Raw genomic sequence first — 455487 nt, 5'->3', positions numbered from 1 at the left:
GAACACGACGCGGTGGAGGCCATGTCCCACCACCTCGACCGCGTCGAGACCACCCTCACAGACATCGTGCGGTCCCCACGCACGACCAGTTCCACGGAAGGCGGACCCGAGGCGTGAGCGAGCAGCACCTCAAAGAAGAGACGCGCACACCGGCCGCACCCCATGTCGACGCGGGCGACGAGGGCTACAGCAAGTCCCTCAAGGCCCGGCACGTCAACATGATCGCCATCGGCGGTGCCATCGGCACCGGCCTCTTCCTCGGCGCCGGCGGCCGACTGGCCGACGCCGGACCCTCCCTGTTCATCGCGTACGCCGTCTGCGGTGTCTTCGCGTTCCTCGTCGTGCGGGCCCTCGGCGAGCTGGTCCTGTACCGGCCCTCGTCCGGTGCCTTCGTGTCCTACGCCCGGGAGTTCCTCGGCGAGAAGGGCGCGTACACGGCGGGCTGGATGTACTTCCTGAACTGGGCCACCACCGGTATCGCCGACATCACCGCCGTAGCCGTCTACACCCACTACTGGGGCATGTTCTCGGACGTACCGCAGTGGGTGATCGCGCTGATCGCGCTCGCCGTGGTCCTTACCGTGAACCTGATCTCGGTGAAGATGTTCGGCGAACTGGAGTTCTGGTTCGCGATCATCAAGGTCGGTGCGCTCGTCGTCTTCATGTGCATCGGCATCTTCCTGCTGGTCACCCAGCAGCCCGTGGACGGTCACAACCCCGGCCCGGCCCTGATCACCGACAACGGCGGTGTCTTCCCCAACGGCATCCTGCCGATGCTGCTGATCATCCAGGGCGTCGTCTTCGCCTACGCCTCCGTCGAACTGGTCGGCGTCGCCGCCGGTGAGACCGAGAACCCCGAGAAGATCATGCCCAAGGCGATCAACTCGATCATGTGGCGTGTCGGCCTGTTCTACGTCGGCTCCGTCGTCCTGCTCTCCATGCTGCTGCCCTGGTCCTCCTACAAGGCCGGCGAGAGCCCCTTTGTGACGGTTCTCTCCAACATCGGCGTCCCCGCGGCCGGCGGCATCATGAACCTGGTCGTCCTCACCGCCGCGATGTCCTCCCTCAACTCGGGTCTGTACTCCACCGGTCGCATCCTGCGGTCGATGGCGATGTCCGGCTCCGCCCCCAAGTTCACCGGCGTGATGAGCCGCAGCCAGGTCCCGTACGGCGGCATCCTGCTCACCAGCGGCATCTGTGTGCTGGGCGTCGGCCTCAACTTCGTGGTCCCCGCCGAGGCGTTCGAGATCGTCCTCAACTTCGCCGCGATCGGCATCATCGCCACCTGGGGCATGATCATGATCTGTCACCTGCTCTTCTGGCAGAAGACCCAGAAGGGCGAACTGACCCGGCCGAGCTACCAGCTCCCGGGCTCCCCCTGGACCGAACTCGTGACGCTTTTCTTCCTCGCGTCCGTACTGGTCCTCATGTACGCCGACGGCGGCGCGGGCCGCACGACGGTGCTGTGCGTCCCGCTGATCGTGGGCGCACTCGTGGCGGGCTGGTTCGGCATACGCGGCCGGGTCGCCCGGAAGTCGACCGGAGCGGATGCGTGAACCAGGCAGTGACGTACGACCCCTCGACCACCGGCGCCCCGGGTACCCCCGTGGCTCCGGTGGCCGCGGCCCCCGCGATCCGGGAACCGCTCCACGCCCCCGTCGCCCACCTCGTACGCGGAGGTGTCATCGAGGGCATCCACTACGGCTCCGTCGTGGTGCTGGGTGCCGACGGGGAGGTGGAACTCCAACTCGGTGACATCGAGGCGGCGTTCTACCCCCGGTCGGCGCTCAAGCCGGTCCAGGCCGTGGCCATGCTGCGCGCCGGGCTGCCCCTGGACGGCGAACTGCTGTCGCTGACCGCGGCCAGCCACTCCGGCGAGGAACGCCACCTCGCCGGAGCCCGGCGCATCCTGGAGCTGGCCGGGGCAACCGAGGACGACCTGCGCAACGTCGCGGACATGCCGTACGGCCCCGCCGTGCGCGACGCCTGGATCCGGGACGGGCGGCAGCCCTCCCGGCTCGCGCAGAACTGTTCCGGCAAGCACGCGGCCATGCTCTACACCTGCAAGCTCAACGGCTGGTCCCTCGACGACTACGTCGACCCCGCGCACCCCCTGCAGCAGGCTGTCGCCGAGATCGTCGAGGACCTCACCGGGCAGGCCATCGCCCGAGTGACCGTCGACGGCTGCGGCGCCCCCCTGTTCTCCGTCTCCCTGCACGGCCTGGCCCGCGCCCTCGCCCGGATCACCACCGCCGCCGAGGGCACCCCCGAGCGCCAGGTCGCCGACGCGATGCGCGCCCACGCCGAAATGGCCTCCGGCGCCGGGCGCGACGTGGCCGCGCTGATGCGGGCCGTACCCGGACTGCTCAGCAAGGACGGCTTCGAGGGCGTCCAGGTCGCCGCCCTCCCCGACGGCCGCGCCGTCGCGGTGAAGATCGCCGACGGCGCCAACCGGGCCCGGGTCCCCGTCACCGCGGCGGCCCTCGCCCGCGTCGGCGTCGACCCGGACGCACTCACCGAGTTCGCGGGCGCCCCGCTGCTCGGCGGCGGCGACGTGGTCGGCCATGTCCGCCCGGCCCGCGCCCTGGACCCCCTCACCCCCTCGTACGCCTGACCACCTCGAACGTCTGAAGCACCTAGGGCGTCCGAAGCTCTTCGTACGTCTGATCCACCTCAAAGAAGAGGATCCGTACCGCGATGACCGCCGCACTCACCCGCAGCGAACACGACCTGCTCGGCGACCGGGACGTCCCCGCCGACGCGTACTGGGGTGTCCACACCCTGCGCGCCACGGAGAACTTCCCGATCACCGGCATGCCGATCTCCGCGTACCCGCACCTGATCGAGGCGCTGGCCGCGGTGAAGGAGGCCGCCGCCCTCGCGAACGAGGAACTGGGCCTGCTCGCCCCCGAGAAGGCGGCTGCGATCACCGCCGCGTGCCGCGAGATCCGCGAGGGCAAGCTGCACGACCAGTTCGTGGTCGACGTCGTGCAGGGCGGCGCGGGCACCTCGACGAACATGAACGCCAACGAGGTCGTCGCCAACCGGGCGTTGGAGCTGCTCGGGCATGCCAAGGGGCAGTACGAGTTCCTGCACCCTAACGAGGACGTCAACCTCGGCCAGTCCACCAACGACGTCTACCCGACCGCCGTGAAGATCGCGACGGTGTTCGCGGTGCGGGGCCTGCTCAAGGCGATGGCCGTGCTCCAGGACTCGTTCGCCCGCAAGGCGGTCGAGTTCCGTGACGTGCTCAAGATGGGCCGTACACAGTTGCAGGACGCGGTCCCCATGACGCTCGGGCAGGAGTTCTCGGCCTTCGCCGTCATGATTGACGAGGACCGGTCCCGTCTTGACGAGGCCGTCGAGTTGATCCATGAGATCAACCTGGGTGCCACGGCCATCGGCACCGGCCTCAACGCGCCCGCCGGGTACGCGGAGTCCGCGCGTCGTCATCTCGCGGACATCACCGGACTGCCGCTGGTCACGGCCGCCAACCTCGTCGAGGCCACCCAGGACTGCGGCGCCTTCGTCCAGATGTCCGGGGTGCTCAAGCGGATCGCCGTCAAGCTCTCCAAGAGCTGCAACGACCTGCGCCTGCTCTCCTCCGGGCCGCGCGCGGGGCTCAACGAGATCAACCTGCCGCCGGTGCAGGCGGGTTCGTCGATCATGCCGGGCAAGGTCAACCCGGTGATCCCCGAGGTCGTCAACCAGGTCGCCTTCGAGGTGATCGGCAACGACGTCACCATCACGATGGCCGCCGAGGCCGGACAGCTCCAGCTCAACGCCTTCGAGCCGATCATCCTGCACTCCCTGTCGGAGTCCATCACCCACCTGCGCAACGCCTGCCTCACCCTCGCCGAGCGGTGCGTCGACGGCATCACCGCCAACGAGGACGAACTGCGCGCGGCCGTGGAGAACTCCATCGGTCTGGTCACCGCGCTCAACCCGCACATCGGCTACACGGCGGCCACCGACATCGCCAAGGAGGCCCTCGCCACCGGCCGGGGCGTCGCCGAACTCGTCCAGGAGAAGGGCCTGTTGCCCGCCGAGCGGCTTCAGCAGCTGCTGCGGCCCGAGGTCCTCGCGGGCAGCGGCGCTCTCCGGGCCTGACCCCGTGCGGGACCAGCCCTGACCTGGGGCTATGCTCCGGGACCGGCACAAAGGAGGCACAATGGTGATCATGACAACGACGTCGTCCCTCACCTTCCAGCCGGTCCTGGAGCGCATCGCCGAGGAGATCGAGCGGACCCCGGGCCGTGGCCGTCCGGCCGACTACATACCGGCGCTCGCGGCCCGCGATCCGCGCCGCTTCGGCATGGCCGTCGCGGAACTCGACGGCACGGTGTACGGCGTGGGGGACTGGCGGGAGCCGTTCTCCACACAGTCCATCACCAAGGTCTTCACCCTGGCCCTCGACCTGGCCCGTGAAGGGGACGCCCTCTGGGAGCACGTCGGCCGCGAGCCGTCCGGCAATCCCTTCAACTCCCTGGTGCAGCTGGAGTACGAGAACGGCATTCCCCGCAACCCGTTCATCAACGCGGGCGCCCTCGTCGTCACCGACCGCCTCCTCACCCATAGCGGCGACGCGGCCGGCGAGATGCTGTCCTTCCTCCGCGTGGAGAGCGGCAACCAGGAGCTGGACTTCGATCCGGAGGTCGCCGCCTCCGAGTCCACGCACGGGGACCGCAACGCCGCCCTCGGCCACTTCATGGCGTCGTACGGCAACATCGACAACCCCGTTCCGGTCCTCCTCGACCAGTACTTCCGCCAGTGCTCGCTCACCGCGTCCTGCGCCGACCTCGCCCTCGCCACGACCTTCCTCGCCCGCCACGGTGTCCGATCCGACGGCACCCGCCTCCTCACCCGCAGCCAGGCCAAGCAGATCAACGCGATCATGCTCACCTGCGGTACGTACGACGCCGCGGGGGACTTCGCCTACCGCGTCGGCCTGCCCGGAAAGAGCGGCGTGGGCGGCGGCATCATCGCGGTCGTCCCGGGCCGCTGCACCCTGTGCGTGTGGAGCCCTGGGCTGGACGAGCGGGGCAACTCGGTCGCGGGCGTCGCGGCACTGGACCGCTTCACGACACTGACGGGTCTGTCGGTCTTCTGAACCACCGGGCCCCGCCCCGCATGAGATCACCCGCCGGTTGCATGGCGGTTCCCGGCCCGCAGACGTCGCGTCGCCTCGACGCCACCCGGCGTTGACACGCTGACCGCGTGTTGGCCATCGCTTTCCCCGTCGATCTCCGCCGCTGCCAGGCCCTCGGCCTGGCCGGCACCGCCTTCCTCGCCCTGGGGGGTGAGACCGCCGGCGCTCTGCCGATGCGCGATCTGCTCTCACCGGTCTCCGGACGCGGCGCGCTCGGCCTGGTCGGCGTGTACTTCGGCGTCGTCCTGCTGATCGCCGCGTGGGCCCTGCTGGGCAAGGTCGTGCGGGGCCCCGAGCCACCGACTCCCCGAGCCCTGCTCGTCGTCCTGCTGGTCTGGGCGGCCCCCCTGCTGCTGGCTCCACCGCTGTTCAGCCGGGACGTGTACAGCTACCTCGCGCAGGGTGCCATGGTCGACGCCCACATGGACGTCTACGCCCACGGCCCCGCACGGCTCGGCGGACCGCTCGCGGACGAGGTCGCCCCGGTGTGGCGGCACACGGCCACCCCGTACGGTCCGGTCTTCCTCGCCGTGGCCTCCGCGCTGTCGGCCCTGACGGACGGGCGGATACCGGAGGGCCTGATCGGCATGCGGATGGTCGCGCTGCTGGGGGTCGCCCTGATGGCGGTGGCGCTGCCCCGTCTCGCCCGGCACCAGGGGGGCGATCCGGCGGTCGCCCTCTGGCTCGGCGCCCTCAACCCCCTCGTCCTGCTCCACCTGGTGGCCGGCGCGCACAACGACGCCATGATGCTCGGCCTGCTCGGCGTCGGTCTGGTGGCCGCACGGGGCCGCCGGTACGTCCTCGGCGTCGTCCTCGTCACCCTCGCCGCGCTGGTCAAGGCGCCCGCCGCGCTCGGCCTGCTCGCGTTGATCGTGATGCGCGGCCGTACCGGCTGGGTCCGGACGACCGTCACGACGGTCGCCGTCGCCGCGGCCACCACGGCCACCGTGACCGCCCTCACCGGTACCGGATACGGCTGGATCGCCGCCCTGCGCGCCCCGGTCTCCGCGCACAACTGGTCGCCCACCACCCTCCTCGGCCGCGCCACCGCGAACCTGCTCCACGGACTCGGCAGCGACCTGGCGCCGTTCGCTCTCCCGGCCTGGCGCGCTGCAGGACTCCTGCTGACCCTGGCCGTGGTCCTCTTCATATGGCTCCGTCTGAGGCCGGGCCCGGTCCTCGCGCTGGGCCTCAGCCTCGCCGTGGTCGCCGTGCTCGGCCCGGCCATACGTCCCTGGTACGCGTTGTGGGGGCTGTTCCTCATCGCCGCGGCGGCCCGGAACACCTCGGCGCAGCACCGGCTCGTGGCCGCCAGCGGGGTGCTCGCGCTGGCCGTCCTGCCGAGCGGGAACCCGGCGGACACCGAACAGCTCGTCCTGGCGGTGTGCGGGGGAGTCCTCGCGGTGGTCGTGCTCTGGCAGGCCCACCAGGCGTCCCTGGCACCGGCCCTGGCACCGGCCCTGGAGCGGACCGCGTGAGCGCCCCCGACCGGCGGCTTGCGCTGCCGCGCACCGACCGCGCCCGTGTCCTGCTGCTCCTCGTCCTCGTCCTGGCGGTCACCGTCTTCACCGTGACCGTGCCGCTGCTGCGGGACTGGTTCGACCTGCGCGTCTACCACGGCACCATCGACAGCTGGGTCCACCACGACGGCCGCATCTACGACTACCGGGTGCCGGGCACGACGTACGGCTTCACGTATCCCCCGTTCGCCGCCGTCGCGATGCTCCCCATGGCGCTGGTCGGTCTGCGCACCGCGATCGTGCTGTGCCTGGGGCTCGATCTGCTGGCGCTCGGGGTGGTGCTGTACGTGCTCGCCGGGCCGCGACTGCGCCGCCACGGCTGGTTCGGCACCTCCCTCGTCCTGTGCGCCCTCGCGCTGTTCGAACCGTTGCGGGACACATTCAGTTTCGGCCAGGTCAACCTGCTGCTGCTGGCGTTGGTGCTGTGCGACGCCTGGCTGCTGTCCACCGGCCGGGGACGCTGGGCGGGTGCCGGGATCGGGCTGGCGGCGGCGGTGAAGCTGACCCCCGCGATCTTCATCGGGCTGCTCCTGGTCGCCCGGCGGTGGCGTGCCGCCGGGCTCGCGGCGGCCGTCGCCGCGGCGGCCACCGCGGCGGCGGCCTGGACCGCTCCGGCCGCTTCCCGCTTCTACTGGACCGAGGCGCTGTGGGACACCAGCCGCGTCGGCCGCCTCGACTACGTCTCCAACCAGTCCCTGCAGGGCGTCCTGGCCCGGCTCGTCGCACCCCATGAACCGAGTCGCGCGATCTGGGCGCTGCTCGTGCTCGCGGTCCTCGGCGTCTGGGCGTGGCGGGCTCGTGCGGCGGTGCGGGCGGAGGACTGGACGTCCGCGTTCGCCCTCACCGGGCTGGCCGCGTGCCTGGTCAGCCCGATCACCTGGGTCCACCATCTGGTCTGGCTGCTGCCCTCGTTCGCGGTGCTGCTGAGGCACCGCCGGCTGCTGCCCCTGACAGCGGCCCTGTACGTGGTGCTGTGCAGCAGCGTCGTCTGGCTGTGGTTCGACGACGCGTCCGGCGTCGACGGATTCCTCGGGTCCAACGCCTATGTGTGGATCACGCTCGCTCTGCTGCTGCGGCTGCCGACCGGTCAGTCACGCGGGAGCCGTCGCCCCATGAACCGCAGGACCAGTGACACGGCTGCCGCGCCCAGCCCGGCGGCGCCCGCGATCACCCCCGTCTCCGACCAGCCGAGACCCGCGGTCTGTTCCTTCGCACGGGCGGGCGGCGGCGATTCACGGCGGCGCTGAGGTGCGGCCGCCGACCGCCGAGGCACGAGCGATCCCACCGGTTCGACCCGGCCGGCGGCCCGGAAGCCCCAGTCGAGCAGGGAACGCGCCTCCTCGTAGACGGCGAACCCGGCGCCCGACTGAGGCCGCATCACCGTGACGACGAGGGTGCGCCCGCCCCGTTCGGCGGCGGCGACCAGGGTGTTGCCCGCGTTGGTGGTGTAGCCGTTCTTGATGCCGATCAGGCCGGGATAGCGGTCCACACCGGCGCCGGTCAGCAGCCGGTTGGTGTTCTGGATGCCGAACCCCCGGCTGCCGCTCGCCGGGAACTTCGCCGTGACCGTGGAGCAGTACGCGGCGAACTCCGCGTTGCGCAGCCCGGCCCGCCCGAACACCGCCAGGTCGAAGGCCGATGAGACCTGGCCGCGCGCGTCGTATCCGTCGGGTGAGACGACCCGGGTGTCATGGGCGCCGAGGGAGCGGGCCTTGTCCTGCATCTGCTCGGCGGTGGCCCGCCAGCCGCCGTTGAGGGAGGCGAGGACGTGCACGGCGTCGTTGCCCGAGCTGAGGAAGACGCCGCGCCACAGGTCGGCCACCCGGTAGGTGCGGTTCTCCTCCACGCCGACCAGGCTGCTCCCCTCGCCGATGCCCGCCAGTTCCTTCCGCTCGACGGTGTGCTGGAGACCTGCCGGGAGCCTCGGCAGCACGGTCAGCGCGAACAGGGTCTTGAGGGTGCTGGCGGGCGGCAGTCTGCGGTGCGCGTTGTGCGCGGCGAGGACCTCCCCGCTGCGGGCGTCGGCCACCACCCACGCCACCGCCGAGACATCACGGGGAATCCGGGGCGCCCCGGCCCGCGGCCGCACCTGGGTACCCGCCTGGTACAGGGAGGTCGGCTCCTGCGTGGATTTGCCGTCCTGGGCGCGCGGTTCGACCGCGCGGTCGGCGCCCTCGGGATACGCCGCGATCGCGAGGGAGCCCAGCACCCAGACGACGGAGCAGCAGACGGCGGCACGGGAGAAGCGAGCAGCGCGGGATGAAGATCCGGTGGTCATATCGCCAAACGTAGGAACGGTTGCGCCGTGGACCGGGGTGCCAGGGCCGGGCGAGCGGACCGAGCACCCGGATGCCCCACACGCCGTCGCGTCACGCGGCGGGCAGGGTGGGTTGCACCTGACGCAGGAAGGTCGCGTTGTCCCGGGTGGCGCGCAGCCGCTCCAGCAGGGTTTCCAGGCTCGCCTGGCCCTCGCGAGGGCGCAGGGCCCGCCGCAGTCCGCGTACGGCGGTCAGCTCTCCCGGCGTCAGCAGCAGTTCCTCGCGGCGGGTGCCGGACGGGGTGACGTCGACGGCGGGGAAGACCCGACGGTCGGCGAGCGCCCGGTCGAGGCGGAGCTCCATGTTGCCGGTGCCCTTGAGCTCCTCGAAGAAGAAGTCGTCCGCGCGGGAGCCGGTCTCCACCAGGGCGGTGGCCAGGATGGTGAGGGAGCCGGCCTCCTCGGTGAGCCGGGCGGCGCCGAAGAGCCGCTTGGGGCCGTGCAGCGCGGAGGCGTCGACACCGCCGCTGAGGGTGCGGCCACCGGCGGCGGCCGCGTTGTTGTGCGCCCGGCACAGTCGCGTCAGGGAGTCCAGCAGGATCACGACGTCCTCGCCCTGCTCGACGAGCCGCTTGGCGCGCTCCACGACCAGTTCGGCGAGCGCGATGTGCTGTTTGGGGGAGCGGTCGAACGTCGAGGCGTGCACCTCGCCCCGTACGGAGCGCCGCATGTCGGTCACCTCCTCGGGCCGCTCGTCGAGCAGCACCACCATCAGACGGGCCTCGGGGTGATTGGCGGCGATCGCGGCGGCCAGCTGCTGGAGCAGCACGGTCTTGCCGGTCTTGGGCGGCGCCACGACGAGCCCGCGCTGTCCCTTGCCGACGGGGGCGACGAGGTCGACGAGACGGCCCGTCAGGCCGCTCGCCCGGTGCTCGAGCCGCAGTCGCTCACGGGGGTGCAGCGGCGTGAGGTCGTGGAAGTGGTGTCGGCCGCGCAGTTCTTCGGGCTCGCGCCCGTTGATGCGCTCGACCTCGGTGAGGCGCCGGCCCTCGCGGACGCCTTCGACGGTGTCGCCCCTGCGCAGCCCGTACCGGCGGATCAGCGCGGCGGGGACCTGGGGGTCGGAGGCGGTGGACAGCCCCATTTCTGCGCGCAGGAATCCCTGCCCGCCCTGCGTGGTCTCCAGGACGCCGGTGATCCTGGCCGGAAGCTGCCGATGATTGGAAGTGTGTTCGAGTGTGCTGGTGGTCATGGGTGTCCTTTCGCGGATTTCATGGGAAAACGCATGGGGTGAGGGGGAGGGAAGGCACACACCCGCGGATACGGCTGAGCCCTGCGCGAGGTGGTGCGGAGAAGCTGACGGCCGGTCGGACGGCGACGGGCGGTCGGTTCAGCTGAAGACATCTCAGGAACTGAGAGAGTGGCACCGGCGCCCGGGACCGGGCGATACACACGTGCCAAACGCAGCGTACCACTCCCCGTCACCAAACGTTAGCGATTTCCTTACCCGCGGCCCTTGAACCGACCCGTACGGCCCCCCGTACAGGAGAGGGCGGTCCCGCCCACCCGAGTCAGGGCCGCTGTCCCACCAGCGGTCTTCGCACGGAAGGAACGTCGGGTGTCGCTCTTCACGCGCTCCGGTCGACTGCCGGACACCGACACGGACACGCCCACGAGCACGGAGGGCGACACCGACCCCGCTGCCACCGACGCGCCATCCGCACCCGGTGACGGACCCGCCGAGCCGACCGGCGGTGCCACCGGATCGACCGGCGGTGCCGCCGGACCGACGGGCGGTGCCGCCGAATCGACGGGCGGTGCCGCCGGACCGACGGGCGGTGCCGCCGAATCGACGGGCGGTGCCGCCGGACCGACGGGCGGTGCCGCCGGACCCACCGGCGGTGCCGCCGAATCGACCGGCGGTGCCGCCGAATCGACCGGCGGTGCCGCCGAATCGACCGGCGGAGCCACCGGACCCACCGGCGGAGCCACCAGATCGACCGAAGGTGCCACCGGACCGACCGGCGGTGCCACCGGACCGACCGGCGGTGCCACCGGACCGACCGGCGGTGCCACCGGACCGACCGGCGGAGCCACCGGACCCACCGACGGACCCGGCGGACCGTCCAACGCGCCCGGTGGGCGTGGCGGCCCGTGGCGGGGGCTGTGGCGCTCTCCGCGGGAGTTCCGGCGCAGGTATCCGGTCGCCGCGCGGAGCGTGTCGTGGGGGATCACGGCGCTGGCGGCCGCCCTCGTGTTCTTCGCCCTGCTCATGCCGGGCAGCGTCGAGTACTTCACGGCGCGGCAGTTCCTGCGGATCCCGGTGGAGCCCATCCTCGGCGCCGCCCTGCTGATGGCGCTGCCGCGCCGCCCGCGGCTGGCGGCGGCGGTCCTCTTCGGGGTGGGCCTGGCCGCGCTGATCGTGGTGAAGTCCCTGGACATCGGCTTCAACCAGTTCCTCGGGCGCGGCTTCAACATCGTCCTTGACTGGGGGTTGCTCGACGACGCCGAGTCATACGTGGAGGACACGCTCGGCCGCACCGGCGCGCTGGCCGCCGTCATCGGCCTGGTGGCGCTCGTCACGGCGCTGTTCGCCGTCATGGCGCTGGCGGTGGTCCGGCTCGCGAACCTCCTGGTCGGCCACCGGGAGCGGGCGATGCGGGGCACGGTCGTCGCGGGCACCGTGTGGATCACCTGCGCGGCCCTCGGCCTGACGCCCCTTCAGGACACGCCGGTCGCCTCCCGGAACACGATCGGGTTCGTGCAGGACCGCTGGGCCCGCGCCCAGGAGACCCTCGCGGACGAGGCGGCGTTCGCCGAGGAGGCCAAGAAGGACGCCTTCGCCGACGTGCCCGCCGACCGACTGCTGACCGGGCTGCGCGGCAAGGACGTCATGATCACCTTCATCGAGAGCTACGGACGGGCCGCCCTGGAGGACCCGGCCATCGCCCCCGGCGTGACGGCGACGCTCGAGGAGCGCGACGAGGCACTGCGCAAGGCCGGGTTCGCGGCGAAGAGCGGCTGGCTCACCTCGGCGACCTACGGCGGCAGCAGCTGGCTCGGTCACTCCACCTTCCTGACCGGCCTGTGGATCGACAACCAGAACCGCTACCGCACCGTCACCGCGGGAGAACGCCTCACCCTGCCGGGGGCCTTCCACAAGTCGGGAGCCTGGCGGACGGTCGGGGTGGTGCCCGGTGTCCAGTACAACTGGCCTGAGGGCGACTTCTACGGCTTCGACAAGGTGTACGACTCCCGGGACCTCGGATACCGCGGTCCGAAGTTCAGCTGGTCGACCATGCCCGACCAGTACGCCCTGACCGCGTTCGAGCGCCTGGAGGCCGCCATGCAGGGTGACAGGCCACTGATGTCGGAGATCATCCTGACCTCCAGCCACCAGCCCTGGGCGCCCCTGCCGAAGATGGTCGGCTGGGACGAGGTCGGCGACGGCTCCGTCTACCGGGCCGTGGAGAAGGCCGGCAAGGACCCGGCGGATGTCTTCACCGACCCCGTCAAGGTGAAGGAGGAGTACGGCAAGTCCGTCCAGTACTCCCTGCGGAGCCTTCTCGAATACGTCCAGAAGTACGGCGACGAGAACACCGTCCTCGTCTTCCTCGGTGACCATCAGCCCATGGCCAGCGTCAGCGGCAACGGTGCCGACCACGACGTACCGGTCACCGTCGTCGCCCACGATCCGAAGGTCCTCGACCGCATCGACGACTGGGGCTGGTCCGACGGCCTGAAGCCCGGGGACGACGCCCCGGTCTGGCGCATGGACTCCTTCCGCGACCGCTTCCTCAAGGCCTATGGCACCGAACCGGGCGCGACCAACTCCACCAGTCCACAGGCGAACTGAAGGTACGTTCGTGGCGAGGACGGTTGCCGGGAGCGCGACTCCCGGCAACCGGCCCCCGGCGGTCATTCGCCGAGCTCGAAGACCCCGAAGCCGAAGCCCCGCGCCGTGATCCCGCTGTCCGTGACCTCCACGCCCCGCGCCGCCAACGGGCGGTGGGCGCCGGCACCCGGCTTGTACGGGCAACTCACCTCGGCCTGCCGTGGGTTGATCACGACGAGATACCGCCCGCCGCGTACGTACACGAACGGATACCCGAGCTGAAGGATCTCCACCGATCCGGTGGGACCCAGTTCGGGGGTGTGGCGACGGAGGGCGATCAGGCGGCGCACGAGGTGGAGCAGGGAGGTGTCGTCGGCGCGTTGGGCGGCGACGGTGGGGCGGTCGGGGGAGGGGTCGACCGGCAGGTAGAGACGGTCGGCGGGGGCGGTGGAGAACCCGGCGTTCGGGGTGTCGTCCCACTGCATGGGGGTGCGGGAGCCGGCCCGGTTGTAGCGGGGGCCGAGGACGCTGCCCTCCTTGTCGGGGAGGCCGGGCACATAGCGCATGCCGATCTCGTCGCCGTAGTAGATCGCCGGGAGCGTCGGCCAGGTCAGCTGGAAGGCGAAGGCGGCGGGGAGTTGCTCGGCGGTGCGGGGGCCGCAGTTGAGGCGGGAGAAGTCGTGGTTGGAGGTGGGCAGGGAGATCGTGCCCGTGCCGCCGACGGCCGTGGTCGCCTGCTGCCAGGCCTCGACGAAGGGGCGCGGCGAGCCCTTGCCGCCCGCGTCGAAGAAGCAGTCGAGGGGGTCCCATGTCTCGTTGACGGTGCCCTCGCGGTTGCTCCACAGCGAGCGGAGGGCCAGGCCGTCGGTGGGGCCGCCGAAGTGGAGGAAGAAGTCGGCGTGGAAGCCTGCCGGGATCGACACCTCCGGATCGCCCCACTCCGCCAGGAGCACGGCGTTCGGATGGGTGGTGTCCAGCCAGTGCCGCAGCTCCGTCCAGACACGGGCGGTCTCGGTGCTGCCGGGGTCGTCCTTCACCAGGGACGCTGCCATGTCGACGCGGAAGCCCGACACGCCGAGGCCCAGCCAGTGGTCCATGATCGTGCGCAGCGCGGCGCGATTGGCGCGCGGGCCGTCGGCGTCGACCGGCAGCCGCCAGGGTTCGGCCGGGTTCTCGCGGGCGTAGCCGAAGTTGAGGGCGGGCTGGGAGTCGAAGAAGTTGGGCAGGTAGGCGCCCGGCCGGGTGCCGGGGGAGTCGACGAAGCCGTCGGGCCGGCCGGTGGCCGTCCAGATGTAGCGGTGGTCGTCCGGGTCGTTCGCGGAGGCCTGGAACCAGGGGTGATCGACGGACGTGTGGGCCGCGACCAGGTCCAGCAGGATGCGGATGCCCCGGCGGCCCGCCTCGTCGACGAGCTCCGCCAGGTCGTCGTTCGAGCCGTAGCGCGGGGCGACGTTCAGATAGTCGGCGACGTCGTAGCCGGCGTCGCGGAACGGCGAGACGAAGCAGGGGTTCAGCCAGACGGTGTCGACGCCCAGCCAGGACATATGGTCGAGTTTCCCGGTGATACCGGCGAAGTCCCCGATGCCGTCTGCGTCGGAGTCGGCGAAGGACTGCGGATAGATCTGGTAGAAGACGGCGTCGGCCAGCCAGGTCGGGGCGGGACGGAACGAGGTCATGCCGGTGACCCTAATGCGGTGACCGGAAAGGTTCACCGGCTCGCGGCGTCCGGCAAACCTTTCCGGTCACGGCACCAGGCGAGGGCACCCGCCCTCCGCTGCCCAGGCCAAGGCCTAAGCTGAGTCGATGTTCACCCCGCAAGGCCCCAGTCTCCGCGAACTCGCCGTCCAGGCGCTCTCCTCCGTCGAACACGGCTACGACCTGCTCGCACCGAAATTCGATCACACCCCGTTCCGTACGCCGGACAGCATCCTCGACGCGGTGGAACGGGCCCTGACCACGCTGGGCCCCTTCGACCACGGCCTGGACCTGTGCTGCGGCACGGGCGCGGGGATGGAGGTTCTCCGCGAGCTGTGCCGGGAGAGCGTCACCGGCGTCGACATCAGCGCCGGCATGCTGGCGGTGGGCAGGGACCGGCTCGGCTGCGACGGTCGCCGTCCGGAGGGGACGGGAGCCGAGGTCCCCCGGGGCGGTACGGCCGCCGAGGCTCCCCGCGTCTCCTGGGTGCGCGGCGACGCCCTCGCGCTGCCCTTCGGGCCCGTCTTCGACCTCACCGTGAGCTTCGGCGCGTTCGGGCATTTCCTGCCGGAGGAGCTGCCGGGCCTGTTCGCCCAGGTTCACTCCGTGCTGCGGCCGGGCGGACGCTTCGCGTTCCCGCTCCCGGCGCCTGCCCCGCCGCGGTCCCCCTGGTACTGGGCGGCTCTCGGCTTCGACGCGGCGATGCGGGTCCGCAACGCGGTCTGGCGACCGCCGTTCGTCATGTACTACCGGCCGTTCCGCCTCGGCCTCGTCCGGCACGAGCTGCGACGGGCCGGGTTCGAGGTCGAACTGTTCGCCCTGCCCGAGTTCGGGCGGCGCCCCGACGGCAGCCCGCGGTGCAGGATGGTCGTGGCCACCCGCCCGGACACCCCGGACCCGAAGGCCGAGGGGTAGCGGCGGGGCGGAGCGTCGCCGACGACGCGCGGCCGCCTGCCGTGTCGGCAGACGGAGGACGTCGTCGGCGCGGTCCTGTATGTCAGAGGGCGCTGTACAGAGCTTCGACGAGCGCCATCTTGCGCGGGTCGTCGGCGATGTGCGGCCCCATGCGGTTCATGACGTACCCGAGGGAGACGCCCGCCTCCGGGTCGGCGAGGCCGCAGGAGCCCCCGTAGCCGTCGTGGCCGAAGGCCCTGGGGTTCGGGCCGTACGATCCGTGCGGGCCGCTGAGCCACACTCCGAGCGCCACCTCCGTGTCACGGCCGAAGCCGGCGCCCAGCACCAGGTCGCGGCAGCTGCCCTGCCCCTCGCGGACCCGTTCGGCGGCCTCCGGCGACAGCACCCGGTGCCCGCCCCAGCTGCCGCCCAGCGCCAGGACGCCGTACAGCGCGGCGACCGCGCGGGCGGTGCCGTGGCCGTTCGCGGCGGGGACCTCGGCGGCCCGCCACCCGGCGCTGTTGGCCTCCGCCGCGCCGACCAGCGGGTTGGCGAGGGCGGCCAGCGCGGTGGGTGTCAACTGCGCGAAGACTGCCGCCTGTTCGCTGGTCGTCGCGGCCGGCGGATGCACCAGCTCGGCGGCCCGCCCCGCCTCTTTCTCCGGCAGCCCGATCGTGAAGTCGATCCCGAGCGGCCCGGTGACCTCCCGCTCCAGGAACGCGCCCGGCAGCAGCCCCGACACCCGCCGGACCACCTCACCGACGAGGAAGCCGAACGTCATCGCGTGGTACCCCGTCTGCGTGCCCGGCTCCCACCAGGGCTCCTGCGCGGCCAGCCGCGCCACGGTCACCTCCCAGTCGCACAGCTCGGCGAACGAGAGCGGCTCCCGCGGCCCGGCCAGGCCCGACCGGTGCGACAGCAGATGCCGTACGAGGACGCCCTCCTTGCCAGCCGCAGCGAACTCGGGCCAGTACCGGGCCACCGGCGCGTCCAGGTCGAGCAACCCGCGGTCGGCGAGGATGTGCGCGCACAGGGCGGTCGGCCCCTTGGTCGTCGACCACATGTTGACCACGGTGTCCCGCTCCCAGGGTCGGGTGCGGGCCCCGTCGGCCCAGCCGCCCCACAGGTCCACCACGGTCTTCCCGTGCAGCGTCACGGTGACCGCCGCCCCCAGCTCGTCGCGCTCCCCGAAGTTCTCCTCGAACGCGGTCCGCACGGCAGCGAACCGCGCGTCACAGTGACCTCGCACCTGGGACATGAAGCCACCCACCCCTTCCACCGGCCGGACCCGGGAGGGTCACCCGGACCCCCTGAACATACCGACTGGTCGGACCACAGGGAACCCGTGAGCCCACTCGCAGGGCGTGCCGGGCGTCGCGACGCCGCGCAGACCCATCAGAAGGTGCCCTGGAGCAGGAACATCGGCCCGGCGGGCTCCAGGTGGCCGGGGGCCTCGTGCCAGTAGTCACGGGTCTCGACGGCCAGGCCCGTCGCGTCGAACCGCATGAAGACGCAGCCGGCGAGGTGCCGGGCCCCTCCGGCTCCTCGTGCAGCACACGGAACTCGGCGACGGCCAGGCCGTCCCGGCCGGTCAGGGGGGCGGAGAAGCGCACGTCGTGCACCCACTCGTCGGTGAACGACCAGCGCAGATACCCGGCGAGCGCGTCCTTGCCCCGGTGCGGCTCCCGGAACGGCATGGAGCGGTGCACGCAGTCCTCGGCGTACAGCTCCAGGATCGCGTCGACGTCGTGGGCCGGCCAGGCCCACGACCACACCCCGACGAACCGCTCGGCGGCCGCGGTCGTGTCCATACGGTGCCGTCCCCTCCGTCCCTCACAGGTGTGAGGCCAGCCAGCGCAGCTTGGCCGCCTCCTGGTAGGGCCCGCCGCCCTCGTGGTCGTTGAACTCGTAGACCTCGATGTGCTTTTCGGCCTCGGCCCAGGCGTTGAACGCGGCGAACACCGTGGACGGCGGGCACGTCTGGTCCTCGAGCGCCGCCGAGAACAGGGCCGGTGCCCGGCCGCGCGCGGCGAAGTGCACGCCGTCGAAGTAGGCGAGGGTCCGCCGGACGTCCGCCGCGCGACCGCGGTGCGTCTTGAGGTACTTGCCGATCTCCCGGTACGGGTCCCGGTCGGTGATCGTCGTGGAGCGGGGGAAGTCGCACAGGAACGGCACGTCGGGCGCGACCGCGACCAGGTCGGGGACGAGCCCGCCGACCGCTATGGAGATGCCGCCTCCCTGGCTGGAGCCGAGGACGGCGGTGCGCGCGGCGTCGGCCAGCGGGTGGGAGCGGGCGGCCTCCACCGCGCGGACGCCGTCCGTGTAGACGCGCCGGTAGTAGTAGTTCTCGGGGGCGTCGATGCCCCGGGTCATGAAACCGGGGAAGGCGGGCGCGCCGCCGACCGGGTCCGGGGTGTCGCCGCCCCCGCCCCAGGCGCTGCCCTGGCCGCGGGTGTCCATGACGAAGTGCGCGTAGCCGGCGGAGGCCCACAGCAGATGGGTGTGCGGCAGGCCGCGGCCGCCGCCGTATCCGATGAACTCCACGACGGTGGGCAGCGGTTCGGTTGCCCCGGCGGGCAGGACCAGCCAGCCCTTGACGGGGTGGCCGCCGAACCCGGCGAAGGTGACGTCGTGCACCTCTACGGTGGTCAGGTGGGTGTCGACCGGCTCGAAACGGGCGTCGAGGTCGTGCTCACGGGACTCCTGGAGCGTCTTCGCCCAGAAGGCGTCGAAGTCCTCCGGCTCCGTTGAAGCGCTTCGATAACCACGGAGCTCGTCCAACGGCAGGTCGAACAGGGCCATGAAGGACCACCTTTGAGGTCTCGGTGCGGATGATCACACCGTACGTGGGTGGTCGCGGACCGCCAAGAGCCTCTCGGCTCCCCGCAGTCCGCGACAGCCACGGCCTCGTCGCCTGCGGCGGTCCGTCAGCGCTGGTCGGCGCCGATCAGCGCCCGGACCTCGAAGTCCTCGTACACGGTCTCCTCCTGCGGGGGGCCGAGCAGCGAGCCGAGCCAGCCGAGCAGGAAGCCCGTCGGGATCGAGACGATGCCCGGGTTCTGCAACGGGAACCACGCGAAGTCGGCGTCGGGGTACATGGAGTTCGGGGTCGAGGAGACGACCGGCGAGAACAGCACCAGCAGCACGGAGACGAGCAGACCGCCGTACAGACTGAGCAGGGCGCCCTGTGCGGTGAAGCCGCGCCAGAACAGGCTGTAGACGATGGTCGGCAGGATGGCTGACGCGGCGATCGCGAAGGCCAGGAAGGCGAGGGTGGCCGTGTTGGTGCCCCAGGCGAGCAGCGCGAACAGCATCCCGAGAACGCCCATGAACAGCGCGGCGATCCGGGCGACGCCCAGTTCCTCGGTCTCCTTGGCCTTCCCCTTGCGGAGGACCTCGCCGTAGAGGTCGTGGGCGAGCGACGAGGCCGCGGCGAGCGTGAGGCCGGCCGCGACGGCGAGCAGCGTGACGAAGGCCAGCGCGGAGACGATCGCAGTGAGGACCTCGCCGCCGAGTCGGCCTGCGAGAAGCAGCACGGCCGCGTCGCCCTTGTGGTCGATGTCCGCGATGGTCTCCCGGCCCACGACGGCGGTGGCGCCGAGGCCCAGCACGGCGGCCATCAGGCACACGAACCCGACCAGGCCCACGGCCCACACGACCGAGGTGCGCAGCACCCGGGTCCTGCGGGGCGCGAGCAGCCGCATCATCACATGGGGGAGTGCGGCGAGGCCCAGCACGATGGCCAGCTGCAGGCTCAGGAAGTCCAGCTTGCTGATCGGGCCGGCCCCGTAGCGCAGCCCCGGTTGGAGGTATGCGTTCCCGAGGCCGCTGCCCGCGGTCGCGGACGACAGCAGATCGTCGAGGTTCCAGCTGAAGCGGTTCAGCACCATGACGGCGACGACGGTGACGCCGGCGACGAGCATCACGGCCTTGACGATCTGGATGAAGGTCGCGCCCGGCATACCGCCGATCGCCGCGTAGATCGTCACGATGGAGCCGATGATGATCACCGTCATCGTCCGTGTGGTCGGCCCCGGCTCGCCGACGAACTGCGTCAGCAGGGCCATACTGCCCACCAGTTGTGCCACCAGGTAGAGGGCGCACACGGTGAGGGTGCAGACGGCCAGCGCCAGCCGCACCGACCGCTGCTGTGCCGGCAGCCGCCGGGCCAGCGTGTCGCCCAGGGTGAACCGGCCCGAGTTGCGCAGCGGCTCGGCGATGAGCAACAGCACCATCATCCAGGCGACGACCGTGCCACAGAGGTAGAGCAACCCGTCGTAGCCGGTCAGGGCGACCAGGCCGGTACTGCCGAGCAATGTCGCGGCCGAGAGATAGTCGCCGCACATCGCCAGACCGTTGCGCAGCGGCGACATGTCGCGGTTGCCGAGGTAGAACTCGCTGATCTCGTCACGCTGCGGCGCTGTCAGCAGCGCCGTGAACAGGGTGACCACGACGACCGACAGGAACAGGACGAAGGTCAGCCGCAGCCCGAACGCGTCGGCGACGCTCGCGGACACCGTCACCACGCGCGAAACCGCCTTCCGGCCCGGATGCGACGCTGCTCGCCCTGGTGGTCCTCCAACTGGGAACGGAGTCGACGCACCACCGGGTCGACGTTCCTGCGCATGTGCCGTACGTACAGCCACGAGGTCACACCCATGACCGCGAACTGGGTCAGCCCGAGGGCCAGTCCCAGGGTCAGATGCCCGGCCAATCGCTGGTTCATCACCCCGGGGGCGAAACTCGACAGGACGACGTACACCAGAAATGCGCCGACGGAGAGCGCCGTCGCCCACATACCGAACCTGCGATATGCGGCACTCATGGAACGGAATTCAGGATGTGCGTGTATCGGCTGGCGTCCCGCCGGTGCGCGGCTCGGGCGGTAAGCGGGGGAAAACGGGTCGCCCCCCGGTTCGGACGGGGGTGGATACGGGACGGAACTGTCGTACCGTGCCGTGTAGTTGGACACAATGCACCCTCTTTGCTGCCTTATGTCTCGCACGTGGTGCCGACCAGTCGTGGGATGAATTCCCAGAAGGAATTCGACCGCTGCGGGGGTCAAGTCGCGTGCGGAAGAAGTGGGGGGAGAGCGGAGTATGTCAGTGTGGCGTTTGAAATATCAACCGCCTTGCGTGGGCGGATTGTGTAAACGTTTCCAGCTGGCTGACATTCACTGCACAGCTTTTTCGGTGACTCCGGTTCTCGTTCCGGCCGGTCGTGTGCGCCGCGACCCGCGGTCAGGCCCAGCGGTGTCCCCACTCGGGGCCCGTCCGCGCCCACTCCTGTTCCCATTCGTCCAGCCGTCGCCGGATGGTGATGTGGCGCACGACGAAGTGCCCGGCCAGCACGATGCCGACGACACCCGCCGTGGCGCATGTCCCCATGGACAGGGCGTGCTGCCACACGGCGGTGTCGGTCGGCGGGGCCTGCACACTGCGGCCCGCCGCGTCCAGCCACACGTCGGCGCGGTCGCCGCTCTTCGTGCCCGCCGGCACGCGGGCCTCACCCGTCCGCGAACCTCCGTCGGGCTCTGTCCATCGGGCCTTCACCCAGTGCATGGGCGGCTTGTCGCCGTGCACGGAGGGCGCCGCGGCCGGGGCGTTCTCCACGACCACGGCACTGACCAGGTCCCGCTCGGCCCGCTGCGCCGCGGCGTGCGCCCCCGCGTCACCGTGGGCCCACCGGCCCACCACGAAACCGGCCGCCGGAGCCCCGACGACCAGCAGGATCAGGACGATCAACACCGTCCACGCCTCGACGACGTCCGAGCGTCGGCGCAGCGGATTGCGCCGCCACCGCCACCCGAACAGCTGGCCTCGCATCTCACCCTCCCTCACCGGTACGGCCCTCATGTACGAGAACCCCGGTTAGGACTGGTCCGCACTTCCGGTGTACCCGAAAGCGGCCGTGATGGCATGGTTTGGGTGAGAAATCATGGAGAGCGGATCGGGTGCGGGCCGGTGACCGCGGTGCCGGAGGAGAACCGCCGGGCGGGGCGGCGGGTGCTGCCGGGCGGGGGCCGGGGGCGTGGGACGTGCCCCCGGGGGCGCCGCCACGGAGCTCGGGGTCAGCCGAAGCGTTCGATGCGGATGTGGTCCACCGGCTGACCCGCCTCGACCAGCAGCCGCGACGCGTGTTCGGCGAAGGCGTTCGAGCCGCACACGTACGCCTCCCAGTCGCCCGCCGGCCGCTCGGCCAGCAGCGGCGCCACATGGGCCGCCGACAGCCTGCCCACCGGTACGCCCTGGGGCGCCACACGTGTGAACACGGGCGTGGTCTCCGCGCCGTACTCCTCCGCGTAGATCAGCTCCTCGGGCCTCCGCGCGGACACCAGCAGTCGCAGGGGCACAGCGAGCCCGCGCACCCGCCGGTGGCGGATCATCGACATCAGCGGAACGACACCCGACCCGGCACCGATCAACAGCGCGGGCCGGTCCCCGGGCCAGGCGAAGAACCCGCTGAGCGGGCCGCGCACCTCCACCTCGTCGCCGGGCCGGGCCTCGGTGTGGAACCACCCGGAGACCTCGCCGCCCTCCACATGGTCCAGAGTCAGCTCGATGTGCCCGGCGTCATCCGGCGGCGACGCCAGCGAGTAGTGGCGCTGGGCCCGGTAGCCGTCCTCGGCGGTCAGCCGCAGCACCAGATGCTGCCCCGGCAGATGGCCCGCCCAGCCCGGTACCGAGAACCGGAACGTGGAGACCCGAGCCGTCTCGCGCCGGATCTCCGTCAACGTCGCGGTCTGCCAGAGCGCCGCCGTCCGGTCACTCACGGCGATCCGCCCGGGCACGGCGAACCGCGTGGGCGGAAGGAACACGCCGGACGCCGTGCCCGCCTCACCGACCTCCCCGGCCCGCGCCACGTCGGCCTCGCCGACCGTGCCGCCGGCCGCCCACCCGGCCTCCGCGACCGCCCCGGTCTCCCCCAGGGTCCCGCTCGTCTCCGTCGCCGTCGCTCTCTCAGTCACCGGAGTACCGCTGCTCCTCCCACGGGTTGCCCCGTGCGTGATAGCCGTTTCGCTCCCAGAAGCCGGGCTCGTCGTGGTCGAGGAGCCGGATGCCCGCGATCCACTTGGCGCTCTTCCAGAAGTACAGGTGCGGCACCAGGAGCCGGGCCGGGCCGCCGTGCTCGGCCGGCAGCGCCTCGCCCCCGTACTCCCAGGCGATCCAGGCGCGCCCACCGGTGAGGTCGGCGAGCGGGAGGTTCGTGGTGTAGCCGCTGTGCGAGTACGCGACCGCGTGGGTGGCGGAGGCGTCGGGACGTACCGCGTCCAGGAACACGTCGAGCGAGACGCCGCCGAAGCGCACCCCGAACTTCGACCAGCCCGTCACACAGTGGATGTCGCCCTCGTACACCGACTCGGGCAGCGCGTGCGCCGTGTCCCAGTCCCAGGTGCGGGGCTCGGCCACCAGCCCGTCGATCCGGAACGTCCAGTCGGCGGGTGCGAGGCCGGGCGTGACCTCGGCGGACAGCACCGGCCAGTCGTCGCCCGCGTCGTACTGGCCGGGCGGCAGCCCCGGATTGCTGACGCGGGGGCGCCCGGTGAAACCACGGGTGACGTTCATACGAGTCCAACGTGACGACGGCGGTGACTGCTGAGCCGTACCACCGTACGTGTCCGGACGCCGTGCCCGATCCCCGGGGCGGGCTCCGATCACCGCGGCCCCGGGAGCTTTTCACCGCCCCGGGAATAGCGGCTCCGCGATCTTCCTTGCCGTTGTCGGCCGGCCTCATCCGTGAGCACGTCGGGGGCCGTGGTGACGGCGGAGGAGAACGGAAGAGCGCATGACCGAGTACGCGAGCGACCTGAAGGGCGCGGACACCGAGCCGCACGTCCTCGACAACCCCGCCCTCGCCTCCCTCACCGGTCCGCACGCCCACTTCGCCGAGCGGTCCGGCCGGGTGCTGCGCTATCCCGTCGAGGTCGCGCCGTGGCTGGCCCTGCCCCATCACCCCGACGCGGACGACTGGGCCGACCTGGCCGATCTGGCCGGCCCCGGCACGGACGTCGCGGTACCCGCCTACAGCGGGACTTTCCCGGCCGACTGGGAGGTCACCTTCGACCTCGCGGGCGCCCAGTTCGTCGACGACGGGATCGCCGCCGCCCCGGACCGGGAGGCCGTCCCCCTCGGTCCGGCCGATGTCCCCGAGATGCTCGACCTCGTGGCACGCACCCAACCCGGCCCCTTCCTGCCGCGCACCATCGAACTCGGCACCTACCTCGGCATCCGCCGGGGTGGCACCCTGATCGCCATGGCCGGGGAGCGGCTGCACCCGCCGGGCTGGACCGAGATCAGCGCGGTCTGCACCGACCCGGCGTTCCGGGGCGAGGGACTCGCCACCCGGCTGATCCACGCCGTCGCCCACGGCATCCGCGAGCGGGGCGAGACCCCGTTCCTGCACACCGCGGCGACCAACACCCACGCCATCCGCCTCTACGAGTCCCTGGGCTTCCGGCTGCGCCGCACGACCCGCTTCATGGGAGCCCGTGTACCCGCCGTGGCGACGGGGGAGGAGCACGTGGGCGTGCAGCGGGGGCGGTCGAGGACCGGTGCGGGCGGGGCGCGGCGCTCTTGATGGCCCCTCGTGACCATGGGGTAGGGTGACCGGGCCAGTCGCCACGGGACCGAGGAGGTGAGACCCATTACCGCAGTGTCAGGTCGGGTGCTCTCACCTCAACGCCGCGCGGTGCGCGGCCGGTAGGCCACCGCGGGAGCGCCCTTCGGCCCACCGAAAGGCCCTCGGCTGTCATGCCACCTCTCTCCACCGCCTCCGTCGTCACAGCACTTCGGGCCGCTGGTTGCGTCTTCGCCGAAGAAGAGGCGGAGTTGATCCTCAGCACCGCACCGACCCCGGACGACGCCGCCACCATGGTCGACCGCCGAGTCGCGGGCGTACCACTCGAAGTCGTCCTCGGCTGGGCCGAGTTCGCGGGCCTGCGCATCACCGTGGATCCCGGTGTGTTCGTGCCCCGCCGCCGCACCGAGTTCCTCGTCGAGCAGGCGCTCGCCGCCGTCCCGCACGCCACGGTCGTCGTCGACCTGTGCTGCGGTTCGGGCGCGCTGGGCGCCGCCCTGGCGGCGTCGCTCGACGGCGCCGAACTGCATGCCGCCGACATCGACCCGGCGGCGGTGCGCTGCGCCCGCCGCAACATCGCCCGCTACGGCGGCCATGCCCACGAGGGCGACCTGTTCGCGGCGCTCCCCGGCGGGTTGCGGGAGCGCGTCGACATCCTCGTGGCGAACGTGCCGTACGTCCCCACGGGCGAAGTGCCGCTCCTGCCGAGCGAGGCCCGTGACCACGAGCCCCTCGTCGCCCTCGACGGCGGCCCGGACGGCCTCGACGTCCTGCGCCGGGTCGCCGCCGAAGCGCCCCGGTGGCTCGCCCCCGGCGGCTGTCTGCTCGTCGAGACCAGCGAACGCCAGGAACCCCACGCCGTCGAGGTCCTGCGTGGTGCCGGCCTCGTCGCCGGGACTGCCGTGTCGGAGGAGAGGCACGCCCACGTGGTGACCGGCACCAGGCCCTGGGGCACCCGACCGCCGCACACGCCGCTCGGGACCTGACCGCCGCACACCCCGCCCGGCTCACCCTCGGCCACCCGTGCCCTCCTGTGGTGTGTCCTTGCCCTCAGCCATTGTGCAACTAGTTGCACAAACGGCGTGGCGTCGTCTACAACCTTGGGGACGACGCCACGCATGGAGGCCCCGATGAGCCGTTACCCCCACCTGCTGAGCCCCCTCGACCTGGGCTTCACCACGCTCCCCAACCGTGTGCTCATGGGTTCCATGCACGTCGGCCTGGAGGAGGCGGAGCGTGGCTTCGAGCGGATGGCGGAGTTCTACGCGGCGCGGGCACGCGGGGGAGTGGGCCTCATCGTCACCGGCGGTATCGCGCCCAACGAGGCCGGACGCCCGTACGAGGGCGGCGCCAAGCTCACCACCGACGTCGAAGCCGCACAGCACCGTGAGATCACCGACGCCGTCCACCGCGAGGACGGCCGAATCGCGATGCAGATCCTGCACTTCGGTCGGTACGCCTACCACCCCGGCCTCGTCGCCCCGAGCGCCCTCCAGGCCCCGATCAGCCCCTACGTCCCCCACGCCCTCACCGACGCCGAGGTCGAGCAGACCATCGACGACTACGCACGGGCGGCCCGGCTCGCCCGGCAGGCCGGGTACGACGGCGTCGAGATCATGGGCTCCGAGGGCTATCTGATCAACGAGTTCATCGCCGCCGGGACCAACCACCGCGACGACCGCTGGGGCGGCTCGTACGACAACCGCATGCGCTTCCCGGTGGAGATCGTGCGCAGGGTGCGCGAGGCGGTCGGCGAGGACTTCATCGTCATCTACCGACTGTCGATGCTCGACCTGGTGCCCGGCGGCTCCAGCTTCGACGAGGTGGTCACCCTGGCGAAGGCCGTCGAGGCCGCCGGGGCCACCATCATCAACACCGGCATCGGCTGGCACGAGGCCCGCATCCCCACCATCGCCACCTCGGTGCCGCGGGGCGCGTACACCTGGGTCACCAGGAAGCTCATGGGTGAGGTCTCCGTCCCCCTCGTCGCCACCAACCGCATCAACACCCCCGAACTGGCCGAGGAGTTGCTGGCCGACGGCCACGCCGACATGGTGTCCATGGCCCGTCCGATGCTCGCCGACCCTGACTTCGTCAACAAGGCCCGCGACGGCCGGCCCGAGGCCATCAACACCTGCATCGGCTGCAACCAGGCCTGCCTCGACCACACCTTCAGCGGGAAGATCACCTCCTGCCTGGTGAACCCGCGTGCCTGTCACGAGACCGAACTGGTGCTCTCGCCGACCCGGCTGCTCAAGCGGATCGCGGTCGTCGGCGCGGGCCCGGCGGGCCTCGCCTGCGCGGTGAGTGCCGCCGAACGCGGCCACCAGGTCACGCTCTTCGACGCCGCGAGCGAGATCGGCGGCCAGCTCAACGTGGCCCGCAAGGTCCCCGGCAAGCAGGAGTTCGACGAGACCCTGCGCTACTTCCGCCACCAGCTCGACACCCACGGCGTCGACGTACGGCTCGACAACCCCGTGACGGCCGACGACCTCACCGAGTACGACGAGGTCGTGGTCGCCACCGGCGTCACCCCCCGCACCCCCGACCTCCCGGGCGTCGACCACCCCAAGGTCCTCGGCTACCTCGACGTCCTGCGGGACGGGGCCCCCGTCGGCGACCGGGTCGCCGTCCTGGGCGCCGGAGGCATCGGCTTCGACGTCGCCGAGTACCTGACCGACGGCGGGGAGAAGGCGAGCGAGGACCCCGCGGCGTACTTCCGCCAGTGGGGCGTCGACATGGACTACCGCGCCCCCGGCGGTCTCGCCGCCCCCGAGCGCCCCGTCCCTCCGCGCTCGGTCCACCTCCTCCAGCGCAAAACCTCCAAGGTCGGCGCCGGCCTCGGCAAGACCACCGGCTGGATCCATCGCACCGAGCTCAAGCAACGCGGCGTCGTCATGGTCCCCGGCGTCCAGTACGACCTGATCGACGACGCCGGACTGCACGTCACGATCGACGGCGTCCGCCAGGTCCTGGACGTCGACACGGTCGTGCTCTGCACCGGCCAGGAACCGCGCCGCGACCTCTACGACACCCTCGTCGCCGCCGGACGCACCGCGCACCTCATCGGCGGCGCCGACGTGGCGGCCGAACTGGACGCCAAGCGCGCGATCAAGCAGGGGACGGAGCTGGCGGCGGAGCTGTAGGAGGGCGACGGGAGGTGCCCGGTGATCACCGGCCCTTCCTAGGATGAGCCCATGTCACTCCCGCACGCGATCCTCACCGCCCTGCTCGAAAAGCCCTCCTCGGGCCTGGAGCTGACCCGGCGGTTCGACAGGTCGATCGGCTACTTCTGGTCGGCGACGCACCAGCAGATCTATCGCGAGCTGGGAAAGCTGGAGGGCGAGGGCTACATCCGCGCCCTGCCCGCAGAACGGCCCGCCCGAGGGCAGAAGAAGAGCTATGAGGTCCTTCCGGCGGGCCGCGAGGAACTGGCCCGCTGGACCTCTGCTCCCCAGGAACCCAAGGTGTGGCGTGACGCCCTGTTTGTACGGCTGCGCGCCGCGGCGGTCGTCGGCACCACCGGCATCGAGGACGATCTGCGGCGCCATCTCACGCTGCACGAGCGGCAGTTGGCTGAGTACGAGGAGATCGAGAAGCGGGACTTCGGGCCCGGCAGGGACACCGCCCAGGACCGTCTCCAGCATCTGATCCTGCGGGCCGGCATCGATCTGGAGACCTTCTGGACGCAATGGCTGCGGAACGCCCTGACGGAGTTCGGGCGACTGCCGGAAGGCCGTGTGGCCGACGACGGCGGGTCGGACGGCCGGATGCCGGACGGCGGCGGCGGAGCGGCGGCGGAGCGGGGGTAGCCCGGGGGGCCCGAGCACGAGCGGGCGGTCGTCCGCGTCACACGACGACCGCCCGCCCGGTGGTCACAGCCGGTGCGGCTTGGCCCGGCGGCGCAGGTACCAGACCGCCCCCACCGTGCCGGCGGCCACCAGTACGCCACCGCCGACCAGGGTCAGGGTGCCGTACTCCTCGGTGGTCCCGCCCATACCGCCCATGACGCCCCGGGAAGGCGAGGCGGTCGCGGAGATCGTGGGCGTGGCGGCGGTGACGATGACGGACTGGGTGCCCGCCGTGGTCCCGTCCCGGCACACCACGATCACCGTGTAGGTCCCCGGGGTCACGTTGGTCCACGACGCCGACTGGCTGGTGCTCGTGCCGACGAGGGTCGTCTGACGGCCCTGGGAGAAATTCGCCTGCCCGCTCGAGAGCAGGGAGGCCGTACCGAACGCGCCGTTGGCGCTGTTGGGGCAATCGCTCGTGGTGACGGTGACCGAGGACCCCGTGGTGCTCACCGAGATCCCCGTGGCGACGGCGACCGACGGCGTGGCCAGGGCGATCGGCAGCGCGGCGGCCGCCATGGTCAGGCCGGAGCGGAGGAGTAGCTGAGACGTACGCATGGGTCTGCCCTCCGGCGGCACGGTCGGCGGCACATCCCTTGCGCCGCCGAGGATCGGAGGACCCGTGCTGCCTCAGGGCGAGCCAACGTGCCCCACGCCCGGTCCGCATGCGGACCGCCCCCGGGCAGGTGACGGATTACGCCGTGCGGGGGACGCCTCGGTCTCCGGTGGTCACCGTCCGTTCTGCCGAGAACCCGCCCCAGGTGCCGTCCGGCAGCTTCGCCCGGATCCGCACCCGGTACGTCACGCCGGCCTCCCGTCCCGCGTAGAAGCCGTGGGTGGCCCGCCCCCGCGGCGGGTTCCCGCCCCAGACGAGCGTCGTCGCGGGGCGCCCGTCGAGCTGGATCTCGTACTCCGTGATCACCCCGTCGGCAGGCGGCGGCATCCAGGACAGTTCGATGGAGTAGGTGCCGTCCAAGAGGCGCGTGCTCGCGTGGAAGCCGGTGGGCGCGGTGCCCGACCCGTCGCCGGCCCGGTCCCCCGTCCCCGGCCGGTCCGTCCCTCGCTCGGTCCGCCCGGTGGTGAGCCGCACGGCTCCGCTCGCCGGCGAGAGATTGTCCGCCGCGTCCCGTGCCCGCACGGTGAAGGAGTACCGGGTGCCGGGCCGCAACCCCGTGACCACGGCCGCCGTCTGCTCCCCGCCCACGCTGTGGATCTTCGAGTCGCCCTGCATGATGTCGTACGACACCACGCCCCGGTCGTCGGTGGACCGCCGCCAGGACAACTGGACCACCTTGCTGCCCATCACCCGGCCGTCGAGGTGGGCGGGACGGGTGGGGGCCCGCAGGTCGGCGGTGCCACCGGCGGGCGTGGTGGCCCGAACCCCCGCGCTGGGCGGCCCGAGGTCTCCGGTGCCACTGCGGGCCCGGACGGTGAACACATACGTGGTGGAGGGGCGCAGCCGGGTGACGTCCACCATGTGCGCGTCGCCGGCCACGTCCTTCACCTTCTTCTCGCCGCGGTACACCTCGTACGCCGCGACCTCCGGCTCACCGGTCACCCGGTTCCACATGACGTGCACGCTGGTCGCGCTGCCCGCGGCGGCGGTGACCCCCGAGGGGGCCGGCGGCGGACGGCGACCGGGGCCCTCCGGCACGCCGCAGGAGACGGCGAAGAGCAGCGAGCCGCAGGCCACCCACGCCGGCAGCGGCCCCGGCGTCGACACCGGTACGGGAACGCGTCGCACGATCCAGCCTCCTCGCCCGAGCGGATTGGTCTGTACCTATCCTCTGTATGTATGCCACGCTGATGCGCTCACATCAAGAGGGCGCGGGTGGATCGCAGGAGAGATCGCTCCGTTCACGGCGCGGCGCTCGGCTACGTATGCTGGTGCTCTGACGCGGCGTGAACTCGCCCGCATGGCTGGTCAGTTCGCGTCGTACGGCGCGGGCCGCTGTCGTCGCCCACCCCGCGCCGGCCAGGGCGGCCGAGCGGCCGGGGCCGGCACCGGCCCGGGCCCTCGGCCGCGCCTCATGAGGACGACGATGTGCACCGTCCGGCCCCCCACCGGTGGCCTTCCTCTCCTGGCCCCTTCACCTTGGGGTGATGAGTGACCGTCAGTGTCCCCCAGGGAAGGGTCCCTTATCGTGCGTGTCCGGTCGTTGACGCTGGCCGCCGCCGGCGCCGCCCTCTTGGCCCCCGTCACCCTGCCTGCCCTGGCCCAACAGCAGCAGTCCATACAGCGTCAGGGTGCCGTGACGGCCGCCGAGCTGCTGGCGAAGGTCCGGAGCTGCACCCGGGTGTCGAAGGGGTTCTACCGCCGTGACGCCGGCGCCCCCGCCGTCATCCCGGTCTGCGGTACCGACGGCGCGGTGTTCTGGAAGGCCGACATGGACATCGACTGTGACGGCCGCCCGAGCACACGCTGCAACCGGAACGCGGACCCGTGGTTCCAGCCCACGACCTCCTACCAGCAGCGCGACGGCCGCTACCTCAGCTCCGCCGACCTGCCGTTCATCGTTCTCCCCGCCCCGAGTCGCATCTGGGACCCCCGCGACCACGACATCAGGGGTGGCTCGATCGCCGCAGTCGTCTACGGCGACCGCGTCCAGTACGCCGTCGTCGGCGACACCGGCCCGCGGAACATCATCGGAGAGGCCTCGTACGCCACGGCCAAGGGCCTGGGCATCCGCCCCGATCCGAGCACCGGCGGTACCACCTCCGGAGTCACGTACATCGTCTTCGAGAACACCCGAGTCTCCCCGATCGAGGACCACGAGGCGGCGGTCGAACAGGGCGAGGAACTGGCCCGCGCGTTCGTACGCTCGTGAGGGCGGCGCCGGGCCGCGGCAGCAGGAGGTGACGGCTACGTCAGGGGGGCCGGGTACGGCGGTCACAGACGTGCGGGTGTGGCCGCCGTGCGAGGACTGGCACACGGAAGAGAGGGATGAGCGTGCGGCTCGGGGGCCGGCCCGCCCCGACGCGAACGAACCGGCCCCGTCGCGGTCACTCCTTCCGATACGTGTACGCCTCCGAAGCGGCGGCGGCTACCGCCGCGAGGTCGGCTCCGGTGGAGGCGGTGACGACCGCGGCGACGGCACCCTCTACGAACGGCGCGTCGACCAGACGGGTGCCCTCGGGGAGTTCGTCGCCCTCGGCGAGCAGCGCCTTCACGGTGAGCACGGCACTGCCGAGGTCCGTGAGGACGGCGACGCCCGCCCCCCGGTCCACGGTCGCGGCGGCCGCCGAGATCAACTCGGCGCTGGTGCCGAGCCCGCCGTCCTCGGTGCCGCCCGCGGGGGCGACCGGCACGGCAGCACCCACGCCGGCCAGGCCGCGCGCCAAATCGGCGACCGAGGAGGCGACGGCGGCGCTGTGCGAGACCAACACGATGCCGACCAGCTTCTCGTCAGCCAAGGGACGCCTCCGCGGTGTCGGCGAGCGCGGCGACGAGCAGTGCGGCGGACGTGGCACCGGGGTCCTGGTGCCCGATGCTCCGTTCGCCGAGATAGCTGGCCCGTCCCTTGCGGGCCTGCAACGGCGTCGTCGCCAGCGCGCCCTCCTCGGCGGCGGCCCGTGCCGCGGCGAAGGACCGGTCGAGTGCGTCGACGGCCGGGACCAGCGTGTCGATCATCGTCTTGTCGCCCGGTGCGGCCCCGCCGAGCGTCATCACCGCGTCCACACCCGCCCGCAGCGCGGTCGTGAGTTCGGCGTCGCTCACCTCGGCCGCGTCCCCGAGCGCCTTGCCGGTCCGCCGCAGGAGTGTGCCGTACAGCGGGCCGGACGCACCGCCCACCGTCGAGATCAGCTGACGCCCCGCCAGCACGAGTACGGCACCGGGCGTGTCCGGCGCCTCCTTCTCCAGTACGGACACCACGGCGGCGAACCCGCGGTGCAGATTGCTGCCGTGGTCGGCGTCCCCGATCGGCGAGTCGAGCGCCGTGAGTCGCTCGGCCTCGCGTTCCACCGAGGCCGCTGTGGCCGTCATCCAGCGACGGAAGAAGTCGGCGTCGAGCACGGAATCTCCTTGCCTGGTACGAGAGTCAGCGGCTTGGACCGGAGGGGCCCGTACCCCCGCACGTACCGTACGTACCGTGCGGGGTCCGACGGGTCACATCCCCCAGCGCAGCCCCGGAGTCTTCACAGGTGCGTCGTACAGCCGGAGCGTCTCCTCATCGACCTGACACAGTGTCACCGAGGCGCCTGCCATGTCGAGGGAGGTGACGTAGTTGCCGACCAGTGTGCGGGCGATGGCCACCCCGCGCTCGCCGAGCGCCCGCTGCACCTCGGCGTTGAAACCGTACAGTTCCAGCAGAGGTGTGCCGCCCATGCCGTTGACGAGGAGCAGCACGGGGTTGCGCGGGCTCATGTCGTCGAGGAGGGCGTTCACCGCGAAGTCGGCGATCTCGCCCGAGGTCATCATGGCGCGCCGCTCCCGGCCCGGCTCCCCGTGGATACCGACCCCCAACTCCAGCTCTCCGGCGGGAAGATCGAAGGTCGGGCTGCCCTTGGCCGGGGTCGTACAGGCACTGAGCGCCACACCGAAACTGCGGGAGCTCTCATTGACCTGCCGGGCCAGTGTCGCGACTCGCTCCAGGGGCTGCCCCTCCTCGGCGGCGGCGCCGGCGATCTTCTCCACGAAGAGGGTGGCACCGGTGCCGCGCCGCCCGGCGGTGTAGAGGCTGTCGGTCACCGCGACGTCGTCGTTGACGAGCACCTTGGCGACCTGGATGCCCTCGTCCTCCGCGAGTTCGGCGGCCATGTCGAAGTTCAGCACGTCACCGGTGTAGTTCTTCACGATGAACAGCACCCCGGCGCCGCTGTCCACGGCTGCCGCGGCTCGCACCATCTGGTCCGGCACGGGCGACGTGAACACCTCACCTGGGCACGCCGCCGACAACATCCCCGGCCCCACGAAACCCCCGTGCAGCGGCTCGTGCCCCGAACCGCCCCCGGAGACCAACGCCACCTTCCCGGCCACCGGCGCGTCCCGCCGCACGACCACCCGGTTCTCCACATCCACCGTCAGCTCAGGGTGAGCGGCAGCCATACCCCGCAGCGCGTCCGCGACGACGGTCTCCGCGACGTTGATGAGCATCTTCATGGATACCTCCTGATGAGATGAACAGCCGCCCCCGCCGACCGTGGTCGTGCAGGTCGGTCCGGGATGGTTCGTGGTCGGTCTGGCGCTTCTGGGCGATCGTAGGCGGACTCCGGCGGTACTGACGCTGACCTGCTGCTGACTTTGTGACGGGTCGTCGGCTCCGGCCGGCATCCGGTTGGGCGGCAATGGTCTCCGTGCGAAGTATCGAGGCTGAGCGGGTCCCGGGTCACGTGCTCGGACGCCGGCGGGTGGGTGCCGCTGTGCGGCGGAAGTGCTGGGGCGGCCCCGGGGACCGTACCGCCACCGATGCGGGGCCGACCACCTCGCTCGGGTCGAACTGTTCCCTCGTCAGGTCGATGGCGACGCCGGATCGCCGCCGAGGAGATCGTTCACGACCAAGGCGGTCACCCCGCACTGACCGCGTGCCGGCTGGTCCGGGCGCCCGCTGCTCGTGTCCTCGGGGACGCAAGGGTCGACGCCTCAACCGGACCGCAGAGCCCTCTCGACGCCGGCCAGTGTGATCGTGTCCATGTCGGGCCCGCGTGTGCCGGTGAGAGCGGGGACCGCCTTGGAGCGGGCGAACCACGGGGCGTCGTCACACACAGTCATCATGCGCGCCTCCGGTTTCCGTACCTCGTCCGACGTGTCGAGTCAGGGAGCCGGCCCGCCCCACCCGACGTGGACGGCGATGGCGTGCGGTGGCGCAAGGTCAGAGGTAAGACTGACAGGGGGCCCGGCAGCAGGGGACCGGGTTCCCGTGCTGCCGCCGGAAGGAGTGTCCGGTATGCCCGAGCGAGAGACCGGGGCCGGGAGCGGCTGGCAGGACAGCATCACCGCTGCGCCCGGCGGGCTGCTCGACGTGCTGCGCGTGGCGGCACTGGTCCTGGGCAGCGACGGCCGGATCGCGCTGTGGAGCCCCGAAGCCGAGTCATTGTTCGGATTCTCCGCCGCGGAAGCACTGGGCCGGGACGCGGGCGCACTGCTCGTCGCCCCGGAGAACCGGACGCGGGCGCGAGATCTGTTCAGAAGCGTACGTACGGGGGCACGCTGGGCGGGGGTCTTCCCGGTGCGGCACAAGGACGGCTCCACCCGCCGGGTCGAGTTCCGCACCATGCAGCTGCGCGATGCCGACGGTGACATCTTCGCCCTGGGCCTCGGCACCGACGCCGAGACCGTGCGCAACCTGGAGCGCGACCTGGCGCTCTCCCACATCCTGGTCAGCCAGTCGCCGGTGGGGATCGCGGTCTTCGACACCGACCTGCGGTGGCTGCGGGTCAACCCGTCGCTGGAACGCATCAACGGCGTCCCGGAGGAGGCCGTGCTGGGCCGCCGCGTCGGCGAGGTGCTGCCCGCCCTCGAGGTGGAGGCCATCGAGTCACGGATGCGGTACGTCCTGCGGACGGGCGAGCCGCTGCTGGATCAGCAGACGGTCGGCCGCACGGCCGCCGACGAGGAGGACCACGCCTACTCGGAGTCGTACCACCGGATCGAGGATCCGAACGGGCGCGTGCTCGGCCTGGCGATCTCCGTACTGGATGTCACCGAGCGGCAGCGGGCGGCCGCCGAGGTCGCACAGGCACGGGAGCGGCTGGCGGTGATCGCCGACGCCGGCGTCCGTATCGGGACGACCCTCGACCTGCGCCGGACGGCGCGGGAGCTGGCGGCTGTGGCCGTTCCCCAGCTCGCCGACCTCGCGGCCGTGGACGCCCTCGACTCCGTGGTCAACCCCGGCGGCACGGCCGCGCCACGGACGGACGGTTCCCTCGACTTCTGGGCCCTCGCCCTCAAGGCGAGCCGCCCCACCGACGCGGTCGGGGCCGCCGACCCGGTCGGCGAGCCCGCCCTGTACAGCCCGTCCCGGATGGTCACCGAGTGCGTACGCGAGGCACGCCCGATCCTGCTGGAGCAGGTGGACGACGCGGCGCTGCGGCGTATCGCCCGGGACGACGCGGCGGCCGGGGCCCTGCGGCGCGCCGGTGTCCACTCCTATCTGGCCGTTCCCCTGATGGCCCGCGGCGAGGTACTGGGCACCCTCAGCCTGTCCCGCACGGTCAACCCCCGGCCCTTCGACGACCAGGACCTCACCCTCGCCGTCGAGCTGGCCGCGCGCGCCGCCATCTCCATCGACAACGCACGCCTGTACGGACGGGAACGCGACATCGCGCTCACCCTCCAGCGCAGCCTGTTGTCCCAGGCACCCCCGCGGCATGGTGGCATGGAGGTGGCCTCGCGCTATCTGCCCGCCATCAGTGAGGTGGGCGGGGACTGGTTCGACGTGCTGCCGCTCAAGGACGGCAAGGTCGGACTCGTCGTCGGCGACGTGATGGGCAAGGGGGTGCACGCGGCGGCGATCATGGGCCAGCTCCGCACGGCCACCCGTGCCCTCGCCCGGCTCGACCTGCCTCCGGCCGAGCTGCTGCACCACCTGGACGGCCTCACCGCCTCCCTCGGGGACTCCGACACGCTGGCCACCTGCCTCTACGTCGTCTGCGACCCCCGCCACGGCCGATGCGAACTCTCCCGCGCGGGTCATCTGCCGCCGGTCCTGGTGAGCCCGCACGGGAAAGCCGAACTCCTCGACATCGCCGGCGGAGTCCCCCTCGGAGTGGGCGGTGTCCCCTTCACCGTCGGCGAGCACGAACTCGCCGATGGGGCGCTGCTCGCTCTGTTCACGGACGGGCTGGTCGAAAGCCACGCGATGTCCGTCGACGCGGGACTGCACAAGGTGCTGCGCGTCCTGGACGACACCTGGCTCCCCCTGGAAGAGACCTGCGACCTGCTGGTCGGCGCCCTCACCCCCGAGCCGGACGACGACGTGGCACTGCTCCTCGCCCGGCGCGGGAACGGCGGTCACAGCACTGGCCATCGGTGAGTCACCGGGGTGGATCGGCGTCGAACTCCTGGCGGGCCCGCTCGACCTTGTCCAGGTTGCCGGCGGCCCATTCGGCGAGGTGCGCGAAGAGGGGGGCCAGGCTGCGGCCCAGGTCGGTGATCTCGTACTCGACCCGGGGCGGAACCTCCGGGTGGTACGTGCGCACGACCATGCCGTCGCGTTCCAGTTGGCGCAGCCGCTGGGTCAGCACCTTCGGAGTGATCGTGCCGATCTGTCGTTGCAGTTCGACGAATCGCTGCCGGCCACCCGTGTGCAGGGTCCACAGGATGGGCGTGGTCCATCGGCTGAACACGATGTCGATGACCGCGCTGGTCGGACAGGCGAGTTCCGGGTCCGTCGCAGTGGCCGCCACCCCATCGGTGTTGCCGTCCATGAACACCCCTTCGGGATAGCCACTTTCCTCTAGGTACCTACTTTACCGACGGTGTTAGCGTCCCCGTGTCGTCCGGGGACAGCTCTCGGGCGACGGTCCCGCCCGCTCGGGTGGCGACCACCATCCTTCACCGACAGGGGAGTTGTTCATGTTCGTGGTGACGGGGGCAACCGGCAACGTGGGCCGATCGCTCGTGCAGGTCCTCGCGGCGTCCGGTGCGCGGGTGACCGCGACATCCCGCCGGATCTCGGACGCCGACGTGCCGGAGAACGTCGCGTACAGGCGGGCCGACCTGGCCGACCCCGAGAGCCTGAGGCCCGTGTTCGCCGGCGCCGACGCGCTGTTCCTGCAGAACGGCGGCCCCGGCGCACATCTGCTGAGCCCCCAGGACATCCTCGACGTCGCCAAGGCCGGTGGCGTCGAGCGGGTCGTCCTGCTGTCCTCCCAGGGAGTCGTGACCCGGCCCGGGTCGGCCTCGCACGGGGACACGGCACGCGCCATCGAGGACGCCGTCCGGCAGTCGGGCATGGCCTGGACGATCCTGCGGCCCGGCGGCTTCGCCTCCAACGCCTACGCCTGGGCCGAGTCCGTCCGCGCCCGAAGGGCCGTCAGTGCGCCGTTCGCCGACATCGGCCTGCCGGTCATCGACCCCGACGACATCGCCGAGGTCGCCGCCGCGGCCCTGCGGGAGGACCACCACGCCGGACGGTTCCACGAGTTGACCGGACCGGCACTGACCACGCCCCGCCAACGGGCCGAGGCGGTGGCCGACGCGCTCGGCGAACCCGTCCGGTTCACGGAGCAGACCCGCGAGGAGGCCCGCGCGGAGATGATCCGGTTCATGCCCGAGCCCGTGGTGGAGACCACGCTGGCCATTCTGGGTGATCCGACCCCCGCCGAACAGCGCATCAGCCCCGCTGTCGAGCAGATCCTCGGCCGCCCGCCCCGCACGTTCGGCGACTGGGCCCGGCGCCATGTCGCCGCCTTCCGATAGGCGCCGCGTCCCCTGCGACCGGCGGTCGAATCTCCCCGCTTTCCGCCCAGCGGAGTGCAACCTTCCGGTCGGCCCGATTGTCTCCCCTGATGTCGGACATTCGCGCCCTTGGGGGACCAGATGATCAGAAGCAGGACAGTATGCGTGACAGCGGTCCTGGTGACCGCCGCCCTGGGCGCGGCCGCAGTGCCGAGCGTGGCCGCCCCGGCCGCCGCTCCGCTGGCGGCCACCGCGTGCCCGACCGGCTGGGGCAGCCTCGCCAAGACGGACTGGTCCAGCACGTCGGGCGAGTACATCACGAACGCCAGGACCGGTCGCCACGACTGCTACGACCGGTTCGTCGTCGACGTTCCGGGCGCGTCGGCCGACGAGCTCGGATACACCGTGCGCTACGTCGACCGACTGGTCCAGGACCCGACCGGCGACATCATCCCGGTCAGCGGCGGCGCCATCCTGGAAGTGATCGTGAGGGCGCCCGCCTACGACTCCGGCGCTCCCACGTACCCCGGCCGGGTGGGGAAGCCTCTGCCGGGTGTGAACCTCACCGGATACCGCACCTTCCGGGACGCGAAGTTCGCCGGCTCCTTCGAGGGCCAGACGCAGTTCGGCCTCGGGGTGCGTGCTCGTCTGCCTTCCGGGTGCTGCAGTTGGACGGGCGTCTCGTCGTGGACGTGGCCCACACCTGGTGAGCCACCGCCGCCGACCGGCGCCGGGCGCACCGCTTCCAGGCGGTCCCGGCCCGGTCCCGGCCCCTGTACCCGCTACTGCCCGTCGGCGGCCACGTCCCAGTGTTCGATGATCTTTCCGTCGACCACTCGGAAGAGGTCCGCGACGACGTAGTCGGAACTGAAGACCCACACCAGGTCCCCGTCGGCGAGGGTGTTGCCGAACCGGGTCCCGCCGCCCTCGGCGGGCTGGGCCTCTTCGTCGGAGGCACCGCCGGACGAGGACGAGTCCTGTGCGCCCTGCTGCAGGAACTGCTTCAGCGGGGCCGTTCCATTGGTGATCGCCGGGTTGTGCTGGTAGTACCGCGGATCCCAACTCTCGTCGATCACGTTGGCGTCGCCGTCGGAGAGCTTGCGGTACGCGGAGACCGCGAACTTCCGGTTCTTCTCCTCCTGTTCCTCGGACAGCTCCGGTGCCCCCTGCGGGTACCGGTACTCGTCGCTGAACAGCGAGTTCCCACTGGCCGTCTTCGCCGGGACGGTCTGCGTGATACCCCAGTGCTCGGCCAGTCTGCCGTCGCTGACCCGGTACAGGTCCACCCTGGCCTCGCCGGTCGCCTCGTTCTTCGGGGTGGCCGAGGCGTGCCAGTGCACCGCCACCACGTCGCGGTCGGCCGCCACATGCTTGACGGTGGCCACCGCGCCGGGAATCCTCGCCTTGAGATCCTTGAACTGCTTGACCTGCCCGTCGGCTCCGCCGGACACCGACTTCTCGTGCTGCACGTAGCCGGGGGCGACGAGCTCCTCCAGTACGTCGGTCTTGTCCTTGTTGAACGCCTCCGAGTACAGCCGCAGCACAAGCGCCTTGTTCCGCTTCTCCTGGGAGGCCGACGACGAGCCGGCGGCGGACGACGTCGTCGACGAGGCGGCCGAGCCGGTGGCGGACGTGCTGCTGCAAGCGGTCGCGAGACAGGCCACGGCGGCAAGCCAGGGCAGAGTCTTCCGGTTTCTCACTTGGGACTCCTGCATATGGTCGTTCGGTGGAGGTTGACGACGCGTCACTTGGGGCCGGAGCTCCGAGGCACGCGGTCAAGATGTGCTCCTCGGGGGCCTGGCCTGCGGGTCCATCCCATCCCGGCTCCCGCAGGCACGCACTCCGCCGACCAGGGGTACGACCCCCGCCGACAGGCCGGAGCCGGACCCTCCGGAAGTGGCAGCCGTGCCACGGAAACGGGCACGTGCTCTTCTCCTGCACCGCGTCACCGGGCGGCGACGCCCGAAGTTCCTGATATCGGGTGGCGGTTCGCCGCTGCCCGGCCCTACCGGGACACCAAGGAACCCGCCAGTGTTTTCCGCGGTCCGGCTCCGGCCCCGGCTTCGGTCGCCCGTTCCGGCCGCCCCAGCAGCGTCACCGCCACACCCTCGCGACTCCGCAGTCTCCAACTCTGCGTCGCCGGGGGCATGGTGCTCGGTGTCGCCCAGACGGTCGGCGCGCAGGCCGATCCGCGCTTGTCCCTCGTGGCCGGACACGCGGTGTTCCTCGCGGTCCTGGCACTCCGTCCGCAGGGACTGCTCGGCGTGAGAAGGAGCCGCACGTGACCACCGCCGCCCCGGTGGCCCCCGCACCCGCCACCGTCCACCGGTGGACGTCCGTCTCCCGTGCGGCTTCCGGATCCCTGGCCACCCTGCTGCTCGTCCTGGCGTTCGCGCCTTTCGTCTTCCCGCCCGAGGTGACCGCGGAGCTGACCACGCTGTACGTCCTGGTCGTCGTCGCGGCCATGTGGAACGCGCCGGCGGGCTACGCCGGTCTGGTCTCGGTCGGCCAGCAGGGCTTCATCGGTCTCGGCGCGTACGGTGTCTTCCTCCTCGTCGACCGGGGCGTCAGTCCCTTCGTCGCCGTCGTCCTGGCCGCCCTGCTCGCGGGCGCCGTCGCCGTGCCCACCTCACGCCCGTCCGGCCTCCCGCATCTGTCGGCATCGTGCACGGCAGCGGGCATGCGGTACGACCATCACTCTGCGGCTGCCTGGCGGTGGCGTTGAGGGTTCGGCGCGGGTGGTGCGGGCGGCTCGGACGGTGAAGGTCCCGATCTTGGGCAGACGGTGGGGAGTGATCTTTCCATTGGTTCCCAAGGGGGCATGGCGTGACAGTACCCGCGCGTCGTACGTCGGCTGCGCGCCGCCGACACCGGTTCGACCTTCGCTCAACTGCCTTGTTCTTCGTCATCCTCGCCGTGCTCCTGAGCGCGCTGGGTCTGGTGGCCCGCATGGTGGCCGGTGCTGTCGAGCGGCGTCCGGGCTGGGTGTTCGTGCTGGTCGTCCTGGGCGTCGCGGGCCTTGTGGGCCTGCGACGCCGGCTGCATGTGGCGCGGGCGGCGCGCCGGGCCGCGGCGGCGCTCGACGAGGCGGCGAAGGAGGCGGCCGACGAACTGGAGGCCGGCATGATTCCCCCTCAGCGCCCGGCCGTCGAGGTCGACCCCGGCTACGACTCCCTGACACCGGAGGAGTTCGAAGGGGCGATCGCCGCCCTCTGCGAGCGGGACGGTTGCTCCGACGTCGACGTCGTCGGAGGGGCCGGGGACCTGGGCGCCGATGTCGTGGCGGTGACGCCCGACGGGCGTCGCCTCGTCATCCAGTGCAAGCAGTACGGTGAATCGCACCGGGTCGGCTCCCAGGACCTCCAGCGCTTCGGCGGCACGTGCTTCACGGTCCACGAGGCCGACGTCGCCGTGCTGGTCACCACCAGCGACTTCACCGCGCCGGCGGTGGAGTACGCCGACCAGTGCGGGATCGTGTGCGTGGACCGGGAGGCTCTCCGGGCTTGGACGGACGGCACCGGCCCGCGTCCTTGGGAAGCGGCCCCGAAGGGCTGTGTATCGGGGTAGCCGTTCAAGCCGAGGGGTAGGGCGCGGATGCATCCGACCGGGGGCCACCTCGGATTGACGGATTCGCCCCCGCCGCCGCCGGGCAGTGACTCTCAGAATGTCATGAGCACGACTACCTTCCCCCACAAGGAGGTCGAACATGCACATCCGTACACTGGCCGGCGGCCTCGCCGCGGCCATGGTGGTGTCCTTGTCCCTGGCGGGCGGCCAGGCCGTGGCCGCTCCCTCCGCCGCGACTGACGCCCCCTTCGCCGCCCGCGTTCTCACCTACGACGCCAGCGGCTCCGCCGAGTTCAGGAGCGCGGTCGACCGGGGCGCGGCGATCTGGAACGAGAGCGTCGACGCCGTCGAACTGCGTCCGGCCGCCGCCGGACAACGCGCGAACATCCGGGTCATGGCGGACAACGGCTGGCCGCGCGCCATGACCACCTCCCTGGGCAGCGGAACCGTCTACATGGGCCGCCAAGCCGTCGAACAGGGCTACAACACGATCCGCATCTCCGCCCATGAACTCGGGCACATCCTGGGCCTCCCCGATCGCAAGCCGGGTCCGTGCTCAAGCCTGATGTCCGGATCCAGCGCGGGCACCGCCTGCACGAACCCGTATCCGAACGCCGTGGAGAAGGCGGAGGTCGAGGAGAACTTCGGTGGCGGCCCCGCCGGACGGGCCCCGGCGGAGCCGGCGAGGGTCATCGTGGACTGACGCGCGCATCGCACACGGGTGGAACCGCACGGCGTGCTGCGGCGAGTCGCGGTTCATGGGGACGCGGTCGCGGAAGGGGCGGAGCCCAGAAGGCGGCGGCCACACCTCGCCCGGGCCCGAGACCGAGTGCCTCGACGGTTGCTGGGCGGCCCCGTGGGCTCTCGCCCCACTCCTTCGGCCGTGCGTCGGCCGACGGGTCGGCATGCGTGTGACGGGCCCTGCCGGCCTTGTTGGTTCTGCCGACGAGCCGCGGCGTCGATGGCGCGCGGCGCTCGCACCCGGGCGTGCGGGTGGCTCGGTGCGGGACCGGGTGGCCGAGCGCGATGGCCGGTTCCGAGACGCGTCCGGCTCGGAACCGGTCCGCGGTCGAAGGAGGCTGTGGCGGGGCACCTCCCTCCCCCGCGGGCGTCTGCCGAGGTGAACACACACCGCCACCATCGACTCACTGCAGCCGCGCCGCAAGAAGGCGTGCTCGTCCCTCAGCCGGAAAGAGGTCCCCGGCCCTCAGCCGGAACCGCGTCGGGGCCCTCACGCGGAACGGTGTGCGGTGCGGCTCAGTACGGCACGGAACCGTTCCCGCCCCGCTGCGACGCTCGCCTCCCACAGACCCGTGACATCACCGGACACCGACAGGAGTTGGAGCCGCTCCTCCTCCTCGCGGAAGGCGGTGCCTTCCATGTTCTGGTCCAGCAGTCCCATGGCGGTCAGCGCCATGTGGCCGCAGGACACCGCGTCCCGCACGCGGCCGGATCGGTGGGCCAGCAAGGCGTAGCGCAGGACGAGCGCGGCGGAGAACACGTAGGTGTCGGCGACACCGGAGATCTCCCCGTCGCGCGGTTGAAGCTCGGGGAACCGCTCCACGGCGCGGACGCGCTCGGGGGCGTCGGCCAACGGGCGCTCCACACACCACAGACGGCGCACGGACTCCACGTAGAGGTCCAGGTCGGCTCCCCGGTCCGCGCCGTCCGCGGCCTGCAACCCCACGAACAGCGGTGCCATCCGCTCGGCGCAAGCCGCCACGTACGGACGGACGATGTCGCCGCCCTCGCGACGCAGTGTCTCCACGACGGCGTCCTTCACCAGAGTCCTCAACGGCCACCAGCCTCCCCATGAACCACCCGTGCGTACGACATCTTCGCAGGCACCGGGGCCGGCCCTGCTTCCGCTCATCGGAGGACGTCGCACGGGGACGGCCCGGGACAGCCAAATGGCCTGCGCGGCAAGGAACTTGTCCTTGCCCGGACGGCCGCAGGTCGATGCGAGGATGTGAACATGACATGGCTCTGGAAGCGTGGTGGGCGAACGGTCGGACTCGTGGCCACCGCGGTCACCGTGGGAACGGTGCTGACGCTCACCGCCGGTGCTCCGGAAGCCTCCGGCGTCCGGCCGTCGGGGGACCGAGAGGCGAAGTACAAGCGCATTCTGCGCGATCCCCACCCGGCCCCCGCCGACGTCATCTGGGCGGCGGGCGCACCGAGCGGCGTGGCCCGCGCGGACAACGGCTCGATGCTCCTCGTGTACGACCTCCGCAACGTCGAGGACGACGAGGGGCCGGCCGCCACCGCCTGGCGCATCGTCGACCGCGACGGCCGTACGGTGGCCGAGCACGCGGACCACACGACCATGGAGGCGGCGAGGGTCCGGTTCAAGGGGGCGCGCGTCGGCTTCGTGCGGGTACCGGGGGAGGGGGCGGGGCAGGCGTACGGCCTCGACGTACGGGGGAAGCGGTACAAGGTCGTCACCACCGGGACACCGTTGGGCAGCCGCGCCGGCGACGTCCTGCTCACCGAACGGGAGGCGAACCTCGTCCACCGGCCCGCCACGCGCACGGTGGCGCCGCTGGCCGGTGCTCCCGACCGTGCCGTCCATGTCGCTCTCGACGAGCGGGGCACCGCCTGGAACCTCGTCCAGCCCCTGACGGAAGAGCCCCACCGCGTCGTGTGGCAGCGCGAAGGACGCACCGTCGGTTCCGAGGCCGTGCCGAAGCCGTACGCGGCGGGTGACGTCGCAGCGCGCGGCGGCACCGCGGTCCTCTCACTCACTCGGGCCGGTAACGAGGGCGTGGACGAGCGCGTGCGCGGCCTGCTGGTGACCGCGGACGACGGCAAGCGCTGGCGGAAGGTCCTCAAGGGCGGAATTCCCTGGAAGAAGCTGACGGTCGGCCCCGAGCGGCTGGTTCTGGAGGTCCTCGCGGACGGGCGGGTGCTCGTCGGCGAGGCGGGCGGCCGCTACTGGCTCGCCACCGACCGCACGAACGGCACCTTCCGCAAGCTGAGGACCCCTGCGAAGTTCACGTCCTTCACCGTCGAGGGCACGACGCTCTACGGCATCGCCGACGCGGCGACATCGTCGTACGACCTGGTGAAGGGCGAAGGGCTGTGGATCTCCGGCGACGGTGGGCACAAGTGGCGGCGCCACAAGCAGTGACCACGGTGGCGCCGACGCGCGCTCGCCGGTGCCGGGTGTCAGGGTGAGTCCCAAGGACGTCAGAAAGGAACGTGCCGTGATCACCACTGACCTCACGCCGGGCTCCCCCTGCTGGCTCGACCTCGGTGCCCCCGACGTCGGGGCCGCCGCGGCCTTCTACGGGGCGGTGCTCGGCTGGGAGTACGAGCCCATGGGGGAGGCGGAGGGGGAGGACATGGAGGGCGGCATGTTCCGGAAGGACGGCAAGGTCGTCGCCGGACTCGGCAAGCTCACCGAGGAGGGTGCCCGCTCCGCCTGGATGATCTACTACGCCGTGACCGACGCGGACGCCGTGACCCGGACGGTGGAGCGCGCGGGCGGCACGGTGCGGGTGGCGCCGAGGGACCTCGGCGACTGGGGCCGGATGGCCCAGTACAGCGACCCGCTGGGAGGCCAGTTCGCCGTCTGGCAACCAGGGAACAACGCGGGCTTCGAACTGGCGGACGAGACCGGCTCGCTGTCGTGGACCGAGCTGTACACCAGCGACGCCGCGGCAGCCAAGGCGTTCTACGGCGAGGTGTTCGGCTGGCGGTTCGGTGAGATGGAGATGCCGGGCGGTGCAGGCACGTACACCCTCATCACGCCCGACGGGCTTCCCGACGAACGCATGCAGGGCGGCCTGATGGAGGTCGCCACGGGGGATCTCGCCCTGGCGGACGGGCGGCCGTACTGGCACCCGGTCTTCGCCGTCGACGACTGCGACGCGGCGGTCGCCAAGGTCACCGAGAACGGCGGCAGTGTGCAGATGGGGCCGGAGGACGCCGAGGGCGTCGGCAGGCTCGCCGTCTGCCTCGACCCGTCGAACGCGGACTTCGTGGTACTCGCCCCGGCCCCCGGCTGAGCGGTTCGGCTCAGCGTACGGCCCTGGCCTCGTCCAGCGGCGGCAGGTGCCGGATGGTGCGGCTCCAGGTCGCCCCCAGGGCCACGGCCGCCATGACGGCCGCGATCGACAGCAGGGCGGCCGTCACGCCCCAGCGGTCCAGGATCAGTCCCGACGCCAGGGGCCCGACAGGAGTGACCGCGCTGCCGATGAGGGCGAGGCTGCTGATCACCCGGCCCTGCAAGCGGTCGGGCGTGATGGTCATCTGGTAGGTGTACAGAATCGCGTTCGCCGCCGGAGCCAGGAAGAAGGCCACGGCCAGCAGCGGTCCGAGGGTCCAGGCGACGGGATGGACGGCCATCGCGGGAACGGCCGCGGCGGCGACCCAGAACATCGCCAGCACCACGGGCGTGGGACCTCGACGTTGCAACCGGGGAGCGGCCAGCGCGCCCAGCAGGCCCCCCGCGCCCGTGATCGCCATCATCAGGCCGACATCGGCCGGTGTGGCGCCGCTCTGCCGGGCGGCGACGATCGAGGTGAAGGTCAGCGCCGAGAACACGAGACCGAACCCCGCAGCCGTCACCAGCAGGACGCGCAGGAACCGCTGCCGCCAGGTCCAGCGCAGGCCGTCGGCGATGTCGCGCACGAGCGTGTGCGACCGGTCCCCGGCCGTGGCGACGTGGGCCGGGGACCTGACGGCGAGAACCGCGGCGAAGGACAGCAGGTAGGTCAGGAGCTCTCCGGCGAGGGGGACCGTTCGCCCCAGGTTGAACAGCAGGCCGCCCAGCGGAGGTCCGGCGATCGTGGCTCCGTACTGGCGTGCCTCGTTGTGCGCGAGAGCCCGGGGCAGGTGCTCGGCGGGGACCACGTGCCGCAGCAGCGGGGTCTCCGCCGGCTCGAAGAACACCCCGCAGGCGCCGCTGATCACCGCCGCGCCCAGCAGCATCCGCCAGTCCAGCCACCCCCGCAGCGAACCGGTGACGGTGGCGGCGACGAGAGCGGCGCGTACGGCATCGCAGATGAGCATCGTGCGTCGCCGGTCCCAGCGGTCGACCAGGGCGCCCGCGGGCAGACGCAGCGCGATGCCGGCGGCCATCGAGGCGGAGCCGATCAGACCGGCCTGGACGGCCGAGCCGGTCAGTTCGAGAGCCAGCAGGGGATAGGCGACGGAGGCGACCTGGGAGCCCAGCGTCGAAGCCAGGGTGGCGCTCCAGAGCAGGACGAAGTCGCGGTTGCGGCGCAGAGGCTCGGTCACGAGCAGATTATGTACAGAATATAAAGAACGTACAACTCCGTTTGATTGAGCCGCGGCGCACCGTGGCGCCAGGCCGGTCGCGACGATGGACCGCTGGATGGGCCGCTAATTGGGGGCTCGGCCCCCATGCCACACCCCCCGCCCCCGCCGAGGATGGATCACGGCAAGACCAGCCGGTGTTCATCAGGGGGAACAGGAGGAGCATTGAAGATCTCGATGCGCGGCGCGGTACAGGCCGGTGTGACGGCCCTGGCACTGGGCGCGGCCACGGTGCTGTCGACAGGACAGGCGCAGGCCGCGACCGGCGTGCGGGTGGACTCGGTTCGCATCCATGTCAACGCCGTGGCCGGAAAGGCGAACGACCTCTCCGTCACCCGGTCCGGCAACACCGTGACCATCAGCGACGGCGGCGACGCCGTCACCGCGGGATCCGGCTGCACACAGGTCGACCGCGACACCGTCACCTGCCCGTACGGCAACCGCACCCTCACGCTCGACATGGGGGACCTCGGCGACATCGTCCTGGTGACCGGCAGCCTGCCCGCCGACATCAGCGGTGGCTCGGGCGACGACATCATCACCATCGGCCACACCGCCACCGCCAGGACCTTCCTGAACGGTCAGGGCGGGCACGACAGCATCTTCGGCGGCGCCGGCGTCGACAACATCACCGGTGGCGCCGGTGACGACGTCATGTTCGGCAGGGACGGCGACGACCGCCTGGACGCCGGTGACTTCTCGGCCGGCAACGACCGCTCCTTCGGGGACGCGGGCACCGACACCTGCACAGGGGACGTCAACGACCTGAAGGACGGCTGCGAACGCTGAGGGCGGGTTCCGGTGGGGCCGACCGGCCCCACCCACGACCCCGGTCAGCCCATGTGCCCCGTCGCCGCCGCGCCGGATGCTTCAAGTGCCGTGAGCACTGGAGGAGATCCGCGATGACGAACGACGTGTGCGAGCGCCCCCCGGTCCACGCCCTGCTCGCGGACGGCACCACCGTGTGCATCCGCCCTGTGGTGCGCGGCGACCGCGAACAACTGCGAGGGCTCTACGAGGAGATGTCCCCCGAGAACCTGCGGCTGAGGTTCTTCGCGGCGAGCCGTCGCTCCGCGGCCCTGGCCGCCGACCGCGCCTCGGCCCCGGCCCACCCCGGCTACCGAGCACTGCTGGCCGAGGTGGACGGCCGGGTGATCGGCCTCGCCGAGTACGACGCGGGCAGCGGCAAGGAGGAGGGGGCGGAGATCTCCATCGCCGTGGCCGACGGCCTCCATCACCGGGGTGTGGGCACCCTGCTCGTCGAACACCTGGTCTCGGCGGCGCGCGCGGAGGGCATCACCACCTTCACCGCGGACACGCTCAGCGAGAACCACGAGGTACTGCGGCTCTTCGCCGACCTCGGGCTGCGTTCCTCCCGCCGCTTCGAGGGCCCGGAGGTGCGCCACATCTTCCACCTCGACGTCGACGACGACTATCTGACCGCCGTCGAAGCCCGCGGCCGGTCCGCAGACGTGGCCAGTCTGCGGCCCCTGCTGCGTCCGGACACCGTGGCGGTCGTCGGCGCCGGCCGCCGTCCCGGATCGGTGGGCCGGGCGATCCTCCACCACCTGCGCACCGGGGGCTTCACCCGCCGCCTCTTCGCCGTCAACCCCCGGGTGACATCGGTGCTCGGAGTGCCGTCCTACGCCTCCGTCCCGGCCCTGCCCAGGACACCCGACCTCGTCGTCGTGGCCGTACCGGCCGCCGGGGTCCCCTCCGTGGCCGTGGAATGCGGAAAGGCCGGCGTACGCGCGCTCGTCGTCGTCACCGCGGGGCTCGACCACGGCCAGGCGCGGGCACTGCTGGAGGCCTGCCGCACCTACGGCATGCGGCTCGTGGGCCCCAACTGCCTCGGCATCTCCAACACCGAGCCGGAACTGCGCCTCGACGCGACCTTCGCCGCCGATCATCCCCGCTCCGGGACGGCGGGTGTCGCCGTCCAGTCCGGAGGGGTGGGCATCGCGCTGCTGGACGGACTGTCCCGGCTGGGCATCGGGGTCTCGTCGTTCGTGTCGCTCGGCGACAAGTACGACGTCAGTGGCAACGACATGCTCCAGTGGTGGGAGAGCGACGGCCGCACCGAACTGGCCCTGCTGCACCTGGAGTCGTTCGGCAACCCTCGTGCCTTCTCCCGTACCGCCCGGCGCGTGACACGCCGTATCCCCGTGCTGACCGTGGACGCCGGCCGGACCGACGCGGGCCGCAAGGCGGCGGCCTCCCACACCGCTGCCGCCGCCACCCGCACGATGACCCGGCAGGCCCTGTTCATTCAGGCGGGCGTCACCGCGACCCGATCCGTCGGCGAACTGTTGGAGACCGCCGCCCTGCTGCACTCCCAGCCGCTGCCGGAGGGCGCTCGCGTCGCGATCGTCACCAACGCGGGCGGCGCGGGGGTGCTCGCCGCCGACGCCTGCGCCGAGGCGGGGCTGGCCCTGCCCCCGCTCACCCCCGCGACCGTCGACGAACTGCTCGGCCTGCTCCCGGACGGCGCCGGCGTCGGCAACCCCGTCGACGCGACCGCCGCCGTCTCGGAGGAACAGCTCACCGCGTGCGTGGACCGACTCCTGCGGTGCCCCGGCGTCGACGCGCTCATGGTGGCGCTCGTGCCGACCGCGGTCGCCGCGGCCACCGGCGACGACCTCGTCCGGGCCCTCACCACGGCCTCCGGACGGCGGTCGAAGCCCGTGCTCGCCGTGCGGCTGGAACAGCAGACGCCGGTACGGCTGCTGCCCGCCGACGGCGGCGGCACCATCCCCTCCTACGCCGAACCCCAGGCGGCAGCCCGCGCGCTGGCCCACGCCGCCGCCCGCGCGGCCTGGCTCGCCCGGCCCGCGGGGACCGTCCCCGACCTCGACGACATCGACACCGAGCGGGCCCGCACGGTCGTCGAGGGGTACCTCGCCGCGCAGCCCGACGGCGGTTGGCTCGGCCCACGCACCTGCGCCGACCTGCTCTCCTGCTACGGCATCCCGCAGATACCGTGGGCCTGGGCCGAGACCGCCGACGACGCCGTGACCGCCGCGGGCCGGCTGCGCGGCTTCGACGGCCGGGTGGTCATGAAGGCCCACTGGCCGGGACTCCTGCACAAGACCCGGCACAAGGCGGTCCACCTCGACCTGCGCGGCGACTCCCAGGTGCGGGCCGCGTTCAACGACCTGGAGACCCGCTTCTCGGGACTCATGACGGGTGTGGTCCTCCAGCCGCTCGCCGACCGGGGCACCGAACTGTTCGCGGGCGTCGTCCAGGACAAGGTCTTCGGGCCGCTTGTGCTGTTCGGACTCGGCGGTACGGCGACCGAGGTACTGGCCGACCACGCGGCCCGCCTGGCCCCCCTCACCGACCACGACGTCCACGAGCTCATCACGTCACCCCGGTGCGCGCCCCTGCTGTTCGGCGCGGACGGAAGCAGCCCAGTCGACCTCGGGCGGCTGGAACAACTGCTGCTGAGGCTGTCGCGGATGGCCGCCGACCTGCCGCAGCTCGCCGAGGCCGACTTCAATCCCGTCCTCGCGGCCCCGGCCCAAGCCACCGTGCTCGACGCCCGCATACGGCTGCTTCCGCGCCGCCCCCGGGATCCCTACCTGCGCCGACTGCGATGAGAGAGCACGGCCAGGGCCGTAGCCGACCGGGGGCGACGGACAGCTGACGCCGGCCGCCCGCCGGCCGAGCCCGTGACCGTGCTCACGCGCGGGACGCGGGCGACCCGGCCGGGACCAGGACCACCGGGCACACCGCCTCGTCCAGCAGGCCACACACGGTCGCACGGGACGCGTACCCGGATGGACGCCCACCACCAGCCCGGCCCCGGCGGCGTGGTGCAGCAGTGCCTGGACGGGCGCCGCAGGGGCGACGTCCTGCGGTACCCGAACGTCCGGATACCGCTCCCGCCACGGCCGCAGCGCGTCGGCCAGGGATTTGACCGCCCGTCACCCCTGCCAGGCGTCGGCCACCGAAGGGGCCAGTGCACTGGCCTGGGCGTGGCCGGAGCGGGCGGCAGCCGGTCGGCGCGTGTCGTCCGTCATGTTGCGGCCCATGATGCGGCGCGCAGCGCGGTCCGGGGACAGCAGGACGACGCGCGCCCCCTCGTCGGACAGTTCCGCGGCCTGCTGCGAGGCGCTCGGATGCGGCCCAACCGCCTCGGGGATCGGCACGACCGCCAGCACCCGGCGGTACCCGCGTGCGAGCTGGAGGTTGGCAGTCGAACGACTGCCACCATCCATCCAGCGCCGACCCGCTACGGTGACCGGCGGCCATACGACGGGCACGGCGCAGCTCGCCGCGACCGCTTCGAGGAGAGTCACTCCCGAGTATGAGTCGAACAGCTCGAGTTGGCCGGTCTGCGCGTCGACTGCCGTGATCCGCAGCTCCCGCTCGGGCCAGTCGCGGACGTCGCCCAGAAGCGCGCCCACCGTATCGAAGACGTCCGACTCCGGGCCGGTCCGGGCGCGTAGCGCTGCCCGGGCGAGGCGTTGGACGGACCGCTGGGGATCGCGGGAACCGAGCGCCGCCCAGAGGAAGCGCGCCGTCTGGCGCGCTGTCACCGGCAGACGGACCGCGTCCGCTCCGGAGAGCTGGTGCTCGTACAAATCTGCAGCCGGGACGCCGGCCAGGAGCCGGGATCCGAAGACGGCACCGGCGGAGGTGCCGATCACGACGTCGGCGCTGCGGAGATCGATCCCAGCCTCGGTGAGCCCGGCGAGCACCCCTGCCAACCAGGCTCCCCCCACCGGTCCGCCGCCCCCGAGCACGAGTGCGGTTTCGGACACGCTTCCCCTCCCCGTGAACGACAGCGGACGGCCCGTCCGCAGGATACGAACCGGGGAATGGTCCCCGGTTGCTCGCTTGACGATAACATCCGTACCGGGGAGCACTCCCCGGTACGAAGGGCGGGAAGAGGGAGACATGATGGGCGACCGTCCGCCGGTAGGGCGCCGCGATGCGCTGCGCAACCGGAAGCTGCTGACCGACAAGGCCCGCGAGGTCTTCGCCGAACAGGGCCTGGATGCCCCGCTGGATGAAATCGCCCGGCGGGCGGGCGTGGGCAACGCCACCCTCTATCGCCATTTCCCGAGCCGTGCCGCGCTCGTCGACGAGGTCTTCCGGGATGCACTCACCGAGACCACAGCGGCGGGGGAGCGGGCACGAACCGCCGAAGACGCATGGACGGGACTGACGGAGTACCTACAAACAGTGTTCGCCGGCCTGGCCGCAGACCGCGGCACCAACGACCTCATGACCACGAACCTGGAAGGCGTCGCTTCCCTGGAGGCGATCCACGCCCACAACCGCACAACCATCCACGGGCTGCTCCGGCGCGGTCAGGAGCAGGGCACCATTCGCCCAGACCTCACCACCGAGGACCTGCTCTTCACCCTGGCAGCACTGGGCCGGGCTGTTCCCGCGCTCACCACGGTCACCCCCGATGCCTGGCTCCGCCCGCTCGCCCTGCTCCTCGACGGCCTTCGCGCCCGCCCGGCCACGCCCCCGCTGCCCGCGCCAGCCCTCACTTCCGCCCAGCTCGGCAAGGTGCTGCTCAATCTGGGTCCGCACAGGCAGCGTTGAGCGGTTCCTGGCTCACCCGGTTGTCCTGGTGGACCACCCCTTCACCAGGAACCTCCTCGTCTCGACATCGCGATCACATGGGAAACGGCTCAGTGTGCACCCTCAAGTTCAGGGGCGCTCCGCGGGGTTGCGGCGCCCCGTAGACCGCGTCGACATGCGCTGGGCGGTATCGGGTCGCAGTCCGAAGACTGCCGCGAAGTGCAGAGGATCGCGGACGCCCACGGCTTCGACTTCGTCGAGGATTCGGTCCTGCCGCAGGAGGCCGAGGCCGGCCTCCTGTCCGCGCAGGACAGTTCTGAGCCACCACCGGCTGACCGGGCTGTCGTGATGGGCGGTCTGCTGGGTGACCAGCAGATGCGGGTTGGTCGTACTCGGCCACCTGCGGTTTCGGTAGTCCGGACAGCGGTGGATGGCCTGGTGGGTGAGGCCGTCGAGGGGACGGGGCCGGCCCTGGACGGTGAATCGGCGGTTGGACGGATCAGCATCCTCCAGAGCGAGCGAGCCGGAGGTGCACCGCTCCGAGCGCATGAGGGCCATCCGACGCAGCGGGAGACCTTCGGCCCCTCCCGGCCTGTTCAGCGCCACCCGGCCCGGACAGGCCGAACGGACCCGCACACGGGACTCGAGGTCCCTCGTGCCAGGCGCTCGGGGGACACCAGAGTGGAGACACACCCCTCAAGGAGGTCCCCGATGTCCCCTGCCGTCACCGTCGGTCTGGACGGGTCGGACGAGAGCCTTGCCGCGGCCGACTGGGCCGCCCGCGAAGCAGGCCTGTACGGCCTCCCGCTCCGTGTCGTACACGCGGGGCGGCAGGAGCCGCACGCCTATGTCCCGTTCGCCGGCGAGCCGGTGCCGCCGCCGGGAGCCGACCGGTCCGTCAGCCTCATCTCCGAGGCGCGGGTCCGGCTCGCTCACCGCCACCCCGGCGTACGGGTGACCGCCGAGCAACTCCCCGGCCGGACGGTGCCCGCGCTGGTCGCCGCCGCGGGGGAGTCGGAACTCCTCGTGCTCGGGTCACGGGGCCTCGGCCGCGCGGACGGAGTCCTCCTGGGTTCCGTGGCCCTCGCCGTGGTGGCCAGGGCCGGGCGCCCGGTGGTCCTGGTCCCTTCCGGCGAGGGCACGGGCAGGGCGCGCGGCGCGGACGCGGTCGATGACCCCGCCCAGGCCCTGCCGCACCGGGAGGTGGTCGTCGGACTGGACCTCAGCGCCCCCGACGACCTCGTCCTCGGCTTCGCCTTCGAGGCCGCGTCACGGCGCGCCGCGGCGCTGCGCGTGATCCACGGCTGGAGCGAGCGGGCACCTCGTTCCGCGGAGGCCGCCCCCACCGAGCCGGCCGAGGTGCTGCGCCCGTGGGAGGAGAAGTACCCCGGCGTCCGCGTCACTGAGGAAACGGTGGTCGGCAACGCGGGGGCGCACCTGGTGGACGCCTCGTACGACGCCGCGCTGGTCGTCGTGGGCCGGCGCGGGCGCGCGGGGAACGTCGGACCACGTCTGGGCCCGGTGACACACCACGTCATCCAGCGCGCCGTCTCGCCGGTGGCGGTCGTACCGCACGACTGACGGCACCCGGACGGCCGAAGGGGCGGGACCGACAGGTGACGCGGTCCTGTCCGCGGATACGGTCGGCGAGGGCGCGACCGGCGGCCAGGGGCGGGCCGCCCTCGAAGAGGGGCATGGGGCCGCCCCGGCCGCCGCCGCACCCGGCCTCCCGCCGTACATCTCGGCCATGACGGCCTCGGCCGTGATCCAGCGGGCGAGGGCGGGGCCGTGTTCGGGGACCGGACCTCCGACGGGCCGGACGGCTCGTCGGCTCGGGGCCGTGCCCACGGAGGGGGTGGAAACTGGCAGTACGGCCGGTCGGTGCCGGGTGAGGGCCCGCGATCCTGTGCCGGGGCCCATGGTGAGGCGTTCACGGCGAACACGTCGGCTGGTCGCGGACAGGAGGCCGGTGCCGGACCCGGCCCCGGGAAGGGGTGAGGACCATGACGATGAGGATCGCGCTGGCCGGGGACACGATGCTGGGCCGGGGAGTGGCCGAGGTACTGGCGCACACGAGGCCACGGCCCCTGTTCACCCCCGCCGTGCACAGGATCGTCGAGGACGCGGACCTGTTTCTGCTCAACCTCGAATGCTGCGTCTCCGACCGGGGTGCTCCCACCGACCTGCCGGGCAAGATCTACTTCTTCCGCGCCCCGCCCCACGCCGCCGGTCTCCTGGCCGACATCGGCGTGGACGTGGTCTCACTGGCCAACAACCACGCCCTCGACTACGGCCCCGAAGCACTCCTCGACACCCGGGACCACCTGGCCGGAGCGGGCATCCGGACCGTCGGAGCGGGGGCGACGGTGAGGGAGGCCCGCGCCCCGCTGCTCCTGGAAGCGGGCGGACTGCGTATCGGGCTGGTGGCGGTCACGGATCACCCCGCCGGATTCGCGGCCGGGGACGACAGGCCCGGTGTGGCCTACGCCGACCTGTGGAACGAGGACGTGCCCGACTGGCTCGCGGACACTGTGCGCACGTTGGCCGATGACACGGATCTGGTCCTGGTCAGCGTGCACTGGGGACCCAACATGACCACCCGCCCCGTCTCGCATGTGCACCGTGCCGCCCGCGCGCTCACGTCCGCCGGGGCAGACCTGGTGATCGGCCACTCCGCCCACGTCTTCCACGGTTTCACGCGTCACGTCCTGTTCGACCTGGGGGACTTCATCGACGACTACGCCGTCCATCCGGCCCTCCGCAACGACCTGGGGCTTCTTTGGCGAGTCACTCTCGACACCCATGACGTGCTGCGTACGGAGGCCGTACCCATCTCCCTCGACTTCGCCCGCACCCGCCTGGCCGACGAGGCGGAGTACGACTTCGTCGCCGACCGGCTCATCCGCACCTGTGCCGACCTGGGCACCCGGGTGACCGACGTGGGTGACCGCCTTGCCGCCGTCTGGCCCCCTCAAGGGCGCCGGGCCGGGGCTCGTACGCCTGTCAGGCGAAGGTGACGCCGTCGCCGAGTCAGTGGACCTCCTGACGGCGTCGGGGAGTTCGGCGCCTTCGCGGCGGCACCCGGCCCGTCGGCGCCGTTCACCCCGTCCTGCCCGCGACGCCACCAGGTGAGGGGCTGGTCGGGCCGGCGACCAGGGTCCTTCCAGCCCTGTGCGGGTACCGCTCGGCTCATGGGCCCGCGACCGTGCCCGCGGTTGTCTGGTGGCAGGGACGAAACAGCCTGACCAGGGAGGGCGAGGACAGTGGTGACGACTCTGACAGCGGAGTTCTGGGAACGGTTCGCGGTACTGCTCGTCGTGGCGGTCGGTCTGACAGCCGTCCTGACCGCTGCCCTGGACACCCTCGCAGTCCGTCTGCTGCACCGCCGGAACCGCCCGTCGCACCGGACACCGCCGGTGGCGCATCCGCTGCGCGGCAGGGGACAGCACACGACGGTCCACAGCTGAAGGCGGCCCGCGGGGCGGGCCGAGGAAGCTCCACGAAAGGCGGTGGCACCGGTGAGGACACCGGTGCCACCGCCTCGGGTCACGGACGCGGACCGGGTTCCTCACCGCCCTGGTCCAGCCGGAACGGCGGGTACACGTCGGTGAGCAGCGCGGCATAGGCGGCCACGCGCAGCACCCAGCGGTTCAGGCCCGTCACCAGGTCGAAGATGCCCCGGGGGTACCGGCCCGTCGCGGCCAGCGCGACGCCGGCGAACAGCACCAGCAGCCCGATGAGCCCTCCTGAGAACCACCCCACCCGTCCGCCGCCGAGCAGGAACCCCAACACCAGATAGTGCGGGACGGCCAGCAGCCACCACTTCACCAGGACCAGGCCGCGGGACAACTGCTGCGGGTACGCCACCTCCCAGCGGGCCGGATAGTCGGGGACGTCGGCGAGCGTGAAGGGCGGGTAGCGGTCGGTGCCAAGGCCGCCGTACGCGTAGTACGCCACCCGCCAACTCCACCGCAGTACACCGACGTTGAAGTCGAACACCGGCCGCGGGTAGCGGCCGGTGAACAGGATCGCGAAGAACGCGACCACGCCGGCCCCCACGAACGCCACCCAGAGGAACATCAGGACGACGTAGTGGGGCAGCGCCAACAGCCACTTCACCAGCCACAGCCAGCGCGAGAGCGGTGTGTCGAGCCTTGCGCTCAGCCGGGCGGGGTGAGGTGACGCGATGAACTCCGTGCTCATGAGGACCGATCCCTTCGTCGTTGGCGAGGGTCACTTCCGGAACTCCCGGTGGTCGTCGTGCTTGCCGAAGTAGTGCCGTTCCTCGACGAACTCCCGCTCACCGGGACGCAGGACCGCACCCGGTGTCGAGAGGAAGGCGATGAGTCCGACCACACCGGCCACGATCAGCGAGAAGCCCACGACGAACGAGCTGTAGCCGAACACCAGGCAGGCTCCCACCACGGTGGCGACGACGAGAAGCAGGGGAATCATGACGGCCGTCCTTTCTCCCCGCTGCGGACTGATAGGTGTCCGGGTGCCGCGACACCCGGTCAGAGCTTGTGCAACCAGTCGTCGGCGATGCCGTGCAGCGCCTGCTCGGCGGGCCGCAGACGAGTGTCGTCGATGCGGTGGCCCAGGTGGTCGACGACGTCCACGACGCCGTCGAGACGGCGGGTCATACCGACCGCGATCGGTATCTCGCTGCGGCGTTCCAGCTGACCGGTGAGGGTGACGACTCCGTTCTCCACGTGGACGTCGACCGCCTGCGGGGCCAGCAACAACGTGTCGACGAGGACTTCCTGCTGGACGTCCCGCCGAATCTCGTCGTCGTCGCGCAGGAAGACCTGGAGCAGGTCCCGGCGCGTGACGATGCCCACGAGCCTGTCCTCCTCGTCCACCACCGGCAGCCGCTCGACGCGATGCTCGGCCATCCGCCGGGCGGCCTCGACGACCGTGGCCTCGGCGGGCACCGTGATCGCCGGAGTGGACATCACCCCGCCCGCCGTCGTGGCCCGGCGCCCGGCCTCGGCACGCCGGGCGCCCCGGCCGAACAGCCGCCGAAAGCCCGTCCGGCGGTCCGAGGGCTGCGGTTCCCGGGCCTGGTGCAGCACCAGGTCGGTCTGGGAGATCACACCGATGACCTTGTCGTCCTCGTCGACCACCGGCAGCCCGCTGATGCGGTGCTCCTCCAGAAGGCGCACCACGTCCTTGAACGGTGTGTCCCGCCGTGCCGTGACGACCTCGTCGACCATGAGAGCGCCTGTCTTCGTGGTCTTCATGGCTGGGCCTCCCTTTCCTGCCGCAGGAGATCAGGCGCCCTGTCCGGGGCCTCCACTCCAGCTTCCGGTGATGGGTGCATGCACGCATGGGCTGAGCGGGCAGGAGTGAGGGCCGAGCGGCCCTCCGGAGTGCGCCGTGGAGCCGGCACCGGCCGGACGGCACGTCCGACGGGGGCGCGGTCCCCTCATCCGCTGGAGCCGATGGGCCGAACGTCCCTCCGGCGCGGCCCGACGCCCCTCCTGCCGTCCGTCGCGTGGTGCACCGGTGAGAGGGCGGACCGCCGTGCGCAACGGGACGACAGGCGAACGGTAGGTGGTGGGAATGAACGGCTCGGCGTGGCCGGCCTCGTCGTCGGCGCCCGGCGCCCGGCGCAGGCACCGTCACCTCGGCCTCCAACTCGGCCGGGTGAGCCGCGCCATCCTCCACCACGCGGACTGCCCGGTCCCGATCGCCCCCAGGCGCCGTGACCGCCGCCGACACCGCCGATCGCCGCCCGCGGCACGTCGACCCACAGCCCCGCCGACCGACCTGACGGGTCGACAGGGGCCGGTCGGCCCTCCGCGAGGACCCGCCGGCACCTGCCCCCGCGGTGCCCTCGGCGTGACGCTTGTACCGAACGACAGACCTACTGCCGGAGGTGCCGAGATGCGTCCACCCGTTGTCGCCGGAGTCGATGGATCCGCCGAGAGCCTGGCCGCCGTGGCATGGGCGGCCCGCGAGGCCGTACGCCGGGACCTGCCGCTGCATCTGGTGCACGTCCTGGACCGGCCCGCCCGCCGCCGGGAGGACGAGATCGCGCACGCCGCCCGGCGGCATCTGGGCCGCAGCCATCTCAAGCGGGCCGAGGAACGCGCCCGCGCCGAGTGCCCCGACGTCCTGCTCTCCGACGAGCAGATGGACGGCCCCGCTGTCGCGGCGCTGCTGAAGGCCGCCGATCAGGCCGACACACTGGTCCTGGGCTCGCGCGGGCTGAGCGGCTTCACCGGCTTCCTCGTCGGCTCCGTCGCGCTCGGAGTCGTCGCCAGGGCGAAGCGCCCCGTCGTCCTCGTCCGGGCGGAGGAACAGGCGGAGGACGAGCGTCTGCCGACCGACGCCGGAGAGTCCTCGGCCGACACCGGTTACCGGGACGTCGTGGCCGCCATCGACCTGAACGACGCCTGCGACGAGGTCATCGAATTCGCGTTCGAGGCGGCCCGGCTCCGGCAGGCGCGGCTGCGGGCCGTGCACGCCTGGCACGCGTCCGGCCCGATGGGTCTCGGCCCCGGCGACATCGCTCTGGTGGACCCGCCCCGGCAGGGCGAGGAGTGGCGCGGCTTCCTCGACGCCGTGCTCCGGACATGGCGCGACAAGTACCCGGACGTGGAGGTCCTGGAGACGGTGGCGGAGGACAAACCCACGACCGCGCTCGTCCGGGCCGCCTCGGGAGCGAGCCTGCTCGTCGTCGGGCACCGCCTCGGCGAACACACGCTCGGCCCCCGTACCGGGCCCGTCACCCACGCCGCGATCCACCACGTCGACTGCCCCGTGGCCGTCGTACCCGTGCTGTAGGGCGCTGCGCCCCCGGCGGATCCTTGTCATAGGGCTGGCCGGCGGCGGCACGACGAGGATCCGCCCGACGCCGCTGCTCCCCAGCCTCGCAGTCAGGACCGAGGTGGGTGCCATGGACCACCCTCACAGCACGACCGCACGGCTCCGCCGACTGCGTTCCACGGTCGGCTCCGTGCACGGTGAGCCGGTTCTCCTGGTCGTCACGGGAGCCGCCTCGCGGCCGGGACCGTCGCCCGGGCCGTCGGGGAGGACTCCGCCGCGGACGCTGGGCCCTCGGCACCGTCGCCGCCGTCGTACCGGCGGTGGTGTGGGCGCTGAGCGCACTGCGGCACCGCAACGCGGGAGTGGACGTGATCGCGGTGCTCGCCCTCGGCGGCACCCTGGACGTCGAGGAGTACTCGCCGGTGCCCTGATCGCCCTGATCCTCGCCACCGGCCGCGCCCTGCGGTCCGCCCCGCGGCGTCGAGCCCGCCACGATCTGCGCGCCCTGCCGGCGCGGGCTCCCCGCACCACGCGACTGCGCACCGCCGCGGGGGTGCGCACGGTGTCACCGGCCGAGGTGGGTGTGGGGGACCTGCTCGTCGTCGGCCCCGGTGAGGTGATCCCGGTCGACGGGCGGCTGGAGAGCGGCGCCGCCGAGCTCGACGAGTCGGTGCTGACCCGAGACCCTTCCAGGGCATCGACGTGGCCGTCATCCTCGACGCCCTGCGCGCGCCGCGGGTCGACCGGGCCCTGCGACCCGCCCTCACCCCCGCGGCCGAGGCACTCGTCCACCGCTTCGCGGCCGAACACGACGACCCCCAGGAGGTCCTGGAAGTCGTACGGAGTGCGGCCGACCGGCTCTCCGACAGCACCGGCCCCCGGGACCTCGCGGCCGTCGAGGAGGCACACCGGCTGCTCACCGAACAGTCACTGCCGCACGAGTACGCCGAGGAGCACCAGCTCTGTCCAACCCTCAACCCCGCCCTGGGCGGACCCGAGGCCACCGCCACCATGAGTCGTGCGCACGGAGATCACCCGCCTCTCCCGGCGTGTCCCCACCCACCTCGACCTGGGCCGAGCCGACGGCGGCCCGGCTCCCGAGCAACTCGACGACCTGCGCTCCTGCCCCTACGGCCTGCACAGCGTGCTGCGCCTGCTCTTCGCGCAGAGGAGGAGAACCACTTCTCGCCGGCGTCCTCCTCGGCCGAGTCCGGCGCGGGTGGGACGGACCGATGAGTCACGGCGCGGCTCAGTCGACGGTGAGCACCTCGTCCACCGGGCGGCGCGGTGTCGCCGGTCCCGAGGGCCCGTAGCCCAGCCGGATGACCATCTGTACGAAGCCCATCGCCGATTCCGGGTCGCGCGTGATCCAGCGGACCTCCGGCCGCTCCAGGGCCTGGGAGGTGAGCGAGGTGGCCAGCCCGTCCAGAGTGGCCTGGAGCAACACACGTTCCATGGCCTGCCCCGCCACCAGCCAGTCCCTCGGCCGGTCGTCCCTGGTGCCCAGGAGCGCCAGCTGGGGCGCGCTCTCGAACACGGCGGCCTCACGGCCCGGCAGCGGATGCCGGCCCGCGAAGTCCCGGACGGGCGCCCCGCCGTGTTGCCTGAGCGGGCCGAAGGCGTACTCCGGTACCCCGTCGCTCGCCGTGCCCGCCGCCGCTTCCGCGCCCGTGCGGACCCAGCGCCTCAGCTCCTCGGCCGCCGCCGGGTCCTGCGCGTCACGCCCCTCGGCGTCCCGCACCGAGTCCAGCAGGGTCTGGACGTGCCAGCTGTCGGGGAACGCGAGGCGCGCCCCCTCCAGCAGGGCGGCGGCGCTGAGGCCGTCCCTGATGGCCTCGGGTACCGCCTCGTCGGAGAAGGGCTGCCTGCTGGTGCGGCGACGGCGGATCGCCGGGTACAGGGAGGCCAGGTCGTCCTCCTGGGGGGCCTGGTCGGTGAGCCGTACGACCGCGAGCAGCTGCGGATCGGAGGGATCGGGCAGCAGTTCGGTGACCGGGGTCCAGCCCGCGTGGGCGGCGGCGACACGCAGATTGAACAGCGCGGCGGCGCAGCCCAGGTGCAGGGCCCGGGTGGTGGGGTCCGTGCGCGGCATGGCCCGCTCGAGGTCCGCGTGGAGGTGGAAGGCGCCGTCCCCGCGGAGGAACCGGAATCTCCACGGCTGGGCGTTGTGCATGGACGGAGCCGCCGCGGCGTCCTCCACCAGGGCTGTCACGGTCTTCGCGTCGAGTGCGTGTACGGGCACCACAGCTGCTTACCTCCAGTGCCGGACGGCCGAGGTGCGGATGGATGACGTGCCTGTCACCACTGTTCCACGCGCCGCGCGGCCCACGCAGCCCAAGCCGGTCCGGCGTCGGTCGGCCGATCGGGTCAACTCCTGCCGGACCGGGCGGCGCCGTCCGAGCGCAGGACGGTCAGACGACGCCGGTACTCGTCCTCGTCGATCTCGCCACGCGCGAAGCGCTCGGCGAGGAGCTGCTCGGGGGAGGAGACCGGCGGTGGAATACGCGGAGGCTTTCCCGTCCCGGACGGCCCCGGACAGCGAGCGGAACACCAGCACACCGACGGCGATGAGGGCGGCCCAGAAGAGGATCATGCCTGCCGACATGACGAACCCCACACGCCGGGATCGTGGCCGTACCACAGCATCACGGTCACCCGCTTCCCTGCGATCACCGGACGCGGGCCTTCCCCGCGCCTGCGGCGCTCACTCCCAAGGTCCGCCCCCGGCCGCCCTCCCGGCATGGGCCGAAGAGGCAGACGCACCGGGTCGTTGGTCCCCCGCAGCGGAGCGACACCTCGGATCACGCAGGCGACACGAGCCGGGGCGTGAGCCGTTCACGCTCAGCGTCCGTCCGGTCAGTCGTGGGGAACGACCGCGACGGGACAGCGTGCGTGGTGGACGGCCGCCTGGGCGACGGCGCCGAGACGAGGCAGCGGGGCGTGGCGGTGTCTGCGACGCCCGACGACGAGGAGCCCGGCGCCCTCGACGGCCGACAGGACCGCTCGGGAGGGACTGTCCAGGCGGACGGTGTCCGACACGTTCACGCCCGGGAACTTCTCCCGCCAGGGGTGGAGCGCTCGGATCAGGGCCTTGTCCGCCTCCTGCCTGGCCTCACGGGTCACCGTGTGATCCACGCCCCACGGCGTGAACGCATGCAGCGGCACGCCGCGGCCGTGCACGACGCGCAGGGGCACACCGCGCGCCGCGGCGGTGGTGAAGGCGAACTCCAGGAGGTCGTCGGACGGGCCGTGCAGCTTCAGCGCCACCACCACGGCGCCCTCCGCCCCGGATCCGCGCGGGTGCCCCGGCTCCCTCTGCTCGGCACGCACCAGGACCACGGGCCGGTCGGCGTGTGTCACGACGGACAGGCTGACGTCGCCGAGGAAATAGCTCTCCGCCGGACTCACCCCCCGTGAGCCGAGGACCAGCAACTGCGACTCGGCGGCCGCCTGGATCAGCGCGTGCTGGGCATCGTCCGCGACCAGGTCGCCGACGACGGTCAGGCCCGGCTTGCGGGCCTGGATTTCCGCTGTGGCGTTGTCCAGCAGCCGCCTCGCCCAGTAGTTCTGGTCCACCTCCGAGGGCAGACTCGTGGGTTCCGGAACGAGCAGGGGCCACGCGTGCAGCAGGCGCAGGGTGAGATTGCGCCGTTCGGCCTCGTCGGCGGCCCAGTGGGCGGCGGCGACGCTCTCGGGTGAGCCGTCGAGGCCGGCGGTGAGGGCTTGTTCCATGGACGCTGCCTCCGTCTCGTACGAAGCGGGGAGGACGGTGGGCGCGGCACCGTCCGGGCCGCCATCGCCCCCGCGCGTCGGTGCGGCGCGGGCCCGCCGGGTGCGGTCGGCGCGCTCGGGCCGACGCCGCGGTCGTCCGGCGCAGCACGGCGCTCCCCATCGATGACTACCTCAGATCACCGCAGGGCGCATGCGGGCCCCGCATCCGTTCGGCGGGTGGTGCCGGTGCCCGCCGGCGGGGGACGAGTGGCGGTTGGGGAGGACCTTCGGCCCTATGACCGGTTCGGGTCGCCGCCGCAGGGTGGTGGGGGAGACCGACACGTCGGGGGACGCAGCGACTGGACTGGTCCTCGGACCGCCGTCCGGAGGTGAGGTGGATGTCCGACGCGAGGACCACCGACCTGTACGAGGTCACGATGGCGATGTCGTACCTGCGTGAGGGAATGACCGCACCGGCGACGTTCAGCCTGTTCGTGCGTGACCTGCCGCCCGAGCGAGGATTCCTGGTGGCAGCGGGACTGGAGTCCTCGCTCGACTTCCTGTCCGGCTGCCGGGTGGATGCCGAGGACGTCGATGCGTTCGCCTCGGCCCTGCACCGGCCGACGGCCGATCTGGCACCGCTGCTGGACCTGGAGTTCACCGGCCGGGTGCGGGCGGTGCCGGAGGGGCGGATCGTCCTGGCGGGCGAACCGCTGCTGGAGGTGACCGCCCCGCTTCCCGAGGCCCAGCTGGTCGAGACGTATCTGCTGAACCAGGTCAGCCACCAGACGACGATCGCGTCGAAGGCCGCGCGCTGCGTCCTCGCCGCCGCCGGACACCCGGTCGTCGACTTCTCCCTGCGCCGCACCCACGGCCCCCATGCGGGGTACCAGGCCGCCCGGCTGAGCGCCCTGGTCGGCTTCACCGGCACCAGCAACGTCGCCGCGGCCACAGCCGAAGGACTGCCCGCCGTCGGCACGATGGCCCACTCGTACATCGAGGCCTTCGGCACGGAGGAGGCCGCCTTCCGTGCCTTCGCCCGAGCACACCCCGGCCCCGTGACCTTCCTCGTCGACACCTACGACACCGAGGAGGGCGTCCGCGTCGCGGCCCGCGTGCTGCGTGACCTCGGCCCGGAGGGCCGCGGGACCGGCTCGGCCGTCCGGCTCGACAGCGGTGACCTGGAGGCCCTGGCGCGCAGGGCGCGCGCCCTCCTCGACGCGGCGGGACTGCCCGACGTACGGATCGTCGCCAGCGGCGGTCTCGACGAGTACGCCGTGGACGACCTGGTCCGCTCCCGGGCGCCGATCGACGTCTATGCCGTCGGGACCCGGGTCGGCGTCTCGGCCGACGCCCCTTTCCTCGACTCCGCCTACAAGATGGTCGAGTACGACGGCCGCCCGGTCATGAAGCTCTCCTCCGCCAAGATCACCGCCCCCGGACGCAAGCAGGTGTTCCGCCGTCCCGGGTACGCGGATGTCATCGCACTCCACGACGAGTGGCCGCCGCCGGACGGCGCCCCGATGCTGGAGACGGTGATGGCAGACGGACGACGGACCGTGGAGCGGCCCACGCCCGACAGGACCGCGGTGCGGTTCACCGACGACCTGGCCGGGCTGCCGCCCGCCGCACGCCGCGTCAGGGCGCCGCTCCCACCGCGGGCGACGCCCTCACCACGGCTGACCGCCCTCGCCGAGGAGGTCCGGCGCCGTATCGCCACGCACGTCCCGGGTATCGCGGATCCGGGTGACGCATCGAGCGGGGCGTCCGCGTCCGGGCGCTCCGCGCCGAGATGAGGAGGACAGTGATGGCCCATACCGTGGAATGGAACGTCCGGCTCCATCTCTTCGAGGAGGAGGGGACAACCAAGGCGCGCGTGGTGCTGGACACCGGGACCACGGAACTCGTCGGGCACGGTGTGGCACGCCGGAGCCCCGAGGACACCGACGTGCCGGAGATCGGTGACGAGCTCGCTGCGGGCAGGGCACTGCACGATCTCGGCCGGCAGCTGGTGCGGGTCGCCGCACAGGACATCGAGGGTGTGGGCGCGGCCGGGTCGGGGCGCGGCGACCGTCCGGAGACGGGCTGGCCGCTGCCGGATCAGCTGCAAGGAGGCTGACGACGACCCGGCCCGCCGCGGCGGTGGGCGCTCCCCGACCGGACGGGGGGAGGGCAGGCCGGGCACATCGGCCTTGAACTGGTTCACGTCCCGGGCCGCGGCGCGGTCGGGCACGGGACATCGGGTCACAGTGGCATTCGAGGAAACGGCGGCCATCATGCGAGCTCAACTCGGTGACCAACTCGTGGTCGAGAGCCCCGCCACCGGCGCCACCAGGCGCGACGGCGAGATCGTCGGACTCCACCACGAGGACGGGACGCCCCCCTACGACGTGCGCTGGTCGGACACGGACGAGGTGACCCTCGTCTTCCCCGGCCCGGACGCGCACATCCGGCACATCGAACACCGGACCCCCGGCGTGGGGGAACCGTCCCGGCCGTCCGCGCCTCCCACGGGGGAGCGCGGACGCGCGGAGGCCCCCCGAACCCCGACGGGCCAGCCGCCCAACCCCGGTGACATCGGCCGCCGTGTCGCAGCCGAACGCCTCCGCCGGGGGCTGACCAGGGAAGAGGCGGCCCGCCGTGCCGGAATGGCACCGGAGTACCTGGCGTACCTCGAGGAACAGCCGGCCGACCCGACCAAGGCCAGTCTCATCGGCCTGGCCGACGCGCTGGACACGACCGTCACCGCCCTGCGGGGCGCCGGCGTCGATCTGCCGCCGGGCAGGGGCCAGGCGCTGCTGCACCCCCGGCTGGTGGATCTCGATCCCGACGAGTGCCGTGCCCTGCTGTCCACCCACGGTGTGGGCCGGGTGGCGGTCTCGTCACCGACGGGCCCGGCGGTGGTTCCGGTGAACTACGAGGTCGTCGACGACGCGATCGCGTTCCGGACCGCGCCGGAGTCGGTTCCCGCATCGGCCGTGGGATCGGAGGTCGCCTTCGAGGTCGACCATGTGGACGAGGCGATGAGCCAGGGCTGGAGCGTCCTTGTCGTCGGCACCGCGCGGGTGGTCACCGACCCCGACGAGGTGCGCAGGCTGGTGGAGGGCGCCCACTCCACGCCGTGGGCCGGGCGCGGCCGCGAAATGTGGGTGGCGATCCGTCCGACGCGCGTCACTGGCCGCCGCATCACCCCGTCGGAGCCGTGAGGCGCGACCGCCGACGGTCCGGCTGCCTCGCGGCGCGCCGCGAGGCAGCCGGGGCGGGGTGCCGGGGGCACTGTGGCCCGATGGGCGGGCACCCCGCGACCGGTGTCACGAGGGGGGAGTTCCCTCGCCCTGCGCGGCCTGGAGGTCGGCCAGGAGCTCGGCCTGGCCGGCGAGCACCCCGGACAGGATGGTCCGTGCCACCCGCAGCAGTTCGGCGACGTACGGGCTCGTCAGCGAGTAGTACACCGTCGACCCCTCCTTGCGGTTCTTCACCAGGTTGGCCCGGCGCAGCACCGCGAGTTGCTGGGACAGATGGGCGGGCTCGATGCCCACCTCGGGCAGCATCTCCGCGACCGCGTGCTCGCGCTCGCTCAACAGTTCCAGGACCCGGATGCGGGCCGGGTGGCCCAGTGTCTTGAAGAACTCGGCCTTCAACTGGTACAGCGGCGTACTCATCGTGCCGTCGCCTCCTCGGCGCACCGGCACGGCCTCACCGGCACGGGCTCACCGGCACGTCGCGTCCACTCACTCGTCAGGAACATGCGGTCCATCCTCGCCTGCCGCGCCGACCACGCCGAACCGCGGGGGAGGAACCGAGCCGCGGCACGGGGGCGTCCTGGCCGCAGCCGCCGAGACCGCGGGTCTTCTCCGCCGCGTTCACAGGGGCAGGGTGATCCATATGCTCTTGCCCTTCCCGTCGGTGTCCGGGTCGACGACGGCCGTGCCGCCCAGCCCGAGCGTCACCTCCATGACGGTGACCAGCCCTCCGGTGGCCTTCCCGGTGAGGGCGCCGTACAGCGGGGGCTGGTACGGGTGGCGGTCGTGGACGGCGAGGGCCAGCCGGTCCCGGTCCGCCGCGTAGATCACGGTCAGCTGCGGCGAGAGGCGGGCGGCGTGCCGGACGCTGTTCGCCACCAGTTCGCCGAGGATCAGCAGGGCCGGGTCCACGGTGGGGTGCCGCAGTCCGATGCCCCATTCGGTCAGGGCATGCTCGGCCGTCTCACGGGCCAGGCGCACGGCGGCCGGCATGGTCGGCAGGGTGAGCACGTGCCGGTAGGGCAGGGCATCCAGTCGGGTGGTCATCCGCGTGCCCCGGCGGGTGAACGGTTCATCGCGTGGGCTCCTCACGGAGGGCAGCGGATGCGTCGGGGTCCGCACCGGGCTTTCGCGGTGGCCGGGCGGCCCCTGAGGGCAGGATCCCGGCCGTCTCCAGGTGGTGGCGGGCGGCCCGGATCGCGTCCGGGGTGGTGGCGTACTCCCGGCCGCCCGGCCGCAGCGGCTCCAGCGCGCCCACGGACTCCAGGACCCGGCGCTGACCGGGCCGTATCCCGGAGGCCAGGACGAGGATGCCGCGCCGCGTGAGCCTGTCCACCGCGTCCTTCAGCACGAGGGCACCGGTGGCGTCCATCGTGGACACGCGGGACATGCGCAGGATGACGACCCGGACGTCGGCCACCTCGGTCAGCTCCAGCAGGAAGCGGTGCGCGGCGGCGAAGAAGAGCGGCCCGTCGATGCGGTACGCGACGATGTGCTCGGCGAGCAGGGCGTGCTCCTCGGCGCTGTGGTCGCCCCGGTCGAGTGGTACCCGGTCCAGACTGGCCTGCTTGGCCACGGCGCGCAGGGCGAGGGCTCCCGCCACCGCCAGGCCGATGATCACCGCGTACACGAGGTCCAGGGCGAGCGTCGCGAGCGCGGTGAGGACGAGGATCAGTGCGTCGGAGCGGGTCGCGCGGGCCATCGCCCGGAGCGAACCCACCTCGACCATGCGGACCGCGGTGGCCAGCAGCACACCCGCGAGGGCCGCGAGCGGGATCTTCGCCACCAGGGGCGCCGCAGAGAAGACGATCACCGCGAGGATGGCGGCATGGGTCAGGGCCGCCAGCCGGGAACCGGCGCCTGTGCGGACGTTGACGGCGGTCCGGGCGATCGCGCCGGTCGCGGGCACCCCGCCGAACAGCGGGGCCGCCAGATTGGCCAGCCCCTGGCCGAACAGCTCCCGATCGGGGTCGTGCCGCCGCCCCACCGTCATGCCGTCCGCCACCGAGGCGGACAGCAGGGACTCCAGGGCCGCGAGCGCCGCCACGGCCACGGCCGGGGCGAGCAGGGAGCCGAACGAGCCCGGGTCCAGGAAGCCGAGCGAGGGCGCGGGCAGCCCGGACGGGAGGTCGCCGATGGGCGCCGCGTCCAGGTCGGCGACCTGGACGACGACCGTGGCCGCGACGACGGCGAGGAGGGAGAACGGGACGGTCGGGCGGTGGCGGGCACCCATCAGCATGATCACGGCGACCGACACCGCGAGGCCGACCGCCGTCCAGTCCGGGCTCCCCACGAACTCCCGCACGGCCCGCCAGGCGACCACCAGCACCCGGTCACCGTCGGGCACGGGCACGCCGAGCGCGTGCGGAACCTGCTGGAGCCCGATGACGCAGGCGATGCCGAGGGTGAAGCCCTCCACCACGGGCGCCGGTACGTACCGCATGTAGGTACCGGCCCGCAGCGCGGCCAGCGCCACGAGCATGACACCGGCCATCAGCCCGACGGTGAGGACGCCGGTCGTGCCGTGGGCGCCGGCGATCGGTACCAGCACCACGGTCATCGCCCCGGTCGGCCCGGACACCTGGAGGTCGGACCCGCCGAACAGGGCGGCGAGCGCACCGGCGACCACGGCGGTCGCCAGGCCCGCCTCGGCTCCCAGACCCGAGGAGACACCGAAGCCCAGTGCGAGCGGCAGGGCCACGATCGCCACGGTGAGACCGGCGAGCAGATCCCGCCGGGGGGAGCGCCCCATGGCCGCCAGGTCGGCGCGCGTGGGCAGGAGCGCGATGAGCCGGGCCGCCGCCCGACCGGTCACGGGGGCCGTCACGCGGCGCCCCCGACCGGCCGCCCGGACGGGCCCGACGACTTCACGGCATGCCCGAGCTCCCGCGGGGACACGGTCTCGGCCTGGTGCAGCGGAACGGACACGACCCCTCGGCTTCCTGCGGCGCACTCTCTCGGAGCGGACCCACCAGCTGTGCCCGGCGGACCACGGGCTTGGATACGCAGCATCTAGTGAATTGCTAAATTTTGCAATTCGGCAGGTGGTCGGGGTTGGGAGATGTGCGGGGTCGGGAGGATCGGTTTCCTCGCCGGGCAGGAGGTGGGCTCGGGAGGTCCCGGTTTGCTCGCCCGGGACTGCCCGGGCAGGAGTCGGCGGGATGTCAGCTCGTCTTGTGGCCCCACTGCGGGCCGACCAGGGTCCACTCCCTGTCCCACCGCTCGACGCGTCGCCGGTCGAGCCACCACCGTCCGGTGCGGCCGACGCTGTACACCAGACCGCTCAGGGCGAGTGCCGCACCGGTGCCGAGGACGCCGGCCTCGATGGCCGCCTCGTTCGAGGTGGGCGGCTCATTGCTCAGGGCGCCCTTCCCGTCGGTCCAGACCGTGACCCGGCTGCCGGCCTTCCGGCCGTCCTCCACCAGCGTCCTTCCCGTGCGGCTGGTGCCGTCCGGGGCCGTCCAGCCGACCTCCGCCGAGGACCGGTCGCTCGCGCTGCGCAGACCCGAACCCGAGACGGGGACGTCGGAGAGGAGTACCGCCGGGACCGGACGCCGCTCGGCGCGCTGGTCCGCGAAGGCCTCCTGCGCCACCTGCCCCGTCATGAAGCCGGCCAGCGTGCCTCCGATCGCCATGACGGCCCAGACGGACAGCACGAGCCACGCCTCCAGTACGTCCTCGTGTCGCCGCAGCGGATTGCTCCGCCACCTCCACAGAAGCCTCTTCCCGTGCCTGCTGCCGGCCATCGGTCCGCACCTCCTCGTCGTCCTCCATTCGGAAGGTGCCAGTCGCGGGAGCACTGCCGCTTGGGCCGTTGAGGTGCCGTCGCAGGGCCGACCGGGACCCGATCGAGCCTGGGCCCGGGCCGTTCAGCCCTGGCCGGCGGTCGTCGAGCCGGGGCATGCCTCCGGCGGGGAGGAGCCGGATTTGCCTGTCGGGCAAATACCCCCCGGGGTATTTGACGGGTCTCGTGGAGCCGCCCTACGCTCGCCTCAAGAAAACCCCCCGGGGTATTTGAGGAGGCAACCGAATGGCTCGTGAAGTGACCCAGGAGGCGTTCGCGCGGGCATGGGCCGGCGGCGCTCCGGTGGTCGACGCGCCGGAGCCCGACGAGTACGCGGCCGGACACGTCCCGGGAGCGCGGCCGATGCCGGGGCGCACCGTGCGCGCCCGAAGCGGCGAACTGCCCGCCGGGCACCCGGTGTACGTGATCTGCGCCGACGGCACCCGCAGCAGGACGGCCACCGACTGGATGAACGCCGGAGGCGCGGATGCCTGCCCCGTGGCCCGGGACACCGACGCCTGGACCCGCGCCGGACACCCCGTCGTGGCCGGATCCCGTGAGCACGCCGCCTGACGCCGCGCACGAAGCCGGCCTCCGGGCCGGATGGGAAGGAGCCCCGCCTTGGCCGTCGACCCGTCACCCATCGGTGAGCCGCTCTCCGGCCGCCACCGCGTCGCCGTCGTCGGGGGCGGCAGCGCCGGCATCGGCGTCGCCGCCCGACTGCGCCGCGCCGGCGTCACCGACATCACCCTCGTCGAACCGTCCGACACCCACTGGTACCAGCCCCTGTGGACTCTGGTCGGCGGTGGACAGGCACCCCTGCGAGCCTCCCGCCGGCACGAACGGTCCGTGATCCCGCACGGGGTGCGCTGGATCCGCCGGCGCGCACTGGCCGTCGACCCCGAGACCCGCACACTGACCCTGTCGGGCGGTGACGCGCTGCGCTACGAGCACCTGGTGCTGGCGCCCGGCCTGCAGTTGGACTGGGACGGTGTGCCCGGGCTCGCGGAAGCGGTGGGCCATGACCGGGTGAGCAGCAACTACGCACCCGAGTACGCCCCTCGCACCTGGGAACTGATCAACCGGATGCGTTCGGGCACCGCCGTCTTCACCCACCCGGCCACCCCGGTGAAGTGCGGCGGCGCCCCGCAGAAGATCGCCTACCTGGCGGCCGACCACTGGCGCAGACGCAAGGTCCTCGACGGCATCCGGATCGTCCTCGTCGTCCCCGATCCGGTCCTGTTCAAGGTCCCCGCCTGGTCGCAGGTCCTGGAGAAGGTGGCCGCCCGCTACGGCATCGAGGTGCGGCTGCGCTCGGAGATGACCGCCGTGGACGGCGACGGCCGCACGGTGACCCTCACCGACCACGCGAGCGGCACCGAGGAGACCCTCGGCTTCGACCTCCTGCACGCCGTGCCGCCGCAGAGCGCGCCCGACTGGGTCAAGGCGGGCCCGCTCGCCGATCCCACGAGCCCCCAGGGCTTCGTCGCCGTCGACAAGCACACGCTCCGGCATTCGACGTACGGCAACGTGTTCGCACTCGGTGACGTCGCGCACCTGCCCACCTCCAAGACCGGTGCCGCCGTGCGCAAGCAGGTGCCGGTCGTGGCCGCCAACCTGATCGACGTCATGAACGGCCGTATCCCGTCGCGCAGATACGACGGCTACACCTCCTGTCCGCTGGTGACCGCCCGCGACCGGATGCTGCTCGCCGAGTTCGACTACGACCTGAACCCCACGCCCACCTTCCCGCTGCTCGACCCCTTCAAGGAGCGGCGCGCCCTGTGGGTGCTCAAGCGGTACGTGCTGCCGCCCGCGTACTGGCGCGGCATGCTGCCCGGCCGCCTGTGAACCGCCGGCCCGGGAGACCCCCGACCCGGGCCGGCCCCACTCCGCCCCTCGCATCAGGCCGGACCGGGTCCTCCCGCACACCGGCGGGGGTGTGGCTTCGCTTTCTCGTCCAGGCATGGAGGACACCACGATGTATTTCGCCCAGTACTACCTCGACTGCCTCTCCCAGGCGTCGTACATGATCGCCGACGAGACCACGGGCAGGGCCGTCGTCGTCGACCCTCGCCGCGACGTCTCCGAGTACCTCACCGACGCCGCCGCCCACGGTCTCACCGTCGAGGCCGTCATCAACACCCACTTCCACGCCGATTTCCTCGCCGGTCATCTGGAACTCGCCGACCGGACCGGCGCCTGGATCGGCTACGGCCGGAGCGCCGAGGCCGAGTACCCCCTCCGTGAACTGGCCGACGGCGACCGGATCAGCCTCGGCGACGTCCAGCTCCAGATCCTCGAAACCCCCGGCCACACCCCGGAGTCGATCAGCATTCTGGTGTTCGAGCACGCCGAGGACACCGTCCCGTACGGCGTCCTCACCGGAGACGCGCTGTTCATCGGCGACGTCGGCCGGCCCGACCTGCTCGCCTCGCTCGGCGCCACCGCCGACGAACTGGGCCGGATGCTCTACGACAGCGTCCAGCACAAGCTCATGGCCCTGCCCGACGCCGTCCGTGTCTTCCCCGCGCACGGCGCAGGCTCCGCCTGTGGCAGGAACCTGTCCACCCGGCGGCAGTCCACCATCGGCGAGCAGCGCGCGACCAACTACGCATGCCGCCCGATGAGCGAGGAGACGTTCCTGGAACTGGTGACCACGGGGCAGCCCTCGGCGCCCGCGTACTTCGTCTACGACGCCATCCTCAACCGCAAGGACCACGGCCTGTTCGACCCGGCCGCAACGCCCCGCCCGCTCTCGGCACAGGAGTTCACCCGGCGGCGGGCCGCCGGGGCCATCGTGATCGACGCCCGTTCGCCGCATGACTTCGCCGCCGGGCATCTGCGCGGCTCGGTCAACGTCCCCGCCGACGGACGCTTCGCCGAGCAGGCCGGCATGGTCGTCGCGCCGGAGAAAGAAGTGGTCGTGGTCGCCCCGCAGGACCGGGAGGAGGAGATCGTCACCCGGCTCGCCCGTGTCGGCTTCGACAGGGTCGGAGGCTATCTGCGGGAACCCGAGGCCGCCTTCACCGCGATGGCCGCCGACATGCGTCAGGCCTCCCGCGTGACCGCGAACGAACTGCGCCGTTCGCTGGGCGGCGAGAATCCGCCGCTGGTGCTGGACGTGCGCAATGCCGCCGAGCGCGAAGGCGGCCTCATCGAAGGCTCACTCCACGTCCCGCTGGCCGAACTGGCGCGCCGCGCCGACGAGATCCCGGCCGATCGGCCCCTGGTGGTCCACTGTGCCGGCGGCCACCGCTCCTCCGTCGCCGCCGCCCTGCTCCGCCACCTGGGCCGCACCGACGTCTCCGACCTGCTCGGCGGCTACGGAGCCTGGCTCGCCCTGCCCGCGCCGGCGGAAGCCGCCTGATCACCCGCCCGGGCGACGGCCGGCCCGCACCGCCCCGGTCAGGGCGACCACGGGACGGGAGTGCGGCGCCGTCGGGCAACGGCTCGGCAAGGGCGACCGAACGGCGCCGGGTCGCGGCGCCCGGACGGGGCGCCCGGACGGGGCGCCCCGGACACAGGACGGGAAGGACCCCACCCGCTTCTCGCGGATCCTGATTGCGCGGTGCGCGACCTCACGGCCACTTCTCCGCGTCTCTCCCACGGAGCCCTTCCCGTCGCTTTCAGGACACCACGCCTGCGGCGAGAGCGCCAGGGCCGAACGGCCCCGAGCGCCTCATCTCGTCGTCACCCCTAGCGACCGGCCCCACGGACCGGGGCGGTTCGGCGGACGGCTCCGGAGCGGGCACCGCGACCACGGGCACCGTCGCATGGAGCAGGCACTCGCGGCCGACCGGGCCGAGCGGGGGCAGCCCGAACGCGCCATGGGCCCGGCGCCCCAGGACGAGCAACTGCGCGCCGCGGGCATGGTGGAGGAGCACCTTTACGGGCGGCCCCTGTGCGACGACGGCGCGGACCGCACCGTCGATCCGCGCGCCGAAGGCCTCGCGCAGCGACTCGGCGAGCAACCTCGCCGCTCGCACCTGTTGTTCGGCGGCCGTCGGGCGCGCCGACGGAGGAGCGTAGGGGGCGAGCAATGGTCCGGTCGGCTCCCAGGCGTGGACGGCGACGACCTCCGCGTGCACCGCGTGAGCAGCCCAAACCGCCCAACGCAGCGCGGACACGGACGCATCGGATCCGTCGACGCCCACCACGATGGCGTCCTCGGCGGTGATCAACGGCATGACGGCCTCCCTGAACGGCCTCTGTTCCCACCATGCGGCGGACCGGGGCGCCGGAGCATGGGCCGAGGGGTTCGGTCCGTCGGCCGAACGGCCCCTTGCCCGGGGACGACCGGAGCTGACAGCGGGTCGGCGGCCCGGGCGGGGGAGGGCCGTCACCTGGGAAGGACGGCGATCGGGCACCCCGCGGGGGCCTGCCCCGACGGCTTCGCGGACCCGGCCCCCGCTCCCGCATGGTTCCGCCCCTGTTCCCACCGCCGTACGGCCAGGGGCCCCAGGCACGGGCCCGGACGGTCCTCGGCGGAAGCCGGATCCTTTCCCGAGGGACTGAGGCGGGGCGCGGTGCGGGAGCCGCAGACCGGTCGCCCCGGGGCTCGGCCTGATCGGTCTGCTCACGCGCGGGCGCGTGGCCTCACCGCTCGGTCGCCGCCCGGACACGGGCCGGCCGGCGGCCGCTCACCACCGAGCGGCGGGCGTTCCCGCGGCAGATTCGGCCTGGTCGGCCTGTGCCAGCAGCCGGTGGGCCAGTTCGCGTGCCTCCTCGGCCGTCAGTGAGGCCCAGACACCTGGTTCGTCACCCTGGTCCGGGCCCACGCGCAAGGCCACCCGGGTGATCGGCCGGGCCGCTGCCAGCCTCAGGCACTTCACCGTGATCCGGCGTCCGCAGGATGTCACCAACGGGGGCCGGTCACCCGGTGAGTGCCCTTCCTGCCCTGGAGCCGTCATGCGTCTCACACCTTTCTGCGAGCCGTGCCGGGACCTTTTGACCGGATATCACCGTCACCGTCGAGACGGCGGGGTGTCAGGGACAGCGCCGTACGGGCCCGTCTTGTTCCCCGGGGAACGCCTGCTCCCGCCACCTTTGTGCGTCGTGCGGGCCGCCTTCAGACCGGGCGGAGGCCGAAGCCCGTGTCCGGGGCGGCGAGATGCGCGGTGAACCAGTCGCGGGCCAGCTCGGCGACCGCGGCAAGAGTTCCGGGCTCCGTGAACAGGTGGGTGGCACCGGGGACGACGGCGAGCCGGTGCTCGCAGCGCAGCCGGTCGGCCGCCAGCCGGTTGATGCTGAGCACCCCCGTGTCGAGGCCGCCCACGATGAGCAGCGTCGGGGCGCGTACGCGGGCCAGGGCCGCCGGTGACGCCAGATCTGGACGGCCGCCCCGGCACACGACGGCGCGGACGTCCCCGCCGGGCGAGGCTGCGGCCTCCAGAGCCGCCGCGGCTCCCGTGCTCGCGCCGAAACTGCTCACCGGCAGGCCGGTCTCGCGGCGCAGCCAGGCGCAGGCGGCGTGCAGGCGTCGCGCGAGCAGGCCGATGTCGAAGACGTTGGCGCGGTCGGCTTCCTCGTCCTCGGTGAGCAGGTCGAGCAGCAGTGTGCCGAGACCCGCCCGGTTGAGCGTGGCGGCGACGTAGCGGTTGCGGGGGCTGAGCCGACCGCTGCCGCTGCCATGGGCGAACGCGACCACAACCGTCGCGGCGTCGGGCACCACCAGCAGCGCCGGCAGCCGTACCGGCCCTGCGGACACCTCCACCTCCCGGTCGCCGGGCGGAGCATCGGGGGCGCCCGAAGTCCGGGACTCCGAAGTCCGGGACTCCGACGTCGGGCCGCCGACGGCCGGGGACGCGGCCCGGGAGAGCAGCGCGGTCACCTCGGTGTCGGAGATCTGCGTGAAATCCCGGTACCAGGCGCCGACCGAGCCCAGTCGGCTCGGCGACTCCAGACAGACGACGCGGTCGGCCGCCCCGCGGAGCCGTTCCACCGTCTCCGCGGATCCCACGGGCACGGCGAGGACGACCCGGGCCGCGCCCTGGCCCCGCACCACCCGGCAGGCGGCCTCGGCGGTGGCGCCGGTGGCGAGGCCGTCGTCCACGACCACCACCGTGCGCCCCGCGAGAGCGGCGTGTGCGCGGCCGGCGCGGTAGCGGGCGATCCGTCGGTCCAACTCCGCCCGCTCGGCCCGCTCCACGGCAGCCTGCGCCTCGGGCCCCACCCCGACACTCTCGATCACGTCCTCGTTGAGGACGCGGACCCCGTTCTCGCCGACGGCGCCGAAGCCCAGCTCCGGCTGGCGCGGCACCCCCAGCTTGCGCACCACGAGCACGTCCAGCGGAGCGTCGAGCACCCGGGCCACCTCGTAGGCCACCGGCACACCGCCCCTCGGCAGCCCCAGGACGACGACGTCCTCGCCGCGCAGGTGGTCGAGGCGCCGGGCCAGGAGGCGCCCAGCCTCCGTACGGTCGTCGAAAGCCATACGCCACCTCCCCGTGGTGTCCACCGCACCGGTGCCGACAGTGGGGGCGTTTCCCTCTCCTCCCATTGCACCGCGCTCCGGTGCCGCTCGCGACAGACGGCGCCGACCGGGCCGCTCAGGCCCTCGTCTCGTGGGTCAGACGGTGCCGCAGAACCAGGGACGCGAGAGCCAGGAGAACCGCCGCGAAGGCCGCGAGCACGGCGATGTCCCGCAGGATCGCCGCCAGGTCTCCGTCCCGTGACAGCAGGGTGGTCCACGCGTCGACCGCCCACGCCTGCGGTACCGCGTGCCCGGCCGTGCGCAGCCAGTCGGGGACCACGGCCAGGGGCCACATGCAGCCGCCCAGCATGCCCAGTCCGATGCCGAGCGCCGGCCCGACCGCGTGCACCTGCTCCGGCGTGCGGAACAGAGCACCGGCCAGCATGCCGGCACCGGTTCCGACCAGGGCCCAGACGGCCACGAGGACGGAGGCGGCGAGCGGATCGCCCCAGGCGACGTCGAAGGCGAGCGCACCGATCCCCACGATCAGCACGGACTGCAGCAAGGCCAGCAGCAGATGGGCGACCGTCTCGCCCAGCACCAGGGTGCGGGCCGGGACCGGCGCGGCCATCGCACGGGAGTACACCCCCGTCCGACGCGTCTGCACGATGGTCGCGCCGCCCGCCAGAGCGTTGATGAAGACGAACAGCACCAGCATCGTGGGGGTGCTGTAGCTGTAGCCCAGCGGCAGGAAGTCGCTCTGACCGTTCACCGTCTCGGCGCGTACGACGACGGGGGAGGAGGACCGCTCGGCCTCGCGGGCCAGGACGAGGTTCTCGTCGAATGTGCCCCCCGCCTGCTCGCCGGCGAAGCGAGCGGCCTGAAGACGCCCCGCGTGCTCGGCCACGACGGCCGACACCGAGGACACCGCCGAGTGCCCGGCCCCGCCCGAGGGCTCCACCAGGACCCGTACGGTCACCGGGCGCCCCGCCCGCACATCCTCGTCGAGATCGGCGGGCACCAGCACCACCGCGTCCAGTTCCGTGCGGCGCAGCGCGGTGCGCGCGTCGGCCTCGGTGGCGTACGTACGGGCCCGCAACCCGGGTTCGTCCTGGAGCTGCGAGGTCAGCTCGCCGGCCACCGGACCCGTCTCGGGGGCCCGGACGAGGCCGATCCGGAACTGATCGAAACCGCTGACGGTGACACCGATGACGACGATGATGGCGACCGGCAGCAACACCATGAAGAACAGCGCGGTGCGGTCCCGCAGCGAGCGCGCGAGGGTCGCCCGGGCCACGGCGAGAGCGATCATGGAGTCCTCCTCAGCCGCATGAGCAGACCCGTCACCCCGGCCACGACGGCCGAGAACGCGGCGATCCCGAGCAGCGGGGCACCGACCGCGTCCCAACCGCGCTCCCCGGTGCCCAGGTCGGTGAAGCCCCGCAGCGCCCAGCCGTTGGGCGTGAACAGGGCGAGGGTGCGGATGGCGGGTGTGGTGCCGGACGCGAAGACGAAGTTCCCGCCCAGCAGCACCAGCGCGAACACGAGGATCGACGCGAGCCCCTGGGCCTGCTGCTCGGTCCGCGTCAACGAGATGACCAGCGCGGTCAGGCACACCACGCACACCGCCATCGCCGCGCTGAGCGCCGCGACGCCGACCGGGTCCGCCCAGCGGGCGCCGAAGGCGAGCCACGACACCACGGTCACGGTCGCGAGTCCGGCCAGGCTGTAGACGAAGGTCGACAACGACTTGCCGAGCAGCAGCGCGCCCCGCCCGACGGGCGCCGCCGCGATGCGGTCGAGGGTGCCCTGCTGCTGTTCGACGAAGTAGCCGCGCGCCCCGTACCCGACCGTGAACAGCACGAAGAACATGCCCATGCTCGGCCCGAAGTAGCTGATGACCTTCAGCGGGTCGTCGGGCAGGCCCTGCGCCCTGACCTGCTCCGGCAGCCGCAACTGGGCGGCCTCGGCGGCCAGTTGCGGTACGTCCCTCTCCGGGACGCCCGCGGCGACGGCCGTGGCGACCGACAGCCGGTCGGCGTCGACCTGGGCGACGTACGACTCGGTGACCGCCCGGGCGAGCTGTGCCTGGAGGCCGTAGTCGACGCTGTCCAGGACCCGGACGGGTGAGGTCCCGCCGCCGTGCAACGACGCGGTGAACCCCGCGGGCACCACGATCGCGGCGTGCACGTCGCCGTCGTCCACCGCCCGCCGGGCGGCGCTCTCGTCGTCGTAGCGGCGCACGCGCACGGTCTCGTCGAGTTCGTCACTCGTCAGCACCCGGGTCAGCCCCGCGGCGGCCGGGCCCCGGTCCAGATCCACCACGCCGATGTTCGCGCGGAACTCGCTGTTGTTGTCGAACGCCAGGGCCATGAGGGCGGAGATCAGCACCGGCGCCAGGAACACGAGCACCCAGGCCGAACGGTCGCGCAGCCGCTGCCTGAGGTCCTTGGCCGCGATCGCGAGGACGACACGCATGACGGCTCACTCCCTCAGCGCGGTGCCGGTCAGGTGCAGGAAGACCGACTCCAGGTCGGGTTCGTCGATCTCCACACTGCGGATGCCGACACCGTGCTCGTGGGCGAGATCGAGCAGGTCGGGCAGCAGGCTCCGGGCGTCCTTGACGACCAGCTCGACGACATCGCCGCCGTCGCCGCTCCGGGCCCCGCCCTCGACCCGGGCGAGACGGCGGCACGCCTCGGTGTACGCCGCGAGGTCGCCGACGGCGGTCAGTCTCACCCGGTCCCGCTCTGCCACGAGCGCCACCAGCTCACGCGGGGTGCCCTCGGCGACGAGCCGGCCCCGGTCGATGATGCCGACGCGGTCGCAGAGCCGCTCGGCCTCCTCCATGTAGTGCGTGGTGTAGAGGATGGCCATGCCCTCCTCGCCGAACCGGGTGACGCTCTCCAGGATCGCGTGCCGGCTCTGCGGATCCACCCCGACCGTCGGCTCGTCCAGTACCAGCAGGGTGGGGGCGTGCACGAGCCCGGCCCCGATGTTGAGGCGGCGGCGCATGCCGCCGGACAGCGACTCGACGCGGTCGCCGGCGCGGGTGCCCAGGTCGACGAGGTCGAGCACCTCGTCCACCCGGCGTTCCAGGAGGCGGCGCGGCAGGCGGTGGAGCCGCCCGAAGAAGCGGAGGTTCTCCCGGACGGTGAGGTCCGGATACAGCGCCACGTCCTGCGGCACGAAACCGATCAGCCGCTTGGCCGGAGCGGCGGACGTGCTCATCGTCCGCCCCGCCACGCGCACGGTTCCGGAGTCGGGCCGCAGCAGCCCGCAGACCATCCGGATCGTGGTGGTCTTGCCCGCGCCGTTCGGTCCCAGCAGGCCGTATGTCTCGCCGGGCGCGATGCCCAGCCCGACGTCGTCGACGGCGGTGCGGTCCCCGAACCGGCGGACCAGATGGGCGCAGTCGAGCACGGCGTTCATCACATCACCTCGAAAGGGGTCGCTGCTCGGGGGCGGGAAGGGATCACGCCCGTCGTGTTGTTCGTCAGCGCTGCTGCTCCTCGTCGTGCGGCGCGGACGGCAACCCGTCCGGCCCCTGGGAACTCGGCCCGGTCGCCCACCGGGCACCGCACCACGTGCCGTGCCCGGTGGCGGTCGTCCCGCACGACTTCTCCCGGCATGGCGTGAGCGCGGCGGCCGGACGGGCGCGTTCCTCCGCCCGGAACCGGCCGACCGGTTCGGTGAGGTGCCTTGTGTCCGACTGGGCCGCCAGGGCGGCCGACACGGGCAGGACCAGTACGCCGGGCCGGCCGGGGACGCGCCGCCCTCCCCACCATCGTCGACGGACGGAGCACCGGCCCGCACGCGGACAGCCGCCATACCGGCCGGCGAACCGTTGAACCCCACGGTGACGGTGCCGGTCATGGCCCACCTCCGGTGTCGGCGTGCCGGCGTCGCGTCGTCACGCGTCCGCCCCTCGCTCACGCACCGTCCAGTCTCCCCGCGACGGGAGCCTCGGAGTGGGGGCCGGACGGTATGTGCCCCGGGGCCGTCCGGCCCCCGTGCGGGGCTCCGCCCGTCGGCCGGGGCGTCCCGAGCCGACCGGCGCGGGACGCGACCGCGGGTCCGTCAGGAAGCGGACAGGAGTCCCGCATCCAGGGCCTGCCGTGCGGGGCGGCGCGGTGACGGCGCGCCTTCCGGGCCGTAGCCCAGCCGGATCACCATCTGCGGGTGGGCGCGGAGGGCGTCCCCCGAGGGGACGACCCGCCCCCGCAGATCGGGCCACTCCAGTGCCTGGTGCAGGAGGGACGCCCGCAGCCCGTGGGCGGTTGCCACCAGCAGGACGCGTTCCAGTGCCTGTCCGGCGCGCAGCCAGTCGGACCTGCGGTCGTGCGCGGTCGACAGGACGGCGATCGAGGGCCGCTTCTCGAAGGGACGGGCGGCCAGCACGGAGGGACGCCGGTGCGCGCCGAAGTCCCGCAGGGGCATCCGCTCCCAGAAGTCCTGCGGCCCGATCGTCTCCGGCGGCATGCCGAGGGCCGCCGCGTTCGGCTCGTGCACCCAGCGGCGGCTCTCCGCCGCCCTGTCGGGGTCGGCGGTGTTGCGGCGCTCGGCGTCACGGATCACCCGCAGCAGCCGTTCCGTCTCGCCCGGGCCGGGGCGGCTCAGCAGGGCGCCCTCACTGTGGGCGGCCTCGGCGAGTTCCGCCGCGACCGCGTCGGGCACGGGCGCTTCGGAGAACGGGAACCGGCTGCTGTGCCGGCGCCACAGCGCCTCGTACAGCCCGGGAACGGCCGCGTTCCGCACCGGGCCGCCCAGCCGTACGGTGGCCAGCAGATCCGGTTCGTCGGGCCGGGGCAGCAGCCGGGTCACCGGCTCCCGGCCGAAGTGGGCTACCGCCAGCCGGAGGTTGAGGACCGCGCAGCCGACGGAGAGGTGCAGGGCACGGCCCGTGGGGTCGAGGTGCCGCAGCCCCCGGTCGGCCACGGCCCGGACCTCCAGCGTCACCGTGTCAGGGTCGAACCGGAAGCGCCAGGGCTGGGTGTTGTGGATGGAGGGCGCGGCCGCGGCCGCCGAGATCATCGTCTCCAGCGTCGGCAGAGCGGGAGCTGCGGACCACATCGGGAACTCCTTCCCGCCCCGCGCCGCGGAGCCGGTGGCCTGGGTGGTGGACTGCGCCCAGGGTGGTCCCGCCGCGTCGGCCGCAGTAGGGGCCGTCCGGCTCCTCGGGCGGGCCGCACGGCACCCGACAGGTGCCCTTCGGCACCCTGTGCCGTGGCCTGCCCGGCGGTCCACTGGAGATAGGGGGTACCGAGGCCCGAAAGGGGTGCGCACCATGGGTACGACGCCCACGTCGCTCGTTCGGAGGCGGTACGCCGTCCTGCTGGCCGGGTCCGCCGTGGTGGCCTTCGTCCTGCGTGCCGCGCACGACGCGCTGGAACTGCGCGCGCTGCGCCGCCGCACGGACCGTCGGACGCCGGTGACGCCGGTGACGCCGGTGACACCCGCGGTACACGCGCCGGTCACCGTGCCCCCGCCGATGACCGAGCCGGCGCCCCCGCGGACGACCCCGCCGACGACCCGGACGGCGGGCGGGCCCGCCCGCCGTCCGGACCCGGCCCTGGTGTCCCGCTGAGCCCTCCGGCGCGCGATACGGAGGAGGTGGGGCCGAAGGGCCCTCGGGAAGGACTGTGCGGCCCCCTGCGCACCAGCGGGTCCCTCCCCGATGCTCGGCTCAGTCCCCATCCGGCCAGGGCCAGGACACAGGAGGTGCGCACCATGCTTCGACACGTGATCGCGGGAGTCGACGGTTCACCCGAGAGTCTCGCCGCCGCCCACTGGGCGGCCAGGGAGGCTCTGCGCAGGGGTTCGGAGCTGCGGCTCCTGCACGCGTGGCAGTGGCATCCGCGCCCACCGGCCTCCGTGCCCCTGGGCACCGGTCAGCACGCGTGGGCCGAACAGACCCTGGACGGGGTGGCCCGCAGTGTCAGGGCCGCGTACCCCGGTCTGCGGATCGATGACCGGCTCGTGCAGGACTCCCCGGTCGACGCGCTGCTCGACGCCACCAAAGAGACGGAACTCCTGGTGCTCGGGTCCCGCGGACTGAGCGGTCTCGCCGGCTTCGTCGTCGGCTCGGTCTCCCAGCGCGTCGTGGCCCGGTCGACGCGTCCTGTGGTGCTCGTCCGGTCCGGGGAGGGCGCCGCCGGCGAACACCTCCCCGCCCCGGACGGCGTCTCGCCGGACGAGATACCGGAACTTCCGTACCGGGACGTCGTCCTCGGACTCGACCTCTCCCACCCCTGCGACGAACTGCTCGAGTTCGCCTTCACCGCCGCCCGGCGTCGCGGCGCCGGACTCCGCGTGATCCACGCCTACCGCGTCCCGACGGCGTACGCCGTCGACGACACCCGCGACCCGATCCCGGGTCCCCAACTGCTCGCGGAACGAGAGCGCGCCGTGCTCGCGGCGCTGCGCCCGTGGTGCGCCAAGTTCCCCGAGGTCACGGTGGCCGGGACCGTCGTCGAAGGGCGGGCCGCCGGCGCGCTCGTCGACGCGTCGGCCGAAGCTTCGCTGGTCGTCGTCGGACGTCTGATCCGGGAGGGCCGGCCCGGCCCGCACACCGGGCCCGTCACGCACGCGGTGCTGCACCACGTCGGCTGCCCGGTCGCCGTCGTCCCGCACACCTGAGTCACTGCCTCAGCTCCTGTCCGCACAGCCCTCGCCCCGCCTGCGCCCGTGACGCCCTCTCGCCGCACCGGGAGCACCCCCCGGCCACCGCGGCCCGTCGTCCGGGCGGGCGGACGACGGGACCGTGCGGACACGGCCTGGAGCCGTCCCGTAGCCCGACAGGAGGAACCACCATGAGTACCCGCCATGTGACCGTCGGAGTGGACGGCACGATCACCGCCGTACGCGCCCTCGACCGCGCCGCGGACGAGGCCGCCCTGCGCGGCGCCGGCCTGGAGATCGTCCACGTGGTGCCGGATCTCGACGAGGCCGGACCCGTGCTCGCGTCCGCCGCCGCACGGGTCCGGGCCCGTCGTCCCGGCACAGCTGTCACCACCGTCCCGGTCCAGGGACATGCGGCCGATGTCCTCACGGAACGGGGACGCCACGCGGTACTCACCGTCGTAGGCTGCCGGGACCTCGGCGGGATCCTCGGGGCGGTGGTCGGTTCGGTGAGCGCGCGGCTGGCCGCGCACCCGCCGGGGCCGTTGCTCGTCATACGCGGCGACTCGCCGATGAACAGCCACGGCGAGGTCCTCCTCGGCCTCGACGACGCCACCGACGCGGGCACGGCCGCCCACGCCTTCCAGGAGGCCGAACTGCGCCGCGCCCGCCTGCGGATCCCCCCGTTCACCACGCACCACCCCGTCCTCTCCGTGGCATCCCACCGAGGGAACGGGCGTTCGACGGCGCGGCCCGCGCTGGTCTCCACGCTGGCGGACCTCGGTGAGCGGCACCCGACAGTACGCGCGGCGGCCCCCGAGCCGGGCTCAGCCCCGGTACGGGCTCTGGTGGACGCCACCCGCACCGCCGACCTCGTCGTGGTCGCCGCCGGGCCCGCACCGCATGGACCCGGCCGCCACCTCGGGCCCGTGGCCCGCGAGCTGCTGCACCGGTCCCACTGCCCTGTTCTGATCGTTCCCGCCGGGCAGGAAGCGGCACCGGGAGGAGCGGCATAGGCAGGTGGCACACGAGAGGAGCGGCGAGGGAGGGGCCGGGATCAGCCCGATGGCCGGATGGGCGTCCTCGAACGCCTCGAAAATCATGGTGTCGTCAGGGCCGGCCCTCCAGGCCCCGCCCCCGGATCAGGTCGCTGGCTGAGAACGGCGCGACATCCCCTGGTCCGACCGCGCCGAGGAGGTGTCGTCGATCCGGTGGTCCAACTCGGTGGAGACATCGACGACGCCGTCCACACCTCGGCACAGCCGCACCACCACGGGCACCATGGACTTGTGCTCGACCGTGCCCCGCAGCGTGACCCGTCCGTCGACCACCCGCACGGTGATCGTGTCGGGTGCGAGGTCCAGGGTCCGTACGAGGACGTCCCCGGTGATCTCCTCACGGATGGCGCCGTCTCCGCGCAGGAACACGCGCAGCAGGTCCGACCGGCTGATCAGCCCGACCAGCCGTCCCGCCTCGTCGACGACCGGCAGCCGCTTGACGCGGTGGCGCTCCATGACCTGGGCGGCCTCCACCACCGTCCACTGCGGCCGCGCGGTCACGGCCGGACTGTTCATCAGGCCCTCGGCGGTGGACGCCTCGGCCTTCGCACGGGCGGCGTCCTGCGGTCGCAGCGCCGGCAGCAGACCGGCCGGGTCCAGGTGCGCGGCCTCCTTGCGCAGGAGGTCCGCCTCGGAGACGACACCGAGGGGACGGTCGTCGTCGTCCACGACGGGCACGGCCGTGACGCCGTACTCGGCGAGCAGTTTGGCGATCTCCTTGAAGCCGGTGTCCCGCCGGACCCGCACCACGCCTGTGGTCATGAGGTCACTCACCATCCGGTGCCGCATGGCTCCCGCCTCCTCAGGACGCTTGCCTTGGTCTCCTCACTCTCCGCCGCCGAAGGGACCGCCCCAAGGGCCGTTCGGCCCCGACGGCGGCCCGACCAGCCCGTACTGTTCGGTGAGCGGGTGCGCGCACCGTCGGCAGCGGTCGCCGCCGGGGCACAGGGGCCCCGTGTCGCGGGCCCGTCCCGGCCCCTTGGCCGAACGGCCGGCTGACCTGACGGTGGGCCGCACGACCGGCCGACACGGGGCACGCGGCGCCCGGCGGTTTCCGGCGGCCTTTACGAGCCGCAGGCCGATCGTCGGCGGTCGCGCGAGCCGGCGGGCGCTCAGCGGCGGGCGTGCCACGCGTCCGGCCGGGGGCGGCGGTCGCACGACTCCTCAGCAGATCCTCGGCAATTGTTCGCCGAGCGGCATGTCCACGATCCGTCGCGCGCCCACCAGGGTCCGCAGGGTCACCCGGCCATCCGGATCCGGGGCGGACACCTCGCCGATCCGTACCGCACGCGCGCCCTCGGGGAGGGACCGCATCGCGGACAGGGCGTCGTCCGCCGCCACCGCGGAGACGAAGGCGACCAGGCAGCCCTCGTTGGCGACGATCAGCGGGTCGAGGCCCAGCAGATCGCAGGCGGCGGCGACCGCCTCGGGGACCGGGATCGCGCTCTCGTCGATCTCGACGGCAACCGACGAGTCACGGGCGATCTCGTTGAGGGCTGCGGCGAGGCCGCCGCGGGTCGGGTCGCGCAGCACGTGGACGTGCTCGGCGAGAGGCGTCAACGTCTTGACGAGGCGGTGCAGGGGGCGGCTGTCCGAGGCGATGTCGCTCTCGAAGCCCAGGCCCTCACGGGTGCTCAGGACGGTCGTGCCGTGCAGCCCGATCGGCCCGGAGAGCAGCACCGCGTCACCGGGACGGGCGAGGGCCGCCGACGGGCGCAGTGAGCCGGGGCGCTGCCCGATGCCGGTGGTGTTGACGAAGAGCCGGTCGGCCGCGCCCCGCCCCACGACCTTGGTGTCACCCGTGATCACGGGTACCCCGGCGGACTGTGCCGCCTTCCCCAGGGAGGCGACCACGGCCCTCAGCTCCTCCAGCGGCAGCCCCTCCTCGACGATGAGGGAGACGGACAGCGCGACTGGCCAGGCGCCCCGCATGGCGAGGTCGTTGATCGTGCCGTGCACGGCCAGGGAGCCGATGTCCCCGCCGGGGAAGAACAGCGGGCTGACCACGAAGCTGTCGGTGCTCATCACCAGCTCCCGGTGGCCGGGCAGCAGTGCCGCGTCCTCCAGCGGGCCGGGGGCGGTGTCCAGCGCGGGCAGGACCAGACGGTCGAGCAGTTCCGAGGTGAGCCGGCCGCCGGCACCGTGGCCCAGCAGCACGACCTCGTCCTCGTGGTTCGGGAGGGGGCAGTCGACGCTCATCCTGTGCTCCTCCTCGTCTCCGTGTGCCCCGTCGTGCTCGTCGTGCTCGCCGTATCCGCCGTGCCCGTCGCCCCAGGTGCCGCGGCCGTCGTCCTCCGGCGCCCGGCGGCGTGGAAGGCGGCGCAGGTGCCCTCGGACGACACCATGGGGGCGCCCAGGGGATGGCGAGGGGTGCAGCGGTTGCCGTAGGCGGCGCAGTCGGTGGGCAACTTCGCCCCCGTGAGGATCGCGCCGGCGATGCACTCCGGGTCCTCGACCGGGCGCAGCGTGGCCACGTGGAAGCGGCGGGCGGCGTCGAACCGCCGGTACTCCGCGGCGAGTTCGAGTCCGCTGGCGGGCAGAGCCCCGATGCCCCGCCAGGCCCGGTCGGTGACGCGGAAGACGGTCCGCACCGCCTCCTGGGCCCGCGTGTTCCCGGAGCGGCGCACGGCCCGCGCGTACTGGTTCTCGACCTCGTGGCGGCCCGACTCCAGCTGTCGCACCGCCATCAGGATCCCCTCCAGCAGATCGAGCGGCTCGAATCCGGTGACGACGATGGGCACCCGGTACGCCTCGGCGATCGGCTCGTACTCGTGCCAGCCCATCACCGCGCACACATGCCCGGCGGCGAGGAACGCCTGTACCTCGCACTCCGGGTCGTCGAGCAGCGCGGTGATCGCCGGGGGTACGAGGACATGGCTGACCAACACCGAGAAGTTGGTGAGGCCGAGCCGGGCCGCGTGCAGGACGGCGGTGGCGTTGGCGGGCGCGGTCGTCTCGAACCCGACCGCGAGGAAGACGACCTGGCGGTCGGGATGCTCGGCGGCCAGGCGCACCGCGTCCATGGGCGCGTACACGACCCGTACGTCCGCGCCCCGCGCCCGCAGCGACAGCAGGTCCGTGTGTGTGCCCGGCACGCGGAGCATGTCCCCGAAACTGGTGAAGATCACCTCCGGGCGGGCCGCGACGGCCATGGCCCGGTCCAGGGTCTCCAGGGGTGTCACGCAGACCGGGCAGCCGGGGCCGTGGATCATCCGCAGACCGGCGGGCAGCAGTTCGTCGATGCCCTGGCGGACCAGGGTGTGCGTCTGGCCGCCGCACACCTCCATGATCCGCCACGGGTGCGTGACGGTGGCCCGTAGCTCGTCCAGCAGGTGCCGGGCGAGCACGGGATCGCGGTACTCGTCCAGGTACTTCATCGGGTTTCCCAGGCGGTTGGTCGGCTCGTGGGGGTCAGCGGTGCGAGAGGTCGGTTCGGACGTCGACGATCCCTTCCACGGCCCGCACCGCACGGGCCAGGACCGGCACGAGTCCGCGGTCGGGCAGGGAGCCGTGCAGCGTCGCCACTCCCTCGCTGACGGCGACCGTGACGGCCTCGGTGCCCGGGAGGGAGGGGAGGACGGCACTCCGTACCTCCTCGGCGATCTCCTCGTCCGGACGGAGGAACACCTTCAACAGGTCGCCCCGGCTGACCACGCCCTGGAGCATGCCGACCCCGTCGATGACCGGGAGCCGCTTGACCTTCCGCCGCGCCATGATGCGGGCGGCCTCGGTCAGCGGGGCGTCCGCGTGCACCGTCACGGCAGGGGCGCTCATCAGTTCGCCGGCGGTCACCGCGCCCGCCTTGATTCGGTCGGCGAGGTCGCCGGAGGTGTCGTCCCTGTCCCGGAACTCCTCCTTGTGCAACAGGTCGGCCTCCGAGACCACCCCGACGACCCGGCCCTCGCCCTCCAGCACCGGGAGCGCGCTGACCTTCCATTGGTCGAACAGCTGGACGATCTCCTTGAAGGGCGCGTCGCGCCCGACGGCGATGACGGTGTGCGTCATCACGTCGCTCACGGTGGACGGGGAGTCAGGCATCACACACTCCTTCAGGTGCGGACGACGGTCAGGTCGAGGAAATGGGTGGAGCACGAGATGCAGGGGTCGTGGTTGCGGATCGTCCGCTCGCACAGTGCGGTCAGCTCCGCGTCGTCAGGATCGCCGTCGGTGATCGCTTCCTGGGCCGTGCGGCGCAGGTCGTCCTCGATCGCGCCCTGGTTCTGCGCGGTGGGCGGCACCAGCCGGGCGTCGGTGACGATGCCGTCGGCGTCGAGCGCGTAGCGGTGGTACAGCAGGCCGCGGGGCGCCTCGGTCGCCCCGTGGCCGACCCCGGCGGCCGGCGGGACCTCGGTGTACGGGCGGTGCGGCGGCTCGTACGCGTCGATGATCCGCAGCGCTTCGTCGACGGCGTACACCACCTCCACGGCCCGTACCAGGATGGACCGGAAGGGGTTGCGGCACACCGCGCCCTCGCGTGGATCGCCGAGCCCTCCCGCACGGGCGGCCTCCCGTGCCGTCGGTGACAGTGCCCGCCCGCTCACCGCGAACCGGGCGAGGGCGCCGGTGAGATGGCGGCGCCCGTCGAGCCGGGCGTGCAACGCGGTGGAGTGCGGCAGATGGCTCTCGGTGACATGCTCGGTGAAGTCCCGCACCGGGAAGGAGCGGACCGTGCCGTCGGAGCGCAGCACCGTGGGGACACCGCCCTCGATGGCGTAGACGTCCGGTGCGGCCAGCGCGAACAGGTCGGCGTCGACGCGCGCCTCGGGGTACTCGAACCCGGCCACCCAGCGCACGGTCTCCAGGGCGTCGTCGAGCGCCTGCCTCAACTGCGCGGTCAGCGGCTTCAGTTCCGCCCGGGTCGGGGCGCGGTGAAAACCGCCGAGCCGTACGTTCACCGGGTGCACGGCCCTACCGCCCAGCAGCTCCATCAGGGAGTTGCCCGCCTTCTTCAGCCGCAGCCCCCGCTCGACCTCCGCCCGGTGCGTGCGCGCCAGTTCGATCGCGCTCGCCCGGCCCAGGAAGTCCGGGGCGTGCAGCAGGTAGATGTGCAGGGTGTGGCTCTCGATCCACTCACCGCAGTACAGCAGTCTGCGCAGCTCGAGGATCGCCGGGTCGACGCTCACCCCGCACGCGTCCTCGATGGCCGCGCACGCGCTCATCTGGTACGCCACCGGGCAGATCCCGCACACCCGGGCGGTGATGTCGGGCGGCTCGGTGTACGCCCGGCCGCGCAGGAACGCCTCGAAGAAGCGGGGCGGTTCGTAGATGTCGAGCCGGGCCTCGCCCACCGTGCCGTCGTGGACGTGCAGGCGCAACGCTCCCTCGCCCTCGACCCGGGCCAGCGAGCCGACGTGCAGCACACGGGAACCGCGATGGGTCACTTCGTCAACTCCTCGTCGAAAGCGGCGGCGTTGAAGGTGTGCAGGAAGCGGTCGACACCGTCCTCGTCCAGACCGTCCCGGCGCAGCACGGGGATCAGCGCGGGCAGGTTCACCGAGCCGGACGGGCCGAAGCAGCCGAAGCAGCCCCGCCCGTACGCGGGACACAGGGCCCCACAGCCGGCGTGGGTCACGGGCCCGAGGCAGGGAGTGCCGTGGGCGACGGTGACGCAGACCGTGCCTCGCCGCTTGCACTCGAAGCACACGCTGTGGTCCGGCACATCCGGTCGGCGGCCGGCGAGGAACGCGGTGATCACCTCGATGAGCTGCCGCTTGTCGATCGGGCAGCCCCGCAGTTCGAAGTCGACGTCCACGTGTGCGGAGACGGGCGTGGACGTGGCCAGGGTGGCGACGTACTCGGGGTGCGCATAGACGACACGCCGGTACTCGTCGACGTCCGCGTAGTTACGCAGCGCCTGGATGCCGCCGGCGGTGGCGCACGCGCCGATCGTCACCAGATGGCGTGAGGCGGCCCTGATCTCGCGGACACGCTCGGCGTCCTCGGCGGTGGTGACCGAGCCCTCGACGAGGGCCAGGTCGTACGGCCCGTCCCCCACCGAACTGGAGGCCTCCAGGAAATGCGCGATGTCCACCTGCCCCGCCAAAGCGAGGAGTTCGTCCTCGCAGTCGAGCAGGGTCAGCTGGCAGCCGTCGCAGGAGGCCAGTTTGAACACGGCGAGCCTTGGCGTGGTCATCTCACAACTCCCTCACGGCCAGCAGAGGTTCGGCCCGGTCCCAGCCGACGACCGGCCCGTCCCGGCACAGCAGCAGCGGACCGAGCTGGCAGTGCCCGCAGTGCCCCGTCGCACACCGCATGTTCCGCTCCAGCGACACCCGGATCCGCTCCGCGGGCACCCCCCGGTGGGCCAGCTCCCGGGCGGTGGCGCGGATCATCGGCTCGGGACCGCAGACGAACGCCCGGGTGGCGTCCGGCTCGAACGGTGCCCGGCCCAGCAACTGGGTGACCACACCGACGTCGCCACGCCAGTCGGGGTCGGGCCGGTCGACCGTCACCCCGGTGAACGCCGTGGGCCAGCCGTCGATCTCCTTCCGGCCGATCAGGTCGCCCGGGGTGCGGGCCCCGACGAGCACACTGAGCCGGCCGTACGCCTCGGGCTCGCCGAGCACGCTCAGGACGAGCGGACGCAGTGGGGCGAGGCCGATGCCGCCCGCCACCACCAGGACGTCCCCGCCGCGGGCCGGCGCGAGTTCCCAGCCGGTGCCGTACGGCCCGCGCAGCCCCAGCAGGTCACCCACCCGGGCCGCGCACAGCCCGTCGGAGACGGCACCCACGCCCCGGACGGTGTGCGCGAGGCCGCCCGTGGCCTGGACGGAACTCACCGACAGGGGGATCTCACCGCGACCGAAGCAGTGCACCATCGCGAACTGCCCCGGCGCGAAGTCCGCCAGCGCCTCGCCGACCGGTTCCAGCCGCAGCGTGACCGTGTCGGCGGTCTCCCGGCGGCGGTCCACCACGAGGTGGGGGACGGGTACGGAGGTCATCGCGCACCCCCGCCGGGCGAGGTGCCGTACAGGTCCACGAGGCGGGCGCGCGCCGCGCCCAGCCGGTGGGACAGCACCCGGCCGACCCAGTGGCCGACGGCCCGGCCGAACTCGGCGTCCTGCGCGCACATCAGCCGCACGGCGACGGCGTCGAACTCATGGGCCCGCACCTGTGTGACGGCCTCGGCACCCAGCTGCCAGACATACGGCTCGTACAGCCAGGACCAGCCCACCAGGTCGCCGACGCCCAGGGTCTCGATCACCGGGGGGCGGCGGCCGGGCACATGCAGGTCGAGGGCGACCCTGCCGTCGCGGACGACCCAGAAACGGTCGGCGTGTCCGCCCTCCTCGAACAGCCGGGTCCCGGGCCGCAGGTCGACCTCGCGGGCGAACCGCAGCAGCCGGTCGCGGTGCTCGGGCGGCAACGCGTGGGTGAGGCGCGGGGTGATCGACGGGCTCATCACTCACGCCTCCGTAGTCGGTGCGCCGCTCCGCGCGGTGAACTCGGCGTCGAGCGCGGCGACCTCCTCCGTGATGTCGATGCCGACCGGGCACCAGGTGATGCACCGCCCGCATCCCACGCATCCGGAGGTCCCGAACTGGTCGTACCAGGTGGACAGCTTGTGGGTGAGCCACTGCCGGTAGCGGGCACGCCCCGACGACCGCACCGGGCCCTCGTGCAGATGGGAGAAGTCCAGGTCGAAGCAGGAATCCCAGCGCTGCCACCGCTCGGTGTGGTCACCGGTCAGATCGGTGACCTCCTCGGTGGTGACGCAGAAGCAGGTCGGGCACACCATCGTGCAGTTTCCGCAGGTCAGACAGCGGGCGGCGACATCGTCCCAGCGGTCGGCCTCCAGGCTCGCGCCCAGCAGCGTCCGCAGGTCGACCGGGGGCAGCGACCGGCCCATGCGCTCACGCGCCGCATCCACCGACGCCCGGGCGCTGTCCTCCGTGACCGGGTCGGCCGCACGGTGCGGCACCCGCTCCAGCAGCCGGGCGCCCTCCTCGCTGCCGACCCGGACGAGGAACCGGTGCCCGTCCCCGTCCACCACCTCGGTCAGCGCCAGGTCGTACCCGGGATCGGCGGCGGGCCCGCCACCCGTCGACACACAGAAGCAGGTCGCCCCCGGTTCCGTGCACTCGGCGGCGATCAGCAGCGCCCGCCCGCGGCGCTCCCCGTAGCCGCCGTTCGCGTACCGGCCGCCGGTGAGGACGCGGTCCTGGATCGCGATCGCCCGGAGGTCACAGGGCCGGACCCCGAGGAAGGCGTACGCCGGCGCCTCGGGTCGGTGGGCGGTGAACTCCAGATCGCCGTCCGTCGTGCGGTCCGCGCTCCACAGCTTCTCCCGCGGCGGGTGCAGATAGTTCTTCCAGGACTGCGGGCCCGCGCTGTGCGCGAAGGCGGCACCGTCCTCGCGCGGGACGAGCCGGTAGCGGCCGGCGTCGAGCTCGACGCCCCAGCCGTACGGCAGCTCGGCCGCGGAGGCCAGCTCGGCCAGCACGATCGCGCCGTCGCGGACCGTCGGCCCGATGACGGTGCGCCCGTCGTCGACCAGGGCCGCGACCAGGGCGTCCAGCCCGTCCTGATCCAGGACTGCCGGGGCCTGCGTGCCGGTCATCACGGTCCTCCTCTTCAAGGTGGTCCGGTGCCCTACCCTTCCAGCGTCCGGGAGGAGACGCCCGTACGGCAGGGGCCGTACGGCCCAATGGACGGTTCCGGTCGGGCCGGGACGGATGTGCTGTTGTCCGGAGACCGACGGGCGGGGTGTTCAGGCGCGCCGGGTCTCCTGCGGCGGAGCCCGCAGCGGCTCACCCAGCTCCGCCTCCACCGCACCCGCCATCGCCCGCAGCACCTCCAGCGTCCGGTGCGCCTCCGCCTCGTCGACCTCGGTGATCGCGAAGCCGACGTGCACGATGACGTACGTGCCGACCCCCGCGTCGGGAGTACAGCTGAGGCAGACCTCGCGCCGTACGCCGCCGAAGTCGACCGTGGCCATGCGCAGCCCGGCGTCGTCGTACACCTCAAGGATCCGCCCCGGAATGCCCAGGCACATCCGCGCTCACCTCTCCTCCGCGATCCTCGCGGCCGCGACCGCCGCCTGGCCGTAGGCGATGCCGCCGTCCCCGACCGGTACCTCGCCGCCGACCAGGACCTTCAGGCCCTGCGCCCGCAGTCGCCGCCGTGTCTCGCTGAGCAGCCGCTGGTTGACGAAGCAACCGCCGCCCAGACACACCGTGTGCGGCGCGCCGTCCGCCACCGCCCGCGCGACCAGGTCGGCGGTGACGATCCCGAGCGTCAGATGGAAGGCCGCGGCCAGCCGGGACACGGCTTCCCCCTCCAGTCTGCGCCGGAGCAGGTCGATGAGGGTGGTCGTGGAGTCGTACACCCACAGGCCCTGGGCGCGCACGACCCGGTGGGCGAGCGGCGCCGCGTGCTCGGCTCCCGCCGCCGCCTCCAGCAGCACGGCCGCCTCGCCCTCGTAGCGTGCCTCGTCGGCGAGGCCCAGCAGGGAGGCGACCGCGTCGAAGAGCCGCCCGGCGCTGGAGGCCGGCGGGCAGTTCACGCCCCGGGCCACCATGGCACGCACGCCGGTGACCTCGGCGGGGTCGAGCCGGTCGGTGAAGGGTTCGGTCAGCCACGGGTAGGGGCGCGGGGTGCCCAGCCGCTCGGCGCCCAGCAGATGGCCGAGGGCGGTACGGGAGGGATGGCGTACCGCCGCGTCGCCGCCGGGCAGGGGCGCGGTCGCGAACCTGCCCACGCGGCGGTAGCCGCGCAGATCGGCGAGGAGGATCTCGCCGCCCCACAGCGTGCCGTCGTCGCCCAGCCCCAGACCGTCGTAGGCCACACCGAGGAAACGACCGCGCACACCGTGCTCGGCCGCGCAGGCGGCCACGTGCGCGTGATGGTGCTGCACGGGGATCCGCCGCAGCGGCTGCTCCAGCGCCCACCGTGTGGACAGGTACCCCGGGTGCAGGTCGTGCGCGACCACCGTCGGCTCGATGCCGGTGAGCCGCTTGAGATCGACGTACGACGTGCGGAAGGCGTCGTACGTCGCCACGTCGGCCAGGTCGCCCGTGTGCGGGCCCAGGTGGGCCCTGCCGTCCGCGGCGAGCACGAAGGTGTGCTTGAGGTGGGCGCCCGCACCCACGACCGGTGTTCGCACGTCGAGGGGCAGTGGGGCAGGGGCGAGACCACGCGCCCGGCGGACGGTGACGCGGACCCGGCCGGCGAACTCGACCACGGAGTCGTCGTAACGGGCCCGGATGGGCCGGTCATGGGTGAGGAACCCGTCGGCGACGCCCGCGAGAGCCCGCCGGGCCTCGGCGTCCTCGACGGCGATGGGCTCGTCGCTGACGTTGCCGCTGGTGACCACGAGCGGACGGTCGAGATCGTCCAGGAGCAACTGGTGCAGACCCGTGGTGGGCAGGAACAGGCCGACGCGGGTCAGCCCGGGGTGGACCTCGGCGGCGAGCGGGAGCTCCCCGTGGCGTCGGGATCGGTCGAGCAGTACCACGGGACGGGCCGGGGACGTCAGCGCCTCGTACTCGGTGGCGCAGACCTGGGCCAGCCGGGCCGCCGCCGCGACGTCGCGCACCATCACGGCGAACGGCTTCGCGGGGCGGTGCTTGCGGCTCCGCAGATCCGCCACGGCCCGCGCGTTTCCCGCGTCGCACACCAGCTGGTAGCCGCCGAGCCCCTTCAGTGCGACGATCCCGCCCCCGGCGACGGTCTCGACCGCCGCCCGCAGCGCCGCCTCGCCGCGCAGCTCCTCCCACGCGAGGCGGGGGCCGCAGACCGGGCAGGCCACGGGCTCGGCGTGGAAGCGCCGGTCGCCGGGGTCGGCGTACTCGGCCGCGCACCGCGCGCACATCGGGAAGCGCCGCATCGTCGTACGGATCCGGTCGTACGGCAGGTCCTCGATGATGGTGGCGCGCGGCCCGCAGTCGGTGCAGTTGATGAACGGGTAACGGTGGCGGCGGTCGCGGGGGTCGCGCAGTTCGCGCAGACAGGCGTCGCAGACGGCCGCGTCCGGCGGGATCTCGCGCGGGGTGCCTCCCGCGCCCCCCGGCGCGCTGTGCCAGACACGGAAGCCGTCCCCGGGCAACGGTCGTCCCGTGCCGTGGGTCAGCCGGACGCGGCGCACCCGGGCGAGCACCGGAGCCTCGGACCGCAGTCGGTCCGCGAACTCCTCGATTAGGGCCGGTTCACCCGCGACCTCGCCCTCCACGTGCCCGTTCACGTTGGCCACCCAGCCGCCCAGGCCGAGGGCGGTCGCGGTGCGGTACACGAAGGGCCGGAAACCGACCCCCTGGACGGTTCCGTCCACCTGGAAACGGCGCACGGTCATGGCAACCGCCCTGTCGTCGTCGCGCCGTACCTCGCGATCTCGTCCCGGACCGCCTCGGCGAGGGGTGCCACCGCGGACTCGACGGCGGGGGAGAGGCCGGTGCCGAGAGAGCCGTCGACGCCCTCCACCGCGTAGACGACGAGACGCCCGGGCAGCCGGTCCAGGGTGCGGGCGAGTTCCACGGCTTCGCCAAGGCCCAGCCCGTGCGAGCTGGTTGCCGTCGAACGTGCGCCGAGCCCGGCGTCGAGTTCCAGGCGGTGCACCCGGCCGGGGCGCGCCGGGTGCGCATGGGCCGCGTCGACGACCACCGCGAGCGCCGCGCCCTCCCAGAGGCCCATCAGCCGCGCCGGGTCGCCGTCACAGGTGCTGAGCACGGTGCCGGGTGGCAGCGGCCGCTCGTCGGCACGCTCCCGCAGGCGGGCGACCAGCGCCCAGCCCACGCCGTCGTCGTGCCGGAACTCGTTCCCCACTCCGATGACGGCGATCCGCGCAGGCGTCCTCATATCACTCACCCTGCGCCGGTACGAGCCCGCCCGCAAAAGGCCGAACGGCCCCTTTCCCTGGTCCGACCGGCGCTCTCCGGCGCGCCCGCACCCCGCGGACCCGCCGGTCCGGACGACGGCCGACAGGGACCGTTCGGCCCCATCGCGGGACGACGTGGGGACCGTTCGACCCTATCGGACCGGGGGGCCGGTCCGACGATCATGTGGCGGCGCCGGGAAGCGCCGCGCCGCCCACCGCACGCGCCGCGCTTCCCGGCCCTTGAGCACATGAGCAGATGGGGAGGACGCCGTCCGATGGACGAGGCGCAGCTGGACCAGGAGCAGCACACGGGAGGGGCGCGGTCGCGCCCCGCGGTCCCTGAGGAGGCCGGGGCGGTGGCCGTCCCGGCGGCGGGCCGGTCGACGTGGGTCGACTGGCTGACGACCACCGATCACAAGAAGATCGGGACGATGTACCTGGTCACGGCGTTCGCGTTCTTCGTCGTCGGCGGTGTGATGGCCCTGATGATGCGGGCCGAACTGGCCCGCCCCGGCCTGCAGATCATGTCCAGCGAGCAGTTCAACCAGGCGTTCACCATGCACGGCTCGATCATGCTGCTGATGTTCGCCATGCCGCTGTTCACCGGCTTCGCCAACTGGATCATGCCGCTGCAGATAGGCGCCCCGGACGTTGCCTTCCCGCGGCTGAACATGCTCGCCTACTGGCTGTTCCTGTTCGGTTCGTCGATCGCCGCGTTCGGCTTCCTGACCCCCGGCGGAGCCGCCGACTTCGGCTGGTTCCTGTACGCCCCGCTCTCCGACGCCGTCCACTCACCGGGCCTCGGCGCCGACATGTGGATCATGGGCGTGGCCCTCTCCGGTTTCGGCTCGATCCTCGGTGCGGTCAACTTCATCACCACGATCATCTGTATGCGCGCACCGGGCATGACCATGTTCCGCATGCCGATCTTCACCTGGAACGTGCTGCTGACCGCGCTGCTGATCCTGCTGGTGTTCCCGGTGCTGGCGGCGGCGCTGTTCGCGCTGGAGTGCGACCGCAAGTTCGGCAGCCATGTCTTCGACGCGGCCAACGGCGGCGCGCTGCTCTGGCAGCACCTCTTCTGGTTCTTCGGCCACCCCGAGGTGTACATCCTCGCGCTGCCCTTCTTCGGCATCGTCTCCGAGGTCATCCCGGTCTTCTCCCGCAAGCCGATGTTCGGCTACATGGGCCTGATCGGCGCCACCATCGCCATCGCCGGCCTGAGCGTGACGGTGTGGGCGCACCACATGTACGTGACGGGCGGGGTGCTGCTGCCGTTCTTCTCCTTCATGACGTTCCTGATCGCGGTGCCGACCGGGGTCAAGTTCTTCAACTGGATCGGCACGATGTGGAAGGGCTCGCTGTCCTTCGAGACGCCGATGCTGTGGACCACCGGCTTCCTCATCACCTTCGTCTTCGGCGGCCTGACGGGGGTGATCCTCGCGTCACCGCCGATGGACTTCCACCTCTCCGACTCGTACTTCGTGGTGGCCCACTTCCACTACACCGTCTTCGGTACGGTCGTGTACGCGATGTTCGCCGGATTCCACTTCTGGTGGCCCAAGTTCACCGGCAGGATGCTCGACGAACGCCTCGGCAAAATCACCTTCTGGACGCTCACCGTGGGCTTCCATCTCACCTTCCTGGTCCAGCACTGGCTGGGCGCCGAGGGCATGCCCCGCCGGTACGCCGACTACCTCGCCGCGGACGGGTTCACCGCCCTCAACTCCCTGTCCACGATCGGTTCGTTCCTGCTGGGCCTGTCGATCCTGCCGTTCTTCTACAACGTCTGGAAGACCGCCAAGTACGGCAAGAAGGTCGACGTCGACGACCCCTGGGGCTACGGCCGTTCCCTGGAATGGGCCACGTCCTGCCCGCCGCCGCGCCACAACTTCACCTCGCTGCCGCGGATCCGCTCCGAGTCGCCGGCGTTCGACCTGCACCACCCGGAGATCGCCGCGATCGAGAGGGCGGCCTGAACCGTGACGCACCCCGTCCCGGCCCTGGGCGTCGCGCTGGTGACCGCCTCCGGCTGCGTCTGGTGGCTGCCGGCCCTCGCGACGGTGCCTGCGGGGGCCGACCGCCCGGACTCCGTGCGAGGGGCGGCGGCGGCCTGCCTGAGCGGCTGGGCGACGGCCGCGGGCGTCGCCGTACTCCTCCTCGTGGCCGACCCGTGGTGGCCGCCCGGTGCCCTGGCGGCGGCGGGTGCCGTCCTCACGGCCGGGCTTCGCGTCCGCGCCGCCGTACGACGCCGCCACGAGGCCACGGAGACCGCCTTCGACTGGGCTGACGCGCGCCCGGGGCCGCCGCCCCGGGTGCGGACGTACCGCGCCCGGAACCGGTTCGTCACCGTCCTCGGTGTCGGCCTGGCCGCGGCGGCGGCCTCCGCGGTCCTGCTGGTGGCCGCGGGCGCCGGACACCGCGGGGACGGGGCGGTCGTCGCGGTGCCCGTCCTGCTGACGTCGCTGTTCCTCACCGCGGCGGTCGGCCGGGCCCGTGTGGCCCGCCGGTCCGCGGGGAGCCGTCCGCGGCCGTGACGGCGCTCCCGGTCACCGTCGGTGCACGGTCTCCAGCGCGGCGATCAGCACATGCGGGTCGAGGTAACCCTTGTGGACCGCGGGCGGCTGCCTGTCGAGGCCGAGGAGCCGCGCCACGGCGGTCCACGCGGTCCGTACGGAGTACTCGACGGTGAAGGTCGCGTCGGCCGCCACCTCGGCGAACTGCCCGATGAACGCGAGGTTGACCGACCCCTTGGGCACGACCTCCGGCCGGTCGTCGCGTCGGCGGGCCAGGAACTGGCTGGTGGCGTACGGCATCAGGCACGGCACCACCGTCGAGGTCTCCAGCACGCGGGCCGCCACGGCCTCGTCGAGGCGCAGATGGTGCAGGACCTCCTCGAGGATCTCCCGGCCGGAGCACATCGTCATCGGCTTCGGAGTCCGGTCGCCGGCCCGGCCGGGATGCAGGGCGTAACCCCACCACACGCCGACGCCCTCGGGCTGGCCGGGGTGGACCGGCTGACGGTCCGCCACGATCGTGAGCAGCCAGCCCGAGCCGGTGAACGTCATGGGCCCGCCGTGGCCGGCCCCGTGGCCGCCGATCTTCGCCAGTGCGTCCAGGAAGACCCCGGGGTCCTCGGTGGTGACGGTGAACGACTCCACGCGGGACTCCTTGACACGCTTGTCGAACGCGTCAGGGTTGCCGAAGTCGTCGCGCCCCCGGGCCAGCCGGTGCCAGAGCAGCCAGGCGTCGGAACGGGGGCGCGGCGGAGGAGGAGGGGCGGTGTGCGAGCCGACGCTGGAGGAGTCGGCCATGGAGCCGTTGGTCACCAGGACCAGGTCGTCGGGGGCCACGGCGATCTTCTCGTCCCGTCCCTGCCGGGAGAGGGAGAGGGTCGCGACCGTGATGTCCCGGTGCCCCGGCGCGAAGGCGAGGTCGGTGACCCGGCACCCGGTGTGGACGGTCACCCCGTGTTCGAGCAGCCAGTCCGTCAAGGGCCGTACGACGGAGTCGTACGCGTTGTAGCGGGGGCGGTGGACGCCCGACAGGGTCGCGAACTGCGGGAGCAGGTGGACGAAGCGCTTCAGGTGGCGGCGGAACTCGATGGCGCTGTGCCAGGGCTGCAAGGCGAACGTGGTGCACCACAGGAACCAGAAGTTCGTGGTGAAGAAGTGCTCGCCGAAGCAGTCGCTGATCCGCCTGCCGTCCAGGTGCGCCTCGGGCGTCGCCAGGCAGCGGGCCAGGTCCAGGCGGTCGCGCTCGGAGAAGCCCGTCGAGCGGGTGTCCACGACCCTCCCGTCCGCGTCGACGAGACGCGCGAGGTCGTCCCAGGCGAACCGCTCGTGCTCGGCGAGGATCTCCTGCGTCACCGACACCGAGGGGTCGTCGAGCGAGGGGATGCCGGAAAGCAGGTCGTAGGCGCACCGGTACTCGGCCTCGAACATCAGCCCCCCGCGCAGGGAGTAGCCGGTGTCCGCCGTGCCGTCGGCGTCCGGACCGCCACCGATCCGCCGGTGCTCCTCGAACAGATGGATGTCCGATCCGTCGAAACCGCCGTCGCGGATCAGGAACGCGGCGGCGGCGAGCGCCGCGATCCCACTGCCCACCAGATATGCCTTCGCCATCACACAACTCCTCGTGCTCGCCCGCCCGTCGGGAACGGAGCACCCCCAGCCTCTCCGGCGCCGACGACGCCGTCATGGGGCCATTGGTCACTCGTCGGGCGCCCCGACGGCGCGCAGGACCATCGGCCCCGTGCGGGGGGACCAGCGGTCTCTGCACCGGGCCACGCACCGGCCACCACCCTGGAACCGGAACCCGACACAGGAGGTGGACAGCATGTCCCGCAACGTCACCGTGGGCCTCGACGGCTCGCCCGAGAGCCGTGCGGCCGCCGAGTGGGCGGCCCGGGAGGCGAAGCTGCGCGGGCTGCCGCTGCGGCTGGTGCACGTCTGGGAGCCCGTCCCCGAGCCCATGGCACAGGCCCCGCTGCTCGGTGCCGAGACGCAGCAGCACTGGAGCGAGCGCATTCCGCGAGAGACGGCGCAGGGACTTCGCCTGCGTCACCCCGGCGTACGCGTGGACATGGAGCAGATCCCCGGCGGACCGATGGACGTGCTGCCGCGCGTCGCCGAGGACGCCGAGCTGCTGGTTCTCGGGTCGCGCGGGCTGAGCGGCATCGGGGGATTCCTCGTCGGCTCCGTGGGCATGGCCGTGATAGCGCACACCGACACCCCGGTGGTCCTGGTAAGGGCCGGTGAACAGGCGTCCGACGAGCACGAGCCCGATCCGGTGGGCATCCCCTCCGCCGCCACCGCCTACCGGCCCGTGGTCCTCGGCCTCGACATCGGACGCCCCGACGAGGCGGTGATCGCGTTTGCATTCGAGGCAGCCGCCCGCCGCCGTACCGCGCTGACCGTCGTGCACGGCTGGAGCCTGCCCCCGTACTTCGCCTACGGACTCCCCGCCGACCTCGAACTCAACGCGGAACTCGGCCGGCAGGAGGCCGCGGCGCTCTCCGAGGTGCTCCGCCCCTGGCGGCACAAGCACCCCGACGTCGAAGTCGCCGAGGTGTCCCGACCAGGCAGCCCCGCACACCACGTCATCGACGCCTCCCGCGAGGCATCGCTGGTCGTCGTCGGCCGCCGCAGGCGCCGCAGCCCGATCGGCGCCCACATCGGCCCCGTCACCCACGCCGTGCTGCACCACGCCGCCGCGCCCGTCGCCGTCGTCGCGCACGACTGACCGCACCCCAGGCCGGGCGGAGGGCCACACACATGCGCATCGTCATCGCTCTCGGCGGCAACGCACTGCTGCACCGGGACGAACCCCCCGACGCGGACGTCCAGACGGCGAACATCGACCGGGTGACCACCGCGATCGCCGGGCTCGCCCTGGAACACGAGATCGTCGTCACCCACGGCAACGGGCCGCAGATCGCTCTGCTCACCGGTGAGAGCACGGCCGACCCCGCGCTGAGCGCTCCCTACCCCCTGGATCTGCTCGGCGCCCAGACCCAGGGAATGATCGGCTCGCTGCTGGTTCGCGCCCTGCACGACGCGCTGCCGGGGCACCCGATCGCCGCGGTGGTCACCCACACCCTGGTGCGCGCCGACGACCCCGCCTTCAGCCGTCCCACGAAGTTCGTGGGACGGCCGTACTCACGTGCCACCGCCGGGTTCCTGGCACGCGAGCACGGCTGGCACTTCGCGGACGACGGCAGGGGCTGGCGGCGCGTGGTCCCGTCGCCGTCGCCCGAGCGGGTCCTGGAGGCCGACACCCTTCACGAGCTGCTGAGCAGTGGGACGCTGGTCGTGTGCGCAGGCGGCGGCGGAGTCCCCGTCACCGCCGACAAGGACACCGGTGCGCTGACCGGCGTCGAGGCCATCGTGGACAAGGACCTGACGGCGGCTCGGCTCGCCGAGGACCTCCGAGCCGACTTCCTGCTCATCCTCACCGACGTCCCCTGCGTCTTCACCGGCTACGGCACCCGCGACCCGCGTCCCCTCCTCGACGCCACCCCCGGGGAACTGCGCCGCGGAGGCTTCTCCGCCGGCTCCATGGGGCCCAAGGCGGAGGCCGCCGCGAGGTTCGTCGAACGCACCGGGGGGCTGGCCGCCATCGGGGCCCTCGACGCGGCGTACGAGATCGTCCACGGCAGGTCCGGGACGCTGGTACGCCCTGATCTGACCGTCGGCTGAACCACGAATCCCCGCCGGACCCGTGTGCCGGCCGTGGGCTCGCCCCTGGGCCGTACCCGGGACGTCCGACCTTCAACAGCGCGGGGAGGCAGGGACGTTCGGCCTGAGCTCGGGTCCTTGCAGCCTCTCCGGCGGGCGTCGACGACGCGGGACATTGAAGACGCAACGAGAGGCGTCCACCCTCCGCGCGTCGCACCCCTCGAAAGGGATGAGCATCATGGCAGTGCACAACCACCCCCACCGTCACCCGGTGTTCCGCTTCCCGTCCCTGCACCGCACCGGGACGGCTCCCGTCTCCGTCGACGAGACGACCGCCGCGGCCGCGACGACCCGCGCGTATGTGTTCGCCGGGCTCCGCCTCCTGACCGGGTTCGTCTTCCTGTGGGCGTTCCTCGACAAGACGTTCGGCTTCGGCTACGCCACCCCGTCCGGCGCCGGCTGGATCGACGGCGGCTCACCCACCAAGGGCTTCCTCAGCCACGTCGCCGCCGGGCCGATGGAGTCCACCTTCCACGACTGGGCAGGAGCCGGCTGGGCGGACTGGCTGTTCATGCTCGGTCTCCTCGGCATCGGGCTCGCCCTGATCGCGGGCATCGGATTGCGGCTCGCCGCGGTCGCCGGCACCGTGATGATGGCCCTGATGTGGGTCGCCGAGTGGCCACCGGCGAAGCACCTGTCCGACGGATCGGCGAGCATGTCGACCAACCCCTTCGCCGACTACCACCTCCTCTACGCCGTCGTCCTGGTCGCCCTGGCGGCGGCGGGAGCGGGCGCCACCTGGGGCCTGGGCAGGGTCTGGGCACGGCTGCCCTTCGTCAGCCGCAACCGCTGGCTCATCTGAGGGCTGAGGGCTGAGGGCTCGTCAGACCGGGGGTATCCCGCCGAGACGCGGGGGTGCCCCCGGTCGTTCGTGTCACCGCCGACGGGCGCGGCCCCCGCACAGCGACAGGGCCCATCGGCCCCCACGCGCGAGGGACCGATGGCGCGGCCCGCTTACGCCGACAGACCCTCCCCGCGGGAATCACGGGAGACGAGCATCAAAGTGCAGAGATTCTGCGCACGGAGCGAGGGAGAGACCGGCGATGACGGCAACGGTGACAGCTGGACCCGGTGCGACGACCGAGGCATGGCGCGGCTTCGCCGGTGACCACTGGCGCAACCAGGTCGACGTACGGGACTTCATCCAGGCCAACTACACGCCCTACGACGGCGACGCGGCGTTCCTCACCGGGCCGACCGAGCGCACGCTCGCCGTCTGGCACAAGGTCGCCCGGCTGTTCCCTGAGGAACGGCGCCTGGGCATCCTCGACGTCGACCCCGGCCTTCCCTCCACCATCACCTCGCACCGGCCCGGCTTCATCGACCGCGACCGGGAACTGATCGTCGGCCTCCAGACCGACGCCCCGCTGAGGCGGGCCATCATGCCCAACGGCGGCCTGCGGATGGTGGAGAACGGCCTCAAGGCGTACGGCTACCAGGCCGATCCCTTCGTGAAGCGCGTCTTCGGCACGTACCGCAAGACCCACAACGACGGCGTCTTCGACGCCTACACCCCCGAGATGCGGGCAGCCCGCAAGGCGGGCATCATCACCGGCCTGCCGGACGCCTACGGGCGCGGCCGGATCATCGGTGACTACCGGCGCGTCGCGCTGTACGGCACCGACCGGCTGATCGAGGCCAAGCGGGCCGAGCGGGCCCTGCTGGACGCGCGGCCCTCCACCCCGGACGTCATCCGCGACCGCGAGGAACTGGCCGAGCAGATCAGGGCGTTGGGCGAACTCGCGCAGATGGCGGCCTCGTACGGCTGCGACGTCGCCCGTCCCGCCGCCACCGCGCACGAGGCGGTGCAATGGCTGTACCTCGGCTTCCTGGCGGCGGTGAAGGAGCAGAACGGCGCCGCGATGTCGCTGGGCCGCACCTCCACCTTCCTCGACGTCTACCTCCAACGGGACCTGGAGGCGGGCACGATCGACGAGACCCGCGCCCAGGAGCTGATCGACGACTTCGTGATCAAGCTGCGGATCGTACGGTTCCTGCGCACCCCCGAGTACGACGCCCTGTTCTCCGGCGACCCGACCTGGGTGACGGAGTCCATCGGCGGCATCGGCGCCGACGGGCGCCCGCTGGTCACCCGCACGTCGTTCCGCTTCCTGCAGACCCTCTACAACCTCGGCCCGGCCCCCGAGCCCAACCTGACCGTCCTGTGGTCACCACGGCTGCCCGAGGGGTTCAAGCGGTTCTGCGCGCAGGTCTCCATCGACACCAGTGCCATCCAGTACGAGTCCGACGACCTGCTGCGCCCCCGCACCGGCGACGACACGGCGATCGCCTGCTGCGTCTCCGCGATGGCGGTGGGCCGGCAGATGCAGTTCTTCGGAGCGCGGGTCAACCTGGCCAAGGCGCTGCTGTACGCGGTCAACGGCGGCCGGGACGAGATGACCGGCGAGCAGATCGCCCCCGCGGTGCCCGCGCTGACCGGCGAGTACCTGGACTACGAGGAGCTGTCGGCGGCGTACGACCGCATGCTGGACTGGCTGGCCGCCACCTACGTCAACGCACTCAACGTCATCCACTACATGCACGACAAGTACGCCTACGAGCGCATCGAGATGGCCCTGCACGACCACCCTGTGCACCGGTTCATGGCATGCGGCATCGCGGGCCTGTCCGTCGCCGTGGACAGCCTCTCCGCCGTCAAGCACGCCCGGGTCAAGGTCTTCCGGGACGCGACGGGCCTCGCCGTCGACTTCCGTACCGAGGGCGAGTTCCCCGCGTACGGCAACAACGACGACCGCGCCGACCGCATCGCCGTCGACCTGGTGGAGTCGTTCATGGCGAAAGTACGGCGCCACCCGACCTACCGGGACGCCGAGCACACCCAGTCGGTGCTGACCATCACCTCGAACGTGGTGTACGGCAAGCACACCGGCAACACCCCCGACGGCCGCCGTGCCGGAGCCCCCTTCGCACCGGGCGCCAACCCGATGAACGGACGGGACCTGCACGGGGTGGCCGCCTCGGCCCTCTCGGTCGCCAAGCTCCCGTACGAACAGGCCCGGGACGGCATCTCGTTGACGACGACGATCACGCCCGAGGGCCTGGGCCATGACCCGGCCGAACGTCCGGGGAACCTGGTCGGCATCCTCGACGCCTACACGGCCGCCGACGGCTTCCACATGAACGTCAACGTGCTGGACCGCGCGACGCTGGAGGACGCCATGGAACATCCGGAGAAGTACCCGGAGCTCACCGTGCGTGTCTCCGGATACGCCGTCAACTTCGTCCGCCTGACCCGCGAGCAGCAGCTCGACGTGATCAGCCGCACCTTCCACGGATCGCTGTGAACCCCACCGCCCGGCCGGTGACGGGCCGCGTCCACTCCTGGGACCTGTCCACGGGGGTGGACGGGCCCGGGACCCGGTTCGTCCTCTTCCTCAGCGGCTGCCCGCTGCGCTGCCTCTACTGCGCCAACCCGGACACCTGGCACATGCGCGACGGCAGACCGACCACCGTCGACGAGGTGATGGCCGACATCGAGAAGTACCGGCCCTTCATCACCACCGCCGGCGGGGGATTGACACTCACCGGCGGCGAGGCCCTCCTGCAACCCGCTTTCACGGCCGGCGTCTTCCGCCGCTGCAAGGAACTCGGTCTGCACACCGCCCTCGACACCTCCGGCTTCCTCGGCGCCCGCGCCACCGACGAACTGCTCGCCGACACCGACCTCGTCCTGCTGGACGTCAAGTCCTTCGACGTCCCCACCTACCGGACGCTGACGGGCGGGGAACTCTCCCCGACCCTGAACTTCGCCACCCGCCTCGACCGGCTCGGCGTCCCCGTGTGGATCCGCTATGTCCTCGTGCCCGGCTGGACCGACGACCCGGCGGCCGTCGACGGGCTCGGCGCGTTCCTGGCCGGGCTGGGCAACGTCGACCGGGTGGACGTCCTGCCCTTCCACAAGCTCGGCGCCCACAAGTACGAGGCGCTCGGCATCCCGTTCCCGCTGCGCGACACACCCACCCCGGACGCGGGACTGACGGAGCGGGTGCGCGAACAGTTCCGGGAGCACGGCCTGCGGGCCCTGTGACCAACGCGCCGGTACCGTGGGGCGAAGCGAAGTTCCTCCGCCCCACGGGTCACGCAGCGCACACGTCAGCCCCCGTCGACGGGCAGCCCTTCCAGCTGGGCCAGGTCACGGCGATCAGAGCCGTGCAGCACGGCGCCGTCGCAGGCGGGCAGGCCGACCGACACCTTGTTCGGTTCCTTCGCGGCGATGAAGCCGACAGGCTTGCCGCCCTCGTCGGTGAACACCTCGACGCGGCCGGTTTCGCGGCCGTCCGTTCCGGTGTCCGGCAGCCGCCTGTCGAGCAGCACGCCGCACCAACGGGCAGACGAAGACCCTAGGGGTTCTCCCGTCCTTCCGCAGTCGAACCCGGTCAGGCACACCACGGACACCCTCGGCTTCGGTGTCGTACGCGCGCATCCACGTTATGCAGACCTGCCGCTCGCGAGCTGTCCGGCATTGCGCCGGACCGGGCGGTGGCCGGACCTCCCATCAGCGTCTCCGACGGCACCTCGCGGGCCCGGCGACACCACCCCCCAGGTCATCTGTTCGACAGGGGGACACAGTCATGCCGGGCCCGGAGGCCAGCGGCCCCGTTGCGGAACCGCGGAAAACATAACGGGGGCGATCAGGCTTGACCTCGCTGCCACCGCAGGTCCCGGCGTCCCGCGTGCTGACCTTTTTCGTGATCAACGTGCAGCTGTCGTCGGAGTCGCCCTTGCACTGCACCGGCCAGACGTTCGTGGGGTGGGCATACTCGGCGGGCTTGTCGCCGACCTTCGCCCACGGGACACCGACGGTCGCCTTATGGGGTCCTGGGAAGCGCACACAGGTCGATCTCCGCCTTAGGGGGTCCTTCCGCCATGCCCGCCCAGGGTCGCGTGGTCCGGCACCGCATCTCGCCGCGTTGCCCAAAGGTCCTGGCAGCCTCGCTACGAGAACCTTCCGGCGCCTTGCGATGCACGGCATGGCACCAGAGCACGCGACCTGATCGGACGCTCATAGTGAAAGGACCCCTTACCGCCGAGCCCGGTGTCGTCGACCGTCGCCGTGTGCTGGTCGGGGCAGTCCTTCGAGCCCTGTCCCGCGACCCGCCCGTGGCCCCCGGCCGACGCTCCCTTGCCGCAGGCTTCCGGGTCCGCCCCCCGCCCGCATGCCGTGAGGGCTGGCGTGAGGGCGGCTGCTGTGACGCCTGGCTGCCAGGGGCCGGCCCGTGAGGACGTCGGTAAGACTATGCAGGTGACCTGCGCAAGATCGACAGCGCGTGCGGCGGCACAATGCCCTGGCACGGGGAGCGGGACCGTGCGCCCGGTCAGGATCACCGCCCCCGACGCCCCCGTGGGGGAAGCGCCGCCTCGAGGGGACCGGCGTCGTCGACACGGAACGTCAGCTCGCTCACGACGCCGACCACCCCGTCCACCCGCCACGTCAGCCGGATCGCGAGGGGGATGTCACTGCGCCGTTCCAGCCGGCCCTCCAGCTTGACCACGCCGTCCCGCACCGACGCGGTGACCGTCCCGGGCGGCAGGGACATGGCACGGCTCAGGACCTCGTCGGTCACGTCGCGGCCGATCTCCTCGTCCGTGCGCAGAAACACCCGCAGCAGGTCCCTGCGCGTGGCGATGCCGATCAGCCGGTCCTCCTCGTCGACCACGGGCAGCCGGTCGACGCGGTGCCGTTCCATGACGCGGGCGGCGTCCGCGACGCGCTGCTCGGGGTGCACCGTGACGGCGGGCGACGACATCAGCTCCCCGGCGGTCACGGCCGAGGACGTGGGCGCCCGCCGGGCGGAGTGGCGCAGCGCGGCCCCGCGGAACAGCCGGGCGTGTCCCTGAGCGCCCCCCGATGCCTGCCGACGGATCAGATCGGTCTCGGAGATCACTCCCACGACCTTGTCGTCGCTGTCCACCACGGGCAGACCACTGATGCGGTACTGGTCCAGCAGCCGGGCCACCTCCTTGAACGAGGTGTCCCGGCGCGCTTGGACGACGTCACGCGTCATCACCTCACCGACGATGCGCGTCATGACGCCAGCTCCTTTCTCACCGGGTGTCGCCGCTGTCCGTCCCCGTCAGCGCGGCCCGCCCGGCTTCGAGGCGGGCGACCGGGACGCGGAAGGGAGAGCAGGAGACGTAGTCCAGGCCGGCGGCATGGAAGAAGTGCACGGAATCCGGGTCGCCGCCGTGCTCACCGCAGACGCCGATCTTCAGATCGGGCCGCACCGCGCGGCCCTCCGCCACGGCGATCTCGACCAGCCGGCCCACACCCTCACGGTCGATCGTCTCGAACGGGGACACCTTGAAGATGCCCTTGTCGAGATAGGCGGAGAAGAACGCCGCCTCGACGTCGTCACGGGAGAAGCCCCAGGTGGTCTGGGTCAGATCGTTCGTGCCGAAGGAGAAGAAACGCGCCTCCTCGGCGATCCTGCCCGCCGTGAGTGCGGCCCTCGGCAGCTCGATCATCGTGCCGACCGGGCACGAGAGGGCCACGCCCGACCGGTCGGCGACCTCCGCCAGAACCTGCTCCACCTCCTCGCGCACGATCCGCAGTTCCTCGACGGTGTCCACGAGCGGCACCATGATCTCCGCGCGCGGGTCGCCACCCGTCCGCTTCCGCTCCACGACCGCCTCGGCGATCGCCCGCACCTGCATCGCGACCAGCCCCGGCGCGACCAGACCCAGGCGGACGCCGCGCAGGCCGAGCATCGGGTTCTCCTCGTGCATGCGGTTCACCGCGTCCAGCAGCTCCGTGTCGTGCGCGCTGGGCGGGGTGCCCGCCGCCTCGGCGGCCGCCAGACGCACCGCGAGCTCCGTGCGGTCGGGCAGGAACTCGTGGAGCGGCGGGTCGAGCAGCCGGATGGTCACGGGCAGCCCGTCCATTGCCTCCAGGATGCCGACGAAGTCCTGCCGCTGCAGCGGCAGCAGCGCGTCCAAGGCCCGTTCGCGTTCGGCGTCCGTGGCGGCGAGGATCATCGCCTCGACCAGCTGCCTGCGGTCGCCGAGGAACATGTGCTCGGTACGGCACAGCCCGATGCCCTCGGCACCGAAACGCCGGGCCCGTGCGGCGTCCTCGGGTGTGTCGGCGTTCGCCCGCACACCCAGCCGCCGTACGCCGTCGGCCTGCCGCATCGCCCGGGACACGGCGGCCACCAGCCCCGTCGGCTCCCCGTCCTGCCCGCCGGTCTCGAAGTACCGCATCACCGCGGAGTCGACCAGCGGAGCCGCACCCGGGTACACCGCGCCCTCGGAGCCGTCGACGGAGATGACCGTGCCCTCCTCGACGACGGTGCCGTCCACGGTGAAGCGGCGCTCCCGCGGGTCCACCGTGATCTCCTCGGCGCCGCAGACACAGACCTTGCCCATGCCGCGCGCGACCACGGCCGCGTGGCTGGTCTTGCCGCCGCGGCTGGTCAGTACGGCCTGGGCGGCGACCATGCCCGGCAGGTCGTCGGGGGTCGTCTCCTGCCGTACGAGGACGACCTTCTCCCCGGCGGCGGCACGCCGTACCGCCTCGGCGGAGTCGAAGACGGCCGCGCCCACGGCGGCGCCGGGCGAGGCGGGGATGCCGTGGGCGAGAGCCTCACCGACGGCCGCGGTGTCGAAGTGGGGGAACATCAGCCGTGCCAGCCCGTTCCCGCTGACCCGCGCCAGAGCCTCGTCCTCGCTGATCAGCCCTTCCTCGACCAGCTGGCCGGCGATGGCGAACGCCGCCTCCGCCGTCCGTTTGCCGACCCGGGTCTGGAGCATCCACAGCGTGCCGCGCTCGATGGTGAACTCGATGTCGCACAGGTCCCGGTAATGGGTCTCCAGGGTGCGCATGAGGTCGCGCAGCCGGGCGAACGCCTCGGGGTCGATGCGGCCGAGTTCGTCGAGCGGGACGGTGTTGCGGATGCCTGCGACGACGTCCTCGCCCTGCGCGTTGGGCAGGTAGTCGCCGTACAGACCGGGGCGGCCGGTGGCCGGGTCGCGGGTGAAGGCGACACCGCTGCCGGAGTCGGACCCGAGGTTGCCGAACACCATGGTCTGCACGTTGACGGCCGTGCCCAGATCGTCGGGGATGTGCTCGCGGCGGCGGTAGATCCGGGCGCGCTCGCCGTTCCAGGACTCGAAGACCGCGAGGACCGCCCGGCGCAGCTGCTCGGCGGGCGACTGCGGGAAGTACTCGCCGGTCCGCTCGCGGATCAGCTCCTTGTACGCCTCGACCAGCCCGGCAAGGTCGGCCGCGTCCAGCCCCAGATCGTCGGCGACGCCGCGGCTCTCCTTCAGCCGGGCCAGGACGTCCTGGAACAGCGCGCCGTCGACCCCCATGACCGTGCTGCCGAACATCTGCAGGAGACGGCGGTAGGAGTCCCAGGCGAAGCGCTCGTTCCCGGACACCTTGGCCAGCCCCAGCACGGACTCGTCGTTCAGACCGACGTCGAGGATCGTCTCCATCATGCCGGGCATGGAGAAGCGGGCCCCGGAGCGCACGGACAGCAGCAGCGGGTCGGCGGGCTCGCCCAGTCGGCGTCCCGCCGCCCGTTCCAGGGCGGACAGGTGCTCGGAGATCTCGCGGGCCAGGCCGTCCGGCTCGGAGCCGGTGGCCAGGAAGGCCCGGCAGGCCTCGGTGGTGACGGTGAAGCCGGGCGGCACCGGCAGGCCCATCCGGGTCATCTCGGCCAGGTTGGCACCCTTGCCGCCGAGGAGGCCGGCCAGGTCCCGGCCGCCCTCGGCGAACTCGTACACGTAACGGACCATGGCGCAGCGCTCCTTTGTCCGGCTTCCGGGGAAGGTGTGCATCGATTCGGCTGGGTCACATCTCGAAGACGATGCGCGCCTTGACCCGACCGTCGAGTACCTCGGCGATCGAGTCGTTGACCGTCTCCAGCGGGCGGGTCTCGTAGATCACCTTCGTGCGTCCGGCGGCGTGGAGCCGGAACACCTCGTCCAGGTCCTGGCGGGTACCCACGATCGAACCGATCACGGACGTGCCGTTGAGCACGGTGTCGAAGATCGGCACCCTGATGGTGCCGCCGGCGGGCAGGGCGACCATGACGAGCTTGCCACCGCGCCTGAGACCGCCGTACACCGACGCGAACGCCTGCTCGTCGACGGCCAGCGCGATCGCCGCGTGGGCGCCCCCGTGCTCCTTGAGCACCTCGGCCGGGTCCTCCTTCCGGGCGTCGATCAGGATGTCGGCGCCCAGCTCACGGGCGAGGTCCAGCTTGTCGTCGGTGACGTCGATCGCGGCGACGGTCGCTCCGGCGATCTTCGCGTACTGCACGGCGAGGTGGCCGAGACCGCCGATCCCGGAGACCGCCACCAGCTGGGTGGGACGTACCTCGGCGACCTTCAGGGCCTTGTACGTGGTGACGCCGGCGCAGGTCAGCGGGGCCGCGTCGCGTGGGTCGATGCCGTCGGGCACGGGTGCGGCGAAGTCCGCCGAGGCGAGCATCTTCTCGGCGTAGCCGCCGTCCACGGCGTAACCGGTGTTCCGCTGCTGCTCGCACAGCGTCTCCCAGCCGGACAGGCAGTGCTCGCACCGCCCGCAGGCCCAGCCCAGCCAGGGCACGGCCACCCGCTGCCCGACCTCCAGATGGGTCACCCCGTCGCCGAGCGCCTCGACGACGCCGACGCCCTCGTGGCCGGGGACGAACGGAAGGGCCGGCTTGACCGGCCAGTCGCCGTGCGCGGCGTGGATGTCGGTGTGGCACAGACCGGACGCCTCGACACGGATACGGACCTGACCGGGGCCGGGCTCCGGATCGGGCCGCTCCTCGATCACCAAGGGCCGGCCGAACGACGTGACCACTGCTGCCTTCATGGAATGCTCCCCGAGCTCTGACGACGCCTTGCCGTTCCAGGCTCGGACACGCCGGATCACCGTGGCAGGTACTGGACGTCCTCGTGGGTGGGGCCGACCGGCCCCGGTGGACCGGGTAGGGCCTACAGACCCTGGCCCTTCGGCCCCGGATCACGGAGGATCAGCGGTAGACGGTGACCGGTCGACCCATGGGGGAGCCCGGCGCGGAATCGACTGAGAGCGAACGAGGAGCATTCGATGGCGGACGGCGCGCGACCCGGACCCGACAACCCGATCCGGGTCTTCCTGCTGGACGACCACGAGGTGGTACGGCGCGGAGTGCACGACCTGCTGAACGACGAGCCGGACATCACCGTGGTCGGTGAGGCCGCCAATGTCGAGCAGGCCCTCGTCCGTGTCCCCGCCCTGCGCCCCGACGTGGCGGTGCTGGACGTACGCCTGCCGGACGGTGACGGAGTGACCGTGTGCCGGGAGCTGCGCTCGAACATGCCGGAGCTGGCCTGTCTGATGCTGACCTCGTTCGACGACGAGGAGGCCCTGCTGGACTCGATCATGGCGGGCGCGTCCGGGTACGTGCTGAAGCAGATCCAGGGCTCCGACCTGGTGTCGGCCGTACGCACGGTGGCCGCCGGCCAGTCCCTGCTCGACCCCAGCGCCACCGCGCGGCTGATGGCGCGGCTGCGGCAGGGCCAGGAACCGGAGCCGGAGCCCGACACCCTGCCGAACCTGACCGAACGGGAGCGGGAGATCCTGGCCCTGATCGGTGAGGGGCTGACCAACCGCCAGATCGGCCAGCGGCTCTACCTCGCCGAGAAGACGGTCAAGAACCACATCTCCCGGCTGCTCGCGAAGCTCGGGGTGGAGCGGCGGGTCCAGGCCGCTGTGATCGCGACCCAGGCCCAGGACAGGCTGAGGCAGGACGGCAACTGACGTCCGGCTGGCCGGGGCCGAACGTCCCCCGGCTCACCCCCGTCCGGCCCAAGCCCCGTCGCGTACCGGCCGCCAGGCTGGCGGCTGACCAACGAGGGCGCCTTTCGGGAGGACGACGGACATGAGTGTGCGCGTGGGCATCAACGGCTTCGGCCGCATCGGACGCAACTACCTGCGCTGCGCGCTGGAGCGCGCGGCGAACGGCACCGGCACGGCCGTCGAGGTCGTCGCGGTCAACGACATCACCTCCCCCGCCGCGCTGGCCCATCTCCTGGCGTACGACTCGACGTACGGCCGCCTCGGCCGGCCCGTCGAGCACGACGAGGACTCGATCACCGTGGCCGGGCACCGTGTCGCCGTCACCGCCGAGCGCGACCCGGCGGCGCTGGGCTGGGGCGACCTCGCAGTGGACGTGGTCATCGAGTCGACCGGCCGCTTCCGCACCAGGGAGCAGGCCGGCCGGCATCTGACGGCCGGGGCGCGCAAGGTGCTGCTGTCGGTGCCGGGCAAGGACGTCGACGCCACGGTGGTGGTGGGCGTCAACGAGGGGACCTACGACCCGGAGCGGCACGACGTCGTCTCCAACGCGTCCTGCACCACCAACTGCGTCGCCCCCATGGTGAAGGTCCTGGACGAGCACTTCGGGATCGTCAAGGGCCTGATGACCACCATCCACGGCTACACCAACGACCAGGTCGTCCTCGACGGCCCGCACAAGGACCTCCGCCGTGGCCGCAGCGCCGCAGTCAACATCATCCCCACCTCGACCGGCGCGGCCCGCGCGGTCGGCCTCGTACTGCCGGAGCTGTCCGGCACCCTCGACGGCATCGCCGTACGCGTCCCCGTCGAGGACGGTTCCCTCACCGACCTGAGCCTGGTCCTCGACCGGCCGGTGACCGCGGAGGAGGTCAACGCCGCCTTCCGGGAAGCCGCCGACGGACCGCTGAAGGGCGTTCTGCGGGTGTCCGAGGCACCGATCGTGTCCCGCGACATCGTGGGCGACCCGGCCTCGTGCGTCCTGGACGCCCCGCTGACGCAGGCGCACGGCGACCTGGTCAAGGTCTTCGGCTGGTACGACAACGAATGGGGCTACACCAACCGCCTCCTCGACCTCACCGAGTACGTCGCCGACCGGCTGCCCCCGCGACGGAGCTAGCCAGCCGAGTGCAGCGCCCGTGACCCCGTCGACAGGAGCAGCCGGCCGGCCACCATCAGCGTCGACATCGAGCAGGGTGAAGTGTGCACAGCCACGCGTCGACGGCGGCCGCGAGGTCGTCCTGGCCGTCGAAGACGTGCCCGTCCATGCCGATGGCCCGCGCCGCGCGGACCTTCTCCTCACGGTCGTCGACGAAGAGGAAGTGGGCGGGTGCGGACCGCAGGGTCGGGCCTGGCCGCACCGATCTTCCCGGAGAACGCCACGGGGTCGAGGTCGTGCAGGTACGTGGGTGACCATGCGGTCGTCGACGCGGGACCAGCTGTCGATGTCGGTGAGCCGCAGCTCCTCGAGCGTGTCGGCGCCGGCGGGGCGGCGCGCGCAGTACGTCGGTCCAGTACGCGGACGCGGTGTGCCGGCCGGCGTCGTAGGCCCTGGACTCCCAGCTCTGTCCCCGGGGGCCAAGGTATAGCTACGAGTGATGCTCAGGCCGCGGATCGCCTGAGCTGGCCCGCGGCCCCTTCCAGGTCGAGGGCAGCGCGCGAATCCAGGCAGTCGTCCCGGTCCAGGCTGCCCTGCTGTACGCGCGCGAGGCGACGGAGGAGGTGGTGGGCGCAGGGTGGCGGGCTGACCGCCGAGAGGCGACGGCTTCGTGAGCGGATCCGGTACGAGGCAGGTGAGCGGTTCGGCCGTGGTGAGAGGACTGCGGTGATCGCTCTCGGGCCGGTGGCCGAGGACTGCCGTACTGTCGGAACCGCCGCTGGCCGCCCCTCCGACCACCTCCGGCTCGCCGCAACAGTCACTTCCACCGGGTCACAAGCAGTCGGTAGGGGGTGAGGCTGGGGGCTACTACTTGGTGCCGACCGTGCGCAGTGTGGCGAGCACCAGTGCCCGGGTGACGGTGACGATGTCGCTCACGCGGACCTGTTCCTGCGGACCGTGTGCGAGGCGTACGTCGCCGGGGCCGTACTGCAGCGTGGGGATGCCCGCCCCGGAGTACAGTCGCAGGTCGCTGCCGTAGGGGGCGCCTCGCTCGGAAGGTCGCGGGCCGCCGGTGACGTCGGCGTGCGCGTCGGCGACCTGGGCCGCGAGCGGATGCCCGGCCGGCAGCCGTCCGCTGGCGAACTGCCCGCCGGGCCACGTCACCGTGGCGGGGTGGGAGCGCAGCCAGGGGTCGGCCGCGCAGACTTCGGCCACGCACGCCTCCAGTTCGGTGCGTGCCTGGGCCGGATCCTCGCCCAGCCGGACGCCCAGTCTTCCCTCGGCCACCAGGAGGTCGGGCACGCTGCTGGCCCAGTCGCCGGAATGAACGGTACCGACGGACAGCGGGTAGGGGATGGGGTATTCGGACATGAGCGGGTCGGCGCCGACGTTGCGGCGGGCTTCCAGATGGGCGAGCGCGCGGTGGATGGGCAGGTATGCGTCAATGGCGCTCACTCCCACGTATCTGGTGCTGCCGTGGGTGGCCCGGCCGGGTACTTGGATGCGAAAGGTCAGGGCGCCGGCGTTCGCAGTCATGACCGCGCCGCTGGTCGGTTCGGTGATGATGCAGGCGTCGCCGGTGTGGCCGCGTTGGAGGGTGCCGAACGCCCCGAGTCCCCCGTCCTCTTCGCTGACTACGAAATGCGCGGACACCCGGCCGCGCAACCTTGCGCCCGCCTCCCGTATCGCGGCCAGGGCGGCGAGTATCGCCACCACACCCGCCCTCATGTCGCACGCTCCTCGTGCGTGCACCACGTCCCCGGTAACCCGAGGGCGGAAGGGGTCACCCTCCCAACGCGCCAGGTCTCCGGAAGGGACGACGTCGACGTGCCCCTGGAGGATCAGGGTCGGCCCGTCGTCCTGGGGCACCGTGCCGCCCACCAGGCCCCACGCCTCGGTGCGGGGGGCCTCGCTGCCGGGAAAACGAGGTGGGGGCGGCTTCCTCGTCGTCGTCCACGGCCGCGGCGTCGCAGACGACGATCTCCGGAGCATTCGCGGAGGCGGCGGGGCCCAGGTGGCGTCGTGATGCGGTGATGTAGCCGGGTGCGGCGGGATCGGCCAGGAGGAGACCGTCGGCGACCTCGCCCGCGAGCCTGCGACTTGGGCCGCGGACGAAAGCACGGAGGGGGAGTACGTACTACCGGTCGGTCGTCAGGGCCACGCGCGGCGCGGATCGCGACGGGGCCCCGCGCTCCGCGCCCTTGATCACGAAAGTCGGTTGAGGCGGCGCCGGATGTCGGCGAGGGTCTGTGCCCATGGAGTTCCTCTGCTACCACCGCGACCGGCCCGGCTCCCTCCCCTTGCGTGAGGAGCTGGTGGAGGCGCACTGGGCCTACATGGACCAGTACACGGACGAGCTGATCGCCCGCGGCCCGACCTTCGCCGAGGACGGTGAAACGCCCAGCGGCAGCGTCCACATCGTCGACCTGCCCGATGCCGCCGCCGCCCGCGCGTTCGCCTTCGACGAACCCAACTACCAGGCGGGCGCCTACCGGGACGTCCTGCTGCGCCGGTGGCGCAACCTGCTGGGGCGCACGATGTGGGACTTCCCCGGCGGCCGGACCGGCGGCAACCGGTATCTGGTGCTCGGCCTCGGCTCGGGCCGGCCCGCCGACCTCACCGTGCCGCCCGACCGCGACGAACTGATCGCGTACGGACCGCTGCTGTCCGACGACGGCGCGACCTGGCTGGGTACGGCCGTACTGCTCAGGGCCCCGGACCCGGACACCGCACGCGCCGTCCTGACCGCGGACAGGTACGCCGGCATCGAGGTCCACGACTGGGAGTTCGGCGGACGCCGCTGAACCGAGGGCCCGCCACAGCGGCGGCACAGCGGCGGCGCAAGGCGGTCACCGGGCAGACCTACGTCGCTCGGTCACAGGGCCGCCCTCGCCGCCTGGACGAGGCCTACGAGGAGCAGACCGCCGCCGATGACCATCAGGACGACACCGACCTTGGCCGGGGTGACGACGGGGATCTCGACTCCCTCGGTGAACAGCTTCAGGGCCAGGCCGATGAGTAGGGCGGCGGATCCTTCGGCAAGGTTCTTGGAGGCAGGACTCACTGCTGGACTCTTCTCTCTCAGCGGCACACCACGCTCACGTGCGTCCGACCCGGGGATCGACTTCATCGTAGGAGCGGCGACGGAGGGGGCTCGTCAGCCCTCCGGACGATCGTGCGCTGCATCGTTCGACGGACGGCGCGGGAAGGACGGGGACGCGGGGGCCGCCGGTCGCCCCCGCAGGGACGATGGGCCGGACTGTCGAGGGCGTGGCATAGCCTCGGCGCCCATGGCTGACATCTTTGAGCTGACGCTCGGCGTGGACCTGAGCGGTGAGCTGTCGGAGGAGGAACTCGCCGAGCTCCGCTGGCACCTGGGGCTGGGCCCCGAGCCGGAGGTCCTCCGCATCGTGACCGGGTTCCCCTGCGTGGTGGAGGACGAGCACGGACGGCCGGTGATCGAGGACCACCCCGAGCCGCTTCTCGCCCAGCGCGGCGAGGCGTTCAAGGTGGGCGGCGCGCTCACCTCGGCCCTGTCGCGGACACAGGACACCGGGTCGAGCACGTGGACCCTGACCAGCCGCCAGGAGATCCACCCCGATGATTTCGAGCGCACGGGCCGGCTCCTCGGATGGCTGGCGACCAGGGCCCGCGACACCCGTCGGCACCCGGACGGCCGCGTCGGCCTGGGCGGGATCCGGTTCCACGAGGAGTGCCGCCCCGAGCCGTTGGCGGTACGGGACGGCACGGTGCTCTGGCCGTCCTGAACCCTCGGCCGGGAGGGCGGCGCAGCCGGGCGGGGCCCGTCAGGCGACGGGCAGCAGGCGGACACAGCAGTGGCCCGCGGACGGCAACAGGCGTGCCTCCAGCCCCTCCTCGCCCAGCCTCCTCAGCACTCCGCGCAGCAGGTGCAGGTTCATCCCGCACACCGTCTCCGTGTGCTCGCGGGCCAGCACGTGGAAGGGGCAGTTGCCGAGGACGATCGCCTCCCCGTCGACACGCGGCTCGAAGCCGAGGCGTTCCAGCAGGTCCGTCACGCCGGCGGCCTCCTGCTCACCGAGCTGCTCGCCGAGCTCCGTGGCCTTGCGGTGCAGCGCCGCGCGGACCGGTTCACCGCTGGCGTCGGACTCCTCCACCGCCTGCGCGAGCAGCCGCCCGGCCAGCTCGTAGCGCCGCTCGGGCAGGGTGACGCTGACCTGTCTCCCGGAGCGCCGGTACAGCTTCGCGGGCCGGCCGGCGCCCGGGCCGGTCCGTCCACTGCGCCGCTCGTACACCACCTCGAGCAGCCCCTCGTCGGCCAGTCGGTCGAGGTGGAAGGCCGCCGTCTGCCGTGCCAGCCCGAGGGCCTGGGCCGCGTCGTCCCGGCCGACCGGGGCCGACTGCCGCGCCACGTGGTCGTACAGCCGTCGGCGTGTCGGCTCGTCCAGGGCCGCGACGGCGGAGACGTCACCGCCGGGTACTTCCTTCGCGTGGTCCACGCACACCAGTGTAAAACCAACAGTCATTGACTAAAGACCTGAGCGGGGCTTCTATTGATAGTGAACGTTGTCGATAGAAGGAGGGCGTCATGCCGTCCACCCACACCCTCAGCACCACGCCGCTCACGTCGCGGCGCGGCCTGGCCGCCGACCCCGCCCGCCAGGCGTTCTGGATCCTGCGGACAGGGTTCGCCGTGGCGCCGATCCTGTTCGGCCTGGACAAGTTCGCCAACCTGCTCACGGACTGGCCGGCCTACCTTGCCCCGTGGATCGACGACCTGGTCCCCGGCAGTGCCCAGGCCGCCATGTACGCCGTCGGTGTCATCGAGGTCGTCGCCGGTCTCACCGTCGTCCTGGCCCCACGCCTCGGCGGCTGGCTGGTCGCCGGCTGGCTCGCCGGCATCATCGTCAACCTGCTGAGCATTCCCGGCCACTACGACATCGCCCTGCGGGACTTCGGTCTGCTGCTCGGTGCCGTGGCCCTGGCCCGGCTCGCCGAGCGCTACCGCACCCCGCGGAAACCGGACTGAGGACGCGCCCCGCCGTGGGCGACCGGACCGCTCAGCGCACCCCGCCGGCCTCCGCCTCCGCCGCCGGCACCGGGCGGCGCAGGAGGTGGAGGCCCGCCGCCGACACCAGCAGGGCCACGCAGGCGATGAAGACCAGGCCGGCGCTCTCCAGGCCGATCGGTTGCGTCAGCAGCCCCATCCCGATGACCGGAAGGGAGATGCCCGTGTAGGCCACCACGAAGAGCGCGGAGATCACGGCCGCGCGACGCTCCGCCTCGGCGGCGCGGGCCACGGCGGACAACGCCCCGCGAAACGCCAGCCCCTGCCCGGCGCCGCCGACGAGTGCGCTCAGGACCACCAGCGGCAGCGACTCCCACCACAGGGCGCCCGCCAGCAGTGCCAGCCCGGCGAGGAGCGCCGCACAGCCCAGCGGCAGCGACCGGCCCACACCGACCCGGCCGACGACCGACTGCCCGGCGGTGGACGCGAAGAAGGCCAGCGCGACGACCAGACCGCTCACCGCGTGGTCGTGCACGTCCAGGGACTGGGCGAGAAAGGCCGGGCTGACCGACGTGAACACCCCGAACAGCGCGAACCCCACGAAGGAGGCGGTCGCCGCCGGTCCGAACGCCGCCCGCACGCCCGGGTCAGGCCGGGCCGTTGCGGCCGTACCGTGCTCAGCGGCCGCCGCTCCCGCACGGTTTCCGGAAGGCGCAGCAGGACGACCGTCGAGCAGGCCACCAGCGAGAGGTGAACGGCGAACGGCAGATACAGCGGCCAGTCGGCGCACTCGGCGAGCACACCGGCGAGCAGCGGACCGCAGCCGAGGCCGCCCATGTTCGCGGCGGTCGCCACGAACGTGGCCCGAGAGGCGCCGCCGGGCGGTGCCAGCTCCATGACGTACGCCGTGGCGGCCCCGGTGAACAGGCCGGCCGACACCCCCGACAGCAGCCGCCCCGCGTACAGCCAGCCCATCGCGACGGCGTACAGGAAGCACATGGCGCTCGCGGCCGCGAACCCCAGCCCCCACAGCAGCACCGGACGCCTGCCCACGGCGTCCGAGGCGTTCCCCGCCAGGAGCAGCACCCCGATGACACCGACGGCGTAGACGGCGTAGACGACGGTGACCGTCAGCTCGGAGAAGCCGAACTTCTCCTGGTAGAGGCCGTAGAGGGGAGTGGGCAGCGTCGTGCCGGCCATGCATACGGCGAACACCGCCCCGCCGCGCAGACACCGCCCCCAGCCTCGAAGATCACCGCCCATACCGCCGACCGTAACCGCACCCGCAGGCCCACGCGCCCCGACACGGCCCGTACCTCCGGCGCCGAGCAGTTCGGCGATCAGCAACAGACGTTGTGGCAGATGGCCGGATCACCCGGCAGGTGATCGACGGGGTTCTACGCCGGGTATCCGGGGGCAGCCGCCCGCGCGCCGCGCCGCCGCGTCAGCGGTCGGTCCCGTCGCGCCGGCAGTGCAGGAAGAGGTGGGGCTCGGGGCCGGCGTCGGAATGGTCCGGGGTGAAGACGGCGGTGTGGCGGGACAGCACCGTCAGGCCCGCCGCCTCCACCGCGGCGACGACGTCCTCCTCGGCGAAGCTGGTCGCACGGACCGGCCGGCCCATGAAGACCACCTCGACGTCCTCCACGTCCGCCGGCACCGTGGCCAGCACCAGATGCCCCCCGGGTCGCAGGGCGAGCGCCAGCCGCCGCAGCACGGCCGACTGCTCGGTCCGGGGCATCTGCAGCAGCGAGAAGAACACGCACACACCGTCGAAGGAGGCCGCCTCCAGCGGGAGCTCCCGGATGTCGGCGCGGCGGAAATCCGCCTCGGGGACCCGACGTTCGGCGAGTTCGACCATGACGGGCGAGATGTCGACGCCCAGCACCGAGTGGCCCGCCTCGACGAGCGCGGCCGCGGTGGGCCGCCCCGTGCCACTGCCCACGTCCAGCGTCCGCGCGCCCTCAGGCAGCCGCTCGATCAGCCAGTCCAGCGCTGCCAGATGCGCGGGGGCATGGGCGAACGCCCGCTCGTAGTCGGCGCCCAGAGCGTCGAACAGCACGGCGGCGGGCTGCTGTTGGTGATCCTGCGTCACAGCGGTGTCCCTTCGTTCGCCGACCCGCATCGTCGCACTGGCGGGACGTGCGCCACAACGGCCGCCCGGTGCGCGTCCCGACGCGTCCGGCGGGGGAGAATGAGGGCCGTACCCAACGGTCGATCTTGCGGAGGAGCGGGAAATGCAGGACGCGCGAGCGGGGCAGGTCGCCGGGCCCGAGGACCTCGTCGATGTGGCCCGCCTGGTCACGGCGTACTACGCGCTGCACCCCGACCCGGCGGAGCCCGCGCAGCGGGTGGCGTTCGGCACCTCGGGACACCGCGGCTCGTCCCTCCTGGCGGCGTTCAACGAGGACCACATCGCGGCCACCAGCCAGGCCATCTGCGAGTACCGCGCCGCCCAGGGGACCGACGGGCCCCTCTTCCTCGGCGCCGACACCCACGCCCTGTCCGAGCCCGCGCGGATCACCGCACTCGAGGTGTTCGCCGCCAACGACGTGACCGTCCTCATCGACCAGGCCGACGGCTACACGCCCACCCCGGCGGTCTCGCACGCCATCCTCACCCACAACCGCGGCCGGACCTCCGCCCTCGCCGACGGCGTGGTGGTCACCCCCTCGCACAACCCGCCCGCCGACGGCGGCTTCAAGTACAACCCGCCGAGCGGCGGCCCCGCCGGTTCCGAGGCGACCGCCTGGATCCAGGACCGCGCCAACGAGATCATCACCGGCGGCCTGAAGGACGTACGGCGCATCCCGTACACCCGCGCCCTGGCCGCCCCCGGCACCGGCCGCCACGACTTCCTCGGCACCTATGTGGCCGACCTGCCGAACGTGCTGGACCTGGAGGCGATCCGCTCCGCCGGGGTACGCATCGGCGCCGATCCGCTGGGCGGTGCCTCCGTCGCCTACTGGGGCCGCATCGCCGAACAGCACGGGCTCGACCTGACGGTGGTGAACCCCCTCACCGACCCCACCTGGCGCTTCATGACGCTGGACTGGGACGGCAAGATCCGCATGGACTGCTCCTCGCCGTACGCCATGGCCTCGCTCATCGAGCGGCGCGACCGGTTCGACATCGCCACCGGCAACGACGCCGACGCCGACCGGCACGGCATCGTCACGCCGGACGGGGGCCTGATGAACCCCAACCACTATCTGGCCGTGGCGATCTCGTACCTCTTCTCGCACCGGCAGCAGTGGCCCGCCGGAGCCGGAATCGGCAAGACCCTCGTGTCGTCCGGCATGATCGACCGGGTCGCCGCGGACGCCGGCCGGGAACTGGTCGAAGTCCCGGTCGGTTTCAAGTGGTTCGTGGACGGCCTGTCCGACGGCACGCTCGGCTTCGGCGGCGAGGAGTCGGCCGGCGCGTCGTTCCTGCGCCGCGACGGCTCGGTGTGGACCACCGACAAGGACGGCATCATCCTGGCCCTCCTCGCCTCCGAGATCACGGCCGTCACGGGCAGGAGCCCGTCGCAGCACTACGCCGGGCTCACCGAACGCTTCGGCGCCCCCGCCTACGCGCGCGTCGACGCCCCGGCCTCCCGCGAGGAGAAGGCGCTGCTCGCCAAGCTGTCCCCGCGCCAGGTCACCGCCGACACCCTCGCCGGCGAACCGGTCACCACGGTGCTCACCGAGGCCCCCGGCAACGGCGCCGCCCTCGGCGGGATCAAGGTCGCCACCGCCAACGCCTGGTTCGCGGCCCGCCCGTCCGGCACCGAGGACGTCTACAAGATCTACGCCGAGTCCTTCCTCGGCCCGGACCATCTGCGCCGGATCCAGGAGGAGGCCAGGTCCGTGGTGCTCGCGGCCCTGAACGCCTGACAGGAGGGAGGAGCCTTGCCGGGCCCACACCGGTGACGGCGGACTCGGCCCGCGCACACCACGCCCGTGGCGCCCGCCGGGGTGCGCGGCGAGGACCGCCTCTGCCGTTTGCCGTCGGCGTGGGCGGGGACCCGCAGGCCATGAGCCCGACACCACGCCGCCGGACGGCGCCGAACCGGGTCCTGTGGCTGCTGGACCGCCTGGAGCGGGAGCCGCGGGCCGACGCCGTGATCGATGTGCTCCGCAGGCGGGTGCGAAACCTGCCGCTGGGGCGCGGCCGGGACCTGCTGCACGGCCGATGGCTGGGGCATCCGGTCCATCCGCTGATGGTCCAGGTGCCGATCGGCAGCTGGCTCTCCGCCGCCGTCCTCGATCTGCGCCCCGGCCGCTCCCGCGAGGCGGGCCTCCTCGTCGGCGTCGGCCTGGCCACGGCCGCTCCGGCGGCCCTGGCCGGCGCCGTCGACTGGGCGGAACTGCACCGTCAGCAGCAGCGCGTCGGACTCGTGCACGCCCTGGCCAACACAGCGGCGGTCGGCTTGTACGCGGTCTCGCTCGCGTGCCGGATCAAGGGCCGCACGCTCGCCGGCCGGGCCTACGGCTTCCTGGGGCTGACGGCGGCCGGCACCGGCGGGATGCTCGGCGGTCACCTCGCGTACCGGCAGGCATCCGGCGCCAACCACGCCGAAGCGGTCCCGCACGTCGTGTCGCAGGGCTGGCGCAGGATCGGCACCGTGGACGAGTTCCCCGTCGGCCGGGCCGTACGGCGCGCCGTGGACGATGTGCCGGTCCTGGTCGTCCGCGAGAGCGGCGGGACGCTCCACGCGCTGGCCGAGCGGTGCAGCCATCTCGCGGGACCGCTGTCCGAGGGCACCGTCGCCGACGGCTGCGTCCAGTGCCCCTGGCACGGCAGCGTCTTCCGACTCTCGGACGGCTGGAACGTACGCGGCCCCGCCACCGCGCCCCAGCCCGCCTTCGACACCCGGATCATCGACGGCCATGTCGAGATACGGCTGCGTCAGCAGGACGGTGCGGAGCCGGGAGCGAACGGCCGGGCGGCGGACCGGCGGCACAGCGGTGCCTGGGCCACGGGCCGTCGGTCCAGTGGGCACGGCGGCTGAGCACCAGTCCGCCGCGGGCCTGCTCACCTCACGGGTGAACTGCTGATCTGCCGCTTCTCACCGCGCGACCGGTCGTCACCGGTGTGTGCGCCGCCCTGCCATTCACAGCACAGGACCGTGGCGTCGTCGGCCAGGAAACCGTCGTGGTAGTCGAGGACCGCGTGGACGAGCCGCCGCAGCGTCTCGGGCAGCGGGACGCCGTCGGCATGGTGGCGGACGACGAAGTCGACGAAGCGGTCGCGGCCGAACTCCTGCCCGGTGGCGTCGCGCGCCTCGGTGATGCCGTCGGTGTAGAACAGCAGCCGGTCGCCCGGTTCCAGCTGTTCCCGGCAGATGGTGGTGCCGAGGCCGAGTTCGGTCCCCAGAGGGTGCGTGGGCGGACAGGCCAGCGTGGTGACCCAGCGGCCGCCCCGGATCAGCACCGGGAGGGGATGCCCGTAGTTCACCCAGCTCAGGTATCCGGTCGTCAGGTCGAGGTCGGCGAGGATGCCGGTGGCGTAGCGGCTGTGATGGAACTGTTCGAGAAGAGCCGCCTCGACGGAGGTGCCCGCTTCTACGAGTCCGGCACCCCGGCGGCGGTTGCTGCGGCAGGTGGCGATCGCCAGGTTCGCGGTCAGCCCCGCGGCGGTGTCGTGGCCCATGGCGTCGAAGATGGCCAGGTGGGCGACGTCCGCGGCCAGCGCGTAGTCGAAGGCGTCACCGGCCGTGTCGTACGCCGGCTCCATCGCGGCCGCGATGGTCACCCTGCCGTCGGAGAACGTCTGCGGCGGCATCAGGGTCCACTGCATCTCGGCCGAGGGACTCATGCGCCGGGTGCGGGTGAGGCGGGCGTAGGAGTCGCTGTAGCTGCGCTTGGACACCAGCATCAGGCCCAGGAGGGACGCGAGATCCTGCATCGCCTCCCGGTCCGGGTCGGCGACGGTGACGTCCACGCGCAGGACCCCGAGGCGTTCGGTGCCGTCCACCACCGGGATCCAGTGCCGTCCCCGGCCGTCGGTCACCGCACCGCCCAGCCCCTTCTGGAAGGCCCGGCCCGCCAGAGTGGCGTCGACGCGCAGCTCCTCGCCGCCGTCCCCGGCGTCGGCGCCCAGGCCGGTCAGTTCCCGCAGCACGTCCTGCTGCAGGTCCGCCAGGAAGATGCTGGTCCGTCCCAGACCCGCGCGCTCCGCGTGGCTGGCGACCAGACGGGACATCTCCTCGAAAGTCGCCAGATGACTGGCGCGGGTGAGCGCGACCAGCATCCGCGCAGGGTCCTCGTACGCCGTCACACCAAGCCCCATCGAAAGGGGACTGCCCGGTCCGCCCGTCGACCTCGTTCGAAGAAATGGTCAGGAACGGCTACGGCTGACGAAGACGAGAAGCCCAGATGGCTGTTACGGCCAGCCTACGGCAGCGGCCGGCCCGGGGGCGGAGGGCGGAGCCCCGGGCCCGGGAGACTTGCCCGCCCGGCCCCATGCGTCAGATTCCGGCTCCGCGCCCTCCGGGGAAGCACACCGGTTTCAGGCCGACCCGGCGACGTCGAGCGCCGATGTCCCCTTGGCCATGCCCCGGCGCAGACCGCGCCGTTCCTCCTCGCACGTACCGCCCCACACCCCCTGCGCCCCGGTGGCCTGAAGCGCCCACGACAGACATGGGCGGATCACCGGGCAGCGCCGGCAGACCGCCTTCGCCCTGGCCTGCTGATCCCGCAGGGCGGCTCCGGTGACGGCCACGGGGAAGAAGAGATCGGGATCCTCATGGGCGCATGCCGCTTCTCGCCACCAGTCCATGGCTGCCGCCTTCCCGTCCGCGCCGACGACCAGCGGATCGGCCCCGCTGACGGCGATCATCACCGCCGCCGATTCCCCGGCGCCCGCTGGATGCCTGCCAGCCGAGTGCGCTTTCCCACCGGGGGAGCCCGACCTCGTCACGAAGCAGACACACCGCGCGGCCCCATTTTCACGCCAAACGCGGCACACGCAACCGTGACGACGTGACCTTTTGGGCGGACGGGCCGGACGCGCCCGCGAGCGGTGCCCTCATCGAGGCCACCCGGAGCGGCGGCACCCGGCCCGCGACACACGACCGGCCGGTTCGAGATCCGACCGCGGCATCGGTCGTAAGCGAGTGATCCACGGGTACTCGACCGCCGTGCAGAGGTCGCGGTCGGCCGGGAAACGTGGCCGGCCGTGGCGAGGACGTATGCAAGGAGGCTCAGATGAGCACGGTCAAGGAAGCGGTCGAAGTCGAGGTCCCCGTCCACACCGCTTACAACCAGTGGACCCAGTTCGAGGAGTTCCCGCGGTTCATGGAGGGGGTCGAGGAGGTCAGGCAGCTCGACGACCGCCACAACCACTGGACGACCAAGATCGGTGGGGTGAAGCGCGAGTTCGACACCGAGATCGTCGACCAGCTCCCGGACGAGCGGATCACCTGGCGCACCACCTCGGGTGACACGAGGCAGCGGGGCACAGTCCACTTCGAGCGCGTGGACGACACGCACACCCGGGTGGAGCTCGTCATGGACATCGAGCCCAGCGGCGCCGCCGAGAAGACCGGCGACATGCTGGGCATGATCGACCGACGTGTGAAGGGCGACATGCGCCGCTTCAAGGAGTACATGGAGCAGCGCGGCAGCGAGTCCGGAGCCTGGCGGGGCCGCATCAGGCCCGGCGAGTGAACCCGCCCCCGCCCCTCGGACGCGTCCTCGTCGGCGCCGGCCACCGCCCGGTGGCCGGCGCCGACGCGCGTGAACCCCCGAGGACGACTCCCGAGGACCACCCCCGCGGACGGGCCCGCCGGCCCGCGCGGTCCCCGCACACATCGTGACCAGGGCGTAATCGCCCTGTGCGGAGGTCCGTTCGGCCCTACCCCCGGGCGATCGGACCGGGCTTCACTGCATCCCATCGGTTGCTGAGGCGGAGGGACGCACATGTCCGGCAAGAGGACGGCTCGGGAGGTCGAGCGGTGATCGTCGCGGTGGGGCACGCGGATCTGACCGCGCCCGCGCTGGAGTTGGTGCAGGCGGAACTACAGGACCGCCTGGATCGCCTGACCGAGGGCGCCGCCTGTCTGGTGCGCGCCGGGGCGGGAGTTCCCCTGGTGTTCGGGCGGGCGGTGCGCGCGGTGGGAAGGCGGCTGGTCGTCACGCTGCCAACCCAGCGTGCGGTGCCCGCCGTGCTGCCCGAGCCCGACCGGTCGGGAGCCGCGGAACTGCTGATGCTGGCCGAGGAGGTCCGGCTGCTGGGCTTCGACCCCGCGGACCGGGACGCCTGTGTGGGCGCCGACGAACGCGTCGTCGCGGCCGGCCGAAGGATCTACGCGGTCTGGGACGGCTCACCGTCCGACGGCACGGACGCCACCGCCCACCTGGTGGCATACGCCCGGTCCCGCGGCATCCCGGTCGAGGTCGTCTGGCCGGCCGGCGCCGCTCGGGAGACCAGAGGCATGGACGCTCACGCCGTATCGCTCCGCGGGACCCGGACCCGTACGGCGGTGGTGCCCCGTGAGGGCGCCCGCGCGGCGAAGGGCGGTCCGAGGTGAGCACCACGAGCATCACCCCCGGCCAGGGCGCCCGGCGAGACGGCGACGGTGCGCGGACAGGTGCCCGGCCGGCCTTCGCCTGGCTCCTGGTGATCACAGGGGCGCTCGGGCTCCTCGGCTCCTTCGCCATCACCGTCGACAAGTTCCGGCTGCTGGAGAACGCCGCGTATGTGCCCCCGTGCAGTCTGAGCCCCGTGGTGTCCTGCACCAGTGTGATGCGCAGCGAGCAGGCGGCCCTGTTCGGCTTCCCCAACCCGGTGATCGGCCTGATCGCGTTCGGCGTCGTGACCGGTATCGGGTTCGGTCTGCTGGCGGGAGCCCGCTACCGGCGCTGGTACTGGCTCGGCCTCAATTTCGGCACCCTCGGCGGCGTGGTCTTCAGCATGTGGCTGATGACGCAGGCGTTGTACGAGATCGGCGCGCTCTGCCTGTGGTGCATGCTCGTGTGGGTCGCCACCATCGCCATGTTCTGGTACACGACCGTGCACAACCTCCGTCACGGCATCATCCGGGCACCGCGCCAACTGGTCGCCGCGGCATGGGAGTTCCACTGGGTGGTGCCCGTCACCTGGTACGCCCTGATCGGCATGCTCATCGCGACGCGGTTCTGGACCTACTGGCAGGCGCTGCTCCTCTGACCGGCCGGTGACCGGCCGGTGACCGGCCGGGGCGGCAGCCGCCCCGCCTCCGTCCGTTCTGCCAGGAGGCCCTGCGGGGCCCCGACATCGCCGATCCGCGGGGCGGCCCGCCGACGAGGGCATCCACCCCGGCGCCATGGCCGGCACCCTTGACCTAGAAGGCTCATGAAGATCTTGGGTTCTGGCCCAGCGCCGACTGACGGCCTGAAGACCCGCGAGGGCGCGCTGTGGCGGGCGCTGTGACCGGAAAGGTTTGCCGGACAGCTCGCGGTGTCCGGCAAACCTTTCCGGTCACAGCACTGGAAGCAAGTGCCGCTGCCGGAGCCGTCGTCGTACGGGTGCGCCCTCCGCCAGCCACCAGGACCACTGCGGGCGGACGGCTGCGGCCGGAGCGCGGGCGGCTGGAGATCACGGTGCTGTCATCCGAACGCTCCGATCGACATCCGGCTGCCCGGCCGGGACGTGCGTCTCCAGCCGGGGGGGAGCGGACGCCCCGACCTCCCCGACCGGCCCGCCTGACAGGGCGTCCGGACGACACTCCCTCAGCGGTGCTCGCCCCACTCCCGGTAAGCGGCCACGGCCGTCGGCAGCGTGGGGAAGATCCGCTCGGCGCCGACGGACTCCGCGAGGCCGTACGCCCTGAGGTCGTCCATCAGGTCCTGCTTGACTCGGGCGAGCGCGAAGACGACGCCCCGCCCCGTCAGTTCACGGCGGAGCTCGTCCACGGCGTCCAGGGCGGTGATGTCGACCTCGACGTTCGCCTCGGTGTTGAGGACGAACCAGCGCACCGGGTCCTCCTGCTCGTCCACCGCGGCCAGGGCACGGCGGCGGAAGTCCTCCGCGTTGGCGAAGAAGAGCGGGGAGTCGTAGCGGTACACCAGCAGGCCGGGAATCGTCCGCGCCTCGGGATAGTCGTCGACGTCGTGCATGCCCGCCACGCCGGGCACCAGCCCCTCGACGGCGTCGTGCGGACGCGCCACCCGGCTCAGCAGCTCCGCGATCGACAGGCCGACGGCGACCAGCACCCCGTACAGGATGTCGAGGACGAGGACCCCGGCGAGGCAGCCGAGGGCCAGCAGCAGCTCCCGTCGGCGGAACGACGCCAGCCTGCGGAAACCCGCCAGGTCGATCATGCGGACGGCCGCGTACACGACCAGCACCCCCAGGACGGCCCTCGGCGTGCGGGACAGCAGCGGACCGAGGAAGAGCAGCACCGCCAGGACGGCCGCCCCGGCGACCAGCGAGTACGCCTGACTGCGGGCGCCCGCGGACGACGCGAGCGCGGTACGGCTGGCGCTGCTGCTCACCGGGAAGCCGCTCAGCACACCCGCCCCGAGGTTGGCGGCACCGAGGGCGAGGAACTCCTGGTCGGCGTCGAGGGCCTCCTCGCCGCTGCGGTCGGCGAAGGCCCGTGCGGTGAGGATGAAGTCGGTGTAGCCGACGAGGAGCACGCCCAGCGCGGGCAGCACCAGACGGGGCAACTCGCTCAGGTCCGGAGTGGACAGCCCGGGCAGGCCGATCGGTACGTCACCGATCACCTCGATGCCGTACCGGTCGTCCAGCCCGAAGGCGGTGACGGCCGCCGTGCCCAGGACCAGCACCAGCAGGGGGCCTGGAACGGCCCGGACGTACCGGGTGGCGGTGAAGAGGAAGGCCAGCGCGACGGCGGAGAACACGACGGTGGCCGTGTGCGCGTCCGGCAGGTTCCGGACGAAGGACCACAGCTGCGAGAAGAACGCGGACCCCGTGGTGTCGACCCCGGTGAGCTTGGGCAGCTGGTCCACCGTCATGATCAGCGCCACGCCCGCCAGATAACCGATCAGCACCGGCCGGGACAGCAGGTCCGCGACGAAACCGAGCCGGGCCACACGCGCCACCACGCACAACGCCCCCACCGTGATCGCGAGCGTCGCCGCCAGCGTCGCGTACCGGTCCGGGTCCCCGGCGGCGAGGGGCGCGACCACCGTCGCCGTCATCAGCGCCGTCGTCGACTCAGGGCCCACCGACAGCAGCCGGGACGAGCCGAACAGGGCGTACGCGGCCAGGGCCGGCAGGATCGCCCACAGCCCGGCGACCGGCGGCAGCCCCGCCACGCCCGCGTACGCCATCACCTGGGGCACGAGGTAGGCGGCGACCGTCACCCCGGCCAGGACATCGCCCTTCAGCCACGAGCGCCGGTAGCCGAGGAGCGTGCCGAGCCCGGGCGTCAGCCGGCGCCACCCGGGAACGTGCCGTCTGCCCGAGCCCTGGACCATGGGCCTCCCCTCATCGCGTGGAGATCAGCATCCACCGCGGGGACACGCCCGCGCGAGTCACTCGGCCGGGCTTCCCGCCGAACCGCACGCTTCAGGGACGTTCGGCCCCTGCCGGGGACTTGCGGCCCCTGCACCACCGGCCCTCGTGGCACGACGCTGGGAGCACACCCCCGTTCAGGAGGCAGAACCATGGTGAACACCGTTGTCGCAGGGCTCGACGGCTCGGCCGAGAGCCGGGCCGCCGCCGAGTGGGCGGCCCGCGAGGCGAAGCTGCGCGGTCTGCCGCTGGCACTCGTCCACGTCTGGGAGCCGGTGCCCGACCCCATCGCCCAGGCGCCGCTGCTCGCCGCCGAGACGCTCCAGCACTGGAGCGAGCGGATACCGCGCGAGGCGGCCGAGGGGCTGCGGCTGCGGCATCCCGGGGTGGACGTCACCGTGGAACAGATCAGCGGCCGGCCCGGCGAGGTCCTGACACGCGCGGCGAAGGACGCCGCGCTGCTGGTGCTCGGTTCCCGTGGGCTGAGCGGCATCGGCGGCTTCCTGGTGGGCTCCGTCGGCCAGATGGTCGTCGCGCACGCCGAGCGGCCGGTCGTCCTCGTCCGCGCCGGGGAGCAGGCCGCCGACGAGCACCAGGCCGATCCCGTCGGCATCCCGTCGGCCGCCACTTCCTTCCGGCCCGTCGTCCTCGGCCTCGACACCGAGAACCCCCACGACGCCGTGATCGAGTTCGCCTTCGACGCGGCGGCCCGGCGGGGCACCGCCCTGCGGGTCGTCAACGGCTGGAACCCGCCCCCGTACTACGCCTACGCCGTCCCCGCCGACCCGGAACTCGGTCCCGAGCTGCGGAAGAACCAGGTCACCGCCCTGACCGAGACCCTCAGGCCCTGGCAGGGGAAGTTCCCCGACGTGGACGTCACCGAGGTCTGCCGCTGGGGCAGCCCCGCCCACCACATCGTCGACGCCTCCCGCGAGGCCTCCCTGGTGGTGGTCGGCCGCCGGATCCGCCGCAGCGCCGTCGGTGCGCACATCGGCCCGGTCACCCACGCCGTCCTGCACCACGCCACCGCCCCCGTGGCCGTGATCGCCCACCCCTGACGGGGCACCCGCGCTCCGCACATCCCGAGGAGGACCACCCATGGAACTTCCCCTGGTCGTCGGCGTCGACGGCTCCGAACCGAGCCTTCGGGCCGTCGACTGGGCGGCGGACGAGGCCGCCCTGCACGGCGTGCCGCTGCGGCTGGTGCACGCGTCGCTGTGGCAGCGCTACGAAGGCGCCGCGCTCGCCGAGGACCTCGGCAGGACGTCCGAGCAGACGCTCGCCGAGGGCATCGTCGACGCCGCCGCGCGACGGGCGCACGAGCGCCGTCCGGAGCTCAAGGTGTCCACCGAGATCGTTCCCGAGGAGCCGGAGTACGCGCTGGTCCGTGAGGGACGAGAGGCCACGGCACTGGTGGTCGGTGCCCGGGGGCGCGGCGGCATCGCCGAGTTCCTGCTCGGTTCCGTCAGCCTGGGCGTGGCCGCGTACGCCACCTGCCCCGTGGTCGTGCTGCGCGGCGGCCACGACGGGCAGTCGCTGCCGGTGACGCACGGGCGGATCCTGCTGGGCGTCGGTGAGGTGGCCCACGGCTCCGAGGCCGTCCGTTTCGCCTTCGAGGAGGCTGAGCGGCGGGGCGCCGTACTGGAGGCCGTACGGGCCTGGCGGTGCCCCGCGCACGAGACCACCGACCACCCCCTGCTCGCGGGTGAACCCGCCCGCTTGCACGAACAGGACGCCGCCGAGACCCTGGAGGCCGTGCTCAACGACGTGGCCGACCAGCACCCGGCCGTGCGGGTGCACCGGCGCACCGCCGAGGGCCCCGCCCGCAAGGTGCTGCTCGACGCCTCCGCCGAGGCCGACCTGCTGGTCGTCGGTGCCCGGCGCCACAAGGAGCACCGCTTCGGGCTCCAGCTCGGCCGCGTCGCCCACACCGCGCTGCACCACTCCGCCTGCCCGGTCGCCGTCGTACCGCACCGCGCGCACGAGACCTGACACCGGGCAACACACCACGGCTTCCGAAAGGAGGCGGACCACATGTCCACCAGCGTGCTGGTCGCCTATGGGACGACCAACGGATCGACCGCGCGGATCGCCGAGACCGTCGCCGGGACCCTGAACGAGGCGGGACTCACCGCCGAGGCACTTCCGGCCAGGTCCGTGGCGAGCCTGGCACCGTACGACGCCGTGATCGTCGGCGGCGCGCTCTACGCGGGGCGCTGGCACAAGGACGCCCGGCGCTTCCTGCGCCGGCACCGTACCGCACTCGCCGAACGCCCCCTGTGGCTGTTCAGCAGCGGCCCCCTCGACCCCTCCGCCTCGGAGCGGGACATCCCGCCCGTACCCGGCGTGCGGAAGGCCATGGTCCGGCTCGACGCCAGGGGACACGTCACCTTCGGCGGCTGTCTGGAGGAAGGGGCGAAGGGATGGGTCGCCGGGATGATCCTGCGGTCCGGGAAGGGCGGCGACTTCCGTGACTTCACCGCCATCAGGGAGTGGGCCGCCGGCCTGGCGGCGGAACTCGCGGGTGTCACCCCGGGCGGCAGCCGCGCCGCCCCGTGACGAGCACCGGTCCCGCCGGCCCGAGCGGGCGGGCGGAAGACCGACCGGCCACTCCTCGCGGCTGCTCGCCGGTGGGCGCGCACCCGTGTGCCCCAAAGCCGCGAGGGTGCCGAGCGAGTCCTCCTGACAGGGGAGACAGGAGGACTCGCGCCACGGCCGCCGCCCTCACCGGCGCACAGGGGCGGCGGCCGTCCGGACGCCCGGGAGGCGCCGGGCCCGTCCCGACGACGGTTCGACCTACGGTGGGAGGAGTGATCACTCGCCTCAAGGGAGGAAAACACGTGGAGATCGTCGCGTACGGCGTCCAGTCGGACGAGGAACCCCTGCTGCGGGCGGCCTTCGACCGGGTGTTCGCCGACCGGCACCGGCTGCGCTGTCTGTCGCTGTTCCTCGACGAGGACACCGCTCCGACCGCCGACAGCCACGAAGTCGTCCTCTGCGGCGTCAACGACACCCTGGACGCGGGAGTGCTGCGTGCTCTGGCCGCCGGCGGCACCCGGATGATCGCCCAGCGGGCCACCGGATACAACAACATCGACCTGACGGCCGCCGCGGAACTGGGCCTGACGGTGGCCCGCGTCTCGTACTACTCCCCGTACGCGGTGGCCGAGTTCGCCTGGACGCTGGCCCTGGCCGTCGACCGCCGCATCGTCCGCGCCGCTCATCGCACCCGGGAGTTCGACTTCCGGCTCGACGGACTGATGGGCCGCGATCTGCACGGCCGGACCGCGGGCGTCGTGGGCACCGGCAAGATCGGCACCGCGTTCGCCCGGATCGCCCACGGCTTCGGTATGCGGCTGCTGGGCTGGGACGCCTCCGAGAACCCCGACTGCCTGGCCCTCGGCATGCGGTACGTCTCCTCGGAGCAGCTGTTCGCCGAGGCGGACCTGGTGAGCCTGCACGTGCCGCTCCTGGAGAGCACGCACCACCTGGTCGACGCGACCGCCCTGGCCCTGATGAAGGACGACGCGCTCCTGGTCAACTCCAGCCGCGGCGGTCTGATCGACACCGATGCCCTGCTGGACACCCTGCGCGCGGGGCGGCTGAGGGGGGTCGGCCTCGACGTGTACGAGGAGGAAGCCGGACTCTTCTTCCTCGACAAGTCGCTGGAGGTGATGACCGACGAGCGCCTCGCCCGGCTGATGACCTTCAACAACGTCCTGGTCACCTCGCACCAGGCGTACTTCACCCGGGAAGCCGTCGAGCAGATCGCCGCCACGACGGTCGCCAACATCGAGGACTACTTCGCCGGCCGTACCGGCGACAACACCCTCGTCAGTCCCTCGACGAGCTGAGCACCGGCGACGACCTGAGAACGGGCACCGGCCGGGACCGGGAAGCCGCCGACCGGTGCCCGTCGCCCGTAGCCGTGGCGGATCACGACGACGGGACGCCCTCCGCGTTTCCCGACGAGCCGCCGGACGAGTGGGCCAAGTGCCCCGACAGGTCGAACTCGACGTCGACGACGCCCTCCACCGCCCGGATCAGCCGCGCGGCCACCGGGACGAGGGACGTGTCCCGGACACGCCCGCCGACCCGCACGACCCCCTCCCGCACGGTCAGGCGCACGGCCGAGGCCGGCGCGGGGAAGAGATACGCCACCACCTCCCGGCGCACCTCCTCGGCGATGTCGTCGTCGCCGCGCAGGAACACCTTCAGCAGGTCGGCACGGCTCACGATCCCCTCCAGCATGCCCAGCTCGTCGACCACCGGAAGCCGCTTGACCCGGGCGCGGGCCATGGTCCGCGCGGCCTCGGCGAGGGTCGCGTCGGCGCGGACGGTGACGGCCGGAGAGGTCATCAGCTCCCCGGCGGTCACGGCGCCCGCCTTGGCGAGGTCGGCCAGGCGCCGGCGCTGGGTGTACCGGTCGGGGTCGCTGTCGCGGAACTCCTCCTTGGGCAGCAGATCGGCCTCGGACACCACCCCGACGACGCGCCCCTCGCCCTCCACGACGGGCAGGGCGCTGACCTTCCAGTCGTGCATCATGCGCACGATCTCCTTGAAAGCGGCGCCACTGCCTACGGCGGCGACGGTGTGGGTCATCACGTCGCTCACGATGTGCGGGGTGCCGTGCATCATGTCTCCTCGGTCGTCACGTCACGGGGCGGGTCCGTCGGACGGCAGCCGTCAGCCGTCACAGGAGACTGCCGCTTCCGTAGGGGGCGTACAGGTCCAGCAGCCGCGTACGGGCCGAGTGCAGACGGTGGGCGAGGATGCCCCCGACCCACTGGGCGACGGCGAAGCCCAGCGCGGGGTCCTCCTGGCACAGCAGACGGATCGCCGTGGCGTCGAACTCGTGGGCGCGCACCGGGCTGGTCGCCTCGGCCCCCAGATGCCAGACATGCGGGGGGAACAGCCAGGACCAGCCGATGAGTTCGTTGTGCCGCAGGTTCTCGATGACAGCCGGGCGGCGGCCGGGCACACGCATGTCGAGGGTGACCGTACCCGTCCGGATGATCCAGAACCGGTCGGCGGTGACCCCCTCCTCGAAGATCCGGGCGCCCTGGGGGAACGACACCTCGCGCGCGAACCGCATCAGCCGCTGCCGGTGCTCGGCGGGCAACGCCCGCAGCATGCCGGGCGTGGGGGGAGCGTTCATGACGTACCTCCGGAACGGGCGTACGGACTTGGGACCCTGTCACCTCCAGCGTCGTCCCGGACCCCGCCGCCGCGCATGGGTCACCCGGCCCCATGGCCGGGACCACCGGGTACGCCCGGAGAGCCCTTCGGCCACCCCGCGGGTGACCCTCCTGGAAGAGGTGCCCCAGGCGAACCGCGCCGTCCCGCCGACCGGGCTGACATCCGCATCTCGAGCGCCAGTTCGGGGACAAAGCCGGTGGATCGGACACGGTGGCGGCGCCGCGGAGAATTCCCCTGCGGCGGATGCACGCTCTGCCCCCGCGGCACGCCATCACAGGCAGAGGGCGGGACCGGTGCCGCACCGGACCCGTCGGACAGAGACCGCCGGTCCGGGGGGAAGGGGCGAAGCGCAGTGTCCGTGCAGCTATCCGACGAGGTGTTCCTCCTGGCGCCCACGGCGTGGGTGCCGAGCCGTGCCGCGACGGCCGGCGCACGGGCGGGGGCCAGTGAACCACGCCGCGGGAACCGCGAGGACGGACAGGCGTGAGGCGGGGCATACCGGGACACCCGGCCGGCGCCGTGCCGATGACCGAACTGCCGTTGGACTTCGAGGCGTTCCACCGCATGCACCGCCCGGCGTACGTGCGGTGGGTGAGGACGTACCTGAACCACAAGGCCGATGCCGAGGACGCCGTGGACACCGCCTTCGAGCAACTGCTCATGGCCTGGCCGGAGGTGCTGACGAAGGAGAGCCCGGCCGCCTACGCCTGGCAGGTGATGAAGAACCGCACCATCGACGCCGCCCGGGCCCGGGGCCGCCGAGAGGCGCTGGTCGACACGGTCGCGTTCCAGACCGCCGCGCTGCGTGAGGCGGTCGACCCCATCGGGCAACTGGAGGAGAGCATCAACCTCTTCCAGGCGATCGAGGCGCTGCCCGAGCGGCAGCGGGACGTGGTGGTGCTGCTCTACAGCCACGGCCACTCCGTACGGGAGGCCGCCGACCACCTCGGCATCACCCCGGCGGCGGTGCGCTCCACCGCACGCTACGCACGGCACCGCCTCCAGACCGTCCTGGGGCTGGCCAAGGAAGGACAGGCCGATGACGTCGCCCATTGACCAGCTCCTGGCCCGGACCCGGCTGGTCATCGAGCCCTACCCCCCGGCGGAGATCGACGCCGCGGCCCATCGTGTCGCCGCCCGGGTGGCCGCCCGCCGTGCCGAGCCGCACACCGGGGAGCCGGCCCGGGCGGACCCCGAGGGGGCGCAAGGGGGCGCGGCGCGAGATCTGCGGACGCTGTGCGAGACGGCCGTCATGAGCGGCGGAGCCTTCGCGAGCCTCAGGCGCATGCTGACGCGCTCGCTGCCGGAACCGCCCGGTGCACGGGTCCTGGGCTGCATCCTGCACCTCACCGACCGGGAGGACTCCGCCCGGTTCTGGTGGCAGTACGCCGCCGGCGCCGGGGACGGACCGGCCACCTACTGCCTGTACCTGCACCACCGGGCCCACGGCGAGGAACCCGAGGCGGAGTGGTGGCACACCCAGGCAGCCGTGGCCACCGGATGCGGCCACCGGCCGTCCGACTCCGGGGACCAGGACCTCACGGCCACCCTGCGCGTCCTGCGCGCCCTGACAGCCGCCGGCGAGCCGGTCCCCGACCTGGCCTCCAGGGCCGCACAGGTGAGCGCGTTCCTCGCCTACGTACCCGCGGCCCTGTCGTACGTCGACGACGACCTGGACCTGCCGCTGCCGGACCCCGACTTCGCCGACCGCGTCGCCGCCCTCACCGCTCCGCCCTCCGCGGACCCCCGCATCCCGCCCGCCCGCTCCTCCTCACTCCTGCCCGAGACCCGCACCCGCCCCACCGCGTCCTTATGCGCCTCGGCGGCCCGCCCCGCGAGCCTCGCGCACCAGGCACCCGCCCCACCGGCGACGCCGCCTCGGTGGACCTGGAACGACAGCGGCGGGGCGTTCGGCCACAGGCAGCGTGTCGGCGTCGGCGACCTGGCGGCGGAGGCCCGCCGCCGGCACGCGATGCGGGAGTTCCGGCAGCACTGCGAGGGATGCGCCCACTGCGACCCGGTCGGCATCCCCTGCCCCGCCCACACGGCGCTGTGCCCGGGACCGCCCTGACCGTGCCGACGGCCACCAGAGGCGGCGCCGCCGGAACATCCTGTTTCATCCTGCGTCATCCCGGAATCCCGGGGGTACTCGGCGCCCGCAGGCGCTCAACGTGACGCGCCCCGAGAGAAGGCCACCGCCATGACCACGCACACACGCCCGGCGCACCGAGCCCGTACCCCTGTCCAGCAGGCGGCGCTGCTGGTTGGAGCGGTGTTCCTGCTGGTCGGGATCCTGGGGTTCATCCCGGGCATCACCACGGACTACGACGCCATCGAGTTCGCCTCACATGAATCCGGCGCCGAACTGCTGGGGATCTTCCAGATCTCCGTCCTGCACAACCTCGTCCATCTGGCGTTCGGAATCGCGGGCCTGCTGCTGGCCCGCTCGGCGGCCGGCGCCCGCAGCTTCCTGCTCGTCGGAGGCGCCGTCTATCTGGTGCTGTGGGTGTACGGCCTGATCGTCGACCACCAGAGCGACGCCAACTTCGTCCCGCTGAACACGGCCGACGACTGGCTGCACTTCGCGCTCGGCATCGGAATGATCGCCCTGGGCGCGCTGCTCACGCGCGGCCGCACCGCCGACCGTCCGGGAATGTGACGCCGATGGCCGCGCGAGCGGACTCTCACGGCTGCCACCGGACCCGCCGCCGGACCCGCGCCGGACCCGCCGCCGGGTCCGCCGTCGTCGTACGGGCGTCCGACGGCGCGTCCGGTCGTCCCGTCCGCCGGGTGCCGCCGGCTGCACCTGGCACGTGACCCGTCCTCTTCCCCTGACCACCGCCGCACGGCTGGGACCGGGCCGCGCGGCGGTGGTACGCCGGAGCGAGGTCAGGCGGGCGAACCCGTCACCGTGCTGCCCGATGTGGTGACGTGGTACGTGAGCTTCGCGCCGCTCCAGAAGTGGAAGGTGAGCGTCACGCGCGAGTTGTCCTTCAGCGAGGCGAAGAACTCGGCGGTCAGCTTGATGGAGTCGTCGGTGTACGCCGAGAAGGCGGTGTCCCATTGCTGGTACGACGTCCAGTTGGCAGGTCCCGCGTTGCCGCCGTCGTCGTACTTCGCCTCCATGGTCGCGAGCATGTCGCCCCGGAACCGGGTCGGAATGCTCAGGCCACTGGTGCTGCCCGAGGCGCGCGACAGCACCGGCGTGTCGTGGCTGATCACGTCGACCCGCCAGGGGACACCACGCGAGAACCTGGCCTCCAGCGTCGCGTTGACCCCGTACGCCCGGTCGCCGGCCAGCTCGGTGAGCGCGGTGGCCGTCAGGGTGAGGCGGTTGCCGGAGACGGTGTAGTCCTTGCCCCTGCGGAGGTTGCGGGAGCCGTGCCGCAGGGACTGGAAGTCGGTCCCGTTCGGGTTGAGCGTCAGCTCCTGGCTCGTGATGGCCCCGGACTTCGGCAGGAACACCAGGTCGCTGGAGGCGGTTCCCGACCGTGTGGTCCAGCTCGACTTGATCTGCCCGAACAGCTCCGCGTCGCGCCACTGCAGGGTGGTGCGGTTCAGGAACTGGCCGGCGTCCCACAGCATGGTGGTGAGGTTCCGCCTGCGGGCGTAGTCGCCCAGGAACTCGAAGTACTTGCGCTGCTCGCCCCGCTGGATGATGCCGGGCCGGTTGTGGTCGTACGCGAGCAGGGCGTACTCGCCGATGACGACCGGGATGCCGCGCGCGGTGAACGTGTTGTGCGCCCGGTCGAAGGCGGCGGTGAGATCCCGCTCGGAGGTGGCGTCGAACCGGGTGTAACCGGCGATGTTCACGCTGAACGGCCACCAGCCGTAGAAGTGGATGGTCGTCGCCACCATCGGGTCGCGCAGGTCAGCCAGTTCGGTGGCCAGCGCGTCGAGCCGGCCCTGGTCGGCGTTGGTGTACAGCGTCGGCAGCACGAGCAGACGGTCCGCGTTGCCGCCGCCGGACCCGCGGACGATCCGGTGGAAGACCTCGTTCAGCTCGGCCAGCAGCCGGTAGTTCTCGTCGTCACCGGAAGTGCCGCTGAACGTGGGCTCGTTGATGCTCTCCAGCGCCAGTCTCGGCGACCTGTCACGGAACTCGGCCGCTATCTGGGTCCAGGTCGCGGTGTAGCGGGCGAGGACCGCGTCGTGGTCCGTGGCGAGGGTGTTCACCCACATCCAGGAGTCGTGATGCATGTTGAGCAGCACGTACAGGTCTTCCTCCAGCGCCATGTCGACGACCTGGCGCACCTTCGTCATCCAGGCCGGGTCGACCCGGTAGCCGGCCGCCGAGCCCTGGTGGCTGCCCCAGGTGACGGGCAGTCGAATGCTCCTGAAACCCTGTGACCTGAGCTTCTGGAAGAGCGCCCTGGTCACCGGGGGGTTGCCCCAGGACGTCTCGTCGGGGATGGCGTCGTAGGTGTTGCCCAGATTCCAGCCGGGCTGCATGGCCGCCACCGCGCTGCGGGCCGCCGGTGCGCTGGGCGGCGGTACGGGGGGATCGGCGGCCAGCGCGGTGGCGGGCAGCAGCGGGAGCAGGACGAGCGCCAGGACGAGTGCCGCCAGTCTCCGCGGGGTGCGCGACGACCGGCGCCGTCGCGGAAGAAGTCGTGCAAGTCTCCTCGTCATCACGTGCACCTTCTGGTTGTGGGGGTGTGCGACACGTGGCGTCGGCCGGAGGCCGACACAAGAACGAATTCGACAGAGCAACTTTCGCGTGAGCGGCGGAGAAATTAACATGAAGATGTGTCCGTGGCCACAGGTGCGGCGGTAGCGGTGGTGGTATACGAGCGCCCATTGACCCCGCTGACAGCCCCTGGCTAGCCTCCTTCAGAAAGTATCCACAGGGCATAGCGAAAACTTTCGAAGCCGCCGCCGGGTACGGCACCGTGCGCGGTACGGCCGTCGGTGAAAGGACTCGACCAGGGTGTCCAACCTGCCTGAGACCGGCAACACCTTCAGCAACCCGGTGATCCCCGGCTTCCACCCCGACCCGTCCATCTGCCGGGCGGGCGACGACTATTACCTCGCCTGCTCCAGCTTCGAGTACTTCCCGGGCGTCCCCATCCTCCACAGCCGGGACCTGGTGCACTGGACCCAGATCGGCAACGCCCTCGACCGCCCGAGTCAGTTGCGCCTGCCGAGGGAGACCCCCGCCTCGGGCGGGATCTACGCCCCCACCCTGCGCCACCATGACGGCCGCTTCTGGCTGATCGTCACGAACGTCAGCGGCGACGGCAATCTGCTGTTCACGGCCACCGACCCGGCCGGCCCCTGGTCCGAACCCCTCCGGCTGCCCGAGGTGCACGGCATCGACCCCGACATCGCCTGGGACGACGACGGCACCTGCTGGTGCACCACTGCCGGCGTCGGGCAGGTCCGCATCGACCCGCGCACCGGGCGGACCCTCGGCCCCTGGCGCCGTCTGTGGTCCGGCACACCCGGCGCCAAGGCACCTGAAGCGCCGCACCTCTACCGGATCGGCGACTACTGGTACCTGCTCATCGCCGAGGGCGGCACCGAACGCTGCCACGGCGTCTCCGTAGCCCGCGGCCGCACCCCCGACGGCCCCTTCGAGGCCTGTCAGGCCAACCCGATCCTCACCCACCGCGGCACGGACCATCCCATCCAGAACACCGGCCACGCCGACCTCGTCCAAGGCCCCGACGGTTCCTGGTGGATGGTGCTGCTCGGTGTCCGGCCCGGCGGCGGCACACCGGGCTGGCACGTTCTCGGCCGCGAGACCTACCTGGCGCCGGTCGAGTGGGTCGACGACTGGCCCGTCGCCGGCGAGGTCTCCCTCACCCCGCCCGCGCCACCCTGGCCGCTCCTGCCTCCGGCCGCCGCGCCCGAGGTACGGGAGGACTTCGACACGAACGAACTCGCCCCCCACTGGGTCTCCCTGCGCCACCGCCCCGCCGAGGACTGCACCACGAAGGAACGGCCCGGATGGCTGACCCTCCGCGCCCGCGGCGGATCGCTCGACGAGCCCGACGTGACCTTCCTGGGCCGACGGCAGCAGCACGTGGCGTGCCGGGCGCGCACCTCGATCGACGCAACGGACGGGCACGGCGGCCTCGCCGTCCGCCTCGACGAGCAGCACCACTACAGCGTCGAGGTCTCCTCCGGTCAGGTGCGGGTCCGGGCCCGCATCGGCCCGTTGAGCACGGTCGTGGCCTCCCGCCCGGCGCCGGCGGGGCCCGTGGTGCTCCGCGTCGAGACGGCGGCCGCGCGGACCCCGCATGATCCGCGCGTCGGCCCCGACGTCGTCACCCTCGGTTTCGAGGAACCCGACGGCACCTTCACCGAACTCGCCTCGCTGGACGGCCGTTATCTGTCCACGGAGGTCGCCGGCGGCTTCACCGGCCGGGTCCTCGGGATGTTCGCCTCGGCGGACTCCGCCCACTTCGACTGGTTCGACTACGAGCCGCTCGACGACTGACGGTACCCCGGTGGGAGCGGTCAGGAGACCGCTTCCACCGCCGACCGCTTCAGGCGACGGTCCCGTTGGCGACGGGATCGGGCACGGGCGGGGCCGCCACCAGCCGCCGGGTGTACGCGTGCTGCGGCCGGTCGCACACATCGGCGCTCGGCCCCTCCTCCACGATGCGCCCGTGCGGCGGACGGGTCCTGCCCGACGGACGGGACATCACCCACCTCGCCGGCCGGGCCCGTCGACTGCTGTCGTCCGATCTCCAGGCGATCTCCAGAACCCGTCGGGTCGCTGAACCCGGCGCTGCCGTGCTCGTCGCGCAGCGACCACAGCAGGTCCAGGATGCCCGCCTGAACCGTCACGTCCAGCGCCGTGGTGGGTTCGCCGGCGATCAGCACCTTCGGTGACCCGGCCAGCGGTATCGCGATGACGACGCGTTGGAGCATGCCGCCGGAGAGCTCGTGCGGATGGCGGCGTGCGACGTCGTCTGGTCACGCAGATGGACGCTGGTCAGCAGCTCGCGCACCCGCTCCCGTACGGCCTCCTTGCCGCCCGCCGGCCGACCGTGTCGTCGCCGCCCCCGACGGCCGGGAACTCCCGGCGGAGCCCGTCGAGGACCCGCTCCGGTTGCAGGACCGGGACACCGCCTGACCGCCACCGCGGCGGGCGGACCGTTCCGCCGGGCGTGCCGCCTCCGCGTCAGTCGCCGGCGTGCCGCTCCAGCAGTGACCGCACACTGGTCGGCTGCACCTCCTGCAGCACGATCGTGGTGTTGGACCGGACCACCCCGGGTGCTTCCAGCAGCAGGTTCGTGATCCGGTGCAGGTCGGTGGTGTCGCGGGCGACGACGCGGGCGAGCAGGTCGCCGTCGCCGGTGGTCACGAGCAACTCGACCACCTCGGGGATCCGCAGGATCGCCTCCTGGGTGGGCTGCCCCACGCGCTGGCTGATCGACATCGTGATGAGGGCCGTCAGCGGATAGCCGAGAGCCGCCGGTGCCACGCGCCGGCTGTGCTCTCTCAGGTGACCGCTTTCCTCGAGCCGCTTCAGGCGCGCCTGCACGGTGTTGCGGGCGAGGCCCAGCCGGTCCGCCAGGGCGACCGTCGTGGCCCGTGGATCCGCGTCGAGCGCCAGGAGGATCCGGGCGTCGAGGTCGTCGATGTTTCGCATGGTGCTCAGTATGACAGCAGGCGAGCAGGCAATATTGAGCAACCTGCTCACTCTTCATTCCGCATATTGCGCATTCCGAGAGGTGTTCCTAGGTTCACCCCATGCAAAAAGCGCAGTGCGACAGCATGTCAGCGAAGAGGGCGTCCCGTCCCGACCGCCGAGTGTGGGGCGACGAGGACGAGATCGTGGACGCCGCCATCGACTACGCCTGGCGGCGCATCACGGGAGCCCCGGACCCCGCCTCGGGCGCCCGTCCCGCCGCCGACCTCGCCCTCGCGGCCGGCCCGGCCATCACTCCCTGGGGTATCGGCGCCGCCGCGGCCCTCAAACTGTTCGACCGGGTCCTGGCGCCCGCCACCCGCGCCCAGAACGCGCCGACGAACCTCGCCTACATCCCCGCGGCCCCCACCCGCGCCGCACTCGCCTTCGACGCGGTGACCGGCGCGGCGAACATCTTCGCGGGCACCTGGGAGTCGGGAGCCGGTGCCATCCACGCCGAGAACGAGGCGCTGGCCTGGCTCGGCGGGCTGCTCGGATGGCCGAGCACCGCGGCGGGATGCTTCGTCAGCGGCGGCACCATGGGCAACCTCTCGGCGCTCATCACGGCCCGCGCCGCAGCCGCCGCGTCCCGGCCCCGGCCGACGGACGGCTGGAAGATCGTGTGCGCCGAAAGCGCCCACTCCTCGATCAGGTCCGCGGCCCAGGCGATGGACGTCACCGTCGTCACCGCCCCCGCGGATCGGCGGGGGCACCTCAACGGAGACGCCGTGAACGCGGTCCTGACCTCCACGGAGGGGGTGTTCGCCGTGGTGGCGACCGCCGGGACCACCAACGCCGGTCTGATCGACGACCTCGACGACATCGCCGACGCGTGCGAACGCCACCAGGTGTGGCTGCACGTCGACGGCGCCTACGGCGGAGCGGGCCTGGTGGCGCCCAGCGTGCGGGACCGCTATCGAGGCATCGAGCGCGCCGACAGCTTCATCGTCGATCCGCACAAATGGCTCTTCGCCCCCTACGACTGCTGCGCACTCCTCTACCGGGACCCCGCGGCGGCACGCGGCGCGCACAGCCAGACCGCGAGCTATCTCGACGCCATCGACCGCGACGTCCACAATCCGGCCGACCTGGCCCTGCACCTCAGCCGACGGGCCCGCGGACTGCCGTTCTGGTTCAGCCTCGCCGTCCACGGGACCGAGCGGTACGTGCGGGCCGTGGAACAGACCCTGACCACGAGCCGGCTGGTGGCCGACGCCATCCGGGCCGACGACCGGCTCCGCCTGCTGATCGAACCCGAGCTGTCCGTGCTTCTCTTCGACCGTCCGGGCTGGGGCCCGCAGGACTACGCGTCCTGGTCCGCCCGCACCGCCGAAACGGGCGCCATGCTGAGCGTGCCCACCCAATGGAACGGCGCGACGGTTCTGCGGCTGGCCTTCGTGAACCCGGACACCCGTGCGGAGGAGGTCATCGAGACACTGCGCAGCCTCCGCCGGTGACCTGAGTCGGAGATTCGTCGGCAGTGGGCGGCCATTTTGTCGGGGATCTCGTCGGCGGTCTTCGTCCGGACGAACGGCCTGGGGTGTTCGCTCGAACCACCGCTCCACCAGGTTCAGCCAGGACGAACTCGTCAATACCTCCGCAACGGCGCGACGGGCTACGAGTGCATCGAGCCGAACGAGGGCCGCGCGTACCCCTCATACTTCACCGTGACCGGCGTCGTGATCCAGACCGCCTCCGGCTGCGACTGACGAATGTCACGCCGGAGGTCTCCGTACCGTGAGGCAACCGGGCGCCGACCGGGCGCAGCCGCGCGTCGCCCTGCTGCGCGGCTCCCGCTCCACGGGCTCCCACCCGGCACCGTCGCTCCCCGCCCGGCCCAGCGGTTCGGTCGCTGTGGCGGCGCCGGGCGTCTATACGATGGACCGCCCGTGAACGCAGAGGTGACGTACAGGAGGCCAGGAGTGACGGACCGGCGGCAGCGCGGCCCGCGGCGGGGCCAGGGGGAGCTGGAGGCGCTGGTGCTGTCGGCGCTGCGCGAGGCGGACGGTCCGGCGCGTCGTCACACCGGTCACCGAACTGACCACCGAACCCCTGCTCGTGCCCGACAGTCTCACCGCCGACCGGCTGCTGGAGCGGCTGCGTGAGACGCGCACCATGGCCGTCGTCATCGACGAGTACGGCGGCACGGCCGGTGTCGCGACGGTGGAGGACATCGTGGAGGAGGTCGTCGGCGAGGTCCGCGACGAGCACGACCCCGTCGAGGTCCCCGACCTGCTCCCCGCCCGGGCGTCCCGGGACGGCCGGGCGGTGTGGGAGGCGGACGGCTCGGTCCGCGTCGACCGGCTCGGCGAGATAGGGCTGGCCGCGCCCGAGGGCCCGTACGAGACCGTGGCCGGTCTGGTCGCCACCCGCCTCGCCCGTATCCCCGCCAAGGGGGACGCGCTGGACCTGGACGGCGGCTGGCAGTTGGCCGTCCTCGACGTCGACCATCACCGCGCCGACCGCGTCCGCATCACCGCACCGGCGTCCCGGTCGGCCGAGGAACGGTCGGAGGCCGCCCGATGACTGCGTTGCAGCTCACCATCGGCGCGCTGACCCTGCTCACCAACGCCTTCTTCGTCGGCGGCGAGTTCGCCCCGCTCTCGGTGCGCCGCAGCCAGATCGAACCGCGCGCCGAGCAGGGCGACAAGCGGGCCCGGATGACCCTGTGGGGTCTGCGGCACATCTCCGCCGTCATGGCCACGGCCCAGCTCGGCATCACCGCGTCCTCCCTGGCACTGGGCGCGGTCGCCGAACCGGCCATCGCGCACCTGATGGAACCCGCGTTCGAGGCGACCGGCATCCCGCACGGTCTGGTGCACCCCATCGCGTTCGTCGTCGCCCTCACCCTGGCCACCTATCTGCACATGCTGATCGGCGAGATGGTCCCGAAGAACATCGCCCTGGCCGCACCGGTGCCCACCGCGTTGCTCCTCGGCCCGCCCCTGGTCGCCTCTCCACCTCGTCCTTCGGTTCCACGCGCAGCAGCTTCAGCAGGGCGACCGGGAAGCGGGAGTAGCCGGCCGCGGCGGCGGTGCGTTCCAGTTCGGCCGGGGTGGCCCGCCGACCTCACCCGTGCCCTCCGGCCGGTGATCTTCGGAATCAACGCCTTCGCCAACGTGAGAGGAGCCCGGCCTCGCTGGAGTCGAGGACCATACGGGCGAGCTGGTCGTCGGTGAAGGCCGACCATCGGGCCGGACGGCGGCCCCCTGGGCTACCTCCACATCAAGGACACCCTCGGCCTCGCCGAGCGGAACCAGCCGTTCCCGCCGGACGCCCTTCACCCGGTCACCCGGGTCCGCATCGACACCCCGCTGGACGACACCCTCACCGCCCTGCGCGCCGACGGCAGCCACCTTGCCGCCGTCACCGGCGGGACCGGCACGGTCCTCGGCTTCGTGACCATGGAGGACGTCCTGTCCGAACTGGTCGGACCGGCGCCGTCGGGTGGGACACGGTAGGCGCCTGCACAGGCCCCGGCCACCCCGCCGAGACGCGGTCGACCGTCTCGGCGGGGCGGCCGGAGCGGTGACCCCGAGAGTGCGCGCACCTCACCGCCACCACCGCGGGCACCCCGGTGCGCCGCCCCGTCCTACTGCCGGACACCGTTCCCCTGCCGGACGCGGTGACCCGGATGAGGGAGCAGGGCCTTCGTGGTGTGAGAACTCTTGACGCCTCGTGACCCCACCCCTAACGTCTGGCCGGTTCTACGAACGCTGTCCGAAAAATCGAACAATCGGCGGCGTTCGTCGGGTCTCCATGGTGGTGCCCGCAGAAAGACAGGAGACGTACATGTCTGCGGTTCTCTCCCGGCTGGCGGCGATGCTGGTCGCTGTCGCCCTCCTCTTCACCGGACAGGTCCTGACAGCACCGGACCGGGCGACGGCGGCCGATCCGGGCTACCTGATGACGCACTTCATCGGGGAAGGGGCGACCGGGCAACAGATCTACTTCTCGCACAGCGCGGACGGCCTGCACTGGAACGACCTCAACGACGGCGGGATGACCCTGCGTTCGACGGTGGGCACACGCGGGGTACGCGACCCCGCACTGGTGCGCTCTCCCGACGGCAGCAAGTACTGGATCATCGCCACCGACCTGTGCATCGACTGCGGGCAGTCATGGAGCCAGGCCATCAACGACGGCAGCCGCAGCCTCGTGGTGTGGGAGTCCACGGATCTGGTCACCTGGTCGCAGCCGTGGCTGCTCAACGTCGCCGGCGCGATCCCCGACGGACGCAACGCCTGGGCGCCGGAGGCGATCTGGAACCCGGCCACCAATGACTACGTCCTGTACTGGGCGACGAACAAGCCCCTCAACGGCGCGACGAAGCACCGCATCTACTACGCCCGCACCAGCGACTTCCGCTCCATCACCACCCCGCAGACCTACATCGAGCGCCCCGGCACCCAGGAGATCATCGACACCCAGATCGTCGAGCTGCCGGCCGGTGTCGGCGCCTACCGCTACGTGCGGGCCTCCGGCGACGGCCAGATCACCCTCGAAGGCAGCAACTCGATCCTCGGGACATGGACCACGATCGGCAACCTCTCCGGCATCGGTCTGACCGGCGCCCAGGTCGAGGGCCCGATGTGGATGAAGTTCAGGGACCGCAACGAGTGGACGCTCTACCTCGACCAGTACGCCTCCGGCCGCGGCTACATGCCCGTCCTGACGACCGACCCGACCAGCTCCTCCACCTACCGGCTGCCGGCATCGGGAAGCTACAACCTGGGCGGTACGAAGAAGCGCCACGGTTCCATCATGAACCTGACGGCCGCCGAGGAGAGCCGGGTCCTCGCCCGCTATGCGAACACGCCGGTCAACCGCCTGCAGTCGTTCAACTTCCAGGACCGGTACGTCCGGCACGCCGACTTCAACGTGCGGATCGACCCGAACGTCAGCCCCGTCGACGACTCCCGCTTCCGGCTCAGGCCCGGCCTGGCGGGCTCAGGCACCGTCTCCTTCGAGTCCGTGAACTTCCCCGGATACTTCCTGCGCCACTCCAACTACGACTTCCAGCTCGTCCGCAACGACGGCACCAGCCAGTTCGCCGCTGACGCCACCTTCCGCCAGGTCGCCGGCCTCGCCGACTCCGGCTGGGCCTCCTTCCAGTCGTACAACCACCCCGACCGCTACATCCGCCACTACGCCTACGAACTCCGCCTCGACCCCCTCACCAACGCGACGGGACGCGCCGACGCCACCTTCCGCGTGACCAGCTGAGACCACCGGCCGGCCGGTGATGACGAGCGCCCTCCCGACCGGTGCGCCGCCGGACGGGAGGGCGCCGGCCTGCGCGGTCGGCGCGTGCGGGCGAAGCCCTCGTACGTCCCGAGCCGCCCCGTACTCCTCGTCGCCCGTGCCGCGTCATCGGGCGCAGCCGACGTCCAGCACCTCGATCACATCGCCGTGGACCGTGTAGACGAGCCAGCACCAGTCACCGAAGACCGCGGCCAGTTCCCTGACCTGGATCCTCGGTTCCTCGGCCACCGCTTCGATGAGGGCGACGATCTCCTCGTGGACGGTGTCCGGGACGTCGAACAGCGCGTCGGCGGCCTGCTGAACCAGTTCGACCTTCATGGGGTCCCCCGCGGATGGCAGGAGCAGCACGGGGCGAAACTGTGCTTCTTACACGATAGGTCCGCGGCGCGCCCCGTGCCGAGGGCTGCCCGCAAGCACCCGCCGCCAACAGGACTGCCGAGCCCGCGCCCCGCGCGGAACGGCGTGACACTCCCGGGCTTTGGTCATGGCATGGCCAGATCGCGTCTGCCTGCGCGCAAGCTTCCCTCCGCACTATCGGCATGTCCCCGACAATCAGTAGGGGGCGAACACGCTCTGCCGACATCCGATCGACGCCAAGGAAGCGCCTGTGAGAACGCCCCGCACTGCTCGGCGAGTTGTGGCCCTCGCCACCGGTATCGCGCTCACCGCCCTGCTCGCGGCAGCCCCCGCCGGTGCGGGCACCTCCGACCTGCCCGTGGTGACGGCCACCGGTGAGACCGCCGCCCTCCACGACGACGAGCCCGGCGGCAACTCCGACGCGGACGACCCGGCGATCTGGCGGAACCCCGCCGACCCCGGCCGCAGCCTCGTCGTCGCCACCGCCAAGGAGGGCGGTCTGCGCGTCTATGACCTCGACGCCCGCCTGGTGCAGTCCCTGCCCGCCCCGAAGCCTCCGGCCGAGGGCGACGCACCCGGCCGGTACAACAACGTCGACCTGGTCACCGGTCTGCGCACCTCCACCGGTCGCGCAGATGTCGCGGTGGTGAGTGACCGGGGCAACGACCGGCTGCGCGTCTACCGCATCGACCCCTCCCGCCCCGGCGGCCCCCTCACCGACGTCACGGCCCCGGCCGCCGCCCCCGTGTTCTCCGCCGACCAGGCCGAGATCAACGAGCAGCGCACCGCGTACGGCCTCGCCACCTGGACCGACCGGGCCGACGGCCGCACCTACGCCCTGGTCAGCCAACGCGAGCGCACGCGTCTCGCCCTGCTGGAACTCGTACCCTCCGCGGACGGCGGAGTCGGCTACCGCAAGGTGCGCACCCTCGACCTGCCGTCCTCCTTCCGGCTGCCCGACGGCACCATCTGGACGCCCTGCGCCGAGCCCGGTGAACTCCCTCAGGTCGAGGGCATGGTCGTCGACCCGGCCACCGGCACGCTCTACGCCGGTCAGGAGGACATCGGCATCTGGCGCCTGCGCGCCGACCTCACCGGGCGGCCCGTCCTCGTCGACAAGGTCAGGGAGTACGGCGTCCCCGGCACCTACGACGAGGAGACCGAGGAGTGTGCGCCGGGCACCGACCCCGGTTACGGCGGGAAGCGGCTGTCGGCCGACGTCGAGGGCCTGACCCTCCTTCAGGAGCGGGACGGTGACGGCTACTTGCTCGCCTCCAGCCAGGGTGATGACACCTTCGCCCTGTACGACCGCGAAGTGAGTGAGGACAACGAGTACGAGGGCGGCTTCCGCGTCGGGGCCGCGACGCGGACCCTCGACGGTGTGCAGGAGTGCGACGGCGCGGCCGTTCTCAACGCCCCGCTGGGCAGTCGCTATCCGCGTGGTCTCCTCGTCGTCCAGGACGGCGAGGAGACTCCCGGGGTGCCCGACGGTGAGGGCGGCACCCGCACCGCCACCGGCTTCAAGTTCGTGGACCTCGGTGACGTGGTGGACGCCGTAGACCTGTGACCGCCCGGCACGCGAGGCGGCGCGCGGTCGGGGCTGCCGGGGGCGCGAGGGTCCGTCGCGGTGGGGGAGCGGTCAGTCCTCCGCCGCGCAGAGCGGGTCGTCGACGAGCCCGGCGGCCAGCCACTGCTCGACCGCGGCGACATGAACCGTGGCGGCGGAGACCGCCAGGTGGGCGTCGCGGCTGCGCAGCGAGTGGACAGCACACGCAGCAGCATGGAGAGCACCGGATTGCCGACCACCTCGTCGATCCGCAGATGGAACACGATGTCGTGGCCGACGAACTCCTCGACCGTCGCCGCGGCCCGTGACCGCATCGCGGTCAGCGGCGCCCGTACCGCCTCCCGCAGCGAACTGCGGGAAAGACCGAGCCGGCCGGCGAGGACCTCCTCCTTGGGGAGACAAGAGCCCGGTGCGAGCTCACCGGGACGATCATCGCCTTGATCCTGTCCATGGCCTCATCCGTCAGTGCCATGAGGGATCCCGTGCCTTGCCTTCCTGTGCCGGGCCCGCGGACGGGGGGATGGCGGCGGAGTGTGAGAGGCCATCACACTGAGGGATTCAGTGGAGGAAATTCCTCCGATGTATCTCGGGCGTCGAGGCGTTACGACGGCATCGCCGGGACCGGCAAGAGGTGGTCCGCGGCGATTTCGATGACCTTCGGATGGTCGCCTGCGATGTCCTGACCGGCAATTTCGCCGATAGGGGGGTTTTACCAGGGTGAAGTCGTCCCGAAGAGCACATACATCCGAGGAATGCGTTGTCAGCTCGCCGTTCGGCCTCTACAGTCACGGTGGGCCATTCCTCCGTTGACTCCTGGTCTCCTAGGGCAAGGGAACTCCCCCAGTGAAACTGCTACGTGTCGGCGCCCCCGGTGAGGAGCGGCCCGCGGTCCGTACCGATGACGGTCGGCTGCTGGACCTGTCGGTCGTGACCGCCGACATCGACGGCCCCTTCCTCGGCTCCGGTGGCGGCACTCCCTATCTCCGCGCCGGCGACACCGTCGAACTCGGGATCGACGGGCTCGGAGGCCAGCGCCAGACCTTCGGCCAAGCGTGAAAGGCACCTCCTTGACTGCAACCCCCGCCCGGATCGTCGCGGTCGACGCCCATGACATCCGGTTCCCCACCTCACGGGAGCTGGACGGGTCCGACGCCATGAACCCGGATCCCGACTACTCCGCCGCCTACGTCGTGCTGCGCACCGACGCCGGCGACGGGCTCGAAGGCCACGGCTTCACCTTCACCATCGGCCGCGGCAACGACGTCCAGGTCGCCGCCATCGGCGCCCTCCGCCCCCACCTGCTGGGACGCGCGGTCGACGAGCTGTGCGCCGACCCCGGCTCCCTCAGCGGCGACCTGGTCGGCGACAGCCGGCTGCGCTGGCTCGGCCCCGAGAAGGGCGTGATGCACATGGCCATCGGCGCCGTGGTCAACGCCGTGTGGGACCTGGCTGCCAAGCGGGAGGGCAAGCCGCTGTGGCGACTGCTCGCCCACGCCGACCCCGAGTGGCTCGTCTCCCAGATCGACTTCCGCCACATCGCCGACGCCCTCACCCCCGAGGACGCCCTCCGTATGCTCCGCAAGGGCAGGACCGGGCTCGCCGTGCGCGAGGCGACGCTGCTGGAGCGCGGCTACCCCGGCTACACCACCTCACCGGGCTGGCTCGGCTACTCCGACGAGAAGCTCACCCGGCTCGCCGAGCAGGCCGTCGCCGACGGCTTCACCCAGATCAAGCTCAAGGTCGGCGCCGACCTCGCCGACGACGTCCGCCGGATGCGCGCCGCGCGCGCCGCCGTAGGCGTCAAGGTGCGCATCGCCATCGACGCCAACCAGCGCTGGAACATCGGCGAGGCCGTCGAATGGACCCACTCCCTCGCCGAGTTCGACCCGTACTGGATCGAGGAACCAACCAGCCCCGACGACATCCTGGGCCACGCCGCCGTCCGCGAGGGCGTCGCCCCCGTGAAGGTCGCCACCGGCGAACACGTCCCGAACCGCATCGTGTTCAAGCAGCTCCTCCAGGCGAGCGCCATCGACGTACTCCAGATCGACGCCGCACGCGTCGGCGGCGTCAACGAGAACCTCGCGATCCTGCTGCTCGCCGCGAAGTTCGGCGTACCGGTCTGCCCGCACGCCGGCGGGGTCGGCCTGTGCGAACTGGTCCAGCATCTGTCGATGTTCGACTACCTGGCCCTCTCCGGCACGACCGACGACCGGGTCATCGAGTACGTCGACCACCTCCACGAGCACTTCACCGCCCCGGTCGTGATGCGCGGGGGCCACTACGTCGCACCGCTCACCCCCGGTTTCTCCGCCACCATGCACCCCGGCTCGCTCTCCGAATACCGTTACCCGGACGGCACGTTCTGGGCCGCCGACCTCGCTGGACGGGAGGAAGTCGCATGACGGATCTGACAGGGCTGCGGGCGATCGTCACCGGTGGTGCGTCCGGTATCGGACTGGCCACGGCCCGGCTGCTGGCCGCGCGGGGCGCCGAGGTCGCCGTGTTCGACCTCAACCCCGCGGGTGCCACGGCGCCGCTGCTGGCCTTCACCGCGGATGTCACGGACGACGCCTCCGTGCGGGCCGCCGTCGGCGACGCCGTGGAACGGCTCGGTGGCCTCGACATCCTTGTCAACAACGCCGGCATCGGCGCCATCGGCACCGTCGAGGACAACTCCGACGAGCAGTGGCACCAGGTCCTCGACGTCAACGTCCTCGGCATCGTGCGCACCAGCCGCGCCGCCCTGCCGCATCTGCGGAACTCGGACCACGCGGCCATCGTGAACACCTGCTCGATCGGCGCCACCGCCGGACTGCCGCAGCGCGCCCTGTACTGCGCCAGCAAGGGCGCGGTCCTCTCGCTGACCCTCGCCATGGCCGCCGACCACGTCCGCGAGGGCGTCCGTGTCAACTGCGTCAACCCCGGCACCGCCGACACCCCCTGGGTCGGCCGGCTCCTCGACGCGGCCGACGACCCCGAGGCCGAGCGCGCCGCCCTCAACGCCCGCCAGCCCATGGGACGCCTCGTCACCGCCGACGAGGTCGCCGCCGCCATCGCCTATCTGGCGAGCCCCGCCGCGGCCTCCGTCACCGGCACCGCCCTCGCCGTCGACGGCGGCATGCAGGGACTCCGGCTCCGCCCGGCGGCCTCATGAGAACCAGGACCCTCGGCCGCACCGACGTCGAGGTCACCGAACTGGCCTACGGCGCCGCGGGCATCGGCAACCTCTACCGCCCGGTGACCGACGAGGAGGCCGCCGCCGCGGTCGACGCCGCCTGGGACGCCGGGATCCGCACCTTCGACACGGCACCCCACTACGGCCTCGGCCTGTCCGAACGCCGCCTCGGCGAGGCCCTGCGCAACCGCCCCCGGGACGCCTTCACCCTCTCCACCAAGGTCGGCCGTCTGCTCGTGCCCGCCGACGGCGACGGCGACGACTTGGCCAATGGCTTCGCCGTCCCCGCGAACCTGCGCCGCGCCTGGGACTTCAGCGCCGACGGCGTCCGCCGCTCCCTCGAAGCCAGCCTGGCCCGCCTGGGCCTGGACCGGGTGGACGTCGTCCTCCTCCACGATCCCGACGACCATGCCGAGCAGGCCCTCGACGAGGCCTACCCGGCACTGGAACGACTGCGCGGCGAAGGCGTCGTCGGCGCGATCGGCGTCGGCATGAACCAGTCCGCGCTCCCCGCCCGCTTCCTGCGGGAGACCGACATCGACGTCGTCCTCCTGGCCGGCCGCTACACCCTCCTCGAACAGGAGGGCCTCACCGACCTGCTCCCCGAGGCCGCCGCCCGCGGCAGCAGCGTCCTCATCGGCGGCGTCTTCAACTCCGGTCTCCTCACCGACCCCGCTCCGGGCGCCACCTACGACTACGCCCCCGCTCCAGAGCCCGTCCTCGACCGTGCCCGTCGGCTCAAGGCGGTCACCGAACGCCACGGTGTGCCCCTGCGCGCCGCCGCCCTCCACTTCCCGTTCGGCCACCCGGCGGTCGCCGGCGTGCTCACCGGTGCCCGCTCGGCCGACGAGGTGCGCGACAGCGTGGAGCAGCTGCGCGCCCCCGTGCCGGCCGCCCTCTGGGAGGCGCTGCGCGCGGAAGGTCTGCTCGCCCCGGTAGTCCCCGTACCCACGCCCCTGACCGCACCCCTGGACACGCCCCTTGAAGGAACCCCTTCCCCGAAGGAGCCGTCGTGAGGGTCGCCCTGCACACCAAGGTCCGCGCCGACCGTGTCGCCGAGTACGAGGCGGCGCACCGCGAGGTGCCCGAGGAACTGACCGCCGCGATCCGTGCCGCCGGGGTCAGCGCGTGGACCATCTGGCGCAGGCACCGACCTCTTCCACGTCCTGGAGGTCGAGGACTACGCGGCGATGATCGCGGAGCTGGAGAGACTGCCGGTCAACATCGCCTGGCAGGCCCGCATGGCCGCATTGCTGGACGTCGTCCACGACTACTCCGCGGAGGGTTCCGACGCCTCGCTGCCCGTGGTGTGGGAGCTGTGAGCGGCACGGACTCGGGCGTCGAAGTCGTGGGCAGGGACTCGGGCGTCGGAATTGTCGAGGCCCACCATCGCGTCCGGGACCTCTCCGCCCGCGACCAGGACTGGTTCACCGGTCCCGAACTCGCCCCCCTCCACCGCGACGTCTTCGCGGGCTGCGCCGTGCGCACCTACGGCCTGCGGATCTGAACCGAGGCGGCGCGGCTCCGGCCCGGCGCGGCCCGGGTCAGCCGTCGGCCGGTACCGGGGGTGCGGCCCCCGTCGGCGCGGCCGGCTCGTCCGGGGTGCGTGGACCGGGTGCCTCGTCGGCCGACACCCCCTTGCTGGGCGGCCTCTGCGCGGGTGGCCCGGTCCACGGTCCGGTACTTCAGCGTGGCTCGTGATGTCGCTGGCGGGGGCAGGTCTGGGTCCTACGGACGAAGGGCGCCCGGGCTCGGTGCGTCCATGGCCGGCACGTGGCCGGTTCATGTCCCGTCGGCCGCGCTTTCCGGCCCGCGCCCCTGTGCCGCTGTCATGAACAGGCTCCGGCCGTCGGTCCCTCCAGCGCACACGAGAAGCACCCGCGGTCGAGAGCGACTGTCTGCAGTAGCTTCCCGCTCTTGCCGCGCTCGGCGCCCGAGCGCGCCCGTCCTGGTCGACAGGGGTGTCACCCGGTCACGAAATCTGTCCCGGGTCTGTTCAGCAAGCTGCATGATGCTGAGATGGCTCACGACATAGTGTTCTTCCTCGCTCCCGACGACGAGACCGCCGCCGCGACTCGCCTGCACGGACCCGGCCCGGCCTTTGAGTCTGTGACCTGCCGCTTCATTGAGCCGGACAGCGCCATCGCGGAGTGGGACATGTATTTCGAGGAGCCCTCGGCCGAGGTCCCGCCGCTTGAGCGTCTCCTCGCGTGGTCCTGGCCCGAGTGGGTCACTGCCCCCTTGAACGACGGAGTTGAGGTTTTCGCCCTGCCACAGCGCCTGATCCAGGCGTTGGCCGACGCCGGTCCCACCGAGCTGGACGAGCTCGCACATCGCTGGACCACACGACTCAGAGCTGCTGACGGGGACGACATGACTGACGATGATCTACCGGCGGTCCTCCGCGGAGTTGCCCGACTCGCGGCGTCTGCGGTGAGAACGGGCGGTGGCCTCTACAGCTGGAGTTTCTGACCACGCGTTGAAACTTCTTCGGGCACACGTGGGTCGCGGGCGGCGCCGGGCACAGCCGTACGGTCGCCGGGGCCGACCCACGGCCCCGCCCATGGCTCCGAGGGCTGTCCTGTGATCCCCGGCGGGCGCTCGGCTGATCCACCGCGGATCACGCACAGCCCTTAGGCTGGCCTCATGCCTGAACGCCACGCCGTGTCACCTGCACCTGGTGCACATCTGCGCGCCCTCGACAGCGCGCGGCTCACCGAGGCGACCGGGGTGTTCGCGATGCTCTCCGACGTCACTCGGCTGCATCTGCTGTGGCTCCTCGCGCAGGGCGAGTCCGACGTCGGATCCCTGGCCGAACGCTGCGAGGCGTCCCGGACCGCGGTCAGCCAGCACCTCGCGAAGCTGCGGCTGGCCGGGCTCGTGCAGACCCGTCGGGAAGGGCGCCACATCCACTACAGCCTCAGCGACGGACATCTGCGACGCCTGGTCGTCGAGGCACTCAGCCACGCCGACCACCGCGTCAGCGGCCAGGCACCGCACGACTGACCCCGCGCGTTCGCTCGGGGTGCTCTCAGACGGGGTCGATGGACCCGAGGGTGGGTACGACCTCCTCGATCGAACCGTCCGCCGCGAACACCATCCGGTCCAGGGTCGATTCCCGGTGCGTGCCGTCGCCGCGCGGCGTTCCGGGACCGGGAACCGCGAACCGGTGGTAGCAGATGAACCAGTCGTCGGTGCCGGGGACGTTCACGACGGTGTGATGACCGGTGGCGAGGATCCCGTACTCAGGGCGCTTGCGCAGGATCACCCCCTGCTTGGTCCACGGCCCGAGCGGTGAGGGCCCCGTGGCGTACGCGACACGGTAGTCCTCGCTGCGGGTGTCGTCCTCCGACCACATGAAGTAGTAGACGCCCCGCCGTTTGATGACGAACGCGCCTTCGCGGAAGCCCTCGGGGGTGAACCGCCGTACCCGCGCCGGGTCGAACGACACCATGTCCTCGTGAAGGGGCACTCCGTACGCCTCGGTGTTGCCCCAGTACAGGTATGTGGTGCCGTCGTCGTCCCTGAACACGGCCGGGTCGATCATCTGGCCGGCGAAGTCGTCCCGTCCGATGAGGGGCCGGCCGAGCGCGTCCCGGAAGGGCCCCGTGGGGCTGTCCGCGACGGCCACGCCGATCTGCTGGTTCGCGCAGAAATAGAAGTAGTACGACCCGTCGCGCTCCCCGGCGGCCGGCGCCCAGGCGTACCGGTCCGCCCAGCTCACGTCGGACTCCAGGTCCAGGACGACCCCGTGGTCCTCCCAGGTGACCAGGTCGTCGGAGGAGTGGACCGTGAACCGGGTGCCGCCCCAGCCCTCGAAGCCGTCGGTCGTCGGGTAGATGTAGTAACGGCCTCCGAATTCCTGGATGTTGGGGTCGGCGGTCAACCCGGGAAGCAGTGGGCTGCGCATGTGGACGGCCTCCACCGTCCAGGCGCGCCGGGTGCCGTCCGCCGCCGTGACGGTGTACGGACGCGGAGCGCGGAAGTCGCGCGGGGTGCCGGATGGCGGGTCGATGCTCGCACCCGCGGCCAGGTCGAACTCGGGGGCCAGGGCGTCGAGTTCGGTGCCCGGATGCAACGGCAGTACGACCTTCGAGGTGTCCTCGTCGACGAGGGCGTACGCCTTGAGCCCTTCGCGGACACGGGCGTCGACGACGGACGTCGGCGGTGCGTAGGCGGCCAGGAGCCGCTCGTACTCGGCCTGTGTCACCGGCAGTACGGAGCCGTGCCGGGCGCCGGGCGGCAGGGCGAAGTCCTCGCACGGGGTCCACTTGCCGGAGTCGAGGTCGGTGGTCTCGAAGGGGACGTAACCGCGTCCGCTGAACTCGTCGATGAAGAGGTACCACTTGGCTTCGGTGTTCGACCGGAACACGATCGGGCCCTCGCCCTGCTCGATCGCCCCCTGCCCCACACGGTCCGCCACGAACTCGTACGACGGCGCCAGCAGGTCGGCCGACTTCTCCACGGTGATGAACTTCCCGCCGGGCACCTCCGGCGAGTTGACGCGCTCGTCCTTGGTGAAGCGGTAGCAGGTGCCGTCGTGCCGGACGACCGTGGAGTCGATGACGGAGTGACCGGGGTCGTTCCACAGCCGGGGTTCGCTGAAGACGCGGAAGTCGCGGGTGGTCGCGTACAGCATCGCGTTGTGGGTGTCGGCGGTGTGGTCCGGGTCGTCCTCGGCGTACAGCCTGGAGGCCCAGAAGACGACGTACTCGTCCCGGTCGGGGTCGTGGCACGCCTCCGGTGCCCAGAGGTTGCCGGCCGTGTCGGGGGCGAGACGGACCAGGCGCCGGTCGGTCCAGCTCACCAGGTCGGCGCTGTCCCAGACCATGAGCGCCTTGCTGCCGGTGCGCTGGACGCGGTCCCAGTCGCCGTCCTGCTCGCCGTGCATACGGAGGTCGGTGGCGATCAGATGGAACCCGTCGCCCTGCGGGGAGCGGATGAGGAACGGGTCGCGCAGGCCCCTCGTGCCGAGGTCCGACGTCAGTACCGGGGCGCCCCCGTTGAGTTCACGCCAGCGGAGGGGGTCGTTGCCCCGGCTGAGCGCGCACCGGATCTGCTCGCCGTCCGGGCTGCCCTCGCCGGTGAAGTAGACGAAGACGTAACCGGCGTACTCCTGCAAGCCGACCTCCAGAGCTGCGAGCTTTTGACACTTCCTGTTGGAAAACCGTCGAAGAGTGTTGCCATCTGCGCCGACACGCGTCAATGGCCGAGCTGCTCCCCGGCGGCATCGAAAGTTTCGACCGTTGTCGGCGTGGCGACGCCGAGGACGGCGTCGTCGGCGCCGAACGCCCTCATGTCGGCCGGGGCGCCCCAGGGCCGGGATCGCTCTGAGGGTCGACACACAGGTCCCGGACGTACCAGTCCAGCCGTGCCCCGTCCTCGCCGTGCGTGCGCCCGCCGGGGGTGAAGCCGGCCCGGCGGGCCACTGCGGCGGAAGCGACGTTCTCCGGCTCCACCCGGATCACGGCCTCCTTTCCTCCCGCACCTGCGGCGTACCGGCAGACGAGGAGGACCGCGCGGGTGGCAAGGCCGCTCCCTCTCCAGGACGGGTAGAGGCCGTAAGCGACATTCACCTGGCCGGGAGACAAGCCCTCCAAGGAGAACCGCAGGTCGATCGTCCCGGCGAGCACCTCATCGGCGCCCACCCGTATACCGAAAGCGCGCAGTGGCCCGGAGGTGTTCCACTGGTCCTGGCAGTGCCGTAGGTAGGCGTCGACGCCCTCGCGTGTACTGGCACCTCCGCTGAGCCAGCGAACCAGCTGCTCATCCTCCCCCTCCAGGTGCGCCTCCACATCGTCAGGACGCAGCGGGGACAGAGTGATGATCCCGTCGGACACCTTCGCTTCGCGCATCCGGCGATTCTTGACGTCCGGGCTGCGTCGCGCCATCGGATTCCGCTGAAGATGCACGGACGCCGAACCCGGAGCGCCCACCCGGGCGCCGCATCCGTCGGGACGAGCAAGGATTCCCCGATCCGTGTATTTTCGTCCCGATATGCGCCGACTGGTCATCGACGTCCATACCGACGCGACCACCCGGCGTGGTGCCGGACCCGGGAGGACCCATCACCGGAACGACGTCGGAGAGCGGCTCCGGCACCGCGTCGCGGAGCCAGCCTCCGGAAGCCGACCTGCTGAGGAGCATGCTGGGCCGACCGGAGTACCGCAGGGGCCTGGTGTTCTGCGGACTGATCGGGATTCCGGTGGCCCTGATCGCGTTCTGGTTCCTCGTCGCTCTCCAACAGCTGGAAGAGCTGCTCTGGGAGACCTGGCCCCGGGAGCTGGGCTGGAAGCAGGCGCCCTGGTGGTGGGCGCTCCCCCTGCTGACGGCGGCCGGTCTCGTCGTCGGCCTGGTCGCCTCGCGGTTTCCGGGCCGGGGCGGACATGTTCCGGCGGCGGGCCTGCACTCGGGCGGCGTCACCCGACAGGCGCTGCCGGGGGTCGTGATCGCCGCCCTGGTGGGGCTGCCGCTCGGCGTCGTCCTGGGGCCCGAGGCGCCGCTGATCGCGATGGGCGGCGGACTGGCGCTGCTCCTCGCGCGTGTGGCCCGGGCGCCGGAGACCGGGGCGAGCACGGCGCTGCTCGGTGCGGCAGGGGCGGCGGCCGCCATCTCCGCGCTCTTCGGGAACCCGATCGTGGGCGCGGTGCTGCTGATGGAGGTGGCCGGGGTGGGGGGCCCACAGCTGTTCGCGGTGATGCTGCCGGCCCTGCTGGCCAGCGGTGTGGGCGACCTGATCTTCACCGGATTCGTCCACTGGACGGGCTTCGAGACGGGGAGCCTCGGCATCGGCCTGCCCAAGCCGCCGCCGCTCGACTGGGCGGACGTGCTGTGGGTGCTGGTGCTGGCGCCCGCCCTCGCGTTCGTCGTCCACTGGGTCTTCGTGTGCGGCCGGTTCACGGCCCGTTTCGTGGCGACCCGGACGATGCGGAACACCACCCTCTGCGCGGTGGGCGCGGCCGTCTGCGTCACGGGTTACGCGCTCACCACGGGCCGATCGCCCGCCGAGGCGGCCCTGTCCGGGGAGGCCACCCTGTCCACCCTGGCGCGGGACCCGCACGCCTGGTCCGTGGGCGCCCTGATCGCGGTGCTGGCCTTCAAGGGCCTGGCGTACACGCTGTGTCTGGGCAGTCTGCGAGGCGGCCCCGTCTTCCCCGCCCTTTTCCTGGGCGGCGCGGCCGGGGTACTGCTGGCGCCGCTGCCCGGTCTGGGACTGGTGCCGGCGATGGCGGCCGGGATGGCGGCCACGGTGACCGCCGCCCTGCGGCTGCCCGTGAGCAGTGTCGTCCTGGTCGTGCTCCTGCTGGGCAACGTGGACACGGTGGCCCTGGTGGTGCTCGCCGTGGTCATCTCCTTCGTGCTCACCCAGCTGTTGCCGCAGGGGCCGCAGTTCCCGGCGTTCGATCAGCGGTCGGCCGGTGGGGCGAACGGCGGGGGGCCGGTCGGGGGTGATCGCGGAGCTGATTGATCGGGGAGCCGGTCCGGGGCCGTCACGTCCGTGACCAGCAGGCCTGAACCCTGCCGGTCGCCGACATCGTCTCCGAAGCGGCCACCATGGCGCTTCCCGTGGTGAAACACCTGCGCTCGCCCTGCGAACGCCTCGGAGGCAAGGAGCCGTTGACCGCCGGGGTCAGTTGTCCAGCCGGCGCAGCCGCTCCTCGTCGCAGGTGCGCGGGCAGGTGGAGCAGGCCTCGGCCGGGCGGATCGTGTAGTAGAGGCAGCAGCCCCTGCGGGTGCGGGTCGGGTGCTCGCGGCCGTCAGTCGTGCGCAGGGTGCGGAAGTCGGCGCCGCCCGGGAAGGGTGCGCGGGCGGCGGGCAGCACCTCCGAGGCGGCCCGGACCCCGGCGGCCTCGTCGCCGCGCGTGCGGCCGAGATACCAGAGCCCCGAGACCAGGTCGTCGGAGACCATGCCCCACAGCGCCCGTGAGCCCCGGCGCACATACGGCCCGAACGCCTCCAGCACCGGCCCCATGTGATCCGCGACGGCCGCCCGCAACTCGGCTGGCAGCGCCTCCTGGTGGGCGACCGTCCGCGCACCGGCGAGCGCCGCCGCCGGGTCGTCCGGCAGGCAGACGAGGTCGGTGCCGGGACGGATCTCGTACGCGCCCGTCGCGAGGTCCACCCGAACGGCTCCGGGAGCGACGCGTGGCACCCGCCGCTCCAGGTACCAGACGCCGCTCATCAGCAGCGCGACCGACCACACGTAGTCATGGAGGGCACGGGAGGCCGCGACATGGCGGGGCGCGGTGTGGTCGTAGCGGTCCCGGATCCGCACCGCCTCGGCCTCGACGAAGGCCTCCAGACCCTCCTGACCATCCGTCAACCCCACAATGCGGTCGCTCATTCGCGGGGACGGCGTCAGCGCCTGGCCCGGTTCCACGACACGTACGGACAACACCTCGCACATCGTGTCCAGACGGCGGTAGGCGGCGGCGAGGAGAGCGGGGACGTGCGTGGGGGCGGCGGCCCGGGGGAGCGCCAGGGAGGCCATGGTCATCGGCAACTCCAGAGCGTGAGGAAGTTCGGTAAGGCGAGGAGGTAAGCCTTACCTTAGCTGCAAGATCAAGTGCTGATGACCAAGCGGGATGCGGAGCGTGGGTCTCGGGCTGACCGGACCGTCTCAGCGGCCCCCTTCGTCGCCGGCCCGCCCCGCCCGACCTGTCGCCCGCCAGCGGAAGCCGTGCACCGTCCCCTGCGTCTGTACCTCCTCGCCCCGACCCCGACGGACTCCGTCACCGAGGGCTTCCTGCCCGCCGCCGCCCGGCTCGGTGCGGACGTCACGATCCTCACCGACCAGCCGGACGCCCATCGCGGCCCGTACCCGGAGCATCCCGGCGTCGAGATCCTCCCCTGCTCTCCGAGCAGTCCCTGCTGTCCGGGCACCGCTTCCACCCCACCCCCAAGGGCCGCACCGGTGACGCCGACGCCTGGCGGTCCTGTGCCCCGAAGGCCCGCGCCGCGTCCCCGCCGCGCCACCTCGCCGTCCGCGGGGACCTGATCGCCGAGGAGAGCGCCGAGCCCGGCGCCACCGCCGTCCGCGACCGGAACGCGGAGACGTCCCCGAGGGCTACCGGCTGCCGCCCGCCACCCCTGGCAGTACGAGATGCTCCGCGAGCACCGCCTGCTGCGGGAGGCCCTCGGCCGCGGCGACATCCTCGATGTGGGCCCAGGCGGCCCCGAGTACGCGGCCACCGCCTCCGTCCGCACCCTCTTCGACGGCGACGCGTTCCTGAAGTCCAGCCTCAACGTCCGCATCACCAACTGCGTCCGCAGGAACGCCCGTTACGAGAACTCTCCGGTGCCGTCGCCCTCACCTGTGCCCTCGCTCCGGCCCTGGCCGACCTGGAGGCCCGCTTCCCCGGCAGCGCGCTGCTCCGCGAACCCGCCTACCGCAGCCTCGCGCTGCCCGGCCCCGAGGGCGCCCCCGAGCGCGCCCTCCTCGAAGGCTTCGGCGTGATCGTCCGCGAGGCCCTGTCCCGCCGGCTCCTGCCCGGCACGACCCCGCTGCTCGCGGCTGCCGTCGCCGACGAGTACCCGACCGGCCCGGCCCGCATCTTCCGCCTCCTGTCCGGACACGGCCCCGAAGGGGTGCTCGACTGGTGGCGGGCCTACCTCCGCCTCCTCGTCCCACCCGTCCTGTCCGCCTTCTTCGACCACGGCGTCGTGCTGGAGCCCCACCTCCAGAACGTCCTGATCTGCGTCGACACGACGGCATGCCGGCCCGGGTCCTCTTCCGCGACCTGGAGGCCACCAAGGGACACGACCAGCCCCGGTGCTGGCCGTGGGGGAGTGGCCGTATCCGTGGCCGCGCCCCACAGCTGAAGGGGACCGGGTCACCCTCACCGGCCAGTTGTGCACCCCCAAGGACCTCCTCGCCCGGAACGTCCACACACCGGGGCTCCGTGCGGGGGACAGGGTGGCGTTCTCCCTGGCGGGCGCCTACGCCTGGAACATCTCCAGCACGACTTCCTGATGCATCCGCCGCCCGGTTTCCACTTCGCCGGCTGAGCTCTCTCCGCCTCTGCGGCCGATGTTCCTCCGCGCCCGAACCGCCCGCCCTCTTCGACCCCTCTACGTGAGTGTGACGGCTACGTGAGTGGGACCGTTGACAGGCGGGCGGACCGGGCGCAGACTCATCCCCGCAACTTAGTGAACTGAATTTCACCTGACGAACATGTCGGCTCCCGGAGGCGGGACGCGGCTCGTCCTCAACGGCGAGGAGTACTCATGCACACCACCGTCGGCATCATCGGCGGCGGCCCGGCCGGGCTGCTGCTGGCTCGTCTGCTGCACAACGCGGGAATCGACAGTGTGGTACTGGAACGCAAGGACCGGGCGTACGTCGAGCAGCGGCAGCGTGCCGGAATCCTGGAGCAGGCCACCGTCGACGTGCTGCGGGCCTGTGGCGCGGGCGCGCGCCTGGACGCCGAGGGTATGCCGCACGACGGCATCGAGCTGCGCTTCGCCGGCCGCGCCCACCGCGTCGACTTCCCCGAGCTCACCGGCGGGCGCCGGGTGTGGGTCTACGCCCAGACCGAGGTCGTCAAGGACCTGATCGCCCTCCAGCTCGCCGACGGCGGCCCGCTGCTGTTCGAGGCCGAGGTGCACGCGGTGGAGGGCGTCGACGGCGACCGCCCGGTGATCCGATACACCCATGAGGGCCGTGAGCAGACCCTGACCTGCGACTACGTGGTCGGCTGCGACGGCTTCCACGGCGTGGCCCGCGACGCGGTCCCGGAGGGGGTCCGGACGACGTACGAGCGCACCTACCCCTACTCCTGGCTGGGCATCCTCGCCGACGCCCCGCCCGTCTACGACGAGCTGATCTACGCCCACTCCGAGCGCGGCTTCGCGCTGGCGAGCATGCGGTCGCCCTCCGTGAGCCGCCTCTACCTCCAGGTCCCCAACGGCACCGACCCCGCCGACTGGTCCGACGAGCGGATCTGGGACGAGCTGGACGCCCGGTTCGCCCTGACCGCGAACCCCGGCTGGCGGCTCAAGCGGGGGACCGTCACCGCCAAGGCCGTACTGCCGATGCGCAGCCACGTCACCGAGCCGATGCGGTACGGCCGCCTCCTCCTGGCCGGCGACGCCGCCCACATCGTGCCGCCCACCGGCGCCAAGGGCCTCAACCTCGCCGCCACCGACGTCATCGTGCTCGCCCGTGCATTCGAGCGGCTCAAGGAGACCGGCTCGACCGAGTTGCTCGACGCGTACTCCGACACCTGTCTGCGCCGGGTGTGGCGGGCCGAGCACTTCTCGTACTTCATGACCACGACCCTGCACGCCGACCCGGAACAGTCCCCGTTCGAGACCAAGCTCCAGCTCTCCCAGCTGCACCGCGTCGCCACCTCCCGCCACGCCGCGGCCGAACTGGCGGAGAACTACACCGGGCTGGCGCTGGACGGCTGACCGTCCACCACAAGGGCGCCCCGTGGAACTGTCACGGGACGCCCCTTCTTCGCGCCGGTTCTGCCTGCCGTTCACGCGCCGCTTCCGTGTACGGTCCCGCTCCGGCGCTACGTGCGGTCGCCCTTCGGCTTGCCCCGCTGGTCCGGTGTGCCGTGCGGCGGCGGGCTCATCGGCTGAGGCGAGGTCGCCGGCGACACGGGGGAGCCGGAGCGGCGGCCGTGCTGCTCGGGGCGCAGCGCGCCGGGGTCGCCCGACGTGGGTTCGGCGCCCGAGCGCAGCTGGTCCAGGCGCGCCGTCAGCAGCTGGGTCACCGGCAGCCGGTCGGCGTGCTCGCGCTCATACGTCAGCAGCTCCTCCACCTCCCCGGCGCTGAGCGACCGCACTCGGCTCTCCAGACCGCCGATCGGCAGATGGTCGTAGTCGGGCAGTGGCAGCGTCCTGTGGTCTGCCATGGCTCTCACTCCCTCGTGGCGGAATGCCTGCGTACAGCTTCGATGACGCTACGTGATCGGCGGATCGTATCCCCTCCGGCCGGCGGGCCCCTGCCGCAGCCGGGGCCCGCCGCGATGCGGCCTCAGTGGGCGCCGAGCCCGCCGCTGCCGAAGGAGCCGCTGCTGTTCTTGCTCCAGCGGGGCCGCTTCTTGTCGGGGCTCGGCCGGGTGCCCTGGTTCCCGTGCACCTCGTACGGCGTCAGCCGGTAGTCGCTCTTCGGGATCTCGTCCGGCTCGCGGTTCGCCCGCTCCTCGCGCACGGGACCGCCCTCAGGGAGCCTCGGCTGCTCCTCTGGGAGGGGACGGCGCGGCTCACGCGCGCGGACACGCGCGCCCAGCCAGAGGGCCCCGATCAGCACCGACACGACCACCACACCCGCGATGAACGGCGCGGCGCCGCTCAGCACGCTGCGCTCTGCTGCGAAATTAGCCCATTCCGTCTTCATATCGGATGAATACCCCCAAAGGGTCGGGTGAACCTGGTCGGCTCACATGGGAGGGCGGTCGGGGTGACCGTTTCTTCGCCCCCGTGCCGGGGTGTGCACGGGTGCCCGGTCCGGCGCAGGGGGAAACGGGACTCTGCGAACCGGGGCGGGCGGTGCCCGCGTTTGACGGACACCGCTCCGGCTACCCGCCCCGGGTGACCTCGACGACGACATCCCAGCAGCAACTCATCCGATTCCTCGAGGACCGCTTCGCGTGCGCCCAGGCGTGCACCGAATGTGCACGTGCCTGTGCCCTGCGGGCGAGCCTCGCCGATCCGGACGGCCCCGAGAGCCAGGAGCACATGCGCCGCAAGGGCATCATGTGCGCGGAGGTGTGCGACGCCACCTGCCGGGCGCTGTCCGAGCAGACCAACCTCGACGAAGCGGCCGTTCGCGTCCAGGTGGAGTGGTGCCGAACCGTCAGCCTGGAGTGCGCCCGCGTCTTCGACGAGCACCCCGGAGCCGAGGAGAGCGCCCGGGCCTGCCGGGACTGCGCCCGGGCCTGCACGGACTTCCTCGTCACCCTCGGCTGAGCCGCGCGGCCCCCTCGGCGCCCCGCGAGGCGGGAATCGACCGGACCGCCACGCTCCCGCGTGTTCCCAATTACTGGAACACGTTCTAGCGTGTGCGCCGTCAGGTCGGCCTTGGGGAACCTGGAGGCGCCGTGCACCTCGAATACACGCCCGAGCAGCAGCGGTTGCGCACCGAACTGCGCGCCTACTTCGCCGAGTTGGTCCCGGCGGGCGCCTACACCCGCCACGGTGACCCGGCGGCGCAGAAGCGCTTCTACCGCGACACCATCCGCCGCCTCGGCGCCGACGGCTGGCTGGGCGTCGGCTGGCCCAAGGAGTACGGCGGACGCGGCCTGACCGCCATCGAGCAGTTCGTCTTCTTCGACGAGGCCGCCCAGGCCGGCGTCCCGCTGCCGCTGATGGCCCTCAACACCGTCGGCCCGACGATCATGCAGTACGGCACCGACGAGCAGAAGTCGTACTTCCTGCCGCGCGTCCTGTCCGGCGAGATCGACTTCGCCATCGGCTACAGCGAACCCGATGCCGGCACGGACCTCGCCTCGCTGAAGACCCGCGCGGTGCGGGACGGCGACGAGTACGTCGTCAACGGCCAGAAGATCTGGACGACCAACGGCGACACGGCCGACTGGGTGTGGCTCGCGACCCGTACCGACCCCGAGGCACCGCCGCACAAGGGCATCACCATGCTCCTCGTCCCGACCACCGACCCCGGCTACTCCTGCACCCTGATCAACACCCTCGCCTCGCACGACACCACCGCCAGCTACTACGAGAACATCCGCGTCCCCGTCTCCCGGCGAGTCGGCGAGGAGAACAAGGGCTGGCGTCTGATCACCAACCAGCTCAACCACGAACGCGTCACCCTCGCCGCCCACGGCACCATGGCCATCCGCTCCCTGCACAACGTCCAGCGGTGGGCCATGGAGACCAAGCTCGCCGACGGCCGCCGCGTCATCGACCTGCCCTGGGTGCGCCGCCGCCTCGCCCAGACCCACACCAGACTCGACGCGCTCAAGCTCCTCAACTGGCGCATGGTCAGCGCCGTCCAGGACGGCACCCTCACCCCGCAGGAGGCGTCCGCCGTCAAGGTCTACGGCTCCGAGGCCCGCCGCGACGCCTACGCCTGGCTCATGGAGATCGTCGCCGCCGGCGGCGCACTCAAGGAGGGCTCGGCGGGCGCCGTCCTCCACGGCGAACTCGAACGCGGCTACCGCTCGGCCGTCATCTTCACCTTCGGCGGCGGCAACAACGAGATCCAGCGGGAGATCATCGCCTGGATCGGCCTCGGCATGCCCCGAGTCCGGCGCTGACGCATTGTGACCACCGACGCTAGTTGTCACATACCGAGGATGGTTGGCACCGAGAACCAATGGGATCGCGATGGCGACGAAGTTGTGACATGACAGCTGGCACCTTGCCACGAGAACTGAAGATTGCCGTTTACTCGGACCCCGCCGCGAGGTCGGCCCGCTTCAGGAGCGAGTGGTTGCCGCCTTCCGGGCCGTGAGTTCTCCGCCGGCGCCGCGTCCGAGATTACCCGTGGGCGTACACCAGCGGCAGTGGGCGCTCTGGCGAAGGCGAAACGCCTGGTCGCGCGGGGCTGGCCGAGCCGGCGCCGGGCCGGTTCACGCCCGCCCGCGGGGTGAGCGGGCCAGGCGGCGGGTCATGAGCAGGGTCATCGACCAGTAGATCATCGCCTCGGCGCTGGCAGTGCGGCGTTCGAAGTCACGTGCCAGGCGGCGGGTGCGCATCAGGTGGGCGAAGAGACGCTCGACGATCCACCGCTTGGACAGCACCACGAAGCCGCGCATGTCGTCGCTGCGCTTGACGATCGCCAGGACCAGGGCGAACGTGACCAGGCAGTACTCGACGAGGCTGCCGGTGTAGCCGTCATCAGCCCAGACCAGCTCCAACTGGGGGTGGACGTCGGCGACTTGGTTCAGCAGGACCCGGGTGACGGCGCGGTCTCCGACATCCGCGCTCGTCACCATCACGCCCAGCAGCAGGCCGAGGGTGTCCACCACGACGTGCCGCTTGCGCCCGTTGATCTGTTTGCCGCCGTCGAAGCCGCGGCTGTCCGCGCCGACGACGGCGTCCGCCTTGACGGACTGCGAGTCGATCACACCGGCCGTCGGCTCCGCGTCCCGGCCCAGCCGCTCGCGGGCCCGGGCGCGCAGCCGATCATGGAACTCCTTGACCAGGGCGTTGTCGCGCCAGCGGCGGAAGAATGCGTAGATGCGGTCCCACGGCGCACGATCTACGGATTCGCCCGCCGATGGGCCGCCGCTGGGGTCCTCGGTGTCATCCGTGACCAGCTCCGACGCCGCATCCGCCGTGCTGCGGGAAAGACGCCCCAGACCGCCTCGGTGATCGTGGACTCCCAGTCCGTCAAGGCGTCCGAGACGGTCAGCAGGGCCACTCGCGGGTGGGACGGCGGGAAGCTGATCAATGGGAGGAAGCGGCACATGATCTGTGATCATCGCAGTCTCGTCCTGCTGGTCATGGTGACTCCCGCCGATGCCCAGGACTCCCTGGTGGCACGGGAGTTGCTGTTTCGCCTGGCCCTGCTGCATCCGGAGATCGCCATCGTCTGGGCCGACTCCGCCTACGCCAAGGACGACCTGGTCGCCTGGGCGAAGAAGTACCTCGACGTCACCATCAAGAAGGTCTGGCGCCCGCCGGATGCCAAGGGCTTCGTCGTGCTCCCACGCAGGTGGGCCGTCGAGCGAGGCTGGTCATTGATCATGAGGGCCCGCCGTCACTGCCGCGACCACGAACGGCTGCCCGAGATGAGCGAATCGCTGATCACGTGGGCGGCGATCACGCTGATGCCCCGGAGGCTGACCCGCCGCACGACCCGTCCCGCCGAACGCCGCGACGTCGCCCACGGCTACGTCATGCCAGAAGCCGCTTGATCCGGCGGGACAGCAGTGAACACTTCTGGGGCCATCGGCCCATCTCCCGGCCGCCGCGACGGGGTCGCCCTGGCGGTCGAGGAGCTGACGGTCAGCATGTACTTTCCGGCGTACGTCAGTCCTGGATGAGGGCCAGTTGCTTCCGGATTTCGCGGGGGTTGGTGTCGCCTGCGACCTTCTGCAGCAGCGGGGTGTGGTCGAAGATGAAGTCCCGGACGGGCCGCAGTGGTGCCGGGGTGTGGTGGAAAACCTTGCCGAGCATCCATGCCTGCTGGACCTGCCGGGCGGTGTGGGGCTTGCGCGGGCCCTCGTAGTTTTGCAGCGCACGCTGTACGGCGGCGAGGTCGTTGAGATCGACGCCGCGCAGGGCCCGGCCGAGAAAGTAGCCGTCCTCGATGGACATGCCCGCACCGTAGGCGGCGTAGGGCGAGGTCGGGTGTGCGGCGTCGCCCACGAGGGTGGCCCGTCTCTGGGACCACTGCTTCAGGCGGGGCCGGTCGCGCAGCACCCAGCGTTGGACGTCATCCGGCTCTGTCCGGGCGATCAGCCCGGGAAGGGGCGCGGGGAACTCCGCGCCCAATACGGTGGCTGCGGCCTTCAGGTCGGACGGCGCCGGGGCGTCCGGGTCGGTGGCGGTGAGTACCCACCACTGGAAGCCGTCGCGGCCCTTGTGCCGGATCGATGTCCAGCTTCCCTGCACCGTCCTGCTGTGCGTCAGAACGCACATGTTCGGTTCGGTGCCAGGGACGTCCGCGAAGGTGAATCCGCCGAAGATGTGCAGCCGGTGCTCGCGCTTGGGGGCGTCGCCCCACAACGTGCGCCGGACCAGCGAGTCGATGCCGTCAGCGCCGACCAGGAGGTCGTGCTCGGCTGTGGTGCCGTCGGCGAAGTGCAGAGTGACCGCGTGGTCATCCTGCTCGATGTGCGTCACGTGCTGGTTGAACCGGAGGGTGTCCGGCGGGAGGGCGGCGAGCATCCGCTCGTACAGTTCGGGCCGCAGCAGTCCGATGAACCCGCCGCCGTAGGCACGCTTGGTCTCGGGGTCCTGCCTGACGTGTACGCGCACATGGCCGCGGAGGTTGCGGAACTCGGTGTCCGTGGGGGAGCCGAGGTCTTCGGTGTCCACTCCGAGCGCACGCAGCGCCTTCAGCGGCGGCGGCCACAGGTTGAGGATGTTGCCGGCCGGCCGCGCCTCGCGGTAGCGCTCATAGAGGGTGACCTCGTGACCGGCCTGGGCTATGGACAGGGCCGCGGCCATACCGGCCGGACCGGCGCCGAGGACGGCGACACTGCCGCCGGAGTTGTTCGGCACGGGCATGGAGCACCTCGCGTCATCGGGAGGAAAACAGTAGCGGACGCTACTGTTAGCCGCAGACTGTAGTGTGGACTACGGTTTAGTCAAGACCTGTGCACGCACCGGGGAACGAGAGGGCTGAGATCATGGGCGAGGCCCGAGCAGCACGGGCGGTCGACCTGGAGATCCGGCCGCCCAAGCAGCGGCGCAGCCGCGAGGCGTGGAACCGGGTGCTCGATGCCGGAGTGTCGATCCTGGAGGACGGCGGGCACGAGGCGTTCACCATCGCCGCCGTGTGCGAGCGGGCAGGGGTCGCGCCGCCGGCGATCTATGCCCGCACCACCAGCAAGGACGCCCTCTTCCTTGCCGTCTACGAGCACGGCATGCAGCGCCTGCGCGCGGAGCAGCAGGTCTTCGCCGACGACAGCCGATGGGCAGACCTGTCCGCGGCCGAACTCGTCCGCGGTGCGGTGGCCGAAACGGTCGGCATGTTCCTGCGCCATGAACGGTTCCTGCGGGCCGTCGTCCTGACCTCGGCGTCACATCCCGAGATCCGGCGCCGCGGTTCCCGCTACAGCCAGGAGCTCGGGAACGGATTCGCCAAGATTGTCCTTCGCACGGCGGACGCCATCACGCTCCCCGACGTCGATACCGCGGTCCATTCCTGCTTCAGCACCGTCTTCGCCGCCTCGGTCATCCGTGTCGCCTACGGTCCGGGATTCGCCAGGCCGGTGCCTGTCGAGGACGACGCGTTCACCGCAGATCTGGCGGAGACAGCGGTGCGCTACCTGCTGTCCGCCTGACGGTGTTTGACATGCCTCTGCATGTACGGCATCGCTGTAGCGTCACCACACAGCGACGAGATCGCGCACTCACACGTCCGACCGAAGCACCCGGTTCAGACACAGGTTCTCAGCTTGGCGTTTAACCTTCGGCCTCGGCTATGCCGCGTAGTCGGATGCTTGGGCGCAGGTAGAAGAGTTCGGGATCGCCTTCGTCTAGGCCGTGGAGCAGGCCAACAGGGCTCCAGCCGACGAACTGCAGCAGACGTTGCATGGGTTGGTTGGAGACATTGGTCGAAGTGAACAGCTTCGGGGTGGTGCACGCGGCTTCGGTGGCCTTGAGGAGATGTGTGCCCACGCCTTGTCGGCGGGCGGTGGGCGCGACCATCAGCATGGTGACGAAGCCCTGCTCGAAGAAGGTGTACTCCAGCACGCTGTAGCCCAAGGGCCCGGATGCGTCCTGGGCAAGGAGGACCAGGCCTTGTTCGCACCAGCGTCGGATGCTCATGCATCGCGCGTGGTCCCCCGCTGCGGCGATGGCGTCGATGTTGGCCAATCCGGTCCAGTCCGAGGCTTCTGCGCGGCGCACCACCAGCTCGCCGGGGTTCTCAAGATCCATGGGGTGCATCGTGGCAGCTGCGGGGGCGGGCGAGCTGCGATGCCTGGGTTCCCAGACCGCCCGAGCCGCAGACGAGCACGACGTCGCCCTCCTGGACGGTGTTGCCGGCCCAGCCGTGCAGCATGCGGTAGGCGGTGGTGCCGACGAGTGTGGGTGCGGCGGCTTGTTCCCAGGTCAGATGGTCGGCCTTCGGGAGCACCTGGTGGGCCTGGACGCGGGCGAACTGGCCGAACGACCCGTAGTTCGTGTCGTAGCCCCAGATCCGGGCGCTGGGCGCAATCATCTGGTCGCGGCCCTCGGTGATCCAGGGGTCGTCCGCGTCCCACCATCCCGGGTGTATGACCACGTGGTCGCCGATGGCGATGCCGGAGACATGGTGGCCGACGGCGTAGACGATGCCGGAGGCGTCGGAACCTCCGACGTGGAAGTCCTCCGTCTCGCCGCGCTCTGGCGGGTGCCGATCTGGTCGACAGGGTAACCGCGGGCGGCCCAGACGTTGTTGTAGTTGACGCCGGCGGCCATGACGGCGACGAGTACCTCGTCCGGTCCGATGGCCGGGGTGGGCACGAGTTCGGGCCGGAACGCCCGGGCCGGGTCACCGTAGCGGTCGGGTCGTACGACCTGCGCGTGCATGTGCGTCGGCACCTGGCCCAAGGGGGGAAGGCTGCCGACGTCGACAGATGACAGGGTGGGAGGGGATACGGAACGCCGGTCGGCGTCTGTGCTGCTCATGCGCTGCCTCTCCGATGGAAATGCCGGGCGGTTTCAAGCGAGTTGGATGGCCTTGGTCTCGAGGAACTCCTCAAGGCCGTAGCGACCGAGTTCACGGCCGTTCCCGGACTGCTTGTAGCCACCGAAAGGCGCCGCGATGTTGAACTCGGCGCCGTTGACGTCGACCTGTCCGGTGCGAAGTCGCCGCGCGATCGCCAGGCCGCTTTCCGTGGTCGCGGCCCAGACGCCGCCGTGCAGCCCGTAGCGGCTGTCGTTGGCGAGCGTGATCGCCTCGTCGAGGGTGTCGTAGGAGAGGATCACCAGCACCGGGCCGAAGATCTCTTCCCGGGCGATGGTCATCTCCGGGGTCACGTCGCCGAAGACGGTCACCTTGGCGTAGTTGCCGTCCGGCCGGTCGTCGGGATGCCCGAGTCCACCGGTGATCAGTGTCGCTCCGGCGTCGAGCCCGGCCGCGATGTGGGACTGCACACGGTCGTACTGGTCCCGCGACACCAGCGGGCCCAGCTCGGGCTGGATCTCGGCGGCGACACGGGCGGCGACCTGGGCGACGTCGTCCCTCGCGGACCGCGGGACGATGAGGCGGGTCCAGGCATTGCAGCACTGCCCGGAGTTGGTCATGCAGTACTGCACGGTCGCGGTGACCGCCTGCTCCAGGTCCGCGTCGGGCGTGACCAGGCTGGCCGACTTGCCTCCGAGTTCGAGCGCGACCCGTTTGACGGTCGTGGCGGCGGCCTGGCCGACCAGGGCGCCCGCACGGGTCGACCCCGTGAAGGAGACCATGTCCACGTCGGGATGACGGCTCATCGCGTCCCCCACGACGGGGCCGGTGCCGAAGACCAGGTTGAACACGCGGGGATGTCCGCGATGCCGATCTCGACGGGTGTTCGTGGTGGATCGGCGCCGCGTCAGGTCAGCCCGCCATCTGCCGGATCGGTTCCGGGGTGGCTCCCGTCCGGCGGCGCCGGGCGGCGAGGCCGAGTGCGGCGGTGGCGACGGTTCCGGCGAGGGCGAGGACGCCCAGGGCGTTCGCCAGGGTGCCGACGGCGGAGGTGAGTGCGAGTACCACGAGCGGGCAGATGAACTGGCCGAGGAAGAAGGAGCCTGTCCACAGGCCGGTGCCGCGGCCGCGGTCGGCGTAGTCGAGCTTGGACATGGCGAGGGTGAGCAGGCTCGGCAGCATGATGCCGCTGCCGAGGCAGTTGATCACGGCACCGATGGTCAGGACGACGGGGTTGGGGGCGAGCCAGATCACCGCGAAGCCCAGGGCGCACAGGCCGAAGGCGGTGGGCAGCCAGACCTGCGGGTTCCGGCCGGCCTTGGCGAAGACGACGGCGCCGGCCACGACCGCGGCACTGGCGCTGGCCGTGGCCAGTCCGATCACGCCGGAGTTGCTCACGCCCACGTCGTCCAGGAGGAACGCCATCTCCACCTGGACGGTGTAGAAGAGGATGGCGCCGAAGACGGTCAGCGCGCACGTGCCGGCCAGCGGACGCCACGGGAAGGGCCGCTTGGCCATCGGTTCCGCAGCGGTGGGGGAGGGCTCGTTCGCGCGGTCGGCCGGTCGGGGCTGGGGCAGGAAGGCGGCCATGGCGGGGGCAAGCAGCAGGCTCACGGCATAGGCCCAGAACGGTGCACGCCAGCCGGCCGATCCGGCCGCGCCGCCCAGCACGAAGAAGGCCGTCGCGGAGATCGAGGCGCACATCGTCTGCATCGCGAGGTAGCGGTCGCGTTGCCGGCCGGAGTAGTAGTCGCCGATCAGCGTGGTGCTGCAGGTCATGATGGCGGCTTCGGCGACACCGACGAGGGTGCGGCTGGCGACGATGGCGCCGAGGGAGTCCAGCCACAGGGGGGCGGTGCCGAGGATCGCGTACAGCACGGTCGAGACGACGAGCAGGCGTTTGCGTCCGAGCCGGTCGACGATGACGCCGGCGAAGGGGGCCAGCAGCGCCAGGGAGAGGGCGGGGATGGTCAGGGCCATGGGGACGAGCGCGTCGACGCCCGGTACGTCGGCGAAGTGGGCCTGCATCTGCGGCAGGACGGGGGCGATGAGGACGGCGCCCAGGATGGGCAGGCAGCTGCCGGCCATCAGCAGCGTGAGGCGAAGCCGGTGGCCGGGGCCGGACACGGCCTGCTCGGTCGGGGTGTCCTCGACGGCTGTGGGCGTCGGGGACGGGAGCGGGGGCACGGGTGCAGGCATGCGGGAACTCCACGTGGCGGGTCGGGAGGGGAACGGGGGGTGCGGCCGTCGTGGTCGAGCCGCCCGGTACCCGTGGCAGGTTCGGAGCGGAGTGCCGATGACTGCGGGGCGTCGCGGCGGGCAGGCGCGCCGGGCGCCTGCACGGTCTCGGCCGGCAGGTGATGGAGCGGCTCCGGCGCCGGGTTGAGACGACTATGGGCCAACGGGCAGGTCCTGCCTAGCCCTCATCCGATCGATATCGGAGATGTGGATCATCCGCGGCATGGATGCCGGGATCTGTGGGAGCCCGCTATTTCGGTACGGCCGTGGCGATACGGCCGGGCTCGGAAGCGGCCAGCTCCGCTCCCACGCGGGCCGCGGTCTCGCGCAGCCAGATGTGGGCCGCGTCGTGGGTGTGCACCGGGTGCCACCACAGCGCCTCCTGGAGAGGGACCGCCCCGTAGGGCGGTTCCATGAGGCGTACGGCTGCCACGCCGCGCAGCAGCTCGGCCAGGCGCTGCTGTACCAGGGCGATCCGGCGGGTGCCGGCGACCAGGAAGGGCAGCGCCTGGAAGCTGTCGACGGAGATCTCCACGCGGGGATCGACGCCGAGCATGCTCAGCTGCCGGGCGGCCGGAGCGTCGTAGGCGCGCTGGTAGACGACCCAGGGCAGCCGTGCCAGGTCGTCCATGGTCAGCTGGTCGCCGACCTCGTCGTTCGTCTCGGCCACCAGGAAGGCCCAGCGGTCGGTGAACAGGTCGACGGCGGGGAAACCGCCGATGACGCCGCGCGGCATCAGAAGCCCGTCGGCCGTGCTGAGCAGCGGTGCGGTGTCCTCCGTGACGTCGATGGGCGTCCGCTGGAAGCGCAGCCGCACCCCCGGGGCCTCGGCGTGCACGGTCCGGGCGAGCTCGGCGCCGAACACGGCGAGGGCGTAGTCGGAGGTGAGCAGGGTGAACTCGTGCTCCTCGCTGCCCGGGGCGAACTCGGCCCTGCTGCTGAAGACCCGTTCCAGCAGGTCGCAGGCGGTCGAGGTGCGGTCCAGCAGAGCGCGGCCGAGGGCGGTCAGTTCGTACTGTTTGCCGACGCGCGCGAGCAGGTCGTCGTCGAAGTGGCGGCGCAGGCGGGCCAGGGCCGCGCTCATCGCCGGCTGACTGAGCCCGACGCGCTGCCCGGCACGGGTGACGTTGCGCTCCTCCAGCAGGGCCCGCAGGGACAGGACGAGATTGAGATCGAGGCTGGAGAGGGACACGAACACCTCCGGAGCGAGGCCGCTTGCGGCAGTGACATTTGCACGACAGATGATCAACATCTAAACAATCTATTTCCCAGATTACGCGGTGGGGGTCACATTGGTCGCACCGCAATCTGGAGGACATTCCCGTGAAACCCGCAGCCGCTTCCGCGTCCTTCTCCGGACCCTTCGCCCTTGGCGTTCTCTCCGCCCCTGACCAGGCGTCTTTCCCCGGTCTCGTGATCCCTGGGGGGCGCGTGCTGGATCTTTCCACGGCTCTCGGAGAGCCGGCCCTGACGACCCGGGGGATCCTCGAGCGCTGGGACGAGATGCTCCCTCGCCTGCACGAGCTCGCGGCCGACGAGACGGCCGACTGGCGGCCGTTTGAGCACCTGCGGGTGCACGCGCCGGTCGAGCCCCGCCAGGTCTTCCAGTCCGGCGCCAACTACCGGCAGCACGTCATCGACCTGGAGGCCGCCCACCGCGCCCCCGACGACCCCCGCACCGTGGAGGAGGCGCGCGCCGAGATCGCCGCGGTCATGGACCGGCGGGCGGCCGAGGACCTGCCGTACGTGTTCACGGGCCTGCCGAGCGCGATCACCGGCCCCTTCGACGACGTCGTACTTCCGGACTGGGCCGAGCAGCCCGACTGGGAGCTGGAGCTGGCGGCCGTCATCGCCAAGCCCGCCCACCGGGTGACGGTCGAGGAGGCCCTGAAGTACGTCGCGGGCTACACCATCGCCAACGACCTCACCGACCGTGCCACCGTCTTCCGCCGGGACATGAAGGCCATCGGCACCGACTGGCTGCGCTGCAAGAACGCTCCCGGCTTCACCCCGCTCGGCCCCTGGATCGTGCCCGCCGAGTCGATCGCCGACCCGGGTGACCTGCGGGTCACGCTGAAGCTGAACGGCGAGACCATGCAGGACGAGTCCACCAAGGACATGCTCTTCGGCATCGCACGGCTGGTGTCGTACATCTCCCAGACCTCCCGGCTCCTGCCCGGCGACCTGGTGCTCACCGGCAGCCCGGCCGGCAACGGCATGCACTGGGGGCGGCTGCTGCGCGACGGCGACGTCATGGAGGGCTCCATCACGGGTCTGGGCGTGCAGCGCACCCGCTGCGTCGCCGAGAGGACCGCGTCGTGACGGCCCCGCATGACCCCGCGGATGCCGAGTGCGCGATCACCGAAGCCGCCAAGCGGTGTTCCAACTGGGGGCGTTGGGGCGAGGACGACGTGCTCGGCACGTTGAACTTCCTCGACGAGGCCAAGCGCCGCGAGGGTGCGGCACTGGTCCGGCGGGGCGTGAGTTTCTCGCTGTCGCAGCGGTTCGACATGAACGGGCCGCAGAAGGGTTGGCGCCGCCGCACCAACCCCGTCCACACCATGCTGGACACGGGCACGGACGCGGCCCTCGGCAACCAGGGCTTCCCGCACGGCATCGGCGGCGCGGACGACGTGATCGCGATGCCGCTGCAGTGCTCCACCCAGTGGGACGGGCTCGGGCACATCTTCGACCACGGCAAGGCGTGGAACGGACGCGACGCCGCGAAGACCGTCACCTCGGACGGCGATCTGGTCACCGGCATCGAGCACATGGCCCCGTACGTCGCCGGGCGCGGAGTCCTCCTCGACGTCGGCCGGGTGATCGGCGACGAACGCGGGGAACTGCCGGACGGTTTCGCGATCACCGAGGAACACCTGACCGCGACGGCCGAGGCGCACGGTGTGGCCGTCGGCCGAGGTGACATCGTCGTCGTCCGGACCGGGCAGCTGGCGCGCGCCCGCCGCGAGGGCTGGGGCGACTACGCGGGCGGCGACTCTCCCGGTCTGTCCTTCACCACTGCCGGCTGGCTGCACACGAGCGAGATCGCCGCGATCGCCACCGACACGTGGGGCTTCGAGGTCCGGCCGAACGAGTTCGACGGCGCCTTCCAGCCGCTGCACCAGGTCGTCATTCCCAACATGGGTCTGCTGATCGGCGAGATGTGGGACCCCGACGCTCTGGCGGACGACTGCGCCCGCGACGGCGTGTACGAGTTCTGGCTCACCGCCGCGCCCCTGCCCATCACCGGAGCCGTCGGCTCCCCCGTCAATCCGGTCGCCGTCAAGTGACCCGCCCAACAAAGGAGTTGGCGATGGAAGGAAAGAGAGTCCTGGTCATCGGAGGGGGCACCTCCGGCAACGTCATGACCGTGCTGCTGCGGCGGGCCGGCATCGACGTCGACCTCGTCGAGGCCAGACCGGACTGGAACGTACGCGGCTCCGGCATCACCCTTCAGGGCAACGCCCTGCGGGTGCTGCGCGAGATCGGTGTCTGGGACGAGGTCCGCGAGCACGGCTTCGGCTTCGACGCACTGGGGCTGACGACGCCCGACGGCACCGTGCTGCACGTCGGCGAGGTCCTGCGCACCGGCGGAGACGACCTCCCCGCCACCCTCGGCATGCAGCGCCCGGTGCTCCAGCGCATCCTCGTCGACGCCGTCCGGGCATCCGGCGCGAACGTCCGGCTCGGCACCACCGCCGAGATCCTCACCGAGGACGACCCGTCAGTGACCGTCCGGTTCAGTGACGGCACCGAGGGCCGCTACGACCTCGTCGTGGCCGCCGACGGCCTTCACTCCGCGACCCGCGCCGCCATCGGCATCGACGTCAAACCCGAGCCGACCGGCATGGCCATCTGGCGTGTCCCGGCGCCCCGCCCGGCCGGAGTGGAGTGCAGCGTCCTCTCCCACGGCGGACCCTGCTACATCGCCGGCTACACGCCCACCAGCGAGGACACGATCTACGCCTATCTGGTGGAGGCCGGCCGCGACCGCGCCACGATCCCGCCCGAGTCCTACGCGCAGGAGATGCGCCGTCTCGCCGAGGGCTACGGCGGTGCCTGGGACGAGATCCATGACTCGATCACCGACCCGGCGCAGGTGAACTACACCTGGTTCGACCGGATGCTGGTCGAGGGGTCCTGGCACCGGGGCCGGGTCGTCCTCGTCGGCGACGCCGCGCACTGCTGCCCGCCCACGATGGCCCAGGGCGCGGCGATGGCCATGGAGGACGCCTGGGTGCTGTCCCAGCTGCTGACCAGCGGATCCGCGTGGGACGAGGAACTGCTCACGCGCTACTACGAGCGGCGGATCGACCGGGTCCGGATGGTCGTCGAAGCGTCCGTGCAGATCGGGCAGTGGCAGCTCGACGGCGTGCCCGGTGACGTGCCCGGGCTGCTGGACGCCACCATGCCGGTGCTCAGGGAGCTGCCGTGACGGCCCACCCTGCCCCGGCTGACGCGGGGAGAGGTCCCCAGCCCGATCCCCGCCCCTCGTCGAGCGTTGACGCGCACCCGGTTCGGACGGTGGACGTGCACGCGCACCTCCTCCTGCCCGAGGTCGAGGCCCTGGTGGCCGACCTGCCGGGCCTGGCGGAGGCCAGGGCCCTCGACGCCCGCCGCAACGGGCCCGCGGCCCAGGCCGTCAGCGGCCCCATGGTCGCCGAGCGCATCCCGAGGCTGACGGACGTTGCCGTACGACTGGCTGCGATGGACGCGCAGGGCGTGGACGTCCAGTTGGTCAGCCCGTCCCCCTCGCACTACCACTACTGGGCGGACGAGGAGACGGCCGAGAAGCTCTACCGGCTCGCGGGCGAGGCGACGGCCGCGCACTGCGCACAGGCGCCCGACCGGCTGCACGGTCTGGGTCTCGTCCCCCTGCAGCACCCGGAGTCGGCGGTGCGTGCGCTCGAACTCGCCATGGCCATGGGCCTGTTGGGCGTCGAGATCTCCTCGCACGCGCCGGGCCGGGAGCTGTCCGACCCTGCGTACGAACCCTTCTGGAAGCGGGCCGAGGAGACGGGCGCGATCCTCTTTCTGCACCCCTTCGGCTGCACGCTCGACGAGCGCCTGGACCAGTGGTACCTGTCCAACACCGTCGGACAGCCCACCGAGAACGCCGTCGCCCTGTCCCATCTGATCTTCTCCGGAGTGCTGGACCGGCATCCCGAGCTGAAGATCGTCGCGGCTCATGGCGGCGGCTACCTGCCCACCCACATCGGCCGCAGCGACCACGCCTGGTCGGCCCGCTCCGACGCGGGCGCCGGCTGCGCCCACCGGCCCAGCAGCTACCTCAAGCGGATCTACTTCGACTCCCTCGTCCACGACCCTCACGTGCTGCGGGAGCTGGTCCGCGCGGTAGGCGCGGACCGTGTGCTGCTCGGCTCCGACTTCCCCTTCGACATGGGCACCGAAGACCCCGTGGGCGCGCTGCGCGCGGCGGGGCTGTCCGACCCGGACTTCCATGCCGTACGAGGCGGCAATGCCGCCGCCCTCCTTCGGAAGGACTGACATCATGCGTCTGCTCACCCATCTGCGGCACGTCGACCTGGCCGTGCCCGACTACGACAAGCAGCTCGACTTCTACTCCGGCGTGTGGGGCCTGACCAAGGTCGCCGAGGACTCCGGGATCTCGTTCCTGGCCGCCGAAGGCTCCCCTGAGCAGTACGTCGTGCGGCTGCGCAAGGCCGACGAGAAGCGGCTCGACCTCGTTTCGTACGGTGCGGCCTCAGTACCGGACGTGGACACCCTCGCCGATCGACTTCTCGCCGGAGGCGTGCAGTTGATATCGCAGCCGGGCAAGGTCGACACTCCCGGCGGCGGCTACGGCTTCCGCTTCTTCGACGTCGACGGACGCACCATCGAGGTCTCGGCGGACGTCGAGGTCCGGCAGCACCGCAAGATCGAGGAGAAGGAGGCCATCCCGGTCAAGCTGTCGCACGTCGTCCTCAACTCCCCGGATCTGAACCGTACTCGGGAGTGGTACGAGCGTCACCTCGGGTTCCGGCTCTCCGACACGCTGATGCATCCGAAGATGGGCGAAGCGATGCACTTCATGCGCATCAGCAACCAGCACCACTCCATGGCCATAGCCCAGGGGCCGCACACCGCCCTGCACCACATCTCCTTCGAGATGCGCGGCATCGACGAGTACATGCGGGGCTCCGGACGGGTGCTCCGGGCCGGCTTCCGCAAGATCTGGGGCCCCGGCCGGCACCTGGCGGGCGACAACACCTTCACGTACTTCCTGGACCCGCAGGGCAACACGGTCGAGTACACCACCGAGCTGGAGCTGCTGGACGAGGACACCTGGCACCCGCACGTCTACGACTTCTCCCAGCCCGAGGTCACCGACCAGTGGGGAACGGCGAACCCGATGAACGAGCTGGTCGCCAAGGAGTCGTTCAACGACGTCGACCGCGGCGTGTTCGTCGCCCCGCCGGTCTGATCCCTCAGGTTCCGGGGGCGCGGTGGCCCTGTCCGCTGCCCTGACTCCCTGCCCCGCGTCACCGGTCCCCTTCTGCCGACGCCCGTCGGAACCTGGAGCCGCACATGCGATTCGCCGCCTACGAACACAAGCAACGACACCACGTCGCCGTCGTCGAGGAGGACGGCACCCTGTACCCGGTCCCCGGGGCGCGCTCACTCACGAAACTGATCCGCTCCGGCGGCGGCCTCGACGCGCTGCTGAGCGTCGGCGCCGCCACCCTCGACGTTCCGGCAGGGCCCCACGTGTCCGAGGTGCGACTGCTGCCGCCGCTGGAGCCGCCCACCGTGCGGGACTTCGTCACCTTCGAGGAGCACGTCGAAGGGGTACGGCGATCCGTCGACGGGGACGGCGTCGGCGGGGTGCCCGAAGCCTGGTACGACGCCCCGACGTTCTACTTCACCAACCCGTACGCCGTCGTAGGCGCCCACGACGACGTCCCGGTGCCGCCGGGCAGCGAAGTCCTCGACTTCGAGCTGGAGGTCGCCGCCGTCATCGGCCGGGAGGGGCGGGACCTGACGCCGGAGCAGGCACGGGACCACATCATCGGCTACACGGTCTTCAACGACTGGTCGGCCCGCGACCTGCAGTCCCGCGAGATGCAGGTCCGCCTCGGCCCGTGCAAGGGCAAGGACACCGCCGCCACCCTCGGCCCGTACCTGGTCACCGCCGACGAACTGGAGCCGTACCGCGACACCGACGGCTTTCTGCGCCTGGCGCTGACCGCCTCGGTGAACGGCGAGGTCGTCGGCAAGGACCTGCTGTCCAACATGAGCTGGACCTTCGAGGAGATGGTCGCCTACGCCTCGCGGGGCACCGTCGTCCGCCCCGGCGACGTACTCGGATCCGGCACCTGCGGCAACGGCGGCTGCCTCGCCGAGCTGTGGGGCGTCCGGGGCGAGCAGTCCCCGCCCCCGCTGAAGCCGGGCGACACCGTCACCCTCACCGTGGAGGGCATCGGCACCGTCTCCAACACCGTGGTAGCGGGCACGGATCCGCAGCCCCTGCCGACCGCCCGCCGCCGCACCCGGGAGCGGCCGTGAACGACCCGCACCCCAAAAGGCTCCTCGGCAAGGTCGTCGTCGTCACCGGCGCCGCGCGCGGCCAGGGCGCCGCCGAGGCCGAGGCCCTGACCCGCGAGGGCGCCCGCGTCATCGCCACCGACGTGACCGAGGCCCCCGGCTGCCGCCGCCTCGACGTCACCGACGAGGAGCACTGGGCGGAGCTGGCCGCCCAACTGCGGGAGTCGTACGGCCAGGTGCACGGCCTGGTCAACAACGCGGGCATCACCTGGCGTGCCCGCCTCGGCGAAGTGACCCCCGACGACTTCGCCCGCGTCCACGCCGTCAACGTCACCGGCCCGCTCCTTGCCATCCAGCACCTCACGCCCCTCATGCCGCCCGGCTCGTCCATCGTCAACGTCGGCTCCACCGCCGCGCTCAGCGGCCATTACCCGGTCGCCTACACGACCAGCAAGTGGGCACTGCGCGGCCTGTCGAAGACCGCCGCCATGGAGCTGGGCCCGCGCGGCATCCGCGTCAACACGATCCACCCCGGCTTCATCGAGACCGAGATGACCGCCTCCGCCGCGCCCGCCTTCCGCGAGGCGAACATCCGTGAGACACCTCTCGGCCGCACCGGCACGGTGGACGAGGTCGCCCCGCTCGTGGTCTTCCTCCTGTCCGACGAGTCGTCCTTCATCACCGGCGCCGAGATCCCGGTCGACGGCGGACTCACCGCGCACGGCGGCGTCAAGTCCATCGCGGACACTCTGGGTTCGGCTGTGGTGAATTCGGCTGCTGCGGTTTCGGCTGCTTCGAGTTCGGAGGGGCATTGAAACGCTGGAAGGGAAGGCGGCCCTGATGCCGGGCACGGCCCGCGGTCAGGGACGCGCGGCGGCGCCGCGGTTCGCGGCCGAGGGCGCGATCGTCGTCGTCGGCGACCTGCGGCACGAGTCCGCGCTGGTGCCCCAGCGTCTCGTCGCGCAGGCGGGCGGCACGGCCGTCGCCCCCGGCCCACTGGCCGCGGACGCCTTCGGGGGCATCGACATCCGTCACGCCGACGCCGGCGCCGTCTGTTTCGGTGCGGTCGACACCCAGCCGTACGAGGACTTCCGCTTCACGATGCGCGCCGAACTGGACTCGAGGTGGCCGGCCGCGCACATCGCCTGGCCCTACTTGGTGGGCAGTCGCGGCTGCATCGTCACTGTCGGGGTGCACAGCGGGCCTGACCGGTTCGCTCACCAACCAGCGGACCGCCCTCCCCCAGCTCTCGGCTTCGCTCGAGCCGGGTGGTGCCCCCATGGCGTGGCGTCCAAGGGCGCGGTGATCGCGATGACCGGGCAACTCGCCGCCGACGGAGCCCCGTACGGCATGCGCGCGAACCGCGTCAGCCCCGGGGCGATCGGCACCGACGCCACGCGCGGCGACCTGCCGGCCGACGACCATCCCAAGCGGATCAACGCCCGCCACATCCCCCTCGGCCGCATCGGGCTCCAAGAGGAGGCCGTCAACGCGGCCGTCTTCCTCGCCTCGGACGAGGCGTCCTCCATCACCGGCGCCAACCTCGTCGTCGACGGCGGCCGGTCGTCCGTACTCCCCGGCTGAAAGGGACCACTTCCGTGAACAAGGTGAGCGCGAACGCCGACGAGGCGGTCGCCGACATTCCCGACGGCGCGTCACTGGCCGTCGGCGGCTTCGGACTCAGCGGCATCCCCGAAGTGGTGATCCGGGCCCTGCACGAGCAGGGCGCCACCGGCCTGCAGGTCGTGTCGAACAACTGCGGCGTCGACGGCCGCGGGCTGGGCGTCCTGCTCGCCGCCGGCCGGATCGCCCGCGTGACAGGCAGTTACGTCGGCGAGAACAAGGAGTTCGCCCGCCAGTACCTGTCGGGCGAGCTGGAGGTGGAGCTGGTGCCGCAGGGGACACTGGCCGAGCGGCTGCGCGCCGGTGGCGCAGGCATCCCCGCCTTCTACACCCCGGCCGGAGTGGGCACCCAGGTCGCGAACGGCGGTCTGCCGTGGAGGTACGCGGCGGACGGTTCGGTCGCCGTGGCCTCCCCGCCCAAGGAGACCCGCGAATTCCACGGCCGACCGCACGTCCTGGAGCACGCCGTCACCACCGACTTCGCCCTCGTCCGGGCCTGGCGGGGGGACCGGCACGGCAACCTGGTCTTCCGCCGCGCCGCGGCCAACTTCAACCCGCTCGCGGCGATGGCCGGCCGGATCACGATCGCCGAGGTCGAAGAACTCGTGGAACCGGGCGAGCTGAGCCCCGACGCCGTCCACGTCCCCGGCGTCTTCGTCCAGCGGATCGTGGAGCTCACCCCCGCTCAGGCCGCTGACAAGCAGATCGAGAAGAGGACGGTACGAGCATGAGCACGACGACGGACACGCCCCCGGGCTGGACCCGCGACCAGATGGCCGCCCGCGCCGCCGCCGAACTCACCGACGGCTCCTACGTCAACCTGGGCATCGGCCTGCCCACCCTCATTCCCGGCCATCTCCCGCCCGGCGTGCAGGTGGTGCTGCACTCCGAGAACGGCATCCTGGGCACCGGCCGCTATCCGACCGCCGACGAGGTCGACCCGGATCTCATCAACGCGGGCAAGGAGACGGTCACCGTCCTGCCCGGCGCGTCCTTCTTCGACTCGGCCCTGTCCTTCGGCATGATCCGCGGCGGTCACATCGACACCGCGGTGCTGGGCGCCATGCAGGTGTCGGAACGCGGTGACCTGGCCAACTGGATGATCCCCGGAAAGATGGTCAAGGGCATGGGCGGAGCGATGGACCTGGTCCACGGCGCCCGCCGGGTCATCGTCCTGATGGAGCACACCGCCAAGGACGGCAGCCCGAAGATCCTGACCGAGTGCACCCTGCCGCTGACCGGCGAAGGGTGCGTCCACCGCGTCATCACCGACCTCGGCGTCCTCGACGTCACACCCGAGGGCCTTGCCGTCGTCGAGACCGCACCCGGCATCACCCTCGACGAGATCACCGCGAAGACGGCCGCGCCCCTGCGGACCGACGCCGTCACCGCTGCCTGCTGAACGCGGTCGGCCACGACCCCGCTCGCAGGTTCGGGCAGCGGCCCGTCCCCGCTGCCCGAACACGGCCGAGCCCGGTATGTCTCCAGCCCGGGTGTCCCCTCCCCGGGCAGTCGGGTGAGCGCGAGGCGCAGGAACGCCTGGGCGGCGGGGGAGGGCCGGGGCCGGGTCGCGGTGGGCGAGGGCCAGGAGCCGGAGTGCCTGCGGGTCGTCGAGGCGCAGGACGCCGTCCGTGTGTTCGGCGGGGACGATCGCGTCGGCTTCCGGGCGGGGTACGACGCGAGGTCGAACCTCCTCGACGGCGACGCGCCCTGGGGGTGCACTTCGAGGGGCTCCAGCTCGGCAGGGTGGCCCACCTCTCCACGCCGCGATGGCGTCACCGACGGGTCATGGCCTGTCAGCCTCTCGGCTTCGACCACGCACCACGGCGACGGGGCAGAGCGCGTGGTGCAGCAGGGCCTGGCTGACCGAGCCGAGCAGCAGCCCCGTGAAGCCGCCGCGACCGCGGGCACCGGCCACGACCAGCTGTGCCTCGCCACTGGCCTCGATCAGGGCCGGGCGGACCCTGGAGCGGACCAGGCGCCGCTGTACGGTGACCTCAGGACGGCGTTCCTCCCACGGAGACAGCGTGTCGTCCAGCAGCCGTTGCTCCTCCCCGCGGAGCCGCTCGATGTCCACCACGACGTTCAGCGGATCACCAGGGCCTTCGTAGGCCCGCTCGCTCCACGTGTTCCACACGTGCAGGGCCACCAGGTCCACCCCTCGCAGCGACGCCTCGGCGAAGGCGAACTCAAGGGCTTCCTCGCCGGCCGGTGAGCCGTCGACCGCCACCACCACGGGACCGCTCGGGGCCGACCGGCCGCGCACCACCAGCACCGGGCAACGGCCGTGCGCGGCCAGGTGTACAGCGGTGGAGCCGAGCAGGAGGCCCCCGAACGCGCCCAGTCCGCGGCTGCCGACCACGACGAGCGTCGCGGTACGCGACTCGATCTCCAGCACCATCAGCGGCTCACCGACGGCGACCTCTCGCTCCGTCTCCACGTGCGGCGCGACCCTGCGGGCCCGCTGCTCGGCCTTGATCAGCGTGCCGTCCACCAGCTCACGCACCCCCGCCGAGGCCGGATTCCACGGGGGGCCGCCGGGCGCCATGCGCATCGACGGCCACCCGAAGGCGTGCACGAGCCGTAGGCCGACGCCGCGCAGGTCGGCCTCATGAGCCGCGATCTCCACCGCGTGCAGGCTCGATGGCGAGCCGTCCACTCCGACGACGACCGGATTCGCCACGACAGACCCTCCTTCTGACTGTCGGCCGGGCCCTGACTGCCGCTCGGTCCGGCCGGCGCCGGTGACCGACACCCTCCTCCCAGCCTTCACCAGTGTGTGACACCCCGCATCGTGCGGTGCAAGACACCAGCCGACTGGCGGCGCGAAGCCGTGGCTGGCGGCACCCCACGGCAGGGGGGAGGCTGGAAGAACAGTGAGCGGACGGGCGGACGGGGAGATCCCTGGAGGTGCCATGACCGGTGCGCAGGGGCGTCAGCCGATCGTGGTGGGCGTCGACCCGGACCCCTCGCAGCGGTTGGCCCTGGCCTGGGCCGCCGACGAGGCGGATCGACGTCACCGGCCGCTGCGTCTCGTGCACGCCCAGGGTGCGCCGACCGGCGGATACCGGTCGGGGGAGGTGCGGCCGTCCTGGGAGGAGTGGAACCGGGCGCTCCACGGACTGGGTGATCAGGTGCTCAGGGAGGCGGTCGGCTTCGTCGAGTCCAGGCGTCCGGCGGTGGAGGTGTCGGCGGTGCTGGCGGAAGGGGAACCGGCGTGGGTCCTGGGCGAGGAGGCTCGGGGCGCCGCCCTGGTCGTGGTGGGCTCCTGGCACCTGAGCAGGCGGCGCGAGATCTTCTCCTCCGCCTCCGTGGTCCTCCCGCTCACCGCCCACGCTCCCTGCCCGGTCGCGGTTGTACCGGAACCGGAGCACGTCGCCCAGCAGCCCGCGTACTTCGTGGTCGGCGTCGACGGCAGCCCGCATTCGGCCGCGGCGGTGGATCTCGCGTTCGAGGAGGCGGCCCTGCGCGGAGCGCTCCTGCGAGCCCTGTGTGTGTGGCATCCACCGCTTCTCGGCGTCCTCGATGAGGAAGCCGCGGTGCGAGAGTGCCGCCGGGTGCTCTCGGAGACGGTCGCGGGCCGCATCGCGACGCACCCGGACGTGGCGCTGCGCCACGAGGTCGTGCGCGGACACCCGGTGGGAGTCCTGACGGAGGCCGCGGAACACGCCCTTGGCCTGGTCGTGGGAACCAGGGGGCACGGAGGGTTCACCGGCATGCTGCTGGGCTCGGTCAGCCAGGGCGTACTGCACCACGCCCGCTGCCCCGTCATCACGGTCCCGACGTGAGGCGGCGCACGGCCCGTCACCTGTCTCCCGGACGGCCCTGTCCTTGGCGGCCGGCCCGTCCCACGGCGAGAGAGCGCCGCCGATGAGCGGCGAACAAGCGGGTACGGACCCGCTGGAACCGGGCGCTGGGAGGGACGAGGCGGTCGCTGCCACGTCCGGTTCCAGCCCGCGTTCTCCGGTGTCGGAACTCCCCGCCGATGAGGTCTTCACCGCGCTGGGCACATCACGGCGCGGCCTGACGACGGCTCAGGCGCGGGCCGGGCTGGAGGAGTACGGGGCCAACGAACTGCCGCGTGCTCGGCGCCGCGCCGTGTGGCGGCAGTTGGGTGCGCAGTTCACGGATCTCTTCGCGGTGGTGCTGATCGTCGCCTCGGGGATCACCTTCCTGGCGTACGCGCTGGAACAACCGCGTGACATCGGCACCTTCCAGCTTGCGGTCGCGATCCTGGGCGTCGTGCTCCTGAACGCCGTGATCGGCTTCGCCCAGGAGTACTCGGCCGAGCGAACGGCCCAGGCGCTGGCGGCAATGGTGCCCCACACCTGCCGGGTGCTGCGCGGTGGTGAACGGCTGGAGCTGCCCGCCGGGGAGCTGGTGCCGGGCGACGTGGTGGTGCTGGAGGCCGGGGACGCCGTGTCGGCGGACTGCCGGGTGGTGGAGGCGCACGAGCTGGCGGTGAACAACGCGCCGCTGACCGGGGAGAGCAACGCCGTCGGCCGCACGGCCGACCCGGTTGCCGCCGGACCACCGCTGGAGGCCCGCAACTGCGTGTTCATGGGGACCGATGTGGTCGCCGGCTCCGGGCGGGCCGTGGTGTTCGCCACCGGGGCGGCGACCGAGTTCGGGCGGATCTACCGGCTGGCCGCGGCCGCCCCGCGGCAGAAGACCCCTCTGCAGCTCCAGGTGGCCTCGATGGCGCGGCGGGTGGCGGGGGCGGCCCTGGCGATCGGTGCCCTGATGTTCGCTGTGCGACTGCCCACGGGGGAGTCCGCGGTAACCCTGTTCGTGTTCGCACTGGGCGTGATGGTGGCACTGGTGCCGGAAGGGCTGCCCGCGACGCTGTCGGTGTCGCTGGCGATCGGCGTCCGGCGGATGGCACGCCGCCACGCCCTGATCAAACAGCTGCTGGCGGTGGAGGCGCTCGGGTCGACCACGGTCGTGTGCACCGACAAGACCGGAACGCTCACCCAGGCGGAGATGACCGTCACCCAGCTGTGGGCGGGAGGCGTGCCGCACCCTGTGAGCGGCGTGGGGTACGAGCCGAGCGGCGAGGTCGCCGACGCCGCGCCGGTGCGCGAGCTGCTGCGGGTGGCGGGCCTGTGCTGCAACGCCCGGCTGGTTCCGCCTACAGGTCCTCGGGAGCACTGGCGGGTGCTCGGCGACACCACGGAGGGAGCGCTGCTTGTCGTGGCGGCCAAGGCTGGTCTCGATCTGGGCGTGGAGGAGGCGGCCGAGCCGCGGGTGACCGAGTTCCCCTTCGATTCGGACCGCAAGTTGATGACCACGGTGCACAAGACCGGCGCGGGCTACCAGGCGTGCGTCAAGGGAGCGCCCGGAGAGCTGCTGGCGCGGTGTACCGAGGTGGAGTGGGACGGGCGGCGTGGGTTGCTGACCGGGGCGGACCGGGCGGCGGTCGTCGCCGCGAGTGACGCGCTGGCGTCGCAAGGGCTGCGGGTGCTGGCCGTCGCGCGGCGGGCGCTGGGCGGGCCCCGCCCGGCGCAGGAGGAGGCCGAGGCGGCGCTGACACTGCTGGGACTGGTCGGCATGCTGGACCCGCCGCGCCCGGAGGTCACCGACGCGGTCACCGCCTGCCGTCGGGCGGGCATCCGGGTCGTCATGGTCACCGGCGACCACCCGCTGACCGGGGAGGCCGTGGCCCGCCGAGTGGGGATCGTACGGCGGCCGGATCCTGTCGTGGTGACGGGTGCCCGGCTCGACGCGATGGACGACGACGAGCTCGACGCGCTGCTCACCGAGCCGTCCGAGCTGCTGCTGTGCCGAGTCAGCCCGGAGCACAAGATGCGCGTGGTCACCGCCTTCCAGCGGCGCGGCGACGTGGTGGCCGTCACCGGTGACGGCGCGAACGACGCCCCGGCACTCAAGCACGCGGACATCGGCGTGGCGATGGGCGCGTCGGGCACTGACGTCGCTCGGGAGGCGGCCTCGATGGTGCTGCTGGACGACTCGTTCGCGTCCATCGCGACGGCGGTGCGGCTCGGCAGGTCCGTGTACCAGAACATCCGCAAGTTCCTCATCTACGTCTTCAGCAGCAACATCGGCGAGCTCGGCCCGATCCTTGCGGCGACGTTCTCCGGGTTCCCGCTGGTGCCCGTCAGCGCGGTGCAGATCCTGGCCATTGACCTGGGCTCGGACGTGATGCCCGCACTGGCACTGGGTGCGGAACGGCCCGAGCCGGACGTGATGGACCGCCCGCCGCGCTCCCGGCGCGAGCGGCTGTTCTCGACGGCGGTGGTGGGGCGCATCCTGTTCCTGGGCGGCATCCAGGCGCTCGGCGTGTGCGCCGTGTTCTTCTGGCACATCCACTCCTCCGGCATCCCGTTCGACGACTTCACCGAGGACCACCCCGTCTACCGGGAGGCCGTCACGCTGGCCCAGGGCGGGATCGTGCTCAGCCAGTTCTTCGTCTCCCTCGCGGTACGCACCGACCGCCAGAGCATCCTGAAAGCAGGTCTGCTGTCCAACCCGGCCCTGCTGGCGGCAGGCGGATTCGGTGTCGCCTTCATGGTCGCGATCAGCTATTCGCCGCCGCTGCAGGCCGTTTTCAACACCGCCCCGCTCGACGCCGCCGACTGGGCGGTCCTGGCCGGGCTCGGCACCCTGCCCCTGCTCGCGGACGAAGCCCGCAAGGCGTGGCTGCGACGCCGCGCCGCCCGCCGGAAAGGAGCCCCGCGGTGAAGGTGATCGTCGTCGGATGCGGACGGGTGGGGGCCACGCTCGCCGGTCTGCTCGCTGCGGAAGGGCACGACGTGCAGGTCGTCGACCGGCGTCCGAAAGCGGCCATGCGGCTGCCCGACAGCCCGCGCATCCGCTTCCACGAGGGCAACGGCTACAGCCGCGCGGTGCTCCAGACCGCCGGGATCGCGCACGCGGACGCCTTCGTCGCCGTCACCTCGGGCGACAACAGCAACATCGTCAGCGCACGGACGGCGAAGGAGACCTACCGGGTGCCGATCGTCCTCGCCCGCATCTACGATCCCCGGCGTGCCGACATCTACCGCGAACTCGGCATCCCCACCATCGCCAGCGTCCGCTGGACCGTGCACCAGATTCACCAGATGCTGCTGCATCGCCATCTGAGCCCCGAACTCAGCTTCGGCAACGGGGAGACCCTGCTCATCCGCTCCGAGTTGCCCGACTACCTCGTCGGCCGGCGGCTGACGGAGTTCGACGTCGACGGCGAGATCCGCGTTGTCGAGGTCACCCGCGCGGGCCGCTCCCTCATCCCCGCGCACAGCACGCCCGCGCAGACCGGCGACCTGGTCACCTTCGCCGTCGCCGCCACCGCGCTCGGCAGACTGCGCGGCTTTCTCGACAAGGAGCTGGGGACGTGAACGTGCTCATCGCCGGCGCGGGACGCCTCGGCACCCAGATCGCCCAGGTGCTGTCCGCGGCCCGCAACGAGGTCACGCTGATCGACAGCGACGACGACCACGTGGCCGAACTACGGGGCCGCCTCCCGGGTGTGCTGCTGGTCGCCGGGGACGCGTGCGAACCGGCCCTTCTGGAACACGCCGGTGCGCTGACCGCCGACCTGGTCATCGCCACCACCGGTGACGACGAGGACAACCTCGTCGTCAGCCTGCTCGCCAAACGGCAGTTCTCGGTGCCCCGCGTGGCCGCCCGCGTCAACGACGCCGACAACGCATGGCTGTTCGACGCGCGCTGGGGCGTCGACGTCGCCGTACCCGCCGCCACCCCGCTGATCTCCCTCATCGAGGAAGCCACCGGGGCCACCGACACGGTCGCCCTGCTGCGGCTCAGCAAGGCCGGCGTCGACGTCATCGAAACGGCCATCACCCCCCGGTCCAGAGCGGTGGGCCAGGCTCTGGGCGAGGTCAGGCTGCCCGAAGGGACGGTTGTCGCAACGATCGTCCGTGACGGACAGCCCACCGTGCCGGATCCGGCGATCCGCCTTCGGGCCGGGGACGAGCTCCTGCTCGTTTCCCATTCCGCGACCGAACAGGAGATCCACGCGGCGTTCCAGTGAACCGCCCCGGTGCCCCGCAGGCCAGCCTGCCCGCCACTGGGGCCGGGCAGGTCGCCGGACGGCGCGGCAGGCGCCTCAGTGCTCTCCCGTTCCCCGTAGCACCGCGACCGGACAGTGCGCGTGATGCAGCAGGGCCTGGCTGACCGAGCCGAGAAGCAACCCGGCGAATCCACCGCGCCCCCGCGCACCGACCACCAGCAGCTGAGCGGAGCGGCTCGCTTCGATCAATGCCTCCCGCGTCCCGCCGCGCACTACTGTGTGTTCCACCGCAACACCCGGGTAGCGCTCCTGACGGCCGGCGAGCGCCTCGGCCAGCAACCGCTCCTCCTCCTCGGCCAGCGCTCCCGGCGGGTTCGCGTACGGCATCGACGGATCCTGCGGGGCGGGCATCGGCGCGTTCCACGTGCTCCAGGCGTGCAGCGCCACCAGCCGTGCGTTTCGCAGGGCGGCCTCCGCGAAGGCGAAATCCACGGCCTTCTGTCCTGCGGCCGAGCCGTCGACACCCAGCACGATCGGACCGTCGGCGTGCGGCTGCTCGCGCACGACCAGCACCGGACACCGGCCGTGCGCCGCCAGACGCACCGCCGTCGACCCCACCAGCAGCCCGACGAACCCGCCCATGCCCCGGGATCCGACGACGACCAGCTGCGCGGCACGCGACTGCGCCTCCAGGACGGTCAACGGCTCACCGGTCACCACGACATGACCGACCTCGACCTCCGGCGCCACCGCCCGCGCCCGTTCGACCGCCTCGGCCACCAGGCGATCGACCAGGTTCCGCAGCCCGCCCTCCGGCGGTCCCAGCGGTGACGGCCCCAAGGGCACATGCGTCGCCGGCCAGACGAACGCATGGACCACCCGCAGCCCCGCCCCGCGCAACCGGGCCTCCCGCGCGGCGACCTCCACCGCGGCAAGACCCGACGCCGAACCGTCCACGCCCACGACCACGAGACCAGTCACCGTGTCTCCCTCGCACCGACGCCGTTGTCCCTCACATCCAGGTTCGCCCAGGCCACGCTCCGCCGCCCTGGGACGAGCGGCTGCGGCGGGGCTCCGGACGGTGCGCGAGAGGGCCCGGGCGGCGCCGTGTACGCGCCGTCCTACCTCACTGCCCAAGGGCTGTCCCGTAATGCCCGGCGGGCGCACGACGCCGGCTACGGCACCTGACGACGACCGGTATGGAGCCAAACGGTGTACGGGCCTCATCGCCCGTCACGGACTAATGCCGAGCAGCCCACCGCCGCCGGACGCTGTCCTCGTGCTCGGCCTGTTCCAAGGCAAGGTCGCTGCGGCCCAGGGCCTCCCGCAGGCGGGGTATCCAGTGGCGCCGCAAGGCACGGACCCGGTGCCGGGTGCTGCCGACCTCGGCGCCGACCAGCTCGGCGGCGGCGTGGGCCGCAGCGTACTCGGCTGCGGCGCGAACGGCCCGGCCATAGGCCGCCTCGGCGTGGGCCAGGGCCGTGTTGGTGGGGGCGGCGGCTGTGGGCGGACGGGCCGGTACGGACAGGGAGACCGCGGTCGGGTGGCGTACACCCATGGAGGTGGCCCAGTCCACCGTGACCTCGGCGGCGCCGATGCCCGCGGCGGCCGAGTCCAGGGCCTGTTCCCCGCCCAGGAGCAGCCCCCGCAGCAGCCAGCTCTCGGCCTCCGCCAGCAGGTCCCGCCAGGCGCGGGCGGCCTTCTGCTCCGTGCGCAGCAGCCGCTCGTGCTCGGAGCGCAGGATGCGCAACTTCTGCTCCAGCAGGTCGGCTCCGCGCTCGGCGACATCGAGACTGTGTCGCAGCCGCAGTCGTCCCGCACGGCCGGGCGGCGTACGGCGGCCGCCGGTCACCGGGACGTCTCCGTGTCCGGGGCGTCCTCGGCCCCGTGGGCGTCGAGGAGCCGTGCGGGCAGCATGGAGAGCTGGCTGCGGGGCAGGGTGAGCAGGGCCCGCCAGCCACGCTCCAGCGAGGTGTCGAGGTCGCGTGGTTCGTCGCTTCGCTGGTCGGCGAAGTTCCGCAGGAACGCCTCGTCGAAGTCCAGGTAGCGGCGGTCGGTGGGGCTCAGCGCCGTCTGGCCGACCAGGTCCGCGAGATCGCGCACCTGCCGCGCGCGGGCCAGGGCGGCCAGCAACTGGGCCGCGACGTCGAGGTGGTCGTCGCGGGTACGGCCGGGTCCCGCGCCCTTGCGCATCAGCCGGGAGAGGGACGACAGGGCGTCCAGCGGCGGGTAGACGCCTCGCGCGTGTGTCTCGGGTGAGAGGACGATCTGGCCCTCGGTGATGTAGCCGGTGAGGTCGGGCACAGGGTGGGTGATGTCGCCCGCGGGCATGGTGAGCACCGGCAGCACGGTGACCGAGCCGGGGCGGCCACGGATGCGTCCGCAGCGTTCGTACAGGGAGGCCAGATCGCTGTACAGGTAGCCGGGGTAGGCACGGCGGGCGGGGATCTCCCCGCGCGCGGCGGAGACCTCGCGCAGGGCCTCGGCGTACGTGGTCATGTCGGTCATCACCACCAGGACGTGCCGCCCCTCATCGAAGGCGAGGCGCTCGGCGATGGTGAGCGCGATGCGCGGGGTGAGGATCCGCTCGATCACCGGGTCGTCGGCGGTGTTGAGCAGCAGGACGAGTTCTCCGGCCGCGGACCTTTCCTCCAGGGCGTCGCGCACGAAGGAGGCGTCGGCGTGGGTGAGGCCCATGCCCGCGAAGACGACGCTGAACGCCTCACCGGCGGCAGTGGCCTGCGCGGCGATCTGGGCGGCCAGTTCCAGATGGGGCAGTCCGGCCACGGAGAACACCGGCAGTTTCTGTCCGCGTACCAGCGTGGTCAGGGCGTCGACGACCCCGACGCCGGTGAGCACAGGTTCGGACGGCGGCTCGCGCCGAACCGGGTTGATGGGGGCGCCGCCCACCTCGGCCTCGTGGGAGCCGAGGACGGGCGGGCCGCCGTCCAAGGGCTCTCCCCGGCCGTTGCAGACCCGGCCGAGCCACTCCGTGCCGACCGGGACGCGCAGTGGGCTGCCCGAGAAGGCCGCCCGGACACCCTCCGGGTCCATGCCCGCGGTGCCCTCCAGTACCTGGACGACCGCCAGGTCGCGGTCGGCGTCCAGGACCACGCCATGGCGGAGTTCGCCCGAGGTGAGAGTGATGCGCACGTACTCGTCCCAGCCGATCCCGGTCACACCTCCGACGACCGCGAGCGGCCCCCGCAGTTCTCGCACCGACGTGTACTCGATCCCACCGGTCAGGCTCATGGCTGCACGTCCCCCAACCTGGCGAGCATGGCGTCCCGCCGCGCCGCCACTTGGGCGGCGTCCTGCGGGCCGGTGTCCTCGCGGGCGCGCAGCAGCGGGCCGAAGTCCACCTCTTCGACCGAGGCAGCCGGGACGCCGGAGTCCACCAGCTCGCGGCAGCGGTCGGCGACCGTGAGCACGGCGTCGGCCAGGGCGGCCGTCTTCTCCGGCCCGCAGTACGCGTCCCGCTCCGACAGCGCGCTCTGCTGCAGCACGCCCTCGCGGACCAGCCTCCCGGCCAGCACGCTGATGCGCTCCCGCGCGGGCAGGGCGGCGATGCCGATCAGGTCCACCAGGTCGGCCAGCCGGTCGGCCTCCGCGAGCACCGCCCCCACCCGCTCGCGGCGCCGTGCCCATCCAGGATCACCGGCGGCCCGGTGCCCGGCGGCCAGGACCGGTACGTCCCGGGAGAAGGACCCGGCCCAGGCCACCGCCGGGTAGTGACGGGCGTATGCGAGATCGCGGTCGAGGGTCCACAGACAGCGCACGAAGCGCTCGGTGTGTGCGGTCACCGGTTCGGTCATGTCTCCGCCGGGCGGGGACACCGCGCCGATCACCGTCACCGATCCCTGCTTCCCGCCCAGGGTGGTCACGGCGGCGGCCCGCTCGTAGAAGGCGGCGATGGCCGAGGCCAGTCCGGCCGGGTACCCCTCCTCGGCGGGCAGCGCGCCGGTGCGGGAGGCGAACTCGCGCAGTGCCTCGGCCCACCGGGAGGTCGAGTCGGCGATGACCACCACGTCCAGCCCCATGTCCCGGAAGTACTCGGCGACGGTCATCCCCGTGTGGACGCTCGCCTCACGGGCCATCATCGGCATGTTGGAGGTGTTGGCGATCGTCACCGTGCGGTCGGCCAGCCGTCCGCCCGTACGCGGGTCCTTGAGTTCCGACAGTTCGGTGATGACATCGGCCATCTCGTTGCCGCGCTCCCCGCAGCCGACATAGACGATGACGTCCGCGTCGCACCACTTGGCGATCTGCTGCAGGAGCATCGTCTTGCCGGTGCCGAAGCCTCCGGGCACCGCCACCGTGCTGCCCCGGGCCACGGGGAAGAGCAGGTCGATCACCCGCTGGCCGGTGCTCAGGGCCTCGTGGCTGTCGACCCGCATCCGCGCCGGACGCGGTCGGCGCACCGGCCACAGGGCCCCGACGGTCACCTCGCCACCGCCCACGGCAGCCACCACGGCGTCCCGGGGGTGGTCCCCGGCCCCGGCGATCTCCTCGACCGTGCCCCCGCCGCCTGGTGGCACGAGCACCTTGACCCGCAGGGCCCCGGCGTCACGGACTTCTCCGAGCGCCTGACCCTCGGCCACCTGTTCGCCCGGCACCACGAACGGGCGGAAGGACCAGGTCCGTTCCTCGGCGGTGTCTCGTGGCGCGCCAGGCAACAGCCAGTCGCCTGCACCGGACAGAGGGCGCAGCAGACCGTCGAAGATCCCGCCGAGCAGTTCGGGGCCGAGCGGGACCGACAGCGGACGGCCCTGGGGCAGCGCCGTCTGCCCCGGAGCGAGGCCGCCGGTGTACTCGTACGCCTGGACGGTGACCACGTCACCGCTGATGGCCACGATCTCTCCGGGCAGCCGTGCGGGGCCGATCGAGACCAGGTCGTACATTGCGATGCCACCCGTGTACTCCATCTCCACGAGCGGTCCTGTGACGCGCAGAATCCGGGAGACCGGCCGCTGTCCATCCTGTTGCCGGCGCGTGCCGGAGTGTGCCGTTACGGCTCCCACAGGCTCCGCACCTCCCCTCTCATGCGGTCCATCGCGCGGTCGGCCAGCGTGGTCAGCGAGAGGTCGACCCGTCTCCCCGGCGTCCGCGCCACCACGCCCCCGTCGGCGTGCTCGCTCACCTCGGCCGCGGGACCGAGGAGGACACGAGCCCGCTGCTCCAGCCACGCCTGCAGGGATGCGTAGCCGTCAGTCCCACGCAGGGCGCGGACCCGCTCGGCGGCCTCCCGGCGCAACTCCTGGTACGCCTCCCGGCGAGCGGCGAGCGTACGGAACCTGGCTTCACGCCGGGCCCTGACGAGGACGTCCCGGGCGGCACCCGAGCCGTCGGCCTCGCCCTGCCGCCGGGCCTCGGCGAGGATGCCCCGGGCCTCGGCGCGGGCCTGGTCGAGCAGCGCTGCTGTCTCCCGCTCGGCCTGGCTCAGGAGCGCCTCCGCATCGGCGTGAGCCGCTCGCAGCAGCCCCGCCCGGACCGGCGAGAGTGCGTCCTTCGCCTGCTCGGTGGCCGGGGCCGTCATGGCGGCATCACGGCGGTCAGCGGACGGCGGCCACCGGGCGTTGTGAAGTCCGACTCGAGTGCCTCGGCCGCGGCGGGTGTGAGGATCACCAAGTCGACGCCTTCCGGTAGTTCGCGCCAGGTCCGGCGGACGGTCTCGGCGTCGTCGGCGACCAGGACGACCGCCCCGGCCAGGGCCAGACCGGTCACCCTGTACCGCTCGCCGAGGGCGGCGACGCGGCCCATGGTCATGCCTTCCCGATGAGGATGACGGCGACGACCAGCCCGTAGATGGCGATGCCCTCGGCCAGGCCGACGATGACCATGGCCCGGCCGAAGAGTTCGGGCCGTTCGCTGAGCGCCGCGAGGGCCGCCGCACCGGTGTAGGCGACGGCGATGCCCGCCCCGATCGTCGCCCCGGCCACCGCGATGGCGGCTCCGATCAGGGCGGCGGACCCGGAGCCGGAGTCCTGTGCCGCCGTGGTCGCGGCCTGCGCGGATTCGCCGCTGGTCGCGAGGGTCAGCACCACGGTGGCGGCCACCAGCAGCACGGCGTCGGCTGCGACCATCCACCACAGGGCCGTCCGGCCCGAGCGCCGCAGCACAAGACGTACGGCCACGAATCCCGCCACCATGACAGGCAGGGCCAAGAACCAGGTGATCACGATGACTCCTCCCTCGCCGAGGCTGGTCGGACGGCTTCCACCGGTGCGGGCGGCCCGGCGTCGGCGGCCTGCCCGATGACGTGCCGCACAGGCAGATGCCAGGGCCTGAAGGGGCGGCCCTCGCCCTCGAAGAGCCGGGAGAACAGTTCGTAGAACTCCAGCCGCAGTGCCTGGACACCCGCCACCAGCGCCTCCAGCGAGAAGGCGACGGCGTTGCCCACGAGGAACACCAGCAGCGTGGCGGCGACGCCGACCGGGCCCCGGCCCGCCAGAGCCGTCGTGCCGTCCCAGACGATGGCGCCGAGCGCGGCATGGGTGAGACCGAAGGCCGCGAGCCGCGCGAAGGACACCACGTTCGAGCCGATCCTGAGCACCGCGTCGAAGAGCTGAATGCCGGTCTGTACAGCACCGCCAGGCCCGCCCGCCGTGGTCGCGAACAGTCCCGTCCCTGCCAGAGCCAGTCCCACGACGGCGATCACGGCACCCACGACGCCGTACGCCACCTGGCCGAGCCACACATACCCAGTGCCGACGGCCAGCCCGAGATAGAGCGCCGCCCCGGCGATGCCGGTCGTCGAGTACAGGGCAGACGCAGGTCCGCCCTCCCGCCACCTGTTCACGATCCCCGCAGCGTAGGCACCGGCGAGCAGTACGGCGCCGAGCCCGACGGCTACGGCCAGCAGCCGCATCGGCTCCTCCAGCGGCTCCAGCCACAGCACGGGGAGCACGCCGGTCGGGCCGAAGAACTCGCCGTACGCGATCCCGGCCACGGTGGCGGCCAGCCCGGCGCCGGCGACGAAGGGCCACAGCGGGCGCAGCGTCGCGAACCGGCGTGGCCGTCCCGCCCGCAGCAGGAGCGCGAGGGCGACCAGCAGCAGCCCGTGCCCGGCATCACCGAACATCAGGCCGAACATCACCACGTAGACGACTCCGGCCGCCATGGTGGGGTCGAGGTCGGCGTACGGCACGGTTCCGTACGTGGTGACCAGAGGCGTGAAGGAACGGCGCACGGGCGTCGCCGTGTACGCCGGAAGCGCGGTGTCCGCTCCGGCCAGCAACGTCGGCGGATCGACACCGCGCGGAGCCCGCAGGGGCACCAGCGCGCCCCCGGCACCGGCGATGAGCGCCGCCGTGGCGCCCACCTCCGTCCTTGGGCACCAGCCGGCCAGTGCCGCGACCCCGCCCTGCCGGACGGCACTGCCGAGCCGTTCCTCCAGCTGAGCCTCACCCGCCAGCAGGTCGGCCCGGCCCTCGCGCTCCAGGACGTCCAGGTCGGGGGGAGTCTCGCAGAGCGCAGGTCGTGCCGACTCGACGCGCAGCCGCTGCAGGCGTGTCGCCGCCGGTCCGCGGACCTCCGGCCCGCCGTCGCCAGCCATGTCGACCTCGACGCAGCCCGCCTCCGCGATCCTTACCAGACTCTCCCGCAGCGCCTGCTCGGGAGCCACGATGGCCACCCTGCGCATCCGGACCGGGACCGCCGCCTCAGCGCGGAGCATCGAGCACCTCCGCCGACCAGTCTCCGGGGCCACCGCCCCGGGCGGCCAGTTCCAGTGCCCCGCGGGTCCGCCACGCGTCGACGGACAGCAGCGCCACGGCCCCGACCACCGGCTGGGGACCGAAGTGGGACCGGCGCAGCAGTTCGCGGCCGTCCCGCTCGACCGCGTTCCACCACCGCGCCTCCGCCCGCCACAGGTCCGCCGCCTCGCCGACGTCGTCCAGCAGCCACCTCGCGGTGGCCGGCAGCGCCTGCCGGAAATCGGCGTAGGACCCCGCCCCCACCGCGCGCGGGCCGAGCAGGCGGGCCGCCCGGACGACGGACACGTCCGGCAGCCGGCGGCCGACGACGAACACCTCGCGGGCGAACAGCAGGGCGAGGCGGGCCGCTGCCCAGCGCGCCGCGTCGGGAACGGCGGTGGCGAGCCGTAGGGCGGCGGAGACCCGCATACCGGTGGCGACCGCGGCCGGGGAGTCGCCCCCGGGATCGCCCCAGACGGAGGCCGTCAGCACGGCACGCAGCTCCGACGGCGTACGGGTCCGGGCGAGCCGTGCCCAGGCCGTCGCCAGTGCGCCCAGGCGGTAGGGCCGCCGGCGTCCTGTGTCCGAGCCCGGTGCGCCGGCCGAGGCGGGACGCGGGTCCTCGGCCGAGAGGGACCGCAGATGGTGGTGGGCGTTGGAGATCTCGAACCCGGCGGCGAGCGCCCGGACAACCTCGGCGCCGGAGGCCGGCTGCCAGCCCGCGAGAACCCGGAGATGCCACAGCAGCGTCGCCGAGACCGCGCGCTGGGCCTCGGCCGGCGTTGCGCCCGGGCTGATGTCGTGACGGTACGGAGTGGCCGCCAAGTAGCGCAGGGCATCCTCAAGGGTGGGGGACGCGGCCACGTCCCTGGCGCCCTCCACGCCCAGACACCTGATCCGCAGAGTCCGTGCCCGGGTCACACCGGCCACCCACCCGGCGCCCATCAGCGGTCACCCTCCGGTGGGTGTCCCTGTTCGGGAGCCCGGCGTCCCTGCTCCGCTTCGAGGTCCTCCAGCACCAGTGCGAGCACCCGGTCGGCCAGCGCGGGCGTACGGCTCCCGGCACGGTCGCGTACGGCCCCGGCCTCCCGCTCCGCTTCGGCGACCAGCGCGTCTGCCTTGCCCATGGCCGAGCGCAGCACCTGCTCGGCGGTGCGGGCCTGGACCCGGCGGGCCTCCGCCATCGCCGCAGCCACCATCGCCGCGGCCTGCCGTTCGGCTTCCTGACGGCGTGACGCGGCAGCGTCGGCGGCATGTTCGCGTACGGCCCGGGCCTCCGCCTCCGCCTGTTCGAGCAGGGCCAGAGGTGGTGCGAGTTCCGCACGGAGCTCGGCGGAGCGGTCCGCCGGGACACCGCTCGGTGCGGCCCGTCCGGGCGAGGCCGCCGGCCGGAACCGTGCCAGAAAGTCCCGGAAACCCGTCACCGACTCTCCTCACCTCGGCCCAAGCCCCCGCTTCCAGTCTCCCCGCCGGGCGGTGACCTGTCGTGCCGCACGGGACCGCCCGTCCCGCCGCGGGGCCGCTCGGCCCGCAGGCCATGCCCCTCGAACGATGCGAAACTGGCCCCATGGCTGGACGGCGTCCTCGGGAGGCAGCCGTGAGCGACATGGAACGCAGCTCCGTGCAGAAGGAAGCCCGCCGCAGCATGCCGGGCCGCCCCTGGACCCCCCAGGAAGAACCCCGCCAGGACGCACTGGGTCGCTACCTCGCGGCAGTAGCCGCCGCTGCATCGGCAAGGAGCGGCGCCGAGGAGCCGGAGACCGCTCCCGGCACGGCGCATGCCGGACCGCCGCAGGCCCCTCCTGCGCGTGGGCCCTCGGAAGGGGAACCGGCCACACTCCGTGTACGGGACGTCATGCAGGTCCCGGCGGTCGCCGTCCCCGGCGACATGCCGTTCGTGGACGTGGCCCACACACTCGCCCGCGAGCAGGTGAGCTCCGTACCGGTGGTCGACGCAGCCGACCATGTGATCGGTGTCGTGTCGGAGTCGGACCTGCTGGCCAAGGCCGCCGTCATGGCGGAACCGCGTCGGCACGGAGCAGTCGGCAGGCTGTGGCAGCACCGGCTTTACGAGAAGGGTCACGGTGACACGGCGGCCACTTTGATGACCTTCCCTCCGGTCACCGTCCATCCGGCGGAACGTGTCTCGGACGCGGCGTGGACCGCCGCCCACGCTCGGTTGAAGCGGCTGCCCGTCACCGACTATCGCGGCCGACTCGTCGGTGTGGTGACCCGGCGCGACCTGTTGCGTGCCCTGATCCGCGACGACGGCGAGCTCCGGGCCGAGGTGGAGTCCCTGGTCGGTCAGCACCTGCTGGATCCGCGCGCCGTCGGGATCACGGTGGAGAACGGCGTGGTCACCGTGACGGGGAAAGTGGACAAGGCCGTCGTCACCGAACTGCTCGCATCGGTGCGGGACATCGACGACGTGGTCGGTGTCGTCGACGACACCGAAGCGGTCTGAGCCGTGGTCCTCCGTGCGGCGCGCGTCACTGCGTGCGGGTGACCAGGAAGTCGGCACTGCCGGACAGCGTGGCCAACTGGGGAGCGTCCTCGTCCTCGATGCGCACGCCGGACCGTTCGCTGAGCACCTCGACGAAACTCAGGAAGTCCAACGAGTCCATCTCGAGGGCGTCACGGAACGCGTCGTCGGGCCCCAGCGCGGCGACATCGGCGTCCGGGACGACGTTGGTGATCGATTCCTTCACCATGTCCAGTGCTTCGGTTCGGTTCACAGCTGCTCCGGGTTCTGCAGAAGGCGGCTGACCGCCGCGAGGTAGCGGGCACCGACGGCACCGTTCGTCGCCCGGTGGTCGGCCGAGAGGGTGGCTGTGACCACGGGGCGTACGCCCAGCAGTCCGTCGACGGCGCACGGCCGGTCGACCACCCGCCCGAAGCCGACCAGCGCCACCTGCGGCGGGTAGATCACGCCGAAGACCGTCTCCACGCCCTGTTCGCCGAGATTGGTGACCGTGATCGTGGCGTCGGACACCTCGGAACCACGCAGCCTGCCTGTGCGGGCCCGGGTGACCAGGTCCTTCAGGGCGGCCATCAGTTGGGGAAGTGCCAGGGTGTCGGCGTCGTGCAGGGCGGGCGCGACGAGCCCGCCGCCGCGCAGGGACACGGCCACGCCGAGATGTACGCCCTCGCCGGCCGTGAAGTGGTCGTCGGTCCAGAAGCCGTTGAGCCCGGGTGTGTCCCGGGCAGCCAAGGCCGCCGCCTTGAGCAACAGGGCCGCGGTGAGCAGCCGTTCACCGACCGGGATGCGCCGGTTGTGCTCGTGCAGCCAGTCCGTTGCGGCGGCCATGTCCACGGTGGTGGAGAGGTAGTAGTGGGGGATCTCCCGGTTGGCACGGCTCATCAGGCCGGCGATCGCCTGACGCATGGCTGTCGCCCGGGCGTCGGACGGGTGTACAGGGGAAGGACGTACGGAAGCGGCGGCCGCAGGCGCGGGTGGCGCCGGGGCTGACGGACCGGGCGCCGCATGACGTACGTCCGCTGCGCGGACGGCCGACTGCCTGCCAGTCCCTTTCACCGTGGCCAGGTCGACACCCAGTTCGGCGGCGAGCCGCCGGGCGAGGGGAGTGGCCCGGGAACGCGGTGACCGGGTGCCGGCTCGGGCGGCTGCCGCGTGTTCGACGTCGGTTCGGGTGACGCGTCCACCGGGTCCGGAGCCGTGCAGCGTCTCCAGGTTGACGCCGCTCTGCTCCGCGAGGTGCCGGGCCAGGGGGCCGGCCTCGATGTGGCCGGGCAGTTGAGCGGCGGAGGGCGCGGACACCGGGACAGCCACGGGCTCAGGCGGTGGGGAGGGGCGCTCGGGGGGACGCGGGGGTTCGGTGGGTTCGGTGGTCCTGGAAGGCTTGCCCTTGCCTGGTGCGTGATGAGGGGGGCGTCGCGCCTCGGCCGGTCCGATCAGTGCGAGCGGCGTGCCGACCGGCACCGTCGCTCCGGGCTCGACGAGCAGCTCGGTCATGGTCCCGGTTTCGAAGCACTCCACCTCGATGGTCGACTTCGCGGTTTCGACGACCGCGACCGGGTCTCCCTTGCGGACGACGTCACCGGGCCCCACGAGCCATTCCAGGAGCGTTCCCTCGTCCATGTCCGCACCGAGGGACGGCATGGTGAACTCGGCCATGATCAGTCCACCGCCCGGTGGGCGGCCGCGACGATGTCGGCGACCTGGGGCAGGGCGGCCTCCTCCAGCCGCCGGGCGTACGGCATGGGTACCTCCGCGCTGCATATCCGCTCGACGGGCGCGTCCAAGTCGTAGAACGACTCCTCGGCGATGCGGGCGGACACCTCGGCAGCGAGGCTTCCCGTCCGCCACGCCTCGTCGATGACCACGGCACGGTGGGTACGAGCCACCGAAGCGGTGACGGTCGCGTTGTCGAGAGGACGGAGCGTGCGCAGGTCGATCACTTCGGCACTGATGCCCTCCGCGGCGAGTTCGTCCGCCGCCGCGAGGGCCTTGGGCAGCGAACCGCCGTACGTGATCAGGGAGATGTCGGTGCCGGGGCGGCGGATCTCGGCGTGGTCCAGGTCCACGGGGGCGGTGGCCGGGAGGAGCTCGCCGGAGACGTTGTAGAGGCTCCCGTGCTCGAAGATCAGTACGGGGTCGGGGTCGGCGAGCGCCGGGGCCAGCATGTGCCGCGCGTCCTCCAGAGTGGCGGGGGCCAGGACGCGGATGCCGGGGATGTGCGCGTACCAGCCTTCGAGGCTGTGTGAGTGCTGGGCGGCGAGTTGCCGTCCGGCGCCCGTGGTCATGCGGATGACGAGCGGTACGGGCAGTTGGCCGCCCGACATGTGCAGCAGGGTGGCGGCGTTGTTGAGGATCTGGTCGAGGGCGAGCAGGCTGAAGTTGACGGTCATGATCTCGACGATGGGCCGCATCCCCGCCAGGGCGGCGCCGATGCCGGCGCCCACGAAGGCGGACTCCGACAGCGGGGTGTCGCGGACGCGTTCGGGGCCGAACTCCTCCAACAGACCGAGGCTGACACCGAAGCAGCCGCCGTAGCGCCCCACGTCCTCGCCCATGAGGAAGACACGGTCGTCGGAGCGCAGAGCCTCCCGAAGGGACTCGCGCATCGCCTCCCGGTAGGTTGTCTTCGCCTCGCCCGTCCCGTCGGCGCCCATGGTCAACTCACCGCCTCCGCCGAGGAACTGGTGACGTGGTGGAGCAGATGGTCCACCGGTTCCTCGGGTGCCTGTTCCGCCGCTTCGACGGCGCGGTCGATCTCGTCGGTGACGCCCTGCTCGATCCGGGCCAGTTCCTTGTCTCCCAGCTCCCCGCTCTCGCGCATGCGGTCGGTGAGCAGGCCGATCGGGTCCCGCTCCTTCCACCGCTCGACTTCCGCCTTGTGGCGATACCTGTCCGGGTCGTACATCGAGTGGGCGCGGAAGCGGTACGTGCGCAGCTCCAGGAAATGAGGCCCGGTGCCGGTCCGGATGCCTTCGACGGCCCGTCGGGCGGCGTGCTCGACGGCCTCGACGTCCATGCCGTCCACGGCCCAGGCCACCATCCCGTAGGACGCGGCACGCATGGCCAGATCGGTCTGTGCCTCGTGCCGCTCCAGGGCCGTGCCCATGGCGTAGAGGTTGTTCTCGCAGACCAGCAGCAGTGGCAGCTTCCACAGTGCCGCCAGATTCGCGGTCTCGTGGAACTCGCCCTCGGCGAAGGCCCCGTCGCCGAAGAAGCAGCAGGTGACGTTCGGCTGTCCGCGCATACGGTCGGCGAGCGCGAGACCGGCGGCCAGGGGAAGACCGCCGGCGACGATCGCGTTGCCGCCGTAGAAGCGGCGGTTCGCGTCGAAGAGGTGCATCGATCCGCCCCTGCCACCACTGCATCCCGTCGTCCTGCCGTACATTTCCGCCATGACGGCCTCGGCCGTGATCCCACGTGCCAGGGCATGACCGTGTTCGCGGTACGTGGAGACGACCGCGTCCTCGGGTGTCAGGGCTTCGGTGATGCCGACGGCGACGGCCTCCTCGCCGATGTAGAGGTGGACGAACCCGCGGATCTTCGCGGCGCTGTACAGCTCGACGCACCGCTCCTCGAAGCGCCGGATGCGCAGCATCGACTCCAGCAGATCCGTCCGGTGTCCGGTGGCCCCGCGCCCGGACGGACGTCCGGCACCCGCTTCGCCCTTGGCCGTCCTGGTCTTCCTGCCGGACTTCGGGGGCGCCGAGTCCTTGCGCGTACGGGTGGGGCGGGCCACGCTCATGCCGTTCCCTCCAAGGTCGACAAGTCGCCTGTGGGCAGGCCGAGTTCACGTGCACGCAGCAGACGGCGCATCACTTTCCCGCTCCGGGTCCTGGGCAGGTCCTGGTCGAAGGCGATCTCCCTCGGCGCGACGGCGGGGCCCAGCTTGCGGCGGCCGAACGCCAGCAGCTCTCGCTCCAGATCCGGGGTCGGCTCGACACCGGGGCGCAGCGACACGAACGCCTTGACGATGTTCCCGGCGACCGGGTCCGGCCGCCCGATCACCCCCGCCTCGGCCACCGCCGGGTGCTCCATCAGCGCGCTCTCCACCTCGAACGGACCGATCAGATGTCCCGCCGACTTGATGACGTCGTCGGCGCGGCCCACGAACCAGTACCAGCCGTCCGCGTCCCGGCGAACCAGGTCACCCGTCAGGTACCAGCCGTCCGCGAACGCGGCGTCGTACCGCTCCTTGTCGTGCAGATAGCCGCGGAACATGGACGGCCAGCCCGGACGCAGCGCCAACTCACCCTCGACATCGGGTCGTTGAACCTCGGTGACCCGGCCCCCGATGACCAGCGCCCGGCCGTCCTCGCCCTGTTCCAGCACCGTCGCCTCGATGCCGGGCAGCGGACGTCCCATCGAGCCGGGCCGGATCTCGCAGGCGGCGAAGTTCGCGATCATGATGCAGCCGGTCTCCGTCTGCCACCAGTTGTCGTGCACCGGCAGACCCAGCACATCCCGGCCCCATACGACGGCCTCCGGATTGAGGGGCTCACCGACAGAGGCGATGAACCGCAGCGCCGACAGGTCGTAGGAACGGGGCAGGTCGTACGGGCCCTGGCGGGGTGTGGCGCGCATGAGCATGCGCAGGGCCGTGGGGGCGGTGTACCAGACGGTGACCCGCTCTTCGCCGAGGATCCGGTACCAGCGCCGGGCGTCGTAGTCGCCCTCGTCGACGACCACCGTCACCCCGTGGACGAGCGGGGCGATGATCCCGTACGACATGCCGGTGACCCAGCCGGGGTCGGCGGTGCACCAGTACACGTCCTCGGGACGCAGGTCGAGCGCGTACGCGGCCGTGGCGTAGTGCGCGACCACGGCCTCGTGGACATGGACCGCGCCTTTGGGGGTGCCGGTGGTGCCGCTGGTGAAGTGCAGCAGGGCCATGTCGTCCGGTGAGGTCGGAGGGATGGCGAAGGTCGCCGGTGCGGTGGCCATCAGCTCGTCGAAGGACGCGGTGCCGGGCAGGTCCTCCGCGCCGGGCCCGACGATCAGAACGTGTTTGAGCCCGGGAATCGACGCACGGCGCTCGGCGACCTTGCGCCGGTACAGGGCCGCGGTGGTGACCAGCACCTGGGCGTCGCCGAGGCGCAGCCGCTGTTCCACCGGATCGGGGCCGAAGGCGGAGAAGAGCGGGCAGAGCACACTGGTGTTCTTCAGCGTGCCCAGCACCGTGGTGTACAGCTCGGGGCAGCGGCCCAGCAGGGTGAACACCCGGTCCCCCCGGCCGATGCCGAGCGACCGCAGGACGTTCGCGAAGCGGGACGTACGCCGGGCCAGTTCCGCGTACGTGACGGTGGAGACGGAGTCGTCCCGTGCGACGCATCGCAGCGCGCCTTTGTCCGCGAGGTCGGAGGCCGCGTGACGGTCGACCGCGGCGTGAGCCATGTTGAGTCCGCCGTCAGGCAGCCCTGCCAGTGCGCTGCGCGCCTGCGACCATGTGAAGGCGGAGCGGGCCCGGTCGTAGTCGGTGAGACGGGGTGGGACGCCCGTGGCCGTGTCCTTGTGGATGGTTTCCCAGTGCATGGGGTCTCCTCCCGGCACTGTCCCTGATCTCCAGGGTCGCCGAGCCCGGCTCTGGCCGCATTTCCTCCCGTGGGCACGGGCCTGATGGGACGGGCGGCGGCCGCTGTCGGCGTTCATGGAGCCGAGGGCCGCCCGCTTCTTGCGGGCCCGAATTGCGCGGTGCGCGGTTTCGCTCCGCTTCGCCGTGTCTCCTGTGGCCCTCGGCTCAATTCCAGAGCACCACCGCTCGTCGGCGGGCTCCAGGGCTGGACGGCCCAGGAACGGGGGCCGGACGGCCTTTTCGAATGGTGCTCATGGGGCGGACGGGCGGGGATGCCGCTGCCCAGACCAACGGTCGAGGTCGGCAAGGACCACCTCCTCGGCGTAGGGCCTGCCGTGCCACCCGATGCCGGCGCAGGTCCGCACGGCGCTGCCGGGCCGTCGCAGCCGACGACGAAGGGACAGCGGACCTCCTCGACACCGTGCCGGGATCGCAGCACGGCAACCGCGCTGTCCCCGGCATCCCGGGCCGCGATCAGTTCGGTGCCCCGTTCGACGGTCATCCCGCGGGCGGCGAGCGCCCCGGTCAGCAGCGTTTCGACATCCAGCTTCCGCAGGAGTGACAGATGGGGGAACGCCGTGTCGGGCGGCGAGAGATCCGCCGGCCTGGTTTCGGCGACGCGGGAGCCGACATGCAGGCCGTCGGGGCCGTGCCCGCCTGCTCCGGCAGGGCGTGCGTGACGCCGAGCGGGCGGAGGACCTCCGGGGTGCGCGGGTGCACGCTGAGTGAGGCGCATGTTCCGTGCCCGGACAGCCCTCAGGGGTCCCATGCGGATAGGCCAGTGACCTCGGAGTGACCCCACCGCGCGAGATGATCCACGTTCGGCAGATGCGCTGTGATGTCGGGTGAGGGGCGACCTCGTCAACCAGTTCGCCGTCGACCATACGCGGGACAACCTTTCAGTCCGGCTCCATGTAGGGCCGGCGGAAGACCGGCGCTCGGCCCGTGTCCCACGGTCGTATGGCAGCCAGGGCCTGCGCGACCGCGGAGTCCAACGTGCCACTGGTGTCGACCGCTACAGCCTCGGGCCACGGGTGTGCCCTGGCCGCCATGGTGGTGGCGATGTCGAGGCCGGCGTCCGATGTTCCGGGGGCACGCCTGGTCAGGCGGGCCGCTGACACGTCGCCCGGCACGTGACAGTGCAGGGCCACGAGGTCGGCGCTGGTGCGTTCGGCCATGCGCAGGGCCGCTTCGCGCTGGGCCGCATCGGACCAGGTGGCGTCCAGGACGACGGACTCGCCGCAGCACAGCAGCGCCGACGCGCGGTCGAGCAGGGTGGAGTAGGTCCTGGCCGTCCACTCCGGCGTGTACAGGCCCTCGCCGTAGTCGGCCGCCGCGGACTGCTCGGCCGGCATCCCCGCCAGTTCCTTGCGGAGGCGGTCGCTGCTGAGCAGCGTGACCCCCAGCCGGTCGGCCAGCGCTCCGGAGAGGGTGGACTTCCCGCTGCCGGGCAGTCCGCCGACGAGGGTCAGGCCGACGGCAGAGGTGCGCAGGTGGCGCAGCGCCGTCGAGACCAGCCGCCGCGCTGCCGCCTCCGCGCCAGGAGCCCCTTGGCGTGCCTGGATCAGGGAGACCTTGGCACGGACGAACGCGCGGTAGGCGACGTAATGGTGGCTGAGGGACGGGGGTGCGGGGTCACCGGAGTACTCGCCGTACTGGGCGAGGAAGTACGCCGCGGCCTGAGGGGCGCCGAGCTGCTCCAGGTCCATGGCGAGGAAGGCGGCGTCGTCCAGGCCGTCGACGTAGCGGAGGTGGTCGTCGAATTCCAGGCAGTCCAGGACGCGGGGGCCGTCGTCGAGGCAGAAGATGTCCTCGGCGAGCAGGTCGCCGTGGCCGTCGACCACCCGTCCCTGCTCGATGCGGGAGTCGAACAAACGCTTGCGCCCGGTGAGATAGCGGCGTACCAGCCGCTCCACCTCCGCCACCCCGTCCGGCACGACGCCGTGGTCGGCCAACGAGCGGACCTGGTGAAAGCTGGCCTCCCAGCGCGAGGACAGCGCGTCCCGTGTGCCCTGCTCGTCCACTTCCCGGCTCCGGGGTGCGTCCGCGTGCCACGACGCGAGATGCCGGGCGACGGCACGCAGGACGTCATCGACGGCGAGCCCTTCCCGGACCAGACGGGAAAGGCGGCGGTCCGCAGGCATGCGGCGCATCACCACGAGCGGTTCGGGCGCCTGCGCGTCGGGGCTTCGGATCTCACCCAGCCCCAGATAGACATCGGGGGCGAAGCGGCGGTTGAGAGCGACTTCGCGTTCGCACGCGTCCCGGCGGGCCGTCACCGTCGTGTAGTCCAGGAATCCCAGTTCGACCGGCTTCTTGAGCTTGTAGGCGTGGTCACCTGTGAAGAAAACGATCGCGGTATGGGTCTCGCACACCTCCGCGCGTGGCAGGGGCCCGCCGTCGTGCCGGTCACCGGACCGGAGCACGGACGTGTCGGCCTGAGGCACTGACCCCACGGACCTCCCGCGGAGGCCGGGCTCAGTCATGAGGAACGACGGCGACAGGGCAGAACCCGCGATGAAATGCCGCCTGCGCCACGGCTGCCGGGTGGGGTTCCAGAACAGGACGGTGTTCTCGTCGGCCGACGACCAGCAGTGCGGCGCCTTCGGCGGCCCGAACGACGGCCCCGGCAACGCCTTCGAAACGGATGCCGTCGGCCACGTCCCCCTGCGGGTACTTCTCGCGACAGGGCCGGAGGGTCTGGCCCGGCTCCTTCAGCGTGTCCGGCGTGAGCTCGCGCTTCTCGGTCCCGCGGGTGGCCCGGCGGGCATCGGCCGGACTCTCCGGTGAGCCGTCCAGGCCCACGGTGACGACTGGTTGCATGGCGGCGGCCTCCGTCTCGTACGAAGCTGGAAGATGACGGGTGGATGGCGGTGAACGAGCCCGACGGTGTGGACGCTCAGGGCGGCGTGCCGGGCGCTGTGGGTTCCACTCCTTCGAGGAGTACCCCAATCCCCTCCCCGGCGCATGCGGACCGGAGGGGGCCGGGAGACGCGCAATCCGGCCGAGAGGAGATGGGGGCGGTGACGATACCCCTGGTGGTCGGCATCGACGGCTCCGAGGCGAGCCTGGAAGCGGTGGACTGGGCCGTCGGCGAAGCCTTCCGGCACGACGTGCCTCTCCACCTCCTGCACGCGGCGGCGCGGGGCCACGAAGCGTCCGGCGTGATCGATGCCGCCTCGGAACGTGTCCAGGCGGGTGCTCACACGGTGCCGCTGTCGGCCGAAGTGCTGCACGAGGACGCGGCCGACGCCCTGGTCGACAAGGGGCGCAATGCCTTCGCGCTGGTGCTGGGATCCAGGGGGCTCGGTGACCTGGCCGGAATGCTCCTGGGCTCGGTCAGCCTGGCCGTGGCGGCGCGCGCGGACTGTCCGGTCGTCGTGGTGCGTGGCACGGCAGAGCACCGGGATGGCCGGTTCGGGAGCGTCGTCGTCGGTGTCGAGGAGGGAGAGGGCAGCGACACAGCCGTGCAGTTCGCGTTCCGTGAGGCTGATGTGCGGCACTGCCGGCTGGTGGCCGTGCACGCCTGGAGCGCACCGTTCGGTGCTTTCACCACACCACAAGCTCCCTCCTGGTACGCCCTCGAGGCCCACCGGCGCCCCCCGGCGCAGGTGCTGGACGACGCCCTGCGGGACGCGCCGGAGCGATTCCGCGACGCACCGGTGAGCCGGCGGGTGATCGAGGGTCCGGCACGCCAGGCCCTACTGGATGCGGCTTCGGAGGCGGACCTGCTGGTCGTCGGTGCCCGCAGACGACAAGGGCACCTGGGCCTGCAGCTGGGATTGATCAACCATGCGGTACTGCATCACGCGCCTTGTCCGATCGTGGTTGTTCCCCGGATATGACCGGACCGGTGGGGACGGACCGCGTCGACGGTCGGCCCCCGCGAGACCGGAAGTCGTCCCCGCAGGGACTTTCGGCCCTGTGACCGGAGGCCGGTGCCGTCCCATGGTGGGACAAGTGGTGGAGGAACGGACCAGCGACCGGCTGGAGGCCGAATCATGAGCGCACACAATTCGCCGCACGCGCCAGGTCCTCTCCCTCCGCGTCAGGAGCACGTGCCGAAGGGCGCGAACCCTCTGCGGCGTACCTCCGACAAGTTCGAGTCCTGGTTCAGCGGTTTGCTGATGCTGGTCCTCGTCCTCGGGCTGCCGACGGCCGCGCTCGGCGCGGGGCTGACGGCGTACGAGTCGTCGATGCGCACCGTGCAGACCCAGGCGGCGCAGCGGCAGGAGGTCACCGCCCGACTGACATCGAACGTCAAGGGCGTCACCACGGACGGCAGGCAGCAGGCGCGGGTCCGCTGGACCGACCACAACGGCAAGGCACGCACAGGGACGACCCTCGTGAAGGCGGGAACGCCGAAGGGCGCCGCCGTGCGGGTGTGGATGGACCGGGACGGCGGCCTCACCAGTGCGCCGATGAGCGAGTTGAACGCGACGACCACCGGCTGGTTCATGGGCGGTATGGCCGCGATCGGCGTGGGCGCCGGGTTCTACGGGGCGCGGGCAGTTGTGCGCCATGCGCTGGACCGGAGAAGGTACGCACAGTGGGACGCCGAGTGGGACGTGGTCGAGCCCCAGTGGTCCGCGCGCTTCCGCCGGTGAAGGGGAGGACACCCGGACCGGAGACGAGGAGGCGATACCGATGTCCGACGCGACGACCACCGACCTGTACGAGGTGGCGATGGCCATGCCCTACCTCGGTGAGGGAATGACCGGCCCCGCGACGTTCGGCCTCTTCGTCCGCGACCTCCCTCCCGAGCGCGGCTTCCTGGTCGCCGCGGGGCGGAAGCCGGTCCGGGACCACCTGTCAGATCTTCATGTCGGCCCGGAGGACATCGACGTCTTCGCGTCCGCGGCGCGTCGCTCGGCCCGGCCCGCCGCCGGCGGGGTGCCGCAGCCCAGCCCAGCACTTGACAGGTCACCGGAGGGCCCACGTGACCGACGGTTGGCACAGTAGGCAAGGAGGACCAGCCATGACACGACCCGTACGACACAGCAGAGGTGGGCTCACGGCAGCCCTGCACGAGCTGGACGATCTCCGTACCCGGATGGACCAGCTCATGCACGCTGTCTTTCCCGTCGGCGGATACCCCGAGTTCGGCACGGCCGAGCCCTGGGCGCCGCTGGCCGACGTCGTGGACACCGAGGACGCCTACCTGGTGGAGCTGGACCTTCCCGGCGTGGACAAGGACCAGATCACCGTGGAGGTCGCCGAGGGCGAGCTCGGCATCCACGGTGAGATCAAGGAGAAGGAACACACGGGGGTGGTCCGCAGGCGTACCCGCCGCACCGGGGAGTTCGACTACCGCACGACTCTGCCGCCGAACTCCGACAGCGAGCACATCAGCGCGGATCTGACGAGCGGGGTGCTCACGGTGCGCGTCCCGAAAACCGAGATGGGGAAGGCACACCGCATCGAGATCACCGGCTGAGCCGGGGTGGGCCAGTCCGCCGGACCACACACCGGGTTCGGCAGGCGTATGCCTGTTCCCGCCGCGCGAGGCCGACGGCTCCGCCCGTGGCCTCGCGCGGCCATGGTCCCGCGTCCCCAGCCGCCGGCTGCGACGCCCCTTCAGGTGGCAGTGGTGGGAGACCGTCGGGTGTCGTCCGTCCGGTACGCGAGGTGCTCGGCGACCGCGACCACCCCGTCGACGCTCCGGCAGAGCCGCTCGACGACGGGAATCAGACTTCTGAACTCGACCGACCCCCTGAGGTCGACCCGCCCGTCCCGCACTTCGACCGTCACTTCCGAGGGAGCGAGCCCCAACGTGCGTCGCAGCACATCCTCGGTGATCTCGTCGCGGATGGCGTCGTCGCGGCGCAGGAAGATCCGCAGCAGGTCGCCGCGGCTGACGATGCCCAGGAGCCGGTCCGTCTCGTCCACGACGGGCAGCCGTTTGAGGTGCTGGGTCTCCATCAGGCGGGCGGCCTCCACCACGGTCCACTCCGGACGCGCGCACACGGCGGGAGCCGACATCAGTTCCTCGGCGCGGGAGCCCTCGGCCTTGGCCCGCTCCCACGCCTCGAGATGGGGAACAGGGACCCTGCCGGACGGGTCGGCCTGATCGGCGCTCTTGCGCAGCAGGTCCGCCTCGGACACCACACCCATGGGGCGGTCGAGGTCGTCCACCACGGGCACAGCGGTGACGTCGTTGTCCGCCAGCAGCCTGACGATCTCCTTGAACGGCAGGTCACGCCGCGCCTTGACGACGTCTCGGGTCATGAGTTCCGCGACCGTTCGGTGGTGCATGTCGCCTCTCCCGTCCGGGTTGTGACCGCTTGACATCCAGTCGGCCCGGCCCTGCGGATGCGGGGCGGTCGTCCCATGCGGTCGCGTGTCGCGCGTAGCACGTCGGACACAGCACCATTCTGAGGAGAGGGCGGCGATCATGCGAGCCCACCTCGGCGACCAACTCGTCGTCGAAAGCCCGGCGACCGGCGTCACCAGGCGCGACGGCGAGATCGTCGGACTCCGCCACGAGGACGGAACGCCCCCTACGACCTGCGCTGGTCGGACACCGACGAAGGGCGGGGAGCAGGCACGCGCCGGGCCATGGACACGGGCGGCGTACGCGAGATGTGGGTGTCGGTCCGGCCCCCGCCTCACGGTCGGCGCATCACTCCGGCCGACCACCAGGCGGCCACGGAACGCCGACTCACGAGGGCAGGCTCCGATGATCCGACAAGCAGCTCAGCCGGCGAGCGGGTGACGGCCCTGGCCCACGCCGCTGCCGCGCTCCGCCCGCCTGTCAGGGCCCTCCGCCACCCCTGGGACTGCGGCCGGCCGCGCGCATGGTCAGTGAGTTGTCCCGGGCCCGTCCCGACCGGGTTACTCGCCGGTGAGCTGCGGCTCGACGTCCACGACGCCTTCCACGGCGCGCACGAGGCGCACGGCGACCGAGATGAGCGAGGTGTCACGGATGTGCCCACGGAGCGTGACGACTCCCTCATGCACGTTCACGTGGATGGCGTGGCTGAAGGCCGGGAAGAGGTAGGACACCACGGTGCGGCGGACCTCCTCCTCGATGTCCTCGTCCGGCCGCAGGAAAACCTTCAGCAGGTCGGCGCGGCTGACGATGCCCTGGAGCATGCCGATGTCGTCGACCACGGGCAGGCGCTTGACGTGCCGGACGGCCATGATCCTGGCCGCCTGTGCCAGGGTGGCGCCGTGGTGGATGGTGATCGCGGGGGTGCTCATGAGTTCCTCCGCCGTCACCGCCCCGGCCTTGGCGATGTCTGACAGGCGCCGGCGCTGTTCCAGAAGACTCGGGTCGCTGTCGCGGAACTCCTCCTTGGGCAGCAGGTCGGCCTCGGAGACGACGCCGATGACACGTCCTTCTCCCTCCAGGACCGGCATGGCACTGACCCTCCACTGCTCCATGGTCTGCACGATCTCCTTGAAGGACGCGTCGCGTCCGACGGCCACGACCGTCCGGGTCATCACATCGCTGACGATGTGCGGGGTCTCAGACACCGCGGTCCTCCTCCTGTCGCCTCGTCAGGGCACCTCGTCGACGCCCGGGGGTGCGTACAGGTCGAGCAGCCGCACCCGGGCGGACCTGAGCCGGTCCGCGATCACGCCGACGACGTAGGTCAACAGCGCGTGATCAAGCTCCGGGGCGTTGCGGCACAGCTCACCGACCGCAGCAGCATCGAACTCGTAGGCGCGCACCGGGCTGGCAGCCTGTGCCCCCAGGTGCCAGCGATGGGGAGGAACCAGCCAGGACCAGCCCAACAGCTCCCCTTGACCGAGCGTTTCGATGACCGCAGCGCGGCGGCCGGGCACGTGCATGTCGAGCGCGACGGCGCCCGTGTGGATGATCCAGAAGCGGTCGGCTCTTCCCCCCTCGTTGAAGATGCGCTCGTCGGTCGCGAACGACACCTCGCGAGCGAGGGCCATGAGCTGCTCGCGATGCTCCCTGGTCAGGGCGCCGAAGACGCCGGTCCTGGCAACCACGATCGCCTTCCCTTCACCGTGATCTGGAAGCGGAAGCAGGCTCGGATGAAGCCGATGCGACGGCTGTGGCGGCGATGTGAGGCATGGGATCCCGGTTCCTGCTCAGGCCGCATGACTCCACGATCGCCGCAAATCGGCTCAGTGCAACCTGGGCCGGGGGCTCCCCGCAGGAGCCCTTCCCTGTGTCGCGAGGGAAGCCGCTCGGTGCGACGGTATTGGCAGGGGCTTTCCGGCAGCGGCCGGGAAGGAAGGTGGTGGTGACCGTGGAGCTCCCGCTGGTCGTTGGCGTCGACGGGTCGCAGTCCAGCCTGGAAGCCCTGGACTGGGCGGTGGACGAGGCGGCACGCCTCGGGCTGTCTCTGCGGCTCGTCCACGCCTCTTTGCGGGAGCGGTACGAGGGAGCCCGTCCGTCCTTCAGTACTGACCGCCCGACCGGAGTGGTCATGGCCGACCACATCGCCGCGTCCCGCGCGGAACGCGCCCGGCCGCGCAACCCGGACGTGAAGGTCTCCAGCGACGTACTGCCAGAAGACGCCGTGTCCGCGCTGCTGCACGCGGCTCATGAATCCTTCGCCCTGATCACGGGTCCCCGCGGCCGCGGTGAGATCGCCGGGGTTCTGCTGGGTTCTGTCCGTCTCGCCGTGGCAGCCCGTGCCGCGTGCCCCCTCGTCGTGGTTCGCGGCGGGGAGCGGAACCGGCGGGGTTCCCTCGGCCGGGTGACGGTCGGGCTCGGCGACTCCACGGAGGGATCAGCTGCTGCGCGGTTCGCCTTCCGCGAGGCGGAGGCGCGCGGCTGCGCCCTGCGCGCCGTACGGGCCTGGCGCCGCCCCGCCCGTGAACACGGGGACCATCCCCCGATCGCGGACGATGCCGCCGGCGCCCACGGGGAGCGGGCCTCCGCCCTCCTCACCGACGCGCTGCGCGACCCCGTCCGGAAGCGCCCCCGCTCGGAAGTGCATCGTCAGGCGGTCGAAGGCCCTGCCCTGCTGCTTCACGCCGGGTGCCCGGTGGCCGTCGTCCCGCAACGGGCCTGACCTGACGCGCGTCTCGTGCTCCCGCACAACCCGGGAAGGGAGAAGGAGAGGGCGTCGGATGTCGGAGTGGACCTGGGAGTACGAGGGCTACGACCCGGCCGCCGAGCGGCTGCGCGAGTCGTTGTGCACACTCGGCAACGGCTACTTCGCCACCCGTGGCGCCGTCCCCGAGAGCAGGGCGGGCCTGGTGCACTACCCGGCCACCTACGCGGCCGGCGTCTACAACCGTCTGGAGTCCACCGTCGCGGGGCGTCGGGTGGTGAACGAGGACCTGGTGAATCTCCCGAACTGGCTGCTTCTGCGGTTCCGTCTCCGCTTCGCCGACGGATCGGCGGGCCCATGGTTCTCTCCCGACGCGCGGCAGCCGCTCGACCACCGGCACAGTCTGGATCTGCGCAGGGCAACGCTGACCCGCACCTTCCGGTTCCGGGACGATGAGGCAGGCGTGCTGAGTGTGGAGCAGGTCCGGCTGGTGCACATGGCGGATCCCCACCTGGCCGCGCTGCGGACCGTCGTCACAGCCGAGGAGTGGTCCGGAGAGATTGAGGTGCAGTCCGTCCTCGACGGCGACGTGAACAACGGCAACGTGCACCGTTACCGGTCCCTCAACCGGCACCACCTGGCCCGTGTGCGGACCGGCGCGTCCGCGACCGACATGACGTGGCTGAGCTGCCGCACCAGCGCCTCCGACATCGGCATCGGCATGGCGGCCCGCACGGTCGCCGTCGGGCAGCCGCCCATGTCGTCGGAGCTTCGCCCGTCCCACCGTCGTGCCGTACACCAGCTGGTCGTACCGGTCGCTCCAGGCCGACCCGCCGTCGTGGACAAGACCGTGGCCCTGCACACCTCCCGTGACCCGGCGATCAGCGACCCGCTCGGCGCGGCGCTCGACCGGGTGGCCACGGCCGCCGGCTTCCCGGCGCTCGTGGACTCCCATGTCGCGGCCTGGGCGCGGTTGTGGCGGGGCGCGGACGTCCAGGTGCCCGGACAGGCGGGCCGTGTCCTGCGCCTGCATCTGTTCCATGTGCTGCAGACGTTGTCGCCGCACACCGCGGACCTGGACGTGGGGGTGCCGGCCCGTGGGCTGCATGGCGAGGCGTACCGAGGCCATGTCTTCTGGGACGAGCTGTTCGTGTTGCCGTATCTGAACATGCATTTCCCGGAGGTCTCCCGGGCTCTGCTCAACTACCGTCACCGACGCCTGCCGCAGGCATGCCGCGCGGCCCACGCGGCGGGGCGGGCCGGGGCGATGTACCCGTGGCAGTCCGGTAGCGACGGCCGTGAAGAGACCCAGGAGTTGCATCTCAACCCCCGTTCGGGCCGGTGGCTGCCGGACAACTCCCGGCTCCAGCACCACGTCGGCTCTGCGATCGCCTACAACGTGTGGCGGTACTGCGAAGCGAGCGGTGACAGCGAGTACCTGCACACCAAAGGCGCGGAGATGCTGTTGCAGATAGCCCGGTTCTGGGCGGACAGCGCGGAGTTCGCCCCCGGCCTCGGCCGGTACCGCATTCGTGGTGTGGTCGGCCCCGACGAATACCACGACAGCTACCCGGACGCCGCTCGGCCGGGCCTCGACGACAACGCGTACACCAACGTCACCGCCGTCTGGGTACTCAGTCGCGCCCTGGACCTGATGCGGCGTCTTCCGGCATGGCGTCGGCAGGAGCTGTTCGAGCGCATCGAGCTGGACACCGGCGAACTCCCGAAGTGGGAGGAGGTCTCCCGGCGGCTGACGGTGCCGTTCCACCAGGGCGTCATCAGCCAGTTCGACGGCTACGGCGACCTCGCCGAGCTGGACTGGGACGCCTACCGCACCCGCTACGACAGCATCCGGCGGCTGGACCGCATCCTCGAGGCCGAGGGCGACTCCGTGAACCGCTACCAAGCCTCCAAACAGGCCGACGTCCTGATGCTCGGCTACCTCTTCTCGCCACCCGAGCTGCGGGCCCTCTTCCACCGCCTCGGGTACGACGTGGACGACGAGGTCTGGCGCCGGACCGTCGACTACTATCTGCGGCGCACCAGCCACGGCTCCACCCTCAGCGGACTCGTCCACGGCCTCGTCCTCGCCCGTGCCAGACGAGCCGAGGCGTGGAGTTACGTCCAGGAGGCCCTGGAGGCGGACGTCGCCGACCTCCAGGGCGGCACGACCGGCGAAGGCATCCACCTCGGCGCCATGGCCGGGACCCTGGACCTGGTGCAACGCGGCCTGACGGGTCTGGAGACGCGTGAGGACGCCCTCGGCGTGGACCCGGTGCCCCTTCCCGCGCTGTCGGAGTACGGCTTCTCCCTGCGCTACCGCGGCCACTGGGGCGTCGGCGTACGGCGCCGGAGCGGGCAGCTGGAGATCCGGGTGCCCGACTCGGAGGAGTCACCGATCCGCGTGGTGCTGGCCGACCGGGCCGTGACCGTCGCGCCCGGAGAGACCTGCACGCTCGTGCTGCCGGAGAGCTGATCCACGCGGACGGACGCGCCGACCTCGGCGTCTGCGGCGGGATCGCCGCCCAGGCCATAGGCTCCTGAAGCGGGGTTCCGCTTCAGGCGACAGTGCCGTGGGAGACGTGGATGAAGTGGTTGGTCTCGCTGGTCGGTGCCGGGCTCGTCATGCTCACCCTGCGGGACCTCTTCCACACACTCTGGCACCCGACCCGCCACGGCGGTCTGAGCCGCCTCGTCATGACGGCGCTGTGGCGCCTGGCCCGGCGCTTTCGCGCACGCAGGCGGGTCGTCGGGCTCGTCGGACCGCTCGCCATGGTCACGGTGGTAAGCATGTGGGCCTTCACCGTCGTCCTCGGCTGGGCCATCGTCTACTGGCCCCACATGCCCGGTGCGTTCGCCTTCTCACCCGGTTCCAAGGCGGCGCAGGAACCCGCGCTGCTGGACTCCGTGTACCTGTCGCTCGTCACGGTGGCCACCTTGGGCCTGGGAGACATCGCACCCGGGGAGGGCTGGCTCCGCCTGGTCTCACCGTTGGAAGCCCTCGTCGGCTTCGCCCTCCTGACGGCCACGGTCTCCTGGGTACTGGAGATCTACCCGGCGCTGACCCGCAGGAGGGTCCTGGCCATCCGGCTGGCGCTGCTGCGCGACTCGGACCCGACGCCGCAGCAGATCGACTGCACGGCCGGGGCGCTGCTGCTGGACAGCCTGGCAACGGACGTCGTACGCGTGCGCATCGACTTCACCCAGTACGCCGAGGCGTACTACTTCCATGACGGGGAGGACCACGCGTCGCTGGCGGCCATGGTCGGTTACGCCGCCGCCCTCGCCCAGCGAGGACAGGCAGCCGAGCGGCCGGAGGTGCGCCTGGCAGGTGAGGTGCTCGCCGGTGCGCTGAAGGACCTCGCCACCATCCTCGACCAGCGTTTTCTCCATACCGGCGGCACGGCGGCGGACGTCTTCGCCGCGTACGCCGTCGACCACGGGCGCAGCCTCGCACAGCCCTGACCAGCTTGCCCCCGGCCCGGTCCCGCAGCGCCAGGGTCGCCCACACGACGAGTGGTCGGTCATGCCGGTCGGCCTCAGCGGTGGCACCCTGACAAGCGGACACCGGTATTCGGTGACGGCGGTTCCCTGTATGACGGGAGATGGGTGGATGGCACACAGCGAACAAGCCGGTCCTGACGTCGCCGCTCCGGCAGGCCGCCGTGTCCCCGCGGTGCGCGACAGCGACCTTCGAGCTGTACGTGGCGCACGCGCGTACACAACCCCGTCGGGCGTGTGAGCGAGCAGCGGGGCGACCGGGGTTTCGACGCGGGCACCGACGCATCCCGCACGACATCGTCCGGATCCTCCGCGGCGGGTCTGTCGTCGCCCGAGGCGACGCGTCGACTGACGCGTCACGGGCCCAACGCGATCCCGGCGGAGCCGCGCGCCCCCGTGTGGCGCCGGGTGCTGCAGCAGTTGCGCGACCCGCTGATCCTGGTGCTGCTGGTGGCCGCCGCTTTGACGATCGCCACCGGTGACCTCTCCGATGCCGCCGTGATCCTGCTCGTCATCACGGTGAACACGACGGTCGGCGTCGTCCAGGAGGTACGAGCCGAACAGGCGGTGATGGCCCTTTCCGCCATGAGTGCTCCCACCGCCAGAGTCGTCCGGGACGGCGAGGAACGCTCCCTCCCGGCTGCCGAGGTGGTGCCCGGTGATCTCGTCCTGGTGGCCGAGGGCGACATCGTGCCCGCCGACGGGGACGTACTGTCCGCTGCCTTGCTGCTGGCGGACGAGTCCTCGCTGACGGGCGAGTCCGTTCCGGTGGAGAAGGCCCCCGGCGGCGACCGGTCGCAGGGCACGGTGTCGGCGGGCACGGTCGTCGTCCGCGGCCACGGACGCGTCCTGATCACCGCCACGGGAGCCGACAGCGCGCTCGGCCGGATCGCGACTCTGATGGGTGCCGAGCCCGGTCCGACCCCGCTGCAGCGCCGGCTGGCGGGATTCGGCCGGGTTCTGGCAGCCGCGATCGTGGCACTGTGCGCCTTGGTCCTGGCTCTCGGGCTGGTGCGCGGACAGCCCGTGGAACTGATGATCGTGGCGGCGATCAGCCTTGCCGTCGCCGCCGTACCGGAGTCCCTGCCCGCCGTCGTCACGCTCGCCCTCGCCCTGGGGGCACGGCGCATGGCGGACCGGCACGCCATCGTCCGCAGGCTGCCCGCGGTGGAGACGCTGGGCTCCGTCACGGTGATCGCCACCGACAAGACCGGCACCTTGACCGAGGGCCGAATGGCCGCCGAACGACTGTGGACGCCGCACGGAGAGGCCACGGTCCTGGGCACCGGATACGAGCCCCGGGGCCGGGTCGTCCGCGACGGGCAGGCGGTCACGGCGAACGATGTACCCGACCTGGCGGCGTTGCTGCGCGTCGCCATGCTGTGCAACGACGCGGCGCTGGAGCCACCACCGGACGGCTCCGCGCAGTGGCGCGCACTGGGCGACCCCACCGAGGCCGCGCTGCTTGTGGCGGGGGCCCGGCTCGGGCTGGACCGGGCGGCGCTGGACCGCGAACTGCCGCGCGTCGAGGAGATTCCGTTCGACAGCGGCCGCAAGCGCATGACGACCGTCCACCGCCGACCGGACGGAACAGTGCGGGTCGCGTGCAAGGGAGCGCCGGAGTCCCTGCTCCGGCCGCAGGTCCTGGCCGGCGCCCCGGACGTGATCGCCCGGGCGGCGGCTCAGGCGGAGGCACTGGCGCGCGAGGGGTACCGAGTGCTCGCCGTCGCGTCGGCCGACCACGAGGAACCGCTGGAACCGCCCGGGACATGGGAGTCCGGCCTGTCGCTGCTCGGCCTCGTCGGCATCCTGGACCCGCCCCGCAGCACGTCCGAGCCGACGATCACCGCCTGCAAACGCGCCGGCATCGTCCCCGTACTCATCACCGGCGACCATCCGCTGACCGCCCGGGCCATGGCCGGCCGCCTCGGCATCGCCTCCCAGGAGGAGGAGGTCACCACCGGGCAACGGATCCGGGAAGGAACGGCGGGCGAGCTGACGCGCGTACACGTCTACGCCCGCACCAGTCCCGAGCAGAAGCTGGACATCGTCGAGGCGTGGCGCGGGGCCGGACAGGTGGTGGCGATGACGGGTGACGGGGTCAACGACGGTCCGGCCCTGCGCCGCGCCGACATCGGTGTCGCCATGGGTTTCCGCGGCACCGAAGTGGCCCGCCAGGCGGCCGACCTGGTGCTCGCCGACGACAACCCGGCCACCATCGTGTCGGCCGTCGAAGAGGGGCGCCGGGTCTACGCCAACGTGCGCCGGTTCCTGCTCTACGCCCTCGCCGGAGGCACGGCGGAGATCCTGGTCATGCTCCTCGGCCCCTTCCTCGGCATGCCGCTGCCGCTGCTGCCCGCACAGATCCTGTGGATCAACCTGCTCACGCACGGCCTGCCCGGCGTCGCCCTCGGTGCGGAGCCCGTCACCCCGGACGCGATGCGTCATCCGCCCCGGCCCCCCGAGGAGAGCGTGCTGGGCGCCGGGCTGTGGCCGCGCATCCTGCTCATGGGCGCCTTCGTTGCCACGGTGACCCTGGTCGCCGGCGTGTGGGCCAGGGAGACGGGCCGCCCCTGGCAGTCCATGATCTTCCTGGTCCTCGGCGCGACCCAGCTGGGCGTCGCCCTCGGCTCCCGCGCCCGTCCGGGAAGCCTGGCCAACCCGTTCCTGCTGGTCGCCGTGGGCGTGGCCTTGAGCCTTCAGGCGGCCGGTGTCTATCTGCCCTCTCTCCGGGACCTGCTGGGCACGGAGCTGCTGTCGCTCGGGGACCTGGCGATCGCCTGCGCGTTGTCGGGCCTCGGCCACGTGGTCATGGGTGTGCAGGCACGGGTGTGGCCGGAGCGGCCGCCGCGAGCCGCCATGGCGGGGAGCGGAGATCCGGGTGGCCGCCGCGTCACGTGACGTGGTGGGCAACCACGTCTGCGGTCACGACGCCCCCGCTGACGCGGCACTTCCTCCGGTGCCACACGCTCGTCGAAGGCGACGAGACCGGCATGGCCGAGAGCACAGCCCCGGGCCGACCGCCCTGCCTCCGGCAACGGCACGTCCGGCGCGTCGGCAGCGAGGAAGCCGCCCTGTCTGTCGGAGCGGTTCGCGCGGCTCGGCGCGGCCCTCACCCCACCTTCCACCCGCTCCCGTGCGCCGGCGGGCGAGGCCACGAGTCCCCTCGCAGGGCAGCGTGATGCCCCTGCGGACACCCAGCGTCGGTGGTCACACGCAAGGGTTCCGCGACCGAGGAGATTCACCCCCACGTCCCGGCCGTGGACCCCTCCGCGCGCGAACCCTCGGGGCGACGCGTGTTCGCTCACCACTTCGGGGGGATGATGCCGAACGGTCGATGACATGCGCGAGCCGACAGCCACTCGAGGTGACCTCACATGACCGTGACCCGACCCGACGGCGTGGACGCCCCGCACGGAGGCGACCCCGGGCTCTTCGGTCCCGACTCGGTGACGTGGCAGACGCACGGCGACCCGATGATGTGGATCGCCGGTATCCGAGCCCTCTACCTCCAGGCCCTGCATCCCCGGGCCGTGCGCGGCGTCATGCAGAACTCCGACTTCCGCAAGGACGCCTGGGGCCGGCTGCTGCGCACGGCGGACTTCGTCGGCACCGTGTCGTACGGCACCACGGAGGCCGCCGAACAGGCCGCCGCCCGCGTCCGGAAGATCCACAGTAAGCTCACGGCCACCGACCCGGACACGGGGGAGCGGTACGGCGTCGACGAGCCGGGTCTGCTGCTGTGGGTGCACTGCGCCGAGATCGACTCCTATGTGCACATCCTGCTCCGCTCGGGCTTCCCCCTCGGTGAAGCGTCCGCCGACCGGTATGTGGCCGAACAACGGGTCAGCGCCCGCCTGGTGGGTCTCGACCCCGCCGAAGTGCCCGGCAGCCGGGCCGAGTTGGCCGCGTACTTCGAGCGGGTCCGCCCCGAACTGGCTGCCGGACCGGAGGCACGCGACGTGGACGACTTCCTGCGCCGCCCGCCCACACACCCGATGTTCGTACCGGCACGCGAAGCGCTTTGGAGGCGCGTGGCCGACCTGGCGTACGCCTCTCTGCCGCCGTACGCCCACGAGTTGTACGGCCGCCCCGCCCCCGCACCGGCGGTCGTCACCCGCCGCCTGCGGCGCACCGGCACCCTGCTGCGCTGCGTTCCCGCACGTCTGCGCTGGCAGCTCCCGCCCAAACACATCATCCGGGCCATGGCGCGACTCGGCCCCGGCACGCGTCCGGCACCGTACAAAGTCATGCGATAGGCCGCCATCCTGGACACGCCGAAGGAGGCCGGTCCGTGCGGGCGGGGGGGCGATCGTCGGCGATGACGGACACCAGGCTGACCCGGGACCGGTACCGGTTGCTCGGCCTGATCGGGCACCGCGGCATGCGTGAGGTCTGGCGGGCGAGAGGCGAGGCACCGGCCCGCCAGGTCGCGGCCAAGTGCCTCAAACCCGTCGGCGACCGTCCGGACCGGTGCGTCACCGGTGCGTCACCGGTGTGCTCCGGGAGCGGTTCCGGCGGGAGGCGCGCGTGGCCGCCAAACTCCAGCACCCTCGTCAGCCGTCGCGAAGTCGCTGTGGGCCTCGGCCGGCTGGGCCGCTGGGCCGACGCCCTCACCGCGTACCGGAGCGTCGCCGACTCCCGCGAGCGGTCCCGGCACGGACCACCCCGACGCGCTCGCCGGCCGCAGCGACGAGGCCCACCGCCTGGAGCAGCTCGGCCGCGGACCCGAAGCGGTGCGGCTGTACCCGCAGGGCGGCGGCGTTACGACAGCGGCGGGCACTCGGCGGGCCCTGACTCCCCGGGCCGCGGCATTGGTCCACCTGCCCCGGTCCCCTGGCCGACCCCGTTCAACGCGTGTTACCAAGAGCCATGCCTGCCACCCCCGCCCCCGAAGCGCACCCCGGCCGCCCCGCGGCCCGCACCCACGACTCCTACGACGCGGTGATCGTCGGCGGCGGCCACAACGGCCTCGTCGCCGCCGCCTACCTGGCCCGCGCCGGGCAGTCCGTGCTGGTCCTGGAGCGGCTCGGGAACACGGGCGGCGCAGCCGTCTCCACCCGGCCCTTCACCGGGGTCGACGCCCGGCTCTCGCGGTACTCCTATCTGGTCAGCCTGTTGCCCAAGAAGATCGTCCGGGACCTCGACCTCGACTTCCGCGTCCGGGGCCGCACCATCTCCTCGTACACCCCCGTCGAACGCGACGGCCGCCCCACCGGTCTGCTGGTCGGCGGAGGGGAGCGCCGCACCAGGGAGGCGTTCGCACGGCTGACGGGATCGGGGCGCGAGTACGAGGCCTGGCAGCGCTTCTACGGCATGACGGGCCGCGTCGCCGAACGGGTGTTCCCGACCCTCACCGAGCCGCTGCCCACCAGGGAGGACCTCCGGGCCCGTATCGACGACGAGGACGCCTGGCGTGCCCTCTTCGAGGAGCCGATCGGCGTCGCCGTGGAGTCCGCCTTCGGCGACGACCTGGTGCGCGGCGTCGTCCTCACCGACGCCCTGATCGGCACCTTCGCGGACGCCCACGACCCGACCCTCAGCCAGAACCGCTGCTTCCTCTACCACGTGATCGGCGGCGGGACCGGCGCCTGGGACGTGCCCGTCGGCGGCATGGGCGCCCTCACGGACGCCCTGGCCGCCACCGCGCGTGCGGCGGGAGCAGTCCTCGCCACCGGCCACGAGGTACGGAAGATCGCGACCGACGGACGGTCCGCCGAGATCACCTACCGGACACCCGACGGGGAAGGCACCGTCGCCGCCCGGCACGTCCTGGTCAACGCCTCGCCCCAGGAGCTCGCCGCCCTGACCGGCGACGCGCCGCCGGAGCCCGCCGAGGGCGCACAGCTCAAGGTGAACATGCTGCTCAAACGGCTCCCGAGGCTCCGGGACGAATCCGTCGACCCGCGCGAGGCCTTCTCCGGGACCTTCCACATCGCCGAGGGCTACGACCAGCTGGCGGCCTCCTACGCGCAGGCCGCCGCGGGCAGGCTCCCCGAGGCGCCGCCCTCCGAGATCTACTGCCACTCCCTCACCGACCCGACCATCCTCGGCCCGGACCTGGTCGAGCAGGGCTACCAGACACTCACCCTGTTCGGGCTGCACACACCCGCGAGGCTGTTCGAGGCTGACAACGACGCCGTACGCGAGGAACTCCTGAAGTCGACCCTCGCCCAGCTCGACGCCCATCTCGCCGAGCCCCTCGCCGACTGCCTCGCGACCGACGCCGAGGGCCGTCCCTGCATCGAGGCCAGGACCCCCCTCGACCTGGAGCGCGACCTGGGCCTTCCCGGCGGCAACATCTTCCACCGCGCCCTCGCCTGGCCCCACACCCAGGAGGGCACCGGACGCTGGGGCGTGGAGACCCGCCACCCCAACGTCCTCCTGTGCGGTGCGGGCGCCGTACGCGGCGGCGGGGTCAGCGGGGTGCCGGGGCACAACGCGGCGATGGCCGTCCTGGAGGACCTCGGCCGACTGCCCTGACCCGAGGGTGCCCGCCGCGCTCGATCGCGCATTCCGGCCGGGCGGGCGACGCTGTAGGTACCTTCCTTTTCCGCACCCGAGCCGAGTGTGCGGATGCGGCTTCGTCCACAAGGGTTGAGAACGCGGTGACGGGAGATCAGCGGGCGTCCGGGCAGTCAGGCGACGGTGGAGCGGCACAGGCTGGCGGCCTGCCGTTCCACGCTCCGTTCCTGGCCGCCGCTCGGGCGGTGGCCCAGGCCGCCTCCCTGACGGCCGCCCTGCTGGGAGGGCTGAGTCTGGTCGGATGGATTCTCGATGTCGACGGGCTCAAGCGCATTTTCCCCGGTGTCGGGACCTCCATGAAGGCGAACACCGCCGTGGCCGTCCTCGCCCTCGGCCTCTCGCTGTTCCTGGTCGGTCGCCGACAGGCCGGCACAAGTGCGCCGGGCCCGTCCTCCGAGGGGGCCGCGGGCCGCTCGCAGCCCGACCTGGTCGCGGCCCGCGTGGCCGCTGCCCTGACCCTCCTCATCGGCGGACTCAGCACCCTGGAGTACCTGACCGGGGCGAGACTCGGCATCGACGAACTCCTCTTCGAGGACGACACCGCACAGGTGGCGACCGGGGACCCGGGCCTGATGTCTCCGAACACGGCCGCGGCCCTGGTGCTCGGAGCAGTGGCATGCCTGTCCGCGAGCACACCCCGAGCACCCGCCTGGGTGGGCCAGATCCTCGGCCTGGTCGTCATGGCCTTCGGCATGCTGCGGCTGTACGGGGCCGTCTACGAGGTGCCCGAGCTGGACCGGTTCGGCGCGTACACGGGCATGGCCCTGCACACCGCGATCGCCCTGGTGCTGCTGGGAGTCGGCGCGTTCCTGGCCCGGCCGGACGCGGGCCTCGCGGGACTGCTGATGAACGCCGGCACCACCGGTGCCCTCGGGCGCCGCCTGTTCGCCACCGTCCTGGTCATACCGCCCTTGCTGGGGTGGGCCGCCCTTGCGGGCGAGAGCGCGGGACTCTTCAGCTCGCGGCTGGGCACCGCTCTGCTCGTGGCCGGCCATGTGGCCGTGTTCGCGGCGGTCGTCTTCTCGGCTTCGGCCGTGGGCCGCCGTATCGAGGTGGCCCACGCCCGCGCCGAGTGGCAGGTGCGGCAGAACGCACTGCTCCAGGCATTCATGGACCACACGCCCGCAGTGGTGTTCATCAAGGATCTTCAGGGCCGCTTCCTCGCCGTCAACACGACGTTCGAGGCGAACACAGGCCTGTCCAGGGAGCAGGTGCTGGGCCGACGGGACGAGGACGTCCTGCCGCCCGGCCTCGCCCGTCAGGCGCGCGCCGCCGACCTCGCCATGCTCGCCCGGGGCAGCCCCCTGCAGCGGGAGGAGTCGCTGACCCTGCCGGAGGGCGACCGGGACGTCCTCACCTCCCTCTTCCCGCTCAACGACCGCAACGGCAAGCCCTACGCCGTGTGCGGTGTGGTCACCGACGTCACCGAGCGCGTCGCGGCCCAGCGCGAGGTCCAGCGGGCCCACCGGCGCTTCGTCGCGCTCCTGGAGTCCGCGCCCGACGCCACCCTCATCACGGACGGCGACGGCACCATCGTGATGGCCAACGCCCAGGTGCAGCGCCTGTTCGGCCTCGCCCCCGGTGACCTCGTCGGCCGGGCGGTCGTCGACCTGGTGCCCCCGGCCCGCCGGCGACGGCACAGCGCGCTGCTCACCGCCTACCTCAGCCTGCGCGACCCCCAGCCGACCGTCGTGGACCGGGACCTGTACGGGCGGCACCCGGACGGCTCCGAGTTCCCCGTCGAGGTGAGCGTCAGCAGCCTCCAGGCCGAGCGGGAGACCCTGGCGGTCCTCACGGTGCGGGACATCACCGGACGCAGACAGCAGGAGGCCGCACGCGCCGAGCGCTACGAGCAGCACCGCCACATCGCCTACACCCTCCAGCACAGCCTCATGGGGGAGCCTCCCCGTCTCCCGCACCTGCCCAGCGCGCACCGGTATCTGGCCTCCGTCCAGGACCCCGGGGTCGGCGGGGACTGGTTCGACGTCATCCCCCTCGGCGAACGCCGAACCGGTGTCATCATCGGCGATGTGATGGGCCGGGGTCTGGAGGCGGCGGCCGTCATGGGGCAGCTGCGTGCCGCGTCCCACGCGCTGGCCCGCACCGGCGCGCCGCCCAGCCGGCTCATGACCGCCCTGGACGCCTTCGTCAGCGACCTGGCGGACCAACTCGTCACCTGCGTCTACCTGGTCATGGACCAGGACACGGACGAGGTCACGCTGTGCTCGGCCGGGCATCTGCCCGTCATCGTCCTGCCCCCGGACGGGTCCGCCCGCCGGTTGCGGTCACCGGTCGGGGTACCGCTCGGCGTCAACGACCTCGGGAGCGCGGTGCCGTTCGAGGAGGCGACCGAGCCCCTGCCGCCGGGCAGCACCCTGGTGCTCTACACCGACGGACTCGTCGAGAGGCCGGGCACCGACATCGAGGTCCAGATCGACGTCCTCAGCCACGCCCTCGACATGGCTCTGAAAGGAGCGCCCCCGGACCCGGAGCTCCTGGAGAGGGCGGCGGACCGGCTGATCACGACCCTCCTGCCGGACCCGTCCGCCCATGACGACGACGTGACGCTGCTGATGATCCATGTGCCGGGACCGGCGGAGGAGGGCGCCTGCGGCTGATCGCCCAGACGGGGCGCGAGAGGCGGTGGGGCACATCCGACGGCGGCAGACGCACTTCGGGCGGGCCCCGTCGGCCGCGGCCGCGGCTGTCCATGGCGCGGGTCAGCCCGCCTCGCTGCACATCGGGCAGGTGATCCACCGTGTGCCGCGCGCCGTCATGTTCGGCGCCACGCCCCCGACTTCAGCCCGGTGCGCAGGTTCGCCGAGCGCGACCACAAGAACATCGGTGGCACACGAGCGGTGCGTCGGAGCGCGACAAAACGGACGTCGCGCGAGACGCTGCCCCCATGACAGCTCCTTCCGCGCCCGCCGCCGACACCCCGTACCGCTTCGACGACCTGACCGCGCTGTTCATCAACTGCACGCTGAAGCCGTCCCCACAGCTCAGCCACACCCAGGGCCTCATCGACAAGAGCGCGGCCATCATGATGTCGCGCGGGGTCACCACCTCCGAGGTCCGCGCCGTCGACCACGACATCGCGCCCGGCGTCTACCCGGACATGACCGAGCACGGTTTCGCGACGGACGAGTGGCCCGCGCTGTACGAGCAGGTGATGGCCGCAGACATCCTCGTCGTCGCCGGGCCGATCTGGCTCGGTGACAACAGCTCGGTGACCAAGAAGGTGATCGAGCGCCTCTACGCCTGCTCCAGTGAACTCAACGCACAGGGGCAGTACGCCTACTACGGCCGCGTCGGCGGTTGTCTGATCACCGGCAACGAGGACGGCGTCAAGCACTGCGCGATGAACGTCCTCTACAGCCTTCAGCACCTCGGCTACACGGTCCCGCCCCAGGCGGACGCCGGCTGGATCGGTGCGGCCGGCCCAGGACCGTCGTACCTCGACCCCGGCTCGGGCGGACCGGAGAACGACTTCACCAACCGCAACACCGCGTTCATGACCTGGAACCTCATGCACATGGCGGCCCTGCTGAAGCGCGCCGGGGGCATGCCGGCCCACGGCAACCAGCGCACCGAGTGGGACGCCGGCTGCCGCCCGGGCGCGGAGAACCCCGAGCACCGCTGACCCGTTCGTATCAGCTCCCAGGGGGCCCGGTCGCCCACGCGGCACGTCCGTTCCGCCCCGCGCCACAAGATTCACCGCTGTGCCAATCCACCGCCCGACCTGCTCCGGATTACGCGAGAACCCGGTTCACGGAGGGTGGGAGGAAGAGGCGATGGATCCTCTGGCGAGTGGGAAGACTCCGCACGGCGCGGAGCACACCGCACGGTACGGACGGCGCACGGCCGTGGTGGGCGCCGGGGTGGCGGGGCTCACCGCCGCATACATCCTGGGCCGGACCGGTCGTGTCAGCCTGTACGAGGCGGACGACCGGCTCGGCGGGCACGCCCACACCCACGAGGTGACCTCGGCGCACGACGGACGCGTGCACCGCGTTGACTCCGGGTTCATCGTGCACAACCGGCGCACCTACCCGCGGTTGCTGCGGCTCTTCGACGAACTCGGCGTCGCCACGCAGGAATCGGACATGAGCATGTCGGTCCGATGCGAGGGGTGCGGGCTGGAGTACGCCGGCGCCCGGGGCCCCGCCGGACTGTTCGCCCGGCCCGGCAACCTCCTGCGCGGCCCCTATCTGCGGCTCCTGGCCGAGGTGCCTGCCTTCCACCGCGCGGCCCGGCGGCTGCTCGCCCGGGGCGGCGAACCGCCGCTCACCCTGGGGGAGTTCCTGGACCGGGAGGGCTTCTCCGCCTACTTCCGCACCCACTTCATGACCCCGGTCGTCTCGGCCGTCTGGTCCTGCGACGCCGGCACCGCCCAGCGCTATCCGGCCGCCTATCTGTTCCGCTTCCTGGAACACCACGGAATGCTGTCGGTGGGCGGCTCACCGGTGTGGCGCACGGTCACCGGCGGATCCCGCGAGTACGTCGACCGCGTCGCCAAGCACATCGGCGAGGTCCGCACCGGCACGCCCGTACGAGCCGTACGACGCCACGCCGACGGCGCTGCGGTGACGGCCGCCGACGGCACCACCGAGTCGTACGACGCCGTCGTGATCGCGGTCCACCCGGACCAGGCGCTGCGGCTGCTGGCCGACCCGACCGAGCGGGAACGCGACGTCCTCGGCGCGTTCCGCTACTCCCGCAACACCACCCTCCTGCACACCGACACCCGGCTGCTGCCCCGGTCCCGGGGCGCCCGCGCCTCCTGGAACCATCTGCTGCCGTCCTGCGACGCGGGCGCCGACCGGGTACGGGTCAGCTACGACATGAACCGGCTCCAACGCCTCGACGCCGCCGAGACGTTCGTGGTCACCCTGGGCGGCGAGGACCGCGTCGACCCCGGCCGGGTGCTGGCCCGCATGGTCTACGAACACCCCGTCTACACCCCCGAGTCGGTCGCCGCCCAGCGACGGCTGCCGGAACTCGACAGCCGTGTCTGCGCCTTCGCGGGCGCCTACCACGGCTGGGGATTCCACGAGGACGGCTGCCGTTCCGGCGTCGAGGCCGCCGCGGCCCTGGGAGCGCACTGGTGACCGCCGCACCGGAAACCGCCGAACCCGCCCTCTACTCCTGCGTGATCGCCCACGTACGGTCCGCCCCCCGGCGCTACTCGCTGCGGCACCGCACCTACCTGTGGCTCCTCGACCCCGACCGCCCGCCCCGGCTGCCCCGCCTCCTGCGGCCGCTCGCCCGGTTCGACCCGCGTGACCACTTCTCCGGAGACCAGCCCTCGATCCGGGCCGGCCTCGACGCGTTCCTCGCCGAGCGGGGCGTGCGCCTCGACGGCGGCCGGGTGCTGATGCTCACCCACGCGCGCGTGCTCGGGTACGTGTTCAACCCGCTCACCCTGTTCTGGTGCCACGGCCCCGGTGGCGAACTGCGCTGCGTCGTCGCGGAGGTCCACAACACGTACGGCGGACGCCACTGCTACCTCCTGCCCGTCGGCGGCTCCGGCACGGCCGGTGAGCCGTACCGCGCCGACAAGGAGTTCTACGTCTCGCCGTTCCTCCCGGTCGACGGCCGCTACCGCATGCGGCTGCCGTCGCCCGGAACGCGACTTGACCTGACCGTCCACCTGGACCGCGAGGAGGGCCGCACCCTCACCGCCACCCTCCGGGGCACCCGGCGCGAGGCGACCGCGCGGACCCTGCTGCGCCTGGCGGCGCGTCACCCCTGGTCCACCCTCGCCGTGTCGGCCGCCATCCGCGCCCACGGCGTACGCCTGTACCTGCGGGGACTGCCCGTCCACCCGCGACCCGACGACCGCATCCCGGAGAACGCCGCATGACCACAGCAGAGCCCCGTATCGTCCCCGGCGGCCCGACCGCCCCGGCCGATCCCGCGCGCTGGCCCGATGTGGCCGTCGTCCCCGCCTCCTCGCCGCTGCGCACCGCCGTGACCTCGGCCCTCGTCCGGCGGGCCCTGCGCGACCTGCCGCTGCGGGCCCGGTTCGCCGGAAGCGGCACCGTCGGCCTGGGCGGCCCGCTGCTGGAGGTGCACGACCCGGCCGCATTCCACGCCCGGGTCGGCACCGCCGGCCTCGTCGGGTTCGGCGAGTCGTACATGGCCGGCGAGTGGGACGCCCCCGACCTGGTCGGCGCCCTCACCGTGCTCGCCGCCCACGCCGCCGAACTGGTCCCGGCGCCGCTGCAACGCCTGCGCGGCCTGTGGGCGCCGCGCCAGCCGCGCGAGGAGCGCAACACACCCGAGGGGTCCCGCGCCAACATCAGCCGCCACTACGACCTGTCCAACGACCTGTTCGCCCTCTTCCTCGACGACACCCTCACCTATTCCTCCGCCGTCTTCCGCGGCTTCCCCGCCCACTGGGACCGGCTGGCCGCCGCCCAGCACCGCAAGATCGACCGACTGCTCGACCTGGCCGAGGTCGGCGAGGGCACCCGGCTGCTGGAGATCGGCACCGGCTGGGGTGAACTCGCCCTGCGGGCCGCCGCCCGCGGCGCCCACGTCACCTCGCTCACCCTCTCCCGGGAACAACGCGACCTGGCCCGTGACCGGGTCCGCGCGGCGGGGCTGGGCGAGCGGGTCTCCATCGAACTGTGCGACTACCGCGAGGCACGGGACGAGTACGACGCCGTCGTCAGCGTCGAGATGATCGAGGCGGTCGGCGCCGAGTTCTGGCCGGCGTACTTCAGCGCCCTCGACCAGCGGCTGGCCCCCGGCGGCCGGGTGGCGCTCCAGGCCATCACCATGCCGCACGACCGGATGCTCGCCACCCGCGACACCTTCACCTGGATCCACAAGTACGTCTTCCCCGGCGGACGCATCCCCTCCACCCGCGCGATCGAGGACACCGCCCGCGACCACACCCGGCTGCGCCTCGCACGGCGCGACGCGTTCGGCGCCCATTACGCCGAGACGTTGCGCCTGTGGCGGGAGCGGTTCACCGAGCGTGCCGACGACGTCGAGGCGCTCGGCTTCGACGAGACCTTCCGCAGGCTGTGGACCTTCTACCTGGCCTACTCCGAGGCCGGGTTCCGGGCCGGCTACCTCGACGTGCACCACTACCTGTTCGACACGGAGGGCCCCGCCCGATGACCACCACCGCCCCCACCACCACGGCCCGTTCCGGCGCCGCCCATCTGCTCACCGCCCTCGCCGAGGACGCCCTCGGCGGCCCCCTGCCGGTGCGCCTGCGAGCCTGGGACGGCAGCGAGACCGGCCCGGCCGACGCCCCCGTGGTCGTCGTACGGTCGCGGCGCGCGCTCCGCCGGCTCCTGTGGCAGCCCGGCGAACTGGGCCTCGCGCAGGCGTACGTCACCGGCGAACTCGACATCGAGGGCGACCTCGCGCACGGCCTGCGCACGGTATGGGCCGCCCACCGGGAGCTGCGTCTGCGCCCGCCGAGGCTCACACCCGCCGACCGGGCCCGCGCTCTCGCCACCGCCGTACGGCCCGGCGCGGTCGGCCCCCGGCCGCCCGCCCCCGCCTCCCAGGCCCGGCTCCGCGGCGGCCTGCACAGCCGTACCCGCGACCGTGCCGCCATCAGCCACCACTACGACCTCTCCAACGACTTCTACGCCCTCCTCCTCGACGAGACCATGGCCTACTCCTGCGGCTACTGGGCCGCGGAGCACGCCGAGTTCGGGCCCGCCGACGCCCAGCGGGCCAAGCTGGAGCTGATCTGCCGCAAGCTCGCCCTGGCACCCGGCGCCCGGCTGCTCGACATCGGCTGCGGCTGGGGCTCGCTGACCCTGCACGCGGCCCAGCGGTACGGCGCCCGGGTCACCGCCGTCACCCTGGCCCGCGAACAGGCCGCGTACGTGCGGGAGCGGGTCCGCGAGCGCGGTCTGACCGACCTGGTGGACGTGGTCCGCCAGGACTACCGCGACATCCAGGGCGGCCCCTACGACGCCGTCGCCACCGTCGAGATGGGGGAGCACGTCGGGGACGCCGAGTACCCGGCGTTCGCCGCCGCCCTGCACCGGCTCGTGCGGCCCCGCGGCCGGGTGCTGGTCCAGCAGATGTCCCGCGGCCGGACCGCCCCCGGCGGCGGGCCGTTCATCGAGGCGTACATCGCCCCCGACATGCACATGCGCCCCCTGGGCGAGACGGTGGGCCTGCTGGAGGCGGCTGGTCTGGAGGTCCGGCACACCGAGTCGCTGCGCGAGCACTACGTCCGCACCATCGGCGCCTGGCACCGCACCCTGGAGGACCGCTGGGAGCGGTTCGTCCGGCTGGTGGGGGAGGAGACCGCGCGGGTGTGGCGGCTGTACCTGGCCGGCGCGGCACTGGCGTTCGAGGAGGGCCGGATGGGCGTCGACCAGATCCTCGCCGTACGGCCCGGCCCCGACGGCGACAGCGGACTCCCGGCGACCACGCACACCTGGTACGCGGGGCTGGAGCGGCTGTGAGCGACTTCCCGTGGAGCGCCTTCGCGCTCAACCTCGCCTGGGCGGCCGCCGCGGCACTCGCGGTCATGCTCGTCACTTTCGCCGTCGCGGTGCGCCTCGGTGTGCACCGGATCGTGGACGTCGCCTGGGGCGTCGGCTTCACCGCGGTGGCCGCCGTCACCTACGCCGCCTCCGCCGGTGAGGGCGATCCTGCGCGGAGGCTGCTGGTCACCGCGCTGACGGGGATCTGGGGGGTGCGCCTCGCGGCGCACATCGCACACCGGAGCCGTGGCCACGGCGAGGACCCCCGGTACGAGGCCATGCTGTCCAAGGCGCCCGGCAGCCGCAACGCGTACGCCCTGCGCATGATCTACCTGCTCCAGGGCGCCCTGGTGTGGCTCGTCTCCCTGCCCGTGCAGGCCGCCCAGTACGTGCCGGACCCGCCGTCGGCCCTCACCTGGGGCGGCGCCGCGCTGTGGGCGGCCGGCCTCGGCTTCGAGGCGGTCGGTGACGCCCAACTGGCCCGTTTCAAGGCCGACCCCGCCAACCGGGGAAGGATCATGGACCGGGGCCTGTGGGCGTGGACCCGGCACCCCAACTACTTCGGGGACCTCTGCGTGTGGTGGGGTCTGTTCCTCGTGGCCTGCGACTCCCCGGCGGCGGCCGCCGTCTCCGTGGTATCACCGGTGGTGATGAGCCTGCTGCTCACCCGGGGCAGCGGCAAGCGGCTGCTGGAGAAGCACATGGCCGACCGGCCCGGCTACACCGAGTACCAGGCCCGCACCAGCGGTTTCTTCCCCCGGCCGCCGAAGCGGGCGCGCAGCGGGGCGGGAACGCGATGACGCACGGACCGCGCCCGGAGGAGGCGCTCCTTCTCCGGGCTTCTCCGCCCCGGCCGCGGGCCGCCGTCCTGGTGCTGCACGGCGGGCAGGCGGTGAGCCACCGCCCCACCCGCCCCTGGCAGCTCGCCGCGCTGCGCATGGACCCCTTCGTCAGGGCGGTGTCCGCCGCGCTGCCGGACCGGGACGTGCTGGTCGCCCAGGTCCGCTACCGGCTGCGCGGCTGGAACGACCTGCGCGCCGACCCCGTGCGGGACACCGAACTCGCGCTGGACGACCTCGGCGCACGCGTCGGCCCCGTGCCCACGGTCCTGCTCGGCCACTCCATGGGTGCCCGTGCCGCCCTGCGCGCCGCCGGTCACCCGCAGGTGGCCGGCGTGGTCGCCCTCGCGCCCTGGTGGCCGCCGGACGAGCCGGTGGACCACCTGACGGGCCGGCATGTCGTCGCCCTGCACGGTGACCGCGACCGCGTCACCTCGCCGGCCGACTCGGCGCACTGTGTGCGCCGGGCCCAGCACACGGCGGCCCGGGCCGGCATGGCCGTCGTCCACGGCGGCGACCATGCGATGCTCCGCCGCCGCCACTTCTGGCACCGCACGGCCACCACCCTCGTCGCCTATCTCCTCGACCCCGCCGACGCACCGGACCCCCTACCCGAGGAGTCCTACGGCACGGGCGGCTTCCCCGTGCTCTGACGACCCGTACGACCGCAGCCGGGCGGACCGCTCGCAAGGAGACCGGGCTCCGGTCGGCGCCCGACGTCACCGCACAGCGCGCCGAACGCCCAGTGGTCCGGGAGCTCCCCACGAGGAGTCCGGGCCCTCTCCGCGCCGCCTCCGCCGACGCCCCGTTCCCGGTCAGACCGGGAACGGCACCTGGGCGAGCGGGGCGGAGGTCGGGTGGTCGGAGCCGCCGTCGGCTTCGAGAGTGATGCCCATGCCGGACGCGCCGTCGACGGCTCCCCGCATCAGGACGGTCTGGTCGGCGCGCTCGGGGTCCATCAGACCGGCCGGCCGCATGCGCCCACGGTCGTCGAACCAGAGTTGATAGACCTTGCCGCCCGGCGGACGAGTCATCCCGGAGGCGACGAACACGGCCCGGTCCTGGCTGCGGGAGACGACGACGGCACCGGACGCGCCGCCCGTCAGCTCGGCGGCCTGCACCCTGGCGTCCGGCGCCGCCAGGACGGCGGCGACCTCGTCCGCCGTCCGCTCGGCGCTCCGCGCCTCGGCGTGGGCGTCCTGCGCCCGCTCGTGCTGCCACACGGCCGTTCCGCCCAGCGCCGCGGCCGCCGCGAGGCAGGCCGCCGGCGTCCAGTGGGAGAGGAACCGGGCCCGCACCCCCGCCAGGCCGCGGCGGGCCTGCCCCGGCCCGCCGGGCGTCTCCTGGCGAACGCTGCTGATCCGGCGCAGCACCTGGTCCCGCATGCCCGGCGCGGGCGCCGTGGCGACGGCGAGGCCCAGCCGGGCCGCCGTCGCCGAGAGCTCGGCCGTCTCCTGCGCGCAGGCCTCGCACCCCGCGAGGTGACGCTCGAACCGCCCGGACTCCTCGCGGGACAGGGCGTGCAGCGCGTAGGCACCGGTCAGGCGATGGGGATCGACGGCCCTCATGCGGTCACCCCCAGGCAGTCGCGCAGCCGGATGAGTCCGTCGCGCAGCCGGGTCTTGACGGTTCCCAGCGGCAGCGCGAGCGCCTCGGCAACCTCGCGGTGGGTGAGCCCCCGGTAGTACGCCAGGGTGACGGCCTGGTGCTGGACCTCCGTCAGCGTGCGCAGACAGCGCCGGACCTGTTCCCGCTCCAGCCGCGCCTCGACATGCTCCGCCACCTCGTCGTACTCGGGAAGCCGGGCCAGCAGCGCCGCCTTGTGGTCACGGGCGGCCGCGGCGTCCACCGAGCGCACCCGGTCAACTGCCCGGCGGTGGGCCAGGGTCAGGATCCAGTTGATGGCCGTCCCCCGGTCGGACCGGTAGCGGGGCGCGGTCCGCCACACCTCCACCAGGACCTCCTGCGCCACTTCCTCGGATTGCGCCCGGTCCCGCAGCACTGCCAGCACCACGCCCAGGACGGGACTCGCCACCCAGTCGTAGAGCCGGGCGAACGCCTCCTCGTCCCCCAGGGCCACCGACTCCACCAGCTCCTGGAGATCGGGCTCCGCCGAGGGATGCCTGCCGATACGCACCGCTTCTTTCACCGAGGGCCTCCACCATCGCGCCGTGTCCGGATGTAATCCGTTCCTGTCGAGCCACCGGTTTGGTTGCACCCGCGACAAAAGTCCACGGGGTGGACCGCGGGTGTCGCACCGCAACCGAAGTGGCCGAAAATGTGTCTCAGCACGCGTGGTCCTACTCCGGGGCGTGGGGGTTCCGGCGGCACGGCGGCCTTGGGGGGCTGGAATGAACACATGGGCGGTGCCCGGATACACCGAGTCACTGGAGCTCGGGGCGGGGGCGAGCGGGCGGGTCGTCCTCGCCGTGCACGAGGAGACCGGCGTCCCGGTCGCGATGAAGTACCTCAGCGAGTCACTGCGGGACCGGCCCGGGTTCGTACGCGACTTCCGGGCCGAGGCACGGCTCCTCGCCGGACTGGAGAGCCCGTATGTCGCCGAGCTGTACGAGTACGTCGAGAGCACCGACGGCGCCGCCATCGTGATGGAGCTGGTGGACGGCGTCTCGCTGCGGACCCTGCTGACCAGGCAGGGCCCGCTCGAGACGGAGGCCGCCCTCGTGATCCTCAAGGGCTCGCTGCTCGGACTGGCCGACGCGCACCGGGTCGGTGTGGTCCACCGCGACTACAAGCCCGAGAACGTCATGGTCGTACCGGACGGGGCGTCCAAGCTCGTCGACTTCGGGATCGCGGCGGACGCCGGCACCAGCGCCGGCGCGGCCGGAACCCCCTCCTACATGGCCCCGGAACAGTGGACCGGCGCGCCCGCCTCGCCCGCCGCCGACGTGTACGCGGCCACGGCCACGTTCTTCGAGTGCCTCACGGGCCACAAGCCCTACGGGGGTGACAATCTCGCCGCCCTCGCGCTCCAGCACGTCGACGCGCCCGTCCCCGCCGAGGAGGTCCCGGAGCCGGTGCGGGACCTCGTACGGCGCGGCCTCGCCAAGGACCCGAGGGAACGGCCCGCGCACGCCGAGGAGTTCGTCGCGGATCTGGAGGCGGCCGCCGGCGCCGCGTACGGGCCGGACTGGGAGGAGCGCGGCCGTGGCCGGCTCGCCGCCCTGGTGGCCCTGCTGGCCCTGCTGCTGCCCTCGGCCCGCGGCAACCCTCAGACGACCACCGACACCGCCCGCACCGTGCTGAGCCAGGGACCGCGGCACGACTGGGCCCGTTCGTGGCGCCCGGGACGGCCGGGGCTTGCAGTGTCCGGTGCCGCGCTGCTCCTGGGCGCCTTCCTCACCTACGGCGTGCAGCACACGCCGGCCGCGCCGCAGGAGGCGGCGCAGGCCCTCGCCACCACCAGCGTCGAGCCCGGCGCCGGGTCGCCGGGGCCCACCGACCCGACCGGGACGCCCTCCTTCTCGTCCTCGCCGTCGACGACTCCCAGCGCGTCGGCCAGCCCCTCGGCCTCGGAGTCGGAGAGCGCCGACACGGGGGAGCCGTCCGCGTCCGCCCCCACTGTTCCGCCCACGGAGACGACCCCGCCGGGCGGGACGACCGCCGAGGCGACACCGACGACCGCGTCCCCCAGCGCACCGAGCGCCCCCGCCGTCAAGGACATCACGGTGACGGGCTTCCGGCAGACGGGCCCGACGACGGCCACGGCGACGATCCAGATCACCGCGGACGGCCCCGGCCCGCTCTCCGTCACCGTCTCGTGGTTCACCAGCCCCGGCATCCGGCAGCTCGGCACCCAGGACGGCGCCGCTCAGACGTTCCAGCGCAGCGGTGCCGGCACGTACACCCTCACCGTCGACCACACCTTCCAGGGCACCGGCTGCTACTGGGCGGTGCGGGCCACGACCACTCCGGCCTCCGCCGACGGCGGCGCCTCGCAGCAACTTCTGACCAGGCAGTGTGACATCAGATGACCGCACAGTACGACCGCGACCCCGCGTCCGCCGGGGGCCAGGACAGCGAGCCGACCCATGTGCTCGACACCGCCGGCCGGCCCGCCGCGCACGACACATCCGGCTACGACGACCCCTCCTACAGCGCCACTGTCCTGGGCAGCCAGTGGATCCAGCGGCCCGACCCGGACACGACGCTGATCGAGCCCGACACCACCGTGCAGGAACAGCCGTCCGGCACTCCCGTCGGGCCGGAGGGCACGCTGGTCAAGCCGGACACGACTCTCGTCAGGCCGAACACCGCCCTGGTCAGGCCGGACACGACCCTGGTCGGCCCGTCCGGCGCGGAGGGGGCGCTACCGCAGCCGGACCGTACCGACGGCACAGTGCTGCGTTTCGGCCCCGGAGTGACGGCCACCGTCGCGCAGCGCACCCACAGGACGCTGCCCGCGATGCCGCCGCTCCCCACGCCGTCACGCCGACGTCTGCGCAGACACGCGCTGCCCGCGCTGGTGCTGCTCTGCGTCCTCGCCTTCCTCGCCTGGCAGCGTCTCGGCCCCTCCGTCGAGGTGCGCACGGTGGCGGTCAAGGCCCGGCCGGCAGTGCTGGGCTGCGACGACACGGCGGACATAGTCGGCCTGGTCACCACCGACGGCCGACCCGGCACCCTCACCTACCGCTGGACCCGGAGCGACGGCACCGACTCGGGCGTCCTGCGCGAGGTGATGGTGCGCGGCCAGACCCGGGCACGGCTGCACCTGCTGTGGACCTTCGAGGGCGAGGGCCGCCACACGGCACAGGTCGACCTCCACATCCTCACCCCCACCGACCACAAGGCCACCAAGCGCCTCACCTACGCCTGCCCCTGACAGCCCTGAGAAGGTGAACGGCACAGAACCCGGGCCGGCAGGCGCCCTACGGTGCGATCTCGAACCGCGGCGGCCGGAGTCCCGCCAGGCAACCGGTGTCCGGTGCGGTCGGACGGGCGAAGAACGACGTGGCGATCGTCTGCGCGCATCGTGAGTCGGCGAAGACCACGTGGGCGACGTAGGGGACCGTGACGACGGCGGAGCGACGCAGCGTACGGGCGACGTAGGCCCCGTTGCTCGGCGCCGTCTGGGCGTCGAATCCGCCGGAGAGGACCAGCGTGGGGATGTCGCTTCGGGTCACGCCCCGGACCGACGGAGGCGCGGGGGGCACGCCCCAGGCACGGCAGTCGTCGTGGAGCCAGGGGAGCTGCGGGGCGTTGGCCAGCATCGATCGCGGGAACGACGGGAACGCGCGGCGTCCGCCCCGAATGACGTCGGCCCGGCTCTCGTACGGGGTCCACTGGCTGCAGAAGATGCCGTGGACCAGCCCGTGGGCGACCCTTCCGATGGCCTGCGGGCTGTACTTGCCGCCCGCGAGCTGCTCGGCGATCCGCTGCGGGTTGCCGTGGGCCAGTTCGTCGATGGAACGCGGCACCCCGGCCGCCACATGGGTGGCCGAGGTCAGCCAGGTGACCAGGTTGCCCCCGTCCAGTACGACCTTCACCGGCTTCGGGTGGACCGGGACCGTGACGGTGGTGGTGACCGGGTCGGCCTCCAGCTCACTGACGAGGCGGAGGAAGGTGGCTTTCAGCTTCGGGTAGCGGGTGTTGCAGGCGGGTTGCTCCGCGCAGGCCTTGAACAAGCCGTCGAACCCCTCTCGTGCGGCCTTCCAGGTGACAGCTCCACCGGCGATGGACGGCGGCAGGACGCCGTCGATGCCGACCGAGCGGATGCCCTTCGGGTGCAGCCGCATGTAGGTGAGCGCCAGGTGGGTGCCGTAGGAGATCCCGAAGACGTTCCACTTCCTGACCCCCAGCGTCCTGCGCAGGGCGTTGTAGTCGGCCGCGCTTTCGATGTCGTTGTAGGTGCTGCGGTCGGCGCCCTTGGAGTCCACGCGGTCGCGGCAGGCCCGGGTCGCCTTGACGTGCCGGCGCCCGGTCGACGGCGCGTTGGAGACCAGGCTGAGGGCGCGGGCGTTGAACCGGTCGATGTTGGGACAGGTGAGCTCCGGGTCGGCCGAGTAGGAGCCGCGCTGGGACATGAAGATCACGTCGCGGTCGCGGTTCAGGTTGCCGGCGAGCGCCATCGGGATCTCGGAGACCGCGTCGTCGCCGGGGCCGCCGGCGAGCCACACGATCGGGTCGGGCGCGGGGTTGCTGCTCTTCGCGGGCATGACCGCGACAGCGAGGGCGATCGCGCGTCCGTCATGGCCCCTGGGCCTGTTGGGCTTCTTGGCCGTGGAACGATCCTCGGGCACGGTGAGCGTGCCGCAGCGGGCGCGCGCGAGATCGGGGATCGGTTCTGCCGTCCTGGGGCAGGGGCCCGGTTCGAAGCGGGCGTCGCCCACCTTCCGGGGGACTGTGCCGATCGGGCCGTCAGTGCCGGACTTCGCATGTCCGGGCATCGCGGCGAGGCCGACGAGGAGGGCGCCGGCCGTGGCTGCGGCCAGCGTTGCCGGGAGCCGTCGCGCGGGGCGCCGGCCGGGGGTCGTACCAGGGGACATCGTGCGTACTCCGGTCAGGGGACGATGGTGAACGGCTTGGGTTCGACTCCCGGCACGCAGCCGGTGTCGGGCGCGGTCGGCCGCGCCAGGAACGAGAGCAGGACCGACGCGGCGCAGGGCTCCTGCGGCACCACCCAGTGGGCGATCCCGGGAATCACCACGGCGGTCGAGCGGGGCAGCGTACGGCCGGCGAACGGCCCCCACTTCGCCCCGGTCTTCGCGTCGAAGGTTCCGGTGATGACGAGCGCGGGCAGCTCGCTGCGGGTGGCCACCCGCTGGACCGCGGTGCGGTCCGGGACGTTCCAGACGCGGCACAGGTCGTGCTCGAAGGGCAACTGCGGCGCATGGGCCAGCACTGAGTCCGGCCACCCGGGAAAGGCCCGGCGCCCCGCCCTCAGCACGTCGCGTTTGGAGAAGCCCGGGGCCCACTCGGCGCAGGCCACCGAGTGCGTCAGCCCGTGGGCGAACTCGCCGATGGCAGGCGTCGCGCCTGCGGCCTGGGCCCGCGCGAGGCGCTTTGGATTGCCGTCGGCGAGTTCGTGGAGCGCCGCCGGTACGTCGACGGCCGGGACCAGCCGGCCGTTGGCGACCAGCAGGTTCACCAGCGCGCCCCCGTCGAGGACGACCTTCACCGGGGTTCCGCCACCGGGCGGCGGTACGGTCAGCCGCAGGGGGTTCGCCTCCAGCCTGCGGACCTGCTCCGTGAGCGTGCGGGAGAGGTCCGGGTACCGGGACGTGCAGGCGGGCTGGGCCTCACACGCCGCGAAGATCGCGTCGATCCCCTCCTGGGCGCTGTCCCAGGCCCACGGCAGGCTCGCGATCTGGGGCGGCACGACCGAGTCGATCGCCAGCGAGCGGACGCCCCGGGGGTGTCGGCGCAGATAGGTGAGGCCGAGGTCGGTCCCGTACGAGTAGCCGTAGACATTCCACTTCTTGACGCCCAGGGCCCTGCGGAGGGCGGCGAAGTCCGCGGCGTTCTCCGTGGTGTTGTAGGCCGTGAGGTCGTTTCCCTCGGCGGTCAGGCGGTCCCGGCACTTTTTCGCCGCGCGTACCAGTCCTCGTCCGGTGGACGGCGCGTCGTAGGGCAGGCCCACGGCGGTCGCGTTGAACCGGTCCACCTCCGGGCAGGCGAGGTTCGGCTGTGAGTGGAGGGTGCCGCGCTGGGCCACGACGATCAGATCGCGGTCGCGGTTCACGCCGGAGCCGATCAGGAAGGGGATGGCTCCGAAGGCGTCTCCGCCGGGACCCCCTTCCATGAACACCACGGGGTCCGCGGCCGGCGTCCTCGACGCTGCCGGGATGATGGCGACGGCCAGTCGGACGGTCCGCCCCGTGGGGCGCTCGCGGTTCTCGGGGACCTGCAGGAAGCCGCACCGCCCGGGAACCGGCTCGGGCGTCCGCGGGCAGGGGCCCGGCACGAACCGGCCCGGATGCCCCGGCGGCGGCCCGCCGGCGGGCGGCGACTGGGCGCTGCTCGGCGCGGTCCCGACCGCACCGAGGACCCCCAGACATGCGGCGAGGAGCGCCGCCTTCGCCGGCGCCCTCCGGCTGAGACGTGCATGGATGCGCCGAGCCCGGCGCCTTACGGGCGTCCCGGTCACGGAGAAGGCGGGAGAGCGTCCGGGACCGATGTCGTGCCCCGCCCTGTGGTGTTGTCTCTCTGACATCCCTGGCCGTTCCGGTCGGGGGACGGTTGGCATGGCTGCGCCCCGCCGCATGACCGGGCAGGGCGCGTACGTCAGCCTGCTTCCGGTTACGGGCTTCCACCACTCGTCGCCTCCACTTGGAGTAGCCCCGCCCCGGACCGGGACTGTCCCCGGTCGCCCCGTCGGCCGGGGCGTGGCCATCTCCGCTCCGACGATGCAGGCCCTGGCATCCCTTCCGACCCCGCCTCGATCCGAACGCGGTGTCGCCTTCGAGCCGGACGACGCACGCAGCCAGTCGCCAAAAACTGACGGGGCATCAGAAAAACCCTTCCCTAGTCCCGGGGACTGCGGCATCCTGCGCACCATGCAGACGGAGCTGAGCAGAAAACTCGGAGTCGAGTACGCCGTCTTCGGCTTCACGCCGTTCCCCGCCGTCGCCGCCGCCATCAGCCGGGCCGGCGGCTTCGGCGTGCTCGGCGCGGTCCGCTACACGGCCCCCGACGACCTCAAGCGCGACCTCGACTGGATCGAGTCCCACGTCGACGGCAAGCCGTACGGGCTGGACGTCGTCATGCCGGCCAAGAAGGTGGACGGCGTCACCGAGGCGGACGTCGAGGCGATGATCCCGGAAGGGCACCGCCAGTTCGTCCAGGACACCCTCACCAAGTACGGCGTCCCGGAACTCGCCGAGGGCGAGGCGTCCGGCTGGCGCATCACCGGCTGGATGGAACAGGTCGCCCGCACCCAGCTCGACGTCGCCTTCGACTACCCGATCAGACTGCTCGCCAACGCCCTCGGCTCGCCGCCCGCCGACGTCATCGACCGCGCCCACGAGCAGGACGTGCTGGTCGCCGCACTGGCCGGCAGCGCCCGGCACGCCCGCAAGCACGCCGACGCCGGAATCGACATCGTCGTGGCCCAGGGCTACGAGGCCGGCGGCCACACCGGTGAGATCGCCTCCATGGTCCTCACTCCCGAAGTCGTGGACGCCGTCGCCCCGTTGCCCGTGCTCGCGGCCGGCGGCATCGGCAGCGGGCAGCAGATCGCCGCCGCATTCGCGCTCGGCGCGCAGGGCGTGTGGCTGGGCTCGCTGTGGCTCACCACCACCGAGGCCGAACTGCCCTCGCCGCGACTGATCGAGAAGCTCCTCGCCGCGGGCTCCGGCGACACCGTCCGCTCCCGCGCCCTCACCGGCAAACCCGCACGCCAGCTCCGTACCGAATGGACCGACGCCTGGGACGACCCGCGGGGCCCCGGCGCCCTCCCCATGCCCCTGCAAGGGCTGCTCGTCGCCGACGCGGTCTCCCGCATCCAGAAGTACGAGGTGGAGCCGCTGCTCGGCACCCCGGTCGGCCAGATCGTCGGCCGCATGACCAGCGAGCGCAGTGTCCAGGCCGTTTTCGACGACCTCACCCGAGGGTTCGAGAAGGCCGTGGACCGCGTCAACCGGATCGCCGGAAGGAGCGCGCAGCAGTGAGCCGAGCCCCCCAAGGGCGAGCCGCCGCCGGGCAGGCCCCGCAAGGTTTCTGGGCCCAGGCGACCGCCGACCCCGACCGCACGGTGCTCGTCGCCCCCGACGGCGAGGAGTGGACCGCCGGACGCCTGCACGGCGCCGCCAACCGGCTGGTGCACGGACTGCGCGCGGCCGGCCTCGAACGCGGAGACGCCTTCGCCGTCGTCCTGCCCAACGGCGTCGAGTTCCTCACCGCCTACCTCGCTGCCAGCCAGGCCGGGTTCTACCTCGTCCCCGTCAACCACCACCTCGTGGGTCCCGAGATCGCCTGGATCGTGTCCGACTCGGGCGCCAAGGTGCTCATAGCCCACGAACGGTTCGCCGAGGCCGCGCGCCACGCCGCCGACGAGGCCGGGCTGCCGCCGAGCCACCGGTACGCGGTCGGCACGCCGACGGGCTTCCGCCCGTACGCCGAACTCCTCGACCAACAGCCCGCGTCACCGCCCGAGAGCCGCACGCTCGGCTGGGTCATGAACTACACCTCGGGCACCACGGGCCGCCCCCGCGGCATCCGCCGCCCGCTGCCCGGAAAGCTCCCCGAGGAGTCGTATCTCGGCGGATTCCTCGGCATCTTCGGCATCAGGCCGTTCGACGGCAATGTGCACCTCGTGTGCTCGCCGCTGTATCACACGGCCGTCCTGCAGTTCGCGGGTGCGTCCCTGCACATCGGGCACCGGCTGGTGGTGATGGACAAGTGGACCCCCGAGGGCATGCTGCGCGCCATCGACACCCACCGCTGCACCCACACCCACATGGTCCCCACCCAGTTCCACCGCCTCCTCGCGCTCCCGGTGGAGGTGCGCGCCCGCTACGACGTGTCGTCGATGCGGCACGCCATCCACGGCGCCGCCCCCTGCCCGGACCATGTGAAGCGGGCCATGATCGAGTGGTGGGGGCACAGCGTCGAGGAGTACTACGCGGCCAGCGAGGGCGGGGGTGCCTTCGCCTCCGCCGAGGACTGGCTGAAGAAGCCCGGCACGGTCGGCAAGGCCTGGCCCATCAGCGAGCTCGCGATCTTCGACGACGACGGCAACCGGCTGCCCCCCGGCGAACTCGGCACCGTCTACATGAAGATGAGCACCGGCGGGTTCTCGTACCACAAGGACGAGGGCAAGACGCGGAAGAACCGCATCGGCGACTTCTTCACCGTCGGCGACCTCGGCCTCCTCGACGAGGACGGCTACCTCTTCCTCCGCGACCGCAAGATCGACCTCATCATCTCCGGCGGCGTCAACATCTACCCCGCCGAGATCGAGGCCGCCCTCCTCACCCACCCCGCCGTCGCCGACGCGGCCGCCTTCGGCATCCCGCACGACGACTGGGGCGAGGAGGTCAAGGCCGTCGTCGAACCGGCCCCCGGCTTCACGCCGGGGCCCGCCCTCGCCGAGGAGATCCTCGCCCACTGCGCCCGCGAACTCGCCACCTACAAGCGGCCGAAGAGCGTCGACTTCACCCACGCGATGCCCCGCGACCCCAACGGCAAGCTCTACAAGCGGAGGCTGCGCGAACCGTACTGGGAGGGGCGGGAGCGGACCGTGTGAGCGTCACGGCTTGCGCGCCACCCCGCCGAGCGCGATCACCTCGCCGGATCCGCGTGGATCCTGTGCCGGATCGGGGCGCCAGTCGTTCAGCGGGACGACACCCGGCTCCAGCAGCTCCAAACCCGCGAAGAACCCGGCGAGTTCCTCCGGGCCACGCAGGTAGTAGGGGACCGCTCCGCTCTCGTTGTACTGCCGGGTGGCCTCGGCGTTGGCCTTGTTCGTGTCCACACTGTCGTTGAAGGCGAACCAGCTGCCGGAGGGCAGGGCGTCCAGCAGGGCGCCGACGATGGCGCGGGCCAGGTTGTAGTCCGCGATGTGCCCGCTGACCTGCATCAGCGTCAGCGCGACCGGCTGCGTGAGGTCGAGCGTCCTCGCCGCCTCGCGCAGCACGGCCTCGGGGTCGTGCAGATCGGCGTCCACGTAGTCGGTCGCGCCCTCGGGCGTACTCGTGAGCAGCGCCCGCGCATGGGTCAGGACCAGCGGGTCGTTGTCCACGTAGACGATCCGCGCCTCGGGCGCCACCCGCTGGGCTATCTGATGGGTGTTGTCCGCCGTCGGCAGCCCCGTGCCGATGTCGAGGAACTGCCGTACCCCCGCCTCACCGGCGAGGAAGCGCACCGCCCGGCCGAGGAAGGCACGGGAGTCGCGGGCCAGATCGGTGATGCCGGGGAACACCGCGCGGAACGCGTCGCCCGCCTCGTGGTCGACGGGGTAGTTGTCCTTGCCGCCGAGCCAGTAGTTCCAGACCCGGGCCGAGTGCGGCACCGTCGTGTCGATCTTGCTGAGAGCGTCGGTCTCCGGGCGTAACGAGTCCTGCGCCACCGGACGGCCTCCTCACGGGGAAGTGGTTATATGCCAAAGGCATGGTGCCGCCCCGCATCGGGACGGCACCACACCTCCCCGGATCATTGGCTCACGCGCACCACCTTGAGCTTCGGCGAGGACCGGATGTCCTTCTCACAGAAGCGGGACGTCACCCACTTCCGGTCGGAGAACAACCGTGTCTGATCGCGGTAGTGCGGCGAGTTCGGGTTCGAGGACTGCGAGTAGGTCAGCAGGGTGCGGGCCACCGGGCAGTGGCCGCCGTCCCAGCCGACCGCCTGGATGTGGCTGGAACCCGACGAGACCTCCGTGTAGCCGCCGGCGGCGGCGTTCCACGGCGACTCGACCTTGTTCCAGATGCCCAGCGACTCCGTGCCCCCGTGCACCGGGATGCGCCGGTCCCCATGGACGACGAACTGGTGGTCCCCGAGCTTCGCGTCGAGCGCGATGCCCGCGGCCCGCAGCTCCGTGACCGTGTCCGCGAGCGCCGTGGCGAAGCCGGGCGCGGCCGTGTTCAGCGTGTTCGGCGTCTTCACCGGGTCGGCCGCCGAGAACGGCACCTTCCACAGCTGCGCGTTCGGCACGGCGCGGGTCAGCTTGCGCCAGAACCGGTCATAGAGCAGCGCGCCCCGGCTGCCGGTGTTCACGGTCCGGTCCCACGCCGCGAGCACACGGCATGCCTCGGACACGTCGACGGCCGTACCGTCACCGCCCGTCGCCGTGCCGCCCGGCAGCGCGGCGCACGCCCGCGCCACGTCGTCGGCGGCGAGATCGGCCGCGGGCACCCGGTTCGCGAACTGCTGCCGCTGCAGGTCCCGTACGGTCAGCCCGCCCTTGGCGGCCATCGCAGAGACGTCCTCGACCGCGCCGCGCGTCCGCATCGACCGCTGGGTGCCGACGTTGCCGAAGACCCGCTCGTACCCGGTGAGCGGCCGGTCCGCGTTGGCCAGCCACGCGCTGTCGTTGGAGTTCTCCGCGTACGGGGCGTCCTTCAGCGTCGGCATCCTCGCCGGCCCGAAGACTCCCGGCTGCAGGGCGTCGGGGTCGCTGCCGGGCGCGCAGTCGCCACGCGCGCCGTCGAGGACGGCGACACCTGCGGCCGGGTACGTGGCCCGGCCCAGCGGCGTCGAGCAGCGTGCCACCAGCTCGTCGGTGATCCGGGGCAGCACCTGGGACTGGGTGAACAGGGTGTGCCCGGCGGAGTCGGCAGCCACGGTGTTCACCCAGGGCAGCCCCTGGTGCCGGCCGAGGGCCTTCAGGACGTCGGCCGTTCCGCGTGCCTTGGCGAAACCGAGGGAGGTGTCGGCGAACCGCAGGTTCGTCGTGTTCGGGTCGGCCAGCGCGTACGCCGTGCCGGCCGTCCACGGCAGCGAGAGGTCACTGCCCAGTGAGGTGACGACGGGTCCGTACCGGGTCCACCACTGGGTGCGGGTGACCGGCTCGCCGTCCTTCACGGTGACGGTGACGCTCCGCTTCGTCATCCGTTCCGTCTTGCCGTCGACCAGGTACGTCGTCGGGTCGGCCGGATCCAGGGTCAGCTGGTGCAGGTTCATGGGGGTGCCGGTGGCGACCGTGTGGCTCCACGCCACCTTCGCGTTGAACCCGATCTGGGCGATCGGCGAGCCGAGCAGCGAACCGCCGGAGACGTTCAGCTCGCCGGGGATCGTCTGCTGCGCCTGCCAGAAGCGGCGGCCCCCGGCCCACGGGTAGTGCGGGTTGCCCAGCAGCAGACCGCGTCCGTTCGCCGTGGTGTCGCCGCGGAAGGCGACCGCGTTGGAGCCCATGTCGGCGTCGCCGGTGGAGAACAGCTCGCCCGCGGCCCGTGCGGCGGCCTTCGCGTCCGGCGCCGCGGCCTTCGGAGCCGCTCCGGGGGCGGGCGGCTGGGCGGTGGCGATGGCGTCCACGAACCGCCCCTCGCCGCCGAGGACGGCCAGGGCGTACGCGCGGGAGAACACGTCGAGTGTGCTCACCGGCCGCACCCAGGCGGCGCCCTTGCACGCGGGGTCGGTGATCCGGTTCTTCCTCAGCCAGGCGTTGTACCCGGCCGCCCAGCCGCGCATCAGTTCCTTCACCTCGCGGCTCGGGCCGAGCGGCGCGGGCCGCTCCAGCAGCCGCTTCACGAAGCCGGTGTCCCGGACGCCCCGGAAGTACAGATCACTCGTGAGGTTCTTCGACGCCGAGGAGAGCGAGAAGTCGGGCGCGGTGTCCGGCCCGAAGAAACGCGACCGCTCACCGCGCACGGTCACGAAGCCGTCGGCGAGGACACACACCTGGTCGGCGGCCTGCGCCCAACCGGTGCCGAAGCCGAGGTCCGCGTAGTCCTCGGCGACGATGTGCGGAATGCCGTACTCCGTGTAGCGGATCACGGCGGACAGCCCACCGTGGGACGGGTGTTGTCCGCCGCCGCGGTCGCCGTCCGCGGCGGTGGCCGAGGGTAAGGCGGCCGAGGCGGTGAGCAGGGCGACGGCCGAGACGACGAGCTGTCTCAGACGGGTGCGCAATGGTGCCTCCCGACGTGACGGAGGGAAAGGGCGGTTGAGCCTGTCACTGTGTTCGTACGTAGTCCATATGTGCGTTGATCTTCACCCTGGTTGACTCGTGCATCAGGCGGCGAAGTTGAGCCGTTTCACGCCATGCGCACCGGATTCCGGCCATGTGCGCGGCACGCTTGACCCTGCTCGCGCGGCCGAACGAGGATCACGCCGGTAACCGGTGGACGAAGGGGCGGATCATGACGGCTGGACGCAATGTGACGGTCGACGGGGTGCTGCGGCGCAGCGCCCGGCGGACCCCGGCACGCGTCGCGATCCGCTACGGCGACCGCTCCTGGACGTACGCCGAGCTGGACGACGCCGTCTCGCGTGCCGCACGCGCCCTGCGCGACACCGGACTCCGGCCCGGCGACCGGGTCGCCGCCTACGGCCACAACTCGGACGCCTACCTGATCGCGTTCCTGGCCTCCGCCCGGGCCGGCCTCGTCCATGTCCCGGTCAACCAGCACCTCACCGGCGACGACCTGTCGTACCTCCTCGGCCAGTCCGGCAGCACCCTCGTCCTCACCGACCCCGGCCTCGCCGGGAACCTCCCCGAAGGGGCGCGCACCCTCCCGCTGCGCGACGCGGACGACTCACTCCTCGCCCGGCTCGCCGCCACCGAGCCGTACGACGGCGACGAGCCGAGGGCCGAGGACCTCGTGCAGCTGCTCTACACCTCCGGCACCACGGCCCTGCCCAAGGGCGCGATGATGACGCACCGCGCACTGGTCCACGAGTACCTCAGCGCCATCACCGCCCTCGACCTCTCCGCCGGGGACCGGCCCGTGCACTCCCTGCCGCTCTACCACTCGGCGCAGATGCATGTCTTCCTGGTGCCGTATCTCGCCGTCGGCGCCACCAACACGATCCTCGACGCACCCGACGGCGACCGGATCCTCGACCTCGTCGAGTCGGGCGACGCGGACAGCCTCTTCGCCCCGCCCACCGTGTGGATCGCGCTGTCCAACCGCCCCGACTTCGACACCCGCGACCTGAGCGGGCTCCGCAAGGCGTACTACGGGGCGTCGATCATGCCGGTGCCCGTCCTGGAGCGGCTCAAGGAGCGACTGCCGAAGCTCGCCTTCCACAACTGCTTCGGCCAGAGCGAGATCGGCCCCCTCGCCATGGTCCTCGGCCCCTACGAGCACAAGGGCCGCATGGATTCCTGCGGACGCCCCGTCATGTTCGTCGAGGCCAGGGTCGTCGACGAGGAGGGCGCGGACGTGCCCGACGGCACCCCCGGTGAGATCGTCTACCAGTCCCCGCAGCTGTGCGAGGGCTACTGGGACAAGCCCGAGGAGACCGCCGAGGCGTTCCGCGACGGCTGGTTCCACTCCGGCGACCTCGCGGTGCGCGACGCCGACGGGTTCTTCACCATCGTCGACCGCGTCAAGGACGTCATCAACTCCGGCGGTGTCCTCATCGCCTCCCGCCAGGTCGAGGACGCCCTCTACACCCATGACCGGGTCGCCGAGGTCGCCGTCGTGGGCCTGCCCGACGACCACTGGATCGAGGCCGTCACCGCGGTCGTCGTCCCGCGCGGCGAGGTCACGGAGGCCGAACTCGTCGCCCATGCACGGGAGAAGCTCCCGCACTTCAAGGCGCCGAAGAAGGTGCTCTTCGTGGATGAGCTGCCGCGCAACGCGAGCGGCAAGATCCTCAAGCGGGAACTCCGGGACCGGTACGCGCAGACCTGAGCCCGACTTCGGCTGTCGTCCCTCAACTCCGTTGCGCCGCACGGCCCCCGGCCCGCAAGATCGGCTCCATGCCTCGCTTCACCGCACCCGACGGAACCGAACTCGCCTACCACCTGCGCGGAGAGGGCGACCCGCTGATCGTCCTCCCCGGCGGTCCCATGCGCGCCTCCGCCTACCTCGGCGACCTGGGCGGACTCGCCGCCCACCGCCGCCTGGTCCTGCTGGACCTGCGCGGCACGGGCGACTCGGCGGTCCCCGCGGACCCGGCGACCTACCGGTGCGACCGGCAGGTGGACGACGTGGAGGCCCTGCGCGCGCACCTCGGCCTGGACCGCATGGACGTCCTCGCCCACTCGGCCGGCGGCAACCTCGCCATGCTGTACGCGGCCCGCCATCCGCAAAGGGTCTCCCGACTGGCCCTGATCACCGCCACCCCCTGGGCGGTGGGCCTGCCGGTGACCGTCGAGGACCGGCTCTCGGCGGCCCGCGTCCGCGAGGACGAACCATGGTTCGCCGAGGCCTACCCGCACTTTGAGGCCGCCTGGACCGGACGCGGCCCCTTCGACGACGAGATGATGCCCTTCTTCTACGGCCGCTGGGACGCCGCCGCCCAGGCACACATGGCCGCCGAGGTGACACAGGCCAACGAGGACGCCGCCGACGTCTACGGCTCCGCCGGCGCGTACGACCCCGAGGCCACCCGAGCGGCGCTCGCCGCGCTGACCGCTCCCGTCTTCTGCCTCGGCGGCGCACTGGACACCGGCCCGACCCCGGAGCTCGTCCGCGAGGCGGCCGGACTCTTCCCCGAGGGGGAGTACTCGATCCAGCCCGGCGCCGGGCACTTCCCCTGGCTCGACGACCCGGAGTGGTTCGTACGCCGTGTCACGACCTTCCTCGCCGGTGACGAGTCGGTGGTGGAGCGCACGTGGCGCATGCTGCGGGAGCGCCACCCCGAGGCGCGCTGGGGCTGCTCCGAGATGATCGAGGCGGCGTTCGCCGAGCCGAGGCTCCGTCAGCTGTTCCCGTATCCCGGTCACGGAGCCCTGTCCTTCCAGCGCAACACCGACTTCCCCTTCAGCGGCGGCCTGCCCTTCGTCGTCGGGGGTCTGACGACCTACTCGGTGTACGCCGCCGGGTATGCCGGGCTGCTGGGCGAGACGGCCACCGCGGAGGAGGCCGCCGCGCTCGTCGTCGCCCACCTGCCGGACGACTGCGGTCCCGCGTTCGAAGGGCCGTGGCCTGAGCCGGACGACAGGCCCTCGGAGTAGCCGCGACCGCCCCGCCCGGCGAAGCCCCGGGCTCTCAGCCGTCCGCCGACACCGCCACCGACCGCGCCCACCGGTAGTCCGCCTTGCCGCTGGGGGAGCGCTGGATGGTTTCGGTGAGGACGAGCTGGCGTGGGATCTTGTACCCGGCGAGACGGGTGCGGCAGTGGGTCTGGATGTCCTCCAGGGTCGGGCGGGCCGCGCCCTCGCGCAGTTGGACGACTGCCGCCACATGGTTGCCCCAGCGGGCGTCCGGCACCCCGGCGACCAGTGCGTCGTACACGTCGGGATGGGCCTTGAGTGCCTGCTCGACCTCCTCCGGGTACACCTTCTCGCCGCCGGTGTTGATGCACTGCGACCCCCGGCCGAGGACGGTGACCACGCCCTCCTCGTCGACCGTCGCCATGTCGCCCAGCAGCACCCAGCGTTCGCCGTCCTTCTCGAAGAAGGTCTCGGCGGTTTTCCTCGGGTCGTTGTAGTAACCGAGGGGGACATGGCCGCGCTGGGCGACCCTGCCCGGCACGCCGACCGGGACGGGTTCGTACGTGGCGGGGTCCACGACCTGGGTGCGGGCGTGGACGCGGATCCTGAAGCCGTCGCCCGCACCGGCGTCGTCCGTCGCCGTGCCGTTGAATCCGGACTCGGACGAACCGAAGTTGTTGAGCAGCATCACGTTCGGCACCAGGGCCTGGAACTGCCGCCGCACGGTCTCCGACATGATCGCGCCGGACGACGACACACTGAACAGCGACGAGCGGTCGGTGTCCTTCATCGGGCCGTTCAACGCGTCGATCAGCGGGCGAAGCATCGCGTCGCCCACCAGCGACACACTGGTGACCTTCTCCCGCTCGATCGTCCGCAGCACCTCCTCCGGCACGAACTTACGGTGGATCACCACCCGTTGGCCGAAGTTGAACCCGATGAACGCCGTGAGCGTGGACGTGCCGTGCATCAGCGGGGCGGTCGGGAAGAAGGTGATGCCGTCACCGCCGGCCGCGACGCGCTCGGCCAGTTCCTCCGGCGCCTTCACCGGCTCACCGGTCGGCGCACCCCCGCCCAGCCCGGAGAAGAACAGGTCCTCCTGACGCCACATCACCCCCTTGGGCATGCCCGTCGTGCCGCCGGTGTAGATGATGAACAGGTCGTCGCCCGAGCGGGCCGGGAAGCCCCGCCCGGCGGACCCGGAGGCCTCGGCGTCGGTGAAGTCCACCACGGGCAGGTCGGGCGCGTCCGGCGCCGGGGTCCCCACCCGCACCAGATGCCGCAGCTTCTCCGTCCGCGGCACGGCCTTCGCCACGCGCCCGGTGAACTCCGCGTCGAACACCAGGCCCGCCAGATCCGCGTCCCGGTAGAGGTACACCAACTCCTCTTCCACGTAACGATAGTTGACGTTGACCGGCACGAGCCGTGCCTTGAGGCAGCCCAACGCGGTCTGGAGGTACTCGACGCCGTTGTACAGGTGCAGACCCACATGCTCACCGGGCCTCAGTCCGCTGTCCAGCAGATGGTGACCGATACGGTTCGCCGCCGCGTCCAGCTCCGCGTAGGTGAGCCGCCGGTCCGTACCCGTACCGGGGATGTCGAGATACGCGAGCGCCGCCCGGTCCGGGACGACGTCGACGACCGACTCGAACAGGTCGGCAAGGTTGTACTCCACCGTGCTCCTCCTGACCCCGGGCGCGCCTCGCGGGTGGCTGCCATCCGTCGGTTGCCGGTCATCAGAGCAAAGGGGGCCGTGACTGTGAAGGGCTCACGCAGAAGAAATCTGACTGAGTGTCAGAAAACTCTTGTACTGGCTCCGCGCCTCCTGCAACCTGTTCTCGTTCCGCAGACGGAACCTGTTCTCGCCCTGCCCGACGGGAGGAAGCGATGGGTGGCACGGAACACCTCACCGTGCGGCGCGAAGGCGCCACACTGGTGCTCACGCTCAACCGGCCGGAGGCCAGGAACGCGCTCTCGCTGCCGATGCTGGTCGGCCTGTACGACGGCTGGGTGGCCGCCGACGCGGACGACGAGGTCCGCTCGATCGTCCTCACCGGCTCCGGCGGCTCCTTCTGCGCCGGAATGGACCTCAAGGCCCTCGCCGGCAAGGGCATGGAGGGCCGGCAGTACCGGGACCGGCTCAAGGCCGACCCCGACCTCCACTGGAAGGCGATGCTCCGCCACCACCGTCCCCGCAAACCCGTGATCGCCGCCGTCGAGGGCCACTGCGTCGCGGGCGGCACCGAGATCCTCCAGGGCACCGACATCCGTGTCGCGGGGGAGTCGGCCACCTTCGGCCTCTTCGAGGTACGACGCGGCCTCTTCCCGATCGGCGGTTCCACGGTCCGCCTTCAGCGGCAGATCCCCCGCACCCACGCGCTGGAGATGCTGCTCACCGGCCGCCCCTACACCGCCCGCGAGGCCGCCGGAATCGGGCTGATCGGGCATGTCGTGCCGGACGGCGACGCCCTGGCGAAGGCCCTGGAGATCGCCGAGCGGATCAACGCGTGCGGTCCGCTCGCCGTCGAGGCCGTCAAGGCGTCCGTGTACGAGACGGCGGAGATGAACGAGACGGACGGACTGGCGGCGGAGCTCAAGCGGGGCTGGCCGATCTTCGACACGGACGACGCGAAGGAAGGCGCTCGCGCCTTCGCCGAGAAACGGCCCCCCGTCTACAAGCGGGCGTAAGCGCTCCACCGGGGACGGCTCCCGGCCGCGGTCGTCTTCGGCCGCTCGCACCCCCCGCGGTGGAGCCGCATGGTGGCTCAGCCTCGCGCCCTTCTCGCGTCGCCCTCTTCCGAAGGAGCAACCCCGCCGATGTCCGCAGTCCTCAAGGCACCCCTGACCGTCGAGTTCCCCTTCACCCGATCCCTCGGGCCCGTGCAGAGCGCCTTCCTCACCGGGCTGCGCGAACGCGTGATCCTCGGAGTGCGCACCGGCGACGGCCGGACCCTCGTCCCGCCCGTCGAGTACGACCCCGTCACCGCCGAGGAGATCCGCGAACTCGTCGAGGTCGCACCCACCGGCACCGTCACCACCTGGGCCTGGAACCACGCCCCACGACGCGGGCAGCCCCTGACCACGCCGTTCGCCTGGGTCCTCGTGCGGCTCGACGGCGCCGACACCGCCCTCCTGCACGCCCTCGACGCCCCCGGCCCCGACGCCGTGCGCACCGGGATGCGCGTCCGGGTCCGCTGGGCCGGGGAACGCTCCGGCGCCGTCACCGACATCGCCTGCTTCGAGCCCTACGACGGGGAGCGGGCCGAACCGGCGGGCCACAGCGGCGAGTTCACCGACGCGGTGACCGGGATCGTGGCCCCTGCCCGCCTCGACTACACCTACTCGCCCGGTCGCGCCTCCACCGGCTACATCCACGCCCTCGCCGAGCGCCGCACGGTCGGCGAGCGCTGCCCGTCCTGCCGCAAGGTGTACGTGCCGCCGAGGGGCGCCTGCCCCACCTGCGGCGTGGCCACGGCCGAACAGGTCGAGGTCGGTCCGGGCGGCACGGTCACCACCTTCTGCATCGTCAACATCAAGGCGAAGAACCTGGACATCGAAGTCCCCTACGTCTACGCCCACATCGCCCTGGACGGCGCCGACCTCGCCCTGCACGGCCGGATCGCCGGCATCCCCTACGACCAGGTGCGGATGGGGCTGCGCGTCGAACCCGTGTGGACGGAGGGCGCCCGCTACCCCGACCACTACCGGCCCACCGGCGAGCCGGACGCCGCGTACGACACGTACAAGGAGCTGCTGTGAACCGGGAGATCGCCGTCGTCGCCTTCGCGCAGACCGACCACCGCCGCACCAGCGACGAGTCCTCCGAGGTGGAGATGCTCATGCCCGTGCTGCACGAGGTGCTGGAACGGACCGGGCTGAAGACCGCCGACATCGGCTTCACCTGCTCCGGATCCAGCGACTACCTCGCCGGCCGGGCCTTCTCCTTCACCCTCGCCCTCGACGGCGTCGGCGCATGGCCGCCGATCTCCGAGTCACACGTCGAGATGGACGGCGCCTGGGCGCTGTACGAGGCATGGGTGAAACTCCAGACGGGCGACGCCGACACCGCGCTCGTCTACTCCTACGGAAAGTCCTCGCCCGGCTCGGTGCGCGACGTACTCACCCGGCAGCTCGACCCGTACTACATGGCCCCCCTGTGGCCCGACTCCGTCGCCCTCGCCGCCCTCCAGGCCCAGGCGCTCATCGATGCGGGCCGCACCGACGAGCCGGCCCTCGCGGCGGTCGGGGCCCGCAGCCGCGCGGACGCCGAATCCAATTCCCACGCCCAGCTGCGGGGTCCGGTGCCGCAGGGTGAGTACCTCGTCCGGCCGCTGCGCACCGGCGACTGCCCGCCCATCGGCGACGGGGCCGCCGCCGTGATCCTCGCCGCGGGGGAGCGCGCCCGGGACCTGTGCGAGCGGCCCGCGTGGATCCGGGGCATCGACCACCGCATCGAGGCCCACGGCATCGGCGTCCGCGACCTCACCGACTCGCCCTCGACCCGCCTCGCCGCCGAGCGCGCCGGAGCCTTCGAACATCCCGTGGACACCGCCGAGCTGCACGCCCCGTTCAGCTCCCAGGAGGTCATCCTGCGCGAGGTGCTGCGGCTCGACGACAAGGTGCGCGTCAACCCGTCGGGCGGCGCCCTCGCCGCGAACCCCGTGATGGCCGCCGGGCTGATCCGCATCGGCGAGGCAGCCGCCCGTATCCACCGCGGCGAGTCCGACCGCGCCCTCGCGCACGCCACCTCCGGGCCCTGTCTGCAACAGAATCTGGTCGCCGTACTCGAAGGGGATCCCCGATGAGCAAGGAGCCCGTGGCCGTCATAGGCGTCGGCCAGACCAAGCACGTCGCGGCCCGGCGGGACGTGTCGATCGCCGGGCTCGTCCGCGAGGCCGCGCGACGAGCCCTCGACGACGCCGAGTTGACGTGGGCCGACATCGAGGCCGTCGTCATCGGCAAGGCGCCCGACTTCTTCGAGGGCGTGATGATGCCCGAGCTGTACCTCGCCGACGCGCTCGGCGCGGTCGGCAAACCCATGATGCGGGTGCACACGGCGGGCTCCGTCGGCGGATCGACCGCGCTGGTCGCCGCGAGCCTGGTCGCCGCCCGCGTCCACGGCACCGTCCTCACGCTGGCGTTCGAGAAGCAGTCCGAGTCCAACGCCATGTGGGGCCTGTCGCTGCCGATCCCCTTCCAGCAGCCGCTGCTGGCCGGAGCGGGCGGCTTCTTCGCCCCGCACGTCCGCGCCTACATGCGGCGCAGCGGCGCCCCCGACACCGTCGGCTCCCTCGTCGCGTACAAGAACCGCCGCAACGCCCTGAAGAACCCTTACGCCCACCTCCACGAGCACGACATCACGCTGGAGAAGGTCCAGGCCTCACCCATGCTGTGGGACCCGATCCGCTACTCGGAGACCTGCCCGTCCTCCGACGGGGCCTGTGCGATGGTCCTCACCGACCGGGCCGGGGCCGCCCGCGCGCCCAGGCCCGCCGCGTGGATGCACGGCGGGGCGATGCGCAGCGAGCCGACGCTGTTCGCGGGCAAGGACTGCGTGTCGCCGCGCGCGGGCCGCGACTGCGCGGCCGACGTGTACCGGCAGGCGGGCATCTCCGATCCGCGCCGGGAGATCGACGCGGTGGAGATGTATGTGCCGTTCTCCTGGTACGAGCCGATGTGGCTGGAGAACCTCGGCTTCGCCGCGGAGGGGGAGGGCTGGAAGCTCACCGAGTCGGGCGTCACCGAACTGGACGGGGACCTCCCCGTCGACATGTCCGGCGGGGTGCTGTCCACCAACCCCATCGGGGCCTCCGGGATGATCCGCTTCGCCGAGGCGGCGCTCCAGGTACGGGGCCTCGCCGGAGAACACCAGGTCGACGGCGCCCGCAGAGTCCTCGGGCATGCCTACGGCGGCGGATCGCAGTTCTTCGCGATGTGGCTGGTCGGCGCCGAGCCGCCCACCTCCTGAACCTCGCCCTCACGTGGCCTGTCCGCGGCGGGGACCGATCGCTAGTCTGGCGGGCGGACGACGAACCGGGAGGAGCACGGACGTGGCCGAGAGCACCATGGAGCAGCAGCGATCGCTCGACGGCTGGCACAAGCCGGCGGAGCTGGACCTGAGCAACGCGGACTGGCGGTCCAGCAGCCGAGGGCGGGGAGACGTCCAGATCGCCTTCGTCGAGGGTTTCATCGCCATGCGCAACAGCCGCCGCCCCGAGAGCCCTTCGCTGATCTTCACCCCCGCCGAGTGGGGCGCCTTCGTATCGGAGGCGAGGGAGGGCGAGTTCGACCTGACCTGAGCGATCGGTGGTTGTGGTCGGTGGGCGCGGGGCCGCCCACCGACGTGCCGGCCGGCGCCCGGCCCGTCGGGGCACGGGCGCCGTCGGCCCGAGGCGGGTCAGGGGCCGCCTGGGACGTTCCGGACGCTTACCCGACCGGTGCCGACATGGTGTGTGGTGTAGCGCGGGGAGCGGGCCGGCGCCGCATACGCGAGGTGCACGAGCCGGGACTGTTCCTGACGCATGTGCATGAGCGACTCGAGGATGTATCCGACGAGCAGGACGAGCGCCGCGATCGTCATGACCGCCGCGGCGAGGATCGCGGTGGGCAGGCGCGGAACCGTGCCCGTGCGGACGAAGTCGGCGACGACGGGAATGCCGAGGACGACCGAGACGAGGGCCAGCAGCCCCGCGACCACGGTGTGGACGAGTGAGGGCCGCTCGCGCCGGGCCAGATCGAGGATGACCCGCAGGATGCGCCAGCCGTCCCGGAAGGTACGCAACTTGCTCTCACTCCCGGCGGGTCTGACCCGGTAGTCCACCGTCACCTCGGCCGTGGGGAGACGGAGATGGAGCGCGTGGATGGTCATCTCGGTCTCGGTCTCGAACTGGCGGGCGAGCGCCGGGAAGGACTTCACGAAGCGTCGTGAGAAGACGCGGTAGCCGCTCAGCATGTCGGTCACGTCGTTGCCGAACAGGAACCGCACGACGCCCGTGAGCAGTCTGTTGCCGAACGCGTGCCCCGCCCGGTAGGCGGCGTCGGCCGTCTCCCGGCGTGCCCCGACGACCTGGTCGTACGGACCCTCGAAGAGCAGGTCCACCAGGTCGCGCGCCCGGGACGCGTCGTAGGTGTCGTCACCGTCGATGATGAGCAGGGCGTCGGCGTCGACGTCGGCGAAGGCACGCCGGATGACGTTGCCCTTTCCCTTGCGTCGTTCCTCCCGGACGATCGCGCCCGCCTCACGGGCGACCTCCACGGTGCGGTCGGTCGAGGCGTTGTCGTACACATAGATGTCCGCCTCCGGCAGCGCGGCTCTCAGGTCGCGCACCACCTTTCCGACGGCCGCCTCCTCGTTGTGACACGGCACGACACACGCGATCGTCGGTGGCACGGCCACTCCCTACCCGAATCGGCGACACATCAGGGAGGAAATAATGCGATATGGGCGCGTCCAGAGGGTGAGGGCGCGCCGTGTCGTTACTCTCGCGGTGTGTCGGTCCTCGCGTCCGTGGTGCTGCGTGTGCGTGACGCCGTCAGGGGTGTCTGGCGCGAGGCCGCCAAGTTCGGGGTGGTCGGGGCGCTGGCCTTCGTCGTGGACAACGGCGGCTACAACCTGCTGGTGTTCGGGCTGCCCGGCGGCGCGGAGGGTGGGGTGATGCGTGCCCTGCCCGTCCAGGCGTCCGTCCTCGCGACGGGCGCCGCGGCGCTCTTCAGCTGGGTGGGGAACCGCTACTGGACCTATCGTGCCCGGCATCGTCAGAAGGTGACTCAGGAACTGGCCCTCTTCCTGCTGGCGAACTTCGTCGGGGTCGCCATCACGGCGGGCACGGTCTACGCGTCGCGGCAACTGCTCGGACTGGATTCGGTGCTCAGCGACAACGTCGCGCGCGTCTTCGGCTGGGTCCTCGCCACCCTCTTCCGCTTCTTCGCCTACCGGCGCTATGTCTTCGTCGCGCCCTGATCCATACGGTCTCGTCGACGCTGTTAGCATCACGCCGCATGGGACGAAACGTGCGGTTTCAGGGTGAAAAGCTCTGGTCCTGGGGGCTGGCCGCTGTCGCCGTGGCGTGTTGCCTGGGTACGACCATCGTGTTCGCCCCCGGGTACATGAGTCCCGACAGCATCGACCAGCTCCGGCAGGCCATGGGCAGGACGCCCCTCACCGACTGGCACCCGCCCGTGCTGAGCCTCGTGTGGCGTGCGCTCATCGCCGTCACCGGCGCGGCCTCGTCCATGGCCGTCCTGCAGTCCGTCGTGTTCTGGGGCGCGCTGTGGGTGGTGGCATGGTGTGTCTGGGACCTGACCGCGAGCCGTACCGGTTCGCTCGCCGTCCTCGGCATCGGGCTGACTCCACCCGTACTGACGTTCGTCGGCGTGGTGTGGAAGGACGTCCACGCGGCCGCCGCGCTGCTCGCCGCCTGCGCGGTGGCGCTCGCGGGGCTCCGACTGCGGGACCGCGGCGTGTCCCCCGCGACGCGCTGGGGTCTGTTCTGGCTGGGTGTGCTCTTTCTCGCCTACGCCATGCTCGTGCGCAAGAACGTGTTCCTCGCGGCGATCCCCCTGTTCGTCCTGCTGGTCCTCGCGCTGTGGCGAGCGCCCGGACGCCGTACGTGGGCCCTGTGCGTGGTGGCGCTCGGGACCGCGCTCGTCCTGCCCGCCGTCGCGATCTCCCGGATCGCGCACCCCGTGGAGACGAATCAGGGTGCGCAGATCATGCTCGACGACCTGGTCCACGTGCTGACCGTGGAGGAGCTGCGGTCGGCGAACGTCCGGGCGGACCTCCGTGACCGCCTGGTGGCGGCAGCGGAGAAGTGCCGACGCGTCGGCGCCCTGTCGGACGCCTACTGGGCCTGCTACGAACGCCGGCCGGACGGGCTGGCCAGGGACTCCGACCAGCTGACCTCCCTGTGGCTGAGCGAGATGGGCGCACACCTTCCCGGCTATCTCCAGTACCGGCTGCGGCTCTTCGCCGGTCTGCTGTTCGAGACCGGTTACCCGTATCAGGAAGGGGTCTTCGGCAACGACCTCGGCATCGAAGTGGCCCACCCCCGACTGGAGGACACCCTCGGCTCGTACATCAAGGGCGCCGCCATGGATCTACGGCCACTCTTCCGGGGGTGGTTCTGGCTGGCTGTCGCGCTCGCCCTCACCGTCCGCCCCGGCCGGGGGCGGTTCTCCCTGCACATCCGGGCGCTGGGGGTCAGCTCGACGGCCTACGTGCTCGGATACCTGCCCATCATGCCGGCGACGAACTACCGCTACGTCTACTGGCCGGCGCTCGCCTGCACGCTCGGTCTCCTGCTGCTCTGGCTGGACCGGCGCCCCGCGGTCCCCGCCCCGGCCGGCTCGGGCGCCGTGCGGACCGGCTCCGCCGTCACCCTCGCCCGTGCCGTGACGGCGCATCAGCCGTCGGCCACCGAGAGCCGGCGCCAGGCACAGTGAGATCATCCCGCCTCGTCCCGACCTGACCGCCGGGGACGCAAAGAGGCGCACGCCGACGCGATCTAATGGATGCCGGCTCGCTTATCATTAACCTCATGGAGTACTCGATCAGCGGGGACGCGCGGCTCGCCCTGGACCTCGTTCTGACCGTGCGCCACGACGGCGACGGCGGCGTCGCCGACGATCTGGCCGAGCCCGCCGGACTCACCGCCTGGGTCAGGACCCGTGCCGACCTTCTGCCGGGTGCCGTCGGCTTCACCGCCGACGAGGCCGTGCTCGCTGCCGTACGCGACCTGCGGGGCGCCGTCCGTGCCCTGTTCGCCCGCGCCGTCAGCCCCGCCGAGCCCAGCCCGGCCGACGCCGCCCGGCTGCTTCCCGTCCCCGAGGCCCTGGAGCACCTCAACCGGGCCGCGGCCCAGACCCCGACCGTCCCGGTGCTGACCTGGTCGCCGACCGCCGGCCCCGTGCTGCGTCAGCAGCCCGCGACCGGCGGTGACCCGCTGACGGCCGCCCTGGCCCGTGCCGCCATCGCCTTCCTCGCGAGCCCCGAACGGCAGCGGCTACGGGCCTGCCACGCACCCCGCTGCGTGCGCTACTTCCTGAAGGAGCACCCGCGCCAGGAGTGGTGCAAACCGGCCTGCGGCAACCGGGCCCGGGTGGCCCGCCATCACGAGCGCCACAAGGCGTCCGCCGGCCGGTGACGGGCGCCCTCGCACCCGCTCCGTCAATCGCCTCGCCCACCCGACGCCGACCACCTCCGGACACGTACCATTGCGGCATGTCCTTCCTCCGCCGCCGCAGTGCCACCCCTGCCGGGCCCGAATTCGACGTACTGGCCATGGACCCGGGCGACTGGCCGGGCAATCTCGGCGCGGGCCTGCTGCCCGCGCCCGACGGCAGTTGCCAGGGCGTCTTCCTGCGCTACGACCTGTACGGCGGACGCGGGCCCGCGATGATCATCGGCAACCTCCCGGAGGGCTCCCCGGCCCGCGAGGTCGCCGAGGGCGAGATCCCCTTCGAGGTGGCCCAGCTGCTGCTGGCCCTGGAGAACGAGGAGGACATCACCGTCGTCGGCTCCGAGGACATCCCGGTGATGCAGGGCGACAACCTCCTGATCGTCCGCCGCCTCAAGCTCTCCGAGTCCCGGATCTCCTGCGTCCAGTTCGACCGCAGCGACAACGTCCTGGTGACCATCGCCGCCTGGGACCGGCCCATCACCGACGACCTCTACGCGCTCCTGAAGCCGCTCCCCGCGGAGCTGTTCCAGCAGGGCTGACCCCGGCGGTCCACACCGACCCGCGGACGCATCGTCCGCGGGTTCCTGTCATGCCCTCCTGTTGAGCGAGTCATAGGACCATTACCGTCCGATGTATGCCCCCTGAGATCTCTCGCGGAGTAACCCACAGGACGGCTTTGGGCTGTTCAACCGCACTCACTCTGGCCGGAGGGCCCTTGGAGCAAGCCGCAAGCGCCGCTGATTCCTCCGATGTTTCCAGATCGGAGTCAAAGGCACCACGGGAACCGCGGCAGGCGCCCCTGATCCTGTGGTACACCGCTCCCGCCTCCGACTGGGAGCGCGAGGCCCTGCCCATCGGCGGTGGCGCGCTCGGCGCCACGGTGTTCGGCACGATCGCCTCCGAGCGACTCCAGTTCAACGAGAAGACGCTGTGGACCGGCGACCCCGGCTCCGCCCAGGGCTGTGACCACGGCAACTGGACCGAGCCCCGCCCCGGTGCGACCTCCGCCGTCCAGGACCGTATCGACGCCGAGACGAAGGTCGCGCCGGACTCCGTGACCGCACGCCTCGGCCAGCGGCGCGTCGGCTATGGCCACCACCAGACGTTCGGCGACCTCCGCCTCGACCTGCCCGGAACTCCGGGCGAGGTCCCGGCCGACTATCGCCGCGCCCTCGACCTGCGCCAAGCGATCGCGACCGTGACGTACACCCACCGACGGCGGCGCCACATGCACCCGTGAACTCACCCTTCGAAGCAGCCTGTTGAAGGAAGGGGAGCTGACCTTCCAGGCGATCGCCGGACGACGCCTCGTCTGGGCGCAGCCGTACCTGCGAGCGCCTGGCGGCCCGGGGGTGCGGGTGGTTCCGGCGGGTGCGGATGGGTGGGAACTGCGCGAGAGACCACGACATACCCGCACCCGCCAGAACCACCCGCACCCCCGAGCCATAACGCGCCGCCGCCTCCAACCCGCGCGGCACCGTTCAGATCACGGGCAGCACCCGCACATCCGCCGCCCGCACGAACGCCACCCGATGCCCGAACTGGATCTCGTAGTACACGTCCTCGCCGGCCACGACCTGATGCCCGGACGTGTCGAAGGAAACGGCGTAGTAGTACTCGCCCTTCAGCCGGTCACCGACCACGTACCTCTGCCCCTTGAGGAGCTTGTACGGCAACGGGGACACCGCCTGGGCCGGCACGCCCGCCGGATAGGCCTCCTTCTCCGGGTAGGCCCTGCCGTACACCGGGATCTCCGCGAGATCCTTCCGGGGCGTCACGACCAGCCCCGCCGCGCCGACCGCCGTGGGCCGTGTCGCGGGGTTGTGGAACCACGCCTTCTGCCCGAGGTACCAGATGGCCGTCCACGCGCCGCGCCGCTCGGCGACCGCGAACTGCTGGCCGGTGGAGACCCGCGAACCGAGGTCGTTCACATGGATCGTGGAGGGGCTTCCGTCCGGCCGCAGACCGATGTCCTTGACGAGGGGCGAGGCCGTGTCGGGCTCGCTGTACAGGCGTACGGCGCTGGAGCCGTGCACCGCGCACGGCTGCCCCGTGCCCGCGCAGCCGGTGAACTCGGGCCGGTTCTCCGCGTAGTCGGGGAGGACGGTGACCAGACGGCTGTTCGGGCCGGCGGTCGGGCCGAACGGCCTGCCGAGCAACTCGAAGTAGTGGCGCCAGTCCCAGTAGGGGCCGGGGTCGGTGTGCATCCCCGGGATCGTCGCCGTCGTGGGGCCCGGCACGGTGTCGTGACCGAGGATGTGCCGGCGGTCCAGCGGGACGCGGTACTTGGCGGCCAGGTACTTCACCAGACGTGCCGACGTCCGGTACATCGCCTCCGTGTACCAGGCGTCGGGCGAGGCGAGGAAGCCCTCGTGCTCCAGACCGATCGACTTGGCGTTGACGTACCAGTTGCCGGCGTGCCAGCCCACGTCCTTGTTCTTCACATGTTGGGCGATGTGCCCGTCGGTGGAGCGCAGCGAGTAGTGCCAGGACACATAGGTCGGGTCCTGGACCAGCTTCAACGTGGTGTCCCAGGTGGCCTCGGTGTCATGGACGACGATGTACCGGATGCTCTGGGACGTCGGCCGGTCGGCCAGATCGTGGTTGCCGTAGTCCTGGTCGCCGAACTCCTCGTACGGCGCCGGGATCCACTCGCACGACACCGTGCGCGGGCACTCGGTGCCGGACGCCGCCGAGGCGCGCAGCCCGGCCCGGGACAACTGCCCTGTGTCCGGGGCCAGGCCAGGCTCGGCCGCCAGCGACACCCGCTGACCGGCGTCGGTGACCCGGTGGGCGCCGTCCCGGATCACCGCGAAGACCTCGTTCGCGTACGCCGCCGCCGTCGCCCGGTCGTCGGCGCCGGAGAACCGCGCCACCGCCCCGTACCAGTCCGCCGGGTCGGCGCTCGGCTTCTCGCCGAGCTCCCGCTGCGCGGCCGCCAGCAGTGCCGCGCCGCCCGCCACATTGGCCTCGACGTCCGTGCGCAGCGTCTCGGCCGGGAGTCCCGTCAGCTCGGCGGCCCTGGTCAAGGTCCGCAGTCGGGGCGGGAGTTCGGAGTTCTCGGGCAGGTCCGCCGCGGGCCGGAGCGGTGCGCGGGAGTCATCACCGCGCGGGTCCTCAGCGCCCTCGCTGTGATGGGGGGTCTCGGCCAGCGCCGTACGCGTGTCCGTGAGGTGCATGGGGCCGTAGCCACCGGTGACGCTGGGGGCGCCGCCGTGCGCGTCCCAGCGCGACTGGAGATAGGACACACCCAGCAGGACACTGCGGGGCACCTCGTACTCGGCGGCCGCTGCGGCGAAGGCACCCTGCAGCCGGGCCGAGGACGCCGACTGGCCCCCGGGCGGGGCCGCGCCCAGCAGCGGCAGCATCAGCACCGCCGGCGCGGCGGCGACCGCCGTACCGCGCAGACGTCTGCGGCGGGGGGTGGTCCTGCGGTCGGTGGGGGATCCTCGCAAGGCGGCCTCCTGGAACGGTGGGGCGTTGGCGGGGCGTGCGGGGCCGAACGAGCACCAGTGCTATCGCCCGGCCGACGATCCGTCAATCATGCCCGGACCGAGGCTCATTCCCTGCCATGGCGTCCCGGGGTGCGGGACGGGGGGACCGTCCCCGGCAGCCCGCCCCCGGCGCTCTCATCCGCTCCGGAGGACCCGAAAGCGCTCGGGCTCCGCCGGATCCCGGTCGACGACCTGCACCGGCGGCCAGACCCACTGCCACACGCCGACGCCCGGAGTACGGGAGAACCGGATCTCCCCGCGGGTCCCCTCGACCGTGACGCGCGGCCAGGTCCCGGCGATACGCGTCCGGTCAGTGCCCTGGGAACGCAGCACTTCGGCGAGGACGGCGACCGTGTCGTAGCCCTCGAACGCGACGAACGAGGGAGCTTCGCCGAGCCGCTCACGCAGGGACGCCTCGACTCGTGCGCCGAGGGCGCCGAGAGTCTCGGGCAGATAGCGCAGGAACGGGACCCCCGCGCCGTCGCCGCCCAACCCAGCCGCCCATGAGGCGAACTCCGGCTGCCCGGCCGGAGCACCGACCAGGACCTCGGCGAGACGCTGGTCGCCGCGGACCGACCTGACAACCGACACCGCCGGCTCCGGGTGGCCGGTGAGCAGCAGCAGCGCCGTCGCCCGATGCCGGACGAGTGCGTCGCACACGTCCGCGGGCCCGAGCACGTTCATGTCGAGCTCGATGACGGAGCCGCCCTGCGACGCGAGGTGGTCCCGCAGGATGCGGGTCCCGGACGCCCAGTAGACACTCGGCTGGACCGCCACGGCGATACGCCGGTGACCCGCGCCGAGGAGGAAGTCGGCGTAGATCCGCCAGCCGTGGGACTGCGCCGGGCAGAGGCGCGCGACCCGGTCCGTCGGCTGGTCGGTGAGCGTGTCGAGCACCGCCGACGAGCAGAGGAACGGCAGCCCCAGGGCATCGGCACGGGCGGCGGCGGCGCGGGCGACGACGCTGTGGTACTCCCCGGCCAAGGCGGCCACGCCCAGCTGGGCCAACTCATCCACGGCCGCCGCGGCCTTCCGCGGATCAGCCGCGGTGTCCCGCACCACCAGCTCCAGCGGCCTTCCGCCGATCCCACCGCCGTCGTTGACTTCGCGAACGGCCAGTTCGAGACCGGTGAGCAAGTGCCGACCCGCCTCGGCCCAGCCCGGCCGGGTCAGCGGAACGAGCGCACCGATCCGTACGGGCGAGGTGTCCCTCTCCTCTCGCCCCTGCGAGCGCATCTGCATGATCATGCCGCACATTGCACCCATGACCGATGCCCACGGGCAAGCGCCCGGTCTCGGCAGCGAACGCACCTGCGCAGGGGCCTGGGCTTCCCGGCAGTCCCCTCACGTTCAGCAGCGAAGGCCCGCGGTGCGCCGGTGTGCAGGGCGCGCCGCGGACCTTCGTTTCCCCTCAGCGAGTGCCGACCGCCGCCCGTACCGCCCTGCGGGCCAGCTGGCAGTCGTCGTGCAGCCGCCTGAGCAGCAGCCGCTGTTCCTCGCCGGACGGCGCAGCAGCCGGGTGGGCCTGGCCCGGTGCCGCCGGGGTCGTGTCGTGCATCGAACGCTGCACGGCCGTCTCGTAGGTACGGATCTCACGGGTCAGCACGAGCATCAGGTTCACCAGGAACGCGTCCCGCGAGGCAGGGCCACCGGACTGCGCCAGCTGACTGATCTGACGTCGTGCCACGGGGGCGTCCCCGAGCACCGCCCACAGGGTCGCCAGATCGTAGCCCGGCAGATACCACCCCGCGTGCTCCCAGTCCACCAGCACTGGACCGGCCGGTGAGAGCAGGATGTTCGACAGCAGGGCGTCGCCGTGACAGAACTGGCCCATGCCCTGACGGCCCGACGCGTGCGCGATGCCGTGCAGGAGTTTCTGCAGATCGCCCATGTCCCGGTCGGTGAGCAGCCCCAGCTCATGGAAACGGGCGATCCGCTCCGCGTAGTCCAGCGGGGCGTCGAACGTGCCCGCCGGCGGCCGCCACGCGTTCAACCGGCAGATCGCGCCGAGCGCCGCCCGGATGTCGGCGCGTGGCGGCGCCTCCACCGGATGCCGCTGCAGTGCGGCCACCCGGCCCGGCATCCGCTCGACGACCAGGGTGCAGTTGTCCGGGTCGGCCGCGATCAGCCTCGGCACCCGCACCGGAGGGCGGTGCCGGACGAACGAGCGGTATGCGGCTATCTCGTGCCGGAGCCGCTCCTCCCAGATGGAGGAGTGGTCCAGTAAACACTTGGCGACGGCAGTGCTGCGCCCTGTCGTACCGACGAGCAGCACCGAGCGGCCGCTCCGGCGCAGCACCTGGACCGGAGCGAACTCCGGGCAGATGCGATGCACCGAGGCGATCGCCGTGCGCAGCTGCGCGCCCTGAGGGCCGGACAAGTCGAGTCTCCCGCTGAGCGGCTGGGGGCCGAGCCCCGGAACGCGTCGCGCCCGGCCGGCACCGAGTCCGGGGGCCGCGGTGCGTGTGGGGTCGAGATAGGGGCCGCCGCCCGGCTGGCGGGCTGCGAGCGGCCGGGGCGGAGCGGACACGGAGGACGATGCTGTGTACATGGGCGGATACAGATCCCTTCGTGTGCCTGCGATGTCACGCGCCACCCGCCCCGGCCGCCCGGGGACACCCTGGGGAGTGCCTGTCGGGCGACCGGGCCGGGGTGGCGCTTTCCTACCTGACACCGGATGGCTGGTGGCACACCATGTAGCGCACCCTGGCGAAGGCTGGCGAATAGTCCCCCTGCAACTGACAGCGGGCTACATTCAACTCAGCCGAGAACCTGGGGGCTTGACGTGAGCGGACAACCCAACACCCGACTCGCAGACCTGTTCGGCCTGGCCGGCTGGTCGAAGGGCGAGCTCGCGAGGCTGGTCAACCGGCAGGCGGCGGCCATGGGCCACCCGCAGCTGGCGACCGACACCTCACGGGTGCGGCGGTGGATCGACATGGGAGAGATCCCGCGCGATCCCGTGCCGCGGGTGCTGGCGACGCTGTTCACCGAGCGTCTCGGCCGTGTCGTGACCATCGAGGACCTCGGTCTGGTCCGGCACGGGCGTACGGGGAAACGGCAGGGCGGCGGGAATGCGGAGCATCCCGACGGTGTGCCGTGGGCGCCCGAACGGACTGCCGCGGTCCTCACCGAATTCACGGGAATGGACCTCATGCTCAACCGACGCGGCTTGGTGGGTGCGGGCGTCGCGCTCACCGCGGGATCAGCACTCAGCAGCGCCATGCACGACTGGCTGCACACCGACCCGACGCTCAAGGCCGACGCTCCCGACCTCGATGACCCCCTGCACGCCGACCCCGTTGGGTTCGACCGCTATGAGGCCGCCCCCATCGGATCGCAGGAGATCGAGGAACTGGAGCGCTCGGTCGAGGTGTTCCGGGCGTGGGACGCGGCCCGTGGCGGCGGGCTGCAACGCAAGGCTGTCGTGGGACAGCTCAACGAGGTGGGAGGCATGCTCTCCTACCGCCACCCCGATCACATCCAGCGGCGCCTGTGGGGCGTCGCCGCCAACCTCGCCGTCCTCGCGGGCTGGATGTCGCACGACGTGGGCCTCGAACCCACCGCCCAGAAGTACTTCGTCATCGCCGCCCACGCCGCCAGGGAGGGCGGAGACCGGCCCCGGGCCGGCGAGGCCCTCTCCCGGGCGGCCCGGCAACTGGTGCACCTCGGCAAGCCCGACGAGGCACTCGACCTGATGAAGCTCGCCCAGTCCGGCTCCGGCGAGCAGCTGCTGCCCCGTACCAAGGCCATGTTCCACACCATCGAGGCCTGGGCGCAGGCATCCATGGGCAAGGGCCAGGCCATGCGCCGCACCCTCGGGCAGGCGGAGGACCTCTTCGTCTCCGACAAGAGCGACGTACCGCCGCCCAGCTGGATGCAGACCTTCAAGGACGAGGATCTGTACGGCATGCAGGCCCTCGCCTATCGCACACTGGCCGAGTTCGAGCCCGGTGCGGCCGTGCACGCCCAGCACTACGCAGAGAAGGCCCTGGCCCTGCGCAACGACGGCCGGGAGCGGTCGAAGATCTTCGACCATCTCTCCATGGCGTCCGCCTGCTTCATCGCGGACGACCCCGAGCAGGCGAACCGGTACGCACGGCTGGCCCTGATGTCCATGGGGTCGAACTCGTCGGGCCGCACCTGGGACCGGCTGCGTCAGATGTACCGGCTCACCGGTCAGTACTCCAGCTACCCGAAGATCCAGGACCTGCGGGAGGAGATCAAGCTCGCCCTGCCCAAGCCCCGGCCGAGGAACAAGAGCGACACCGGGTCGGTGTGAGGGCCCGGCGGCGGTCCTCCTCGACCGCCCTTCCACATCACGAGACGGCCGGTTTTCATCCGCCGACCGTCAGGAGATCACCGGGAGGCACAGCACCGCCGCTCGACGTCAGGCGATGACCCTGACGTCAGGCGATGACCCTCGCGACGAGCACACAGGCATCGTCCTCACGCTCACCCTCGCCGAACTCCTCCACCACCGCCCGTACCCCGTCCCGGGCCGTACGCGCCTTCGCGAACCGCGGGGCCAGGTCCAGCAGCCGCTGGACGGCGGCCGTCCCCCTGGGCACCAGTCCATCGGTGTGCAGGAGCAGCAGATCATCCGGTCGGAGGGGCACCTCGGCCTGCCCGAAGGCGGCACCCGAGGTCGCTCCGAGCAGGACGCCGTCCGGGGACGGCAAGACGCGCCCCGTCCCGTCGCGGAACAGCAGCGGGGCGGGGTGCCCCGCCTGCGCCCACACCAGGGTGCGGGTCGTCGGCCGGTAACGGCAGCACATGGCGCTGCCGAGGGCCGGTTGCACGGTGGCGTCCAGTAACTGGTTGAGGCAGGCCATCAGCTGCGCGGGCTCGGTGCCGGCCATGGCCATACCGCGCACCGCGCCGATCAGCGTCGCCATGCCCGAGGTGACGGTCACGCCATGGCCGGTGAGATCTCCGACGCTCAACAGGCTGTCGCCGCAGGGCAGTTCAAGGGCGTCGTACCAGTGGCCGCCGATCAGCGCGGTCGTCGAGCAGGGCAGATAGCGGGCGGCCAGGTCCAGGGTCTGGGGCCCCCGGTGGGGGAGCCGCAGGGAGCCGCGCCACGGCGGCAGCACGGCCTCCTGGAGCTCCACCGCCAGTCGGTGCTCGGCCCGGGCGATGTGCCGTCGGCGGTCGAGTGAGTCACGGGTGTCGCTCACCGCCCGCTGGCTGCGCCGCAGTTCACTGACGTCCCGCAGAACCGCCCACATGGAGGCGGTGTTGCCGTCGTCGTCGAGCACGGGCTCGCCCATCATGTGCACGGTGCGCACCGTGCCGTCGGGCAGCACGATGCGGAACTCGCCGTCGATGCGCCTGGCGTCGATCAGACAGGCCGTCACCATGGACGTCAGCTGCGGCCGGTCCTCCTCCAGCACCAGCGACGGCAACTCGTCGAGCGTGAGGGCCGGGGCGGCCGGATCGCGGCCGAGGATCTGGTACAGCTCCCCGGACCAGCTCGCCTCGTCCGTCAGGAGGTTCCACTCGGCGCTGCCGACCCGGCTGAGCAGTGACTCGCGCCCGGTTGCCGCGGCCGGTTCGGCGGGACTGCCGGCCTCGTCCGCATCGGTCGCCGGGGCGGACGGGCCGTCCCGCAGCTGGGCCAAGTGCTGGTCGAGATCGTCGAGTTGATGGACGGCCAGATCGCACAGGGCGCGCTGCCACCGGCCCTCGGCGTCCGTCCCGTCGGCGGGTGTGTCACGTCGTACGGCGTCCATGTCGCCGCGCAGCCGTCGCGTCTGCGAGATGAGCGCGTCGACCGTGCCCCGTCGGGGCGGCTGGGCGGCGGGGCGATCCGCAGAGAGATGGGACGGCATCACGTACTCCGATGGGGGACGGTACGACCAACGCTGACGGATGGGCCGGTTACGACTGTTGCACAGGCCGCGACGCGCTGTAAGGGATTTGGCAAGACACGATACGGTGGTGCTTCCGGCATATGCCACGGTCCTTGCGGACCGGGTCCGCCACGGCAACTCGCTGCGCGCCCGGAGCGGTAAGTCGTAGGGATCGTACGCGACTTGATGGATTGTCGGGTCCGCCCCGGGCTGCTTTCAAGCTTGTGTTCGAGGGGTATATGTGCGAGCCGCTTTGATCCCGCGAAGCGGTGTCGGTACATCGGAAGGCACCCGGTGTCCGCCGGGGAGACGAGTGGCTCGGGTACCGGGGGAACGGGTGACTTGGGTCACAGAGGTGAATCCAGGAAAGCGTGGCGCGCGAATGCCCTTCGCGAGGTCGAAGAGGCATGTCGGCGCAGGGGGCCGACCCGGATCCGAAACGGAGAGCGCGCATGACCGTCACACTGGAACAGCCCGCACGAGTCCTCCTGGTCACGGCCGAGGACCGCGAGCTGCCGGTGCCCACCACACTGCGCTACACCTCCGACGACCCGCTCGCCGTGCACCTCGACTTCCCCGCGGACATCTCGCTCAGCGGGGACATGGTGACCTGGACCTTCGCCCGCGAACTGCTCGACGAGGGGCTGCGCAAGCCGGCCGGGACGGGGGACGTGCACATCTGGCCCTGCGGTCGCACCCGCACGGTCGTGGAACTGCACTCGCCGTACGGTATGGCTCTGCTCCGTTTCGACACGGCGGCCCTCAGGCGCTTCCTGGTGCGCACCTTCGCCGTCGTGGGCTCCGGCAGCGAGCCGGTGGGGCGGGCCGTCGACCGGGGGCTGACGGCCCTCTTCGACGGCGTCTGACCGGCGCAGGGCCGGGTCGCGGCGTCCGACCGCCGCCCGCGGACGGGGCGGCTCAGTAGCGCAGGACGCCCGCGATGCCCCGTGCGTCGCCGAGGGCGCCGTCCGGCACGAACCGCACCTCGGCTCCCGTGTCCAGACACCGTTCGACGATCTCGTCCACGATGTCGTCACGGGCGTCCAGATCGCCGCTCTCCGCCGGTACGAGGTGGACGCCGCCGTCGGCGCGGACGGTCGCCCGGTAGTTCTCCTCGACGGCCAGGAGCTGGATGCGGCCCTGCTCCGCGTTCTGCCGGACCTCGTCGACGCCGGCCGCGAACGCCTTGCTGCCCCGGGCCGCTTCGAGCCGCCGGGCCACCGCTTCTGCGTTTCTGCGGTTCTCGGCCTCGATCATCGGGCCGATCGCCTGCCACACGGCGTCCGGGGTGCCGTGCGCCAGACCGCCGTGCGCGATGTGGGTGGCGTCCTTGGTGACCGTTCCGATCTCGTCCAGGAGGGACAGCGCCGCCGTCTCGCCCGTCACGTACAGGGGTCGTGGGTGCGCGCGCAGCACACGGCTCATAGCGATGTCGGCGTCCCGCAGGAAGTGCCGGGTGTCCTCGTCCCGGAAGGCGCTCGGCATGTCGCCGATCCGTTCCTGCCGCTCGGCGTCGAAGTTGTCCCGGTCCCTGGTGAGCGGGAAGCCGCCCGTGCGCGCGGGCGCGACCCGGTCACCGCCGCCGTTCCACAGTGCGACCCGGTCGGAGGAGACCGACAGCACCCAGAAGGGCCGTTCGGCGGCCTGCGCGGCCACCAGGTTCCTGGTCAGGAAGGTGTCCGCGAGCACCACGCGCTCCGGAACCGGCCGGGCCAGGGACCACACCTGGTGCTCGCCCGGCGCCGCGAAGATCACCAGACCGTCCTCGGCGTGCGTCAGGTCCACCTCGGCCAGCGCCCGGTCCAGCTGCTCGACGACGTCGTTGCGTCGCTCCCGGGTGACCGCGGGATCGTGCTCCAGCTGCTTCTTCGCCTCGGCGAGCACATTGCGGAGCCGGACCGGATCCTGGGTGTTCTCCGGTTCCCGGCGATGCGTCGGCGTCAGCACCGACACGGCGGGGTAGGGCCGCGGGCGGCGCAGATCGGTGAGGGTCGCGGGGCTGAGGGCATGCTCCATGACTTCACGATAGGACTGATTCGCGTGTCGGGCATTTGGGGTATTCCGGTCACCGATCACGCTGGGTCCGGCCCGGACCGCGGGTACGGGCCGGACCCGCCGACGCGCACGGTGAGGGTGCGCGCCCGACGGGCCCACTAGGTGGTTCAGTGACTCGTGTCCGCCGTACGGGTCAGCCGACTTCCTTCTTCAGCGACTTGTCGGCGGCCGCCTTGGACGCCTTCCACCAGGTCGTCACCGGCTCCCAGACCTTCACCTTCTTGTTCGCGCCCAGCTGCTTCAGCGTGAACGTACGGCCGTTGATGTTCGGGTTGGCCGACACCGTGACCGTGTCGACGCGGCGCGCCTCGGGGTCCTTGAGGTCGGCGATCGTACGGACCGCCGCGTACGCCGTCTTCCCGGCGCCCAGCTTGTACGGGCCGCTCTCGCCCGACGGTACCGGCTGGGCCGCCCCGTCGAGGTCGCCGAACGTCACCACGGGGAGGCGGTCGATCGTGCAGGCACGGGTGCCGGTGTTCTTGACGGTGATGTGCACGATCCTCGTGTCCTTCGCCTGCTTGGCGCCGAGCTTGAGGGCCTTCGCCTTGCAGACGGGGGCCTTGGCGGCCGGCTGGGCGGCCAGGCCCTGCGGCGCAGCCGCGATGAGCAGCGCGGCGCCGGCGGTCGCCACGGTCGACAGGGTGAGGACGGAACGGATACGCATCGGTGGATTCCCCCAGGTTTGGTCACACACGGGTGCGGGTCGCGTGAAATGCGACGCACACCCAGTGTGACGCGCGAGACCTGGGCGGGGTTGTAGTGATCTGCCCGTGTTACACGTCTGATGCTCAATCGTCGGCCCCGCATGAACTTCCGTCGTCGGGCAGCGAGCCGTACAGCAGGAACTCGTGGACCTTCCCGCGCACGCACTTCGACGACGCGTACCCGGTGTGCCCCCGCCCCTTGTTGTCGAGGACCACGGCCGAGGAGCCGAGCCGCTTCGCCGTCTCCACGGTCCAGCGGTACGGCGTCGCCGGGTCGCCCCGGGTGCCCACCAGCAGCATCTCCGGGGTCTGCACGTCCCGCACCTCGTCACGGATGAAGTCGGTGCCCTTCGGGCGGCCGTAGCACATCAGGACCTGTGTCAGCCGGTACCTGCCGAACACCGGGGAGGCGTCCTCGTACGCGGCGCGCAGGTCCTCGATCTCCTCGACGATCCGGTCGGCGGTGGGCCGGTCGGGGTCGTCGGCGCAGTTGATCGCCATCAGCGCGGCGGGGACGTTGTCGAGCGGTACGTCCTCCTCGTCGACGAGTCCGCCGCTCGGAGCCGGTGTCGCGGACCTGGGGGGCTTGCTCATGCCGCCGGCCGCGAGTGCCACGACGCCCCGGGTGTCGCCGTCGTGGACGAGCATGTTGAGGGCCTGGGTGAGCGCGGGCCACATCTGTTCGCTGTAGAGGGCCCGGCTGATGGCACCCACCAGGTCCTGCCCGGAGAACTCCTGCCCGAAGTCCGTCGGCACGGGGTACTCGTCCAGCGACTCGACGAGGTCGACCACCTGTTCACGGGCCGAGCGGGCATCCTGCCCGAACGGGCAGGTCAGTTCCTCGGTACACGCGTCGAGATAGTCCTCCAGCGCGGTCTGCTGTCCCTGGGCGCCGACCAGGCCCTGCTCGGACAGCGGTTCGGTGAGGGTGTCGACGCCGTCGAGCACCATGCGGCCCACCTTCTTGGGGAACTGCGCCGCGTACACCGCGCCCAGCCGGGTCCCGTAGGAGAAACCGAGGTAGTTGAGCTTCTTGTCGCCGAGGGCGGCGCGCATCACGTCCAGGTCGCGGGAGGCGTTGACCGTGCCGATGTGCGGCAGCACCGGACCGGAGTGCTTGCCGCAGGCCGCGGCGGCCTTCTTCAACTGCCGGAGCGCGGCCCGAAAGTCGTTCGCGTCGTCGCCGTCGTCCGTCGCCTCCATGGCTTCGTCGGTGCCCTCGCCGCAGGTCACGGGGGAGGAGCGGCCGACACCGCGCGGATCGAAGGAGACGACGTCGTACCCCTTGGTGAGGTCCATGAACTCCGCGCCGCCGTAAGCGAGTTCAGGGACGCCCGGGCCGCCGGGGCCGCCGAAGTTCAGCAGCAGGCTGCCGCGTGAGTCGCCCGTCGCCCGGTAGCGGGCCATCGCCAGGTCGAGCGTTCCGTCCTGGGGCCGTGCGTAGTCGACGGGTACGGTGATCTTGCCGCAGCGCAGATCGCTGGGCATCTCCTCGCCCGAGCACCTGCGCCACTTGATCTTCTGGTCGTAGAAGCGGGACAGGCGGGGCTGCTCGTCGTCCTGCTTCTCGGCGCCCGCCGCCACGGCCGGCAGCCCGGCCCCCAGCAGGGCCAGCACCGTGACCGCGGCTCCGCTGAACGGACGCCGTCTGCGCGTGGACCGCATACGTGCCTCCAGAGGCACCCCGGCCAGGGGCGACCGGGGACGACCCCCGATCACGATAGGCGGGCCCCCGCCCCCACGCCTCCCGGCGAGCGAGACACCTGGACCTGCCGTACCCTGCGCCACGACGCCGCGCGTACCACGACCGGACACCTCTCACCCGTCCGCGTGAATTCAGCCGGCGCCGAGCCCGCCCGCCGCCGCGAACTCGTCCGTAGCCCGTCTCGCGGCGGCCACCGGATTCCACGAGGATGCTGCGGGCGTGCGGCCGACCACCGCACTCGCGACCTCAGGGAACGGAGCGCAGAGATGACCACTTCGGGGGCTCAGGACCTCGTCGTCAGCCGGGCCACGCCCGACGACTGGGCGGTGGTCACCGCATGGGCGGGGGAGGAGGGCTGGAATCCGGGGCTCTCGGACGCCCCCTGCTTCTTCGCCCAGGACCCCGACGGCTTCTTCGTCGGCCGGATCGACGGAGAGCCGGTCTCGTCCGTCTCCGTCGTCAACTACGGCGCCGACTACGCCTTCCTCGGCTTCTATCTCGTCCGCCCCGACCTGCGTGGCCGCGGCTATGGCCTCACCACCTGGAAGACCGCCCTCGCCCACGCAGAGGGCCGCACCGTCGGACTCGACGGGGTGGTCGCACAACAGGACAACTACCGGCAGTCCGGTTTCGAGTTCGCCTACCGCACCTTCCGCTACACGGGCACGGCACCCCGGGCGGCCGTTCCCGCCGACGTCCGGCCTGTCGAGGATCCGCGGTCCGTCGCCGCTTACGACAGCGCCTGCTGCGCCGCCGACCGGCCCCGCTTCCTGGAGCGCTGGCTGACCGCCGAGGGGCACCGGGCCCTGGCCCGCGTCGTCGACCGACGGCTCACCGGCTACGGCGTCATCCGGCCCGGCCGTGACGCACTGCGGATCGGCCCGCTGTTCGCGGACACCGACGCGGACGCCCGGGCGCTCCTCGCGGGCCTGGCCGCCGAGGCCGCGGGCCGGGTGTTCGCCATCGACGTGCCCGAGGCGAACCGGGCGGCGGTCGCCCTGGCCGAGGAGTACGGGCTCATGCCCTCCTTCGAGACGGCCCGGATGTACACCGGCCCGATCCGGCCGTACGCCCGGGAGCGCGTCTTCGGGGTCACGACTCTGGAGCTCGGCTAGGGTCCGTCGTTCGGATCACGCCCGGGGCGCGGTCCAACGGCACCGGTCCGGCAGTGGTGTGATCCAAAGACAGATCCTGGGGCGCCCGTTCCGTGGACGGTTCCGGGGCCGTGCCGGCCCCGGAGGGTTCGGCGGCCGCCCGCGCCCCGGCCGGTTCGGCGGCCGCGGGCCTCTTGAACGCCCACCCCATGCGCGGCTCGACGGCACAGCGCAGCACGGAGCGCACCGGGGACGTGCACAGCAGGGTGATGCCGCCGACGGCGACGGCCGTGACCGTGAGTTCCCCGAGCGGCGTGTGCAGCCACTCGAAGGCGTACCAGTCCCGGAAGCGGGCCCATTTGATCACGAAACCGTGCAGCAGATAGCCGTACATCGTGCCCGCGCCCAGTGCAGTGAACCACAGGTGCCGGCGCGGCACCCAGGCCAGGAAGCAGGCCGTCAGCAGCAGCGCCAGACAGAACAACGCGGGCGTGGTGAGCAGGCCCGCCCAGCGGGAGACACCCTGGCCGGTGACGCCGGCCCGGTGGTAGAACCAGCCCGCGTCGAACCACGGGGCCACCCGGTACGCCACCACGAGCGCCCCAAGGCCGACGGCGAGCGCCCCGACGCGCACCCGGGGGCCGCGGAGCCGCGCGAAGTGCTCGGGGCGCAGGGTCAGCCCCAGCACGAAGAACGGCAGGAACCCCAGGACGCGCTGGATGGAGATGTCCCCGCCGAGGTCGGGCGAGACCGCCGCGAGCGTCGCCAGTCCGAGCGCCACCGGCACCGGGTGGCGCAGCGCCAGCCACACCGGGGTGGTCAGCCGCCAGACGAAGAGCGCGACCAGGAACCACATCACGTACCAGGGGTCCAGCAGGCTCAGCGGATACCCCGGATCGTCCTGCGCCCACCGGTAGAACAGCGTGTACGCCGTCTCGAACACCACGTACGGCAGCACCACCCCCGTCAGCAGCCGCCTCACCCGTCCGGGCGCCAGGTCGAAGCTCCGCGAGAAGTAACCGGAGATCAGGGCGAAGGCCGGCATGTGGAAGGCGTAGACCGTCAGATACGCGGCCGTCGCGGCCCGGCTGCCGTACGTCAGTGGCTCCCACGCGTGCCCGCAGGCCACCAGGACGATGGTGAGGTACTTCGCGTTGTCGAAGTAGGGGTCCCGCGCCCCGCGTCCCGCGGGCGGCCCGTCCCGGTCGGGCGGGGCCGCAGGGGTGGAGCGGGAGCGCTGCGCCACGTCTTCAGGCATCGAAAGAAGGTCTCCGGTCAACGACGACGGACCGGGACCGCCTGCCCCGTTCCGGCCGTCTCAGTCGTCGACGGCGGCGTCCGCCGCCGCGGCGTGGAACCGGTGGTGCAGGGCGCGTACCTCCTCGACCAGCTCGGGCACCGGGCCCTCGACGACGATCCCGGGCGCGATCTCCCGCACCGGAAGGGTCCGCACGGGTGGAGCCGGTACCCCCAACTCGCGGAGCCACCCGGCGAGTTGCTCAGAAGAGACGATGTACACGATCCGGCCGAGGCCCACCCAGGCATGGGCGGCCGCGCACATCGGGCAGTGCTCGCCGGAGGTGTAGACGGTCGCCGCCGCCCGTTCCCCGGGGGTGAGCCCGGTGGCGGACCAGCGGGCCAGTTCGAACTCCGGGTGGCGGGTCCGGTCGCCTCCGGCCACCCGGTTGTGGTCCTCCGCCAGCACCGTGCCGTCGGCGCCGACGAGGACCGAGCCGAATGGTTCGTCGCCGGCCTCCAGTGCCGCGGTCGCGAGCTCCACACACCGCCGCAGGTACACCAGTTCGGATTCGTCCCGCATGGTCAAATGCCCCCTCCTCTTGAGTCTGTGGATGCACTGCGCGCGGTGCACCCTACGTCGTGTGTCCGAATCGCACTCCTTCCCGCGCTCGACACCCGTTGCCAGGGCGAACGAGTGATGATGGAGTGACCGTATGGATCACGCTGCTGTGCTGGCATTGTTCGACCGGGACATGCGCGAGGGCGCCCGCCCCGACAGCCCCGAAGCCCGGATCGAGCGCGTGGGCGGGGTGGTGCGTCAGGTCGGCTCCGAGAACGGCTGGAGCGGAGTCGTCTGGTCCGATCTGGACGAGACCGGCGCCGACGCGGCCATCGCCGAGCAGATTCGCTACTTCTCCGGTCTCGGCCGACACTTCGAGTGGAAGCTGTACGGACACGACCTGCCCGTGGACCTGGGCCGAAGACTTCGCGCGGCCGGTTTCACCGCCGCTCCGGAGGAGACGCTGATGGTCGCCGAGGTCGCCGACCTCACCCTCGACGTCGAGCCGCCCGAAGGCGTACGCATCCTGCCCGTCACCGACGCCGAGGGCGTGGCGATGGTGGCCGATGTCCACGAGAAGGCGTTCGGCACGGACAGCTCCCGGATGCGGCACCAGCTTCTCGCCCAGCTCGGCGGGGACACCGAGACGGTCGTGGCCGTGGTGGCCCTCGCCGGGGACGAACCGGTGAGCGCCGCCCGCATGGAGCTGCTGCCGGGCACCCGTTTCGCCGGCCTGTGGGGCGGCGGCACCGTGGAGAACTGGCGCGGCCGGGGCATCTACCGGGCCCTCGTGGCCCATCGTGCCCGGGTCGCCGCCGACCGCGGCTACCGCTACGTCCAGGTCGACGCCCTCGCCCGCAGCCGCCCCATCCTGGCCCGCCTGGGCTTCGAGCCCCTCACGACGACGACCCCGTACGAGTACACGGTGGGCGGGGCCGCGGCGGCGTGATGCCGTTCCGGGCCCGTCACAGGTCGAGCTGGTACGTGACCGCCTTGTGGGTGGGCCGGTAGCCGAGCCGGTCGCCCACGCGGAGCATCGGTGTGTTGTCCTCCGCCGTGTCGGTGAGCAGGGCGATGCCCGGGTACAGGCTGTGGGCGTGGAGGATCGCCTCCGCCTTCATCTTCAGGGCCAGCCCGTGGCCCCGGTGCTCGGGCAGCACCGCCGTGCCGTAGTGCTGCCCGTCACCCTCGCCGCCGGCGGGCAGCACGAGCTCGGAGAAGCCGACGATCGTGCCGTGCGACGTGTCCACCGCCGCGACCGTGTGGAGCGAGTCGCCGCGCTTCTCGATCGTCTCGGCGACCGCCACCAGCCGCTCGACGTCCCAGACCACCGTCCCGTAGTCGGTGTCGCCCATCGGCATGTCGTCCATCGCGCGACGGGAGGCCGCATAGGTTTCGGCCAGATCGGCGGGCACGACACCGGCCCAGGCGGTCAGGTGATAGCCGGGACGGGGCTGCTCCGCGAGGCTTCTGACGAGGTCGAGGTCGAGGTCCGCCGGGTCCAGCCGGGCGTACACCAATGTCAGCACGTCACGGAACCCACGCCCCGCGAGGAACGCGCCCCCGGGGGAGCCCTGCCGGGCCTGTGCGACGACCGCCCGGCGGCGTTCTCTCCTGGCCGCGGCGACCGCCGCGTCGAGCAGAGCCGTACCCACTCCCCGCCGCCGTTCGGCCGGGTGCACGGTGACGTCCAGCTCGGCCAGATGCGTCTGGCCCTCCTTGGTGAACAGCCGTAGGAAGGCCGAGCCGAGGGGCTCGCCCCCGGGCCCGGACGCCAGCCAGACCTGACGACGACTGGACGGCGTGGGGGAGGGGTCGGCGAGCGGGATGATACGCGGGGGCAAGAGAACTCCGAAGTCGGCGGGGCGGGCGGCAGGCCTGGTGACGCCGCCTGCCGAGTCGCGGCACGCTAGCCGCCGCACCTGCCGGCCCACAACGGAATTACGGCCCCACTCGCTCCGGCGGCACGGTTGGCCGGGGCGGCTGCGGCACACCGGCCACACCGTCGCCCATCGCCGGGTCCTGCCGCGCCACCGCGTCCGGCAAGCGCCGGGCCGTTGCCCCGCGGCCGCCTCAGCGCCTGGCTTTGGCGCGGTCCAGTGCCACGACACCCACAGCGGCGAGTCCTATCTGGATGAGCCACTCGACCCAGTCGACGCCGTCGGTGTCGGCCACGCCGATCCCGGCGGCGATCGCGGATCCGATGAGCGCGGCGACGATGCCGACCAGAATCGTCAGCAGGATGCCGATGCGCTGCCGGCCCGGGACGACCAGCCGTCCCAGGACACCGATCACGATGCCGATGATGATGGCACTGATGATGCCGTCGATCTCCATCTGCTCTCCGCCCCTTCGTCGTGATCCCCGCTGCCGTGCGAGTGCCCTTCGAACGCGAGTGCAGTCCGTTTCGGTTTCAGGTTCTTCACGAACCGTCCGTGCGCGCGGCGCACCGCACCGCCTTACGGATCACGGTGGCCGGGTCACCTTCGTGGTACGGCCGCTCCGACGGCTCGATGCCGTCGAGGAACTCCTGGTAGCGCACGGCGTACGAGAGATGGGCCAGGGCTTCGGCGAGTGCGAGCGCGCGGGCGGGGTCGCTCGTGGGGACGTGGGTGCGCCAGGCGTCCACCCAGGTGCGGACGGCGGTCGCCCGCACGGCCTGCGGGAGAAAGTCGTGCAGGCGCAGACAGTCCAGGACCGGGTTGCCCCAGTGGGCATCGGCGAAGTCCACGACGACGGGTGGGCCGCCGTCACCGCGCCAGTTGCCCGGATGGAAGTCGGCGTGCACCAGGGTTTCGGGCAGTCCGCACTCGGGGAGAAAGTCCCATCTACGCGTCAACTCCCGTGCAGTTGAACGCTCTTGGTCGGTGATCTCCAAGTGGACCGCGCCGTCCAGCAGTCGGCGCGCCAGATCGGCGAGTGTCTCGTCGCGCCGGTCCCTGAGTCCCGGTGGCCGCCGGCCGGCCAGTGCGGCCTGGGCGGCGACGAAGCGGCGGACCCCGGCCTCCACGGTAGGGGCGTCTGCGTTCCAGCAGTCCTCGCCGGGGATGTGCTCCAGCAGCACCCGCCCTTCGCCGACGCCGAGAACGGTGGGGACGAGGCCCGGATCCACCTCGGCGAACGCGCCGATGACCGCGGCCTCGTCCGAGGCGAAGCGCGGGGTCGCCTTGAGCCAGACCGGGCCGTCTGTGGTCGGCAGCCGGAAGAGCCCCGCCAGGTTCCAGGTGCGCCGCTGCCGGACCGGTCCCGTGACCGGCCGACCCTGGGCGGACAGGGTCCGCTCGGCCCAGACGAGCAGTTCCCGCAGCCCGGCGGCCCGGGCCCACGGAGACCGAAGGGGCTCGTCGTCCCTCAGCAGCGCCCGGTCCACGGGCCGCTGGTCCAGCCTGCCGGGCTTCGGCGGCTCCGACGCCTCGACGTGGTAGGTCACATGGCCGTCCCGCCCGCTCTCGCCCCCGTCGACCGTGAGGAGGCGCAGGACCAGGACGGGCACGTCGAGCGCCCGCTCCAGATGCCGGACCACCTGCTCGACCTCGGCCCACCACGGCACGTCGACGGGAAACGGTCCGGTGACCCCGAGGAAGTCCGGACCCGAGGTCACCCATGCGCTGACGGTTCGACTCACGGGCGTCAGTGTGCGGGCGGAGGCGGGCTCACGGCGAACGAATATCGCCTGGAGGAGCAGCACGCGGCGGGGGCGCGCCGGGCAGCATCCGGCGACGCGCGGCGACGGCCGACCCGCCCGGGCGGGTCGGCCGTCAGTACCCCTCGCGGGAGTTCTGTTCTACACCGGCGGAGTACGCGAGGCGCGTGTGCCGCCCTTCGCCGATGCGCCGGCGCACAGCAGGCCGAGGACCAGAGCCAGGGCGCCGATGATGATGTTGTTGACCACGACACCGGCGTCGGGGCTGTCGCCCACGATCCACGGCGAGATGATCATCCAGACTCCGAGGGCGCACATGGCCCAGCTCAGGCCGTACATCCTCTCCGGTGCTGCGGTGAAGCCGAGGGCCAGCAGGCCGATCGCGATGCCCACGATCAGGTTGTGGGGCACCAGCGAGGGCTGGCTCGTCGTGTAGTGGAGTATCCACGGGGAAACGGCGCAGTACAGACCGAGCAGGAATACCGGTCCGTCCACGAGCGCCACATCGCGACCACCGAGCATGCGGTCGTACCGGGCCCGCATTTCGGTTACATCAGGGTGGCTGGTGATGTCACTCCTGTGTGAGACGTTGGCCATGACTCGACTCCTTTGAACTCAGCAGGCCTGACCGCGTCCGGTGGGGTGTGCGGTAGGCGCCGCGTACGTTCATTCTGCTCTTATTTCGCCTTTATGTGTAGATGTGGTCGAGCAGTACGGGGAGTGGAGTGGACCCCGTCCCGGGATCGCCGACCGTTTGGAGGGGCATCCGGATGCGTGGATTCGCCCGCGCCTGGAGAACGGTCGCATCGTTCATGCAGCGAATGAGGGCGGTCGGGTCGAGGTCACATGTGAGCGTCCTGGGTCAGGCGCCCGTGCGGGCGCCACAATCCGCGTCGTGTGTGGCTCTTGACCGCGCCCAGGGGCAGGCCCGTGCGCTCGACGATCCGGATCAGGGTGAGGTCCTCGTGGAAGGCCGGGTGGAGGACCTGCCACGCTGCGGGGCCGGAGCCTCGCAGACTCGGCGCCGACCACCACGCGGTCGGTAGCGGCCTCGGGATCGTCGCAGCCCCGGCGGTCGGCGAGGGCCGGCTCGGCGCACGCCGATGTGGCCAGGACCGCCCGGCAGGTCCGCGCGGACAGGCCGTCGGCGATCCCGCGCCGGGTGACGCCGACGATCCAGGCGCCGACCGCACCGCGCTCGGGCCGGTATCCGTGCCGGCCACGCCATATGCCGGGGAACACCTGCTGGGTCACGTCCTCGGCCTCCGCGGTGTCTCCGAGGCTGCGCCGGGCGAGCGCCTGCACCAGCGTTCGTACGCGGCCGCCGGACGCGCCTCGTCGCCTGTCACCAGGCCCGCGCCAGGTCGTCGTCGGCCGGCGGTGCGCTCGTGCACACGGGGCTCATGAGGACGGCTCCTCGGGTAGGGGTGCGGAGGCCGTCATCATGCGAGGCGGGACGAAGCGTCCACAGCCCGCATCGCTTCTGCATCGTATAGTCGTCCCATGGGTGCATTCGGGGACGAAAACCCCGTCGACGCGGGGCTCACCACCGGAGCCGTGGCGCGCAGACTGGGCGTGTCGCCCACGACCCTGCGCTCCTGGGACCGGCGCTACGGCATCGGGCCCGCGGTCCGCCCCGACGGGCGGCACCGGCGCTGGACCCCGCAGGACGTCGCGATGGTCGAGACGATGTGCCGCCTGACCTCCGCCGGGGTGCCGACGGCGGAGGCCGCGCGCGCCGCGAGGAAGGGCACGGGAGAGCGAGCCCGCGACGGGTGGGAGGACGGCGGGGACCCGGGTGAAGCGGCCGGCGGCGCACTGCCGCCCGAACCGGTGCGACCCCAGTCGTCGGCCGCGGCCGTCCAGCCGGTCCAGCCCGGCCTTCCGCTCCCTGCCGACGTGCGCCGGGAGTGCCGGGGGCTGGCCCGCGCCGCCGTACGGCTCGACGCGCCGGCCGTCGAGGAGCGGCTGGCCGGGGTCGTCGAGCGGTACGGCGTCACGACCGCCTGGCAGGAGGTGATGGTGCCGACGCTGCACGCGGTGGGCCGCAAATGGGAGTCGTCGGGCGACCGCTACGTCGAGGTCGAGCACCTGCTGTCCTGGCATGTCTCCACCACCCTGCGACGCCAGGCCCGGCCGGCCGCGCCCCGGCAGCACACCGCCGTGCCGGGCCCGGTGGTCCTCGCCTGTGTGCCCGGCGAGGAGCACACCCTCCCGCTGGAGGCACTCAACGCCGCTCTGGGCGAAGTGGGCCTGCCCACCCGGATGTTCGGTGCCGCCGTCCCCGCCGAGGCCCTCGTCGCGGCGGTCGACCGGCTGGGCCCGACCGCCGTCGTTCTCTGGGCGCAGGCCCGCTCCACGGCGAGCGTGCCCCTGGCCCGCCATGTAGCCGCCGCGCGCTGGGGCGTGAAGGGCGCCCGCCGCCGGCCCCTCGTCGTACTGGGCGGCCCCGGCTGGCACGGGCGTCCCTCGGAGGGATTGGTCCGGCCCTCGGCCCTCGGCGAGGCGGTCGAGGTGCTGACCGGCCTGTACGGCCGGGACACCTGAGCCGCCCCGGCGCCCGCGACGACCCGTCCTTCGACGCCGGACGGGCCGGGCGCACGGGGCGTCGCACGCCGTGAGGGACCTATGGCGTTCCCGTGCGTCCGCGCAGGAATCGCTCCCGCCCCTCGGTGAGGTCGACGATCGGGTCCGGATAGTCCACTGCCGCACGGTCCAGGCCCTGGAGCTTCCACGGCTCGTGCACGGCCGGTCCGGCGACGTCCGCCAACTCCGGAACCCAACGCCGTACGTACGCCCCGTCCGGGTCGTACCGCTTGGCCTGGGTGACCGGGTTGAGGATCCGGTTGGGGCGGGTGTCGGTGCCGGTCCCCGCCGTCCACTGCCAGTTGAGCTGGTTGTTGGCCACGTCCCCGTCGACCAGCAGGTCCAGGAAGTGCCGGGCGCCGACCCGCCAGTCGACGTACAGCGTCTTGGTGAGGAAGCTCGCGACGAGGAGCCGGCCCCGGTTGTGCATCCAGCCCTCGTGGAGGAGCTGGCGCATGGCCGCGTCCACCACGGGGTAGCCGGTGCGGCCCTCCCGCCAGGCCCGGACCTCCTCCGGCGCGGACCGCCAGCGGTCGTGCTTGGCGCGGTAGTCCACGGCCGCCGCCGCGGGCCGGGCCGCCAGCACCTGACGGTGGAAGTCCCGCCACGCCAGCTGCCGTACGAACGCCTCCGCGCCGGGGCCGCCCGCCCGGCGGGCCCGGTGGACCACCTCGACGGGGGAGAGGGTGCCGAAATGCAGATGAGGGGAGAGCCGGGAGGTCGCGTCGCCCGCCAGGTCGTCGTGGCGCTCCTCGTACGCGATGATGCCCGACCGCAGCCAGGCGGCGAGCCGTGCACGGCCCTCCCTCTCCCCGCCCGCCGCCAGCCCCGGCGACGATCCCGACAGCCCGTCGCGCGCCGGGAGTCCCTCCGAGCCGACCCCGTCCGGCACCCGCAGGGTCCGCGGCGCGGCCAGCGGATCGCGCAGCCGACGCCGAGACCAGTGCCCGAAGTACGGTGTGAAGACCGCGAAATGGTCGGACGAGGCAGGCGACACCGCGCCGGGATCCACCGCGCACATCACCGTGTCGTGCACGTGCAGGCGTACGCCCTCCCCCTCCAGCGCGCGCCGCAGCCGCTCCTCGCGCCGCCGCGCGTACGCGCTCACGTCGGCGGACACATGCACCTCGTCGGCGTCCGCCTCGGCGGCCACCTTGCACACCTCCTCCACCACGTCCCCGGAGCGCACCACGAGCCGGCCACCCCGCTCCCGCAGCCCAGTATCGAGATCGCGGAGGCAGTCGGCGAGGAACGCCAGCCGGTTGGGCACCGCGAACCCGGCCTCCGCCACGGCCCGGTCCCGCACGAACAGCGGGACCACCTCGCGCGCTCCCTGCAGGGCGGCACGCAGCGGCGGATGGTCGTGCAGACGCAGATCCGACGTGAACAGGACGACCGAGACGTTCATGGCGGGACTCCGGGGGCGAGAAGACGGATCACCTGATGCTTCCGGGAAGCGGCGTCCGATGGATGCGCCGGGCGGAGGCCGTGACCGGCGGCCTCCCGGTACGCGTCACGGTGCGGGCGCCCGCTCCCGCGCGCGGGCGGCCGCGTCCGACACCGCGGCCCGCGCGATGTTGCGGGCCATGCCCCCGAACACGACGGAGTGGAAGGGGGCGACGCTCCACCAGTACGCGTGACCGAGCAGCCCGTGCGGATGGAACAGCGCGCGCTGGCGGAACACCGTGCGACCGGCGTCGTCCGTGTCGGCGTACATCTCCAGCCACGCCAGGCCCGGGAGCCGCATCTCCGCCCGCAGCCGCAGCAGCCGCCCCCGCTCGATCTCCTCGACCCGCCAGAAGTCCAGCGAGTCGCCCACCCGCAGCCGGCTGGCGTCCCGCCGGCCCCGGCGCAGGCCCACCCCGCCGGCCAGCCGGTCCAGCCAGCCCCGTATGGCCCAGGCGAGCGGGAAGGAGTACCAGCCGTTGTCGCCGCCGATGCCCTCGATGACCCGCCACAGGGATGCGCGCGGGGCGTCCACGTACAGCTCGCGCCGGTCCGTGTAGAGGCTGCCGCCCGCCCAGTCGGGGTCGGTGGGCAGCGGATCGCTGGGCGCACCGGGCAGGGAGGCGGACGACCAGCGGGTGGTCACCCGGGCCTCGCGCACCCGCCGCAGGGCGAGCCGCACCGCCTCGTCGAAGCCGACCGGATGACCGGGCGGGTCCGGGACGTACCGTGCGATGTCGTGTTCGCGGCAGACCACCTCGTGCCGCAGCGACTCGGTGAGCGGCCGGGCGATCGAGGCCGGCACGGGCGTCACCAGCCCGACCCAGTGGCTCGACAGGCCGGGGGTGAGCATCGGCACGGACAGGATGAGCCGGTGCGGCAGCCCCGCGACGGCCGCGTACCGGACCATCATCTCGCGGTAGGTCAGGACGTCCGGGCCACCGACGTCGAAGGCCCGGTTGACGTCGTCCGGCAACCGGGCGCAGCCCACCAGGGCGCGCAGCACGTCCCGGACGGCGACGGGCTGGATCCGCGTGTGCACCCAGCTCGGAGTCACCATCACCGGCAGCCGCTCCGTGAGGTAGCGCAGCATCTCGAAGGAGGCCGATCCGGAGCCGATGACGACCGCCGCCCGCAGCACGGCCGTGGGCACGCCGCAGTCCAGCAGGATCCGGCCGACCTCGGCGCGGGACCGCAGGTGCGGCGACAGTTCTGCCTCGGGAACGCCGTACGGGGTGAGCCCCCCGAGGTAGACGAGCCGGCGCACGCCCGCGGCGCGCGCCTGCTTGCCGAAGATCCGTGCGGCCCGCCGGTCCGTCTCCTCGAAGTCGTCGCCCGTGCCCAGCGCGTGCACCAGGTAGTAGCCGATGTCGACACCGCGCATGGCCCGGGCGACGGACTCCGTGTCGGTCACGTCCCCGCGGACCACCTCGACCGCTCCGGCCCACGGATGGTCCCGCAGCCGCTCCGGGGAGCGGGCCAGACAGCGCACCCGCAGCCCCGCCTCCAGCAGCTCCGGCACGAGCCGGCCGCCGATGTATCCCGTCGCGCCGGTCACCAGGCACAGCGGTCCGGCGCCGTGCTCTTCTCCCGTCATCGCTCCCTCGGCCCTCCGCGTCGGCGTCCCCGGACATCACTTCCCCCGAAGGGCCGGTCCCGGATGCACGGGCGGGCCCGGCGCCGCGCGATCGAGTGATCGAGTGATCCGTACGGCGACTACCCTTGCCGCGTGGCCACAGTGACGGGTCGCCTCGGCGGCTCGCCGTCAGCGGGTCCGGGCGACCCGGTGGCGAGCCACTGGGTCGTCGACGGACGCGTCCGGATCGACGTCACCCTCACCGCCTCGGCGGACAGCGACGCCGCGAAGCGGACGGCGGGCGCGGCTGCGCACCGGCCTGCACGCCCTGCCCGGCGCGGACGCACTCGTCGGCGGCTATACCGCCCAGCAGTACGACACCCTGCGCACCGGCGAACGCGACCGCACGCTGATCGTCCAGGTCGTCCTCGCCGTGATCCTCCTCGTCCTGATCGGCCTGCTGCGTTCCCTGCTGCTGCCCGTGCTGCTGGTCGCCACGGTGGCCCTGAACCTCCTCGCCACAATGGGTGTCTCCGCGCTCGTCCTCCAGCACGTCTTCGGGTTCACCGGCACCGACCCGTCCGTGCCCCTCTACGGCTTCGTGTTCCTGGTCGCGCTGGGCGTCGACTACAACGTCTTCCTGATGTCCCGGGTCCGCGAGGAGTCCCTGCGGCACGGCGTGCGCCACGGTGTGCTGCGCGTGCTGGTCACCACGGGCGGCGTCATCGCCTCCGCGGGCGTTGTGCTCGCCGCGACCTTCGCCGCGCACGGCGTCATCCCGGCCGATGGCGGCTGAGACGGGCGCGCGGGTACGACAAGGGCCTGCCGAAGCAGGCGCGCGGGCGGCGCGCGGGCGCGGACCGGGCCCTCGGGGTCGTGCTCGGTCCGTGCGCCCAGCTCCCGCGCCCGCGCACGTACGCCAAGCGCAGATCCCGGGCGGCCGGGGGCCGGGCCCACGGCCCGTGAACTCACATTCGTCGGGGTGACAGTCGCAGGCCCACCCGGATCGCGGGCGTGGCGGTCACAGGCCCATGCGGGTGAACGTCAGATGCGTGACGCCGCTGGGTGAGGAGACGGCCTCGACCTCGTAGTCCTTCTCCAGGCCCTCCAGCCCCTCCCAGAGGCGTACCCCTCGGCCGAGCAGGATCGGCACCACCACCACGTGCATGTGGTCGATGAGCCGGGCGGCGAGGAAGTCACGGATCACGGTGGCGCCACCGCCGATACGGACGTCCTGGCCCCCCGCCGCCTCGCGGGCCCTCTCCAGTGCTTCGGCGGGCGAGACGTCGAGGAAGTGGAACGTCGTGCCGCCCTCCATGTCCATCGACGGGCGCAGGTGACGGGTGAGGACGAAGGCCGGCGTGTGGAAGGGCGGGTTGGGGCCCCACCACCCCTTCCACTCGGGGTTCTCGTGCCATCCGGGATAGCCGAACTTCCCCGCGCCCATGATCTCCGCACCGATCCCGGGCGCGAACCGCCGCGCGAACGAGTCGTCGAGACCGCCGCGCCCGCCCGGCCCGCCGGTCACCTCGTGCCACCACCGGGTGGCGAACATCCACTCGTGCAGTCTTTCTCCCGCGTGGCCGAACGGCGCGTCACGGCTCAGGCCCTCCCCGGTTCCGAAACCGTCGAGCGAGATGGAGAAGTTGTGGACGCGGGCGAGTGACATGGCCGCGCTCCTTTCCTCTGCCGTTCGAGTCCTCTGCCGTTCGAGCCGTGTCGGGCCGGCTCGGTCATGGAACGATGATGGCCCCGGAATCGCGTCGCCCACTCAGTACGCGGCCGACAGTGACCCCAGATGGGCCCGGCGCACCTCCGTCGTCTGACCTTGCACGAGCAGGAACATCGCCTCACGGGCGAGACGCTGGGCCCGGTTGTCCAGGGCCAGGGCGCGCCCGCCGCCGGTGACGAGCGCGGCGGTCGTGGCGGTGCGCATCAGGTCGAACGCCTTCGTCTTGAGCGCCAGCCGCTCCTTCATGTGCTCGTGCGGCGCGGGATGGTCGGCGAGGGCGTACGCCTGCCGCCGCACCTTGTCCAGCCGCAGTCGCAGCCCCTTCGTCGTGGGGTCGTCCTGGTCGAGCAGCGCCAGGGCCGACTCGGCGACACCGAACACCGCGGGTGAGGCGTTCGCCGGCTTCGGCCGGTCCCCCTCCGCCCAGCTCTCGTACGGGGTGTGCAGGGCCACCGCGTCGTCGGGGATCCACAGCCCGTCGAGCTGGAGCGAGACGGTGCGGGCGGCGGTGAGCGCGGCCAGCCGCATCGGCGGCGACGCCTTCAACCCCGACTGCTGTCTGGCCTCGGTGAACGCGAACACCACCTCGTCCGCGTCCGTGACCCCGGCCAGCAGCATCACATCGTTCAGCCCCCACCCCGTGTACCAGGGCACCGTTCCGTGGAACCGCCACCCGCCGCGCTTGGGCACGGCCCGGACCGGAACCTGCGGATACCTCCGCAGATGCGCGTACGCCACCCCCGACAGCAGCTCACCCGTCGCCAGCTTCGCCAACAGCTGCTCGCGGGCCGGGAGTTCGGTCCTGGCGAGGGTCAGCACGGGCGTGTAGTGCTGGGTCTGCACGAACCACGTCGAACAGCATGCCCCCGCCAGGATCTCCGCGATCTCCCTCGCCACGGAGTTCGGCGCCCCCGAACCGCCGTACGCCTGCGGCGCGTTCACCCCGAGCAGCCCCGACCTCTTGATCGCCTCGATACTGCTCGCGGGCACCTGCTCCTGATCGACGCGCTCGGCCTGAGGCGCCAGCACTTCAGCGGCGAGACTGCGCGCCCGGACGACGAGAGGATGCGGTGACGTGGTCATAGGAGGATTCTCCCCGTCTCCGCACCGGAAGATCACCGTTTCCTCGGCCGGAGGGCCGCACACCGCTCGGCCCGGTGAGGAGAACGACCGGGAAAGGCCGGGCGAAGGCAGGTGAACTCCTTGTCATGGTGGGCCTCCTGGACCTCGACGGTCGCGTGGACACCCGCCGAAGCGCCGGCCCGGCGCCCGTGACCTGGGAGCGGACGACTTGACTGGTCTACACCCTTGACTGGTACAGACCAACGCGGTTGAGTGTGTCGGCACACCCCCCACCACGGCCGCCCCGCACCGTGGCCGGCTCCGCCGGCGCGTGCGCGCGAGGTCCGTCGCCGTCATGCCCTTCGGGCCCTCGCCCGGGTGCGGCCGTGCCCCATGAAGGAGTTGATCCCGTGTCGAGGCGCCGTCTCTCCGCCCTGCTGACCGCGCTGGTCATCGGCGGTTCCGCACCCCTGCTGCTGCCCGCCCAGAGCGCGAGCGCCGCTCCCTGCTCCAGCTACCCGAACTGGGTGGCCGGCCGGTCCTACGTCACCGGCGACATCGTCCGCTACACCGACGGCCGTGCCTACCTCGCCGAGCACGACAACCCGGGCTACGACCCCACCATCAGCACCTGGTACTGGGAGCCGTACGCCTGCGAGAACGGCCCCGCCAACCCCTCCGGGTTCGTGGTGAGCGAGGCGCAGTTCAACCAGATGTTCCCGAACCGGAACTCGTTCTACACATACAGCGGGCTGCGGGCGGCCATGAGCGCCTTCCCGGCCTTCGCCACCACCGGCAGCGACACCGTCAAGAAGCAGGAGGCGGCGGCCTTCCTCGCCAACGTCAGCCATGAGACGGGCGGGCTGGTCCACATCGTCGAGCAGAACACCGCCAACTACCCCACCTACTGCGACTGGAGCCGGCCCTACGGCTGCCCGGCCGGACAGGCGGCCTACTACGGACGGGGCCCGATCCAGCTCAGCTGGAACTTCAACTACAAGGCCGCCGGCGACGCGTTGGGCCTCAATCTGCTGGGCAACCCCTGGCTGGTGCAGAACGACGCGGCCGTCGCCTGGAAGACCGCCCTGTGGTACTGGAACACCCAGACCGGCCCCGGCAGCATGACCGGCCACAACGCCATGGTCACCGGAGCGGGCTTCGGACACACCATCCGCAGCATCAACGGTTCGCTGGAGTGCGACGGCAAGAACCCGGCGCAGGTGCAGAGCCGGGTGAACGCGTACCAGCGTTTCGTACAGATCCTCGGGACTTCGCCGGGCGGCAACCTGTACTGCTGACGGAGGCCCCTCGGTCATGATGTCATGCACCTGACTTCCACCCGGGGTCCGGTTCGCCTGGCGGCCGGGCCCCGTCCCCGTCCCGACGAAGGGCACCCCCCATGCCAAGCCCACGTACCACTTCACTCGCGGCCGCCGTGGCGCTGGCCGCCGTCGTGGCCGCCCCCGCGCCCACGGCCTCGGCCGCGGTCCCCGCTCCGGGCGCCTACTACGTGCAGAGCGCCATCACCGGACTCAACGCGGCCGACAGCGGGGGAGCGGTGGAACAGCACCGGCCCAAGGGCAACGAGGACCGCCAGCAGTGGAGACTACGGGCGAGCGGGACCTCGTACGTCCTGGAGAGCGAGGACGCGGCGGGCAGCTGTCTCGGCCGCTCCGGCGACCAGGCCAGAACGGTCGCCTGCACGAGCGGTGACGCCGCCTGGGACATCATCGACCACGGGTCCGGCCGGCACCGGCTCAAGGTCCCCGGCGCCGAGCGGTACCTCACGGTCGGCGCGAAGCCCTCCGGCGCCAACCACCCCGCGCAGCTGGTCACCGGCGGGGCCGGCGACCTGGCCGCCTGGTACCTCACACCGGTCGACCCTGCCACCAACCCCATGCCGCCGGCCGGGCAACGCACCCTGGACCAGGTCACGTTCCTCACCGCCCACAACGCCTACGCCAACGGCGTCGACGGCGGTTTCGCGCCGCCCTTCGTCAACCTGGTGCCCAACCAGACGCGCGGCATCAACCAACAACTCGCCGACGGCGTACGCGGATTCATGTTGGACATCCACCAGACCCCCGACGGCGCGATCCTCTGTCACAACAGCTGCACCCTCGTCGGCCGACCCGTGGCGCTGTGGGTGGACATCCAGCGCATGGTCGACTTCCTCAAGCAGAACCCGGACCAGGTCCTCACCGTCTTCCTCGAGGACTACGTCGACCCGGCCGTCCTGCGCGCCGAACTCGCCCGCGTCAACGGCCTGTCCGACGTGCTCTACCGGCCCGACCGGACCGGTGTGCGCACCAACGGCTGGCCGAAGATGGCCGACCTGATCGCCGCCAACGACCGTCTGCTGATCTTCACCGACCGCAGCCGCGCCTCCGACCAGGCCGCCGGCCTCACGCGGGACACCTTCGGCGTCATGTACCAGAAGGAGTGGACCGTCGAGAACTACTGGTCCATGGGTGGCGGCATCGGCTCCTCCGACTGGTCCTGCTACAGCCGCTGGTACGACGCCAACACCAACATCCCGCTCACCCGCACCGAGTCCGCTTTCAAGCCCCTGTTCGTCATGAACCACTTCCGCGACGCGGGCATCACGGCCACGGCCGGCAACGACAACGTGAAGCTGGCCGACCGGGCCCAGCGCTTCTGCCAGCCGGCCGCCCGCAAGAAGCCGAACTTCCTTGCGGTCGACCACTACAACCTGGGCAACGCGGCGTCGGCGGTGGCGACCCTGAACACGTACACGTACCCGTGAGGTCGTCGCACGACCACACCGCATACTGAAGTGCTGTGCCTACGGGCACCTCCAGGTGGGACGAAGGGCGGCAGAGGGGCGCGGAGGTCGGAGCGCAAAGCGGCCCCAAGCGGTTCATATAGGCTGCCTGTTCTGCCCCTGTCGTTCGTCACCACTCGGGAGAGTCATCCGTGAGCGTAGCCACCGCCCACTCCGCGTCGGCCGTACCGCCCGCCGACGAGACGCCGGCGACCGGGGGAGTGCCGGCTCAGGACGAGGGGATCTGGGTCGAGCCGGGCGCCGCCGATGCCGATGCCGATGCCGATGCGGATGCCGAAGCCGGTGCCCGGTCGGACGCGGCGGGCGGCGAGGCCCCGTCCGAGGGGGCCGGCGGCCAGGTGCCCGCTCAGGTCCCGGGCGACGCCGCCCCGGCCATGGCCGCCCCGGACGCCGCGATCGACTCCGTCGGGGCCGGGGACGCCGAGGGCCCCGAGGGCGTCGTGGACGAGCAAGTCGCCCGCGACGCACGTGACTTCGGGGTGTACGCCCGGACGGGCGGCTGGGCGTTCGCGCTGAAGGTGGCGCGCAGCGTGCGGCCCGGCGGAGAGCTGCCCGGGGAGACGGCGAAGGTCTCCGCGAAGCGGTTCGCCGAGCTGGCCGGCTGCTCGGCGGAGCGGGTCATGCGGTACTACAAGGCCTGGGACAAGGCGGCCGACGACGGCATGGTCCCGCACTTCGAGGCGCTCGCCCCAGGCGCCGAGATCGACCTGCCCGACTCGGACGTGTGGCTGTCGTACTACAGCTCCCGCTCCAGCGCGACCTCCGACCGGGGCACCGCCATCACCGCGGCGGCCGAGGCCGAGGGCATCCGCCCCACCAAGGCCCTGGAGGTCGCCGAGAACCCCACCGCGCTGCGCGCCGCGATCCTCGCCGATCCCTCAACGGCCCAGGCGGCCCGCACCGCGCTCCTCGACCGTCTCAAGGAGGACCCGTCCCTCCAGACGGAACTCGCCCGTGACATTGCGCGCACCGAGGAGCTGAAGAAGGCGGTCGCGAGCGAGACCCAGGCGGCCGGCCGGATCGGGTACGTCCGGCAGATCGTGGAGAACGGCCAGGTCAAGACGCCGGCCGGGCAGGTCATCGATGCCCCCGCCGAACTGCGCGCCGAGGCCGAGCGGCACCTCTCCCTCATCGACGAGCTGGATGACGACGAGGACACCGGCGAGTGGGCGACGGAGGCGTACGACACCGTCAAGGAGCTCGTCGTCCAGACCGTCGAGTCCAACCCCGAGCTGCGGGTCCAGGAACGCCGTACGAAGTTCTACAGCAGCCTCCAGAAGGCGACGAAGGTCTTCGAGGAGCTGACCCTCGACGACGCCGTGGACCTCGACGCGATCTATGAGGACGACATGCTCCAGCGGCTCGAGGAACTCCAGGAGGCGCTCAGTACCTGCATCGCCGCCCTCCGCAAGGCGTCGCCGGGCGACTGATACCGCGGTCCCCGACCTTCACCGGCTACCGAGGCCCTCTGCCCCCGCAGGGGGCCTCCGTCGTGCCCCGCCGCCCGTGTCGCGCCGGGCGTCGCGCCCGTCTTGCCACTCCGGGAAATCGCCAGTTGCCGTACGGCGGGTGTTACGTATAACCTCCCGGGAACCCCGAGCGAACCTCGGCAGATCACCGCACCGCCCCGCGCGCGAACCGCGCCCCACCCGAGAGGCCCACCGATGAGACGCATCGCTCTGGTCACCCTCGTGGTCGACGACTACGACGAGGCGATCCGCTTCTACACCGAGGCCCTCGGCTTCCGGCTCGTCGAGGACGCCCCGAGGCCCGACGGCAGCCGCTGGGTCGTCGTCGAGCCGGGCACCGGGGACACGGGCAGCGGACTGCTGCTCGCCAGGGCCAAGGACGAGGCGCAGCGCGGTCGGGTCGGTGACCAGACCGGCGGGCGCGTGGGCTTCTTCCTCCACACCGACGACTTCGCCCGCGACCACGCCCGGATGCTGGCCTCGGGCGTCAGGTTCGTGGAGGAGCCGCGCCACGAGCCGTACGGCTCGGTCGCCGTCTTCGAGGACCTGTACGGAAACCGCTGGGACCTCCTCCAGCCCGCCGACTGAGTCACCGCCTCCCGAGCCGCCCCCCCGCCCGACCGGCGACCCGCTTCACACCCACCGCACCACCTGCCGAGGAACGAACGCCATGACCGTGCCACGCATCGACGCCGACACCCTCCGCCGCCTCCCCAAGGTCGTCCTGCACGACCACCTCGACGGCGGTCTGCGCCCCGCGACCCTCGTCGAGCTCGCGGCGGAGGTCGGCCACACCCTCCCCGAGACCGACCCGGAGGGCCTCGCGGCCTGGTTCTACGAGGCCGCCAACTCCGGTGACCTGGTGCGGTACATAGCCACCTTCGAGCACACCCTCGCCGTGATGCAGACCCGCGAGGGCCTGCTGCGGACAGCCGAGGAGTACGTGCTCGACCTGGCGGCCGACGGTGTCGTCTACGGCGAGGTCCGCTACGCCCCCGAGCTGAACACCAGGGGCGGGCTGACCCTGCCCGAGGTCGTCGAGACCGTGCAGCAGGGCCTCGCCGCCGGTATGTCCAAGGCGGCGGCCCAGGGCACCCCGGTCCGCGTCGGCACGCTGCTCTGCGGGATGCGCATGTTCGACCGGGTCCGGGAGGCCGCCGACCTGGCCGTCGCCTTCCGGGACGCCGGGGTCGTCGGCTTCGACATCGCGGGCGCCGAGGACGGCTTCCCGCCCGCCGACCACCTGGCCGCGTTCGAGCACCTGCGCCGCGAGAGCGTCCCCTTCACCATCCACGCCGGTGAGGCGCACGGACTGCCGAGCATCCACCAGGCCCTCCAGGTGTGCGGGGCCCAGCGCATCGGTCACGGGGTCCGCATCACCGAGGACATCGTCGACGGCAAGCTCGGCCGCCTCGCCTCCTGGGTCCGTGACCGCCGTGTCGCCCTGGAGATGTGCCCCACCTCCAACCTCCAGACCGGCGCCGCGACATCCATCGCCGAGCACCCCATCACCGCCCTGAAGGACCTCGGTTTCCGTGTCACCCTCAACACCGACAACCGTCTGGTGTCCGGCACCACCATGACCCGTGAGATGGGCCTGCTCGTCGAGGAGGCCGGCTGGACCCTCGACGACCTGCGCACGGTCACCGTCAACGCCCTCAAGAGCGCGTTCGTCCCGTTCGACGAGCGCAACGCCCTGATCCGGGACGTCGTGCTGCCGGGCTACGCGTCCGCGCGCTGAAGCAGACCCCTTGCGTAAGCGGCCTGGCCGACATGCTGAAGATCGTCGGCCAGGACGCTCACCAGGCGAACACCCAGGCTGACCGGCGGATCCCAGCGCTCGTCCACGATGCGGCCGAGATGCCGGCCGGTCAGCCCGCGCACATATTCGAGTGTCTGCTCGTGCACGGCGTCGTAGTACCCGGTCAGCAGGTCGGCCGAGTCGACCCGCACCTTCCCGACCTGGGCGGCGCTGTGCCCGTATCCCGTGTCGTGACGAGGCAGCCCGAGCCCGAAGCGCTTCTCCCAGCCCTGTGACAGCCAGACCTGGTCGAGCCCGGCGACATCGGCCACATGGTCGTCCTGGATCCGGGTGAGGTGCCACACCAGCCAGGCGATGGAGTTGGCGCCGGGGGCGGGGCGGGCGTGGAGGTCCTCCGGGGCCAGCCCGTCCACCGCGGCATGGACCTCTTCCTTGATCCGGCCGTACGCGTCGATGAGAACGTCCTTCACATCCATACGTCCACCATCGGCCATCGTCGCCGTGCCCGCAGCGCCCCCACTCCGCTCCCCGCGCCGTCGGTCGGGGGCCTGCCCGTCAGCTGCCCGCGGCTCCCTTGGTGCCGATGTGGAAGATCTGGTCGTCGCGGGTCATGTCGACGACGAGCCTGGTCTTCTCGCCGTTGCCCCAGGTGGAGGTGATCCCGGCCTCCGTGCGGTTCGCGGTGCCGTTGTCGGTGACCTTCCAACGACAGGGGCACGTTCTGGGCGCGCAGGACGCCGTCCGCGTGGTTCTTCGCCTCCCAGGCCTCGAGCTGCTTGCGCAGATCGGCCGTCAAGTAGTACTTCCGCAGCTCCTCGGCGAGCTTGCCGCCCTTGGCCGGGCCGCTCTGCGCGTCGATGCAGGCGCCGTGGAAGTCGACAAGCCGCCGAAGCAGGTGCCCCCGCCGCCGGCGCCGCAGGACGCCGGTGTCCGGGCCGGGACGCAGCAGGCGGTGCACGGCGGGCAGACGCTCGTGGAGGTCTCGGTGCAGGGTCGGTCGTCCACGGCGGTGGTCCTGAAGGCGCTGCGGGTGCGCGTCGTCGGACGCACCACCCCCGCCCAGGGCAACGCCTACGCGATGGACCAGGGTTGTGGCGGACGCGTCAGCCCCCGCTACTTCGACGTCGACCTGGACAAGAACCCGCCCATCGCACGTCCGGTCGACGGCAGTGATCTGGACATACCGATCCCGGCCGTGCGCATGCCCTGCAAGGTGTCGTCCGAGGATCCGGAGGTGCTGCAGGTCAGCGCGGAGACCAAGGCGTGCGACTGCCGTTGGTACCTGGAACTGGAGTGGTCCTCCGAGGGGCGTACCGGCACGGGTCCGCATCGACGACCACGGCCGCCCGTTCCGTACGACCGGCATCAAGGGCCTGCCCCACTACGGTTACGACACCCTGAAGCGGCAGTGGGCGCCCCTGACCGACTGACCGACTGACCGCCTGACCGAAACCGTCCTGGCCGTGTCAGAGGGAGTCGATCCGCGGGTTCAGCAGACCCAGTAGGGCCCGTGCCGCCGGGCTCATGGCCTGCGGGGGCGGGAGCAGGGCGACCGTCTCGTAGACGGTGTCGCCGGTGCCCTTCACGGGGACGGCGGTGAGCGACGCCCGCTTGTGCCGGAAGTGGCGCGGTACGACCGCGATACCGAGGTTCTCGTCGACGAGGTCGAGGAGGCTGTGTACGTCGTTCACCTCCAAAGGCACGGTCCTGCGGACGCCCGCGGCGGCGAAGACGGCGTCGGTGGTGCGGCGCGGCCCCCAGTCCGGGTGGAAGTCGACGAAGACCTCACCGCCGAGGTCCTCGGGCGTCACTGCCGCGCCGACCGTCGCGAGGCGGTGGCTGGGGTGGCACAGCACCGTCATCGGTTCGCCGGTCAGCGGGACGACCCGCAACTGGTCGGTGTCCTCCTGCGCGGTCCGTACGGCGAAGGCCAGATCGAGCCGCCCGCTCGCCACCTCGTCCGCGAGGGCGCCCGAACCGGCCTGCCGCAGACAGATCTCCACATCCGGGTGCCGCCGTCGGAACGCGGCGAGCAGCCCCGCCACATGGACCCCGGCGATGCACTGCTCCGAGCCGAGCGCCAGCATGCCGCGCAGCACGCCCTGCACCGCGGCCACCGCCTCGTGCGCCGACCGCACCTGAGCCAGGATCCGCTCCGCCTCCGTCAGCAGCGCCCGGCCGGCCTGGGTGAGCGTCACCCGGCGCGTCGTCCGTACGAACAGCGGCGTCTGCAGCTCCCGTTCCAGGGACCGGATGGACGCGGACAGGCCGGACTGCGAGACCAGCAGCCGTTCGGCCGCCCGGGTGAAGTGTTCCTCCTCGGCGACCGCGACGAAGTGCTGCAGATGACGGAGCTCCATGACTGAGAAGCGTAGGTGCTGAATCCCATCGGATTCTCCTGTTGGACCGATGCCCCCAGGTCGCGAAAGAGTGGACACCGGTTCTCAGGGAACCGGGTTCCACCGTGCCAACCCCTATGGAGTCGCGTTGTACACCGCACACCACGACCGTTACGCGGACATGCCCTACCGGCGCACCGGACGCAGCGGTCTGAAACTGCCGGCGCTGTCACTCGGTCTCTGGCACAACTTCGGCCCCGACCGGCCTGTCGAGACACAGCGCGAGATCCTGCGCCGCGCCTTCGACCTGGGCGTCACCCACTTCGACCTGGCCAACAACTACGGTCCGCCGCCCGGCGCCGCCGAGTCCGCGTTCGGCGAGGCACTCAGGAGCGACTTCGCCGCGTACCGCGACGAGCTGGTCATCTCCACCAAGGCGGGCTATTCGATGTGGCCCGGCCCGTACGGCGAGTGGGGCTCCCGCAAGTACCTGCTCTCCTCACTCGACCAGAGCCTGAAGCGCATGGGCCTCGACTACGTCGACATCTTCTACTCGCACCGCCCCGACCCGGACACTCCGCTGGAGGAGACGATGGGCGCCCTGCACTCGGCGGTGCAGCAGGGCAAGGCGCTGTACGTCGGCGTCTCCAACTACACGGCAGAGCAGACCCGGGAGGCCGCCCGCATCCTGGGCGAGCTGGGCACCCCCCTCCTCATCCACCAGCCGCGCTACTCGATGCTCGACCGGCGCCCGGAGAGCGAGGGCCTGCTCGACGCCCTCGACGAGCTCCAGGTCGGCTCCATCGTCTTCTCCCCGCTGGAGCAGGGTCTGCTGACCGGCCGCTACCTCGACGGCATCCCGGAGGACTCCCGGGCCGCGAGCGACAGCCCGTTCCTGAACTCCGACGCCGTCACCGAGGACCTGGTGGGCCGGCTGCGCGCCCTGGACGAGGTCGCCAAGTCCCGCGGCCAGTCGCTCACCCAGCTCGCCCTCGCCTGGGTGCTGCGCGGCGGCCGGGTGACCTCCGCGCTCGTCGGCGCGAGCAGCGCGCGCCAGATCGAGGACAGCGTCGGAGCCATCCGCAACCTCGACTTCGAGCTGGACGAGCTGACCCGCATCGACGCGATCATCGAGGGCAGGGCCTAGCCTCAGATCCAGGTGGAGGGGGGCCGTGCGGGCTGTGGTCCGCACGGCCCCCCTCGTGTTCCTGTCTCCTGTCAGGGGCGCCTCACACGTCGTACGTGTAGAACCCGCGGCCCGTCTTGCGGCCGAGCCGGCCCGCGGCGACCATGCGGCGCAGGAGGGCCGGAGGCGCGTACAAGGGCTCCTTGAACTCCTCGTACATGGACTCGGCCACCGCCTGCGCGGTGTCGAGGCCGATGAGATCGAGCAGGCGCAGGGGGCCCATGGGATGGGCACAGCCGAGTTCCATACCCTGGTCGATGTCGTCGGGCCGGGCGCCGCCCGACTCCACCATCCGTACCGCGCTGAGCAGGTACGGCACGAGCAGCGCGTTGACGACGAAACCGGACCGGTCCGGTGCCTGGACGACCTGCTTGCCCAGACGGCGGGCGAAGTCATGGGTACGTCGCACGGTCTCCCGGCTGGTGGTCAGGGCGGGGATGACCTCCACCAGCCGCTGCACGGGCACGGGATTGAAGAAGTGCATGCCGACGACCTGCGCGGGGCGCTCGGTGACGACCGCGAGATCGATGACGGGGATCGACGAGGTGTTGGTCGCCAGGATCGCCGCGGGGTCCTCCACCGCCTTGTCCAGGGTGCGCAGGACGTCGGACTTGATGTCGCGGTTCTCGGCGACGGCCTCGACGACGAACTGGCGGTCGGCAAGGTCGCTGAGCTCGTGGGTGAAGGACAGCCCGGCGAGGGCCTGGTCCCGCCGCTCCTCGCTGAGCTTGCCACGCCGGACGCCCCGGTCGAGGGAGGCGGTGATCCTGCGGCGGCCGGCTTCGACGGCGTCATGGGTGGCTTCGGCGACCCGGACGTCGAGGCCGCCGCGGGCGGCGACTTCGGCGATGCCGGAGCCCATGAGGCCGCAGCCCACGACGCCGAGACGGGTGACGGGATCCATCTGAGGTCCTCTCTGATGATGGTGCGCAGGGTTCGGGCGAGGGGCCTCGGACGTTGCGGCAGTACTGGCCGCCGACCTCGCAGAAGGCCTCGGTGATCCGCGGCGGTGAACACGCCACGGCGAAGAGATCGGCGGCTGCGCGCAGAGTCTCCCGCTCACAGGTCGAGGACCAGGCGAGGTCCGCACGAGCGGGAGACGCAGATGAGCATGGTGTCGCCGGAGGCCCGCTCCTCCTCCGTCAGCAGGGAGTCGCGGTGATCGGGCCTCCCTTCGAGTACGTCGGTCTCGCAGGTGCCGCAGGTACCCTCCCGGCAGGAGAAGTCCACCGCGACGCCGGCCTCCTCCAGCGCTTCGAGCACCGATCGGTCCGGCGGCACCGTGAGGGTGAGCCCGGAACGGACGAGCTGCACTTGGAAGGTCTCGACCGGGGCCGTCGCGGTCGCCTCGACGGGGGCGAACCGCTCGACGCCCAGCGTGCCGGGCGGCCAATGGGCGCAGCTCTCCCGCAGTGCCTCCAGCAGGGGTTCGGGACCGCAGGCGTGCACCAGGGTGTCCGGGGCGGGCGGGCCGAGGAAGGCGGCGAGGTCCAGCAGCCCGTACGTGTCCTGGGGGCGGATCAGTACGCGGTCGCCGTACCGGGCGAGACGGTCCACGAACGCCATCGAGGCGAGGGTGCGGCCGCCGTACAGCAGACGCCAGTCGGTCCCCGCGGCCTCGGCGGCCTCGACCATGGGCAGGATCGGTGTGATGCCGACGCCGCCCGCGACGAACAGCTGGCGGGCGGCGGGCCGCAGCGGGAAGTTGTTCCGTGGGCCGCGGACCCGGACGGCGCTGCCCTCGCGCAGGTGGTCGTGGACGTGGGCGGAGCCGCCACGGCCGCGCGGCTCGCGCAGCACGGCGATCTGCCAGACGTCCCGTTCCTCCGGACGCCCGCACAGGGAGTACTGGCGGATCATGCCGCCGTCCCCCCGGCCCAGGACGACGTCGATGTGGGCACCCGGCGTCCAGGACGGGAGTGCCCCGCCGTCCGGGCGGCGCAGGGTGAGACAGACGACACCGTCGGCGGCAGGGACCCGGGCCGCGACGGTGACGAGGAACCCGGCGGGATCGGCGGAGGCCACGGTGGTGACGGCCTCGGCGTGGGTGGGCGTCGCCTCGGTGGGGACGGTCCCGGGCGCGCGGCTCGGCCTGGGCACGGTTCCGGCGGAGGGCAGTCGGTCGTTCACGGGGGTCGCCTCCGGGGTTCAGGTCTGTGCGGGCACGTGCAGCAGGAGAGCGTCGCCCTGGCCGCCGCCCCCGCAGAGGGCGGCCACCCCGCGGCCCCCGCCCCGGCGTCGCAGTTCTGCCGCGAGGGACAGCACCAGGCGGGCACCCGTCATGCCGACCGGGTGGCCGAGAGCGATGGCACCGCCGTTGACGTTCACCCTCTCCAGGGGGATGTCCAGCTCTCGGACGGAGGCGAGAGTCACCCCGGCGAACGCCTCGTTGATCTCGAACAGGTCCAGGTCGGCGGCCTTCGACCGGCCGTCCCGGGACAGAGCGTCGCGGATCGCACCGGCGGGCTGGACCAGCAGGGAGGCGTCGGGGCCCGCCGTCGTGCCATAGGCTCCGATCTCGGCCAGCGGGGTCAGGCCCTCCCGCCGGGCGCGTTCGGCGCTCATCACGACGACGGCCGCGGCCCCGTCGGACAGCTGGGAGGAATTGCCCGCGGTGATGGTGCCCCCGCCGGAGAACGCCGGCCTGAGCCGCCCCAGGCTCTCGGCGGTGCTGTCCGGCCGTACGCCCTCGTCGGTGTCCACCACCGACCGGCCGTACCGCCCGGTCACCGTGTACGGGACGATCTCGTCGGCGAGGGCGCCGGACTCCTGGGCGCGGGCGGCCCGTCGGTGGGAGAGCGCGCTGTACTCGTCCTGCTCCTCGCGGCTCAGCCCGTACGGCCGTTGGTGGCGCTCGGTGGCGGCGCCCATGGAGACGCCGTCGAAGGCGCACACGAGGGCGTCGCGGTCAAGGGCGTCCTCCACGGCGGCCGCGCCGTACGTCCAGCCGGCCCGAGCCCCGCGCAGCAGGTGCGGGGCGCCCGACATGGACTCCATGCCGCCCGCGACGACCACCTCGTGACGCCCGGAGGCGATCATGAGGTCGGCCAGGGCGATGGCGTGCAGACCCGACAGGCAGAGCTTGTTGACGGTGCTTGCCGGCACGGAGAACGGGATTCCGGCGCGGACCGCGGCCTGCCGGGCCGGATTGGGACCGGCCCCGGCCTGGACGACATGGCCCAGGACGACGGCTTCCACGGCGGCCGGGTCCAGATGCGCGGCGGCCAGCGCGCCGCCGATGGCATGGGCGCCGAGGTCGACGGCGGAAGCGGTGCTGAGGACGCCCACCAGTTTGCCGATGGGCGTTCTCGCTCCGGCGACGATGACGGATCCGGGCACGGCCGGGACCTCCTGCGGAACGTGGGGCGCGTCTGGCCCGTGAAGGGAGGGAGGGGCGGCGGCGCGGCGGGGCGCCGGGAGGTGCGGTCAGGCGACCGTGTCGAGGACACGCTCGGCGATCATGTGGGCCGTGTCGTTCACCGAGTGCAGCACGATCCGGCCGCCCGGCAGCCGACGCACCCTGCTGACCGAGGTGTAGCCGGGGTGGAACCAGAACATCGTGGGCAGGCCGAGCACGGTCGCCAGGAAGGTGTTGGTGATGCCGCCGTGGCACACGGCGGCGACCCGCCCTTCGGGATGGGCGTCGAGGACGGTCTTCATGGCCCGTACGGCACGCGCGCGGAAGGCGTCCCGGTCGAGATCGGGCACGAAGTCCTCGTACCGTCCCTCGGCGAGTGCCGCCGCCCGGGGATCGTCCGCGCCGATCTGCTCCGGCGGCGTGTAGGGGTGCGAGACGTCCGTGTCCCACTCGCGGAGGTCGTCCAGCACCCTCGCCGCCATGCCGGTGCGTCGTTCCAGGGGAGCCGCCGTCTCGCGTGCGCGCCGGAAGGGGCTGGTGTACAGGGCGTCGATGTCCTCGTGCGCGAGCCAGGCGGCGAGGCGCTCGGCCTGGGCGGTGCCCTCCGGCGACAGCCCGGGGTCGTACACGCCCGCCAGGGGGAGGCCGTGCCGGATGAGGAGGAGTTCGGTCATGGGTGGTCCTTCGTACGAGGGGCGGGTGGTCGTCGGTCGTCCTCGGGGGCGGGCAGGTGCTGAGGCCCCCTCAGCCCGCGATGGTCCGTTCGGAGTGCCAGTAGGGGCGGCGCATCGCGCGCTTGTCGAGCTTGCCCATCGCGTTGCGCGGGAGCTCGGACACGAACTCGTAGGACTTGGGGCACTTGTAGGCGGCCAGCCGGTCGCGGCAGAACCGGTCCAGTTCCCCGGCGGGTGTGCCGTCCCCGGCCGTCACGACCAGCGCCCGCAGGGCCTCGCCGAAGTCCGGGTCGGGCACGCCGATCACCGCCACCTCGGCGACCGCCGGGTGCTCCCCCAGCACGGCCTCGCTCTCCGCCGGATAGAGATTGACACCGCCCGAGACCACGACGTCCGCGGCCCGGTCGGTGATGAAGATGTAGCCGTCCGCGTCGACGTAGCCGATGTCGCCGAGGGTGAAGACACCGGGGGAGAGATACGCGGACCTCGTCTTGTCCGGGTCCGCGTGATAGCGCACGCCCCGGTCCTCGGGCGCCCTGAAGGCCAGCAGTCCCCGTTCGCCGGGCGGCAGCGGCCGGCCGTCGTCGTCGGTCACCAGCACCTCGAAAGGCGGCTGGACGCGCCCGACGGAGCCCGGATGGGCCAGCCACTCGACGCTGCCGATGCGGGCCACTGTGCCCGCCTCGCTGGCCCCGTACGACTCGGTCAGCACCGGACCGAACCACTCGATCATGGCCCTCTTCACGTCCGGGGGACATGCGGAACCGGTATGGGACACCTGCACCAGGCTGGAGACGTCGTACCTGGAGCGCACCTCGTCCGGCAGGGCGAGCAGGCGCTGGAAGTGGGTGGGCACCATGACCGTCGACGTCACCCGCCACTTCGCGACCCGGCTCAGGAAGATGGCCGGGTCGTATCTGCCGAGAACGACGACCTGCTGCCCCGCCACCAGATGGCGCAGAGCCGTCAGCGGCGCGTTGTGCTGCAGCGGGCCGCAGACCAGGTGGGGTCCCGGCGGGAATCCGGGTCGCGCGGACATCGCGGCCAGATAGGCGGAGCTGTCGGCCACGGGACCGCTCACCCACCGCACCTCGGTGCCGCGCGCCCGCCCGGTGGTACCCGACGTGTAGACGAGGGGCGGCCGGGCGGGCCGGCCCCCGGGGACGGTCGCCCCGGCGGGCGCCGCGGCCAGCCACAGGTCCCAGTCGAAGGCGTGCCCGATCGCCGGCGTTCCGTGCATCACCAGGGGAAGGGCGAGTTCCCGGGCGGCGTCCAGGGCCGACCCGGCGCCGGCCGGGCCGGTGACGATCCCGGTCGCCCCCGAGTCGATGATCTGGTCCACGAGTTCACCCGGTGTCAGGTGCCGGGACGCGGCCACCGTCCCCACACCCGCCCGGAGCCCGGCCAGATGAGCCACCAGCGTCGGTATCGCGTTGTCGCCCAGCACCACCACCCGGTCGTGCGGTCCGGGCGCGATGTCCAGCAGTCGTACCGACGCCCGCGCCACCTGGTCCGCGAGCCGGGACCAGGACAGCACCTCCCAGTCGTCCACCAGGGCGGGCTCGTCCGGGGTCTGCTGGGCGCGACGGTCGAGTGGCAGCTGCGACATGGCTCCTCCGGCGGCTCTCGGTCCCCTCCCGGCTGACAGGAGAGTCGATGACGAGACTGTAGCGTTTATCAAGAAAGTGCGGAACACTCTGACCCGACACGGAGGACCGACCCCCTGCTTGGTGGAGGAACCGACCCCTCTTCTCGCTCCTCCGTTACTCAAGCTCCCATCTGGTAAGTGTTCTCAGGGAGGTCCCATGTCCCGGCACGATCTGGACACCTGGCGCACACAGGCCCGGCAGTGGCTGGCCACACGGCTCGAACCGCGTAAGCCGTCGGCGTCCGCGGAGGAGGCAACCGACCTCGCGGTGTTCCACAACCTCCCCGAGGACCGTGAGCTCCTGCTCCTGGAGCGCTGCCGCGCCTATCAGCGGGCCCGCTTCGACGCCGGGTACCAGGCACTGACGCTGCCCGCCGACCGGGGCGGGGCGGGCCTGACCGCCGCCCACGCGGCGGCCTTCGCCGAGGAGGAGTCCGCCTTCGACGTGCCGCCGTCCACCGAACTGATCAGCGTCACCGTGCGCCTGGTCGCCATGGCCGTATCCCTGTTCGGAACAGACGAGCAGCGCCACGACCTCGCGCGCGCCTTCCTCCGCACCGACCTGCTGGCCTGTCAGCTCTTCAGTGAACCCGGCGCCGGCTCCGACCTCGCCGCCCTGCGCACCCGCGCCCGCCAGGAGGACGGCGGGGAGCCCGGCGCCGACGGAGCCGGGAGCGTCGGGGACTGGGTGATCGACGGTCAGAAGGTGTGGACCTCGGGGGCCCAGTTCGCCGACTACGGCCTGCTGCTCGCCCGTACCGATCCGGACGTCGTCAAACAGGCGGGCATCACCGCCTTCCTGGTCCCGATGGACGCCGCCGGGGTCGAAGTGCGCCCCATCCGGCAGATGAGCGGCGGTGCCTCCTTCAACGAGGTCTTCCTCAGCGCGGTCCGTGTCCCGGACCGGCTCCGGATCGGCCGCCCCGGCCAGGGGTGGGAGGTCGCCAACGCCACCCTCGGCTTCGAACGGACCGCCTCCGGCGGCGGCAACCGGCGCAAGGGCGGCACCTTCACGGACGTGCTCGCACTCGCACGCTCGCTCGGCCGCACCACCGACCCGCTGGTCCGGCAGCACCTCGCGGACCTGTACGTCCGGACCGCGCTGCGCGCCGCCACCGTGGACCGCGTCGCCCGGACGAGCGCCGCAGGCGGCCGGCCCGGCCCCGAGGCGTCCCTGACCAAGCTCATGGCCACCGACCTGCTCACCCGTACCGGGCAGATCGCCGCCGACCTGATGGGCGCCCGGATCTGCGCCGACACCGGAGAGCCGGGAACCTTCGCCTGGACCGAGCACCTGCTCGGCGCCCCGGGCTACCGGCTGGCGGGAGGCACCGACCAGATCCAGCGCAACCTGATCGGCGAGCGCGTACTGAAGCTGCCGCCGGAGCCGAGAGCGGACCGGTTGCCGTTCTCGCAGCTGCCCGGCAACTGAGGCGGGGCGACCACAGCACCCCTGGCCGCCGGCACGCCGGACCACGGGGACGATCCCCGGTCACCCGGCGCCTCCCGGCCGTTCGGCGCCGTGCCGCGAACGAGCGAGGCCACGTGCCGCGAAAACGAGCGAGGCCGTGCCCCGGCCGCGTGGAGCCGTTCCGCGCTCCCTCGGGAACGCTCGGCCCCCCTCTGCACTGTTCCGCAATCACCAAGGAGTGACACCGATGGATCTGGGACTGACAGGCGCGAAGGCGCTGGTGACCGGCGCGAGCCGGGGCATCGGCCGGGCGATCGCCGGAACCCTGGCGGCGGAGGGCTGCGCGCTGGCGCTGTGCGCCCGGGGCGAGGAGGCGCTCGCCAAGGCAGCGGCCGAACTGCGCGGCGAGGGGGCGACGGTGTTCGCCGAGCCGGTCGACGTGACCGACCCGGCCGCGCTCGCCGGCTTCGTGGCACGCGCGGCCGGCCAACTCGGCGGCCTGGACCTGCTGGTGTCCAACGTGTCGGCGGGCAACGTCAAGGGCCCGGACGCATGGGAGACCAGCCTGCGCGGCGACCTGATCCCGTTCGCGGGACTCGTGGAGGCGGCCATGCCCCACCTGGAGGCATCCGACCGGGCGGCCGTGGTCGCCATCGGTACCACCAACGCCTCCGACACCGCCCGACCCGCCGGCGCCAACTCCTACTCCGCCGTCAAGGCCGCCGTGGTCCAGCACGCCTCGGCCCTCGCGCACACCCTCGCCCCCAAGGGCATCCGCGTCAACACCGTCTCGCCCGGCCCCGTCGACTTCCCCGGTGGCGCCTGGGAGACCATCCGCGCCAGCCGGCCGGAAGTCTACGAGGAGGTCCTCGCCCGACTGCCGATCGGCCGCTACGGCACCGCGGAGGACGTGGCGGCCGCCGTGGCGTTCCTGCTCGGCCGGACCGGCTCCTTCTGCGTCGGCGTCAACCTCGTGGTGGACGGCGGGCTGCTGACCCGCGTCCAGTACTGAGCCGTGGCGGGCCCGGCCGGCCGTCTGGACGCCGTACTGGTCTGCGGCGGCAGATGGCACGACTTCGACTACGCGCGGCTACGTCTGCTGGAGCTGCTCGGCGAACATCCGAAGGTGCGCACGAAGGTCTTCCAGGACTACGACTGTGCCGCCCCGCTGGACGAGGCGGACCTGCTGGTGACCTATACCTGTGACGTCCGGCCGGACCCGGCCGAACGCGCGGCGCTGACACGGTTCGTGGAGCGGGGCGGGCGCTGGCTGGCCCTGCACGGCACCAACGCGGTGATCGAGCCGCCCGCCCCCGGCGGACCGCGCGTGTTCAGCACGCCGCGGCTCCTCGGCGAGGTGGCGGCCGTGCTCGGCAGCCAGTTCCTGGCGCATCCGCCGATCGCGCCGTACCAGGTACGGGTGACCGTGCCCGATCACCCGCTGGTCGCCGGGATCGAACCGTTCACGGTCACCGACGAACTGTACGTGTGCGAGCTGCACGGGGAGTCGGAGGTGCTGCTGCACGCCGAGTACACGGGCCCCTGCCGCGGCTTCGCCGAGGGCGGCACGGCGGCCCTGGACGACGCGCCCCGGCCGGTGCTGTATCTGAGACGGCACGGCCTCGGGGAGGTCTGCTACTTCACCCTCGGCCACTGCCGGGGCCGCTACGACATGCAGGACCTGGGCGTGGCGGACACCGGACAGGCGGACCGGGGGCCGTGGGGGACCGTGGAGTTCCTGAAGGTGCTGCGGCGTTGCGTGGCACAGACGGTGGGGGAGCGGGGGCCGAGGGGAGCTTCGGCGTGCCGCTGACCGCGGCGGGGGCGGCAGGCCACCCGTGGTTCGGCCCTGCCGCCCCGCCCGCCCCGTCCCCATGGGCTCCGCTGCTGCGACCCGGCTGGGCGCCTCGTCCGTGCGCAGGGCGGCATGGTCGGCCGGGTGAAGCTGCGTGCTCCGCCGTCGACGGTCGTGGACTGACTCGCCGTGGGCGAGAAGGAAGGGGTCGTGGAAGGCGCCGGGGATCCGCGCGGTGCAGTCCTGGACCGCGCTCGGGTCCACGCCTTCCACGAGGAGCGCGAACCCGGCACCGCCGGCCTGGCCACCATGGCGTGATCGCGGCCCGTCGCCCATGACGGGGCCCGATGGGCCACAGGTGCTCCAACGGGCGAGGGCCCGGCGCCAGGCCGGGGAGCCCCTGGTGGGTTCCAGGGGGCGGAGACCCCGGGGACGGGACGGGCGGGGCGGCGGGTGTGGATCCCCCGTCCTCGTCGCCCAGTCGCCTCAGCCGTTCGGCAGTACCACCGCGCGGCCGTTGATCCGGCCGGCGTGCAGGCGCTCGTAGGCCAACGGTGCCTCCCTGATGGAGAAGGTCTCGACATGGGAGGAGACGAGGCCCTGTCGGGCCAGCGCGATGACCTCCATCAGTTCCACGCGGCTGCCCCAGTAGGGGAACGTGGCGTTCACCTCGAACGGCAGTCCGCCGCCGAAGCCGACAGCCAGGGTGCCCCCGCCGAGTCCGACCACGCTCACGTCGCCCTCGACGGCCACCGACGCGGCGGCGACCGCCAAGGTCCCCGGGGCTCCGACGAAGTCCAGGACCACCTCCGCTCCCGTCCCTCCGGTGAGTTCCCGGATCCGCCCGGCCGCCGTGTCGTCGGAGACAAGTGCCTCATGGGCGCCGACGGACCTCGCCAGTTCCAGCTTCTCCCCGCTCAGGTCGAGGGCGACCACCCGGGCCGGTGTCAGCGCACGCAGCACCTGAACGGCGAGATGGCCGAGCCCGCCGACGCCGAGCACGACCGCGGTGCTGCCGGGCACGAGCTTCGGCAGCGACTTCACGATCGCGTGATACGGCGTCAGCCCGGCGTCGGTGAGGGGCGCCGCCTGCACCGGGTCGAGACCGCCGAGGGGAACCAGGTGGCGGGGCGAGTTCACCAGCATGTACTCGGCCAGGGCGCCGGGCGCGCCGAGCCCGGGCGGCAGGATGCCGAGCCCGGCGGCGTACGGACAGCAGTTCTCCTTGCCCTCGGCGCACCTGCGGCAGCGACCGCAGCCCCACGGCCCGTACACGGCCACCGCGTCGCCCTCTGCCACTCCCTCGACACCACTGCCCACCGCCGCGACGGTGCCGACACCCTCGTGACCGAGCGTCATCGGCAGCGGATAGGGGAACTGCTCCTCGGGCCAGCCCATGACCGCCAGGTCGGAGTGGCAGAGCCCTGCCGCGGTCACCTTCAACAGCACCTGGCCGGGGCCGGGGTCCGGTACGGGAACCTCGACGACCTCCGGTGCGTGTCCCACCTTCCGGTACTGCACTGCCTTCACCTTCGTGTCTCCTCACTCGTGGCGGGTACGGCGGCGTCCTCCGCCGGAACCTCGGCTCCGGCACGCGGGGTTCCTCTCCGGCGGCGCAGGACGGCGGGCAGGGCGATCCGGCCGCCGGTGAGGACGAGTGCGACGATGAGGACCGAGCCGGTGAACAGGCTCGCGGCCCACTGGGCGCTGGTGGCGAGTCCGAGTCCCGTGATGCCGGTGCCGAGCAGCAGGACCGCCAGCACCGTTCCCCAGGCGTTGAAGCGTCCGGCGCGCAGCTGCGTCGCCCCGACGAAGGCCGCGGCGTAGGCGGACAGCAGATACGGGCTGCCCGCGGTCGGCGACCCCGACCCGACGGACGCCGCGAAGACGACCCCGGCGAAACCGGACAGCAGCGCGGAGGTCACCAGGGTCATGAAGCGCAGCCGGTCCGTGCGCACCCCTTGCAGCCGCGCCGCGTCGGCGTTGAACCCGGTCGCGTACAACCGGCGCCCGGTGGCCGTGTGTTCCAGCAGGAACCAGATGCCCACCGCGGCGAGCAGCAGGTACAGCACCGGCAGGGTGATCCCGCCCACGTCCAGCTGGGCGACGCTCGCGAAGGGCTCGGCCAGCAACTGCACCCCGGTGATGGAGCTGTCGCCGGTCACCATGGTGATGAGCGACTGGATCAGCGCACCGGTGGCCAGGGTGGCGATGAAAGAGTCGACCCGCAGTACCACCACCACGACCCCGTTGACGATCCCGACCAGCAGCGCCGCGGCCATCGCCAGGGCGATCGCGGTGAACGGACCGAAGCCGGCAAAGACCAGGAAGCGGGCGGTCAGCACGCTGGTGAGCGACATGGTGTAGGCGACCGAGAGATCGAAGACACGGGCGGCCAGCGGCGGTACGACGCTCAACGCCACCAGCCCGGCGACGGCGTTGCCGTTGAGCACCTGCTTGACCGTGGTGGCGGTCGGGAACGTCTCCGGCGCCCAGACGGAGAAGAGCGCGACGATGACCAGCCACACGTACACGGCGCCGATGTTCCGGAACGACAGGGCGGCCACCGCCCGCCGTACCGGTGTCCCGGGGGCGAACCCGCCGGGCCGGTCCGGTGCGGACGGCCGCAGCGCCGCCGCCCGGGTCGGGGTGGATGTCATGTCACTCGGTTCCTTCCGGTTCCAGGGCTCATGTCAGTCGGTTCCTTCCATGGCGTGCACGAGTGCGGGTTCGGTGATCTCCCGGCCGCCGAGCTCCCGTACGATCCGGCCGTCCCGGACCACCAGGACACGGGTGCACAGGGCGAGCAGGTCCTGGGTGTCGGACGAGGAGACGATGACGCCCATGCCCTCCTCTGCCTGACGCTCTATCAGGTCGTACAGCTGGAGACGGGTCGCGATGTCGACGCCCGCCGTCGGCTCGCACAGCGCCAGCACCGGTGGGCGCTGCGCCAGGCAGCGGGCCATGACGACCTTCTGCTGGTTGCCGCCGCTCAACGTGGTGATCCGCGCCCCGCGCCCCGCCGTACGCGCCCCGACCCGCTCGATCCAGTCCTCCGCGAGGGACGACTCGCGGCGCCGGTGCAGCCGTCCGCCGCGCGCGCGGAGCCGGTGCAGGAGGGGGAGGGTGAGGTTCTCGCCGACCGAGAAGTCACCGATGACCCCCTCACCGGCCCGGTCGGCGGGGACCAGCGGAAGACCCAGCCCGCCGGCGTCGCGCGCGTCGGTCCACCGCTCGGCCCGCTGCGGCAGCCTCAGCCTCCCGCTCACCCGCCCGCCGTGGGCACCGCACACCGCGTACGGCACGATCTCGTGGCCGGAGCCGACCAGCCCCGTGATGCCCAGCCGCTCGCCCCCCGCCAGGTCGAAGCCGATGCCGCGCAGGGGCCCCGCCCACAGGTCGCGGACCTCCAGCACCGCCCTGGTCGCGGCGGAACGGGCGGCGGGCCGGTGGTCGGTCTCCGTCTCCTCGCCCGCCATCAGTGCTGCCAGGGAGCGCGGGGTGAGGCCGGCCACCGCGCGTGTGGCGATGCGGCGTCCGCCGCGGATCACGGTGACCCGGTCGGCGAGCGCGAAGATCTCGTCCATCCGGTGCGACACGTACAGCACGCTCGCGCCGGCGTCGCGGACCTCCCGCACGATGCCGAAGAGCCGGGCCACCTCACCGGGCGGCAGTACGGCGGTGGGCTCGTCGAGCACCAGGACCCCGCGCCTGCCCTCCCAGCCCTGCAACGCGGCGGCGATGGCCACCACCGCGCGCTGGACCGGGGTGGCCGCCGACAGGGGCCGGCGCACGTCGAGGCCGAGACCGAACCGCTCGACCAGCGCGGTGGTCCGTCGCTCCATCTCCGGCCAGCGGACGTTGCCGAGGACTGTACGGGCGAAGCCGTGACTGAGCGCGAGGTTGTCGACGGCGCTCAACTCGGCCACCAGTCCCAGTTCCTGGTGGACGAAGCGGAGCCGGTCGTGCCGGGAGGCGGTGACCTGGCCGAGGTCGAACGGCTCCCCGTCGAGTTCGGCGACGGCCCCCGGCTCCGCGTGGTGGTACCCCGCGAGGATCTTGATGAGGGTGGACTTGCCGGAGCCGTTGGGGCCGATCAGTGCGTGGATCTCGCCGTGTGCGACCTCCAGGTCGACCTCCTTCAGCGCCTGGGTCCCGCCGAATCGCTTCGACAGCCCGGCCACCCGCAGCACCGGCCCGGTCAACTCAGCCCCCAAAGCGCCCTGAACTGCGCCCGGTAGTCCTCGACGATCGGGAAGTCGCCGTCGGCGGAGGGCAGGTTGTCCTTGGTGACCAGCATGTTCGGCAGCTCCGCCCGCTGGTCGACGTCCATGGACTGGCCGGTGAAGTGCCGGGCCAGCGCGTCGACCTGGATCCACGAGGTCTCGTGGGAGTTGAGGGCCATCGCGCCGTCGCTGAGACCGCTCTGGATGTACTGGTAGTTCTGCGCGTCACCGACGTTGACGACGAGGTGCTTGCCGGTGATGCCCGCCGTCTTCAGTGCGGCGGGCACCCCCACGTTGAGCAGCCCCAGCGAGAAGACGACGTGCGTCACCTTCGGGTGCGAGCGGAGGTAGGACACCACCCGGTCCGGCATGTCCTTGCCGACCGCCGTGATCGGCACGTCGACCTGGTCCAGCGGGCAATCGGCGCACCACTCCTCGTACTTGGCCGCGAAGGAGTCCTTGACGGGCTTGAGGATCGTGTAGGCGGGCAGGTCGAAGTACACGGAGTTCGCCTCGGCGTCACTGTCCGACACCACCCACGAGGCGAGCATCTCGCCCTGGACGCCGACCTCCTTCGGGCCGTTCTTCAGCAGGGAGATCCCTTCCCCCACCACGTCGTCGGCGTTCGACTGGACGACCGGGATGTCGGCCGCCTTCAGCCGTGCCAACTGCTTGGCGTAGACGGCACGCGGGAAGCCCGAGGCGACGACGGCGTCCGGCCTGTCGCGCAGAACCTGGTCGTAGGCGGCCTGGACGGACTCCGGGGTTCCCTGGGTCGCGATCTGCTTCACCTTCCAGCCGAGTTCCCCGGCGGCCTCGGTGAAGAAGTCGGCGAGGTCCTTGCAGGACTGCACGCCGCACAGGATGAAGTCGATCCTCTTGCCCTTGGGGATCTTCTTCCCGACGGGCTGGGTGACGGAGATCGTGGTCGGCCGCTGGGAGTACTTCTCCAGGGCGGCGCGGGCCGCGGCGAGGCCGGGCGACCCCGGTTTCGCCGCCTGTGACGTGTCGGCGGCCGGAGTCGAGTCGCTACCGCAGGCCGCCAGGGCGAGCAGGGCGGTGACGGGCACGAGCGCGGTGAGGGCGCGGCGCACCGCGCGACCGGGTGTGGAACGCATCGTCGAGTACTCCCGTGGTGAGGTGCCTGCGCTGCCTCGCCGCATGTCGCTTCCGCGTCTGCGGCGACCGGCTCGGTCCAGGCGGATCCGGTGCCGCCCTGGAGTGGACGGCACGCGTGGGGGTGCTGAGGGGACGAGGGCTGCGTCGATCGCCGACGTGGGGCACGGCGCGGGCCGCCGGGGATGACCCGCGGCGCTGGGGCCGGGACGGATGGACGCCGTCCGGCAGGAGAAACTTTTGAGGCACTACAGCCTCAAGTGCGTCGGAGTGTGGCACGCCCAGGCGTAATTGGGGAGGGGGCCGTCGCAAGATTCCCGGGAAGACGGCCCCTGTTCGGGAGTGACCTCGGGCGATACGGCTCTGTCCACCGTCGCGACTGTTGCTCCCGCTCGGCACGGCTAACTACACTCGCTCTAAAGTTTCTGCCGGAGGAGAGATGATGGACGAAACATCGGAGTCGGTCACCGCGCGGTGCCCCGGGCCCAGCGTCCAGGACTACCTCGACCAGGACAGCCGGCCCGTTCCCGCCGCCCTGAGGTATGAGCGGAACGACCCCCTCGGCAGCGAGGACATCGACACCACACGCTTCACCTCCCGCGACTGGGCGGAACGCGAGATGCGCCAGGTGTGGCGCCGCGTCTGGCAGTTCGCCTGTCTGGAGAGCGAGATCCCCGAGGTCGGCGACCACGAGGTCTACGAGATCGGCGAGGACTCGCTCATCGTCGTGCGCACGGCCCCGGGCGAGATCCGCGCCTTCGTCAACGCCTGCCTGCACAGGGGCCGCAAGCTGCGCACCGGCGGCGGCAACGTCGGCGAGTTCCGCTGCCCGTTCCACGGCTTCACCTGGAACCTCGACGGCACCATGCAGACCCCGCCGTGCGCCTGGGACTTCCCGCACGTCACCCCGGAGAAATTCGCGCTCCCCGAGGCCCGGGTGGCGACCTGGCGCGGCTTCGTCTTCATCAACATGGACCCGTACGCGGAGTCGTTCGACAGCTACCGCGGCACCTTCGACGACTACTACATCTGGCCGCTGGAGAACCGCTACAAGTCGCTGCACATCGCCAAGGTGCTGCCCTGCAACTGGAAGATCGCGCAGGACGCGTTCATCGAGTCCTTCCACGTGATCGCCACGCACCCGCAGATGCTTCCGTGGCTCGCCGACGCCAACTCCCAGTACGACGTGATGGCCGACCAGCCCCACTGGAACCGGATGATCAACATCCAGGGCGCCCCCAGCCCGCACGTGGCCGACTCCGTCACGGAGGAGGACGTCCTGGAGACCTTCTACGACTCACGCGCCTTCTACTCCGCGGCCCAGGGCCGCGACCTGGTCATGGGCGAGGGCGAGGAACTGCCCGCCATCCCGCCCGGCGGCACCGCCCGCCAGGTCCTCGCCCAGCGCATGCGCGAGCAGCTCGCGGCCACCTCGCACCAGGACTTCTCGCGGACCCCCGACACCGAACTCCTGGACGCCATCAACTATCTGCTGTTCCCCAACTTCAACCCGTGGGGCGGCGCCAAGTCCAACATCGTCTACCGGTTCCGGCCGCACGGCCTCGACCCGGACTCCTGCATCACCGAGATCATCTTCATGTCGGCCCCGAAGCAGCCGGGTCAGACGCCCCCTCCGGCCGCGATCCGCTGGGTGCCCGAGGACATGCTCTTCGCGGACATCCCCGAACTCGGTGTGCTCGGGCCCGTCTTCGACCAGGACTGCGAGAACCTGCCCCATGTCCAGCAGGGGCTGAAGACGATGCGCAAGCCGGGCATCACCCTGGCCAACTACCAGGAGAGCCGCATCCGCCACTTCAACCGGACCCTCGACCACTGGATGGACAAGTGACCCATCGGGTGGCGGTCCGGCCGTCCGGCGCCGAGATCGACGTCCTCGACGGCGAGGACGTGTTCACCGCCGCCCGGCGGCTCGGCTACCGCTGGCCCACCGTCTGCGGCGGCAAGGGCACCTGCCGCACCTGTTTCGTGCGGATCGAGGAGGGCGCCGAGAACTGTTCCCCCGTGGACCCGCTGGAACGCGAGGGCATCGAAGCCCTGCGCGTGCCGGTGGACGGCCTGACCCGGCTCGCCTGCCGGCTGCGGGTCGAGGGCCCGGTGACCGTGACCAAGCGCGGCGTGCGCCGCCGACCGCAGGAGTGAGGGCCCATGGCCAAGCAAGTGATCCACCCGCTGACCGGGCATGTGTACCGGCTCACCGAGGACGGTCTCGTCGAGGTGACGGACCCGAAGACCGGTGCGCGGGGCGTCTTCGACTTCCAGGCCCGGTGGCAGTCGGGCGAACTACGCCACGCCGATCTCCAGATGGCGGGCTGGGTGGGCCGCCTCGCCCAGCGGCGCGGCGCCCGGAAGCCGGGGGAGTGAACCGGTGACACCCCGGACCACACGCGTGGTCTGTCTGGTGCGCCGACCCGACGGGGAACCGGCGCCCAGCGACTTCGCCGTCGAGGAGCGTCCGCTGCCGCCGCTCGGCGAGGGACAACTCCTCGTCCGCAACCTCTACATGAGCGTCGATCCGTCCATGCGAGGACGGCTGGAGAACACCGAGAAGCACTACACCCACAACTTCGTGCCCGGTTCACCGCTCGACGGCCGGGCTCTCGGCGTGGTCGAGGAGAGCCGCTGCCCCTCGGTGCCCGCCGGAGCCTACGTACGACACCAGCTCGGCTGGCGGGAGCGGGCCGTGCTGGACGTCGCGGACACCGACGGCGCGGATCGTGTCGACCCGCGCCTCGCCCCGCTGCCCACCTGGCTGGGACTGCTCGGGCAGACCGGGTTCACCGCGTACGTGGGTCTCACCCGGATCGCCGGACTCCGCCCCGGCGACACGGTCCTCGTGTCGGCGGCGGCCGGGGCCGTCGGCACCGCCGCCGGTCAGTTCGCCCGGCTGCTGGGCGCGGAACGGGTCATCGGGACCGCCGGCGGGCCGGACAAGTGCGCCCTGCTGGTCGAGGAGTTCGGCTACGACGCCGCCGCGGACCACCGGGGGGAGCCGGTCCGTGAAGCGCTGGCCCGGCTGGCTCCCGAGGGCATCGATGTCTACTTCGACAACGTCGGTGGTGAGCAACTGGCCGCCGCCCTGCACTCCCTGCGCACCGGTGGCCGGGTCGCCCTGTGCGGCATGATGTCGCAGTTCGGCGGGGCGCGACGGTCCGCGGACATCAACCAGTTGATCCAGGCGGTCCTCAAGAGGCTCACCCTGCGCGGCTTCATCGTCCGCGACCACGACGACCTGCGGCCGGAGTTCGAGCAGCGGGTGGCCGGGTGGCTCGCCGAGGGCCGGATCACCGCGCGCGAGACGGTCGTGGAGGGCCTGGAGAACGCCGCTGACGCCCTGCTGTCCCTGCTGGGCGGCGGCAACGTCGGCAAGATGCTGGTGCGGCTGGACGACAGCCGCTGAGACGGTGCCCCCGGTTCGGGGGCACCGTCTCAGCGCATGGTCCAGCGGACGGGTTCAGCGCATGGGGCGCGACGCGGCCACGGTGTGGGCCGTCAGGCCGACCCCGATCCGGTTCAGCCCCGCCACCGCCGCCCGGAAGTCCTTGATGTGCGGGGTCGTGAAGTGCTCGTCGAGGGCCTGCTGAGACGTCCAGTGCTCATACACCCGGATACGCCGCTCGTCGGCGGGGTCGGCGGTCATGGCGTAGTCCAGACAGCCGGGTTCCCGCTCGCGGGTGCGCCGGCCCAGCTCGACCAGGGCATCCAGCATGGTGTCGCGGTCGCCGGGCTCGTAGTCCATCCAGCCGGCGACGATGATTTCCTCGGTCACGGGGGTCCTTTCGCGGTCATGCCCGCGGGCCCGCCGCTCCGGTGAAGGGGAGCGGCGGGCCCGGGGTGTCTCAGACGCCGAGCGGGGCCGGGACGCCGTCCACGGTGACCGTTCCCTGGTCGCCGTCGACCGTGATCACCATGCCGTCCCGCAGCCGCCGCGTCGCTCCTTCGACGGAGATGACGGCCGGGATGCCCAGCTCCCGGCAGACCACCACGGCGTGGCTGTTGAGCGCGCCCACGTCGACCACGGCGGCCCCGGCGACCAGGAAGAGCGGGGTCCAGGCCGCGTCCGTGATCGGTGCGACCAGCACCTCTCCCGGCTCCAGGGCCTCGCAGGACGCCGGGTCGGTGACCACGCGCACCCGGCCGGTGTACGTGCCGTGGCTGCCGCCCACGCCGCTGAGCACAGCGCCCTCGACCGCCGCCTCGGCGCGCTCCTCGGTGCGCCTCGGCCAGGTGTCGATCTCGGTCCGGGCGTCGTCCGCGACGAAGAACGGCGGCTCCAGCTCGTGCAGCCGCGCGTACTCCCGCAGCCGCCCGGCGATGACGGGGCCGAAGGACTCCGGGTCGGCGACGTAGTCGTCGAGTTCGGTGTCCAGCAGCATCATCACGTCCCCCGGCTCGGTGAGGCGACCCGCCTCGACCCCTCGGCGGCCGAGTTCCCGTATCGCCATCCGGATCTCGTTGACGACGGTCACGCAGTTCGCCTTGGTGCGCTCGCGGGCCGGGATCCACACCTGGGAGGCGTGCAGGCCCGCGTCGAACATCGGGTGGGTCTCCTCGGGCAGAGCGGAGCGGATCTCCCGCGCGGTCCGCTCGCGCCGCTCGGTGAGGCGGGCCCGCCTTGCGGCGGGGGAGTCGTCGTCGGAGCTGTGGCGGATCCGGTCGACCAGGGCCAGTGCCTGGACCGGCGCCGCCTCCCAGGACAGCGCGTGGATGTCCCATTCGTTGGGACCGCGGTCGCCGGACTCGGTCAGGAACTCCTCGAAGGCGTCACGGAACGCCTTCACGTCGCCGTTCGCCCCGTCGAGCGCCCGCTCCACCGCGGCCGGGCCCTGGTCGAACAGCTCGGTCAGCTCGGCCGAGGCCGCCACGTGGCGCGACAGTGTCCACAGTCCGTCCGAGGGGGAGGCCGAGTCGACGTCGCCGAGGCCGCCGATGAGGTCCAGCATGGCGCCGGGGCGGTCCACGCTCGCGCAGAGCGGCCCGAGGATCGCCGGTCCCACGGACGCGGGCAGTGACGACTCGACGTGCCGTCGGAAGGTCGTCTCCACCTCGTCCAGCAGCGAGCGGGCCCGGGAGACCAGTTCGGCGTCGGACAGCTCCGTCAGGTCGGGGCGACCGCGGCGCAGCCGGCGCAGCCGCTCGCGGTCGGCGTCGGCCTCCGGGAAGGTGCTCTGGCCGAGCATCTGCTGGAGCGTGCCGCCGGCCTTGGCGGTCAGTTCGGCGTCCTGGTCGTCGGGGTGCGCCACATACACCGGGGTGTCCGACCGCTGGCCCACGAAGGCGGCGTCGATCTGGTCGGCGCTCTGGCCCATACGGATCCCGAACAGACGCATGTGCGACAGGTTGAGATAGAAGTAGCCGCCGAACATCCCGACGAACGGCGGTCGAGGGCCGGCCACCTCCTCCTCGCGGTAGATGCCGAAGCCGACGAAGCCCTTGCGCCAGCCGTGCAGTCCGCGGCCCCAGACCAGGGTCCAGCCCAGCGGGCTGGCCGGATCGGGAAGGGTCTCGCCCGCGTTGGCCCGGGTGTAGTGCGGCAGCCGCTCACTGCGCTGCCAGTCCGTGATCCAGCTCTTCATGGCCGAAGGTCTCCCGCCGTCCGTCCCGGTGCCTACCACTGTGCCGTTCCGCCGTCGACGCTGATCAGCGTGCCCGTGATACCGGCGCCGGCGTCGCTCGCGAGCAGGGAGGCCACCGCCGCGATCTGTTCCACGGTGGTGATCTGCTTGGTGGCGGCGTGCTCGGCGAAGCGGCCCAGCCACTCCTCGTAGCTGATGCCCTCGGCCTCGGCCGCGGCCGGTCCCGCGGCCCGCATCAGGTCGGTGTCCACGGCGCCGGGGCAGATGGCGTTGCAGGTGATGCCCTGGGTGCCGTACTCGAAGGCGGTCGCCTTGGTCAGTCCGTGGATGGCGTGCTTGTTGGTGATGTAGTGGCTGATCGCGGGCTTGTTGGCCTGCTTGCCCTCGACGGAGGAGATGTTGATGATCCGTCCCCAGCCGCCCGCCAGCATCGTCGGCAGCGCGCGCCGGGTGCCGTAGAAGTAGGCATTGAGGTTGAGCCTGAGGGCGTCGTGCCAGGCCTCGTCGCTGAGTTCGTGGACCGGGGCGAAGCCCGAGGTGCCGCCGGCGTTGTTGACCCAGATGTCGAGCCGGCCGAAGCGTTCGGCGGCGAAGTCGGCCAGGTTCTCGATGTCCTCCTGGCTGTTGGCGTCACAGGGGTGGAAGACGGCCCGGTCCCCGGCGTCCAGCTCCGCCAGGGCCTGCTTGCCCTTGACCTCGCTGCGGCCGCTGAGGACCACCGTGGCACCGTCGGCCAGGAATGCTTCGGCGATGCCGCGGCCGATGCTGCGCGTGCTGCCCGTGATCACCGCGACACGTCCGTCGAGGCTGCCCGTAGCCACCATGTTGTTCTCCCGCGAGTGTTGTCGGTCCGTCACCTGGCGGCTCTTTCGGCTTCTTCCAGGTGCCGGTGAATGGTGCGGTGGAAGTGCTGGAGTCCGGGCTCGTTGCGTCCGAAGACGAAGTCGGTCCCGCTGAGGGCGGCGAGGCCCTGCTGGACTCCGTAGGTGGTCGCGTAGTCCTCGTCGCGGACCACCTCGTGGAACCATTCGCCGAACCGGTCGGCCGCCCGGCGTTCCTCCTCGGTGACCGCCGGTTCCCGCAGCAGGATGATCTGCTGGGTCACCGACTCGGTGGCCGTCCGGGGGAGCACCAGGGAGACGGCGATCTTCTGTCGCCAGCCGCCGGCGATCGCCAGGCCGGGGAAGATCCAGTAGATGGGGCCGACACAGTCCCCCGGGTCCCGCTGGTCCGGCGGCAGTTCGACCGCCCGCGCGATGGGCCGCAGGGCCGGTGCGATGCGCTGATGGGGTCCCCAGGTGTCGTGGGCCATCATGTTGGAGAGGTTGGTCTCGAAGACCGTCTTCGGGTGCAGCGAGGCGAAGTGGTACGTCTCCAGATAGCCGTCGAGGGTGACCTTCCAGTTGGGACTGGTCAGTTCGCCGGTGGAGTAGTGGTGGCACTCCGCCAGCCGCAGCCCTTCGAGGAGCGGCTGCAGATCACCGAGCCAGGCGTCCAGGTCGGGCTCGGCTGCCGGGTTCAGCGAGACGAAGACGATCCCCGCCCGCTCCCCGGCCGGAAGCCTGACGAGGCCGCGGCCCTCGCGCCGAACCTCCCCGAAGGTCCTCTCCGCGTACACGCCCCGCAGCTCCCCGGCCAGGTCGTACGACCAGGAGTGGTACGGGCAGGTCAGCCGCCTCGACACCCCGCAGCCGGACTCCATGAGCCTGGCCCCCCGGTGCCGGCAGGCATTGATCATCGCGTGCACGGCGCCCTGCCGGTCCCGGGTGATCAGCACCGGTACGCCGAGCACGTCCAGCGCCTTGTAGGTGTTCGGTCCTGGTAGCTCGCACGACATGGCGAGCGGCAGCGGAACACTCCGGTGGACGGCGTCCGTCTCACGGCGCCAGCGGTCGGCGTCGAGGTAGTGGGCCACAGGTTCCGTCCACTGGCCCTCCACCTCGTGCGTGGTGCCGTCGCGGTAGTGCGCCACCACCCGTTCGACGAGTTCGGCGGCCTCCCGCCGCATCGTCACGGACGCGGCGTCGGTGGACCGGTCCTGGCTGATCCACGAGGAGTACTCGGGGGCCGACGGCGGCGTGCGCTCGGCTTCCGTTGCCCGAATCTCCGGCGAACTGGTCTGGACCACGATGTCCTCACAATCCTCCCAGCCGCGAGCCGGTGACCGGCTTCGGAGAGCGACAGCTGGGCTGTGTCCGAAACGACAACAGGACTTAGTGTGCTCTGTCAATAGAAAGTGGCGAACTTGCCGCGTCGGGGGCGGCAGATCGCTCCCTCAGCTTTCTGTAAACCGGATCCAGTCTCCGCGGTGGCGGCGGCCGGATGCCCGAGGAGAGGCGGTGGCGGCCGTGGGGAAGCCCTTCGAGGCGGGTGTGGTCGTGCGGGACCTGGAGCTGATGGAGCGCTTCTACCGAGAGGTGCTCGGCTGCCCTGTCGTGCGCCGATCGCGCGTTCCGGCATCCGTCGCCGCAGCGGCCGGGCTGGGTGGTGAGCTCCTGGTGGTCTGGCTGCAGGTGCCCTCCGGAGGGCGGGTCAAGCTGATCCTTCCTCAGGTGGCCCCGGGCCCCGCGCAGTCGGCGCCGCCGCTCGCCGGGCGCCAGGGACTGTCGTACCTCACCTTCCACGTGGAGGACCTCGACCCGATGGTGTCGGCCCTGGTGGCCGCGGGTGCGCGACCCCTGTCGGAGCCGGTCGTGGTGCGGACCCGCGGTGGCCGGATCAGCTTCTGGGAGGACCCGGAGGGCAATGTGGTGGAGTTGGTGGACGAGTCGGGCCGGCAGTCCGGTTCAAGGCGTAGTAATTAGAGACGCTCTTCAGTAAGGTGCCCCTGCTGGTTACTGTAGACGGGCACCAGAAAGTGTGGGTGCTCGGCACACCTCCCTCGGGCGAAGGGGCGGCACGATGGCTCACAAGAAGCCGGCCGACACGGCAGAGCACCGGATATCCGCGCAGGTCATCAAGGATCTGCACGAGCGCATGGTGCGCATCCGGCTGTTCGAGACCGAGGCGGGCAAGCTCATGGAAGCGGGCAGACTGCCCGGCTTCCTCCACCTCTACGTCGGCCAGGAGGCCGTGGCCGCCGGCGTGATGGCCGCCCTGCGCGACGACGACCAGATCACCTCCACCCATCGCGGCCACGGACACGCCGTGGCCAAGGGCGTCGGCTTGCGGGAGATGTACGCCGAGCTGTACGGCCGCGCCACGGGCGCCTGCCTCGGGCGCGGCGGAAGCATGCACATCAACGACGTCTCCCTCGGCATGCTCGGCGCCAACGGCATCGTCGGAGCCGGCGTCCCGATCGCCGTGGGCGCCGCCTTCGCCGCCCGCTACAAGGGCGAGGACAGCGTCGCCGTGACCTTCTTCGGCGACGGCGCCACCAACATTGGCGCCTTCCACGAGGGCGCCAACATGGCCGCCGTCCTCGGCCTGCCCGTCGTCTTCGTCTGCGAGAACAACGGCTACGCCGAGTTCACGCCACAGTCCAAGCACATGCTGCTCACCGACGTGGCCGACCGGGCCGCCGCTTACGGCATGCCCGGTGTGATCGTCGACGGCATGGACGCGGTCGCCGTCCACCGCGCCGCCATCGAAGCCGTGGCACGGGCCCGGTCCGGCGAGGGACCCATGCTGATCGAGGCCAAGACCTACCGCTACTTCGACCACCAGGGCGTCAAGGGCCTGCGCCACCCCTACCGCTCGGACGAGGAGGTCGCCGAGTGGAAGGCCCGCGACCCCATCGACCTGCTCGAGGCCCGGGCCGTCGCCGACGGCACCGCCACCCGCGCGGACCTCGACGACACCTGGCGGCGCACCCGCGACGAGATCGCGGAGGCCATCGCGTACGCCGAGTCGAGCCCGCTGCCCGACACCGCCGACCTGCTGCTCAACGTCTACTCGGGATGACGCCATGACCACCCTCACCCAGGAACAGGCCGTCGCCCCGGACGGCGCGGTCCGCAAGCGCACCTACGTCAAGGCCTTCAACGAGGGACTCGCCCAGGCCATGCGCGAGGACGAGAACGTCTTCGTCGCCGGCGAGGACGTGGCCGGCTACGGCGGCGTCTTCCGGATGTTCGACAACCTGCTCGACGAGTTCGGCCCCCGCCGCATGATCGACACGCCGATCTCCGAGGCCGCCCTGGTCGGCCTCGGCGTGGGGGCCGCCGCGCGGGGGCTGCGCCCGGTCGTCGACCTGATGTTCATGGACTTCATCGGCGTCTGCCTCGACCAGATCGTCAACCAGGCCGCCAAGATGAAGTACATGTTCGGCGGTGCCGTGTCCGTGCCGCTCACCATCACCACCGCCTCCGGCGCGGGCCTCGGCGCCGCCGCGCAGCACAGTCAGAGCCTGGAAGCCTGGCTCGCCCATGTGCCCGGCCTGAAAGTGGTGATGCCCTGCGACGCGTACACCGCCAAGGGTCTGACGGTTTCGGCCATCCGGGACGACAACCCGGTCGTCGTCATGCTCAACAAGGTCCTGCTCGGCAGCACCGGCCATGTGCCCGAGGAGATCTACGGCATCCCGCTGGGCCGGGCGCACACGGCCCGGCAGGGCTCCGACGTCACCGTGATCGCCCTCGGCCGCATGGTGGGGGAGGCTCTCGCGGCGGCCGACGAACTCGCCGCCGACGGCGTGGAGATCGAGGTGATCGACCCCCGGACCGTGCAGCCTCTGGACACCGAGACCATGGTCGCCTCCGTCCGTCGCACCAACCGGGTGCTGGTGGTGCACGAGGCCGTCACCTTCGGCGGCCTCGGCGCGGAGATCGCCGCCCAGATCCAGGACGCCGCCTTCGACCACCTGGACGCTCCCGTCCTGCGCATCGGGGCCCCCTTCTCCCCAGTGCCCTTCTCGCCGGTCCTGGAGAAGGCCTACGTGCCCGATCGCGCCCGGATCGTCCAGGGCTGCCGACGTCTCCTCGAAAGGGCGTGACCGACGTGGCGATCGAGGTTCTGCTGCCGAAGATCGGGCTGACCATGCAGGAAGGCACGATCGAGGAATGGCTCGTGCCCACGGGAGCCGCCGTCGCCGAGGGCGACGCGCTGCTGCGGATCGCCACCGACAAGGTCGACGTGGACGTCGAGGCGGAGGCCGGGGGACTGCTCCACCCGGTCGTTCCGGCCGGCACGACCGTCCCCGCCGGCGCGCTCATCGGCTGGCTCCTGGCCGAGGGCGAGCAGCCACCGGACCCGGCGGGTACGCCGATGCCGGCCGGGTCCGGCACCACCACCGGCACAGCCGGGGCGTCGGCGGCCGTGGGGCCGGCGGCCTCGGGCGTCGCCCTTGGTTCCCCGGTGCCCCTGTCGGCCGGGGCCGAGGCGGGAACGCCTGGCGGGTCGTCGACTTGGGGTGCCGCCACCGGTTCCCCGGCACCGAGGACCGGTCCGGCCGGGGCGGGCGCGTCTGCCGGGACGACGAGCCCGGGCGCCGGCACGGGTTTTCCGGCGCCGAGACAGACGGGGGCCGCGGCGGGGGCGGTAGCGGGGTTGACGGTCTCGGGCACCCTCACCGGCTCCCCGGCGGCGGTGGCGCCTCCCTCGAACGGGGGTGGCGCCACCACCGTCGGTGCCGTCGGGCGGCTGCCGGCCTCACCCAACGCCCGACGGGTGGCGCTCGGCGCCGGCATCGATCTCACCGCCGTCCGCGGCACCGGGCCCGGCGGCCGGATCGTCTCCGAGGACGTGGAGGACTTTCTCGCCGCCCTGCCCGACGAGGCGGGCACCCCGGTCCTGCCGGGCACCCCCGTCGTGCCTGCGTCCCCCGTCGTGCCGGTCACCCCCGTCTCGCCGCTGGTCCGTCGGCTGGCGAAGGAGCGGGGCATCGACCTCTCCGAGGTGACCGGCACCGGCCCCGGCGGCAGGATCCGCAGGTCCGACCTCGACGCCGTCGGCCCGGCGCGGGAACCGGCGTCCGCCCGCCGACACGCAGCCCCCCGGCCGGGAGACGTCCTCCCCCTCACCGGGATGCGCGGCGCCATCGCCCGCCGTATGCACGCCAGCCTCCAGGAGATGGCCCAGCTGACGCACGGCTACGAGGTGCGGATGGACGCCGTGGTGTCCCTGCGCGACCGGCTGAGGGAGGAGTGGGCCGACAGCGAACTGCCCGTGCCCACCCTCAACGACTTCCTGCTGAAGGCCGCCGCGCTGGCCCTGGGCGAACACCCGCTGCTCAACGCGACGGTGCGCGAGGACGGCATCCATCTGCTCGACGACGTCCACCTCGGTTTCGCCGTGGCCGTTCCGGGCGGCCTGATGGTCCCCGTGATCGAGGACGCGGCGGTGCTGCCGCTGCCCGAGATCGCCCGCAGGTCCAAGGCCCTGGCCCAGGCCGCGCGCGAGGGCCGGATCTCGCCCGACCGACTGGAAGGCGCCACCTTCACCGTCACCTCGCTGGGCGGTTACGGCGTCGACTTCTTCACCCCCGTGATCAATCCCGGCAACGTCGCGATCCTCGGAGTGGGCAGGCTCAGGGACGGCGTGGAGTGGCTGGACGACCGGCCGCTGCGGACGCAGGTGCTCACCCTGAGCCTCACCTTCGACCACCGTGCCGTCGACGGAGCGCCGGCGGCCGAGTACCTGCGCACGATCGGTGATCTGCTGCGCAAACCACTCCGGCTGTTGGTCTGACCGGCCCCGCCGCAAGGCGGGTCATTCGGCCGACGCCGGGTCGGCGATCCGCTCCGCGAGGTCACCGACCTCGCGGACGAAGGAGCGGTGGCCCAGCGACCGGTAGACGTCGTCACCCCGGACCTGCGAGTTCGCCGCGGTCTCGAGCAGGGCCAGCAGACCCAGTCCGATCACCGCGGCCTCCGCGTCGGAGACGGACGGGCGGACCTTGCGGATCAATCGCACCAGCCCGCCCAACAGCTCCGAACGGCTCTCCTGGCGCAGCGCCTCGGCCTCCTGGCTCATCCCGGCCGACGACACGAAGAACACCGTCGCCGCCGACCGGTGCTCGCCCAGCCAGGCCACCAACGCGGTGATCGCGGGCCCGATGCCGGAGCCCGCCCTGTGCGTTTCGGTGAGTTCCTCCAACTGCTCGCACATCGCGGCGGCGAACACCCGCATCCCCTCCACCAGCACCTGGTCCTTGGAGGAGAAGTGGTAGTACACCGCTGCCGACGTCATCTCCGCGCGAGCGGCGATGTCGGCCACCGTCACCTCGTCCGGCGGCTGGGTGGCGAACAGCTCCGTGGCTGCCTCGATCACCCACTGCTTGCGCGACGGACGGTGAGCGGCGCGGGTCCGGGAGGTCGTCATGATGTCAAGTATGCCGGTACCACGGCGCTCCGGCGGCACACGTGCTGCAGGAATTACGCGGCCGGTGAGGTGGAGTTACTGGATAACATGGTCAGTAAACAGGGACCACGCTCGCGGGTTCACGGCAGTCGGCAGGGGAGCATGATGGCCACGACCAACAACGGCAAGCAGCCCGCTCACCGACCCTCGCGGCGGCAGCACATCATCGACGCCGCCGTGCGGGTGTTCGGCCGCAACGGTTTCGCCGAGACCAGCATCCAGGACATCGCGGACGAGGCCCAGGTGGTGCCCACGGCCGTCTACTACCACTTCGACGGCAAGGAGGAGCTGCTCGAACTCGCCATGCGCCGGGTCTTCGACCAGCTGAACGCGGTCGTGGAGGCAGCCAGGCCGGAGTCCGAGCCGGGTGACGCCGAGGGGCTGGTGCGCGTCATCGACGCCGTGTGGGACTGGGTGGAGCGGAACCCGGACGAGGCCCGCCTGTACCAGGTGCAGATCGCCTCGGCGAACGGCAACATCAAGGCCCTGCGTGACGAGTTCGAGCAGCGGCACATCCAGCGCGGCTACGACTACCTGCCGGAGGGCACCACCCGCAGCCCTCGGGCGGCCAAGGCCCGCCACGCGGCGCAAGCGCTCGCGGTCCGCACCCTGATCAGCACCACCATGCTGGTCACGGCGCTGCGGGCGGAGGGGAGCCCGCTGTCCCAGCTGCCCCCGCAGGCCGTCCTCGAGGCGGTCAGGGCGCTGGCCCTGCGCATCGTCGCCGCCGACCGGAAGCCGACCACGGCACAGGCTTGAGACGCCGGTGCGCAGCGCAGGGCGGATGGCCCCCTTCACGCCGTCAGGACCGAGCAGGCGCTGATCCCGGGCGCCCCGTACACATGAGTGAAGCCAACCCGCGGAGAACCCGGCACCTGTACGCCCGGCGCGCGGCCCTGCAACTGTCGTACCACCTCGTGGAACTGACGCAGTCCCGAGGCGCCGACGGGCTCCCCGCCGGCCAGGCAGCCGCCATCGGTGTTGACCGGGATCCGGCCCGTGGGATCGGTGTCCCCGCAGGCCAGCAGCTCCTCCTGCTCGCCGTGCCCGCACAGCCCGGTCTCCGCCAGGTGAACCAGCTCCGAGCCGCTGTCGGTGTCCTGCAACTGCGCCACTTCGACGTCCGCGGGCCGTACCCCGGCCGTACGGAACGCCGCCTCGGCGGCGTCGACGCTGGGGCTGCGGTGCGGTCCGGGCGGCAGCCAGGGCGCGAACACCTCGAACGAACCGAACCGCCGGGTGCGCAGCGTCAACGACGCCAGCCGCACCGGCCGTTCGCACAGGTCGAAGGCGCGGTCACCACGTGCCAGCACCAGAGCAGCCGCGCCCTGTCCCGGCGAGCAGAACATGTACTGGGTGAGCGGCGGACTGACCTCTGCGGAGTCCAGGATCTCCTGCTCCGTCAACACCTTGCGCCGCCACGCCAGAGGGTGCTGCGAGCCGTTGCGGAAGGCGCGTGCGGCCACCGCCGCCAGCGCCCGCTCCGAGATCCCGTGCTCGTAGAGGTACCGCCGCGTCTTCAGGGCGAAGAACTGGGTCGTCAGCATCATGCCGGTCTCGGCGTACCAGTCGCCCAGGCCGTAGCGGGCCGCGGAGACATGGAACGCGCCCCGCTCATGCTTGTCGAACCCCACCGCCAGCCCCAGGGAGGCCTCCCCGGCGCGCAGCGCGTGGGCCACCGTGAGCACGGTGGAGGCGCCGGTGGCGCAGCCGTTCTGCACATTGACGAACGGCACCCCGGTCAGGCCCAGACGGCCCACCAGCGTGTCGGGCTTGCCGGACACGTCGGAGCCGCCGGCCGCACAGCCGATGTCCTCCCAGGACACCCCGGCGTCGGCCAGCGCCTCGCGCACCGCGCGCTCGGCCATGTCCATCCCGGTGACACTCTCGTCGCGGCCGAAGGGATGCATCCCGCAGCCGACCACGTAGACGTCGTCGGTCCGACTCATCGCTCCCCTTCCTCCTCGTCGTCGGGGCGGAACGCGAAGGTCAGCACCTCGGTCCCGTCCTCGTCGCGGTACGCGGGCACCACGGTGAGCCGGACCGGCAGCCCGATCCGTATCCGTGCACGGGGTACCGCCAGCCGCGCCTCGACCAGCAGCTCACCGAGGTCGACATAGCCCACGTGATACGGCCGGTGGCCGCCGGCGGGCGGCCGGTACGGCGGCTTGGGCGGGAACGCCTGGAGCGTCCACGACCACACCCGTCCCCGCACCGGGAGCACATGACCGGACATGGACCCGCCCGAGCAGCGGGGGCACGAGTCCTGCCGGGGGAAGACGACGGTGCCGCACCCGGAGCAGCGCGCCCCCGCGAGACGAGGCGGGGCCACACAGTCGAACAGCGAGTCGTCGATGAGTCGGGTGGTCATACCGGTTCCGCCTTCCACGTCACCAGCTCAGCAGCCCGGCCAGCCGTTCCCGGTGGTGTGCCGCGCCGCCCAGCAGGACGGCGTCGGACTGGGCCCGCCGGAAGTACAGGTGGGCGTCGTGCTCCCAGGTGAAGCCCATGCCGCCGTGCAGATGGACGCACTCGGCGGCGACGGACACGAAGGCTTCCGAGCACCACGCCTGGGCCACCGCCGCCGCCTCGGCCAGCTCCTCGTGCGAGCCGGCCGCACGGACGGCGCGCACCACCGCCGACCGTGCGCCCTCGACCTGGAGCAGCATGTCGGCACAGGTGTGCTTGACCGCCTGGAAACCGCCGATCGCCCTGCCGAACTGCGTGCGGTCCCGCACATGGGCCACGGTCATGTCCAACGCGGCCTGGGCGCCACCCAGTTGCTCGGCGGCCAGGGCGACCAGGGCCACGTCCAGGGCCCGGGAGACGACATTCGCCCCCTCGCCCCCGGCGGTCAGCGCCCGGACCCGCGCGCCGGAGAAGGTGACAACCGCCTGGCCCCGGCTGAGGTCCAGGGTGGGCACCCGGTGCACGCTGACACCCGGCCCTCCCGGATCGGCGAGGAAGAGGTCCACGCCTTCGGTCCCGGCGGCCGCCACGACCAGCGCCCGGGCATCGCCCCCGTCCAGGACGAACGGCGCCGTTCCGTCGACGACGGGTGCGCCGCCCCGCCATGTGACCGTCACCGGTACGGCGTCGGGCCGCCATGCCCCGTCGGGTGCCGCGACCGCGAGGGCGTGCACCGCGCCGTCGGCCACCTCGGCCAGCGCCTTGTCGGCCGTACCGCAGCCGGCCAGCACCTGCCCGGCCAGCACGGTGGAGGACAGCAGCGGGACGGGTGCCAGCGTCCTGCCCAGTTCCTCGCAGACCACGGCGATCTCGGCGAGGCCGCCGATGCCTCCGGCCGACTCGGGCAGCCCGAGCGCCGCGAGGCCCACCTGCCGGCCGAGGGTGTCCCACAGTTCGGCGTCGACACCGGCAGAGCTCTCGGGCAGCCGGCGCACCGCCGCGGTGCCTCCGGCGTCCGCGCACACCGACCGTACGGTTGCGCGCAGCTCGTCCAGTTCGGGGTCCGACAGGGCGGGCCCGCCGGTCACGGTGCTCGTCATCGGGTGCTCCCGCTCTCGTCGTGCGACTCGCGCGCGGCACTGTGCGCCGCCGCCATCCGGGCCACCGGCACGCGGTGCGGGGAACAGGAGACGTAGTCGAGGCCGAGGCCGTCGCAGAACGCGATCGACTCCGCGTCCCCGCCGTGCTCACCGCACACGCCTAGCTTGATGCCGGGCCGTACGCCACGCGCCCGCTCGGCCGCCAGAGCGATGAGGGCGCCCACTCCGTGCGGGTCGAGCCGGGCGAAGGGGCTGGCCGCCAGCAGGCCCCGCTCCTGATAGCCGGCGAGCAGCTGGCGCTCGACGTCGTCGCGGGAGAATCCGTAGGTCAGCTGGGTGAGGTCGTTGGTGCCGAAGGAGAAGAACTCGGCGTGCTCGGCGAGTTCGCCGGCGAGCAGTGCGGCCCGCGGAGTCTCGATCATCGTGCCGAGCCGGTACGGAACCTCCACACCGGTGCGGGCGGCGACCGCACCGGCGGCCTCCCGCACGTACGCGGCGGCGGCCGCCAGTTCCTCCGGCAGGCTGACCAGCGGGATCATCACTTCCAGCGCGGGCCGGACCCCGGTGGCGGCGACGTCCGCCCATGCGGCGAAGAGCGCCTCGGCCTGCGCCGGGTAGAGCCGCTCGTGCAGCAGCGCCAGCCGCACCCCCCGCAGCCCGAGCATCGGATTCGCCTCACGCAGCGCCGCGGCCCGCTGTTCCTCACCTGCGTCCGAGGCGTCCCCGGGGGCGGGCAGGAACTCGTGCAGCGGAGCGTCCAGCAGGCGCACGGTCACCGGCCGGTTCCCGACCGCGGCCAGCAGAGCCCGGAAGTCCTCGTGCTGAGCGTGCTCCAGCGCGGTCAGCGCCTCGTCGCGGGCGGATGGATCGGCGGCCAGGAGCACCCGCCGGATCAGCGGCAGCCGCTCACCGAGGAACTGGTGCTCCGTACGGCACAGCCCCACCCCCTCCGCCCCCAGGGCGACGGCCGTGGTCACCTCCGCCGCGCTGTCGGCGTTCGCGCGCACCCCCAGGCGGCGCATGCCGTCCGCCCAGCCCAGCAAGGTGGACAGCTCGGGCGGCGGCGCGGCGACGCTGACGCTCAGCCGTCCCGCGTAGACGGCGCCCGTACGGCCGTCCAGGGAGATGGCGTCGCCCTCGCGCAGTACCCGGTCCCCGAACCGCACCGTCCCGCCGGCCCGGTCCACGCGCAGCCCGTCGGCGCCGCACACCGCCGGCCGGCCGGCGCCCCGCGCCACCACCGCCGCGTGCGAGGCGATACCGCCGCTGCGGGTCAGCACGGCGGCGGACGCCAGCATTCCGGGAACGTCCGCCGGGGTCGTCTCATGGGTCACGAGCACCACGGGGGTGCCGTCCGCGGCCACTTCGAGGGCGCGCCCGCTCGACAGCACGATCACCCCGGTCGCCGCGCCCGGGGAGGCGGCCAGCCCCTTGACCAGGAGCTCCTCCCCGCCGGTCAGCCGGAGCCGGGGGTGCAGCAGTTCCTGCACCTGGGCGGGGCCGATCCGCAGGACGGCCTCCTCGGGGCCGAGCGCCCCGTCCTGTGCCAGGTCGGCGGCGAGGCACACCGACGCCCGCAGCGGCGGCCGTTGCTGGACGGAGGCGGCGAGCAGGGAGATCGCGTCGTCGCGCACCTCGAAGTCGACGGAGACGGGTGCGTGCAGATGGCGTTCGAGGGTGAGCAGGGAATGCTCCAGCAGGGCCGTGCCGCCCGCGAGCCGGTCCAGCGGCTCACTGGTGTGCGGCGGCGGGGCGCTGCGGCGCACCCCCCGGAAGAACGAGCCGTGAGGGGAGAACCGGCCCGTCTCGGGACGGCGGCTGACCGCCGTGCCGTAGCCGGAACGGTCCGCCGGTCCGATGCGCAGTGCCTGTACGTGCAGGGCGATACCGAGATCGACGGGGAGCCGCTGCGCCTTGCGGGATCTCCTCGCGCGGGGTGAGTCCCACCGGCGGAGGACGGCTCGGGCGGCCAGCGCGAGCTGCTCGGCCGGCTCGTCGGGGAAGGGGCGCGAGCCGTGCCGCGCGGTCAGCTCCAGCAACGCTTCGACGCGTGTACGCGGCTCCGGCGTGTCGAGGGCGGCGTCGTCGAGCAGATCGCCGGGCACATCGAGGGCGTACTCGGCGATCATCCGCACGGTGGCGGCCCACACCTCGTGCAGGGCGTCCGCGCGTCCGATGACGGCGCACAGGGCGTCCCGGTTCGCGGTGGTGACACCGAGGCAGGCGAGGTCGGGCGGCAGCCCGGCCATCTCGGTCGGCGCGCTCGCCGACAGGCGCAGCAACAACGGGCGGGCCGCGTCGCCGATCCGTCGCCCGGAGAGCTGTTCGACCAGGTCGACGGCGGCTTCGGCGGTGCCGGGTTCGCACAGCGACGCGGAGGCCGAGGCCGGCACGGTGAGCCCCGGCACGACCGGCAGCCCGAGAGCCACCAGCCGGTCCATCGCTGTGCCGTGCGCGCCCAGTTCGTCGGCGCCGAGCCCGCGAATCCGCCCCTGCCCGAAGGGCACCAGCATCCGGCCGGGTGCTTGGGCGGGTGCGGGGGGTGCCTCGACGGACACGAGGGGAGCCGGGGGTGGCGGGACGGGAGGCTCGGCCGCTGCGCGAGGAGCCGGGGCCGGCGTGGAGGGCGCCTTCGCCGGGGCGAGGGAGGTCTCGGGATCCGTGAGCGGGCCCGTCTCGCGGTCGGTGACGCTCAACCCCGGCTCCTCGTCACCAGTTCCTCTTCCCGGGCCTCGTCCTCGGCCCGGCTGATCCCGAGGACGAGCAGCAACTCCTGGTGCAGCCGCATCCACACGGTGTGGTACGAGTCGCACAGCGGCGAGGCCAGCCACTTCACCTCGCCGTCGTCGAAGCGGTCGAGGGCCTCCTCCAGCTCGGTGCGGTACCGTCCGCTGCCCTCGAGCACCTGCTCCAGGCGGCGCAGCACGGGCTGGATGGCCTCGTGGACGTCCTCCAGCGCCTCGCGCACCTCGGCGTCGTAGACGCTGTCGGAGTGGTCGTTGGCCGTGCCGTCCGGGCGGCACTGCCAGGCCGTGCACACCTCGCGGATCTTCCTGTTGACCGGCAGGAACGCCTCGTAGGCCGCGGTCATCCGTTCCTCCTGCGGCGATCCCGGCGGAACCCGCAGCACCTGCGAGGCGACGGCCTTGGCCCGCTCGGCCGGGAGCACGAGCGGTCCCTTCACCATCGCGAGCCCGGCGTCCACCAGGGGCAGGTACTCCGCTTCGGGCCTGCCGCGCCACATGCCACGCAGAACAAGGTCGACGACGGCTGCGGTGAGCGTCTTGTCGGGGGCGTCGGGAAGGTCCACGGCAGGAGAGTGCATCGCCACACCTTTTCCCCGGTTCTGTGGTGACCGGTTCCTCGGTTCTGTGTTGCCCGGAGGTTACGCTCCGGCGGACCTGTTAGTGAAGAGGGATTCAAGAAACACTTTCCGGTTCCGTCGTCCGGCCGGGACCGGTGCCCGCCCCGGCGCCCTCCGCGGAGCGAGCCCGGACCCGGTCCCCGGCGGCCCGGTCGCGGGCGGCGTGGAACGCCTCCATGCGGTCCTGGGCCTCCCGTCCGTCCGCGAGGGCGGCGATCTGCCGCGCCTCCTTGGCGAGTTGGCGGCCCAGTTCCTCCTCGGTGCCTGAGCGCAGCAGGCGCTTCGCGGCGCGCAGCGCGTCACCCGCGCCGGCGGCGAGCCCGGCCGCGGTGGCGTACGCCGCCGAGTCCAGCTCCTCGTCGTCGACGGACCGGGAAACCAGCCCCCACCGTTCGGCGTCGTCCCCGGTCAGGACCCGGTTCGTGAGGATCAGGTCCGTCGCCCGTCGGGGGCCCACGAGGTGCGGCAGGAACCAGGTGGCCCCGCAGTCCGGGGTGAGCCCGACATCCGTGTACGCCAGCCGGAACCGTGCGGACCGGGCCGCGAGGACGATGTCGCCCGCGAGGGCGAGGCCGACCCCGCCGCCCGCGGCGGCGCCGCGTACGGCCGTCACCACCGGTACGGCGAGCTCGTGCAGCGTCCGTATCGCCGTGTGGGCGGCCGTCGCCACGGCGTGCACATAGGCGCCCGTCCCCTCGCCGAGCCCCGTGAAGGCGCGCAGGTCGCCGCCCACGCAGAAGGTGCCGCCCGCGGCCCGCAGCAGGACCGCGCCGCCGGGGTCCGCGGCCACCCGGGCCGTGGCGTCCCGCAGTGCCTCGGCCGTCTCCAGATCCAGGGCGTTGGCCCGCCCGGGCGCGTCCAGTCGCAGCTCGACGACTCCGTCGCCGTGGCGGACCACCCGGACCGGCCCGGTGCTCACGGGATGGCTCATGACGTGTCTCCTGTCGTCTTCCCGTCGCCGGGGCCTACGGGCAAGATACTGAAGACGCTATACAGTTTCTAGGACGCGGCGGGACCCGATGCCCGTACGCCCGTCGGCGGGAGGTCCCGTGCCCATCCAGTTCGATGTCGATCCGACTGTCGCCCAACTCGCGGCGGCCACATCCGCGTTCGTACGCGACGTGGTGATCCCGGCGGAGCGCGCCTGCGGCGGGTCCGTGCACGACGGGCCCGAGGATCTGCGGCAGACCCTGCAGAAGGCCGCCCGTGAGGCGGGTGTCTTCGCTCCCCATGTGCCGGCGCGGTGGGGCGGGCACGGGCTCGACCTGCGCGGACAGGCGGCGGTCTTCGAGGCCGCCGGCTACTCGCTGCTCGGCCCCCTGGCACTGAACTGCGCGGCCCCGGACGAGGGCAACACGCATCTGCTGGAGAAGGCGGCCACCGAGGAGCAGAAGCAGCGCTATCTGCGCCCGCTCGCCGCCGGCGAGGTGCGGTCCTGCTTCGCCATGACCGAACCGGCACCGGGCGCGGGCGCCGATCCCCGCGCCCTGCGGACCGTCGCGACCCGCGTTCCCGGCGGATGGCGCATCGACGGGCACAAGTGGTTCATCAGCGGCGCCCGCGGCGCCGCCTTCGCCATCGTCATGGCCCGTACCTCGGGCGATCCCGGCGATCCGGGCGGGGCCACCATGTTCCTGGTGGACGCCGGCACCCCCGGCATGAACATCGTCCGGGACATCGAGACACTGGACGAAGCCCTCTTCGCCGGGCACAGCGAGATCGTCCTCGACGGGTGCGTCGTGGGGGACGACCAGGTGCTCGGCGCCGTCGGGCAGGGCTTCGCCGGTGCCCAGGTGCGGCTCGGCCCCGCCCGTCTGACGCACTGCATGCGCTGGCTGGGAGCCGCGCGGCGCGCCCAGGACGTCGCACTGGAGCGGGCGGGCAGCCGCCTCGCCTTCGGTGCCGTTCTCGGTGACCTCGGCATGGTGCAGCAGATGCTGGCCGACTCCGAGATCGACATCGAGGCGAGTCGCGCCCTGATCCTGCGTACGGCCTGGGAGCTGGACACCGGCTCGGCGTCCGCCGCGCAACTCACCTCGGTGTCCAAGACGTTCGTGGCGGAGGCCGTGCACCGGGTGGTCGACCGGGCCATGCAGATCTGCGGCGCGCTCGGCATCTCGGCCGCCGACGCCCCACTGGCCCGCCTGCTCAGGGAGGTGCGCCCCTTCCGTATCTACGACGGCCCGTCGGAGACCCACCGTTTTGCCATCGCCCGCCGGGCCGTGCGCCCCTACCGCCGTCAGGCCGCGACCGGCTCCGAGGACTGACCCGAACACCGCGGGGTCGGAACTCGCGGGCGTGATTTTGAACCCTTCATCGCGGCCGTACGTATGGGACGGCGGCCGGATCCGGAGCCGCCGACGGCCTCCGTGCGATCCGGCATCGCAAGGAAGGGCCGGCCTGCCGGAGGGCTCGCCGTACCGTTTCGGCCATTCACACGCTCGCATATGCCAGGAGACTGGCCGAATTGGCATGGTGACAGAGCGTCAGGAGTGGCGATACTCGAGTAGCAGGCGATTGAGTCATGAACAAAGCGGGTGTCCGTGCGCATCCAGGACGTCACCGTGCGTGACATCGTGTCGCCTGATGTGCGCTACCAGTAAGAGCTCCGAACAAAAGGGGAGTCCGATCAGCTTGCGGCGTGTGGTGCGTGCGATCGCAAGGCGCCGGAAGCTCCTCGTAGCGGAGCTACCAGGGGCTTTCGGCAACGCGGCGAGCGTGCGTGCCAGACGCCGCGAGCCGGGCTCCCCTTTTGTTCGGAGCTCTAAGTCAGCGAGGCGAAAACGGGTCCGTACGGCGAGCGGGGCCGGGCGGCGGTCGGTGGCGGTGCGATCGGGGGAGCTGAACGTGCACGACGAATTCCTGTGCCATGTCACCGCGTACGGGATGTGTGGCGGACAGCGCGTCGGAGTGCCTCTGGGGACCTACCGTGCCCCCACCCTGGCGCTCGCGCTCTGGTGGATGCGCGACCGCGCGTTATGGATAGCCGAACGCCTCGACCCGCGACCCGAGAACCCGAACTTCCCGCCCAACTCCGTGGTCCCCGTCGCCGACACCGTCCCGGACGTGCCCAGCATGCTGCGTGCCTGGTCCGCCGACGATGTCCAGCAGGAGCTCGTGGCCGAGGAGTTGGCCGCCGGCAACCTGGTCCGCATCGCCACCAACGACGACACCACCGAGTACGAGCTGCTCGCCGAGTCCGTCGACGCCGTCCGTATGCAGCGGATCGCCCAGCGGATCGCCGCCCCCGCCGCCTGACCCCGCACCCGCGTCGCCCCGGCCTGGGGCCTGTCGGTCGGCTCCGCCGTCGATCTATCAGGCGCACACAGGGACGAATCGGTAGAATTTCGGGCATGGCAGAGCGGTCGATCGCACCGACAGCGCCCGCACTCGTGCTTCAGACCGAGTCGGGCTCCACGGTGTTGACCCCGAGCCACGAGTACCACGTCGGTCGCGACCCGCTCAGCGAGATCGTGCTGGACGACGACCGGGTCTCGTGGCACCACGCGGTGCTCAGGGCGTACGCCGACCACTGGACCATCGAGGACGAGAACAGCACCAACGGCACCTATGCCGACGGGCACCGCGTCCGCGAGTGGGACGTGGGTCCCGGCACCGTCATCCGCTTCGGCAGCGTCGAGGACGGCCCACGGGCCGTTCTCACCGGTCTGGCACCCGCCCGACCCTCGGGCGTCTTCCAGCCCGCCTCCACCGGCACCTTCCGGCAGCCGACCAGCGTCCGCCCACTGCCGGAGCGGACCGTCCGCATCGGCCGCGCCGCCGACAACGACCTCGTCATCGACGACCTCGTGGTCTCCCGCCGGCATGCCGAACTGCGGGCCCGCCCGGACGGCACCTACGAGATCGTCGACCTCGGCAGCCACAACGGCACCTTCCTCAACGGCAGCCCCGTCGACAGCGCGCCGGTCACTCCCGGTGACATCGTCGGTATCGGCCACTCCGCGTTCTGCCTGGTCGGGGACGAGCTGCAGGAGTACGTCGACACCGGTGAGGTCTCCCTCGACGTGCAGGAGCTGAGTGTCGTCGTCGACCGCGGCCGCAAGACGCTGCTCGACAAGGTGGCCTTTCCGGTCGGCGAGAAATGCCTCCTCGCCGTCGTCGGCCCCAGCGGCGCCGGAAAGTCCACCCTCCTCAACGCCCTCACCGGACAGCGCCCGGCCGACAGCGGCACGGTCCTGTACGACGGCCGCGACCTCTACCGCGACTACGCGGAGCTGCGCCAGCGCATCGGCCTCGTCCCGCAGGACGACATCCTGCACGCCCAGCTGACCGTCCGCAGGGCCCTCGCCTACGCCGCCGAACTGCGCTTCCCTCAGGACACCGCGAAGGCCGAGCGTCAGGCGCGCGTCGATGAGGTGATCCGCGAGCTGGGCCTCGAACAGCGCGCCGACCAGCCGATCCACAGCCTCTCCGGCGGCCAGCGCAAACGGGTGAGTGTCGCCCTGGAACTGCTGACGAAGCCCTCCCTGCTCTTCCTCGACGAACCGACCTCCGGCCTCGACCCCGGCATGGACCGCTCCGTGATGCACATGCTGCGCGGCCTCGCCGACGACGGCCGCACGGTCATCGTCGTCACCCACAGCGTCCTCAGCCTCGACGTCTGCGACCGCCTCCTCGTCCTCGCGCCCGGCGGCAAGGTCGCCTACTACGGGCCGCCGGAGGACACCCTCGCCTTCTTCGGCTTCGCACAGTGGCCGGAGGCCTTCGAGGCGTTCGAACGGGACCGGGACCGGGACTGGGCGGAGCAGTACCGAGAATCCCCCTTCCACCGCCAGTACGTCACCGCGTCCATGAGCCGGCCGTATCTGCCCGAGGCGGCGCCCGTCGACGTGGCGCCGCCGCCCAAGCCGCAGAGCTGGGGCGCGCAGCTCGGCACACTGGTCCGCCGGTACACGGCCGCGCTCAGCGCCGACCGCACCTTCCTCGCCATCATGATCGCGCTGCCGTTCGTCATGGGCGCCATGGCGCGAGCCCTCGCGGGCAGTGAACTCGACCGTGAGACCGCCATGAACGCACTGCTCATCCTGTGCGTCGGCGGCGTGCTGACCGGAGCGGCCAACGCCGTCCGGGAACTGGTCAAGGAACGCGTCATCTACCAGCGGGAACGCGCCGTCGGCCTGTCCAGATCCGCGTATCTGATGTCCAAGGTCGTCGTCCTCGGCACCATCACCGTTCTCCAGGCCGTCGTCCTCACCCTGGTCGCCCTCCTCGGCGTCGACCTCAACGCGCCCGGCGGCGAAGGCGTCCTGCTGCCGCCGCTCGTCGAGATCACCCTTGCCGTGGCCCTGCTCGCCTTCACCGCGATGATGCTCGGCCTGGTCGTCTCCGCGCTCGTCCGCAAGGAAGAGGTCACCATGCCGCTGCTGGTGCTCCTTGCGATCATCCAGGTGGTGTTCTGCGGCGCGCTGCTGGACGTGAAGGGCACGATCGTCCTCGAACAGCTGGCCTGGCTGGTGCCCTCACGGTGGGCGTTCGCCGCCATGGCCGGCACGATCGACCTCGAACGGATCGTCCCCGACAAGTCCGACCCGCTGTTCGAGCACTCCGCCGGCGTGTGGCTGCTCGACCTGGGGATGCTCGTGGTGCTGTCCCTGGTGTGCGGTTACCTCGTCGCTCGTCTGCTGCGCCGCCGCGAACCCGCGGTGATGCGGAAGTAGCCGCGATGACCACCCCCGGTTTCCTCCCCACGCACGTCGTCCCGCCGGGCGGGCTTCCCGCCTGGGAGGCCCCCGACCCCGCACGCCCCACCGTGCCCCTCGACGCGCTGCTCCCGGTCCAACTCCTCGACCGGCTCGGCGACTGGGGGCAGGTCCTGTGCGCCAACGGCTGGTCCGCCTGGGTCGACGGCCGCCTCCTGGTCGCCGTGCCCCAGGCCCCGCCGGCGGCCGGCACCGGACCCGCCCGCACGGCCGACCCGCGTCCCCTGCTCGCCCGGGCGGAGGAGGCCCTCGCCCGCTACCGCACCCATGCGGAGGCCCTCGCGGCGGGACACCTCGACGGGGGGTCCTTCCGCGACCGGATGAAGGGACTGCGGATCGGTGTCGTCGTCGACGGCGAGTCGCTGTGGCTGTTCGACGCGGCGCACGAGCGGTGGGTGTACTGCGACGGCACACGGCTGAGTACGTTCGCCGTCGCCGGGGAACCCCAGGAGGACCCGGCCCCGCCGGCCGCGGCCCCGGCACCGCCGATCGTCGCTCCGGCTCCGGCTCCGGAACCGGCACCCGCGCCCACCCCCGCCCCAGCCGCGGAATCGGCACCCGCCGCCGCGGAAGCGGAACCGACGAGGCTCCCGGAACCGACCCGTGTCGTGCAGGACCCGGGGCCGTCACCGGCGCCACCGGCTCCGGCGTGGCCGGAACCGACGGTGACCGCGGACATGGAACCCCGGTCGACGGAACCCGGTCCGGGTGACCCCGGGCCGACGCAGCATGGGCCGTCGGGCCCCGAGCCGGAAGAACCGGGGCGGACGGACACCGTGCGCCGGGCGCGGGAGGGGACGGGGACTCGTCCCCGTCGACAGGACCCGAGCGACCACGAACCCACCCGGCTCGTACGGCCGGTGACGCCCGATGAGTGAGACGCGACCGTACGCGGGGCGGCCGTCCGACCTCGTCGGTCAGCAGATCGCCGGTTACCGCATCGAACGCGAGATCGGCCGCGGTGGCATGGCCGTCGTCTACCGGGCCAGGGACCTGCGGCTGGATCGGACCGTCGCGCTGAAGCTCCTCGCCCCCGAGCTGGCACGCAACGACACCTTCCGCCGCCGTTTCACCCATGAGTCACGTGTGGCCGCCGCGATCGACCATCCGCACATCGTGCCCGTCTTCGAGGCGGGCGAGACCGAGGGCGTCCTCTACATCGCCATGCGGTACGTCGCCGGCCGGGACCTGCGCCATCTCCTGGACCGGGAGGGCCCGCTGTCACTGATGACCGCCACCAGGATCACCGGCCAGGTGGCCTCCGCGCTGGACGCCGCGCACGACCACGGCCTGGTCCACCGGGACGTCAAGCCCGGCAACATCCTGGTCGCGCAGGGCACGGACAGCGACCATCCCGAGCACGTCTACCTCACCGACTTCGGCCTCACCAAGAAGTCGCTCTCACTGACCGGGTTCACGACCGTCGGCCAGTTCGTGGGGACACTCGACTACGTGGCCCCGGAGCAGATCTCCGGCAAGCCGGTCGACGGCCGCTGCGACGTCTACAGCCTCGCGTGCGTCGTCCACGAGACCCTGTCGGGGCGCCCGCCCTTCCAGCGCGACGACGACATGGCGCTGCTCTGGGCTCACCAGTACGACCAGCCGCCGCCCCTGACCGAGCGGCGGCCCGACCTGCCGTCGTCCGTCGACGAGGTGCTCGCCAAGGCCCTCGCCAAGAGCCCCGACGACCGCTACGACTCGTGCCTGTCCTTCGTGGCCGCGCTCAGGGTCGCCGGTACGCGGCACGGTACGGCGACCGGGCACCCCCCGACCCGTGCCGCGGGGACGTCCACGAGCAGCACGCCCGAACCGCCACCGGAGCCGCCCGCCTGGGCGAAACCGGTCTTCATCCAGCCCTGAGGTCGAGCCGCTCGACCCGGGCCACGTTCTCGCGGTCCTCGGTGTCCTGGCTGGCCTCGGCGGCGAACCAGGCGTCGAGGATCTCCTTCAGCAGCGGGGCGGAGGTCAGCCGCAGACCGATCGCCAGGACATTGGCGTCGTTCCAGCGGCGGGCGCCGTCCGCCGTGTACGCGTCCGTGCACAGGGCGGCCCGCACGCCCGGCACCTTGTTCGCGGCGATCGAGGCGCCGGTCCCGGTCCAGCAGCACACGACGGCCTGGTCCGCCGCACCCGAGGCGACCTCGCGGGCCGCCGCCTCCGAGCACGCCGCCCACTGGGGGTCGTCCCCCGGGCGCAGCGCCCCGTGCGTCAGCACGTCGTGGCCGCGGCCCCGCAACTCCTCGACGAGGAGGCGGGCCACGGGTTCGTCCATGTCCGAGGAGACGGATATCCGCATGTCCCGGAGACTACCCGCGTGCCCGCGTGCCCGCGCCTCTCCGGAACACGCCAAGGGCTGTCCGTGATCCGCGGTGGATCAGCGCACGGTGCCGGATGCGGGCGTCGCAAGGCGGAGGGGTGTCCGCACACTCGATGTATACGGGCGTTCCGACAACGCGGCGAGGAGCCGCATCCGGCGTCGTGCGCCCGCCGGGGATCACGGGACAGCCCCGGCCCCGGGTGGCGGCCGCGACGACCACGGCCTCCGGGGCTCAGTACGCGTCGTCCCCTTCGACGAACGTCCGCAGCACCTCGATGCCCCCGATCCTCGACACGTCCACCCGGCGCGGATCGTCGCCCAGCACCACCAGGTCCGCCCGCTTGCCGGCGGTGAGACTGCCCGCGTCCGCCTCCCAGCGGCAGGCGCGGGCGGCCTCGGTGGTGTCCGCGCGCAGCGCCCCCTCCACGGTGATCGCCTCGCCCGCGCCGATGAGGCGGCCCGACTCCGAGGCCCGCTCGACCATGAACCAACGGACCTCTCCCGCATCCGCGACGTCGAGACGACCGAGGACGACGCACGGGTGACCGCCGAGTGCCTGCCGACGGGGGAGCGCGCGATCCTCGGTGCCGACCTCCTCGTCTACGCCACCGGCTGCCAGCCGCAGGGCATCGCCGACAACCTGGGCGAGATCGGCGAACTCTGCCTCCGCGACGACGAGGACGCCCTGGAGGCCGGCCGCGACCACCGCGTGGCAACCGCCCCCGACGTCACCGCCGACACCTGCCTCCAGGGCCGCACCGAACACACCCACGGCCTCACCTCCACCCTCCTGTCCACCACCGCGGTACGCGCCGGAGAGATCCGCGCGTCCCTCCTGGCCGCCGCTCCCTCGGCCCGGCGAAGCAGGACACGGGCCCCGGGGTCCAGGCCTGACTCCCGAAGGCGGCGCAGCCCTACCGCTCGCCCGACGCCGTACCCGCCGAAGCAAACCGGTCATTCGCCTGGCGAGTTGCCGCTCTCACCGGCCGGAGGCGGATGATCGGCCTCCGCGACGCGTTAACATCACGGCATGATCACGGCCTGGTTGCCCCGACGTAAGCGTCGGGCCCGCGTCTCCGCGGGCCCGCTGCCGCGTCTGCTCGGCCTCGCCGTGGTGCTGTTCGCCGTCGTGCTCCTGCACGGCGCGACCCCCGAAAGCGCCGGGGGACACCTGGTGACCAGCGCGGGCGCGCCGGTCACCACGCCGCCCGACCACCGGCTCGCCGCCCCCGGGGAGCACCTGGTCGTCGCGATGGCCGACACGCCCGGCGGCCCTCACGACGGCCGGGGTGACCACCGTACGAGTCACTCGGCCGAGCAGTGCGCGTCCGTACAGCCGAACCAGGGCCCCGCCCTCACCCAGCCCCGCTGTGCGGCGTCGATCAGCGAAGCGGCGGCTCCCGCCGGCACGCCGACCGCACGGCACTCCGGTGCGGCGCGGCTGCCCGACCAGTCGTCCGTCACCCTGAGATCACTGGTGGTCCAGCAGGTCTAGGCCGCGGGCTCCCTCCAGCCGGACCGGCTCATCCCTCCCCCCACGAACCACCATCCACCGTCCGTCCCCCGGGTCCGGCGTGCCTTGAGCAGAGGTCACGCCACGCCGAGGCGACGGGCGCCCGGAGGACCCCCAGTGCCCCCACGCACCCGCATGCCCTCGTACGTCCGCCGGACACGGGCCGACGCGCCCTGGCCGAGACTGCGCGCCGCCCTTGTACGCGGCTGCCTGCTGATCACGATCGTGCTGTGCGCCTTCGTGCACGGGCCGGTCGACGAGACCCATCGGACGGCGACACCGGCCTCCACCGTCCTGACGGCGGTGCAGCCCTTCCCCGGCCACGAGACACCGCACGGGCCCCACGACCACCACACGGCCGAGGAGTGCGTGCCCGCCGGCGTCCTGCGCGCCCCAGCCGCCCAGTCGTGCGACCAGCCGCCCGCAACCGGCACGGCACCCCCGCTCACCGGCGCCGCCGCCATCGCCGTGGGCCTGCCACGGCGGGTACCCGGTCGCCCGCACCGCCGCCGGCGCGCCCGTACCGGCCGGACGGCCCTCGTCCGCACCTCCCGGTGGCGCATCTAGACCTCTCGCCCGCAGCCGGCTCCGCACCGGCTGCCGCGCCAGGACCCACGCCCGGCGGACCGGCCGACCGGCCGGAACCGTCCGCCGGCCCGTGGCCCTCGGCGCGAGACGACCCGCCATCCGTCTCATCGTCCAGCGAGAGCGAAAGACATGCAGTCGATCACCCAGACGACCACCGGCACGACCGCCACCCCCCTCACCGGCGGCCCCGCGAACAACTCCGCACCCGGCGTCCCCGCCGACCCCCGCACCGGCATCCCGGCCAACCCCCGCACACCGTCCGGCGGTTCGGCGCTCCCCGCGCTCGTCGGCAACACGCCCCTCCTGCGCGTCTCCGAACCGCTGACCCCGGCCGGGCACGGCTTCTGGGCGAAGCTGGAGGGCTTCAACCCCGGCGGCATCAAGGACCGGCCCGGCCTCTACATGGTCGAACGGGCCCGCGCCCGAGGTGAGTTGCTCCCCGGTGCACGGATCATCGAATCCACCAGCGGCACTCTCGGTCTTGGGCTGGCGCTCGCCGGCATGGTCCACGGCCACCCCGTCACCCTGGTCACGGACCCAGGTCTCGAACCGTCCATGACCCGCCTGCTCGGCGTCTACGGCGCCGATGTCGACATCGTCACCGACCCCCACCCCACCGGCGGCTGGCAGCAGGCCAGGCGCGACCGGGTCACCGAACTGCTCCGGCGCCACCCCGGGTCCTGGTGTCCCGACCAGTACAACAACCCGGACAACACCACCGCGTACACCCCGCTCGCCCTCGAACTCGCCACCGAGCTGGGGCACATCGACGTCCTCGTGTGCAGTGTCGGCACCGGCGGGCACTCCGCGGGCATCAGCCGGGTGCTGCGCCAGCTGTACCCGGACATCCGGATCGTCGGCGTCGACACCATCGGCTCGACCATCTTCGGCCAGCCCGCCCGCCCGCGGCTGATGCGCGGACTCGGCTCCAGCATCTACCCCCGCAACGTCGCCTACGCCACCTTCGACGAGGTCCACTGGGTCGCCCCGCACGAGGCCGTGCACATCTGCCGCCGCCTCGCCGCCTCGCACTACGCGACCGGCGGCTGGAGCGTCGGCGCCGTCGCGCTGGTCGCCGGCTGGGTGGCGCGCACCGAGGCCGCCGACACCCGGATCGCGGCTGTCTTCCCCGACGGGCCGCAGCGCTACCTCGGCACCGTGTACGACGACGAGTACTGCGCCCGGCACGGCCTTCTCGACGGGCCGCCGCCGCTGGAACCCGACGTCATCAGCCGCGCGGACGAGAAGGAGGTCGACCGCTGGACCCGCTGCACCGACGTCGTCGACCCCCTCACCCTGCCCTCCGCGATGCGCGAGGAGGCCGCCGAATGAAGGGCACCCTCACCCAGGTGCGCTCCTACGACCGTGCCGTCCAGTTGTTGATGGTCAATCAGTTCACCATCAACCTCGGCTTCTACATGCTGATGCCCTACCTGGCCGCCCATCTCTCCGGCACGCTCGGTCTCGCCGGCTGGATCGTCGGACTCGTGCTGGGCGTACGGAACTTCAGCCAGCAGGGCATGTTCGTGGTCGGCGGCACCCTCGCCGACCGGCTCGGCTACAAGCCGCTGATCGTCGCCGGATGCGTCCTGCGCACCGTCGGCTTCGCCGCGCTGGGCTTCGTGGACTCGCTGCCCGCCCTGCTGGCCGCCTCGGCGGCGACGGGCCTCGCCGGCGCGCTCTTCAACCCCGCCGTCCGGGCCTACCTGGCGGCGCAGGCCGGGGAGCGCAGGGTCGAGGCGTTCGCCCTGTTCAACGTCTTCTACCAGGCCGGAATACTGCTCGGCCCGCTGGTGGGCATGGTCCTCACCGGTGTCGACTTCCGCGTCACCTGTCTGACGGCCGCCGGTGTCTTCGCCGTGCTGTCCGTCGTGCAGATCCGGGCCCTGCCGGCCCGCGGCCGGGAGGACGGCGGGCAGCAGCCCGGCGACCACCGGGAGAGCGTGCTCACCCAATGGCGCGGCATCCTGGCCAACCGGGCGTTCCTGCTGTTCTCCGGGGCCATGGTCGGTTCCTACGTCCTCACCTTCCAGGTGTATCTGTCCCTGCCCCTGGAGGTACGGCGCCTCGGTGGGGACGGCGAGTTCGGCACGGCCGCGGTGGCGGTGCTCTTCGCGGTCTCCGGGCTCAGCACGATCCTCGGCCAGACCCGGGTCACCGCATGGTGCAAGGCCCGCTACGAGCCCGGCCAGGCACTGGTCCGCGGACTGGTCGTCATGGGCGTCGCCTTCGTCCCCCTGCTGCTGACCGCCGCGCTGCCGATACCGGGGCCCGGCCTCGGACGGTGGCTGGCGGCGGCCGTCCCGCCCGCGCTGGCCGCGCTGCTCCTGGCCGTCGGCACGATGATCGCGTACCCCTTCGAGATGGACACCATCGTCCGCCTCTCCGGGGACCGGCTCGTCGCCACGCACTACGGGCTGTACAACACGGTCTGCGGGATCGGCATCACGGTCGGCAATCTCCTCACCGGTGCCGCCCTGGACGCCGCCCGCGAGGCGGGTCTGCCCGCGCTGCCGTGGATCTCGCTGTGCGCGCTCGGCCTCGCCTGCGCGGCCGCCGTGTACGGCCTGCACCGCACGGGCTGCCTGACCGCACCGGCACCGTCCCGGCCGGTGACGGTCTGACCGGCACTCACGCCTGACACCGGGGCGGGCGCCACCCGGCGCCCGCCCTTCCGCACGGGTGCTGTCCACTCCCGCCGGCCTCACCCCGAGGCGTCGACCTCTCCCCGTCGCCGGACCCCCTTCGCCAGCAACCCGCCCGTGAAGCCGGTGGCCAGCCCCCACAGCGCGGCGAACCCCAGCGCGGACCACGACCGGGGCCGCACATACACTTCCCCGCCCAGATCGCCGCCCAGGTCGCCGATCCCGATCACCGACAGACCGTAATGGGCGGAGATCCTGGCGACGAGACAGATCATCAGGACGGTGAGGACGAGGGCGACCGCCATGTGCAGCGCGTGCTGCCACAGCCGCACGCGGGCCGGGGAGCGGGCCGCCATCACGAACGCGGCGCCCAGCAGCAGCACGGCGTTGACCACCACCAGCCACCACACCCTGTCGTCGTACTCGGTGAGGGACCCCAGGTTCAGCTCGGAGACATCGGGGCCGCGCAGCACCTGGTCGAGCACTTTCGGCATCGGCAGCCCGAACGGCCCCTCGACCTGACCGTTCCAGGTGGCGCCCAGCCCGATCGTGAACGTCAGCCACACGATGTTCGGCAGCCCCAGCAGGATGACCGCGGCCGTCTCGGCGGCGTGCCCCCGTGTCACGGCGACGACGATGCCGATGACCAGTCCGAGGGCCACATACGCCAGCAGCAGCATCACCATGGCGTACGCCGCCGGACGAACCGACTCCTGGAACCGCACCAGCCGCGGTGGCAGCGGCGCCGCACGCGAGACCAGCAACGCCAGGACGAGGACCCCGGCCAGCCACAGCAGCCCGAAGAAGACGGTGGCCGCGACGTCCGTCTCGAAGCCCACGTCGGCCGAGGTGTCGAGGAAGTCCCCCACGTCACCGAGAGGGATCTCGAACGTCTGCCGCGCGCCGAGCGAGACACCGATCAGCACCGCCAGCCACAGCACGGCGATCCGTGCCGCCCAGCCACCGAGTTCGGCCGCCCCCGCGACCGCACGGTGCCGCAACGGCCGCAGGAACCCGGCGGCGATCACCAGCGCACCGGCCAGGGTCACCGACAGCGGGATCACGGTGAGTCCGGCCTGGGTCTCGGCGATGGCCCCGGCACCGCCGGAGAGCTCGATCGTGCCGCCGACCGCCGTCACGACGGTGGCCGCGACCACCCGGGGGAACGCGTTGCCCGGCAGGTCCGTCGCACCCGCCGCCCAGAGACCGAGCGCGGCCACCACGGCCATCACGACCAGCCCGGCGAGGACCGTACCGAGGGCCTGGAGCCAGCCGTGCCGGGCGACCGCCCGTTCGGGCGCCGTCCGCGGAGAACGCAGGGTCTGAGGACTCACCCTTGCCACGCTAAGCACGGCTCGGGCACTCCGCGCGCCGGACGGACGGTGACGACTCGGCTTGCGAGCGGAGCGGGACCAGAGCACACAATGGCCCTGTTGTGGACAAAAGCGGCACCGAATGCAGGAAAAGCTGCGGAATCCTACGGCGGGAGAAGACCCGTGAGCGCCGAACAACCGTCCTCCGGCCGCCCGACCGGACCCCCCTCCGGGCCGCTGTCCGGGCCGTCACAACCGGGCCAGCCCTCCGCCGGTCCGGCGCGGCCGAGCGGCCAGGTGCCCCCGGAGCCGCCCCGCGACGCCTCGGGCCCCGGAGGGACCGGAGGCGGCACCGGAGGTCCGGGCGGGGGCGCCGGCGGCTCCGGGCCGGAGCCCGGCCGGCCAGGGCACCCCTGGTGGCGGTCCGCCCCCCGTGTCGCCCTCATCGCCACCGCCGTCGTCGTCGCCGTGGTCCTGGCCGTCGTCCTCACCCGCACCGGCGGGTCCGGCGGCAACGGCGACGGAGAGGTCTTCCTGCAGGCCGCCGGGAAATCGGGCCCCGACCCGTTCACCAAGTCGACGGCGGCCGACAGCTCCGTCCCGCAGACCCCCTCTGCCTCACCGGCCACCTCGGAGCCCACCAACGTGACACGCGCCGTGGACGGCTCGAGCCCCGGCCTCTACGGCGGCACTCGCAACACCGCCAGCTGCGACGTCGAGAAGCAGATCAAGTACCTCCAGGCGGTTCCCGCCAAGAACCAGGCGTTCGCGTCCGTCCTCGGCGTCCAGGCGTCCGGCGTGCCCGGCTATCTGCGCTCGCTCACCCCGGTGCAGCTGCGCATGGACACGCGCGTCACCAACCACGGCTACCGTGACGGCGCCGCCACCGCCTACCAGGCCGTCCTCCAGGCCGGCACCGCCGTGCTCGTCGACGACCGGGGCGTGCCCCGGGTGCGCTGCGCCTGCGGCAACCCGCTGCAACCACCCGTCGCGCTGAAGACCACGCCCGAGCCCAAGGGCGACGCCTGGCCGTCGTACCGGCCGCAGAACGTCGTGGTCATCGAGCGCTCGACCGTGATCATCAACGTGTTCATCCTGTACGACCCCGACAACGACGACTGGTTCAGCCGCCAGTCCGGCGACACCGGCCACAAGGACAAGAAGTCCAACCCGCCCGTCGACCAGCCGTCCCCGTCGGTGTCGACCTCGTTCTCCGAGACGCCGCCCACCAAGTCGCCCGAACCGTGCCCGTCCACCGGCGCCAAGGCGGACGAGACCACCAGCCCGTGTCCGTCGTCGTCCTCGGCCGGCCCGTCCTCATCGGCCCCGTCGCAACCGGAGAGCTCGACCTCCTCGCCCCCGCAGCCCCAGCCGCAGTCCCCCGAGACGGACGACACCCCACCGGACGGCGGCACGACGAGCGAGTCCGCCCCCCTCTTCAGCTCGCCCGAGTCGAACGGCACCTGACCCGGCCGGGCCGGGCCCGCCCGCGCGGGAGGCCCGCCGGAGGGCGCGGACCCTCGTGCTCACTCGTCGATCGCGGCCCCGAACTGCGCGTCCACGTGCGGCGCCCCGAGAGAAGCGGCGTTGTACGTCCACGACCCGGACGCCGTGACGCCGCCCGTACCTGCGGAGAACACCCAGATGTGACCGTCGCCGGTGTTCTCACCGGGCGCGGCGGCCAGCAGCCCGAAGCGACCGTCGCGGTTCGCGTCGGTCAGCCGGACCTGGGCGCCCCACTTGTCGCCCTTCTCCGCGACGCCCGGCACGTCCGGTGAGTTCTGATCCCAGGACTTCGCTCCGGACGAGGTCAGCCCGGACGCCGAGCCGCGCAGCACCCACACGGCGCCCGCGTCCTGGACGGTGCCGATGTCCTCGCCCGCGGCGCCGATCGCCACGTCCGCGTAGCCGTCCCCGTCGGTGTCCGCCACCGACAGGTCCGAGCCCCAGCCGTCGCCGGGCTCCGCCACACCCGGCACACCGGGGGAGTCCTGCACCCACCAGTCCGGCTCCTGCGCCGGCCCGTCGGGACCGCCGAGCCGCACCCCGACCAGGCCGCCGGTCATCGTCTCGCCGTACGCGTCGTCCGGCGAGTTCGGTTCGCCGGTGACCAGGTCGTCGAAGCCGTCCTTGTTGAGGTCGCCGGAGGCGGCGACCGGACCACCGCGCAGGTCCCGCTCGTACTTCAGCCCGTCGGCGTTGCCCGACAGATAGGTGGACCAGCCGTGCCCCGGCTCGTCACCGACGCTCAGGCCCGACACGACGAGGTCGGCGAAGCCGTTCTTGTCGTAATCGCCGGTGGTCAGGGACTTGGGCTGGATGCGGCGGGGTTCCACCTGCGCGCCGAGCCGCTGTGTGGACTGCCGGCGCAGCGACCCCGCCTCCGCGTCGTCGTACGCGAAGAGCTCCAAGTCGTATCCGTCCAGAACGGCGAGGAGGTCGCCGTCGGTCTCGGCCGTGAACCGCGCGGCGGCCAGCCCCAGCCCGAACCGCTCACCCGCGGTGGGCTCCTCGGTCTCCAGCCAGCTGCTCGCGGCGCCGCTGAGCCCGGCCTTCGACCCCCACAGGACGGCCACACCGCCCGCGTCCTTCAGAGTGCCGAGGTCCTCGCCGGGGATGCCGACGATCGCGTCGTCGAACCCGTCACCGTCGAGGTCACCGGTCGCGACCGCCCGGCCGAAGCCGTCGCCCGCCTCGGCGGCGCCCGCCACCCCCGGCGTCGACTGGCTGAACACGGCCGCACCGCTCGTGCCGATGCCCTTGGCCGAGCCGTACTGCACGGTCACCAGCCCGCCCCCGCTCTTGCCGCTGACGGTGGCACCCGGCGCGCCGACGAGCACGTCCTCGTACCCGTCACCGTTGAAGTCGCTGTTGCGGTCGCTGGCCTGCGTACTGCCCGGCACCCCGGCGTACGCAGAGGGGGCCGCGGCGATCGCGGCACCCGAGACGAGAAGGAATGTCGCGGCCGCGAGAGCGGCCGAACGGTTCATGCGCATGTACGGCTCCCGAGAGAAGAAACGGCCGGGCAGCGCGGGGGTGTCCGGAAAGGGCCCGTTCCTCGTCCGGCGTCCTGTTCGACCCCTCTTGAGGTGCGAGGGTTGTACGACGGCGACGACCCGTGCGGGACCGGGGACCGGGGGCGCCGGGACCTCCGCCGGGCCGAGGCCCTGATTTCCCTGAGGGCTGAACTCCGCGCCCTTCCCGCCCCGTTCAGGACTCCTAGGCTGAACGGGTGAGCCAACAAGCGTCGAACGAAGCCCGCGTCATCCCGCTGCGCCCGGCGACGGCCCCCATGGCCCGCCTGCCCGAGCAGCGGCGGACCGCCCCGGCACCCGGCCCCGCTCCGACACCGAGCCGCGCCGACGGCACCCCGCCGCCGAGAGAACCCCTCTGGCGCGACCTCGTCGGTGACGTGCTCCGGCGTGAGCGGCTCGCCCAGGAACGCACCCTGAAGGACGTGGCCGAGGAGGCGCGGATCTCCATGCCGTATCTCTCCGAGGTGGAGCGCGGCCGGAAGGAGGCATCCTCCGAGGTCCTCGCGGCCGCCGCCCAGGCCTTGGGCCTGAGCCTCGGCGACCTGTTGTCCCTGGCCGGCGACGAACTGACGCGCCGCACGGCCACGTCCCTGACGCGACGTACGACGACCACCGGCTCCCGGTACAACGGTCTCAGCCTGGCGGCCTGACCTGCGTCCCCGCGCCTCACCCGGGGGCGCGGGGACGCACGGCGGCGGTCCCTCACACCACCCGTCGACGCAGCACCTCGTCCGCCAGCCCGTACGCCACCGCCTCCGCCGCGGTGAACACCTTGTCCCGGTCCATGTCGGCCCGCAGGTCCGCCACGTCATGGTGGGTGTGCCGGGCCAGCACCTCCTCGACCTGGCCCCGGATCCGCGCCATCTCCTTGGCCTGGAGGGCGAGGTCCGACACCGTCCCGCGGCTGCCCCCGCTGGCCGGCTGCCCCAGCAGCACCCGTGCGTGCTCCAGCACATACCGCCGCCCGGGGTCCCCGCCCGCGAGCAGCACGGCCGCCGTGGACGCTGCCTGCCCCACGCAGACCGTCGAGATCGGCGCCCGCACGAACGACATCGTGTCGTAGATCGCCATCAGCGAGGTGAACGATCCGCCCGGCGAGTTGATGTAGAGCGCGATCTCGCTCTCCGGCGCCGACGACTCCAGATGCAGCAGCTGCGCGATGACGACGTTCGCCACCCCGTCGTCGATCTCCGTGCCGAGGAAGATGATCCGCTCGGACAGCAGCCGGCTGTACACGTCGTACGACCGCTCGCCCTGCGGGGTCCGCTCCACCACGTTCGGAATCGTGTACGTCCCCATCACTGCAGTCCCATCCGTCGCCGGGACGAGGCCGGGCGGACGTCGTCGAGCGACTCGACGACCCGGTCGACCATCCCGTACTCCTGCGCCTGTTCGGCCGTGAACCAGCGGTCCCGGTCGCCGTCCCTGGCGATCGTCTCCGGGGTCTGGCCGGTGTGCTCCGCGGTGATCCGCTCGATGGCCCGCTTGGTGAACTCCAGGTTCTCGGCCTGGATCTCGATGTCGGCGGCGGTGCCGCCGATCCCGGCCGACGGCTGGTGCATCATGATCCGCGCGTTGGGCAGGGCGTACCGCTTGCCGTGCGTGCCCACGGTCAGCAGGAACTGGCCCATGCTCGCGGCGAAGCCCATGACCAGGGTCGACACGTCGTTCGGGATCAGCCGCATCGTGTCGTAGATGGCCAGCCCCGCCGTCACCGAGCCGCCGGGACTGTTGATGTACAGGCTGATGTCGGTGCGCGGGTCCTCCGCCGACAGCAGCAGCAACTGCGCGCAGACGCGGTTCGCGGAGACCTCGTCGACCTGGGTGCCGAGGAAGACGATGCGCTGTCCGAGCAGTTGAGCGGCGAGATGGTCGTCGAAGCGGGAGGGCGGGGTGTCGCCCTCCGTCGCGCGCGGGGCGTGCGACGGGGCCCAGCCGGTGATCAGGGGAGCCATGCATCCTCCAGGTGAGTGATGCGGCCATCCGTGGCCGCCTGCCACCACTCTCCCCGGCAACCGCCTCTCACCTGGGCTTTCTCTGCCCGCGGCAGATTCGCCGACAGCAGAGCGCCGGCGGCCGCCGGCGTCCGCCGCGCAACTCGTGGCCGCGCCGGCGATGAGTTTCCGCGCCAGGATCGGTCGAAAGGGGTGACGACACACCCAGCCCGAGGAGGCGCACATGTCCCGCGACGGTTTCACCACCTGCCTGTGGTTCGACGACCAGGCCGAGGAAGCGGCCGCCCACTACGTCTCGATCTTCAAGAACTCCCGGCTCGGCCGGGTCACCCACTACCCCGAGGGTGCCCCCCGCCCGGCCGGCTCGGTCCTCACCGTGGAGTTCGTGGCCAACGGCCAGCGGTTCGTCGCGCTGAACGGCGGCCCGGAGTTCAAGTTCACCGAGGCCATCTCCTTCCAGATCTTCTGCGAGGACCAGGGCGAGGTCGACCACTACTGGAGCAAGCTGACCGAGGGCGGCGGAGAGCCGGGCCCCTGCGGTTGGCTCAAGGACAGGTTCGGAGTGTCCTGGCAGGTCGTCCCCAGCCGGCTGATCGACATGATCAGCGACCCCGATCCGCAGCGGGCTGCCCGCGCGAACGCTGCGATGCTGTCGATGGGAAAGCTCGACCTCGCCGCCTTGGAGAAGGCCTACGCGGGCGAGTAGCGGCCCGGCGCCCCCGCGGCCCGGCACCCCGCGCGGCGAGGACGCGAGCGGGTACGGTACACGCCCTGCCGCAACAGAAGACGCCTGTCCGGAAGCCCACGGCCACCCAGACGACACCCCGTCCCCACCGTGCCGGGCGGCGGGTCAGTCGAGGATGCCGAGATGCCGGTCGGGCCGGCAGTGGGTGCAGGCCCGCAGTCCCGCGGCGAGGAGGCGGCGGGCCTCGGCCTGGTCGACGGCGCGGCGCCGTCTGCCCGCGGCGTAGCAGTCGCCGGTGTGGACCTCGATGGGGGAAGCGCCGACACCGATGCCGAGTTCGACGACCCAGTCCGGCCGCGGTGGCCGGCTTCGGTGCCCCTGCTCCTGCTCGGCCTGGCGCTCGACGAGGGCCGCGATCTTGCTGTCGATGCGCTGGAGCCACAGCTGGTGCCAAACCCGCAGGGTGTGCAGGCGCTCCAGGTCGGGCGGCAGGTCATCGAACACGGCAGGGGTCCTCGGGTTCTCGGCGCGCGGGCAGAGCCCTCGCATGTTCGAATGGTAGTTCGATGGTGCGGGTGGTGAGGAGGCGGGTCTTCCATGGACACGTCCGAGGCGCCGGGCGCGGAGCCCACCGTGATGCATGTGCGCTGCCCCGACGGGCTGCCGGCAGAGATCTACCGGCAGGTGCTGGAGCACCTCGAGGATCTGTCGCCGGTTGTGCAGGCCCTGCCTCCCGCCGCCGCCCTGGTGGAGCTGCGGGGCGCACTGCGCTACCACGGTGTGACCGCCCACCGGCTGGGCCTGACGCTGCGCGCCCGTACGCTCGCCGCACTCGGCGTCGACGTCCGCATCGGGATCGGCCCCAACATCACGGTCGCGGCAACCGCCTCCGCGCAGGTGCCCCCGCCCGGCGGCGTCCTTGCCGTCAGCCCCGCCGAGGCCACCACCTGGCTGAGCCCGCTGCCCGTCGAGGCCCTGCACGGCATCGGCCCTCGCCACGCCGAGGTCCTGAGGGAGTACGGCATCCACCGCGTCGGCCTGCTCGCCGCCGTCCCGCCCAGCACCGTCCAGCGGCTCCTCGGCGGCAAAGCCGGACGGCTCGCCGCCGACCGGGCCCGCGGCATCGACCCCCGGGCGGTCGTCCCCCGCGCCCTGCCCGCCTCCGCGAGCGTCCGCTGCTCCTTCCCCCGCCACGCCCTCGACGGCACCGACGTCCGCGCCGCCCTGCTCGCTCTCACCGTTCAGCTCGGCCATCTGCTGCGCCGCCGAGGCCAGGCAGCTCGCGCCCTGACTCTGTCCCTGCGCTTCGCCGGGGGCACCCGGTGGGAGAAGACCCGCCGCCTGCCGGAGGCCTCCGCGCACGACGACGACCTGCGCGCCCTGGCCTACCAGCTCATCGAGGCCGCCGGACTGCAGCGCGCCCGGCTCACGGGTCTCGTCCTCACCGGAGAGGAGCTCATCGACGCCGAAGAGGTCGCGGAACAGCTCACCCTCGACGGCACCCGCGAGGCCCGCCTCGAGGCCGAAGCCGCCGTCGACCACATCCGCGACAAGTACGGCCCCGACGCGATCGGCCCGGCCGCCGCTCTCCGCCGCGCACCCTGACCTCGAAGCGCCGCTCTCCGCCTCGCGCCCTGACCCCGAAGCGCCGGGCTGCCGATGTCGGCTGGTGCGACGACCGGACAGAGGGGTGCTGGTGTACGCCCCCTCCGGAGTCGCTGATGTCAGCCGCGGACGTCAGCTGTCCATCGTCCCGCATCCGGGGCCGCGCCGAATGCCTCGTGACAGTCGGCCGGATGTGGTTCGCTTCTGGGGTGACTCAGGACTTGGAGATCGTCGCGTTCGAATCCGCCGAGGCATTCCGGGGATGGCTCGGCGAGAACCACGCCGCCTCGCCGGGCATCTGGCTCAAGCTGCGCAAGAAGGGCCCGGGAATCGTCGCGCTGGACTACGCCCAGGCACTCGACGAGGCACTCTGCTACGGCTGGATCGATGGCCAGAAGGCCGCATTCGACGAGCAGTGGTGGCTCCAGCGGTTCACCCCGCGCAAGCCACGCAGCAAGTGGTCCAAGGCCAACCGGGACAAGGTGGCCGCCCTGATCGAGCAGGGCCGGATGCGTCCGCCGGGACAGGCCGAAGTCGACCGCGCCAAGGCGGACGGCCGCTGGGATGCGGCCTACGACGGCGCGAAGACCGCCACGGTGCCGGACGATCTCACGGCAGCCCTGACCGCCGACCCGGCCGCGGCGGAGTTCTTCGAGACACTGGACCGGCAGAACCGCTACGCGATCCTGTACCGGATCCAGGACGCCAAGAAGGCCGAGACCCGGGCGCGCCGGATCGAAAAGTACGTGGCGATGCTGGCGAAGGGCGAGAAGCCGCACCCGTAGTGACGTCGCATAGGGTGTGTCGGCATGTCGCTGAGCCACATAGTCCTCGCGTCCGGTCGTTCGATCGAGCTCACCCAGCTGCGGATGTCCTCGACCTATGGGGGCATGCTGGAGGGCTATCCGTGCAAGCGCATCAACGACATGAAGGTCAGTGGCCTCCAGAGGGAGGCCGAACGCGCGTTTTCCTTCGCGCCGGTCCATCTCATTGCGCCCTTCCGCGAGTGCCCGGACGAGACCGCCGGCCCCTTCGGCCCTGTGGAGGTGCTGCCCTCAGTGGCTTGCATCGGTGTTTTCACCTCGACGGTGATCGCACCTGAGCTCGACCCGGTACTGCACCACTCCGTTCTCACCGTGGCCTGGTTCCAGCCCACCCCGGATGTACCGTCGGGCGAGGACGCTGATCTTGCTCTTCGCGGCATTCGCTGGGAAGAGCTGGCCCAGGACCACGAGCTGTAGCGACACGGGCTGATCACAGCCACTCGTGGCCTCCGCCCCGTCGCCGCCCTGCCCGCAGACCGACGGCGGCCCGCCCGGCGAGCTGCTCCTGGCGGCGTCACATGAGGCCGGGGATGCCACGGGGATGCCTCCGAGGCATGTTGCTGCAGGACGCCGGTCGGGGTCCGCTCCAGCGGTCGGGGTCCGTGCCCGGAGTCGTGGCTGCCGTCCGAGGAGTTCGGCCAGGCCCTGCCGGGTCGTGGCGAGGACCACCCGGTCCTGCGGTCGCAGGACGTACCGTCCCCTGATCGGGTCACCCGCCGCGCGGGCTGGGGAACAGCGTCAAACGGGACCTCCCCGCAGACCGGGACACGGACGGTGCTGTCCGGACGTCGGGCCCCGACGGCCGGGAGCACCCTGGGCCGCACAGGTGAAGGACCGGGCCATCCTCAGCCGCGCCCCGGGCGACGTTCATCCGGCTCCTCAAGCCGCTCAGGCTCCTCCTCCTGCCATGTGTTCCATCAGTCGGACAGCAGTCACCACACCCGCCAACCACCGTTGGTCGCCGTCGCGTTCGACGACGGCGACCAACGGACTGTGGGTCCGGGCGATGAGCTCCGCAATCTGCGAGACGCTCGTGTTCTCCTCGACCGTCGGCGGGCCGGGACTGCCGGGAGGCAGCCGGTCCCCGACGCTGAGACCGGCGATCCCCGTCGGGGCCTCGCCGTGGCTCCGCCCGTCGGACACGAGTCGTCCGACGAGGCGGGCGCAGGGCACCAGGGCGTACGGCACGGCGTCGGGGTCGACGACCAGCAGCGCGGGCAACCGGTGCCCCGCCGGCAGCCGGACCACGTGCGCGGCGTCCTCGTGGGTGGTGACGTACGGGTAGGGTTCGGCGAGTTCACGCGCCGACACGGCCGGTCTCCTGGGCGGCGGGCGACGTACCGACGCCGGAGGGGACTCCCGCGAGGTCGTCGACGTGGAAGAGGCGGGCGATCGGCACATCGGTGGAACTGTGCGCGACGATCGAGAACGCGATGCACACGGCGATGAGTGTGAACGCCTCCTCGCCCTGCGGGATACCGGCCTGGAGCACGAGCAGCCCGTAGACCACCGACGCGAAGCCCTTCGGCCCGAACCAGGCCGCGACCAGCTTCTCCTGCCGGGTGAACCGGGTGCCGAGCAGCGACAGCAGCAGCGACGCCGGGCGGACCAGCACGATCGCCAGGATCACAGCGACGTATCCGCCGAAGGACAGGTCACCGAACAACCGCGGGGTCAGCAGTGCCCCGAACACCAGCAGCGCCGCGAACTTGGCCAGCTCCGCCAGCGCCTCGCCCAGCGGCTCGAACGCCACCTTCGCCTCCGGTGAACGCGCGGTGAGCACGGCGCCGGCGGAGAACGCGGCGAGGTAGGGGTTGGCGTGTGTGAGGTGGCAGACCGCGTACAGGATCACGCCGATCGCCAGCGGCAGCAGCGGCTGGAGCTTGGGCTCGGCACCCAGCAGCCGGAACCGTACGAGCTGGACAACGACGTAGGGCAGGACGATGCCGAAGGCCAGCCCGAGGACCAGCTCCAGGACGATCTTCCCCGGGGAGGCCTCGGCGTGCCCGGAGGTCGGCCCGGACGCCGCGATCAGGATCAGCACGACGGGCAGGGCGAGCCCGTCATTGATGCCGCTCTCCACGTTCAGCAACTGCCGCAGCTTCGACGGGACTTCCTTGCGGCCGACGATCGCGGAGGCGAACACCGGGTCGGTCGGCGCGAGCACGGCGCCCACGAGGAAGGACGTCGTCCAGTCCAGGCCGGCCAGGTAGTGCGTGATCAGCGCCATGCCGACGAACGCCAGCGGCATGCCCAGCCCCAGCGCGCGGGCCGGGTTGCGCCAGTTCGCCCGCAGCTTGGGGAAGGAGACATGCATGCCGTCGGTGAACAGCACCGCGAACAGCGCCAGATCCGCCGTCACCGACACGATCTCGCTGTCCGGCGTGATGTGGATCCAGCCCAGGAAACCGTCGCTGACGAGAGCACCGCCGACCAGGAAGAGCAGCGACGTCGACAGCACCGTGCGGGCGGCGAGACCCGACAGCAGCACCGCGATCAGCAGCGCCACCCCGAAGACCACGACCAGCACCATGAACAGGACCCCCGATCAGCGAAGAGAGTTCTCTCAAGACCGCCGACCAGACTTCCCGGCACACCGCGGGCACCGTACCTGTTCTTCACGCGGCGTTGACAGGCTCCTGTCGCGCAACCACGGGACCCCCTGGGTTGCCAGGTTCCGGCATCGGGCAGCAGCGACACGTGCGTCAGCGGGATGCGGCATCCTCATCGGTTCAGGGGACGGCGAGGGCCCCGTCAGCCCGACATGCGCAGCCCCAACGAGCGCGCCGGCGCATGGTGGACCGCACCTGTCGATCGAGATGAGTGTGATCAAGTCTCTCGTGCTTCCGGGCTGCCCGGAGCGCTGTGAAAAGCGCCGCACCGGCAGCGTGAGCGCCGCCCTGCCCGCGCGTCTGTCGGCGGCTTGTCGGGCCAGCGCTTCCTTGCCGGGGGCAGGCAGCGGTGGGGGCTGGCGGGAGTACGCTCCTGCGACCATGCGCCAAGAAGACGTCAACTTGCGCCAGATCTGGGGGACCTGCCGGCGGGACGGGATGCGTCCCGACGACTCGTCGGGTACGAGGCGTACTTGGAGGGAGACCTCGTCCTCCGCGCCGCCGACCTCCTAGTCCACCCCGTCCTCACCCGCGACCGACAGGCCATCGCCGACCTGCGGAGAACGTCCTCGGCCCCCTGCACCAGGCGTTCGGTCGGTGTGCAGGACGCGGTGGACCTCGAATGACGGCAATCCGCAGGTGGGCCGCCAGAGGTCGGCCCGGCCTTACACGCTGACGGCTCCCCTCCTGCGAACAGGAAAGGGAGCCGTCCAAGTGTGACCGGAGGTGATGCCCCTCAGCGGGTCATGCGTGACGGTGCGAATGCCGGTTGCCCGTGGCGAGGCGGTAGAGGGCGAGCAGGATGACGGAGCCGACGATTGCGGCGATCCAGGTGGAGAGGTCGAAGAACCCGTCGATGGAGTCGATACCGAAGATGACCTTGCCGAGCCAGCCGCCGAGCAGACCGCCGGCGATGCCGATGAGCATGGTGATGATGATGCCGCCGGGGTCCTTGCCTGGCATCAAGGCCTTGGCGATGGCTCCGGCCAGCAGGCCGATGATGATCCACGCGATGATGCCCATGGTGCCCTCCCGCTTCGTCGTGTAAAGGCTGTGTCAGCTCATCGTGTGCACCAATCCCGCCCAACCAAACGTCTTCTCCGAGTCTGGCCGTGCCAACTCCTGATCCGAGAGGAGCCAACCCGGGGAGGGCCGCGAGCAGAAGGCGCGGATTCACGGCCCAACCCGCCACGCCCTGTTCGCGCGCGAGCGTAAGCAGAGTCCAAGCGCGGCGGGAGCCGACGGAATGGTGTGCTCAGGGCGCGTCACATTGCTTGCTCGGCCCCCGGCCGCGGCCGGGGTTCGGCTTCGTCACCGGAAGAGCAGGGACGACAGTGCGCCGAAGCCGCCGGCGCAGGCCAGGAGGGCGCATGCCCAGGCGGTGTGGCGCCGCAGCAGGGAACGTCTGAGGACGGCGTACCGGGCCTCGTACTCCTCCCGGAGCTGCACGGCCCGCCCGCTCGTGGTCAGCAGCATGTGGCGGGTCAACTCCATGCGCTGGCGGAGGTAGTGGTCGGTGACGTCCTCGGCCTGCGCGGTGGTCAGCCACGGCATCCGGGTGCACAGGTCGTCGGCCTCACGAAGGGCTTGCTCGCGGTGGGTGCGGGCGAGGAGGTATCCCTCGACCGTGGCGGCCGACTCGCTGGCGTACCCGCTGTACGGCGGTGCATGCCGGTCGTGCTTCACCGCGGCCCGCCCTTGTGGCTCTCGGCGTCGACAACGTCCCGCCGGCCGACGTTGGCGCGCTGCTCGATCTGCGCCAGCCGGGGGTGGTGGAGGTCGAAGGCGGGGGACTCGGAGCGGATGCGGGGCAAGGTGACGAAATTGTGCCGCGGGGGCGGGCAGGAGGTCGCCCACTCCAGCGAACGGCCGTATCCCCAGGGGTCGTCGACCTCGACCTTCTTCCCCGCCTTGGCGGTCTTCCAGACGTTGTAGAGGAACGGCAGGGTCGACAGGCCCAGGAGAAAGGAGCCGATGGAGGAGACGGTGTTGAGGGCGGTGAAGCCGTCGGCGGCGAGGTAGTCGGCGTAGCGGCGGGGCATGCCCTCGGCGCCGAGCCAGTGCTGGAGGAGGAAGGTGGTGTGGAAGCCGATGAAGAGGGTCCAGAAGTGGATCTTCTCCAGGCGGTGGTCGAGCATGGTGCCGGTCATCTTGGGCCACCAGAAGCTGAAGCCACCGAACATGGCGAAGACGATCGTGCCGAACAGGACGTAGTGGAAGTGCGCGACCACGAAGTAGGTGTCATGGACGTGGAAGTCCAGCGGAGGCGAGGCGAGGATGATGCCGGTCAGGCCGCCGAAGAGGAAAGTGACGAGGAAGCCGATGGCCCAGAGCATCGGTGGTTCGAAGGACAGTGAGCCCTTCCACATGGTGCCGATCCAGTTGAAGAACTTCACCCCGGTGGGGACCGCGATCAGGTAGGTCATGAAGGCGAAGAACGGCAGCAGGACCGCTCCCGTGGCGAACATGTGGTGGGCCCACACGGTCACCGACAGGCCGGCGATGGAGATGGTGGCGCCGACCAGGCCCAGGTAGCCGAAGATCGGCTTGCGGGCGAAGACCGGGATGATCTCGGTGATCACGCCGAAGAACGGCAGGGCGAGGATGTAGACCTCGGGGTGGCCGAAGAACCAGAAGAGGTGCTGCCAGAGGATGGCCCCGCCGTTCTCCGGGTCGAAGACGTGCGCGCCGAACTTGCGGTCCGCCTCCAGCGCGAACAGGGCGGCGGCGAGGACGGGGAAGGCCAGCAGGACCAGCACCGACGTGAGCAGTACGTTCCAGGTGAAGATCGGCATCCGGAACATCGTCATGCCGGGGGCGCGCATGCAGATGATGGTGGTGATGAAGTTGACCGCGCCCAGGATCGTCCCGAAGCCGCCCAGCGCCAGTCCCATGATCCACATGTCGCCGCCGACGTAAGGGGTGCGCTCGCCGCCGCTGAGGGGGGTGTAGGCGGTCCAGCCGAAGTCGGCGGTGCCGTTGGTCGTGAAGACACCGCTGAGCACGATCAGGCCGCCGAGGAGGAACAGCCAGTACGAGAACATGTTCAGCCGCGGGAAGGCCACGTCGGGCGCGCCGATCTGCAACGGCATCACCGCGTTGGCGAACCCGGCGAACGTCGGCGTCGCGAAGAGCAGCAGCATCACCGTGCCGTGCAGGGTGAACGCCTGGTTGTACTGCTCCTGGGAGAGGATCTGCAGCCCGGGCCGGGCCAGCTCCGCGCGGATCGCCATCGCGAGCAGCCCGCCGATCAGGAAGAACCCGAACGAGGTGATCAGATACAGATGCCCGATCTTCTTGTGATCGGTCGTGGTCAGCCAGGAGACGATCACCTGCCCCCTGGTACGGCGCTCCACGGCTGGGACAGGAGATACCGGTTCGGTGGTGTGTGTGGCCATCGGATCCCTCGATCGGCAGGGGCGCGCGGATGCATGCGAGGCGGCGGAGCGGGCCTTTTCGCCCGGCCGGTGCTGGCTTTCTGGCCCGCGTGTAACCAGCCCACCGGAAAGTAGTCCACCGGTACGGGGGCCTTCGCCTCGAACGGCTCGATGTTGGGCCGTGTGGCCGAATGAATCATTCGATGGGGCGGAAGTCGCCCCTTGCGGGTCTGCTTCTGCCGACGTCTGACGGCTGCGCAGGTCGATCGGTACTGGGGTGCCCTGGCGGCCCGTGGGGGAGAGGTACTCCGCGGAGCCGGCAGGCACCCGGTGCAGCAGTACGTCGTCCTGCTCGCCGAACTGGCTCGCGCAGGCCGGCGGTCGTGGGCAGGCATGGACGGTGACGGCGGCGCCCGTCGCCCGGCTCACGGCCCCTCCGGTGGGCAGAAACCCTCCCCGTCGGCACCAGGTCGCTCCACCGGACGGTGCCCGAGACACAGATGCTCGTGTCGGATCGCAATGCGTGCCATGTGCTCGGCACCTGGCCGAGCGGTTGTGCTGGTGACAGCCGGTGTCGTGGGCCTCCTCCTTGATCGAACGCGGGGAGGTGCGGCGTCGAGAGTGACGCGTACAGGGATGAGGGCGCTGCCCGGCCTCGCTGAGGGCGTCGCGCATCCGTCAGGCGCCGCTGTCTGCTGCCGACCGACGGCTTCCACGAGCGGCAGCAAGGCACAGAACCCCGTCGTAGCAAGGCCTGCAAGCCCGCAAGCCCTACTTCACCCCACCCCAGGTGTGCTGGTGGCGAGAAGCCCGAGCGAGGTCCCCCTGTGAGGTTCGGGTTCACGACCGCACTGAGCCCCCACGCCGCCGACGTCCCGAGTCCCGTTGTCAGTGGTGGCAGGCAGGATGACGGCCATGACGACTCCTGTTGCACAGATCATGGATTCCGCCGCCTACGCGAAGGCGGTCGAGGACGCGGTGAAGGCTGCAGCCGCCTACTACGCGGGCGGCACCTCGCCGCTGGACGACGACACCTACGACCGGCTGATACGGAGCATCACCGCGTGGGAGGGCGATCATCCCGACCAGGTGCTGTTGGACTCGCCGACCGGGAAGGTCGCTGGCGGCGCCGTCGAGGGCGACGTGCCGCACACCGTGCCGATGCTGAGCCTCGACAACGTGTTCTCCACGGAGGAGTTCACCGCGTGGGCGGCGTCCTTGGCCCGGCGTGTCGGCCACGAGGTGGCTCAGTGGAGCGTGGAGCCGAAGCTGGACGGCCTGGCGATCGCCGCCCGCTATACCCGCGGCCGCCTCACACAGCTGATCACCCGGGGGGACGGGACGGCGGGGGAGGACGTCTCGCACGCGGTAGGCACCATCGAGGGCCTGCCCGAGACACTGTCCGAACCGGTCAGCGTCGAGGTGCGAGGCGAAGTCCTCATGACCACAGCCCAGTTCGAGCACGCCAATGAGGTCCGCACCGCGCACGGAGGACAGCCCTTCGCCAATCCCCGCAACGCGGCCGCGGGCACGCTGCGCGCCAAAGAGCGCACCTACACGGTGCCCATGACGTTCTTCGGCTACGGCCTGCTGCCCCTGCCCGACACCGATACCGCCCTCGTCACACGGCTGAGCGAACTCGCCCACACCGATCTGATGACCCTGACCGCCGACCTCGGGATGAACACCACCGCCTCGACTGCGGTCCCCGGCAGAGTGGCCCACAGCAGTGAGCAGGTGCTGAACCGGGTCCAGGAGATCGCGGCGCTGCGGGCGCAGTTGCCGTTCGGGATCGACGGGATCGTCATCAAGGCCGACCTGGCCGCCGACCGGCACAGGGCCGGATCCGGGTCGCGGGCTCCCCGATGGGCGATCGCCTACAAGCTCCCGGCCGTGGAGAAGATCACCCGGCTGCTGGGGGTGGAGTGGAACGTGGGCCGCACGGGCATCATCGCCCCGCGCGGCGTGCTTGAGCCGGTCGAGATCGACGGCGCCACGATCACCTACGCCACGCTGCACAACCCCGCCGACATCACTCGCCGCGACCTCCGTTTGGGCGACCATGTCATGGTCCACCGTGCCGGAGACGTGATACCGCGGATCGAAGCCCCCGTCGCCCACCTGCGCACCGGGGAGGAGCAGCCGATCGTCTTTCCCGAGATGTGCCCGCGCTGTGGGTCCGGCATCGACAGCAGCCAGGAGCGCTGGCGCTGCGAGCAGGGCCGCAACTGCCACCTGGTCGCATCCCTCACCTACGCCGCGGGCCGCGACCAACTCGACATCGAGGGCCTCGGCGCCACGCGTGCCATCCAACTCGTCAAGGCGGGTCTGGTCGCTGATCTCGCCGACCTGTTCACCCTCACCCGCGAGCAACTGCTGGGCCTGGAGCGCATGGGGGAGACCAGCACCGACAACCTCCTCACCGCGATCAGCACTGCCAAGGGGCAGCCACTGTCCCGCGTGTTGTGCGCGCTCGGCGTACGCGGCACCGGCCGGTCGATGTCACGACGCATCGCGCGGCACTTCGCCACCATGGACAACATCCGCGCCGCCGACGCCACGGCCGTGCAACAGGTCGAGGGCATCGGCACCGAGAAGGCCCCTTCCATCGTCGCCGAGCTGGCCGAACTCGCTCCGCTCATCGACAAACTCGCCTCCGCCGGGGTGAACATGACGGAGCCCGGCGCCACGCCGCCCAGCCCCACCGGCACCGACAACGCGAGCGAGGAGACTCCAGGCGGCCCCCTTACGGGCATGACCGTGGTGGTCACCGGCGCCATGTCCGGTCCGCTGGAGAAGCTCAGCCGCAACGAGATGAACGAGCTGATCGAACGAGCTGGAGGGCGCTCCTCCTCCAGCGTGTCGAAGAAGACCACCCTGGTGGTTGCCGGCCTGAACGCCGGATCCAAGCGGGCCAAGGCCGAAGAGCTTGGCATCCGCCTGGCCACACCCGACGAGTTCGCCATCGAGCTTGTGGACTATCTCGCTTGATGTCATGGCGATAGGAAGTTCGGGAGCCATCGGCATGTCAGTGTGGGTGACTGGACGCCGCGTCGCCGTGCTTGTACGTCGTGCACCATCTTCCGACCCCTCGTGCGGGACACGGCCTGTCAGTTCCCTGGTCTAGGGTCGCCCGCATGGCTGAGCCCTCCTTTCTGACCGCCGTCCGCGAGTCGTACGACACGGTCGCCGCCGCTTATGTCGAACGCGTCCCGCCTCCAGCCGAGTTGGACCCGCTGTCACGCGCGATGCTGGCGGGGTTCGCCGAACTCGTGCGGACCGCCGGTCTGGGGCTGGTCGCGGACCTGGGATGTGGCCCCGGCCGCCTGACGGCGTACCTGGCCGGGATGGGGTGTCCGCATTCGGCGTCGATCTGTCGCCGAAGATGATCGGGCTGGCCCGGCACGCCTATCCGGACCTGCGGTTCACCGCGGGTTCGATGACCGCGCTGAAGACGACGGACGACGAGCTCGGCGGCATCCTGGCCTGGTACTCCACCCACCACACGCCTCCGCAGTGGCTGCCGGCCGTGTTCGCCGAGTTCCACCGCACGCTCGCGCCCGGCGGCTATCTGCTCTGGGGAAACCATGTCGGCGATGAACGGCTGCAACCGACCCGGGGCTATGGCCATCCCGTGTCCTACGAGTCGTACCTTCTGCCTTTGGACCGCATGGTCGGCCTGATGGAGCAGGCCGGGCTCGCCGTCACCGCGAGGCTGGAGCAGGAGCCCGGCGGACGGGTCAGGAGACCGCATGCCTGCCTGCTGGCCCGCAAGCCCGAAAGGGCCTGAGGGGGGCTTGTTGCTGGGACCGCGATCTGACGTCGTGCTGGTCGGCAAGCGGCGCGGACCGGTGCTGTACACCGGCCGCATCGACGGCCGCGCCCGGCTGATGAACCAAGCCGCAGGCACCATCGGCGAGGGCAGTGGGCCCGGGAGGGTGGCTGCCGTCACCGCGGCGGGCCGACCCGCCCGCCCGCGGAAGACGTCGTTCGCAGCCGGCCACGATGTCGCGCAGTTCCCGTGCAGAGCGCTCGCTGTGGTGCTGAGCGGGGATCGCCTCGAACAGGTCGTGTTCCGGCGGCCGGCCGAAGACCAGGGCTCGGCCGCGGCGCTCGAAACGCCAGGCCGCCAGGACCGGCTTCGATCAACTCCCAGCGGGCATCGGACAGATCACTCGGATACGGGTGTCGCTTCGACATGCTTCCGGAGTACTGCCGCGAACCCAGTGCGCCCAGGCGAACGCCAACGGCGGTCGAAGTACATAGCCTCGAAGACCGGGCATCCTGGGATGAGACAGGATTACGGGCCCTTCCGCCCCCTCCGTAACCTCCCACGACTCGCTGGCATCGACCGCCTCGTGACCTCGCCCGTACCGTCATTTACCGCACAAAAAAATCGCCTGATAAACGGGAACCATAGATGAAAACGACCTCTTAAGGTGTTTTTGATCCCTGGCCGTGAGGTGCGTGCGCCTGGATGATCTGAGGTGTGGGGGCTGGCGGGACGGCTAGGACTTGTCCGGGCGATCTTGGCCATGGGCTGAATGCGGCAGGATTAAGCCAAGCAGGTCGTGGGGCAGGGGGGACGGGTTGGGCCGGCAGGAGAGGTACCGCAAGGTGATCAGACCGCTGCTGCGAGCCGGGCTCGAGGTGATACCCGACGCGGTCCCGGGCTCGGCGATACCGCATGTCCTGGGGTACGAACGAGAGCGGGTCTTCGGGTTCTGCCTGGTCGAGTACGACGATCCGCGATTCGTGGAGCGGCTCAACAAGGCCTGGTACGACCTCGCGACGTCCTCCGGCCTGATCGACGAGAATCGCGAATTCCTCCTCATGTTGCCCAGGGGAACCTGGACCGCCGAGGAAGACCGCCGACGACGCACGATGCACGTCTGGCACCGGGTCCGCCTGCTGGAACGGTGGGACATCATGGGGACCGGCGCGGCGACGTTCCTCGGCGTCCGCGCCGGCCACCCCGGCTTCGCCATGCTGGCCCTGGACAACAGCGTCTGGCTCCTGGCCGACACGTACGAAACGGGTGCGGCCGTGTACGCGGTGCGTGATCCCGCCGGCTCTCCAGGGGTCCTGCGCGAGTTGAAGTGGGAGTTGGAGTGGCTCGCCAGGAAGGACGAAGACCGGGAGTTCCGACGTGAAGTCAGCGTTTGGCTTGAGAGCAGGCAACAGCGCTAGACGACAGGTGCGGACATCGTTGGGCGAACGTCAACAGTTGCGGGCCGAGTGAGCTCGGGGCAACCGACGCCGAGGTCTTGGACAGGAACGAACGCCCGGCGCCGTGTGGGCGACAGCGGCAGGCCGAGAGCGGTCTCGACCTGCGCCCCGGATCGTCAGGTCCGAAGCCAGATGACCACGGCTGCTGAGCGTCCCCACCGCCGAAGCGAGCCCCCAGCCACCCGATGGCCCGGGATTCCTTGGTGATCCGTGGTTCTGCCGAGGCTCAGCCGCAGATCTGGCGTCCCCACTCCCCGTATGGGTAGGCCGTGTTGCCGCCTGTGTCGGCGTTGCCGGTCCCGCAGGAGCGGGTGTTGGGGGTGTAGACCATCAGGCTCCACTGATAGGGCTCGCCTGCGGCCACGTTGCCGCGGCCCACTGTCAGGGCCGGGCCGTCCACGCCGGCGGGGCGGGTGATCTCCGCCTTGTTGCGGCAGGGGTCACCGCTGCAACTGGTGACGTTGGAGTGGACGCGGATCCATTGGGTCAGGCAGGTGTTGCTGTAGCGCATCTCGATGGTGCCGACCTGACTGGTCGTGTTGGGCAGATAGAGAGGCGCGGAGGCGAGAGTCTTGGCGTTCGAGGAGCAGCCTGTGGCGGCCGGGTCCGCGCCGTCATAAGGGCTGGCGGCGTGGGCGGCGGAGGCGCCCTGCAGCGTGAGGACTGTCGCGCAGGCGGCAGCGGCGAACGCCATCGGCAGCGTCTTGCGGCGACCGCCGCTGTTCAGCTTGAGCACCCGTGTGCACCCTTTCTGATCGTTGCGTTTTTGCTTCGGTTCAGTTCTGCACCCAAGCTTGCCGACCCGCGAGGCACATCCGCCCGCCCTTTCGGGCAGGGCCGAAAGCCGCTGATGGGGGCCTGCGGCCATGACGGCCGCTGCACCGATCATGCGCATTTCCTGACTACTGGCCTCCTGACAAAAGGGATGTCTGCGTACGACGCTGGGGACCGCTCCGCCGACCGGACTGACCACCGGAGGGCCGACCAGGTCCGCAACCGCTTCCGGTGCGGCAGCCGAGGAGGCCGACCACCGGCCTTCGACCAGCAGCTCTACAAGTCGGACGTGGTCGGCACCCGCCCGAGGTGGCGCTGCTCCTCCGGACAGACGGCTACGGAGCATCGCCCGGCACCCTGGTGACAGTCCTTGGTCTGTCGCGGTTCGGTCAGGGGGGCTGGTGTGGGGGTTGGTAGAACGCGGCTTGGTTCTTGCCTGCCGTTTTGGCCCTGTACAGGGCGGTGTCGGCATCGCGTAGGGCTTGTGCGGGTGTGGTGGGCCGGGTGATGGCGCGTGCTCCGATACTGGTGGTGACGTCGACGGAATCGCCGTGGGCGAGGAGGAAGGGGTCGCGGAAGGCGTCGAGGATCCGTGCGGTGTAGTCGTGCATGGTGCTCAGGTCCACGCCTTGCACAAGGAGTGCGAACTCGTCGCCGCCGAGCCTGGCCACCGTGTCCTGGTCGCGGATTCTGCTCGTCAGCCGTCCTGCGACGTCGATCAGCAGTTCATCGCCTGCTGGGTGGCCCAGTGTGTCGTTGACGTGCTTGAAGCCGTCGAGGTCGAGTATCAGCAGCCCGGCCGGGGAGAGGGCGGAGCACTGGCTGAGGGTGGACTCCAGGTGCTCGTTCAGCAGAGCGCGGTTGGCCAGGCCCGTCAGGGGGTCGTGCGTGGCCTGATAGCTGAGCTGTTTCTGGAGCTCTGCTTGTTCCTTCAGCGAGGCGGCCAGGGCGATAGCCCTGCTCTGGGCGTACTGGGCAAGGAACGCTACCCGCAGGACCAGCAGCAGCGAGAGGCTGGCCATCATGCCGACGATCACGGCGACGTCCCCGGGCTGGTCGCGGATGCCCTGGACGTTGGCCAACACGATCAAGGGCCCTATCAGGATCAGTGCGATCAGGATCGAGAGCCGTCTGGGGGGAAGGTGTTCCTGGTCGGCGGCCGGCCGTGGGGGCCGGGCGACGGACGAGTGCAGTGCCGCCGTCCCGAGCAGGAGGGAGGAGACCATCCAGGCCACTTCGGCCGCGTCCTCCGCGATCATGGTGCCGTTCGTCGCCTGGGTTCCGTAGTAGTAGCCGTCGGCGGCGAGGAGGACGACCAGCCATCCGATGCACAGCAGGAACGACGGGGTGCGCGTGCCGGTGGTGAGCATCAGTCGCGCGGCCACGGACAGCAGTACGAGATCGGTTGCGGGGTAGGCGATGGACAGCGCGAGCGTCCATGCGGACATCTCGCTGCGCAGATAGGGAGCGATGATGAACGCCCAGGACAGCGTGGCGAACCCCAGTGTGACGATTCCCGCGTCCAGCAGGCCCGCCCAGTGCAGACGGCCGGTCTGCTGCCGGGCCAGGGTCACCAGGCCGGCGGTGAACAGCATGTAACTGCCCAGATAGAGGATGTCAGCGACGCCCGGGAACGGAACCTCCTCGCCGTGAACCTGGTACAGGCCCCAGATGGTGTCCGCTGCCGCGAAGGGCGCCATCCCTGCGGCGAACAGGCACCAGGGAAGGACGGAGGGCGGCCTGTGCCTGGCCACTCCGACCGCGATCGCCGGGACGACGGAGGCCGCGACCAGCGCGCCCATCATGTACTGGGCCGGAGAGGAGGAGACCAGATAGGTGACGATCACCGCCGTCCCTGCTGCCGCATACGCCCAGGCCGCCCTGTCACGGCGGGTCGAGGGGCGGAGGTGGGCCTTGCTCACAGGCTCTCCTTGTCCGCTTCCGCCAGGAGGCGATATCCGGGTGAGCCTCATGCGGGTGTGCGGCCGGAGGGGCGGGAGCGCAGCGTTGCGAGGGTGCGGCAGGTGCGATCCAGCTCGTCCTGGAGGCGGGGCGCGATCTCGGCCAGCGGGGCGGGCACGCCGACGCCGGCGTGCTGTTCGAGTTCCTGGCAGCAGGCCGCCAGTCTGTGGGCTCCCATGTTCCCGGCGGCGCCTCTGAGGCGGTGGGCCAGCTCGGCGATCCGCTGGGTGTCGTGGCGGTCCAGGGCGTGGAAGAGGGCGCTGGTCATTTCGGGGACGCGGGTGAAGAAGTGGTCCACCAGCCGGTCCACCAGTTCGTCCTCGGCCGGGGAGCCGTTGCCGCGCAGTTCGTTCAGCCGCTGCTCGATGGAGGCGCGCACGTCTTCGCTGTCCCTGTGAGGGTGGGTGGGGTGTGCCCAGCGGGCGAGTGTTTGTTCCAGTTCGTCGGCGCTGACGGGTTTGGAGATGTAGTCGTCCATGCCCGCGGCCAGACAGCGGTCGCGGTCCTCGGCCATGGCGCCGGCGGTCATGGCGATCACCGGCAGGTGACGGCCGCTTCCTCTCTCCCGGCGGCGTAGCTCCTGGGTGGCGGTGTAGCCGTCCATCCGGGGCATCTGGCAGTCCATCAACACGGCCTGGTACGGGTGGTCCATGTGCTCCTCGGTCAGTTGCAGTGCCTGGATGCCGTCGGCGGCGGTGTCGGCGCTGTAGCCGAGCCTGGTGAGGATGCTGTGCGCCACCAGCTGGTTGATGTCGTTGTCCTCCACGAGGAGCAGATGCCCGCGGTGAGTGCGTGGGGGCGGGGGAGGGGGCGGCGCGGGAGCGGCCGCCGAGGGCCTGTGGGTGACGAGTTCGACGAGGGCGTCCATGAGCTGGGACTGCTGGACGGGCTTGGGCAGGCTACGGGTGATTCCGGCCGCGGTCAGTTCGGCGGCGGACAGCGGCGTGCCGGAGCTGAGCATCAGCAGCCGTACCCGGCTGAGTTCCTGGTCGGTGGTGATCCGGCGGGCGAGTTCGAGGCCATCCATGTCGGGCATCTGCATGTCGAGCAGGGCCAGGTCGAAGGGACGGCCTGCGGCTGCTGCCTCGTGCAGGGCCACCAGGGCCTGGGGGCCGCCGGCGGCCGTGGTGGGCTGCATGTGCCATCTGCGCAGCTGGGTGTCGAGGATCAGCCGGTTGGTGTCGTTGTCGTCGACGACCAGCGCCCGCAGTCCACGCAGGACGACGGGCTGGACGGGGGGCGGTTGTTGCCGGGGAGCGTCGGGTGTTCGCAGCGGCACGGTGAACCAGAACGTGCTGCCCTCGCCGCGTCGGCTGGTGACGCCGATGGAGCCGCCCATGGCCTCGGTGAGCCGGCGGCAGATGGCCAGGCCCAGGCCGGTGCCTCCGTAGCGGCGGGTGGTGGAGGTGTCCGCCTGGGAGAAGGCGTCGAACATCCGCTGCTGATCGGCCTCGGCGATGCCGATGCCGGTGTCGGCCACCTCCAGGCGCAGCCACGGTCCGCTCGTCGCGGAGGCCGGGTCGCGATCGGGGCGGGCGCGCAGAACCACCTCGCCCGCCTCTGTGAACTTCACCGCGTTGGACGCGAGATTGAGCAGGATCTGCCGCAGGCGGCCCGCGTCGCCGAGCATGATGGGGGGCAGCTCCGGGTCGCAGTCACTGAGCAGCTCCAGGCCCTGGGCCTGGGGGGTCTGCGCCACCAGCGAGATGACCTCCTCCGCCAGTAGCTGCGGGCTGAAGGCGACCTCGTCCAGTTCCAGCTTGCCCGCCTCCAGTTTGGAGAAGTCGAGGATGTCGTTGATCAGTGACAGCAGGGCCGAGCCTGCGGCCTGGATGCCTGCCACGTAGCGGCGCTGCTCGGTGTCCAGGTCGGTGCCCAGCAGCAGGTTGCTCAGTCCGATGACGCCGTTCATGGGGGTACGGATCTCATGACTCATGGAGGCGACGAACTGTGACTTCGCCTGCGACGCGGCGATCGCCTGATCGCGGGCCTCGGCAAGGGCGGCCTCGGCCTGCTTGCGCTCGGTGACGTCGTGGATGAAGGCGTTGAAGCAGCGCGCCTTCGCCGACTTCATCCGCCACACCTGCAGTTCGACGGGAAACTCATGGCCGTCCCGGTGGAGGGCCTGGAGTTCGATGCTGCGGCCGAGGACGTGTGCCTCCCCTCCGGTCAGGACCCGCTGCAGACCGGCCTTGTGCGCGGCGCGGTACCGCTCGGGAATGATCGTCTCCGTCAGCGGACGGCCCATCGCCTCGCGATGGGTGAACCCGAAGAGGGTCTCGGCGCTCTGGTTCCAGTCGATGACCACACCGTCCTCGTCGATGGAGACGAAAGCGTCCCGGGCGGTCTCGATGACCGAACGCGCCTGGTCCTGAAGCAGCCGCAGCGCTTCCTCCCGGCGCCGCTGGCCCTCCGCCTCGCGGACGAACCCGCGCACTTCGAGCGGCTCGCCCGCGGCGTCCCGCACCACCCAGGACGTCGCCTCGATCCACACCCAGTACCCGTCGGCGTGCCGCAGACGCAGACACACCACCACCCGGCCGTCGCGGAGCAGATCCCGCTCCGCCCACTCGTATTCCTCCACGTCACCCGAATGGACCCAGGACTTGGCGGAGGTCCCGGCGATCCTCTCGGCCGGTCGGCCCAGCAGCGCCGCTCCTGCTGCGGAGACCTCCAGGAAGACGCCTTCGAGTGACCGCCGGAAGACCATGTCCGGGGAGTTCTTCACGAGCAGCCGGAACCGTTCGTCGTCGTCGGCCGCGTACTGCGTCGACGGGCTCGATGGGTTGGTGGGGCCCATAGGTCTGCCTCCACGTGTGATGGCGACAGCGGAAACCGGTCGCGGAGGCGGCACAGCGGACCACGAGACCGCACATCCACGCAGCGGTCACCGCAACCGGCACCGCGGCACCGGGTGGGAGGCGCGCGACGGCCCATTGAGGCTTCCCATCCCGCGGACCGCAGGGCGGTGACGGAGAGTAACCCGTCGGGCTCGGGGTGCCAACGGACACTTCCAGCGAAGAACGAACGACCGAAGATCGCAAATCGAGCCGCCGCCAACGGCTTGGCTACGAACCGGGCCACCCTGTGACAGACGACGTGAACGTTTCAGGCCCAGCCTTTCCGGGCCTGTTTCGCCCTCCGCCACCCCCTACGAGCGTCGAGGGGAAAGGGTCCGCCGTCAGCGAGGTTCGATGTCACTGGCTCGCTGGGAGACGGGCGGGACGGGACGTGTTCGTCGCCGGCGAAGACGGTCGTAGGCCACGGCTATCGCTGGGGTCACAGAGGTCCCCAGGTGGCGGCGTGCTGCAGCAGATGGCGCTGCACGAGAGCCGCCGGGGGAGTGCAGGGCCCGGATGGGGTGACCAGGTACAGGGTGTTCAACGGCGGTACCTGCGTGTGGTGCAGCAGTTCCAGGCTGCCGGTTCCCAAGGCGGGATCGGCCAGGTAGCGGGGCAGCACCGAGATGCCTGCGTCGGCCACCACGGCGGCCAGCACCGCCCGCAGGTCGGGCACCACCACCGACACCGGATTCGGCGGCCGACGGCCGAACTCGCTGCGCCAGTACCGGCGGATGAGGGGAAGCTCCTCGCCGTAGGCCACCAGTGGCAGGTGGGCAAGGGCTGCCACCGGGTCTTCGGCCAGCCACTCGTGATCGACCGAGCGGGCCGCGGTCGGTGTCCCCACCAGGACGAACTCCTCATCCACGAACGGCATGGCCGCCAGCCCGCGAAGTCCGGCCGACGGCCGCACCGAGGACACGACCAGGTCCAGAGACCCCTCGGCCAGGGCGGCGAGCAAGGGCTCCGGGTGGCCGAGCACGATGCGCAGCTGCAGGCCCCCACGGGTCAACGGGGCCAGTGCCGGGACCAGCCGGGCCGCGGTGAACTCGCCTGCCGCAGCCAGCCGGACCGTGCCCTGGAGGGCCTGCCCGTCGGCGTCCTCGGCCAGGACCCCTCGCAGCTGATCCAGGGGCGCGGCGATCCGCCGGGCGAGTTCGTGCGCACGAGCCGTCGGCGCTGCCCCGCGCCGGGAACGCTCGAACAGCACATCCCCCAGTTGCCTCTCAAGCCGGGCCAGCTGCCCGCTGACCGCGGGCTGAGAGATGCCAAGAGCAGTCGCCGCGGCAGTCAGCGAACCCCGGCGGTAGACCTCCAGGAAACTCGCCAGCAGATCGAGGTCTGTCACGCAAGCCACACTACATAAGTTCTCTTATGGATGACCGATGACGGCAAACGGATTTCTGTGGACAGTGGGTGGCGTCCCCGTAGAAAGAGAGACCCCGCCATGGCGAAGATTCTGATGATCATCTCAGCTGCAGACGGCCTTCCTCTGGCCGACGGCACGGTCCACCCCACCGGTTTCTGGGCCGAGGAGGTCGCCGCCTCCCACAAGGTCCTGGTGGACGCCGGTCACCAGGTGGACATCGCCACCCCCGGAGGCGTCCGCCCGACCGTCGACGCGATCTCGCTCGACGAGCGCGGCGGCGTGCAGCCGGCCGATGGGGCCGTGTTCCGCGCCTACCTGGAGTCGATCGCCGACGACCTCGGCACGCCGCTGGACCTGGACACGGTCCAGGCTGCCGACTACGACGCGATCTACCTGCCCGGCGGCCACGCCCCCATGGTCGACCTGGCTGACCACCCGGCACTCGGCCGGCTGCTCGCCGACGCCGACGGGCGCGGGCAGACCATTGCCGCACTCTGCCACGGCGTGGCCGGGCTGCTCAGCGCCCGCAAGGAAGACGGTGCCTTCCTGTTCGCAGGCCGCAGCATCACCGGCTTCACCAACGACGAAGAACGGCAGGGTGGTCTCGGCGACGCCGCCCCGTGGCTGGTCGAAAGCCGCCTCGCAGAGCGCGGTGCGGACTTCAAGACCGGCGCGCCGTGGTCGGACACCGTCGTCACCGACGGCAATCTGATCACCGGGCAGAATCCGCAGTCCAGCGTCACGACCGCCAAGGAGGTCCTCGCCGCTCTGCAGAACACCTGACAATGTGAGGCGAAGCCGGACGGTACTCACGCGGAGCCCGGACACCGGTATTCAGCCCGTTGGAGGGACTCCGCGAACTCCTCCTTGATCGTCTGGAGTCCCAACGGGGTCGGACACTGTGTCCCTGGTCCGAGTAGCGGTGATCCACCGCTCCATGCCAGTCTTTCGACGTCCCGGGGCAGGCGGAGAGGGAGACGTGCTGGTGCCAGCGTTGGACGAGACGGCGACGACGCTGGTCGGCAGAGCCGAGGAACTCGCACGGCTCGACTCGGTGATGGGCGGCCTGGGCCGCGACGGCGTGCCCGCTGTCGTCGACATCGTCGCAGACGCCGGCATGGGCAAGAGCAGACTGCTGAGCGAGGTCTGCGCACGGGCACGACGGGCAGGGCTGACCGTGCTGCGTGGGCGGGCGACGGAGTACGAGCGGCACACCCCGTTCCAGATCTTCACGGATGCCTTCGCCGACGCAGATCCCGCCCTCCTTGCCACGAACGCCGTGTCGGAGGCGGCGGCTCCGGTGCTGACCGGCGCCGACGGCGTGCCTGGCGGGAGCAGCCGGGACCGCTTCGGCCTGTACAGGGCGGTCGCGGACACGCTTGCCGGCCTGGCGGAACGAAACGGCCTGGTGATGGCCCTGGACGACCTCCACTGGGCGGATCCCGCCTCCCTGGAGTTGTTGGACCATGTCATTCGGCACCCGGTGCGCGGCCGAGGGCTCCTCCTCACCGCGCGGCGGGAACACCAGACCCCGCACTCGCTCTCCGCCACGCTCACCCGCGGCGCCGACACCGGGACCGTACTGCGGATGCCCCTGCGGTCGTTGCCGGAGCGGGACTGGGTCCAAGCGCTGGCCCCCGACCTGCCACCCGCCACCGCGCGGGAGATCCACACCGCCGGCGAGGGCAATCCTCTCTACCTCCTCTCCCTCCTGCACGCCCACCGTCAGGGCACAGCGCTCGGGTCCTACGACGTCGCCGCGGCCGGGGTACCGAGCAGCCTGAGATCCCTGCTCCTGGACGAACTGACCCCATTGACCCCGGCACAGCGCCGTACCGTCGAAGCGGTCGCCGTCCTCGGCGACCACGCCACGCCCGCGCTGCTGCTCCTGACGGCCGGGCACGCCACGGACCGGGAACTCTACGACTGCGCACACGAGTTGACCCACCGCGACCTGCTGCGCCCGCGCACCGACGGCGGCTGGACCCTCCGCCACCCGCTGCTGAGGGCACTGATCTACGAGAGCATCCCCGTACACCGTCGTACCGAGATCCACCGTCGGGCGGCGGACGAACTGGCCGCGGCAGGAGCCTCCGTGGCGGAGCGTGCCCACCACACCGAGAGGTCGTTCGTAGGCTGGGATCCGGCGTCCGCGGCCGTACTGACGGAGGCGGCCGCCCGGTTCACGCACACCGCCCCCGCGACGGCCGCCGGCCTCCTCGCGGCCGTCCTCCGGCTCATGCCCCACACGCCCGACCACGCCCGACAGCGTGGGGAGTTGACGCTCGCCCGCGCCAGAGCACTCGCCATGGGCGGCAGTCTCCGCGAGAGCCGGGACCTGCTCCACACCCTGATCAACACCACGCGACCGGACGACGCGGCACTGCGCGGCGACGCGATAGCACTGTGCGCCATGATGGAACGGTACCTCGGCCACTCCCCGGAAGCCCTCGCCCTGCTCCAACGCGAACTGCTCCGTGACCCCGGACCCGGCCAGGCCGTCTCCCTGGGACTCGCGCTGGGCACGGCCGCCCTCAACACCGTCTCCTACCCCGACGTACGCGACGACGTCGAACGGACACTCGCGCTGGCCCGCTCCCACGGCGACCTCACGGGAGAGCTGGGCACCCTGGCGCTGGCCGCACTGGGCGAGGCGTACGAGGGGGAGACGGCGACGGCGCGCCGGCTCGCGGACGCCGCGGCCGGACTCGCGGACAGTCTGACCGACCCCGACCTCACGGAACTGTGCGGGTCACTGGTGTGGCTGGCCTGGGCCGAAGCCCTTCTGGAACGCTACGCCGACGCGGAACGCCACGCCGACCGAGGCCTGGACATAGCCCGCCGCGGCGGGCAGATCCACGTCCTGCCCCACCTGCTGAGCAGCAAGGCCTTCGTCCACCTCAACACCTGCCGGCTGCCCTCGGCCCTGGAGTCGGCCGAGGAGGCGGAGTCCGTCGCACGGGCCATCGGCAGCACCGACCTCCTGGCCTTCACGCTGTGCTTCAAGTCGTTGATCCTGCTCCTGCATGCCCCCCTGGGCGACACCACGGCCCTGAGGACGGCCGAAGAGGCCGTGACCACGGCCGGGCCGAGCCGCCACTGGTGGGCCTCGCTGGCCAAGTGCGTACTCGGTCACACCGCCCTCGTGAACGGCGACCCGCACCGTGCCCAGGCCTCCATCCTGGGAGCGGGCGGTCCCGACCTGCTCGGACTGCAACCCTCCGTCCGCCCGGGCCAGTTGGAAACCCTCGTCGGCACCGCCCTCGCCCTCGGCGACCTCGAGCGGGCCACCTGCTGGGCGGACCGGGCCGCGGCGGAAGCCGACCGGATCGGGCTGCCCGGCCAACGGGGTGCCGCGCTGCGTGCCACGGCGGCACTCGCCCAGCACCGCGGCACCCCCTGCGTGGCGGCGGACCTCTTCGAGCAGGCCGCGAAGGCGTACGCCCCCTCCGGCGCGGGACTGTGGGAGGCGTACTCCCTCCTGCTGGCATCGGCCCAGGCCAGGACCGCGGGCGACGTCCCACGAGCAGTCACTCTCTGGGAGCGGGGCCACCGCCTTGCCGCCACCGGCGGCGCGCGCCTCCTGACCGACCTCGCCGAACTCGTGCGCCCGCAGGCAGAGGAACGTCCACGCAAGCCCACGGAACTCGACGAACTGACCCCCCGCGAAAGGGAGATCGCCGAGCTCGTCGCCGAAGGACTGAGCAACCAGGCCATCGCGACGAAGCTGTTCCTCAGCCGCCGTACCGTCGAGACCCATCTGTCCGCCGTCTACCGCAAGACCGCCGTCACCTCCCGCTCGGCGCTGTCAGGCCTCGTGACCCGAGCAGCCCTGGGCGGGGGCGTGTGACGGGGGGAGTTCAGGCCGTGGCGTCCCGGTAGTCGCCGAGGCAGCGAAAGGTGCCCCCGGTGGCCTTGAACAGGTACATCGCGTCCGTGTAGCGGTAGGTGGAAGCGTCGTAACGGAGCCGTTTGGTGATCCCCTGGTAGTCCGTCTCGCGCAACTGGGCGGCTATCGCCCCCCGTTCGGCACGCGAGGCCCCCAGAGTCGTCATGGCCCGAGCCACGAAGAGTGTCGCGTCGTAGGCCTCGGCCGCATACCAGGGCGGGGCGGTGCCGAAGCGCGCACGGTAGGCGGTGACGAACGACTTCGCGGCCCTCTCCCGGGTCGCGTCGCAGAAGGCGGTGGCGAACACCCAGCCCTCAGCGGCCTCGCCGGCCGAGCCGAGGAAGCGGGCATCGAGGGCGCGCTGGGTGGCCAGTCGCGCACCGGTGTAGCCGGCGGAGCGCAGCACGCGGGCCAGCCGTGCGGCCCGCGCGTACCCACCGCCGAAGACCACCGCGTCCGCCCCCACATCCACCACTGATTCGGCGAGCGAACGGAAGGCCCCGTCGGAGTCGGCCCCGGCGGCGAGGGTGCGCTGGACCGTGCTGCGCGGATCGGAACGCATGGCCTCGTCGACAACCTTGCACAGCCGCCAACTGACCTCTCCCTCGGCCGCGTCGTCGATGATGACCGTCCTGCGCGCGTCGGCGGTCCGCACGAGGTGGGCGACGACCGCCGCAGCCAGCACCGAGTCGCCGGGGCGAGTCGCCGCGTACACCCGGTAGGCCCTGGGAGACACGTCGTCGAGCCCGACCGACACGGTGACCATCGCAAGGCGCGCCTTCTGGTAGATCCCGAGTGTGGCCTGCGTACAGGCGTCGGTGGTCGGCCCGAGCACCGCGCGCACCCGGTCGTCGGCGACCAGCCGCCCGGCGACCTGCCGCGCCCCGGTCACGCCGCCCCGGTCGTCGTGCACCTGGAGCGCGAGGTCGAAATCGCGTCCGGTACGGGAGTTGAAACGGTCCACGGCCAGCCGTGCACCGTTCTCCTGGGCCCGTCCGGTCGTACGACCGCTGCCGCTCAGGTCGGCTTGCAGGGCGACGACCAGCCGCGCGCGCCTCCGGACAGGGTCCCTGCCGCCGCGGGCAGACCACCAGGAGGCCGCCGTGCCGCCGAGCGCCACCACCCCGCCGACCGAGCCCAGGGCCAGCAGACGGCGCCGTGTGAACCCCTGGCCGGTCCCGGTACCCCTTGTCCATTGTCGTCGTGGCCCCGGACATCCGGGTGGCCTCGACGGCCGGCAGCGCCAGTACGGCGGCCGAGCGGCGAGCGATGAGCCGGGTCACGGGTTCGGGCAGCCAGCCCTCGCCCGCACCGTCCAGTGCCTGCCGTATCTCGGCCACGGCGGGCCGGGAGCCGGGCTCCTTCGCCAGGCACGCGCGCAACAGCGGCAGCAACGGCACCGGCACGGTGCTCAGATCCGGTTCGTCGTGGACGGTACGCACCAGCACCTCGGCCGCGGAGCCCCGGCCGAAGGGACGCTCGCCCGTCACGGCGTAAGCCAGCAGACAACCGAGGGAGAAGACGTCACTGGCCGGCCCGATCTCCCGGCCGCGGCCCTGCGCCTGCTCGGGCGAGAGGAACCCGGGAGAGCCGACCACCATCCCGCTCGCGGTGAGAGCGGTGTCCTCCGGTGTCCGGGCGATACCGAAGTCGATCATCCGGGGCCCGTCGACGGCGAGCAGGACGTTGCCGGGTTTGACGTCCCGGTGAACCAGCCCCGCGCCGTGCACCGCGTCCAGCGCCTCGGCGAGCCGTCTCCCCAGGACGCGGACGCTCGTGTACGGCAGCGGACCGCATTCCTCGACGGCCTCCGCGAGGGACGGCCCCGGGACGAACGCGGTGGCGAGCCAAGGGGATTCCGCATCCGGGTCCGCGTCGAGCAGTGGCACCACCCAGGGGCTCACGACCCGGCCCGCCGTCTCCACCTCCCGGCGGAAGCGGGCCCGGAACCCGGCGTCGTCCGCGTACGTGGCCCGGATCACCTTCACCGCGGCGAGCGCGCCACCGGGGGAGCGGGCCAGATACACCACGCCCATGCCGCCCGCGCCCAGCCGCCGCAGCAGCCGGCGGCCCGCGATCCAGGCCGGATCGGTGCCGCGCAACGGCTCCATCAGGTGGACACCTGAAAGGGCGCCGGACCCTGGTAGGCGAACCGGCCGCCGCCGACCTTCCACAGGTGGACGCCGCTGCCGTCGACGACAAGAGCTCCGGTCTTCTTGTCGAACGCGAGGTTCCGGGCGATTCCCCTGTACGTCCCGGAGCGCAGCGCCGCCGTCAGCTCCTGCCTGCTGCGGCGCCCGGCACCCAGTCCGCCGAGGGTCTTCGCGGCGAACCGTGCCACGTCGTACGTCTCGACGGCGTACCGCTCCGGCTCCGCACCGTAACGCTTGCGGTACGCGGCCCTGAAGGCCTTCGCCTCGGGCGCCACGGAGGCGTCCATCACCGGGGCGACGATCACCCATCCCTCCGCCGCGTCCCCGGCGGCGGACAGGAACCGCGCGTCGAGCACCCCTTGGGCGGCGGCCCGGGCCCCCGGGAAGTCACGGCCGGTCAGCTCACGGGCCAGCAGCGCGGCCCGGTCGTGGTGACCGGCGAAGACCACCGAGTCCGCGCCCCCGTCCAGCAGGGCGTCCAGCGGCGGCCCGAAGTCCGTGCGCAGCGCGCTGACCACCTTCGGCACGGCCGGGTGCCGGGCATCGCGCAGGATGTTGACGAGGGTGCTGCTGATCTCCCACGCGTACGCGTCCGCCGCCCGGTCGTCCACGAGCCCGACCGTGCGCGACTTCGCGGTGCCCCGCAGATATGCGTCGAGGTAGAACGGCAGGATCGTGTCCGTGACCCGGGTGTGCAGCAGGGACCGGCTGCCCATCACCGTCAGCGCGGTCGCGCCGGGCGATACCGCGAGCAGGGGCAGCGAGGCGGCGTCGTACGTCGCCAGCGAGGTGAGGGCGGTCGCGTCCGCGGTGGGTCCGATCACGGCCAGCACGGAACGGTCCGCGACCAGCTTCTTCGCCGCCTCCGGCGCACGTGCCGGATCGCCGCCGTCGTCCACTGTCTTCACGGCGAGCGTGAAGGGTTTGCCCGCACGGGAGTTGAACTCGTCGACGGCGAGCCGAAGCCCGCGCTCCTGAGCCCGGCCGACGGCCTTCTGATCACCGGTCAGATCGGCGTGCAGCCCGAGGGTGTACACGGGCCCGTTCGCCGCAGGGGCCGGGCTGCCGTCCTCCCCGTCTCGGCCCAGCGCAGCCCAGGAACCCACTCCGCCCACGGCCGCGACTAGCGCCGCGCCTGCGGAGAGGAGAAGGAGGCGGCGCCTGTCCACGGCGGCGGGGGCCTGCGCGGCCGTGCTGTCCACCGCCGAGGCGGGCACCGCCGTGTCCTCGGCGGCGGGCAGCGCGAGCCCCGCCGCCGACCGCTCCGCGATCAGACGGACCAACGGTTCGGGGAGCCATGCCTCGTCGTCCCCAGCGGGCTCGTCGCCCTCGCGCGCCGGAGGAGGTACGGCCATCAGGGCCTGCCGCGGGTCGACAGGGGCGGCGGGCGCGGCGGCCGTGAGGGCTTCCACCAGCGACTCGGCGGTGGGTCGCCGTTCCGGATCCTTCTCCAGACAGCCGCCGACCACGCCGGCCAAATCCGCCGGAACGCCCTCCAGGTCCGGCGCGTCGTGGACCGTCCGGTAGAGCAGCGCGTCGAGCGCCCCGGTACCGAACGGAGGCCGGCCGGTGCCTGCGAAGGCCAGCACACAGCCCAGCGAGAAGACGTCACCGGACGGACCGGGAGCCCCCGAACCCCGCGCCTGCTCCGGGGGCAGGAACCCGGGCGTGCCGACCACGACTCCCGTCGAGGTCAGCGCCGTGTCTTCGCGGTCGCGGGCGATACCGAAGTCGATCAGCCGCGGGCCGTCGAGCGCGAGCAGCACATTGCCGGGCTTGACGTCGCGGTGCACGAGCCCGGCGGCATGGATCTCCCGCAGTGCCTCGGCGAGCCGTGCCCCCAGCATCCGCAGGCTCCGCACGGGCAGCGGCCCGTACTCGGCGACGGCCTCGCCGAGCGAGGGGCCGGGAACGAACGCGGTGGCCAGCCACGGCTGCGCCGCCTCGGGATCCGCGTCCACCAGGGGCGCCACCCACGGGCTGGTCACCCGCCGAGCGGCTTCCGCCTCCCGCCGGAACCGCTCGCGGAAAGCGGCGTCCTCGGCGTACTCGGCCTGGATCACCTTCAGCGCGACCAGGTGCCCGCCGGCCGAGCGGGCCAGATACACCACGCCCATGCCGCCCGCACCGAGCCGTCCGAGCAGCCGGTGGCCCGCGAGTTTGGCGGGGTCGGCGATACGCAGCGGTTCCATCACTTCACCTCCAGCCGCTGCTGGATGCGCGTCAGCATCTGAGCCAGGGCCCTACTGCCCAACTGCTGGAGCTCCTCCTCGGTGTGGCCGGCGCCGCCCGTCACGGAAACGGCCACGACCACGGTGCCCATCCGGGCGACCATCCAGAGGTACTGCTGTGCTGCACCCCCGTCTTGGACGAACTTGCCCGCTTCGAGCACGGAGTCGTCGGCGTACTTCTGCTCACGGGCGCCGAAGGCGGTGCCCAGCGACGCCAGACCTGTGATCCGCTCGTTCGACCGGGGCCGCTGCTCGGGGCAGCGCAGCACCTCCTCGAGCGTCGTGCTCAGCTGTTCGTCGGCGCCGAGGACCGAGGCGTGCACGGTGGCCACGGCGGTCACCGTGACCTCGCTCCTGCCGGCCCCTCCCGGCAGCCGGCTGTAGCGTGATGTGCTCGCCAGCACCCCGCGCGGGAGCTTCTCACGCTGCCAGCGGCAGCTCTTGTCGAGCACCGCCCAGGTGCCCGGGGTGCTCACGGCCGGAGACCGGGCGACGAAGCCCTGGCCCCAGTCGCCCGGCCCGAGCACGACGGACTTGGCCAGACGGGCCCCGTCCGTCGAGGACTCGGGGACGAGGGAGGGGTCGGGTGTGAAGACGGACCAACCGGCGGACGAGACGCTCGACGGTGTCGCCGCACCGCTCGCGCCCGCAGAGACGCCGGCCGAGATGCCGGCCGAGGGTGAACCGCTCTGCCGGGAAGGCCCGGTGTCCACCCCTCGCGCCGAACACCCGGCCAGCAAGACCCCCGCAGCCAGCAGGATCACCCAACTACCCCGTCTTCCATGGGCCCTGTCTGTCACTCGGTCCCCTCGACACCGTTCGATCCGTCCAACTCGTCGAACCTAGACGGGCGGGACGAAGCGGACCTCGGTAGAACTACGTATCCATACACGTATTCGGCGGCACGGAGCCCGACCACAACGCGCAACCCGCGCCGCCCCACGCCGGTGGTTGCCAGAACCAGCCGAGGACCCCGCATCCGCGGGCAGGTGCCCAGGCGCGTCGCCCGCGGCCTCATCTTCTTCCGCGGCCCCTGCAACGCCGGTGCGAGAGCTCTGTGCGCGGTCTCGAAGCCGATGGCGTACTTCCGCACGAGCGCACGCGTCGCCATACCCGTCCCGGCGTCACAGCGGACCGCCGCGTACAGGCGACCTTGGACTTCGCAGCACCCGGGCCCCCTCGTCGTGCAGAGCACGACCATGGTCCCGGGGCAAGCACCGAGGCGTTCTCAGAACTCGGCGACATCGCTCTCCCGTGGAACCGGGCGTTCTCATCGCTGAGCGACAGGCGTTCTCGACACTCACCCCCAAAGAGCCACCCAAGACGTCAGCGCGTGTCCATATGCGCCGACCGGACAGGTTTTTGATTGAGTTCGTCGGATGATCGCTTGACCTGTACCGAGGTCCAACGCCGAGGCTTGTGGCATGGATGAGGAAGATGAGCTGTTCGGTATCGCGGAGGTCTCGGCGCGGATCGGTCTGGCGCCCGACACGCTGCGCTACTTCGAACGTCAGGGGATCGTGCCGTCTCCTCGGCGTGACCACGCAAGCCGTCGCCAGTACACGACGGCTGATGTCGAGTTGATCCGCATGTTGGTGCATCTGCGTGAGACGGGCATGCCACTGGCCGACATCGCGCAGTTCACCGGCGCTGACGACAAGGTGACCGATCCAGCGGCCTTCCGGCTGGAGTTGCTCACGGCGCACCGCCGTCGCGTCCGGGATCGCCGCGAGGAACTGGACCGTGCCCTCGAGGTGATCAACCGGAAGATCGCGGACTACAGCGATCGGATCACGGGTTCGCCGGAACTGCTCGACCGACCGGACTGCACGATCGCCTTCAGCGTCCAGGGTGAGGGGCCACTGCTGTTCCTCGTCGGCGCGCCGGCTGGGCGCGCCGGCTTCGCGGCGCTGGCGCACGAGCTTGCAGGCCGGTTCAGGGTCGTCACCCACGATCCGCGCGGCACAGGTGGCAGCCGCGCGGTACCGGGGATGGCCGCGCCCACACCGGAGGTCCTGGCCGAGGACCTTGCTGCACTCGTCGACCGGTTCACCGGCGGCCCCGCGCTGTTCGTCGGTACCAGTGGAGGTGCCGTGACGCTGCTGGAGCTGGCCAGGCAACATCCCGACTTGGTCGGCCGGGCCGTCTTGCATGAGCCGCCTCTGGTGTCCCTCCTGGATGACGCGGACCTGGCTGACCGCGCTACAGCAGCGTTCGCAGCGGCGGAGAGGGACCCCCAATGGGCGGTGCAGGAGTTTTTTGATCTCAGCGGCGCGGGCCACCACACAGGCCCGGATCAGGTGCCACCCGCGCACATCGCTCTGCCCGGGCTGCCCGTGGAGGAACTCGACAGGAACCGCTACTTCCTGGGGCGTATGGCCGGCCCCACGGTCTTCTACGTGCCCGACCAAGAAGCCACCTGTCGGGTTTCGGTGACGCTGTGTGCCGGCGTGCTGAGCCATCACCAGATGGCGCGCCGGGCCACCGAAGCACTCGCCGGCAGACTGGGACTACCTCTGGTCGACATGCCCGGCAATCACGTGGGTGCAAGCGCCGAGCCGGCGGATTTCGCCGCCGCTGTTGTGCCCCTACTCGAACACTGAAGCTCCGCCATGGAGAAGTGGCTGATCAGCAGGGGTGGTGTGACCTTGTTTCGGGGTGCTCTTGCTGGTCGCGGGCGGCAGTCTGTGGTGTACATCGTCCGGTGGAGTGGTTCTGCCGATGAGTTCACTGTCCGGTGGGGGTGGTTCTGCCGATGAGTTCACGGTCCTCGCACGGTCTACCCGGCGACACGACCGTTCTCGACAGGAGTGCTATGTCCACCATTCAGCCAGTGATCATCACAGCCGACCAGGACGTCCTGCTCGGCTTCTACACGCAACTGTTCGGCGCCGAGGAGATCTTCCGGATACCGGCGCAAGGCCCGGCCTTCTACCTCGGCTTGCGCATCGGCGACACCGACCTCGGGCTGGTGGCCAAGGAAAACCCGGGGAGCGGCCCGGCGGCACCGCGGATCCTGCTCAGCATCGGTGTCGAGGACGTCGACGAGACGCTCGGCCGGGTGACCGCGCTGGGCGGCTCGGTCCGCAGCGGCCCCAACGACATGCCGTGGGGGCAGCGCGTCGCGCACATCCAGGACCCCGACGGCAACCCGGTGAACCTCACCCAGCCGATCCCGGCCCGGTGACGCTGTTCGGGATGCCTGTGCTGGCCGTGCCTGCCCGCGGTACAGGGCAGAGCAATTGCCCGTAGTGGCGTCGGTGTTCGTCAGTACGCGCAGCGTGCGAAGCAGGTGGGCGGAGCGAGCGGGGCCAATGCGGAGCTCGGTGAGGACAGCCCACGGACACATCGCCTTGCCCATGTGTCAAGCGTCAGTGGCGGGCCCGGTGGGGAAGGCAGAGCGTTCGTCGAACAGCTCGCTCTTCAACCTCACGGCTCTGCCTCGCACCGGAGGTGCGCAGTGAGTTCGCGCTCTCACGTCCACGACTTCGATGACGGGCGCCGCCCGCAATGCCATGTGGGCCGGCAGGACAGGGCCGACCGGCCCTGTCCTGCCGGCTGCCCTCGGTGATGTCATGCGGACGCGTCCTCCGGTCACGTTCCCGACCCAGCCCGAGGGCCGATGGCCGCTACGGCCGTACCGGCACGAGCGGCGGTTCGGCATGCACACCGCCGGCGGCGCACGTACCACGACAACAGAGCCCAGAAGGAAGCAGTCACGATGTACCGCCCAGCCGTCCTCGCCCCGGCAGTCTGCGTCCTGGCCGCGGCCGCCGCCATGGTGTCCTTCGCCCGGGGTGCCTGGGTGGGGATCGTGTGGGTCCTGCTGGCCGGGCTCACCTCCAACATGGCTTGGTACTACGTCCGCAGGGCGAGGACCACGACCGCTGCCGCGACGGCGACCGTGACCGGCGCCTGCGCGAACGGCCGGACATGCGGCGTGTGTGTGAAGCAGGCCCGCCGATGACCGAGGACTACCACGCATTGCTCGCCCGCCAGGAAGCGATGCGCCTGCGCGACCGGCTGCTCGCCCCTGCCCCGCGTGCGGGAGTGACGCCCTCACCGTCCCGCCCGTCCACGGGGCCGTCGGCCGCCTACGACGGGGCAGCCGACCAGGAACTCATCGTCCGCGACCTGGACCTCGTCACTCCCTTCGGCGAGGTCATCACGCTGCTCTACGAGGCCATGTTCCGGCAGCACCCCTACCTGCGGAAGCTGTTCCCCGACTCGATGGAGTTCCAGCGGGCCCATCTGGAGCACGCTTTCCGGTACACGATCGAGAACCTGCACCGGCCGGAACAGCTGGCCGCCTTCTGCGCCCGACTGGGACGCGATCACCGCAAGCTGGGCGTGCGCCCGGTGCACTACCAGGTGTTCGAGGACGCGCTCATCGAGGCGCTGCGCCGCTATGCGGGGGCGCGGTGGCGCGACGACGTGGAACAGGCCTGGCTGCGCATGGTGCGGTTCGTGGCCGCGGCCATGGTGGACGGCGCCGAAGGCGCGCTCGCGGAACCCGCCTCCTGGAGCGGCACGGTGACCCACCACGAGCGACGGTGTCCTGATCTCGCCGTGCTGCGGGTCCGCACCTCCGAGCCGTACCCGTACCAGCCCGGACAGTACGCGACCCTCCAGTCACCGCTGTTGCCCCACGCCTGGCGGCCCTACTCACCCGCCCGCGCGTCCGCGCCGGACGGAGAACTGGAGTTCCACGTCCGGCGCACCGGGCCCGGCGGGCTGAGCGACGTGTTGGTGACGCGGACCGGTGTCGGTGACGTGCTGCGCCTGGGCCCCGCCAAGGGGGCGATGACCTTGGACGAGGACACCACGCGGGAGGTGCTGATCGTGGCTGGCGGCACCGGATGGGCGCCCGCCAAGGCACTGTTGGAAGAACTGGCCGTACGGCGTCGACCGGGGACCTGCGTGTACGTCTTCGTGGGCGCCCGGACCGTCGACGACCTGTACGACGCGCCGGCCCTGGCTCGCCTGGAGAACCGCTGCCCGTGGCTGCGGGTGGTTCCGGTCACCGACGAGGGGCGGGGTGCATCGGAGAGCGGCTCGGTGGTGGAGACTGCCGTCCGGTACCGGGACTGGACCGACGCCACCGCCTACGTCAGTGGTCCGCCCGCCATGGTCACCGCCGCCGTGTACCGGCTGGCCGCGGCGGGGGTGCCCGCCGACCGAATCCGACACGACCAGGTCGTCGGCGCGGTCCCCTCCGCTCCTCCTCCGCTGGAGAGTCCCATCCCCAAAGGCCCGGTTCAGGACGATGGGGGCACTGAGCTGGCGGTGGGCGGCGATCAACACCTGCGGTAGTCGGTCCAGGCGAGGCCCCTGCGGTCGCCGCGGCACCGGCTCAGATGATGCCCAGCCGCCGTGCCTCGTGGATCCACGACGGGAACTCGGACAGCAGCCGATCGTAGAGCTCCGTATCCGGTAGGCCGCTGATGTCGTCGACGGCGAAGAACCCCACGTTGTCGACGCGTCGGCCCGGCAGGGTGTCGAACCGCTCCAGCACGCCGTAGTCGGAGCGCCCCAGTCCGACGAACTGCCAGAAGATCGGTTCGTCCACTGCCTGCCGCAGTTCGGTTTCGATCTCCTTGTTCCGGTAGACGCCGCCGTCGGAAAAGAAGAGCACCAGTGTGGGGGCTGCCGCCGGGTGCTCACGGACGTACGTCCGCACCTCGGCGATCACCTTCTGCTCCTCGTTCTGGATGCCGACCGCGCGCATGTCCACCTGGCCCGGCAGCAGACCCTTCCGCGGCTTCTTGCGCCGGAACAACGTCAGTTCACCCACCCGGACGTGACGCTGCAGCCACTCCGGCAGGTCACCCACGGCGAGGTCCGGCAGCCGGGCCGGGTTCGACGCGAACGTCCACGCCTGCATCTCCCCGTCGTCGTCGAGCTGCGCGGCCACCGCGGCCATCCGCTCGACGACGTCGGCCACGACACCCCTCGAGTACAGCAACGACATCGACCCAGAGGCGTCCAGGACCAGGATGACGCGCGCGGTGACTCCCTTTGCCCCGTGCTTGCGCAGGCTGACGGCCACCTGCTCTTTGCGCAGGGAGAGCCGCTTGCGCATGTCCACCGGCAACTGCTCCTCGCCCTTGACGAGACGCGGGGCGGGTGTCATCGGAGCCCTGGACGGAGGGCTCCCGACGGCAGGCGTGGGCGCTGGGGCGGCGGGCGCGTACGGGAACGCGGGCGCGGGCGTGGCCGTGGAGGAAGCCGTCGACGCGGTGGCGCCCGGTTCTTCGTTCACGCTGATCCCGAAGTCGGTGGCCAGGCCCGCGAGTCCGGACGCATACCCCTGTCCCACCGCGCGGAACTTCCACTGACCGGCCCGCCGGTAGAGCTCTCCGCCGATGAAAGCTGTCTCCGTCGTTGCCTGCATCTCGAACAACGCCAGCTGCCCACCCGTCCCGGCGTCGAGCAGCCGCAGCCGCAGACCGGACAACTGGCCGAAGGTGCCTCCGTCCGCGGAAGCGCCGAGAACGACCCGTTCGATCTCCGGCTCCAGGGACCTCAGATCCACCGCGATGGTGTCCGTCGTACCGCCCCCGTCCCGCTGCTTGCCCAGATGACGCACGGCACCCGAGGCGTGCTGGGGCTGGTTGTAGAAGACGAAGTCCCCGTCGTCCCTCACCCGCCCGTCGGCGCGGAGCAGCAGTGCCGAGGCATCGGCGTCCGGCGCACCGGGGCTCCCGGACCAGCCGAGCTCGACGTGCACCGCCTTGGCCGCGACGGGAAGGTTGCCGCCTTTTGGCATCGATGTCGCTGTCATGCGCCCAGTCTGCCCAGAGAATCCGGCCCCGGGACCCTCCGATGCACAGGGACACGCACACGGCTACGTCTGCCCAGGCTGCACCGGCATCCGAAGCGAGGCCTGGGTCGAGGGGCCCTCGCTGTTGCTCCTGTGGGACCGGAACTGCCGACCGACATGAGTACGGTGCACCGGTGCCTTCCGGCCCGTGCCTGGCTGCGACGCTTCGAACTGCCGGAAGAGTGGTCCGGCCGCGCCATGGTCTGCCGAGGGGTCCGGCACGGGCTGGGCGTGGAGTTCGACTGGCTGCGCGCCGTGCAAGCACGGTTCTGGTGGCCCGGCGACGTGTACCTGGTGTACTGCGAGCCGGCCCGCGCTGCGGGCCCGGGGCCCGCGTCCTACCCGACGCTACCGGTGCCGGCCCTGCCGAGGTCACCGGTGGACCACCGACCCGAGTAGCTGCTGCTCGCCAACCCCGGCAAGCCGCCCGGCCGTTCCCTGTCCGCTACCGAGTGCTCCGCGGTGATTGCGTGGTTGCGGGAATCACCACGCCGCCGCTTGCTGATCGACAGCGTCTACGACCTGGGAGTCCCGTTCGCCGCCGGCAGCCGGCGATTGCTGGACACCGGTTGTGCGGTCCTGCCGCATTCGGTCACCAAGGGATGGCTGTGGCCACGCACGTTCGGCGTGGTCCTGCTGCGTCCGACCCAGGCTGAACAGGCCGAAGCCTTCCGGGCGGACCCTCCGACTCCGCCACACAACTGGGGCTCGCCGAGCGCCTGCTGATCGAGCACAGCGACATGCCCCGGCGCGTCGTCGACGAGCCGGCCGCCCGGGGCGAGCGCCTGTTCGCGCGATTGCCGGACGACGTGCTCAAGGCGATTCCCAAGGCGAGTCGGACTTGTCCCGGCAACTACTTCTTCCCAGCCCGAATTCCAGCGGAGACGCTCCAGCGCGAGTGCGGCGCGCTTGCCGTGCCAGTCAGTGTGTTCGGGGGCGAGCAGCCGGCCCGGCTCCGTCCCGACCAGCCTTGCTGACGCTTTCGACCCGACGCCGATGGCGGCACGATGAGGCCATCTGAGGACCCTGGCCGCATACGGCGATTTGGACTTCGACGATCAGGAGGTCGCGCCGCGGCCCCACGACAACCCGTCCTTCCCTCCGAGCGACAGCCCAGAACCGGCAGCGGAAGCCTGCCGCGGGCGGACGGTCCGCCCACCCGACGAAGACCAGAACGGAGGAGACCCGCACCAACCCGGGCCGTGCAACCCGGCGCACCCGCTGCGACACGCGACGGCCCACCGTCGACGGCAGGGAACACTCCGGGCGAACCACCGGCCACTCGGCTGCCGGACCCCGCTCACGGGTCGAGGCAAAGGCCGGTCACGTCGTGCCGCGGACATCCAAGCTCGGTGTCAGGACGATCGGGGGTGGCAGTTCGCCTTCGAGGAGTCGGTCGACCTGGTGAATGGCCAGTTCGCCCAGCCGTCGCTTGTCGAGGTGGAGGGTGGTCAGTGGCGGGTCGACCAGATCGGCGACGCTCAGCCCGTCGTAGCCGAGCAGTGCGCAGTCGTCCGGTACGTGGACGCCGAGCCGGCGGGCGGCGCGGAGTGCGCCGATCGCGACCAGATCGTTGAAGGCGACCACAGCGGTGATGTCTGGGCGCGCGGTGTACAGCGCCTCGAACGCGGCGGCGCCCCCGGCCGGGGACTGCTCACCCATGACGATCCAGCCCTCGTCGACGGGCAGCGCATGTTCGTCGACGACCTTCAGGAAGGTGCGGCGCCGGACCATCGGGGCGCTCACGCACTCGCAGTCGATCATCCCGATCCGGCGGTGACCCCGGTCGACGAGGTGCTGCATCCCGGCCCGGATTCCGGACGCGGTGTCGACGTGGACCAACGCGTGGTTCGATGAGTCCAGGCCGCGATCGACCACAACCAGCGGCACATTGCCCACGTACGGCTCGAGCTGCGCATCGGGGTGGCTGATGTAGCCGACAAGCGCGTCAACCTGTTGGCCGAGGGAGCGGACCAGGGCAAGTTCCCGGGACCGATCGTTCTCGGCGCTGGCCACGAGCACCTGCCAGTCGCGTTGGTCCGCGGCGGCAATCACTCCTGCCACGAATTCCGGGAAGAAGGGATTGACCACGTCGGGAACGATGAGCCCGACGGATACGAGGTCCGGGCGGACCAGGCCCCGGCCGAACCGGCTGGGCCGGTACCGCAACTGCCTGGCGACATCGAGCACGCGTTGCTGAGTCCCCGGGTCGATCTCCCCCTTGCCGTTGATGGCCCGGGAGACGGTCTGATGGGACACGCCCGCCGCCTGAGCAACATCGCGGAGCGTGACGCGCTTGCCGGTTCTCGCACGCCGCGCCCGCTGGTCTTCCGTTTCCCGCTGTCCGGCCACTGTGTCCACTCGCTTCTGTTCCTGTGCCGCCCTGTGTCCAAGTCAATCAGGTCCTCGGGCCAACGGTGCCCTCACCGGCCCAGCACTGCCCATGCGATGAGAGCAAGGCGGTGCCAGAACGCCCACGGGCGGATGGTGAGCCGTTCTGCTTGCGGGCGTTGACGGAATCTGCGTTCCCCGGCAACAATCACGTTAACGGTCACGTTAACGGTAACGGATGTTCGAGAGGAGAGCGCAATGGCTTCTGTGAGGGGCCCTGTGCCGCATGAGCCCCACCCGATGTTCCATGGCGTGTTCCGCGGCTGGCATGCAAAGGCGGGCGTCCTTTCGGCACTGCCCAACGCCCCTGTGGAGCCGGATGATCCGCAACGGTGGTGGCATCGACTGGGAGTTCGGCGGCAGAAGCCGAGCAGCCGTGGATCTTCCCTCGGTCGGTCCGCGGCGCGGCTCCAGGGCTGCCCTGCTCCCAGCGGGGATGCCCGAAGCTGACAAGAAGCGTTCCGCTGCACACCGCAGGGCACATGAGGACTGTCCGATGGGTGGCGCGGCGTAGGGCAGGGTGCACGGATTCACCTGCAGACGGTGGCCGATGCACGGGCGGGCGCCGCGCGGTCGGTGTACGAAACGCGTCGCCCAAGTCGTTGGGTGAGCTCTTGCAGAGGGTCAGGCACCGGCCCTGTACGCGGCGCTGGACCGAGGCCGAGCGTATCCGGCACGTCAGAGGGAGCTGGCCGACCCAACCGCCCACCCTCAGGCGGCCCTCGCGGAACTGCGCGCAGCTCTCGCGCCGCGCCGTTCCGCGACCGCCCGACTGGACGGGCATCGGCACGTTCATGCTCAGCCCCGTCAGCGCGTTCCTGGCCGTTCGCCTCGACGGCCCGCCGCATCGGCGTGGCAAGTGGCTCGTCCTCGCGCTCCCCGCTCAACCTCGTCGTCGCCGACGACCGGGCCGCCCGCCGAAGTCCATCTGCGGGCGGCGCGCCAAAAGCATCGGATGAATACAACCGGCAGGGCATACGGCATACCGCCCCAGCCACGAATCATTGCCGCACCTGCCGCACCTGCCGCACCTGCCCCGGCCGACCGGCTCTTCGGGCTCGAGCCGCGCCTGGTGCCCGTGTACGAAACTGATCGCGGCGCATGGGCCTACCGGTTCGGCCTCGGGGTTGACCGCCAGGGTCCGGCCGCTTGCTCGGGGTTATGCGGCGGTGGCGGGGATCGGTACGCCGTGCGCGCGGCACAGCTCGGGCAGCAGGTGCTGCAGGTGGCCGACCTCTTCGATGTGGTGAACGATCCATGCCTGCGCCATCTGCTCGGGGAACAAGCGGGTGAGCAGCCGGTTCGCTGGAGTCAGCAGCGGTGACCGGGCGCCGATGTCCATCACGCTGACGTAGTGCGTGCGGTCGCCGCAGTGCGACCAGGTGTGCTCCGGTTGCAGGACGGGGACGCCGAACATCCGGCGGACCAGTCGGATGCCGGTCTCGTCGAGCTTCTCCACGTTTTCGGTGGTGTCCACGTAGAACTCGGCTCGCCGGCCGAACGACTCGACGATGCGGAATCGGGCGCCTTCGCCGGCGCCGCCTTCGGGGGCGGGGCGAGCCGGCTCCCAGTGGATGTGGTCCCGTGGGTGCCAGGCCAGGTATCCGGGCATGGACTCGTCGGCGTAGGTGACCGGGTCTCCGATGTGGCGGAACCACCAGTGCACCATGGCCGGCGTGATACCGGCGAGCGGCTGGTGGTCGATGGTGATGCGGCGGCGGTGTCCGGCAGAGGCTGCACGCGGGCGCGGGCGGTAGTCGGGCTGCGGAGGGGGTGCAAGGGACTGCGCCCGGAGGACGGTGTCTGGGGTGCGGTGCACTCCACGGCCCTGCTGGAGTCGGCGGTCGCCGCGTCCGCGCTCTACAACGAAGTCGTCATGGCTGAGGTGTGCGAGGCGCTGGGACTGGCCTCCGAGCCGCGCACCGTCACGCCGGGCCGCCGACCGGTCCTGGAAGTCGCCGGCGTCCCGCACGAGCTGATCCGCTGGACTTCCCGCCGCAGCGCGCAGATCGCCGCCTGCCTCACCGACCTGGAGCGCGCGTACGTCACCGCCACCGACGGCGACGGCAACCTGACGTTCGGGCCCGAGGTCTCCGAGCGGACCCGGGCGAAGCTGAACCGGATTGCGGCTCAGAGGGTACAGCAAGATGGCTCCCGAAACCCTGTACCCCAGTTCCGGGAACGCCGGCCATTTGCTCGGCGCTTCGACCGGCACGAGAGGGTAGTACGTCGCCGGCGGCCACCAGGGCGCGGGCGGTGTCGGTCGCCGCGCGGGTCCGGCGCTCTGGTGCGGGCAGCACGGCCGGCACCAGGCCGGCGGCGTACGCCAGGGCGCGGTCGACGTCGCCGAGCTCTCGGGGGGATCCCGACCCTCGATGCCCGGAGTACGTCCATTTTCAGCCATGCCTCTATAACGTCCCTGCACGGAAAGGTACTTCCGTACAGGAGCATGCACCTGACATCTTGCATCCACCACTCGTTTCGTACGGCCCGGCCGGTGCCCTCAGCACGGCCGGGCCGTTTCCGGAGGACGCATTGATACCCCACATATCCAGCCGCCCTAGACGCACGCTGGTGCTGGCGGCCACGATCGTTGCCGCCCTCGCGTTCGGCGCCCCGGGAGCCCTCGCGGGCACGCTCCCCGTCGTCCCCTCCACCGCGCCGGCCGCCAAGGCCCACGCTCCTACCGCCACGCCGGCATCCCAGAGTGCGACCTGGGTGGCCGGGACGCGTGCCTACCTCGTGATCACCGCCCCCGGTGACAGTTCGGCGGTCCGCTCGGCGATCATGGCCAACGGTGGCACAGTCTTCTCGAACTTCGACGCCATCGGCGTGATCGTCGCCCACTCGGCGTCCAGCGGATTCGCCGCCACCATGCGCGACGTCGCCGGCGTGCAGCAGGTCGGCGCCACGCGTACCTCGGACGTCCCGGCCGACGCCTACAACCCGGCGCTCCCGGCCAATCCGGCCCAGGCTTCGACCCCGGCCGGAGAACCGGTCCGGGCCGACATGAGCCAGATCAAGGCCGACCAGGCCTGGGCCGTGAACCCGGGCTCCGCCTCCGTCACGGTCGGCATCCTGGACACCGGTGTGGACGACCAGCACCAGGACCTGGCGCCCAACTTCGACGCGGCCGACTCGGTCTCCTGCGCCTACGGCAAGCCCGACACCCGTGTCGGCGCGTGGCGGGACGTCGACACGCACGGCACCCACGTAGCGGGCACCGTCGCCGCGGCCAAGAACGGCAAGGGCGTCGTCGGCGTGGCACCCGGGGTGAAGATCGCCGCGGTCCGGGTCGCCGAGCCGGGCAACTCCTTCTTCTTCGCCGAGAACACCATCTGCGGCTTCGTCTGGGCCGGTGACCACGGCTTCAAGGTCACCAACAACAGCTATTACACGGACCCGTGGCAGTTCAACTGCCCGGACAACATCGACCAGGCCGCCATCATCGAGGGCGTCAAGCGCGCCCAGGAGTACGCCGAGGGCAAGGGCTCCCTCCAGATCGCCGCGGCGGGCAACGAGAACTACGACCTCGCCCACAAGACGACCGACTCCGCGAGCCCGAACGACTCGACGCCGGTCACCCGCACCATCACCAACGCCTGCCTCGACATCCCGACCGAGCTGCCGGGCGTGGTCACGGTCGCGGCCAACGGCACTGGCGTCACCAAGGCCTCGTTCTCCAACTACGGTCAGGGCGTCATCGACGTCGCGGCGCCGGGCAGCAACGTGTACTCCACCGTCCCCGGCGGCGGCTACGGCAGCAAGAGCGGCACCTCGATGGCCACCCCGCACGTGGCTGGCGTGGCGGCACTCATCGCCAGCGCCAACCCGGGCAGCACCCCGGCGCAGCTCCGCGCCAAGCTGGCCGAGCAGGCCAACGACATCGCCTGCCCCTCGGACAGCCGCTGCACGGGCACGACGGCCAACAACTCGTTCTTCGGCGAAGGACAGGTCGACGCCCTCAAGGCCGTCGGGACCACCCCGCCGACCGGCAAGTACTTCGAGAATCTCGCGGACTTCGCCATCAACGACAACGCGACCGTGGAAAGCCCGATCGCCGTAACCGGTGTGACCGGCAACGCCCCGACCGCCCTCAAGGTGGGCGTGGACATCAAGCACACCTACATCGGTGACCTGAAAGTCGACCTGGTGGCCCCGGACGGCACCGTCTACACCCTGCACAACCACGCCGGCGGCAGCGCCGACAACATCGCCCAGACCTACACCGTGAACGCCTCCTCCGAGGTCGCGAACGGCACCTGGAAGCTGCGCGTCAACGACAACGCCGCCTCCGACACAGGCAAGATCGACGCCTGGAACCTGACCTTCTAACGCAGGGCCGGGCAACGCCCGCGTACAGCACGCACAGCGCCGCGACAAGCTCCCCGCCCCGCGGCCGCGGACAAGGCGGGCTGTGCTCTGTTCGGCCAGGGCTGCGAACTGCCGGGTGGCAGAGGGCACATGGGCGCCGGCGCCGGTGTACGCCGCGGTTGAGGCCACCGTGCCGGAGACGTCCAGGAAGGCCGCGGCCTGAAGCCGGTGTCCAGCTCACCGTGCGCCTCCCTGACGGGCTGCAGGGCTGTGTCCGCGCTGACCCTACGGTCAGCGCGGACACAGCCCCGAGGAGTGCCGGCCGGCTCGAGCGGCGGGCCACCGTCCCGGCCAGGACCGCGGGCGCGGCCTCGCCGCGGGAGGCCTACGCCTGGCGCACCAAGTCCTGCTGGGCGCCCGCGAGTGACCCTGCACGCGGAAGTTAGCGTGGAAAGCATGACGGTACTGATCGTGGGCGGCAGCGGGTTCCTGGGCGCTGAGCTGGCCCGCCAGGGACATGCAGCTGGCCGGGAGACGGCCGCCACCTTCCACTCACATCCCGGCGAGATCGCCGGAGTGACGTGGCACCGCCTTGATCTGCGCAACCCTGCGAGCCTGCGGGAGATCCTGGATGCGGTCAGCCCGACGGCGATCGTCAACGCGAGCAGTGGCGGATCCGAGTGGGCAGTCACGGCCGAGGGCGGGATGCGCCTGGCCCAAGCCGCGGCTCAACGGGGAATCCGCCTGGTCCACGTCTCGAGTGACGCCGTCTTCTCCGGCCGCCGCCACGACCAGTACGACGAGACGTGCCTTCCCGACCCGGTAACGCCGTACGGCGCGGCGAAGGCGGCGGCCGAAACCGCCGTGCGGCTCCTGGACGAGGGCGCCGTCGTCGCACGGACCTCGCTGATCATCGGCGATGGCCGGTCCGAGCACGAACGCATGGTGCACACCTTGGTCGCCGGCACGCGGGACGGGGCCCTGTTCACGGACGATGTCCGTTGCCCAGTCCATGTCGGCGATCTGGCCGCCGCACTGTGGGAGCTCACCTTGTCCGATGCGGCTGGCATCTTTCACCTCGCCGGCCCGGACGCCGTCACTCGCCACGAACTCGGCACCCTCGTGGCGCAGCGAGACGGCCTCGACGCATCGCTGTTGCCGACCGGACGTCGCGCCGACAGCGGACTGCCTGGCGCACTCCGCGTCCACCTAGACAGCCGCGTCACCCAGAAATACCTCGCCACCCGCCTCCGCGGAGCACGGGAGTTCCTCCGATGCCAAAACCCCGACCGCTGAACCGACGGCACGGCGCCACCTCTCACCGCCCGCCTTGACGGGTAACACGACCTGCTTGCCGCCCCCACCGACGGCAACCCCCAGACCCTCGCCCTTCCCTACTGACTCGGAACCAGCCGCACCGGCGAGTTCGGTGAAGGCATGGTGAGGGGCCGGGGGGATGCCGAGAGCAGGGCAGTCTCAGAACGCTGTGCGTACATCGCTGCGCGGATCCCCGACGGGGATCCGCTCCTCGTAGGGCCCGGCCCGCGCAGTGCGCCGCCACGGGCGCGCGCAGCGAACGGCCACGTCGATGTCTTCGTCCTGCGAGTCGAGGTCGATGTCCGCGATCGCGAGGGCGGGCTGTCCGTTCGCGGGACAGCGCGCCAGCCACCTCCCGCCGGGCGCCACGACCCCGGACGGCACCGTAGCGCTGAACTGGGACGGGACGGAGTAGCCGAGCCAGTAGTTGTAGAGCGTCCCGTACGCCTGCGCAACACGGGCACGGGGTGTCCTACCTGTACTCCCCTGGACACCAGCCGCTCGTCATCGAGGTGGACGGCATTCGGTTCGGCTTCGCATTGTGCGTCGAGGCCAACTTCCCGCAGGTGTTCGCCGAGTACGAGCGCTTGGACGTCGACTGCGTCCTGCTGTCGGTGATGGTCGACGACGCCGTCCGTCGTCGCGCAAATCCCGCGGCCATGTCCAGTTCGAGCAGCGTGCTCCACCGGCCGCCCGCGCACCCGTCGTGCAGAGGTGGATCAGCACCTGAGCCGTGACCTCGACACCCGGCATCGCCCGGTGCCGTCCGGCAGGCTTGGGGATGCCGTAGTGGCCGAGCAGGCTGTCCAGTCCGTAGGGGCCAAGACCGGGCACGACGGCCTTGGCCAGGCACAACGTGTCCAGCAGCGGCGTCGCGGCGAGTACGGGACAGCGCTCTGCCTGGCGGGCGATGATTCGGGCTTCTGTGGCGGCATGGTGGGCGACCAGCCGGTACGGCGGCGTTGTCAGGCGCGCCTCGAGCTGCGCCATCATCTCGGCAGCGCGGGCCGCCGAGATGAGCATTCGCTGGGTGATGCCCTTGAGCTGGACGTCCCGCGCGGTCACGGGCACGTTGGCAGGCGGTCGCATCAGATCCTCGAACCGGCCGGTTTCCACCAGTCGGCCATCCATGGGGCGCAGCGCCAGCGCCGCGACCTCGATCGGCTCGGGGGGCCGTCCTGGCGGGGTGAGGCCCTCGAAGTCGATCACCACGAACGTTGTCGCGGCGAAGCGCGGATCGTCCGTCAGCGCGGCCACGGTGTCGCCTCCCCTGGAACCGCCGTCGGCTTCCGGTCGACGGCTCGGTTGTCGTTCCGGGGGACTGGCCCGGCGTGACCGCCCGGGCTGGGCACCCGCTGCAGGTGCCGGGCTGCGTACAGCCGGTAGGAGACGTGGTTGTCCGGTTTCGGGGAGTCGATCGTGGTGACCGCCTCCATTCTGAGCCCGTGCTGGACCAAGAGGTCCTCCCACAGCTGCGGGGTGAGGACCCACATGTTCACTCGGTGGTCTTCGGTGGTACCGGGCAGCCGCAGGATTTCGGGGCGCGGCATCAACTCGGCTGACGGCCCGGTGCCGTCCGAGTTGGTGTGCAGCGCCGAGAAGAGCAGTCGGCCGCCCGGTGCAAGGCCATTGGCCAGGACAGGCAACAGCCGGTCGGGGTCCAGGTACGGCATGGAGCCGACGGAGTAGACCAGGTCGTACGGATCGGCGTCGCGCAGGTGGGCCACGGCGTCGGCGCATACCAGGTGCAGCCCCGGGGTGTCCGGGTAGCGAGTGAAGGCGCGCTGGTGCTGGGCGGGGGACGCATCCACGGCTGTGACGTCGGCGCCCCGGGCGGCGAGGTAAGCGGCATGCCGGCCAAGGCCGCTGCCGAGGTCGAGGACGCGCAGCCCGTTCACGTCGCCGAGCGCTTCGATGCCGGGACCGACGTCGGGGATGCCCCAGTCCCACCGGTCCAGCTCGGGCAGCTCCAGCCTCCTGGCCAGTTGGTGGGCGCCGTAGACGTTCCAGGTCTCGACGGTGTCCGATTCGGTGGTCACCAAGTTCTCCATCCGGTAGACGGGGCGGGGATCAGGGGCGCAGGGCGTAGCAACGCAGGACGTCGAGGTCGGCGGTCCGGACGGCGGACCAGCCCGCGGTGAGGCTCTCTGCCTGGGCGGGAGTGATGCCGAGGCCCCGCAAAGGGTCGGAAGCGGGGCGGCGCCCGGCGATCTCGGTGACCACCCAGAAGGTCCCGCCCGGGGCAAGGAGGTGGCGGACGCGGTCGAGGAAGGCGGCCTTGTCGTCGATCCATCGGTAGACCAGGCGGCAGGTGACGACCGCGTACGCCGGCTCGGGCAGGGCACGGAGGTCGTCGGTGGTGATGTCCGTGCACCGCCACACCGGCTCGTGGCCGGGCCTCGCGTTCCGGGCGGCGGCGAGCGCGATGGCGCTGCGGGAGCAGTCGATGCCGGTGGCCCGGTAGCCGAGTTCGGCGAGGCGCCGGGCGAGCGAGCCGTCGCCGCAGCCGATGTCGAGGGCGGGGCGGTCGCGACCGGGGCCGACGTGGTCTTGCAGCAGCCGGTTCTCGTTGTCGTCGAGTTGCCGGTAGCGGCGGCCCTGGGACCAGAGCGGCTCCCAGTACCTCACGGCTGCGGTGGACGCGGTGGTCATGAAGGAGCTCCTTCTCGGGCGGGCGGCACGGCCAGGCGGGCGGGGATCGTCCGCAGCGTGCGGATGGGGGAGGCCAGCAGCAGGATGACGGGGACGACTGCCGTGACACGTGACCTTGCCCTTGTCCGGCAGGTAGATCCCGGTCAGCAGCCGGGTGAGCGTGGACTTCCCCGAGCCGTTCGCGCCGACGATCGCGAGGATCTGGCCGCGCCGCAGCGCCAGGGAGACTCCGTCCACGGCGGGCTTGTCCTTGCCCGGGTACTGGTAGACGACCTCCTCGAGCCCCGGATCTCCTCGGTCGGAGCGGCGTGTGCGTGAGGGCCGCGCTTGGGGGCGCGTGCGGCGGCGTCGTCGAGGAAGGCCTGCATGTCGCTCAGGTACAGGCTGGTGTGGAAGACCGCGGCGCCGTTGATGACCACCTGGGACAGCGCGGCGAGCGTGGTCTGCACGGCGATGACCGCCGTCGCCGCGACCGCGAGTTCAATCCGGCCGGGCACCGCCAGCCACGCCAGGGCGCCCCAGGTCACTACGAGGAAGACGCCGCCGGCCAGCGCGGAGAGCAGGGAGATCCGAAGGGTACGCGGGGCGGCGGCCAGGGTACGCCGGTCGCACCGGTCGGACAGGGCCCGGTACCAGTAGATGAGGTAGTCGGTCATCGAGTTGGCGCGGACCTCGTCGCCGTACTTCGACTCGGTCGCCCACCAGCGCATCATTCCGCGCACATTGCGGTCGGCGATGTTGGCGTAGTGGATTTCGTAGTCGACCCGGGCGGTCAGCACGGCGCCGACACCGGCCGGTAGGACCGCGAGCAAGAGCAGCGGCAGCATCAGAGGGTTCAGCACCGACAGCACGCCGCCGGCGGTGACCATCCGGATCAGTGCGGACAGGAAGCGCTGGGCGTCGGTGACCATGACCTGTGTGCGGATCACTCCCATCTCGGCTCCCTCATGCCGGTCCGAGAAGCCGTCCTCGGCGCATGCGGAGGCCTCGACCCGGCACACTGCCTCGACCAGGGCGGTGTCCGTCTCCGTGGTCAGCCGCGGAGTGATCCGCCGCTCGGCGTACGTGGCCACCGCCCCCGCCGTGCGTGCCAGTGCGGCGGCGAGCGCCACCACCAGCAGCGCCGGCAGGGCGCCGCGCAGTCGCTCGCCGGCAGTGCCGTCCTCCAGGACCGGTGCCATGGCACGGGCGGTGGCGGCCAGCAGTACGGCGGCCGCGACGCCGGTGACGACCTGGCAGCCGATAAGGAGTTGCACGGCCCGCCGGTCGGTTCGCCATGACAGCCGGGCGATCCGGCCCAGGACAGCAGGGATTTGCGTGCACATCCGCCGGAAGGAGACCTCGGCGAGCGGATTGACGGAGTACTGCCCGCTGTACGTGATCTCCGCGGGAGGCGGCGGAGGCAACACGGTGTGCTGTTCCTCGTTCGTGGCGGCCGAGGTCAACGTGGTCCCCCTAGACGGTCGTCCGGCGTGGTCGTGAGATTCAACGAGCCAGCCTGGATATCGAACTGGTGTGTTTCAGTCGCTCCGGAATCCCCGGGTGGAGCGGGCAGCGATGCGTGGCCGATACATCGACCCGTCTCCAGCAACAGGAGTGCAAAGGACGGAGGTTGGCCGAAACGCCGACGACGCTCCGGAGGGCGCGGCTGCCCGGTGCCGGAGCCGTTGCGGATACCGGTGGCGCGCACCCGCGGCCCACTCGATCAGGTGATTGTCGGGATCAGCGCCGATGCCTTCCCCAGCCAGCGGCAGAAGTGTGGTCTGGGGCGAGTTCCTCACGTTGTCAGTGCCTCGGCCGGTTCGTGGACGGCTCCGAGGAACGGCCCGGACGTAGGTGACGGCCTGCTCTTGGGTCACGGAGGTGACTGATGGTGAAGACCGGTGCTGCTGTCTCGGACTTCTACTGCAACCAGGCCCTGTCCGGCCTTGTGCCGGTCGAGAAGGTTGGGGAAACGGGCCGTGCTCTCGCCTTCCACCACACCAACCCGTTCTATCCAGTGCACATCGTGGTGATACCGAAGGAGCACGTGCCGCCCCTGACCCACCCGGGGAACGTCGGCGAGGACCTTCTGGCCGAGGTCCTCGGCCTGGTGCGCGAGGTGGCCGCCCGGGTCGAGGAGGAGCACGGATCGTGCTCGGTTACCACGAACTTGGGGCTGTACCAGGAGTCGAAGCACCTGCTCTGGCACGCGCCGAGCGACACCGGCCTGTTGACCGGACTACAGGACACGCCGGACGGGAGCGCATCCCCGCTCGGGCGTCGACGGCGTCGACGACTGGGCGGTGGCGTGGGACCGCCGCTTTGCCAGGGCTGCCCCTGCCCGGGACCACGTCGACGGTGAGGTGGGTGTGCCGCCAGTACGCGTACTGGTCGGCACTCATCCAGAACGGTGTGTCTCCGGCGACGTGGCCGAGCAGGACGTCCGCGGCGCCGACGCGGAACTCGCCGCGCGGGTAGCACATCGGAGCGCTGACGTCGCAGCAGCCGCCGGACTGGTGGAACATCAGCGGGCCGTGACGGGCCCGTCAGCTGTCGCATCAACTCGGCGGCCGAGTCGGTGAGTTCGACTCGCTGCACCCGGGGTCCCATCAGAAGAGCTGCAGTGTACGGTCCGGATCTTGGTGAGGGGCACGTTCGCCCGCGTGGTGTACCGGGGGCCAGCCGGTGATCGCATTTTGAAGCTGTGCAGGGACCGACTGCCCCGCCGCGGTCGAGCTGAGATCCAGGACCCGGCTGCACCGGAAGGCACCTCTTCGTGGGGCGGTGCTGTGACGGCCCGCTGGGACTTCGACGACTTCGGCCTCAGTGAGAGCCATGGCGGCTGCGCATGCCCGATCAACGGTCAGGCGGAATCGTGGCTCGCTGGGCGAAGGGATCGGCCATCTCCTCTGCACGAACGAGGAGTTGGGCCGCCTCCTCGGCACCCGGGACCACCAGCCGCGTCCTGTGCAGCAACCTCGGGTACCGCTGCTCGTCGGCGCGAACGGCAACCGGACGCTGCGTATCACCGCCGAGCACGCGGACATCGCGGCGTTCACGGGCGTGCGGATGAAGGAGAGCGGCAAGCTAGCCCCCATCTCGGCCGGGGAACTGGACGAACGGGTCGCCCGCTACCGGACGTTCACGAACGGGCGAAGGAGTCGGCCGAGTTGAGTCCGCTGACCCAGCTCGTCGCCGCCCCCGAGGACCCGGCCGCCGCCGTCCGGTCCTGGCCAAACCGTGTCCCCCGGAGAACTGGGAAGGAGAGCCTGGAGCTGTCGCTCGTCCTCGTCGGTACCCTGGACGGGATCGTCGAGAAAGCGCTGGCACAGCGGGAGAGGTACGGCTTCTCGTATCTGACGGTGCTGGAACCCGACACGGAGGCGTTCGTCCCGGTCGTCGAGGCGCTACGCGGGCGGTGACCACGCGCAGCAGCAGCGCAGCGGCACGACCCGGTCTGGACGGGTGGCTTCTGGGGCAGGACGCTGCCGCAGTACGGGTCTCCACCACGACCGTCGTGAACTCCATGAAGGAGATGCCCAGTTGAAGCGCCTCAGGCATGCGGCTGTCGTATGCGCCGTCGCTCTCCTCGCCCTTGTGCCCACCACGGCGAGCGCCGCCGACTATCCCGATCCACTCCCGATCACCGGCCAGCAGATCATCCACGACCCGACGGTCATCCGCCTCAAGGACGGCCGGTACGTCGCCTACTCCACCGGCGGGGTCATCGGCGCCCGCCTGTCCACGGACCTCCGCCACTGGGATGACTCCGGCAACGCCTTCGCCGAGCCGCCCTCCTGGTGGTACGAGTACAACGTCACTGGCGACCCGTGGGCGCCCGACATCTCGTACCGCAAGGGCAGGTACTGGCTGTACTACTCCGTCTCCTCCTGGGGATCCAACCACTCCGCGATCGGCGTCGCCACCTCCCGGTCCGGCCTGCCTGGCACCTGGACGGACCACGGCAAGGTCCTCACCTCCGAGAGTGGTGACCACTGGAACGCCATCGATCCGGCCATCGCCGAGGCCGGCGGCGGGCTGTGGATGACGTTCGGCTCGTACTGGACCGGCATCCGCATGATCAGGCTCGACGAGCGCACCGGACTCGCCGACCCGGACGACACCACCGTCCACCACCTCGCCACCCGCTTCGACGCGCCGTACGCCGTCGAGGGCCCGGACATCGTCAGACGCGGCCGCCACTACTACCTCTTCGCCTCGTACGATGCCTGCTGCTCCGGCGTGAACTCCACGTACCGGATCAAGGTGGGCCGGTCGACGAGCATCACCGGCCCCTACCTCGACAGCAGCGGCACCCCGATGCTGGAGGGCGGCGGTGACCTCCTCCTCGCCGGACACGGCCGCTACATCGGCCCCGGCGGACAGTCCTTGTTCCGCGACCGCGGCCGTACTTGGCTCGTGTACCACTACTACGACGCCGACGACAGCGGCATACCCAAGCTTGGCCTGAACAGGCTGAGCTGGACCCACGACGGCTGGCCCACGCTCAGGTAGCACTCACTTCGAGCGTTCAGAAGCGCTCCGGAGTCGTCTTGAGAGGGCGTTAAGTCCGTTTCTGATAGCGGCCGCGTCCGGGTTGTTCGCGGTTCTCCTTGCGCAGCCGCCGCAGTTCCTCGCGCTCGGCGCTGGTCAGCTCGCCGCTCTGGGCCTCCCCCCGGTCGGCCTTGGCCTTGCGGAACCAGCCGCGCAGGGACTCCGAGCTGATGCCGAGTTCCAGGGGCACCGCGGTGACCGCCTTGCCTGAGGAGTCGACGAGCGCGATCGCGTCCCGCTTGAACTCCTCGGTGTACCGATTCGTGTACTTGCTTCCCACCCGGTGCTACTTCCTCTGGAACCTCAGGTCCCCGTCTCCAGGTGTCCACGATCAAGGGGAAGCTTCACCCCATGCGCTGGCCCTTGAACCACATCAGGCCGTAGTCGAACGGAATTCGGCCCTGGGCCTCCTGCTCGCCCTGGGCCTCCTGCTCGCCCTGGGCCTCCTGCTCGCCCTGGGCCTCGGCGCCGCCCGGGTCTTCGGGCAGGAACACGCCGACCACGCCGAGGGAGCCGGTGAATCGGACGCTGTCGATCAGCCCGTTCAGGGTGAGCGCGGCGTTCTCCTGGCCGCTCGGGTCGTGGGCCTGGTAGCCGACGCACTCGCAACCGTTGTCGGCGCCGAGTCCGAGCGTGGCCTCCTTCACCACCTGGGCCGGATCCTCGCTGGTCGTGTCGATCGCGATGGCCCCGATCTCCTCGGCCTCGCGCAGCCGGTCCCGCTGGTGGTCGGCGACCCGCACCCGGCAGGCGCCCTTGAGGATCGGGGCGTAGGCGGCCATGAGCCCGACCGGTCCGGCGCCGTAGACGATAGCTGGGGGCTATCGGGCCCACCGGACGGAGTCCTCGATCGGGCAGCGCGCGCTCTGGTGGGGCGGCGTGGTCGTGGCCCGCCCGGTTCGCAGGACCGCCAGGACCTCGTTGTCCCCGTCGGGGCCGAGTCCGGCCGCCGGGCGACCGAACTCGCCGCCAAGAGGCTGGGCGGCATATCCGGCCTCGGTCAGTGCGAGCCAGATGCGCATCAGCGTGGCTCCCGCTTCGAGGCGGTCGGCGACGGTCCGGCGCGGGCCGCGCAGGACGAGCACGGCCCCGCAGTCGCGCAGCCTCCGTGCCCGGACGCCGACCGTCGCCGAGGCCAGTTGGCGGACCAGCGCCCGCGGTACCGCCTCGCTGTCGACGGCGCGGGCGAGCACGCCGGTCGCCCCCGAGTGGTCGATGAGGTCGCGCAGTTCCCCGAAGGAACGGCGGCCGCTGTCGTTCCGTGCGCGTTCCCGCAGCCAGGCCCGGAGCTGGGCGTCCGACGCCGGATCGGCGGCCATGGCCGAGTCGAACTCGGTCCGGGCGAGCCGGGCCAGGGCGGTGGAGCCGGTCACCGTCTCCAGGGCGAGGTTCCGCTCGGCGCTCAGCAACTCGATCCACTTCGCCGTCGCCGTGTCGAGAGGGGTGCGCAGCAGGCCTTCCCGGTGGGTGGAGCGCAGGCCGAGCGCGCCCTGCCGGACGAGGACGTCGTCGCGGAGGCGGTCGCAGTGGAACCGGCCGACGAACGCGGACATCCCGTCCTCGTCGGCCGGCTGATCCGACGCGGTCGAGGCCTCCCATTCGCCGTGCGCCAGGTAGGCCATGGATCCCAGAGCACAGCCGAGGCTCTCCGCCCAGCCCAGCGGGTCCTGGACGGCGGCGGGCCAGCGCTGCGGGTCGTGCGCCAGCCGGACCGTGCGGTCGTTGAGGAGTTCGAACGCCCAGGGCTGGGCGTTGAAGGCCGAAGGGGCGAGCCGGGCGCCGCCCAGCACGGTGGCGAGCCGCTCGGGCAGCGGGCGCGGGGGCTGTGGCGCGGCCGAGGGCCGGAGGGGATCGCGCCGGGAGGCGGCGCGTAGCGCCCGTCGGGACCGTACCATCTCCACCGGCAGCCGGGCCCGGTGCAGCAGGGCGGCCGGGCGGGTCATGACCGCGGCATGCACGTCCATGGTGACGACATGCCGTGTCCGGCGGTTCATGAGCACGTCCACGACGGTTCTCGCTGTCAGCGTGGCCAGGCCGAGGACGCAGTAGCCGATCTGCGGCCAGGCGCCCCCGTTGACGCGCCGGTCGGTCTGCACGGCCAGGAAATCGCTGGGGACCTGAAGTCGGCCGATCCATTGCATGGATTCCCACAGGCGGTTTTCGCGGTGTGCCTCGGCGCTCGCCCTGCCGTAGAACGGCACCGGGTTGCGCCGGTAGTCGAAGACGTACAGGGTCGGTTTCCCGCCGAAGTCCATACCCGCCAGGACGGGGATGCCGAGCCGGGCGGCCCGCTCGTGCAGCTGGTACTTGACCCAGGACGACATTGTCGGGTCGATGGCGTCGAAGACGATGTGGGTGCCGTCGAGTGCCTCGTCGAGGTTCTCCAGGGTCAGCCCCTGCGGGTAGACGGTCACTTCGGCCGAGGGGTTGAGCATGCGAATCCGGTCGGCGATCGCCGCGGGCTTCGAACGGCCCAGGTCTGCCTGTACACAGGCCTGCCGGTTCAGGTTCGAGACGTCGAAGACGTCGGGGTCGGCGAGCCGGAAGCGCAGCACACCCAGCCGGGCCAGTGGTTCGACGACCCCGCCACCGCCGCCGCATCCCGCCACGAGTACGGTCGCGGCGCGCAGGGCCGCCTGTTCCCGTTCGCTGATGATGCCGGCGTTGCGGTCCACCGCCTCGGCCCCGGCGGCCGCCACGTCGATGTCCGCCCGGTGGGTGTCAGTGGCCATGGCTGCTTCCGTTCGCTCCGTGCTCGTGCTCGGCCCACGCTGCGACGGCGGTGGAGCGAAGTGCCGTACCGTGCTGGTGGGATGGGCGTGTTCGGCTCATGCGCTTTCCAGCTCCGGGTGGTGGCCGCCTGCGGTGAGTACCGGTGCGGGCCGTCGTGCGTCGATGAGGTTGTCGGACGGGCAGGGAACCGACACCCGGGTGTGGTCCGCGGGTGCGGGGGCCGAGGTGGCGCAGGCGGACCTGCCGACCGGGAATTGCGTGATCTGCTGGGGCATGACCCGGGGCGGCCAGCAGCGCGGGACGAGGATGTCCAGAGCGTAGGCGCGGGCGACGAGCGCGGACCGGGTGGGGGCTTGCAGCTTCTTCAGCATCGCGCTGATGTGGTACTCGACGCCGTGGCTGCTGAGGCCGAGCCGTGAGGCCAACTGCTGGGTGGACAGCCCGGCGGCCACGCCTTCCAGGATACGGGCGGGCACCTCGGCGAGTGTCGTGGCCGGTGTGGGCGTGGGGCTGTGGACGGCGTCCGGGACGATGAGCGCGATCGCGGCGCAGTCCGTGCGGCAGACATGCAGGACGGTGCTGAGCGTGATGCCCGTGACCAGGCAGTCCCTGTCCGTGAGGTTCCCGTCGGTGAGTGTCAGGCGAATGCTGAAGTCGACGCACCGCCCGTCGACGAGTTGGGAGAAGTGTTCCTCCAGGCTCGCCGCGGCCGTCGGGTGGAAGAACCGTGCCAGAGGTTCCCCCGTCACCTCCGCGTCTACGAGCCCGAACTGCTCGCGGAACGCGTCGTTCGCCGCCACGACCCGGAGGGCGGTGTCGAGATGGAGGATGCCGAGTGCCGCGGTGACCGCCGACGGGGGCGCTGGTGTCGACGGGGCTCCTGATTTCGCCGCGACGGGCTCTGGGTGGGGCTCCAGAATGGTGGCCTTGGGCAGGGTGGACAAGGCAGTACCTCTTTCGGGGGGCGGCCGGAAGAGACTCGGGTGTTCGTTCCGCGTTCGGCCGATGCCGGTGGACTGCCCTGGGCGGGGGCGTCCTTAGTCTCTTCCGTCAGGTGGGACAGAAAGCCGTGTGAGGGAAGCCGGACGTGGGGGGGGAGGGGGGAGAGAGACAGGGCTGCCCGAACGTCGTAGTGAATCCTGTTCCCCATCGGACGGGGGTCCGGGAAAACCGTCCAACTGCCATGGGGATGCGGCGTACAAGGTCTCTTGGTGATGCGGGCGTGTGCCCCTTGTTGGTTCCATAGTTACCACGGTGACGGATTATCACAAGACCCAACATCTCCATTCTGGCGTGGAGTTCGGGTCGGACGCATGCGCTTCCGCGGTCGCTGTACGCGATGCGGCCGACTGTCCGCCCGGCCGCCGACCGCGTCCGTGGCCAGGTGCAACAGGCAGGCCGACGCACACGCGGGACACCGTGGGCACCCTTCGAGGCGGGTCGGATCGCGGTGGGGGACACGGGGACGGTCTTCTCCGCGGGTGGTGACCGGAGACCGCCATGCCCGCCCACCGGGGACGCACCTGCGCTGGGCCACCGCGTTCAGCAACGCCTGGCAGCGGGCCGCCCGACTTCCGGCCCTCACCTGACGGCCGGCCACCACCCCGTCGACACCAGGAAGGAGGAGAACCCCTCACCTCGGGGCCCGTGGAACCCCACGCACCCGCAGCGCATGCGACGGCTCCTGTGCCGACCGGCCGGACAAACCAGGGCAAGACGCCGGATCGGCGGAACCGATCAACCTGCAGAAGAATCGAGGCCGACGCCAACCCGAATGCGGGGACTACGGGTTCTTCTAGTCGACCTTCGTTCTGTGGCCCTTGTATGGTCGCATTGCCTCCGCAGGTCGACCCCTTTCGGCACTATAGGAGACCCCCCATGGCGACCATCGAATCGACCATCAAACACATCCTGGTCGACGATCTCTTCATCACTGTGCCGCCGTCCGAGATCGGGTTGGACGACAATTTCCGGGACGTCCTCGGACTCGATTCGCTCGGATTCACCGAACTCCGCACCCAGTGCGAATACCTCTTCGGTATCACCATCTCGGACGAGGACTTCGTCCCGGAGCACTTCTCCTCCGTCCGGACCCTGACCCAGTTGGTGTCGCGCATGCAAGCGGCTCTTCCGGACGAGGCCGGCGTCCAGTGACCGAGATGTCGAACACCGAAGTGGCGCGTGAACCGCGGACCATGGGGTTCACGGAACTCAAGAGCTGGTTGCGCCATCGCCATCCGATGGTTTATCTCGACCGTATTCTGGATTACGAGCCCGGGAAATACGTGAAGAGCCTCATGGCTGTTTCCGGGCAGATCGACGCGATCGCGGGGCACTTTCCCGAGCGTGCCGTCTTTCCCGCCAGCCACATGATGCAGGCGATCGCCCAGTCAGCGATCATCCTCGGCCAGTTGTCGACCTCGCCGCTCACCGACGACGAGATCACCCTGATCGGATCGGTCAAGGCCAGGTTCATCCGCGTCGTTGTTCCCGGCGACCAGATCGTCTTCCACACCACCTGCGACAAGCTTCGCGGCGACGTCATGACGTTCACGTGTCGGGCGGAGGTCTCCGGCAGGCCCGTCGCCATGACCAGAGGCTCGCTGGTCCGCACCAAGGTGGCGGATCTGGGCGAGCAGTTGTGGTGAGCACAGCGTCCCAGGTGTGGGTGACCGGAAGGGCGTGGTCGACTGCCCTGGGCTCCGACGTGGACACCGTGTGGGAGTCACTGCTGGCCGGCGCCTCCGGCATCACCGAAGTTCCGTCCCCGTTGCCGCTGCGCGGCATGCTCGCCGCGACCGTGCCCGACCTCGAAAGTGACCTGCCCGCGTGGGACCGCCAGCAGCGGATCACCCGCGCCACGCTGTCAAAGGCCCTGCGGGACGCGGGGATCGACCCCGGCGACCCGCGTGTCCTGCCCGTCCTCGGCACCAGCTACGGCCCCCACCTGGAGATGCCGGACACCGGCTCCCTGTCCCACTGGTCCATCACAGCGACACGGGGCGCCGGATGCGTGGTGGATCCGGTCACCGTCACCACCGCCTGCTCCGCGGGTTCCGACGCAGTCCTGGCCGCACTCGCCTTCCTCGAGGAAGGCGTCGCGGACGTCTGCGTGTGCGGCGGGGCCGACGTACTCACCCCGGGCAAACGCCTTGGCCACTCACACCTCGGCACGATGTCCCCCGACGGCCTCCGTGCCTTCGACACCGCCCGCAACGGCACCGTCCTCGGCGAGGGAGCGGCGTTCCTCGTCCTGGAGCGGGCCGAACACGCCCGCGCCCGCGGCGCCCGCCCGTACGGCGTCGTCGCCGGCGCCGGATCGTCGAACGACGCCGCCAATGCCGTGGCCCCCGATCCGTCCGGCGCGAACGTCGTCCTGGCCGTGGAACGCGCGCTGCGCGACGCGGACATCACGCCGGAGGACGTCACCGTCGTCAACACGCACGGCTCCGGGACACCGGTGAACGACGACGTGGAGGCCCGGGCCTACGCGCGGCTCTTCGCCGACGTACCCCGCCCGCCGGTCGCGTCCGCGACGAAGGGAGCGTTCGGACACACCCTCGGCGCGACCGGCGCCATCGAGGCGGTGGCCCTGCTCCAGACCCTCGCGACAGGCACGGTGCCCCCCGTCCCCTCCCTACGGAACCCGCTGCCACGGCTCGGCCTGCCGATCCCGATGGAGCGACCGACGAAGGCCGAACCGGGCTGGGGCATCAGCGTGACCCTCGGATTCGGCGGCTTCAACACCTGTCTCGTCCTCCAGGGACCCGAAAGCGCGGTGACATGACTGACGCGGCCACATTGACCACGTACGGCATGACCGTGCTCGGCGAAGGCGTCACCGAGGTGACCGACCTGTCCGGTGTACGCCCGAGACAGAGGGCCTCCCTCTACGCGGACCCGCTCTCATGGCTCGTGTTCGAGGCCGTGCAACACGCGATCGACGCACACCGGGAAGACATCGACTCGGCGCGGGAGGGCGTGGGGCACATCGTCGTCAGCGACGACTGCACCACGTACACCATGCGCGCGATCGCCGCGACGATCGCGGCGGGACGCATCTCGCCGCTGCGGTTCTCCGGGGCGAACCCGGGTTCGGTGTGCAGCCTCCCCTCGCAGTTCCTGGGCTTCAGCGGGCCCAGCATGACCCTGTCGATGCCGCCGGACAAGGGCCTGCCCCCAGCGGCCGCCGTCGCCCGCGCATGGCTGCGCCAGGGCTCGGCGACCCATGTGCTCGTCACGTCCCATCGAGCCGGCCCCGCGGGCCATCGCATCACCAGCACGCTGCTGACGGGGACACAGAAAGGCTGAAGTGGACACCGCCTGCACTCTTGAGTCCGGCGTCGTGCGGGACTTTCTCCGTGATCTCGTCCAGGTGGACCGACCGGGAACCCGGCCCCCGCCGTTCGACACCGTGGTGGAGGAGATCAACCACCTCGGTGTCGAACCCGGAACGCCCGTCATGGTGGCGCTGCCGAACGGCGCTCCGTTCGTCACCGTGGTGTGCGCGCTGCTGGTCCGGGGCGCGGTCCCGGTGCTTCTGCCGCCGTCGGCGCCGCCGTCCCGTGTCGAACGGATGGCGCGGGCCCTCGGCGCGGACGCCCTGATCGCCGCGAGGGTCCCGCCCGCACCGCACGCCGACGTACCACCGCGCACCCTCGGCGGGTTCGCCCGGTTCGCCCGCCTGAGCGGCGTGGACACCGTCCGGTACCGGCCCGGGGAGATCATCCTCCTGACCTCGGGCACCTCCGGTGTGTTCAGCGGCTGTCTGCACCGCGTCGACTCGCTCCTGCGCAACGCCGGCCGCCACGCCCGGGCGATCGGCCAGAGCGCCGCCGACAGCGTCCTGATAAGCCTGCCCATGCACTACTCCTACGCCTTCGTCGCCCAGTTGCTCGCCACCCTCGCGACCGGGGGCAGGGCGGTCATCGCGGGACCGCCGTTCACGCCCGCCCACTACCACCGGACCATCCAGGAACACGGGGTCACCGTGTCCTCCCTGACACCCACGATGGTCGAATCATGGCTCCGCGCGGGAGAGCGACTCCCGGCACCGCTGCGCCGTTTGACGGTAGGGGGTGATGCGTTCGCCGCCTCGTCCGTGGCGGACCTCCTGAAGCACAACGCGGGCCTGGAGCTGTACCTCACCTACGGGCTCACCGAAGCCGGTCCCCGCGTCTCCACCCTCGCCGCCCACCTGGAGCCGCCCTGTCGCCATGCCTCGGTGGGACTCCCGCTCCCCGGGGTCCAGGTCCGGCTGCGCACGGTGGACGCCGACGACAGGGTCGGCGAGCTGATCGTCGAGACGGACACAGGCATGCTCCGCAGGGTCGGCCGCCGCGACGAGCCCGAGCTCCCCGTCAGCGGCCCCACGACCTCGATCAGCACGGGGGACCTCTTCGAGAGGGACGACGAGGGCTATCTCTACTTTCGCAGCCGCCGCCCCAGCTATGTGATCAGCCGAGGCGAGAAGGTCTCCCTGAAATCGGTCTGCGCGCTCGCGGAGACCATCCCCGGCGTCCTGGGCGCGGAGGCCTGGACCCACGAGAACACCGCCGGCGATGTCGTGTTCACCCTCGACGTCTACTGCGCGGACCCCTCGATCGACGAACAGGAAATCCGACGACGGCTGGCGACGGTCCTGCTGCGCAGCGAGCAGCCGGCCCGCCTGTTGATCCACCCGGCAACGCACCTGGGCTGGCGCAAGTCCGCCGGAATGTAGCGGAGGTCGACCATGGAACATCTCACCCCACCCCTGCTGGTCTCGGGCAACTCCCCGGACGCGCTCGCGGCGGCGGCCGACCGGCTGCGTGAGGAGGCCGCGTCGGCCCCGGAGGAGACGCTGCGGGACCTCCGCCACCGCAGCCTGACCACGGTCCACGCCCACCGACGCGGCGCGGTACTCGCCACGGACCGGGACGGACTGCTGCGCGGCCTCACCGCCCTGGCCCAGGGCCGGGCCGGGCGCGACATCCTCACCGGCACCGCCGACGTGGCCCGCGAACCCGTCCTGGTCTTCCCCGGCCAGGGCGCCAGTTGGCCGGGCATGGCGGCGGAACTGCGCGCGTCCTCGCCCGCATTCCAGGAGCGCATCGAGTTCTACGGCCGGACACTGAGCACCCACCTGGACGGCTGGAACCCGGCCGACGCGCTCGCCGAGGAAGCGGAGCTCACCCGGCTCGGCACCATCCAGCCCGTCCAGTTCGCCCTGTCCTCGGCCCTCGCGGACACCTGGCGCGCCCACGGCCTGAAGGAGACGGCGGTCGTCGGACACTCCGTCGGCGAGATCGCCGCCGCCCACGCCTGTGGTGCCGTGGCCATCGAGGACGCCGCCCGGCTCCTCGCTCAGTACGGCAGCGCGCTCACCCGTATCGAGGGGCGGGGCGCGATGGCATCCGTCGCCGCCTCCGTCGACCGCGTCGAACCGCTGCTCGGCACATGGGCAGGACGACTCGACATCGCCGCCGTCAACAGCGCCCGCAACGTGACGGTCAGCGGTGACCGGGACGCCGTGGACGAACTCCTGGCCGAGCTGACCGGCGAGGGGCTCTGGGCCTGGAAGGTGCCCGGGATCGAGGTCGCCGGCCACTCCCGCCAGACGGAGGTCCTGCGCGAGCTGATGCTCGGACAGGTGTCCTCCGCGGCCCCGGGCCCGCTCCGCGCCGCCTTCTACTCCACCGCCACGGGCTCGCGGCTCGGTGCCGCCGACCTCACCGCCGCGCACTGGTACCGCTCAATGCGTGGCACGGTCCTTTTCGAGCAGGCCGTGCGCGCGCTCGTCGCCGCGGGCCACCGGCTCTTCATCGAGGTCAGCGCCCATCCCACACTCACCACCGTCATCGACGAGACGCTGCGCTCGGAGGGCGTGACCGGCGTGGTGATCCCCACGCTGGACCGCAGGAAGAGCGACCGCGAGAGCCTCCTGCGCGCCCTCACCCACGCGTACGTCAACGGAGTGCCGGTCAACTGGGAGACGGCGTACGAAGAACTCCTCACCCCGGCCCCGGCCCCGGCCTCAGCTCCGGCCCCGGCCTCAGCTCCGGTCTCAGCTTCGGCTCCGGTCTCAGCTCCGGCCCCGGTCTCAGCTTCGGCTCCGGTCTCAGCTCCGGCCCCGGTCGTCTGTCCGCAGGAGCCCGCGGTGCCGCCGCGGACCGCCGAGTTCGACACTGCGGAGCTGCGCGACGTCTCCCCGGCCGAACAACGCGCGATCCTGGTCGATCTGATCGCCCGGGAAACCGACAGGGTACGGGGCCACGCCGACTCCGCCGACTCCGTCGGCTCCTCCGGCTCCTCCGGCTCCTTCGGCACCCTCACCTTCCTGGAGAGCGGGCTCACCTCGCTCACCGTGGTCGAGCTGGCGGGCGCCCTCTCGGCGGCCACCGGCCTCGACCTCCCGGCCACCCTCGTCTACGACCACTCCACCCCCCTGGCCCTCGCCGACCATCTGCGCCACGAACTCGGCCTCGCCGCGCCGGACGAGGCCCCGGTGCGCCCCGTGCGCCGTGCCGCGACGGACGAGCCGATCGCGATCGTCGGGATCGGCTGCCGCTTCCCCGGCGGGGTGACCAGCGCGGAGTCCCTGTGGGACCTGGTGCTGGGCGGCCGTGACGGGATCGGCGAGCACCCCGGAGACCGCGGCTGGGACACGGACCGCCTGTACGACCCGACCCCGGGTGAGCTGGGGAAGATCTCCTCGCGGTACGGCGGGTTCCTGTACGACGCCGCCGACTTCGACGCGGGATTCTTCGGACTCTCACCGCGCGAGGCGACCGCGATGGAGCCGCAGCAGCGGCTGCTCCTGGAGGTGTCCTGGGAGGCGGTCGAGCACGCCGGCATCGCTCCCGCAAGCCTGCGCGGCACCCGCACCGGGGTGTTCGCCGGGGTGATCTCCCAGGAGTACGGCCCCCGTCTCCACCAGGCAGGAGAGGAGGTGGCGGGCCATGCGTTCCTGGGAACCGCGCTGTGCGTGGCCTCGGGCCGGATCTCCTACCTCCTGGGGCTGGAGGGACCGGCGATCACCCTGGACACGGCCTGCTCCTCCTCCCTGGTGGCGATCCATCAGGCCTGCCAGGCGCTCCGCGCCCACGACTGCGACCTGGCGCTGGCGGGCGGGGCGACCGTGATGTCCGGTCCTGGTGTGCTCGTCGAGTTCTCCCGACAGCGCGTCCTCGCCCCGGACGGCCGGTGCAAGGCGTTCTCGGCGTCCGCCGACGGCATCGGCCTCGCCGAGGGCGTCGGCATGGTGCTGCTGGAACGGCTGTCGGACGCCCGCGCGAACGGCCACCCGGTCCTCGCGGTGATCCGGGGCAGCGCGGTCAACCAGGACGGCGCCTCCAACGGTCTGTCCGCGCCCAGCGGTTCGGCACAACAACAGGTCGTCCGCCATGCCCTCGTCAACGCCGGGCTGGGCCCCCACGACATCGACGCGATCGAGGCCCACGGCACCGGAACACCGCTCGGCGACCCGATCGAGGCGCACGCGCTGCTGGCCACCTACGGTCAGCGACCCGCCGAACAGCCGGTGTGGCTGGGATCGGTGAAGTCCAACCTCGGTCACACGCAGGCCGCCGCCGGGGTCGCGGGACTGATCAAGATGGTCATGGCCATCCGGCACGGACTGCTGCCCAGGAGCCTGCACATCGACGCCCCTTCCCCACACGTGAACTGGTCGGCCGGCGCGATGCGGCTGCTCACCGAGGAACAGCCGTGGCCGGACATCGACGGCCGCCCCCGGCGCGCCGCGGTGTCGTCCTTCGGCGTTTCCGGCACCAACAGCCACCTGATCCTGGAGCAGTCGCCCCTGCCCGCGGCCCCCGCGCCCGCCGCCGGCGGCGGGACGCCGGCGGAGATCCTGTGGCCCGTCTCGGCGAAGAGCCGGACCGCGCTGCGGGCCCAGGCCGCCCGGCTGCGCGAGCACGCCGCCGTCCACCCCCACCTCGATCCCGTGGACGTGGCTCATACGCTGGGCACCGCACGCAGCGCCTTCGCGCACCGCGCCGTGGTGCGGGGCCGTACCCGTGACGAACTCCTCGACGGCCTGCGGGCGTTGCAACGGCAGGAGGACCACCCCTGCCTCACCCAGGCTGCCGTGCCTGTGTCGGGGCCGGGGAAGCTGGTGTTCGTCTTCCCCGGGCAGGGCTCGCAGTGGCCCGGCATGGGCATGGAACTGTACGACGCCCACCCGGCCTATGCGCAGGCACTCGACGCGGCCGACGAGGCCCTGCGGCCCCACACCGGCTGGTCGGTGGTGGACGTCCTGCGCGGCGCTCCGGGTGCGCCCGCGTTGGAAGGGGTCGACGTCGTCCACCCCGCGCTGTTCGCGGTGATGACCTCGCTCGCCCGCCTGTGGCAGTCCTACGGTCTCGGCCCGGACGCCGTGGTGGGACACTCCCAGGGCGAGATAGCCGCCGCCCACATCGCAGGTGCCCTCACCCTGGCCGACGCGGCGAAACTGGTCGTCCTGCGCGCCCAGTCACTGGCCGTCCTGTCCGGCACCGGCTCCATGGCCACGCTCGGCCTGCCCGCCGACCGGGCCCGGGAGCTCGTCGACGAGTACGCCGGTGACATCGGCGTGGCCGCGGTCAACAGCCCCGCCTCCACGGTCGTCGCCGGCGTCGGCACCGCCGTGGAGGAACTGCTGCGGCGGTGCGATGCGGAGGGCATACGGGCGCGGCGTATCGACGTGGAGGTCGCCGGCCACTCCCCGCACATCGAGCCGCTGCACGACGACATCCTGGAACGGCTCGCGGGCATCACCCCGCACCCCACCTCCATCGCCTTCCACAGCACGGTGGACGGCCGTCTCCAGGACGGCCCGCTCGACGGCAGGACCCTGACCGCCGCCTACTGGTGGGACAACCTCCGCAACACGGTCCGCCTCACCGACACCATTCGCTCGCTGGCCGCCCAGGGGTACCGCACCTTCCTGGAGTGCAGCCCGCACCCGGTACTCGTGCCGGCCGTCGAGGAGACCGCTGTCGCCGCCGGGCTCGTCGTCGGCACCCTGCACCGCACCCAGTCGCAGACCGGCTCCCTCGCATCCGCCGCGGCACACCTGCACACCCACGGGCACGACCTCGACTGGAGTGCCCTGTACGCCGGGGCCCGCCGCGTCGACGTTCCCACGTACGCCTTCGAACACCGCCGCCACTGGCTCGTCCAGGCCCCCTCGGCCGAGGCGGTGACCGCAGGGCAGCGCACGACGGGGCACCCGCTGCTGGGCGCGATGGTCGACCTGCCCGACGACGAGGGCCTGCTCCTGACCGGCCGTGTCGGCCTGGACACCCACCCCTGGCTCGCCGACCATGCCGCCACCTCAGTCGCGCTGGTCCCCGGCACCGCCTACCTGGACATGGTCCTGCACGCGGCCGACCTGGCCGGGTGCCCGCACATCGCCGAGCTGACCCTGCACGCCCCCATGGTGCTGCCCGACCAGGAGACCCTCGACCTGCAGCTGAGGGTCGGCCCGCCCGACGACCACGGGCACCGGCCGGTCACCCTGCACGCGCGTGTCCACACCGCCGAAACCGACCCGCCCGCCTGGACCCTGCACGCCACAGCGCGGCTGACCCCACAACCGGCGGCGGACCCGGCACCGGTCGGACCGGCCGTGTGGCCGCCCGCCGATGCCCGGCCGGTCGACCTGGCCGGCCTGCGCACCGGCCTCGCCGAGGCGGGCTACGACTACGGCCCGGCCTTCACCGGCCTGCGTTCCGTGTGGCACCGGGACGAGTACTTCTACGCCGAGGCCGAACTGCCCGACGGCCTGGCGCCCACCGGCCACGTCATCCATCCCGCGCTGCTCGACACCGCCCTGCACCCCATCGCCCTGCCCGACACCGCGGGGGAGCGCACCGACGGACGCGACGGGCCCCGGCTGCCCTTCACCTTCAGCGGCATCACCCGCACCGGAACCCCGGCCCGGCACTTGCGCGTCCACCTGCAGGTCACCAAGCCGGACACCGTGCGTGTGCTGGCCACCGACGGCACGGGCGCCCCGGTCCTGACCATCGACGCGCTCACCCTGCGCGCGACCACCGGCGACCATCTGCGCCGCCAGGCCACCACCAGCCCCGAGCACGACCTGCTGCACCTGACGTGGAGCGCGTTGCCCGGCGCCCGCACCGGCGCCCCCGACAGCACCGGATGGGCCCTGCTCGACACGGATCCCCGGCTCACCGAGGCCCTGGACACCGTCCCTCGCCATGCCGGTCTCGCCGCCCTGACCGCGGCCGTCGACCGGGGAGCGGCTCCGCCCGAGCTGGTCGTCTGGTCCCCGCCGGCCCGGGACCAGGCCGATGCCGAGGGCGCCCGGACCCTGTGCGAACACGTGCTGCACTTCCTTCGGGAATGGCTCGCCGACGACCGGCTGACCCGTACCGTCCTCGCGGTCGTCACCCGCCACGCCGTCGTCACCGGTCCCCACGACCCGCCCGGACTCGCCGACGGCCCGGCGTGGGGTCTGCTGCACACCGCCCAGAACGAGAACCCCGGCCGGATCGTCCTGGTCGACACCGACCGCCACCCCGACAGCGCGGCCGCGCTGACCGCCGTACTGGCCGCCGGGCACCCCCAGACGGCGATACGGGCCGGGAAGCCGTACATCCCGCGGCTCGCCCGGACCAGCACGGCCGAGCTGCTCACCCCGCCGGCCGAAACCCCCGCCTGGCGGCTGGAGTCCACCGGCGCGGGTGGTCTCGACCGGCTCGCCCTGCTGCCCGCGCCCGACGCCACCGCCCCGCTGCGGCCCGGCGAGGTCCGCGTCGAGGTGCGTGCCGCTGCGATGAACTTCGTCGACACCGCCGCCGCACTCGGTCTGATCCCGCCCCGGAGTCTCGGGGCGGAGGCCGCCGGTGTCGTCACCGAGACCGGGCCGGGCGTGCACCGGTTCGCCGTCGGGGACCGTGTGACGGGCCTGATCGAGAAGGCCTTCGGGCCGGTCGCCGTCGCCGACCAGCGCCTGCTGACGCACGTCCCGGACGCGTGGTCGTTCGCGCAGGCCGCCGGCGTGCCCGTGGCGTTCGCCACCGCCTACCACGGCCTCGTGGACCTGGCGGACGTCCGGCCCGGCGAGACGGTCCTGATCCACGCCGCCGCCGGAGGCGTCGGCCAGGCCGCCGTCCAGCTGGTCCGCCACCTGGGCGCGACGCCGCTGGTGACCGCCCACCCCGACAAGTGGGAGACCCTGCGCGCCCTGGACTGCCCCGACGAGCACATCGCCAGTTCCCGCGACCTCGCATTCGCCGAGCGCTTCCGGGAGGCCACCGGGGGCCGTGGCGTGGATGTCGTCCTGAACTGCCTGACCGGTTCCTTCGTCGACGCGTCCCTGGACCTCCTGGCGCCCGGCGGTCGTTTCATCGAACTCGGCAAGACCGACATCCGGGACGCCGGGCACCTGGCCACGACCCACCCGCACCTCACCTACCAGGCCTTCGACCTGCACCCCAGCGCGGGCCCCGACCGCCTGGCGGACCTGCTCGCCGAACTCCTCGACCTGTTCCGCACCGGGGCGTTGACCCCTCTGCCCGTCACCGCCTACGGCATCCGCCAGGCAGCCGACGCCTTCAGGCTCATGCAGAACGCCCGTCACACGGGGAAGCTCGTCCTGACCTTCCCCCGTCCGCTGGACCCCGACGGCACGGTACTGATCACCGGAGGCACCGGTACCCTCGGCACTCTGCTCGCCCGGCACCTCGTTGCCACACACGGGGTCCGCCACCTGCTGCTGGCGAGCCGGCGCGGACCCGAGGCCGACGGAGCCGACCGGCTGCGCGCCGAGCTCGAAGGCGTGGGTGCGCACGTCACGATCACCGCCTGCGACGTCGCCGACCCGAACGCGCTGCGGCAACTCCTCGACTCCGTCCCGACCGAGCACCCGCTGACCGGTGTCTTCCACACGGCGGGCACGCTGGCGGATGCCACCATCGCCAACCTGACACCCGAGCAGTTCGCCAGGGCCTTCGCGCCGAAGGCCGACGCCGCCCGGCAGTTGCACGAACTGACCCGCCACCTCGACCTGGCCGCCTTCGTCCTCTACTCCTCGACCGCCGCCACCTTCGGCAACCCCGGCCAGGGCAACTACGTGGCCGCCAACGCCTTCCTCGACGCCCTCGCCCACCACCGGCGCCGCCAGGGCTTGCCCGCCACCTCCATGGCCTGGGGCTGGTGGCAGCCGGTCACCGGACTCAGCGGCACGTTGACCGACTCCGACAACGCGAGGATCGCCGGCACAGGACTCGCCCCGATCACCGCGGAGTACGGGCACGCCCTCCTCGACGCCGCGCTGGATCTGCCGTACCCGGTGCTCACCGCCAGCCCCCTCAACCAGCGGACCCTGCGCGCCAACAGTGAACTGGGCACTCTGCACCCGCTGCTGGAGCGCCTGACCGCCGCCACAGCCGCTCGCCGGACCTCGGGCGCCGCCGACGCGGTCCCCGATCTGCGCCAGGAACTCGACGCCCTCGCCCCCGAGGCGCGGCTGCGTCGGCTGCGCACGCTCATCACCGCCCACGCCGGCGCCGTACTGGGGCTCGACGCGTCCTCGCCGCTGCCGGCGGACCAGCCCTTCAAGGCGTCCGGCTTCGACTCCCTGACGGCCCTGGAACTACGCAACCGCCTCACCAGGGCCACCGCGCTCCAGCTGCCTGCGACCCTCACCTACGACCATCCGACCCCCGACGACCTCGCCGTCCACCTCGCCGGCGAACTGTTCCCCGGCGACGGCGACGGCGACGGCGTCGACCGGACGGCGACAGACCCGGACGCGGCGATCCAGCGGGCCCTTGCCTCGATACCCGTCGCCCGCCTGCGGGACCTCGGGCTGCTGGAGACGCTGCTGCAACTCGCCGACGACGGCACGACCCCCGCCCGGCCCCCCGGCGCCGAGGACATCAGGTCGGCGAGCGCCGACGAACTCGTCGCCCTCGCCCTGTCCATGGAGGAGTCCGGATGACGCACCGCCCCGGCGGTGCCGCACACGCCGCCCACGGACCGACGTCCCCCGAGCAGACGGAGCCGACCGTGACCAACCCGCCTGCCGACATCGTCGAGGCTCTGCGGAACAGCCTGCTGGCCAACGAGCAGTTGAGGCGGACGAACCAGAAGCTGCTGGGCGCCGCCCGGGAGCCGATCGCCGTGATCGCGATGGGGTGCCGGCTGCCCGGTGGAGTCCGGTCCCCCGAGCAGTTGTGGCAGCTGGTCACCGACGGCGGTGAGGCACTGGGGGAGTTCCCCACCGACCGGGGCTGGGACCTCGACGGCCTGCTCGGCGCCGTTGCCGAGCTGCCCCGGCGGGCCGGCTTCCTGGAGGACGCCGCCGGCTTCGACGCCGGACTCTTCCGGATATCCGACCGCGAGGCGCTGGCGATGGACCCCCAGCAGAGGCTGCTGCTGGAGACCGCCTGGGAGCTGGCGGAGCGCGCCGGAATCGCCCCGACCTCCCTGCGCGGCACCCGGACGGGCACCTTCGTCGGCGTCACCCATCAGGCCTACCTGCCCCCTCTCGACCGGCACGTCCCCGCCGCGGACGGGTACCGCCTCCAGGGCGGCCTGCCCAGCGTCGCCTCCGGCCGGATCGCCTACACGCTCGGCCTGAACGGCCCGGCGGTGACGGTGGACACCGCGTGCTCCTCCTCGCTGTCCGCCGTGCACCTGGCCTGCCAGTCGCTGCGTGCCGACGAGAGCTCGCTCGCCATCGCCGGCGGTGCGATGGTCATGGCCACCCCGGAGGTGTTCGTCGAGTTCACCAAGCAGGGCGGGCTGGCCGCGGACGGACGGTGCAAGGCGTTCGGCGACGGCGCGGACGGCACCGGGTTCTCCGAGGGTGTGGGCCTGCTCCTGCTGGAGCGGCTCTCCGACGCGCTCCGGGCCGGTCATCCGGTGCTGGCGGTCATCCGGGGCAGCGCCCTCAACCAGGACGGCGCCAGCAACGGGCTGACCGCGCCCAGCGGCCCCGCCCAGGAACAAGTCATCCGCCAGGCGCTGGCCAACGCGGGCCTGACCCCGTCCGACGTCGACCTGGTGGAGGCGCACGGCACCGGCACCACACTGGGCGACCCCATCGAAGCGAACGCCCTGATCAACACCTACGGCAAGGACCGGCCCGCGGACCAGCCGCTGTGGCTGGGCTCGCTGAAGTCCAACATCGGCCACACCCAGACGGCTGCCGGGGTCGCCGGGATCATCAAGACGGTCATGGCGCTGCGCCACGGCGAGCTGCCCCGGACCCTGCACGCCGACACCCGCTCCTCCAGGGTGGACTGGTCCAGGGGGTCGGTGCGGCTGCTCACCGAACAGCGCCCCTGGCCGGACACCGGGCGGCCCCGCCGCGCGGCGGTGTCCTCGTTCGGTGTCTCCGGCACCAACGCCCACCTCGTCCTGGAGCAGGCCCCGCCGCCGGCTGCCCCACCGCAGGATCCGGACCGGCCGCCGGCGCTGACCGTGCCCGGGTTCGTCTGGCCGGTCTCCGCCGCCGCGCCCGGCGCACTGCGCGCCCAGGCGGCCCAGCTCTCCCGACTCCTCGACGACGCGCCGGAGACAGACCTCGCCGCCGTCGGTTACTCCCTGGCGACCACCCGGGCTCACCTCGCCCACCGGGCCGTCCTCACCGGCACGGACCGCGACAGCCTGCTCGCCGGCCTCGACGCCCTCGCCAACGACCGCGCCGGGGCGGGCCTCTTCCAGGGGGTGCGCGGCCCGGCGGGCGGGACCGCGTTCCTGTTCTCCGGCCAGGGCTCCCAGTGGCCCGGCATGGGCCGCGCCCTGCACACGCACTCCCCGGTGTTCGCCCAGGCTCTGGACGAGGCGTGCACCCACCTCGACCCGCATCTGCCACGCCCGCTGAAGGACGTGATGTTCGCCGGGCCGGACACGGACGAGGCAGGGCTGCTGGACCGTACGGACTTCACCCAGGCCGCCCTCTTCGCCCTGGAAGTCGCGCTGTACCGGACCGTCGAACACCTCGGGCCCCGCCCCGACTTCGTGGCCGGACACTCCGTCGGCGAGATCGCCGCCGCCCATGTCGCCGGGGTGCTGTCCCTCACGGACGCGGCCACGCTGGTGGCCGCGCGCGGCCGGCTCATGGTGTCGCTGCCCGCCACGGGGGCGATGATCGCCCTGGCCGCCTCCGAGGAGGAGGTGGTGGCCACGCTCCGCGGCCACGAGGACCGGGTGTCCGTCGCCGCGGTCAATGCGCCGACCGCCACGGTGATCTCGGGCGACCACGACACCGTCGTACGCGTCGCCGAGGAGTGGCGAGAGCGCGGACGCCGCATCCAGCGGCTGCGCGTCAGCCACGCCTTCCACTCCCCGCACATCGACCCCGTCCTCGACGAACTCACCCGCGTGGCCGCCGGACTAGACCTCCGTCCGCCCGCCGTGCCCGTCGTCTCCACCCTCACCGGTGCCGCCCTGTCCGCGCGGGAGGCCTGCTCGCCGGAGTACTGGGCCCGCCAGGCACGCGGTGCGGTGCGCTTCGCCGACGCCGTCGCCCGGCTGCGGGAGCAGGGCATCACCACGTTCCTGGAGATCGGCCCGGACGCCGTACTGACCGCGCTCGGCCAGGCCGGCCCCGGCGACGGTCCGCGCCGGCAGGCCGGCCGTGGCCAGCAGCATCACCGTCAGCGGAACGCCGCGGACGGGGCCGGCACGTCCTCGACCGCGTGGATCCCCACCCTGCGCAGAGAACGTGACGAGCCGCGCGCCCTGACCGCCGCGCTGGCCCGTCTGCACGTCGGGGGAGCACCGGTCGACTGGACGCGGCTGCTCGCCCGCGCCGACCGTGTGGAACTGCCCACCTATCCGTTCCAGCACCGCCCCTACTGGCTGCACACCCCGCCGCCACGGCAGCTGAGCGCAGGCGGGGGACTGAGCCCGGTGACGCACCCGTTCCTGGACACCAAGGCCGTACTCGCCGACGGGGAGGGCTGGTTGTTCACCGGCGGCCTGTCCGTGCGGACCCACCCGTGGCTGCGCGACCACGCGGTGGGCGGCAGCGCGGTCGCGGCCGGCGCGGGCACCGCCGAACTGATCCTGCACGCCGGGTCCCAGCTGGGCTGCGGCCGTCTCGACGAACTCACCCTGTACACCCCTCTGGTCCTGCCGGAGAACACCTCCGTCGACCTCCAACTGCGGGTCAGGGCGGTCACGGCCGACGGACGGCGCCCCGTCGACCTCCACTTCCGGATCCCCTCCGACGACTCCGACGATTCCGACGACACCGACGCGCCCGACACGGAGCCCGGCTGGACCCACTACGCGGGCGGCACGCTCGCTCCGCACGACGACACCGTTCCCGCATGGCCCGACCTGACGGCATGGCCGCCCCCCGGCGCGCTCCCCGTCGACCTCGACCCGCTCCACGAGCGCCTCGCCGAGCAGGGCGTCGACTTCGGCCCCACCTTCCGGCTCCTCACGGGCGCGTGGCGGCGGGGCGACGACACCTACATCGAGGCCCACCTGCCCGGGGACGCCGCCGACCCGGGATTCGCCGTGCACCCCGCACTGCTGGACGCGGGGCTGCAGGCCTGTCTCGTGGAGGCGGCGGCAGACACCACGGGCGGACAGCCGGCCCGCATGCCCTTCGCCATCGCCGGCATGCGGATCTTCACACCGGGCGCCACCGTCGTGCGCGCCCACCTGTCGACCACGACACGCGCCACCTCCCCGGCAGGGCACAGCGAACACACGCTCCGGCTGGCCGACGACACGGGCCGGCCCGTCGCCGTGATCGACTCGCTGACGCTACGGCCCTTCACAGCGGAGACCGTCGGGCGGGCCCACTCCCGGCGCCAGGCGCCCTACCTCCTGGAGTGGCGCGAGGTGTCCCCGGCCGCGGACCCGCCGTCCCGCGACATCTGCTGGATCCTCCCCGAGGACGGCCCGGCCCGGCTTCCGCGCGACCTACGGGCGGACCATCACCACACCGGCATCGGTCCCGCCGTCGACGCGCTGGCCACCCGGCCGCACGGTGACGTGGCGGTCCTGGTGCGCGTCGGGCACCCCGTCGCGGCCGTCGCGGACTCCGCACACCGTTCGGCCCGGGGGCTCCTCGCCGCCGTACAGGAATGGCTGGCCGACGAACGGACCCGGGACCGGCCCCTGGTGGTGCTCACTCGAAGCGCGGTGGCGACCGAGGCGGGGGAGGACGTCCGCGATCTCGCCCAGGCGCCCGCGTGGGGGCTGCTGCGGACCGCCCAGTCCGAACATCCCGGCCGGTTCGTCCTGCTCGACATCGACGACCACGAGGCCTCCTGGCAGTACCTGCCCACGGCACTCGCCACCGCGCTCGCCGACGGTGAACCGCAACTGGCCCTGCGAAACGGCCGGTTGCGGGTGCCCCGGCTGACCAGAGCCACCATCGACACCACCCTGACCGTGCCGGAAGGACAAGCGGCCTGGCGGCTGACCCTGCGCGAACCGTCCACCGGCAGCCCGGACGACCTCGTCCTCGCCGCCTGCCCCGAGGCCGAGGCCCCCCTCACGGAGGGACAGGTCCGCGTTGCCGTCCGCGCCGCCGGCGTCAGCTTCCGCGACGTGCTCCTCACGCTCGGCATGTATCCCGAACCCGGGCGGCTCGGCAGCGAGTTGGCAGCAGTGGTGGCCGAGTGCGGCCCCGGCGTGCAGGGGCTGCGGCCCGGAGACCGGGTGCTGGGGCTCGCCTGGCAGGGAGCGATGGGGCCGCTGGCGGTCACCGACCACCGCAACCTCGTCCGCGTGCCGCGCGGCTGGACGTCCGCGCAGGCCGCGACCGTGCCCACCGCGTTCCTCACCGCCTGGCAGAGCCTCGTCGACGTCGCCGATGTGCGCCCCGGCGAGACGGTCCTGGTGCACGCGGCGGCCGGCGGGGTCGGCATGGCCGCCCTCCAGATCGCCCGCCACCTCGGCGCGGACGTCTATGCCACCGCCCACCCCACGAAACACGCCACCCTGCGTGCCCTCGGCCTCGACGACTCCCACATCGCCTCCTCCCGGGACTCAGGCTTCGAGCAGCGGTTCCGCACCATGACGGCGGGCCGCGGGATCGACGTCGTCCTGCACAGCCTCAGCGGCGAGCTGACCGACGCCTCGCTGCGCCTGCTCGCCCCCGGCGGACGTCTCGTCGACATCGGCAGGACCGACCCGCGCGACCCCCGGCAGACCGCCCTGGACCACCCCGGCAGGCGCTACCTGCCGTATCGACTCGACACACGTCCCGACCGCGTCGCGCGCACCTTCGCCCGCCTCGGCGAACTCTTCGACGACGGCACCCTCCAGCCCCTGCCCGTCACCGCCCTGGACGTCCGCCACGCTCCCCGGGCGATCCGGCTCATGCGGGACGCGGCCCACACCGGAAAGATCGTCCTCACCGTCCCCCGCCCCCTCGACCCGAACGGCACCGTCCTCGTCACCGGAGGCACGGGAACCCTCGGCTCCCTCGCCGCCCGCCACCTCGTCACACGGCACCACGTCCGACACCTGCTGCTCGTCGGCAGGCGCGGACCGGACGCCCCCGGCGCCGAGAGCCTGCGCGCCGAACTGACCCGACACGGCGCGCACGTCACCCTCGCCGCCTGCGACGTCGCCGACCCCGATGCCCTGGCAGCCCTCCTGGACACCGTCCCCGCCGACCACCCCCTCACGGCTGTCGTCCACGCCGCCGGAACGGTGGACCCCGCGACCGTCCGCGAACTGGCCCCCGACCAGATGGACAGCGTCCTGCGACCCAAGGCCGACGCGGCCTGGCAGCTGCACCGGCTCACCGAGCACCTCGATCTCGCAGAGTTCGTTCTGTACTCCTCGGCGGCGGGCGTGCTCGGGCTCGCCGGGCAGGGCAACTACGCCGCCGCGCACACCTTCGTCGACGCCCTCGCCCACCGCCGCCGCCGTCAGGGACTGCCGGCGACCGCCCTGGTCTGGGGCATGTGGGAGGAGAGGTCGGCGATGGGGGAGGAGCTCGGCGCCGAAGGGATCCGACAACTCCTGAACTCCGGGATCGTGCCGATGTCCGCCGCGGAAGGACTGGCGCGGCTCGACGCCGCCCTCGGCACCGGGCCCGACAGCCACCATCCGCTGCTCATACCGGCACGCCTGGACCTGAACTCGCTGCGTGCGGAGCACCCCACACCGCTGCTGTCGGGCCTCGCACCCGCCCCGGCACGGCCAGCGGCAACCGCCGGGGTGGCCGACCGGTTCGCGGCACTGCCGGAGTCGGAACGCCGACGGTTCCTGCTCGACCTGGTCACCCGCCACACCGGCGCCGTCCTGAGCCACCCGGACCCCACCGCCATCCCGGCCGACACCGCCTTCAGGGACCTGGGTTTCGACTCCGTGACTGCCGTGGAAGCACGTAACCGGCTCGCCGCGTCGACCGCGCTCCCGCTCCCGGCGACCGTCGTCTTCGACCACCCGTCCCCCGCCGCTCTCGCGGCCCACCTCCACGACCGGCTGGCCGACGCCACCGGGTCCCGCGCCGCCGCGGCGCCACCGGCCGCCCACCACGACGGTCCCGCCGCAGGCCTCGGCACGCTGCTGAGGCAGGCGGTCTCCCTGGGCCGTACCCACGACGGCATCGGGATCCTGACGGCGGCCGCACGGCTGCGCCCCACCTTCTCCCGCCCCCCGAAGCCGGACCACACGCCCGCCGCGACCTGGCTGCGCCGGGCGGGACGGCCGGCACTGATCTGCGTGGAGCCGTTCATCCCGGGCGCCGCGAACCTCACCTACCAGCGGCTCGCCGGCGCGCTCGACGGGCGGTACCACGTGGCGGCCGTACCGCTGCCGGGGTACCGCGACGGAGAGCGACTGCCCGCGTCCGTCGACGCCGTGGCCGAGGCACTGGCCGCCGCCGTCGAGAACTGCGCCGAGGGCGAGCCGTTCACCCTGGTCGGGTTCTCCACCGGGGGCTTCGCCGCCCACGCGACGGCCCGGCACCTCGAGGCCGGTGGCATCCGTCCCGAGGCCGTGGTGCTGCTCGACAGCCTCTCGCCCGGCGCCATCCCCGAGGCGGCGTCGGCCGACATCCTCCAGGAGTGGCTGGCGTCGCAGGGCGAGTTCTGGACCCACGACGACACCGGCCTCACCGCCATGGGCTGGTATCTCGACCTCTTCGGCGGCGGATGGCGGCCGACCGGACTCACCGCCCCCGTCCTGCTCGTCGAGGCCGCCGAGCAGGTGCCCTCCGCGCCCGAGCAGGGCTGGGCCGGGGACTGGCCGGACCTCACGGCCCGCACCACCACACCGGGCAGCCACTTCACCCTGCTCACCGAGTACGCCACGCGCACCGCCGACACCCTCACCGGCCTGCTCGACTCCCACACCGCGGCCGACGCGATCAGCTGACCCCACTCGCCCGCACCACAGCCGGCCGCCCCCCGGCACACCCCGACCGCCGCCCCCCGCCGCACACAGCGCCTGCCGCCCCCCGCCGCACACAGCGCCTGCCGCCCCACCGCCCACACCGCCCGCCGTCGCGACCACCAGCGCCGACGACGGCCCCGATTGCCCCGCAAGGCGTACCACCGGAGGTATTCATGTCCGTCTTCTCGGTCTTCCAGCAGGTCGCGCAACGACAGCCGGACGCGCCCGCGCTGGTCACGCTCGACGGCGCGGTGTCGTACGCGACCGTCCTCGGCCTCGCCGACCGGATCGCCGGTGGCCTGCTGGCGGCGGGGGTGCGTAAGGGGGACCGGGCAGCGGTGCACCTGACCAACCGGTACGAGCTGGTCGCGGTCTACTACGCCTGCCTGCGCGTGGGAGCCGTGATCGTGCCGGTCAGCCACAAGATGTCGGCCGGCGAGGTGGAACAGCTGATCACCGACAGCGCGCCCCGGTTCTACTTCGGCGAGGCCGCGGTACACGGGCCGTGCTCCGACGTCACCGAGAAGAGCGCCGCCGTCGAGCGGGCGTGGATCCTGGACGCCTCCGCCACGACCACGACGACGCGCCCGTGGAACGACGTCCTCGCCGATGCCCCGGCCACCACCGCCGAGGTCGACGCGGACGACCTCGCGGCCATCTTCTACACGTCGGGTACGACAGGACGCCCCAAGAGCCTGGTGCTCTCCCACAGGACGCTAGACGCCGGCCTCGGTCTGACGCAGGCCCAGGGCGTCGGTCGCGCCGACGCCACGTACTACATGATCAACCTGGTCAACCCGTGGGGTGTCCTCGTCCTGCTCACCTCGCTGCGCCGCGGCTCCCCGCTGGCCCTGGCCGCGACCAACGAGCCGGACGTCGTCCTGCGGATGCTGCGCGCCCACCGGTTCGGCTGGATCGGCGGTGCGCCGACCACCTACCGCGCGCTCCTCGCCGAGGCCCGCGCCGCCGCCGAACCGGCACCCGATCTCACGGACACGCGCTGCGTCACCGGGGGCGACGCCTGCCCGATCGAGCTCAGCCGGGAGTTCGCCGAGACCTTCAAGTCCTCTCTGACCGGCGTCTACGGCATGACCGAGACCGCCGCTCCCGTGATCGAGCAGCCCCGGATCGACGCAGTCGACGAGCCGTCCATCGGATGGCCGCTGCCCGGCGTGGAGATCAGGGTCGACGCCGAGCCGGACGAAGCCGGCGAGCTGCTGATCCGCACCCCCTCCCGGCCCGTCGGGTCCTGGAACGGGACGGGAGTGGACCCCTTCGACCGCCGCCAGTGGCTCGCCAGCGGGGACATCGTCCGCCAACGACCGGACGGCTGCCTGTTGTTCGTCGGCCGGAAGAAGGACCTGATCATGGTCGAGGGCTATCCGATCTCCCCGCTGGAGATCGAGCGGGAACTGTCCGCGCACCCGGACGTGGCGGCTGCCATCGCCTTCGGCGTGCCCGACGCCGCCACCGGCGAACGCATCGTCGCCCTGGTCGAACCCGAGCCGGGACGAGAGGTCGACCCTCCCAAGCTTTTGGAGCACCTGACCGGCCGTATCGGCGCGTACAAGCACCCCAGCGAGATCATCCCCGTGGACAGGCTCCCCGTCCTGCCCACAGGGAAGCTGGGCCGTCAGCGGCTCACGGCGGACTACCTGGCGGCCCGGGAAGACGCGTCCCGCACGGCGGCCAAGGAGAGCGCGTCGTGAAGTTCGGCTTCGTCATGTTCCCCACCCAGGACGCCATCTCACCCGGAGAGTTCGGCGCCCTGCTGGAGGACCGGGGCTTCGAGTCCCTGTTCCTGCCCGACCACACCCACATCCCGGCCGTCACGCCCGAAGGGGACGACGTCGCCGGTCTCGCGCCGGAGTTCGGAAAGGGCATGGACCCGCTGGTCGCCCTGGGCGCGGTGGCGCAGGCCACCACGACCCTGCGGATCGGCACCGGCATCCTGCTGGTCCCGGAACGCGACCCCATCATCACCGCCAAGGAAGTGGCGTCCGTGGACGTCCTCTCCGGCGGCCGCCTGCACCTGGGGGTGGGACCCGGCTGGATCAAACAGGAACTGCGCAACCACGGCACCGACCCCGACGACCGCTGGCGCGTCATGCGGGAGCGGGTCGAGGCCATGCGACAGATCTGGACCCATGACATCGCCTCCTACCACGGCGACTTCGTCGACTTCGACCACGTCACCTCCTGGCCCAAGCCCGTCCAACGGCCCCACCCGCCCATCCTGGTTGCCGGAAACGGCCCCCGGGTCGCCGAACGCGTCCTCGCCTACGGCGACGAGTGGATCCCGATGCTCCGCCCCGGAGTCCTCGACCACATCGCCGAGTTCAAGAAGACCGTCCGCAGGCCGGGCAGCGACCAGCCCCTCCCGGTGACCCTCTTCGGCGGCGAACTCCGTGACGCCGACAGCTACGCGGCCGTCGGCGTCGACCGCGTCCTGTTCTGGGTCAGACCCCTCGACACGGCCCGCATGACCAGGACTGTCGACCGGATCGCCCTGCGACTCGGCGACCGCCTGCGCTGACCGGACCGGCAGACCGGCAAGTCAACGACAGTCCACCGAGACGAGAGTCCACCGACAGGGACAAGGAGAGCGGAGCCGATGAGTTCCACAACGAGTGAGCCCGTGGTGCTGGGCGCGGAGTTCGTGCGGGATCCGCACGGGGTCAACGCGCGGTTGCGGGAGCTGGGCGCGGTGCATGAGGTGGTGATGCCGACGGGGCTGAAGGTGTGGTGGGTGACCCGTTGGGAGGAAGGGCGCGCGTTGCTGGCGGACGCGCGGTTGAGCAAGAACGTGGCGGACGCGGGGAAGCTGTTCGAGCGTCATCAGAGTGACATGAGTCGGCAGCGGGACTACTCGCATGTGATCAACCGGTCGATGGTGAACATGGATCCGCCGGATCACACGCGGCTTCGGGGGCTGGTGACGAAGGCGTTCACGATGCGGCAGGTGACCGGGTTGCGTCCGTGGATCGAGGAGGTCGCGGACGAGGTGCTGGGGTCGCTGGAGGGTCGTGTCGAGTTCGATGTGATCGCCGACTTCGCGGTCCCCATGGTCAGGACGGTCATCTCCGAGTTCCTGGGAGTGCCGGTCGCCGACCGGGCCGAGTTCTGCGCCCATGCCTCGGTGCTGACCTCCGACGGTGACCGAGAGGCCGCGGCAAAGGCGTCGAACGCCCTGGCCGAACTGGTCAGCAGGATGGTCACGGCCAAGCGCGCCGACCTCGGGGAGGACCTCCTCAGCTCGCTGATCCTGGCGGCCGACGGCTCGGACCGGCTGTCCGACGACGAGATCATCTCCTTCACCGTGCTGCTGTTCGTCGGCGGCTTCGACACCACCGTCAATCTTGTGGGCAACGGCATGCTGGCGCTGCTGCGCCATCCGGACCAACTGGCTGCCGTACGGGACGATCCGGCGTTGCTGGCGGGCGCTGTCGAGGAGTTCCTGCGCTACGACGGCTCGGCCAACATCAGCCACTGGCGGCGCACCGTCGAACCGGTGACTGTCGGCGAAGTGAGCATTCCCGCAGGTGAGTTCGTGTTCATCGCGCTGGGCTCGGCCAACCGGGATCCCGCCCGCTTCCCCGAGCCCGACCGCCTGGACGTCACCCGCACCGCGCAGGGGCACCTGGCGTTCGGCCACGGCATCCACCACTGCATCGGCGCACCCTTGGCCAGGGTCGAGGGGGAGATCGCGTTCCGGCGCCTCCTCGCGCACTTCCCCTCACTGGAGCTCACGGTCGACCCCGAGGAACTGGAATGGCGCCCCAGCATGCTCCACCACGGGCTGCGGTCACTGCCCGTCCGGACGGCACAGCGATGACCGCGGGCGACCCGTCGGCAGCGCGGGGAAACCCCATGAAGCACATCGTCGGCGCCGTCCTCTCCGGCGACGCGACCAGCGCCGATGTCGCCGGTCTGGCGATCCCCGAGTCCTGTCGCGCCGTGGTCCTCCGCAAGGAAGAGGTCGGCCTCTTCGAGGGAATGGCCTCGGCGGACAAGGACCCACGCAAGTCGCTGCACGTGGACGAGGTGCCGGTGCCCGAACTCGGTCCGGGTGAGGCCCTGGTGGCCGTCATGGCGTCGTCCGTGAACTACAACACCGTCTGGTCGGCCATCTTCGAGCCACTGCCGACGTTCGCCTTCCTGGAGCGCTACGGCAGGCTCTCCGAGCTCACCAAGCGGCACGACCTGCCGTACCACATCATCGGCTCCGACCTCGCGGGCGTCGTCCTGCGGACCGGTCCCGGCGTCAACTCCTGGAAGCCGGGGGACGAGGTCGTCGCGCACTGTCTGTCCGTGGAGCTGGAGTCGTCGGACGGGCACAACGACACGATGCTCGACCCCGAGCAGCGGATTTGGGGCTTCGAGACGAACTTCGGCGGGCTCGCGGAGATCGCACTGGTGAAGTCCAACCAGCTGATGCCCAAGCCGGACCACCTGAGCTGGGAGGAGGCCGCCGCACCCGGGCTGGTCAACTCCACCGCGTACCGCCAACTGGTGTCGCGCAACGGCGCCGGGATGAAGCAGGGCGACAACGTCCTCGTCTGGGGCGCGAGCGGCGGCCTGGGCTCGTACGCCACCCAGTTGGCGCTGGCCGGCGGCGCCAACCCGATCTGTGTCGTCTCCAGCGAGCAGAAGGCGGACATCTGCCGGGCGATGGGCGCCGAGGCGATCATCGACCGCACCGCCGAGGGCTACAGGTTCTGGGCGGACGAGCACCACCAGGACCCGCGCGAGTGGAAGCGGTTCGGCAAGCGCATCCGTGAGCTGACCGGCGGCGAGGACGTCGACATCGTCTTCGAGCACCCGGGCCGCGAGACCTTCGGCGCGTCCGTCTACGTCACGCGCAAGGGCGGCACGATCGTCACCTGCGCCTCCACCTCGGGCTTCCAGCACGAGTACGACAACCGCTACCTGTGGATGTCGCTGAAGCGGATCATCGGCTCGCACTTCGCCAACTACCGCGAGGCATGGGAGGCCAACCGGCTGGTCGCCAAGGGCAAGATCCACCCGACCCTGTCCAAGGTGTACGCCCTGGAGGACACCGGGCAGGCCGCCCACGACGTCCACCGCAACCTCCACCAGGGCAAGGTCGGCGTCCTGTGCCTGGCCCCCGAGGAAGGCCTCGGAGTCCGCGACCACGACAAGCGCGCCCAGCACATAGACGCCATCAACCGCTTCCGGGAGACGGCTGTTGCCTCCCGGCCGCAGGAGAGGACACCTCGGTCATGACACCACACAGGCACGTCGTCGGGATCGTCGGCCTGGGCACCGTCGGCCGGGTGCTGCTGGACATGCTGCGGGACACCGGGCACGAGGTGATCGCAGTCGACTCCGACCCCGCGGCCCTCGCCCGGCTGAACGGGCGCCCCACGGCCGACGGTCCCGCCCCTGTTCACCTCGGCGCGGACATCGCCCAGCTGAGCAGGGCCGACCTGGTCATCGAGGCGGTGAGCGAGGACGAGGCCGTGAAGAGCGAGACGCTGCACCGTCTGCACACCCTCTGCGCCGACGGCACCCCCGTGGTGACCACCACGTCCTCACTGTCACTGCCCCGGCTGGCGGTCGCCTCCGGCCGCCCCGCGGACACGATGGGGCTGCGCTTCCTGATCCCGCCCGAACCCCAGGGCCCGGTCCAGGCCCTGCGCACGCCCATGACCTCACCGGAAACCGCCGTCGCCGTCGACGAGCTGGTCGCCCGGCTCGGCCTGACGCCGGTGGCCGTGGACTCCCGGTGCGCGGCCGACGCCACCGCCCTGGTGTACGCCTACCTCAACCGAGCCATGACCCTGTACGAGCGGGGCGAGGTGGACCGGCACGACATCGACACCGCCATGCGCCTGGGCTGCGGCCTGCCGTTCGGGCCACTGGAACTGCTCGACCGCATCGGTCTCGACACCGCGCTGTCCGTCCTCACCGGCCTGTGGACCTGCACCGACGACGACTCCTTCGCACCCGCACCGGTGCTGACCCGGCTGGTACGCCAAGGGAGCCTCGGCCGGAAGAGCGGACACGGCTTCTACGCGTACGACGTCGACCGGCCGGCCGAGCCCGGCCGCCTCGCCGGTCTCCCTGCCGCACCGGCCGACGTCCGTCGCGTCGGCGTGGTGGGCTCGGGGACCATGGCCCGCGGTATCGCCGAGGTCACGGCCACGGCGGGCTTCCCGACGGTGCTGGTCGCGCGCGACGCGGACAAGGCATCCCAGGCCCTGGCGCGGATCGGCGAGTCACTCGTGCGGGCCGTCCGCCGGGGCAGGATCGGGCCACAGGTGAAAGCCGCCGCGCTGGATCTGCTGGTCGGTGCCGACGACGTGGATGCGCTGGGCGACTGCGACCTGGTGATCGAGGCGGTGACGGAGGACCTCGACGTCAAACGCGCCCTGTTCGCCCGGCTCGGTGCGGTGTGCCGACCCGGTGCGCTACTGGCGACCACGACGTCCAGCCTCTCGGTCACCGCGTGTGCCGAGGCATCCGGACGCCCCTCCCGCGTGCTGGGGATGCACTTCTTCAACCCCGCCCCGGCGATGCGGCTGGTGGAACTCGTCCGCACCGACGCCACGAGCGACGAGGCCGCCGCCACCGCGCAGGCCGTGTGTGAGCGGCTCGGCCGGACGACGGTGCACTGCCGGGACCGCGTCGGCTTCATCGTCAACTACCTGCTGTTCCCCTACCTGGGGCGCGCCCTGAACCTCCTGGACCGGCACGACACGGACATCGAGGGGATCGACACGGCGATCGAGCGGGGCTTCGGCCATCCCATGGGCCCGTTCGCCCTGCTCGACACCATCGGACTGGACGTCTCACTGGCCATCCAGGGCGAGTTGTACAAGGCGTTCGGGGAGCCGGACTTCATGCCGTCGCCCGTGCTCGAACAACTTGTGGCGGCCGGTTGGTTGGGACGCAAGAACCGGAAGGGACTGAGAGCGCAGTGAAACTCCTCAAGAACGAGGGGCCGGGGCGGCGGGTGAGCCCGTGGTTGCCGGCGGATGCGGGGTCGGGCAAGAACGGGGCGGACGCGGTGACGCTGTTCCCCGGCATGCTCCACCACGGGCTGCGGTCGCTGCCCGTCCCGACGGCGTGAGGGGGAGCGGCATGCGGCACAGGTTCACCGACAAGGTCGCCCTGATAACCGGCGGCGGCTCCGGACTCGGCCGCGCCACCGCGGTCCGGCTCGCGACCGAGGGCGCCCGGCTGGTCCTGGTCGACATCAACGAGCGGGGCCTGGCCGACTCCGTGGTGGAGCTGGGGGAGGCCGCGCCCGGCACGGAGGTACGGACGGTCGTGGCGGACGTCAGCCAGGAGGCGGACGTGGCACGGTACGTGGCCCGGACCGTCGAGCACCACGGCCGGATCGACTGCTTCTTCAACAACGCGGGTGTCGAGCCGACGCAACGGCGCACCGAGGACATCGGCCACGAGGACTTCGCGCGGACCGTCGCGATCAACCTCACCGGCGTGTTCCTCGGCCTGAAGCACGTGCTGCAAGTCATGCGCGAACAGGGTCACGGACGGGTGCTCAACACCGCGTCGCTCTTCGGTATCCGCGCCAACGGCCTGGGATCCGACTACCACGCCTCCAAGCACGGCGTGGTCGGCCTGACGCGTAACGCCGGCGTGGAGTACGGCCGGTACGGCATCACCGTCAACGCCGTGGCCCCCGGCACCATCCTGACCCCGATGCTGGAGAACCACCTGGGCGTGCTTCGCCGGCACGCCCCGGAGGAGATCGACAAGGCCCTCGACAGGATCCCGGCGGGGCGGTTCGGCCGCCCCGACGAGGTCGCCGCCCTGGCCGCCTTCCTCCTGTCCGACGAGGCGTCGTACATCAACGCCACGGTGGTGACGATCGACGGTGGCCGCTCCGAGCGGTCCTGAGGGCGACGGGGAGGCCAACGCGGGCCCGCGGCCCAGGGCCGAGGCCCGTGACCGCTCGCGTCCTCCGCCGGGCCGCCGCCCTCCGCCCTCGACCGCCTCAGCGGATCCTGACCGACTCGACAGCCAATCGCTTGCGGATGGCCCGCCCCGGACAACGCGTACGGGGGATCACCCGGCGAAGGAGCCGGCCGGGCGGCGGAGATCCTCTCGACATCGGGGCTGACCGGTTGCTCGGCGGGGAGCGGCTCGCGGCGGACCGGTACTCGCCTGCCCGACCTGGTGTTCCGGGCCCGCCGCCACGAGGAGGCCGACCTCATCGGCACAGTGGTCCTGCACCCCGTGGGAGCCCGGCAGTGAGCGGGCGTTCCGGCCCGCCGCTCGGCTTTGCGGAGGTCCTTGACCTGCCCCTGAGCGTCGACCTGCGCACCGCTGCCCGCGCTTTCGGGATCTGCCCCGGGACGGCGTACAAGCTGATCCGCCTCGGTTCTTTCCCATGCCCCGTGCTGTGGGTCGGCGGACGCTACCGCATCCCCACCGCTTACCTGCTGCGCACGCTCGGTATCGAGGAGCTACCGCTGTACGCCATTCCCATGGAGGACGACGTGCCTCGCGCAGCCTGCGCAAAGCGGTGAAGGAGATCTCCGCCGCGGTGAAGCAACCGACCTCCGCCATCACGAGGATGGGGGAGTGGGCGGCCAAGGCTCGTGCGATGGCGCACAGCGCCACCGCACGACACTGCTTTGCAGGGACCCGGACTTCCTCAGAAGCCCGGGCCCTGTGTCGCGGGACGGCGCGGAACACGCAGACGAAGATCAGTGGCCCTAGCCACACCGCAGCGCAGGCCCCCGCCCCCTCCGGACGCTGTTGGCACGATGAGTTCCCTCGGCTCAGGAAGCGGTGAAGTCCTGCGGCTCAAAGCGACCGACCTCGGCGCGAAGCCGGTCGGTGGACCAAGGCCAGCTGAAGCTGTTGCGGCCGTTGGCGTCGAGGTAGTAGCTCCTGCACCCACCGGCGTTGTAGACGGTGCCGGCCAGCGCGGTCTGCAGCCGGGCGTTGTACGCGGCCTGCACGTCGCCGCGTACCTCCAGAACCGCCCAACTTTCCTCCCGTGCGGCCTTGATGGCGCCCAGGACGAGGTCGAGCTGTGCCTCCAGAATAGCGAACGCCGACGAGTGCCCGGTGCCCAGGCCGGGGCCGAGGAGCAGGAAGGCGTTGGGGAAGCCCGCGACGACGGTGCCGAGGTACGCCTCGGGGGAGCCCTGCCAGCGGTCGGCGAGCGAGTGGCCGGCTCCGTCTCGGACGAGGCCCGCGAGCGGCGTGTCGAGGATGTGGAAGCCGGTGCCGAGGATGATCGCGTCCACCTCGGCGGCGCTGCCGTCGGCGCCGTGCACGGTGTTGCCTTCGACGGCGTGCACCGCGGCGGCGTGCACGTCGACATTCGGTCGCCTCAGCGCGGGGTAGTAGTGGTTGGAGAACAGGATGCGCTTGCAGCCGATGGTGTAGTCGGGGGTCAGCTTGCGGCGCAGTTCGGCGTCGCGGACCGTGGCCCGCAGGTGGGCCCGTGCGATGGCCTGGACGCCACGCATCAGCCCGGGGCGCCGGAATCCACGTCCGAGCGTCTCCATGGCCCGGTACTCCAGCCCTGCCACCGCGGCTCGCGCGCCCGGCAGGTGGCGCATCGCCCACCGTTCGGCCTTCGGTATGTGATGGTCCAGCTTGGGCAGCACCCACTGGGCGGTGCGCTGGAACACATGCAAGCGGGCGACGTCCGGGGCGATCGCCGGGACGAACTGCACGGCCGAGGCGCCGGTGCCGAGCACCGCGACGCGCTTGCCGCGCAGGTCGTAGTCGTGGTTCCAGCGCGCGGAGTGGAACACCTCGCCGGGGAAACCGTCGAGGCCGGGGACGTCCGGGACGAGAGGCTCGTTCCACGGGCCGGCGCCGGCGATCAGGAACCGGGCGGTGAACTCACCGGCGTCGGTACGGACGAGCCAGCGGGCCTGGCCGGGCTGCCATCGCGCTTCGGTCATACGCACCCCGAACCGGGTGTGTTCGCGCAGCCGGTACGTGTCGGCGACCCGCCTCACGTACGTGAGGATCTCCGGCTGGTGCGCGTAGACCCGCGTCCAGTCCGGGTTCGGAGCGAAGGAGTAGCTGTAGAGGCGGGACGGTACGTCGCACTGGCAGCCGGGATAGGTGTTCGCCCGCCACGTGCCGCCGAAGTCGTCGGCCGCCTCGATGATCAGGAAGTCCCGGATACCGGCGCCGCGGAGCCTGGCCCCGGCGCCGACCCCGGAAATGCCGGCGCCGACGACGATGACCTCGACGTGTGTGCTCATGCCGCGATGCTCCTGTCGATGGCTCGCTTGACGCGGTCGGGTGCGGTGCGCAGGGAGACGTCGAGCGTGGCCGCACGCCGCCGTGGGTCCATGAAGTTGGCCCCCATCACGGCCAGTTCCTCCACCCCGGGCTCGATCCGGACGACGCGGCATCCCGCCGCACGCAAGAGGCGTTCTTCGGCGTCGACGATCCGGGTCATCCAGCGGCGCAGGAGCCTTTCGAGACGGCTCAGGCCGGTGGCGGGTGCGCCCCCGGAGGTCGACATGGGAGCGACGATCACCACCTCGTCCAGCCCCAGGGGTACGAGGAGGTCGGCCGAGGTCGGGGACACGGCGCCGCCGTCGAGGTAGGTCCGCCCGTCGATCCGCACCGGCGGGAACCAGCCCGGGATCGCCCAGGACGCGGCGATCGCGCTGCCCAGGTCCGTGGCCGGAGCTTCCGGCGCGCCGAACGCGACCCGCCGGCCCGAGCGCGCGTCGGCCGCAACCAGCCAGGTGTGCGTGGAATCCGGCCACGGACGGCCCTCCGTCAGCGCGGCACCGAATCGGTGCAACCAACGCGCGTCGCCCCGGCCGCGCGGCAGCAGCCCCACCAGCCCCGACCCCGGCGAGACCCGGCCGCGTACGGCAGCGGTCACCAGCCCCGACCCCGGCAGGCCGGGCCACGGGACGGGAGGCAGTGCACCCTGGTGGGCGTGGACGTGTCCGAGTAGCACCGGGTCCGCGCCGGTCTCTCCCCGTACCGCCGCGAGCAGGTCGGACACGGACCGTCCGGAGCCGAGAGCGGACACGACTTCTGCCCCGGCGGACGTCCCCACCGACACCTCGGCGGTCCGCACGTCCCAGTCCAGCTCCGCTTCCACTGCGGTGAGCGCGGCGACCGTCCAGGCGAAGCCGAGCGTGCCGCCGCACCCGACCACCAGTGCACGCCGTGGAGCCACAGATCCCCCTGGAATTCAGATATCAATGGAATCCGGAAGCTAGCGGTATTCTGCAGGCGTGGCAAGACTGACCCGGGCCGAGAGCCAGGCCCGCACCCGCGAACACGTCCTCGACACCGCGCACGACCTCTTCCTGCACGATGGCTTCACGAAGACATCCATCGAGCGGGTCGCGGAGGCCGCCGGCTACTCGAAGGGCGCCGTGTACTCCAACTTCGCGACCAAGAACGAGCTTTGCCTGGCCGTCCTGGACCGCATTGCCCTGCAGCAAGTGGCGTACATCGCCGCCGAGATGGGAGACGCGCCCCGCCTGGAGGACAGGCTCGCGGGTTTCGCCCGGTGGGCCGAGCAGCACATAGGCGACAGCTCGTGGACCGCACTGGAAGTCGAGTTCGCCACCGCCAACCGCCGCGACGCAAACGTCTGCGAACAGCTCGCCCACCGACGGCGCGCCGTCACCGAGGCCCTCGCGGACCTCATCCGGGCTCAGATGCAGGAACTGGGCGTCACGCCCCACATGCCCGCGGACACCGCCGCCTTCGTCCTTCTCAGTCTCGGGATCGGCATCGGTGTCCAGCGCGCGTTCGACCCCACCGTCCCCGTACAGCCGCTCGTGGACCTGCTCCGTCAGGTCATGACCGACTGACCCCGCCCCCGGATCACGGCAGGCACCCGGGCATGTGGAAGCGCTCGTCGCCCCCTATCCGGACGATGTCGATCGCAGTGTCGTCTGGGTCCCCGCCGGTCATCGAGGAGGCATCGGGCCCGATCGTGTACCTGCTCCTGTCCTACGGCAAGGCGGAAGTGGTGTCCGAGTACGCCGCTACGCTCACTCGCGAACACGGGCTCGTCTGCTTCGATCCGCAGGGAGAATGCCTCCGGCCGTGATCTGTTCGTTCAGCGGGCGGACCAGAGGAAGATGCCCGCGATGGGAGGCCGGCGCGGTAGACCGTGGCGGTCTTCTCGTAGCGGCTGGCGATGCCGCGCCAAAACCCTGTCGGTGCTGTCGGACGGTCAGCGGTCGACGACGTCCTTGTCGAGGTCGCGGTGGACCAGGTCGACGACCAGGTCGCGGTGGGCGAACTGCTTGGCAGCCTCGGCCGGTCCGTACGCGGCGACCTGCTCGACGTCCCCGGCGACCACGGCGCGCAGGGACATCGCCGTAGTGGCCGCACGGTGGCGTCCCCCGGCGCGGTCGGTGCAGTGGTTGGCTCCGGCCGCATTTCCGTCCTCGTCGTAAACGACCTCATGCATGCCGCGAATCCGCCTGACCTGATCCGGCCGGGTCCGTGAGCGTTGTCCCCGTCCAGGGAGGCCAGGGGCTGGCGCGCGGTCGCCCGGTGACGGACCCGGCATCATCCATCGGGCGTCGGCAGGTAGCTCCGTGCGTGGTCACGTCACGCGCCGGCGCCCCCACCCGGGCCACGGAGCAGGCCGCCGCGCTCTCAGTGCGCAGGCTCACGTGGGCGGCGCGGGGGCGCCCCCGCCCGGTGCCCGGATTGCCGGAGTGAGCCGGGCGAGCTCGTCCGGGACTGGGCGCACGCGACGTGAGGTTCAGCGTGCGAAGACGGCGCAACAGCCATCAACTACCCACGCTTGTCGGATGGTTGGGATAATGGTTGGATCATTCTGTGGGTTGCTTACATGCTTCGACGTGTCCTCTCTTCCCCCATCTCAACCAGAGTCTGGCGGGCTGGCGCAGCTGCTATTGCGACAACGAGGACAACTGGCGCGAGTGTGCGCGCTACCAGGTGGCACTCACCGGTGAGCGGGTGCCGATCACCCTGCTGCCCAATGGACGGCACGCCCATCATCTGGCGCCGAGGCCCGCGCCCACCGCTTCCGAGAGGCGCGGTCCCGGCCCCGCCGAACAGCCGCCGGTGGCCCCCGACGAGCCCGAACGGGGCTGGTGGGCCCGGTTGGCCGAGTGGATGAAAGGCAACGCATGACCGCTTACTGGCCCTGGTGGGCGGGTGCTGTCGGACTCGCCGTACTGACCATCGGCTACACCCTCGCCGCCGACCGGCCTTTCGGGGTGTCGGGGGCCTGGGAGCGAGTGCTGCACTGGCGGCGTGAAGCCGAACTGGAGCGGAGAGAGGCTGAGTTCGCCGACGAACAAGCTCTTGTCGCCGCTCTCGGTGCGGCCACCGCCGAACATTTCGGCACCGTGCCCGCCGCGCCCGTGCCCGCCGCGCCCCCGGGGCCGACCGACGCGCCGGCCACGGACGGACGCCGCCGAGGTGCGCACCCGCGCCCCGCTCCGCTGGTCACCCAGGCCGTCCTGTTGGCCTCGATCTTCGTGGGGGGACTGATCGCCGCCGTCACCTCCGGGCAGTTCCACGTCCGCTCCGACATGGGTGCGGGCTACCGGCATCTGGTGACCGGCAACCCGGTCGCCATGGTCGCCCTGCTCTTCGTGGGAGGCGTGCTGGTCGGCTTCGGCACCCGGCTGGCCGGTGGCTGCGTTTCGGGGCACGGGCTCAACGGCTGCGGTCGGCTCAGCCCCGTCAGTCTCGTCGCGACGGCCACATTCTTCGGTACCGCCGTCGCGGTGTCGTTCCTCCTGTGGAAGGTGATCTGATGCGTAGCCGGGGCGGAGTTCTGCTCGCCAACCTCCTCACCGGGCTCGCTCTCGGCTTCACCGTGACCCGTATCGGGTTCGGCGACTACACCGAGCTGAATCGCATGCTCACCTTCCAGGACTCGCGGATGCTCCTCGCCGTCTTCGGCGCCATCGTGATCATCGCGAGTGTGTTCGCCCTGCTGCGGGTGCGCCGGGGCGCGGGGCGCCTCCACGCAGGCGTCGTCCCCGGCGCGGTCCTGTTCGGTATCGGCTGGGCGATCTCCGGCGGATGCCCCGCGATTCCGCTCATCCAGGTCGCCAGTGGTTACCTGCCCGCCTTGGTCACCATCGCGGGCATCGTCGTCGGGGTCAGGCTGTGCCGCTGGGGCAGTGGCCGGTTCTTCCGGATCGACAGAGGCTCCTGCGAAGGGTGAGCGACAGGGCCCCGGCTGGGCCCTCACGGCGTCGGCCGGCGGTGTAGCGGGGCTCCTCGGTGGTCTCGGAGCGTTTGGTCGTCGATACTCCTTGGCTGATCCGACCGCCCGGTGCCGGGCGGGATGTCCTTCTGCAGGGGCCCCAGCCAGTTCGAATGGCTGCGGCCCCTGTTGGGCGACGCCATCACCCTGCACTCGAAGCCGACCGCACCCCGGCGCTCCTGATGACCATCGAAGGCCGCGACGCCCGCGAGGCCCATTCACATCTGGCCGCGCGCGGTGTGTTCGCTGGAGCGGAGCGCTGCGCACCGAACTCCCGGCAGGCGTCGCTCGCCTCCATCTGCCGACACAGTCCAGTCGCTCTCCCGTCCGGTACTCGCTGACTCCTGTCACTGGCACGGAGGCGATCAGCCTCGGCGAGGCCGTCACGCCCAAGGCCCGAGCGGACGCGCTGCGCCGTGACCGGCAACAGATCGCGGGCGAGAGACGCGCTGCCGCTCGCCCTCCGGACCCGGGCCCCACTCGGTGTTTCTGGTAGTCGGCAGGCACTCCGCGGAGCGGCACCTGGTTGAGGATGTACAGGGCAGTGGTTTCGTAGGCGGGAGCGGGCAACGTTTGTCGACGGTTTCCGGCAGCATTTAGCGATCACACACGTCAGAAATGTCGATGAGAACTGACAACACCACCGCGAAACGGTGCGGACGGTGGAAGCCGTTAACGGAGCCAAATGGTTCGCGGATCAACCGTTTGGTGCGTAGCCTGATCTCCGTGATCACCTTTGAGCTTTCTGACGGAGTGGGGCGACGTGTTGTCCTGCACGAGGTGAACGACGAGAACTGGCGTGCTGTCGCGGATATCGCTCCGCTGGACGACCAGCGCCGATACGTGCCCGCGTTGGCGGCCCGCTACCTGCTTCTGTCATTGCGGGAAGGCATCTGGCATTCGATGGCGATCTGCGCCGATGACACGGTGGTCGGTCACATCATGTGGGGTCGTGACGAAGACGGCTCATACTGGCTCGGAGGCATGGTGATCGATGGCACCGAGCAGGGCAAGGGGGTCGGGCGGGCGGCGGTGCGAACCCTCATGGAGTGGCTGGCGCAACGTGAGAGCTGCAGGGAGCTTCGTCTGTCGTATCACCCGGACAACGCCGTGGCCGCGCGGCTGTATGCCTCCGTGGGCTTCCAGCCGACGGCAGTCTCTTCCGGTGACGAGGTCGTTGCCAGTCTGTCTGTGCTTGACGGTCATCCGAAAGCCCTGAACTGACCGTCGTTCTGACGAGACGAGAATGATGTTGGTCTTGGTCAGTTCGTGGACGAGTCCTGGGCCTGGGCGGCGCGGGTGCTGGCGAGCCGGTAGGACTCCGTGCCGGTCTCGATGAATACGCAGGGCTTCGTGGTGTACGCCGAGTTCCTCGGCCGTGCGGCAGATCACGGGCTTCGGCTCGGAAGCGCGGTACATCCCACCGCACGCTCACGCAACTCCAGCGGGTACTTCCTCGGGGCAGGCATCGTCAGAGCTCCTCTCGGTGAGCCCATCTGACCTGCTGTCACCTCTCCCTTCGTCTCGGCGGAACCTCACCGGAGGCTCCGGGGCCGGGTATGCCCGCTCTGTTCCAAGGCCGGGTGGGGGCCCGGTTCCCGTCCCGTCTTTGCGCCTGGGCGACGATCTTGCCTACGGACGTAAGCGCCCGCGGGCCCGCGTCTGCTGAGGGCCTTCCACAGGCATGCCTGTTCTGTGGTGGGGTGCTGACCAGGCAGGTGAGCAGCCCGCGGGGGATGGTGGTGTCATGGGAAGCATCAGCGGTCGGGCGGCGACAGAAGCCGTCCCGGGCGCGTGGGCCGGGGGCTTGCGCTCGGGTGGTTACGCTCCGCTGCGGGACTACGCGGTGATCGGTGACGGTCGCACTGCCGCTCTGGTTGCCAGGGACGGGTCGGTGGACTGGCTGGGTTTGCCCGACCTGGACTCGCCCGCGGTATTCGGCGCCGTGCTGGACGCCGCCCGCGGCGGCCGGTTCACCCTCGCACCGTCGGTCCCGTACCGGAGCGAGCGCCGCTACCTGCCGAGCACCAATGTCCTGGAGACCACCTTCCGTACTCGCACGGGCACGGTGCGGGTCACGGATGCCCTTACGCTCCACGACGAAGCGACGCTCACGCCGATGCGGGAACTGCTGCGACGCGTGGACGGAGTCTCCGGGTCCGTGCCCTTGCACTGGAGTGTGCAGCCCCGGTTCGGCTACGGCACCCACCACACCCGAATCGCCCGACGTGCCGGTGTTCCGGTGGCGACAGGTGGAGGCGATGCGCTCGCGGTCTGCGCCTGGGATGCCGGTGAGCCCACATGCGCGGGGGATGCCGTCAGCGGGCACTTCGAACTCGCCGGCGGTCGGCGCGCACTGCTTGCGATGCCGTTCGCCCATCAGGAGCCTGTCGTCCTGCCTACCCGCTCCGACTGCGAGGTGCGTCTGGAGGCCACGTGCTCGGCCTGGCGGAGCTGGGCGCACGACCGGCTGTACACCGGGCGGTGGCATAAGGCCGTGATGCGCAGCATGCTGGCACTGAAGCTGCTGGTCTACGCCCCTTCCGGGGCGGTTGCCGCGGCGGTGACGGCCTCGTTGCCCGAGGAGATCGGCGGCGAGCGCAACTGGGACTACCGCTTCTCCTGGGTGCGCGACTCCGCTTTCACGCTGGACGCCTTCCTTCGGCTGGGCTGCCCGGCGGAGGCACACGCCTACTTCTGGTGGCTGATGCACGCTTCCCAGCTCACCCACCCCCGTCTGAACGTGCTGTACCGGCTGGACGGCGGGAGCCACACCCCGGAGAAGACCCTGCCCTGGGAGGGCTACCGCGGTTCGGGCCCGGTCCGTATCGGCAACGCCGCAGCCCGGCAGGTCCAGCTTGACACCTACGGCGAGCTGATGCAGACGGCCTGGCAGTATGCCCAGGCCATGGGCGGGCTGGACGCGGATGTCGCCCGCCGTCTGGCAGAGCTGGCCGACCTCGTGTGCACGGCCTGGGAGGAGCCGGACGCGGGCATCTGGGAGGTCCGCAGCCCGCCCCGGCACTTCACCCAGTCGAAGATGATGTGCTGGGTGGCCCTCGACCGCGCCGCCGACCTCGCCGAACACGGCATGATCCCCAGCCGGCACCTCGAGCGCTGGCACGCCGCGCGTGAGGAGATCACCAAATTCATCGAGGCCCGCTGCTTCTCCCCCGAGCGTGACAGCTACGTTCGCGCCGCCGGCAGTGACGACCTGGACGCCGCAGTCCTGCTGGGTCATCTCTACGGATACGGCGGCGACGGTCACCGCGTGCAGGCCACGATCAGCGCCCTGGACCGCCACCTGCGGCACGGACCCTACGTCGACCGGTACTCCGGGGAGGACGGCCTCTCCGGCGGCGAAGGAGCCTTCCTCGCGTGCTCCTTCTGGCTCGCCGAATCCCTCGCCCGCACCGGCAGCCTTCCGCAGGCGACCGAGCTGATGGACGAGTTGATCGGCCTGGCCAACGACGTCGGCCTCTACAGCGAGGAGACCGACCCCGCAACCGGCGACTTCCTGGGAAACCTGCCACAGGGCCTGAGCCACCTGGCGCTGATCAGCGCAGCCTGCGCCATCACCGCTGCGAGCAAGGAGAAGCAGCGGTGAACGCCTGGGGAACGGCTGCGGGCGCCTTCGTCGGCACACTCGCCCTGACGACCGCGCTGCGCGCGGCCAGTGAACTGAGACTGACCCGCATGGACCTGCCGTTTCTCCTCGGTACGGCGGTGACTGTCAACCGGACCCGCGCCAAGGCCTTCGGCTACCTGATGCACTTCCTCAACGGGCAGATCTTCGCGTTCGTCTATCTCGCCGTCTTCGCCGCCGTCGACCGGGCCGGCTGGTGGCTGGGCGCCCTGTTCGGTCTCACGCACGGCTTGTTCGCCGGCACTGCACTGGTCAATATCCTGCTGCCGCTCGTCCACCCCCGCATGGGCAGCCCCTTGACCAGCGCCCCACAGACAGCGCTTCTGGAACCGCCCGGTTTCCTGATGCGCAACTACGGGCCCGGCACCCCTGTGGTCACCGTCCTCGCTCACATCGGCTACGGAGCGATCGTCGGCGGCTTCACCGTGACGCCCTGACCCCGGCCGTCGGCCGGACAGGCCGCGATGCAGGTCGCCGGGCCTGGGCCTTTCCGCCGCTGATCACCTCCGATCGCACCGTCGGCTCTCTCGTCCACGCCTGAAACCACCCTTGCCCCAGCGCTTCCTGGAAAAGACAGGACCGCCGAGTTCACGGGCCGTGATGCTGGTGCTCATCGGATCGCGGCCCACCTTGCCGCCGACCACCCGGGCAGGCCGTGCCCGCGCAACAACCTGTTCGGCTGGCCATCGCGACCACTTTTACGTTTCCGGAGGGCCTTTGAGACTGGTCAATGCCGTAGCTCACAGGCACTGCGCATGGCAGATCAAGCGTGACGAGTCCACGGATAGTCCACGCCAAAGGAGTGCGCCGCCTGTCAGTGACTCATTGAGCTCTTTCAGCGTTGCCGCTCCAGCGTGAGGACGGCAGCGGCGATTGACGTCATTCGATTCGGACTGCAGCGGGACCGGCGGAAGATCCGCCAGGACTTCAGCCGTGCGACGCCGCGCTCGACCGGGCCCGGGCTGCGGACAGCGCGCGGTTGACGGTTTGCTGGGTCGGTGTGAGCTCGCGGCCCGGCGGGCGTCCGAGGGGTGTCGTCACCCATGAGCCGGCTCCCACGTTAGCCCGGTCAGCGAGGACTGGGACGCCTTGGCGTTCGCAGATCCGGATGATCCGGTGGTTGCACGCCGCCGCCAGGTCGTGGGCGCGGCCGGGGAGTGCGGGTGAGATCCACAGCAGCCGGTCGTCTGGACCGGTGACCATCTGCACGTTCACCCCGTGTCGGCGGTGTTTGTGGGAGTAGTCGGCTGGGCTGTCGCCGACCCGGTCGCACTCCGCGCGGGTGCCGTCCAGCAGGACGTACTCCGGGTCGGCTTCACGCAGGGCGCGGAGCAGGCCGGGCGCGCGGTCGGCGAGCAGGTCGATGACAGCGGCCGTGTAGGCGTGGGCGGTGCCGACGGATATGCCGAACCCGGCCGCGATCTGCGTCAGGGTGTCGCGCCGACGCAGGTACACCGGACCGACCAGGGCACGTCGGTGCGGCGGGAGTTTGCAGCGGCGGTCACCCTCGCGGGTGACGATGAGCACGGTGACCCACTCGACCAGGGCGTGAGGCAGGTCGAGCGCGGCAGAATACGGAACCAACCCGGCTCCTGTGCCTGTGGGTTGAGACTTCGAACAGCTCCCCCAACGGCACGGGAGCCTCGTGCGTTGCGCACACCACCAGCGTCCCCCGATCAGTGGCCGAGCTGAAAACGCTCAGTCACTCACGGCCCGGCGGGTGGTTACGGGTGTGAGTAGTTGAGGTACAGGAAATCCTGGTGAGATTGATCCTGGTCGAAACGCCCGGCCGAGGACACTTGGTCGGGCGCTCCGGATGAACGGCTACGATTCCGCGGTCAGAGCTCGCCGCGGCGTGCGAGCTGCTTCACCGCGTTCTCACGATGATCTCGTTCTCGGCGTCGCGCAAGCCCTCGAGGGCTTCCCGGGCCTCCGGGCCGGGAATGGCGCCGAGCGCCCAGATCGCCTTCACCGCGAGCGCCCGGCACTCGTCGAAGTCCAGGTGCTCGGGAACCCAGCGAGTTGCCAAGGCCAGCGTCGGCACCGTCTTGCTCGAGCGGAGCTTGCCCAGCATAGACACGATGTCTTCGTGCTCCCTGTGCCAGTCGGCAGGGAACAGCTCGATCATCGCGGTGATCGTGCTGCTCTTGCTGGGCGCAGGCGTCCGGACGGGTTGTCCGGTCGCGGCCGCTGACCACGCCGCCTGGGTTGTCCTACGTGTCGTCGGCCGGGTGCAGTGCATCGGCGTAGAGGGTGAACAGGCGTAGGGGGGTGTGGTCGCTGGTGTGTGGGGTCTGGTGCAGGTGGTGCCAGCAGTCGGCTGCCAGGCGGCGGGCGTGGGTCCCGGGCCAGGGTTGGGGGAGGAGTTGCGGTGGCAGCAGTGGGTCGGGCTCCATCGCTGTGGTGAAGAGGGCGGCGAGTTCGACGGCCATGCCGAGCCGCTCGGCTTCGGACGGAGGATCGTTCTCGGTGAGCTGGGCGAGGCAGGATCCGGCGAAGGCGGCCAGGCGTTGGTGGCGCTCGGCGATCTCGTCGAGCGGCCACAGGGTTGCGGCCAGGGTGAGCGGGTCGGTGATGTCGCCGATGCGCAGGTCGGTGGTGGACATGCGGGTGAGCGCGTCGGCGACGCCGAGGTGGCGGGCGTGTGCGTCGACGAGTTCGCCGACCGGGTTGGCGGTGACGTACAGACCGCTCTGGACGGGGGCGGCGCCGAGGTGGAAGAGGCGCTCGCGCAGGGTGTCGCGGGCGGTGCGGCGGGATTCGGGGATGGCGAAGGCGAACAGGTGCCAGATGCCGTCCCAGGGGGTGAGCCCGGCGTCCTGCCGGTAGGCGTGGCGGACGTAGGCGGCATCGGGTGCCACGGAGCCGGTGACGTCGGACACGGCCCGCAGCGTGGCCTTGCGGCCGCGGCCGTCCTGGGTGAAGCGGCCCGCGGCGACCAGGCGTTTGACACAGAGCCTGACCTGCGTCTCACTCATGCCGAGCAGTGCCGCGACGGCGTAAAGTTCGCCGGCATCGACGGTTGCGTCTTCGCGTACCAGGGCGTGGACGAGCAATCGGGTGGGGATGTCCGGCCTGTTGTCATGGGGTTGCTCAGGTCCGGGGGTGCGGGGCGTCATCGGCCCTCCCGCGCGGCGGTGAGGTCCGCCCTGGTTACCGGACGGTGCATGGTCGTCACGGCGCCGAAGCCCAGCAGGCGCCGCAGGTAGGGGGTCTGCTCGGTGTGTACGGCTGTGAAGCCGTGCCGCTCGTACAGTGCCCGGGCGCGGGGGTTGTCGTCGATGACGTCGAGGCGGACGCGGCGACAACCGGACTCGGTGGCGATGGCCGCGATCTGGCGCAGAAGCAGGCTGCCGATGCCGCGGCCGCGGTGCGCGGCATCGACGGCGATTCCGTCCATGACGAGTTCACCGGGCGCAGGGGTGCGTTCGAACAGGGCCAGCAGTGCAAGCCTCGGCAGGCCGCGAAGGGGGCCGTAGGCGGACAGGACGTCCTTGACACCGCCGCCTGTCAGCGCCCGCCCGTCAAGGCGGTAGCCGGCCACGGCGACCACCTGCCCGCCGTGGAGGGCGACGACGCCCCGGTCGTGCTGCAGGTGGGCGGCGATGAACGCGCGTCCCTTGTCGGGGGGATCCAGTGCCGGCGCGAGCTTGCGGCCGAACGCCTCCCAGTACAGCGCCGCCACCTGGCCTTCGCTGCCGCCGGGCACCCCCCGCTGGACCACCAGCTCGCCGTCCACGGTCATCTCCAGGCCCTCCCATGTCCGTTCACGGATCCACCTTGCGCTATCGATCCTAGTACGTTCATCATCGCTACGACCGTTTTTCAAGCGATCGGTTTGGTGGTTGTGGTGTCACGGACAGGGGGTGCGCCGGTGCGGCGCAGGTGGCGATGGCTGGTGTGGAGCGCGGTGGGACTGCTGCTCGTGGCCGCCTCTCTCGGCGGGGTGGTGGTGTGGCAGAACACCTACTCGCTGCGTGAGGAGAAGGTGTCGCTGCGGCACGACGGGGCGCTGCCCGATGGCGTGCTGGCGCTGCCGAAACACGGTCAGGGGCCATTCGGCCTGGTCGTGTTCGTGCACGGGGACGGCCCGATCGACGCCACCCATGAGACGTTCTACCGCCCGCTGTGGGAATCGTTCGCCCGCGCCGGGTACGCCTCGCTGTCGTTCAGCAAGCCCGGTGTCGGTGCTTCGGAAGGCGACTGGCTGAAACAGAGCATGGACGACCGGGCCGACGAGACGCTGGCCGCCGTGGCCTGGGCCCGAACCCGCCCGGACATCGACGGCCGCCGCGTCGGGCTGTGGGGGGCGAGCCAGGCCGGCTGGGTCCTGCCCAAAGCCGCCGCCCGCGACGGCCGGTTGCAGTTCGTCATCGCCGTCTCCCCGGCGGTCAACTGGCTGCGGCAGGGCCGCTACAACCTCCTCGCCGAACTTGACCGGGCCGGTGCGAGCGAGCAGGAGAAGCAGGCGGCGCTACGCAGGCGGGTGACCGTACTGGGCCTGCTGGAGCGGGGCGCCACGTTCACGCAGTACCGGGCCGCGATCGGTGACGCGGACGGTATGACCGCGGCACGGTGGGGATTCATCGCACGCAACTACCGTGCCGACGCGACCGCCGACCTGGCCGCCATGCGAGGCACGCCGCTGCTGCTGGTGCTGGCCGGCCACGACATCAACGTGAACGTCGCCGACACCGAAGCCGTCTACCGCAGCATCCTTCCCCCCACGTCCCTGACCGTCACCCACTACCCGGGCGCCACCCACTCCCTGGTCGACCACGAACTGGAAAGCTCCGCCTGGCGCCTCACGATCACCGCGATCGCCGCCCCCCGCCGGCTCTACACCGACGGCTTCCTCACCGACCAGGCCCGGTTCGTCCAGCGAGTCGACTCCGGCCGGGAGGAACAGTGACCCCTGCAACAGCACCGGAGAGCCTGCCGAAGGCCGGGCGCGTGATGAGCGTGGACGCACTGCGCGGATTCGCCCTGCTCGGCATCCTGATCGTCAACATCACCTACCTCGCCTCCGCCTACCACGGCACCGGCGTGGAGGACCTCGGCTTCGACAGCCCCCCGACAACGCCGTCCGCACGCTGGTGGAGTGTTCTTCGAAGCCAAATTCTTCCTGCTGTTCTCCTTCCTCTTCAGCTACAGCTTCACCCTGCAGCTCGCCTCCGCCGCCCGGAACGGCACCCGGTTCACACCCCGGTGGGTGTCGTGGGTCTGTCCAGCCAACGGTGCAACTCGGGTGCTGTGATTTAGCGGCGGTCGGCGGAGAGTCGGCCGTCGAACGCGATGTCGAAAGCCTGCAGGGCGGGCTTCCGACGCAGGGTCCAGCGTTTGCGTCCCTGACCGGTGGGGTCGAGGCTCATGACGGCCATGTAGACGCATTTGAGGGCTGCGGCCTCGTTCGGGAAGTGCCCGCGGCCACGGACGGCTTTCCGTATGCGGGCGTTGACCGACTCGATGGCGTTGGTGGTGCAGACGACGCGGCGGATCTCGGCGTCGAACTGGAGGAACGGTACGAACTCGGCCCAGGCGTTCTCCCAAAGCCGCACGGTCGCCGGATACTTGGCGCCCCACTCCTCCTGGAACTCCAGGAACCGGTCCTTCGCCGCACTTGCGGTCGGAGCGGTGTAGACAGGCTTCAGCGCGCGGGAGATCTTGTCCCAGTCCTGGCGGCCTGCGTAGCGGCACGAGGCCCGGATCAGGTGGACGACACAGGTCTGGGTCACCGCCTGGGGCCAGACCGCCGCGATGGAGTCAGGCAGGCGCTTGGGCCCGTCGCAGACGATCATGCACACGTCCTCGACGCCCCGGTTCTTGATCTCGGTCAGCACCTGGAGCCGGTGGCGCCCTCGCCGCCGTCGCCGGGCCCACAGGCCGAGGATGTCGCGGGTGCCGTCCACCGTGACCGCCAGGGCGACGTAGACGGGCCGGGTCGCCACCTGCCCGTCGCGCACCTTCACGTGCACGCAGTCTGAAGATCACCGGATAGACCGGGTCCAGCGGCCGGTTCTGCCACTCGGCCGTCCCGTCCATGACCTTGTCGGTAATGGTCGAGATGGTCTGCTTTGACACGCTCGCGCCGTAGACCTCGGCAGGTGGGCGGAGATGTCGCCGTGCGTCAGACCGCGTGCGGACAGCGACAGGACCATCTCGTCGACGCCGGTCAGGCGCCGCTGGCGCTTCTTGACGATCTGCGGCTCGAAGCTGCCGTCGCGGTCCCGCGGCACCGTGATTGAACCGGCCCCACGTCGGTCAGAACAGTCTCGCTCTTGGCACCGCCGCGACGGTCGGACGCTTCGCCGAGGGCGACCTGCTGTCGATCCTGGACCACCAGGACGAGCACGACCACGCAGAGCCGATCCGCCCCAGCGAGACCCACAGCCTGCAGCCAGGCACCTCGGCCTGGTCAGGCTTCGGTTCGGCCTGACTCCTCATCGACCAGGCCGCAAGCGAAGGGGAATGCCTCCAAGAACTCCCGACGGCTTGGGTCGTGCTCGGCCTTTGCAAGGTCCGCGAGGACGGTCAGGAACCGGTCGCGTTGGTCCTGCGGCAGCCGCGTCAGCACCCAGCTCACGCTCTCCATCATCTTCACCGCGGAGTCGGGGTCGACCTCGTCGTCCTCGCAACTGTCGAGGAACCAGACGACGTCGACGACCAGTCCGGCGAGGACGGGCATCAGTGGGTCCGTGTCAGCCATCCGGGCAACCTATCCGACTCCCATGACAGCAGCGCCACTACCTCGGCCGACGGGCATCACGCGTCGGCCCCGACATGGAAAGAGCACGCTTCATGAAGGACAGTCCCGCCCAACCGGCCGAGACGCGGCCCCGCATGCAAGCACCTGCGTCAGCGGTCGCCGCGACGTCCGGCGCCGCGTTCGACGAGGCGATCGCGCTGACACGCCGCTTGAAGCTGCCGCACACTCGCCGGGCAATGGCCGAGATCGTCCCCACGGCGAAGGCCCAGCGGTGGGATCCCGCCGAGATCGTGCGGGCCCTGCTGGCCGAGGAGGCAGCCGGCCGCGACGCGGCCAACCTCCGCACCCGTCGCACCCGCGCTGCCTTCCCGACCGGCAAGACCTTCCACATCTGGAACGAGGAGGCGTCCTCGATCCTGGTCCCGACGCAGTCCGCACTGCGGACCCTGGAATGGGTCGGCCGGCGCGAGAACCTCTGCATCGTCGGCCCCTCAGGGACCGGGAAGTCCCACTTCTGCGAGGCACTCGGCCAGTTGGCGGTCGATGCGGGGATGACCGTCGCCTGGTTCACCATCGAAGACCTCGGAGCCCTGATCCGCCGCCACCGCGTCGACGACTCCGTCTCGAAGGCGATCACCCGAATCACGCGAACCGATTTGATCACCGTTGCCGACATCGGGCTCCTCCCCGTCTCACCCGATGCCGCAGAGGGCTTCTATCGCCTGGTCGATGCGGCCTAAGGGCTGTCCCGTAATCCCCGGCGGGCGCACGACGCCGGCTACGGCACCTCGCCGCGTTGTCGGAACGCCCGCATACATCCAGTATGCG

General features: G+C 71.9%; 388 protein-coding genes and 39 pseudogenes (1 of these 427 only partly in view). 228 read left to right on the top strand and 199 right to left on the bottom strand.

Translation table 11 applies throughout. The features are described 5' to 3' along the window. From ACZ43N_RS14705 to ACZ43N_RS14675, 7 genes are all read left to right on the top strand, one after another. A protein-coding gene (locus tag ACZ43N_RS14705; RefSeq protein ID WP_055714253.1) for a FadR/GntR family transcriptional regulator crosses the window boundary here: on the top strand, positions 1 to 117 show its final stretch. The gene continues 561 nt to the left of window position 1, outside the view; 117 of the gene's 678 nt are visible here — the last part of the coding sequence; its start codon lies off the left edge, out of view; its stop codon occupies positions 115 to 117. Continuing rightward, positions 114 to 1556: an amino acid permease gene (locus ACZ43N_RS14700; RefSeq protein WP_468097637.1), complete on the top strand. Its 1443-nt coding sequence runs from the start codon at positions 114 to 116 to the stop codon at positions 1554 to 1556. Before ACZ43N_RS14705 ends, ACZ43N_RS14700 begins: the two co-directional genes overlap by 4 nt. A gap of 8 nt (positions 1557 to 1564) precedes the next feature. Then, complete coding sequence (locus tag ACZ43N_RS14695) at positions 1565 to 2614, top strand: asparaginase (protein WP_468097705.1); 1050 nt, start codon at positions 1565 to 1567, stop codon at positions 2612 to 2614. Between the two features lie 83 nt (positions 2615 to 2697). Continuing rightward, positions 2698 to 4110, top strand: a complete 1413-nt coding sequence (gene aspA / locus ACZ43N_RS14690) for an aspartate ammonia-lyase (protein ID WP_468097635.1) — start codon at positions 2698 to 2700, stop codon at positions 4108 to 4110. Between the two features lie 61 nt (positions 4111 to 4171). Continuing rightward, a complete protein-coding gene (locus ACZ43N_RS14685; RefSeq protein ID WP_468097633.1) occupies positions 4172 to 5110 on the top strand; it encodes a glutaminase in 939 nt (312 codons plus the stop codon). A gap of 116 nt (positions 5111 to 5226) precedes the next feature. Beyond that, positions 5227 to 6627 (top strand): polyprenol phosphomannose-dependent alpha 1,6 mannosyltransferase MptB, encoded by a 1401-nt coding sequence (gene mptB / locus ACZ43N_RS14680; protein WP_468097704.1) that lies wholly within the window; start codon positions 5227 to 5229, stop codon positions 6625 to 6627. Next, complete coding sequence (locus ACZ43N_RS14675) at positions 6624 to 7916, top strand: glycosyltransferase 87 family protein (RefSeq protein WP_468097632.1); 1293 nt, start codon at positions 6624 to 6626, stop codon at positions 7914 to 7916. The genes mptB and ACZ43N_RS14675 overlap by 4 nt, the downstream gene beginning before the upstream one ends. 137 nt (positions 7917 to 8053) lie before the next feature. Here the strand turns inward: ACZ43N_RS14675 and ACZ43N_RS14670 are convergent. Beyond that, positions 8054 to 8947, bottom strand: a pseudogene (locus ACZ43N_RS14670) (D-alanyl-D-alanine carboxypeptidase family protein); the annotation flags it as partial. Between the two features lie 91 nt (positions 8948 to 9038). Then, a complete protein-coding gene (gene rho, locus ACZ43N_RS14665; RefSeq protein WP_468097630.1) occupies positions 9039 to 10178 on the bottom strand; it encodes a transcription termination factor Rho in 1140 nt (379 codons plus the stop codon). A gap of 366 nt (positions 10179 to 10544) precedes the next feature. Here rho and ACZ43N_RS14660 point away from each other — a divergent pair, with 366 nt between their 5' ends. Beyond that, the gene (locus tag ACZ43N_RS14660; protein WP_468097628.1) at positions 10545 to 12782 is read left to right on the top strand and encodes a sulfatase-like hydrolase/transferase; all 2238 of its coding nucleotides are present in this window, start codon (positions 10545 to 10547) and stop codon (positions 12780 to 12782) included. A 62-nt stretch (positions 12783 to 12844) separates the two neighbouring features. Here the strand turns inward: ACZ43N_RS14660 and ACZ43N_RS14655 are convergent, their stop codons facing one another. Next, positions 12845 to 14437: an alpha-amylase family glycosyl hydrolase gene (locus ACZ43N_RS14655; protein WP_468097626.1), complete on the bottom strand. Its 1593-nt coding sequence runs from the start codon at positions 14435 to 14437 to the stop codon at positions 12845 to 12847. A 127-nt stretch (positions 14438 to 14564) separates the two neighbouring features. Here ACZ43N_RS14655 and ACZ43N_RS14650 point away from each other — a divergent pair, with 127 nt between their 5' ends. Further along, positions 14565 to 15371, top strand: coding sequence for a class I SAM-dependent methyltransferase (locus tag ACZ43N_RS14650; protein ID WP_468097624.1), 807 nt, complete (start codon positions 14565 to 14567; stop codon positions 15369 to 15371). Between the two features lie 82 nt (positions 15372 to 15453). On the opposite strand, the gene ACZ43N_RS14645 is transcribed toward ACZ43N_RS14650, so the two are convergent. From ACZ43N_RS14645 to ACZ43N_RS14610, 8 genes and pseudogenes are all read right to left on the bottom strand, one after another. Continuing rightward, positions 15454 to 16608, bottom strand: coding sequence for a serine hydrolase domain-containing protein (locus ACZ43N_RS14645; RefSeq protein WP_468097623.1), 1155 nt, complete (start codon positions 16606 to 16608; stop codon positions 15454 to 15456). A 331-nt stretch (positions 16609 to 16939) separates the two neighbouring features. After that, a pseudogene (locus tag ACZ43N_RS14640) lies at positions 16940 to 17161 on the bottom strand (nuclear transport factor 2 family protein); the annotation flags it as partial. Between the two features lie 22 nt (positions 17162 to 17183). Next, positions 17184 to 18152 (bottom strand): acetylxylan esterase, encoded by a 969-nt coding sequence (locus ACZ43N_RS14635; RefSeq protein ID WP_468097621.1) that lies wholly within the window; start codon positions 18150 to 18152, stop codon positions 17184 to 17186. A gap of 125 nt (positions 18153 to 18277) precedes the next feature. Continuing rightward, positions 18278 to 19876, bottom strand: coding sequence for a solute symporter family protein (locus tag ACZ43N_RS14630; RefSeq protein ID WP_468097619.1), 1599 nt, complete (start codon positions 19874 to 19876; stop codon positions 18278 to 18280). Then, positions 19870 to 20322, bottom strand: a complete 453-nt coding sequence (locus ACZ43N_RS14625) for a DUF485 domain-containing protein (RefSeq protein WP_468097617.1) — start codon at positions 20320 to 20322, stop codon at positions 19870 to 19872. The genes ACZ43N_RS14630 and ACZ43N_RS14625 overlap by 7 nt, the downstream gene beginning before the upstream one ends. A gap of 268 nt (positions 20323 to 20590) precedes the next feature. After that, a complete protein-coding gene (locus ACZ43N_RS14620) occupies positions 20591 to 21175 on the bottom strand; it encodes an Rv1733c family protein (protein WP_468097615.1) in 585 nt (194 codons plus the stop codon). Positions 21176 to 21420: 245 nt separating this feature from the next. Beyond that, positions 21421 to 22167: a ferredoxin reductase gene (locus ACZ43N_RS14615; RefSeq protein WP_468097702.1), complete on the bottom strand. Its 747-nt coding sequence runs from the start codon at positions 22165 to 22167 to the stop codon at positions 21421 to 21423. A 142-nt stretch (positions 22168 to 22309) separates the two neighbouring features. Continuing rightward, positions 22310 to 22915 carry a sulfite oxidase-like oxidoreductase gene (locus tag ACZ43N_RS14610; RefSeq protein ID WP_468097613.1) on the bottom strand — a complete coding sequence of 202 codons (606 nt, stop codon included), beginning with the start codon at positions 22913 to 22915 and terminating at the stop codon, positions 22310 to 22312. A 220-nt stretch (positions 22916 to 23135) separates the two neighbouring features. On the opposite strand from ACZ43N_RS14610, the gene ACZ43N_RS14605 reads away from it, so the two are divergent. The 4 genes from ACZ43N_RS14605 (at position 23136) to ACZ43N_RS14590 (ending at position 27739) form a co-directional block, all read left to right on the top strand. Continuing rightward, a complete protein-coding gene (locus ACZ43N_RS14605) occupies positions 23136 to 23927 on the top strand; it encodes a GNAT family N-acetyltransferase (protein WP_468097611.1) in 792 nt (263 codons plus the stop codon). Positions 23928 to 24100: 173 nt separating this feature from the next. Then, on the top strand, positions 24101 to 24913 hold the full coding sequence (locus ACZ43N_RS14600; protein ID WP_468097609.1) for a putative protein N(5)-glutamine methyltransferase: 813 nt from the start codon (positions 24101 to 24103) through the stop codon (positions 24911 to 24913). A 144-nt stretch (positions 24914 to 25057) separates the two neighbouring features. Then, positions 25058 to 27073: an FAD-dependent oxidoreductase gene (locus ACZ43N_RS14595; RefSeq protein WP_468097607.1), complete on the top strand. Its 2016-nt coding sequence runs from the start codon at positions 25058 to 25060 to the stop codon at positions 27071 to 27073. Between the two features lie 51 nt (positions 27074 to 27124). Further along, positions 27125 to 27739, top strand: coding sequence for a PadR family transcriptional regulator (locus tag ACZ43N_RS14590; RefSeq protein ID WP_468097605.1), 615 nt, complete (start codon positions 27125 to 27127; stop codon positions 27737 to 27739). Positions 27740 to 27802: 63 nt separating this feature from the next. Here the strand turns inward: ACZ43N_RS14590 and ACZ43N_RS14585 are convergent, their stop codons facing one another. Together ACZ43N_RS14585 and ACZ43N_RS14580 are read right to left on the bottom strand one after the other, a co-directional pair. Then, the gene (locus ACZ43N_RS14585) at positions 27803 to 28336 is read right to left on the bottom strand and encodes a hypothetical protein (protein ID WP_468097604.1); all 534 of its coding nucleotides are present in this window, start codon (positions 28334 to 28336) and stop codon (positions 27803 to 27805) included. A 136-nt stretch (positions 28337 to 28472) separates the two neighbouring features. Next, positions 28473 to 29522 carry a fibronectin type III domain-containing protein gene (locus ACZ43N_RS14580; RefSeq protein ID WP_468097603.1) on the bottom strand — a complete coding sequence of 350 codons (1050 nt, stop codon included), beginning with the start codon at positions 29520 to 29522 and terminating at the stop codon, positions 28473 to 28475. A gap of 400 nt (positions 29523 to 29922) precedes the next feature. Between ACZ43N_RS14580 and ACZ43N_RS14575 the strand changes: the two genes are divergently transcribed. Then, entirely contained in the window at positions 29923 to 30606 is a 684-nt protein-coding gene (locus ACZ43N_RS14575; RefSeq protein ID WP_468097602.1) for a glycoside hydrolase family 75 protein, read from the top strand. Positions 30607 to 30781: 175 nt separating this feature from the next. Here the strand turns inward: ACZ43N_RS14575 and ACZ43N_RS14570 are convergent, their stop codons facing one another. The 5 genes and pseudogenes from ACZ43N_RS14570 to ACZ43N_RS14550 all read right to left on the bottom strand — a co-directional run bounded on the left by ACZ43N_RS14570 (position 30782) and on the right by ACZ43N_RS14550 (position 33491). Then, positions 30782 to 31192 (bottom strand): PTS-dependent dihydroxyacetone kinase phosphotransferase subunit DhaM, encoded by a 411-nt coding sequence (locus ACZ43N_RS14570; RefSeq protein ID WP_468097600.1) that lies wholly within the window; start codon positions 31190 to 31192, stop codon positions 30782 to 30784. Further along, entirely contained in the window at positions 31185 to 31793 is a 609-nt protein-coding gene (dhaL, locus tag ACZ43N_RS14565; protein WP_468097598.1) for a dihydroxyacetone kinase subunit DhaL, read from the bottom strand. Before dhaL ends, ACZ43N_RS14570 begins: the two co-directional genes overlap by 8 nt. A 93-nt stretch (positions 31794 to 31886) precedes the next feature. Continuing rightward, the gene (gene dhaK / locus ACZ43N_RS14560; protein WP_468097596.1) at positions 31887 to 32879 is read right to left on the bottom strand and encodes a dihydroxyacetone kinase subunit DhaK; all 993 of its coding nucleotides are present in this window, start codon (positions 32877 to 32879) and stop codon (positions 31887 to 31889) included. A gap of 348 nt (positions 32880 to 33227) precedes the next feature. Next, positions 33228 to 33302: pseudogene (locus ACZ43N_RS14555) on the bottom strand (YunG family protein); the annotation flags it as partial. A 57-nt stretch (positions 33303 to 33359) separates the two neighbouring features. Further along, the gene (locus ACZ43N_RS14550) at positions 33360 to 33491 is read right to left on the bottom strand and encodes a hypothetical protein (protein ID WP_468097594.1); all 132 of its coding nucleotides are present in this window, start codon (positions 33489 to 33491) and stop codon (positions 33360 to 33362) included. A gap of 172 nt (positions 33492 to 33663) precedes the next feature. On the opposite strand from ACZ43N_RS14550, the gene ACZ43N_RS14545 reads away from it, so the two are divergent. Further along, positions 33664 to 35751, top strand: coding sequence for a SpoIIE family protein phosphatase (locus ACZ43N_RS14545; RefSeq protein WP_468097593.1), 2088 nt, complete (start codon positions 33664 to 33666; stop codon positions 35749 to 35751). Between the two features lies 1 nt (position 35752). Here ACZ43N_RS14545 and ACZ43N_RS14540 read toward each other — a convergent pair whose 3' ends face one another. Beyond that, positions 35753 to 36145, bottom strand: coding sequence for a winged helix-turn-helix transcriptional regulator (locus ACZ43N_RS14540; protein ID WP_468097591.1), 393 nt, complete (start codon positions 36143 to 36145; stop codon positions 35753 to 35755). A gap of 148 nt (positions 36146 to 36293) precedes the next feature. Between ACZ43N_RS14540 and ACZ43N_RS14535 the strand changes: the two genes are divergently transcribed. Both ACZ43N_RS14535 and ACZ43N_RS14530 read left to right on the top strand, forming a co-directional pair. Beyond that, the gene (locus ACZ43N_RS14535) at positions 36294 to 37139 is read left to right on the top strand and encodes an SDR family oxidoreductase (protein ID WP_468097590.1); all 846 of its coding nucleotides are present in this window, start codon (positions 36294 to 36296) and stop codon (positions 37137 to 37139) included. Between the two features lie 120 nt (positions 37140 to 37259). Further along, positions 37260 to 37828: pseudogene (locus ACZ43N_RS14530) on the top strand (AMIN-like domain-containing (lipo)protein). 72 nt (positions 37829 to 37900) lie between these two features. Here ACZ43N_RS14530 and ACZ43N_RS14525 read toward each other — a convergent pair. Further along, positions 37901 to 38818, bottom strand: coding sequence for a nuclear transport factor 2 family protein (locus tag ACZ43N_RS14525; RefSeq protein ID WP_468097588.1), 918 nt, complete (start codon positions 38816 to 38818; stop codon positions 37901 to 37903). Between the two features lie 581 nt (positions 38819 to 39399). Between ACZ43N_RS14525 and ACZ43N_RS14520 the strand changes: the two genes are divergently transcribed. The 3 genes from ACZ43N_RS14520 to ACZ43N_RS14510 all read left to right on the top strand — a co-directional run bounded on the left by ACZ43N_RS14520 (position 39400) and on the right by ACZ43N_RS14510 (position 41388). Then, the gene (locus tag ACZ43N_RS14520; RefSeq protein WP_468097587.1) at positions 39400 to 39843 is read left to right on the top strand and encodes a hypothetical protein; all 444 of its coding nucleotides are present in this window, start codon (positions 39400 to 39402) and stop codon (positions 39841 to 39843) included. 101 nt (positions 39844 to 39944) lie between these two features. Continuing rightward, positions 39945 to 40685: a restriction endonuclease gene (locus ACZ43N_RS14515; RefSeq protein WP_468097586.1), complete on the top strand. Its 741-nt coding sequence runs from the start codon at positions 39945 to 39947 to the stop codon at positions 40683 to 40685. Between the two features lie 139 nt (positions 40686 to 40824). Next, positions 40825 to 41388, top strand: a complete 564-nt coding sequence (locus tag ACZ43N_RS14510; protein WP_468097584.1) for a snapalysin family zinc-dependent metalloprotease — start codon at positions 40825 to 40827, stop codon at positions 41386 to 41388. A gap of 528 nt (positions 41389 to 41916) precedes the next feature. Here ACZ43N_RS14510 and ACZ43N_RS14505 read toward each other — a convergent pair. Next, positions 41917 to 42480, bottom strand: coding sequence for a hypothetical protein (locus ACZ43N_RS14505; RefSeq protein ID WP_468097582.1), 564 nt, complete (start codon positions 42478 to 42480; stop codon positions 41917 to 41919). 180 nt (positions 42481 to 42660) lie between these two features. Between ACZ43N_RS14505 and ACZ43N_RS14500 the strand changes: the two genes are divergently transcribed. Both ACZ43N_RS14500 and ACZ43N_RS14495 read left to right on the top strand, forming a co-directional pair. Next, on the top strand, positions 42661 to 43815 hold the full coding sequence (locus ACZ43N_RS14500; RefSeq protein WP_468097580.1) for a hypothetical protein: 1155 nt from the start codon (positions 42661 to 42663) through the stop codon (positions 43813 to 43815). 76 nt (positions 43816 to 43891) lie between these two features. Further along, positions 43892 to 44695, top strand: coding sequence for a VOC family protein (locus ACZ43N_RS14495; RefSeq protein ID WP_468097578.1), 804 nt, complete (start codon positions 43892 to 43894; stop codon positions 44693 to 44695). 10 nt (positions 44696 to 44705) lie between these two features. On the opposite strand, the gene ACZ43N_RS14490 is transcribed toward ACZ43N_RS14495, so the two are convergent. Further along, positions 44706 to 45929, bottom strand: a complete 1224-nt coding sequence (locus tag ACZ43N_RS14490) for an MFS transporter (RefSeq protein WP_468097576.1) — start codon at positions 45927 to 45929, stop codon at positions 44706 to 44708. A gap of 204 nt (positions 45930 to 46133) precedes the next feature. Between ACZ43N_RS14490 and ACZ43N_RS14485 the strand changes: the two genes are divergently transcribed. Together ACZ43N_RS14485 and ACZ43N_RS14480 are read left to right on the top strand one after the other, a co-directional pair. Then, positions 46134 to 46757 carry a calcium-binding protein gene (locus ACZ43N_RS14485; protein WP_468097575.1) on the top strand — a complete coding sequence of 208 codons (624 nt, stop codon included), beginning with the start codon at positions 46134 to 46136 and terminating at the stop codon, positions 46755 to 46757. 113 nt (positions 46758 to 46870) lie between these two features. Then, a complete protein-coding gene (locus ACZ43N_RS14480; protein ID WP_468097573.1) occupies positions 46871 to 49567 on the top strand; it encodes a bifunctional acetate--CoA ligase family protein/GNAT family N-acetyltransferase in 2697 nt (898 codons plus the stop codon). 327 nt (positions 49568 to 49894) lie between these two features. On the opposite strand, the gene ACZ43N_RS14475 is transcribed toward ACZ43N_RS14480, so the two are convergent. Next, on the bottom strand, positions 49895 to 50734 hold the full coding sequence (locus tag ACZ43N_RS14475) for a patatin-like phospholipase family protein (RefSeq protein ID WP_468097571.1): 840 nt from the start codon (positions 50732 to 50734) through the stop codon (positions 49895 to 49897). Positions 50735 to 50873: 139 nt separating this feature from the next. Here ACZ43N_RS14475 and ACZ43N_RS14470 point away from each other — a divergent pair, with 139 nt between their 5' ends. Continuing rightward, positions 50874 to 51530 carry a TetR/AcrR family transcriptional regulator gene (locus tag ACZ43N_RS14470; protein WP_468097700.1) on the top strand — a complete coding sequence of 219 codons (657 nt, stop codon included), beginning with the start codon at positions 50874 to 50876 and terminating at the stop codon, positions 51528 to 51530. A gap of 108 nt (positions 51531 to 51638) precedes the next feature. On the opposite strand, the gene ACZ43N_RS14465 is transcribed toward ACZ43N_RS14470, so the two are convergent. Then, positions 51639 to 52058, bottom strand: a complete 420-nt coding sequence (locus ACZ43N_RS14465; RefSeq protein WP_468097570.1) for a hypothetical protein — start codon at positions 52056 to 52058, stop codon at positions 51639 to 51641. Between the two features lie 162 nt (positions 52059 to 52220). Between ACZ43N_RS14465 and ACZ43N_RS14460 the strand changes: the two genes are divergently transcribed. From ACZ43N_RS14460 to ACZ43N_RS14450, 3 genes are all read left to right on the top strand, one after another. Next, entirely contained in the window at positions 52221 to 53090 is an 870-nt protein-coding gene (locus ACZ43N_RS14460) for a universal stress protein (protein ID WP_468097569.1), read from the top strand. A 422-nt stretch (positions 53091 to 53512) separates the two neighbouring features. Next, positions 53513 to 54526 carry a CapA family protein gene (locus tag ACZ43N_RS14455; RefSeq protein ID WP_468097568.1) on the top strand — a complete coding sequence of 338 codons (1014 nt, stop codon included), beginning with the start codon at positions 53513 to 53515 and terminating at the stop codon, positions 54524 to 54526. A gap of 249 nt (positions 54527 to 54775) precedes the next feature. After that, entirely contained in the window at positions 54776 to 54976 is a 201-nt protein-coding gene (locus ACZ43N_RS14450; RefSeq protein WP_468097567.1) for a hypothetical protein, read from the top strand. 79 nt (positions 54977 to 55055) lie between these two features. On the opposite strand, the gene ACZ43N_RS14445 is transcribed toward ACZ43N_RS14450, so the two are convergent. The 3 genes from ACZ43N_RS14445 to ACZ43N_RS14435 are packed head-to-tail and all read right to left on the bottom strand — an operon-like array spanning position 55056 to position 56752. Continuing rightward, a complete protein-coding gene (locus tag ACZ43N_RS14445) occupies positions 55056 to 55712 on the bottom strand; it encodes a DUF4389 domain-containing protein (protein WP_468097565.1) in 657 nt (218 codons plus the stop codon). Between the two features lie 30 nt (positions 55713 to 55742). Then, positions 55743 to 55964, bottom strand: a complete 222-nt coding sequence (locus tag ACZ43N_RS14440) for a hypothetical protein (RefSeq protein WP_468097564.1) — start codon at positions 55962 to 55964, stop codon at positions 55743 to 55745. A 59-nt stretch (positions 55965 to 56023) separates the two neighbouring features. Continuing rightward, positions 56024 to 56752, bottom strand: a complete 729-nt coding sequence (locus tag ACZ43N_RS14435) for a CBS domain-containing protein (RefSeq protein WP_468097563.1) — start codon at positions 56750 to 56752, stop codon at positions 56024 to 56026. 646 nt (positions 56753 to 57398) lie between these two features. Here ACZ43N_RS14435 and ACZ43N_RS14430 point away from each other — a divergent pair. From ACZ43N_RS14430 to ACZ43N_RS14415, 4 genes and pseudogenes are all read left to right on the top strand, one after another. Further along, on the top strand, positions 57399 to 58301 hold the full coding sequence (locus ACZ43N_RS14430) for a universal stress protein (RefSeq protein WP_468097561.1): 903 nt from the start codon (positions 57399 to 57401) through the stop codon (positions 58299 to 58301). Positions 58302 to 58480: 179 nt separating this feature from the next. Next, a complete protein-coding gene (locus ACZ43N_RS14425) occupies positions 58481 to 58714 on the top strand; it encodes a hypothetical protein (RefSeq protein ID WP_468097560.1) in 234 nt (77 codons plus the stop codon). Further along, positions 58609 to 58902: pseudogene (locus tag ACZ43N_RS14420) on the top strand (hypothetical protein); the annotation flags it as partial. The gene ACZ43N_RS14425 and the pseudogene ACZ43N_RS14420, both read left to right, overlap by 106 nt. A 71-nt stretch (positions 58903 to 58973) precedes the next feature. Beyond that, positions 58974 to 59519, top strand: a pseudogene (locus ACZ43N_RS14415) (hemerythrin domain-containing protein); the annotation flags it as partial. A 13-nt stretch (positions 59520 to 59532) separates the two neighbouring features. Here ACZ43N_RS14415 and ACZ43N_RS14410 read toward each other — a convergent pair. From ACZ43N_RS14410 to ACZ43N_RS14400, 3 genes are all read right to left on the bottom strand, one after another. Beyond that, positions 59533 to 60525 (bottom strand): Acg family FMN-binding oxidoreductase, encoded by a 993-nt coding sequence (locus ACZ43N_RS14410; RefSeq protein WP_468097558.1) that lies wholly within the window; start codon positions 60523 to 60525, stop codon positions 59533 to 59535. 125 nt (positions 60526 to 60650) lie between these two features. After that, positions 60651 to 60842 carry an SHOCT domain-containing protein gene (locus ACZ43N_RS14405; RefSeq protein ID WP_468097556.1) on the bottom strand — a complete coding sequence of 64 codons (192 nt, stop codon included), beginning with the start codon at positions 60840 to 60842 and terminating at the stop codon, positions 60651 to 60653. 297 nt (positions 60843 to 61139) lie between these two features. Continuing rightward, a complete protein-coding gene (locus ACZ43N_RS14400; RefSeq protein WP_468097554.1) occupies positions 61140 to 62015 on the bottom strand; it encodes a universal stress protein in 876 nt (291 codons plus the stop codon). A gap of 377 nt (positions 62016 to 62392) precedes the next feature. Between ACZ43N_RS14400 and ACZ43N_RS14395 the strand changes: the two genes are divergently transcribed. The 3 genes from ACZ43N_RS14395 (at position 62393) to ACZ43N_RS14385 (ending at position 65200) form a co-directional block, all read left to right on the top strand. After that, complete coding sequence (locus tag ACZ43N_RS14395) at positions 62393 to 63790, top strand: nicotinate phosphoribosyltransferase (protein ID WP_468097553.1); 1398 nt, start codon at positions 62393 to 62395, stop codon at positions 63788 to 63790. 11 nt (positions 63791 to 63801) lie between these two features. Beyond that, complete coding sequence (locus tag ACZ43N_RS14390; protein ID WP_468097551.1) at positions 63802 to 64113, top strand: DUF1876 domain-containing protein; 312 nt, start codon at positions 63802 to 63804, stop codon at positions 64111 to 64113. Between the two features lie 157 nt (positions 64114 to 64270). Then, positions 64271 to 65200, top strand: coding sequence for a pyridoxamine 5'-phosphate oxidase family protein (locus tag ACZ43N_RS14385; protein WP_468097549.1), 930 nt, complete (start codon positions 64271 to 64273; stop codon positions 65198 to 65200). A gap of 105 nt (positions 65201 to 65305) precedes the next feature. Here ACZ43N_RS14385 and ACZ43N_RS14380 read toward each other — a convergent pair whose 3' ends face one another. From ACZ43N_RS14380 to ACZ43N_RS14365, 4 genes are all read right to left on the bottom strand, one after another. Further along, a complete protein-coding gene (locus ACZ43N_RS14380; RefSeq protein WP_468097547.1) occupies positions 65306 to 65656 on the bottom strand; it encodes an ArsR/SmtB family transcription factor in 351 nt (116 codons plus the stop codon). A gap of 201 nt (positions 65657 to 65857) precedes the next feature. Beyond that, complete coding sequence (locus ACZ43N_RS14375; protein ID WP_468097546.1) at positions 65858 to 66283, bottom strand: ATP-binding protein; 426 nt, start codon at positions 66281 to 66283, stop codon at positions 65858 to 65860. Positions 66284 to 66308: 25 nt separating this feature from the next. After that, the gene (locus ACZ43N_RS14370) at positions 66309 to 67988 is read right to left on the bottom strand and encodes a SulP family inorganic anion transporter (RefSeq protein ID WP_468097698.1); all 1680 of its coding nucleotides are present in this window, start codon (positions 67986 to 67988) and stop codon (positions 66309 to 66311) included. 412 nt (positions 67989 to 68400) lie between these two features. Further along, positions 68401 to 68982: an Rv1733c family protein gene (locus tag ACZ43N_RS14365; RefSeq protein ID WP_468097545.1), complete on the bottom strand. Its 582-nt coding sequence runs from the start codon at positions 68980 to 68982 to the stop codon at positions 68401 to 68403. Between the two features lie 284 nt (positions 68983 to 69266). Here ACZ43N_RS14365 and ACZ43N_RS14360 point away from each other — a divergent pair, with 284 nt between their 5' ends. From ACZ43N_RS14360 to ACZ43N_RS14350, 3 genes are all read left to right on the top strand, one after another. Further along, complete coding sequence (locus ACZ43N_RS14360) at positions 69267 to 69593, top strand: rhodanese-like domain-containing protein (protein WP_468097543.1); 327 nt, start codon at positions 69267 to 69269, stop codon at positions 69591 to 69593. Between the two features lie 48 nt (positions 69594 to 69641). Continuing rightward, complete coding sequence (locus ACZ43N_RS14355) at positions 69642 to 70871, top strand: NAD(P)/FAD-dependent oxidoreductase (RefSeq protein ID WP_468097542.1); 1230 nt, start codon at positions 69642 to 69644, stop codon at positions 70869 to 70871. Positions 70872 to 71001: 130 nt separating this feature from the next. Further along, the gene (locus ACZ43N_RS14350; protein WP_468097696.1) at positions 71002 to 72390 is read left to right on the top strand and encodes an MBL fold metallo-hydrolase; all 1389 of its coding nucleotides are present in this window, start codon (positions 71002 to 71004) and stop codon (positions 72388 to 72390) included. Between the two features lie 259 nt (positions 72391 to 72649). Here ACZ43N_RS14350 and ACZ43N_RS14345 read toward each other — a convergent pair whose 3' ends face one another. The 7 genes from ACZ43N_RS14345 to ACZ43N_RS14315 all read right to left on the bottom strand — a co-directional run bounded on the left by ACZ43N_RS14345 (position 72650) and on the right by ACZ43N_RS14315 (position 80508). Further along, positions 72650 to 73210 (bottom strand): universal stress protein, encoded by a 561-nt coding sequence (locus ACZ43N_RS14345; protein ID WP_468097540.1) that lies wholly within the window; start codon positions 73208 to 73210, stop codon positions 72650 to 72652. Between the two features lie 453 nt (positions 73211 to 73663). After that, positions 73664 to 73933: a hypothetical protein gene (locus ACZ43N_RS14340; protein WP_468097539.1), complete on the bottom strand. Its 270-nt coding sequence runs from the start codon at positions 73931 to 73933 to the stop codon at positions 73664 to 73666. A 158-nt stretch (positions 73934 to 74091) separates the two neighbouring features. Continuing rightward, complete coding sequence (locus ACZ43N_RS14335) at positions 74092 to 75456, bottom strand: phosphoribosyltransferase family protein (protein ID WP_468097538.1); 1365 nt, start codon at positions 75454 to 75456, stop codon at positions 74092 to 74094. Between the two features lie 115 nt (positions 75457 to 75571). Beyond that, entirely contained in the window at positions 75572 to 76747 is a 1176-nt protein-coding gene (locus ACZ43N_RS14330; RefSeq protein ID WP_468097536.1) for an ABC transporter permease, read from the bottom strand. Beyond that, on the bottom strand, positions 76744 to 77913 hold the full coding sequence (locus ACZ43N_RS14325; protein WP_468097534.1) for an ABC transporter permease: 1170 nt from the start codon (positions 77911 to 77913) through the stop codon (positions 76744 to 76746). The genes ACZ43N_RS14330 and ACZ43N_RS14325 overlap by 4 nt, the downstream gene beginning before the upstream one ends. A 6-nt stretch (positions 77914 to 77919) precedes the next feature. Next, positions 77920 to 78867: an ABC transporter ATP-binding protein gene (locus ACZ43N_RS14320; protein ID WP_468097532.1), complete on the bottom strand. Its 948-nt coding sequence runs from the start codon at positions 78865 to 78867 to the stop codon at positions 77920 to 77922. Between the two features lie 648 nt (positions 78868 to 79515). Continuing rightward, a complete protein-coding gene (locus ACZ43N_RS14315) occupies positions 79516 to 80508 on the bottom strand; it encodes an Acg family FMN-binding oxidoreductase (protein ID WP_468097531.1) in 993 nt (330 codons plus the stop codon). A gap of 214 nt (positions 80509 to 80722) precedes the next feature. Here ACZ43N_RS14315 and ACZ43N_RS14310 point away from each other — a divergent pair, with 214 nt between their 5' ends. From ACZ43N_RS14310 to ACZ43N_RS14300, 3 genes are all read left to right on the top strand, one after another. Then, complete coding sequence (locus ACZ43N_RS14310; protein WP_468097530.1) at positions 80723 to 81022, top strand: hypothetical protein; 300 nt, start codon at positions 80723 to 80725, stop codon at positions 81020 to 81022. A 143-nt stretch (positions 81023 to 81165) separates the two neighbouring features. After that, entirely contained in the window at positions 81166 to 82074 is a 909-nt protein-coding gene (locus ACZ43N_RS14305) for a universal stress protein (protein WP_468097528.1), read from the top strand. A gap of 173 nt (positions 82075 to 82247) precedes the next feature. Then, positions 82248 to 83072, top strand: a complete 825-nt coding sequence (locus ACZ43N_RS14300) for a universal stress protein (protein WP_468097527.1) — start codon at positions 82248 to 82250, stop codon at positions 83070 to 83072. A 126-nt stretch (positions 83073 to 83198) separates the two neighbouring features. Here the strand turns inward: ACZ43N_RS14300 and ACZ43N_RS14295 are convergent, their stop codons facing one another. The 12 genes from ACZ43N_RS14295 to ACZ43N_RS14240 form a co-directional block, all read right to left on the bottom strand. Beyond that, positions 83199 to 83903, bottom strand: coding sequence for a CBS domain-containing protein (locus ACZ43N_RS14295; protein WP_468097525.1), 705 nt, complete (start codon positions 83901 to 83903; stop codon positions 83199 to 83201). A gap of 375 nt (positions 83904 to 84278) precedes the next feature. Beyond that, positions 84279 to 85313: a hydrogenase expression/formation protein HypE gene (gene hypE, locus ACZ43N_RS14290; protein WP_468097523.1), complete on the bottom strand. Its 1035-nt coding sequence runs from the start codon at positions 85311 to 85313 to the stop codon at positions 84279 to 84281. After that, on the bottom strand, positions 85310 to 86491 hold the full coding sequence (hypD, locus tag ACZ43N_RS14285; RefSeq protein WP_468097522.1) for a hydrogenase formation protein HypD: 1182 nt from the start codon (positions 86489 to 86491) through the stop codon (positions 85310 to 85312). Before hypD ends, hypE begins: the two co-directional genes overlap by 4 nt. Before the next feature lie 34 nt (positions 86492 to 86525). Beyond that, complete coding sequence (locus ACZ43N_RS14280) at positions 86526 to 87152, bottom strand: CBS domain-containing protein (protein ID WP_468097520.1); 627 nt, start codon at positions 87150 to 87152, stop codon at positions 86526 to 86528. An 11-nt stretch (positions 87153 to 87163) separates the two neighbouring features. Further along, the gene (locus ACZ43N_RS14275; RefSeq protein ID WP_468097519.1) at positions 87164 to 88495 is read right to left on the bottom strand and encodes a Ni/Fe hydrogenase subunit alpha; all 1332 of its coding nucleotides are present in this window, start codon (positions 88493 to 88495) and stop codon (positions 87164 to 87166) included. Continuing rightward, on the bottom strand, positions 88492 to 89247 hold the full coding sequence (locus ACZ43N_RS14270; RefSeq protein ID WP_468097517.1) for an NADH-quinone oxidoreductase subunit B family protein: 756 nt from the start codon (positions 89245 to 89247) through the stop codon (positions 88492 to 88494). Before ACZ43N_RS14270 ends, ACZ43N_RS14275 begins: the two co-directional genes overlap by 4 nt. 1 nt (position 89248) lies before the next feature. Continuing rightward, positions 89249 to 90055, bottom strand: coding sequence for an FAD/NAD(P)-binding protein (locus ACZ43N_RS14265; RefSeq protein ID WP_468097515.1), 807 nt, complete (start codon positions 90053 to 90055; stop codon positions 89249 to 89251). Continuing rightward, a complete protein-coding gene (locus tag ACZ43N_RS14260) occupies positions 90052 to 90516 on the bottom strand; it encodes a Crp/Fnr family transcriptional regulator (RefSeq protein ID WP_468097513.1) in 465 nt (154 codons plus the stop codon). The genes ACZ43N_RS14265 and ACZ43N_RS14260 overlap by 4 nt, the downstream gene beginning before the upstream one ends. A 3-nt stretch (positions 90517 to 90519) precedes the next feature. Then, a complete protein-coding gene (locus ACZ43N_RS14255) occupies positions 90520 to 91674 on the bottom strand; it encodes a 4Fe-4S dicluster domain-containing protein (protein WP_468097512.1) in 1155 nt (384 codons plus the stop codon). A gap of 150 nt (positions 91675 to 91824) precedes the next feature. After that, positions 91825 to 92109, bottom strand: coding sequence for a HypC/HybG/HupF family hydrogenase formation chaperone (locus ACZ43N_RS14250; protein WP_468097511.1), 285 nt, complete (start codon positions 92107 to 92109; stop codon positions 91825 to 91827). A 6-nt stretch (positions 92110 to 92115) separates the two neighbouring features. After that, on the bottom strand, positions 92116 to 94404 hold the full coding sequence (hypF, locus tag ACZ43N_RS14245) for a carbamoyltransferase HypF (protein ID WP_468097509.1): 2289 nt from the start codon (positions 94402 to 94404) through the stop codon (positions 92116 to 92118). Next, entirely contained in the window at positions 94401 to 94907 is a 507-nt protein-coding gene (locus tag ACZ43N_RS14240; RefSeq protein ID WP_468097508.1) for a hydrogenase maturation protease, read from the bottom strand. Before ACZ43N_RS14240 ends, hypF begins: the two co-directional genes overlap by 4 nt. A gap of 294 nt (positions 94908 to 95201) precedes the next feature. On the opposite strand from ACZ43N_RS14240, the gene ctaD (ACZ43N_RS14235) reads away from it, so the two are divergent. Together ctaD (ACZ43N_RS14235) and ACZ43N_RS14230 are read left to right on the top strand one after the other, a co-directional pair. Then, positions 95202 to 96905, top strand: a complete 1704-nt coding sequence (gene ctaD / locus ACZ43N_RS14235) for an aa3-type cytochrome oxidase subunit I (RefSeq protein WP_468097506.1) — start codon at positions 95202 to 95204, stop codon at positions 96903 to 96905. A gap of 3 nt (positions 96906 to 96908) precedes the next feature. Beyond that, positions 96909 to 97463: a hypothetical protein gene (locus ACZ43N_RS14230; RefSeq protein ID WP_468097505.1), complete on the top strand. Its 555-nt coding sequence runs from the start codon at positions 96909 to 96911 to the stop codon at positions 97461 to 97463. A gap of 12 nt (positions 97464 to 97475) precedes the next feature. Here ACZ43N_RS14230 and ACZ43N_RS14225 read toward each other — a convergent pair whose 3' ends face one another. Next, entirely contained in the window at positions 97476 to 99050 is a 1575-nt protein-coding gene (locus ACZ43N_RS14225; RefSeq protein ID WP_468097504.1) for an oleate hydratase, read from the bottom strand. 214 nt (positions 99051 to 99264) lie between these two features. On the opposite strand from ACZ43N_RS14225, the gene ACZ43N_RS14220 reads away from it, so the two are divergent. The 5 genes from ACZ43N_RS14220 to pflA all read left to right on the top strand — a co-directional run bounded on the left by ACZ43N_RS14220 (position 99265) and on the right by pflA (position 105213). Continuing rightward, on the top strand, positions 99265 to 100170 hold the full coding sequence (locus ACZ43N_RS14220; protein WP_468097503.1) for a universal stress protein: 906 nt from the start codon (positions 99265 to 99267) through the stop codon (positions 100168 to 100170). A 32-nt stretch (positions 100171 to 100202) separates the two neighbouring features. Continuing rightward, positions 100203 to 101126, top strand: a complete 924-nt coding sequence (locus ACZ43N_RS14215; RefSeq protein WP_468097502.1) for a carbamate kinase — start codon at positions 100203 to 100205, stop codon at positions 101124 to 101126. A 217-nt stretch (positions 101127 to 101343) separates the two neighbouring features. Beyond that, the gene (locus ACZ43N_RS14210) at positions 101344 to 101967 is read left to right on the top strand and encodes a hypothetical protein (RefSeq protein WP_468097501.1); all 624 of its coding nucleotides are present in this window, start codon (positions 101344 to 101346) and stop codon (positions 101965 to 101967) included. Between the two features lie 241 nt (positions 101968 to 102208). Next, positions 102209 to 104470, top strand: a complete 2262-nt coding sequence (gene pflB / locus ACZ43N_RS14205) for a formate C-acetyltransferase (protein ID WP_468097499.1) — start codon at positions 102209 to 102211, stop codon at positions 104468 to 104470. Continuing rightward, the gene (gene pflA, locus ACZ43N_RS14200; RefSeq protein WP_468097498.1) at positions 104467 to 105213 is read left to right on the top strand and encodes a pyruvate formate-lyase-activating protein; all 747 of its coding nucleotides are present in this window, start codon (positions 104467 to 104469) and stop codon (positions 105211 to 105213) included. Before pflB ends, pflA begins: the two co-directional genes overlap by 4 nt. A gap of 65 nt (positions 105214 to 105278) precedes the next feature. Here pflA and ACZ43N_RS14195 read toward each other — a convergent pair whose 3' ends face one another. The 4 genes from ACZ43N_RS14195 to adhP form a co-directional block, all read right to left on the bottom strand. Further along, on the bottom strand, positions 105279 to 105500 hold the full coding sequence (locus ACZ43N_RS14195) for a hypothetical protein (protein WP_468097496.1): 222 nt from the start codon (positions 105498 to 105500) through the stop codon (positions 105279 to 105281). A 1007-nt stretch (positions 105501 to 106507) separates the two neighbouring features. Next, positions 106508 to 107215, bottom strand: a complete 708-nt coding sequence (locus tag ACZ43N_RS14190) for a CBS domain-containing protein (protein WP_468097494.1) — start codon at positions 107213 to 107215, stop codon at positions 106508 to 106510. A gap of 16 nt (positions 107216 to 107231) precedes the next feature. Next, a complete protein-coding gene (gene ppdK, locus ACZ43N_RS14185) occupies positions 107232 to 109925 on the bottom strand; it encodes a pyruvate, phosphate dikinase (protein WP_468097492.1) in 2694 nt (897 codons plus the stop codon). A 55-nt stretch (positions 109926 to 109980) separates the two neighbouring features. Beyond that, positions 109981 to 110991, bottom strand: coding sequence for an alcohol dehydrogenase AdhP (gene adhP / locus ACZ43N_RS14180; protein WP_468097490.1), 1011 nt, complete (start codon positions 110989 to 110991; stop codon positions 109981 to 109983). Positions 110992 to 111228: 237 nt separating this feature from the next. Here adhP and ACZ43N_RS14175 point away from each other — a divergent pair, with 237 nt between their 5' ends. Continuing rightward, complete coding sequence (locus tag ACZ43N_RS14175; RefSeq protein ID WP_468097488.1) at positions 111229 to 111921, top strand: response regulator; 693 nt, start codon at positions 111229 to 111231, stop codon at positions 111919 to 111921. A gap of 121 nt (positions 111922 to 112042) precedes the next feature. Then, a complete protein-coding gene (gap, locus tag ACZ43N_RS14170; RefSeq protein WP_468097486.1) occupies positions 112043 to 113077 on the top strand; it encodes a type I glyceraldehyde-3-phosphate dehydrogenase in 1035 nt (344 codons plus the stop codon). A gap of 55 nt (positions 113078 to 113132) precedes the next feature. Here gap and ACZ43N_RS14165 read toward each other — a convergent pair whose 3' ends face one another. Continuing rightward, a complete protein-coding gene (locus ACZ43N_RS14165) occupies positions 113133 to 113318 on the bottom strand; it encodes a hypothetical protein (protein WP_468097485.1) in 186 nt (61 codons plus the stop codon). 605 nt (positions 113319 to 113923) lie between these two features. Further along, a pseudogene (locus tag ACZ43N_RS14160) lies at positions 113924 to 114985 on the bottom strand (ArgE/DapE family deacylase); the annotation flags it as partial. A gap of 326 nt (positions 114986 to 115311) precedes the next feature. Here ACZ43N_RS14160 and ACZ43N_RS14155 point away from each other — a divergent pair. After that, positions 115312 to 115860, top strand: a complete 549-nt coding sequence (locus tag ACZ43N_RS14155; RefSeq protein ID WP_468097483.1) for a YciI family protein — start codon at positions 115312 to 115314, stop codon at positions 115858 to 115860. A gap of 71 nt (positions 115861 to 115931) precedes the next feature. On the opposite strand, the gene ACZ43N_RS14150 is transcribed toward ACZ43N_RS14155, so the two are convergent. Next, on the bottom strand, positions 115932 to 116120 hold the full coding sequence (locus ACZ43N_RS14150) for a DUF5708 family protein (RefSeq protein ID WP_468097482.1): 189 nt from the start codon (positions 116118 to 116120) through the stop codon (positions 115932 to 115934). A gap of 226 nt (positions 116121 to 116346) precedes the next feature. On the opposite strand from ACZ43N_RS14150, the gene ACZ43N_RS14145 reads away from it, so the two are divergent. Beyond that, a complete protein-coding gene (locus ACZ43N_RS14145) occupies positions 116347 to 116823 on the top strand; it encodes a hypothetical protein (protein ID WP_468097480.1) in 477 nt (158 codons plus the stop codon). A gap of 39 nt (positions 116824 to 116862) precedes the next feature. On the opposite strand, the gene ACZ43N_RS14140 is transcribed toward ACZ43N_RS14145, so the two are convergent. Continuing rightward, a complete protein-coding gene (locus tag ACZ43N_RS14140; RefSeq protein ID WP_468097479.1) occupies positions 116863 to 117561 on the bottom strand; it encodes a helix-turn-helix transcriptional regulator in 699 nt (232 codons plus the stop codon). A gap of 62 nt (positions 117562 to 117623) precedes the next feature. Between ACZ43N_RS14140 and ACZ43N_RS14135 the strand changes: the two genes are divergently transcribed. Further along, entirely contained in the window at positions 117624 to 118064 is a 441-nt protein-coding gene (locus ACZ43N_RS14135; RefSeq protein WP_468097478.1) for a hypothetical protein, read from the top strand. Between the two features lie 31 nt (positions 118065 to 118095). Here the strand turns inward: ACZ43N_RS14135 and ACZ43N_RS14130 are convergent. Then, positions 118096 to 119306 (bottom strand): annotated as a pseudogene (locus ACZ43N_RS14130) (MFS transporter). Positions 119307 to 119487: 181 nt separating this feature from the next. Next, complete coding sequence (locus ACZ43N_RS14125) at positions 119488 to 120165, bottom strand: class I SAM-dependent methyltransferase (protein WP_468097476.1); 678 nt, start codon at positions 120163 to 120165, stop codon at positions 119488 to 119490. 112 nt (positions 120166 to 120277) lie between these two features. Here ACZ43N_RS14125 and pgm point away from each other — a divergent pair, with 112 nt between their 5' ends. Together pgm and ACZ43N_RS14115 are read left to right on the top strand one after the other, a co-directional pair. Then, positions 120278 to 121918, top strand: coding sequence for a phosphoglucomutase (alpha-D-glucose-1,6-bisphosphate-dependent) (gene pgm, locus ACZ43N_RS14120; RefSeq protein ID WP_468097475.1), 1641 nt, complete (start codon positions 120278 to 120280; stop codon positions 121916 to 121918). A gap of 140 nt (positions 121919 to 122058) precedes the next feature. Further along, on the top strand, positions 122059 to 123036 hold the full coding sequence (locus ACZ43N_RS14115; protein ID WP_468097473.1) for a Rieske (2Fe-2S) protein: 978 nt from the start codon (positions 122059 to 122061) through the stop codon (positions 123034 to 123036). Between the two features lie 23 nt (positions 123037 to 123059). Here the strand turns inward: ACZ43N_RS14115 and ACZ43N_RS14110 are convergent, their stop codons facing one another. Together ACZ43N_RS14110 and ACZ43N_RS14105 are read right to left on the bottom strand one after the other, a co-directional pair. Then, positions 123060 to 124277, bottom strand: coding sequence for a PP2C family protein-serine/threonine phosphatase (locus tag ACZ43N_RS14110; protein ID WP_468097694.1), 1218 nt, complete (start codon positions 124275 to 124277; stop codon positions 123060 to 123062). 258 nt (positions 124278 to 124535) lie between these two features. Next, on the bottom strand, positions 124536 to 124865 hold the full coding sequence (locus tag ACZ43N_RS14105) for a WhiB family transcriptional regulator (protein ID WP_468097471.1): 330 nt from the start codon (positions 124863 to 124865) through the stop codon (positions 124536 to 124538). A 368-nt stretch (positions 124866 to 125233) separates the two neighbouring features. Here ACZ43N_RS14105 and ACZ43N_RS14100 point away from each other — a divergent pair, with 368 nt between their 5' ends. From ACZ43N_RS14100 to ACZ43N_RS14085, 4 genes and pseudogenes are all read left to right on the top strand, one after another. After that, positions 125234 to 125695, top strand: a complete 462-nt coding sequence (locus ACZ43N_RS14100; protein ID WP_468097469.1) for an SRPBCC family protein — start codon at positions 125234 to 125236, stop codon at positions 125693 to 125695. Between the two features lie 287 nt (positions 125696 to 125982). Beyond that, positions 125983 to 126558: a hypothetical protein gene (locus ACZ43N_RS14095; RefSeq protein WP_468097467.1), complete on the top strand. Its 576-nt coding sequence runs from the start codon at positions 125983 to 125985 to the stop codon at positions 126556 to 126558. Beyond that, a complete protein-coding gene (locus ACZ43N_RS14090) occupies positions 126555 to 127196 on the top strand; it encodes a vitamin K epoxide reductase family protein (protein ID WP_468097465.1) in 642 nt (213 codons plus the stop codon). The genes ACZ43N_RS14095 and ACZ43N_RS14090 overlap by 4 nt, the downstream gene beginning before the upstream one ends. A 56-nt stretch (positions 127197 to 127252) precedes the next feature. After that, positions 127253 to 127715 (top strand): annotated as a pseudogene (locus ACZ43N_RS14085) (hypothetical protein); the annotation flags it as partial. A 23-nt stretch (positions 127716 to 127738) separates the two neighbouring features. On the opposite strand, the gene ACZ43N_RS14080 reads toward ACZ43N_RS14085, so the two are convergent. After that, positions 127739 to 129451 (bottom strand): SulP family inorganic anion transporter, encoded by a 1713-nt coding sequence (locus tag ACZ43N_RS14080; protein ID WP_468097463.1) that lies wholly within the window; start codon positions 129449 to 129451, stop codon positions 127739 to 127741. 189 nt (positions 129452 to 129640) lie between these two features. Here ACZ43N_RS14080 and ACZ43N_RS14075 point away from each other — a divergent pair, with 189 nt between their 5' ends. The 4 genes from ACZ43N_RS14075 to ACZ43N_RS14060 all read left to right on the top strand — a co-directional run bounded on the left by ACZ43N_RS14075 (position 129641) and on the right by ACZ43N_RS14060 (position 133342). Continuing rightward, on the top strand, positions 129641 to 130546 hold the full coding sequence (locus ACZ43N_RS14075; protein WP_468097462.1) for a universal stress protein: 906 nt from the start codon (positions 129641 to 129643) through the stop codon (positions 130544 to 130546). A 40-nt stretch (positions 130547 to 130586) separates the two neighbouring features. Continuing rightward, positions 130587 to 131480, top strand: a complete 894-nt coding sequence (locus ACZ43N_RS14070; RefSeq protein WP_468097460.1) for a universal stress protein — start codon at positions 130587 to 130589, stop codon at positions 131478 to 131480. A 42-nt stretch (positions 131481 to 131522) separates the two neighbouring features. Further along, on the top strand, positions 131523 to 132047 hold the full coding sequence (locus ACZ43N_RS14065; protein ID WP_468097459.1) for a flavodoxin domain-containing protein: 525 nt from the start codon (positions 131523 to 131525) through the stop codon (positions 132045 to 132047). A gap of 281 nt (positions 132048 to 132328) precedes the next feature. Further along, positions 132329 to 133342 carry a 2-hydroxyacid dehydrogenase gene (locus ACZ43N_RS14060; protein ID WP_468097458.1) on the top strand — a complete coding sequence of 338 codons (1014 nt, stop codon included), beginning with the start codon at positions 132329 to 132331 and terminating at the stop codon, positions 133340 to 133342. Between the two features lie 82 nt (positions 133343 to 133424). On the opposite strand, the gene ACZ43N_RS14055 is transcribed toward ACZ43N_RS14060, so the two are convergent. Beyond that, positions 133425 to 134123 carry a CBS domain-containing protein gene (locus tag ACZ43N_RS14055; protein WP_468097693.1) on the bottom strand — a complete coding sequence of 233 codons (699 nt, stop codon included), beginning with the start codon at positions 134121 to 134123 and terminating at the stop codon, positions 133425 to 133427. Positions 134124 to 134181: 58 nt separating this feature from the next. Further along, positions 134182 to 134646, bottom strand: a complete 465-nt coding sequence (locus tag ACZ43N_RS14050; protein ID WP_468097456.1) for a cyclic nucleotide-binding domain-containing protein — start codon at positions 134644 to 134646, stop codon at positions 134182 to 134184. Between the two features lie 524 nt (positions 134647 to 135170). Here ACZ43N_RS14050 and ACZ43N_RS14045 point away from each other — a divergent pair. From ACZ43N_RS14045 to ACZ43N_RS14035, 3 genes are all read left to right on the top strand, one after another. Then, positions 135171 to 135743, top strand: coding sequence for a sigma-70 family RNA polymerase sigma factor (locus tag ACZ43N_RS14045; protein WP_468097455.1), 573 nt, complete (start codon positions 135171 to 135173; stop codon positions 135741 to 135743). Further along, positions 135727 to 136758, top strand: coding sequence for a hypothetical protein (locus ACZ43N_RS14040; protein ID WP_468097454.1), 1032 nt, complete (start codon positions 135727 to 135729; stop codon positions 136756 to 136758). Before ACZ43N_RS14045 ends, ACZ43N_RS14040 begins: the two co-directional genes overlap by 17 nt. 129 nt (positions 136759 to 136887) lie before the next feature. After that, positions 136888 to 137346 (top strand): DUF4383 domain-containing protein, encoded by a 459-nt coding sequence (locus ACZ43N_RS14035; RefSeq protein WP_468097453.1) that lies wholly within the window; start codon positions 136888 to 136890, stop codon positions 137344 to 137346. A gap of 230 nt (positions 137347 to 137576) precedes the next feature. Here ACZ43N_RS14035 and ACZ43N_RS14030 read toward each other — a convergent pair whose 3' ends face one another. Then, positions 137577 to 139319 carry a cellulase family glycosylhydrolase gene (locus ACZ43N_RS14030; RefSeq protein ID WP_468097451.1) on the bottom strand — a complete coding sequence of 581 codons (1743 nt, stop codon included), beginning with the start codon at positions 139317 to 139319 and terminating at the stop codon, positions 137577 to 137579. Positions 139320 to 139617: 298 nt separating this feature from the next. Between ACZ43N_RS14030 and ACZ43N_RS14025 the strand changes: the two genes are divergently transcribed. Beyond that, positions 139618 to 141132: a glycoside hydrolase family 43 protein gene (locus ACZ43N_RS14025; RefSeq protein ID WP_468097450.1), complete on the top strand. Its 1515-nt coding sequence runs from the start codon at positions 139618 to 139620 to the stop codon at positions 141130 to 141132. A 20-nt stretch (positions 141133 to 141152) separates the two neighbouring features. Here the strand turns inward: ACZ43N_RS14025 and ACZ43N_RS14020 are convergent, their stop codons facing one another. Then, complete coding sequence (locus tag ACZ43N_RS14020) at positions 141153 to 141569, bottom strand: hypothetical protein (RefSeq protein ID WP_468097449.1); 417 nt, start codon at positions 141567 to 141569, stop codon at positions 141153 to 141155. Positions 141570 to 141822: 253 nt separating this feature from the next. Then, entirely contained in the window at positions 141823 to 142293 is a 471-nt protein-coding gene (locus ACZ43N_RS14015) for an Lrp/AsnC family transcriptional regulator (RefSeq protein WP_468097448.1), read from the bottom strand. A gap of 125 nt (positions 142294 to 142418) precedes the next feature. Here ACZ43N_RS14015 and ACZ43N_RS14010 point away from each other — a divergent pair, with 125 nt between their 5' ends. Continuing rightward, positions 142419 to 143789 carry a pyridoxal phosphate-dependent decarboxylase family protein gene (locus ACZ43N_RS14010; protein WP_468097447.1) on the top strand — a complete coding sequence of 457 codons (1371 nt, stop codon included), beginning with the start codon at positions 142419 to 142421 and terminating at the stop codon, positions 143787 to 143789. Here the strand turns inward: ACZ43N_RS14010 and ACZ43N_RS14005 are convergent. After that, positions 143786 to 143921, bottom strand: a pseudogene (locus tag ACZ43N_RS14005) (IS630 family transposase); the annotation flags it as partial. The gene ACZ43N_RS14010 and the pseudogene ACZ43N_RS14005 overlap by 4 nt on opposite strands. A gap of 333 nt (positions 143922 to 144254) precedes the next feature. Here ACZ43N_RS14005 and ACZ43N_RS14000 point away from each other — a divergent pair. The 3 pseudogenes from ACZ43N_RS14000 to ACZ43N_RS13990 form a co-directional block, all read left to right on the top strand. Then, positions 144255 to 144347 (top strand): annotated as a pseudogene (locus ACZ43N_RS14000) (BlaI/MecI/CopY family transcriptional regulator); the annotation flags it as partial. Beyond that, positions 144343 to 144858 (top strand): annotated as a pseudogene (locus ACZ43N_RS13995) (transporter associated domain-containing protein); the annotation flags it as partial. The pseudogenes ACZ43N_RS14000 and ACZ43N_RS13995, both read left to right, overlap by 5 nt. Beyond that, positions 144855 to 145286: pseudogene (locus ACZ43N_RS13990) on the top strand (CNNM domain-containing protein); the annotation flags it as partial. The pseudogenes ACZ43N_RS13995 and ACZ43N_RS13990, both read left to right, overlap by 4 nt. A gap of 46 nt (positions 145287 to 145332) precedes the next feature. On the opposite strand, the pseudogene ACZ43N_RS13985 reads toward ACZ43N_RS13990, so the two are convergent. Beyond that, positions 145333 to 145518, bottom strand: a pseudogene (locus ACZ43N_RS13985) (hypothetical protein); the annotation flags it as partial. Between ACZ43N_RS13985 and ACZ43N_RS13980 the strand changes: the two are divergent. Further along, positions 145515 to 145793: pseudogene (locus ACZ43N_RS13980) on the top strand (CBS domain-containing protein); the annotation flags it as partial. The pseudogenes ACZ43N_RS13985 and ACZ43N_RS13980 overlap by 4 nt on opposite strands. 331 nt (positions 145794 to 146124) lie before the next feature. Then, a complete protein-coding gene (locus ACZ43N_RS13975) occupies positions 146125 to 147558 on the top strand; it encodes a glycoside hydrolase family 43 protein (protein ID WP_468097445.1) in 1434 nt (477 codons plus the stop codon). 144 nt (positions 147559 to 147702) lie between these two features. Here the strand turns inward: ACZ43N_RS13975 and ACZ43N_RS13970 are convergent, their stop codons facing one another. Then, positions 147703 to 147945, bottom strand: a complete 243-nt coding sequence (locus ACZ43N_RS13970; protein ID WP_240496255.1) for a hypothetical protein — start codon at positions 147943 to 147945, stop codon at positions 147703 to 147705. 259 nt (positions 147946 to 148204) lie between these two features. Between ACZ43N_RS13970 and ACZ43N_RS13965 the strand changes: the two genes are divergently transcribed. Continuing rightward, positions 148205 to 149521, top strand: coding sequence for a phytase (locus ACZ43N_RS13965; RefSeq protein ID WP_468097443.1), 1317 nt, complete (start codon positions 148205 to 148207; stop codon positions 149519 to 149521). A gap of 212 nt (positions 149522 to 149733) precedes the next feature. Here ACZ43N_RS13965 and ACZ43N_RS13960 read toward each other — a convergent pair. Next, positions 149734 to 149835: pseudogene (locus ACZ43N_RS13960) on the bottom strand (GntR family transcriptional regulator); the annotation flags it as partial. A 529-nt stretch (positions 149836 to 150364) separates the two neighbouring features. On the opposite strand from ACZ43N_RS13960, the pseudogene ACZ43N_RS13955 reads away from it, so the two are divergent. From ACZ43N_RS13955 to ACZ43N_RS13920, 8 genes and pseudogenes are all read left to right on the top strand, one after another. Then, positions 150365 to 150532, top strand: a pseudogene (locus tag ACZ43N_RS13955) (fumarylacetoacetate hydrolase family protein); the annotation flags it as partial. Between the two features lie 56 nt (positions 150533 to 150588). Next, positions 150589 to 151926 carry an enolase C-terminal domain-like protein gene (locus tag ACZ43N_RS13950; RefSeq protein WP_468097442.1) on the top strand — a complete coding sequence of 446 codons (1338 nt, stop codon included), beginning with the start codon at positions 150589 to 150591 and terminating at the stop codon, positions 151924 to 151926. Next, positions 151923 to 152678: an SDR family NAD(P)-dependent oxidoreductase gene (locus tag ACZ43N_RS13945; RefSeq protein WP_468097440.1), complete on the top strand. Its 756-nt coding sequence runs from the start codon at positions 151923 to 151925 to the stop codon at positions 152676 to 152678. Before ACZ43N_RS13950 ends, ACZ43N_RS13945 begins: the two co-directional genes overlap by 4 nt. After that, entirely contained in the window at positions 152675 to 153715 is a 1041-nt protein-coding gene (locus ACZ43N_RS13940; RefSeq protein WP_468097438.1) for an aldo/keto reductase, read from the top strand. Before ACZ43N_RS13945 ends, ACZ43N_RS13940 begins: the two co-directional genes overlap by 4 nt. Then, positions 153712 to 154021: pseudogene (locus ACZ43N_RS13935) on the top strand (L-rhamnose mutarotase). The gene ACZ43N_RS13940 and the pseudogene ACZ43N_RS13935 overlap by 4 nt, the downstream one beginning before the upstream one ends. After that, the gene (locus tag ACZ43N_RS13930) at positions 154018 to 154206 is read left to right on the top strand and encodes a hypothetical protein (RefSeq protein ID WP_468097436.1); all 189 of its coding nucleotides are present in this window, start codon (positions 154018 to 154020) and stop codon (positions 154204 to 154206) included. The pseudogene ACZ43N_RS13935 and the gene ACZ43N_RS13930 overlap by 4 nt, the downstream one beginning before the upstream one ends. Before the next feature lie 512 nt (positions 154207 to 154718). Further along, positions 154719 to 155171 (top strand): hypothetical protein, encoded by a 453-nt coding sequence (locus tag ACZ43N_RS13925; protein ID WP_468097435.1) that lies wholly within the window; start codon positions 154719 to 154721, stop codon positions 155169 to 155171. Between the two features lie 174 nt (positions 155172 to 155345). Further along, positions 155346 to 155705: an ArsR/SmtB family transcription factor gene (locus ACZ43N_RS13920; RefSeq protein ID WP_468097434.1), complete on the top strand. Its 360-nt coding sequence runs from the start codon at positions 155346 to 155348 to the stop codon at positions 155703 to 155705. Between the two features lie 25 nt (positions 155706 to 155730). Here the strand turns inward: ACZ43N_RS13920 and ACZ43N_RS13915 are convergent, their stop codons facing one another. Next, a complete protein-coding gene (locus tag ACZ43N_RS13915) occupies positions 155731 to 157821 on the bottom strand; it encodes a glycoside hydrolase family 43 protein (RefSeq protein WP_468097432.1) in 2091 nt (696 codons plus the stop codon). A gap of 172 nt (positions 157822 to 157993) precedes the next feature. Beyond that, positions 157994 to 158554: a GNAT family N-acetyltransferase gene (locus ACZ43N_RS13910; RefSeq protein WP_468097431.1), complete on the bottom strand. Its 561-nt coding sequence runs from the start codon at positions 158552 to 158554 to the stop codon at positions 157994 to 157996. 290 nt (positions 158555 to 158844) lie between these two features. Here ACZ43N_RS13910 and ACZ43N_RS13905 point away from each other — a divergent pair, with 290 nt between their 5' ends. Next, on the top strand, positions 158845 to 160167 hold the full coding sequence (locus tag ACZ43N_RS13905; protein ID WP_468097430.1) for a chloride channel protein: 1323 nt from the start codon (positions 158845 to 158847) through the stop codon (positions 160165 to 160167). Positions 160168 to 160329: 162 nt separating this feature from the next. Here ACZ43N_RS13905 and ACZ43N_RS13900 read toward each other — a convergent pair whose 3' ends face one another. After that, positions 160330 to 161196 (bottom strand): (2Fe-2S)-binding protein, encoded by an 867-nt coding sequence (locus tag ACZ43N_RS13900; protein ID WP_468097429.1) that lies wholly within the window; start codon positions 161194 to 161196, stop codon positions 160330 to 160332. 195 nt (positions 161197 to 161391) lie between these two features. On the opposite strand from ACZ43N_RS13900, the pseudogene ACZ43N_RS13895 reads away from it, so the two are divergent. The 3 genes and pseudogenes from ACZ43N_RS13895 to ACZ43N_RS13885 form a co-directional block, all read left to right on the top strand. Further along, a pseudogene (locus ACZ43N_RS13895) lies at positions 161392 to 161553 on the top strand (siderophore biosynthesis protein); the annotation flags it as partial. Continuing rightward, positions 161550 to 162707, top strand: a pseudogene (locus tag ACZ43N_RS13890) (IucA/IucC family protein). The pseudogenes ACZ43N_RS13895 and ACZ43N_RS13890, both read left to right, overlap by 4 nt. Before the next feature lie 219 nt (positions 162708 to 162926). After that, positions 162927 to 164111, top strand: coding sequence for a 4-hydroxybenzoate 3-monooxygenase (locus ACZ43N_RS13885; protein ID WP_468097427.1), 1185 nt, complete (start codon positions 162927 to 162929; stop codon positions 164109 to 164111). A 107-nt stretch (positions 164112 to 164218) separates the two neighbouring features. Here ACZ43N_RS13885 and ACZ43N_RS13880 read toward each other — a convergent pair whose 3' ends face one another. Continuing rightward, positions 164219 to 164563 (bottom strand): DUF8129 domain-containing protein, encoded by a 345-nt coding sequence (locus tag ACZ43N_RS13880; protein ID WP_468097425.1) that lies wholly within the window; start codon positions 164561 to 164563, stop codon positions 164219 to 164221. A gap of 122 nt (positions 164564 to 164685) precedes the next feature. Continuing rightward, positions 164686 to 165048: a DUF6479 family protein gene (locus ACZ43N_RS13875; RefSeq protein ID WP_468097423.1), complete on the bottom strand. Its 363-nt coding sequence runs from the start codon at positions 165046 to 165048 to the stop codon at positions 164686 to 164688. A gap of 194 nt (positions 165049 to 165242) precedes the next feature. On the opposite strand from ACZ43N_RS13875, the gene ACZ43N_RS13870 reads away from it, so the two are divergent. Both ACZ43N_RS13870 and ACZ43N_RS13865 read left to right on the top strand, forming a co-directional pair. Further along, positions 165243 to 165620, top strand: coding sequence for a four-helix bundle copper-binding protein (locus tag ACZ43N_RS13870; protein ID WP_468097421.1), 378 nt, complete (start codon positions 165243 to 165245; stop codon positions 165618 to 165620). 131 nt (positions 165621 to 165751) lie between these two features. After that, on the top strand, positions 165752 to 166930 hold the full coding sequence (locus ACZ43N_RS13865; RefSeq protein ID WP_468097419.1) for an acyl-CoA dehydrogenase family protein: 1179 nt from the start codon (positions 165752 to 165754) through the stop codon (positions 166928 to 166930). A 315-nt stretch (positions 166931 to 167245) separates the two neighbouring features. On the opposite strand, the gene ACZ43N_RS13860 is transcribed toward ACZ43N_RS13865, so the two are convergent. Then, positions 167246 to 167821, bottom strand: a complete 576-nt coding sequence (locus ACZ43N_RS13860) for a transposase (RefSeq protein ID WP_468097692.1) — start codon at positions 167819 to 167821, stop codon at positions 167246 to 167248. A 33-nt stretch (positions 167822 to 167854) separates the two neighbouring features. Between ACZ43N_RS13860 and ACZ43N_RS13855 the strand changes: the two are divergent. After that, positions 167855 to 168469 (top strand): annotated as a pseudogene (locus ACZ43N_RS13855) (transposase); the annotation flags it as partial. A 181-nt stretch (positions 168470 to 168650) separates the two neighbouring features. Here ACZ43N_RS13855 and ACZ43N_RS13850 read toward each other — a convergent pair. Then, positions 168651 to 169853, bottom strand: a complete 1203-nt coding sequence (locus ACZ43N_RS13850; RefSeq protein WP_468097418.1) for an FAD-dependent oxidoreductase — start codon at positions 169851 to 169853, stop codon at positions 168651 to 168653. Positions 169854 to 169975: 122 nt separating this feature from the next. On the opposite strand from ACZ43N_RS13850, the gene ACZ43N_RS13845 reads away from it, so the two are divergent. After that, positions 169976 to 170632, top strand: coding sequence for a TetR/AcrR family transcriptional regulator (locus tag ACZ43N_RS13845; RefSeq protein ID WP_468097417.1), 657 nt, complete (start codon positions 169976 to 169978; stop codon positions 170630 to 170632). Positions 170633 to 170753: 121 nt separating this feature from the next. Here the strand turns inward: ACZ43N_RS13845 and ACZ43N_RS13840 are convergent, their stop codons facing one another. The 5 genes from ACZ43N_RS13840 to ACZ43N_RS13820 all read right to left on the bottom strand — a co-directional run bounded on the left by ACZ43N_RS13840 (position 170754) and on the right by ACZ43N_RS13820 (position 175390). Next, positions 170754 to 171230 carry a GNAT family N-acetyltransferase gene (locus tag ACZ43N_RS13840; protein ID WP_468097415.1) on the bottom strand — a complete coding sequence of 159 codons (477 nt, stop codon included), beginning with the start codon at positions 171228 to 171230 and terminating at the stop codon, positions 170754 to 170756. After that, positions 171220 to 171723 carry an alcohol dehydrogenase catalytic domain-containing protein gene (locus tag ACZ43N_RS13835; RefSeq protein WP_468097690.1) on the bottom strand — a complete coding sequence of 168 codons (504 nt, stop codon included), beginning with the start codon at positions 171721 to 171723 and terminating at the stop codon, positions 171220 to 171222. Before ACZ43N_RS13835 ends, ACZ43N_RS13840 begins: the two co-directional genes overlap by 11 nt. 272 nt (positions 171724 to 171995) lie before the next feature. Next, entirely contained in the window at positions 171996 to 172811 is an 816-nt protein-coding gene (locus tag ACZ43N_RS13830) for an aldehyde dehydrogenase family protein (RefSeq protein ID WP_468097414.1), read from the bottom strand. Positions 172812 to 172872: 61 nt separating this feature from the next. Further along, the gene (locus tag ACZ43N_RS13825) at positions 172873 to 174159 is read right to left on the bottom strand and encodes an MFS transporter (protein WP_468097413.1); all 1287 of its coding nucleotides are present in this window, start codon (positions 174157 to 174159) and stop codon (positions 172873 to 172875) included. 289 nt (positions 174160 to 174448) lie between these two features. Next, complete coding sequence (locus ACZ43N_RS13820; protein WP_468097412.1) at positions 174449 to 175390, bottom strand: LysR family transcriptional regulator; 942 nt, start codon at positions 175388 to 175390, stop codon at positions 174449 to 174451. Between the two features lie 131 nt (positions 175391 to 175521). Here ACZ43N_RS13820 and ACZ43N_RS13815 point away from each other — a divergent pair, with 131 nt between their 5' ends. From ACZ43N_RS13815 to ACZ43N_RS13770, 10 genes are all read left to right on the top strand, one after another. Then, positions 175522 to 176520, top strand: a complete 999-nt coding sequence (locus ACZ43N_RS13815; protein WP_468097410.1) for a fumarylacetoacetate hydrolase family protein — start codon at positions 175522 to 175524, stop codon at positions 176518 to 176520. Further along, the gene (locus tag ACZ43N_RS13810) at positions 176517 to 177488 is read left to right on the top strand and encodes a cyclase family protein (RefSeq protein WP_468097409.1); all 972 of its coding nucleotides are present in this window, start codon (positions 176517 to 176519) and stop codon (positions 177486 to 177488) included. Before ACZ43N_RS13815 ends, ACZ43N_RS13810 begins: the two co-directional genes overlap by 4 nt. 23 nt (positions 177489 to 177511) lie before the next feature. Beyond that, a complete protein-coding gene (locus ACZ43N_RS13805; protein WP_468097407.1) occupies positions 177512 to 178633 on the top strand; it encodes an FAD-dependent oxidoreductase in 1122 nt (373 codons plus the stop codon). After that, a complete protein-coding gene (locus tag ACZ43N_RS13800; protein ID WP_468097405.1) occupies positions 178630 to 179706 on the top strand; it encodes an amidohydrolase family protein in 1077 nt (358 codons plus the stop codon). The genes ACZ43N_RS13805 and ACZ43N_RS13800 overlap by 4 nt, the downstream gene beginning before the upstream one ends. Before the next feature lie 4 nt (positions 179707 to 179710). Further along, entirely contained in the window at positions 179711 to 180643 is a 933-nt protein-coding gene (locus tag ACZ43N_RS13795; RefSeq protein WP_468097404.1) for a VOC family protein, read from the top strand. A gap of 104 nt (positions 180644 to 180747) precedes the next feature. Continuing rightward, positions 180748 to 181725: a fumarylacetoacetate hydrolase family protein gene (locus ACZ43N_RS13790; protein ID WP_468097402.1), complete on the top strand. Its 978-nt coding sequence runs from the start codon at positions 180748 to 180750 to the stop codon at positions 181723 to 181725. Further along, positions 181722 to 182519 carry an SDR family NAD(P)-dependent oxidoreductase gene (locus tag ACZ43N_RS13785; protein WP_468097400.1) on the top strand — a complete coding sequence of 266 codons (798 nt, stop codon included), beginning with the start codon at positions 181722 to 181724 and terminating at the stop codon, positions 182517 to 182519. The genes ACZ43N_RS13790 and ACZ43N_RS13785 overlap by 4 nt, the downstream gene beginning before the upstream one ends. A gap of 25 nt (positions 182520 to 182544) precedes the next feature. Continuing rightward, on the top strand, positions 182545 to 183288 hold the full coding sequence (locus ACZ43N_RS13780; protein ID WP_468097398.1) for an SDR family NAD(P)-dependent oxidoreductase: 744 nt from the start codon (positions 182545 to 182547) through the stop codon (positions 183286 to 183288). Between the two features lie 14 nt (positions 183289 to 183302). Continuing rightward, positions 183303 to 184058, top strand: coding sequence for a CoA transferase subunit A (locus ACZ43N_RS13775; protein WP_468097396.1), 756 nt, complete (start codon positions 183303 to 183305; stop codon positions 184056 to 184058). Continuing rightward, complete coding sequence (locus tag ACZ43N_RS13770) at positions 184055 to 184729, top strand: CoA transferase subunit B (protein WP_468097394.1); 675 nt, start codon at positions 184055 to 184057, stop codon at positions 184727 to 184729. The genes ACZ43N_RS13775 and ACZ43N_RS13770 overlap by 4 nt, the downstream gene beginning before the upstream one ends. Before the next feature lie 384 nt (positions 184730 to 185113). Here ACZ43N_RS13770 and ACZ43N_RS13765 read toward each other — a convergent pair whose 3' ends face one another. After that, positions 185114 to 186010: a universal stress protein gene (locus ACZ43N_RS13765; RefSeq protein WP_468097393.1), complete on the bottom strand. Its 897-nt coding sequence runs from the start codon at positions 186008 to 186010 to the stop codon at positions 185114 to 185116. A 232-nt stretch (positions 186011 to 186242) separates the two neighbouring features. Here ACZ43N_RS13765 and ACZ43N_RS13760 point away from each other — a divergent pair, with 232 nt between their 5' ends. The 4 genes from ACZ43N_RS13760 (at position 186243) to ACZ43N_RS13745 (ending at position 191341) form a co-directional block, all read left to right on the top strand. Continuing rightward, complete coding sequence (locus ACZ43N_RS13760; RefSeq protein ID WP_468097392.1) at positions 186243 to 187115, top strand: universal stress protein; 873 nt, start codon at positions 186243 to 186245, stop codon at positions 187113 to 187115. 82 nt (positions 187116 to 187197) lie between these two features. Further along, positions 187198 to 190029, top strand: coding sequence for a cation-translocating P-type ATPase (locus ACZ43N_RS13755; protein ID WP_468097391.1), 2832 nt, complete (start codon positions 187198 to 187200; stop codon positions 190027 to 190029). Continuing rightward, the gene (locus ACZ43N_RS13750; RefSeq protein WP_468097390.1) at positions 190026 to 190685 is read left to right on the top strand and encodes a potassium channel family protein; all 660 of its coding nucleotides are present in this window, start codon (positions 190026 to 190028) and stop codon (positions 190683 to 190685) included. The genes ACZ43N_RS13755 and ACZ43N_RS13750 overlap by 4 nt, the downstream gene beginning before the upstream one ends. After that, a complete protein-coding gene (locus tag ACZ43N_RS13745; protein WP_468097389.1) occupies positions 190682 to 191341 on the top strand; it encodes a potassium channel family protein in 660 nt (219 codons plus the stop codon). The genes ACZ43N_RS13750 and ACZ43N_RS13745 overlap by 4 nt, the downstream gene beginning before the upstream one ends. A gap of 75 nt (positions 191342 to 191416) precedes the next feature. On the opposite strand, the gene ACZ43N_RS13740 is transcribed toward ACZ43N_RS13745, so the two are convergent. The 10 genes from ACZ43N_RS13740 to ACZ43N_RS13695 form a co-directional block, all read right to left on the bottom strand. After that, entirely contained in the window at positions 191417 to 192301 is an 885-nt protein-coding gene (locus tag ACZ43N_RS13740; RefSeq protein WP_468097388.1) for a universal stress protein, read from the bottom strand. Between the two features lie 259 nt (positions 192302 to 192560). Then, a complete protein-coding gene (locus ACZ43N_RS13735) occupies positions 192561 to 193172 on the bottom strand; it encodes a V-type ATP synthase subunit D (RefSeq protein ID WP_468097387.1) in 612 nt (203 codons plus the stop codon). Beyond that, positions 193169 to 194572 carry a V-type ATP synthase subunit B gene (locus ACZ43N_RS13730; protein WP_468097386.1) on the bottom strand — a complete coding sequence of 468 codons (1404 nt, stop codon included), beginning with the start codon at positions 194570 to 194572 and terminating at the stop codon, positions 193169 to 193171. The genes ACZ43N_RS13735 and ACZ43N_RS13730 overlap by 4 nt, the downstream gene beginning before the upstream one ends. Beyond that, positions 194569 to 196341: a V-type ATP synthase subunit A gene (locus ACZ43N_RS13725; protein WP_468097385.1), complete on the bottom strand. Its 1773-nt coding sequence runs from the start codon at positions 196339 to 196341 to the stop codon at positions 194569 to 194571. The genes ACZ43N_RS13730 and ACZ43N_RS13725 overlap by 4 nt, the downstream gene beginning before the upstream one ends. Continuing rightward, complete coding sequence (locus tag ACZ43N_RS13720; protein WP_468097384.1) at positions 196329 to 196856, bottom strand: V-type ATP synthase subunit E; 528 nt, start codon at positions 196854 to 196856, stop codon at positions 196329 to 196331. The genes ACZ43N_RS13725 and ACZ43N_RS13720 overlap by 13 nt, the downstream gene beginning before the upstream one ends. After that, positions 196853 to 197086, bottom strand: coding sequence for a hypothetical protein (locus tag ACZ43N_RS13715; protein ID WP_468097383.1), 234 nt, complete (start codon positions 197084 to 197086; stop codon positions 196853 to 196855). Before ACZ43N_RS13715 ends, ACZ43N_RS13720 begins: the two co-directional genes overlap by 4 nt. Further along, positions 197083 to 197499 (bottom strand): ATP synthase subunit C, encoded by a 417-nt coding sequence (locus ACZ43N_RS13710; protein ID WP_468097382.1) that lies wholly within the window; start codon positions 197497 to 197499, stop codon positions 197083 to 197085. Before ACZ43N_RS13710 ends, ACZ43N_RS13715 begins: the two co-directional genes overlap by 4 nt. After that, positions 197496 to 198995 (bottom strand): V-type ATPase 116kDa subunit family protein, encoded by a 1500-nt coding sequence (locus tag ACZ43N_RS13705; RefSeq protein WP_468097381.1) that lies wholly within the window; start codon positions 198993 to 198995, stop codon positions 197496 to 197498. The genes ACZ43N_RS13710 and ACZ43N_RS13705 overlap by 4 nt, the downstream gene beginning before the upstream one ends. Further along, positions 198982 to 199959, bottom strand: a complete 978-nt coding sequence (locus ACZ43N_RS13700; protein ID WP_468097380.1) for a hypothetical protein — start codon at positions 199957 to 199959, stop codon at positions 198982 to 198984. The genes ACZ43N_RS13705 and ACZ43N_RS13700 overlap by 14 nt, the downstream gene beginning before the upstream one ends. After that, on the bottom strand, positions 199959 to 200438 hold the full coding sequence (locus ACZ43N_RS13695) for a hypothetical protein (protein WP_468097379.1): 480 nt from the start codon (positions 200436 to 200438) through the stop codon (positions 199959 to 199961). The genes ACZ43N_RS13700 and ACZ43N_RS13695 overlap by 1 nt, the downstream gene beginning before the upstream one ends. A 182-nt stretch (positions 200439 to 200620) precedes the next feature. Between ACZ43N_RS13695 and ACZ43N_RS13690 the strand changes: the two genes are divergently transcribed. Next, positions 200621 to 201478, top strand: coding sequence for a CBS domain-containing protein (locus ACZ43N_RS13690; RefSeq protein WP_468097688.1), 858 nt, complete (start codon positions 200621 to 200623; stop codon positions 201476 to 201478). A 25-nt stretch (positions 201479 to 201503) separates the two neighbouring features. Here the strand turns inward: ACZ43N_RS13690 and ACZ43N_RS13685 are convergent, their stop codons facing one another. The 8 genes from ACZ43N_RS13685 to ACZ43N_RS13650 all read right to left on the bottom strand — a co-directional run bounded on the left by ACZ43N_RS13685 (position 201504) and on the right by ACZ43N_RS13650 (position 209867). Further along, positions 201504 to 201749, bottom strand: coding sequence for an acyl carrier protein (locus ACZ43N_RS13685; protein WP_468097378.1), 246 nt, complete (start codon positions 201747 to 201749; stop codon positions 201504 to 201506). After that, positions 201746 to 203149, bottom strand: coding sequence for a 2-oxo acid dehydrogenase subunit E2 (locus tag ACZ43N_RS13680; RefSeq protein ID WP_468097377.1), 1404 nt, complete (start codon positions 203147 to 203149; stop codon positions 201746 to 201748). Before ACZ43N_RS13680 ends, ACZ43N_RS13685 begins: the two co-directional genes overlap by 4 nt. 2 nt (positions 203150 to 203151) lie before the next feature. Then, positions 203152 to 204147 carry an alpha-ketoacid dehydrogenase subunit beta gene (locus ACZ43N_RS13675; RefSeq protein ID WP_468097376.1) on the bottom strand — a complete coding sequence of 332 codons (996 nt, stop codon included), beginning with the start codon at positions 204145 to 204147 and terminating at the stop codon, positions 203152 to 203154. A 2-nt stretch (positions 204148 to 204149) separates the two neighbouring features. Next, the gene (gene pdhA / locus ACZ43N_RS13670; RefSeq protein ID WP_468097375.1) at positions 204150 to 205235 is read right to left on the bottom strand and encodes a pyruvate dehydrogenase (acetyl-transferring) E1 component subunit alpha; all 1086 of its coding nucleotides are present in this window, start codon (positions 205233 to 205235) and stop codon (positions 204150 to 204152) included. Next, positions 205232 to 207022, bottom strand: a complete 1791-nt coding sequence (gene acsA, locus ACZ43N_RS13665; protein ID WP_468097374.1) for an acetate--CoA ligase — start codon at positions 207020 to 207022, stop codon at positions 205232 to 205234. Before acsA ends, pdhA begins: the two co-directional genes overlap by 4 nt. 113 nt (positions 207023 to 207135) lie before the next feature. After that, positions 207136 to 207798, bottom strand: a complete 663-nt coding sequence (locus ACZ43N_RS13660) for an FAD-dependent monooxygenase (RefSeq protein ID WP_468097373.1) — start codon at positions 207796 to 207798, stop codon at positions 207136 to 207138. 163 nt (positions 207799 to 207961) lie between these two features. Next, positions 207962 to 209437, bottom strand: a complete 1476-nt coding sequence (locus tag ACZ43N_RS13655; protein ID WP_468097686.1) for a bifunctional aminoglycoside phosphotransferase/ATP-binding protein — start codon at positions 209435 to 209437, stop codon at positions 207962 to 207964. A gap of 103 nt (positions 209438 to 209540) precedes the next feature. Continuing rightward, positions 209541 to 209867 (bottom strand): adenine nucleotide alpha hydrolase family protein, encoded by a 327-nt coding sequence (locus ACZ43N_RS13650; protein WP_468097372.1) that lies wholly within the window; start codon positions 209865 to 209867, stop codon positions 209541 to 209543. A 218-nt stretch (positions 209868 to 210085) separates the two neighbouring features. On the opposite strand from ACZ43N_RS13650, the gene ACZ43N_RS13645 reads away from it, so the two are divergent. From ACZ43N_RS13645 to ACZ43N_RS13630, 4 genes and pseudogenes are all read left to right on the top strand, one after another. Further along, the gene (locus tag ACZ43N_RS13645) at positions 210086 to 210907 is read left to right on the top strand and encodes a universal stress protein (RefSeq protein ID WP_468097684.1); all 822 of its coding nucleotides are present in this window, start codon (positions 210086 to 210088) and stop codon (positions 210905 to 210907) included. A gap of 156 nt (positions 210908 to 211063) precedes the next feature. Beyond that, a complete protein-coding gene (locus tag ACZ43N_RS13640) occupies positions 211064 to 211669 on the top strand; it encodes an Rv1733c family protein (protein WP_468097371.1) in 606 nt (201 codons plus the stop codon). Positions 211670 to 211709: 40 nt separating this feature from the next. Further along, positions 211710 to 211940, top strand: a pseudogene (locus tag ACZ43N_RS13635) (nicotinate phosphoribosyltransferase); the annotation flags it as partial. 100 nt (positions 211941 to 212040) lie between these two features. Next, on the top strand, positions 212041 to 212499 hold the full coding sequence (locus ACZ43N_RS13630; protein WP_468097370.1) for an Hsp20/alpha crystallin family protein: 459 nt from the start codon (positions 212041 to 212043) through the stop codon (positions 212497 to 212499). A gap of 140 nt (positions 212500 to 212639) precedes the next feature. Here the strand turns inward: ACZ43N_RS13630 and ACZ43N_RS13625 are convergent, their stop codons facing one another. Beyond that, positions 212640 to 213317, bottom strand: coding sequence for a CBS domain-containing protein (locus ACZ43N_RS13625; protein ID WP_468097368.1), 678 nt, complete (start codon positions 213315 to 213317; stop codon positions 212640 to 212642). 139 nt (positions 213318 to 213456) lie between these two features. Here ACZ43N_RS13625 and ACZ43N_RS13620 point away from each other — a divergent pair. Beyond that, positions 213457 to 213593: pseudogene (locus ACZ43N_RS13620) on the top strand (DUF1918 domain-containing protein); the annotation flags it as partial. Positions 213594 to 213896: 303 nt separating this feature from the next. Here the strand turns inward: ACZ43N_RS13620 and ACZ43N_RS13615 are convergent. Both ACZ43N_RS13615 and ACZ43N_RS13610 read right to left on the bottom strand, forming a co-directional pair. Then, complete coding sequence (locus ACZ43N_RS13615) at positions 213897 to 214541, bottom strand: CBS domain-containing protein (protein WP_468097367.1); 645 nt, start codon at positions 214539 to 214541, stop codon at positions 213897 to 213899. A 24-nt stretch (positions 214542 to 214565) separates the two neighbouring features. Beyond that, on the bottom strand, positions 214566 to 214967 hold the full coding sequence (locus ACZ43N_RS13610; protein WP_468097683.1) for a Crp/Fnr family transcriptional regulator: 402 nt from the start codon (positions 214965 to 214967) through the stop codon (positions 214566 to 214568). Between the two features lie 320 nt (positions 214968 to 215287). On the opposite strand from ACZ43N_RS13610, the gene ACZ43N_RS13605 reads away from it, so the two are divergent. The 16 genes and pseudogenes from ACZ43N_RS13605 to ACZ43N_RS13530 all read left to right on the top strand — a co-directional run bounded on the left by ACZ43N_RS13605 (position 215288) and on the right by ACZ43N_RS13530 (position 236029). Continuing rightward, positions 215288 to 216058: a universal stress protein gene (locus ACZ43N_RS13605; RefSeq protein ID WP_468097682.1), complete on the top strand. Its 771-nt coding sequence runs from the start codon at positions 215288 to 215290 to the stop codon at positions 216056 to 216058. A 58-nt stretch (positions 216059 to 216116) separates the two neighbouring features. Further along, positions 216117 to 218516: a glycoside hydrolase family 65 protein gene (locus ACZ43N_RS13600; RefSeq protein WP_468097366.1), complete on the top strand. Its 2400-nt coding sequence runs from the start codon at positions 216117 to 216119 to the stop codon at positions 218514 to 218516. Positions 218517 to 218626: 110 nt separating this feature from the next. After that, positions 218627 to 219505, top strand: a complete 879-nt coding sequence (locus tag ACZ43N_RS13595) for a potassium channel family protein (RefSeq protein WP_468097364.1) — start codon at positions 218627 to 218629, stop codon at positions 219503 to 219505. Positions 219506 to 219778: 273 nt separating this feature from the next. Continuing rightward, the gene (locus tag ACZ43N_RS13590) at positions 219779 to 222442 is read left to right on the top strand and encodes a cation-translocating P-type ATPase (protein WP_468097362.1); all 2664 of its coding nucleotides are present in this window, start codon (positions 219779 to 219781) and stop codon (positions 222440 to 222442) included. A 476-nt stretch (positions 222443 to 222918) separates the two neighbouring features. Next, entirely contained in the window at positions 222919 to 223800 is an 882-nt protein-coding gene (locus ACZ43N_RS13585) for an oxygenase MpaB family protein (protein WP_468097360.1), read from the top strand. A 62-nt stretch (positions 223801 to 223862) separates the two neighbouring features. Beyond that, a pseudogene (locus ACZ43N_RS13580) lies at positions 223863 to 224092 on the top strand (serine/threonine protein kinase); the annotation flags it as partial. Then, a pseudogene (locus tag ACZ43N_RS13575) lies at positions 224076 to 224338 on the top strand (tetratricopeptide repeat protein); the annotation flags it as partial. The pseudogenes ACZ43N_RS13580 and ACZ43N_RS13575, both read left to right, overlap by 17 nt. Before the next feature lie 75 nt (positions 224339 to 224413). Next, positions 224414 to 226024: a phytoene desaturase family protein gene (locus tag ACZ43N_RS13570; RefSeq protein WP_468097359.1), complete on the top strand. Its 1611-nt coding sequence runs from the start codon at positions 224414 to 224416 to the stop codon at positions 226022 to 226024. Positions 226025 to 226149: 125 nt separating this feature from the next. Continuing rightward, on the top strand, positions 226150 to 228684 hold the full coding sequence (locus ACZ43N_RS13565) for a SpoIIE family protein phosphatase (protein ID WP_468097358.1): 2535 nt from the start codon (positions 226150 to 226152) through the stop codon (positions 228682 to 228684). 287 nt (positions 228685 to 228971) lie between these two features. Further along, entirely contained in the window at positions 228972 to 229709 is a 738-nt protein-coding gene (locus ACZ43N_RS13560) for a flavodoxin family protein (protein ID WP_468097357.1), read from the top strand. A 151-nt stretch (positions 229710 to 229860) separates the two neighbouring features. Continuing rightward, positions 229861 to 231177 carry an NAD(P)/FAD-dependent oxidoreductase gene (locus ACZ43N_RS13555; RefSeq protein ID WP_468097356.1) on the top strand — a complete coding sequence of 439 codons (1317 nt, stop codon included), beginning with the start codon at positions 229861 to 229863 and terminating at the stop codon, positions 231175 to 231177. Beyond that, positions 231174 to 231932 (top strand): DUF1365 domain-containing protein, encoded by a 759-nt coding sequence (locus tag ACZ43N_RS13550; protein ID WP_468097355.1) that lies wholly within the window; start codon positions 231174 to 231176, stop codon positions 231930 to 231932. Before ACZ43N_RS13555 ends, ACZ43N_RS13550 begins: the two co-directional genes overlap by 4 nt. After that, the gene (locus ACZ43N_RS13545) at positions 231929 to 233200 is read left to right on the top strand and encodes a class I SAM-dependent methyltransferase (protein ID WP_468097354.1); all 1272 of its coding nucleotides are present in this window, start codon (positions 231929 to 231931) and stop codon (positions 233198 to 233200) included. Before ACZ43N_RS13550 ends, ACZ43N_RS13545 begins: the two co-directional genes overlap by 4 nt. Further along, entirely contained in the window at positions 233197 to 234516 is a 1320-nt protein-coding gene (locus ACZ43N_RS13540; protein ID WP_468097352.1) for a class I SAM-dependent methyltransferase, read from the top strand. The genes ACZ43N_RS13545 and ACZ43N_RS13540 overlap by 4 nt, the downstream gene beginning before the upstream one ends. Then, positions 234513 to 235337: a DUF1295 domain-containing protein gene (locus ACZ43N_RS13535; RefSeq protein WP_468097351.1), complete on the top strand. Its 825-nt coding sequence runs from the start codon at positions 234513 to 234515 to the stop codon at positions 235335 to 235337. The genes ACZ43N_RS13540 and ACZ43N_RS13535 overlap by 4 nt, the downstream gene beginning before the upstream one ends. Then, the gene (locus ACZ43N_RS13530) at positions 235334 to 236029 is read left to right on the top strand and encodes an alpha/beta family hydrolase (protein WP_468097350.1); all 696 of its coding nucleotides are present in this window, start codon (positions 235334 to 235336) and stop codon (positions 236027 to 236029) included. The genes ACZ43N_RS13535 and ACZ43N_RS13530 overlap by 4 nt, the downstream gene beginning before the upstream one ends. Positions 236030 to 236191: 162 nt before the next feature. Here the strand turns inward: ACZ43N_RS13530 and ACZ43N_RS13525 are convergent, their stop codons facing one another. Together ACZ43N_RS13525 and sigK are read right to left on the bottom strand one after the other, a co-directional pair. After that, positions 236192 to 236944 (bottom strand): anti-sigma factor, encoded by a 753-nt coding sequence (locus ACZ43N_RS13525; protein ID WP_468097349.1) that lies wholly within the window; start codon positions 236942 to 236944, stop codon positions 236192 to 236194. Next, entirely contained in the window at positions 236941 to 237525 is a 585-nt protein-coding gene (gene sigK, locus ACZ43N_RS13520) for an ECF RNA polymerase sigma factor SigK (RefSeq protein WP_468097348.1), read from the bottom strand. Before sigK ends, ACZ43N_RS13525 begins: the two co-directional genes overlap by 4 nt. Positions 237526 to 237727: 202 nt before the next feature. Between sigK and ACZ43N_RS13515 the strand changes: the two genes are divergently transcribed. After that, positions 237728 to 239368 (top strand): serine/threonine-protein kinase, encoded by a 1641-nt coding sequence (locus tag ACZ43N_RS13515; RefSeq protein WP_468097346.1) that lies wholly within the window; start codon positions 237728 to 237730, stop codon positions 239366 to 239368. Then, positions 239365 to 240216, top strand: coding sequence for a hypothetical protein (locus ACZ43N_RS13510; protein ID WP_468097345.1), 852 nt, complete (start codon positions 239365 to 239367; stop codon positions 240214 to 240216). Before ACZ43N_RS13515 ends, ACZ43N_RS13510 begins: the two co-directional genes overlap by 4 nt. A 46-nt stretch (positions 240217 to 240262) precedes the next feature. Here the strand turns inward: ACZ43N_RS13510 and ACZ43N_RS13505 are convergent, their stop codons facing one another. Together ACZ43N_RS13505 and ACZ43N_RS13500 are read right to left on the bottom strand one after the other, a co-directional pair. Beyond that, positions 240263 to 241879, bottom strand: a complete 1617-nt coding sequence (locus tag ACZ43N_RS13505; RefSeq protein WP_468097344.1) for an alpha/beta fold hydrolase — start codon at positions 241877 to 241879, stop codon at positions 240263 to 240265. A gap of 14 nt (positions 241880 to 241893) precedes the next feature. Beyond that, a complete protein-coding gene (locus ACZ43N_RS13500) occupies positions 241894 to 243135 on the bottom strand; it encodes an alpha/beta fold hydrolase (protein WP_468097342.1) in 1242 nt (413 codons plus the stop codon). Positions 243136 to 243889: 754 nt separating this feature from the next. Here ACZ43N_RS13500 and ACZ43N_RS13495 point away from each other — a divergent pair. Both ACZ43N_RS13495 and ACZ43N_RS13490 read left to right on the top strand, forming a co-directional pair. Beyond that, on the top strand, positions 243890 to 245002 hold the full coding sequence (locus tag ACZ43N_RS13495) for an NAD(P)H-dependent flavin oxidoreductase (protein ID WP_468097340.1): 1113 nt from the start codon (positions 243890 to 243892) through the stop codon (positions 245000 to 245002). After that, positions 244999 to 246579 carry an acyl-CoA synthetase gene (locus ACZ43N_RS13490; RefSeq protein ID WP_468097338.1) on the top strand — a complete coding sequence of 527 codons (1581 nt, stop codon included), beginning with the start codon at positions 244999 to 245001 and terminating at the stop codon, positions 246577 to 246579. Before ACZ43N_RS13495 ends, ACZ43N_RS13490 begins: the two co-directional genes overlap by 4 nt. Positions 246580 to 246582: 3 nt before the next feature. On the opposite strand, the gene ACZ43N_RS13485 is transcribed toward ACZ43N_RS13490, so the two are convergent. Both ACZ43N_RS13485 and ACZ43N_RS13480 read right to left on the bottom strand, forming a co-directional pair. Continuing rightward, complete coding sequence (locus ACZ43N_RS13485; protein WP_468097336.1) at positions 246583 to 247401, bottom strand: SAM-dependent methyltransferase; 819 nt, start codon at positions 247399 to 247401, stop codon at positions 246583 to 246585. Positions 247402 to 247484: 83 nt separating this feature from the next. After that, the gene (locus ACZ43N_RS13480) at positions 247485 to 249902 is read right to left on the bottom strand and encodes a penicillin acylase family protein (protein WP_468097335.1); all 2418 of its coding nucleotides are present in this window, start codon (positions 249900 to 249902) and stop codon (positions 247485 to 247487) included. A gap of 230 nt (positions 249903 to 250132) precedes the next feature. Between ACZ43N_RS13480 and ACZ43N_RS13475 the strand changes: the two genes are divergently transcribed. From ACZ43N_RS13475 to ACZ43N_RS13465, 3 genes and pseudogenes are all read left to right on the top strand, one after another. Further along, positions 250133 to 251632 carry an acyl-CoA synthetase gene (locus tag ACZ43N_RS13475; protein WP_468097333.1) on the top strand — a complete coding sequence of 500 codons (1500 nt, stop codon included), beginning with the start codon at positions 250133 to 250135 and terminating at the stop codon, positions 251630 to 251632. A 68-nt stretch (positions 251633 to 251700) separates the two neighbouring features. Further along, positions 251701 to 252534: pseudogene (locus tag ACZ43N_RS13470) on the top strand (alpha/beta fold hydrolase); the annotation flags it as partial. Positions 252535 to 252543: 9 nt separating this feature from the next. After that, the gene (locus ACZ43N_RS13465; protein WP_468097680.1) at positions 252544 to 252900 is read left to right on the top strand and encodes a DUF6193 family natural product biosynthesis protein; all 357 of its coding nucleotides are present in this window, start codon (positions 252544 to 252546) and stop codon (positions 252898 to 252900) included. Positions 252901 to 252934: 34 nt separating this feature from the next. On the opposite strand, the gene ACZ43N_RS13460 is transcribed toward ACZ43N_RS13465, so the two are convergent. Then, positions 252935 to 254554, bottom strand: a complete 1620-nt coding sequence (locus ACZ43N_RS13460) for an acyl-CoA synthetase (protein ID WP_468097331.1) — start codon at positions 254552 to 254554, stop codon at positions 252935 to 252937. 212 nt (positions 254555 to 254766) lie between these two features. On the opposite strand from ACZ43N_RS13460, the gene ACZ43N_RS13455 reads away from it, so the two are divergent. The 5 genes from ACZ43N_RS13455 (at position 254767) to ACZ43N_RS13435 (ending at position 259178) form a co-directional block, all read left to right on the top strand. Beyond that, positions 254767 to 255567, top strand: a complete 801-nt coding sequence (locus ACZ43N_RS13455; RefSeq protein ID WP_468097329.1) for a crotonase/enoyl-CoA hydratase family protein — start codon at positions 254767 to 254769, stop codon at positions 255565 to 255567. A 129-nt stretch (positions 255568 to 255696) separates the two neighbouring features. After that, a complete protein-coding gene (locus ACZ43N_RS13450) occupies positions 255697 to 256638 on the top strand; it encodes a Zn-ribbon domain-containing OB-fold protein (RefSeq protein ID WP_468097328.1) in 942 nt (313 codons plus the stop codon). After that, positions 256635 to 257684 carry a thiolase domain-containing protein gene (locus ACZ43N_RS13445; RefSeq protein WP_468097326.1) on the top strand — a complete coding sequence of 350 codons (1050 nt, stop codon included), beginning with the start codon at positions 256635 to 256637 and terminating at the stop codon, positions 257682 to 257684. Before ACZ43N_RS13450 ends, ACZ43N_RS13445 begins: the two co-directional genes overlap by 4 nt. Beyond that, positions 257681 to 258847: a thiolase domain-containing protein gene (locus ACZ43N_RS13440; protein WP_468097324.1), complete on the top strand. Its 1167-nt coding sequence runs from the start codon at positions 257681 to 257683 to the stop codon at positions 258845 to 258847. Before ACZ43N_RS13445 ends, ACZ43N_RS13440 begins: the two co-directional genes overlap by 4 nt. A gap of 82 nt (positions 258848 to 258929) precedes the next feature. Further along, positions 258930 to 259178, top strand: coding sequence for a DUF397 domain-containing protein (locus tag ACZ43N_RS13435; protein WP_468097322.1), 249 nt, complete (start codon positions 258930 to 258932; stop codon positions 259176 to 259178). 98 nt (positions 259179 to 259276) lie between these two features. On the opposite strand, the gene ACZ43N_RS13430 is transcribed toward ACZ43N_RS13435, so the two are convergent. Beyond that, on the bottom strand, positions 259277 to 260275 hold the full coding sequence (locus ACZ43N_RS13430; RefSeq protein ID WP_468097320.1) for a glycosyltransferase family 2 protein: 999 nt from the start codon (positions 260273 to 260275) through the stop codon (positions 259277 to 259279). Between the two features lie 93 nt (positions 260276 to 260368). On the opposite strand from ACZ43N_RS13430, the gene ACZ43N_RS13425 reads away from it, so the two are divergent. From ACZ43N_RS13425 to ACZ43N_RS13405, 5 genes are all read left to right on the top strand, one after another. Then, positions 260369 to 260839 carry a GtrA family protein gene (locus tag ACZ43N_RS13425; RefSeq protein WP_468097319.1) on the top strand — a complete coding sequence of 157 codons (471 nt, stop codon included), beginning with the start codon at positions 260369 to 260371 and terminating at the stop codon, positions 260837 to 260839. A gap of 38 nt (positions 260840 to 260877) precedes the next feature. Continuing rightward, entirely contained in the window at positions 260878 to 262320 is a 1443-nt protein-coding gene (locus tag ACZ43N_RS13420) for a hypothetical protein (protein WP_468097318.1), read from the top strand. 95 nt (positions 262321 to 262415) lie between these two features. Next, on the top strand, positions 262416 to 263021 hold the full coding sequence (locus ACZ43N_RS13415) for a CGNR zinc finger domain-containing protein (RefSeq protein ID WP_468097316.1): 606 nt from the start codon (positions 262416 to 262418) through the stop codon (positions 263019 to 263021). A 77-nt stretch (positions 263022 to 263098) separates the two neighbouring features. Then, on the top strand, positions 263099 to 263596 hold the full coding sequence (locus ACZ43N_RS13410) for a hypothetical protein (protein WP_468097315.1): 498 nt from the start codon (positions 263099 to 263101) through the stop codon (positions 263594 to 263596). A gap of 176 nt (positions 263597 to 263772) precedes the next feature. Continuing rightward, complete coding sequence (locus ACZ43N_RS13405) at positions 263773 to 264297, top strand: glycoside hydrolase N-terminal domain-containing protein (protein WP_468097314.1); 525 nt, start codon at positions 263773 to 263775, stop codon at positions 264295 to 264297. 241 nt (positions 264298 to 264538) lie between these two features. On the opposite strand, the gene ACZ43N_RS13400 is transcribed toward ACZ43N_RS13405, so the two are convergent. The 3 genes from ACZ43N_RS13400 to ACZ43N_RS13390 form a co-directional block, all read right to left on the bottom strand. After that, complete coding sequence (locus ACZ43N_RS13400; protein WP_468097313.1) at positions 264539 to 266512, bottom strand: N-acetylmuramoyl-L-alanine amidase; 1974 nt, start codon at positions 266510 to 266512, stop codon at positions 264539 to 264541. A 174-nt stretch (positions 266513 to 266686) separates the two neighbouring features. Further along, positions 266687 to 267799: an ABC transporter substrate-binding protein gene (locus ACZ43N_RS13395; RefSeq protein ID WP_468097312.1), complete on the bottom strand. Its 1113-nt coding sequence runs from the start codon at positions 267797 to 267799 to the stop codon at positions 266687 to 266689. Between the two features lie 163 nt (positions 267800 to 267962). After that, the gene (locus ACZ43N_RS13390; protein WP_468097311.1) at positions 267963 to 269102 is read right to left on the bottom strand and encodes an aminoglycoside phosphotransferase family protein; all 1140 of its coding nucleotides are present in this window, start codon (positions 269100 to 269102) and stop codon (positions 267963 to 267965) included. A 234-nt stretch (positions 269103 to 269336) separates the two neighbouring features. On the opposite strand from ACZ43N_RS13390, the gene ACZ43N_RS13385 reads away from it, so the two are divergent. After that, complete coding sequence (locus tag ACZ43N_RS13385; RefSeq protein ID WP_468097310.1) at positions 269337 to 270833, top strand: DNA-binding protein NsdB; 1497 nt, start codon at positions 269337 to 269339, stop codon at positions 270831 to 270833. Between the two features lie 127 nt (positions 270834 to 270960). Here the strand turns inward: ACZ43N_RS13385 and ACZ43N_RS13380 are convergent, their stop codons facing one another. Then, the gene (locus ACZ43N_RS13380; protein WP_468097309.1) at positions 270961 to 272385 is read right to left on the bottom strand and encodes a PP2C family protein-serine/threonine phosphatase; all 1425 of its coding nucleotides are present in this window, start codon (positions 272383 to 272385) and stop codon (positions 270961 to 270963) included. Between the two features lie 473 nt (positions 272386 to 272858). Between ACZ43N_RS13380 and ACZ43N_RS13375 the strand changes: the two genes are divergently transcribed. Further along, entirely contained in the window at positions 272859 to 273272 is a 414-nt protein-coding gene (locus tag ACZ43N_RS13375) for an SsgA family sporulation/cell division regulator (protein WP_468097308.1), read from the top strand. 52 nt (positions 273273 to 273324) lie between these two features. On the opposite strand, the gene ACZ43N_RS13370 is transcribed toward ACZ43N_RS13375, so the two are convergent. The 3 genes from ACZ43N_RS13370 to ACZ43N_RS13360 all read right to left on the bottom strand — a co-directional run bounded on the left by ACZ43N_RS13370 (position 273325) and on the right by ACZ43N_RS13360 (position 276830). After that, positions 273325 to 274422, bottom strand: coding sequence for a baeRF3 domain-containing protein (locus ACZ43N_RS13370; RefSeq protein WP_468097307.1), 1098 nt, complete (start codon positions 274420 to 274422; stop codon positions 273325 to 273327). A 172-nt stretch (positions 274423 to 274594) separates the two neighbouring features. Then, positions 274595 to 275125, bottom strand: coding sequence for a DUF4232 domain-containing protein (locus ACZ43N_RS13365; RefSeq protein WP_468097305.1), 531 nt, complete (start codon positions 275123 to 275125; stop codon positions 274595 to 274597). A gap of 124 nt (positions 275126 to 275249) precedes the next feature. Further along, on the bottom strand, positions 275250 to 276830 hold the full coding sequence (locus ACZ43N_RS13360; protein ID WP_468097304.1) for an alpha/beta hydrolase: 1581 nt from the start codon (positions 276828 to 276830) through the stop codon (positions 275250 to 275252). 306 nt (positions 276831 to 277136) lie between these two features. On the opposite strand from ACZ43N_RS13360, the gene ACZ43N_RS13355 reads away from it, so the two are divergent. Next, the gene (locus ACZ43N_RS13355) at positions 277137 to 277985 is read left to right on the top strand and encodes a GNAT family N-acetyltransferase (protein ID WP_468097302.1); all 849 of its coding nucleotides are present in this window, start codon (positions 277137 to 277139) and stop codon (positions 277983 to 277985) included. On the opposite strand, the gene ACZ43N_RS13350 is transcribed toward ACZ43N_RS13355, so the two are convergent. Next, a complete protein-coding gene (locus ACZ43N_RS13350) occupies positions 277963 to 279222 on the bottom strand; it encodes an acyltransferase family protein (RefSeq protein WP_468097301.1) in 1260 nt (419 codons plus the stop codon). The genes ACZ43N_RS13355 and ACZ43N_RS13350 overlap by 23 nt on opposite strands. Positions 279223 to 279282: 60 nt before the next feature. Next, on the bottom strand, positions 279283 to 279783 hold the full coding sequence (locus ACZ43N_RS13345; protein WP_468097300.1) for a nucleoside deaminase: 501 nt from the start codon (positions 279781 to 279783) through the stop codon (positions 279283 to 279285). A gap of 133 nt (positions 279784 to 279916) precedes the next feature. Between ACZ43N_RS13345 and ACZ43N_RS13340 the strand changes: the two genes are divergently transcribed. Beyond that, positions 279917 to 280711, top strand: a complete 795-nt coding sequence (locus tag ACZ43N_RS13340; RefSeq protein WP_468097299.1) for a GNAT family N-acetyltransferase — start codon at positions 279917 to 279919, stop codon at positions 280709 to 280711. A gap of 16 nt (positions 280712 to 280727) precedes the next feature. Here the strand turns inward: ACZ43N_RS13340 and ACZ43N_RS13335 are convergent, their stop codons facing one another. The 5 genes from ACZ43N_RS13335 to ACZ43N_RS13315 form a co-directional block, all read right to left on the bottom strand. After that, complete coding sequence (locus tag ACZ43N_RS13335; RefSeq protein ID WP_468097298.1) at positions 280728 to 281606, bottom strand: GNAT family N-acetyltransferase; 879 nt, start codon at positions 281604 to 281606, stop codon at positions 280728 to 280730. A 229-nt stretch (positions 281607 to 281835) separates the two neighbouring features. After that, entirely contained in the window at positions 281836 to 282099 is a 264-nt protein-coding gene (locus ACZ43N_RS13330) for a GlsB/YeaQ/YmgE family stress response membrane protein (protein WP_468097296.1), read from the bottom strand. Between the two features lie 85 nt (positions 282100 to 282184). Beyond that, positions 282185 to 283387 carry an aminoglycoside phosphotransferase family protein gene (locus ACZ43N_RS13325; protein WP_468097295.1) on the bottom strand — a complete coding sequence of 401 codons (1203 nt, stop codon included), beginning with the start codon at positions 283385 to 283387 and terminating at the stop codon, positions 282185 to 282187. A 159-nt stretch (positions 283388 to 283546) separates the two neighbouring features. Further along, positions 283547 to 284002: an SPW repeat protein gene (locus ACZ43N_RS13320; RefSeq protein WP_468097293.1), complete on the bottom strand. Its 456-nt coding sequence runs from the start codon at positions 284000 to 284002 to the stop codon at positions 283547 to 283549. A 213-nt stretch (positions 284003 to 284215) separates the two neighbouring features. Then, the gene (locus ACZ43N_RS13315; protein ID WP_468097292.1) at positions 284216 to 284710 is read right to left on the bottom strand and encodes a sigma factor; all 495 of its coding nucleotides are present in this window, start codon (positions 284708 to 284710) and stop codon (positions 284216 to 284218) included. Between the two features lie 198 nt (positions 284711 to 284908). On the opposite strand from ACZ43N_RS13315, the gene ACZ43N_RS13310 reads away from it, so the two are divergent. Next, a complete protein-coding gene (locus tag ACZ43N_RS13310; RefSeq protein WP_468097291.1) occupies positions 284909 to 285952 on the top strand; it encodes a MerR family transcriptional regulator in 1044 nt (347 codons plus the stop codon). A gap of 79 nt (positions 285953 to 286031) precedes the next feature. On the opposite strand, the gene ACZ43N_RS13305 is transcribed toward ACZ43N_RS13310, so the two are convergent. After that, positions 286032 to 287399, bottom strand: coding sequence for a cryptochrome/photolyase family protein (locus ACZ43N_RS13305; RefSeq protein ID WP_468097290.1), 1368 nt, complete (start codon positions 287397 to 287399; stop codon positions 286032 to 286034). A gap of 105 nt (positions 287400 to 287504) precedes the next feature. Then, the gene (locus ACZ43N_RS13300) at positions 287505 to 289034 is read right to left on the bottom strand and encodes an SDR family oxidoreductase (protein ID WP_468097288.1); all 1530 of its coding nucleotides are present in this window, start codon (positions 289032 to 289034) and stop codon (positions 287505 to 287507) included. Between the two features lie 170 nt (positions 289035 to 289204). Here ACZ43N_RS13300 and ACZ43N_RS13295 point away from each other — a divergent pair. After that, positions 289205 to 289794: pseudogene (locus tag ACZ43N_RS13295) on the top strand (MMPL family transporter); the annotation flags it as partial. A gap of 240 nt (positions 289795 to 290034) precedes the next feature. Here ACZ43N_RS13295 and ACZ43N_RS13290 read toward each other — a convergent pair. Further along, complete coding sequence (locus tag ACZ43N_RS13290) at positions 290035 to 290682, bottom strand: dihydrofolate reductase family protein (RefSeq protein ID WP_468097287.1); 648 nt, start codon at positions 290680 to 290682, stop codon at positions 290035 to 290037. Between the two features lie 102 nt (positions 290683 to 290784). Beyond that, positions 290785 to 291828: an acyl-CoA dehydrogenase family protein gene (locus ACZ43N_RS13285; protein ID WP_468097286.1), complete on the bottom strand. Its 1044-nt coding sequence runs from the start codon at positions 291826 to 291828 to the stop codon at positions 290785 to 290787. 389 nt (positions 291829 to 292217) lie between these two features. Between ACZ43N_RS13285 and ACZ43N_RS13280 the strand changes: the two genes are divergently transcribed. The 5 genes from ACZ43N_RS13280 to ACZ43N_RS13260 all read left to right on the top strand — a co-directional run bounded on the left by ACZ43N_RS13280 (position 292218) and on the right by ACZ43N_RS13260 (position 297823). After that, positions 292218 to 293105 carry a glycoside hydrolase family 19 protein gene (locus tag ACZ43N_RS13280; protein ID WP_468097285.1) on the top strand — a complete coding sequence of 296 codons (888 nt, stop codon included), beginning with the start codon at positions 292218 to 292220 and terminating at the stop codon, positions 293103 to 293105. Positions 293106 to 293206: 101 nt separating this feature from the next. Then, on the top strand, positions 293207 to 294574 hold the full coding sequence (locus ACZ43N_RS13275; protein WP_468097283.1) for a phospholipase: 1368 nt from the start codon (positions 293207 to 293209) through the stop codon (positions 294572 to 294574). 170 nt (positions 294575 to 294744) lie between these two features. Next, a complete protein-coding gene (locus tag ACZ43N_RS13270; protein WP_468097282.1) occupies positions 294745 to 296043 on the top strand; it encodes a hypothetical protein in 1299 nt (432 codons plus the stop codon). A gap of 234 nt (positions 296044 to 296277) precedes the next feature. Further along, positions 296278 to 296670 carry a VOC family protein gene (locus tag ACZ43N_RS13265; protein WP_468097280.1) on the top strand — a complete coding sequence of 131 codons (393 nt, stop codon included), beginning with the start codon at positions 296278 to 296280 and terminating at the stop codon, positions 296668 to 296670. An 82-nt stretch (positions 296671 to 296752) separates the two neighbouring features. Further along, positions 296753 to 297823 (top strand): adenosine deaminase, encoded by a 1071-nt coding sequence (locus tag ACZ43N_RS13260; RefSeq protein WP_468097278.1) that lies wholly within the window; start codon positions 296753 to 296755, stop codon positions 297821 to 297823. Here ACZ43N_RS13260 and ACZ43N_RS13255 read toward each other — a convergent pair. Then, positions 297805 to 298320: a mycothiol transferase gene (locus ACZ43N_RS13255; protein ID WP_468097276.1), complete on the bottom strand. Its 516-nt coding sequence runs from the start codon at positions 298318 to 298320 to the stop codon at positions 297805 to 297807. The two genes, ACZ43N_RS13260 and ACZ43N_RS13255, sit on opposite strands and share 19 nt — an antisense overlap. Positions 298321 to 298454: 134 nt before the next feature. Between ACZ43N_RS13255 and ACZ43N_RS13250 the strand changes: the two genes are divergently transcribed. After that, positions 298455 to 299282, top strand: coding sequence for a hypothetical protein (locus ACZ43N_RS13250; protein WP_468097274.1), 828 nt, complete (start codon positions 298455 to 298457; stop codon positions 299280 to 299282). A gap of 28 nt (positions 299283 to 299310) precedes the next feature. On the opposite strand, the gene ACZ43N_RS13245 is transcribed toward ACZ43N_RS13250, so the two are convergent. Continuing rightward, a complete protein-coding gene (locus ACZ43N_RS13245) occupies positions 299311 to 300204 on the bottom strand; it encodes a LysR family transcriptional regulator (RefSeq protein ID WP_468097272.1) in 894 nt (297 codons plus the stop codon). A gap of 127 nt (positions 300205 to 300331) precedes the next feature. Between ACZ43N_RS13245 and mgrA the strand changes: the two genes are divergently transcribed. Continuing rightward, complete coding sequence (mgrA, locus tag ACZ43N_RS13240) at positions 300332 to 301330, top strand: L-glyceraldehyde 3-phosphate reductase (protein WP_468097270.1); 999 nt, start codon at positions 300332 to 300334, stop codon at positions 301328 to 301330. An 82-nt stretch (positions 301331 to 301412) separates the two neighbouring features. On the opposite strand, the gene ACZ43N_RS13235 is transcribed toward mgrA, so the two are convergent. From ACZ43N_RS13235 to ACZ43N_RS13215, 5 genes are all read right to left on the bottom strand, one after another. After that, on the bottom strand, positions 301413 to 302273 hold the full coding sequence (locus ACZ43N_RS13235) for a 3-hydroxybutyryl-CoA dehydrogenase (protein WP_468097269.1): 861 nt from the start codon (positions 302271 to 302273) through the stop codon (positions 301413 to 301415). 155 nt (positions 302274 to 302428) lie between these two features. Then, positions 302429 to 303394 carry a PDR/VanB family oxidoreductase gene (locus tag ACZ43N_RS13230; RefSeq protein WP_468097678.1) on the bottom strand — a complete coding sequence of 322 codons (966 nt, stop codon included), beginning with the start codon at positions 303392 to 303394 and terminating at the stop codon, positions 302429 to 302431. A gap of 123 nt (positions 303395 to 303517) precedes the next feature. Further along, a complete protein-coding gene (locus tag ACZ43N_RS13225; protein ID WP_468097267.1) occupies positions 303518 to 304708 on the bottom strand; it encodes an acetyl-CoA C-acetyltransferase in 1191 nt (396 codons plus the stop codon). An 87-nt stretch (positions 304709 to 304795) separates the two neighbouring features. After that, positions 304796 to 305401 (bottom strand): histidine phosphatase family protein, encoded by a 606-nt coding sequence (locus ACZ43N_RS13220; RefSeq protein ID WP_468097265.1) that lies wholly within the window; start codon positions 305399 to 305401, stop codon positions 304796 to 304798. A 70-nt stretch (positions 305402 to 305471) separates the two neighbouring features. Beyond that, positions 305472 to 307010: an AMP-binding protein gene (locus ACZ43N_RS13215; protein ID WP_468097263.1), complete on the bottom strand. Its 1539-nt coding sequence runs from the start codon at positions 307008 to 307010 to the stop codon at positions 305472 to 305474. A 196-nt stretch (positions 307011 to 307206) separates the two neighbouring features. On the opposite strand from ACZ43N_RS13215, the gene ACZ43N_RS13210 reads away from it, so the two are divergent. The 3 genes from ACZ43N_RS13210 (at position 307207) to ACZ43N_RS13200 (ending at position 310273) form a co-directional block, all read left to right on the top strand. Then, positions 307207 to 308481 carry an acyl-CoA dehydrogenase family protein gene (locus ACZ43N_RS13210; RefSeq protein WP_468097261.1) on the top strand — a complete coding sequence of 425 codons (1275 nt, stop codon included), beginning with the start codon at positions 307207 to 307209 and terminating at the stop codon, positions 308479 to 308481. Between the two features lie 226 nt (positions 308482 to 308707). Then, positions 308708 to 309472 (top strand): SDR family NAD(P)-dependent oxidoreductase, encoded by a 765-nt coding sequence (locus tag ACZ43N_RS13205; protein ID WP_468097260.1) that lies wholly within the window; start codon positions 308708 to 308710, stop codon positions 309470 to 309472. A gap of 3 nt (positions 309473 to 309475) precedes the next feature. Then, positions 309476 to 310273, top strand: coding sequence for a ThuA domain-containing protein (locus tag ACZ43N_RS13200; protein WP_468097258.1), 798 nt, complete (start codon positions 309476 to 309478; stop codon positions 310271 to 310273). 468 nt (positions 310274 to 310741) lie between these two features. On the opposite strand, the gene ACZ43N_RS13195 is transcribed toward ACZ43N_RS13200, so the two are convergent. The 4 genes from ACZ43N_RS13195 to ACZ43N_RS13180 are packed head-to-tail and all read right to left on the bottom strand — an operon-like array spanning position 310742 to position 315599. After that, the gene (locus ACZ43N_RS13195; protein WP_468097257.1) at positions 310742 to 311785 is read right to left on the bottom strand and encodes an NAD(P)-dependent alcohol dehydrogenase; all 1044 of its coding nucleotides are present in this window, start codon (positions 311783 to 311785) and stop codon (positions 310742 to 310744) included. After that, positions 311782 to 312915 carry an ABC transporter permease gene (locus ACZ43N_RS13190; protein WP_468097256.1) on the bottom strand — a complete coding sequence of 378 codons (1134 nt, stop codon included), beginning with the start codon at positions 312913 to 312915 and terminating at the stop codon, positions 311782 to 311784. The genes ACZ43N_RS13195 and ACZ43N_RS13190 overlap by 4 nt, the downstream gene beginning before the upstream one ends. A gap of 33 nt (positions 312916 to 312948) precedes the next feature. Further along, a complete protein-coding gene (locus ACZ43N_RS13185) occupies positions 312949 to 314460 on the bottom strand; it encodes a sugar ABC transporter ATP-binding protein (RefSeq protein WP_468097254.1) in 1512 nt (503 codons plus the stop codon). Next, positions 314457 to 315599 carry a sugar ABC transporter substrate-binding protein gene (locus ACZ43N_RS13180; protein WP_468097253.1) on the bottom strand — a complete coding sequence of 381 codons (1143 nt, stop codon included), beginning with the start codon at positions 315597 to 315599 and terminating at the stop codon, positions 314457 to 314459. Before ACZ43N_RS13180 ends, ACZ43N_RS13185 begins: the two co-directional genes overlap by 4 nt. Before the next feature lie 437 nt (positions 315600 to 316036). Here ACZ43N_RS13180 and ACZ43N_RS13175 point away from each other — a divergent pair, with 437 nt between their 5' ends. The 4 genes from ACZ43N_RS13175 to ACZ43N_RS13160 are packed head-to-tail and all read left to right on the top strand — an operon-like array spanning position 316037 to position 319015. Then, complete coding sequence (locus ACZ43N_RS13175) at positions 316037 to 317446, top strand: aromatic ring-hydroxylating oxygenase subunit alpha (protein WP_468097251.1); 1410 nt, start codon at positions 316037 to 316039, stop codon at positions 317444 to 317446. Then, the gene (locus ACZ43N_RS13170; RefSeq protein WP_468097250.1) at positions 317443 to 317757 is read left to right on the top strand and encodes a 2Fe-2S iron-sulfur cluster-binding protein; all 315 of its coding nucleotides are present in this window, start codon (positions 317443 to 317445) and stop codon (positions 317755 to 317757) included. The genes ACZ43N_RS13175 and ACZ43N_RS13170 overlap by 4 nt, the downstream gene beginning before the upstream one ends. Before the next feature lie 6 nt (positions 317758 to 317763). Then, positions 317764 to 317979, top strand: a complete 216-nt coding sequence (locus tag ACZ43N_RS13165; protein ID WP_468097249.1) for a transposase — start codon at positions 317764 to 317766, stop codon at positions 317977 to 317979. Positions 317980 to 317983: 4 nt separating this feature from the next. Then, positions 317984 to 319015 carry an NADP-dependent oxidoreductase gene (locus tag ACZ43N_RS13160; RefSeq protein ID WP_468097248.1) on the top strand — a complete coding sequence of 344 codons (1032 nt, stop codon included), beginning with the start codon at positions 317984 to 317986 and terminating at the stop codon, positions 319013 to 319015. A 54-nt stretch (positions 319016 to 319069) separates the two neighbouring features. Here ACZ43N_RS13160 and ACZ43N_RS13155 read toward each other — a convergent pair whose 3' ends face one another. The 4 genes from ACZ43N_RS13155 to ACZ43N_RS13140 form a co-directional block, all read right to left on the bottom strand. Beyond that, positions 319070 to 319384 (bottom strand): putative quinol monooxygenase, encoded by a 315-nt coding sequence (locus ACZ43N_RS13155; RefSeq protein WP_468097246.1) that lies wholly within the window; start codon positions 319382 to 319384, stop codon positions 319070 to 319072. A 70-nt stretch (positions 319385 to 319454) separates the two neighbouring features. Beyond that, positions 319455 to 321191, bottom strand: a complete 1737-nt coding sequence (locus ACZ43N_RS13150) for a PEP-utilizing enzyme (protein ID WP_468097244.1) — start codon at positions 321189 to 321191, stop codon at positions 319455 to 319457. Positions 321192 to 321223: 32 nt separating this feature from the next. Further along, positions 321224 to 322048, bottom strand: coding sequence for an SDR family NAD(P)-dependent oxidoreductase (locus ACZ43N_RS13145; RefSeq protein ID WP_468097243.1), 825 nt, complete (start codon positions 322046 to 322048; stop codon positions 321224 to 321226). Continuing rightward, positions 322045 to 323319: an aromatic ring-hydroxylating oxygenase subunit alpha gene (locus tag ACZ43N_RS13140; protein ID WP_468097242.1), complete on the bottom strand. Its 1275-nt coding sequence runs from the start codon at positions 323317 to 323319 to the stop codon at positions 322045 to 322047. The genes ACZ43N_RS13145 and ACZ43N_RS13140 overlap by 4 nt, the downstream gene beginning before the upstream one ends. Positions 323320 to 323530: 211 nt before the next feature. Here ACZ43N_RS13140 and ACZ43N_RS13135 point away from each other — a divergent pair, with 211 nt between their 5' ends. The 4 genes from ACZ43N_RS13135 (at position 323531) to ACZ43N_RS13120 (ending at position 327818) form a co-directional block, all read left to right on the top strand. Beyond that, positions 323531 to 323995 (top strand): VOC family protein, encoded by a 465-nt coding sequence (locus ACZ43N_RS13135; protein ID WP_468097240.1) that lies wholly within the window; start codon positions 323531 to 323533, stop codon positions 323993 to 323995. A gap of 97 nt (positions 323996 to 324092) precedes the next feature. Continuing rightward, on the top strand, positions 324093 to 325094 hold the full coding sequence (locus tag ACZ43N_RS13130; protein ID WP_468097238.1) for a thiamine pyrophosphate-dependent dehydrogenase E1 component subunit alpha: 1002 nt from the start codon (positions 324093 to 324095) through the stop codon (positions 325092 to 325094). A gap of 4 nt (positions 325095 to 325098) precedes the next feature. Continuing rightward, positions 325099 to 326124 (top strand): alpha-ketoacid dehydrogenase subunit beta, encoded by a 1026-nt coding sequence (locus ACZ43N_RS13125; RefSeq protein ID WP_468097237.1) that lies wholly within the window; start codon positions 325099 to 325101, stop codon positions 326122 to 326124. Then, positions 326121 to 327818 carry a 2-oxo acid dehydrogenase subunit E2 gene (locus ACZ43N_RS13120; RefSeq protein ID WP_468097235.1) on the top strand — a complete coding sequence of 566 codons (1698 nt, stop codon included), beginning with the start codon at positions 326121 to 326123 and terminating at the stop codon, positions 327816 to 327818. Before ACZ43N_RS13125 ends, ACZ43N_RS13120 begins: the two co-directional genes overlap by 4 nt. Positions 327819 to 327839: 21 nt before the next feature. On the opposite strand, the gene ACZ43N_RS13115 is transcribed toward ACZ43N_RS13120, so the two are convergent. Next, on the bottom strand, positions 327840 to 328451 hold the full coding sequence (locus ACZ43N_RS13115; protein WP_468097233.1) for a TetR/AcrR family transcriptional regulator: 612 nt from the start codon (positions 328449 to 328451) through the stop codon (positions 327840 to 327842). Between the two features lie 141 nt (positions 328452 to 328592). Between ACZ43N_RS13115 and ACZ43N_RS13110 the strand changes: the two genes are divergently transcribed. Continuing rightward, on the top strand, positions 328593 to 329249 hold the full coding sequence (locus ACZ43N_RS13110) for a TetR/AcrR family transcriptional regulator (protein ID WP_468097232.1): 657 nt from the start codon (positions 328593 to 328595) through the stop codon (positions 329247 to 329249). Between the two features lie 35 nt (positions 329250 to 329284). On the opposite strand, the gene ACZ43N_RS13105 is transcribed toward ACZ43N_RS13110, so the two are convergent. From ACZ43N_RS13105 to ACZ43N_RS13080, 6 genes are all read right to left on the bottom strand, one after another. Then, the gene (locus ACZ43N_RS13105; protein ID WP_468097231.1) at positions 329285 to 330439 is read right to left on the bottom strand and encodes a thiolase family protein; all 1155 of its coding nucleotides are present in this window, start codon (positions 330437 to 330439) and stop codon (positions 329285 to 329287) included. Beyond that, entirely contained in the window at positions 330436 to 330861 is a 426-nt protein-coding gene (locus tag ACZ43N_RS13100) for a Zn-ribbon domain-containing OB-fold protein (protein ID WP_468097230.1), read from the bottom strand. The genes ACZ43N_RS13105 and ACZ43N_RS13100 overlap by 4 nt, the downstream gene beginning before the upstream one ends. Before the next feature lie 19 nt (positions 330862 to 330880). After that, on the bottom strand, positions 330881 to 331999 hold the full coding sequence (locus ACZ43N_RS13095) for an acyl-CoA dehydrogenase family protein (protein ID WP_468097229.1): 1119 nt from the start codon (positions 331997 to 331999) through the stop codon (positions 330881 to 330883). After that, positions 331996 to 334695, bottom strand: coding sequence for a putative PEP-binding protein (locus ACZ43N_RS13090; protein ID WP_468097228.1), 2700 nt, complete (start codon positions 334693 to 334695; stop codon positions 331996 to 331998). Before ACZ43N_RS13090 ends, ACZ43N_RS13095 begins: the two co-directional genes overlap by 4 nt. After that, a complete protein-coding gene (locus ACZ43N_RS13085; protein WP_468097226.1) occupies positions 334692 to 335324 on the bottom strand; it encodes a hypothetical protein in 633 nt (210 codons plus the stop codon). The genes ACZ43N_RS13090 and ACZ43N_RS13085 overlap by 4 nt, the downstream gene beginning before the upstream one ends. A 94-nt stretch (positions 335325 to 335418) precedes the next feature. Further along, complete coding sequence (locus ACZ43N_RS13080; protein ID WP_468097224.1) at positions 335419 to 336294, bottom strand: enoyl-CoA hydratase/isomerase family protein; 876 nt, start codon at positions 336292 to 336294, stop codon at positions 335419 to 335421. Between the two features lie 118 nt (positions 336295 to 336412). On the opposite strand from ACZ43N_RS13080, the gene ACZ43N_RS13075 reads away from it, so the two are divergent. From ACZ43N_RS13075 to ACZ43N_RS13055, 5 genes are all read left to right on the top strand, one after another. Then, entirely contained in the window at positions 336413 to 337630 is a 1218-nt protein-coding gene (locus ACZ43N_RS13075) for an acyl-CoA dehydrogenase family protein (RefSeq protein WP_468097222.1), read from the top strand. A gap of 580 nt (positions 337631 to 338210) precedes the next feature. Beyond that, positions 338211 to 338621 (top strand): hypothetical protein, encoded by a 411-nt coding sequence (locus ACZ43N_RS13070; RefSeq protein ID WP_468097221.1) that lies wholly within the window; start codon positions 338211 to 338213, stop codon positions 338619 to 338621. Between the two features lie 95 nt (positions 338622 to 338716). Beyond that, positions 338717 to 341041 carry an ABC transporter ATP-binding protein/permease gene (locus ACZ43N_RS13065; RefSeq protein ID WP_468097220.1) on the top strand — a complete coding sequence of 775 codons (2325 nt, stop codon included), beginning with the start codon at positions 338717 to 338719 and terminating at the stop codon, positions 341039 to 341041. A gap of 5 nt (positions 341042 to 341046) precedes the next feature. Next, on the top strand, positions 341047 to 341961 hold the full coding sequence (locus ACZ43N_RS13060) for a hypothetical protein (RefSeq protein ID WP_468097219.1): 915 nt from the start codon (positions 341047 to 341049) through the stop codon (positions 341959 to 341961). Continuing rightward, complete coding sequence (locus ACZ43N_RS13055; RefSeq protein ID WP_468097218.1) at positions 341954 to 342943, top strand: serine/threonine-protein kinase; 990 nt, start codon at positions 341954 to 341956, stop codon at positions 342941 to 342943. The genes ACZ43N_RS13060 and ACZ43N_RS13055 overlap by 8 nt, the downstream gene beginning before the upstream one ends. On the opposite strand, the gene ACZ43N_RS13050 is transcribed toward ACZ43N_RS13055, so the two are convergent. Continuing rightward, positions 342930 to 343379: an RpiB/LacA/LacB family sugar-phosphate isomerase gene (locus ACZ43N_RS13050; RefSeq protein ID WP_468097217.1), complete on the bottom strand. Its 450-nt coding sequence runs from the start codon at positions 343377 to 343379 to the stop codon at positions 342930 to 342932. The two genes, ACZ43N_RS13055 and ACZ43N_RS13050, sit on opposite strands and share 14 nt — an antisense overlap. Before the next feature lie 253 nt (positions 343380 to 343632). Further along, positions 343633 to 343890 (bottom strand): annotated as a pseudogene (locus ACZ43N_RS13045) (amidohydrolase family protein); the annotation flags it as partial. Between the two features lie 6 nt (positions 343891 to 343896). On the opposite strand from ACZ43N_RS13045, the pseudogene ACZ43N_RS13040 reads away from it, so the two are divergent. The 5 genes and pseudogenes from ACZ43N_RS13040 to ACZ43N_RS13020 all read left to right on the top strand — a co-directional run. After that, positions 343897 to 344241, top strand: a pseudogene (locus ACZ43N_RS13040) (L-lysine 6-monooxygenase); the annotation flags it as partial. 189 nt (positions 344242 to 344430) lie between these two features. After that, on the top strand, positions 344431 to 344895 hold the full coding sequence (locus tag ACZ43N_RS13035) for a hypothetical protein (protein ID WP_468097215.1): 465 nt from the start codon (positions 344431 to 344433) through the stop codon (positions 344893 to 344895). Positions 344896 to 345030: 135 nt separating this feature from the next. Further along, positions 345031 to 345480 carry a hypothetical protein gene (locus ACZ43N_RS13030; RefSeq protein WP_468097214.1) on the top strand — a complete coding sequence of 150 codons (450 nt, stop codon included), beginning with the start codon at positions 345031 to 345033 and terminating at the stop codon, positions 345478 to 345480. 150 nt (positions 345481 to 345630) lie between these two features. After that, on the top strand, positions 345631 to 346833 hold the full coding sequence (locus ACZ43N_RS13025) for a PLP-dependent cysteine synthase family protein (RefSeq protein ID WP_468097213.1): 1203 nt from the start codon (positions 345631 to 345633) through the stop codon (positions 346831 to 346833). Further along, on the top strand, positions 346830 to 348125 hold the full coding sequence (locus tag ACZ43N_RS13020) for an MFS transporter (RefSeq protein WP_468097211.1): 1296 nt from the start codon (positions 346830 to 346832) through the stop codon (positions 348123 to 348125). Before ACZ43N_RS13025 ends, ACZ43N_RS13020 begins: the two co-directional genes overlap by 4 nt. Before the next feature lie 80 nt (positions 348126 to 348205). Here ACZ43N_RS13020 and ACZ43N_RS13015 read toward each other — a convergent pair whose 3' ends face one another. After that, on the bottom strand, positions 348206 to 349480 hold the full coding sequence (locus ACZ43N_RS13015) for a streptophobe family protein (RefSeq protein WP_468097209.1): 1275 nt from the start codon (positions 349478 to 349480) through the stop codon (positions 348206 to 348208). Between the two features lie 162 nt (positions 349481 to 349642). On the opposite strand from ACZ43N_RS13015, the gene ACZ43N_RS13010 reads away from it, so the two are divergent. Continuing rightward, complete coding sequence (locus ACZ43N_RS13010; RefSeq protein ID WP_468097208.1) at positions 349643 to 350926, top strand: DUF6777 domain-containing protein; 1284 nt, start codon at positions 349643 to 349645, stop codon at positions 350924 to 350926. Positions 350927 to 350985: 59 nt separating this feature from the next. Here ACZ43N_RS13010 and ACZ43N_RS13005 read toward each other — a convergent pair whose 3' ends face one another. After that, a complete protein-coding gene (locus ACZ43N_RS13005) occupies positions 350986 to 352455 on the bottom strand; it encodes an esterase (RefSeq protein ID WP_468097207.1) in 1470 nt (489 codons plus the stop codon). Positions 352456 to 352691: 236 nt separating this feature from the next. Between ACZ43N_RS13005 and ACZ43N_RS13000 the strand changes: the two genes are divergently transcribed. Continuing rightward, a complete protein-coding gene (locus ACZ43N_RS13000) occupies positions 352692 to 353144 on the top strand; it encodes a helix-turn-helix domain-containing protein (RefSeq protein ID WP_468097205.1) in 453 nt (150 codons plus the stop codon). Between the two features lie 52 nt (positions 353145 to 353196). Here the strand turns inward: ACZ43N_RS13000 and ACZ43N_RS12995 are convergent, their stop codons facing one another. Together ACZ43N_RS12995 and ACZ43N_RS12990 are read right to left on the bottom strand one after the other, a co-directional pair. Next, positions 353197 to 353793, bottom strand: coding sequence for a ClpP family protease (locus ACZ43N_RS12995; RefSeq protein ID WP_468097204.1), 597 nt, complete (start codon positions 353791 to 353793; stop codon positions 353197 to 353199). Then, a complete protein-coding gene (locus ACZ43N_RS12990) occupies positions 353793 to 354449 on the bottom strand; it encodes an ATP-dependent Clp protease proteolytic subunit (protein WP_468097202.1) in 657 nt (218 codons plus the stop codon). Before ACZ43N_RS12990 ends, ACZ43N_RS12995 begins: the two co-directional genes overlap by 1 nt. A 223-nt stretch (positions 354450 to 354672) precedes the next feature. Here ACZ43N_RS12990 and ACZ43N_RS12985 point away from each other — a divergent pair, with 223 nt between their 5' ends. Next, a complete protein-coding gene (locus ACZ43N_RS12985) occupies positions 354673 to 355155 on the top strand; it encodes a VOC family protein (RefSeq protein ID WP_468097200.1) in 483 nt (160 codons plus the stop codon). Positions 355156 to 355299: 144 nt separating this feature from the next. Here the strand turns inward: ACZ43N_RS12985 and ACZ43N_RS12980 are convergent, their stop codons facing one another. Continuing rightward, positions 355300 to 355683, bottom strand: a complete 384-nt coding sequence (locus ACZ43N_RS12980; RefSeq protein WP_468097199.1) for a DUF6233 domain-containing protein — start codon at positions 355681 to 355683, stop codon at positions 355300 to 355302. Between the two features lie 48 nt (positions 355684 to 355731). On the opposite strand from ACZ43N_RS12980, the gene ACZ43N_RS12975 reads away from it, so the two are divergent. The 3 genes from ACZ43N_RS12975 to ACZ43N_RS12965 all read left to right on the top strand — a co-directional run bounded on the left by ACZ43N_RS12975 (position 355732) and on the right by ACZ43N_RS12965 (position 357980). Next, positions 355732 to 356739, top strand: a complete 1008-nt coding sequence (locus ACZ43N_RS12975; RefSeq protein WP_468097197.1) for a DNA polymerase Y family protein — start codon at positions 355732 to 355734, stop codon at positions 356737 to 356739. 191 nt (positions 356740 to 356930) lie between these two features. Further along, positions 356931 to 357524 carry a YdeI/OmpD-associated family protein gene (locus ACZ43N_RS12970; protein ID WP_468097195.1) on the top strand — a complete coding sequence of 198 codons (594 nt, stop codon included), beginning with the start codon at positions 356931 to 356933 and terminating at the stop codon, positions 357522 to 357524. Between the two features lie 24 nt (positions 357525 to 357548). Further along, positions 357549 to 357980 carry a hypothetical protein gene (locus ACZ43N_RS12965; RefSeq protein ID WP_468097193.1) on the top strand — a complete coding sequence of 144 codons (432 nt, stop codon included), beginning with the start codon at positions 357549 to 357551 and terminating at the stop codon, positions 357978 to 357980. Between the two features lie 471 nt (positions 357981 to 358451). Here the strand turns inward: ACZ43N_RS12965 and ACZ43N_RS12960 are convergent, their stop codons facing one another. Both ACZ43N_RS12960 and ACZ43N_RS12955 read right to left on the bottom strand, forming a co-directional pair. Next, positions 358452 to 358874: a CBS domain-containing protein gene (locus ACZ43N_RS12960; protein ID WP_468097192.1), complete on the bottom strand. Its 423-nt coding sequence runs from the start codon at positions 358872 to 358874 to the stop codon at positions 358452 to 358454. Continuing rightward, positions 358861 to 360096, bottom strand: coding sequence for a cation:proton antiporter (locus ACZ43N_RS12955; RefSeq protein WP_468097191.1), 1236 nt, complete (start codon positions 360094 to 360096; stop codon positions 358861 to 358863). Before ACZ43N_RS12955 ends, ACZ43N_RS12960 begins: the two co-directional genes overlap by 14 nt. A gap of 552 nt (positions 360097 to 360648) precedes the next feature. Between ACZ43N_RS12955 and ACZ43N_RS12950 the strand changes: the two genes are divergently transcribed. Further along, the gene (locus ACZ43N_RS12950) at positions 360649 to 360801 is read left to right on the top strand and encodes a hypothetical protein (protein ID WP_468097707.1); all 153 of its coding nucleotides are present in this window, start codon (positions 360649 to 360651) and stop codon (positions 360799 to 360801) included. A gap of 118 nt (positions 360802 to 360919) precedes the next feature. On the opposite strand, the gene ACZ43N_RS12945 is transcribed toward ACZ43N_RS12950, so the two are convergent. The 3 genes from ACZ43N_RS12945 to ctaD (ACZ43N_RS12935) all read right to left on the bottom strand — a co-directional run bounded on the left by ACZ43N_RS12945 (position 360920) and on the right by ctaD (ACZ43N_RS12935) (position 363573). Then, a complete protein-coding gene (locus tag ACZ43N_RS12945) occupies positions 360920 to 361198 on the bottom strand; it encodes a GlsB/YeaQ/YmgE family stress response membrane protein (protein ID WP_468097189.1) in 279 nt (92 codons plus the stop codon). A gap of 288 nt (positions 361199 to 361486) precedes the next feature. Further along, complete coding sequence (locus ACZ43N_RS12940; RefSeq protein WP_468097188.1) at positions 361487 to 361861, bottom strand: hypothetical protein; 375 nt, start codon at positions 361859 to 361861, stop codon at positions 361487 to 361489. Further along, entirely contained in the window at positions 361858 to 363573 is a 1716-nt protein-coding gene (gene ctaD, locus ACZ43N_RS12935) for an aa3-type cytochrome oxidase subunit I (RefSeq protein ID WP_468097187.1), read from the bottom strand. The genes ACZ43N_RS12940 and ctaD (ACZ43N_RS12935) overlap by 4 nt, the downstream gene beginning before the upstream one ends. 894 nt (positions 363574 to 364467) lie before the next feature. Between ctaD (ACZ43N_RS12935) and ligA the strand changes: the two genes are divergently transcribed. Both ligA and ACZ43N_RS12925 read left to right on the top strand, forming a co-directional pair. Then, positions 364468 to 366543, top strand: coding sequence for an NAD-dependent DNA ligase LigA (gene ligA / locus ACZ43N_RS12930; RefSeq protein ID WP_468097185.1), 2076 nt, complete (start codon positions 364468 to 364470; stop codon positions 366541 to 366543). A gap of 146 nt (positions 366544 to 366689) precedes the next feature. Then, positions 366690 to 367342 (top strand): annotated as a pseudogene (locus ACZ43N_RS12925) (class I SAM-dependent methyltransferase). 270 nt (positions 367343 to 367612) lie between these two features. Here ACZ43N_RS12925 and ACZ43N_RS12920 read toward each other — a convergent pair. After that, positions 367613 to 367752 (bottom strand): annotated as a pseudogene (locus tag ACZ43N_RS12920) (IS5 family transposase); the annotation flags it as partial. Between the two features lie 417 nt (positions 367753 to 368169). Here ACZ43N_RS12920 and ACZ43N_RS12915 point away from each other — a divergent pair. Further along, a complete protein-coding gene (locus ACZ43N_RS12915) occupies positions 368170 to 368742 on the top strand; it encodes a hypothetical protein (RefSeq protein ID WP_468097184.1) in 573 nt (190 codons plus the stop codon). 265 nt (positions 368743 to 369007) lie between these two features. Here the strand turns inward: ACZ43N_RS12915 and ACZ43N_RS12910 are convergent, their stop codons facing one another. The 4 genes from ACZ43N_RS12910 to ACZ43N_RS12895 all read right to left on the bottom strand — a co-directional run bounded on the left by ACZ43N_RS12910 (position 369008) and on the right by ACZ43N_RS12895 (position 375705). Continuing rightward, complete coding sequence (locus ACZ43N_RS12910; protein WP_468097182.1) at positions 369008 to 369517, bottom strand: DUF2690 domain-containing protein; 510 nt, start codon at positions 369515 to 369517, stop codon at positions 369008 to 369010. A 427-nt stretch (positions 369518 to 369944) separates the two neighbouring features. Then, positions 369945 to 371477, bottom strand: a complete 1533-nt coding sequence (locus tag ACZ43N_RS12905) for a diguanylate cyclase domain-containing protein (protein ID WP_468097181.1) — start codon at positions 371475 to 371477, stop codon at positions 369945 to 369947. A 47-nt stretch (positions 371478 to 371524) separates the two neighbouring features. Beyond that, positions 371525 to 374317: a response regulator gene (locus ACZ43N_RS12900; RefSeq protein ID WP_468097179.1), complete on the bottom strand. Its 2793-nt coding sequence runs from the start codon at positions 374315 to 374317 to the stop codon at positions 371525 to 371527. A 479-nt stretch (positions 374318 to 374796) separates the two neighbouring features. Continuing rightward, positions 374797 to 375705: a LysR family transcriptional regulator gene (locus tag ACZ43N_RS12895; RefSeq protein ID WP_468097178.1), complete on the bottom strand. Its 909-nt coding sequence runs from the start codon at positions 375703 to 375705 to the stop codon at positions 374797 to 374799. A gap of 99 nt (positions 375706 to 375804) precedes the next feature. Between ACZ43N_RS12895 and ACZ43N_RS12890 the strand changes: the two genes are divergently transcribed. Together ACZ43N_RS12890 and ACZ43N_RS12885 are read left to right on the top strand one after the other, a co-directional pair. After that, positions 375805 to 376509: a type 1 glutamine amidotransferase domain-containing protein gene (locus tag ACZ43N_RS12890; RefSeq protein ID WP_468097176.1), complete on the top strand. Its 705-nt coding sequence runs from the start codon at positions 375805 to 375807 to the stop codon at positions 376507 to 376509. Positions 376510 to 376711: 202 nt separating this feature from the next. Beyond that, the gene (locus ACZ43N_RS12885) at positions 376712 to 379576 is read left to right on the top strand and encodes an ATP-binding protein (protein WP_468097175.1); all 2865 of its coding nucleotides are present in this window, start codon (positions 376712 to 376714) and stop codon (positions 379574 to 379576) included. Positions 379577 to 379586: 10 nt separating this feature from the next. On the opposite strand, the pseudogene ACZ43N_RS12880 reads toward ACZ43N_RS12885, so the two are convergent. From ACZ43N_RS12880 to ACZ43N_RS12870, 3 genes and pseudogenes are all read right to left on the bottom strand, one after another. Further along, positions 379587 to 381726, bottom strand: a pseudogene (locus ACZ43N_RS12880) (bifunctional serine/threonine-protein kinase/ABC transporter substrate-binding protein). Then, the gene (locus ACZ43N_RS12875; protein WP_468097174.1) at positions 381726 to 383960 is read right to left on the bottom strand and encodes a bifunctional serine/threonine-protein kinase/ABC transporter substrate-binding protein; all 2235 of its coding nucleotides are present in this window, start codon (positions 383958 to 383960) and stop codon (positions 381726 to 381728) included. Before ACZ43N_RS12875 ends, ACZ43N_RS12880 begins: the two are co-directional and overlap by 1 nt. Beyond that, positions 383960 to 384712: a hypothetical protein gene (locus ACZ43N_RS12870; protein ID WP_468097173.1), complete on the bottom strand. Its 753-nt coding sequence runs from the start codon at positions 384710 to 384712 to the stop codon at positions 383960 to 383962. Before ACZ43N_RS12870 ends, ACZ43N_RS12875 begins: the two co-directional genes overlap by 1 nt. Before the next feature lie 711 nt (positions 384713 to 385423). On the opposite strand from ACZ43N_RS12870, the gene ACZ43N_RS12865 reads away from it, so the two are divergent. The 4 genes from ACZ43N_RS12865 to ACZ43N_RS12850 all read left to right on the top strand — a co-directional run bounded on the left by ACZ43N_RS12865 (position 385424) and on the right by ACZ43N_RS12850 (position 389312). After that, positions 385424 to 386602: an alpha/beta fold hydrolase gene (locus ACZ43N_RS12865; RefSeq protein ID WP_468097171.1), complete on the top strand. Its 1179-nt coding sequence runs from the start codon at positions 385424 to 385426 to the stop codon at positions 386600 to 386602. Between the two features lie 212 nt (positions 386603 to 386814). After that, positions 386815 to 387186 (top strand): VOC family protein, encoded by a 372-nt coding sequence (locus ACZ43N_RS12860; protein WP_468097169.1) that lies wholly within the window; start codon positions 386815 to 386817, stop codon positions 387184 to 387186. Positions 387187 to 387720: 534 nt separating this feature from the next. Further along, positions 387721 to 387966 carry a hypothetical protein gene (locus ACZ43N_RS12855; protein WP_468097167.1) on the top strand — a complete coding sequence of 82 codons (246 nt, stop codon included), beginning with the start codon at positions 387721 to 387723 and terminating at the stop codon, positions 387964 to 387966. Beyond that, positions 387963 to 389312: a globin domain-containing protein gene (locus ACZ43N_RS12850; protein WP_468097165.1), complete on the top strand. Its 1350-nt coding sequence runs from the start codon at positions 387963 to 387965 to the stop codon at positions 389310 to 389312. The genes ACZ43N_RS12855 and ACZ43N_RS12850 overlap by 4 nt, the downstream gene beginning before the upstream one ends. A 40-nt stretch (positions 389313 to 389352) precedes the next feature. Here ACZ43N_RS12850 and ACZ43N_RS12845 read toward each other — a convergent pair whose 3' ends face one another. Beyond that, positions 389353 to 390783, bottom strand: a complete 1431-nt coding sequence (locus tag ACZ43N_RS12845; protein ID WP_468097163.1) for a VWA domain-containing protein — start codon at positions 390781 to 390783, stop codon at positions 389353 to 389355. A gap of 156 nt (positions 390784 to 390939) precedes the next feature. Here ACZ43N_RS12845 and ACZ43N_RS12840 point away from each other — a divergent pair, with 156 nt between their 5' ends. Together ACZ43N_RS12840 and ACZ43N_RS12835 are read left to right on the top strand one after the other, a co-directional pair. Further along, entirely contained in the window at positions 390940 to 391221 is a 282-nt protein-coding gene (locus ACZ43N_RS12840) for a hypothetical protein (RefSeq protein WP_468097161.1), read from the top strand. 99 nt (positions 391222 to 391320) lie between these two features. After that, positions 391321 to 391548 carry a hypothetical protein gene (locus ACZ43N_RS12835; protein WP_468097159.1) on the top strand — a complete coding sequence of 76 codons (228 nt, stop codon included), beginning with the start codon at positions 391321 to 391323 and terminating at the stop codon, positions 391546 to 391548. A 597-nt stretch (positions 391549 to 392145) separates the two neighbouring features. On the opposite strand, the gene ACZ43N_RS12830 is transcribed toward ACZ43N_RS12835, so the two are convergent. Continuing rightward, entirely contained in the window at positions 392146 to 393183 is a 1038-nt protein-coding gene (locus tag ACZ43N_RS12830) for a LacI family DNA-binding transcriptional regulator (RefSeq protein WP_468097157.1), read from the bottom strand. 1189 nt (positions 393184 to 394372) lie between these two features. Further along, positions 394373 to 394555 (bottom strand): hypothetical protein, encoded by a 183-nt coding sequence (locus ACZ43N_RS12825; RefSeq protein ID WP_468097155.1) that lies wholly within the window; start codon positions 394553 to 394555, stop codon positions 394373 to 394375. Between the two features lie 12 nt (positions 394556 to 394567). Between ACZ43N_RS12825 and ACZ43N_RS12820 the strand changes: the two genes are divergently transcribed. The 3 genes from ACZ43N_RS12820 to ACZ43N_RS12810 all read left to right on the top strand — a co-directional run bounded on the left by ACZ43N_RS12820 (position 394568) and on the right by ACZ43N_RS12810 (position 398823). Next, on the top strand, positions 394568 to 395752 hold the full coding sequence (locus tag ACZ43N_RS12820; protein WP_468097154.1) for a relaxase domain-containing protein: 1185 nt from the start codon (positions 394568 to 394570) through the stop codon (positions 395750 to 395752). Between the two features lie 35 nt (positions 395753 to 395787). Further along, positions 395788 to 397548, top strand: a complete 1761-nt coding sequence (locus ACZ43N_RS12815) for a S8 family peptidase (protein ID WP_468097153.1) — start codon at positions 395788 to 395790, stop codon at positions 397546 to 397548. Between the two features lie 435 nt (positions 397549 to 397983). Continuing rightward, on the top strand, positions 397984 to 398823 hold the full coding sequence (locus ACZ43N_RS12810; RefSeq protein WP_468097152.1) for an SDR family oxidoreductase: 840 nt from the start codon (positions 397984 to 397986) through the stop codon (positions 398821 to 398823). 525 nt (positions 398824 to 399348) lie between these two features. Here ACZ43N_RS12810 and ACZ43N_RS12805 read toward each other — a convergent pair. The 4 genes and pseudogenes from ACZ43N_RS12805 to ACZ43N_RS12790 form a co-directional block, all read right to left on the bottom strand. Continuing rightward, positions 399349 to 400101 (bottom strand): 3'-5' exonuclease, encoded by a 753-nt coding sequence (locus tag ACZ43N_RS12805; protein ID WP_468097151.1) that lies wholly within the window; start codon positions 400099 to 400101, stop codon positions 399349 to 399351. Then, complete coding sequence (locus ACZ43N_RS12800; RefSeq protein WP_468097150.1) at positions 400089 to 400883, bottom strand: class I SAM-dependent methyltransferase; 795 nt, start codon at positions 400881 to 400883, stop codon at positions 400089 to 400091. Before ACZ43N_RS12800 ends, ACZ43N_RS12805 begins: the two co-directional genes overlap by 13 nt. Positions 400884 to 400914: 31 nt before the next feature. Beyond that, entirely contained in the window at positions 400915 to 401496 is a 582-nt protein-coding gene (locus ACZ43N_RS12795) for a class I SAM-dependent methyltransferase (protein ID WP_468097676.1), read from the bottom strand. Positions 401497 to 401592: 96 nt separating this feature from the next. After that, positions 401593 to 402941, bottom strand: a pseudogene (locus tag ACZ43N_RS12790) (ATP-binding cassette domain-containing protein); the annotation flags it as partial. A gap of 425 nt (positions 402942 to 403366) precedes the next feature. Here ACZ43N_RS12790 and ACZ43N_RS12785 point away from each other — a divergent pair. Beyond that, entirely contained in the window at positions 403367 to 403840 is a 474-nt protein-coding gene (locus ACZ43N_RS12785) for an HIT domain-containing protein (RefSeq protein WP_468097149.1), read from the top strand. Here the strand turns inward: ACZ43N_RS12785 and ACZ43N_RS12780 are convergent. Next, positions 403809 to 404088 (bottom strand): annotated as a pseudogene (locus ACZ43N_RS12780) (DUF779 domain-containing protein); the annotation flags it as partial. The gene ACZ43N_RS12785 and the pseudogene ACZ43N_RS12780 sit on opposite strands and share 32 nt — an antisense overlap. A 225-nt stretch (positions 404089 to 404313) precedes the next feature. Between ACZ43N_RS12780 and ACZ43N_RS12775 the strand changes: the two are divergent. The 3 genes from ACZ43N_RS12775 (at position 404314) to ACZ43N_RS12765 (ending at position 405993) form a co-directional block, all read left to right on the top strand. Continuing rightward, on the top strand, positions 404314 to 404652 hold the full coding sequence (locus ACZ43N_RS12775; RefSeq protein ID WP_468097148.1) for a hypothetical protein: 339 nt from the start codon (positions 404314 to 404316) through the stop codon (positions 404650 to 404652). Further along, on the top strand, positions 404649 to 404900 hold the full coding sequence (locus tag ACZ43N_RS12770) for a hypothetical protein (RefSeq protein ID WP_468097146.1): 252 nt from the start codon (positions 404649 to 404651) through the stop codon (positions 404898 to 404900). Before ACZ43N_RS12775 ends, ACZ43N_RS12770 begins: the two co-directional genes overlap by 4 nt. 121 nt (positions 404901 to 405021) lie before the next feature. Beyond that, entirely contained in the window at positions 405022 to 405993 is a 972-nt protein-coding gene (locus ACZ43N_RS12765; RefSeq protein WP_468097144.1) for an arabinan endo-1,5-alpha-L-arabinosidase, read from the top strand. 49 nt (positions 405994 to 406042) lie between these two features. On the opposite strand, the gene ACZ43N_RS12760 is transcribed toward ACZ43N_RS12765, so the two are convergent. From ACZ43N_RS12760 to ACZ43N_RS12745, 4 genes and pseudogenes are all read right to left on the bottom strand, one after another. Next, complete coding sequence (locus tag ACZ43N_RS12760) at positions 406043 to 406312, bottom strand: transposase (RefSeq protein ID WP_468097142.1); 270 nt, start codon at positions 406310 to 406312, stop codon at positions 406043 to 406045. A 67-nt stretch (positions 406313 to 406379) separates the two neighbouring features. Next, positions 406380 to 406844 (bottom strand): annotated as a pseudogene (locus ACZ43N_RS12755) (zinc-binding dehydrogenase); the annotation flags it as partial. A 9-nt stretch (positions 406845 to 406853) separates the two neighbouring features. After that, a complete protein-coding gene (locus tag ACZ43N_RS12750; RefSeq protein ID WP_468097140.1) occupies positions 406854 to 408764 on the bottom strand; it encodes a ThiF family adenylyltransferase in 1911 nt (636 codons plus the stop codon). A gap of 96 nt (positions 408765 to 408860) precedes the next feature. Next, positions 408861 to 409709: a helix-turn-helix transcriptional regulator gene (locus tag ACZ43N_RS12745; protein ID WP_468097138.1), complete on the bottom strand. Its 849-nt coding sequence runs from the start codon at positions 409707 to 409709 to the stop codon at positions 408861 to 408863. 934 nt (positions 409710 to 410643) lie between these two features. Between ACZ43N_RS12745 and ACZ43N_RS12740 the strand changes: the two genes are divergently transcribed. The 15 genes and pseudogenes from ACZ43N_RS12740 to ACZ43N_RS12670 all read left to right on the top strand — a co-directional run bounded on the left by ACZ43N_RS12740 (position 410644) and on the right by ACZ43N_RS12670 (position 438620). Beyond that, positions 410644 to 410919, top strand: a complete 276-nt coding sequence (locus ACZ43N_RS12740) for an acyl carrier protein (RefSeq protein WP_468097137.1) — start codon at positions 410644 to 410646, stop codon at positions 410917 to 410919. Positions 410920 to 410924: 5 nt separating this feature from the next. Continuing rightward, on the top strand, positions 410925 to 411413 hold the full coding sequence (locus ACZ43N_RS12735; protein ID WP_468097135.1) for a 3-hydroxyacyl-ACP dehydratase FabZ family protein: 489 nt from the start codon (positions 410925 to 410927) through the stop codon (positions 411411 to 411413). Then, entirely contained in the window at positions 411410 to 412552 is a 1143-nt protein-coding gene (locus tag ACZ43N_RS12730) for a beta-ketoacyl-[acyl-carrier-protein] synthase family protein (RefSeq protein ID WP_468097133.1), read from the top strand. The genes ACZ43N_RS12735 and ACZ43N_RS12730 overlap by 4 nt, the downstream gene beginning before the upstream one ends. Further along, a complete protein-coding gene (locus ACZ43N_RS12725; protein ID WP_468097131.1) occupies positions 412549 to 413076 on the top strand; it encodes a coronafacic acid synthetase in 528 nt (175 codons plus the stop codon). The genes ACZ43N_RS12730 and ACZ43N_RS12725 overlap by 4 nt, the downstream gene beginning before the upstream one ends. A 34-nt stretch (positions 413077 to 413110) precedes the next feature. Further along, a complete protein-coding gene (locus ACZ43N_RS12720) occupies positions 413111 to 414487 on the top strand; it encodes a class I adenylate-forming enzyme family protein (RefSeq protein WP_468097130.1) in 1377 nt (458 codons plus the stop codon). A gap of 12 nt (positions 414488 to 414499) precedes the next feature. Then, on the top strand, positions 414500 to 422716 hold the full coding sequence (locus tag ACZ43N_RS12715) for an SDR family NAD(P)-dependent oxidoreductase (protein ID WP_468097128.1): 8217 nt from the start codon (positions 414500 to 414502) through the stop codon (positions 422714 to 422716). Between the two features lie 164 nt (positions 422717 to 422880). Beyond that, positions 422881 to 430080, top strand: a pseudogene (locus ACZ43N_RS12710) (SDR family NAD(P)-dependent oxidoreductase); the annotation flags it as partial. 191 nt (positions 430081 to 430271) lie between these two features. Further along, complete coding sequence (locus tag ACZ43N_RS12705; protein ID WP_468097127.1) at positions 430272 to 431807, top strand: class I adenylate-forming enzyme family protein; 1536 nt, start codon at positions 430272 to 430274, stop codon at positions 431805 to 431807. Continuing rightward, positions 431804 to 432634 (top strand): LLM class F420-dependent oxidoreductase, encoded by an 831-nt coding sequence (locus tag ACZ43N_RS12700; RefSeq protein ID WP_468097126.1) that lies wholly within the window; start codon positions 431804 to 431806, stop codon positions 432632 to 432634. The genes ACZ43N_RS12705 and ACZ43N_RS12700 overlap by 4 nt, the downstream gene beginning before the upstream one ends. 78 nt (positions 432635 to 432712) lie before the next feature. Then, the gene (locus ACZ43N_RS12695) at positions 432713 to 433933 is read left to right on the top strand and encodes a cytochrome P450 family protein (RefSeq protein WP_468097125.1); all 1221 of its coding nucleotides are present in this window, start codon (positions 432713 to 432715) and stop codon (positions 433931 to 433933) included. Positions 433934 to 433968: 35 nt separating this feature from the next. Next, the gene (gene ccrA / locus ACZ43N_RS12690) at positions 433969 to 435345 is read left to right on the top strand and encodes a crotonyl-CoA carboxylase/reductase (RefSeq protein WP_468097123.1); all 1377 of its coding nucleotides are present in this window, start codon (positions 433969 to 433971) and stop codon (positions 435343 to 435345) included. Next, positions 435342 to 437045: a 3-hydroxyacyl-CoA dehydrogenase family protein gene (locus tag ACZ43N_RS12685; protein ID WP_468097121.1), complete on the top strand. Its 1704-nt coding sequence runs from the start codon at positions 435342 to 435344 to the stop codon at positions 437043 to 437045. Before ccrA ends, ACZ43N_RS12685 begins: the two co-directional genes overlap by 4 nt. Continuing rightward, on the top strand, positions 437042 to 437194 hold the full coding sequence (locus ACZ43N_RS12680) for a hypothetical protein (RefSeq protein ID WP_468097120.1): 153 nt from the start codon (positions 437042 to 437044) through the stop codon (positions 437192 to 437194). The genes ACZ43N_RS12685 and ACZ43N_RS12680 overlap by 4 nt, the downstream gene beginning before the upstream one ends. A gap of 11 nt (positions 437195 to 437205) precedes the next feature. After that, positions 437206 to 437988, top strand: coding sequence for a glucose 1-dehydrogenase (locus ACZ43N_RS12675; protein WP_468097119.1), 783 nt, complete (start codon positions 437206 to 437208; stop codon positions 437986 to 437988). Positions 437989 to 438341: 353 nt separating this feature from the next. Next, positions 438342 to 438620: a helix-turn-helix domain-containing protein gene (locus ACZ43N_RS12670; protein WP_468097118.1), complete on the top strand. Its 279-nt coding sequence runs from the start codon at positions 438342 to 438344 to the stop codon at positions 438618 to 438620. Positions 438621 to 438875: 255 nt separating this feature from the next. Here ACZ43N_RS12670 and ACZ43N_RS12665 read toward each other — a convergent pair whose 3' ends face one another. Together ACZ43N_RS12665 and ACZ43N_RS12660 are read right to left on the bottom strand one after the other, a co-directional pair. Beyond that, positions 438876 to 440327, bottom strand: coding sequence for a flavin-containing monooxygenase (locus ACZ43N_RS12665; protein WP_468097117.1), 1452 nt, complete (start codon positions 440325 to 440327; stop codon positions 438876 to 438878). Further along, on the bottom strand, positions 440324 to 441268 hold the full coding sequence (locus ACZ43N_RS12660) for a patatin-like phospholipase family protein (RefSeq protein ID WP_468097115.1): 945 nt from the start codon (positions 441266 to 441268) through the stop codon (positions 440324 to 440326). The genes ACZ43N_RS12665 and ACZ43N_RS12660 overlap by 4 nt, the downstream gene beginning before the upstream one ends. A gap of 58 nt (positions 441269 to 441326) precedes the next feature. Between ACZ43N_RS12660 and ACZ43N_RS12655 the strand changes: the two genes are divergently transcribed. Continuing rightward, positions 441327 to 441914, top strand: coding sequence for a TetR/AcrR family transcriptional regulator (locus ACZ43N_RS12655; protein WP_468097113.1), 588 nt, complete (start codon positions 441327 to 441329; stop codon positions 441912 to 441914). A 65-nt stretch (positions 441915 to 441979) separates the two neighbouring features. Then, on the top strand, positions 441980 to 442156 hold the full coding sequence (locus ACZ43N_RS12650) for a hypothetical protein (RefSeq protein ID WP_468097112.1): 177 nt from the start codon (positions 441980 to 441982) through the stop codon (positions 442154 to 442156). Between the two features lie 126 nt (positions 442157 to 442282). Here the strand turns inward: ACZ43N_RS12650 and ACZ43N_RS12645 are convergent, their stop codons facing one another. Beyond that, positions 442283 to 442522, bottom strand: coding sequence for a hypothetical protein (locus ACZ43N_RS12645; protein ID WP_468097111.1), 240 nt, complete (start codon positions 442520 to 442522; stop codon positions 442283 to 442285). A 691-nt stretch (positions 442523 to 443213) separates the two neighbouring features. Here ACZ43N_RS12645 and ACZ43N_RS12640 point away from each other — a divergent pair. From ACZ43N_RS12640 to ACZ43N_RS12620, 5 genes are all read left to right on the top strand, one after another. Next, complete coding sequence (locus ACZ43N_RS12640) at positions 443214 to 443849, top strand: YeeE/YedE family protein (protein WP_468097110.1); 636 nt, start codon at positions 443214 to 443216, stop codon at positions 443847 to 443849. After that, positions 443849 to 444265 carry a YeeE/YedE thiosulfate transporter family protein gene (locus tag ACZ43N_RS12635; RefSeq protein ID WP_468097109.1) on the top strand — a complete coding sequence of 139 codons (417 nt, stop codon included), beginning with the start codon at positions 443849 to 443851 and terminating at the stop codon, positions 444263 to 444265. Before ACZ43N_RS12640 ends, ACZ43N_RS12635 begins: the two co-directional genes overlap by 1 nt. Positions 444266 to 445033: 768 nt before the next feature. Then, a complete protein-coding gene (locus tag ACZ43N_RS12630) occupies positions 445034 to 445531 on the top strand; it encodes a GNAT family N-acetyltransferase (RefSeq protein ID WP_468097108.1) in 498 nt (165 codons plus the stop codon). A 523-nt stretch (positions 445532 to 446054) separates the two neighbouring features. Next, complete coding sequence (locus ACZ43N_RS12625; protein WP_468097107.1) at positions 446055 to 447914, top strand: glycoside hydrolase family 15 protein; 1860 nt, start codon at positions 446055 to 446057, stop codon at positions 447912 to 447914. Next, a complete protein-coding gene (locus ACZ43N_RS12620; protein WP_468097106.1) occupies positions 447911 to 448390 on the top strand; it encodes a hypothetical protein in 480 nt (159 codons plus the stop codon). Before ACZ43N_RS12625 ends, ACZ43N_RS12620 begins: the two co-directional genes overlap by 4 nt. A 398-nt stretch (positions 448391 to 448788) precedes the next feature. Here ACZ43N_RS12620 and ACZ43N_RS12615 read toward each other — a convergent pair. From ACZ43N_RS12615 to ACZ43N_RS12600, 4 genes and pseudogenes are all read right to left on the bottom strand, one after another. Next, a pseudogene (locus tag ACZ43N_RS12615) lies at positions 448789 to 449537 on the bottom strand (transposase). Positions 449538 to 449820: 283 nt separating this feature from the next. Continuing rightward, positions 449821 to 450081, bottom strand: coding sequence for a hypothetical protein (locus ACZ43N_RS12610; RefSeq protein WP_468097105.1), 261 nt, complete (start codon positions 450079 to 450081; stop codon positions 449821 to 449823). Between the two features lie 85 nt (positions 450082 to 450166). Then, positions 450167 to 451072 carry a PaaX family transcriptional regulator C-terminal domain-containing protein gene (locus ACZ43N_RS12605; protein WP_468097103.1) on the bottom strand — a complete coding sequence of 302 codons (906 nt, stop codon included), beginning with the start codon at positions 451070 to 451072 and terminating at the stop codon, positions 450167 to 450169. Next, on the bottom strand, positions 451069 to 451698 hold the full coding sequence (locus tag ACZ43N_RS12600; protein ID WP_468097101.1) for a GNAT family N-acetyltransferase: 630 nt from the start codon (positions 451696 to 451698) through the stop codon (positions 451069 to 451071). The genes ACZ43N_RS12605 and ACZ43N_RS12600 overlap by 4 nt, the downstream gene beginning before the upstream one ends. Before the next feature lie 129 nt (positions 451699 to 451827). Between ACZ43N_RS12600 and ACZ43N_RS12595 the strand changes: the two genes are divergently transcribed. Then, on the top strand, positions 451828 to 452865 hold the full coding sequence (locus ACZ43N_RS12595; RefSeq protein ID WP_468097100.1) for an alpha/beta hydrolase family protein: 1038 nt from the start codon (positions 451828 to 451830) through the stop codon (positions 452863 to 452865). Positions 452866 to 453054: 189 nt separating this feature from the next. Further along, entirely contained in the window at positions 453055 to 453210 is a 156-nt protein-coding gene (locus ACZ43N_RS12590) for a hypothetical protein (protein WP_468097098.1), read from the top strand. Between the two features lies 1 nt (position 453211). Here the strand turns inward: ACZ43N_RS12590 and ACZ43N_RS12585 are convergent. Together ACZ43N_RS12585 and ACZ43N_RS12580 are read right to left on the bottom strand one after the other, a co-directional pair. After that, positions 453212 to 454260: pseudogene (locus ACZ43N_RS12585) on the bottom strand (IS256 family transposase); the annotation flags it as partial. Between the two features lie 108 nt (positions 454261 to 454368). Then, the gene (locus tag ACZ43N_RS12580) at positions 454369 to 454659 is read right to left on the bottom strand and encodes a hypothetical protein (RefSeq protein ID WP_468097097.1); all 291 of its coding nucleotides are present in this window, start codon (positions 454657 to 454659) and stop codon (positions 454369 to 454371) included. A 134-nt stretch (positions 454660 to 454793) separates the two neighbouring features. Here ACZ43N_RS12580 and ACZ43N_RS12575 point away from each other — a divergent pair. Continuing rightward, positions 454794 to 455396 (top strand): annotated as a pseudogene (locus ACZ43N_RS12575) (ATP-binding protein); the annotation flags it as partial. Positions 455397 to 455487: the final 91 nt, after the last annotated feature.

The sequence above is a fragment of the Streptomyces sp. NPDC030814 genome, from assembly GCF_055572155.1.
This window is presented reverse-complemented; position numbering and strand designations above follow the sequence as displayed.

Coding starts and splice junctions, on each gene's coding strand:
- ACZ43N_RS14395 (WP_468097553.1), top strand. CDS start 62,393: ATGTCCGACGCGAGGACCACCGACCTGTACGAGGTCACGATGGCGATG.
- ACZ43N_RS14460 (WP_468097569.1), top strand. CDS start 52,221: ATGTCCCCTGCCGTCACCGTCGGTCTGGACGGGTCGGACGAGAGCCTT.
- ACZ43N_RS13020 (WP_468097211.1), top strand. CDS start 346,830: ATGAAGGGCACCCTCACCCAGGTGCGCTCCTACGACCGTGCCGTCCAG.
- ppdK (WP_468097492.1), bottom strand. CDS start 109,925: ATGGTCCGTTACGTGTACGAGTTCGCCGAGGGCGGCCGGGACCTGGCC.
- ACZ43N_RS13320 (WP_468097293.1), bottom strand. CDS start 284,002: ATGGCCAACGTCTCACACAGGAGTGACATCACCAGCCACCCTGATGTA.
- ACZ43N_RS12735 (WP_468097135.1), top strand. CDS start 410,925: ATGTCGAACACCGAAGTGGCGCGTGAACCGCGGACCATGGGGTTCACG.
- ACZ43N_RS12750 (WP_468097140.1), bottom strand. CDS start 408,764: ATGGCCACTGACACCCACCGGGCGGACATCGACGTGGCGGCCGCCGGG.
- ACZ43N_RS12635 (WP_468097109.1), top strand. CDS start 443,849: ATGCGTAGCCGGGGCGGAGTTCTGCTCGCCAACCTCCTCACCGGGCTC.
- ACZ43N_RS12715 (WP_468097128.1), top strand. CDS start 414,500: ATGGAACATCTCACCCCACCCCTGCTGGTCTCGGGCAACTCCCCGGAC.
- ACZ43N_RS12785 (WP_468097149.1), top strand. CDS start 403,367: ATGGTGAAGACCGGTGCTGCTGTCTCGGACTTCTACTGCAACCAGGCC.
- ACZ43N_RS14650 (WP_468097624.1), top strand. CDS start 14,565: ATGTTCACCCCGCAAGGCCCCAGTCTCCGCGAACTCGCCGTCCAGGCG.
- ACZ43N_RS13150 (WP_468097244.1), bottom strand. CDS start 321,191: ATGAAGAGCTGGATCACGGACTGGCAGCGCAGTGAGCGGCTGCCGCAC.
- ACZ43N_RS13125 (WP_468097237.1), top strand. CDS start 325,099: ATGACCACCCTCACCCAGGAACAGGCCGTCGCCCCGGACGGCGCGGTC.
- ACZ43N_RS13215 (WP_468097263.1), bottom strand. CDS start 307,010: ATGTCGCAGCTGCCACTCGACCGTCGCGCCCAGCAGACCCCGGACGAG.
- ACZ43N_RS12855 (WP_468097167.1), top strand. CDS start 387,721: ATGTACCGCCCAGCCGTCCTCGCCCCGGCAGTCTGCGTCCTGGCCGCG.
- ACZ43N_RS13845 (WP_468097417.1), top strand. CDS start 169,976: ATGGGCGAGGCCCGAGCAGCACGGGCGGTCGACCTGGAGATCCGGCCG.
- pflB (WP_468097499.1), top strand. CDS start 102,209: ATGACGGCAACGGTGACAGCTGGACCCGGTGCGACGACCGAGGCATGG.
- ACZ43N_RS13805 (WP_468097407.1), top strand. CDS start 177,512: ATGGAAGGAAAGAGAGTCCTGGTCATCGGAGGGGGCACCTCCGGCAAC.
- ACZ43N_RS14685 (WP_468097633.1), top strand. CDS start 4,172: ATGGTGATCATGACAACGACGTCGTCCCTCACCTTCCAGCCGGTCCTG.
- ACZ43N_RS14145 (WP_468097480.1), top strand. CDS start 116,347: ATGGCTGACATCTTTGAGCTGACGCTCGGCGTGGACCTGAGCGGTGAG.
- ACZ43N_RS13850 (WP_468097418.1), bottom strand. CDS start 169,853: ATGCCCGTGCCGAACAACTCCGGCGGCAGTGTCGCCGTCCTCGGCGCC.
- ACZ43N_RS12685 (WP_468097121.1), top strand. CDS start 435,342: ATGACACCACACAGGCACGTCGTCGGGATCGTCGGCCTGGGCACCGTC.
- ACZ43N_RS13515 (WP_468097346.1), top strand. CDS start 237,728: ATGAACACATGGGCGGTGCCCGGATACACCGAGTCACTGGAGCTCGGG.
- ACZ43N_RS14390 (WP_468097551.1), top strand. CDS start 63,802: ATGGCCCATACCGTGGAATGGAACGTCCGGCTCCATCTCTTCGAGGAG.
- ACZ43N_RS13560 (WP_468097357.1), top strand. CDS start 228,972: ATGACAGCTCCTTCCGCGCCCGCCGCCGACACCCCGTACCGCTTCGAC.
- ACZ43N_RS13305 (WP_468097290.1), bottom strand. CDS start 287,399: ATGAACGTCTCGGTCGTCCTGTTCACGTCGGATCTGCGTCTGCACGAC.
- ACZ43N_RS14370 (WP_468097698.1), bottom strand. CDS start 67,988: ATGGGGCGCTCCCCCCGGCGGGATCTGCTCGCCGGTCTCACCGTGGCG.
- ACZ43N_RS13365 (WP_468097305.1), bottom strand. CDS start 275,125: ATGCGTATCCGTTCCGTCCTCACCCTGTCGACCGTGGCGACCGCCGGC.
- ACZ43N_RS13005 (WP_468097207.1), bottom strand. CDS start 352,455: ATGCGCATGAACCGTTCGGCCGCTCTCGCGGCCGCGACATTCCTTCTC.
- ACZ43N_RS14115 (WP_468097473.1), top strand. CDS start 122,059: ATGAGCCCGACACCACGCCGCCGGACGGCGCCGAACCGGGTCCTGTGG.
- ACZ43N_RS13055 (WP_468097218.1), top strand. CDS start 341,954: ATGAGTGAGACGCGACCGTACGCGGGGCGGCCGTCCGACCTCGTCGGT.
- ACZ43N_RS14330 (WP_468097536.1), bottom strand. CDS start 76,747: ATGATCGCTCTCGCCGTGGCCCGGGCGACCCTCGCGCGCTCGCTGCGG.
- ACZ43N_RS14125 (WP_468097476.1), bottom strand. CDS start 120,165: ATGCGGGTCGGCGAACGAAGGGACACCGCTGTGACGCAGGATCACCAA.
- gap (WP_468097486.1), top strand. CDS start 112,043: ATGAGTGTGCGCGTGGGCATCAACGGCTTCGGCCGCATCGGACGCAAC.
- ACZ43N_RS14210 (WP_468097501.1), top strand. CDS start 101,344: ATGGCAGTGCACAACCACCCCCACCGTCACCCGGTGTTCCGCTTCCCG.
- ACZ43N_RS13790 (WP_468097402.1), top strand. CDS start 180,748: ATGCGATTCGCCGCCTACGAACACAAGCAACGACACCACGTCGCCGTC.
- ACZ43N_RS12945 (WP_468097189.1), bottom strand. CDS start 361,198: ATGGGCATCATCGCGTGGATCATCATCGGCCTGCTGGCCGGAGCCATC.
- ACZ43N_RS14105 (WP_468097471.1), bottom strand. CDS start 124,865: ATGATCGCCGTCAGCGGGGCCGATCCGCTGGTCGTCGGCGCGGACGGG.
- ACZ43N_RS13905 (WP_468097430.1), top strand. CDS start 158,845: ATGCTGGGCCGACCGGAGTACCGCAGGGGCCTGGTGTTCTGCGGACTG.
- ACZ43N_RS13390 (WP_468097311.1), bottom strand. CDS start 269,102: ATGTACACAGCATCGTCCTCCGTGTCCGCTCCGCCCCGGCCGCTCGCA.
- ACZ43N_RS13475 (WP_468097333.1), top strand. CDS start 250,133: ATGACGGCTGGACGCAATGTGACGGTCGACGGGGTGCTGCGGCGCAGC.
- ACZ43N_RS13210 (WP_468097261.1), top strand. CDS start 307,207: ATGTCCCGGCACGATCTGGACACCTGGCGCACACAGGCCCGGCAGTGG.
- ACZ43N_RS13610 (WP_468097683.1), bottom strand. CDS start 214,967: ATGGCCCTCGCTCGCGAGGTGTCGTTCGCGACCGACGAGCGCATCTTC.
- ACZ43N_RS14385 (WP_468097549.1), top strand. CDS start 64,271: ATGCGAGCTCAACTCGGTGACCAACTCGTGGTCGAGAGCCCCGCCACC.
- ACZ43N_RS12795 (WP_468097676.1), bottom strand. CDS start 401,496: ATGACCACCGCGTCCACCGCAGCCGTGAGGTACTGGGAGCCGCTCTGG.
- ACZ43N_RS14585 (WP_468097604.1), bottom strand. CDS start 28,336: ATGCGTACGTCTCAGCTACTCCTCCGCTCCGGCCTGACCATGGCGGCC.
- ACZ43N_RS13595 (WP_468097364.1), top strand. CDS start 218,627: ATGAAGTGGTTGGTCTCGCTGGTCGGTGCCGGGCTCGTCATGCTCACC.
- ACZ43N_RS13340 (WP_468097299.1), top strand. CDS start 279,917: ATGGATCACGCTGCTGTGCTGGCATTGTTCGACCGGGACATGCGCGAG.
- ACZ43N_RS13825 (WP_468097413.1), bottom strand. CDS start 174,159: ATGCCTGCACCCGTGCCCCCGCTCCCGTCCCCGACGCCCACAGCCGTC.
- ACZ43N_RS12675 (WP_468097119.1), top strand. CDS start 437,206: ATGCGGCACAGGTTCACCGACAAGGTCGCCCTGATAACCGGCGGCGGC.
- ACZ43N_RS14550 (WP_468097594.1), bottom strand. CDS start 33,491: ATGATGACTGTGTGTGACGACGCCCCGTGGTTCGCCCGCTCCAAGGCG.
- ACZ43N_RS14265 (WP_468097515.1), bottom strand. CDS start 90,055: ATGACCTCCGTACCCGTCCCCCACCTCGTGGTGGACCGCCGCCGGGAG.
- ACZ43N_RS12600 (WP_468097101.1), bottom strand. CDS start 451,698: ATGACCGTGGACGGCGAGCTGGTGGTCCAGCGGGGGGTGCCCGGCGGC.
- ACZ43N_RS14260 (WP_468097513.1), bottom strand. CDS start 90,516: ATGAGCCCGTCGATCACCCCGCGCCTCACCCACGCGTTGCCGCCCGAG.
- ACZ43N_RS13265 (WP_468097280.1), top strand. CDS start 296,278: ATGAGACGCATCGCTCTGGTCACCCTCGTGGTCGACGACTACGACGAG.
- ACZ43N_RS14605 (WP_468097611.1), top strand. CDS start 23,136: ATGACCGAGTACGCGAGCGACCTGAAGGGCGCGGACACCGAGCCGCAC.
- ACZ43N_RS12845 (WP_468097163.1), bottom strand. CDS start 390,783: ATGACAGCGACATCGATGCCAAAAGGCGGCAACCTTCCCGTCGCGGCC.
- ACZ43N_RS12860 (WP_468097169.1), top strand. CDS start 386,815: ATGTCCACCATTCAGCCAGTGATCATCACAGCCGACCAGGACGTCCTG.
- ACZ43N_RS12825 (WP_468097155.1), bottom strand. CDS start 394,555: ATGGACATCGGCGCCCGGTCACCGCTGCTGACTCCAGCGAACCGGCTG.
- ACZ43N_RS13420 (WP_468097318.1), top strand. CDS start 260,878: ATGGGACGAAACGTGCGGTTTCAGGGTGAAAAGCTCTGGTCCTGGGGG.
- ACZ43N_RS14340 (WP_468097539.1), bottom strand. CDS start 73,933: ATGACGGCTCCAGGGCAGGAAGGGCACTCACCGGGTGACCGGCCCCCG.
- ACZ43N_RS13760 (WP_468097392.1), top strand. CDS start 186,243: ATGACCGGTGCGCAGGGGCGTCAGCCGATCGTGGTGGGCGTCGACCCG.
- ACZ43N_RS14035 (WP_468097453.1), top strand. CDS start 136,888: ATGACCACGCACACACGCCCGGCGCACCGAGCCCGTACCCCTGTCCAG.
- ACZ43N_RS13415 (WP_468097316.1), top strand. CDS start 262,416: ATGGAGTACTCGATCAGCGGGGACGCGCGGCTCGCCCTGGACCTCGTT.
- ACZ43N_RS14240 (WP_468097508.1), bottom strand. CDS start 94,907: ATGAGGACGCCTGCGCGGATCGCCGTCATCGGAGTGGGGAACGAGTTC.
- hypF (WP_468097509.1), bottom strand. CDS start 94,404: ATGACCGTGCGCCGTTTCCAGGTGGACGGAACCGTCCAGGGGGTCGGT.
- ACZ43N_RS14470 (WP_468097700.1), top strand. CDS start 50,874: ATGGGCGACCGTCCGCCGGTAGGGCGCCGCGATGCGCTGCGCAACCGG.
- ACZ43N_RS14430 (WP_468097561.1), top strand. CDS start 57,399: ATGCGTCCACCCGTTGTCGCCGGAGTCGATGGATCCGCCGAGAGCCTG.
- ligA (WP_468097185.1), top strand. CDS start 364,468: ATGACGACTCCTGTTGCACAGATCATGGATTCCGCCGCCTACGCGAAG.
- ACZ43N_RS13190 (WP_468097256.1), bottom strand. CDS start 312,915: ATGACATCCACCCCGACCCGGGCGGCGGCGCTGCGGCCGTCCGCACCG.
- ACZ43N_RS13345 (WP_468097300.1), bottom strand. CDS start 279,783: ATGCGGGACGAATCCGAACTGGTGTACCTGCGGCGGTGTGTGGAGCTC.
- ACZ43N_RS13205 (WP_468097260.1), top strand. CDS start 308,708: ATGGATCTGGGACTGACAGGCGCGAAGGCGCTGGTGACCGGCGCGAGC.
- hypD (WP_468097522.1), bottom strand. CDS start 86,491: ATGAAGTACCTGGACGAGTACCGCGATCCCGTGCTCGCCCGGCACCTG.
- ACZ43N_RS13675 (WP_468097376.1), bottom strand. CDS start 204,147: ATGGGCGCCGACGGGACGGGCGAGGCGAAGACAACCTACCGGGAGGCG.
- ACZ43N_RS14455 (WP_468097568.1), top strand. CDS start 53,513: ATGACGATGAGGATCGCGCTGGCCGGGGACACGATGCTGGGCCGGGGA.
- ACZ43N_RS13630 (WP_468097370.1), top strand. CDS start 212,041: ATGACACGACCCGTACGACACAGCAGAGGTGGGCTCACGGCAGCCCTG.
- ACZ43N_RS12890 (WP_468097176.1), top strand. CDS start 375,805: ATGGCGAAGATTCTGATGATCATCTCAGCTGCAGACGGCCTTCCTCTG.
- ACZ43N_RS12695 (WP_468097125.1), top strand. CDS start 432,713: ATGAGTTCCACAACGAGTGAGCCCGTGGTGCTGGGCGCGGAGTTCGTG.
- ctaD (WP_468097506.1), top strand. CDS start 95,202: ATGGACGAGGCGCAGCTGGACCAGGAGCAGCACACGGGAGGGGCGCGG.
- ACZ43N_RS13165 (WP_468097249.1), top strand. CDS start 317,764: ATGGCCAAGCAAGTGATCCACCCGCTGACCGGGCATGTGTACCGGCTC.
- ACZ43N_RS13370 (WP_468097307.1), bottom strand. CDS start 274,422: ATGGAGCATGCCCTCAGCCCCGCGACCCTCACCGATCTGCGCCGCCCG.
- ACZ43N_RS12705 (WP_468097127.1), top strand. CDS start 430,272: ATGTCCGTCTTCTCGGTCTTCCAGCAGGTCGCGCAACGACAGCCGGAC.
- ACZ43N_RS12985 (WP_468097200.1), top strand. CDS start 354,673: ATGTCCCGCGACGGTTTCACCACCTGCCTGTGGTTCGACGACCAGGCC.
- ACZ43N_RS14300 (WP_468097527.1), top strand. CDS start 82,248: ATGAGTACCCGCCATGTGACCGTCGGAGTGGACGGCACGATCACCGCC.
- ACZ43N_RS14610 (WP_468097613.1), bottom strand. CDS start 22,915: ATGAACGTCACCCGTGGTTTCACCGGGCGCCCCCGCGTCAGCAATCCG.
- ACZ43N_RS14545 (WP_468097593.1), top strand. CDS start 33,664: ATGCCCGAGCGAGAGACCGGGGCCGGGAGCGGCTGGCAGGACAGCATC.
- ACZ43N_RS12980 (WP_468097199.1), bottom strand. CDS start 355,683: ATGCGAGGGCTCTGCCCGCGCGCCGAGAACCCGAGGACCCCTGCCGTG.
- ACZ43N_RS13900 (WP_468097429.1), bottom strand. CDS start 161,196: ATGACCATGGCCTCCCTGGCGCTCCCCCGGGCCGCCGCCCCCACGCAC.
- ACZ43N_RS12955 (WP_468097191.1), bottom strand. CDS start 360,096: ATGGTGCTGGTCGTGGTCTTCGGGGTGGCGCTGCTGATCGCGGTGCTG.
- ACZ43N_RS14280 (WP_468097520.1), bottom strand. CDS start 87,152: ATGCCTGACTCCCCGTCCACCGTGAGCGACGTGATGACGCACACCGTC.
- ACZ43N_RS12875 (WP_468097174.1), bottom strand. CDS start 383,960: ATGGAACCGCTGCGTATCGCCGACCCCGCCAAACTCGCGGGCCACCGG.
- ACZ43N_RS13455 (WP_468097329.1), top strand. CDS start 254,767: ATGGGTGGCACGGAACACCTCACCGTGCGGCGCGAAGGCGCCACACTG.
- ACZ43N_RS14055 (WP_468097693.1), bottom strand. CDS start 134,123: ATGCACGGCACCCCGCACATCGTGAGCGACGTGATGACCCACACCGTC.
- ACZ43N_RS14320 (WP_468097532.1), bottom strand. CDS start 78,867: ATGAACGCCGTGCTCGACTGCGCCCATCTGGTCCGCCGGTTCGGGGAC.
- ACZ43N_RS13585 (WP_468097360.1), top strand. CDS start 222,919: ATGACCGTGACCCGACCCGACGGCGTGGACGCCCCGCACGGAGGCGAC.
- ACZ43N_RS14135 (WP_468097478.1), top strand. CDS start 117,624: ATGCCGTCCACCCACACCCTCAGCACCACGCCGCTCACGTCGCGGCGC.
- ACZ43N_RS13570 (WP_468097359.1), top strand. CDS start 224,414: ATGCCTGCCACCCCCGCCCCCGAAGCGCACCCCGGCCGCCCCGCGGCC.
- ACZ43N_RS12970 (WP_468097195.1), top strand. CDS start 356,931: ATGTGGTTCGCTTCTGGGGTGACTCAGGACTTGGAGATCGTCGCGTTC.
- ACZ43N_RS13380 (WP_468097309.1), bottom strand. CDS start 272,385: ATGCCGTCCCATCTCTCTGCGGATCGCCCCGCCGCCCAGCCGCCCCGA.
- ACZ43N_RS14255 (WP_468097512.1), bottom strand. CDS start 91,674: ATGACCGGCACGCAGGCCCCGGCAGTCCTGGATCAGGACGGGCTGGAC.
- ACZ43N_RS13115 (WP_468097233.1), bottom strand. CDS start 328,451: ATGACGACCTCCCGGACCCGCGCCGCTCACCGTCCGTCGCGCAAGCAG.
- ACZ43N_RS13495 (WP_468097340.1), top strand. CDS start 243,890: ATGCAGACGGAGCTGAGCAGAAAACTCGGAGTCGAGTACGCCGTCTTC.
- ACZ43N_RS12775 (WP_468097148.1), top strand. CDS start 404,314: ATGGCGGCTGCGCATGCCCGATCAACGGTCAGGCGGAATCGTGGCTCG.
- ACZ43N_RS14465 (WP_468097570.1), bottom strand. CDS start 52,058: ATGCGCTCGGAGCGGTGCACCTCCGGCTCGCTCGCTCTGGAGGATGCT.
- ACZ43N_RS13330 (WP_468097296.1), bottom strand. CDS start 282,099: ATGGAGATCGACGGCATCATCAGTGCCATCATCATCGGCATCGTGATC.
- ACZ43N_RS14590 (WP_468097605.1), top strand. CDS start 27,125: ATGTCACTCCCGCACGCGATCCTCACCGCCCTGCTCGAAAAGCCCTCC.
- ACZ43N_RS13780 (WP_468097398.1), top strand. CDS start 182,545: ATGCCGGGCACGGCCCGCGGTCAGGGACGCGCGGCGGCGCCGCGGTTC.
- ACZ43N_RS13450 (WP_468097328.1), top strand. CDS start 255,697: ATGTCCGCAGTCCTCAAGGCACCCCTGACCGTCGAGTTCCCCTTCACC.
- ACZ43N_RS13640 (WP_468097371.1), top strand. CDS start 211,064: ATGAGCGCACACAATTCGCCGCACGCGCCAGGTCCTCTCCCTCCGCGT.
- ACZ43N_RS13545 (WP_468097354.1), top strand. CDS start 231,929: ATGACCACAGCAGAGCCCCGTATCGTCCCCGGCGGCCCGACCGCCCCG.
- ACZ43N_RS14655 (WP_468097626.1), bottom strand. CDS start 14,437: ATGACCTCGTTCCGTCCCGCCCCGACCTGGCTGGCCGACGCCGTCTTC.
- ACZ43N_RS13555 (WP_468097356.1), top strand. CDS start 229,861: ATGGATCCTCTGGCGAGTGGGAAGACTCCGCACGGCGCGGAGCACACC.
- ACZ43N_RS14215 (WP_468097502.1), top strand. CDS start 100,203: ATGCGCATCGTCATCGCTCTCGGCGGCAACGCACTGCTGCACCGGGAC.
- ACZ43N_RS13085 (WP_468097226.1), bottom strand. CDS start 335,324: ATGCACTCTCCTGCCGTGGACCTTCCCGACGCCCCCGACAAGACGCTC.
- ACZ43N_RS14310 (WP_468097530.1), top strand. CDS start 80,723: ATGGGTACGACGCCCACGTCGCTCGTTCGGAGGCGGTACGCCGTCCTG.
- ACZ43N_RS13625 (WP_468097368.1), bottom strand. CDS start 213,317: ATGCACCACCGAACGGTCGCGGAACTCATGACCCGAGACGTCGTCAAG.
- ACZ43N_RS13175 (WP_468097251.1), top strand. CDS start 316,037: ATGATGGACGAAACATCGGAGTCGGTCACCGCGCGGTGCCCCGGGCCC.
- ACZ43N_RS14335 (WP_468097538.1), bottom strand. CDS start 75,456: ATGGCTTTCGACGACCGTACGGAGGCTGGGCGCCTCCTGGCCCGGCGC.
- ACZ43N_RS12650 (WP_468097112.1), top strand. CDS start 441,980: ATGTCGATCGCAGTGTCGTCTGGGTCCCCGCCGGTCATCGAGGAGGCA.
- ACZ43N_RS13285 (WP_468097286.1), bottom strand. CDS start 291,828: ATGACCACGTCACCGCATCCTCTCGTCGTCCGGGCGCGCAGTCTCGCC.
- ACZ43N_RS13680 (WP_468097377.1), bottom strand. CDS start 203,149: ATGGCCGAGTTCACCATGCCGTCCCTCGGTGCGGACATGGACGAGGGA.
- ACZ43N_RS13260 (WP_468097278.1), top strand. CDS start 296,753: ATGACCGTGCCACGCATCGACGCCGACACCCTCCGCCGCCTCCCCAAG.
- ACZ43N_RS14445 (WP_468097565.1), bottom strand. CDS start 55,712: ATGAGCACGGAGTTCATCGCGTCACCTCACCCCGCCCGGCTGAGCGCA.
- ACZ43N_RS13065 (WP_468097220.1), top strand. CDS start 338,717: ATGGCAGAGCGGTCGATCGCACCGACAGCGCCCGCACTCGTGCTTCAG.
- ACZ43N_RS13220 (WP_468097265.1), bottom strand. CDS start 305,401: ATGACCGAACTCCTCCTCATCCGGCACGGCCTCCCCCTGGCGGGCGTG.
- ACZ43N_RS14535 (WP_468097590.1), top strand. CDS start 36,294: ATGTTCGTGGTGACGGGGGCAACCGGCAACGTGGGCCGATCGCTCGTG.
- ACZ43N_RS14380 (WP_468097547.1), bottom strand. CDS start 65,656: ATGAGTACGCCGCTGTACCAGTTGAAGGCCGAGTTCTTCAAGACACTG.
- ACZ43N_RS14100 (WP_468097469.1), top strand. CDS start 125,234: ATGAGCACGGTCAAGGAAGCGGTCGAAGTCGAGGTCCCCGTCCACACC.
- ACZ43N_RS13180 (WP_468097253.1), bottom strand. CDS start 315,599: ATGCGTTCCACACCCGGTCGCGCGGTGCGCCGCGCCCTCACCGCGCTC.
- ACZ43N_RS13395 (WP_468097312.1), bottom strand. CDS start 267,799: ATGATCATGCAGATGCGCTCGCAGGGGCGAGAGGAGAGGGACACCTCG.
- ACZ43N_RS14510 (WP_468097584.1), top strand. CDS start 40,825: ATGCACATCCGTACACTGGCCGGCGGCCTCGCCGCGGCCATGGTGGTG.
- ACZ43N_RS14220 (WP_468097503.1), top strand. CDS start 99,265: ATGTCCCGCAACGTCACCGTGGGCCTCGACGGCTCGCCCGAGAGCCGT.
- ACZ43N_RS13880 (WP_468097425.1), bottom strand. CDS start 164,563: ATGGCAGACCACAGGACGCTGCCACTGCCCGACTACGACCATCTGCCG.
- ACZ43N_RS13530 (WP_468097350.1), top strand. CDS start 235,334: ATGACGCACGGACCGCGCCCGGAGGAGGCGCTCCTTCTCCGGGCTTCT.
- ACZ43N_RS14155 (WP_468097483.1), top strand. CDS start 115,312: ATGGAGTTCCTCTGCTACCACCGCGACCGGCCCGGCTCCCTCCCCTTG.
- ACZ43N_RS13500 (WP_468097342.1), bottom strand. CDS start 243,135: ATGGAAGGGGGTCCCGGCGGAGACGCCTTCGGAGCCATCCCCTTCCTG.
- ACZ43N_RS14540 (WP_468097591.1), bottom strand. CDS start 36,145: ATGGACGGCAACACCGATGGGGTGGCGGCCACTGCGACGGACCCGGAA.
- ACZ43N_RS13255 (WP_468097276.1), bottom strand. CDS start 298,320: ATGGATGTGAAGGACGTTCTCATCGACGCGTACGGCCGGATCAAGGAA.
- ACZ43N_RS14040 (WP_468097454.1), top strand. CDS start 135,727: ATGACGTCGCCCATTGACCAGCTCCTGGCCCGGACCCGGCTGGTCATC.
- ACZ43N_RS14375 (WP_468097546.1), bottom strand. CDS start 66,283: ATGACCACCCGACTGGATGCCCTGCCCTACCGGCACGTGCTCACCCTG.
- ACZ43N_RS14030 (WP_468097451.1), bottom strand. CDS start 139,319: ATGACGAGGAGACTTGCACGACTTCTTCCGCGACGGCGCCGGTCGTCG.
- ACZ43N_RS12725 (WP_468097131.1), top strand. CDS start 412,549: ATGACTGACGCGGCCACATTGACCACGTACGGCATGACCGTGCTCGGC.
- ACZ43N_RS13540 (WP_468097352.1), top strand. CDS start 233,197: ATGACCACCACCGCCCCCACCACCACGGCCCGTTCCGGCGCCGCCCAT.
- ACZ43N_RS12665 (WP_468097117.1), bottom strand. CDS start 440,327: ATGAGCACACACGTCGAGGTCATCGTCGTCGGCGCCGGCATTTCCGGG.
- ACZ43N_RS14110 (WP_468097694.1), bottom strand. CDS start 124,277: ATGCTGGTCGCGCTCACCCGCGCCAGTCATCTGGCGACTTTCGAGGAG.
- ACZ43N_RS14225 (WP_468097504.1), bottom strand. CDS start 99,050: ATGGCGAAGGCATATCTGGTGGGCAGTGGGATCGCGGCGCTCGCCGCC.
- ACZ43N_RS12625 (WP_468097107.1), top strand. CDS start 446,055: ATGGGAAGCATCAGCGGTCGGGCGGCGACAGAAGCCGTCCCGGGCGCG.
- ACZ43N_RS12610 (WP_468097105.1), bottom strand. CDS start 450,081: ATGATCGAGCTGTTCCCTGCCGACTGGCACAGGGAGCACGAAGACATC.
- ACZ43N_RS14400 (WP_468097554.1), bottom strand. CDS start 62,015: ATGGAACAAGCCCTCACCGCCGGCCTCGACGGCTCACCCGAGAGCGTC.
- ACZ43N_RS14295 (WP_468097525.1), bottom strand. CDS start 83,903: ATGCGGCACCGGATGGTGAGTGACCTCATGACCACAGGCGTGGTGCGG.
- ACZ43N_RS13945 (WP_468097440.1), top strand. CDS start 151,923: ATGACGGATCTGACAGGGCTGCGGGCGATCGTCACCGGTGGTGCGTCC.
- rho (WP_468097630.1), bottom strand. CDS start 10,178: ATGACCACCAGCACACTCGAACACACTTCCAATCATCGGCAGCTTCCG.
- ACZ43N_RS13660 (WP_468097373.1), bottom strand. CDS start 207,798: ATGCGCCTCACTCAGCGTGCACCCGCGCACCCCGGAGGTCCTCCGCCC.
- ACZ43N_RS14620 (WP_468097615.1), bottom strand. CDS start 21,175: ATGCGAGGCCAGCTGTTCGGGTGGCGGTGGCGGCGCAATCCGCTGCGC.
- ACZ43N_RS13355 (WP_468097302.1), top strand. CDS start 277,137: ATGACCACTTCGGGGGCTCAGGACCTCGTCGTCAGCCGGGCCACGCCC.
- ACZ43N_RS12640 (WP_468097110.1), top strand. CDS start 443,214: ATGACCGCTTACTGGCCCTGGTGGGCGGGTGCTGTCGGACTCGCCGTA.
- ACZ43N_RS14365 (WP_468097545.1), bottom strand. CDS start 68,982: ATGGCCGGCAGCAGGCACGGGAAGAGGCTTCTGTGGAGGTGGCGGAGC.
- ACZ43N_RS13410 (WP_468097315.1), top strand. CDS start 263,099: ATGTCCTTCCTCCGCCGCCGCAGTGCCACCCCTGCCGGGCCCGAATTC.
- ACZ43N_RS13940 (WP_468097438.1), top strand. CDS start 152,675: ATGAGAACCAGGACCCTCGGCCGCACCGACGTCGAGGTCACCGAACTG.
- ACZ43N_RS14075 (WP_468097462.1), top strand. CDS start 129,641: ATGGTGAACACCGTTGTCGCAGGGCTCGACGGCTCGGCCGAGAGCCGG.
- ACZ43N_RS13690 (WP_468097688.1), top strand. CDS start 200,621: ATGGAACGCAGCTCCGTGCAGAAGGAAGCCCGCCGCAGCATGCCGGGC.
- ACZ43N_RS14645 (WP_468097623.1), bottom strand. CDS start 16,608: ATGTCCCAGGTGCGAGGTCACTGTGACGCGCGGTTCGCTGCCGTGCGG.
- pgm (WP_468097475.1), top strand. CDS start 120,278: ATGCAGGACGCGCGAGCGGGGCAGGTCGCCGGGCCCGAGGACCTCGTC.
- ACZ43N_RS12990 (WP_468097202.1), bottom strand. CDS start 354,449: ATGGCTCCCCTGATCACCGGCTGGGCCCCGTCGCACGCCCCGCGCGCG.
- ACZ43N_RS13730 (WP_468097386.1), bottom strand. CDS start 194,572: ATGAGCCTGACCGGTGGGATCGAGTACACGTCGGTGCGAGAACTGCGG.
- adhP (WP_468097490.1), bottom strand. CDS start 110,991: ATGAAGGCAGCAGTGGTCACGTCGTTCGGCCGGCCCTTGGTGATCGAG.
- ACZ43N_RS12995 (WP_468097204.1), bottom strand. CDS start 353,793: ATGGGGACGTACACGATTCCGAACGTGGTGGAGCGGACCCCGCAGGGC.
- ACZ43N_RS13700 (WP_468097380.1), bottom strand. CDS start 199,959: ATGGGCGCCGGGTGGGTGGCCGGTGTGACCCGGGCACGGACTCTGCGG.
- ACZ43N_RS13705 (WP_468097381.1), bottom strand. CDS start 198,995: ATGCTCCGCGCTGAGGCGGCGGTCCCGGTCCGGATGCGCAGGGTGGCC.
- ACZ43N_RS14350 (WP_468097696.1), top strand. CDS start 71,002: ATGTATTTCGCCCAGTACTACCTCGACTGCCTCTCCCAGGCGTCGTAC.
- ACZ43N_RS14595 (WP_468097607.1), top strand. CDS start 25,058: ATGAGCCGTTACCCCCACCTGCTGAGCCCCCTCGACCTGGGCTTCACC.
- ACZ43N_RS13095 (WP_468097229.1), bottom strand. CDS start 331,999: ATGACGAGCACCGTGACCGGCGGGCCCGCCCTGTCGGACCCCGAACTG.
- ACZ43N_RS13050 (WP_468097217.1), bottom strand. CDS start 343,379: ATGCGGATATCCGTCTCCTCGGACATGGACGAACCCGTGGCCCGCCTC.
- ACZ43N_RS13360 (WP_468097304.1), bottom strand. CDS start 276,830: ATGCGGTCCACGCGCAGACGGCGTCCGTTCAGCGGAGCCGCGGTCACG.
- ACZ43N_RS13920 (WP_468097434.1), top strand. CDS start 155,346: ATGCCTGAACGCCACGCCGTGTCACCTGCACCTGGTGCACATCTGCGC.
- ACZ43N_RS12605 (WP_468097103.1), bottom strand. CDS start 451,072: ATGACGCCCCGCACCCCCGGACCTGAGCAACCCCATGACAACAGGCCG.
- ACZ43N_RS13840 (WP_468097415.1), bottom strand. CDS start 171,230: ATGGATCTTGAGAACCCCGGCGAGCTGGTGGTGCGCCGCGCAGAAGCC.
- ACZ43N_RS14010 (WP_468097447.1), top strand. CDS start 142,419: ATGTCAGCGAAGAGGGCGTCCCGTCCCGACCGCCGAGTGTGGGGCGAC.
- ACZ43N_RS12850 (WP_468097165.1), top strand. CDS start 387,963: ATGACCGAGGACTACCACGCATTGCTCGCCCGCCAGGAAGCGATGCGC.
- ACZ43N_RS14600 (WP_468097609.1), top strand. CDS start 24,101: ATGCCACCTCTCTCCACCGCCTCCGTCGTCACAGCACTTCGGGCCGCT.
- ACZ43N_RS14050 (WP_468097456.1), bottom strand. CDS start 134,646: ATGAACGCTCCCCCCACGCCCGGCATGCTGCGGGCGTTGCCCGCCGAG.
- ACZ43N_RS13245 (WP_468097272.1), bottom strand. CDS start 300,204: ATGGAGCTCCGTCATCTGCAGCACTTCGTCGCGGTCGCCGAGGAGGAA.
- ACZ43N_RS14015 (WP_468097448.1), bottom strand. CDS start 142,293: ATGCGAAACATCGACGACCTCGACGCCCGGATCCTCCTGGCGCTCGAC.
- pdhA (WP_468097375.1), bottom strand. CDS start 205,235: ATGAGCGTGGCCCGCCCCACCCGTACGCGCAAGGACTCGGCGCCCCCG.
- ACZ43N_RS13035 (WP_468097215.1), top strand. CDS start 344,431: ATGATCACGGCCTGGTTGCCCCGACGTAAGCGTCGGGCCCGCGTCTCC.
- ACZ43N_RS14635 (WP_468097621.1), bottom strand. CDS start 18,152: ATGGCCCTGTTCGACCTGCCGTTGGACGAGCTCCGTGGTTATCGAAGC.
- ACZ43N_RS14080 (WP_468097463.1), bottom strand. CDS start 129,451: ATGGTCCAGGGCTCGGGCAGACGGCACGTTCCCGGGTGGCGCCGGCTG.
- ACZ43N_RS14440 (WP_468097564.1), bottom strand. CDS start 55,964: ATGATTCCCCTGCTTCTCGTCGTCGCCACCGTGGTGGGAGCCTGCCTG.
- ACZ43N_RS13235 (WP_468097269.1), bottom strand. CDS start 302,273: ATGGATCCCGTCACCCGTCTCGGCGTCGTGGGCTGCGGCCTCATGGGC.
- ACZ43N_RS14140 (WP_468097479.1), bottom strand. CDS start 117,561: ATGACTGTTGGTTTTACACTGGTGTGCGTGGACCACGCGAAGGAAGTA.
- ACZ43N_RS13525 (WP_468097349.1), bottom strand. CDS start 236,944: ATGAGGGCCGTCGATCCCCATCGCCTGACCGGTGCCTACGCGCTGCAC.
- ACZ43N_RS14500 (WP_468097580.1), top strand. CDS start 42,661: ATGACATGGCTCTGGAAGCGTGGTGGGCGAACGGTCGGACTCGTGGCC.
- ACZ43N_RS13105 (WP_468097231.1), bottom strand. CDS start 330,439: ATGAGTCGGACCGACGACGTCTACGTGGTCGGCTGCGGGATGCATCCC.
- ACZ43N_RS13975 (WP_468097445.1), top strand. CDS start 146,125: ATGTCTGCGGTTCTCTCCCGGCTGGCGGCGATGCTGGTCGCTGTCGCC.
- ACZ43N_RS13100 (WP_468097230.1), bottom strand. CDS start 330,861: ATGACCACCCGACTCATCGACGACTCGCTGTTCGACTGTGTGGCCCCG.
- ctaD (WP_468097187.1), bottom strand. CDS start 363,573: ATGGCCACACACACCACCGAACCGGTATCTCCTGTCCCAGCCGTGGAG.
- ACZ43N_RS14435 (WP_468097563.1), bottom strand. CDS start 56,752: ATGAAGACCACGAAGACAGGCGCTCTCATGGTCGACGAGGTCGTCACG.
- ACZ43N_RS14070 (WP_468097460.1), top strand. CDS start 130,587: ATGGAACTTCCCCTGGTCGTCGGCGTCGACGGCTCCGAACCGAGCCTT.
- ACZ43N_RS13275 (WP_468097283.1), top strand. CDS start 293,207: ATGCCAAGCCCACGTACCACTTCACTCGCGGCCGCCGTGGCGCTGGCC.
- ccrA (WP_468097123.1), top strand. CDS start 433,969: ATGAAGCACATCGTCGGCGCCGTCCTCTCCGGCGACGCGACCAGCGCC.
- ACZ43N_RS14360 (WP_468097543.1), top strand. CDS start 69,267: ATGGCTCGTGAAGTGACCCAGGAGGCGTTCGCGCGGGCATGGGCCGGC.
- ACZ43N_RS13310 (WP_468097291.1), top strand. CDS start 284,909: ATGGGTGCATTCGGGGACGAAAACCCCGTCGACGCGGGGCTCACCACC.
- ACZ43N_RS13110 (WP_468097232.1), top strand. CDS start 328,593: ATGATGGCCACGACCAACAACGGCAAGCAGCCCGCTCACCGACCCTCG.
- ACZ43N_RS13505 (WP_468097344.1), bottom strand. CDS start 241,879: ATGTCCCCTGGTACGACCCCCGGCCGGCGCCCCGCGCGACGGCTCCCG.
- ACZ43N_RS13300 (WP_468097288.1), bottom strand. CDS start 289,034: ATGACGGGAGAAGAGCACGGCGCCGGACCGCTGTGCCTGGTGACCGGC.
- ACZ43N_RS14325 (WP_468097534.1), bottom strand. CDS start 77,913: ATGCGTGTCGTCCTCGCGATCGCGGCCAAGGACCTCAGGCAGCGGCTG.
- ACZ43N_RS13250 (WP_468097274.1), top strand. CDS start 298,455: ATGTCGACGACGAGCCTGGTCTTCTCGCCGTTGCCCCAGGTGGAGGTG.
- ACZ43N_RS13600 (WP_468097366.1), top strand. CDS start 216,117: ATGTCGGAGTGGACCTGGGAGTACGAGGGCTACGACCCGGCCGCCGAG.
- ACZ43N_RS13925 (WP_468097435.1), top strand. CDS start 154,719: ATGGCTCACGACATAGTGTTCTTCCTCGCTCCCGACGACGAGACCGCC.
- ACZ43N_RS14175 (WP_468097488.1), top strand. CDS start 111,229: ATGGCGGACGGCGCGCGACCCGGACCCGACAACCCGATCCGGGTCTTC.
- ACZ43N_RS14270 (WP_468097517.1), bottom strand. CDS start 89,247: ATGACCACGCCAAGGCTCGCCGTGTTCAAACTGGCCTCCTGCGACGGC.
- ACZ43N_RS12865 (WP_468097171.1), top strand. CDS start 385,424: ATGGATGAGGAAGATGAGCTGTTCGGTATCGCGGAGGTCTCGGCGCGG.
- ACZ43N_RS14250 (WP_468097511.1), bottom strand. CDS start 92,109: ATGTGCCTGGGCATTCCGGGGCGGATCCTTGAGGTGTACGACGACGCC.
- ACZ43N_RS13440 (WP_468097324.1), top strand. CDS start 257,681: ATGAGCAAGGAGCCCGTGGCCGTCATAGGCGTCGGCCAGACCAAGCAC.
- ACZ43N_RS13025 (WP_468097213.1), top strand. CDS start 345,631: ATGCAGTCGATCACCCAGACGACCACCGGCACGACCGCCACCCCCCTC.
- ACZ43N_RS12645 (WP_468097111.1), bottom strand. CDS start 442,522: ATGCATGAGGTCGTTTACGACGAGGACGGAAATGCGGCCGGAGCCAAC.
- acsA (WP_468097374.1), bottom strand. CDS start 207,022: ATGCACTGGGAAACCATCCACAAGGACACGGCCACGGGCGTCCCACCC.
- ACZ43N_RS13770 (WP_468097394.1), top strand. CDS start 184,055: ATGAGCACGACGACGGACACGCCCCCGGGCTGGACCCGCGACCAGATG.
- ACZ43N_RS12740 (WP_468097137.1), top strand. CDS start 410,644: ATGGCGACCATCGAATCGACCATCAAACACATCCTGGTCGACGATCTC.
- ACZ43N_RS12840 (WP_468097161.1), top strand. CDS start 390,940: ATGAGTACGGTGCACCGGTGCCTTCCGGCCCGTGCCTGGCTGCGACGC.
- ACZ43N_RS13875 (WP_468097423.1), bottom strand. CDS start 165,048: ATGAAGACGGAATGGGCTAATTTCGCAGCAGAGCGCAGCGTGCTGAGC.
- ACZ43N_RS12810 (WP_468097152.1), top strand. CDS start 397,984: ATGACGGTACTGATCGTGGGCGGCAGCGGGTTCCTGGGCGCTGAGCTG.
- aspA (WP_468097635.1), top strand. CDS start 2,698: ATGACCGCCGCACTCACCCGCAGCGAACACGACCTGCTCGGCGACCGG.
- ACZ43N_RS13350 (WP_468097301.1), bottom strand. CDS start 279,222: ATGCCTGAAGACGTGGCGCAGCGCTCCCGCTCCACCCCTGCGGCCCCG.
- ACZ43N_RS12975 (WP_468097197.1), top strand. CDS start 355,732: ATGGACACGTCCGAGGCGCCGGGCGCGGAGCCCACCGTGATGCATGTG.
- ACZ43N_RS13910 (WP_468097431.1), bottom strand. CDS start 158,554: ATGCGCGAAGCGAAGGTGTCCGACGGGATCATCACTCTGTCCCCGCTG.
- ACZ43N_RS12965 (WP_468097193.1), top strand. CDS start 357,549: ATGTCGCTGAGCCACATAGTCCTCGCGTCCGGTCGTTCGATCGAGCTC.
- ACZ43N_RS13885 (WP_468097427.1), top strand. CDS start 162,927: ATGCACACCACCGTCGGCATCATCGGCGGCGGCCCGGCCGGGCTGCTG.
- ACZ43N_RS12580 (WP_468097097.1), bottom strand. CDS start 454,659: ATGGCTGACACGGACCCACTGATGCCCGTCCTCGCCGGACTGGTCGTC.
- ACZ43N_RS13510 (WP_468097345.1), top strand. CDS start 239,365: ATGACCGCACAGTACGACCGCGACCCCGCGTCCGCCGGGGGCCAGGAC.
- ACZ43N_RS13375 (WP_468097308.1), top strand. CDS start 272,859: ATGACCGTCACACTGGAACAGCCCGCACGAGTCCTCCTGGTCACGGCC.
- ACZ43N_RS12900 (WP_468097179.1), bottom strand. CDS start 374,317: ATGGGCCCCACCAACCCATCGAGCCCGTCGACGCAGTACGCGGCCGAC.
- ACZ43N_RS14190 (WP_468097494.1), bottom strand. CDS start 107,215: ATGACGCGCATCGTCGGTGAGGTGATGACGCGTGACGTCGTCCAAGCG.
- dhaK (WP_468097596.1), bottom strand. CDS start 32,879: ATGAAGATGCTCATCAACGTCGCGGAGACCGTCGTCGCGGACGCGCTG.
- ACZ43N_RS13080 (WP_468097224.1), bottom strand. CDS start 336,294: ATGAGCCATCCCGTGAGCACCGGGCCGGTCCGGGTGGTCCGCCACGGC.
- ACZ43N_RS13715 (WP_468097383.1), bottom strand. CDS start 197,086: ATGACCATGGGCCGCGTCGCCGCCCTCGGCGAGCGGTACAGGGTGACC.
- hypE (WP_468097523.1), bottom strand. CDS start 85,313: ATGAGCGTCGACTGCCCCCTCCCGAACCACGAGGACGAGGTCGTGCTG.
- ACZ43N_RS13720 (WP_468097384.1), bottom strand. CDS start 196,856: ATGACGGCCCCGGCCACCGAGCAGGCGAAGGACGCACTCTCGCCGGTC.
- ACZ43N_RS13060 (WP_468097219.1), top strand. CDS start 341,047: ATGACCACCCCCGGTTTCCTCCCCACGCACGTCGTCCCGCCGGGCGGG.
- ACZ43N_RS13290 (WP_468097287.1), bottom strand. CDS start 290,682: ATGTCACTCGCCCGCGTCCACAACTTCTCCATCTCGCTCGACGGTTTC.
- ACZ43N_RS14480 (WP_468097573.1), top strand. CDS start 46,871: ATGACGAACGACGTGTGCGAGCGCCCCCCGGTCCACGCCCTGCTCGCG.
- ACZ43N_RS14315 (WP_468097531.1), bottom strand. CDS start 80,508: ATGTGGTCCGCAGCTCCCGCTCTGCCGACGCTGGAGACGATGATCTCG.
- ACZ43N_RS14345 (WP_468097540.1), bottom strand. CDS start 73,210: ATGCCGTTGATCACCGCCGAGGACGCCATCGTGGTGGGCGTCGACGGA.
- ACZ43N_RS14020 (WP_468097449.1), bottom strand. CDS start 141,569: ATGCTCCAACGCGTCGTCATCGCGATACCGCTGGCCGGGTCACCGAAG.
- ACZ43N_RS14305 (WP_468097528.1), top strand. CDS start 81,166: ATGCTTCGACACGTGATCGCGGGAGTCGACGGTTCACCCGAGAGTCTC.
- ACZ43N_RS14065 (WP_468097459.1), top strand. CDS start 131,523: ATGTCCACCAGCGTGCTGGTCGCCTATGGGACGACCAACGGATCGACC.
- ACZ43N_RS13755 (WP_468097391.1), top strand. CDS start 187,198: ATGAGCGGCGAACAAGCGGGTACGGACCCGCTGGAACCGGGCGCTGGG.
- ACZ43N_RS13130 (WP_468097238.1), top strand. CDS start 324,093: ATGGCTCACAAGAAGCCGGCCGACACGGCAGAGCACCGGATATCCGCG.
- ACZ43N_RS13795 (WP_468097404.1), top strand. CDS start 179,711: ATGCGTCTGCTCACCCATCTGCGGCACGTCGACCTGGCCGTGCCCGAC.